Annotated in this window: 435 protein-coding genes, 8 tRNA genes, 1 other RNA gene and 10 pseudogenes (1 of these 454 only partly in view); 183 read left to right on the top strand and 271 right to left on the bottom strand. The window is 68.6% G+C overall.

Going from position 1 to position 453,923, the window contains the following annotated elements; all coding sequences use genetic code 11:
* Window positions 1-13 precede the first annotated feature (13 nt).
* On the bottom strand, window positions 14-1,168 hold the full coding sequence (locus tag DFJ65_RS05970; protein WP_115922237.1) for an acyl-CoA dehydrogenase family protein: 1,155 nt from the start codon (window positions 1,166-1,168) through the stop codon (window positions 14-16).
* A gap of 141 nt (window positions 1,169-1,309) precedes the next feature.
* Here DFJ65_RS05970 and DFJ65_RS05965 point away from each other — a divergent pair, with 141 nt between their 5' ends.
* From DFJ65_RS05965 to DFJ65_RS05955, 3 genes are all read left to right on the top strand, one after another.
* On the top strand, window positions 1,310-1,915 hold the full coding sequence (locus tag DFJ65_RS05965) for a TetR/AcrR family transcriptional regulator (protein WP_115922236.1): 606 nt from the start codon (window positions 1,310-1,312) through the stop codon (window positions 1,913-1,915).
* Between the two features lie 95 nt (window positions 1,916-2,010).
* Window positions 2,011-3,387, top strand: a complete 1,377-nt coding sequence (locus DFJ65_RS05960; RefSeq protein ID WP_115922235.1) for a hypothetical protein — start codon at window positions 2,011-2,013, stop codon at window positions 3,385-3,387.
* Window positions 3,388-3,593: 206 nt separating this feature from the next.
* A complete protein-coding gene (locus DFJ65_RS05955; protein ID WP_245950052.1) occupies window positions 3,594-4,685 on the top strand; it encodes an SNIPE associated domain-containing protein in 1,092 nt (363 codons plus the stop codon).
* Between the two features lie 95 nt (window positions 4,686-4,780).
* Here DFJ65_RS05955 and DFJ65_RS05950 read toward each other — a convergent pair whose 3' ends face one another.
* The gene (locus DFJ65_RS05950) at window positions 4,781-5,680 is read right to left on the bottom strand and encodes a LysR family transcriptional regulator (protein WP_115922233.1); all 900 of its coding nucleotides are present in this window, start codon (window positions 5,678-5,680) and stop codon (window positions 4,781-4,783) included.
* A 75-nt stretch (window positions 5,681-5,755) separates the two neighbouring features.
* Here DFJ65_RS05950 and DFJ65_RS05945 point away from each other — a divergent pair, with 75 nt between their 5' ends.
* Complete coding sequence (locus DFJ65_RS05945) at window positions 5,756-6,955, top strand: thiolase family protein (RefSeq protein ID WP_115922232.1); 1,200 nt, start codon at window positions 5,756-5,758, stop codon at window positions 6,953-6,955.
* Between the two features lie 83 nt (window positions 6,956-7,038).
* Window positions 7,039-7,350: pseudogene (locus tag DFJ65_RS18000) on the top strand (CoA-transferase); the annotation flags it as partial.
* A gap of 296 nt (window positions 7,351-7,646) precedes the next feature.
* Here the strand turns inward: DFJ65_RS18000 and DFJ65_RS05935 are convergent.
* Window positions 7,647-8,843: an IS110 family RNA-guided transposase gene (locus tag DFJ65_RS05935; protein ID WP_115921497.1), complete on the bottom strand. Its 1,197-nt coding sequence runs from the start codon at window positions 8,841-8,843 to the stop codon at window positions 7,647-7,649.
* A 250-nt stretch (window positions 8,844-9,093) separates the two neighbouring features.
* Between DFJ65_RS05935 and DFJ65_RS05930 the strand changes: the two genes are divergently transcribed.
* Window positions 9,094-10,671, top strand: a complete 1,578-nt coding sequence (locus tag DFJ65_RS05930; RefSeq protein ID WP_115922231.1) for an HNH endonuclease signature motif containing protein — start codon at window positions 9,094-9,096, stop codon at window positions 10,669-10,671.
* Window positions 10,672-10,833: 162 nt separating this feature from the next.
* On the opposite strand, the gene DFJ65_RS05925 is transcribed toward DFJ65_RS05930, so the two are convergent.
* Window positions 10,834-11,631: a carbon-nitrogen hydrolase family protein gene (locus DFJ65_RS05925; RefSeq protein WP_115922230.1), complete on the bottom strand. Its 798-nt coding sequence runs from the start codon at window positions 11,629-11,631 to the stop codon at window positions 10,834-10,836.
* 83 nt (window positions 11,632-11,714) lie between these two features.
* Between DFJ65_RS05925 and DFJ65_RS05920 the strand changes: the two genes are divergently transcribed.
* Window positions 11,715-12,701 carry a GTP pyrophosphokinase gene (locus tag DFJ65_RS05920; RefSeq protein ID WP_115922229.1) on the top strand — a complete coding sequence of 329 codons (987 nt, stop codon included), beginning with the start codon at window positions 11,715-11,717 and terminating at the stop codon, window positions 12,699-12,701.
* Window positions 12,702-12,728: 27 nt separating this feature from the next.
* On the opposite strand, the gene DFJ65_RS05915 is transcribed toward DFJ65_RS05920, so the two are convergent.
* The 8 genes from DFJ65_RS05915 to DFJ65_RS05880 form a co-directional block, all read right to left on the bottom strand.
* Window positions 12,729-13,337 carry a DNA-3-methyladenine glycosylase I gene (locus DFJ65_RS05915; protein WP_115922228.1) on the bottom strand — a complete coding sequence of 203 codons (609 nt, stop codon included), beginning with the start codon at window positions 13,335-13,337 and terminating at the stop codon, window positions 12,729-12,731.
* A complete protein-coding gene (locus tag DFJ65_RS05910) occupies window positions 13,334-13,945 on the bottom strand; it encodes a methylated-DNA--[protein]-cysteine S-methyltransferase (RefSeq protein WP_115922227.1) in 612 nt (203 codons plus the stop codon). The genes DFJ65_RS05915 and DFJ65_RS05910 overlap by 4 nt, the downstream gene beginning before the upstream one ends.
* Entirely contained in the window at window positions 13,942-14,463 is a 522-nt protein-coding gene (locus DFJ65_RS05905) for an RNA polymerase sigma factor (RefSeq protein WP_115922226.1), read from the bottom strand. The genes DFJ65_RS05910 and DFJ65_RS05905 overlap by 4 nt, the downstream gene beginning before the upstream one ends.
* 92 nt (window positions 14,464-14,555) lie before the next feature.
* The gene (locus tag DFJ65_RS05900; protein WP_115922225.1) at window positions 14,556-17,348 is read right to left on the bottom strand and encodes a M6 family metalloprotease domain-containing protein; all 2,793 of its coding nucleotides are present in this window, start codon (window positions 17,346-17,348) and stop codon (window positions 14,556-14,558) included.
* A gap of 123 nt (window positions 17,349-17,471) precedes the next feature.
* Window positions 17,472-18,923: a WS/DGAT/MGAT family O-acyltransferase gene (locus DFJ65_RS05895; protein WP_147301322.1), complete on the bottom strand. Its 1,452-nt coding sequence runs from the start codon at window positions 18,921-18,923 to the stop codon at window positions 17,472-17,474.
* Window positions 18,920-19,843: an alpha/beta fold hydrolase gene (locus DFJ65_RS05890; RefSeq protein WP_115922223.1), complete on the bottom strand. Its 924-nt coding sequence runs from the start codon at window positions 19,841-19,843 to the stop codon at window positions 18,920-18,922. The genes DFJ65_RS05895 and DFJ65_RS05890 overlap by 4 nt, the downstream gene beginning before the upstream one ends.
* Window positions 19,833-20,684, bottom strand: a complete 852-nt coding sequence (locus DFJ65_RS05885; protein WP_115922222.1) for an esterase/lipase family protein — start codon at window positions 20,682-20,684, stop codon at window positions 19,833-19,835. Before DFJ65_RS05885 ends, DFJ65_RS05890 begins: the two co-directional genes overlap by 11 nt.
* Window positions 20,685-20,689: 5 nt before the next feature.
* The gene (locus tag DFJ65_RS05880; RefSeq protein ID WP_115922221.1) at window positions 20,690-21,532 is read right to left on the bottom strand and encodes a serine hydrolase; all 843 of its coding nucleotides are present in this window, start codon (window positions 21,530-21,532) and stop codon (window positions 20,690-20,692) included.
* Window positions 21,533-21,606: 74 nt separating this feature from the next.
* Between DFJ65_RS05880 and DFJ65_RS05875 the strand changes: the two genes are divergently transcribed.
* A complete protein-coding gene (locus tag DFJ65_RS05875) occupies window positions 21,607-22,041 on the top strand; it encodes a pyridoxamine 5'-phosphate oxidase family protein (protein WP_115922220.1) in 435 nt (144 codons plus the stop codon).
* A 214-nt stretch (window positions 22,042-22,255) separates the two neighbouring features.
* On the top strand, window positions 22,256-23,638 hold the full coding sequence (locus DFJ65_RS05870) for a hypothetical protein (RefSeq protein ID WP_115922219.1): 1,383 nt from the start codon (window positions 22,256-22,258) through the stop codon (window positions 23,636-23,638).
* On the opposite strand, the gene DFJ65_RS05865 is transcribed toward DFJ65_RS05870, so the two are convergent.
* The 3 genes from DFJ65_RS05865 to pdxH all read right to left on the bottom strand — a co-directional run bounded on the left by DFJ65_RS05865 (window position 23,635) and on the right by pdxH (window position 27,552).
* Window positions 23,635-25,539 (bottom strand): potassium transporter Kup, encoded by a 1,905-nt coding sequence (locus DFJ65_RS05865; protein WP_211308374.1) that lies wholly within the window; start codon window positions 25,537-25,539, stop codon window positions 23,635-23,637. The two genes, DFJ65_RS05870 and DFJ65_RS05865, sit on opposite strands and share 4 nt — an antisense overlap.
* 81 nt (window positions 25,540-25,620) lie before the next feature.
* A complete protein-coding gene (locus DFJ65_RS05860; RefSeq protein ID WP_115922217.1) occupies window positions 25,621-26,316 on the bottom strand; it encodes an iron-dependent transcriptional repressor DtxR in 696 nt (231 codons plus the stop codon).
* A gap of 555 nt (window positions 26,317-26,871) precedes the next feature.
* Window positions 26,872-27,552 carry a pyridoxamine 5'-phosphate oxidase gene (gene pdxH, locus DFJ65_RS05855; RefSeq protein WP_115922216.1) on the bottom strand — a complete coding sequence of 227 codons (681 nt, stop codon included), beginning with the start codon at window positions 27,550-27,552 and terminating at the stop codon, window positions 26,872-26,874.
* A 32-nt stretch (window positions 27,553-27,584) separates the two neighbouring features.
* On the opposite strand from pdxH, the gene serC reads away from it, so the two are divergent.
* Both serC and pepN read left to right on the top strand, forming a co-directional pair.
* The gene (gene serC, locus DFJ65_RS05850) at window positions 27,585-28,709 is read left to right on the top strand and encodes a phosphoserine transaminase (protein WP_115922215.1); all 1,125 of its coding nucleotides are present in this window, start codon (window positions 27,585-27,587) and stop codon (window positions 28,707-28,709) included.
* Between the two features lie 42 nt (window positions 28,710-28,751).
* Window positions 28,752-31,310 carry an aminopeptidase N gene (pepN, locus tag DFJ65_RS05845; protein ID WP_115922214.1) on the top strand — a complete coding sequence of 853 codons (2,559 nt, stop codon included), beginning with the start codon at window positions 28,752-28,754 and terminating at the stop codon, window positions 31,308-31,310.
* 120 nt (window positions 31,311-31,430) lie between these two features.
* Here pepN and DFJ65_RS05840 read toward each other — a convergent pair whose 3' ends face one another.
* The 3 genes from DFJ65_RS05840 to DFJ65_RS05830 form a co-directional block, all read right to left on the bottom strand.
* Window positions 31,431-32,258 (bottom strand): phytanoyl-CoA dioxygenase family protein, encoded by an 828-nt coding sequence (locus tag DFJ65_RS05840; RefSeq protein WP_115922213.1) that lies wholly within the window; start codon window positions 32,256-32,258, stop codon window positions 31,431-31,433.
* Window positions 32,259-32,472: 214 nt separating this feature from the next.
* Window positions 32,473-33,762: an MFS transporter gene (locus DFJ65_RS05835; RefSeq protein WP_115922212.1), complete on the bottom strand. Its 1,290-nt coding sequence runs from the start codon at window positions 33,760-33,762 to the stop codon at window positions 32,473-32,475.
* A complete protein-coding gene (locus DFJ65_RS05830) occupies window positions 33,759-34,181 on the bottom strand; it encodes a MarR family winged helix-turn-helix transcriptional regulator (RefSeq protein ID WP_211308372.1) in 423 nt (140 codons plus the stop codon). The genes DFJ65_RS05835 and DFJ65_RS05830 overlap by 4 nt, the downstream gene beginning before the upstream one ends.
* Window positions 34,182-34,311: 130 nt before the next feature.
* Here DFJ65_RS05830 and DFJ65_RS05825 point away from each other — a divergent pair, with 130 nt between their 5' ends.
* The 4 genes from DFJ65_RS05825 to DFJ65_RS05810 all read left to right on the top strand — a co-directional run bounded on the left by DFJ65_RS05825 (window position 34,312) and on the right by DFJ65_RS05810 (window position 38,666).
* On the top strand, window positions 34,312-35,007 hold the full coding sequence (locus tag DFJ65_RS05825; RefSeq protein WP_115922211.1) for a response regulator transcription factor: 696 nt from the start codon (window positions 34,312-34,314) through the stop codon (window positions 35,005-35,007).
* On the top strand, window positions 35,007-36,521 hold the full coding sequence (locus tag DFJ65_RS05820) for a sensor histidine kinase (RefSeq protein WP_115922210.1): 1,515 nt from the start codon (window positions 35,007-35,009) through the stop codon (window positions 36,519-36,521). Before DFJ65_RS05825 ends, DFJ65_RS05820 begins: the two co-directional genes overlap by 1 nt.
* 84 nt (window positions 36,522-36,605) lie before the next feature.
* Entirely contained in the window at window positions 36,606-38,123 is a 1,518-nt protein-coding gene (locus tag DFJ65_RS05815) for a S1C family serine protease (RefSeq protein WP_245950051.1), read from the top strand.
* 240 nt (window positions 38,124-38,363) lie between these two features.
* Window positions 38,364-38,666: a WXG100 family type VII secretion target gene (locus DFJ65_RS05810; RefSeq protein ID WP_115922209.1), complete on the top strand. Its 303-nt coding sequence runs from the start codon at window positions 38,364-38,366 to the stop codon at window positions 38,664-38,666.
* Between the two features lie 214 nt (window positions 38,667-38,880).
* On the opposite strand, the gene groL is transcribed toward DFJ65_RS05810, so the two are convergent.
* Both groL and DFJ65_RS05800 read right to left on the bottom strand, forming a co-directional pair.
* Window positions 38,881-40,509 carry a chaperonin GroEL gene (gene groL / locus DFJ65_RS05805; protein WP_115922208.1) on the bottom strand — a complete coding sequence of 543 codons (1,629 nt, stop codon included), beginning with the start codon at window positions 40,507-40,509 and terminating at the stop codon, window positions 38,881-38,883.
* Between the two features lie 212 nt (window positions 40,510-40,721).
* Window positions 40,722-41,273, bottom strand: coding sequence for a YbaK/EbsC family protein (locus tag DFJ65_RS05800; protein WP_115922207.1), 552 nt, complete (start codon window positions 41,271-41,273; stop codon window positions 40,722-40,724).
* 74 nt (window positions 41,274-41,347) lie between these two features.
* On the opposite strand from DFJ65_RS05800, the gene DFJ65_RS05795 reads away from it, so the two are divergent.
* The gene (locus DFJ65_RS05795; protein ID WP_115922206.1) at window positions 41,348-42,094 is read left to right on the top strand and encodes an SDR family oxidoreductase; all 747 of its coding nucleotides are present in this window, start codon (window positions 41,348-41,350) and stop codon (window positions 42,092-42,094) included.
* Window positions 42,095-42,206: 112 nt separating this feature from the next.
* Here the strand turns inward: DFJ65_RS05795 and DFJ65_RS05790 are convergent, their stop codons facing one another.
* The 13 genes from DFJ65_RS05790 to DFJ65_RS05730 form a co-directional block, all read right to left on the bottom strand.
* Window positions 42,207-42,494 (bottom strand): DUF3263 domain-containing protein, encoded by a 288-nt coding sequence (locus DFJ65_RS05790; protein ID WP_115922205.1) that lies wholly within the window; start codon window positions 42,492-42,494, stop codon window positions 42,207-42,209.
* 165 nt (window positions 42,495-42,659) lie between these two features.
* The gene (locus DFJ65_RS05785) at window positions 42,660-44,153 is read right to left on the bottom strand and encodes a hypothetical protein (protein ID WP_245950049.1); all 1,494 of its coding nucleotides are present in this window, start codon (window positions 44,151-44,153) and stop codon (window positions 42,660-42,662) included.
* Between the two features lie 116 nt (window positions 44,154-44,269).
* Window positions 44,270-45,610 carry a pyridoxal phosphate-dependent decarboxylase family protein gene (locus tag DFJ65_RS05780; RefSeq protein WP_115924132.1) on the bottom strand — a complete coding sequence of 447 codons (1,341 nt, stop codon included), beginning with the start codon at window positions 45,608-45,610 and terminating at the stop codon, window positions 44,270-44,272.
* A 40-nt stretch (window positions 45,611-45,650) separates the two neighbouring features.
* The gene (locus DFJ65_RS05775) at window positions 45,651-47,099 is read right to left on the bottom strand and encodes an NADH-quinone oxidoreductase subunit N (protein WP_115922204.1); all 1,449 of its coding nucleotides are present in this window, start codon (window positions 47,097-47,099) and stop codon (window positions 45,651-45,653) included.
* On the bottom strand, window positions 47,096-48,601 hold the full coding sequence (locus DFJ65_RS05770) for a complex I subunit 4 family protein (protein ID WP_245950046.1): 1,506 nt from the start codon (window positions 48,599-48,601) through the stop codon (window positions 47,096-47,098). Before DFJ65_RS05770 ends, DFJ65_RS05775 begins: the two co-directional genes overlap by 4 nt.
* A complete protein-coding gene (locus DFJ65_RS05765) occupies window positions 48,598-50,616 on the bottom strand; it encodes an NADH-quinone oxidoreductase subunit 5 family protein (RefSeq protein ID WP_115922203.1) in 2,019 nt (672 codons plus the stop codon). The genes DFJ65_RS05770 and DFJ65_RS05765 overlap by 4 nt, the downstream gene beginning before the upstream one ends.
* Window positions 50,613-50,921: an NADH-quinone oxidoreductase subunit NuoK gene (gene nuoK / locus DFJ65_RS05760; RefSeq protein ID WP_115922202.1), complete on the bottom strand. Its 309-nt coding sequence runs from the start codon at window positions 50,919-50,921 to the stop codon at window positions 50,613-50,615. Before nuoK (DFJ65_RS05760) ends, DFJ65_RS05765 begins: the two co-directional genes overlap by 4 nt.
* A complete protein-coding gene (locus tag DFJ65_RS05755; protein ID WP_115922201.1) occupies window positions 50,918-51,451 on the bottom strand; it encodes an NADH-quinone oxidoreductase subunit J family protein in 534 nt (177 codons plus the stop codon). Before DFJ65_RS05755 ends, nuoK (DFJ65_RS05760) begins: the two co-directional genes overlap by 4 nt.
* Window positions 51,448-52,032 (bottom strand): NuoI/complex I 23 kDa subunit family protein, encoded by a 585-nt coding sequence (locus DFJ65_RS05750; protein WP_170144003.1) that lies wholly within the window; start codon window positions 52,030-52,032, stop codon window positions 51,448-51,450. Before DFJ65_RS05750 ends, DFJ65_RS05755 begins: the two co-directional genes overlap by 4 nt.
* 3 nt (window positions 52,033-52,035) lie before the next feature.
* The gene (nuoH, locus tag DFJ65_RS05745) at window positions 52,036-52,998 is read right to left on the bottom strand and encodes an NADH-quinone oxidoreductase subunit NuoH (RefSeq protein WP_115922200.1); all 963 of its coding nucleotides are present in this window, start codon (window positions 52,996-52,998) and stop codon (window positions 52,036-52,038) included.
* On the bottom strand, window positions 52,998-53,531 hold the full coding sequence (locus tag DFJ65_RS05740; protein WP_115922199.1) for an NADH-quinone oxidoreductase subunit C: 534 nt from the start codon (window positions 53,529-53,531) through the stop codon (window positions 52,998-53,000). Before DFJ65_RS05740 ends, nuoH (DFJ65_RS05745) begins: the two co-directional genes overlap by 1 nt.
* Window positions 53,528-54,118 (bottom strand): NADH-quinone oxidoreductase subunit B, encoded by a 591-nt coding sequence (locus tag DFJ65_RS05735; protein WP_115922198.1) that lies wholly within the window; start codon window positions 54,116-54,118, stop codon window positions 53,528-53,530. Before DFJ65_RS05735 ends, DFJ65_RS05740 begins: the two co-directional genes overlap by 4 nt.
* Window positions 54,108-54,491, bottom strand: a complete 384-nt coding sequence (locus tag DFJ65_RS05730; RefSeq protein WP_245950044.1) for an NADH-quinone oxidoreductase subunit A — start codon at window positions 54,489-54,491, stop codon at window positions 54,108-54,110. Before DFJ65_RS05730 ends, DFJ65_RS05735 begins: the two co-directional genes overlap by 11 nt.
* A gap of 170 nt (window positions 54,492-54,661) precedes the next feature.
* On the opposite strand from DFJ65_RS05730, the gene DFJ65_RS05725 reads away from it, so the two are divergent.
* The 12 genes from DFJ65_RS05725 (at window position 54,662) to DFJ65_RS05675 (ending at window position 67,055) form a co-directional block, all read left to right on the top strand.
* Window positions 54,662-54,901, top strand: a complete 240-nt coding sequence (locus DFJ65_RS05725; RefSeq protein WP_115922197.1) for a hypothetical protein — start codon at window positions 54,662-54,664, stop codon at window positions 54,899-54,901.
* Between the two features lie 102 nt (window positions 54,902-55,003).
* Entirely contained in the window at window positions 55,004-55,627 is a 624-nt protein-coding gene (locus DFJ65_RS05720) for an urease subunit gamma (protein ID WP_115924128.1), read from the top strand.
* A complete protein-coding gene (locus DFJ65_RS05715; protein WP_115922196.1) occupies window positions 55,624-57,330 on the top strand; it encodes an urease subunit alpha in 1,707 nt (568 codons plus the stop codon). The genes DFJ65_RS05720 and DFJ65_RS05715 overlap by 4 nt, the downstream gene beginning before the upstream one ends.
* Window positions 57,330-57,971, top strand: a complete 642-nt coding sequence (locus DFJ65_RS05710; RefSeq protein ID WP_115922195.1) for an urease accessory protein UreF — start codon at window positions 57,330-57,332, stop codon at window positions 57,969-57,971. Before DFJ65_RS05715 ends, DFJ65_RS05710 begins: the two co-directional genes overlap by 1 nt.
* Window positions 57,964-58,758, top strand: coding sequence for an urease accessory protein UreG (gene ureG / locus DFJ65_RS05705; RefSeq protein WP_115922194.1), 795 nt, complete (start codon window positions 57,964-57,966; stop codon window positions 58,756-58,758). Before DFJ65_RS05710 ends, ureG begins: the two co-directional genes overlap by 8 nt.
* Window positions 58,730-59,479 carry an urease accessory protein UreD gene (locus DFJ65_RS05700; protein ID WP_170144002.1) on the top strand — a complete coding sequence of 250 codons (750 nt, stop codon included), beginning with the start codon at window positions 58,730-58,732 and terminating at the stop codon, window positions 59,477-59,479. Before ureG ends, DFJ65_RS05700 begins: the two co-directional genes overlap by 29 nt.
* 102 nt (window positions 59,480-59,581) lie before the next feature.
* The gene (locus tag DFJ65_RS05695) at window positions 59,582-61,450 is read left to right on the top strand and encodes a 2-oxoacid:acceptor oxidoreductase subunit alpha (protein WP_115924127.1); all 1,869 of its coding nucleotides are present in this window, start codon (window positions 59,582-59,584) and stop codon (window positions 61,448-61,450) included.
* Window positions 61,447-62,523, top strand: a complete 1,077-nt coding sequence (locus DFJ65_RS05690; RefSeq protein WP_115922192.1) for a 2-oxoacid:ferredoxin oxidoreductase subunit beta — start codon at window positions 61,447-61,449, stop codon at window positions 62,521-62,523. The genes DFJ65_RS05695 and DFJ65_RS05690 overlap by 4 nt, the downstream gene beginning before the upstream one ends.
* Window positions 62,524-63,015: 492 nt before the next feature.
* A complete protein-coding gene (locus DFJ65_RS05685) occupies window positions 63,016-63,870 on the top strand; it encodes a hypothetical protein (protein WP_115922191.1) in 855 nt (284 codons plus the stop codon).
* Window positions 63,871-63,942: 72 nt separating this feature from the next.
* Window positions 63,943-65,364, top strand: coding sequence for an IS1380 family transposase (locus tag DFJ65_RS05680; RefSeq protein ID WP_115921782.1), 1,422 nt, complete (start codon window positions 63,943-63,945; stop codon window positions 65,362-65,364).
* A gap of 458 nt (window positions 65,365-65,822) precedes the next feature.
* Window positions 65,823-66,293 carry a hypothetical protein gene (locus tag DFJ65_RS17160; RefSeq protein ID WP_147301321.1) on the top strand — a complete coding sequence of 157 codons (471 nt, stop codon included), beginning with the start codon at window positions 65,823-65,825 and terminating at the stop codon, window positions 66,291-66,293.
* A gap of 3 nt (window positions 66,294-66,296) precedes the next feature.
* Window positions 66,297-67,055, top strand: coding sequence for an ABC transporter ATP-binding protein (locus DFJ65_RS05675; RefSeq protein WP_115922190.1), 759 nt, complete (start codon window positions 66,297-66,299; stop codon window positions 67,053-67,055).
* 65 nt (window positions 67,056-67,120) lie between these two features.
* Here the strand turns inward: DFJ65_RS05675 and DFJ65_RS05670 are convergent, their stop codons facing one another.
* The gene (locus tag DFJ65_RS05670) at window positions 67,121-67,891 is read right to left on the bottom strand and encodes an enoyl-CoA hydratase/isomerase family protein (protein WP_115924126.1); all 771 of its coding nucleotides are present in this window, start codon (window positions 67,889-67,891) and stop codon (window positions 67,121-67,123) included.
* Window positions 67,892-67,958: 67 nt separating this feature from the next.
* Between DFJ65_RS05670 and rarD the strand changes: the two genes are divergently transcribed.
* Window positions 67,959-68,894: an EamA family transporter RarD gene (gene rarD, locus DFJ65_RS05665; RefSeq protein WP_115922189.1), complete on the top strand. Its 936-nt coding sequence runs from the start codon at window positions 67,959-67,961 to the stop codon at window positions 68,892-68,894.
* Between the two features lie 7 nt (window positions 68,895-68,901).
* Here rarD and DFJ65_RS05660 read toward each other — a convergent pair whose 3' ends face one another.
* From DFJ65_RS05660 to DFJ65_RS05565, 20 genes are all read right to left on the bottom strand, one after another.
* Entirely contained in the window at window positions 68,902-70,200 is a 1,299-nt protein-coding gene (locus tag DFJ65_RS05660) for a D-arabinono-1,4-lactone oxidase (protein ID WP_115922188.1), read from the bottom strand.
* The gene (locus DFJ65_RS05655) at window positions 70,193-71,338 is read right to left on the bottom strand and encodes a type III PLP-dependent enzyme domain-containing protein (protein WP_211308371.1); all 1,146 of its coding nucleotides are present in this window, start codon (window positions 71,336-71,338) and stop codon (window positions 70,193-70,195) included. The genes DFJ65_RS05660 and DFJ65_RS05655 overlap by 8 nt, the downstream gene beginning before the upstream one ends.
* Window positions 71,339-71,346: 8 nt before the next feature.
* The gene (locus DFJ65_RS05650; protein ID WP_115922186.1) at window positions 71,347-71,949 is read right to left on the bottom strand and encodes a TetR/AcrR family transcriptional regulator; all 603 of its coding nucleotides are present in this window, start codon (window positions 71,947-71,949) and stop codon (window positions 71,347-71,349) included.
* Window positions 71,950-72,042: 93 nt separating this feature from the next.
* A complete protein-coding gene (locus DFJ65_RS05645) occupies window positions 72,043-73,044 on the bottom strand; it encodes a polyprenyl synthetase family protein (protein WP_115922185.1) in 1,002 nt (333 codons plus the stop codon).
* Window positions 73,045-73,056: 12 nt separating this feature from the next.
* Complete coding sequence (gene nuoN / locus DFJ65_RS05640; protein WP_115922184.1) at window positions 73,057-74,598, bottom strand: NADH-quinone oxidoreductase subunit NuoN; 1,542 nt, start codon at window positions 74,596-74,598, stop codon at window positions 73,057-73,059.
* Window positions 74,598-76,145, bottom strand: coding sequence for an NADH-quinone oxidoreductase subunit M (locus DFJ65_RS05635; protein ID WP_115922183.1), 1,548 nt, complete (start codon window positions 76,143-76,145; stop codon window positions 74,598-74,600). Before DFJ65_RS05635 ends, nuoN begins: the two co-directional genes overlap by 1 nt.
* Entirely contained in the window at window positions 76,145-78,088 is a 1,944-nt protein-coding gene (nuoL, locus tag DFJ65_RS05630) for an NADH-quinone oxidoreductase subunit L (protein WP_115924125.1), read from the bottom strand. The genes DFJ65_RS05635 and nuoL overlap by 1 nt, the downstream gene beginning before the upstream one ends.
* Window positions 78,089-78,114: 26 nt before the next feature.
* On the bottom strand, window positions 78,115-78,414 hold the full coding sequence (gene nuoK, locus DFJ65_RS05625) for an NADH-quinone oxidoreductase subunit NuoK (RefSeq protein WP_115922182.1): 300 nt from the start codon (window positions 78,412-78,414) through the stop codon (window positions 78,115-78,117).
* Entirely contained in the window at window positions 78,411-79,202 is a 792-nt protein-coding gene (locus DFJ65_RS05620; RefSeq protein ID WP_115922181.1) for an NADH-quinone oxidoreductase subunit J, read from the bottom strand. Before DFJ65_RS05620 ends, nuoK (DFJ65_RS05625) begins: the two co-directional genes overlap by 4 nt.
* A complete protein-coding gene (gene nuoI / locus DFJ65_RS05615) occupies window positions 79,199-79,876 on the bottom strand; it encodes an NADH-quinone oxidoreductase subunit NuoI (protein WP_115922180.1) in 678 nt (225 codons plus the stop codon). Before nuoI ends, DFJ65_RS05620 begins: the two co-directional genes overlap by 4 nt.
* Window positions 79,869-81,254 (bottom strand): NADH-quinone oxidoreductase subunit NuoH, encoded by a 1,386-nt coding sequence (gene nuoH, locus DFJ65_RS05610; RefSeq protein ID WP_245950042.1) that lies wholly within the window; start codon window positions 81,252-81,254, stop codon window positions 79,869-79,871. Before nuoH (DFJ65_RS05610) ends, nuoI begins: the two co-directional genes overlap by 8 nt.
* Complete coding sequence (locus tag DFJ65_RS05605) at window positions 81,255-83,738, bottom strand: NADH-quinone oxidoreductase subunit G (protein ID WP_115922179.1); 2,484 nt, start codon at window positions 83,736-83,738, stop codon at window positions 81,255-81,257. It abuts the gene before it with no gap.
* Window positions 83,735-85,051 carry an NADH-quinone oxidoreductase subunit NuoF gene (gene nuoF, locus DFJ65_RS05600; RefSeq protein ID WP_115922178.1) on the bottom strand — a complete coding sequence of 439 codons (1,317 nt, stop codon included), beginning with the start codon at window positions 85,049-85,051 and terminating at the stop codon, window positions 83,735-83,737. The genes DFJ65_RS05605 and nuoF overlap by 4 nt, the downstream gene beginning before the upstream one ends.
* Window positions 85,051-85,965: an NADH-quinone oxidoreductase subunit NuoE gene (nuoE, locus tag DFJ65_RS05595; RefSeq protein WP_115922177.1), complete on the bottom strand. Its 915-nt coding sequence runs from the start codon at window positions 85,963-85,965 to the stop codon at window positions 85,051-85,053. The genes nuoF and nuoE overlap by 1 nt, the downstream gene beginning before the upstream one ends.
* A 204-nt stretch (window positions 85,966-86,169) precedes the next feature.
* Entirely contained in the window at window positions 86,170-87,522 is a 1,353-nt protein-coding gene (locus DFJ65_RS05590; protein ID WP_115922176.1) for an NADH-quinone oxidoreductase subunit D, read from the bottom strand.
* The gene (locus DFJ65_RS05585; protein ID WP_115922175.1) at window positions 87,522-88,325 is read right to left on the bottom strand and encodes an NADH-quinone oxidoreductase subunit C; all 804 of its coding nucleotides are present in this window, start codon (window positions 88,323-88,325) and stop codon (window positions 87,522-87,524) included. Before DFJ65_RS05585 ends, DFJ65_RS05590 begins: the two co-directional genes overlap by 1 nt.
* Entirely contained in the window at window positions 88,322-88,876 is a 555-nt protein-coding gene (locus DFJ65_RS05580; RefSeq protein WP_115922174.1) for a NuoB/complex I 20 kDa subunit family protein, read from the bottom strand. Before DFJ65_RS05580 ends, DFJ65_RS05585 begins: the two co-directional genes overlap by 4 nt.
* A gap of 15 nt (window positions 88,877-88,891) precedes the next feature.
* Window positions 88,892-89,257, bottom strand: coding sequence for an NADH-quinone oxidoreductase subunit A (locus DFJ65_RS05575; protein WP_115922173.1), 366 nt, complete (start codon window positions 89,255-89,257; stop codon window positions 88,892-88,894).
* 64 nt (window positions 89,258-89,321) lie between these two features.
* Entirely contained in the window at window positions 89,322-90,626 is a 1,305-nt protein-coding gene (locus tag DFJ65_RS05570; RefSeq protein WP_115922172.1) for a geranylgeranyl reductase family protein, read from the bottom strand.
* Between the two features lie 150 nt (window positions 90,627-90,776).
* Entirely contained in the window at window positions 90,777-91,469 is a 693-nt protein-coding gene (locus DFJ65_RS05565; protein WP_115922171.1) for a demethylmenaquinone methyltransferase, read from the bottom strand.
* Between the two features lie 72 nt (window positions 91,470-91,541).
* Here DFJ65_RS05565 and DFJ65_RS05560 point away from each other — a divergent pair, with 72 nt between their 5' ends.
* The 3 genes from DFJ65_RS05560 (at window position 91,542) to DFJ65_RS05550 (ending at window position 94,342) form a co-directional block, all read left to right on the top strand.
* The gene (locus tag DFJ65_RS05560; RefSeq protein ID WP_245950040.1) at window positions 91,542-92,822 is read left to right on the top strand and encodes an isochorismate synthase; all 1,281 of its coding nucleotides are present in this window, start codon (window positions 91,542-91,544) and stop codon (window positions 92,820-92,822) included.
* 129 nt (window positions 92,823-92,951) lie between these two features.
* On the top strand, window positions 92,952-93,494 hold the full coding sequence (locus tag DFJ65_RS05555; RefSeq protein ID WP_115922169.1) for a toxin-antitoxin system HicB family antitoxin: 543 nt from the start codon (window positions 92,952-92,954) through the stop codon (window positions 93,492-93,494).
* Entirely contained in the window at window positions 93,494-94,342 is an 849-nt protein-coding gene (locus DFJ65_RS05550; RefSeq protein ID WP_147301320.1) for a DUF4097 family beta strand repeat-containing protein, read from the top strand. Before DFJ65_RS05555 ends, DFJ65_RS05550 begins: the two co-directional genes overlap by 1 nt.
* Window positions 94,343-94,437: 95 nt before the next feature.
* Here DFJ65_RS05550 and menD read toward each other — a convergent pair whose 3' ends face one another.
* The 3 genes from menD to DFJ65_RS05535 all read right to left on the bottom strand — a co-directional run bounded on the left by menD (window position 94,438) and on the right by DFJ65_RS05535 (window position 97,746).
* Entirely contained in the window at window positions 94,438-96,174 is a 1,737-nt protein-coding gene (gene menD / locus DFJ65_RS05545; RefSeq protein ID WP_115922167.1) for a 2-succinyl-5-enolpyruvyl-6-hydroxy-3-cyclohexene-1-carboxylic-acid synthase, read from the bottom strand.
* 4 nt (window positions 96,175-96,178) lie between these two features.
* Window positions 96,179-97,117 (bottom strand): aldose 1-epimerase family protein, encoded by a 939-nt coding sequence (locus tag DFJ65_RS05540; RefSeq protein WP_115922166.1) that lies wholly within the window; start codon window positions 97,115-97,117, stop codon window positions 96,179-96,181.
* Window positions 97,118-97,182: 65 nt separating this feature from the next.
* Window positions 97,183-97,746 (bottom strand): DinB family protein, encoded by a 564-nt coding sequence (locus DFJ65_RS05535; protein WP_245950038.1) that lies wholly within the window; start codon window positions 97,744-97,746, stop codon window positions 97,183-97,185.
* Window positions 97,747-97,822: 76 nt separating this feature from the next.
* Here DFJ65_RS05535 and DFJ65_RS05530 point away from each other — a divergent pair, with 76 nt between their 5' ends.
* The 4 genes from DFJ65_RS05530 to DFJ65_RS17705 all read left to right on the top strand — a co-directional run bounded on the left by DFJ65_RS05530 (window position 97,823) and on the right by DFJ65_RS17705 (window position 102,251).
* Window positions 97,823-99,772 (top strand): helicase-associated domain-containing protein, encoded by a 1,950-nt coding sequence (locus tag DFJ65_RS05530; RefSeq protein WP_147301319.1) that lies wholly within the window; start codon window positions 97,823-97,825, stop codon window positions 99,770-99,772.
* A gap of 41 nt (window positions 99,773-99,813) precedes the next feature.
* Window positions 99,814-100,140, top strand: coding sequence for a hypothetical protein (locus DFJ65_RS05525; protein ID WP_115922163.1), 327 nt, complete (start codon window positions 99,814-99,816; stop codon window positions 100,138-100,140).
* 56 nt (window positions 100,141-100,196) lie between these two features.
* Window positions 100,197-100,520, top strand: a complete 324-nt coding sequence (locus tag DFJ65_RS05520) for a hypothetical protein (RefSeq protein WP_147301318.1) — start codon at window positions 100,197-100,199, stop codon at window positions 100,518-100,520.
* Between the two features lie 69 nt (window positions 100,521-100,589).
* Complete coding sequence (locus tag DFJ65_RS17705; protein ID WP_245950036.1) at window positions 100,590-102,251, top strand: HNH endonuclease signature motif containing protein; 1,662 nt, start codon at window positions 100,590-100,592, stop codon at window positions 102,249-102,251.
* A 71-nt stretch (window positions 102,252-102,322) separates the two neighbouring features.
* Here DFJ65_RS17705 and DFJ65_RS05510 read toward each other — a convergent pair whose 3' ends face one another.
* Window positions 102,323-103,135 (bottom strand): helix-turn-helix domain-containing protein, encoded by an 813-nt coding sequence (locus DFJ65_RS05510; protein ID WP_115922161.1) that lies wholly within the window; start codon window positions 103,133-103,135, stop codon window positions 102,323-102,325.
* A gap of 71 nt (window positions 103,136-103,206) precedes the next feature.
* On the opposite strand from DFJ65_RS05510, the gene DFJ65_RS05505 reads away from it, so the two are divergent.
* From DFJ65_RS05505 to DFJ65_RS05495, 3 genes are all read left to right on the top strand, one after another.
* Window positions 103,207-103,764, top strand: coding sequence for a maleylpyruvate isomerase N-terminal domain-containing protein (locus DFJ65_RS05505; protein ID WP_115922160.1), 558 nt, complete (start codon window positions 103,207-103,209; stop codon window positions 103,762-103,764).
* Between the two features lie 61 nt (window positions 103,765-103,825).
* On the top strand, window positions 103,826-104,395 hold the full coding sequence (locus tag DFJ65_RS05500; RefSeq protein WP_115922159.1) for a carboxymuconolactone decarboxylase family protein: 570 nt from the start codon (window positions 103,826-103,828) through the stop codon (window positions 104,393-104,395).
* Entirely contained in the window at window positions 104,392-105,294 is a 903-nt protein-coding gene (locus DFJ65_RS05495; RefSeq protein ID WP_211308370.1) for an RNA polymerase sigma-70 factor, read from the top strand. The genes DFJ65_RS05500 and DFJ65_RS05495 overlap by 4 nt, the downstream gene beginning before the upstream one ends.
* Here the strand turns inward: DFJ65_RS05495 and DFJ65_RS05490 are convergent.
* Genes DFJ65_RS05490 through DFJ65_RS05475 form a run of 4 tightly spaced genes read right to left on the bottom strand, consistent with a single transcriptional unit; the run spans window position 105,283 to window position 108,729 of the window.
* The gene (locus DFJ65_RS05490) at window positions 105,283-105,624 is read right to left on the bottom strand and encodes a DUF2200 domain-containing protein (protein WP_115922158.1); all 342 of its coding nucleotides are present in this window, start codon (window positions 105,622-105,624) and stop codon (window positions 105,283-105,285) included. The genes DFJ65_RS05495 and DFJ65_RS05490 overlap by 12 nt on opposite strands.
* The gene (locus DFJ65_RS05485) at window positions 105,621-105,812 is read right to left on the bottom strand and encodes a DUF6440 family protein (protein ID WP_147301317.1); all 192 of its coding nucleotides are present in this window, start codon (window positions 105,810-105,812) and stop codon (window positions 105,621-105,623) included. Before DFJ65_RS05485 ends, DFJ65_RS05490 begins: the two co-directional genes overlap by 4 nt.
* Window positions 105,813-105,831: 19 nt before the next feature.
* Window positions 105,832-107,781: a M13 family metallopeptidase gene (locus DFJ65_RS05480; RefSeq protein ID WP_115922156.1), complete on the bottom strand. Its 1,950-nt coding sequence runs from the start codon at window positions 107,779-107,781 to the stop codon at window positions 105,832-105,834.
* A 9-nt stretch (window positions 107,782-107,790) separates the two neighbouring features.
* A complete protein-coding gene (locus tag DFJ65_RS05475; RefSeq protein ID WP_115922155.1) occupies window positions 107,791-108,729 on the bottom strand; it encodes a hydroxymethylglutaryl-CoA lyase in 939 nt (312 codons plus the stop codon).
* A gap of 90 nt (window positions 108,730-108,819) precedes the next feature.
* Between DFJ65_RS05475 and DFJ65_RS05470 the strand changes: the two genes are divergently transcribed.
* Window positions 108,820-110,475: a DNA repair helicase XPB gene (locus DFJ65_RS05470; RefSeq protein ID WP_115922154.1), complete on the top strand. Its 1,656-nt coding sequence runs from the start codon at window positions 108,820-108,822 to the stop codon at window positions 110,473-110,475.
* Here DFJ65_RS05470 and DFJ65_RS05465 read toward each other — a convergent pair.
* Both DFJ65_RS05465 and DFJ65_RS05460 read right to left on the bottom strand, forming a co-directional pair.
* Window positions 110,450-111,547: a TerD family protein gene (locus DFJ65_RS05465; RefSeq protein WP_115922153.1), complete on the bottom strand. Its 1,098-nt coding sequence runs from the start codon at window positions 111,545-111,547 to the stop codon at window positions 110,450-110,452. The two genes, DFJ65_RS05470 and DFJ65_RS05465, sit on opposite strands and share 26 nt — an antisense overlap.
* A 122-nt stretch (window positions 111,548-111,669) precedes the next feature.
* Window positions 111,670-113,148: an NCS2 family permease gene (locus tag DFJ65_RS05460; protein WP_115922152.1), complete on the bottom strand. Its 1,479-nt coding sequence runs from the start codon at window positions 113,146-113,148 to the stop codon at window positions 111,670-111,672.
* A gap of 53 nt (window positions 113,149-113,201) precedes the next feature.
* Here DFJ65_RS05460 and DFJ65_RS05455 point away from each other — a divergent pair, with 53 nt between their 5' ends.
* Window positions 113,202-113,450 carry a DUF2530 domain-containing protein gene (locus DFJ65_RS05455; RefSeq protein WP_245950034.1) on the top strand — a complete coding sequence of 83 codons (249 nt, stop codon included), beginning with the start codon at window positions 113,202-113,204 and terminating at the stop codon, window positions 113,448-113,450.
* On the opposite strand, the gene DFJ65_RS05450 is transcribed toward DFJ65_RS05455, so the two are convergent.
* Both DFJ65_RS05450 and DFJ65_RS05445 read right to left on the bottom strand, forming a co-directional pair.
* Window positions 113,447-114,088 (bottom strand): response regulator, encoded by a 642-nt coding sequence (locus DFJ65_RS05450; RefSeq protein ID WP_115922151.1) that lies wholly within the window; start codon window positions 114,086-114,088, stop codon window positions 113,447-113,449. The two genes, DFJ65_RS05455 and DFJ65_RS05450, sit on opposite strands and share 4 nt — an antisense overlap.
* Window positions 114,089-114,097: 9 nt before the next feature.
* A complete protein-coding gene (locus DFJ65_RS05445; RefSeq protein WP_170144001.1) occupies window positions 114,098-115,429 on the bottom strand; it encodes a sensor histidine kinase in 1,332 nt (443 codons plus the stop codon).
* 135 nt (window positions 115,430-115,564) lie between these two features.
* Here DFJ65_RS05445 and zwf point away from each other — a divergent pair, with 135 nt between their 5' ends.
* Window positions 115,565-117,001, top strand: coding sequence for a glucose-6-phosphate dehydrogenase (zwf, locus tag DFJ65_RS05440; protein ID WP_115922149.1), 1,437 nt, complete (start codon window positions 115,565-115,567; stop codon window positions 116,999-117,001).
* A gap of 64 nt (window positions 117,002-117,065) precedes the next feature.
* Here the strand turns inward: zwf and DFJ65_RS05435 are convergent, their stop codons facing one another.
* From DFJ65_RS05435 to DFJ65_RS05410, 6 genes are all read right to left on the bottom strand, one after another.
* The gene (locus tag DFJ65_RS05435; RefSeq protein ID WP_425452956.1) at window positions 117,066-117,890 is read right to left on the bottom strand and encodes a DUF3027 domain-containing protein; all 825 of its coding nucleotides are present in this window, start codon (window positions 117,888-117,890) and stop codon (window positions 117,066-117,068) included.
* A 5-nt stretch (window positions 117,891-117,895) separates the two neighbouring features.
* On the bottom strand, window positions 117,896-118,279 hold the full coding sequence (locus DFJ65_RS05430) for a cold-shock protein (RefSeq protein ID WP_115922147.1): 384 nt from the start codon (window positions 118,277-118,279) through the stop codon (window positions 117,896-117,898).
* A gap of 142 nt (window positions 118,280-118,421) precedes the next feature.
* A complete protein-coding gene (locus DFJ65_RS05425; RefSeq protein ID WP_115922146.1) occupies window positions 118,422-119,072 on the bottom strand; it encodes a hypothetical protein in 651 nt (216 codons plus the stop codon).
* Between the two features lie 169 nt (window positions 119,073-119,241).
* Complete coding sequence (locus DFJ65_RS05420; RefSeq protein WP_245950032.1) at window positions 119,242-120,372, bottom strand: ABC transporter permease; 1,131 nt, start codon at window positions 120,370-120,372, stop codon at window positions 119,242-119,244.
* A 97-nt stretch (window positions 120,373-120,469) separates the two neighbouring features.
* Window positions 120,470-121,372, bottom strand: a complete 903-nt coding sequence (locus tag DFJ65_RS05415; protein ID WP_115922145.1) for an ABC transporter ATP-binding protein — start codon at window positions 121,370-121,372, stop codon at window positions 120,470-120,472.
* Between the two features lie 203 nt (window positions 121,373-121,575).
* Window positions 121,576-122,082: a DUF6328 family protein gene (locus DFJ65_RS05410; RefSeq protein WP_115922144.1), complete on the bottom strand. Its 507-nt coding sequence runs from the start codon at window positions 122,080-122,082 to the stop codon at window positions 121,576-121,578.
* Window positions 122,083-122,197: 115 nt separating this feature from the next.
* Here DFJ65_RS05410 and DFJ65_RS05405 point away from each other — a divergent pair, with 115 nt between their 5' ends.
* Both DFJ65_RS05405 and DFJ65_RS05400 read left to right on the top strand, forming a co-directional pair.
* Complete coding sequence (locus DFJ65_RS05405) at window positions 122,198-124,264, top strand: MMPL family transporter (RefSeq protein ID WP_115922143.1); 2,067 nt, start codon at window positions 122,198-122,200, stop codon at window positions 124,262-124,264.
* Between the two features lie 256 nt (window positions 124,265-124,520).
* On the top strand, window positions 124,521-124,874 hold the full coding sequence (locus tag DFJ65_RS05400) for a peptidoglycan-binding domain-containing protein (protein ID WP_245950030.1): 354 nt from the start codon (window positions 124,521-124,523) through the stop codon (window positions 124,872-124,874).
* A gap of 121 nt (window positions 124,875-124,995) precedes the next feature.
* Here DFJ65_RS05400 and DFJ65_RS05395 read toward each other — a convergent pair whose 3' ends face one another.
* Window positions 124,996-125,916 (bottom strand): 1,4-dihydroxy-2-naphthoyl-CoA synthase, encoded by a 921-nt coding sequence (locus DFJ65_RS05395; RefSeq protein ID WP_115922142.1) that lies wholly within the window; start codon window positions 125,914-125,916, stop codon window positions 124,996-124,998.
* Window positions 125,917-125,943: 27 nt separating this feature from the next.
* Window positions 125,944-126,918 (bottom strand): zinc-binding dehydrogenase, encoded by a 975-nt coding sequence (locus DFJ65_RS05390; protein ID WP_115924118.1) that lies wholly within the window; start codon window positions 126,916-126,918, stop codon window positions 125,944-125,946.
* A 76-nt stretch (window positions 126,919-126,994) separates the two neighbouring features.
* On the opposite strand from DFJ65_RS05390, the gene DFJ65_RS05385 reads away from it, so the two are divergent.
* Both DFJ65_RS05385 and DFJ65_RS05380 read left to right on the top strand, forming a co-directional pair.
* Entirely contained in the window at window positions 126,995-127,579 is a 585-nt protein-coding gene (locus DFJ65_RS05385) for a TetR/AcrR family transcriptional regulator (protein ID WP_115922141.1), read from the top strand.
* Between the two features lie 10 nt (window positions 127,580-127,589).
* Window positions 127,590-128,549 carry an o-succinylbenzoate synthase gene (locus DFJ65_RS05380; protein ID WP_245950028.1) on the top strand — a complete coding sequence of 320 codons (960 nt, stop codon included), beginning with the start codon at window positions 127,590-127,592 and terminating at the stop codon, window positions 128,547-128,549.
* A gap of 13 nt (window positions 128,550-128,562) precedes the next feature.
* On the opposite strand, the gene DFJ65_RS05375 is transcribed toward DFJ65_RS05380, so the two are convergent.
* The 3 genes from DFJ65_RS05375 to DFJ65_RS05365 all read right to left on the bottom strand — a co-directional run bounded on the left by DFJ65_RS05375 (window position 128,563) and on the right by DFJ65_RS05365 (window position 131,133).
* Entirely contained in the window at window positions 128,563-129,360 is a 798-nt protein-coding gene (locus DFJ65_RS05375) for an inositol monophosphatase family protein (RefSeq protein WP_245950026.1), read from the bottom strand.
* An 18-nt stretch (window positions 129,361-129,378) separates the two neighbouring features.
* A complete protein-coding gene (locus tag DFJ65_RS05370) occupies window positions 129,379-130,122 on the bottom strand; it encodes an SDR family NAD(P)-dependent oxidoreductase (RefSeq protein ID WP_115922139.1) in 744 nt (247 codons plus the stop codon).
* A gap of 108 nt (window positions 130,123-130,230) precedes the next feature.
* Window positions 130,231-131,133, bottom strand: coding sequence for a DUF2382 domain-containing protein (locus tag DFJ65_RS05365; protein ID WP_115922138.1), 903 nt, complete (start codon window positions 131,131-131,133; stop codon window positions 130,231-130,233).
* 209 nt (window positions 131,134-131,342) lie between these two features.
* On the opposite strand from DFJ65_RS05365, the gene menE reads away from it, so the two are divergent.
* Both menE and DFJ65_RS05355 read left to right on the top strand, forming a co-directional pair.
* The gene (menE, locus tag DFJ65_RS05360; protein ID WP_115924116.1) at window positions 131,343-132,473 is read left to right on the top strand and encodes an o-succinylbenzoate--CoA ligase; all 1,131 of its coding nucleotides are present in this window, start codon (window positions 131,343-131,345) and stop codon (window positions 132,471-132,473) included.
* A 33-nt stretch (window positions 132,474-132,506) separates the two neighbouring features.
* Window positions 132,507-133,391 carry a 1,4-dihydroxy-2-naphthoate polyprenyltransferase gene (locus DFJ65_RS05355; protein ID WP_115922137.1) on the top strand — a complete coding sequence of 295 codons (885 nt, stop codon included), beginning with the start codon at window positions 132,507-132,509 and terminating at the stop codon, window positions 133,389-133,391.
* 6 nt (window positions 133,392-133,397) lie between these two features.
* Here the strand turns inward: DFJ65_RS05355 and DFJ65_RS05350 are convergent, their stop codons facing one another.
* From DFJ65_RS05350 to DFJ65_RS05215, 28 genes are all read right to left on the bottom strand, one after another.
* Window positions 133,398-133,694, bottom strand: coding sequence for a DUF4229 domain-containing protein (locus DFJ65_RS05350; RefSeq protein WP_115922136.1), 297 nt, complete (start codon window positions 133,692-133,694; stop codon window positions 133,398-133,400).
* Window positions 133,695-133,698: 4 nt separating this feature from the next.
* Window positions 133,699-134,691: a c-type cytochrome biogenesis protein CcsB gene (gene ccsB / locus DFJ65_RS05345; protein WP_115922135.1), complete on the bottom strand. Its 993-nt coding sequence runs from the start codon at window positions 134,689-134,691 to the stop codon at window positions 133,699-133,701.
* Window positions 134,688-136,319 (bottom strand): cytochrome c biogenesis protein ResB, encoded by a 1,632-nt coding sequence (resB, locus tag DFJ65_RS05340; protein WP_115922134.1) that lies wholly within the window; start codon window positions 136,317-136,319, stop codon window positions 134,688-134,690. Before resB ends, ccsB begins: the two co-directional genes overlap by 4 nt.
* The gene (locus DFJ65_RS05335) at window positions 136,319-137,068 is read right to left on the bottom strand and encodes a cytochrome c biogenesis CcdA family protein (RefSeq protein ID WP_115922133.1); all 750 of its coding nucleotides are present in this window, start codon (window positions 137,066-137,068) and stop codon (window positions 136,319-136,321) included. Before DFJ65_RS05335 ends, resB begins: the two co-directional genes overlap by 1 nt.
* Window positions 137,069-137,077: 9 nt before the next feature.
* The gene (locus DFJ65_RS05330) at window positions 137,078-137,677 is read right to left on the bottom strand and encodes a TlpA family protein disulfide reductase (protein ID WP_115922132.1); all 600 of its coding nucleotides are present in this window, start codon (window positions 137,675-137,677) and stop codon (window positions 137,078-137,080) included.
* Window positions 137,674-138,315, bottom strand: a complete 642-nt coding sequence (locus tag DFJ65_RS05325) for a histidine phosphatase family protein (protein ID WP_115922131.1) — start codon at window positions 138,313-138,315, stop codon at window positions 137,674-137,676. The genes DFJ65_RS05330 and DFJ65_RS05325 overlap by 4 nt, the downstream gene beginning before the upstream one ends.
* On the bottom strand, window positions 138,312-139,649 hold the full coding sequence (hemL, locus tag DFJ65_RS05320) for a glutamate-1-semialdehyde 2,1-aminomutase (protein ID WP_245950024.1): 1,338 nt from the start codon (window positions 139,647-139,649) through the stop codon (window positions 138,312-138,314). Before hemL ends, DFJ65_RS05325 begins: the two co-directional genes overlap by 4 nt.
* Before the next feature lie 63 nt (window positions 139,650-139,712).
* A complete protein-coding gene (locus DFJ65_RS05315; protein WP_115922129.1) occupies window positions 139,713-140,168 on the bottom strand; it encodes a MarR family winged helix-turn-helix transcriptional regulator in 456 nt (151 codons plus the stop codon).
* Window positions 140,169-140,239: 71 nt separating this feature from the next.
* Window positions 140,240-141,130, bottom strand: a complete 891-nt coding sequence (locus tag DFJ65_RS05310; RefSeq protein WP_115922128.1) for a M15 family metallopeptidase — start codon at window positions 141,128-141,130, stop codon at window positions 140,240-140,242.
* A gap of 69 nt (window positions 141,131-141,199) precedes the next feature.
* Entirely contained in the window at window positions 141,200-142,174 is a 975-nt protein-coding gene (gene hemB / locus DFJ65_RS05305; protein ID WP_115922127.1) for a porphobilinogen synthase, read from the bottom strand.
* Entirely contained in the window at window positions 142,174-143,796 is a 1,623-nt protein-coding gene (locus tag DFJ65_RS05300; protein WP_115922126.1) for a bifunctional uroporphyrinogen-III C-methyltransferase/uroporphyrinogen-III synthase, read from the bottom strand. Before DFJ65_RS05300 ends, hemB begins: the two co-directional genes overlap by 1 nt.
* Window positions 143,793-144,809, bottom strand: a complete 1,017-nt coding sequence (hemC, locus tag DFJ65_RS05295) for a hydroxymethylbilane synthase (RefSeq protein WP_115922125.1) — start codon at window positions 144,807-144,809, stop codon at window positions 143,793-143,795. The genes DFJ65_RS05300 and hemC overlap by 4 nt, the downstream gene beginning before the upstream one ends.
* The gene (locus tag DFJ65_RS05290; RefSeq protein ID WP_115922124.1) at window positions 144,806-146,140 is read right to left on the bottom strand and encodes a glutamyl-tRNA reductase; all 1,335 of its coding nucleotides are present in this window, start codon (window positions 146,138-146,140) and stop codon (window positions 144,806-144,808) included. Before DFJ65_RS05290 ends, hemC begins: the two co-directional genes overlap by 4 nt.
* A complete protein-coding gene (locus DFJ65_RS05285) occupies window positions 146,137-146,820 on the bottom strand; it encodes a redox-sensing transcriptional repressor Rex (RefSeq protein WP_115922123.1) in 684 nt (227 codons plus the stop codon). The genes DFJ65_RS05290 and DFJ65_RS05285 overlap by 4 nt, the downstream gene beginning before the upstream one ends.
* Window positions 146,821-146,982: 162 nt before the next feature.
* A complete protein-coding gene (locus tag DFJ65_RS05280) occupies window positions 146,983-147,216 on the bottom strand; it encodes a glutaredoxin family protein (protein WP_115922122.1) in 234 nt (77 codons plus the stop codon).
* Between the two features lie 11 nt (window positions 147,217-147,227).
* Window positions 147,228-148,529, bottom strand: coding sequence for a lysophospholipid acyltransferase family protein (locus DFJ65_RS05275; protein ID WP_245950022.1), 1,302 nt, complete (start codon window positions 148,527-148,529; stop codon window positions 147,228-147,230).
* A complete protein-coding gene (locus DFJ65_RS05270; RefSeq protein WP_115922121.1) occupies window positions 148,522-149,505 on the bottom strand; it encodes an NAD-dependent epimerase/dehydratase family protein in 984 nt (327 codons plus the stop codon). The genes DFJ65_RS05275 and DFJ65_RS05270 overlap by 8 nt, the downstream gene beginning before the upstream one ends.
* A gap of 115 nt (window positions 149,506-149,620) precedes the next feature.
* Window positions 149,621-149,719, bottom strand: a complete 99-nt coding sequence (locus tag DFJ65_RS05265; RefSeq protein ID WP_003792170.1) for a 30S ribosomal protein bS22 — start codon at window positions 149,717-149,719, stop codon at window positions 149,621-149,623.
* Window positions 149,720-149,817: 98 nt separating this feature from the next.
* A complete protein-coding gene (locus DFJ65_RS05260) occupies window positions 149,818-150,018 on the bottom strand; it encodes a helix-turn-helix domain-containing protein (RefSeq protein ID WP_115922120.1) in 201 nt (66 codons plus the stop codon).
* A gap of 157 nt (window positions 150,019-150,175) precedes the next feature.
* Window positions 150,176-151,387: an acetoin utilization protein AcuC gene (locus tag DFJ65_RS05255; RefSeq protein ID WP_245950020.1), complete on the bottom strand. Its 1,212-nt coding sequence runs from the start codon at window positions 151,385-151,387 to the stop codon at window positions 150,176-150,178.
* A 25-nt stretch (window positions 151,388-151,412) separates the two neighbouring features.
* Entirely contained in the window at window positions 151,413-151,964 is a 552-nt protein-coding gene (locus tag DFJ65_RS05250; protein ID WP_115924113.1) for a GNAT family N-acetyltransferase, read from the bottom strand.
* A gap of 152 nt (window positions 151,965-152,116) precedes the next feature.
* Window positions 152,117-152,962 carry a pyrroline-5-carboxylate reductase gene (proC, locus tag DFJ65_RS05245; RefSeq protein WP_281269857.1) on the bottom strand — a complete coding sequence of 282 codons (846 nt, stop codon included), beginning with the start codon at window positions 152,960-152,962 and terminating at the stop codon, window positions 152,117-152,119.
* Between the two features lie 29 nt (window positions 152,963-152,991).
* Window positions 152,992-153,945, bottom strand: coding sequence for a proline dehydrogenase family protein (locus DFJ65_RS05240; protein ID WP_425452955.1), 954 nt, complete (start codon window positions 153,943-153,945; stop codon window positions 152,992-152,994).
* A 37-nt stretch (window positions 153,946-153,982) separates the two neighbouring features.
* A complete protein-coding gene (locus DFJ65_RS05235) occupies window positions 153,983-154,849 on the bottom strand; it encodes a transglutaminase family protein (RefSeq protein WP_115922118.1) in 867 nt (288 codons plus the stop codon).
* The gene (locus tag DFJ65_RS05230; RefSeq protein ID WP_115922117.1) at window positions 154,846-155,772 is read right to left on the bottom strand and encodes an alpha-E domain-containing protein; all 927 of its coding nucleotides are present in this window, start codon (window positions 155,770-155,772) and stop codon (window positions 154,846-154,848) included. The genes DFJ65_RS05235 and DFJ65_RS05230 overlap by 4 nt, the downstream gene beginning before the upstream one ends.
* Window positions 155,772-157,445, bottom strand: coding sequence for a circularly permuted type 2 ATP-grasp protein (locus tag DFJ65_RS05225; protein ID WP_115922116.1), 1,674 nt, complete (start codon window positions 157,443-157,445; stop codon window positions 155,772-155,774). Before DFJ65_RS05225 ends, DFJ65_RS05230 begins: the two co-directional genes overlap by 1 nt.
* A 173-nt stretch (window positions 157,446-157,618) precedes the next feature.
* A complete protein-coding gene (locus tag DFJ65_RS05220; protein ID WP_211308369.1) occupies window positions 157,619-158,428 on the bottom strand; it encodes a sugar phosphate isomerase/epimerase family protein in 810 nt (269 codons plus the stop codon).
* Window positions 158,429-159,355, bottom strand: coding sequence for a Ppx/GppA family phosphatase (locus DFJ65_RS05215; protein ID WP_115922115.1), 927 nt, complete (start codon window positions 159,353-159,355; stop codon window positions 158,429-158,431).
* On the opposite strand from DFJ65_RS05215, the gene DFJ65_RS05210 reads away from it, so the two are divergent.
* Window positions 159,354-160,205, top strand: a complete 852-nt coding sequence (locus DFJ65_RS05210) for a DUF3109 family protein (protein WP_115922114.1) — start codon at window positions 159,354-159,356, stop codon at window positions 160,203-160,205. The genes DFJ65_RS05215 and DFJ65_RS05210 overlap by 2 nt on opposite strands.
* 2 nt (window positions 160,206-160,207) lie before the next feature.
* Window positions 160,208-160,900 carry a class I SAM-dependent methyltransferase gene (locus tag DFJ65_RS05205; protein WP_115922113.1) on the top strand — a complete coding sequence of 231 codons (693 nt, stop codon included), beginning with the start codon at window positions 160,208-160,210 and terminating at the stop codon, window positions 160,898-160,900.
* 14 nt (window positions 160,901-160,914) lie between these two features.
* On the opposite strand, the gene DFJ65_RS05200 is transcribed toward DFJ65_RS05205, so the two are convergent.
* The 4 genes from DFJ65_RS05200 to DFJ65_RS17380 form a co-directional block, all read right to left on the bottom strand.
* Entirely contained in the window at window positions 160,915-162,645 is a 1,731-nt protein-coding gene (locus tag DFJ65_RS05200; RefSeq protein WP_115922112.1) for an HNH endonuclease signature motif containing protein, read from the bottom strand.
* 123 nt (window positions 162,646-162,768) lie between these two features.
* Window positions 162,769-164,478 carry an NAD-binding protein gene (locus DFJ65_RS05195; protein WP_170144000.1) on the bottom strand — a complete coding sequence of 570 codons (1,710 nt, stop codon included), beginning with the start codon at window positions 164,476-164,478 and terminating at the stop codon, window positions 162,769-162,771.
* A 76-nt stretch (window positions 164,479-164,554) separates the two neighbouring features.
* Window positions 164,555-164,941 carry a DUF6394 family protein gene (locus DFJ65_RS05190; RefSeq protein WP_115922110.1) on the bottom strand — a complete coding sequence of 129 codons (387 nt, stop codon included), beginning with the start codon at window positions 164,939-164,941 and terminating at the stop codon, window positions 164,555-164,557.
* The gene (locus DFJ65_RS17380) at window positions 164,938-165,075 is read right to left on the bottom strand and encodes a hypothetical protein (RefSeq protein WP_170143999.1); all 138 of its coding nucleotides are present in this window, start codon (window positions 165,073-165,075) and stop codon (window positions 164,938-164,940) included. The genes DFJ65_RS05190 and DFJ65_RS17380 overlap by 4 nt, the downstream gene beginning before the upstream one ends.
* Here DFJ65_RS17380 and radA point away from each other — a divergent pair.
* Window positions 165,074-166,465: a DNA repair protein RadA gene (gene radA / locus DFJ65_RS05185; RefSeq protein WP_115922109.1), complete on the top strand. Its 1,392-nt coding sequence runs from the start codon at window positions 165,074-165,076 to the stop codon at window positions 166,463-166,465. The genes DFJ65_RS17380 and radA overlap by 2 nt on opposite strands.
* 5 nt (window positions 166,466-166,470) lie before the next feature.
* On the opposite strand, the pseudogene DFJ65_RS18435 reads toward radA, so the two are convergent.
* A pseudogene (locus DFJ65_RS18435) lies at window positions 166,471-166,657 on the bottom strand (ISL3 family transposase); the annotation flags it as partial.
* Window positions 166,658-167,058: 401 nt separating this feature from the next.
* Window positions 167,059-167,688 carry a recombinase family protein gene (locus DFJ65_RS05180; protein ID WP_115922108.1) on the bottom strand — a complete coding sequence of 210 codons (630 nt, stop codon included), beginning with the start codon at window positions 167,686-167,688 and terminating at the stop codon, window positions 167,059-167,061.
* Window positions 167,689-167,886: 198 nt separating this feature from the next.
* Here DFJ65_RS05180 and DFJ65_RS05175 point away from each other — a divergent pair, with 198 nt between their 5' ends.
* The 3 genes from DFJ65_RS05175 to DFJ65_RS05165 all read left to right on the top strand — a co-directional run bounded on the left by DFJ65_RS05175 (window position 167,887) and on the right by DFJ65_RS05165 (window position 169,790).
* The gene (locus DFJ65_RS05175; RefSeq protein ID WP_115922107.1) at window positions 167,887-168,237 is read left to right on the top strand and encodes a hypothetical protein; all 351 of its coding nucleotides are present in this window, start codon (window positions 167,887-167,889) and stop codon (window positions 168,235-168,237) included.
* A 572-nt stretch (window positions 168,238-168,809) separates the two neighbouring features.
* Entirely contained in the window at window positions 168,810-169,247 is a 438-nt protein-coding gene (locus tag DFJ65_RS05170; RefSeq protein ID WP_115922106.1) for a hypothetical protein, read from the top strand.
* Between the two features lie 3 nt (window positions 169,248-169,250).
* Window positions 169,251-169,790, top strand: coding sequence for a hypothetical protein (locus DFJ65_RS05165; protein ID WP_147301315.1), 540 nt, complete (start codon window positions 169,251-169,253; stop codon window positions 169,788-169,790).
* A 134-nt stretch (window positions 169,791-169,924) separates the two neighbouring features.
* On the opposite strand, the gene DFJ65_RS05160 is transcribed toward DFJ65_RS05165, so the two are convergent.
* Entirely contained in the window at window positions 169,925-170,170 is a 246-nt protein-coding gene (locus DFJ65_RS05160; protein WP_147301314.1) for a hypothetical protein, read from the bottom strand.
* A 288-nt stretch (window positions 170,171-170,458) separates the two neighbouring features.
* On the opposite strand from DFJ65_RS05160, the gene DFJ65_RS05155 reads away from it, so the two are divergent.
* Window positions 170,459-171,880, top strand: coding sequence for an IS1380 family transposase (locus DFJ65_RS05155; RefSeq protein ID WP_115921782.1), 1,422 nt, complete (start codon window positions 170,459-170,461; stop codon window positions 171,878-171,880).
* Between the two features lie 169 nt (window positions 171,881-172,049).
* On the opposite strand, the gene DFJ65_RS05150 is transcribed toward DFJ65_RS05155, so the two are convergent.
* Window positions 172,050-172,796, bottom strand: coding sequence for a hypothetical protein (locus tag DFJ65_RS05150; protein ID WP_147301313.1), 747 nt, complete (start codon window positions 172,794-172,796; stop codon window positions 172,050-172,052).
* A gap of 355 nt (window positions 172,797-173,151) precedes the next feature.
* Between DFJ65_RS05150 and istA the strand changes: the two genes are divergently transcribed.
* Window positions 173,152-174,867, top strand: a complete 1,716-nt coding sequence (istA, locus tag DFJ65_RS05145) for an IS21 family transposase (RefSeq protein WP_115922102.1) — start codon at window positions 173,152-173,154, stop codon at window positions 174,865-174,867.
* Window positions 174,864-175,661: an IS21-like element helper ATPase IstB gene (gene istB / locus DFJ65_RS05140; RefSeq protein ID WP_115922101.1), complete on the top strand. Its 798-nt coding sequence runs from the start codon at window positions 174,864-174,866 to the stop codon at window positions 175,659-175,661. The genes istA and istB overlap by 4 nt, the downstream gene beginning before the upstream one ends.
* Window positions 175,662-175,683: 22 nt before the next feature.
* On the opposite strand, the gene DFJ65_RS05135 is transcribed toward istB, so the two are convergent.
* From DFJ65_RS05135 to merA, 5 genes are read right to left on the bottom strand one after another with little or no spacing between them, the layout of a single operon-like run.
* The gene (locus DFJ65_RS05135) at window positions 175,684-176,550 is read right to left on the bottom strand and encodes a cytochrome c biogenesis CcdA family protein (RefSeq protein WP_115922100.1); all 867 of its coding nucleotides are present in this window, start codon (window positions 176,548-176,550) and stop codon (window positions 175,684-175,686) included.
* Window positions 176,551-176,553: 3 nt separating this feature from the next.
* Window positions 176,554-177,042 (bottom strand): TlpA family protein disulfide reductase, encoded by a 489-nt coding sequence (locus DFJ65_RS05130; protein WP_115922099.1) that lies wholly within the window; start codon window positions 177,040-177,042, stop codon window positions 176,554-176,556.
* The gene (locus tag DFJ65_RS05125; protein WP_115922098.1) at window positions 177,039-177,335 is read right to left on the bottom strand and encodes a hypothetical protein; all 297 of its coding nucleotides are present in this window, start codon (window positions 177,333-177,335) and stop codon (window positions 177,039-177,041) included. Before DFJ65_RS05125 ends, DFJ65_RS05130 begins: the two co-directional genes overlap by 4 nt.
* A 25-nt stretch (window positions 177,336-177,360) precedes the next feature.
* Complete coding sequence (merB, locus tag DFJ65_RS05120; RefSeq protein WP_115922097.1) at window positions 177,361-178,017, bottom strand: organomercurial lyase MerB; 657 nt, start codon at window positions 178,015-178,017, stop codon at window positions 177,361-177,363.
* A 50-nt stretch (window positions 178,018-178,067) separates the two neighbouring features.
* A complete protein-coding gene (gene merA, locus DFJ65_RS05115; protein WP_115922096.1) occupies window positions 178,068-179,492 on the bottom strand; it encodes a mercury(II) reductase in 1,425 nt (474 codons plus the stop codon).
* Between the two features lie 104 nt (window positions 179,493-179,596).
* Between merA and DFJ65_RS05110 the strand changes: the two genes are divergently transcribed.
* Window positions 179,597-179,986, top strand: a complete 390-nt coding sequence (locus DFJ65_RS05110; protein WP_115922095.1) for a heavy metal-responsive transcriptional regulator — start codon at window positions 179,597-179,599, stop codon at window positions 179,984-179,986.
* Between the two features lie 300 nt (window positions 179,987-180,286).
* Here the strand turns inward: DFJ65_RS05110 and DFJ65_RS05105 are convergent, their stop codons facing one another.
* The gene (locus DFJ65_RS05105; RefSeq protein ID WP_245950383.1) at window positions 180,287-181,255 is read right to left on the bottom strand and encodes a helix-turn-helix transcriptional regulator; all 969 of its coding nucleotides are present in this window, start codon (window positions 181,253-181,255) and stop codon (window positions 180,287-180,289) included.
* Window positions 181,256-181,404: 149 nt separating this feature from the next.
* On the opposite strand from DFJ65_RS05105, the gene DFJ65_RS05100 reads away from it, so the two are divergent.
* Complete coding sequence (locus DFJ65_RS05100; RefSeq protein ID WP_115924110.1) at window positions 181,405-181,800, top strand: RidA family protein; 396 nt, start codon at window positions 181,405-181,407, stop codon at window positions 181,798-181,800.
* Between the two features lie 187 nt (window positions 181,801-181,987).
* On the opposite strand, the gene DFJ65_RS05095 is transcribed toward DFJ65_RS05100, so the two are convergent.
* Window positions 181,988-183,469: an MFS transporter gene (locus DFJ65_RS05095; RefSeq protein WP_115922093.1), complete on the bottom strand. Its 1,482-nt coding sequence runs from the start codon at window positions 183,467-183,469 to the stop codon at window positions 181,988-181,990.
* Window positions 183,470-183,531: 62 nt separating this feature from the next.
* Between DFJ65_RS05095 and DFJ65_RS05090 the strand changes: the two genes are divergently transcribed.
* Both DFJ65_RS05090 and DFJ65_RS05085 read left to right on the top strand, forming a co-directional pair.
* Complete coding sequence (locus DFJ65_RS05090; RefSeq protein WP_245950016.1) at window positions 183,532-184,359, top strand: helix-turn-helix transcriptional regulator; 828 nt, start codon at window positions 183,532-183,534, stop codon at window positions 184,357-184,359.
* The gene (locus DFJ65_RS05085) at window positions 184,266-185,339 is read left to right on the top strand and encodes an IS3 family transposase (protein WP_245950014.1); all 1,074 of its coding nucleotides are present in this window, start codon (window positions 184,266-184,268) and stop codon (window positions 185,337-185,339) included. Before DFJ65_RS05090 ends, DFJ65_RS05085 begins: the two co-directional genes overlap by 94 nt.
* A 72-nt stretch (window positions 185,340-185,411) precedes the next feature.
* Here the strand turns inward: DFJ65_RS05085 and DFJ65_RS05080 are convergent, their stop codons facing one another.
* Window positions 185,412-186,101, bottom strand: a complete 690-nt coding sequence (locus tag DFJ65_RS05080) for a hypothetical protein (protein WP_115922091.1) — start codon at window positions 186,099-186,101, stop codon at window positions 185,412-185,414.
* Window positions 186,102-186,167: 66 nt separating this feature from the next.
* Between DFJ65_RS05080 and DFJ65_RS05075 the strand changes: the two genes are divergently transcribed.
* From DFJ65_RS05075 to DFJ65_RS05055, 5 genes and pseudogenes are all read left to right on the top strand, one after another.
* Window positions 186,168-187,973, top strand: coding sequence for a sensor histidine kinase (locus tag DFJ65_RS05075; RefSeq protein WP_170143998.1), 1,806 nt, complete (start codon window positions 186,168-186,170; stop codon window positions 187,971-187,973).
* Window positions 187,970-188,620, top strand: a complete 651-nt coding sequence (locus DFJ65_RS05070; protein ID WP_115922089.1) for a response regulator — start codon at window positions 187,970-187,972, stop codon at window positions 188,618-188,620. The genes DFJ65_RS05075 and DFJ65_RS05070 overlap by 4 nt, the downstream gene beginning before the upstream one ends.
* Before the next feature lie 56 nt (window positions 188,621-188,676).
* The gene (msrB, locus tag DFJ65_RS05065; RefSeq protein WP_115922088.1) at window positions 188,677-189,090 is read left to right on the top strand and encodes a peptide-methionine (R)-S-oxide reductase MsrB; all 414 of its coding nucleotides are present in this window, start codon (window positions 188,677-188,679) and stop codon (window positions 189,088-189,090) included.
* A 28-nt stretch (window positions 189,091-189,118) separates the two neighbouring features.
* Entirely contained in the window at window positions 189,119-189,613 is a 495-nt protein-coding gene (locus tag DFJ65_RS05060) for an HIT family protein (RefSeq protein ID WP_115922087.1), read from the top strand.
* 108 nt (window positions 189,614-189,721) lie between these two features.
* Window positions 189,722-190,688: pseudogene (locus tag DFJ65_RS05055) on the top strand (IS481 family transposase).
* 161 nt (window positions 190,689-190,849) lie between these two features.
* Here DFJ65_RS05055 and DFJ65_RS05050 read toward each other — a convergent pair.
* Window positions 190,850-191,257, bottom strand: a complete 408-nt coding sequence (locus DFJ65_RS05050; RefSeq protein WP_115922086.1) for a hypothetical protein — start codon at window positions 191,255-191,257, stop codon at window positions 190,850-190,852.
* Window positions 191,258-191,389: 132 nt separating this feature from the next.
* On the opposite strand from DFJ65_RS05050, the gene DFJ65_RS05045 reads away from it, so the two are divergent.
* The 3 genes from DFJ65_RS05045 (at window position 191,390) to DFJ65_RS05035 (ending at window position 193,689) form a co-directional block, all read left to right on the top strand.
* Window positions 191,390-192,675 (top strand): IS3 family transposase gene (locus DFJ65_RS05045; protein ID WP_425452954.1). Its coding sequence is split into 2 segments (ribosomal slippage): window positions 191,390-191,738 and window positions 191,738-192,675, totalling 1,287 coding nucleotides; the frame shifts between segments, so codons are not numbered across the junction.
* A 105-nt stretch (window positions 192,676-192,780) separates the two neighbouring features.
* Window positions 192,781-193,098: a hypothetical protein gene (locus DFJ65_RS05040; RefSeq protein ID WP_211308368.1), complete on the top strand. Its 318-nt coding sequence runs from the start codon at window positions 192,781-192,783 to the stop codon at window positions 193,096-193,098.
* A gap of 120 nt (window positions 193,099-193,218) precedes the next feature.
* The gene (locus tag DFJ65_RS05035; protein WP_115922084.1) at window positions 193,219-193,689 is read left to right on the top strand and encodes a GNAT family N-acetyltransferase; all 471 of its coding nucleotides are present in this window, start codon (window positions 193,219-193,221) and stop codon (window positions 193,687-193,689) included.
* A 344-nt stretch (window positions 193,690-194,033) separates the two neighbouring features.
* Here the strand turns inward: DFJ65_RS05035 and DFJ65_RS05030 are convergent, their stop codons facing one another.
* The 4 genes from DFJ65_RS05030 to DFJ65_RS05015 form a co-directional block, all read right to left on the bottom strand.
* Window positions 194,034-194,621 carry a hypothetical protein gene (locus tag DFJ65_RS05030; RefSeq protein ID WP_147301312.1) on the bottom strand — a complete coding sequence of 196 codons (588 nt, stop codon included), beginning with the start codon at window positions 194,619-194,621 and terminating at the stop codon, window positions 194,034-194,036.
* A gap of 275 nt (window positions 194,622-194,896) precedes the next feature.
* Window positions 194,897-196,984 (bottom strand): FtsX-like permease family protein, encoded by a 2,088-nt coding sequence (locus tag DFJ65_RS17155; RefSeq protein ID WP_147301311.1) that lies wholly within the window; start codon window positions 196,982-196,984, stop codon window positions 194,897-194,899.
* An 86-nt stretch (window positions 196,985-197,070) separates the two neighbouring features.
* Window positions 197,071-197,700 carry an ABC transporter ATP-binding protein gene (locus DFJ65_RS05020; protein WP_211308367.1) on the bottom strand — a complete coding sequence of 210 codons (630 nt, stop codon included), beginning with the start codon at window positions 197,698-197,700 and terminating at the stop codon, window positions 197,071-197,073.
* A gap of 56 nt (window positions 197,701-197,756) precedes the next feature.
* Window positions 197,757-198,119, bottom strand: a complete 363-nt coding sequence (locus tag DFJ65_RS05015; RefSeq protein ID WP_115922081.1) for a hypothetical protein — start codon at window positions 198,117-198,119, stop codon at window positions 197,757-197,759.
* 513 nt (window positions 198,120-198,632) lie between these two features.
* On the opposite strand from DFJ65_RS05015, the gene DFJ65_RS05010 reads away from it, so the two are divergent.
* From DFJ65_RS05010 to DFJ65_RS04990, 4 genes are all read left to right on the top strand, one after another.
* Window positions 198,633-198,842, top strand: a complete 210-nt coding sequence (locus DFJ65_RS05010; RefSeq protein WP_115922080.1) for an ABC transporter ATP-binding protein — start codon at window positions 198,633-198,635, stop codon at window positions 198,840-198,842.
* 3 nt (window positions 198,843-198,845) lie between these two features.
* Window positions 198,846-199,118, top strand: a complete 273-nt coding sequence (locus DFJ65_RS05005; RefSeq protein ID WP_115922079.1) for a hypothetical protein — start codon at window positions 198,846-198,848, stop codon at window positions 199,116-199,118.
* Window positions 199,119-199,188: 70 nt separating this feature from the next.
* Window positions 199,189-200,280, top strand: a complete 1,092-nt coding sequence (locus DFJ65_RS05000; RefSeq protein WP_115922078.1) for a hypothetical protein — start codon at window positions 199,189-199,191, stop codon at window positions 200,278-200,280.
* A gap of 405 nt (window positions 200,281-200,685) precedes the next feature.
* The gene (locus DFJ65_RS04990) at window positions 200,686-202,107 is read left to right on the top strand and encodes an IS1380 family transposase (RefSeq protein ID WP_115921782.1); all 1,422 of its coding nucleotides are present in this window, start codon (window positions 200,686-200,688) and stop codon (window positions 202,105-202,107) included.
* Between the two features lie 169 nt (window positions 202,108-202,276).
* Here DFJ65_RS04990 and DFJ65_RS04985 read toward each other — a convergent pair whose 3' ends face one another.
* From DFJ65_RS04985 to DFJ65_RS04960, 6 genes are all read right to left on the bottom strand, one after another.
* The gene (locus DFJ65_RS04985) at window positions 202,277-203,416 is read right to left on the bottom strand and encodes a pentapeptide repeat-containing protein (protein ID WP_115922076.1); all 1,140 of its coding nucleotides are present in this window, start codon (window positions 203,414-203,416) and stop codon (window positions 202,277-202,279) included.
* 207 nt (window positions 203,417-203,623) lie between these two features.
* A complete protein-coding gene (locus DFJ65_RS04980) occupies window positions 203,624-204,031 on the bottom strand; it encodes an arsenate-mycothiol transferase ArsC (protein ID WP_115922075.1) in 408 nt (135 codons plus the stop codon).
* A complete protein-coding gene (locus tag DFJ65_RS04975; protein WP_115922074.1) occupies window positions 204,028-205,431 on the bottom strand; it encodes an FAD-dependent oxidoreductase in 1,404 nt (467 codons plus the stop codon). Before DFJ65_RS04975 ends, DFJ65_RS04980 begins: the two co-directional genes overlap by 4 nt.
* A 58-nt stretch (window positions 205,432-205,489) precedes the next feature.
* On the bottom strand, window positions 205,490-206,128 hold the full coding sequence (locus DFJ65_RS04970) for an arsenate-mycothiol transferase ArsC (RefSeq protein WP_115922073.1): 639 nt from the start codon (window positions 206,126-206,128) through the stop codon (window positions 205,490-205,492).
* Complete coding sequence (gene arsB / locus DFJ65_RS04965) at window positions 206,115-207,215, bottom strand: ACR3 family arsenite efflux transporter (RefSeq protein WP_115922072.1); 1,101 nt, start codon at window positions 207,213-207,215, stop codon at window positions 206,115-206,117. Before arsB ends, DFJ65_RS04970 begins: the two co-directional genes overlap by 14 nt.
* Window positions 207,212-208,570: an FAD-dependent oxidoreductase gene (locus DFJ65_RS04960; protein ID WP_115924108.1), complete on the bottom strand. Its 1,359-nt coding sequence runs from the start codon at window positions 208,568-208,570 to the stop codon at window positions 207,212-207,214. The genes arsB and DFJ65_RS04960 overlap by 4 nt, the downstream gene beginning before the upstream one ends.
* 85 nt (window positions 208,571-208,655) lie before the next feature.
* Here DFJ65_RS04960 and DFJ65_RS04955 point away from each other — a divergent pair, with 85 nt between their 5' ends.
* Complete coding sequence (locus DFJ65_RS04955) at window positions 208,656-209,012, top strand: ArsR/SmtB family transcription factor (RefSeq protein ID WP_115924107.1); 357 nt, start codon at window positions 208,656-208,658, stop codon at window positions 209,010-209,012.
* Window positions 209,013-209,228: 216 nt separating this feature from the next.
* Window positions 209,229-210,471, top strand: a pseudogene (locus DFJ65_RS04950) (IS256 family transposase).
* A 228-nt stretch (window positions 210,472-210,699) separates the two neighbouring features.
* Here the strand turns inward: DFJ65_RS04950 and DFJ65_RS04945 are convergent.
* On the bottom strand, window positions 210,700-211,077 hold the full coding sequence (locus tag DFJ65_RS04945; RefSeq protein ID WP_147301310.1) for a hypothetical protein: 378 nt from the start codon (window positions 211,075-211,077) through the stop codon (window positions 210,700-210,702).
* A 97-nt stretch (window positions 211,078-211,174) separates the two neighbouring features.
* On the opposite strand from DFJ65_RS04945, the gene disA reads away from it, so the two are divergent.
* A complete protein-coding gene (gene disA, locus DFJ65_RS04940; protein ID WP_115924106.1) occupies window positions 211,175-212,344 on the top strand; it encodes a DNA integrity scanning diadenylate cyclase DisA in 1,170 nt (389 codons plus the stop codon).
* Window positions 212,345-212,397: 53 nt separating this feature from the next.
* Window positions 212,398-213,282 carry an HhH-GPD family protein gene (locus DFJ65_RS04935; RefSeq protein ID WP_115922070.1) on the top strand — a complete coding sequence of 295 codons (885 nt, stop codon included), beginning with the start codon at window positions 212,398-212,400 and terminating at the stop codon, window positions 213,280-213,282.
* Window positions 213,283-213,314: 32 nt separating this feature from the next.
* Here DFJ65_RS04935 and DFJ65_RS04930 read toward each other — a convergent pair whose 3' ends face one another.
* Genes DFJ65_RS04930 through DFJ65_RS04915 form a run of 4 tightly spaced genes read right to left on the bottom strand, consistent with a single transcriptional unit; the run spans window position 213,315 to window position 217,256 of the window.
* On the bottom strand, window positions 213,315-214,346 hold the full coding sequence (locus tag DFJ65_RS04930) for an ABC transporter ATP-binding protein (protein WP_115922069.1): 1,032 nt from the start codon (window positions 214,344-214,346) through the stop codon (window positions 213,315-213,317).
* Entirely contained in the window at window positions 214,343-215,197 is an 855-nt protein-coding gene (locus DFJ65_RS04925) for an ABC transporter permease (protein WP_115922068.1), read from the bottom strand. The genes DFJ65_RS04930 and DFJ65_RS04925 overlap by 4 nt, the downstream gene beginning before the upstream one ends.
* Window positions 215,194-216,081, bottom strand: coding sequence for an ABC transporter permease (locus DFJ65_RS04920; protein WP_115924105.1), 888 nt, complete (start codon window positions 216,079-216,081; stop codon window positions 215,194-215,196). Before DFJ65_RS04920 ends, DFJ65_RS04925 begins: the two co-directional genes overlap by 4 nt.
* 20 nt (window positions 216,082-216,101) lie before the next feature.
* Entirely contained in the window at window positions 216,102-217,256 is a 1,155-nt protein-coding gene (locus tag DFJ65_RS04915; RefSeq protein WP_115922067.1) for an ABC transporter substrate-binding protein, read from the bottom strand.
* A 208-nt stretch (window positions 217,257-217,464) separates the two neighbouring features.
* Between DFJ65_RS04915 and DFJ65_RS04910 the strand changes: the two genes are divergently transcribed.
* Genes DFJ65_RS04910 through DFJ65_RS04895 form a run of 4 tightly spaced genes read left to right on the top strand, consistent with a single transcriptional unit; the run spans window position 217,465 to window position 220,425 of the window.
* The gene (locus tag DFJ65_RS04910; protein ID WP_245950012.1) at window positions 217,465-218,286 is read left to right on the top strand and encodes an ABC transporter permease; all 822 of its coding nucleotides are present in this window, start codon (window positions 217,465-217,467) and stop codon (window positions 218,284-218,286) included.
* Window positions 218,283-219,098, top strand: coding sequence for an ABC transporter permease (locus DFJ65_RS04905; RefSeq protein ID WP_115922065.1), 816 nt, complete (start codon window positions 218,283-218,285; stop codon window positions 219,096-219,098). Before DFJ65_RS04910 ends, DFJ65_RS04905 begins: the two co-directional genes overlap by 4 nt.
* Window positions 219,095-220,045, top strand: a complete 951-nt coding sequence (locus tag DFJ65_RS04900; RefSeq protein ID WP_115922064.1) for an ABC transporter ATP-binding protein — start codon at window positions 219,095-219,097, stop codon at window positions 220,043-220,045. The genes DFJ65_RS04905 and DFJ65_RS04900 overlap by 4 nt, the downstream gene beginning before the upstream one ends.
* Entirely contained in the window at window positions 220,042-220,425 is a 384-nt protein-coding gene (locus DFJ65_RS04895) for an MGMT family protein (RefSeq protein WP_115922063.1), read from the top strand. The genes DFJ65_RS04900 and DFJ65_RS04895 overlap by 4 nt, the downstream gene beginning before the upstream one ends.
* On the opposite strand, the gene DFJ65_RS04890 is transcribed toward DFJ65_RS04895, so the two are convergent.
* The 4 genes from DFJ65_RS04890 to DFJ65_RS04875 form a co-directional block, all read right to left on the bottom strand.
* A complete protein-coding gene (locus tag DFJ65_RS04890; RefSeq protein WP_115924104.1) occupies window positions 220,422-221,867 on the bottom strand; it encodes a GntP family permease in 1,446 nt (481 codons plus the stop codon). The genes DFJ65_RS04895 and DFJ65_RS04890 overlap by 4 nt on opposite strands.
* Before the next feature lie 2 nt (window positions 221,868-221,869).
* Complete coding sequence (locus DFJ65_RS04885; protein WP_115922062.1) at window positions 221,870-222,400, bottom strand: gluconokinase; 531 nt, start codon at window positions 222,398-222,400, stop codon at window positions 221,870-221,872.
* Window positions 222,401-222,512: 112 nt separating this feature from the next.
* On the bottom strand, window positions 222,513-223,037 hold the full coding sequence (locus DFJ65_RS04880; protein ID WP_245950010.1) for an amino-acid N-acetyltransferase: 525 nt from the start codon (window positions 223,035-223,037) through the stop codon (window positions 222,513-222,515).
* A gap of 134 nt (window positions 223,038-223,171) precedes the next feature.
* Window positions 223,172-225,721: an ATP-dependent Clp protease ATP-binding subunit gene (locus DFJ65_RS04875; protein ID WP_115922061.1), complete on the bottom strand. Its 2,550-nt coding sequence runs from the start codon at window positions 225,719-225,721 to the stop codon at window positions 223,172-223,174.
* A gap of 192 nt (window positions 225,722-225,913) precedes the next feature.
* Between DFJ65_RS04875 and DFJ65_RS04870 the strand changes: the two genes are divergently transcribed.
* Window positions 225,914-227,011 (top strand): hypothetical protein, encoded by a 1,098-nt coding sequence (locus tag DFJ65_RS04870; RefSeq protein ID WP_115922060.1) that lies wholly within the window; start codon window positions 225,914-225,916, stop codon window positions 227,009-227,011.
* A 32-nt stretch (window positions 227,012-227,043) separates the two neighbouring features.
* Here DFJ65_RS04870 and DFJ65_RS04865 read toward each other — a convergent pair whose 3' ends face one another.
* Together DFJ65_RS04865 and ku are read right to left on the bottom strand one after the other, a co-directional pair.
* Window positions 227,044-227,553, bottom strand: coding sequence for an arsenate reductase/protein-tyrosine-phosphatase family protein (locus tag DFJ65_RS04865; RefSeq protein ID WP_115922059.1), 510 nt, complete (start codon window positions 227,551-227,553; stop codon window positions 227,044-227,046).
* Window positions 227,554-227,556: 3 nt separating this feature from the next.
* The gene (ku, locus tag DFJ65_RS04860) at window positions 227,557-228,354 is read right to left on the bottom strand and encodes a non-homologous end joining protein Ku (protein WP_115922058.1); all 798 of its coding nucleotides are present in this window, start codon (window positions 228,352-228,354) and stop codon (window positions 227,557-227,559) included.
* A gap of 16 nt (window positions 228,355-228,370) precedes the next feature.
* Between ku and DFJ65_RS04855 the strand changes: the two genes are divergently transcribed.
* Together DFJ65_RS04855 and ligD are read left to right on the top strand one after the other, a co-directional pair.
* On the top strand, window positions 228,371-229,354 hold the full coding sequence (locus DFJ65_RS04855; protein WP_170143997.1) for an ATP-dependent DNA ligase: 984 nt from the start codon (window positions 228,371-228,373) through the stop codon (window positions 229,352-229,354).
* Between the two features lie 2 nt (window positions 229,355-229,356).
* Window positions 229,357-230,262, top strand: coding sequence for a non-homologous end-joining DNA ligase (ligD, locus tag DFJ65_RS04850; protein WP_115922056.1), 906 nt, complete (start codon window positions 229,357-229,359; stop codon window positions 230,260-230,262).
* A 3-nt stretch (window positions 230,263-230,265) separates the two neighbouring features.
* Here the strand turns inward: ligD and DFJ65_RS04845 are convergent, their stop codons facing one another.
* From DFJ65_RS04845 to DFJ65_RS04835, 4 genes are all read right to left on the bottom strand, one after another.
* Window positions 230,266-230,604: a histone-like nucleoid-structuring protein Lsr2 gene (locus DFJ65_RS04845; RefSeq protein ID WP_115922055.1), complete on the bottom strand. Its 339-nt coding sequence runs from the start codon at window positions 230,602-230,604 to the stop codon at window positions 230,266-230,268.
* Between the two features lie 96 nt (window positions 230,605-230,700).
* Window positions 230,701-230,862, bottom strand: coding sequence for a hypothetical protein (locus DFJ65_RS17375; RefSeq protein WP_170143934.1), 162 nt, complete (start codon window positions 230,860-230,862; stop codon window positions 230,701-230,703).
* A 78-nt stretch (window positions 230,863-230,940) separates the two neighbouring features.
* Window positions 230,941-231,825: a pantoate--beta-alanine ligase gene (gene panC / locus DFJ65_RS04840; protein ID WP_115922054.1), complete on the bottom strand. Its 885-nt coding sequence runs from the start codon at window positions 231,823-231,825 to the stop codon at window positions 230,941-230,943.
* Window positions 231,822-232,715, bottom strand: a complete 894-nt coding sequence (locus DFJ65_RS04835) for a Rossmann-like and DUF2520 domain-containing protein (RefSeq protein ID WP_115922053.1) — start codon at window positions 232,713-232,715, stop codon at window positions 231,822-231,824. Before DFJ65_RS04835 ends, panC begins: the two co-directional genes overlap by 4 nt.
* Window positions 232,716-232,755: 40 nt before the next feature.
* On the opposite strand from DFJ65_RS04835, the gene DFJ65_RS04830 reads away from it, so the two are divergent.
* The gene (locus DFJ65_RS04830; RefSeq protein ID WP_170143996.1) at window positions 232,756-233,733 is read left to right on the top strand and encodes an SAM-dependent methyltransferase; all 978 of its coding nucleotides are present in this window, start codon (window positions 232,756-232,758) and stop codon (window positions 233,731-233,733) included.
* On the opposite strand, the gene DFJ65_RS04825 is transcribed toward DFJ65_RS04830, so the two are convergent.
* Window positions 233,708-234,664, bottom strand: a complete 957-nt coding sequence (locus tag DFJ65_RS04825; RefSeq protein WP_147301309.1) for a DUF8017 domain-containing protein — start codon at window positions 234,662-234,664, stop codon at window positions 233,708-233,710. The genes DFJ65_RS04830 and DFJ65_RS04825 overlap by 26 nt on opposite strands.
* An 87-nt stretch (window positions 234,665-234,751) precedes the next feature.
* Here DFJ65_RS04825 and DFJ65_RS04820 point away from each other — a divergent pair, with 87 nt between their 5' ends.
* The 3 genes from DFJ65_RS04820 to DFJ65_RS04810 all read left to right on the top strand — a co-directional run bounded on the left by DFJ65_RS04820 (window position 234,752) and on the right by DFJ65_RS04810 (window position 237,935).
* Complete coding sequence (locus tag DFJ65_RS04820) at window positions 234,752-235,957, top strand: NADH-quinone oxidoreductase subunit D (protein ID WP_115922050.1); 1,206 nt, start codon at window positions 234,752-234,754, stop codon at window positions 235,955-235,957.
* 171 nt (window positions 235,958-236,128) lie between these two features.
* Window positions 236,129-237,112, top strand: coding sequence for a DUF6801 domain-containing protein (locus tag DFJ65_RS17700; RefSeq protein ID WP_211308366.1), 984 nt, complete (start codon window positions 236,129-236,131; stop codon window positions 237,110-237,112).
* Between the two features lie 7 nt (window positions 237,113-237,119).
* Window positions 237,120-237,935, top strand: a complete 816-nt coding sequence (locus DFJ65_RS04810; protein WP_115922049.1) for a class F sortase — start codon at window positions 237,120-237,122, stop codon at window positions 237,933-237,935.
* 24 nt (window positions 237,936-237,959) lie between these two features.
* On the opposite strand, the gene DFJ65_RS04805 is transcribed toward DFJ65_RS04810, so the two are convergent.
* From DFJ65_RS04805 to DFJ65_RS04760, 10 genes are all read right to left on the bottom strand, one after another.
* Window positions 237,960-238,448, bottom strand: a complete 489-nt coding sequence (locus DFJ65_RS04805; protein ID WP_170143995.1) for a DUF3180 domain-containing protein — start codon at window positions 238,446-238,448, stop codon at window positions 237,960-237,962.
* Entirely contained in the window at window positions 238,445-239,326 is an 882-nt protein-coding gene (gene folK, locus DFJ65_RS04800) for a 2-amino-4-hydroxy-6-hydroxymethyldihydropteridine diphosphokinase (RefSeq protein ID WP_115922047.1), read from the bottom strand. Before folK ends, DFJ65_RS04805 begins: the two co-directional genes overlap by 4 nt.
* Window positions 239,323-240,156, bottom strand: coding sequence for a dihydropteroate synthase (gene folP, locus DFJ65_RS04795; protein ID WP_115922046.1), 834 nt, complete (start codon window positions 240,154-240,156; stop codon window positions 239,323-239,325). The genes folK and folP overlap by 4 nt, the downstream gene beginning before the upstream one ends.
* On the bottom strand, window positions 240,153-240,776 hold the full coding sequence (folE, locus tag DFJ65_RS04790; RefSeq protein ID WP_425452951.1) for a GTP cyclohydrolase I FolE: 624 nt from the start codon (window positions 240,774-240,776) through the stop codon (window positions 240,153-240,155). Before folE ends, folP begins: the two co-directional genes overlap by 4 nt.
* Window positions 240,754-242,769 (bottom strand): ATP-dependent zinc metalloprotease FtsH, encoded by a 2,016-nt coding sequence (ftsH, locus tag DFJ65_RS04785; RefSeq protein WP_115922044.1) that lies wholly within the window; start codon window positions 242,767-242,769, stop codon window positions 240,754-240,756. Before ftsH ends, folE begins: the two co-directional genes overlap by 23 nt.
* A 196-nt stretch (window positions 242,770-242,965) precedes the next feature.
* Window positions 242,966-243,517, bottom strand: coding sequence for a hypoxanthine phosphoribosyltransferase (hpt, locus tag DFJ65_RS04780; RefSeq protein ID WP_115922043.1), 552 nt, complete (start codon window positions 243,515-243,517; stop codon window positions 242,966-242,968).
* Between the two features lie 5 nt (window positions 243,518-243,522).
* Entirely contained in the window at window positions 243,523-244,494 is a 972-nt protein-coding gene (tilS, locus tag DFJ65_RS04775) for a tRNA lysidine(34) synthetase TilS (RefSeq protein WP_115922042.1), read from the bottom strand.
* 20 nt (window positions 244,495-244,514) lie between these two features.
* Window positions 244,515-245,552 carry a zinc-dependent metalloprotease gene (locus DFJ65_RS04770; RefSeq protein ID WP_115924102.1) on the bottom strand — a complete coding sequence of 346 codons (1,038 nt, stop codon included), beginning with the start codon at window positions 245,550-245,552 and terminating at the stop codon, window positions 244,515-244,517.
* Between the two features lie 10 nt (window positions 245,553-245,562).
* On the bottom strand, window positions 245,563-247,017 hold the full coding sequence (gene dacB / locus DFJ65_RS04765; RefSeq protein ID WP_115922041.1) for a D-alanyl-D-alanine carboxypeptidase/D-alanyl-D-alanine endopeptidase: 1,455 nt from the start codon (window positions 247,015-247,017) through the stop codon (window positions 245,563-245,565).
* Window positions 247,018-247,068: 51 nt separating this feature from the next.
* Window positions 247,069-248,394, bottom strand: a complete 1,326-nt coding sequence (locus DFJ65_RS04760; RefSeq protein WP_245950008.1) for an MFS transporter — start codon at window positions 248,392-248,394, stop codon at window positions 247,069-247,071.
* A gap of 35 nt (window positions 248,395-248,429) precedes the next feature.
* Here DFJ65_RS04760 and DFJ65_RS04755 point away from each other — a divergent pair, with 35 nt between their 5' ends.
* On the top strand, window positions 248,430-249,323 hold the full coding sequence (locus tag DFJ65_RS04755; RefSeq protein ID WP_115922039.1) for an alpha/beta fold hydrolase: 894 nt from the start codon (window positions 248,430-248,432) through the stop codon (window positions 249,321-249,323).
* Between the two features lie 3 nt (window positions 249,324-249,326).
* Here DFJ65_RS04755 and DFJ65_RS17370 read toward each other — a convergent pair whose 3' ends face one another.
* The gene (locus tag DFJ65_RS17370; protein ID WP_170143994.1) at window positions 249,327-249,485 is read right to left on the bottom strand and encodes a hypothetical protein; all 159 of its coding nucleotides are present in this window, start codon (window positions 249,483-249,485) and stop codon (window positions 249,327-249,329) included.
* A 270-nt stretch (window positions 249,486-249,755) separates the two neighbouring features.
* On the opposite strand from DFJ65_RS17370, the gene DFJ65_RS04745 reads away from it, so the two are divergent.
* Window positions 249,756-249,829 (top strand) — tRNA-Thr (locus DFJ65_RS04745).
* A 109-nt stretch (window positions 249,830-249,938) separates the two neighbouring features.
* Here the strand turns inward: DFJ65_RS04745 and DFJ65_RS04740 are convergent.
* The 5 genes from DFJ65_RS04740 to DFJ65_RS04720 all read right to left on the bottom strand — a co-directional run bounded on the left by DFJ65_RS04740 (window position 249,939) and on the right by DFJ65_RS04720 (window position 254,997).
* Entirely contained in the window at window positions 249,939-250,580 is a 642-nt protein-coding gene (locus DFJ65_RS04740) for an HAD family hydrolase (protein ID WP_115922037.1), read from the bottom strand.
* Between the two features lie 119 nt (window positions 250,581-250,699).
* A complete protein-coding gene (locus DFJ65_RS04735; protein WP_115922036.1) occupies window positions 250,700-252,286 on the bottom strand; it encodes an alpha/beta hydrolase in 1,587 nt (528 codons plus the stop codon).
* 32 nt (window positions 252,287-252,318) lie between these two features.
* Complete coding sequence (locus tag DFJ65_RS04730) at window positions 252,319-253,476, bottom strand: DNA polymerase III subunit delta' (RefSeq protein ID WP_115922035.1); 1,158 nt, start codon at window positions 253,474-253,476, stop codon at window positions 252,319-252,321.
* Window positions 253,473-254,096 carry a dTMP kinase gene (tmk, locus tag DFJ65_RS04725; RefSeq protein ID WP_115922034.1) on the bottom strand — a complete coding sequence of 208 codons (624 nt, stop codon included), beginning with the start codon at window positions 254,094-254,096 and terminating at the stop codon, window positions 253,473-253,475. The genes DFJ65_RS04730 and tmk overlap by 4 nt, the downstream gene beginning before the upstream one ends.
* Before the next feature lie 52 nt (window positions 254,097-254,148).
* Entirely contained in the window at window positions 254,149-254,997 is an 849-nt protein-coding gene (locus DFJ65_RS04720) for a polysaccharide lyase family protein (protein ID WP_170143993.1), read from the bottom strand.
* A 126-nt stretch (window positions 254,998-255,123) separates the two neighbouring features.
* On the opposite strand from DFJ65_RS04720, the gene DFJ65_RS04715 reads away from it, so the two are divergent.
* A complete protein-coding gene (locus DFJ65_RS04715) occupies window positions 255,124-256,458 on the top strand; it encodes a serine hydrolase domain-containing protein (protein WP_115922032.1) in 1,335 nt (444 codons plus the stop codon).
* 78 nt (window positions 256,459-256,536) lie between these two features.
* Here the strand turns inward: DFJ65_RS04715 and DFJ65_RS04710 are convergent, their stop codons facing one another.
* Entirely contained in the window at window positions 256,537-256,929 is a 393-nt protein-coding gene (locus DFJ65_RS04710; RefSeq protein ID WP_115922031.1) for a hypothetical protein, read from the bottom strand.
* Here DFJ65_RS04710 and DFJ65_RS04705 point away from each other — a divergent pair.
* Window positions 256,919-257,281 (top strand): hypothetical protein, encoded by a 363-nt coding sequence (locus DFJ65_RS04705; protein ID WP_147301308.1) that lies wholly within the window; start codon window positions 256,919-256,921, stop codon window positions 257,279-257,281. The two genes, DFJ65_RS04710 and DFJ65_RS04705, sit on opposite strands and share 11 nt — an antisense overlap.
* Window positions 257,282-257,465: 184 nt before the next feature.
* Here the strand turns inward: DFJ65_RS04705 and topA are convergent, their stop codons facing one another.
* From topA to DFJ65_RS04690, 3 genes are all read right to left on the bottom strand, one after another.
* Complete coding sequence (topA, locus tag DFJ65_RS04700; RefSeq protein WP_245950006.1) at window positions 257,466-260,252, bottom strand: type I DNA topoisomerase; 2,787 nt, start codon at window positions 260,250-260,252, stop codon at window positions 257,466-257,468.
* 137 nt (window positions 260,253-260,389) lie between these two features.
* Window positions 260,390-261,916 carry a DUF7059 domain-containing protein gene (locus DFJ65_RS04695; protein ID WP_115924101.1) on the bottom strand — a complete coding sequence of 509 codons (1,527 nt, stop codon included), beginning with the start codon at window positions 261,914-261,916 and terminating at the stop codon, window positions 260,390-260,392.
* Window positions 261,917-261,965: 49 nt separating this feature from the next.
* Window positions 261,966-262,313, bottom strand: coding sequence for an STAS domain-containing protein (locus DFJ65_RS04690; protein WP_281269856.1), 348 nt, complete (start codon window positions 262,311-262,313; stop codon window positions 261,966-261,968).
* Window positions 262,314-262,440: 127 nt separating this feature from the next.
* On the opposite strand from DFJ65_RS04690, the gene DFJ65_RS04685 reads away from it, so the two are divergent.
* Window positions 262,441-264,780 (top strand): DEAD/DEAH box helicase, encoded by a 2,340-nt coding sequence (locus tag DFJ65_RS04685; protein ID WP_115922027.1) that lies wholly within the window; start codon window positions 262,441-262,443, stop codon window positions 264,778-264,780.
* On the opposite strand, the gene DFJ65_RS04680 is transcribed toward DFJ65_RS04685, so the two are convergent.
* The 8 genes from DFJ65_RS04680 to DFJ65_RS04645 all read right to left on the bottom strand — a co-directional run bounded on the left by DFJ65_RS04680 (window position 264,716) and on the right by DFJ65_RS04645 (window position 270,206).
* Window positions 264,716-265,102, bottom strand: coding sequence for an Rv3654c family TadE-like protein (locus DFJ65_RS04680; RefSeq protein WP_115922026.1), 387 nt, complete (start codon window positions 265,100-265,102; stop codon window positions 264,716-264,718). The genes DFJ65_RS04685 and DFJ65_RS04680 overlap by 65 nt on opposite strands.
* Window positions 265,086-265,472, bottom strand: coding sequence for a TadE family type IV pilus minor pilin (locus tag DFJ65_RS04675; RefSeq protein ID WP_147301307.1), 387 nt, complete (start codon window positions 265,470-265,472; stop codon window positions 265,086-265,088). The genes DFJ65_RS04680 and DFJ65_RS04675 overlap by 17 nt, the downstream gene beginning before the upstream one ends.
* 5 nt (window positions 265,473-265,477) lie before the next feature.
* Complete coding sequence (locus tag DFJ65_RS04670; RefSeq protein ID WP_115922024.1) at window positions 265,478-265,690, bottom strand: DUF4244 domain-containing protein; 213 nt, start codon at window positions 265,688-265,690, stop codon at window positions 265,478-265,480.
* Window positions 265,691-265,742: 52 nt separating this feature from the next.
* Window positions 265,743-266,231 carry a type II secretion system F family protein gene (locus DFJ65_RS04665; protein WP_115922023.1) on the bottom strand — a complete coding sequence of 163 codons (489 nt, stop codon included), beginning with the start codon at window positions 266,229-266,231 and terminating at the stop codon, window positions 265,743-265,745.
* A complete protein-coding gene (locus DFJ65_RS04660; RefSeq protein ID WP_115922022.1) occupies window positions 266,228-266,920 on the bottom strand; it encodes a type II secretion system F family protein in 693 nt (230 codons plus the stop codon). Before DFJ65_RS04660 ends, DFJ65_RS04665 begins: the two co-directional genes overlap by 4 nt.
* Entirely contained in the window at window positions 266,914-268,065 is a 1,152-nt protein-coding gene (locus tag DFJ65_RS04655) for a TadA family conjugal transfer-associated ATPase (protein WP_245950004.1), read from the bottom strand. Before DFJ65_RS04655 ends, DFJ65_RS04660 begins: the two co-directional genes overlap by 7 nt.
* On the bottom strand, window positions 268,062-268,754 hold the full coding sequence (locus DFJ65_RS18240) for a CpaE-like family protein (protein ID WP_115922021.1): 693 nt from the start codon (window positions 268,752-268,754) through the stop codon (window positions 268,062-268,064). Before DFJ65_RS18240 ends, DFJ65_RS04655 begins: the two co-directional genes overlap by 4 nt.
* Before the next feature lie 570 nt (window positions 268,755-269,324).
* Window positions 269,325-270,206 (bottom strand): Fic family protein, encoded by an 882-nt coding sequence (locus DFJ65_RS04645; protein WP_115922020.1) that lies wholly within the window; start codon window positions 270,204-270,206, stop codon window positions 269,325-269,327.
* 164 nt (window positions 270,207-270,370) lie between these two features.
* Between DFJ65_RS04645 and nhaA the strand changes: the two genes are divergently transcribed.
* Together nhaA and DFJ65_RS04635 are read left to right on the top strand one after the other, a co-directional pair.
* Entirely contained in the window at window positions 270,371-271,696 is a 1,326-nt protein-coding gene (gene nhaA / locus DFJ65_RS04640) for a Na+/H+ antiporter NhaA (RefSeq protein WP_115922019.1), read from the top strand.
* A 69-nt stretch (window positions 271,697-271,765) separates the two neighbouring features.
* A complete protein-coding gene (locus tag DFJ65_RS04635) occupies window positions 271,766-272,155 on the top strand; it encodes a phage holin family protein (RefSeq protein ID WP_115922018.1) in 390 nt (129 codons plus the stop codon).
* A gap of 72 nt (window positions 272,156-272,227) precedes the next feature.
* Here the strand turns inward: DFJ65_RS04635 and DFJ65_RS04630 are convergent, their stop codons facing one another.
* The gene (locus tag DFJ65_RS04630; RefSeq protein WP_245950002.1) at window positions 272,228-272,869 is read right to left on the bottom strand and encodes an NUDIX hydrolase; all 642 of its coding nucleotides are present in this window, start codon (window positions 272,867-272,869) and stop codon (window positions 272,228-272,230) included.
* Window positions 272,866-273,627 (bottom strand): endonuclease III, encoded by a 762-nt coding sequence (nth, locus tag DFJ65_RS04625; RefSeq protein ID WP_115922017.1) that lies wholly within the window; start codon window positions 273,625-273,627, stop codon window positions 272,866-272,868. Before nth ends, DFJ65_RS04630 begins: the two co-directional genes overlap by 4 nt.
* A 130-nt stretch (window positions 273,628-273,757) precedes the next feature.
* On the opposite strand from nth, the gene DFJ65_RS04620 reads away from it, so the two are divergent.
* Window positions 273,758-274,435, top strand: a complete 678-nt coding sequence (locus DFJ65_RS04620; RefSeq protein ID WP_281269854.1) for a Crp/Fnr family transcriptional regulator — start codon at window positions 273,758-273,760, stop codon at window positions 274,433-274,435.
* 96 nt (window positions 274,436-274,531) lie between these two features.
* Here DFJ65_RS04620 and DFJ65_RS04615 read toward each other — a convergent pair whose 3' ends face one another.
* The 5 genes from DFJ65_RS04615 to DFJ65_RS04595 are packed head-to-tail and all read right to left on the bottom strand — an operon-like array spanning window position 274,532 to window position 278,130.
* Window positions 274,532-275,323, bottom strand: coding sequence for an MBL fold metallo-hydrolase (locus tag DFJ65_RS04615; protein WP_115922015.1), 792 nt, complete (start codon window positions 275,321-275,323; stop codon window positions 274,532-274,534).
* A gap of 12 nt (window positions 275,324-275,335) precedes the next feature.
* A complete protein-coding gene (locus tag DFJ65_RS04610) occupies window positions 275,336-276,181 on the bottom strand; it encodes an NUDIX hydrolase (RefSeq protein ID WP_115922014.1) in 846 nt (281 codons plus the stop codon).
* 13 nt (window positions 276,182-276,194) lie between these two features.
* Window positions 276,195-276,656, bottom strand: a complete 462-nt coding sequence (locus DFJ65_RS04605) for a RidA family protein (RefSeq protein ID WP_115922013.1) — start codon at window positions 276,654-276,656, stop codon at window positions 276,195-276,197.
* A gap of 3 nt (window positions 276,657-276,659) precedes the next feature.
* The gene (sp36, locus tag DFJ65_RS04600; protein ID WP_115922012.1) at window positions 276,660-276,812 is read right to left on the bottom strand and encodes a Sp36 family protein; all 153 of its coding nucleotides are present in this window, start codon (window positions 276,810-276,812) and stop codon (window positions 276,660-276,662) included.
* Window positions 276,813-276,849: 37 nt separating this feature from the next.
* Window positions 276,850-278,130, bottom strand: coding sequence for an NAD(P)/FAD-dependent oxidoreductase (locus DFJ65_RS04595; RefSeq protein ID WP_115922011.1), 1,281 nt, complete (start codon window positions 278,128-278,130; stop codon window positions 276,850-276,852).
* A gap of 101 nt (window positions 278,131-278,231) precedes the next feature.
* Here DFJ65_RS04595 and DFJ65_RS04590 point away from each other — a divergent pair, with 101 nt between their 5' ends.
* From DFJ65_RS04590 to bagB, 3 genes are read left to right on the top strand one after another with little or no spacing between them, the layout of a single operon-like run.
* Window positions 278,232-278,960: an alpha/beta hydrolase gene (locus DFJ65_RS04590; RefSeq protein WP_115922010.1), complete on the top strand. Its 729-nt coding sequence runs from the start codon at window positions 278,232-278,234 to the stop codon at window positions 278,958-278,960.
* A 10-nt stretch (window positions 278,961-278,970) separates the two neighbouring features.
* Entirely contained in the window at window positions 278,971-279,993 is a 1,023-nt protein-coding gene (bagA, locus tag DFJ65_RS04585; protein ID WP_115922009.1) for an ATPase BagA, read from the top strand.
* Window positions 279,990-281,150, top strand: a complete 1,161-nt coding sequence (gene bagB / locus DFJ65_RS04580) for an ArsA family ATPase (protein ID WP_115922008.1) — start codon at window positions 279,990-279,992, stop codon at window positions 281,148-281,150. The genes bagA and bagB overlap by 4 nt, the downstream gene beginning before the upstream one ends.
* 123 nt (window positions 281,151-281,273) lie before the next feature.
* Here the strand turns inward: bagB and DFJ65_RS04575 are convergent, their stop codons facing one another.
* Window positions 281,274-281,582, bottom strand: coding sequence for a WhiB family transcriptional regulator (locus DFJ65_RS04575; RefSeq protein ID WP_245950000.1), 309 nt, complete (start codon window positions 281,580-281,582; stop codon window positions 281,274-281,276).
* Window positions 281,583-281,862: 280 nt separating this feature from the next.
* Between DFJ65_RS04575 and DFJ65_RS04570 the strand changes: the two genes are divergently transcribed.
* Window positions 281,863-284,439, top strand: a complete 2,577-nt coding sequence (locus tag DFJ65_RS04570; protein WP_170143992.1) for a penicillin-binding protein — start codon at window positions 281,863-281,865, stop codon at window positions 284,437-284,439.
* Between the two features lie 109 nt (window positions 284,440-284,548).
* Here the strand turns inward: DFJ65_RS04570 and DFJ65_RS04565 are convergent, their stop codons facing one another.
* Window positions 284,549-285,001 (bottom strand): GatB/YqeY domain-containing protein, encoded by a 453-nt coding sequence (locus tag DFJ65_RS04565; protein ID WP_115922005.1) that lies wholly within the window; start codon window positions 284,999-285,001, stop codon window positions 284,549-284,551.
* A 159-nt stretch (window positions 285,002-285,160) separates the two neighbouring features.
* Between DFJ65_RS04565 and DFJ65_RS04560 the strand changes: the two genes are divergently transcribed.
* Window positions 285,161-286,090, top strand: coding sequence for a metallophosphoesterase (locus DFJ65_RS04560; RefSeq protein WP_342767495.1), 930 nt, complete (start codon window positions 285,161-285,163; stop codon window positions 286,088-286,090).
* Window positions 286,091-286,177: 87 nt separating this feature from the next.
* Window positions 286,178-286,254: transfer RNA gene (locus DFJ65_RS04555), tRNA-Pro, on the top strand.
* Window positions 286,255-286,387: 133 nt separating this feature from the next.
* Here DFJ65_RS04555 and DFJ65_RS04550 read toward each other — a convergent pair.
* The gene (locus DFJ65_RS04550) at window positions 286,388-287,113 is read right to left on the bottom strand and encodes a hypothetical protein (RefSeq protein WP_147301306.1); all 726 of its coding nucleotides are present in this window, start codon (window positions 287,111-287,113) and stop codon (window positions 286,388-286,390) included.
* 809 nt (window positions 287,114-287,922) lie between these two features.
* On the opposite strand from DFJ65_RS04550, the gene DFJ65_RS04545 reads away from it, so the two are divergent.
* Window positions 287,923-290,688 (top strand): type I restriction endonuclease subunit R, encoded by a 2,766-nt coding sequence (locus DFJ65_RS04545; protein WP_211308365.1) that lies wholly within the window; start codon window positions 287,923-287,925, stop codon window positions 290,686-290,688.
* 298 nt (window positions 290,689-290,986) lie between these two features.
* Here DFJ65_RS04545 and DFJ65_RS04540 read toward each other — a convergent pair whose 3' ends face one another.
* Window positions 290,987-292,378: an IS1380 family transposase gene (locus tag DFJ65_RS04540; RefSeq protein WP_115921556.1), complete on the bottom strand. Its 1,392-nt coding sequence runs from the start codon at window positions 292,376-292,378 to the stop codon at window positions 290,987-290,989.
* A gap of 113 nt (window positions 292,379-292,491) precedes the next feature.
* On the opposite strand from DFJ65_RS04540, the gene DFJ65_RS04535 reads away from it, so the two are divergent.
* From DFJ65_RS04535 to DFJ65_RS04510, 7 genes are all read left to right on the top strand, one after another.
* On the top strand, window positions 292,492-293,526 hold the full coding sequence (locus tag DFJ65_RS04535; protein WP_342767534.1) for a restriction endonuclease subunit S: 1,035 nt from the start codon (window positions 292,492-292,494) through the stop codon (window positions 293,524-293,526).
* The gene (locus DFJ65_RS17695; protein ID WP_211308364.1) at window positions 293,523-294,107 is read left to right on the top strand and encodes a GIY-YIG nuclease family protein; all 585 of its coding nucleotides are present in this window, start codon (window positions 293,523-293,525) and stop codon (window positions 294,105-294,107) included. The genes DFJ65_RS04535 and DFJ65_RS17695 overlap by 4 nt, the downstream gene beginning before the upstream one ends.
* Before the next feature lie 34 nt (window positions 294,108-294,141).
* On the top strand, window positions 294,142-294,423 hold the full coding sequence (locus tag DFJ65_RS17690; protein WP_211308363.1) for a DUF4357 domain-containing protein: 282 nt from the start codon (window positions 294,142-294,144) through the stop codon (window positions 294,421-294,423).
* 34 nt (window positions 294,424-294,457) lie between these two features.
* Window positions 294,458-295,501, top strand: a complete 1,044-nt coding sequence (locus tag DFJ65_RS04525; protein ID WP_115922001.1) for a hypothetical protein — start codon at window positions 294,458-294,460, stop codon at window positions 295,499-295,501.
* An 82-nt stretch (window positions 295,502-295,583) separates the two neighbouring features.
* Window positions 295,584-296,075, top strand: a complete 492-nt coding sequence (locus DFJ65_RS04520; protein WP_115922000.1) for a helix-turn-helix domain-containing protein — start codon at window positions 295,584-295,586, stop codon at window positions 296,073-296,075.
* Window positions 296,076-296,078: 3 nt separating this feature from the next.
* Window positions 296,079-296,651: a PIN domain-containing protein gene (locus DFJ65_RS04515; RefSeq protein WP_115921999.1), complete on the top strand. Its 573-nt coding sequence runs from the start codon at window positions 296,079-296,081 to the stop codon at window positions 296,649-296,651.
* Complete coding sequence (locus DFJ65_RS04510) at window positions 296,644-298,113, top strand: type I restriction-modification system subunit M (RefSeq protein WP_115921998.1); 1,470 nt, start codon at window positions 296,644-296,646, stop codon at window positions 298,111-298,113. Before DFJ65_RS04515 ends, DFJ65_RS04510 begins: the two co-directional genes overlap by 8 nt.
* 509 nt (window positions 298,114-298,622) lie before the next feature.
* Here the strand turns inward: DFJ65_RS04510 and DFJ65_RS04500 are convergent.
* The gene (locus tag DFJ65_RS04500) at window positions 298,623-299,246 is read right to left on the bottom strand and encodes an NYN domain-containing protein (protein ID WP_211308362.1); all 624 of its coding nucleotides are present in this window, start codon (window positions 299,244-299,246) and stop codon (window positions 298,623-298,625) included.
* A 478-nt stretch (window positions 299,247-299,724) separates the two neighbouring features.
* A complete protein-coding gene (locus DFJ65_RS04495; protein ID WP_147301304.1) occupies window positions 299,725-300,030 on the bottom strand; it encodes a hypothetical protein in 306 nt (101 codons plus the stop codon).
* Between the two features lie 234 nt (window positions 300,031-300,264).
* Here DFJ65_RS04495 and DFJ65_RS04490 point away from each other — a divergent pair, with 234 nt between their 5' ends.
* Together DFJ65_RS04490 and DFJ65_RS04485 are read left to right on the top strand one after the other, a co-directional pair.
* Window positions 300,265-301,020 (top strand): beta-phosphoglucomutase family hydrolase, encoded by a 756-nt coding sequence (locus DFJ65_RS04490; RefSeq protein WP_115921995.1) that lies wholly within the window; start codon window positions 300,265-300,267, stop codon window positions 301,018-301,020.
* Window positions 301,017-303,374, top strand: a complete 2,358-nt coding sequence (locus DFJ65_RS04485; RefSeq protein WP_115921994.1) for a glycoside hydrolase family 65 protein — start codon at window positions 301,017-301,019, stop codon at window positions 303,372-303,374. Before DFJ65_RS04490 ends, DFJ65_RS04485 begins: the two co-directional genes overlap by 4 nt.
* A 16-nt stretch (window positions 303,375-303,390) precedes the next feature.
* On the opposite strand, the gene DFJ65_RS04480 is transcribed toward DFJ65_RS04485, so the two are convergent.
* Complete coding sequence (locus DFJ65_RS04480) at window positions 303,391-304,674, bottom strand: glutaminase (RefSeq protein WP_211308361.1); 1,284 nt, start codon at window positions 304,672-304,674, stop codon at window positions 303,391-303,393.
* Window positions 304,671-305,003, bottom strand: coding sequence for a hypothetical protein (locus DFJ65_RS04475; protein ID WP_115921993.1), 333 nt, complete (start codon window positions 305,001-305,003; stop codon window positions 304,671-304,673). The genes DFJ65_RS04480 and DFJ65_RS04475 overlap by 4 nt, the downstream gene beginning before the upstream one ends.
* Window positions 305,004-305,013: 10 nt before the next feature.
* Here DFJ65_RS04475 and DFJ65_RS04470 point away from each other — a divergent pair, with 10 nt between their 5' ends.
* A complete protein-coding gene (locus DFJ65_RS04470; protein WP_115921992.1) occupies window positions 305,014-305,769 on the top strand; it encodes a hypothetical protein in 756 nt (251 codons plus the stop codon).
* A gap of 143 nt (window positions 305,770-305,912) precedes the next feature.
* Here DFJ65_RS04470 and DFJ65_RS04465 read toward each other — a convergent pair whose 3' ends face one another.
* Window positions 305,913-306,335: a cupin domain-containing protein gene (locus DFJ65_RS04465; protein WP_115921991.1), complete on the bottom strand. Its 423-nt coding sequence runs from the start codon at window positions 306,333-306,335 to the stop codon at window positions 305,913-305,915.
* A 465-nt stretch (window positions 306,336-306,800) separates the two neighbouring features.
* Between DFJ65_RS04465 and DFJ65_RS04460 the strand changes: the two are divergent.
* The 3 genes and pseudogenes from DFJ65_RS04460 to DFJ65_RS04450 form a co-directional block, all read left to right on the top strand.
* Window positions 306,801-306,929: pseudogene (locus tag DFJ65_RS04460) on the top strand (formyltransferase family protein); the annotation flags it as partial.
* 115 nt (window positions 306,930-307,044) lie between these two features.
* Window positions 307,045-308,610, top strand: a complete 1,566-nt coding sequence (locus DFJ65_RS04455) for a long-chain-fatty-acid--CoA ligase (RefSeq protein ID WP_115921990.1) — start codon at window positions 307,045-307,047, stop codon at window positions 308,608-308,610.
* 170 nt (window positions 308,611-308,780) lie between these two features.
* A complete protein-coding gene (locus DFJ65_RS04450; RefSeq protein WP_115921989.1) occupies window positions 308,781-308,990 on the top strand; it encodes a hypothetical protein in 210 nt (69 codons plus the stop codon).
* A 72-nt stretch (window positions 308,991-309,062) separates the two neighbouring features.
* On the opposite strand, the gene DFJ65_RS04445 is transcribed toward DFJ65_RS04450, so the two are convergent.
* From DFJ65_RS04445 to DFJ65_RS04420, 6 genes are all read right to left on the bottom strand, one after another.
* Entirely contained in the window at window positions 309,063-309,452 is a 390-nt protein-coding gene (locus DFJ65_RS04445) for a type II toxin-antitoxin system VapC family toxin (protein WP_115921988.1), read from the bottom strand.
* A complete protein-coding gene (locus tag DFJ65_RS04440) occupies window positions 309,449-309,697 on the bottom strand; it encodes a type II toxin-antitoxin system Phd/YefM family antitoxin (protein WP_115924097.1) in 249 nt (82 codons plus the stop codon). Before DFJ65_RS04440 ends, DFJ65_RS04445 begins: the two co-directional genes overlap by 4 nt.
* 99 nt (window positions 309,698-309,796) lie before the next feature.
* Entirely contained in the window at window positions 309,797-309,991 is a 195-nt protein-coding gene (locus DFJ65_RS04435; RefSeq protein WP_115921987.1) for a ferredoxin, read from the bottom strand.
* Entirely contained in the window at window positions 309,988-311,058 is a 1,071-nt protein-coding gene (locus tag DFJ65_RS04430) for an NADH-ubiquinone oxidoreductase-F iron-sulfur binding region domain-containing protein (RefSeq protein ID WP_115924096.1), read from the bottom strand. The genes DFJ65_RS04435 and DFJ65_RS04430 overlap by 4 nt, the downstream gene beginning before the upstream one ends.
* Entirely contained in the window at window positions 311,055-311,621 is a 567-nt protein-coding gene (locus DFJ65_RS04425) for a ferric reductase-like transmembrane domain-containing protein (protein WP_115924095.1), read from the bottom strand. Before DFJ65_RS04425 ends, DFJ65_RS04430 begins: the two co-directional genes overlap by 4 nt.
* Complete coding sequence (locus DFJ65_RS04420) at window positions 311,621-312,577, bottom strand: FAD:protein FMN transferase (protein WP_115921986.1); 957 nt, start codon at window positions 312,575-312,577, stop codon at window positions 311,621-311,623. The genes DFJ65_RS04425 and DFJ65_RS04420 overlap by 1 nt, the downstream gene beginning before the upstream one ends.
* A 27-nt stretch (window positions 312,578-312,604) precedes the next feature.
* Between DFJ65_RS04420 and DFJ65_RS17360 the strand changes: the two genes are divergently transcribed.
* The gene (locus DFJ65_RS17360) at window positions 312,605-312,961 is read left to right on the top strand and encodes a hypothetical protein (protein ID WP_170143991.1); all 357 of its coding nucleotides are present in this window, start codon (window positions 312,605-312,607) and stop codon (window positions 312,959-312,961) included.
* Between the two features lie 150 nt (window positions 312,962-313,111).
* A complete protein-coding gene (locus tag DFJ65_RS17355) occupies window positions 313,112-313,249 on the top strand; it encodes a hypothetical protein (protein ID WP_170143990.1) in 138 nt (45 codons plus the stop codon).
* A gap of 132 nt (window positions 313,250-313,381) precedes the next feature.
* On the opposite strand, the gene DFJ65_RS04410 is transcribed toward DFJ65_RS17355, so the two are convergent.
* On the bottom strand, window positions 313,382-313,855 hold the full coding sequence (locus DFJ65_RS04410) for a DUF2695 domain-containing protein (protein WP_170143989.1): 474 nt from the start codon (window positions 313,853-313,855) through the stop codon (window positions 313,382-313,384).
* A 127-nt stretch (window positions 313,856-313,982) separates the two neighbouring features.
* Here DFJ65_RS04410 and DFJ65_RS04405 point away from each other — a divergent pair, with 127 nt between their 5' ends.
* A complete protein-coding gene (locus tag DFJ65_RS04405) occupies window positions 313,983-314,816 on the top strand; it encodes a uracil-DNA glycosylase (RefSeq protein ID WP_115921983.1) in 834 nt (277 codons plus the stop codon).
* A gap of 221 nt (window positions 314,817-315,037) precedes the next feature.
* Here the strand turns inward: DFJ65_RS04405 and DFJ65_RS04400 are convergent, their stop codons facing one another.
* Together DFJ65_RS04400 and DFJ65_RS18330 are read right to left on the bottom strand one after the other, a co-directional pair.
* The gene (locus DFJ65_RS04400) at window positions 315,038-315,820 is read right to left on the bottom strand and encodes an amino acid ABC transporter ATP-binding protein (RefSeq protein WP_115921982.1); all 783 of its coding nucleotides are present in this window, start codon (window positions 315,818-315,820) and stop codon (window positions 315,038-315,040) included.
* Window positions 315,821-315,866: 46 nt separating this feature from the next.
* Window positions 315,867-317,336: an ABC transporter substrate-binding protein/permease gene (locus DFJ65_RS18330; protein WP_115921981.1), complete on the bottom strand. Its 1,470-nt coding sequence runs from the start codon at window positions 317,334-317,336 to the stop codon at window positions 315,867-315,869.
* A gap of 164 nt (window positions 317,337-317,500) precedes the next feature.
* Here DFJ65_RS18330 and DFJ65_RS04390 point away from each other — a divergent pair, with 164 nt between their 5' ends.
* From DFJ65_RS04390 to DFJ65_RS04345, 10 genes are all read left to right on the top strand, one after another.
* A complete protein-coding gene (locus DFJ65_RS04390; RefSeq protein WP_245949997.1) occupies window positions 317,501-320,527 on the top strand; it encodes a Na+/H+ antiporter subunit A in 3,027 nt (1,008 codons plus the stop codon).
* Complete coding sequence (locus tag DFJ65_RS04385; RefSeq protein WP_115921979.1) at window positions 320,524-320,952, top strand: Na(+)/H(+) antiporter subunit C; 429 nt, start codon at window positions 320,524-320,526, stop codon at window positions 320,950-320,952. The genes DFJ65_RS04390 and DFJ65_RS04385 overlap by 4 nt, the downstream gene beginning before the upstream one ends.
* Window positions 320,949-322,496 carry a Na+/H+ antiporter subunit D gene (locus DFJ65_RS04380; RefSeq protein ID WP_115921978.1) on the top strand — a complete coding sequence of 516 codons (1,548 nt, stop codon included), beginning with the start codon at window positions 320,949-320,951 and terminating at the stop codon, window positions 322,494-322,496. Before DFJ65_RS04385 ends, DFJ65_RS04380 begins: the two co-directional genes overlap by 4 nt.
* Window positions 322,493-323,077: a Na+/H+ antiporter subunit E gene (locus tag DFJ65_RS04375; protein ID WP_115921977.1), complete on the top strand. Its 585-nt coding sequence runs from the start codon at window positions 322,493-322,495 to the stop codon at window positions 323,075-323,077. The genes DFJ65_RS04380 and DFJ65_RS04375 overlap by 4 nt, the downstream gene beginning before the upstream one ends.
* Window positions 323,074-323,415: a monovalent cation/H+ antiporter complex subunit F gene (locus tag DFJ65_RS04370; protein WP_170143988.1), complete on the top strand. Its 342-nt coding sequence runs from the start codon at window positions 323,074-323,076 to the stop codon at window positions 323,413-323,415. Before DFJ65_RS04375 ends, DFJ65_RS04370 begins: the two co-directional genes overlap by 4 nt.
* Window positions 323,412-323,780, top strand: coding sequence for a monovalent cation/H(+) antiporter subunit G (gene mnhG / locus DFJ65_RS04365; protein WP_115921975.1), 369 nt, complete (start codon window positions 323,412-323,414; stop codon window positions 323,778-323,780). Before DFJ65_RS04370 ends, mnhG begins: the two co-directional genes overlap by 4 nt.
* Window positions 323,781-323,922: 142 nt before the next feature.
* Window positions 323,923-324,762, top strand: a complete 840-nt coding sequence (locus tag DFJ65_RS04360; RefSeq protein WP_211308360.1) for an acyl-CoA thioesterase — start codon at window positions 323,923-323,925, stop codon at window positions 324,760-324,762.
* 184 nt (window positions 324,763-324,946) lie between these two features.
* The gene (locus DFJ65_RS04355) at window positions 324,947-325,798 is read left to right on the top strand and encodes an ABC transporter ATP-binding protein (protein ID WP_425452950.1); all 852 of its coding nucleotides are present in this window, start codon (window positions 324,947-324,949) and stop codon (window positions 325,796-325,798) included.
* A 1-nt stretch (window position 325,799) separates the two neighbouring features.
* A complete protein-coding gene (locus DFJ65_RS04350) occupies window positions 325,800-328,358 on the top strand; it encodes an ABC transporter permease (protein WP_115921973.1) in 2,559 nt (852 codons plus the stop codon).
* 263 nt (window positions 328,359-328,621) lie between these two features.
* Window positions 328,622-330,574: an HNH endonuclease signature motif containing protein gene (locus tag DFJ65_RS04345; protein ID WP_115921972.1), complete on the top strand. Its 1,953-nt coding sequence runs from the start codon at window positions 328,622-328,624 to the stop codon at window positions 330,572-330,574.
* A gap of 389 nt (window positions 330,575-330,963) precedes the next feature.
* Here DFJ65_RS04345 and DFJ65_RS04340 read toward each other — a convergent pair whose 3' ends face one another.
* Window positions 330,964-332,463 carry an amino acid permease gene (locus tag DFJ65_RS04340; protein ID WP_115921971.1) on the bottom strand — a complete coding sequence of 500 codons (1,500 nt, stop codon included), beginning with the start codon at window positions 332,461-332,463 and terminating at the stop codon, window positions 330,964-330,966.
* A 203-nt stretch (window positions 332,464-332,666) separates the two neighbouring features.
* On the opposite strand from DFJ65_RS04340, the gene DFJ65_RS04335 reads away from it, so the two are divergent.
* Window positions 332,667-334,421, top strand: a complete 1,755-nt coding sequence (locus tag DFJ65_RS04335; RefSeq protein ID WP_245949995.1) for an alpha-amylase family glycosyl hydrolase — start codon at window positions 332,667-332,669, stop codon at window positions 334,419-334,421.
* Window positions 334,422-334,434: 13 nt separating this feature from the next.
* Here DFJ65_RS04335 and DFJ65_RS04330 read toward each other — a convergent pair whose 3' ends face one another.
* The 3 genes from DFJ65_RS04330 to DFJ65_RS04320 are packed head-to-tail and all read right to left on the bottom strand — an operon-like array spanning window position 334,435 to window position 336,912.
* Window positions 334,435-335,454 carry a phosphotransferase family protein gene (locus DFJ65_RS04330; RefSeq protein WP_211308359.1) on the bottom strand — a complete coding sequence of 340 codons (1,020 nt, stop codon included), beginning with the start codon at window positions 335,452-335,454 and terminating at the stop codon, window positions 334,435-334,437.
* 20 nt (window positions 335,455-335,474) lie between these two features.
* Window positions 335,475-336,107, bottom strand: coding sequence for a CoA transferase subunit B (locus DFJ65_RS04325; RefSeq protein WP_115921969.1), 633 nt, complete (start codon window positions 336,105-336,107; stop codon window positions 335,475-335,477).
* Window position 336,108: 1 nt separating this feature from the next.
* Window positions 336,109-336,912 carry a CoA transferase subunit A gene (locus DFJ65_RS04320; RefSeq protein WP_115921968.1) on the bottom strand — a complete coding sequence of 268 codons (804 nt, stop codon included), beginning with the start codon at window positions 336,910-336,912 and terminating at the stop codon, window positions 336,109-336,111.
* Window positions 336,913-337,071: 159 nt separating this feature from the next.
* Between DFJ65_RS04320 and DFJ65_RS04315 the strand changes: the two genes are divergently transcribed.
* Window positions 337,072-338,052, top strand: coding sequence for a patatin-like phospholipase family protein (locus tag DFJ65_RS04315; RefSeq protein WP_115921967.1), 981 nt, complete (start codon window positions 337,072-337,074; stop codon window positions 338,050-338,052).
* 106 nt (window positions 338,053-338,158) lie between these two features.
* Here the strand turns inward: DFJ65_RS04315 and DFJ65_RS04310 are convergent, their stop codons facing one another.
* The 8 genes from DFJ65_RS04310 to DFJ65_RS04275 form a co-directional block, all read right to left on the bottom strand.
* Window positions 338,159-338,794 (bottom strand): DUF2461 domain-containing protein, encoded by a 636-nt coding sequence (locus tag DFJ65_RS04310; RefSeq protein WP_115924092.1) that lies wholly within the window; start codon window positions 338,792-338,794, stop codon window positions 338,159-338,161.
* A 173-nt stretch (window positions 338,795-338,967) separates the two neighbouring features.
* Window positions 338,968-339,843 (bottom strand): amino acid ABC transporter permease, encoded by an 876-nt coding sequence (locus DFJ65_RS04305; protein WP_115921966.1) that lies wholly within the window; start codon window positions 339,841-339,843, stop codon window positions 338,968-338,970.
* Window positions 339,840-340,520 (bottom strand): amino acid ABC transporter permease, encoded by a 681-nt coding sequence (locus tag DFJ65_RS04300; RefSeq protein ID WP_115921965.1) that lies wholly within the window; start codon window positions 340,518-340,520, stop codon window positions 339,840-339,842. Before DFJ65_RS04300 ends, DFJ65_RS04305 begins: the two co-directional genes overlap by 4 nt.
* A 65-nt stretch (window positions 340,521-340,585) precedes the next feature.
* Window positions 340,586-341,413: a glutamate ABC transporter substrate-binding protein gene (locus DFJ65_RS04295; protein ID WP_115921964.1), complete on the bottom strand. Its 828-nt coding sequence runs from the start codon at window positions 341,411-341,413 to the stop codon at window positions 340,586-340,588.
* 77 nt (window positions 341,414-341,490) lie between these two features.
* The gene (locus DFJ65_RS04290; protein WP_115921963.1) at window positions 341,491-342,291 is read right to left on the bottom strand and encodes an amino acid ABC transporter ATP-binding protein; all 801 of its coding nucleotides are present in this window, start codon (window positions 342,289-342,291) and stop codon (window positions 341,491-341,493) included.
* A 99-nt stretch (window positions 342,292-342,390) separates the two neighbouring features.
* Window positions 342,391-343,449 carry an aspartate-semialdehyde dehydrogenase gene (locus DFJ65_RS04285; protein WP_115921962.1) on the bottom strand — a complete coding sequence of 353 codons (1,059 nt, stop codon included), beginning with the start codon at window positions 343,447-343,449 and terminating at the stop codon, window positions 342,391-342,393.
* Between the two features lie 6 nt (window positions 343,450-343,455).
* The gene (locus DFJ65_RS04280; RefSeq protein WP_115921961.1) at window positions 343,456-344,508 is read right to left on the bottom strand and encodes an aspartate-semialdehyde dehydrogenase; all 1,053 of its coding nucleotides are present in this window, start codon (window positions 344,506-344,508) and stop codon (window positions 343,456-343,458) included.
* A complete protein-coding gene (locus tag DFJ65_RS04275; protein WP_115921960.1) occupies window positions 344,505-345,788 on the bottom strand; it encodes an aspartate kinase in 1,284 nt (427 codons plus the stop codon). The genes DFJ65_RS04280 and DFJ65_RS04275 overlap by 4 nt, the downstream gene beginning before the upstream one ends.
* Before the next feature lie 279 nt (window positions 345,789-346,067).
* Between DFJ65_RS04275 and DFJ65_RS04270 the strand changes: the two genes are divergently transcribed.
* From DFJ65_RS04270 to DFJ65_RS04260, 3 genes are read left to right on the top strand one after another with little or no spacing between them, the layout of a single operon-like run.
* A complete protein-coding gene (locus tag DFJ65_RS04270) occupies window positions 346,068-346,928 on the top strand; it encodes a phosphatase PAP2 family protein (protein ID WP_170143987.1) in 861 nt (286 codons plus the stop codon).
* A 49-nt stretch (window positions 346,929-346,977) separates the two neighbouring features.
* Window positions 346,978-347,580: a recombination mediator RecR gene (gene recR, locus DFJ65_RS04265; RefSeq protein WP_115921958.1), complete on the top strand. Its 603-nt coding sequence runs from the start codon at window positions 346,978-346,980 to the stop codon at window positions 347,578-347,580.
* Window positions 347,573-348,133 carry a DUF5063 domain-containing protein gene (locus DFJ65_RS04260; protein ID WP_115921957.1) on the top strand — a complete coding sequence of 187 codons (561 nt, stop codon included), beginning with the start codon at window positions 347,573-347,575 and terminating at the stop codon, window positions 348,131-348,133. Before recR ends, DFJ65_RS04260 begins: the two co-directional genes overlap by 8 nt.
* Window positions 348,134-348,326: 193 nt before the next feature.
* Here DFJ65_RS04260 and DFJ65_RS04255 read toward each other — a convergent pair whose 3' ends face one another.
* The 5 genes from DFJ65_RS04255 to DFJ65_RS04235 form a co-directional block, all read right to left on the bottom strand.
* Window positions 348,327-348,992: a lysophospholipid acyltransferase family protein gene (locus tag DFJ65_RS04255; protein ID WP_115921956.1), complete on the bottom strand. Its 666-nt coding sequence runs from the start codon at window positions 348,990-348,992 to the stop codon at window positions 348,327-348,329.
* A 2-nt stretch (window positions 348,993-348,994) separates the two neighbouring features.
* A complete protein-coding gene (locus DFJ65_RS04250) occupies window positions 348,995-351,577 on the bottom strand; it encodes a DNA polymerase III subunit gamma and tau (RefSeq protein WP_115921955.1) in 2,583 nt (860 codons plus the stop codon).
* Between the two features lie 163 nt (window positions 351,578-351,740).
* Window positions 351,741-351,837, bottom strand: an RNA gene (ffs, locus tag DFJ65_RS04245) — signal recognition particle sRNA small type.
* Window positions 351,838-352,077: 240 nt separating this feature from the next.
* Window positions 352,078-352,164: transfer RNA gene (locus DFJ65_RS04240), tRNA-Ser, on the bottom strand.
* Window positions 352,165-352,193: 29 nt separating this feature from the next.
* Window positions 352,194-352,832 carry a MerR family transcriptional regulator gene (locus DFJ65_RS04235; protein ID WP_115921954.1) on the bottom strand — a complete coding sequence of 213 codons (639 nt, stop codon included), beginning with the start codon at window positions 352,830-352,832 and terminating at the stop codon, window positions 352,194-352,196.
* Window positions 352,833-353,071: 239 nt separating this feature from the next.
* Here DFJ65_RS04235 and DFJ65_RS04230 point away from each other — a divergent pair, with 239 nt between their 5' ends.
* Window positions 353,072-353,884, top strand: coding sequence for a LytR C-terminal domain-containing protein (locus tag DFJ65_RS04230; protein ID WP_115921953.1), 813 nt, complete (start codon window positions 353,072-353,074; stop codon window positions 353,882-353,884).
* Window positions 353,885-353,911: 27 nt separating this feature from the next.
* Here DFJ65_RS04230 and DFJ65_RS04225 read toward each other — a convergent pair whose 3' ends face one another.
* Window positions 353,912-355,477 carry a helicase HerA-like domain-containing protein gene (locus DFJ65_RS04225; protein ID WP_245949991.1) on the bottom strand — a complete coding sequence of 522 codons (1,566 nt, stop codon included), beginning with the start codon at window positions 355,475-355,477 and terminating at the stop codon, window positions 353,912-353,914.
* Window positions 355,478-355,551: 74 nt separating this feature from the next.
* Here DFJ65_RS04225 and DFJ65_RS04220 point away from each other — a divergent pair, with 74 nt between their 5' ends.
* From DFJ65_RS04220 to DFJ65_RS04210, 3 genes are read left to right on the top strand one after another with little or no spacing between them, the layout of a single operon-like run.
* Window positions 355,552-355,845 (top strand): type II toxin-antitoxin system VapB family antitoxin, encoded by a 294-nt coding sequence (locus tag DFJ65_RS04220; RefSeq protein WP_115921952.1) that lies wholly within the window; start codon window positions 355,552-355,554, stop codon window positions 355,843-355,845.
* A 13-nt stretch (window positions 355,846-355,858) separates the two neighbouring features.
* Window positions 355,859-356,383, top strand: a complete 525-nt coding sequence (locus DFJ65_RS04215) for a LytR C-terminal domain-containing protein (RefSeq protein ID WP_115921951.1) — start codon at window positions 355,859-355,861, stop codon at window positions 356,381-356,383.
* Window positions 356,384-356,402: 19 nt separating this feature from the next.
* Window positions 356,403-357,674: an alpha-hydroxy-acid oxidizing protein gene (locus DFJ65_RS04210; RefSeq protein WP_115921950.1), complete on the top strand. Its 1,272-nt coding sequence runs from the start codon at window positions 356,403-356,405 to the stop codon at window positions 357,672-357,674.
* Window positions 357,675-357,767: 93 nt separating this feature from the next.
* Here the strand turns inward: DFJ65_RS04210 and DFJ65_RS04205 are convergent, their stop codons facing one another.
* Window positions 357,768-358,202, bottom strand: a complete 435-nt coding sequence (locus DFJ65_RS04205; protein WP_115921949.1) for a VOC family protein — start codon at window positions 358,200-358,202, stop codon at window positions 357,768-357,770.
* A gap of 115 nt (window positions 358,203-358,317) precedes the next feature.
* Window positions 358,318-358,707, bottom strand: a complete 390-nt coding sequence (locus DFJ65_RS04200) for a helix-turn-helix transcriptional regulator (protein WP_115921948.1) — start codon at window positions 358,705-358,707, stop codon at window positions 358,318-358,320.
* A 54-nt stretch (window positions 358,708-358,761) separates the two neighbouring features.
* Between DFJ65_RS04200 and DFJ65_RS04195 the strand changes: the two genes are divergently transcribed.
* Window positions 358,762-358,851: transfer RNA gene (locus DFJ65_RS04195), tRNA-Ser, on the top strand.
* 99 nt (window positions 358,852-358,950) lie between these two features.
* Window positions 358,951-360,099 (top strand): MFS transporter, encoded by a 1,149-nt coding sequence (locus DFJ65_RS04190; protein WP_115921947.1) that lies wholly within the window; start codon window positions 358,951-358,953, stop codon window positions 360,097-360,099.
* Window positions 360,100-360,194: 95 nt separating this feature from the next.
* On the opposite strand, the gene DFJ65_RS04185 is transcribed toward DFJ65_RS04190, so the two are convergent.
* The 3 genes from DFJ65_RS04185 to tadA all read right to left on the bottom strand — a co-directional run bounded on the left by DFJ65_RS04185 (window position 360,195) and on the right by tadA (window position 363,801).
* On the bottom strand, window positions 360,195-361,970 hold the full coding sequence (locus tag DFJ65_RS04185) for a flavin-containing monooxygenase (RefSeq protein ID WP_115924090.1): 1,776 nt from the start codon (window positions 361,968-361,970) through the stop codon (window positions 360,195-360,197).
* Window positions 361,971-362,082: 112 nt separating this feature from the next.
* Window positions 362,083-363,237, bottom strand: coding sequence for a GAF domain-containing protein (locus DFJ65_RS04180; protein ID WP_115921946.1), 1,155 nt, complete (start codon window positions 363,235-363,237; stop codon window positions 362,083-362,085).
* Between the two features lie 39 nt (window positions 363,238-363,276).
* Complete coding sequence (gene tadA, locus DFJ65_RS04175) at window positions 363,277-363,801, bottom strand: tRNA adenosine(34) deaminase TadA (RefSeq protein ID WP_245949989.1); 525 nt, start codon at window positions 363,799-363,801, stop codon at window positions 363,277-363,279.
* Between tadA and upp the strand changes: the two genes are divergently transcribed.
* Window positions 363,800-364,438 (top strand): uracil phosphoribosyltransferase, encoded by a 639-nt coding sequence (gene upp / locus DFJ65_RS04170; protein ID WP_115921945.1) that lies wholly within the window; start codon window positions 363,800-363,802, stop codon window positions 364,436-364,438. The two genes, tadA and upp, sit on opposite strands and share 2 nt — an antisense overlap.
* Window positions 364,439-364,463: 25 nt before the next feature.
* Here upp and DFJ65_RS04165 read toward each other — a convergent pair whose 3' ends face one another.
* The 3 genes from DFJ65_RS04165 to DFJ65_RS04155 all read right to left on the bottom strand — a co-directional run bounded on the left by DFJ65_RS04165 (window position 364,464) and on the right by DFJ65_RS04155 (window position 367,431).
* Window positions 364,464-365,729 (bottom strand): MFS transporter, encoded by a 1,266-nt coding sequence (locus DFJ65_RS04165; RefSeq protein ID WP_115921944.1) that lies wholly within the window; start codon window positions 365,727-365,729, stop codon window positions 364,464-364,466.
* Window positions 365,716-366,297, bottom strand: coding sequence for a helix-turn-helix domain-containing protein (locus DFJ65_RS04160; RefSeq protein ID WP_115921943.1), 582 nt, complete (start codon window positions 366,295-366,297; stop codon window positions 365,716-365,718). The genes DFJ65_RS04165 and DFJ65_RS04160 overlap by 14 nt, the downstream gene beginning before the upstream one ends.
* Window positions 366,298-366,471: 174 nt before the next feature.
* On the bottom strand, window positions 366,472-367,431 hold the full coding sequence (locus tag DFJ65_RS04155) for a small ribosomal subunit Rsm22 family protein (RefSeq protein ID WP_115921942.1): 960 nt from the start codon (window positions 367,429-367,431) through the stop codon (window positions 366,472-366,474).
* Between the two features lie 234 nt (window positions 367,432-367,665).
* Here DFJ65_RS04155 and DFJ65_RS17350 point away from each other — a divergent pair, with 234 nt between their 5' ends.
* The 5 genes from DFJ65_RS17350 to DFJ65_RS04135 all read left to right on the top strand — a co-directional run bounded on the left by DFJ65_RS17350 (window position 367,666) and on the right by DFJ65_RS04135 (window position 371,227).
* Window positions 367,666-367,839 carry a hypothetical protein gene (locus DFJ65_RS17350; protein WP_170143986.1) on the top strand — a complete coding sequence of 58 codons (174 nt, stop codon included), beginning with the start codon at window positions 367,666-367,668 and terminating at the stop codon, window positions 367,837-367,839.
* 4 nt (window positions 367,840-367,843) lie between these two features.
* On the top strand, window positions 367,844-368,740 hold the full coding sequence (locus tag DFJ65_RS04150) for a PH domain-containing protein (RefSeq protein ID WP_115921941.1): 897 nt from the start codon (window positions 367,844-367,846) through the stop codon (window positions 368,738-368,740).
* Between the two features lie 62 nt (window positions 368,741-368,802).
* Window positions 368,803-369,381 (top strand): peptide deformylase, encoded by a 579-nt coding sequence (gene def, locus DFJ65_RS04145; RefSeq protein WP_115921940.1) that lies wholly within the window; start codon window positions 368,803-368,805, stop codon window positions 369,379-369,381.
* Between the two features lie 87 nt (window positions 369,382-369,468).
* The gene (locus DFJ65_RS04140) at window positions 369,469-371,040 is read left to right on the top strand and encodes a metallophosphoesterase family protein (protein ID WP_115921939.1); all 1,572 of its coding nucleotides are present in this window, start codon (window positions 369,469-369,471) and stop codon (window positions 371,038-371,040) included.
* A 114-nt stretch (window positions 371,041-371,154) separates the two neighbouring features.
* Window positions 371,155-371,227: transfer RNA gene (locus DFJ65_RS04135), tRNA-Arg, on the top strand.
* A 347-nt stretch (window positions 371,228-371,574) separates the two neighbouring features.
* Here the strand turns inward: DFJ65_RS04135 and DFJ65_RS04130 are convergent.
* From DFJ65_RS04130 to DFJ65_RS04120, 3 genes are all read right to left on the bottom strand, one after another.
* Complete coding sequence (locus tag DFJ65_RS04130; RefSeq protein ID WP_115921938.1) at window positions 371,575-373,257, bottom strand: fatty acid--CoA ligase; 1,683 nt, start codon at window positions 373,255-373,257, stop codon at window positions 371,575-371,577.
* Window positions 373,258-373,326: 69 nt separating this feature from the next.
* Window positions 373,327-374,124, bottom strand: a complete 798-nt coding sequence (locus DFJ65_RS04125) for a transglutaminase-like domain-containing protein (protein ID WP_115921937.1) — start codon at window positions 374,122-374,124, stop codon at window positions 373,327-373,329.
* Window positions 374,067-375,149, bottom strand: a complete 1,083-nt coding sequence (locus DFJ65_RS04120; protein WP_115921936.1) for a GNAT family N-acetyltransferase — start codon at window positions 375,147-375,149, stop codon at window positions 374,067-374,069. The genes DFJ65_RS04125 and DFJ65_RS04120 overlap by 58 nt, the downstream gene beginning before the upstream one ends.
* A 143-nt stretch (window positions 375,150-375,292) precedes the next feature.
* Between DFJ65_RS04120 and DFJ65_RS04115 the strand changes: the two genes are divergently transcribed.
* Window positions 375,293-376,696, top strand: a complete 1,404-nt coding sequence (locus tag DFJ65_RS04115) for a class II fumarate hydratase (protein ID WP_115921935.1) — start codon at window positions 375,293-375,295, stop codon at window positions 376,694-376,696.
* A gap of 130 nt (window positions 376,697-376,826) precedes the next feature.
* A complete protein-coding gene (corA, locus tag DFJ65_RS04110) occupies window positions 376,827-377,981 on the top strand; it encodes a magnesium/cobalt transporter CorA (protein WP_115921934.1) in 1,155 nt (384 codons plus the stop codon).
* A 20-nt stretch (window positions 377,982-378,001) separates the two neighbouring features.
* Here the strand turns inward: corA and DFJ65_RS04105 are convergent, their stop codons facing one another.
* Window positions 378,002-378,403 carry an IclR family transcriptional regulator domain-containing protein gene (locus tag DFJ65_RS04105; protein WP_115924088.1) on the bottom strand — a complete coding sequence of 134 codons (402 nt, stop codon included), beginning with the start codon at window positions 378,401-378,403 and terminating at the stop codon, window positions 378,002-378,004.
* 334 nt (window positions 378,404-378,737) lie between these two features.
* Between DFJ65_RS04105 and DFJ65_RS04100 the strand changes: the two genes are divergently transcribed.
* From DFJ65_RS04100 to DFJ65_RS04080, 5 genes are read left to right on the top strand one after another with little or no spacing between them, the layout of a single operon-like run.
* On the top strand, window positions 378,738-379,568 hold the full coding sequence (locus DFJ65_RS04100; RefSeq protein ID WP_115921933.1) for a siderophore-interacting protein: 831 nt from the start codon (window positions 378,738-378,740) through the stop codon (window positions 379,566-379,568).
* Window positions 379,569-379,614: 46 nt separating this feature from the next.
* A complete protein-coding gene (locus tag DFJ65_RS04095; RefSeq protein ID WP_115921932.1) occupies window positions 379,615-380,664 on the top strand; it encodes an iron-siderophore ABC transporter substrate-binding protein in 1,050 nt (349 codons plus the stop codon).
* Window positions 380,661-381,707, top strand: a complete 1,047-nt coding sequence (locus tag DFJ65_RS04090; protein ID WP_245949987.1) for a FecCD family ABC transporter permease — start codon at window positions 380,661-380,663, stop codon at window positions 381,705-381,707. The genes DFJ65_RS04095 and DFJ65_RS04090 overlap by 4 nt, the downstream gene beginning before the upstream one ends.
* A gap of 35 nt (window positions 381,708-381,742) precedes the next feature.
* Complete coding sequence (locus DFJ65_RS04085) at window positions 381,743-382,744, top strand: FecCD family ABC transporter permease (protein WP_245949985.1); 1,002 nt, start codon at window positions 381,743-381,745, stop codon at window positions 382,742-382,744.
* A 6-nt stretch (window positions 382,745-382,750) separates the two neighbouring features.
* Window positions 382,751-383,548, top strand: a complete 798-nt coding sequence (locus DFJ65_RS04080; RefSeq protein WP_115921931.1) for an ABC transporter ATP-binding protein — start codon at window positions 382,751-382,753, stop codon at window positions 383,546-383,548.
* Window positions 383,549-383,645: 97 nt separating this feature from the next.
* Here the strand turns inward: DFJ65_RS04080 and glpK are convergent, their stop codons facing one another.
* Together glpK and DFJ65_RS04070 are read right to left on the bottom strand one after the other, a co-directional pair.
* Window positions 383,646-385,196: a glycerol kinase GlpK gene (gene glpK / locus DFJ65_RS04075; protein WP_115921930.1), complete on the bottom strand. Its 1,551-nt coding sequence runs from the start codon at window positions 385,194-385,196 to the stop codon at window positions 383,646-383,648.
* A gap of 105 nt (window positions 385,197-385,301) precedes the next feature.
* Window positions 385,302-386,042, bottom strand: a complete 741-nt coding sequence (locus tag DFJ65_RS04070; protein ID WP_115921929.1) for an MIP/aquaporin family protein — start codon at window positions 386,040-386,042, stop codon at window positions 385,302-385,304.
* Window positions 386,043-386,268: 226 nt separating this feature from the next.
* On the opposite strand from DFJ65_RS04070, the gene DFJ65_RS04065 reads away from it, so the two are divergent.
* The 4 genes from DFJ65_RS04065 (at window position 386,269) to DFJ65_RS04050 (ending at window position 391,030) form a co-directional block, all read left to right on the top strand.
* On the top strand, window positions 386,269-387,996 hold the full coding sequence (locus DFJ65_RS04065) for a glycerol-3-phosphate dehydrogenase/oxidase (RefSeq protein ID WP_115921928.1): 1,728 nt from the start codon (window positions 386,269-386,271) through the stop codon (window positions 387,994-387,996).
* Between the two features lie 188 nt (window positions 387,997-388,184).
* Entirely contained in the window at window positions 388,185-388,907 is a 723-nt protein-coding gene (locus DFJ65_RS04060) for a response regulator transcription factor (RefSeq protein WP_115921927.1), read from the top strand.
* A gap of 7 nt (window positions 388,908-388,914) precedes the next feature.
* Window positions 388,915-390,474 carry a sensor histidine kinase gene (locus DFJ65_RS04055; protein WP_115921926.1) on the top strand — a complete coding sequence of 520 codons (1,560 nt, stop codon included), beginning with the start codon at window positions 388,915-388,917 and terminating at the stop codon, window positions 390,472-390,474.
* A 112-nt stretch (window positions 390,475-390,586) separates the two neighbouring features.
* Window positions 390,587-391,030, top strand: coding sequence for a GtrA family protein (locus DFJ65_RS04050; protein WP_115921925.1), 444 nt, complete (start codon window positions 390,587-390,589; stop codon window positions 391,028-391,030).
* A gap of 67 nt (window positions 391,031-391,097) precedes the next feature.
* Here DFJ65_RS04050 and DFJ65_RS04045 read toward each other — a convergent pair.
* Window positions 391,098-391,187, bottom strand: a tRNA-Ser gene (locus tag DFJ65_RS04045).
* A gap of 220 nt (window positions 391,188-391,407) precedes the next feature.
* Here DFJ65_RS04045 and DFJ65_RS04040 point away from each other — a divergent pair.
* Window positions 391,408-392,988 (top strand): LCP family protein, encoded by a 1,581-nt coding sequence (locus DFJ65_RS04040; protein WP_115921924.1) that lies wholly within the window; start codon window positions 391,408-391,410, stop codon window positions 392,986-392,988.
* A 54-nt stretch (window positions 392,989-393,042) separates the two neighbouring features.
* The gene (locus tag DFJ65_RS04035) at window positions 393,043-394,953 is read left to right on the top strand and encodes a penicillin-binding transpeptidase domain-containing protein (RefSeq protein WP_115921923.1); all 1,911 of its coding nucleotides are present in this window, start codon (window positions 393,043-393,045) and stop codon (window positions 394,951-394,953) included.
* Window positions 394,954-395,094: 141 nt separating this feature from the next.
* Here the strand turns inward: DFJ65_RS04035 and cspE are convergent, their stop codons facing one another.
* Window positions 395,095-395,298 carry a transcription antiterminator/RNA stability regulator CspE gene (cspE, locus tag DFJ65_RS04030; protein ID WP_115921922.1) on the bottom strand — a complete coding sequence of 68 codons (204 nt, stop codon included), beginning with the start codon at window positions 395,296-395,298 and terminating at the stop codon, window positions 395,095-395,097.
* A gap of 310 nt (window positions 395,299-395,608) precedes the next feature.
* Window positions 395,609-395,971, bottom strand: coding sequence for a hypothetical protein (locus tag DFJ65_RS04025; RefSeq protein ID WP_115921921.1), 363 nt, complete (start codon window positions 395,969-395,971; stop codon window positions 395,609-395,611).
* A gap of 199 nt (window positions 395,972-396,170) precedes the next feature.
* Between DFJ65_RS04025 and DFJ65_RS04020 the strand changes: the two genes are divergently transcribed.
* The gene (locus DFJ65_RS04020; protein ID WP_170143985.1) at window positions 396,171-397,469 is read left to right on the top strand and encodes a PRC-barrel domain-containing protein; all 1,299 of its coding nucleotides are present in this window, start codon (window positions 396,171-396,173) and stop codon (window positions 397,467-397,469) included.
* A gap of 71 nt (window positions 397,470-397,540) precedes the next feature.
* On the opposite strand, the gene DFJ65_RS04015 is transcribed toward DFJ65_RS04020, so the two are convergent.
* The 5 genes from DFJ65_RS04015 to DFJ65_RS18235 all read right to left on the bottom strand — a co-directional run bounded on the left by DFJ65_RS04015 (window position 397,541) and on the right by DFJ65_RS18235 (window position 401,206).
* The gene (locus DFJ65_RS04015; protein WP_115921919.1) at window positions 397,541-398,824 is read right to left on the bottom strand and encodes a GNAT family N-acetyltransferase; all 1,284 of its coding nucleotides are present in this window, start codon (window positions 398,822-398,824) and stop codon (window positions 397,541-397,543) included.
* Window positions 398,825-398,873: 49 nt separating this feature from the next.
* Window positions 398,874-399,866: a cation diffusion facilitator family transporter gene (locus DFJ65_RS04010; protein WP_245949983.1), complete on the bottom strand. Its 993-nt coding sequence runs from the start codon at window positions 399,864-399,866 to the stop codon at window positions 398,874-398,876.
* A gap of 176 nt (window positions 399,867-400,042) precedes the next feature.
* A complete protein-coding gene (locus DFJ65_RS04005) occupies window positions 400,043-400,888 on the bottom strand; it encodes a 3-hydroxyacyl-CoA dehydrogenase family protein (RefSeq protein WP_115921917.1) in 846 nt (281 codons plus the stop codon).
* Window positions 400,889-400,917: 29 nt separating this feature from the next.
* Window positions 400,918-401,004, bottom strand: a tRNA-Ser gene (locus DFJ65_RS04000).
* A gap of 70 nt (window positions 401,005-401,074) precedes the next feature.
* Complete coding sequence (locus tag DFJ65_RS18235) at window positions 401,075-401,206, bottom strand: hypothetical protein (protein ID WP_281269853.1); 132 nt, start codon at window positions 401,204-401,206, stop codon at window positions 401,075-401,077.
* A gap of 115 nt (window positions 401,207-401,321) precedes the next feature.
* Here DFJ65_RS18235 and DFJ65_RS03995 point away from each other — a divergent pair, with 115 nt between their 5' ends.
* Both DFJ65_RS03995 and DFJ65_RS03990 read left to right on the top strand, forming a co-directional pair.
* Complete coding sequence (locus DFJ65_RS03995) at window positions 401,322-401,759, top strand: YtxH domain-containing protein (RefSeq protein WP_115921916.1); 438 nt, start codon at window positions 401,322-401,324, stop codon at window positions 401,757-401,759.
* 216 nt (window positions 401,760-401,975) lie between these two features.
* Entirely contained in the window at window positions 401,976-402,251 is a 276-nt protein-coding gene (locus DFJ65_RS03990) for an HU family DNA-binding protein (RefSeq protein WP_170143984.1), read from the top strand.
* 85 nt (window positions 402,252-402,336) lie between these two features.
* Here DFJ65_RS03990 and epsC read toward each other — a convergent pair whose 3' ends face one another.
* A complete protein-coding gene (gene epsC / locus DFJ65_RS03985; RefSeq protein ID WP_115921914.1) occupies window positions 402,337-402,957 on the bottom strand; it encodes a serine O-acetyltransferase EpsC in 621 nt (206 codons plus the stop codon).
* 105 nt (window positions 402,958-403,062) lie between these two features.
* The gene (gene cysK / locus DFJ65_RS03980) at window positions 403,063-403,992 is read right to left on the bottom strand and encodes a cysteine synthase A (RefSeq protein ID WP_115921913.1); all 930 of its coding nucleotides are present in this window, start codon (window positions 403,990-403,992) and stop codon (window positions 403,063-403,065) included.
* A 238-nt stretch (window positions 403,993-404,230) separates the two neighbouring features.
* On the opposite strand from cysK, the gene DFJ65_RS03975 reads away from it, so the two are divergent.
* The 4 genes and pseudogenes from DFJ65_RS03975 (at window position 404,231) to mraY (ending at window position 409,726) form a co-directional block, all read left to right on the top strand.
* Window positions 404,231-406,489 (top strand): (Fe-S)-binding protein, encoded by a 2,259-nt coding sequence (locus tag DFJ65_RS03975; RefSeq protein ID WP_115921912.1) that lies wholly within the window; start codon window positions 404,231-404,233, stop codon window positions 406,487-406,489.
* A 204-nt stretch (window positions 406,490-406,693) separates the two neighbouring features.
* Window positions 406,694-407,035, top strand: coding sequence for a hypothetical protein (locus tag DFJ65_RS03970; protein WP_115921911.1), 342 nt, complete (start codon window positions 406,694-406,696; stop codon window positions 407,033-407,035).
* On the top strand, window positions 407,032-408,477 hold the full coding sequence (locus DFJ65_RS03965) for a PGAP1-like alpha/beta domain-containing protein (RefSeq protein ID WP_115921910.1): 1,446 nt from the start codon (window positions 407,032-407,034) through the stop codon (window positions 408,475-408,477). Before DFJ65_RS03970 ends, DFJ65_RS03965 begins: the two co-directional genes overlap by 4 nt.
* Window positions 408,478-408,627: 150 nt before the next feature.
* Window positions 408,628-409,726: pseudogene (gene mraY, locus DFJ65_RS03960) on the top strand (phospho-N-acetylmuramoyl-pentapeptide-transferase).
* 25 nt (window positions 409,727-409,751) lie between these two features.
* Here the strand turns inward: mraY and DFJ65_RS03955 are convergent.
* The 16 genes from DFJ65_RS03955 to cutA form a co-directional block, all read right to left on the bottom strand.
* Window positions 409,752-411,599, bottom strand: a complete 1,848-nt coding sequence (locus tag DFJ65_RS03955; protein ID WP_115921909.1) for an ABC transporter ATP-binding protein — start codon at window positions 411,597-411,599, stop codon at window positions 409,752-409,754.
* Window positions 411,596-413,326 (bottom strand): ABC transporter ATP-binding protein, encoded by a 1,731-nt coding sequence (locus DFJ65_RS03950; protein WP_115921908.1) that lies wholly within the window; start codon window positions 413,324-413,326, stop codon window positions 411,596-411,598. The genes DFJ65_RS03955 and DFJ65_RS03950 overlap by 4 nt, the downstream gene beginning before the upstream one ends.
* Window positions 413,327-413,338: 12 nt before the next feature.
* Window positions 413,339-414,301, bottom strand: coding sequence for an ABC transporter substrate-binding protein (locus DFJ65_RS03945; protein WP_115921907.1), 963 nt, complete (start codon window positions 414,299-414,301; stop codon window positions 413,339-413,341).
* Window positions 414,298-415,062, bottom strand: a complete 765-nt coding sequence (locus DFJ65_RS03940) for an ABC transporter permease (RefSeq protein WP_115921906.1) — start codon at window positions 415,060-415,062, stop codon at window positions 414,298-414,300. Before DFJ65_RS03940 ends, DFJ65_RS03945 begins: the two co-directional genes overlap by 4 nt.
* Window positions 415,038-415,679 carry an ABC transporter permease gene (locus DFJ65_RS03935; protein WP_115921905.1) on the bottom strand — a complete coding sequence of 214 codons (642 nt, stop codon included), beginning with the start codon at window positions 415,677-415,679 and terminating at the stop codon, window positions 415,038-415,040. The genes DFJ65_RS03940 and DFJ65_RS03935 overlap by 25 nt, the downstream gene beginning before the upstream one ends.
* Window positions 415,676-416,851, bottom strand: a complete 1,176-nt coding sequence (locus DFJ65_RS03930) for an ABC transporter ATP-binding protein (protein ID WP_115921904.1) — start codon at window positions 416,849-416,851, stop codon at window positions 415,676-415,678. The genes DFJ65_RS03935 and DFJ65_RS03930 overlap by 4 nt, the downstream gene beginning before the upstream one ends.
* A 57-nt stretch (window positions 416,852-416,908) precedes the next feature.
* Window positions 416,909-417,550 carry a serine aminopeptidase domain-containing protein gene (locus tag DFJ65_RS03925; RefSeq protein WP_115921903.1) on the bottom strand — a complete coding sequence of 214 codons (642 nt, stop codon included), beginning with the start codon at window positions 417,548-417,550 and terminating at the stop codon, window positions 416,909-416,911.
* A 44-nt stretch (window positions 417,551-417,594) separates the two neighbouring features.
* The gene (gene dcd / locus DFJ65_RS03920) at window positions 417,595-418,170 is read right to left on the bottom strand and encodes a dCTP deaminase (protein WP_115921902.1); all 576 of its coding nucleotides are present in this window, start codon (window positions 418,168-418,170) and stop codon (window positions 417,595-417,597) included.
* Between the two features lie 357 nt (window positions 418,171-418,527).
* A tRNA-Gly gene (locus DFJ65_RS03915) sits at window positions 418,528-418,598 on the bottom strand.
* A 47-nt stretch (window positions 418,599-418,645) separates the two neighbouring features.
* Window positions 418,646-418,981 (bottom strand): MazG nucleotide pyrophosphohydrolase domain-containing protein, encoded by a 336-nt coding sequence (locus DFJ65_RS03910; RefSeq protein ID WP_115921901.1) that lies wholly within the window; start codon window positions 418,979-418,981, stop codon window positions 418,646-418,648.
* Between the two features lie 2 nt (window positions 418,982-418,983).
* Window positions 418,984-419,424: a type II 3-dehydroquinate dehydratase gene (gene aroQ, locus DFJ65_RS03905; protein ID WP_115921900.1), complete on the bottom strand. Its 441-nt coding sequence runs from the start codon at window positions 419,422-419,424 to the stop codon at window positions 418,984-418,986.
* Window positions 419,425-419,526: 102 nt separating this feature from the next.
* Window positions 419,527-420,831, bottom strand: a complete 1,305-nt coding sequence (locus DFJ65_RS03900) for an MFS transporter (protein WP_115921899.1) — start codon at window positions 420,829-420,831, stop codon at window positions 419,527-419,529.
* Window positions 420,832-420,868: 37 nt separating this feature from the next.
* Window positions 420,869-421,579 (bottom strand): Pr6Pr family membrane protein, encoded by a 711-nt coding sequence (locus DFJ65_RS03895; protein ID WP_115921898.1) that lies wholly within the window; start codon window positions 421,577-421,579, stop codon window positions 420,869-420,871.
* Between the two features lie 19 nt (window positions 421,580-421,598).
* Window positions 421,599-422,120: a YbhB/YbcL family Raf kinase inhibitor-like protein gene (locus tag DFJ65_RS03890; RefSeq protein ID WP_115921897.1), complete on the bottom strand. Its 522-nt coding sequence runs from the start codon at window positions 422,118-422,120 to the stop codon at window positions 421,599-421,601.
* Window positions 422,121-422,165: 45 nt separating this feature from the next.
* The gene (locus DFJ65_RS03885; RefSeq protein WP_115921896.1) at window positions 422,166-422,621 is read right to left on the bottom strand and encodes a Fur family transcriptional regulator; all 456 of its coding nucleotides are present in this window, start codon (window positions 422,619-422,621) and stop codon (window positions 422,166-422,168) included.
* On the bottom strand, window positions 422,614-422,973 hold the full coding sequence (gene cutA, locus DFJ65_RS03880) for a divalent-cation tolerance protein CutA (RefSeq protein WP_115921895.1): 360 nt from the start codon (window positions 422,971-422,973) through the stop codon (window positions 422,614-422,616). The genes DFJ65_RS03885 and cutA overlap by 8 nt, the downstream gene beginning before the upstream one ends.
* A gap of 177 nt (window positions 422,974-423,150) precedes the next feature.
* On the opposite strand from cutA, the gene DFJ65_RS03875 reads away from it, so the two are divergent.
* The gene (locus tag DFJ65_RS03875) at window positions 423,151-425,013 is read left to right on the top strand and encodes an acyl-CoA dehydrogenase (RefSeq protein ID WP_115921894.1); all 1,863 of its coding nucleotides are present in this window, start codon (window positions 423,151-423,153) and stop codon (window positions 425,011-425,013) included.
* Window positions 425,014-425,566: 553 nt separating this feature from the next.
* Here the strand turns inward: DFJ65_RS03875 and DFJ65_RS03870 are convergent.
* From DFJ65_RS03870 to DFJ65_RS03850, 5 genes are all read right to left on the bottom strand, one after another.
* Window positions 425,567-426,751 (bottom strand): acetate/propionate family kinase, encoded by a 1,185-nt coding sequence (locus tag DFJ65_RS03870; RefSeq protein WP_115921893.1) that lies wholly within the window; start codon window positions 426,749-426,751, stop codon window positions 425,567-425,569.
* Entirely contained in the window at window positions 426,748-428,844 is a 2,097-nt protein-coding gene (gene pta, locus DFJ65_RS03865) for a phosphate acetyltransferase (protein WP_115921892.1), read from the bottom strand. The genes DFJ65_RS03870 and pta overlap by 4 nt, the downstream gene beginning before the upstream one ends.
* A 102-nt stretch (window positions 428,845-428,946) precedes the next feature.
* Window positions 428,947-430,767: an NHL domain-containing thioredoxin family protein gene (locus DFJ65_RS03860; RefSeq protein WP_211308358.1), complete on the bottom strand. Its 1,821-nt coding sequence runs from the start codon at window positions 430,765-430,767 to the stop codon at window positions 428,947-428,949.
* A 1-nt stretch (window position 430,768) separates the two neighbouring features.
* Window positions 430,769-432,739: a bifunctional copper resistance protein CopD/cytochrome c oxidase assembly protein gene (locus DFJ65_RS03855; protein ID WP_115921891.1), complete on the bottom strand. Its 1,971-nt coding sequence runs from the start codon at window positions 432,737-432,739 to the stop codon at window positions 430,769-430,771.
* Window positions 432,736-433,452, bottom strand: a complete 717-nt coding sequence (locus DFJ65_RS03850) for a class I SAM-dependent methyltransferase (protein ID WP_115921890.1) — start codon at window positions 433,450-433,452, stop codon at window positions 432,736-432,738. Before DFJ65_RS03850 ends, DFJ65_RS03855 begins: the two co-directional genes overlap by 4 nt.
* Window positions 433,453-433,530: 78 nt before the next feature.
* Between DFJ65_RS03850 and DFJ65_RS03845 the strand changes: the two genes are divergently transcribed.
* From DFJ65_RS03845 to DFJ65_RS03830, 4 genes are all read left to right on the top strand, one after another.
* On the top strand, window positions 433,531-434,379 hold the full coding sequence (locus DFJ65_RS03845) for a maleylpyruvate isomerase family mycothiol-dependent enzyme (protein WP_115921889.1): 849 nt from the start codon (window positions 433,531-433,533) through the stop codon (window positions 434,377-434,379).
* A gap of 142 nt (window positions 434,380-434,521) precedes the next feature.
* Window positions 434,522-434,995 (top strand): MarR family winged helix-turn-helix transcriptional regulator, encoded by a 474-nt coding sequence (locus DFJ65_RS03840; protein ID WP_115921888.1) that lies wholly within the window; start codon window positions 434,522-434,524, stop codon window positions 434,993-434,995.
* Complete coding sequence (locus DFJ65_RS03835; RefSeq protein WP_115921887.1) at window positions 434,992-436,869, top strand: MDR family MFS transporter; 1,878 nt, start codon at window positions 434,992-434,994, stop codon at window positions 436,867-436,869. Before DFJ65_RS03840 ends, DFJ65_RS03835 begins: the two co-directional genes overlap by 4 nt.
* A 249-nt stretch (window positions 436,870-437,118) precedes the next feature.
* The gene (locus DFJ65_RS03830; protein ID WP_115921886.1) at window positions 437,119-437,913 is read left to right on the top strand and encodes an ABC transporter permease; all 795 of its coding nucleotides are present in this window, start codon (window positions 437,119-437,121) and stop codon (window positions 437,911-437,913) included.
* A gap of 214 nt (window positions 437,914-438,127) precedes the next feature.
* Here DFJ65_RS03830 and DFJ65_RS03825 read toward each other — a convergent pair whose 3' ends face one another.
* From DFJ65_RS03825 to hisC, 5 genes are all read right to left on the bottom strand, one after another.
* The gene (locus DFJ65_RS03825) at window positions 438,128-439,558 is read right to left on the bottom strand and encodes a dihydrolipoamide acetyltransferase family protein (protein ID WP_115921885.1); all 1,431 of its coding nucleotides are present in this window, start codon (window positions 439,556-439,558) and stop codon (window positions 438,128-438,130) included.
* Between the two features lie 11 nt (window positions 439,559-439,569).
* The gene (locus DFJ65_RS03820) at window positions 439,570-440,559 is read right to left on the bottom strand and encodes an alpha-ketoacid dehydrogenase subunit beta (RefSeq protein WP_115921884.1); all 990 of its coding nucleotides are present in this window, start codon (window positions 440,557-440,559) and stop codon (window positions 439,570-439,572) included.
* A gap of 1 nt (window position 440,560) precedes the next feature.
* Window positions 440,561-441,787: a pyruvate dehydrogenase (acetyl-transferring) E1 component subunit alpha gene (pdhA, locus tag DFJ65_RS03815; RefSeq protein ID WP_115921883.1), complete on the bottom strand. Its 1,227-nt coding sequence runs from the start codon at window positions 441,785-441,787 to the stop codon at window positions 440,561-440,563.
* 104 nt (window positions 441,788-441,891) lie between these two features.
* Complete coding sequence (locus DFJ65_RS17145; RefSeq protein ID WP_147301302.1) at window positions 441,892-442,116, bottom strand: hypothetical protein; 225 nt, start codon at window positions 442,114-442,116, stop codon at window positions 441,892-441,894.
* A 102-nt stretch (window positions 442,117-442,218) separates the two neighbouring features.
* Entirely contained in the window at window positions 442,219-443,304 is a 1,086-nt protein-coding gene (gene hisC / locus DFJ65_RS03810) for a histidinol-phosphate transaminase (protein WP_115921882.1), read from the bottom strand.
* Between the two features lie 190 nt (window positions 443,305-443,494).
* Here hisC and DFJ65_RS17980 point away from each other — a divergent pair.
* The 11 genes and pseudogenes from DFJ65_RS17980 to DFJ65_RS03755 all read left to right on the top strand — a co-directional run.
* A pseudogene (locus tag DFJ65_RS17980) lies at window positions 443,495-443,713 on the top strand (helix-turn-helix domain-containing protein); the annotation flags it as partial.
* Window positions 443,714-443,765: 52 nt separating this feature from the next.
* Window positions 443,766-445,049: pseudogene (locus DFJ65_RS03800) on the top strand (IS3 family transposase).
* An 87-nt stretch (window positions 445,050-445,136) separates the two neighbouring features.
* Window positions 445,137-445,331 (top strand): annotated as a pseudogene (locus DFJ65_RS03795) (VOC family protein); the annotation flags it as partial.
* Between the two features lie 7 nt (window positions 445,332-445,338).
* Entirely contained in the window at window positions 445,339-445,938 is a 600-nt protein-coding gene (locus DFJ65_RS03790; protein WP_115924084.1) for an N-acetyltransferase, read from the top strand.
* Between the two features lie 55 nt (window positions 445,939-445,993).
* Entirely contained in the window at window positions 445,994-446,194 is a 201-nt protein-coding gene (locus DFJ65_RS03785) for a hypothetical protein (RefSeq protein ID WP_147301301.1), read from the top strand.
* A 35-nt stretch (window positions 446,195-446,229) separates the two neighbouring features.
* The gene (locus DFJ65_RS03780; protein WP_115921879.1) at window positions 446,230-447,450 is read left to right on the top strand and encodes an NAD(P)/FAD-dependent oxidoreductase; all 1,221 of its coding nucleotides are present in this window, start codon (window positions 446,230-446,232) and stop codon (window positions 447,448-447,450) included.
* A 109-nt stretch (window positions 447,451-447,559) separates the two neighbouring features.
* Window positions 447,560-448,096: a 2Fe-2S iron-sulfur cluster-binding protein gene (locus DFJ65_RS03775; protein ID WP_115921878.1), complete on the top strand. Its 537-nt coding sequence runs from the start codon at window positions 447,560-447,562 to the stop codon at window positions 448,094-448,096.
* The gene (locus DFJ65_RS03770; protein ID WP_115921877.1) at window positions 448,093-449,082 is read left to right on the top strand and encodes an FAD binding domain-containing protein; all 990 of its coding nucleotides are present in this window, start codon (window positions 448,093-448,095) and stop codon (window positions 449,080-449,082) included. The genes DFJ65_RS03775 and DFJ65_RS03770 overlap by 4 nt, the downstream gene beginning before the upstream one ends.
* Complete coding sequence (locus DFJ65_RS03765; RefSeq protein ID WP_211308357.1) at window positions 449,079-451,268, top strand: xanthine dehydrogenase family protein molybdopterin-binding subunit; 2,190 nt, start codon at window positions 449,079-449,081, stop codon at window positions 451,266-451,268. The genes DFJ65_RS03770 and DFJ65_RS03765 overlap by 4 nt, the downstream gene beginning before the upstream one ends.
* A gap of 22 nt (window positions 451,269-451,290) precedes the next feature.
* Window positions 451,291-451,872 carry a nucleotidyltransferase family protein gene (locus DFJ65_RS03760; RefSeq protein ID WP_245949981.1) on the top strand — a complete coding sequence of 194 codons (582 nt, stop codon included), beginning with the start codon at window positions 451,291-451,293 and terminating at the stop codon, window positions 451,870-451,872.
* Window positions 451,865-453,004, top strand: coding sequence for an XdhC family protein (locus DFJ65_RS03755; RefSeq protein WP_115921875.1), 1,140 nt, complete (start codon window positions 451,865-451,867; stop codon window positions 453,002-453,004). The genes DFJ65_RS03760 and DFJ65_RS03755 overlap by 8 nt, the downstream gene beginning before the upstream one ends.
* Before the next feature lie 15 nt (window positions 453,005-453,019).
* Here the strand turns inward: DFJ65_RS03755 and DFJ65_RS03750 are convergent.
* Window positions 453,020-453,241, bottom strand: a pseudogene (locus tag DFJ65_RS03750) (lysine transporter LysE); the annotation flags it as partial.
* A gap of 38 nt (window positions 453,242-453,279) precedes the next feature.
* Between DFJ65_RS03750 and arfB the strand changes: the two are divergent.
* Window positions 453,280-453,726, top strand: a complete 447-nt coding sequence (arfB, locus tag DFJ65_RS03745) for an alternative ribosome rescue aminoacyl-tRNA hydrolase ArfB (protein ID WP_115921874.1) — start codon at window positions 453,280-453,282, stop codon at window positions 453,724-453,726.
* A 1-nt stretch (window position 453,727) separates the two neighbouring features.
* Here arfB and DFJ65_RS03740 read toward each other — a convergent pair whose 3' ends face one another.
* On the bottom strand, window positions 453,728-453,923 hold the 3' portion of the coding sequence (locus tag DFJ65_RS03740) for a lactonase family protein (protein WP_115921873.1). The gene runs 839 nt beyond the window's last position; the window shows 196 of its 1,035 coding nt (coding positions 840-1,035); its start codon lies beyond the right edge, outside the window; its stop codon occupies window positions 453,728-453,730.

Raw genomic sequence — 453,923 nt, 5'->3', positions numbered from 1 at the left:
TGCGCCGCAGCGCTCACAGTGAGCGCGCGACGAGCTCCTTCATGATCTCGTTGGTGCCGCCGTAGATCTTCTGCACGCGAGCGCCGGCGAAGATACGGGCGATCGGATACTCCGCCATGAAGCCGTAACCGCCGAAGATCTGGAGGCACTTGTCGGCCACCTTGTTCTGCACGTCGGTGCACCAGAACTTCGCCAGCGAGGCCCCGGCCGCGTCCAGCTCACCGGCCACGTGCCGCGTGATGCAGCTGTCGACGAGGGTGCGCGCGGCCAGCGCGTCACCGACGCACTCGGCGAGCACGAACCTGGTGTTCTGGAACGACATCAGGTTGTCGCCGAACGCCTCGCGGTCCTTCGCGTACGCCGTCGCCAGACGCACCGACGCCTCGGCGCTGGCCGCCGCGCCGACCGCGATGATGAGGCGCTCCTGCGGCAACTGCTGCATGAGTTGCACGAACCCCAGGCCCTCGCGGTTACCGAGCAGGTTCGCCGTCGGCACCCGCATGTCGACGAACGACAGCTCGCGGGTGTCCTGGCTGTGCTGCCCGATCTTCTGCAGCACCCTCCCCCGCTCGAAGCCGGGCAGGTCGGCCGTCTCCGCGACGATCAGCGAGAGCCCCTTACCGCCTGCCTCGTCACTGGTGCGCGCCACGATGATCACCACGTCGCAGTGAGTTCCGTTGGAAATGAACGTTTTCGACCCATTGATCACGTAGTCGTCACCGTCGCGGACGGCGCGGGTGCGCACGCGCTGCAGGTCAGACCCGGTCGTCGGCTCGGTCATCGCGATCGCCCCGACCAGCTCACCGGACGCCATCCCGGGCAACCAGCGCTGCTTCTGTTCCTCGCTGCCGAACGCGTTGATGTAGTGGGCGACGATCGTGCTGTGCACGCCGTTGGCCCAGCCGTCGTCGCCGACCAACGCCTGCTCGATCGCGATGACCGACTCGTGCTGGAAGGTGCCGCCACCGCCGCCGTACTCCTGCGGGATGCTGATGCACAGCAGCCCGGCGTCGCCGGCCTTGCGCCAGAAGTCACGGTCGACCATGTGCTGTTCGGCGAAGCGTTCCTGGTGTGGCACAAGCTCTTTGGCCAGGAACGTGCGAGTGAGCTTGCGCAGGTCTTCGAGTTCCTCGGTCATCCACGGCGAGCGGTGGTCGTCCAGAAGCATCGCGGTTCCTTGTCTACCGGCGGTGCCGGTCTTCGGGTGTCTGCAGGTCAAGGTTGCTATACATTCGTATAGCATCGATGGACGTTGTGCAATGGGTCACATCGGACACTCTTGGGACCGCAACGCAGAAGGAGGCCGAAGATGGCGAAGGCGCAACCGGTGTCATCCGTTACGGCACAGGAGGTTCCGGCCAAGCAACGCATCCGGGCGGCAGCGCTCGAGCTCTTCGCCACCCGCGGCGTCGACGCCGCACCGCTGCGCGCCGTCGCGACCTCGGCCGGTGTGACGGTCGGCCTGATCGTGCATCACTACGGCACCAAGGAAGCGCTGCGCGAAGCCGTCGAGATCGGCATCGTCGAGCGGTTCGAGAAGGCGATCGCGTCGGTGCCGCTCACCAGCCGCCCGCCACGCGACCTCGCCGCGGCGCGGGACGACGCCGTCGCCGACATGCTCGCGGCGAACCCGCTGGTCGTCGATTACCTGCGGCGCGCGCTGCTCGACAGCAGCACCGAGATGGGCAATGTGGTCGAACGGTTGAGCCGCCTGTCGGCGCAACAGGTGCGGGAGTTGCGCGACGCCGGTGTCGCCTCGATGAAGCACACCATCGGCGAGCAGGTGGTGACGATCATGGTGGGCCAGCTCGGCCGATTGTTCCTGCAGCCCTTGGTCGATCGCATCGCCGCCGAGTTCGCCGACGACATCGAGCCGTCCCGCAAGCCGCGGCTCGTTGTCGGAGTGAGCGGCTGACTCCACCAACGTCCGCCCACCTTCGGCGGAAGGCCCTCCCGCACAACGACCTTCGTCGGTACGGTGGCCATCACTGGGACAAAGGGGAGAACAAGATGGCCAAGCGCGGGTTTCTCGCGGAGATCAATCGCCAGAGGAAGTTGGCAGAGCAACGCGAGCGTCAGCGCCAAGCGCAGTCCGCGCGCGCGTATGCGCAGGCTCAGCGCGAGGCCGAGAAGGCGCGCCGCGCAGCCGAGCGGGCACAAGCCGAAGCAATTCGCTCTGCGAACGCGCATGCCCGCAGGGTCGATCGTGCGAATGCACAGGCGGAGAGGGCTCGGGCAGCGGAACTCAAGCGGGCCCAACGCGAAGCGGAGCGGTTGCACGTCGAGTCCCGACAAGCCGAAGTTGCCCTTCGCAACGCGAAGCTTGACGAACAGTTTGCGGAGATCGATGGAATCCTCGCCGCGACCCTCGACGTCGACGACTACATCGACCTCGACTCGCTGAAGACCAAGGTGAAGTTGACGGCGTTCGATGCCGGCCAACTCGGAGTCGCTGCTCCCCGCCCGACAAAACTGGCGGCGCCGGTGCAACCGACGTATCGGGAACCTGCGTTCGTGGAGCCGGTAGCCGGCACCGGCATCGCGGCTGCTTTCGGCGGTCGAAAAAAGCACGCGGCCGCGGTCGACGAGGCGCGCGCTCAACACCAGTTGGCGGTTCAGCGTGCGCGCCAGCAATACGAAGAAGCCGTCCGCAACTGGCAGGCCCACTGCCGCGACATCGACCAAGGTCACTCGATTGCGGTGGCGAAGTGGGAAGCCGACGAGAAGCAGCGGCTCGTTGGCCTGGACGCGGCGCGGGACGCGCACGATCGCCGGTTTCGCGAGGCACGCGCGGCCGCCGACGAACGAAACGCAGAGATCGAGGAATTCAAGAACAAGCTCGCATTCGACGTGCCAGAAGCAATTGAAGAGTACGTGGCGCTCGTCCTGTCGAACTCCGTCTACCCGGAGTCATTCTCGGTGACCCACTCGCACAGCTTCGAGCTGGCAACCCGCGAGCTGACGATTACCGTCACCGTGCCCGAGCCCTCAAGTCTGCCGACTGTCAAGGCGTACAAGTACGTCCGAAGCAGCGACGAGATCGCCCCGACTCCCCTGACAGCCACGGCGTTGAAAGCGCGCTATTCAGGCGCGGTCTGGCAGACAGCGGTGCGAACCATCCACGAGATCTTCGAAGCCGACCGGGCCGGAAAGATCCAACTTGTCGCGCTGACTGTGCAGACGAAGGCTGTCTCGGCTGCAACCGGGCGCCCGGAGTTGATCCCGCTTGTGCAGGTTGCCGCCGACCGAGGCGCGTTCGCAGACCTCGACCTGTCCAAGGTCGTGCCCGAAGAAACTCTGAAGCACCTCGGCGCCTCGTTGTCTAAGTCGCCGTACGAACTCAAGCCCGCGACCACGAACGGCGTTCGGACGCGGAGTACACAGTGAGGTTCAACTCGCCACCAGGCTGGCCAACCCCTCCGGATGGATGGAACCCGCCGGCTGATTGGACGCCTGATCCGTCCTGGCCGGCCCCACCCCCCGGCTGGAAGCTGTGGCTTGAGGAAGCCGACGATCAACCGTCCGCGCCGGTCGCCCCTCCGACGCCGGATGGTCCAGATGTCGCGGAAGAAGTACACGCGCTACGGCGGCGCGTGCGCGAACTCGAGAATCAGCTCGCGCAGTCGGAGAGCAGCCAGGTTGTCGACGTGAACGAGCAACGCGTGCTCCAGGACGTCGGCATCTACCGCTACAGCCACCCGCTGGATTCCTCACCCGCCTACAAGGAGCGCCTCGCCGAGCTCAACAGGCGGATGGACGACATGGTGAAGTCCGGCACCGCAATCGAATCCGCGGACATGTTCACCTGGAACGGGTCGCTCGCGAACGGCCGGAAGCTTGTCCGCGATCTCGGCAAGCTCATGCTCCGCGCGTACAACGCCGAGGCAGACAACTGCGTCCGCGCGTTGAGGAACGCCAATGTCCAGACAGCCTCGAAGCGTTTGGATCGCTCCGCGGCAGCGATCGAGAAACTCGGTTCGATGATGGAGATGCGGATCAATCCCGCGTTTCACATGTTGCGGATCGAGGAGTTGCTCCTCGTGGCCGACTACCAGGTGAAGGTGCAGGAGGAAAGGGAGCGCGCACGCGAAGAGCGTGAGATGTTGCGGGAGCAGCGAAGGGCCGAGGCCGAGTTGAAGGCCGAACGAGAACGACTCGACAAGGAGCGGGAGCACTACATCACGGTGCTCGCCCGGCTGCGGGAGGCCGGCGACGAGAGTGCCGCGCGCGACCTTGAATCCCGCCTCCAGGAGATTGACCAAGCCATCGAGAGCAACGACTACCGGATCGCCAACGTTCGGGCGGGATATGTCTACGTGATCTCCAACGTCGGTGCGTTCGGACCCGACATGGTGAAGATCGGGATGACGAGGCGCCTCGAACCCACTGACCGCATCCGTGAGTTGGGCGATGCGTCAGTGCCGTTCTTGTACGACACGCACGCACTGTTCTTCTCAGAAGACGCAGTGACACTGGAGAACGAGCTCCATCGAGCCTTTGCCGAGCGCCGCGTGAACTGGGTGAACTCACGCCGGGAGTTCTTCTTCGCGACTCCTGAGGAGGTGCGAACCGTGCTGTCGGAGAAGATAGGTGGGCTGCTCGAGTACCACGATGTTCCGGATGCTCTCGAATACGTTCAGAGCCGAAGCAGTTGGCCGCCAGACGTGCGACCGAAGAGTTTGTAAAGTCCACGCACGGCCGCGGCTTTGCGCAGGTCATCGAGACCTGCACGCGTCATGACCCGCGCGAATCTCGACAAGCCGCGCACCTGACTCGCCGCTCAGCTGCCCGACACACCGATGACGTCACGGATCACGTCGACCGCCCGGGCAAGGTGCGGCTCACTGCGGTCGGCTCGATACGCCAACGCCAGTTCGACGGTGGTGACCGGGCGCACCAGTCGCCGATAGACGACGCCGTCCAGTGCGAGGGCGGTCACCGGCTCGGGCACGATGGCCGCGCCCAAGCCACCGGCGACGAGGGTGATGAGCGTCGAGGTCTCCCCCACCTCGTGACGCACCTTCGCCGCGATGCCGGCGTCGCGCAGCAGTCGCTGGACGACGTCGTACATCACCGAACTGCGTCCGGCCGAGTGGACGATGAGCGCCTTGTCGGCAAGGTCGCGCACCCGGATCTGCGACTTCGCGGCGAGCGGATCGTCGGCCGGCAGTGCGACGACGAGGCGGTCGTGCCGCAACCGGGTGACGATGAGTTCGGCATCGGCGACCGGCGGCCGCAGCAACGCGATGTCGATCTGACCGGCTGCCAGCGCGCGCACCTGCGCGGGCACGAGCATCTCGCCGCGGAAGGAGAAGTCGACGCCCGGCAGCTCGACCGCCAGTGCGCGCGACAGGGAGGGCAGGTGACTGTAGGTGGCCGAGCCGACACAGCCGATGGTGAGGTGTCCGACCGCACCGGCAGCCACCCGACGGGCAAGGTCGCCGGCGTCATCGACCCCGGCGAGCAGTTCACGTGCCCGGTCGAGATAGGCGCGGCCGGCTTCGGAGAGCTCGACCTTGCGCGTGGTGCGGTGCAACAACTCGACCCCGAGCTCGGCTTCGAGTTGCCGAATCGCCTGCGAGAGCGGGGGCTGGGCCATGTGCAGGCGGGCGGCGGCACGTCCGAAGTGGGCCTCCTCGGCCACCGCCACGAAATAGCGCATCTGACGTAGATCAACCATCAAGACCTTCGAACTATTAATCGTGCGCAATATTGATACTTCACGATATCAACGCTCAGCCCTACGGTGGAAGGCATGGATTCCTTCGTCTACGCCGCGTCCCGCACGCCCTTCGGCCGCTACACCGGCGGCCTCGCCGGCATCCGCCCCGACGACCTCGCCGCCAGTGCGATCACCTCGTTGCTGGCGAAGGTGCCGAGCTTCGACCCGGCCGCCATCGACGACGTCGTGTGGGGCAACGCCAACGGGGCGGGCGAGGAGAACCGCAACGTCGGCCGGATGGCCGCCCTGCTCGCCGGGCTCCCGACGTCCGTCTCCGGCACCACCGTCAACCGGCTCTGCGGCTCGAGCCTCGACGCCGCGATGATGGGGTCGCGCGCGATCGAGACGGGCGACGCCGACGTCGTGCTCATCGGTGGCGTCGAGTCGATGACCCGGGCCCCGTGGGTGCTGCCGAAGTCGCCGAAGGCCTTCCCGGCCGGCGACATCACCGCGGTCTCCACCACGCTCGGCTGGCGTCTGGTCAATCCGAAGATGCCCGCCGAATGGACCGCCTCCCTCGGTGAGTGCAACGAGCAGCTCCAGGAGAAGTACGGCATCAGCCGTGAGCGCCAGGACGAGTTCGCCGCCCGTTCGCACCGCCTGTCGGCGGCGGCATGGGACGAGGGTTTCTACGACGACCTGGTCACCCCGGCCGCCGACACCGAACTCACCCGCGACGAGAACATCCGTCCCGACTCCACCCCGGAGAAGTTGGCGGGGCTGCGGCCGAGCTTCCGCAAGGACGGCACGATCACCGCAGGCAATGCCTCGCCGCTCAGCGACGGCGCATCGGCGGTGCTGCTCGGCTCGGAGGCGGCCGCCGACTCGATCGGCGCCCAGCCGATCGCTCGCATCGCCGGGCGCGCCGCGTTCGCGCTCGAGCCGCAACTGTTCGGTTACGCCCCGGTCGAAGCGGCGAACAAGGCGCTGCGCCGCGCCGGCATCGACTGGAACCAGGTGGGCGCGGTCGAGCTCAACGAGGCCTTCGCCGTGCAGTCGATCGTCTGCGTCGACGCCTGGTTGGAGCAGGGTCTGAAGGACCCCGAACTGGTCAACACCCGCGGCGGCGCGATCGCCCTCGGCCACCCGCTGGGCGCCAGCGGCGGACGCGTCCTCGGCACCTTGGCGAAGGTGCTGCAGGAGCGCGGCGAGCGCTACGGCGTGGCCGCCATCTGCATCGGTGTCGGCCAGGGCCTGGCCGTCGTGCTGGAGAACGTGGAGGCCGGAAAGTGAGCCGCACCCAGATCGTCGACACCGTCGACGAGGCAGTCGCCGGCATCGAGGACGGCAGCACCGTGCTCGTCGGAGGGTTCGCCGGCGACCTCGCCAACTGGAGCACCGACGCCGAAGGTGGGATCCCGGCCGTCGGCGGGGCGATGGACCTCGCCATCGCGCACGCGACGTCTACGTGATGATGACGCTCTTCGACAAGAAGGGCAGGCCGAAACTGGTGCCCGAATGCACCCTGCCGCTGACCGGCCTCGGCTGCGTCAGCCGCGCCTTACACCGACCTCGCTGTGATCGACGTGGGCGCAACCGGCGCGGTCGTGCGCGAGACCTTCGGGACGACCGTGGCCGAGTTGAGTGAGCGTCTCGGCGTGCCGTTGAGCGAGGGCGCGTCGCTCTAGCCTCCCGTTGTGCCTTGGGCCCCAGCCGCGACTCGTGCGCGGCTGGGGCCCTTCCTTGTCCGTGCCTGTGTCGTTGCCGCACCTGTGTCGGACGGCTTGTCCACAGCCCTCCCGTCGAGCGTGTGTTTGCCTGTGGATGAATCGACTGAACGAGGGGGCTGTGGATACCGACGGGTATCGAATTCTTGTGTGTTTCAGTTGAATTCGTGGCGCGAAGTCTTGTTTCGGGGTTCGAACGGGTGTACGCTTAGCGTATTCCGCACGGCACACCTGGGGAGGTGTCCCTATGGTCTTCGTCAAGCGGCGGCTGGGGTTTTCTGTTGGTAGAGGGTTCCGTCGCGAAGCATCGCGTACAGCACGTCGCAGCGTCGTCGGGCGAGGCAGATGAGGGCGGCGTTGTGCTTCTTGCCTTGGCCGCGTTTGCGGTCGTAGTACGCCCGCGAGGTCGGGTCGTGCAGTGCGGCGAACGCGGCGAGGAACATCGCTCGTTTGAGGTGCTTGTTGCCGCCTCGGGCGGGGTGCTCACCGCGGATCGAGGTGCCGGATCGGCGGGTGACGGGTGCGAGGCCGGCGTACGCGGCGAGGTGGCCGGAGGTGGGGAAGCTCGAACCGTCGCCGACTTCGAGCAGGATCCGTGCGCCGGTCCTGACGCCGATGCCGGGCATCGAGGTCAGGACCGCGGCAAGAGGGTGGGCATCGAGCATGTCCTCCAGTTGGGTTCCCAGCTCGTCCCGGTCGTGCAGCAGGCGCGCCAGTCCGGTCGCGAGTTTGGGCAGGACCAGCTCGGCGGCTCGGGTGCCAGGGACGGTGACGGTCTGCTCGGTGAGCGCTGTCTGGATGTCGTCGACGAGGCGTTGGTAGGAGCGGGGCGCGCGGGGTTTGGCGACGGCGAGCAGACGTCGCCGGCCGGCCGCGCGCAGGCCGGTCGGGCCACCGAAGCGGGTCAGGAGTTCGAGGACTGCCGGGTGTTGGATGCGTGGGCCGAGGACACGTTCGAGGGCTGGGTTCACTTGTGTCAGAAGGCCTCTGATCCGGTTTGCTTGCGCGGTGACCTGCCCGGCCAGGTCGTCATCGAAGCCGACGATGACTTCCAGGTCGGCCAGGGTGTCGTCGCCGACATCAACCCGTCGCAGGGCGTGCGGCATCGACCGGGCAGCTTCGGCGATGACGTACGCGTCCCTTGCGTCGGTCTTGGCGTTGCCGGGGTGCAGGTCGGCGATACGGCGCATCGCCAGCCCGGGCAGATAGGCCACATCGATACCCATGGCTCGGGCGACCGCGACGGGCAGCGCGCCGATCGTTGCGGGTTGATCGACCACGACCAGCAGGCGACCGTGCGTGCCGAGTTCGGTCAGCAGGCCACGCAGCGACGACTCGTCTTGGGGCAACGGTTTGTCGTGCAGCCGTGTGCCATCGACGTTCAGCGCGCAGGCGTGGTGCGCCTGTTTGCCGACATCGAGCCCGATGTACACCGCGTAGTCAGGTCGGGACATGGTCCCCTCCTCGTGCGTCCGAGCGGCTGGTCACCAGATCAGGCGCAGGAAGCCGACATCCACGTTACGAAGAGACCTACCCAGGCGTTCGGGCGGCCCGGTCCCTATCAGCGGTCCACCAGCGCCACCAGCACCCGGTGACAACACCTCCCGGATCATGCAAGCGACAGGGGTGATCAGTCATGCCGGGGCCGGCGACCAGGGGCCTTGCTTCAAGGCCCATCAAAGACGGTAACGGGTGAATCCGGACATGACCCCAGACGAAGGCAGCGATCAGCACGTCGACCAGCAGCGTGATCAGCACGCTGGCGAGGAGTCTCTCGACCAGCCTCGCGATCAGGCGTTGTACGACTCGTACCCGGGTGAAGCCGCCGCCTGTGCCGCGCTGGTGTCCGACGCGGTGGCCGCCGTATCCCGGTTGGCGCGGTTGACCGGCAACCTCACCGACACCGAATTGACTTCCGTCATGAGGTCGCTCGCGCTCGTTCATCAACAGTCGGAAGCGACGATGGTCGCCGTCACCAGTGACGCGATCGACCGCGGGGTCGTGTACCGGTCCACCGCTGCGGACGCGACCCAATGGGTGCGCCGACTGTCCACCGGTGAAAGTGCGGACGCGTTGCTCGGTGCCGAGTCCTGGTCCGTGGCCGGTCCGCTGGTGCCACTCGATGAACCCGCCACCAGTGAAGGCGCGGCTGAGGCGGGGGACAACGCCAGTGACGCGGCCGACGACCGGGCCGGCGACCCCACCACTGACGAAGCAGAGGCGTGGCGGTCGGGTCTGGAACCGTCGCACGCGTCCCGGATCGCGAAGCTCGCCGAAGCTGCCCGCTCCCCGTTGAACCAGGCATTGGCCGACGCGGTCACCTCCGGGCAGGTGAACACCACGATCGGGAAAACCTGCCTGGACACCATCGACAAGATCAAAGCGGTGCTGCCGAAAGCGAGCCGGGACGAAATCTACGGCTGGCTGCTCACGTTGGGCCCCGGCGCCGGCGCCAAAACGGTGCGGGAACTGACCAAGCGGATCCTGGCCCAGTACAGCGACGAGGTGCTCGACGAGAACGAAGACGCCCTCCAGAAAGTCGAATCGTTGTCCTGGTCGGATTTGCCGGGTGGGATGGTCCGGTTCACCGCCGACCTGTCACCCGACCACGCCGAAGCCCTCATCCACGGCGTCCAATCACTGGCGGCACCGTCCCCGAAATCCGCGTGTTGCGACGACCCGCACCACCGGCACACCCCCGACCAAGACGGCAACTCCCAGAAAACCGGGGAACCCGACCCCCGCACCCCCGGCAAACGCCGCGCCGATGCGTTCCTGCTCCTCCTCGGCCTCGGCGCCGCCGCCGTCGACAACGATCCAGAGGTCACACACCGCGGCAGTGCCACCCTGGTGGTGACGATCGACTTCCTCGTCCTCACCGGACTACTCGCCGGACTCGGCACCACCGATACCGGCACCGGCGTCACCCCCGACACCGTCCGGCAACTCGCCTGCGACGCAGGCATCCTGCCGATGGTCCTCGGATCGAAGAACCAACCCCTGAACGTCGGCCGCAAACGAAGACTCGTCGACAACGAACTACGACGCGCGGTCATCCACCGCGACAAACACTGCACCTACGCCGGCTGCGACCGACCACCCGTCATGTGCGAAGTGCATCACCTCGTCCCGTGGTTCCAAGGTGGCGAAACATCCCTCACCAACAGCGCCCTGTTGTGCGATACCCACCACCGCATCGCCCACCGCGACCACCTCACCGGCACCGCCACCAACACCAGCGTCACCTGGCACTACCAAGCCATCAGCACCCACGCCGCCTGACCCGCAGCCGGCTCCAGTGAAAGATCACTGCTGCTATCACAGCAGCAATCCTTCACTGGGCGGCCGCACGGGAGCCACTCCCCCAAGACCGCTCCGCGACGGGGCTGGCCGGCCCGGCCGAGGTCTACTCGGACTGTCCTTACCCGTCCAGCAGTCGCCGAACTACTTCGGCGCGACCGTGAACCTACGGTTCGCCAGGCTCGGGTTGCGCTTACGCACCGACGCCACCCGCTCCGGGTCGAGCACGGCCGATGCGACGCCCTTGGCCTCGCCCGCGTTCGCCACGACGACACCCATCGGGTCGACCACCATCGACAACCCGGTGCATTGCGGCCCGGTCTGGCCCGACGCCACGACGTAGACGGTGTTCTCGATCGCGCGCGCCCGCAGCAGCGTCGTCCAGTGGTCTTCCTTGGCGGATCCGACGACCCATGCCGCCGGCACGATGAGTGCGTCGGCGCCGGCGTCGACCAGCAGGCGCGCCATCTCCGGGAAGCGCAAGTCGTAACAGGTCATCGTGCCGAAGGTCATGCCGCCGAGCTCGAAGGTCACCGCGCGCGGGTCGCCGGCCCGCAGCCGGTCGGACTCCCGGAAACCGAACGCGTCGTAGAGGTGCACCTTCTCGTAGGTGTCGATGAGCTCGCCGTCCGCACCGACCACCAGCAGCGTGTTGATGCCCTTGTCGCTCTGCTCGTCGACCACGGTCATGCCGGCGACGATCGCGACCGAATGCTCCTTCGCGAGCGCCGAGACGAGCGAGCCGAACTCCCCGTCGACCGGCTCGAGTTGGTCGCGGTAGTCGACCTTCGGATCCTGCACCGCGTACATCGAGTACTCCGGCAGCACGACCAGTTCCGCACCGGTGGCGGCGGCCTGCGCCACCAGTTCCCGGACGGCGGCGCGGTTGGCGGCCTTGTCGGTGCTGCCACCGAACTGCGCGACGGCGACGTGCGGTCCCATGGGTCCTCCTCGGTCGACTCTGTGCGAAATCCACCTTCTCGCATCACACCCGTTGTTGGCGCGCGGGGTGGTTGGATCGGCCCATGACCCGTCGTCCGCACCGCCAGGCAGTGGCCGCGTACGCCGCGAACCACGCTGAGACCCAAGCCGCCACCGTGGAGTTCGTCGACCTCATCACCGCGATCATCGACGACGCCGGCATCAACTACCTGTCGATCACCGGGCGCGCGAAGAGCCCGAAGTCGTTCGCGGGCAAGGTGGCTCGGCGCGCCGACGAGCTGACCGACCCGCTGGTGGAGATCACCGACCAGGTCGGCGTGCGCGTGATCACGTACGTGCAGAGCGACGTCCAGGCGGTGGCGGCACTGCTCACCGAACAGTTCGGGGTGCTCGAGGATCGCGACCTCGGTCTCGAGGCCGCCAACGAGGGACGCTTCGGCTACGCCAGCCGGCACCTGCTGGTCTCCCGTGACAAGGACGCGCACGCGTACGACCCGGCGCGGTGCGCGTCGGTGCAGTTACGCACGGTGCTGCAGCACGCGTGGGCCGAGTTCGAGCACGATGCCCGGTACAAGGGCGATGTGCCGCCCGAGCACGCGTCCGACCTCGACCGTCGGTTCACGCTCGCGGCCGGCCTGCTCGAGCTCGCCGACCGTGAGTTCTCGATCATCCGCGACCGGCTGCAGTCGGGCCTGGGCGAGGTCACCGAGGTCATCAGCGGCGACGACACGCTCAGTGCCACCGATCTGGCGACCTTCCTCGCCGGCCGCTACACCGGTTCGGGCTTCTCCCGTGCCGAGCACTACGCCCTGTCGGCGCAACTGCTCGGCGAACTCGGCATCACCTCGATCGAGCAGCTCAGCGAGGTGCTCGCCACCACCGATTCGGACGGCACGATGCGGGCCATGGGTTACCGCTACCCGCCCGGCGCCGCCCGCCGGCTGGACGACGACCTGCTCGCGTCGTTCCGCGAACGCTATGTCGATCTGCCGGGCAATGCAGACCGCCGATCGACGCTGCGCGGACGCCTGCAACGGCTCCCCGACCGGCACCCGTCCGACGACGACTGAGCCGCGATTCGTGCCGGGCGGGTTGGGTCAGGCGGGCCAGACGCCGGAGGTGCCCCGGCGGTGCGAGCTCATCAGGTGGGTGTCGACGATGCCGATCGCTTCCATCAGCGCGTACATCGTGGTGGGGCCGACGAAGGAGAACCCGCGTCGGCGCAACTCCTTCGACAACGCGACCGACTCGGGCGAACTCGTCGGCACCTGCGAGAAGTCGGTCGGCATCGGGGTCGCTTCGGGCTTGAACGACCAGATCAGCGCCGACAACCCCATCTCCTCTCGCAGCGCGATGGTGGCGCGGGCGTTGCCGATCGTCGCGACGATCTTCTGCCGGTTGCGCACGATGCCTGCGTCGCCGAGCAACCGCTCGACGTCACCCTCGTCGTAGCCGGCGACGACGTCGGGGTCGAAGTCGTCGAACGCGGCACGGAACGCCGGACGCTTGCGCAGGATCGTCGCCCATGACAGCCCGGCCTGGAACGCCTCGAGGCTCACCCGCTCGAAGACGCCCCGTTCGTCGGTGACGGGCATCCCCCACTCGGTGTCGTAGTAGTCGCGCAGCAACGGGTCGGTCGCCGCCCAGACCGGGCGGCCCAGTCCGTCACCGCCGAGCACCACACCGTCGAGCAGGTCGTTCGTCACGTGGCACCTTCCAGTTCGAGCAGAGTGGTCTTCGCGGCGAGTCCGCCGAGGTAGCCGCCGAACGACCCGTCGGCCCGCAGCACCCGGTGGCAGGGCACCACGATCGGCAGCGGGTTGGTGGCACAGGCCGTGCCCACCGCGCGCACCGCCTTCGGGTTGCCGGCCAGCGCAGCCACCTCACCGTAGCTGCGGGTCTGTCCGTAGCCGATCGACGGCAGCAACCGCTGCACCTCCTGCCGGAACCCGGCGGACAAGGACAGGTCGAGCGCGAGATCGAACGTATGCCGCTTCCCGTCGAAGTACTCGTCCAATTCCTTTGCCGCCGTGTCGAGTTGGGCCGGCGAGCGCAGGATGCGCGGGCTCACCCGTCCGGCGAGGAACTCCAGCACCCGGTCGTGGTCCTCGCCCTCGAAGGCCACCCGCACCAGGCCCTTCGGGGTGGCTGCGAGCAACAGTCGTCCGACCGGGCTGTCGATGCTGGTGTAGGCCACCTCGAGCAGGCCCTCGGCACGGGCGGCGGCTTCCAGTCGTCGGTGCAAGGAGGCCATCGCCGCTGCATCGATGGGGGCGCCCATCGGGGCATCGATCGGGGCACCGCTGTCGTTCATCGCTGATCCTCCTGCGTCGTCTGATCCGTCGTCGAATCCGTCACCGAATCCATCGCCGGATGTTTCCTGCGCAGAGCCTTCAGGCCGTCGGCGTTCGCCCGCCGCGCGGCGTCCTCACTGCCACCGAGCACCGCCGCGATCTGCGCGTACGACAACCCACCGAGGTATCGGAACGCGATCGTGCGCCGCTGCTTGTCGGGCAGTTGCGCCACGAGTTGCCACAGCTCGTCGTCACCCTCGCCGGGCACCCCGAGCGCACTCGGAGCCTGCGGGAGCTGCGGCAACGGCACCGCGCGTCGCGCGGCACCACGATGGACGTCGATCGCCTTGCGCCGCGCGATCGTCACCAACCACGCCTCGACGTTCGCACCATCGGGCAGCTGCGGGTAGGCCCGCAGCGCCGCCAGGAAGGTCTCCGACCACGCGTCGTCGGCGTCGTGCGCCCCGAGCAGCGCTCGGCACACCCGCAACACGGTGGCGCTGTGCTGCTCGACGACCGACTCGAACGGAACCTGCATGTTTTCCTCTCGCTCTGCACCCGGTAGACGGGCGGCGGGCGACGAACGTGAGACGGCGGCCTAACAATTTCTCGAACGGTTTCGAGGGCCGGTTACGGCACGTACCACCCGCTGACGTCGGTGATCAGGTGGGTCGCACCGGCCGAGTTGTAGAACCGCACCACGCCGCCGGTGCCCAACTGGGTCGAGGCGAGGTTGGCGATCGTCATCCCGGGGCGCCAGTTGAGCACGGACGTCGACGGACGGGTGCCGCCCGGCCACAGCGTCAGGAACCCGTTCGCCGTGGTCTGGGTGACCGTGGTGTTGCCGACGAGCGCGGCCGCGTCGACCGGCACCCCGGACGCGGTCGTAGTGAGGTCGACCGCGAGTTCGCGGCCGGCCCCGATCTTCGCCGCGGTCGGCACCCCGATCGGCACCCGGGTGTCGATGACCCGCTTCGGGGCGCTCGAGCGGTAGACGAACGCGCCGTTCGGGGCGAACCAGCCGACGACATCGGCCAGCAGGTGCGTTGTCCCTCGACTGTTGAACATGCGCACCTGGCCGTTGGTGCCGACCGGGGTGTAGACGAGGTTCGCCACGGCCGGTGTGCCCGCCGCCCAGTTGAGGTTGGAGGTGGTCGGGCGGGCACGCCCGGCCGGGTAGACGGTGAGGTACGACGCGGCGGTCGCGTTCGCGGCGGTCACGTTCATCACGACCCCGGTGGCGTTGCTCGGCACCCCGCTGGCACCGCCGGCCACGGTCAGCACCCGCTCCGCGCCCGCGCCCAGCGCGGCCCCGCTGCGGGTGTCGAGGATCCGCTTCGGCGACATCGGCGAGAACCTGCTGCCCGGGGTGCCCGCCTTGCGGTAGTAACCCACCACGTCGACGAGGTAGTCGGTCGCTCCGGTCGACCCGTTGTAGATGTTCACCGTGCCGGTCGTTCCGACCCGCACCACGACCAGGTTGGGGGTGCCGCTGGTGTTTCCCGGGAAGTTGAGATTCGACGCGGACGGCAACGCGGTGCCGCCAGGGTAGACGGTGGCGTAACCGTTCGAACGTGACTGCACCGCAGTCGCATTGATCACGACGGAGTCGACCTGGTCGACCGCCAGCACGCCGCCGCGGCCGGTGATCTGCACCGTGCGGGTTCCCTTGGCCGGCACCGGTGCCCCCGACCGGGTGTCGAGCAGCCGGACGGGGGTCAGCGGGCTGTACGTGCCGGCGACCACCGTGGTGTTCGCCCCGGTGAGCGTGGGGGTCATCGTGGCCGCGCATCCGCCGGTCTGGGTGAGCGATGCAGGCGTGGCCGCCCCGCTGTACAGCTTGGAACTCGGCACCGTCGTGTTGTTGAACCGTTGCTGGTTGGCGACGCCGTGGAAGGCGTCACCCGGCGCGCCGTTGTACCACTGAGTGTCGAGGCCGGAGAGGCCGTCGGCCTCCTCGATGTCGACGAGCCGGTGGGCGTCGTCCCAGTTGCCGGCGACCGATTCGTCGACGTGGTAGACGATCAGCCCGCAGCCGGGCACGGCGTAGTCGAGTCCGTTCGGTTGGCGGTTCTCGACCAGGAAGTATTCGCCCGACCCGGTGCCGGGCTCGTCGACCCCGCCCGGGTTGGCCAACATCCGGTAGACGGACGGCGAGGTGGAGGCCTGGCCGATCGACGCGACCGTGCTCGAGGTGACCTCGATCGGGGTGGTCCAGCCCTGGTAGTACTTGCTCCACGCATCGGGCAGCACCGGCGAGTCGCCGAGCAGCGTGCGCGTGCCCCAACTGCCACCCGACATCAGGCTCCACCCGCCGATGCCGGAGGAAGATCCGTCGATGTCGTAGAGGTCTGGCCAGCCGAGGTCGTGGCCGAACTCGTGGGCGATGATGCCGAGCGTGGCGGTGTGGGCGCCGTCGGTGTCGCAGTGCGACTCGCCGAACATGGTGTATCCCTGACCCGCCACCTGCACGCCGTCGGGGTTCGCCACCGGCGCCAGCCAGGTTTGGTGGCCCCATACGCTCGGACCGCAGGTGTCGCCGTACGACGTCTCGTAACCGGCCACGATCACCGTGATGTGCAGTTCGCTCGGTGAGACGACACCGTCGCGGTTGGTGTCGTAGGCGGCGTAGTCGACGTAGGGGTTCGAGGCCGTGATCGCGGCGTAGGCGATGGTGTCGGCCTTCACGAAGTCGTCGCGCGGGTCGGGGTGGCGCATCGGCAGGGTCAGCCAGCCGACGACACCGTCGCTCGCGGTGCCGGACGTCTCGGCCGCAGGCACCACGTCGAGCTTGTCGTAGCTGGCGGTGCGGTAGTAGGACTGGAGACTGTTCGTCGCGCCGAAGAACTTCGAACTCCACTGTCCCGGAGTCGATCCCACCGGTCCACGGTCGGTGAAGGCGGCGAGCAGCACCAGCGTCTTCTGGGTGCCGGTGAACCGCACCGCCGGCGCGGCGACGGTGCGCGCCGGCATCTGGTCTTTGCTCGGGTGGAGGTCCTTCGACTTCGCCGGCGGCGCCGAGCGGCCGTTCGCCGGGGTGTCGCCGGCCACCGGTTGACCCGCCGCGTCGAGCGAGGTGGCGTAGCGCCAGTAGCCCGCGGAGTTCTTCGCGACGGTGTGCCCGGCCACCTCGTACCAGTTGCGGGCCGCGTCGCCCTTGCGCTGCGCCACGACCGTGGTGCCGTCGGGCTGCCGCAGGATGTGTTGCTGCGGACTGACCGGGGCGCCGCGCTGCTGCAACTTCTCCAGCTGCTTGGCCTTCGGCGCCTTGGCGTCCGCCGTGACCGACCGTGCCGGCGCAGCGGGGCCCGCCGATACAGCGGCTGCTGCCACGGCGGGCATCGGCATCGCGGCCGAGCCACCGGCCACCGCCGTCACTGCCGCCGCCACGACCGCGATCCGTCGTCGCCACCCTGTACGCATGCGTGAAGTCCCTTGATCGAGTCGGGTTGTCGAGCAGCACTCTGCCCGACCCGGCTGACAACCCACGACGCTGCCCTGTCAGGGACGCGGATCGTGTCCCGGCTGTGACCCGGAAAAGGGAGCTCAGGCGTGCGGCAACTGCTCCGCCGCGTCGAGCAGCGTGCGCAACTCCTGCGCCATCTGGTCGGCGATGCCCTGCGGATCGGGCACGAGGTCGGGGTCGGTGGTGATGCCGACGTGCAGGTTGCCCCGGTAGCCGAGCAGGGTCACGTTGAGCCCGAGCCCGTCGGTGAGCACCGACACCGGGTAGATCGCCTCGAGCTTCGCCCCGGCGACGTACGCCTGCTCGGACCCACCGGGCACGTTGGAGATCACCAGGTTGAACGGCCGCATCGCGCGGAACAGGCCGGTCTCGAAGACCGCCCGGGCGGCCCGACCGAAGATGACCGGCGGCGCGAACTCCATCGCCGACGTCAGCACGTCGGGCGGCACCGCCCCCTTCTTCTTCTTGGCCGACCGGCTGAACCCGCTGCTGCGCTTGAGTCGGGCGACCGGGTCGTCGAGATGGGTCGGCAGCGTGGTGAACATCGCGGTGACGAAGTTGCCCTGGTCGGAGCGCTCGGCCTGCACCGCGACCGGCACCATCGCGACCAGCGGCGCCGACAGGATGCCGCCGTCGTGCAACAGCCAGTGGCGCAGCGCGCCGGCGGTGACCGCCATGACGACGTCGTTGACCGAGGTGCCGAACGCGTTCTTCACGGCCCGCACGTCGGCCAACGGCAGGTCGGCGACACCCACCCGGCGACGACGCGAGATCTGCGCGTTGAACGAGGTGGTCGGCGGTCGCACCGGGAGCGCGTCTCCCCCGGCGGCGCTGCCGGTCTTCTTGGGCGCCAACGGATTACGCGGCTTCAGCGCGTCGAACGGCAGCACTGCCGGCGCCCACTTCGCGAGCCCGCTGACCACCGTCCACGCCTGCTCGGGCCGGCGCAGCATGCCGACCGCCGAACGGGCCAACAGACTCACTCCGGACGGCGCGGGTGCCGGTTCGAAGTCGTCGGACGCCGGCGGAGCGGGCGGGGTGGGCTGCAGGTCGATGAGTGCGGTGAGCACCTCCATCCCCGACACCCCGTCGATCACCACGTGGTGGGTCTTGTTGATGATCGCGACGCGGCCGCCCTCCAGCCCGGTGACCAGGTAGGCCTCCCAGAGCGGATGGGTCATGTCGAGCGGCCGTTCGTGCAGCCGCCCGGCGAGCTCGAGCAGCTGGGCCATCCCGCCCGGCCTCGGCAACGCCGACTCGCGCACGTGGTAGCGCAGGTCGAACCGGTCGTCGTCGACCCAGTAGGGCCGGTCAAGGCCCAACGGCACCTCCACCAGACGCTGCCGGAACGCACGCACCCGACCGATCCGACCGCCCAGGAACTCCAACAGGTGGGCCAGATCGAACGGCTCGTCCACCGCCGCCGGGTCGAGCACCAGGATGCTCGTGATGTTGCCGGTCATCGTGGAGTTGTCGAGCCCGAGGAACGCAGCGTCCAACGGCGACAGCTGCTTGACGGTCGAGCGCTTCATGCCGCGCTGCGTACGTGCGTGCCGACCCACTGCGCGATCGTCGACGCGGTGCGCTCGGGGTGTTCGAGCATCGGCACGTGGCCGGTGTCGTCCCACTCCTCGTAGCTCCAGCGCGGGTTCGCCCGCTTGGCCCAGCGCGCCGCCTCGACGCCGACGAGGCGGTCCTGCGCGCCGTTGATCAACAGCACCGGCGCCTCGATCGACCGGTAGCGCTTGAGCACCTGCCCGTGCGAGATGATCTCGCGGAACATCGTGCGGGTCGCCAGACCCATCGCCGCCATCACTTCCGGGTAGCCGCGGCGGATCTTCGCCAGATCGACGTGGGCCTCGAAGACGTCCAGGTCGAGGCTGTCGCGCTCGGCCAGGCACACCCGCATGGCCACCTCGACCTCCGCCTCCGGGGTCAACGGACGCTTGCGGACGCGTCCGACGATACCCGAGGCGGCCGGCGTGGCGAGCGTGCGCAGCGACGCCAACTGGCGCCCGGGGTAACGCTTCGGCACCGGCATCGCCGGGCCGAGCAACACGACGGCCTGCACCAGTTCGGGGTGCATCGAGGCGACCATCGCGGTGATCAGCCCGCCCATCGAGTTGCCCACCAGCACGACCGGCTCGCCGGCCACCTGGTCGATGAACCGGCTGACCAGCCCGGCGTTGCCGCGCACCGACGACGACAATTGCTGCGCCCGGGTCAGGCCGAACCCGGCGAGGTCGATCGCGTAGACGTGATGTCCCGCCTCACGCAGCAGCGGGGCCACCTGCATGAAGTTCAGCGCCGCACCGCCGAGGCCGTGCACGAACACGACCGGGGTGCCTTCGCCGCCGAAGTCGATGTAGTGCGCCTCACCCTTGAGATCGACCGTGCGGTACTCGCCGCCGCGTTCGGCCAGCATCGGGGCAAAGGGAAGGTCAAGCGACATGTTCGTCTCCAAGGAGAGTGTCGGGACGGGGAAAGAACGGTCGCAGGTGCAGCGGGGGGCGGTAGGGCTCCAGGACGTCCTCGGGCAGCGCGAGCCGGTCGGCCACCGCGTGGAAGACGTAGGGGTCGAAGCCGATCGACAGGTGCCCCGAGCGCACCCGGATGTTCTCGCTCAGCCCGGTCGCCGGTTCGAGGCAGTGCTGCCAGGCGACGATGCCGTCCTCCCGGGAGTAGATCGAGGTGGCCGGCACCGGTACCGGGTAGGCGCTGCGTCCGGTGACGGTCGGGATCTCCTCCTCCTTGGGTGCGTGCAGGTGAGCGAAGTGGGCGAACATCCCGCCGGCGTGGGTCTGTCGGTGGTGCTGCAGCCGGTAGGGCGAGGCCAGGGTGATCACGCGCCGCACGCAGTCGGGATGCAGGTGCGCGAGTTCGCGCGCGTAGATGCCGCCGAGACTCCACCCGATGATCGACACCTTCGCCCGGTTGCGGCGGGCGATCCGTTGGATGGTGGCCGGAAGTTCGGCGCGCACCGCCGCGGTCGGGCCGACGTTGCGGCCCAGGTGCCAGCCGTAGGGGCGCCATCCGCGCAGGCGCAGGAAGTTGCGCAGGGCGAGGGTCGACAGGTCGCCCGCGCCGAGACCGGGCAACACCAGCACGGGGTGCCCGTCGCCGCTCGCGGTGGTCGGCAGCAACGGCGTCGCCGACGCCATCAACTGCCAGCCGAGCGCCACCCGCGGCACCTCGGCCGCCAGCCACCAGCGTCCGGGTGCTTGTGCCGCGCGGGCGACGACAGACGCGTCGAGGGCCTTGACCGGGTCGACCCGGTTCGTCCTGCCTGCCATCGGCCTCAAGCCAGCGGCGTCGCGAGCTCGCGGAAGATGATCGAGCTGAGGCCGTTGAGCGTGTCGCGTCCGTAGCTGAAGCCGTTCGGCGAACGGGAGAGCATCGCCGCCTGGTAGTCACGGCCGTACCCCTTGATGAGGCCGATCGAATTGAGCCGGTAACCGCCGGTGCGCGGGCCCCAACCGTTCTTCACCTCGGCGTTGACCATCGTCGCGAACGACGGGGTGACGACTCCCCAGACCTGGCTGGCGGTGACGTGCGACATCCACGACCGCACGTACGTGCGCTCTGCCGAGGTGATGGCCGGGTGACCGTGCACCAGGTAGGTGGCCAGCTTCATCCAGTCCCATGCGGTGGTCGTGGAGTAACCCCACCAGGTGGCCGATCCGGCCGCCCCGCCGCCGCGCACCACGGTGTTGGCCAGGCCGAACAGGCGAGCGACGCGCTGCACGTTCGCGAGGCCGACTTGGGCGAACAGGGTGTCGGTGGCGGCGTTGTCGCTGAAGTCCATCATTCGGCCGATGAGGTAGCGCTGGTTCGCGGTGAGCGGACGGTTCTGCTCGCGCGACACCCGCAGCACGGTGCACAGGATGAGCACCTTGATCGTGCTGAGCGTCTCGTTCTGGAACGAGTTGTACGTGTACTGACGCCCGGTTCGGTTGTCCCACAACGAGACTCCGACGGTGCCGCCGCGCGACCGCAGATAGGCACCCACCACCGAATCGAGACGGGCGGTGGTGACAGCGCTCGCTTGCGGGGCTGTCGCGAGGCCGAGGGCGGTGAGGGAGCCGGCGCCGAGCGCGCCGAGCACCACGCCGCGCCGGCCGATCGTCGAGTTGTCGTTCACGGATCGAAAACTACTCCGTGTACTACCCGAAAGTAAGTACTACTATGTGTAGTAATAAGAGAAAGGACAGTCCGATGCCCGACCACACCTTCCAACCCGGCGAACTCAGCGACCTGGAGTCGTGGGACTTCCTGCGCAACCAAGAACTCGGACGGCTCGCCTTCCACCTCCTGGGCGAGGTGCACATCGTGCCGATCAACTACGCGGTCGACGACCAGCGGCTGCTGTTCCGCACCGCCGAGGGCAGCAAGCTGCTCGGCGTCACGATGAACGACGACGTCGCCTTCGAGGTCGACGAAGTGGTCGGCGAGGAAGCCACCAGCGTCATCGTGCGCGGCAGCGCCCACGTGCTCGAGGGCAGCGACGCCTACGTGGCCGACACCGTCCGGCTGCGGCCGTGGCTGGAGGGCGCGAAGTTCAACGTCGTGGCGATCGACGTCACCGAGATCACCGGACGCCGCGCCCACCTGCACCGTCCATGGGTCGGCATGCAGCACGTCGACGGCTGATCTCCGGACCCACCCGGCTCACCCGTCGAGGAAGTCGTCGAGCCCGGCGAGCAACCGGTCGACGTCGTCGTGGGTGTTGTATGACCCCACGCTTGCAGTCGCCGTGCCACCATGACAAGCGATGAATCACGGTGTGGATGTTCACGACTGGTGAACCCGCCGGACGCCGCACGGGCGCCCGCACATCGTTCGCCACAACCGGAAGGCACCTTCGATGTACCGCGCCGCAGCTTCGACACTGACCGCGCTCGGATGCGCGTTCGCCGCCGGCCTCTGCGCGCCGACCCCTGCGTCGGCCGCCTCCCCGACCGCTGCGCTGACAGCCGTCGCCCGCACGCCGGGTGGCAACTACCACCTGGCCACACCGACCCGCGTCGTCGACACCCGCTACGGTCAGGGTGCGCCGCGCGGCACCGTCGACCCGGGCGAGGTAGTGAAGGTCAAGGTGACCGGTGTCGCCGGCATCCCGACGACCGGCGTCGGGGCCGTCGTGGTCAACCTCGGCGCCGTCGCGGCGAAGTCGTACGGCTGGCTGGTCGCCTACCCCAGCGGTCAGGCCAAGCCCGCGACCTCCACGCTCAACTACCGCGCCGGGTGGACCGGATCGGCGACCGCGACGGTGCCGGTCGGTTCCGACGGCACGATCACGGTGATCGCCGGCGCCGGGTCGACCGACGTGCTGGTCGACGTCGTCGGGTGGTACTCCAGTGCCACGTCGACCCAGACCGGTGGCGCGTTGCTCGACCCGCAGGATCCATACCGGCTCGAGGACACCCGCTACAACGGCGGTGCGATCCCCGCGGGTGGCACCCGGGTCGAACAGTTCGGCTTCTACGACTCGGCCGGCTCGCGGCTGAAGGCGATCGCCGCCAATGTCACGGCCGTCGCCGGTTCGACGACGTCGGGTTACCTGACCACGTGGAGCGGCACCGGCACCCGTCCGGGCGTCTCGACCCTGCAGTACGCCCGTGGCGAGGTCTCCCCCAACACCACGAACGTCCCGGTCACCTATCTCGGTGTCGACGGGCTGGGCAGCTCCCGCTATTCCTTCTCGCTGACGGCGATGGGCGCCGGCGCAGTGAACGTGATCGTCGACGTCGTCGGTTACTACACGACGGCGGCGGACGGCGTCGGCACGGTCTACGTGCCGATGGCACCGCAGCGCCTGGCCGACACCCGCATCGGGCTCGGTGTCGCGAAGGGCAAGCGGGGCACGAACAGCACCGCCCAGATGCTGATGCCCACCGGCCTGGTGACCACCGCCCGCACCAAGGCGTTCGTCGGCAACCTCACCGGCACGGGTGCGACCAAGAGCACCTACCAGACGATCTGGTCGGGCACCGCGCCCACCGACAGCAGCACCATCAACATCGCGCCCGGGCGCGACCGCACCAACGGTTCGATCGTGCTCACCCCCAAGAGCGACGACGGCGCCCGTCTGCGGTACGCGGTCTTCAACCAGAACGCGTCCGCCGACTTCGTCATCGACATGACCGGCCGCTTCGACACCTCACCCGATCAGCCGGCCGGGGCGAGCAGCAGCAAGCGGATCGTCAGCCACCAGTCGTACCTGATGCCCGCGGCGAAGGGGCGCTAGAGCGCGACGTTCGCACCCATGATCACCGTGCGTTCCTCCGGCAACCGGAAGTACTGCACGGGGGTCGCCGCGTTGTGCGCGAGCCCGACGAAGATCCGCTTGCGCCACTTGGGCAGCGAGTTGTCCTGGGACATCTGCACGCTGATCCGGGACAGGAAGTAGTAGACCTCGTCGGCGTCGAACTCCACGCCCATGTCGCGCGCCTCCTCCAGCGCCGCCGGCACGTCCTGCTCGTCCTGGAAACCGAAGTGGACGGTGAGGTGGGTGATGTGGTCGTACGGGTCGCCGAGGTCGTCGATCGTGACGCGTTCCTCGATCGGCACGTGCGGCACGTTCGCCGACACCGTCGTCACGATGAGCACGTTCTCGTGCACCACGTGGTTGAAGTTGGCGTTCTCGCGCAGGGCCAACGGCGCGGTCTCCTTGTTCGGGTGCAGGAAGACCGCGGTGCCGGGCACCCGCATCAACGGGTCGGCGTGCAGGTCGTCGAGGAAAGGCAACAGCGGCCCCTCGAGCTTGCCGCGCCGCTGCGTCACGATCGTCTGCCCACGGCGCCAGGTGAACATCACGACGGCCACCATCGTCGCCACCAGCAGCGGCAGCCAGCCGCCGTGGGTCACCTTCGTGAGGTTCGCCGACACGAACACGACCTCGAGCGGAGCGAAGAGCAAGGCGACGAGCGCAATGCGCCAACGCGGCCACTTCCACTTCGTGTCGGCGAGCACGAGGAACATCACCGTGGTGATGATGAACATGCTGGTCACCGCGACGCCGTAGGCGGCGGCGAGCTTCTCCGACGACTTGAACACCAGCATCAGGATCAGCACGCCACCGAACAGCAGCCAGTTGATCACCGGCACGTAGATCTGGCCGCCCTCGTGCTCGGAGGTCTGGCGGACGGTGAGCCGCGGCAGGTAGCCGAGACGCTCGGCCTGCCGAGACATCGAGTAGGCGCCGGAGATGACCGCCTGCGAGGCGATCACGGTGGCTAGGGTCGCCAGCACCACCAGCGGCAGCGTCGCCCAGGTCGGGGCGAGGTGGAAGAACGGGCTGTCGATCTTGGACGGGTCTTCGAGGATCATCGCGGCCTGGCCGAGGTAGTTGATCACCAGACACGGCATGACCAGCAGGAACCATGCGCGGCTGATCGGCGGACGACCGAAGTGGCCCATGTCGGCGTAGAGCGACTCCGCGCCGGTGATGGCGAGCACCACCGCGCCCATCGCGACGAATGCGACCGGCGGGTCGGACACGATGAAGTCGAGCGCGTAGCTCGGCGACAGACCGCGCAGGATGTCGGGGTGTGCCGCGATGTGCGGGATGCCGAGCACGGCGAGAGTGATGAACCACAGCACCATCACCGGCCCGAAGGCGCGGCCGATGAGCTCGGTGCCGAACCGCTGGATCGAGAACAGCAGCACGATGATCGTGAGCGCCAGCGGCAGGATCCACTTGTGCACCGAGGGCGCCGCGATCTGCAGGCCCTCCACCGACGACAACACCGAGATGGCCGGGGTGATGATGCTGTCGCCGTAGAACAGCGCAGCCCCGATCACGCCGAGCACGACGACCGTCTTGAATCTCTTGCCGCCCGACTTCACGTTCTGCCGGGTCAGGTGGGACAGCGCCATCACGCCGCCCTCGCCGTCGTTGTCGGCGCGCAGGATGAAGACGATGTACTTGATGCTGACGATGCCGGTGATCGACCAGAAGATCAGCGAGATGATGCCCAGCACGTGGTCCGGTGACGGTTTCACGTCGCCGTGATCGATGTTGAACACCGTCTGCATTGCGTACAACGGGCTCGTGCCGATGTCACCGAAGGCGACGCCGAGGGCCGAGACGATGAGGCCTACGGCAGCCTTCTTACCCGTGGCTCTGCCGGGGTGGTGTGCAGTCACCCGGCAATTGTGCACGCGCCGGCGTACCCCCGCAGGTGAGCCTGCCCTTCGTGAGCCAGGTCATGCGCCCCGCGGGTCACGTCAGCCTTCGCCGGAGTCGACGAACACGTGGCCCGCGACATCGAGCGGCAGCGACACCTTGCCGGCGCCGGAGACCTCGACCAGCACCCGGTCACCTTCGCGGCGGGCCCGGATCGACGCGCCGGGCGCGACTCCGGCGCCGGTGAGCACGGTGAGGGTGTCGTGGTCGGCCTGAGCAGGTTCGCCGATGCGGCGCACCACGTGCTCGGAGTCGGCCTCGGTGACCCGCACGGCCAGCGGCTCGACGCCGTCGCGGAAACGCATCGCGTTCGCGGCCTGACCCAACTCCTCCAGCCCGGGGATGGGGTTGCCGAACGGCGAGAGCTCCTTCTCCTCCAGCAGCCCGAGGATCTTCAGCTCGACCCGCTCGCTCATGACGTGCTCCCAGCGGCAGGCCTCGTCGTGCACGAACTCGAGCTCGAGACCGAGCACGTCGACCAGCAGTCGCTCGGCGATGCGGTGCTTGCGCATGACGCGCGTCGCCAGCAGGCGGCCGTGCTCGGTGAGTTCGAGATGACGGTCTCCGGCGAGGGTCAGCAACCCGTCGCGTTCCATCCGGGCGACGGTCTGCGAGACCGTCGGCCCCGAGTGACCCAGCCGCTCGGCGATGCGCGCGCGCAGCGGCACGATCCCCTCCTCCTCGAGGTCGAAGATCGTGCGCAGGTACATCTCGGTGGTGTCGATGAGGTCGCTCACAGGGACAAGATTGCCATCTTCCACCGACAACCGCCGACCTCGCCCCGACGACCGATCTCCGCCGGGCGTCGACTTCGGCCACGAATCCGATCGACCGAGTTGCCCAAAGCGGTTTGCATCGGGCCCGCGATGAGGTAGAAATGACCCCGACGGAGAACTACCCCTTGGTTCTCGCGTCCTGGACGCTCCTTTGTTGAGCGTCGCGGCCGGAGCGCACCCCTTGGCGCTTCGGCCGCTTCCATTTTCCACCCCGTCCGCCGCGTTGCTCGGCTTGCGGGCAGGGAACAGCCCGTGGGCTCCGGCTGGTGCCGGATGTGTGCTGGACGGTGCACACTCCCACGGGCTGCGGCGGTTGCGATTGGATTTCGCTCCGCTCGTCCGAGGTCAGCCACTACGGGCGAACCGAACGGATTGCGCTAGCGCGCAACCACCTCACGCGTCCGATGAGAAATCATGAGTCGGACCACCTCCTTTCTCGTGTACGACGAGCCTAGGTCGGGGGTCGACGCCGATCAACGGTTTTTTCAGCCCGCGGACGCGCGGGCCGACGACGGGTCAGGGCTGGCGCCGCTCGACCCGCCACGCGCCCTCGGTCGACAGGTCGCCGTCGCCCTCCCGCACGAACACGAGTCGGTCGTGCAGCCGGGAGGAGCGCCCGGCCCAGAACTCCACCTCGTCGCACTCGATGACGTAACCGCCCCAGCCGTCGGGCAACGGCACGTCGTCGGGCCGACCGGTGTCGGGCCACCGCTGTTCGAGTTCGTGCACCCGCTGTTCGAGCTCGCCGCGGTCGTGCAGCGGCTGCGACTGCGCCGACGCCCACGCGCCGACCCGGCTGCCCCACGGGCGCGACTCGAAGTAGCCACGCACCACGTCGCGGTCGAGTTGCCGGGCACGGCCGCTGAACCGGATCGCGTGGAACAGCGGCGCCCAGGTGAGCGTGCCGGCGATCTGCGGGTTGGCCGCCAGATCGCGCGCCTTGCGCGAGTCGAGGTTGGTGTAGAACCCCGGACCGGCGGGTTCGAGGTAGCGCATCAGCACCGTCCGGACGCTGGGCCGGCCGTGCTCGTCGACCGTGCCGATCGAGATCTGGTCGGGTTCGGGCAGGTCACCCTGCGCCTTGTTGCGTCGGCGGGCCTGGTCGACCCAACTGCGCACGAGTTCCCATGGGGCGGCGGGCAACTGCGACTCCTCGAGTCCTTCTCCGGCGTAATCCCAACGGTCGATCTGCTCCATGGCCTCACGCTACGCGCTGTCAGACTGGCCGGGTGAACGACGTCATCCAGATCCCCACCGACCTGCTGCCCGCCGACGGACGATTCGGCAGCGGCCCCAGCAAGGTGCGCCCCGAGCAGCTCGATTCCCTTGTCGCCCAAGGGCGCTCGGTGATGGGCACGAGCCACCGGCAGGCGCCGGTGCTGAACCTGGTGGCGAGCGTGCAGGAGCGGATGGCGCAGCTGTACTCGTTGCCCGACGGCTACGAGGTGGTGCTGGGGCTCGGCGGTTCGACCGGGTTCTGGGACGTCGCGGCCTGCAGCCTGGTCCGGGCCCGTAGCCAGCACGCGGTGTTCGGCGAGTTCAGCTCGAAGTTCGCCGCGGTCGCCACGGCGGCGCCGTTCCTCACCGACCCCGAGGTGCGCTTGGCCGAGCCGGGTGCGGTGGCCGACCTGGCGGCGTCCGACGGCATCGACCTGTACGCGACCGCGCACAACGAGACCTCGACCGGCGCGATGGTGCCGATCCGCCGGGTCGACTCGTTTGACGCGCTCACCGTCGTCGACGGCACCTCGGCCGCCGGTGGCACCGAGCTCGACGTCGCGCAGACCGACGTCTACTACTTCGCCCCGCAGAAGTCGTTCGCATCGGACGGCGGTCTGTGGATCGCGCTGATGTCGCCGGCCGCCCTCGAACGGGCCGCCGAGGTGACCGTGCGCACCGACCGCTGGGTGCCCGAGACGCTCAACCTGCAGACCGCGATCACCAACTCGCGCAAGCACCAGACGCTGAACACCCCGGCCCTCGCGACGCTCGTCCTGCTCGACGAGCAGCTCGGGTGGATGCTCGAACTCGGCGGCCTGGCCGCGTGCGCGGCGCGCACCGCCGACAGCAGCACGCGGCTGTACTCCTGGGCCGAGGGCACCGACTTCGCGACGCCCTTCATCGCCGACCCGGCGCACCGGTCGCAGGTCGTCGGCACGATCGACTTCGACGACTCGGTCGACGCCGCGGCGCTGGCAGCCACCTTGCGCGCCAACGGAATCGTCGACACCGAGCCCTACCGCAAGCTCGGGCGCAACCAGCTGCGCATCGGGATGTACCCCGCGGTCGACCCCGACGACGTCACGGCGCTCACCCGCTGCATCGACCACGTGGTCGGCGCACAGCGCGGCTGACCCGGTAGTTCCGCACCGAACGGTGTGTTTGACTGACTCCTCGTGGCAGCCGATCTGAATCTCACCTGGCAGGAATGCGACGCCCGCGGCGACCAGCTCGAGGTCGTGTCGTATCGCGTCGAACTCGACCTTCGCGAGGCCGCATCCGAGGCGACGACATTCGTCTCGCGCACGATCGTCGTCTTCGACTCCACCGGGCCGAGTACCTGGCTCGACCTGGTGGCCGACGAGGTCGCCTCGATCACGTTGAACGGCGCTCCGGTCGCCGCCGATGCCTACACCGGCGCGCGCATCCTCCTGCACGACGTGGTGGTCGGGCAGAACACGGTGGTCGTCGAGGCACGCTGCTCCTACAGCCGCACGGGTGAGGGGCTGCACCGCTTCACCGACCCCCAGGACGGCGCCACCTACCTCTACACGCACTGCGAGCCGACCGACGCGCGACGCATCTTCGCCTGTTTCGAGCAGCCCGACCTGAAGGGCCGGTTCACCTTCGCGGTGACCGCGCCGGCCGACTGGGTGGTGCGTTCCAACCAGCCGGAGATCTCCGCCGTGCAGGACGGCGCAGTCAGCACGCGGACATTCGCGCCCACTCCCCCGCTGTCAAGCTACCTCATCGCCCTCGTCGCCGGGCCGTACGCGACGGTCGAGGACGAGTGGTCGATCACCCGCGACGACGGCTCCACCCAGACGGTCGCGCTCACCGCGATGTGTCGCCGTCCGATGCTGGAGCACATGGAGTCGGACGAGATCTTCGAGCTCACCAAGGCCGGACTCTCGTTCTACGACAAGGAATTCGGCTTTCCCTACCCGTGGGGGAAGTACGACTCGGTGTTCGTGCCGGAGTACAACATCGGCGCAATGGAGAACCCGGGGCTGGTGACCTTCAAGGAGGACTACCTGTTCCGCGGCGGCGCCACGACGATGCAGCGCACCTCGCGTTCGGAGGTGGTGCTGCACGAGATGGCGCACCTGTGGTTCGGCGACCTGGTCACCCCGAAGTGGTGGGACGACCTGTGGCTCAAGGAGTCGTTCGCCGACCTCATGGGCTATCAGGTGAGCCAGGAGGCAACGCGGTTCGACCAGGCGTGGCTGCAGTTCGCCAGCGGCCGCAAGCTGTGGGCCTACACGGGCGACCAGTTGCCCTCGACCCACCCGGTGATCGCCCGCATCGACGACCTCGAAGCCGCCGCCCAGAACTTCGACGGCATCACCTACTCCAAGGGCGCTGCGGTGCTGCGCCAGTTGCAGGCCCTCATCGGCACCGAGGCCTTCTTCGCCGGCGCACGCGACTACTTCGCCGCGCACGCGTTCGGCTCGGCGACGATCAACGACCTGCTCGGTGCGCTGCAACCGCACACCGACCACGACCTGTGGCGGTGGGCCGACGCATGGCTGCGCACGACGTCGCCGTCGGTGCTGTCGGCGTCCGTCGAGCGCGCCGGCGACGGACGCATCACGAGCCTGAGCGTGCACCAGGAGTGCACCGACCGGATCAGCGGTGAGCAGGTCATCCGCCCGCACCAACTCGCGATCGCCGGCTACTCCTTGGGCTCCGCCGGACTGGAGAAGAGCTTCGTCGAGCCGGTGACCCTCACCGGTGAGTCGGCCGAGGTGCCGGACGCCGCGGGCCGCCGCGCCGACCTGGTGCTGCTCAACGCCGGCGACCTGACGTACGGCATCGTGCGGCTCGACGAGACCTCCCGGCAGGTGGCCGCGGCGCACCTGTCGACCCTGCCCGACGACCTCGACCGTGGCGCGGTGTGGACGGCGTTGTGGAACCTCACCCGCGACGGCCTGCAGCCGGCAGCCCGGTTCGTCGACGCGTTCGTGGCGCAGGCACCGTCGGAACCGAACGCGATGATCCTGCGCATCGTGGCCGGGCAGGTGCAGACCGCCGTGGGTCGCTACCTGCCGGCGGCCGAGCGCGACGCCGCGTACGCCGCGCTCGCCGGGGTGGCGCGCAACGCGCTCGCCGGCGCGCCCGCCGGCAGCGACCTGCAACGCACCTGGGCCGAGTTGGTCGCCGAATTCGCCTCGCACACCGACGAATTGGTTCCCGACGCGCAAGCGCTCGCCGCTGGCGAGGTGCCCGACGGGCTCGAGCTCACCGACAGCCTGCGCTGGCGACTCACTGCCGCCCTGGTGCGTCGAGGCGTGTGGGGCGATGCCGAGGTCGAGCAGGTGCTGGCCGACGACGACACCCTCATCGGGCGCACCAGCGCGCTCACCGCCCGAGCGGCCTCCCCAGTCGCGCAGGAGCAGACCTGGCGCGAACTCATCGACGGCCGGCCGACCAACGACGCGCAGCGCGCCCTGCTCGCCGGGTGGGCGATCAGCGATCCGGGTCTGGCCTTCGCCGACCGCTACGTCGAGTTGCTCGACACCGTCTGGGACGGGCGTGTGCAGACCATGGCCCAGCGCCTGGTCACCGGGCTCTTCCCCGACGTCGACGCCGATGACGACGGCCGCGCGGTGCTCGCGCGGATCCAGGCGTGGTACGACGACAATCCGGGCTCCCCGGCGGCGTTGCGGCGGGTGGTGCTCGAACAGATCGACCACGCGCAGCGTGCCCTGCGGGCCCAGGAATCGGGTCGCTGAACCAGCGTCCCGACGCTGCCCGACGCGGACGCCGACGCGGACGCCAACGGGCCCGGCACCACCTGGTGCCGGGCCCGTTGCTCGCTCACCGCGCGAGCGCGGGATGAAGGTCGCTGCGGATCAGTAGGGAATCGGTGCCCACTCGGCGTTCTTGCCGGCGTTCGGGTCGTTCAGCACCTCGCTGGGCACGTCGCGCAGGATCAGCCCGGCGTCCTTGGCCGCCTGACGCGCCGCGTCGTCGTACTGGCCGTGCCGCCACACGTTGGCCATGTAAGTGCGGGTCTTGAGGTAGTCGGTGTAGCGGGCGGCGTGCTCGTCGTCGAGACCGAGCGCGGCGAAGATCGCCATCCGGTCGCCGTCCTTCTCGGTGAGCAGGCTCGGGTCGACCGGCTTGGCGTCGTTGGGGTCGGTCGTGCTGCCGTCCTTGAGCAGTTCACCGTTGCCGGAGTGGGTGATGCGCATGCTCCACACGCCCACGTCGCCGACGGCCGACTTGACGTAGATGTTCTCGCCCTCGCTCAACGGCACGACGTTGTGCGAGCCGCGACGCAGGTTCAGACCGCCGGTGTGCTCGGTGTGGTCCTGCAGGTAGATGCCGAAGCGCAACTGGGTGTAGTCCGACTTCCAGTCGGGCGCGTTGCCGTCGGTGCGGTCGGCGTTGTCCTTGTGCCAGCCACGACCGGTCGAGTTGATGGTGAACGAGCTGTCACCGCCGTACCAGATCTGGTCGCTGTTCAGAATCTTCTTCGCAATGCCGATCATCGCGCCGTCGGTGAGCACCGAGCGCAGCAACGGACGCGCCAGCAGATCGCCGCCGTTCGCTCCGCCACCCTTGCGGCAGGCGTCACGGAACGCCTGGATCTCCTCGGGGCTGTAGACGCCCTTGACGATCGTGTATCCGTCTTTCCAGAACCCGTCGACGTCGACCGGCCTATCCAGCACTGGCATACCTGTGCCATCCCTTCGCAATGCGGTGGGCGTGCGCCCCTTGACGCCCACGACCGTACGCCGTTGCGCAGAAGATGTGGTGGGCGCCACACCGCTGGGGGTGGCACCGGCGTCCGGTCAGCGCCGGGTCAGCCGGCGATCGACGCGATGATCGCCACCGCGAGCATCCCGGCCAGCACGCCGATCACCAGCATCCGGCGGGTGCGTGGGGTCATCAGCGCACCTGCTCGGGGGTGATGGCCTGCGCCGCCTGGCCGGCGGAAACGACCTCGAGATGCCACGGGTGACGCTCGAGGGTGACGGTGAGTCGGTCGGTGCGCATGACGTAGAGGATGGCAGCCGCCGCTGCGAAACCCACCGCCAGGCTGCCCACCAGGATCGTCCACCGCGCGCCGAAGACGTCACCGATCCAGCCGATCATCGGCGCACCGAGCGGGGTGCCGCCCATGAAGATCGCCATGTAGAGCGCCATCACGCGTCCGCGCATCTGCGGCGACACCGACAACTGCACGGCCGAGTTGGCGGTGGTCATCACGGTGAGCGCGAACAGGCCGGTCGGGATGAGCATCAGGCCGAAGAACCAGAACGTCGGCGCGAGCGCGGCCGCCGCCGAGAAGATCGTGAACCCGATGAGCGCCCCGAAGAGCACCCGCAGCCGAGGCCGCGCGCGGCGGGCCGACAGCAGCGCCGCCGAGAGCGACCCGATCGCCATCACCGAACCGAGCAGTCCGTATTCGCTTGCGCCCCGGTGGAACACGGTGGTCGACATGAGCGCGATGGTGATCTGGAAGTTCATCCCGAAGGTGCCGAGCATGAACACCACGAACAGCAGCAGTTTGATGTCGCTGCGGCCGCGCACGTAGGCCAGCCCCTCGCGCACCCCGCCGCGTCCCTTGCCCCGCGGCGGACGGCTGAGCTCGGACCCGTGCATCGCGCTGAGGGCGAAGAGCACGGCGACGAAGCTGAACGCGTTGATCACCAGCGTCGGGCCGGTGCCGACGGAGGCGATGAGCAGGCCGGCGACGGCCGGGCCTATCAGGCGGGCGCCGTTGAACGACGCACTGTTGAGACCGACCGCGTTGGTGAGCTTGTCGGGCGGCACCATCTCCGAGACGAACGCCTGCCGGGTCGGGTTGTCGAGCGCGGTGGCCACGCCCTGCAGCAGTGCAAGCACGTAGACGTGCCAGAGCTGGGCCGTGTCGGTGAGCACCAGCACCGCGAGGACGGCGGCGGTGAGCGCGAGCGCCGACTGGGAGATGGCGAGCAGTTTGCGCTTGTCGAACCGGTCGGCGAAGGTGCCGGCCAGCGGGGCGAGCAGCACCACCGGCGCGAACTGCAGACCGGTGACGATGCCGAGCGCGGTCGAGTCGTGGTTGGTGAGTTCGGTGAGCACCAGCCAGTCCTGGGCGACGCGTCCCATCCAGGTGCCGATATTGGAGACGATCGCACCGGCCGCGTAGACGCGGTAGTTGTAGATCGACAGGGAGGCGAAGGTAGGGCTCATCGGGCCACCACCCGTCCGAGGATCTCGCTGGCACGGGCGAGCACCGCGCACTCCTCGTCGCTGAGCTGGGCGATGCGTTCGTTCATCCAGATGTCGCGCGAGCGCTTGGTCTGGGTGACGACCTCGCGCCCCTTCTCGGTGAGGTGCACCCAGGTGCGGCGACGGTCGTGGTCGTCGGCGACCCGCACCAGGTAGCCATCGGCGGCGAGCGCGTCGACCGTGCGGGTCATCGACGGGCGGCTCACGCACTCGGCGTCGGCCAGAGCGCCGATCGTCAGCGGCTGCCCCTGCAGCTTGCAGAGCACCGAGAACTGGTGCGGTGCAACGGATTCGACGTTCTCGAAACGGGTGCGCCGGCTGATCCGTATACAGATCATGCGCAGTTCGTCGGACATGGCTCGGCGCTCGAGCGGGGTCATCGCTGGTTGGTCGCGGGTCATCGCGGGAGGTGCGCCTCCTGGCTTGGCGAAGTAATTAGCTGAGGTCAATAGTTTAGCTAATAAATCTACTTCCAGGTGACTCCCAGGAAACTTTAGGATTGTGGTACCCATGAACGCCCCTGAAGCGCGCCTCCTGGTGGTGGAGGACGAGACCAACATCCGCGAGTTGCTCGCGACCACGCTGAAGTTCGCCGGCTTCGCGGTCGAGGCCGCGCCCGACGGCCGCACCGCACTCAAGCTCGTCGCCGACCAGGCGTTCGACCTCGCGGTCATGGACGTGATGCTGCCCGACATGGACGGCTTCACCGTCACCCGCACGATGCGCGGCAAGGGCCACGACGTGCCCGTGCTGTTCCTGACCGCCCGCGATGCGGTGCAGGACAAGGTAAAGGGCCTGACCGTGGGCGGTGACGACTACGTCACCAAGCCGTTCAGCCTGGAGGAGGTCGTCGCCCGCATCCGCGCGGTGCTGCGCCGCACCGGCAGCGACACGGCCGAACGCGCCACCGTCACCGTGGCCGACCTCGAACTCGACGACGACTCCCACGAGGTGCGCCGCGACGGCATGGTGATCGACCTGTCCCCCACCGAGTTCAAGCTGCTGCGTTACCTGATGGTCAACCAGGGCCGGGTCGTGTCCAAGATGCAGATCCTCGACCACGTGTGGGACTACGACTTCCATGGTGAGGCCGGCATCGTCGAGAGCTACATCTCCTACCTGCGCCGCAAGATCGACACCCTGGGCACCCCGCTCATCCACACCAAGCGGGGCGTCGGATACGTCCTGCGCGCCCCGCGGGACTGATGGCTCAGGCATCCTCCCGACGCGGTCTCTCCGGTCTCGGCCTGCGCGCCGAGCAGGCCCCGTTGCGGTTGCGCATCGTGGCGATGATCGCCGTCCTGTTGGCCGGTGCGCTCACCGCCACCGGCCTGGCCGCGACCGCGTTGCTGCGCAGCTACCTCTATCAGCGACAGGACGCCGAACTGCTCGCCGCGCGCACCCCGCTGGTCAACGCCGCGCTCGACTCGCACGGTTCGACCAAGCGGACGGTGCCCGCGTACGTGCCCGGTGGCACCTACGTCGTGCACCTGGAGTGGTCGAACAACGAGCACGTCGACGTCTTCTCCTCCAAGCAGCACGTGCCGAACTGGCCCGACCTGTCCCCCACCTCGCGCGCGTTGTCGGAGACGACGCCGTTCACCGTGGAGTCCGACTCCGGCGGCGGTGAGTGGCGGGTCATCACCGGCACCAGCCAGTCGCCCACCCAGGGCACCGTCACGTACGCCGTGGCCGCGTCGCTCAACGACGTCGACGACACCGTCGACCGGGTGCGCAACCTCAGCGCGATCGTCGGGGTGGTGGTCACGCTCATCGGCGCGCTGATCGCGTGGTTCGGCATCCGGCGCGCCTTCCGCCCGCTGGCCCAGATCGAGGAGACGGCCGCCGCCATCGCGGCCGGCGACCTCACCAGCCGTGTGCCACCACCGGCCGGCAACGACGAGGTGGCCAGCCTGGCCCGCTCGCTCAATGTGATGCTCGGCCGCATCGAGGACGCCTTCATCGTGCGCACCAAGTCGGAGGAGCGGATGCGACAGTTCGTGCAGGACGCCTCGCACGAACTGCGGACGCCGCTGGCCACCGTCCGCGGGTATGCCGAGTTGTACCGCCAGGGCGCGGTGTCCAAGCCCGACGACGTCGCCGCCGCGGTGCGCCGGATCGAGGACGAAGCCACCCGGATGAGCAAGATGGTCGACTCGCTGCTGCTGCTCAACCGGGTCGACGAGGAGCACAGCGGGGGCCTCGACCAGGATCCGTACGACAGCGTCGACGTCACCGTGCTCGCCGCCGATGCGGTGCAGGACGCGCGCGCCCGCGCGCCCGAGCGCACCATCGAACTGGTCGGCCTCGACGGGCCACTCGGGCCGACGACCGTGCGCGGCGACGACCACCGGCTGCGGCAGGTGTTCGCCAACCTGGTCGGCAACGCCCTGCGCTACAGCGATCCGTCCCCCATCGAGGTTGCCGTCGGCACCCGCGACGCGCACGCCATCTTCGAGGTGCGCGACCACGGCCCCGGCATCCCCGAGGGTGCCCGGGCACAGATCTTCGAACGCTTCTACCGGTTCGACGCCTCACGCAACAGCGCCACCGGAGGCAGCGGGCTCGGGCTCGCGATCGTCAACGCGATCGTCGAAGCGCATTCGGGTTCGGTCGATCTTCGGGAATCCTCGGGCGGTGGTGCGACGTTCATCGTTCAGTTGCCGCTCGCCGACAGCGACGCACAGCAGACCCACAGGAGCGGGCCAGCGCAGGCTTAACGCCGATGGCTTGACTGGGCGAAGCACAAGGCAGGGGCAGCGGCGAAACAGCTTCGCCACAACGATGCAGATGAAGGAATGACGATGTCGTACGACAACAACCCGTCCGATCCCGACCGTTCCGCCGACGCGCCCTCGGACGCGCGGTCTCCGTTCGGCGGGGAGCGTCGGGCGCAGGAGTCCGCCGCACAGCGGTCTGCGGGGTCTGCCGACCGGGGCGACGACATCACCGGGCCGATCCCGCCGGTGCCGGACGCGCGTCCGGTGCCGTCCGCGGGCCCCGACCAGACGCGTTCCTTCCAGATGCCGCACCGTGGCCAGCAGGGCCCGGCCCCGATGGGCGGCCCGCAGCCGTACGGTGCGCCGGCGCAGGGCCCGTGGGCCAACCCGACCGGCCAGGGTGCGCCGTACGCCGCCGCGCAGTCGGGGCCGTTCGGTCCCGCAAATGGTGCTCCGGGCAACAACGCCTCGGGCGGTTCGACCACCGCCACCCGGCGCCGCCGCGGTGCCCCGTGGATCGCCGTCCCGATCGCCGCTGTGCTTGCCGCCGGTCTGGCCAGCGGCACGACCTACGCACTGTCGGACAACCAGGCGGGCGGGTCGTCGACGACCACCACGAAGGTGGTGCAGGCCAACCCGGCCGACTACAAGGACGGCACCGGCGTCAACTGGGCGGGCACCGCGCAGAAGGTCACCGACAGCGTCGTCTCGATCACCGTCGGATCCTCGAGCACGGGCGGCGGCGAAGGCTCCGGCGTCGTGCTCGACACCAAGGGCAATATCGTCACGAACAACCACGTGGTGGCGGCCGGCGGTTCGAGTAACCCCTCGATCACGGTGACCCTCACCAACAACCTCACCTACAAGGCGACCGTCGTCGGCACCGACCCGGCCACCGACCTCGCGGTCATCCGGCTGCAGAAGCCGCCGGCCGACCTCAAGCCGATCGCGATGGGCGACGACGCCACCTTGCAGGTCGGACAGCCCGTGATGGCGATCGGCAACCCGCTGGGCCTGTCGAGCACCGTGACCACCGGCATCGTGAGCGCGCTGAACCGTCCGGTGACCGCCGGTAGCAGCTCCGGCGACTCCTCGAGCACGACGAACGCGGTGCAGACCAGTGCCCCGATCAACCCGGGCAACTCCGGTGGCGCACTGGTCAACGCCAGCGGACAGCTCATCGGCATCAACTCCTCGATCGCTTCTGTGGGCGGATCCTCAGGTTCTTCCCAGTCGGGAAACATCGGAATCGGTTTCGCTATACCTGTGTCCGTCGTCGAGTCGATCACCAGCCAGCTGATCAGCAAGGGATCGGTCGTGCACGCCCAGCTGGGTGTGCAGGCCAGCACCGGTTCCGTACAGATCGGCGACGCCACCGAGACCGCAGCCGAGATCAAGGAGGTCGTCTCGGGGTCGGCGGCCGACAAGGCCGGCCTGAAGGTCGGCGACGCGATCGTCGAGGCCGACGGTCGACCGATCGTCTCCTCGGAGGCGCTGGTCGGTTACGTGCGGGCCAAGACGGTCGGCGAGAAAGTGCAGTTGACGGTCGTGCGCGATGGCAAGCGCACACAGATCTCCGTGTCGCTCGGCAAGGCGAGCTGATCGACACGGTTTGAGTCGGGTCACCGGTGGACTCCCCCTTCCTCCACCACCAACGACCCGGTCGGGGTGGTCTCCGAACTTGTGACGGGGCTCGGAGACAGGCGGTGGCGCACAATCCAAACGGGTTGTGCGCCACCGCTTTTCATTGTCCTGGGGATAACTCGAACACGATCTCCGCGATTGACCTAGGTTCTCCTGCACGACCCGCCACCGGGGCGGGCAGTCCGATCGGAGACCCTCATGTCCCACTCGAGCAAGTACACCGTCGACAGCGACGCCATCGGCCAGCACGGACTCGACGTCGGCACGATCGCCGGCCAGATCCAGTCGGCGATGAACCTCATGGACCGCAAGCTGACCGCCCTGCAGGGCACCTGGACGGGTAGCGCGGCCGCCCAGTACGCGGTGCTGCACGGCGACTGGTCGCGTGCGCAGGCGCGGATGAAGGATTCGCTGGCCGACATCGGCCGCACCCTCGGCAGCGCCAGCCGTGCCTACGCCACGACCGAGTCCGACGTGAAGGCCACGTTCGTCCCTCGGTGACCAGCCGACGTCCGACACAGACGCGCGGGGTATCGAGATTCGCGCGGGTCATGACCCGAGCAGATCTCGATACCCCGCGCGTTTGTTGTGCTGTGCCAGTGGTGGCAGGAAGTCTCCCCGGACGAGAGGCTCACGATCGCGGGACGGCTGAGCCCCCTAGCAGCAACGGAGTGACTGCTAGGGGGCTCGACGCCGAAGGAGCGATCAAAAAGGACTAGAAGCCCATGCCGCCCATCTCGTCGCCGCCGCCGGCCGGCATGGCCGGAGCCTTCTCCGGCTTGTCGGCGATGACGGCCTCGGTGGTGAGGAACAGGGCCGCGATGGACGCCGCGTTCTGCAGCGCCGAGCGAGTCACCTTGGCCGGGTCGATGATGCCGGTCTCGACCATGTCGACGTACTCGCCGGTGGCCGCGTTGAGGCCCTCACCCGGGGTGAGGTTGCGGACCTTCTCGACCACGACGCCCGGCTCGAGGCCGGCGTTGAGGGCGATCTGCTTCAGCGGAGCCTCGGCAGCGACCTTGACGATGTTCGCACCGGTTGCCTCGTCGCCCTCGAGCGACAGGCCACCGAAGGCGTCGGCGGATGCCTGGAGCAGGGCGACGCCACCACCGGCGACGATGCCCTCTTCGACGGCAGCCTTGGCGTTGCGCACGGCGTCCTCGATGCGGTGCTTGCGCTCCTTGAGCTCGACCTCGGTCGCGGCACCGGCCTTGATGACGGCGACGCCACCGGCGAGCTTCGCGAGGCGCTCCTGGAGCTTCTCGCGGTCGTAGTCGGAGTCGCTGTTCTCGATCTCGGCGCGGATCTGCTTGACGCGGCCGGCGATCTGGTCGGCGTCGCCGGCACCCTCGACGATGGTCGTCTCGTCCTTGGTGACGACGACCTTGCGGGCGCGGCCGAGCAGGTCGAGTTCGGCGGTCTCGAGCTTGAGGCCGACCTCCTCGGAGATGACCTGACCACCGGTGAGGATGGCGATGTCGCCGAGCATGGCCTTGCGACGGTCACCGAAGCCCGGGGCCTTGACGGCGACGGACTTGAAGGTGCCGCGGATCTTGTTGACGACCAGGGTCGACAGGGCCTCGCCCTCGACGTCCTCGGCGATGATCATCAGCGGCTTGCCCGACTGCATGACCTTCTCCAGCAGCGGCAGGAGGTCCTTGATCGAGGAGATCTTGGAGTTGACGACGAGGATGTACGGGTCGTCGAGGACGGTCTCCATACGCTCGGTGTCGGTGACGAAGTAGCCGGAGATGTAGCCCTTGTCGAAGCGCATGCCCTCGGTGAGCTCGAGCTCGAGGCCGAAGGTGTTGCTCTCCTCGACGGTGATGACGCCTTCCTTGCCGACCTTGTCCATGGCCTCGGCGATGAGCTCACCGATCTGGGGGTCAGCGGCGGAGATGGACGCGGTCGCAGCGATCTGCTCCTTGGTCTCGATCTCCTTGGCGTGGTTGAGCAGCTGCTCGGACACGGCGGCGACGGCGGCCTCGATGCCGCGCTTGAGCGCCATCGGGTTGGCGCCGGCGGCGACGTTGCGCAGACCCTCGCGCACCATGGCCTGGGCCAGGACGGTGGCGGTGGTGGTGCCGTCACCCGCGACGTCGTCGGTCTTCTTGGCGACCTCCTTGACCAGCTCGGCGCCGATCTTCTCGTAGGGGTCTTCGAGCTCGATCTCCTTGGCGATCGACACACCGTCGTTGGTGATCGTGGGGGCGCCCCACTTCTTCTCCAGGACGACGTTGCGGCCCTTGGGGCCGAGCGTGACGCGCACGGCGTCGGCGAGGGTGTTCATCCCCCGCTCGAGTCCGCGACGGGCCTCCTCGTCGAAGGCAATCATCTTTGCCATGTGGTGGTTCCTCCCACACATTGCGTATCGAGTTGGCGGCACGACGCCCGCGACGGACGGGTCTCAACCGGCCGCGGACCTACGTCGTCCGCGCGTTGCGACCCTCGCCGTACTGCCACTGGTTCTGTCACTCTCATGCTGAGAGTGCTAACGCCATTATTGGCACTCTCCTCGGGCGAGTGCAAACGACCCCCCGAGGTTGCCGCGCCAGGTCAGGCGGACGGCTCGACCGGGATCACCAGATCGAGCACCTCGGCGCCCGGCAGGGCCGCCAACTGGTGCCCGCTGATGAGCAGTTTCGAGCCGCGCACTCCCCCGCCGATGACCAGTTCGGGCTCGGCGGCGACGCGCTCGTCGACCAGGATCGGCCAGCCGTCCGGCAGGCCGACGGGTGTGATCCCGCCGGAGGTCATCCCGGTCGCCTGCTCGGTGTGCTCCTGGTCGGCGAAGGTGATCTTGCGCGCGCCGAGGTGCTTGCGCACGGTCTTGTTGACGTCGGCCCGGTCGGTGCCGAGCACCATCACTGCGGCGTACGTCGTGGTTTCGCCGCGGCGCGCCTGCACCACCACACAGTTGGCGGACGCCGCGAGCGAGACCTCGTAGGCGTCGCAGAACGCGGCGGTGTCGGCGAGGCTCGCGTCGATCTCGGCGACGAGCAGCCCGGGCACCTCGGCCTGTGCCACGGGTGCGGCGACGAGATCGGGGTGCTGCTCCAACGGCTGCCAGTCGAGGGTGCCGCGGGCGGTGCGGGTGTCGTCGGTCATGGACCTCTCCTTCGTCGTCGATCGGGCTGCGACAAGATGAGAACACAACGGCCCAACCAGCAGATGAGGTGTCCATGAACCGTTTCGAGGGCAAGACCGCGATCGTCACCGGCGCGAGCCGCGGCATCGGACTGGCGATCGCGCAGCGACTCGTCGCCGAAGGTGCCAATGTCGTCATCACCGCGCGCGGCGCCGACGCACTGGAGGAGGCGGTCGCCGGTCTGGGCGAACGCGCGTCGTACGTCGCCGGCAAGGCCGACGACCCGGCGCACCGCGACGAGGTCATCGGTCACACGCTGGAGCGGCACGGTCGCATCGACGTCCTGATCAACAACACCGGCATCAACCCGGTCTTCGGCAAGCTGCTCGACGTGGAGGCCGAGGCCTCCCGCAAGATCTTCGAGGTCAACGTGATCTCGGCACTGGAGTGGGTCAAGCTCGTGCACGCCGCGTGGATGAAGGAGAACGGCGGCGCGATCGTCAACGTCGCGTCGATCGCCGGCCTGCGCCCCGCCCCGGGCATCGCGATGTACGGCGTGAGCAAGGCCGCCGTCATCCACCTCACCGAGGAGTTGGCGTTCGAGCTCGGCCCCGACATCCGGGTCAACGCCGTCGCGCCGGCCGTGGTGAAGACGAAGTTCGCGGAGGCGCTCTACGAGGGCCGCGAGGAGAAGGTGTCGCGGGCGTACCCGCTCAAGCGCCTCGGCGAGCCCGACGACATCGGCAGCGTCGTGGCGTTCCTTGCATCGTCCGACGCGGGCTGGATGACCGGCCAGACCCTCACCGTCGACGGCGGCATCCTGCTCAACGGCGGCGTCTGAGCGACGAGCGTCCGACCCGCGTGCGCGTTTCCTGCGGCCGCGGGACGCGCAAGGGCGCCAGCAGAAGCGAAGCGGCTGCTGGCGCCCTTGACCGCGAAGGAGCGGCGAGAGGCTATTGGTCGAAGCCGAACTTGCGCGCGTTGCGCTGCCGCATGCGCGAGGTGCGCAGCCGACGTAACCGCTTGACCAGCAACGGGTCGGCCTTCAGGGCCTCCGGGTTGTCGATCAGTGCGTTGAGCGCCTGGTAGTAGGCGGTGGTGCTCATGCCGAGACGCTCACGAATGGCGTCTTCCTTGGAGCCCTGCGCGCGGAACCAGTCGCGTTCGAGTTCGAGGATCTTCAGATCGCGCTCCGACAGCTGAGCACCTTCGGGGGTGCCAGCACGTTCCGCGGCGGTCATCGGGATCCTTCCGTTCGAGACTTGGAGCTCGGCGCGCCCATGCGGGTCGCGCCGGCCGAAACCGATCTTAGGAGCCTAATCACACCCTTGTCATTTAGCACGGGATTGCTGTGACAGATGTGACGAATGAGTCGAAAATTCTCGCCCACCCCCTCGGGCGGCGGGTCAGCGGGCGGAGCCGAAGCCGAGCACCGCGGCGATCCCGAGGGCCGAGCGGGGGTCGTACGGCGAGCGCCACAGGCCACCGTGCGCGGCGCCGGCCGCCTCGGCCTGCCACATGTCACCCTTCGCCGCATAGCCGCCGGTGCGCAGGTCGTGCACGAGCATCGCGGCCATCAGGGTGTTCGCGGTCGAGGGGTCGAACACCTCGACCCCGAAGCGGTGCGCGCCCGCGTACGCCGCGGCGAGCGCGCGGTTCTTGGTGACGCTGCGGGTGCGGGTGGGCGGCGCAATGTTCATCGACACGAGTTGCCCGTCGGCGGCTGCCGCGGCCGCCCGCCAGCGGTGGATCCGCTTGGCCAACAGGTAGTTCGGGCCCTGCTGCGGCACGATCGTGTCGCTGAGCGAGACCCCGGCCGGCTCCGGCGGGTATTGACGCTGCAACAGCCGGCCGCGCGACACCGCCCGCAGCGGACGGCGCACCGACTTCAGGAACGCCCTATCCAGACCGGAGTTCGCCTGCGCCACAGCGCTGTCCGGCACGACGAACACGTCGGTCGGGGTCGCGAGGTAGGCCAGCGCGACGTCGTCTCGCTGGGAGAGGTGCAACGCCAGCGCATCGGTCGCTGCGGACAGGCGCAGGTTGACTCCCCCGTCGGCGTACACGTAGTTGCCGAGCACGAACGGCCCATCGAGGCCGAGCAGGTAGTCGCCGACCCCGCCGATGTCGTGCAACAGGTCGGCACCGGCGTGCTGCGCGGGGTCGGACGCGTCGGCCCGCCCGGCGGCGACCGGCACGACCAGCGATCCGGCACCCTGGCGCGCGACGTCGAACAGCGACGACCACAGCGCCGCCCGCGGCAGGTCGATGCCGACAACCCGGCCACCCCAGCGCAGCAAGGAACGCAGTGGTCCCATCTCCGCGCCCGCCCCGAGCACGACGAACGTGCGGTCGCGCACGTCGAGCCAGTCGGGATTGTCGAGCACCTTGTTCACCGCGTCGCGCACACCCGGCTCGATGACGCCGTCGGTCACCCAGCCGTCCAGGCGCTCACGCAGGGCGTCGCCCTGCAGCCGGGTTCCCTTGTACGGCAACGTGAATTCGGTTTCGGCCGCCCCTTCGCCGGCGACGGTGACGGAGTCCCATCGCGCGTGCGGCAGGGGCGTCGCGAACGCATCGGCCAGGGAACGGTCGTGTCCGCCCGACGCCGGCAGCCAGCACATCCGGTCGTGCACCGACGCCAGCCCGTCACGGGCGATCGCCATTGCCGCGCGGTGGTCGGTGGCACCGACCTCGACCAGCCGGCGCAGGTGCTGGGGATAACCGCGCCGCCACCCGGTGTCCCGCTGCGCGGCGTCGGCCCCGGCAGCATCGACCGAGGCGAGCGCTTCGGCCACCACCGCGCGCCCGAACGCCGACGAACTGCGTTCTTCCTCATGCGATTCGGCCATATTGGCGGTGTTGCTGACCGGGAAGACGACGCCCGTGCTGGTGTCCATGAGGTGACTCAATCACGGACTCGTCAGTAGCCCGCGTCGTCGCGCTCGACAGGATGTCCGATCGCCGGTGATGCAACGCCTAGGCTGCCGAACGTGGCCGACGAACTCGGGCCGACTCAGGCCATCGTGTCGAGGATCTCGGTGATGTCGTCCTCGCTGGTGAGCGGGTTGACGATCGCGAACCGGGCGAGCGTCTCCCCCTCGTGCGAGGTGGGCACGACGAAACCGATCTCGCGCTTCAACAGGTCGTCCGACCAGCGCTGGTAGTCCTGCGCCGTCCAGCCGAGCCGGCGGAACACCACGACGGTGAGCGAACCCTCGCGCACGAGTTCGAGGTAGGGTCGCTCGGTGATCTCGGCGTTGGCGAACCGGGCAATGTCGAGGGTGTGCTCGATCGCCTCGGTGTACTTGTCGGTGCCGTTGACCGCGAGCGAGAACCAGAACGGCAGACCGCGAGCGCGGCGGGTGAGGCCGATCGAGAAGTCGGACGGGTTCCACTCGGCGGAGTCGGTGAGCACGTCGAGGTAGGTGGCGTGCTGGGTGTGCGCCGCGCGGCCTTGCACCGGGTCGCGGTAGATGAGCGCGCAGCAGTCGAACGGCGCGAACAGCCACTTGTGCGGGTCGACGATGAAGGAGTTGCAGCGCTCGATGCCGGCGTACTTCGACCGGATGCTCGGCGCCGCCAGACCGGCACCGCCGTAGGCGCCGTCGACGTGCAACCAGATGCCGTACTCCTCGCACACCTCGGCGACCGACGCGATGTCGTCGATGATGCCGAAGTTGGTCGTGCCGGCCGTCGCCACGACCGCGAAGAAGGTGTCGGGGTCGTTGTCCTGCAACACCTTTCGTAGGTTTTCGCCGGTGAGCTGCCAGTTGTCGAGCGGCACCTTCACCAGTTCGGCGTCCATCACCTTGCAGGCGGTCGCGATCGAGGAGTGCGAGCCGTAGGTGGCGGCCACCCGGTAGGGCCGTCCGGTGCTCTTCTCCCGGGCCGACTCGCGGGCGGCGACGAGCGCCGAGAGGTTGCCGATGGTGCCGCCCTGCACGAACTGACCGCCCGCCTCGGCCGGCAACCCGACCAGGTCGGCGATCCAGCGCAGCGCCTGGTTCTCGGCGTAGACCGCACCCGAGCCCTCCAGCCACGACCCGGCGTAGAGCGCGGACGCACCGACGACGAGGTCGAACATCGCGGCTTCCCGGGTGGGCGCGCACGGGATGAACGACAGGTAGCGCGGGTGGTCGATCGACAGGCAGTTCGGCGCGAGCTTCTCGGCGAACAGTTCGAGGGCCGACAGCCCGCCGAGCCCCTCGCGGGTGATCGTCTGACCGACGAGTTCCTGCAACTCCTCGGGGGTCGCGGGCCCGTCGAGCGGCACCGGGTCGAGTTTCAGGCGTTCGTCGGCGTAGGCCGCGATCGCGTCGCTGAGCTGTTGGGTCTTCTCGTCGAACCGATGCACGAGCGCTGAGTCTAGGGCCGCCGTGCGCACCCCGGCGAACTCAGTCGACGAGCCAGAAGAGGTACTGCGGAGCCAGGCTCACCACGATCACGGCGGGCACCGCGATCACGGTCAGCGCCAGGTGCACCGGGTGCGCCCGCAGGGTGCGGTGCGGCACATCGCCGCAGGAGGTGAAGGCCCGCCAGATCCAGCGCAGGTAGACCGCCACACCGAGCATCGCGTTGATCGCCGCGACCACCAACAGCAGCCACTGCCGGGCACCGGCCACCGGTTGCAGCACGGCCACCTTGGCGAGCACCCCGCTGACCGCGGGCGGCAGGCCGGCGAGGGTGAGCAACCCGAGCGCGAAGAGCACACCGGTCCAGGGCTGACGGCGTCCGAGCCCGGCGATCGCGTCGAGGTCGGTCACCGCCGCGCGGCCCTGCCGGTGGGCGACGGCGGTGAGCGCGATGAACACCGCGAGCGTCGCGACGACGTAGATGACCAGGTAGGACGCGGCCGCGTGCTCGGCGCCGCCGGACGCGGTCGCGAGCGGCAGCACCACCCAGCCGGCCTGCGCCACCGACGACCACCCCATGAAGCGCAAGGTGTCGGTCTCGCGCAGCGCCATCACGTTGCCGACCGTCATCGACAACCCGGCCACCGCCGCGATCGCGACGAGGGTCGACCCGCCGACCGCCGCGATCGGCCGGGCGACGGCCAGTAGCGCCCCGAGGGCGGCGATCTTGGAGACGGTGGCGAGGAACGCGGTCATCGGGGTGGAGGCACCCGCGTAGGCCTCGGGCGTCCAGGCGTGGAACGGCACCAGCGACAGCTTGAAGCCCACGCCCGCCACGATCAGCATGAGTGAGACGGCGAGGATGCGACGGGTCTCCGGGGTCTGCATCGCGGCGAGCACGGTGTTGTTGTCGAAGGTGGCCGAGCCCGACGCCGCGAACCACATCGCGACACCCATCGCGGTCACCGCGAACGACACCAGCGAGGTGGTGAGCAGGTTGAGCGCGCCGTCGACCGCGGTGCGACGGGCGCGCACCGCGACGAGCACCACCGTCGGCACGGTCGCGATCTCCAGCAGCACCAGCCAGGCGGGAAGGTCGCGCGCCGCGACCACGCCGGTGGCGCCGGCGGTGGTGGTCAGCAGCGCCGCCACCTGCACGACGGTGCTGGAGGCGCTGATCCGCACCGGCAGCGCGAGCAGCACGATCACCAGTGCGGCCAGCAGGGCGGTCGCCTGCAGGCCGGCACCGACGCTGTCGATCACGTAGAAGCAGCCGCCGTCGGGTTGGCACAGCGAGCGTGCCGGGTCGTCGAAGTTCCGCAGCAGTTGCGGCACGACGCTGACGAGCGCGCCGGCGAGGGCAAGGGCCGCGACGACGAAGTGGACGACGCGCCGGCGCGGCACGATCGCGTCGATCACCAGCACCAGCACGGCCGCCACGGCCGGGATGAGGACCGGAAGCAGCGGCATCCAGTCGATCCGAATGTTCATCGCAACGCCCCCAACTGCTGGATGGCGGGTGTCATGAGATCCATGAGTCCGGTCGGCCAGACACCGAGCACGACGACGGCCACGACCAGCACGGCGATCACCGACCACTCGAGCCCGTGGGCGTCCGACCACCGCGCCTCGTCGGGCAGCTGCCGTTCGTTGCGGTCGTCCGAACCGGCCCACGCGGTGCGCGCGATCCGCAGGGCGTACGCCGCGCCGAGCACCGCGCCGAGCGCCGCAAACGCGGCGAGCACCTTGAACAGGGTGCGGTCGGTGGCCGGCTGCCAGGCGGACAGCAGGGTGAGGAACTCGGCCCAGAAACCGGCGAGGGCGGGCAGTCCGAGGGATGCGGCGAGGCCGAGCAGCAGGGCGAAACCGAGCCGCGGGCTGACGTCGCGGACGGCGTCGCGCGGCACGTCGAGCCGGTCACCGTGCCAGCGGTGCTTCAGACCGCCCGCGACCGCGAACAGCAGCGCCGAGATGATGCCGTGGCTGATGTTGCCGAACAGCGCTGCCCGCAGGCCGAGTTCGGTGCCGGCGGCGAGGGCGAGCATCACGACGCCCATGTGCGCCACGGACGAGTAGGCGATGACCCGCTTGAGCGAGGGCTCGACCAGGCAGACCAGCCCGGCCCAGATGATGCCGGTGACGGCGAGCACACCGACCAGCGGCGCCAGGGTGCGCCAGCCGTCGCCGAGCGGACCGACGAGCAGCCGCACCACGCCGTACGTGCCGAGCTTGAGCAGCACGGCCGCCAGCAGCATCGACCCGCCGGTCGGGGCCGCGGTGTGGGCGGCGGGCAACCAGGAGTGCAGCGGCCACAGCGGCACCTTCACCGCGAGCCCGGCCAGCAGCAGCGCGGCGATCGCGGTCTGCTGCGCCGCGGGCATGCTCACTCCCCTGCCGAGCACGGTGAGGTCGGTGGTGCCGGCCGAGAACACGAGGGCGAGGATGCCGGCGAGCATCAGCGTCGAGCCGAGCACCGTGTAGAGCACGAAGGTGAGCGCGGCGCGGCGGGTGGCGGCCGGGTCGGTGCGGTCGCCGAACACCCCGATGAGCACCCACATCGGCACCAGCACGATCTCGAACGCGATGAAGAACAGGATCGCGTCGCGCGCGAGGAAGGTCAGCAGGGCGCCGCCGACGATGATCAGCAGGCAGCCGTAGTACGTCGCGGGCGAGCCGGTCGTTTCCTCGGTGCGGCGGTGCAACACCGCGAGCAGCCCGATCGCGGCGGTCAGCACGAGCAGCGGAATGCTGATGCCGTCGACGCCGAGGTGGAACCGCAGCCCCAACGACTGCACCCACTGCCGATCGAGCGAGGGCCGCTCGACAGCGACGAGGATCGACAGCGCGACGGTCGCGACCGTGGTGAGGGCGGCGAGCGCGAACGCCGTCGTTGCGGTGACGGCACGCGGCCAGCGTCCGCCGCCGACGAGGGCGAACCCCGCGACCAGCGGCAGGAACGGCAACGCGAGCAGCGCGATCACTTCGGTGTTCACCACAGCGTCACCCCCAGCAGGCCGGCCAGCACGACGCCCACCGCGACGGCGACCAGGCCGAAGGAGGGAGCGCCGGTGTGGGCGCGGGCGCCGCGTTCGGCAAGGGCGAGCGCGCCGGTGCCGAGCCCGCGAACGCCGCGTTCGATGAGGGCGTCGACCCGCGCCACGACCACGGCGAGCGCCTCGACCGGGCGTCCGACCAGGGCCACGTAGAGGCGGTCGACGTCGGCGCCACGGGAGGCGAAGCTGCGCAGCCCGAGCGGCAGACGCGACGCCGCGTCGCCGTAGGTGGTGCGCAGGCTGAGCACCCGCACGAGCACCCCGGCCGCCGCGATCGCCAGCAGGCCCGAGGCGACGATGAGCCACTGCGGGTGCAGGTAGTTGACGTCGAACCACGGGCTGACGACCAGCGCGCCACCGGCGACGCCGGCGAGCGCGAGCAGAACGAGGCCGAGACGGGTCAACCACGGCGGACGCGGGATCGCGAGTTCCGGTTCGGGTTCGGGTTCGGGTTCGGGTTGCCGCAGCGGGCGGCCGTATTCGTCAACCGGTTCACCCTCGACGAGCATGTCCATCAGGCCGACGTCCTCTACCGAGTAGGAGTCGTCGACGACGTCGAGCACCTGGTGTCGCTGCAGCACCGTGCGGTGGGCGAGCACCAGCCAGGCGCGCATCGAGTAGGCGGCGGTGAGCGGCACGACGAGCAGCAGGGCAACGGCGGATACGTAGGAGGCGGTGCGTCCGTCGGCGGCCCCGCGCAGCACCTCGTCGATGATGAGGTCCTTGGAGACGAACCCGAACAGCGGCGGCACCCCAGCGAGCGCGAGCAGCCCGGTGCCGACGAACCAGTGGGTCTTGCGGTGGGTCACCACGGCACCCGACATCCGCTCGACGATCGTGCCGCCGACGAGCACCGCGAGCCAGCCGACCATCAGGAACAGCAGCGCCTTGAAACCGGCGTGGGCCAGCAGGTGCAGCAGCACGACGTCCGGCTTCACGGCGTCGGGCAGACCGGCGAACCCGGCGAGCATCAACCCCATCTGCGACACCGTCGACCACGCCAGCAACTTCTTCAGGTCGTGCTGCGCGAACGCCAGCAGGGCCGCGAACACGGTGGTGATGCCGGCCAGCACGGCGAGCACCAGACAGGCGCGCGGCGAGAGCACGAACAGCGGGTGCAGGACGGTGACCAGGTAGGTGCCGGCGGCCACCATCGTGGCCGCGTGGATGAGGGCGGACGCCGGCGTCGGGCCCTCCATCGCGTCGGGCAGCCAGTCCTGGAAGGGCACGAGCGCCGACTTGCCGGCGACACCGCACACGATGCACAGCAGCGCGAACGTCAGCGCGTGACCGGGCACGCCGGTCCAGAACTGGATGATGCCGGTGATCGAGGTGGTCTTCGCCCAGCTGGCGAGCACGACGAGCCCGAGGTAGAACGGCGCATCGGCGAGCCGGGTGACGATGAACGCCTTGTAGGAGGCACGGCGCGCCTTCGCCCGCTCCGACTCGTGCCCGATGAGCACGTAGGAACACCACCCCATCAGCTCCCAGCCGACGAGGGTGAGCACGACATCACCGCTGAGCACGACCAACTGCATGGCTGCCGTGAAGAGCCCGACGGTGGCCGCGAACGAGCGATACCGCGGGTCGTTGTAGAGATACCAACGACCGAACTGCTGCACCACCAGCGAGACGAGCGCGACCGCCACCGACACGACGATCGCGGTGCGGGTGACGTGCAGGTTCAGCGGCAGGGTCATCTCGGTCGACGCGACCGGCACCCCGACGGTGGCGACCACCGGACGCAGTCCCCCGCGCATCGACTGCCACACCAGCCAGGCGGGTGCGAGCAGGCCGAGCAACCCGGCGATCCGCACGATGACGGACGCCGCGGCGTTCGACCGGCGCACCGCCAGGATCACCAGGACGGCGCCGAGCGCCGGCAGCAGGACGGCCAGGTGGCTCGGCTGGAGCGCGAGGTCGAGCGCGCCGGTGTGGGTGTCGAGCCGGTTCATTCGTCGTCACCCCGGGGCGCGCTGACGTCGATATTGCCGCGCGAGCGGTAGACCAGCACGATCAAGCCGAGCGCGACCGCGATCTCCGCCGCCGCGATCGTGATGAGGAAGACGGTGAGGCTCTGCCCGGCCAGCACCGAGTCGGTGAACTTCACGCCGCTGGTGATCAGCAGCAACCCGGCTGCGCCGAGCATGATCTCGACGCCGACGAGCACCAGCACCGCGTTACGGCGGGCGAGCACGCCGTACAGCCCCACGCCGAACAACGCCGCGGTGAGGGCGAGCGGCAACCACAGGTGGATCACGCGTCCACCTCGTCGTCATCGTCGGGTGCTTCGCCGACCCGCAGGCGCGACAGCGCGAGCGCGCTCACCAACGCGATGAGCAGCAACAGCGACAGCAGTTCGAAGGGCCACGACCAGGTGGCGAAGATCTGGGTGGCGAGCTGCTCGGTGGTGTTCGGACGCAGGTTGACCGACTCGGTGCCGAAACCGGTGATCAACGCGGCTCCGATGAGCGTGGCGGTGGCCGTGGCCAGCACGAACGCGGCGGCCCGCTGCACCCGTGGGGTGTCGTGCGCGACCGAGCGTCCGATCGGGGCGCGGGTGAGCATCAGCGCGAACAGCACGAGCACCACCACCGCGCCGACATAGACGATGAGCTGCACCAACGCCACGAACTCGGCACCGAGCACCAGGTAGCAGCCGGCGAGCGCACCGAGCGAGACGGTCAGCCACAGCGCGGAGTGCAGGATGTGTTTGGTGGTGACCGCGAGCAGAGCCGCGGCCAGGCAGATCACCCCGATGATGGCGAAGAAGACGTCGTGCGTCGTCACGAATCGGCCTCCGGGACAACCTTGTCCGTCACCAGGATGACCTTGACAGCCTCCGGCGCCGCGGCGGCCTGGCCGGTCTGACCGGCCTGGTCGCTCTCGGCGGGCGCTCCGGGGTCGACGGCGGCCGGCGGCGGCACGGTCGCCATCCACTGCCCGAGCCGGTCCTTCTCGTGCAACAGGTCCCGGATGTCGGTTTCGGCGTACTCGAACTCCGGGCTCCAGTAGAGCGCGTCGAACGGGCACACCTCGATGCAGATGCCGCAGTACATGCACAGGCTGAAGTCGATCGCGAACCGGTCGAGCACGTTCTGCTGGCGAGCGCGTCCGCCCTCGGTGGCCGGCGGCACCGTCTCCTTGTGCGAGTCGATGTAGATGCACCAGTCGGGGCATTCGCGCGCGCACAACATGCACGAGGTGCAGTTCTCGTGCTGCAACGCGATGACGCCCCGCGAGCGCGGCGGCAGCGCCGGCTTCTCGTGCGGGTAGTGCTGGGTGTGCGCCGGACGCATCGCGGTGCGTGCGGTCGTCGCCATCCCCGACAGCAGGCCGGGGACGAAACCGGACTTCTTCTTCTCGGCCATGGCTCAGCTCCCCATCCAGACGACTCCGACGGCGGTGATCGCCAACTGCAGCAACGCGATCGGCACCAACCCGAGCCAGGCGACCCGCTGCAACTGGTCTTCGCGCAGGCGCGGCCAGGAGACCCGGATCCAGATGATCACGACCGCGATCACGAACCCCTTGAGCAGCGTCCAGACCCAGGCCAGCACGCCGTCGAACGGTCCGGTCCAGCCGCCGAGGTAGAGCACCGCGAACAGCAGCGACATCACGACGATGCCGGCGTACTCGGCCAGCAGGAACAGCGCGAAGCGCAGACCGGTGTATTCGGTGTAGGGGCCGAGCACCAGCTGGGAGTCGGCCACCGGCATGTCGAACGGCGGCCGCTGCAACTCGGCGGTGGCGGCCACCAGGAACACGATCGCACCGGGCAACTGCCACAGCAGCCACCACGGGGTCCAGGCGTGCGCGATGTCGGTGAGCGACAACGAACCGCCGGCGATCGCGAACGACGCGCACGACAGCAACAGCGGCAGTTCGTACGACACCAACTGCGCGGCCGATCGCAGACCGCCGAGCAGGGAGTACTTGTTGCCGCTGGACCACCCGGCCATCAGGGTGCCGACCGTTCCGAGGCCGCTGACCGCGAGCACGACCAGCAGCGACGCCGGCACATTGGCAGCGATCGAGCCCGGCCCGAGCGGGATCACCGCGAGCGCCAGGAGGTAGGTCACCAGGCCGAGCGCGGGCGCGATGCGGAAGATCCGTTTGTCCGCGGCGTACGGCGTGATGTCCTCCTTCTGCACGAACTTCACGCCGTCGGCAACCAGTTGGGCCCAGCCGTGGAAGCCGCCGGCGTACATGGGTCCGACCCGGCCCTGCATGTGACCCATCACCTTGTGTTCGGTCTGACCGACCACGAGCGGCAGCACCAAGAACGCCGCCAGCACGGCGGCGCTGCGCAGCACGACCTCGATCGCGACGTCCATCAGCGGGGTCCCCAGCTCTCGTCCGGCACGCCGGGCGGCTGCAGCTTGCGGCGGGGTGCCCGCCCGGCCTTCGCGGCGTGGGCGGTGGCTCCCTCGCCGGGTTCCTTGGCGCCGGGCCACGGCTTGGAGGCGCGGCTGGCGAGCACGAACGACTTGCGCAGCGGGGTGCCCTCGAAACCGTCGGGCAGCAGCAACGGGCGCAACCCGCGTCCGGAGGAGTCGGTGAAGCCGCTGAACCCGATGCCGAACATCTCGTGGGTTTCGCGCTCGTGCCATGCGGCGCCCGGCCAGATCCAGGTGAGGCTCGGCAGGTCGGAGTCGTCGGGGATGCGGGTGACCAGGAAGACCTCGCGCAGCGCGCCGGGTGTGACGTCGTAGAGGTGCAGCACGACGTCGAAGCCCGGGTCGTCGGCCGCGTCGAGATGGTCGACCGCGGTGAGGAAGTCGAAGAAGTCGTAGCCCTCGCCCTTGGCCTTGCCGGCCTCCTCGACCCACTGCCTCGCCTCGACGGTGCGGGTGTCGGCCTCGCTCATCGGCTCTCCCCGTTCGGCGGGGCGACCATCGGACGCTGCAACGCGGTGGCCGCGGAGCGGTTGTCGGCGTAGCGGGCACCCTTGGCGCGCAACGACTTCGTGGTCAATCGCTCGGTCGCGATCTTGTCCTGCAGCACGAGGATGCCCTGCAACAGCGCCTCCGGACGCGGCGGGCAGCCGGGCACGTAGACATCGACCGGCAGCAGCTGGTCGACGCCCTTGGTGACGCAGTAGGAGTCCCAGTAGGGCCCACCGGAGTTGGAGCAGGCACCGAAGGAGATGACGTACTTCGGCTCGGGCATCTGGTCGTACAGCCGGCGGATCGCCGGCGCCATCTTGTCGGTGACGGTGCCGCTGACGACCATCAGGTCGGCCTGCCGCGGCCCGGGTGCGAACGGGATGACCCCGAACCGGATGAAGTCGTGGCGGGCCATCGAGGCGGCGATGAATTCGATGGCGCAGCAGGCCAATCCGAAGTTGAACACCCACAGGGAGTAGCGGCGTCCCCAGTTGAGCACGATGCGCATCGGCTTCGGCGCGGCCGACTGCATCGGGCCGACGCGGGGCATGGGCAGGTCAGTCGACATCGTTCACCCAGCTCAGCACGCCCCGGCGGGCCGCGTGGGCCAGGCCCACCAGCAGCACCGCGATGAAGATGCCCATCTCGACCAGGCTGGCCACCCCGAGTCGGCTGTCGCGCAGCACCAACGCCCAGGGGAACAGATAGACCGTGTCGATCGCAAACACCAGGTAGAGGAAGGCGTAGGCGAGATAACGCACCTTGGTCTGCGCCCAACCGGTGCCGACCGGGTCGACGCCCGACTCGTAGGTGGACAGCTTCGCCGGGTTGGGGTCGCGGGGTGCGAGCAGCCGGCGCGCGAGCATGGCTGCGACGAACAACAGCACCCCGGACACGCCGACGCCGGCGAGCACGAGGTAGCCACTGAGTCCGGAACGCACCCGCGCAGCCTAACGAAGGTGGCGCCTCCTGCCCGGGATCGCCACGGTGCGAGCGAAACCCGCTCTCGACACTGCACTCCATCGCTCCCAGGAACCTTCCAGCGACTTCCAGGGTTCGCCCAGAGCGACGGCGCATGCTCGAAGGGTCCACGAGCCACCAGGAGACCCGCATGTCCGCCGCAGCCGCCCCGACGATCCATCGCCCCACGGGCGCCGCGCGCCCGCCGCACCTGTGGTCGCGGCACGGCGTGATCTGGGGCGTCGTGCTGTTGGCCTTCGGGTTCGTGCTCGGGCTGACGGTCACCACCCTCGGGGCCGCGACGACCCTCGCCGTCGTCTGCGTCGCGCTGTGGGCGTTCAGTCGTTGCGCACCGCGGTCGTGTTCGGTGCCCTCACCAGCATCCCGCTGAGGCTGCCCGTCCGAGCCCGGCGGTCGGCGTTCCCAGCCGACCTTTGCGCCCGCGGAACCGATCGGAAACATCCCCGACACATCGCGCGGCGAGAGTGTGCGCATGCACCTCATGCCCTCCGACACCGAGAAGCTGTTGCTGGCCGTGGCCGGCATGGTCGCTCGCGATCGCCTGGCCCGCGGGGTCCGGCTGAACCACCCCGAATCCGTTGCGCTGCTTGCCAACTGGGTGATCGAACGGGCACGAGAAGGCGCGACCGTCGCCGACCTGATGGAGCGCGGCCGCACGGTGCTGAGCGCCGACCAGGTGATGGACGGGGTGCCGGCGATGATCCACGACGTGCAGGTCGAGGCCACCTTCCCCGACGGCCGCAAGCTGGTCACCCTGCACGACCCGATCCAGCCGGGCTCGTCCACCGAAGGGCCCGGCGCCACCCGGCCCGCATCCGGCGACCTGGAGATCAACCCGCGCCCGGAGACCGAACGGATCACGCTGCGACTCACCAACACCGGCGACCGGCCGATCCAGGTCGGCTCGCACTTCCACCTGCCCGACACCAACCCGGCGCTCGAGTTCGACCGCGCCGCGGCCGACGGTCTCCGGCTCGACATCCCGGCCGGCACCTCGGTGCGGTTCGAGCCCGGGGTCTCCCGTGAGGTCGGCGCCGTGACCTTGCAGGGCGCGCGCCGCGTGCCCGGCCTGCAACTGCGGGAGAACGAGCGATGAGGATCGACCGTCGCAAGTACGCCGACCTCTACGGCGCGACCACCGGCGACCAGCTCCGGCTCGGCGACACCGACCTGTGGATCGAAGTGGAGGACGACCTCACCGCGTACCTGCCCGACGGCCGGATCAGCCACGGCGACGAGGCCGTCTTCGGCGGCGGCAAGTCGATCCGCGAGTCGATGACCCAGGGCACCACGACATCGGCGCAGGGCGCTCCCGACACGGTGATCACCGGTGTCGTCGTGCTCGACCACGCCGGCATCGTGCGGGCCGACGTCGGCATCAAGGACGGCCGCATCGTCGCGCTCGGTCGGGCCGGCAACCCCGACATCACCGACGGCGTGCACCCCGCGCTGCAGATCGGCCCGTCGACCGACGTGATCAGCGGCGAGCACAAGATCCTCACCGCCGGCGGCATCGATCTGCACGTGCACTTCCTGTCGCACAGCCAGGTGCACGAGGCGTTGGCCGCCGGGCTGACCACGCTCGGCGGCGGCGGCACCGGGCCGTCCGAAGGATCGAAGGCCACCACCGTCACACCCGGCCCGTGGCACCTGCGCACCGTGCTGCAGGGCCTCGACGCGCTGCCGGTCAACCTGCTGCTGATGGGCAAAGGCAACACCACCTCGCTGCCCGGGCTGCGCGAGCAGGCGGCGGCAGGCGCCGCGGCGTTGAAGGTGCACGAGGACTGGGGTTCGACCCCGGCGGCGATCGACGCCGCGCTGCGGGCGGCCGATGACTTCGGGCTGCAGGTGACCCTGCACAGCGACTCGCTCAACGAGGCGGGTTACGTCGACTCCACCCTGCGCGCGATCGGCGGCCGCACCATCCACGCCTTCCACACCGAGGGCGCGGGCGGCGGCCACGCCCCCGACATCCTGTCGATCGCGTCGCACCCGAACGTGCTACCCGGCTCGACCAACCCGACCCTGCCCCACACCGTCAACACCGTGGCCGAGCACCTCGACATGTTGATGGTCTGCCACCACCTCAACCCCGCGGTGCCGGAGGATCTCGCGTTCGCCGAGTCACGCATCCGGGCCACCACGATCGCGGCCGAAGACCTGCTGCACGACCTCGGTGCGCTGTCGATGACGTCGTCGGACGCCCAGGCGATGGGACGCATCGGCGAGGTGATCACCCGCACCTGGCAGGTGGCCCACGTGATGAAGCACCGGGTCGGCCGCCTCGACGGCCCCGCCGACAACCTGCGCGCCCGCCGCTACGTGGCCAAGTACACGATCAACCCGGCGATCGCCCACGGCATCGACCACCTCGTCGGCTCGGTCGAAGCCGGCAAGCTCGCCGACCTGGTGCTGTGGAGCCCCGCGTTCTTCGGCGTACGGCCCGAGCTCGTGCTCAAGGGCGGCACGATCGTGCGCGGCGCGCTCGGCGACCCGAACGCCTCGATCCCGACGCCACAGCCGGTGCTGCTGCGCCCGACTTTGACGGCGGACGTCGCACCGGCCGTCACCTTCGTCGGTCCGCTCGCGGCCGACGTCGGCGAGCGCTACGGCCTGCGGCACGAGGTGGCCGTGGTGCGCGACACCCGCGGCACCACCAAGGCCGACATGGTGCTCAACGACGCGTGCCCGCGCATCGACATCGACCCCGAAACCTTCCGCATCGCCATCGACGGCGAAGAAGTCGAGCCCGACCCGGCCACCGATCTGCCTCTGGCGCAACGGTATTCGCTGTTCTGATGGACTCTGTGTCGTTGCTCCTCGCCGACGCGCGGCTGCCGACCGGCGGCCACGCCCAGTCGGGCGGCCTCGAGCCCGCGCTGCTCGCCGGGCTCCGCCCCGACGAGATCGAAGGGTTGCTGCGCACCCGTCTGCGCACCAACGTGCCGGTCGATGCCGGCACGGCGGTCGTCGTCGTCTCGACCTCCACCGTCACGGAGGTCGAGACGGTCGTCGACGCGTGGAACGCCCGGGTGCCCAGCGAGGTCGTGCGCGCCGCGTCGTACCGCGCCGCGCGCGGCTACCTGCGCCTCGGGGCGCGGGTCGGCCTCGATGCGCGCTGGGCGCGCCGCGCCGACCTGCCGCGTCCGGTGGCCCTTGGGTTGCTGGCCCGGCACTGGCGGTTGCGCCCGACCGACACCGCCCGGGTGGTCTGCCACGACGAGATCCAGACCGTCGCCGCGGCCGCGCTCAAGCTGGCCCCGCTCGACCCGCTCGACACCGTGCAGTGGGTGCTGCAGCTGCGCCCCGAGGTCGACGCCGTGGTCGACGCGGTCGCCGCGCTCACCGACCCCGACGACATCCCTGCCGCCACCGCGCCGCTGCTGGAGCAGTGGCAGCACACCCATCCGACCCACCCCAGGAGGCTCTTCCATGCCTGACCGACCCCTCGATCGACTGCCCGACCAGTCCCCCGACCGACTGCCCGACGAAGCACCCGCCCGCGCGCTGCGCATCGGCGTCGCCGGCCCCGTCGGCACCGGCAAGTCGTCCCTGATCGGGCTGTTGTGTCGCGAACTCGGCAGCACCCTCGAACTGGGCGTCGTCACCAACGACATCTACACCGACGAAGACGCCCGGATGCTGCGCGCCGCGGGCGTGCTCGACCCCGACCGCATCCGCGCGGTCGAGACCGGCGCCTGCCCGCACACCGCGATCCGCGACGACGTCACCGCGAACGCCATCGCCGTCGAAGACCTCGAGGCCGACCATCCCGGCCTGGAGATCGTGCTCATCGAGTCCGGCGGCGACAACCTCACCGCCACCTTCAGTCCCGCACTGGTCGACGCCCAGATCTTCGTGCTCGACGTCGCCGGTGGCGGTGACGTCGTGCGCAAGGGCGGCCCCGGCATCGCCCGGGCCGACCTGCTGATCGTCAACAAGACCGACCTCGCGCCATACGTCGGGGTCGACGTCGACCTGATGCGACACGAGGGCGAACAGGCGCGTGACGGCCGACCGGTCGTCGCCCTGTCGCGCACCGACCGCGCCTCGGTCGAGCGGCTGACCGACTGGGTGCTGACCACCCTCGCCGCCTATCGCGCCGGAGACCACGAACCGGTCGACCCCGGACCGATGGCACCGCACAGCCACGCCGGCGCCGAACCCCACAGCCATGATCACGACAGCACCCATCACCATGAACCGGCCGGCACACACCACCACTGAGGCGCAGGCGCAGGCACGCACCACCCGGATCGAGGTGCACCGCATCCCCGACGGGTTGCGCTCGGTGCTGCGCACCGGGTTGCTCGCGCCTCGGGTGACCGCCCGCCACGACGACGGCCTCGCGGTCACGCTCGTGGCCACCGAGGCCACCCTGCTCGGCGGCGACCACCTCAACCTGGAACTCGTGCTCGGCGCCGGCACCCACCTCGACCTCACCGACGTCGCCGCCACCGTCGCCTACGACGGACGCGGCGAATCGGCCCGGTGGAGCACCTGGATCCGGCTCGGCACCGGTGCACGGCTCACCTGGTGGGGCGAACCGCTGGTGGTCTGCGACGGTGCGGCCGTGCACCGCTCCACCCACGCCCAACTCGCCGCGGGCGCCACGATGGTGCTGCGCGACGCGATCACCCTCGGCCGGCACGGCGAGCGCGGCGGACGGCTGCACTGCCGCACCCGGTTCGATCTCGCCGGGCGCACCGCGGTCGTCGAAGACCTCGCGCTCGACGACCGGCATCGGGGCGACGCGGGGTTCCTGCCCGGCCGGCAGATCGACACGGTCACCCTGCTCGGCCGGCGTCCCGCTGCCGAGACCTCAGGCGCCTCCCGTGACGTCTTCGAACTGGCGTTGCCGGGTGCCGTCCAACGCACCCTCGACCCCGCGCCGCAGACGTCGCGCAGCGTGTTCGACGACTGGAGAGCGGTGCCTACAACGACATAACCTCGCGTTACCGCGTTCATAACCTGGACGCTTCGGAGGCGGCTTGCACCAAGGCGTACCTTTGTAGGAGTCGAAATATCCGGCGCCTAAGAGATGGATCACGTGAGCAAGAAGCACTCCCAAGCCCTCGACCGTGTGGTCATTCGCTTCGCCGGCGACTCCGGCGACGGCATGCAGCTGACCGGCGAACGGTTCACCGCCGAGACCGCGTCCTTGGGCAACGACCTGTCGACCCTGCCCAACTTCCCGGCAGAGATCCGCGCACCTCAGGGCACGCTGCCCGGCGTGTCCAGCTTCCAGCTGCACTTCGCCGACCACGACGTGCTCACCCCGGGTGATGCGCCCGACGTGCTCGTCGCGATGAACCCGGCGGCCCTCAAGGCCAACCTCGGCGACCTGCCGCGCGGCGCCACCGTGATCGTCAACACCGACGAGTTCACCAAGCGCAACCTCGCGAAGGTCGGTTACGCCGCCAGCCCGCTGGACGACGAGAGCCTCGCCTCCTGGCAGGTGCACCCGGTGCCGCTCACCTCGATCACCGTCGACGCGCTCGAGGAGTTCGACTCCCTCACCCGCAAGGACAAGGAACGCGCGAAGAACATGTTCGCGCTCGGCCTCCTCGCGTGGATGTACTCGCGGTCGCTCGAGGGCACCGAAAAGTTCCTGCAGAGCAAGTTCGCCAAGTTGCCCGACATCCTGGCCGCCAACATCAAGGCCCTGCACGCCGGCCACGCCTACGGCGAGACCACCGAGGCGTTCGGGGTGCGGTACGAGATCGCCCCGGCGCCGATGCCGAGCGGCACCTACCGCAACATCACCGGCAATGTCGCGCTCGCGTACGGCCTGGTCGCCGCGGCCCACCGCGCCGGCATCCCGCTGACGCTTGGCAGCTACCCGATCACGCCGGCGTCCGACCTGTTGCACACGCTCTCCGGGCTCAAGCGGTTCGGTGTCATGACGCTGCAGGCCGAGGACGAGATCGCGGCCGTGGGCGCCGCGCTCGGCGCCTCCTTCGGCGGCTCGCTCGGTGTCACCACCACCAGCGGCCCCGGCCTCGCACTCAAGGCCGAGACGATCGGTCTCGCGGTCTCGTTGGAGTTGCCGCTGGTGGTCGTCGACGTGCAGCGCGGTGGTCCGTCGACCGGCCTGCCGACCAAGACCGAGCAGTCCGACCTGTTGCAGGCGATGTTCGGCCGCAACGGCGAGTCGCCGGTGGCGGTCATCGCGCCGTCGACCCCGATCGACTGTTTCGACGCGGCGCTCGACGCCGTCCGCATCGCCACGGCCTACCGCACCCCGGTGATCCTGCTGTCCGACGGGTACCTCGCCAATGGTTCGGAGCCGTGGCTGGTGCCCTCGATCGGCGACCTGCCCGACCTCACCGTCGAGTTCACCACCGAACCCAACGACGTCGACGCCGACGGTTTGCCGATGTTCCACGGCTACAAGCGCGACCCCGAGACGCTGGCGCGTCCGTGGGCGGTGCCCGGCACGCCCGGTCTCGAACACCGCGTCGGCGGCATCGAGAAGGCCGACGTCACCGGCAACATCAGCTACGACCCAGCCAACCACGACCACATGGTGCGCACCCGCGCGGCGAAGATCGCCGGCATCACGGTGCCCGACGTGCAGGTCGACGACCCGAGCGGCGGCGCGAACACGCTGGTGCTCGGCTGGGGCTCGACCTTCGGACCGATCCAGGCCGCGGCCCGCCTCGTGCGCGCCGGCGGTGCGCAGGTCGCCACCGCGCACCTGCGCCACCTCAACCCCTTCCCGGCCAACCTGGAGGCGGTGCTCAAGGCGTACGACCGCGTGATCGTGCCCGAGATGAACCTCGGACAACTCGCGATGCTGCTGCGCAGCAAGTACCTCGTCGACATCAAGTCGCACACCGCCGTCCGCGGGCTGCCTTTCACCGCAGCCGAACTAGCCACCGTCATCACCGACCACCTCGAGGAGGTCAACCTGTGAGCATCGATCTCGGCATCCCCACCATCGGCGGCACCGCCGGTGTGCCCACCACCGACGCCAAGCAGACCAAGAAGGACTTCACCTCCGACCAGGAAGTGCGCTGGTGCCCCGGCTGCGGCGACTACGCGATCCTGGCCGCCGTGCAGGGCTTCCTGCCCGAGCTCGGGCTGCGCCGCGAGAACATCGTGTTCGTCTCCGGCATCGGCTGCTCCAGCCGCTTCCCGTACTACCTCGACACCTACGGCATGCACTCGATCCACGGGCGCGCCCCGGCGATCGCGACCGGCTTGGCCACCTCGCGCGGCGACCTGTCGGTGTGGGTCGTCACCGGTGACGGCGACGCGCTGTCGATCGGCGGCAACCACCTGATCCACGCGCTGCGCCGCAACGTCAACCTCACGATCCTGTTGTTCAACAACAAGATCTACGGCCTGACCAAGGGTCAGTACTCCCCCACGTCCGACGTGGGCGCGATCACCAAGTCGACCCCGGCCGGCTCGGTCGACCGTCCGTTCAACCCGGTCTCGCTCGCGCTCGGCGCCGAGGGCACGTTCGTCGCCCGCACCATGGACTCCGACCGCAAGCACCTCACCGAGACACTGAAAGCAGCTGCGGCACACCGCGGTACGTCGCTCATCGAGATCTACCAGAACTGCCCGATTTTCAACGACGGCGCGTTCGAGTTGCTGAAGGACCGCGACGAGGCCACCGCCCGCATCCTGCACCTCGTGCCCGGTGAGCCGGTGCGCGCCGGCGCCGGCGACGACACCCGCGTGGTCGTGCACGCCGACAACGGATCGCTCGAGGTCGTCGCGGAGAAGGACGCCCCCGCCGACCGCATCGTGCGCCACGACCCGACCGACCTCGGGCTCGCGTTCGCGCTGTCCCGCCTGGACGACCCGTCGTTCGCGCACGTGCCGATGGGCGTCTTCCGCCAGGTCGACGCCCCGACCTACGACGACGGTGTGCGGGCACAGATCGAGCAGGCCACCGGCGGCGAACAGGTCGCCGACGCCGAACTGCAGCAGCTGCTCGACGGTTCCGACACCTGGGACGTGCAGGCTCGCGACTGACCTCACCGGTTCCAGTGGAGGATTGCTGTTGCCAAGGCAGCAGCAATCCTTCACTGGAACCGCCGAACCGATGTCATCTCGACTGGTAGCTTCCTGACACACGACTCCAGGGGGAGTCGTTTCGAGAGGGGAAGCCATGAGATGCCAGGGGTGCACTACAAGACTCGCCGTACGCGCCGCGCGCTGGGCTCGCGCCGTCGCAGGTCACTGATGCGGCCATCTCGGCTCATCTTTCTCACCAGCACCGCAGCGATCAGCGCCCTCATCGGGGGAGCATTTACGGTCGCTGCGGTGCAACGAGGAGTTGTCTGGTCTCGAGAGGGCGGGGTTGCGTTCTATCTCCTTGAGGGCCTGACCTGGTTTCTCTCGACGGCGAGCGCCGTCAGCGCTTGCGCGCTGACCCAAGGGGTGGTCGCTTCGGTGCGTGCACGGGCTGGGGCGCCCGGTGGTCGAACCACGAGATTGTTTGCGTCCGCTGTTGCAGCAACGACGATGGCCACCGTTACGGGAATCCTGATCGCCGCGTTCGCTCTGTGGGCGGTCAACCTGTTCACAGTGGGCCCGGGGGTGCCTTCCGCTCATCTCCTATTGCTGATGCACACGGTTTGTGCTGTCGAAGCCGCCGCGGCGGTGGGTGCGACGGTGGGCATCGTTTGGCCGCATCGGCTGGCACCAGCAGTATCGGGAGCCGCGATTTTCATCACCGCGATGGTGCCGATTGGTGGACTGTCCGATTTCTTTGCGCCCACCGCGTCGTCGGTCACCCTCATCGGCACAACGCCGAACCTGGAAAAGGTCGGCTGGCACGTCCTGATTGCCGTGCTCGTCAGCACAGCTTGCTGGCTGGCGCTGTTGACAGCTGATGCCTCCCAGCTCCGGCAACGATCGCGCGCGGCCGTGGCGGTCGCGAGTGCCGCAGTGGTGGGCCTCGGAGTCGCTACCACAATGCGATCAGCATCGGCCACCGAGCAATTCGATGCCGTCGCACACCCTGTGGTCGGGGCGTGTGCGTCTGAGCAAGGCTTTGAGTTCTGTACGGCGCGTGGAAGCGGGTACGAACCAAGCTCTTCCCTGCGCGCCATGCTCCCCTACCTTGTCCAGATGGAGCACGCCGGCTTACGACCGATCGCTCGCTACCGCCAAGTGGGCGGCTCCACGACATCAACGCCGCCGAGCATCGGCGCGGTCGTTACGGCCGGCTTGCCGTCCACCGAGCCCGCCGTGTCGGTCAGCGATTTCCTGCCGAGCCTGGTCAACCCATCGTTGTGCGCAGAGTATCGCGCCGACTCTCCCCCTAACCTCGAGATTTCATCGGGTGTCGGTGTCGACGGCCGTGTTGTGAACTGAAAAGTGCTCCTGACCTGGGACGATAGGTGTTGCGAAGCAACTATCGGAACCAGTTCGAGGAGCACCTTCCAGGTGAAGAAGACTACCGGGTTCTACCCGTCTGTTCAGGTCGACACGGCACCGGTGTCGGCGGCTGGTTCGGCGGGCGGGGTGTTGCTGACCACGGCCGCGGAGGTGACGGGTCTGTCCCCGGCGATGGCGCGGGCTCTGGATGGGTGGCGCAAGCCGGCGGCGGTGCATCACCCGGCCAAGGTGCTCACCGACCTGGCCGTGACGCTGGCGCTCGGCGGTGACTGCCTGGCGGACGCGGCAGTGATCCGGTCCGAGGCCGACGTGTACGGACCGGTTGGATCCGAGGCAACGATCTCTCGCACGATTACCGCGTTGGCCGCGGACGCCCACCGCGTGTTGAAGCAGGTGGCGGCCGCACGACGTGCCGCCCGTGCCCGCGCGTGGGCGCTGGCCGGTGAGCGCGCACCGACCCACGGTGTGACCGCCACCGATCCGTTGATCGTGGACCTGGACGCCACGCTGATCACCGCGCACTCGGACAAGGAAGAAGCCAAGCCCACGTTCAAGAAAGGCTTCGGGTTCCACCCGTTGTGTGCGTTCGTGGACCACGGCCCGGACGGGACCGGTGAACCATTGGCGATGCAGTTGCGGCCGGGTAACGCCGGCTCCAACACCGCCGCCGACCACATCCAGGTCACCCGGGACGCGCTCAAACAGCTGCCCGGGATCAACCCGGCCCGGCCGGGCCGCAAGGTGCTGATCCGCACCGACGGCGGCGGCGGAACCCAGGAGTACACCAGGTGGCTTGCCCGCCGGGGTGTTTCGTACTCGGTCGGGTTCACCCTGCCCGCGTGCCTGCCCGAGCTGTACCGGCTGATCCCGGCCAAGGCGTGGCAGGCAGCACTGAACGCCGATGGCGAGGTCCGCGAAGGCGCGGACGTGGTCGAACTGACCGGCCTGCTCACGTTCCGCGGTCTGTTGTCCGGCTGGCCGGCAGGGATGCGGGTCATCGTGCGCCGGGAACGACCCCACCCCGGAGCGCAGTTGCGGTTCGACGACGTCGACGGGTACCGGTTGACCGCGTTCGCGACCAACACCACCCGCGGGCAACTGGCGAACCTGGAGTTGCGGCACCGGCGGCGGGCGCGGTGTGAGGACCGGATCCGGATCGCGAAGGACACCGGGCTGCGGAACTTGCCGCTGAAAGGGTTCACCGCCAACCAGATTTGGTGCGCCATCGTGATGCTCGCGGCCGACCTGATCGCCTGGACCCAGCTGATCGGGTTCGACGCCGAGCACGAGGCACGCCGCTGGGAACCAAAGAAACTACGGTTACGGGTCTTCACGATCCCGGCCGCTATCGCTCGGCACAGTCGCCGAATCCTGTTGCACATCAAGGAAACCGCAGCAAACGCCGACCTCGTGATCACTGCCTGGAAACGACTACACGACCCCGCGCCGGCAGCGACCGCGCCGGGGTGACCACCGGCACCCGTCCCGACGACCCCGCACGACTACCGGCCACGTGGAAACCGGCGCCCACCGCGAACGACATCGCGGGGACTTGTCACACCCATCAGGCAGAACCGACACCAGAACCGGCGATCACGCCGTCAACGACGGCACACGTCCGCCCGATGAAAGATCGAGGCTAACGATGCCCTGGCAGCGGCATTCACATTGAGCGCGTGGCTGCAACACCGGGCGGTCAAGTCGATGCCGAGCGGCCTGAGCAAGCGCGAACAGGAGTGGCTGTCACGACCCGATTCAGATGAATGGGCGAAGCAGACTTACCCAAGACTGTCTTTCCTGCTCCCTGTACGGCATCAAACCGCCGGCGGCCTTCACCCCCAATGGATGATTCGGCACTGCGGTGGAGCGTACTTGCTTCTCTTTGGTGGAGATCACACCGCGGGACATCGAGCCTCGCACTCCAAACGTTGCTGCTCGCCGGCGCAGTTGCCTTTCGGCACGACACAGCGGGAAGCCTGATCGTCGTCAACCACGGCCTTCCCGTCGGGCTCGGCCTCCTGATCGTTTCGTGGTCCCTGCTACCCGTCACTCTTTTCGACCGCTGCACGCCTGATCGCCTTCCGGCCGCCCGCAGTCTCGTCCTGCCACGTGCAGCATGGATGATCCCGTGGCTGGCGGCAATTGCGTGCGTCTCATTGACGCAGCCGGGATCGATACAGCGAGGTGCCGGCGGCGCTGGTTTGTGCGCGGTAACGAGCCTCGCGCTGTCTTGCTTCGCCCCGGTGCGCACCGCCATCTACCTGAACTTCATCGCAGTTTCAACAATTCTCCCGACCGCACGATACTCGCCGACCCTGCTACCACTTTGGGCTTCGCTCATCGCGCTCCTCACCGCAGTTGCCGTGTACGCATGGCGCGGCCCCTTCCTGAAAGAGTGACTCATGGCTGATTCCGTTGTCGCCTCGAACTTGTCGCACATCTTTCGCGGAGGTGGCGGAGTTTCGCAGTTCTCAACCGCGCTCACGCCCGGGACAATCGGACTCATCGGAAACAACGGCGCCGGGAAATCCACTCTGCTGTCGATTCTCGCGACAGTGCGTTCGCCTCGGGGTGGATCAGTTGAGTGGTTCGGCGACGCAGATCCCCGTCACGCCCGATCCAAAATCGCGCTGATGCCCCAGGATTTCGAAGCGCCGACGGGATTCACGGTGCTCGAATATGTGAAGTATGTGGGGTGGTTGCGCGGCCTCGACCGACGAGCGTCCGTGGAGGCCGCAAGAGCGGTGATCGATCGCGTCGGGCTCGCACGCGCCGCCGACGCACGGATGAAGTCATTGTCCGGTGGCATGCTCCGCCGAGTTGCGTTCGCCCAGGCGCTCGTCGCTTCACCAAGCCTGTTGCTGCTCGATGAACCGACCACCGGCCTGGACCCAGAGCAGCGACGTTCGATTCGCGGTCTGATGTCGGAGGCTGGAGACAGCGGTCGAATCGTCGTGCTGTCGAGCCACATCGTCGAAGACGTGGTCTCGATCTGCGATCGAATCATCGCTTTGCGCGAAGGCGAGCTCGTGCTCGACGTGCCAACCAGCGAACTTCTCACCTATGTGGCGCAGACCGATGCGAGCGCCGAGGAAGCAGTCGTGCAGATCCTTTCGGGCGACAGCCCCCTGTGCCGCCGCGACAACCCCGAATCCGCGTGAGTTTGTGGGGTTCGCACGCCGCACGAACCCCACAAACTCACGCGGATTCGTGCACTCGCAGGCCGTTAGCGCCCGACGAACTGCGGCTGCTCGCGCGCCAACGACGCCTCGATGCCGATCGTTGCGTCGGCGGTCTGCATCAACCTGACCTGTTCCTCGCACTCGCGGGCAAACGCGTCGTCGAGCCCGGCGAGCAGGTCGGCCCGCAGGGTGGCGCGCATCGAGCGCACGGCCAGCGGGGCGGACGCCGCGATCTCGGCCGCGAGGGCGAGGGCGACCTGCCGCTCCTGGCCCTCGTCGGCTAACCGGTCGACCAGCCCCATCGCGAGCGCCTCCGCGCCGCGCACCGAGTGGGCGCCGTACATCAGGTAGGCGGCCTGCTGCGCACCGACGATCCGGGGCAGCGTGAGCGTGGTCGCGAAGCCCTGGTGGATGCCGAGCCGGCCGAAGTTGGCCTGGAAGCGGGCCGACGGCGTGGCCACCCGGAAGTCGGCCGCGCAGGCGAGTCCGAGCCCACCACCGACGGCCGCGCCCTGCACTGCGGCGACGAGCGGCACCTCGAGCGAGAAGATGCGCTTGCCCTCGGCGTAGATCGCGCTGATCGCCTCCGCCGGTGAAGCCTGCAAGCCGCCCGCCCCGAAATCACCGCCCGCGCAGAAGTGCTTGCCCACCGAGGCGAGCACGATCGCCCGCGCACCGGCGTCCTGCGCCTGTCGTCCCAGATCGGCGATGCGAGCGAGCATCTCGCGGTCGAAATGGTTGTGCGGCGGACGTTCCCACTCGATGAGCGCCACGTGGTCGGGCAGCTGGTCGTGCATCCTCAGGTCAACCGTCATGGGCACATCCTGCCGGTCGCCGGCCACCCGCCGCAGACCCGCGTCACGGATGCCGTAGCTTGCGAGAGTGAAGGACGACCAGGACGAGATCTCGCGGGGCACGGCGTACGGACTGGCGGCCTATCTGTTGTGGGGAGCCTTCCCGCTCTTCTTCCACCAGCTGCTGCCCGCCAACGCCTGGGAGATCCTCGCCCACCGCATCCTGTGGACCCTGGTGGTCTGCGCCATCGGGGTGCTCCTGCTGCGCCGCACGAAGTTCATCGGAGCTCTGATCCGCAGCCCGCGCCGCCTCGGCATCATCACGGCGGCCAGCCTGTTCATCGCCACCAACTGGGGTGTCTACGTCTACGCGGTGAACTCCGGCCGCACCACCGACGCCTCGCTCGGCTACTTCCTCAACCCGCTCGTCACCATCGCGCTCGGTGTCGTCGTGCTGCGCGAGACCCTACGTCCGCTGCAGTGGATCGCGGTCGGCATCGGCGCGATCGCGTGCATCTACCTGACGATCGACAACGGAAACTTCCCGCTGATCCCGCTCGTGCTGGCCGGCAGCTTCGCGATGTACGGCCTGCTCAAGAAGCAGATCGGCGGCACGCTGTCGGCCTTCGAGAGCCTCACCGCCGAGACCACCATTCTCGCTCCGGTCGCGGCCGTCACGCTGGCCGTGCTGATCGCCCGAGGCGAGACCACCTTCGGCTCGCAGGGCACCGGTCACACGCTGTGGCTGGCTTCCAGCGGCATCGCCACGGCGATCCCGCTGCTGCTGTTCGCGGCTGCGGCGTCGCGTATCCCGTTGGTGACGATCGGGCTGCTGCAGTTCATCACGCCGATCCTGCAGCTGCTGTGTGCGGTGCTGTTCCTCGGTGAACACATGCCGACGTCGCGCTGGATCGGGTTCGCCATCGTCTGGCTCGCGCTGGTGGTGCTCACCGTCGACTCTCTCACCAGCGCGGGCAAGTCGCGGCGGCTGGCCCGCGCCGCCCGTCAGGCGAGCCGAGCCTGATCCGATCTCATGCGCCGAGCACCCGGTCGAGGTAGGGGTTGGCGAAGGTGCGGCCCGGGTCGAGCCGGTCACGCACCTCGAGGAACTCGTCGAAGCGCGGGTACACCTTGCGCAGGTCGTCGGCGTCGAGCTCGTGCATCTTGCCCCAGTGCGGGCGCGCCTCGTAGTCGGCCAGGATGTTCCAGAACGCCGCGAAGTACTCCCGGTGGTCGCGCGCGTGGAACTGGTGGATCGCGATGTACGCCGATTGCCGGCCGTACGACGTCGACATCCACACGTCGTCGGGGCCGGTGAACCGCACCTCCACCGGGAAGCTCGTCGTCGACGGATGTGCCCGGTGCCAGGCGTCGAGCCGCTGCAACACCTCGACCGCGTCGGCGCGCGGCACCGAGAACTCGCTCTCGCGGAACACGACGTCGAGCTCGGTCGGATAGACGATGTGCGACCAGTCGGTGTAGGTCTTGGCCGACAGCGCCCGCGCGCTCACCTGGTTGATCGCCGCCGTCGAGCGCGGCACCCGCGTGGTGAGTCGATTGATCGCGCCGAACAGCCTGTTCGACAGCAGGTCGTTCTCCAGTCTGTCCTTCCACCGCGGCATCGGCGCGCGACGCGAGACATCACGGTGCCGCTCGTTGGTCTTGGCCAGCACCCGGTCGGTGTCGGGAAACCAGAAGAACTCGAAGTGGTCGTGCCCGTCGATGCGCTCGTCCAGCGACTCCAGCACCCCGGAGAACGTGGTTGGTTCCTCGTGCGCGGTGAGCAAATACGCCGGTTCGCACTGGTACTCGATCGCGGTCACCACGCCCAGGGCGCCGAGGCTCAGCGCCACCGCCGGCAGCAATTCGGCGTTCTCGGTGTCGGTGACGCGCAGCAACGAACCATCGGCCAGCACCAGCTCGACCCCGCGCACCATCCCGGCAAACCCGGTGAGCCCGATGCCGGTGCCGTGGGTGCCGGTTGACGTCGCGCCCGACATGGTTTGCCGGTCGTAGTCGCCCTGGTTGGGCAGGCCGAGCCCCACCCCGTGCAATTGGCGGACGGCGTCCGACAGGCGGGTGCCCGCGGCCACCCAGGCGCGCCCGGTCGCGGGGTCGGCACTGATCAGCCCGGTCAGCGCGTCCATCCGCAACTGGACGTCGACCGGCTCGCCGATCGCGGTGAAAGAGTGCCCCGCACCGATCGGTTTCACCCGCCGTCCGGCGGCCGTCGCGTCGGCGACGACCTGCTGCACGTGTGCGACGTCGCGCACCGCGACGATCTCGACGTCGGCCGAGACCGTGCCCGACCAGTTGCTCCACTCAGCCAAAGTTGTGGCCTTCCCCGCGGTAGGTGGGTGTCTTGCCGCGGACCCGTCCCCCTTCGAGCAGCACCACCTCGTCGAAGCGCTCGCACATCTCGCCGGCCTTCGCGTGCCTGAACCACACCGGGTCTCCCAGCCCCAGGGTGCGGGCCGCCTTGCCGTGCAACGGGCTCTGCACCTCCCCGGCCCCCTCCTGCCCGAAGTAGGAGAGCCCTTCGGGATAGACCGGCTTCGGCAGCCGCGAGCGACCCGAGGCACCCGAGGCGCTGTAGCCACCGGCGAAGGTGACCACGACCTCGGCGCTCGGCTTGCGGGTGACCGGCGAGACGAACCACGCGGCAGGCTCCACTCCGAGGTCGTCGAACCCGTCGAAGCTCGTCGGCGCGAAAAGCCCTGAGCCCGCAGCGAGTTCGGTGATCGCCGGATCGAGCCGGGTGGTGTGCAAGCTGCCGGTGCCGCCACCGTTCACGAACTCCAGCGCTGCGTGCGCCTCCACCGCCGCGCGGATCTTCGACCGGTAGCGGTGCAGTTGATCGTTCGACAGTCGCTTGACCACCCGCATCCCCGGCTTCGCATCGGGCACGCCCGCCACCTGCGCCTCGTAGAACATCATGCCGACCAACAGCAGACCCGGGCGCCCAGCGATGCGCTCCGCCAATCGGCCGGCGCCACCGGCGTCGTTGACGCTCGAGCGGTGCGCGCCCAGGCTCACCGGTCCGAGCCGCAGCGAGCAGTCGACGTCGATCGCGACCCGCAGCGCGTGACCGGCGTGACGCGCGGCCAACCAGTCGACGTGCTCGGGCAGGTCGACCATGAACGTGATCGCCGCGGCCAACTGCTCGTCGGCCGCGATCGTGCGCACCGCTTCGTCGTCGACGCTCGGGTAAGCCACCACCACGTCGTCGATTCCGCTGCGCACCAACCAGATCGCCTCGGCCACCGAGTAGCCGAGCACACCCGCGTAACCGGGCATCGCGAGCACCCGCTCGACCAGTGACCGCACCCGGACCGACTTCGACGCCACCCGGATCGGGGTGCCTCCGGCGCGACGCAACAGTGCGGCGGCGTTGTTGTCGAAGGTGTCGAGGTCAACGACAGCGGTCGGCACGCCGACCGTCGGCAGCGCAGCCCAGGGCGCGCTCACGGCGCCGCTCACTGTGCCGCCTCGGCGTCGGCGATGACGCCACCGAACAGGTCGGCGTAGCGGTCGAGCACCTCCAGGGCGGTCGCATCATCGCCGTCGGCGATCCAGGCCAGTGCCACGCCGTCGGTGACCGCCACGATCATCCGCGAGAGCACCTCGGTGGGGAAGACGAGCTGCGCCGCCTGCAACTGGGACTCGATGAAGCCGGCCACCGTGCCGAACGCCCGCCGGAAGAGCATCTGGGCCAGCTCGGGGCCCGGATCTTCCTGGCGGACAAGATGATTGACCAGTTCGTAGATCAGCCGCTGCCGGTCGCGATTGCCACCGGCCTCGTTCCAGTAGGCGTGGAACGCGGCACGGATCAGCCCGACGTAGTCGCCCGGTTCGACGTCGGTGAGATCGACCTCAAGCTGCGGCTGCGACACCGACTCGACCACCGCTTCGAGCAGCGCGCGCTTCGAGCCGAAGCAGTAGTGCACGGTGCCGAGCGAGACTCCCGCCTCCGCAGCGATCCGGCGGACGGTGGCAGCGTCCAGCCCCTCGTCCAGCGCGACCTTGATCGCCGCCTCGACCAGTTCTGTGCGGCGGATCGCCGCGGGGGTCCGAGCCATGACCAGCGCTCCCGTTTCGTTCTTGAACAGCTGTCCAAGAAACCTACCCCGCCCTTGGTCGCTACGGGCAAGTATCTCGAGTACTTGCTTCGCTCAGGCCGAGCGCAGGGCAACACCCTCCGGCAGAGTGCGCAGCAACTGCACCGCATCGCTGTCGCCGAGGTCGTCGAGCAACGCCTTCGCCTGCGCGGCAACGGCCACCGTGTGCTCCCGGGCCTGCTGCAGCGCCGGGTGAGCCCGCAGCAACGCCAACGCCTCGACGTGTTCGTCGGGGTCGGTGAGCGGCTTGGCCACCAGTTCCTTGAGCCGGTCGTCGGCCGGGTCGGTCGAGGCCAGCGCGTAGAGCACCGGCAACGTGCGCACACCTTCGCGCAGGTCGGTGCCGGCCGGCTTGCCCGAGACGTCCGAGCTGACGTCGAGCACGTCGTCGGCGAGTTGGAAGACCATGCCGACGAGTTCGCCGTACTTCGTCATCGTCTCGACGACCTCGGCCGAGGCCCCACCGAACATCGCGCCGTAGCGAGCGGCGGTCGCGATCAGCGAGCCGGTCTTGTCCGCCAGCACCGCGAGGTAGTGCTCCATCGGGTCGGCGTCGGCCGGCGCCTGCCGGTCGTCCTCGATCTGTCCGGTGCACAGCCGCACGAAGGTCTCGGCCTGGATCAGCACGGCCTCCGGGCCGAGCCCGGCCACCAGCGCCGACGCCTTGCCGAAGAGCAGGTCGCCGACCAGGATCGCGGTCGAATTGCCGTACGCCGCATTGGCGCTGGTCACGCCGCGCCGCTTGTCGGCTTCGTCCATCACGTCGTCGTGGTAGAGCGAGGCCAGGTGGGTCAGCTCCACCCCGACGGCCGCGTCGACGACCTGGCTGTTGCGTCCCTCCCCCAGTTCGGAGGCGAGCAGCGTCAGCATCGGACGGAAGCGTTTGCCGCCGGCGTCGACCAGGTGGGTCGACGCCTCGGCGATGAACGGATCGTCGTGCTTGACGACCTCCCGCAGCCGCACGTCGACCGCGGCGAGGCCCTCGGTGAGCCGGGCGGCCAGCTCGTCGCCGGCGCCCGGCACCCCGATGGTGGCGGCAGAGGTGGTGGTGCTCATTCGAGGTTCCCGTCAGCGCAGGAACTGCGAGGCGTTGCCCGCGATGTCCAACAGCGGAGCCGGCATCACACCGAGCGCCAGGGTCAGCGCGGCACCCGCGGCGACCGCGACCGCGGTCAGCACGGACGGCACGGCGACCTGCACCCCGTCGGCCGGCTCGGAGAAGAACATCACGACGATCACCCGGGCGTACACGAACGCGGTGATCGCGGAGACGATCATAGCCACGACGACCAGCCACACCGGACCGAACTTCACGACCGGCGCGAACAGCGCGAACTTGCTGGTGAAACCCGCGGTCAGCGGGATACCCGCGAACGACAGCATCAGGAAGCCGAAGACACCGGCGATCAGCGGGTTGCGGCGGCCGAGGCCGGCCCACTCCGACAGGTGTGTCGCCTCGACGCCCGACTTGCGCACCAGCGCCACGATCGCGAACGCGGTGACGGTGGCCGCGCCGTACGCCGCGACGTAGAACTGCACACCGGCCACCGACGACTTGTCGAGCGCGGTGAGCGCCAGCAGCAGAAAGCCCGCGTGCGACACCGAGCTGTAGCCCAGCAGTCGCTTCATGTCGGTCTGGGTGACGGTCAGCACCGCGCCGACCACCATGGTCAGCAGTGCGACGACCTCGATCACCGGCTGCCAGGTCCAGCGCATCGAATCGAACGCGACGTAGAAGACGCGCAGCAGCGCACCGAACGCGGCGACCTTGGTGCAGGCTGCCATGAACCCGGAGACCGGGGTGGGCGCGCCCTGGTAGACGTCCGGCGTCCACGAGTGGAACGGCACGGCGCTGACCTTGAACAGCAGGCCGACCGCGATGAGCACGATGCCCATGACCAGCACCGAGTCGCGGCCGCTCTGCGTGCCGGTCGCGTTGGCGATCGAGGTCAGGTCGAGGGTGCCGGCGAAGCCGTAGATCATCGCCGAACCGAACAGGAAGAACGCCGAGCTGAACGCGCCGAGCAGGAAGTACTTCAGCGCGGCCTCCTGCGACAGCAGGCGGCGGCGACGGGCGAGCCCGGTGAGGATGTACAGCGGCAGCGACAGGATCTCCAGCGCGACGAACATCGCCAGCAGGTTGGTCGCGGCCGGGTACATCATCATGCCGGCGACCGCGAAGAGCGTCAGCGGGAAGACCTCGGTGGTGGTCGCGCCGAGCCGCTCGGCGGCGGCTTCCTGCGGCGACCCCGGCACCGACGAACCCGACTGGGTGAAGGTGTCAGGACCATCGGCGTTGAACCGCTCGGCCATCACCAGCACGGCGAGGAACGACAGCACCAGCACGGTGCCCTGCATCATCAACGCCGGACCGTCGATCGCAAGGGCGCGACCGGCGGTGATGCCCTGGTGGTTCTTCGAGACGGTCACCAGCAGCACGAACGCGGCCACCAGACCGACCAGGGTGACCCCCAGTTGCGTGGCGTACCGCGCGGCGCGCGGAACGAACGCCTCGACGAGCACTCCGACCATCGCCGCACCGAAGATCACGAACAGCGGCAGCAGTGCCGAGTACTCGATCTGCGCCTGGGTGAAGGTATTGGGATCCATTACTTGGCGCTCCCGTCAACAGCCGCACCGTTGGTGGGTGCGGGGTCGGTCACCCCGACGTGCTGCAGGGTCTGCGTCACGGCGGGCTTCAACATGTCCAGGGCCGGCTTCGGGTAGACACCCAGGCCGACGAGGAAGACGATCAGCACGCCCGCCACGACCTTCTCGCGCACGTCGAGATCGGCGATGGCGGCGTACTTCTCCCCTTCCGGCTTCGGGCCGGTCATCAGGTGCTTGTACATCAGCAGGATGTAGATCGCGGCCAGGATGACGGCCAGTGCGGCGATCGCAGCGGCGAGCTTGTACTTCGGATAGGTGCCGGCCATGACCAGGAACTCCGAGACGAAGGAGTTGAGGCCGGGCAGCGCCAGACCCGACAGGCCAGCCACCAGGAACACACCGGCGAGCACCGGGGTGACCCGCTGCCAACCGCCGTAGTCGGGGATGTTCTTGCTGCGACCACGGGCGACGAGGAACCCGGCGAACAGGAACAACGCGCCGGTGGTGAAACCGTGGTTGATCATGTAGAGGTTCGCGCCGACGTGCGCCGTGCTGGTCATCGCGAAGATGCCGAGCACGATGAAGCCGAAGTGGCTGACCGAGGTGTAGGCGATCAGACGCATCATGTCGGTCTGACCGATCGCCACCAGCGCGCCGTAGATGATCGAGATCAGCGCGAGCGTGATCACGACCGGGGTGGCCCACTTGGACGCCTCCGGGAACAGCTGCAGGCAGAACCGGATCATCCCGTAGGTGCCGATCTTGTCGAGCACACCGACCAGCAGCACGGCGACGGCCGGCTTCGACTCGGTGGCCGCGTCGGGCAGCCAGGTGTGCACCGGCACCATCGGGGCCTTCACCGCGAACGCGATGAAGAAGCCGAGGAACAGCCACTTCTGGGTGTCGAGCGGGATGTCGAGACCGGTCAGGCGGCTGACCAGGAAGCCGTGCTCCCCGCCCGGACCGACCTGGAACAGACCGATCACCGCGACCAGCATGACCAGACCGCCGGCGAGGGAGTAGATCAGGAACTTCACCGCGGCGTACTGGCGGCGCGGGCCACCGAACTGACCGATCAGGAAGTAGATCGGGATCAGCATCGCCTCGAAGAAGACGTAGAAGAGGAACACGTCGGTCGCCGCGAACACACCGACCATGAAGGTGGTGAGCACCAGCAGCAGCGCGTAGTACGACTTCTGTCGGGTCTCGCTCTCACCGTCGACGTCGCGCCAGGCGGCGAGGATCGACACCGGCACGAGCACCAGGCTCATCAGGATGAGCGCCAACGAGATGCCGTCGACGCCGAGGGCGTACGACGCACCGATCTGCTTGATCCAGGTGTGCGTCTCGGTCAGCTGGAACTGCTGCCCGGTGCCGCCGGTCTTGAACTGGGTCGCCGCGGCGATGCCCAGGGCGAGGGTCACGACCGACACGACCAGCGCGATGACCCGCGCCGAGGCCGCTGCCGCCTTCGGCAGCAAGGCGATGACGAGGGCTCCGACGAGCGGCAGCACGCCGATCGTCGTCAACCAGGGGTAGTTGGACATCAGTTGATCACCCACACCAGACCGAGGATGGCGACGACACCGATCAGCATCGTCGTCGCGTACGAGCGGACATAACCGTTCTGCAGCTTCGCCAGACGCGAGGCGCTGCCACCGACCAGCGCGGCCACGCCGCCGACGGCGCCGTCGACGCCCTTGTTGTCGGCGAAGACCAGCGAGCGGGTCAGGTGCAGACCGGGACGGGCGAAGACCGCCTCGTTGAAGTCGTCCTGGAACAGGTCGCGGCGCGCGGCCTGCGTGGCGAACGAACCGACCGGCGGGGTGACCGGGACGTCATCGCGCACGTAGCGCATCCAGGCCAGGGCCACACCCGCGGCCACGAACACCAGGGTGACGGCCATCAGCACCGGCACCGCGATGACCGGGTGGTGCTCCTCGTGACCACCGACGACCGGCTCGAGCCAGCCCGGGAAGTCGAACACCGTCAGGGCCAGACCCAGCAGCGCCGAACCGGCGGCCAGGATCATCATCGGCACGGTCATCGTCAGCGGCGACTCGTGCGGGTGCACGTCGTCGGTCCAGCGACGCTTGCCGTGGAAGGTCATGAAGAACAGGCGCGACATGTAGAACGCGGTGATACCGGCGCACAGCAGCGCGGCGCCACCGAAGACCCACGGACGCCATCCCTCACCGACGAACGCGGCCTCGATGATCTTGTCCTTGGACCAGAAACCGGACAAACCCGGCACACCGATGATCGCCAGCCAGCCGAGACCGAAGGTCACCCAGGTGATCTTCATGACCGCCGACAACCCACCGAAGCGGCGCATGTCGACCTGGTCGTTCATGCCGTGCATGACCGAGCCGGCACCGAGGAACATCCCGGCCTTGAAGAAGCCGTGGGTGAGCAGGTGGAAGATCGCGAACGCGTAACCGACCGGACCGAGACCGGCGGCCAGGATCATGTAGCCGATCTGACTCATCGTCGACGCGGCCAGCGCCTTCTTCATGTCGTCCTTGGCGCAACCGACGATCGCACCGAACATCAGCGTGATCGCACCGACGATGCATACCGCGAGGCGCGCGTCGGGGGTGGCGTCGTAGATGACGTTGCTGCGCACGATGAGGTAGACGCCCGCGGTCACCATCGTCGCCGCGTGGATCAGCGCCGACACCGGCGTCGGGCCGGCCATCGCGTCACCCAGCCAGGACTGCAGCGGGAACTGCGCCGACTTACCGCAGGCCGCGATCAGCAGGAAGATGCCGATGGCGGTCAGCGTGCCCTTGCTGGTGCCCGCGACCGCGGCGTTGACGCCGGCGAAGTCGAGGCGACCGAAGGTGGCGAACATGGTGAACATCGCCAGCAACATGCCGAAGTCACCGACGCGGTTGACGATGAACGCCTTGTTGGCCGCGGTGGCGTAGGCCGGGTTCCAGTTCCAGAAACCGATGAGGAGGTAGGACGCGAGACCCACGCCTTCCCAGCCGAGGAACAGACCCAGGTAGGAGTCGGCGAGCACCAGGGTGAGCATCGCCGCGATGAAGAGGTTCAGGTAGGCGAAGAACCGGCGCTTGTCCGGGTCGTGCTCCATGTACCCGAGCGAGTACACGTGGATCAGCGAGCCGACGAAGGTGATCAGCATGACGAAGGTCAGCGACAGCTGGTCCATCAGCAGGCCGAAGTCGAGGTTCAGCGCGCCGGCGGGAATCCACGAGAACAGCTTCAGGTGCTGCGCCCGCTCCCCGGCGTCCTTGCCGAGCATCTCGATCAGGATGGCGACGCCGACGCCGAACGACGCCCAGGACAACGCGGTGGCGATGGCCGGCCCGATCTTGTCCAGCTTGCGTCCGCCGAGCAGCAGCACGGCCGCGCCGACCAGCGGCAGCGCGATGAGCAACCAACCGATGGACGCGGCGCCGTCGGCGGCGTGCGCGACCTGGGTCTCGCTGCTCGCCAGGGCAAGGCCCTGGACGGGGGTGGTCAGGAAGTTCAACTCAAGTCACCGTTCCCTTAGAACTTCAGCAAGTTCGCGTCGTCGACGGAGGCGGAGCGGCGGGCCCGGAAGATCGCCATGATGATGGCGAGGCCCACCACGACCTCTGCCGCGGCCACGACCATCACGAACAGTGCGATGGCCTGCCCGTCGACGGTGCCGTGCATCCGCGCGAAGGTGACGAACGCGAGGTTCGCCGCGTTGAGCATGAGCTCGACGCCCATGAAGACGATGATCGCGTTCCGGCGAAGCAGCACCGTGGCGGTGCCGATCGCGAACAGGATCACCGACAGGTAGACGTAGACCATGGGGCTCATCGGTCGGTGCCTCCTTCGTAACGGGTCATGTCACCGGTCTCGCCCTCGAGCTCCTTGCTCGAGCTGACCAGCTGGTCGGGCGACAGCACCTGGCCGCGGGCCCGCAGCACGCGGGACACGGACTTCTCGGCGATCGAACCGTCGGGCAGCAGCGCCGGGGTGTCGACGGCGTTGTGCCGCGCGTACACACCGGGCACCGGCAGGCCGGCGACGTCCTGACCGCTCTTGATACGGGCGCGCGACCAGTCGGCCTGCGTCGGACGCTTGCTGAGGCGCTCGCGGTGGGCGAGCAGCATCGCGCCGAGCGCGGCGGTGATCAGCAGGGCCGAGGTGGCCTCGAAGACCAAGACGTACTGGCCGAAGATCAGGTTGGCGATGCTGCTGACGTTGCCCTGCTCGTTGATCTTGTCGAGCCCGACGAAGTGACCGAACCGGGCCTTGCCGATCGCGGCGAGGCCGAGCGCGGCGAGCGCGAGGCCGAGCAGCAGACCGGCGGCCTTCTGGCCGCGGATGGTCTCGACGAGCGAGTCGGAGCTGTCGACACCGACGAGCATCACCACGAACAGGAACAGCATCATGACCGCGCCGGAGTAGACGAAGATCTGGATGATGCCCAGGAACTCCGCGTTCTGGGTGATGTAGAAGACACCCATCCCGACCATGGTCAGCGCCATGCCCATCGCTGCGTGCACGGCCTTGCGGGCGAACAGCAGCGCGAGCGCGCCGACGACGGTCAGCGGCGCCAGGAAGAAGAAGAGCGTCGACTCGGCTCCACCGAGGTTGCTCACGGGCGGCCCTCCCCTGCGTGCTGGCCGGCGGTGTGGTGTTCCACCGGCGTCTGGTCGGGGGCGTCGACGGCGGTCTCGCCGTCGTGCTGCTCGACCCACTGACGCTGCGCGTCGGTGGCGCCCTGCACCTTGCCCTGGTAGTAGTCGCGCTCCTCCATGCCCTCGGCCATCGGGTGCGGCGCGGGCAGCATGCCCGACAGCACCGGAGCAAGCAGTTGCTCCTTGGTGAAGATGAGGTCGGCGCGGTTGTTGTCGGCCAACTCGTACTCGTTGGTCATCGTCAACGCCCGCGTCGGGCAGGCCTCGATGCACAGTCCGCAGAAGATGCAGCGCAGGTAGTTGATCTGGTAGACGCGGCCGTAACGCTCTCCGGGGCTGAACCGCTCCCCCGCCGCGTCGTCGTTGTTCGCGCCCTCGACCAGGATCGCGTCGGCCGGGCAGGCCCACGCGCACAGCTCACAGCCGACGCACTTCTCCAGACCGTCGGGGTGCCGGTTGAGCTGGTGCCGGCCGTGGAACCGCAGCTGCGTCGGACGCTTCTGCTCCGGGTATTCCTCGGTCTCGACCTTGCGGAACATGGTCGAGAACGTGACGCCGAAGCCCGCGACCGGAGCGAACAGGTCGGACAGGAATCCGCCCTTCTCGCCGTCGTTGGGCTTTTTCTGGTCAGCCACGGGACTCCTCCTGGTGGGTGGTGTCGGTGGTCGTGCTGCGGATGGATGCACCGGTCAGGCTGGGCACGGGTTCGACCAGCCGTTGCCCGGGCAGCGGGGGCACCGGGTGACCGCCCGCGAACGGGTCGATCTCCTCGGGCACCTGGGTGACGTCGGCGTCCTTGCGGGCCTGTCGCGCGTCCCACGCCCAGGCGGCGCCGAGCACGGCGACCGCGATGAGGCTGGTGACCAGCAACGTGGACCGCGGGATCTCCCGGCCGGCGAACGAGATCTTGCTGTCGCCGAGGAAGCCCAGCTGCGAGGCGCGGATGAAGGCGACCGCGACGACCCACAGCAGGGTGGTCGGGATGAGCACCTTCCAGCCGAGACGCATGAACTGGTCGTACCGGACACGGGGCAGCGAGCCGCGCAGCCAGACGAAGAAGAACATGAACGACCAGAGCTTGACGACGAACCAGAGCAGACCCCACCAGCCGCCGTTGAAGAAGCCGCCGCCGATCATCGCGATGAACGGGGGTGCCTGCCAGCCGCCGAGGAACAGCGTGGTGGCCAGCGCCGACACGGTGAACATGTTGACGTACTCACCGAGGAAGAACATCGCGAACTTCAGCGAGGAGTACTCGGTGTGGAAACCACCGGTGAGCTCGCCTTCGCCCTCGGCGAGGTCGAACGGCAGACGGTTGGTCTCACCGACCATCGTGATCAGGTAGACGAAGAAGGAGAAGAACGCCGGGATGACGTACCACAGGCTCTTCTGCGCGTAGACGATCTGGCTGGTCGACATCGAACCGGCGTAGAGGAACACCGCGACCAGTGCCAGACCCATCGCGATCTCGTAGGAGATCACCTGGGCCGACGATCGCAGACCACCCAGCAGCGGGTAGGTCGAACCGGACGACCAGCCGGCGAGCAGGATGCCGTAGACGCCCACACCGGCGACTGCGAGCACGAGCAGCACGGCGACCGGGGTGTCGGTCAGCTGCAGCGGGGTGCGGTGGCCGAACATGTGCACGTCGTTCGACAGCGGGATGATCGCGAACGACACGAACGCCATCGCACCGGCGATCACCGGGGCGAGGATGAACATCAGCTTGTCGGCGGCCTTCGGGGTAACGTCCTCCTTCAGCGCCAACTTCACGCCGTCGGCGAGGGTCTGCAACAGACCGAAGGGGCCGGTGCGGTTCGGGCCCGGACGCTGCTGCATCCGGCCGATCACACGGCGCTCGAACCAGATGACGATGAGCGTGTTCACCAGAAGGAACACGAACAGCAGCACGGCCTTGACGAGCGACAGCCACCACGGGGTGTCACTGAAGTCGGCGACCGGGTTGTCGGTCGCCGACACCAGACCGGGGACGACGGTAGCCAGGGAGGACACTCAGACACCTGCCTTGCGGAGGGCGACGGCGGCCCCGGCGTCGACGTCGAGCGTCGCGCGCACCGGGCTGCCGGCGGAGTTGGTCGGCACCCAGACCACGTGGTCGGGCATCGGGGTGATCGCAACCGGCAACGTGAGCGCACCGGCCTTGGTCGACAACTGCACCGACTCGCCCTCGGCCACACCGGCGCCGTCGGCGGTCGCCTGCGACATGCGGGCGACGGCGGGGCGGGCAGTCTTGGCCAGGAAGGGCTCGCCGTCCTGCAGCGAGCCGTTGTCGAGCAGTTCGTTCCAGGTGGCGAGGATCGCCTCGCCGATCAACGGACGCGGCACGCTGCCGACCTTGGCGCGCGGACGCACCGCACGCTCACCGGTCGACGGACCGATCTCGGCCATCTCCTCGCGGATCTGGTCGACGGTGCGGGTGCCGAGGAACTCACCGAGTTCGGCGGCGAGCAGGTCGAGCACGCGGTGGTCGGGCATCGTCTGGGTGTCGAGCGCGCGGGCGAAGGTGCGGACGCGGCCCTCCCAGTTGACGTACGAGCCGGCCTTCTCCTGCTGCGGGGCGACCGGCAGCACGACATCGGCGTACTGCGCGGTGGCGGCGTCGCGGATCTCCAGGGAGACCACGAATGCTTTCTCCAGCCCGGCGCGCACCGTGGCCTGACCGGTGAGGTCGCCCGGGTCGACGCCTGCGACGACGAGACCGGACAGGTCACCGGACGCGGCGGCGGCCAGCATCGCTGCCGTGTCGCGGCCGGGTTCGGCCGGCAGGTCGGTGGCGCCCCACACGGAGGCGACCTGCTCACGTCCGGCGGCGTCGCCGACGGCGCGGCCACCGGGCAGCAGCGTCGGGAACGCACCGGCCTCGAGCGCACCGCGCTCACCGGCGCGACGCGGCACCCAGGCGATGCGGCCGTTCTTGGCGGCGGCAAACGCAGCGGCGGCGGAAAGCGCACCCGGCGAGGTCGCCATCCGCTCCCCCACCAGCACGATGAGGTCGCCCTCGATCGGGTTCGCCTGTGCCAGTTCGGTGTTCAGGTCGCCCAGTGCGGCGAGCACCTCGGCCTCGGTGCCCGGCGCGGTCGGCACCAGGGTGCCGCCCATCTTCGCGAGCCCGCGGCTGGCGTACGGCGCGAGCGAGAGCACCTTCACCTTGTTCTTGCGGAATCCCTTGCGCAGGCGCAGGAAGGTGATCGGCGACTCGTCCTCGGGCTCGAACCCGACGAGCACGACGTTCGGAGTCTGCTCGAGGTCGGCGTGCGTGACCGCACCGCCCTCGGGGCCGGTGGCCACGACGGCGTGCGCCAAGAACTCCGCCTCCTCGGCCGAGTGCGGACGGGCGCGGAAGTCGATGTCGTTGGTGTCGAGCACGAGACGCGCGAACTTCGCGTACGCGTACGCGTCCTCGGTGGTCAGGCGGCCACCGGCGAGCACACCGACGCCCTTGGCGTCACGTGCCTCGGCCAGCCCGGCAGCGGCGGCGGCGAGCGCCTCCGGCCAACCGGCAACACGCAGTTCGCCGTTCTCGTCACGCACCAGCGGCGTCTCGAGGCGGTTCTTCGTGGCGTACTGGAAGGCCCAGCGACCCTTGTCGCAGTTCCACTCCTCGTTCACCGCGACGTCCTCGAGCGCCATCCGGCGCAGCACCACGCCGCGACGGTGGTCGGTGCGCAGCGAACAACCGCTGGCGCAGTGCTCACACACGCTCGCGGTCGACACGAGGTCGAACGGACGCGACCGGAAGCGGTACATCGCGCTGGTCAGCGCACCCACCGGGCAGATCTGCACGGTGTTGCCGGAGAAGTAGCTCTCGAAGGGCTTCTCCTCGTAGATGCCGACCTGTTGCAGCGCGCCGCGCTCGATCAGGGCGATGAACGGGTCACCGGCGATCTGGTCGGAGAAGCGGGTGCACCGGGCGCAGAGCACACAGCGCTCTCGGTCGAGCAGCACCTGGCTGGAGATGTTGATCGGCTTGGGGTAGGTGCGCTTGACGTCCTCGAAGCGCGACCGCGGCCGTCCGTTGCTCATCGCCTGGTTCTGCAGGGGGCACTCGCCGCCCTTGTCGCAGACCGGGCAGTCGAGCGGGTGGTTGATGAGCAGCAGTTCCATGACTCCCTGCTGCGCCTTGTCGGCGACCGGGCTGGTCTGCTGAGTCTTGACCTCCATGCCGGCCGACACCTCGAGGGTGCACGAGGCCTGCGGCTTCGGCATCGGACGCAGCGAACCGTCGGGGCCGGCGGTCGAGACGTCGACCAGGCACTGGCGGCAGGCGCCGACCGGGTCGAGCAGCGGGTGGTCGCAGAAGCGCGGGATCTGGATGCCCAGCTTCTCGGCGGCACGGATGACCAGGGTGCCCTTGGGCACGCTGACCTGCTCGCCGTCGATGGTCAGGGTGACCTCGTCAACGGCGATCGGCGGGGCGGCGTTGCCACCCTTGTCCACGGCGTTGCCGCCGGCGGAGGGGGAGGTGACGGTCGTCATGCGGAGACGGTCTCCTTCGTGTTGAACAGCACCGAGCGCTCCGGCGGGAAGGCTTCCCACCACGGCGAGTGCATGCCAGCCTCGAACTCCTCGCGGAAGTACTTCACCGCGGACGTGACGGGGCTGGTCGCACCGTCACCGAGGGCGCAGAAGCTGCGTCCGAGGATGTTGTCGCAGATATCGACGAGCTTGTCGATGTCGTCCTGGGTGCCCTGGCCGTGCTCGAGGCGGGTCATGATCTGCTTCAGCCAGAACGTGCCCTCGCGGCACGGCGTGCACTTGCCGCAGGACTCGTGGGCGTAGAAGTCGATCCACCGGCTCACCGCGCGCACGACCGAAACGGTCTCGTCGAAGATCTGCAGCGCGCGGGTGCCGAGCATCGAGCCCTCGGCGGCGACCGACTCGAAGTCGAGCGGCACGTCCCAGTGGGCGTCGGTGAAGATCGGCGTCGATGAACCACCCGGCGTCCAGAACTTCAGCCGGTGACCGTCGCGGATGCCGCCGGCCATGTCGACCAGCTCGCGCAGCGTGATGCCCATCGGCGCCTCGTACTGCCCCGGACGGGTGACGTGACCGGACAGGGAGAAGATGCCGAAACCGGTCGACTTCTCGGTGCCCATTGCCTTGAACCAGTCACTGCCGTGCAACAGGATCGGCGGAACGGACGCGATCGACTCGACGTTGTTCACCACTGTGGGACGCGCATACAGACCGGCGACAGCGGGGAACGGCGGTTTGAGGCGGGGTTGGCCGCGACGACCCTCGAGCGAGTCGAGCAGCGCGGTCTCCTCACCACAGATGTACGCGCCGGCACCGGCGTGCACGGTGACGTCGAGGTCGAAGCCCGAACCGTGGATGTTCTTGCCGAGGTGACCGGCGGCGTAGGCCTCCTCCACCGCGCGCATCAGGCGGCGGTAGACGTGCACGACCTCACCACGCAGGTAGATGAACGCGTGGTTGCAGCCGATCGCGAACGACGTGATCGCCACACCCTCGATGAGGAAGTGCGGCGCCGCCATCATCAGCGGGATGTCCTTGCAGGTGCCCGGCTCCGACTCGTCGGCGTTGACCACCAGGTAGCGCGGGCCGCCGTCCGGCTTGGGCAGGAAGCCCCACTTCATGCCGGTCGGGAAGCCGGCGCCGCCGCGGCCGCGCAGACCGGAGTCCTTCGCCATCGAGACGAGGTCGTCCTGGCTCATGCCGAGCGCCTTGTTCAGCGCCTGGTAGCCCTCGTTGTCCTCGTAGGTCGCCAGGGTCCAGGACTGCGGTGCGTCCCAGAACTTGGTGAGGATCGGGGTCAGCGTCGTGGCCATCAGTTGTCACCCTTCGCGGACTCTGCGGTGCCATGACCTTCGGCGCCCGAGTGGGCCTCCCCCGGCTGCGGCTGGTGACCGCCGGCCTCGGCAGTGGCCTGGTCGTCGGAATCGACGTCCTGCGCGCTGCCCGGTGCGGTCCAGTTGTGCTGCTTGGCGACCTTCAGACCCTCCAGGGACGCGGGGCCCGCCCCGACACCCTCGTCCGCAAGGCCGTCGGAGAACCCGGCGAGCGTGCGCGAGACCTGCTTGAAGGTGCAGACCTTGTGCGGGCCGCGGCTCGGACGCACGTCCTTGCCGGCTCGCAGGTCGTCGACCATCGCCTTGGTGGAGGCGGGGGTCATGTTGTCGAAGAACTCCCAGTTGGCCATGACGACCGGCGCGAAGTCGCACGCCGCGTTGCACTCGACCCGCTCCAAGGTGATCTTGCCGTCGGCGGTGGTCTCGTCGTGGCCGATGCCGAGGTGCTCGGACAGCTCGTCGAAGATCTGGTCGCCGCCCATGATCGCGCACAGCGTGTTGGTGCAGACGCCGACCGTGTAGTCGCCGTTGGGGTGGCGCTTGTACTGCGTGTAGAAGGTCGCCACACCCGACACCTCGGCGTCGGTGAGGTCGAGCCGCTCGGCGCAGAAGGTGACACCGCGGCCGGTGATGTAGCCGTCGACGCTCTGGATCAGGTGCAGCATCGGCAACAGCGCCGAACGCTTCTGCGGGTAACGCGCGATGATCGCGGCGGCGTCCGTGGTCAGCTGATCGAGCTGCTCGGTGGTGTACGGCTCGTCGCTGGCGTGCAGCGGCGTGAGCGCGTGCAGCGGGTTGTGCGACTGGTCGCCGCGCAACGTGAAGCCCTCCACCGGCTGGTTGTACTGCTCGAGTGCAGCCGCAGCCTTCTGGGCCGGGGAAAGATCACTCATCGGTCGACTCCTCCCAACACATCACCCCACGAAGTCCTCGCTCGTACCTCGCTCGGTACTTCGCGGGGACCCCGATCTCGAGACTCAGTCCACTCGAATTTCATCGGTCGACTCCTCCCAACACATCACCCCACGAAGTCCTCGCTCGTACCTCGCTCGGTACTTCGCGGGGGCCCCGATCTCGAGACTCAGTCCACTCGAATTTCATCGGTCGACTCCTCCCATCACCGGGTCAATGGAGGCCACGGCGACGATCACGTCGGCCACGGCGCCGCCCTCGGCCATCGCCGAGACACCCTGCAGGTTGTTGAACGAAGGGTCACGGAAGTGCACCCGGTGCGGACGCGTGCCGCCGGTGGAGACCACGTGGCAGCCCATCTCGCCCTTCGGCGACTCGACGGCCGCGTAGGCTTGGCCGGCCGGCACCCGGAAGCCCTCGGTGACCAGCTTGAAGTGGTGGATGAGCGACTCCATCGACTCGCCCATGATCTCGCGGATGTGGTCGAGGCTGTTGCCCTGACCGTCGCTGCCGACCGCCAACTGGGCGGGCCAGGCGATCTTCTTGTCCTCGACCATGACCGGGCCCGGGTTGGCCTCGAGCCGCTCGACCGCCTGCTCGACGATCTTCAGCGATTCGTGCATCTCACCGATGCGCACCATCAGACGGCCGTACGCGTCGCAGGTGTCGCGGGTGACGACCTCGAAGTCGTAGGTCTCGTAACCGCAGTACGGCTCGGTCTTGCGCAGGTCGTAGGGCAGGCCGGCCGAGCGCAGGATCGGACCGGTCATGCCGAGCGCGGTGCAGCCGGTGAGGTCGAGGTAGCCGACATCGACCATGCGGCCCTTGAGGATCGGGTTCTCGACCATCAGCTGCTCGAGCTCGCGCAGGCCGCGACGCACCTGCGGGATCGTCTCGCGGATCGCGTCGATGGTGCCGACGGGGAGGTCTTGAGCCACGCCGCCGGGGCGGATGTACGCGTGGTTCATGCGCAGACCGGTGACCGCCTCGAAGATGCGCAGGATGCGCTCGCGCTCGCGGAAACCGATCGTCATGATCGTGGTCGCGCCCATCTCCATGCCACCGGTGCCGAGGCAGATGAGGTGGGAGGTGATGCGGTTCAGTTCCATCATCAGCACGCGGATGACGTTCGCCCGCTCGGGCACCTGGTCGGTGATGCCGAGCACCTTCTCGACCGCCAGGCAGTACGCCGCCTCGTTGAACAGCGGCATCACGTAGTCCATCCGGGTGGCGAAGGTGACGCCCTGCACCCAGGTGCGGAACTCCATGTTCTTCTCGATACCCGTGTGCAGGTATCCGATGCCGGCGCGCGCCTCGGTGACGGTCTCGCCGTCGAGTTCGAGGATCAGGCGGAGCACACCGTGCGTCGACGGGTGCTGCGGACCCATGTTGACGACGATGCGCTCCTCGTGGAGGGCGGTCGCCTCGTCGGCGACGGAGTCCCAGTCGCCACCGACGGCATTGATCACCGGGGTGTCGTCGTCGACGTCATGGGTGGCCGCGCCGAACGGGTCGTGGGCGTTGGAGGTGGTGGTCATCAGTTGTAGCTCCTGCGCTCGTCGGCCGGCTGCACGGTGGCGCCCTTGTACTCCACCGGGATGCCGCCGAGCGGGTAGTCCTTGCGCTGCGGGTGGCCGGGCCAGTCGTCCGGCATGAGGATGCGGGTGAGGGCCGGGTGGCCGTCGAAGATCAGCCCGAACATGTCCCAGGTCTCGCGCTCGTGCCAGTCGGCGCCCGGCCACACCTTGGTGACCGACGGGATGTGCGGGTCGGTCTCGGGTGCCGTGACCTCGAGGCGGACGCGCTTGCTGCCGTTGGTGATCGAGACCAGGTGGTAGACGGCGTGCAGCTCGGCGCCGGTCTCCTGCGGGTAGTGCACGCCGGAGACGCCGAGGCACATCTCGAAGCGCAGCGAGGGCTCGTCACGCAGCGTCTGCGCGACGATCGGGAGGTGCTCGCGGGCCACGAACAGGGTCAGCTCGCCGCGGTCGACGACGACCCGCACGATCGCATCGGCGAACGCGGCGTCACCGCGACGCGCCAGGCCGCCGGCCAGGTCGTCGGCGATCTGGTCGAAGTAGGAGCCGTAGGGCCGCTGCGCCTGCCCCGGGAACAGCACCTCGCGCTCAAGACGGCCGTAACCGGAGGTGTCGTTGCCGAGCGAGGAACCGAACATGCCGTGGCGCTGAGCGACGACGACGGGGCCGTCGACCGACGCGTGGTGAGTGACCTGGCCGTCCTCCTGCGCGATCTCGACCTCCGACTTGGGCTCGGTGGGCTGCTCGGTGATCGGACCGTTCACCGGGTCCTTCGGGAGGTCGTTCTTCTTCTCGTCGCTCATGCGAGAAGGCCCTTCATCTGGTGGGTCGGGGTGGCTTCCATCGCGGCGCGTTCGGCGGCGCGGGCGGCCTCCTCGCGGTTGACGCCGAACGGCGTCGTCTGGATCTGCTTGTGCAGTTCGAGGATCGCGTTGAGCAGCATCTCCGGACGCGGCGGGCAGCCCGGCAGATAGATGTCGACCGGGATCACGTGGTCGACGCCCTGCACGATCGCGTAGTTGTTGAACATGCCGCCGGAGCTGGCGCACACGCCCATCGAGATGACCCACTTCGGCTCGGGCATCTGGTCGTAGACCTGACGCACGATCGGGGCCATCTTCTGGCTGACGCGTCCGGCGACGATCATCAGGTCGGCCTGGCGCGGAGTGGCGGAGAACCGCTCCATGCCGAACCGGGCGATGTCGTAGTCGGGGGTGCCGACGGCCATCATCTCGATCGCGCAGCAGGCCAGACCGAAGGTCACCGGCCAGACCGAGCTCTTGCGCATGTAACCGGCGACGTTCTCGACGGTCGTCAGCAGGAACCCTGCGGGAAGCTTCTCTTCAATACCCATGTCAGTCTCCGGACCTCAGTCCCACTCGAGTCCACCGCGGCGCCACACGTACGCGTACGCCACGAAGACGGTCAGGATGAACAGCACCATCTCGACGAGCGCGAACAGGCCCATCCGGTCGAACGACACCGCGAACGGGTAGAGGAACACCGATTCGATGTCGAAGATGATGAACAGCATCGCGGTCAGGTAGTACTTGATCGGCACGCGCCCACCGCCGTCGGCGTGCGGCGACGGCTGGATGCCGCACTCATAGGCGTCGGCCTTGGCCCGGTTGTATCGCTTCGGCCCGGCGAGCGCACCGGCACCCACCGAGAAGACAGCGAAGAACAGACCGATGCCCGCGAAGAAGAGCAGCGGGGCGTACGAGTAGTTCGTCATCCCTTGCATCGGGGCGACTCCTTCCATGCGCTCATCGTCGAGCGACGCTCCATCGTATTCACCGTCATGCCGCGGGCGTCACCCGCGCCAGGGTGGCGAGCAACCGGTCGGGCGTGCTCCCGCCGTGGGTCTCGCCGAGATTGGCGATCACCTTGAGCAGAAAACTCATCGTCGTCCGGCGCGGCAGACCGTATCGCACGGTCCACCGCATGACCTCAGGGTTGCCGATCATCTTTGCGAAGACGCGACCCAATGTGTAGTAGCCACCCAGCGAGTCGGTGATCACAGCTGGGTAACCCGCCAGCACGCGTTCGCGTCCGGCGTCGTCGGCGCGGGCGAACGCCTGCACCACGGTTTCGGCGGCGAGCCGTCCCGACTCCAGGGCGTAGGAGATGCCCTCACCGGTGAACGGGTTGCCCATGCCGCCGGCGTCGCCGACGAGCATGAGGCCGTCGGCATAGTGCGGACGGCGGTCGGCACCGACCGCGAACCGATCGCCCGCGATCTCGCCCACCTGGGAGTCACGGTCGAACGACCACTCCGGCGGCATGGTGGCGATCCACCGACGCAGTTCCTGTTGCTCGTCGAGCTTGCCGAGTCGGGCGGTGCGGTTGAGCACGCCGATGCCGACATTGCTGGTGCCGTCGCCGAGGCCGAAGATCCAGCCGTAGCCGGGCAGCACGACCTCGTGGCCGTCGTCGCCGGTCGCGGTGAGGTCGAGCCAGGTCTCGAGGTAGTCGTCGTCGTGGCGCGGTCCGGTGAAGTAGGCGCGGGCGGCGTAGGCGGTGGTGCGACCCGGGCGCACGGTGCGTCCGGCCGCGGTCGCCAGCGGTGAGGCTCCCCCGTCGGCGGCGATGATCAGCGGCGCGCGGAACTCGGTCTCGCTCTGCGCCGCACCGGTCTCGTCGAGGTGTTCGGCCCGGACGCCGACGACGCGTCCGCCCTCCTGGATCGCGCCGGTCACGCGCACGCCCTGGCGCAGTTGGGCGCCGCGGGCGACGGCGTGGTCGGCCAGCGCGGCGTCGAACAGGTCGCGGCGGCGCACGAGGCCGTACGGCGGGAAGCCGGCGGTGTCGGGCCAGTCGAGCAGCAGGCGCATGCCGCCGCCGACGACGCGGACGCCCCTGGTGCGGTGCCAGCCGTCGTCCTGCGGGGTCGGGAGCCCGAGCGTGACGAGTTCACGGACGGCGCGCGGTCCGAGGGCGTCGCCGCAGGTCTTGGGGCGCGGCAGGTGGGCCTGTTCCAGCAGCACGACGTCGAGTCCGGCCTGCGCGAGGTGAGCGGCTGTGGCGGCCCCGGCGGGGCCTGCGCCTACGACGACGACGTCGGCGGAATTCTCCGACGGCCGTTGTGCGGCAGGCTGGCTCACAGGGGGTCCTCAGGTTGTGCTCGGGCGGTGCGCGTGGTCTTGCTGGGGTGCTGCTTCGGGATGCTTGTGAAGCAATTCACGAACGCGTGCACTCTACGGCGCTCGGTCGGCGCGGCCTTACTAAGGCGCCCCTTAGCCCCCTCCCCCGGGTCAGCCCTTGCGGCCGCGGTGCAACGCCACGATGCCGCCGGTGAGGTTGCGCCACTCGACGTCGTCCCAGCCGGCGCGCTGCAGGTTGGCGGCCATGCCCTGCTGGTCGGGCCAGGCCTGGATCGACTCGGCGAGGTAGACGTACGACTCGGCGTTGGAGCCGATCGGCTTGGCGATGCGCGGCAGCGCGCCCATGAGGTACTCGGAGTAGACCTTGCGGAACACCGGGTTGGTCGGGGTCGAGAACTCGCAGATCACGACGCGTCCGCCGGACTTGGTGACGCGGTGGAACTCCGCGAGCGCCTGCACCGGGTCTTCGACGTTGCGCAGGCCGAACGACATGGTGACGGCGTCAAAAGTGTTGTCTCCGAACGGAAGTCGCATCGCGTCGGCAGCGGTGAAACCGAGATCGCGGCGGCGCTTCTTGCCGACCTTGAGCATGCCGAGCGAGAAGTCGCCGGGCACCACCTTGGCGCCGGCGGCCTCGAGGGGCTCGCTGGACGTGCCGGTGCCGGCCGCGATGTCGAGGATGACCTCGCCGGGCTGGGGGTCGACGGCGGCCAGCACCTGTCCCCGCCAGCGGCGGTCCTGCCCCATCGACATGACGTCGTTGGTGATGTCGTAGCGGGCCGCCACGTCGTCGAACATGCGGGCGACGTCGGTGGGGCGCTTGTCGAGGCTGGCGCGGTTCATGGCTCCATCTTGACGCACGCCACATGCGGGTTGCGTACGGGTTACTGCCGAGTCGGCGTACGCTCCTTGGTCGTGACCATTCCGCTCGCCGACGCCTCCGTGCCCACTCTCGTGGCCCGCACGACGCAGATCAGTTACGACGGCGAGCTGACCGCACTCGTCCCCGACGACATCGCCCCGGCCGACATCGTGTGCTGGGTGCGCGGCGGCGACGGGTTGGTCGGCTGGGGGCGCGCGGCGTCGATCACGACCTCGGGTGAAGAGCGGTTCTCCGCGGCCACCCAGTGGTGGGACGACGTGGCCGCGTCGGCCGTCGTCCGCACCGATCTCGAACTTCCGGGCACCGGGCCCGTCGCCTTCGGCACCTTCGCGTTCAGTCGCCGCTCCGAGCAGTCGAGCACGCTGGTCGTGCCCGAGGTGATCGTCGGACGCCGCGACGGACGCAGCTGGGTCACCGTGATCAGCACGGCCGACCGCCTGCCCGGCACCGAACCCCAGATCCGCGCCCACGCCACCCGCGCCAACGGCGAGCTCACGGTGACCACCGGTGCCCTGTCGCGCGCGCAGTGGGCGGAGGCCGTCGCCGAGTCGGTGCGCCGCATCCAGCACGGCGACCTCGACAAGGTGGTGATGGCGCGCGACGTCGTGGTGCGCAGCGCCACCGCGATCGACCCGCGCCGCCTGCTCGGGCGCCTCGCCGAGAGCTACTCCAACACCTGGACCTTCGCGGTCGACGGCATGGTCGGAGCCACTCCGGAGATGCTGCTGCGCCGCGAGAAGGGCCTGGTGACCTCGCGGGTGCTGGCCGGCACGATCCGCCGTACCGGCGACGACGACCACGACCTCGGGCTCGCGGCCGGCCTCGCCCGCTCCTCGAAGGACCTCGAGGAGCACGAGTACGCGGTGCGCTCGGTGGCCGAGGCGCTGCGCCCGCACTGCTCGTCGATGAACCTGCCCGAGTCGCCGTTCGTGCTGCACCTGCCGAACGTGATGCACCTGGCGACCGACGTCACCGCGGTGCTGCGCGACGGGGCCTCCTCGCTCGGGCTCGCGGCCGCGCTGCACCCCTCCGCGGCGGTCTGCGGCACCCCGACCGACATGGCAGCCGAGGTCATCCACGAACTCGAGCAGATGGACCGGGGGCGCTACGCCGGACCGGTCGGCTGGCTCGACGCCGAGGGCGACGGCGAATGGGGCATCGCCCTGCGCAGCGGCATGCTCGATCACGAAGACCCGTGTGCGATCAGGGTTTTCGCCGGCTGCGGCATCGTCGCCGGCAGTGTGCCCGAGGCCGAGTTGGCCGAGTCGGACGCCAAGCTGCTGCCGATGCGCCAAGCACTCGGCAACGACTGAAACACCCCCGCCCCCTTCCCCCGAAAGTTTGCGGGACACGCGATGTGCGTGCCCAAATCGGCAAACATTCGGCGGTCACGACGTCATGACCCTTGACTCTGACATCACCGTGACGTCATTCTGATGCACATGGACATCACACCGTACATCGAAGGGATGCGGCGCGACCTGCTCGCCGCCGCTCGGGCAGCAGGTGAGGACGGCGAGCAGTTCGTCGCCGAGCGCCTGTCGTACGCCATCGACGCCTCGGCTCGACTGGCAATCATGGAGGCGGTCAGCGCGGCTGCCGCCGAGATCACCGCGAAGATGCCGTCCGGTTCGGTCGACGTCCGACTGGTGGGCCGCGATCTCGACTTCGCGGTGCAGGCCGCGATGCCGACACCTCCCCCGCCGCCGACCGCACCCAACCTCGACAAGGACGCCGAGGTCGAGGACGAGGGCGGGCTCGCCCGAATCACCGTCCGGCTGCCCGAGACCGTCAAGGCGAAGGCCGAGGCCCGCGCCGAGGCCGCCGGTCAGTCGCTGAACACGTGGATTGTCAACGCAATTCGGGTATCGACGATGCGCGACGGCGGCTTCCAGATGGACCCGTCCGAGCTCATCAACCACTTCCTCGGCCAAGACCCGTTCTCCGGACGCAAGGGACCGCGCCACATGCGCGGGTGGAACTGATGCGCACCGAGACGTTCGAGACGCCCGGCCCGATCCAGTTGGGCGTCGAGATCCGTTCGGGCAGCGTGTTCGTCACGGCCGCCGAGGTCACGCAGACCACGGTCGAGATCGAGGGAAAGCACGCCGATGAGGTGGTCGTAGAGCAGGAGGAGGGTGCCGTCTGGGTTGAGACCCCGAAGGCGCGCGGCCTCGGCAGCGACCGCGAGTGGGCGATCGACCTGCGCATCAGCACGCCGGCGCACGGTGACGTCACGGTGCAGTCAGGAAGCGCACCGGTTGCCGTCAAGGGTTCGGTGCAGACGGCCCGCGTGAAGACCGGGTCGGGCGACGTGCAGTTGGACGAGGTGGCGGCCGAAGCCCTGGTCGACACCGGCTCCGGGCAGATCGTGGTCGGCCGGTGCGCCGGCGACACCCGACTGCGCACCGGCTCCGGCGGCGTCGAGGCGGCGGGTCTGCGCGGCGAGGCGATGATCGCGACCGGCTCCGGTCACGCGTCCGTCGGCGAACTCACCGGCAACCTCGGCTACAAGGCGGGTTCGGGGCATCTGCGGGTCGGCCGGATGCACGGCGACCTCAAGGCCCGCACCGGCAGCGGACGCCTCGACATCGGCAGGATCTGCGGCGGGGAGATCGACGTGCGCACCGGCAGCGGTGACGTCACCGTGCACGTGCCGCTCGGCACCCCGGTCTGGACCGACATCGTCTCCGGACGACCCGTCGAGTCGTCACTCCCCTCGGCCGGCGAGCCCGCTCCCGGTCAGGATTTCGTGAAGCTGAACGCCCGCACCGGCAGCGGTGTCGTGCGGCTTCGCGCCGACGAGATGAGCCGCACCGAACAGATCGTCTGAATCGACTGCAGGACAAGGAAACACCACGCACCGCTGGGGGATGCGTGGTGTTTCCGCGTGCGCGCCGGTGTTCGCCGGTGTTCGCCTGCGTTCGCTCAGTCGAGCGGATCGATGGTCTGGCGCGCCACCTCGGCCAGCCGCTCCACGAGCGCGCGTTCGCCGGATCGCTCCACCCGCACCTCGAGCACCCGAATTCCCTTGCCCGGGTGCTGAATCCGCTCGATCAGCGTGTCCCGGTCGGCGATCAGTTCGTGCGCGGCGCCGCGCGCCTTGCAGACCAGTTCGAGGTCGGCACCGGTGGGCGTGCCGAAGACCCGCTCGAAGGAGTCGGCCAGCCGCTCCTGCCCGGGTTCGAGCGTGGTGAAGATGCCGCCACCATCGTCATTGACCACCACGATCGTGAGGTCGGGATGCGCGTTGTCCGGGCCGATGAGCAGCGCGTTGCCGTCGTGCAGGAAGGTCAGGTCGCCCATCAACGCGTACGTCGCGGTGCCGGTGTGCGTGAGCGCCACCCCGATCGCCGTCGAAACCACGCCGTCGATGCCGGCGAGACCGCGGTTGGCGACCGAAACCACCTCGCGGGCAACCCGATTCGCGTTCCGCGCGAGGTCGAGGTCACGCACGATGTTCGACGGGCCGACCACCAGCGCAGAGTCGTCGGGCATGTTGTGCACGACGGCGCGGGCGATCGCCATGCCCGACGGCCAACTGTCCTCGATCACCGGTGTGGCGGCCTGTGAGAGGGCGGTGCCCGCCTTGCGCCAGTTCGCCGTCCAGCCACGTGCTGCGCAGCTCGACACCGCAGTGCGGCTGCGCTCGATGTCCTCCCAGGCGTGCACCCGGCGCACCTGGTGCCCGGCGTCGGCCCACGATGTGCCGGCGGTGATGACCTCGACCGACACCTCCGGGTGGCGCAACAGGTGGGCGACCTCGCGGTCGAGGGTCACCCGCCCGGCGACGAGCACGCGTTCGGGGCGGTTGCGGTCGAGCCACTGCGACGCCCGCAGGATCAGCGGTCCGTGCGGCGTGACGCGTCCGCGGTGGTACTTGCCGAACGGCTCCGCGATCACCGGCCAGCCGGCGACATCGGCGAGTTCGGCCACCTCGGCAGCCATCGAGGGCTCGGGCAGATCGCCGAGCACCACCAGCGTCTTCGGCACCGGCGCGATGCCCGGGCCACTGGTGACGACCTGGCGGTGGCTGTCGATCTGGCGCACGTTCAGCCAGGCCTCGTTGCGCGGCAGGCCGGTGAGGTCTTCGGGCCAGTCGGAATCGTCCTCGTCGGGCACCAGCGGTGGCCGCAACGGCAGGTTGAGGTGCACCGGGCCGGCGTCCCCGGCCGGCACTCCGGTCGACTCGGCGACCGCGCGACCGACGATGGAGCGCCACCATTCCTGTTGTCCCGCACGCTTTTCCGGCACGCCGAACTCGTAGAACCAGCGCGTCGCACCGCCGAAGATCTTCACCTGGTCGGTGGCTTGGTTCGCCCCTACCGAGCGCATCTCCAGGGGACGGTCGGCCGAGAGCACCAGCAGCGGAACGGCCGCGTGATGTGCCTCGAGCACGGCGGGGTGCAGGTTGGCCACGGCGGTGCCGCTGGTGGTGATGATCGGCACCGGCACGCGGCTCACCTTCGCCATCCCGAGCGCGAGGAAGGCGGCCGAGCGCTCGTCGATGCGCACGTGCAGGCGCAGCCGTCCGGCCTGTTCGGCGGCCAACGCGGCGTACGCCAGTGGGGCCGAACGGGATCCGGGACACAGGACGACGTCGCGCACACCGAGGCGGACGAGTTCGTCGATGACGACGGTGGCGAGGGCGGTGGACGGGTTCACGCGGTCATTCTCCCGCAGCGTCGTCGCTGGTCACGCCCCAGGAAGCCGACCAGGTCGCGCCGGGCTCGAGCACCAGTGCCGCTCCGGTGGCGAACGCGTTCGCCGGGCAGGTCATCGGTTCGACCGCGACACCCGTCCGTCGACTGCGGCCGCCGGGCAGGGAGTCGCCGGTGAACACCTGCGCGTACGGGTACGCCGCCGCGTCGGCCCACAACGAGGAGACGCGACCGCCGGCCGCGACGGTGATCGTCCAGCGGGCGCCGTCCGCCTCGCCGTCCGAAGTGAGATCGGTGAACGCGTGGTCGAACTGGGTGGCACCGATCGGGCGCGGGCTACGGAAGTCGAACTCGCTCGGCACGGGGGCGGTGCCGGTCGGGATGAGCCGGTCGTCGACCTCGAGCACGGTGGCTGCCGGGAGGGCGAGCCGGAGCTCGTCGACGCTCTCCTCCCCCGCGGTGAGGTAGGGGTGGGCGCCGTAACCGAAGGGCACTGCGGCCGAGCCGGCGTTGGTGGCCGCCGGGGTGACGACGAGCCCTTCGCCGGTCAGTTCGTAGGTGATCGTCAGGTCGAGGATGCCGTCCCAACCCGGTTGCGGCAGAAGCTGACAGCCGACGACGAGGCGGTCGCCGGACTGCTCGACGAGGTGCCAGTTGGCCCATCGGGTGAGACCGTGCGACGCGTTGTTGCGCGCCGGCTCGGTGAGCGGCAACTGCTGCTTCTTGTCGGCGAAGGTGTAGACGCCGTCGCGGATGCGGTTGGGCCACGGGATGAGGTGCTGGCCGCGTCCGGCGTCGCATTTCGCGGCTTCGTCGTAGCCGAAGAGCACGTCCTCGCCGCCGACGCGGTAGCTGCGGATGCCGCCGCCGCTCTCGACGACGACGAGTTCCTGGTCGTGGGCCGACAACGTCCACTGGGTGCCGCTGGGCGGGCGCACGTCACTCATTCGCCCAATCAAGCACATCGCGTGCGAGCGCGCACCCCCGTCACTTCTCGAGCAGGCCGGCGGCCTCACGCGCGGCCGCCTCGATCCGCGCGGTGCGCCGCCCACCAATCGTCGTCGTGGTCGCCCTGATTGGTGTTGTCCTTGCTCATCCCGGCGCGCGCGTCGAGCCCCTCGCGCAGGATGTCGCCGTGTCCGGCATGGCGGGCGGTCTCGCTCAGCACGTGCACGAGCATCGAATGCAGTGTGACCTCACCGGTTTTCCACCACGGCACGTGGCCGACGGCGTCCGCGTCGAGGGCCTCGATGGTCGCGTCGGCGTGGGCGATGGCGGCGCGGTAGGTCGCGATCAGGTCGGTGCTCGACTCCTGAGCCGTCGCCCACATGTCGTTCTCCTCCTCGGCGCCCTCGTCCCAGCCGGTGAGGTGCGGCTCGAAGGGCCGGTCGAAACAGGCGCCGAAGTACCACGCCTCGACCAGCGACAGGTGCTTGATCAGCCCGAGGATGCTCGTGCCGGTGCGGGTGAGCGGACGACGCAGGTCGTATTCACCCAGCCCTTCCGCCTTCCAGAGCACCGCCTCGCGCGCCTCGCGCAGGTAGGTGTGCAGCTTCTGCTTCGGGTCGGTGGTCACGGGTTCGAGCCTGGCACGCGATCGCCGCCGTCTCCACCGCATTCCCGGGGTCAAGCGGTGGGACTACCGTGGCGGGGTGCCGGAGAACAATCGCAGCCTCGCCGACGACGTGCGTTCGCGCTCGGCCGAGCAGTTGCAGCAGTTGGTGCTGGCCCGCCCCGATCTGATGCAGGGCGTCGCGGTAGACACCTCGGGCCTGGCCGCCCGGGCCGCCTCCCGGGCGAGCGTGCAGCGGGCGGTCGAGAGCCTGTCGGCCGACGCCCTTCGCGTGCTCGAGGCCTTGCTGGTGTCGGACGGCGACACCCGCGCCGCTGCCGCCCGGCTGGCCGTCGAGGAGTCTGTCGTCGACGGCTTCGCCGACGATCTCTGGACGCGGGCCCTCCTGTGGCGCAAGGGTTCTGCACTCGTGGCCACCCGGTCGGTGAGCGAGTTGCTGCTCCCCCGGGCCACCGCCCTCGCCGACAACGGGGCCCTCGACGCGGCACCGCTGGAGTTGCCGTCGGTCGGCCGGCCAGGGGCCGAGCAGACCGTCACCGACGCGCATGCCGGGCAGGCCGCCCTCGACCTGCTGCGCCGCATCGAGTCGCTGGCGGCCCACTGGCAGCAGAGCCCGCCTCGGGTGATGGCCAAGGGCGGGGTGTCGGTGCGCGACCACAAACGACTGGCCTCCGCCCTCGGCCTGACGCAGGGGGCCGTCGCCTTCGTCGCCGAACTCGCCCACGCAGCAGGGCTGGTCGCCGACGACCACGACATCGACGCCACCTGGCTGCCGACGACGGCGTACGACGAATGGCTGGAGACCTCGCCGGCGCACCGCTGGTCGGTGCTCATCGACGCGTGGTGGGCGATGCTGCGCGCGCCCTCGATCGTCGGCACCCGGGACGCCGCAGGCACGACGGTGAACCTGCTCGGTGCGGGCGCCGCGTGGCCGATGATGCGGCAGCGTCGCCACGATGTGCTCGCCGCGGTGGCGGAGGCCGGCGACGGCGTCGCGGTCGACGCCGGTGACGTCGACGATCTGCTGCGCTGGCACCGTCCGCTGCGGTTGCCGCCGGGTGCCCCGACCCGTTCCGCCGACGTGCTCGCCGAAGCCCAGTGGCTCGGCCTGCTGGCCGACGGCCAGTTGAGCAGCGCCGGACGAGCCCTGCTCGCCGACGCGTGTGACGAGGCCGCGCTCGAGCCTCTTCTGCCTGCCCTGCTCGACCACGTGTTGGTGCAGGCCGACCTCACCGCGATCGCTCCCGGACCGTTGCGCGACGACCTGCGACGGTTGATGGGCACCGTTGCCGATATCGAATCCAGCGGTGGTGCAACGGTTTACCGGTTCAGCTCGACTTCTCTGCGGCGCGGCCTGGACACGGGGTGGACGGCTCCCGAGTTGCGCGAGCAGCTGACCGCCGCGAGCCTCACCCCGTTGCCCCAGGCGCTCGGCTACCTCATCGACGACGTCGCGAGGCAACACGGCGTGGCCCGCATCGGCGCCGCGACCTGTTACCTGCGCAGCGACGACGAGGCCCTCCTCGACGCCCTGCTCGCCGACCGCAACACCGAACCGCTGCAGTTGCTGCGCATCGCACCGACGGTCGTCGTGTCGAGGCTGCCGGCCGCCCGAGTGCTGACCCTGCTGCGCGACGCCGGCTACTCCACCCTGGCCGAGGACGCGTCGGGCACCGTCGCCTCGACCGCCGCCGCACCCGGCCGCGCGCCGGTGCCGCGCCCGCCGGCCCCGGTCACCACGACCGCCGTCTCCGCGTCGGTGGCGGAACGTTTCGTCGCCGACCTGCTCGCCCGAAACGGTTCAGCCCCAGGAGAATCCGACGGTGACCCCGCGGTGACCGTCGACCTGCTGTTGGACGCTGCCGCCGCCGGCCTCCCGGTGCGCGTCGGCTATGTCGACACCGCCGGCAACGTCAAGCGGGTCACGCTGCGCCCCACCGGTGTGGACGGTGGCCGCGTCACCGGCACGGTGGGCGACGCGGTGCGCACCATCGGCGTTCATCGGATCACCGACGTCAGCCCCGCCTGATACCGGTCGTGCACACGCGCTCCGCGCGGCACACTTCATCCATGAGTATTCGCCGTCTGACCGACAGCGCAGCGGGCGATTGGTTCGCTCCTCGGCTGCTCGGCCATGACCACTGGGCGACGGCCGGTTCCGTGCTCCCGATCGGATACGAGGCTGTCGTGCGCGTGCTCCACCCGGTCGGTGAGTCCGGACGGTGGTCGGACAGAGCTCGCTCCACCGACTGCGTCATGCACCCGCTGGTGCAATGGAAATGCATCTCGGGCGTTGCGCATCCCGACGAACCCGGGGCCGACGAACCATCGGAGGGCTCGATCCCCGAGGCGACGCTGGAGGCGGTCCTCGCCCATTGGCCAGCGCCGGCGACCTGATCTACGGGGTGTGGGATGGCCACGGCGCTTGGCACGAGCAACCGACTGACGCTGCCATGCTGCATATCCCCGGACGCGACTACTACCTGTTCACCGGTCGCGCAGGAACCTCGATGACCTGGCCGGGTATTGAGACCGGGTGGGAACTGTCGGCGAATGTGATCTGGCCGCTCGACCGGAGCTGGGTCATCACCACCGAGATCGACTGGGACTTCACGCTGGTCACTGCGACCCGAGAGGTCGCGAACGCGATCCTCGAGGATCGCCGACTGGAGGCATTCGAAGTCGACTACCGCGACGATCTGAGCTGGTTCGGCGACACGATCAACCCGCTGCCGGCGTGGCTCGAACGCCAACGATCCGACGGTGGCCCCGGCTGAACCTCCCCGCCACGAAGGGGCTGCTCGCACAGCCAGGAGGTTGTCGGTGGTGGGTGGCAGACTCTGTTCATGGAGCTGGACGAGGGGTTCGCAGGAGCGGGATCGGTTGGGACACAACCCGATCGGCCGTTCGGTTGCACCCAGCCGGGCTTGTCCCAGGGTGACGCCGCGAACACGGCCCGGTACGACCTGGAGGCCGCCTCGGGTGTCCTGACCGCCGCCTACCGGCACCTGGTCCACCTCACCCGCATCAGCCTGGAAGAAAGGCATTGGGCCGGGTCGGGAATCCGCTCACCCGAACACTGGCTCACCTGCTTCGCGGGTGTCTCCCGGGCCGCCGCGAAAGACATCGTGCAGGTCGCCTCCCGCGCCCACGAACTCCCACACGCGATGACAGCGTTCGACACCACCGCGATGACCTTCCACCAACTGGTCATCATCGCCCGACACGTCCCCGCCCCGTACGAAGAAGCCGTCACCCGCCTGGCACCCCACACCGACGTCGGCCAACTCGGCCGCGCCGTCCGCACATTCCCCTTCCACACCGACGACACCGACGCCGCCGACGATCCCTGTGACGAGGACGCGGTTCCTGACCCGGACCCGGCGACCAAGCCCGCCAGCATGGAGTCCTGGTTCGCCGACCAGCGCTACCACCTGCGGTTCGAAGGCAGCATCGAACAAGGCGAACTCATCGAACAAGCCCTCCGCGAGGTCAAAGACTTCCTCTTCGGCGCCACCCGCCACAACACCCACGACGTCGACACCGTCGACACCGGCGACGATGACAACGACTGCGAGCACCACACCACCAATCACGCCGACACCGATCACGCCGACACCGAGTTCACGGACGAGTTCACGGACGCGTTCATCGACGATGAGTTCACGGACGAGGTCACCGACGTCGACCGTGACGACTCCGACGACATGCCCGACGGCGAGCCCGAAAGCAGCACGGCCGACATAGCCGACATAGCCGACATAGCCGACATAGCCGACATAGCCGACGTGGCCGACGTGGCCGACCCGGCGGGTGCGCTCGACCCGGAGTTGCTCGGGTTGTTGTTCGGCACCGGACTCGACGCCGCTGGCAAACCCCGCATCACCCTCGCCGACGCCCTCGTCGCTGCGATGGACCGCGCCCTGCACGCCGGCACCGCTGATGTGGCCGGACGCGCCGACACCTACCGGGTGCTGTTCCACCTCGACACCGACCACCACGCCTGGACCACCCGCGCCGGAGCGATCCCACCCTCGATGGCCGCGAAACTCACCTGCGACGGACTCCTCGTCCCGATCTGGGAAAAGGACGGGTCACCCGTCAACGTCGGCCGCACCCAACGCATCGTCCCGTTACGCACCCGACGCCTCGTCGATGACCGCGACGGCGGCTGCCGCTTCCCCGGCTGCCCCACCCACCGCTACATCGAAATCCATCACATCGTCCACTGGGCCGACGGTGGCACCACCGACCTGCACAACCTCATCAGCCTCTGCCCACACCACCACGACCGACTCCACGCCGGCGACTTCACCATCACCCCCGGCCAGGGCGACGACCGAAACGGTGGCGCGGCCGTCTTCCGCGACCAACGCGGCAGACCCCTCCACCGCAGACCAGCCCCACCCGGCACACCACCACCACAAGCACCCCACGCACCACCCTACGAGCGCCGATCCTGGGACGACCTCGACTACAACTGGATCGACTTCGAACGATCAGGGTGACTGCGCCGCAATCACATACAACACCTCGGCAGGGCATGCGCAATCAGCTCGGAGCGAAGATGCAAAAGGAGTCAGCTCGGCCGGCTGCGCAGCAGGAACTCCCGCGGTGTCATCCCGGTCGACGCCTTGAAGTCGCGGGAGAAGTGCGCCTGGTCGCAGTAGCCGAGGTCGGCGGCGGTGTCGGCCAGCGAGCCCGCGCCGTCCCGCAATCGATCGGCGGCCTCGTGCAGGCGGCGTCGCCGGATCAACCACAGCGGCGAGAGTCCGAGCCGTCGCGCGCACAGCCGCTGCAAGGTGCGCTCGGGCAGACCGCTGAACTCACACAGTTGGGTCACGGTGGTGATCGACGCGTCGGCCTCGACCCGCTCGACGATCGTGTTGACCAACTCCGACTCCTCGTCCAGCGGCAACAGCCGCTCCAGCCGCTCCTCCACGAGGGCGCGCCCGATCGCGTGCGCCCGTGGATCGGAGGGGTCCGCTGCCAGGACGTCGAGCAGTGGCGCGGTGAGTCCGGGCAGCACCGAGTCGAGGTCGACGTGGTCGTCGGCCACCGAGCGCACCGGCCGCCCGAGCAGCAGGGCGCCGGCGGCGGGCGCGAACATCGCCCCGAAACCCCACGAACTCCCCTCCAGCACAGTCGTACCCAGGCCGCGGTTGGGCCCGACGAAACGCGAGTAGGCGGGCGTCGTGATGAGCAGACAGATCGGATACTGCAGCACCTTCTGCACCGCCTGCTCCCCCGGCGGCACGTCCCACACCGGAATCCAATAGCGCCGCAGCAGCCCGGTCAGGTGCTCCGGCGCCGGGTAGCGGTGGATGACGAACGATCGATCGTCGGCGTCACGCAGATGCGCCCGTTCGATGTCGTCGGCGGCTCTGCCCATGTGTCGGAAATTATCAATACCGGGCCACGACCGGGCGCCTACGTTCGAAGAAACCCGACGAAGGAGAAGCCATGGCGAACAGCCTGCAGACCTGGACCACCCACGCCGACCCGTTCACCCAGGTGGTCGAGACGATCACCGAGTGGGATGCACCCAGCCCGTGCGAGGGTTGGTCGGCCCGCGACGTGCTGGCCCACGTGATCGACACCGGACGCGAATTCCTGGCCGGTCAGGGCCACCCGCTGCCCGAGACGGACGGCGACAACCCGGTCGCCCGCTGGGCCGCGTACGACGCCTCCGTCCGCGCGCTGCTCGCCGACCCGGCCGTCGGCGGCAAGACCTACGAAGGACACTTCGGGGTGACCACGATCGGCGAGACGCTCTCGCAGTTCTACGGATTCGACCTGCTCGTGCACCGCTGGGACCTCGCCCGGTCGCAGGGTGAGCGTGCGATCCTCACCGACGCCGAGCTCCAGGAGATCGACTCCGCCGTCACCGGATGGGGCGAACACGCCTACGCACCAGGCATTTTCGCGCATCCCGTGGAGGTGCCCGCGGACGCCGACCGCCAGGCCGAAGTGCTCGCCCGCACCGGCCGCACCGACCGCGTCACCACCGCTGCACGCTGACCGCACGAAAGCCACCGGCCAGAACCTGTCACACCTGAGGTCCGGCCGGTGTCTTCATGGCATGACTGACATCGCGCAACGCCAACCGTCCCTCCGCATCCCTCCCGCCGAGCCGGACGGCCTCCTCGGCGGCATCGTCCGTGCCTGGTCGCGCCGTGCCTACGGCGAGGTGCCCGATCCCGGCTACGTCTACTGGCACCACAAGCAACTCATGTTCGCCGACCTCGCGTTCGAGCGGAAAATCGCGAAGTGGAACGCACTCGACGCCGACCTGAAGAACCTCGCGGTGCTCGGCTCGGCGGCGGCGATCGGCTGCAGCTGGTGCATGGACTTCGGCTACTTCGCCGCGCACAGCGCCGGCGACTCGGTCGAGAAGCTCAGCGAGGTGCCGCGCTGGCGCGAGAGCACCGTGTTCGACGAGAACGAACGCGCAGTGCTGGAGTACGCCGAGGCGATGACCGCCACGCCGCCGACCGTCACCGACGAGATGGTCGAGCAACTGACCGTCCTGCTCGGCGTCAAGGCGGTCGTCGAACTGACCATGATGGTGGCCGTGGAGAACCTCCGGTCCCGCTTCAACAGCGCCATGGGGCTACGCAGCCAAGGCTTCCGCGACCGGTGCGATCTGTGACCGAACCAGGACGTGAGCCTCTGGCCGACCCGTTCACCGTGCATCGGTCGCTGCTGTTCACGGTGGCGTACGAGATCCTCGGGTCGGCCGCCGACGCCGAGGACGTGCTGCAGGATGCCTGGCTGCGCTGGTCGGACGCCGACCAGGACGTGGTCGCCGACCCCAAGGCGTACGCGGTGCGCATCATCACCCGGGTCGCGCTCAACAAGGCACGCTCGCTCGGCCGCCGCAAGGAGACGTACGTCGGCCCCTGGCTACCCGAGCCAATACTCACCGGCGGCGATGTCGCCGACGACGTCGTCCTCGCCGACTCGGTGTCGCTGGCGATGCTCATCGTGCTCGACAAACTGAGCCCGGTGGAACGCGCGGTCTTCCTGCTGCGTGAGGTGTTCGGCTACGAGCACACCGAGATCGCACAGATGCTGGAACGGCAGCCGGCGTCGGTGCGGCAGATCGCACACCGAGCCCGCACCCGGGTGCGGGCCGAACGCCCCGCGACGCAGGTGTCGCCCACCGACGTCCGATCGGCGGCCGAACGCTTCGTGGCCGCAGCGACCACGGGTGACGTGCAGAGCCTGCTGGACGTCGTCTCGCCCGATGTCGTCCTCGTGACCGACGGCGGCGGAGTGCGCAAGGCCGCGCTGCGTCCGATCGTCGGCGTCGAGAAGGTGCTGCGGTTCCTGCTGGCCGTGCAGCCCGACGCGCCCACGCAGTTCCGCATCGTCGACCTCAACGGCGGCCCGGCCGTGCTCGCCCACATCGACAGTCAGCTCGACTCGACCTTCACCTTCGAGGTCGTCGACGGCCTCGTAACTCGCATTCTGGTGCAACGCAATCCACTGAAACTTGCCCACCTCGACGAGGTGCGCGGCCTGTCCCGCGGCGAGTCAGGCGCGTAGCACCTTGTCCATCGGACGACCCTTGGCAAGCTCGTCGACGAGCTTGTCGAGGTAACGAATCTTCTGCATCAGCGGGTCGTCGACCTCTTGCACCTTCACCCCGCACACCGATCCGGTGATGAGCGATGCGTTCGGGTTGAGGTGCGCGGCCGCGAAGAAGTCCTCGAAGGTCGTCTCCTCGGCGAGGTGTCGTTGCAGTTCGTCGTGGTCGAAGCCGGTGAGCCAGGTGATCACCTCTACGAGCTCGTCCTCGGTGCGACCCTTCTTGGTCACCTTCGTGACGTAGTGCGGGTAGACCGAGGCGACCGGGACGCCGAAGATGCGGCTCACGACCCGCTCGCAGGCTGCACGACGATCGACCCGTCGGAGTTGAGCAACGGGGTCATCGCGAGGTTCACCCCAACCATGCTCTGCAGATAGCAGACACCGGTCTCCTTGTCGCGCAGGATGCGGGTGGTCTCGCCGATCCGGGTGCGCTCCTCGTGCACCACCTCGAAACGCTTGTTCGACTTGGGCATCACTCGCCTCCTTCGCCGATCAGAAAATCCGCACCTGGTCGTCCGGCGCGAGGTACATCCCGTCGCCCGGCTGCACGTCGAACGCCTCGTGGAACTCCCGCAGGTTGCGCGCGACGTTCGCCGGGCAGTTGGCCGGAGCGTGCGGGTCGATCGCCACCAGTCGCTTCGCCTCGTCCGGACGCGCCTTGCCGCACCACACCTGGCTCCAGCCGAGGAAGAACCGCTGGTTGCCGGTGAAGCCGTCGAGCTCGGGAGCCGGGTTCTGTTCCTGCGCAATGGAATACGCCTTGTAGCCGATGGTCAGGCCGCCGAGGTCGCCGATGTTCTCGCCGACGGTGAGACCACCGTTGACCTTGATGTCGGGTGCGTCGGCCGGCGACTGCTCGTCGAACTGCGCGATGAGCTTCTGCGCGAGCGCGTCGAAACGCTCCCGGTCCTCGGGGCTCCACCAGTCGGTGAGCGAACCGTCACCGTCGAAACGCGAGCCCTGGTCGTCAAAGCCGTGCCCGATCTCGTGACCGATCACCGCGCCGATGCCGCCGTAGTTGACCGCATCGTCGGCGTCGACGTCGAAGAACGGCGGCTGGAGGATCGCGGCCGGGAAGACGATCTCGTTCATCATCGGGTGGTAGTAGGCGTTGACCGTCTGCGGCGTCATCAGCCACTCGGTGCGGTCGATCGGGCCACCGATGCGGTCGAGCTGACGACGCATCTCGAAGTCGGCCGAGCGGGCGAGGTTGCCCAGCAGGTCACCGGGCACGATCTCCAGGTCGCTGTAGTCGCGCCACTTGTCGGGGTAGCCGATCTTCGGCACGAAGCGCGCCAGCTTCGCCAGGGCGCGTTCGCGGGTCTGCGGCGACATCCACTCCAGCGTCTCGAAGTCGCGTCGGTAGGCCTCGATGAGGTTGGCGACCAGCTCGACCATCCGCTCCTTGGCGCGCGGCGGGAAGTGCTCGGCGACGTACAACTGGCCGACCACCTCACCCAGGCACGACTCGACGACGGCCACGCCACGCTTCCACCGCTCCTTCAGCTTGGGCGTGCCACTGAGCACCTTGCCGTTGAACGCGAAGCTCTCGTCGACCATCGCCTCGTGCAGGTAGGGCGCCTGGTCGCTGATCAGTCGCCACGACAGCCACGCCTTCCAGTCGTCGAGGTCATGCTCGGTCAGCGCGGCCGACAGACCCGAGAGGTACGACGGCTCACCGACGACGACCTCGTCGAACGCACCCTGCGGCGCGTCGAGGCCGGAAACGTAAGCGTCCCAGTCGAATTCGGGCGCGAGCTCCTTGAGTTCGGCGAAGCTGTGCTTGTTGTACGACTTCAGTGCGTCGCGCGTGGCCACGACGTCCCAGTGATGGGAGGCGATACGCGTCTCGAGGGCCATCACTTTCTGCGCGAACGCCGCCGCGTCGGGCACGCCCGCGAGCGCGCTCAGCCGCTCGATGTGACCGACGTACTTCTCCCGCACGTCGGCGTACTTGTCCTCGCGGTAGTACGACTCGTCGGGCAGCCCGATGCCGGCCTGGCCGAGGTAGGCGATGTACTGCTCCGGGTTCTTGGCATCGGCCGTGACGTAGAACGCGAACGCGCCCCACACCCCGCGGCGGCTGAGTTCACCTGTCAGTCGGGCGAGTTCGCTCGTCGAACCGAGCGCGGCGATCTGCGACAGGCGCTCACTCAGCGGCTCGGCACCGGCCTTCTCGATCGCGTCGGTGTCCATGAACGACCCGAACAGGTCGCCCACCTTGCGCTCGGGCGAGCCGGCCGCCGCGTCGGACGCGGCCGCCTTCTCCACGATGTCGCGCACCGCCGCCTCGGAGGCCTCACGCAGCGCGTCGAACGCGCCGTACCGGGCACGGTCGTCGGGGATCTGCGTCGCCTGGACCCACTGGTTGTTGACGAACCCGAACAGGTCGTCCTGGACGCGGATGGAGGAGTCGAAAGTCGACGTCAGACCGGATCGCATAGTGCGACCCTAACCGGCCGAACCGCCCAGCGCCTTGACCACCCGGGACGGCGACGGCCGGCCCAGCTGGTGGGCCATCCACACGCTCGTCGCCACGAGCTTGTCGAGGTCGACACCGGTCTCGATGCCCAGGCCGCGGCACAGCCAGACGAGGTCTTCGGTGGCGAGGTTGCCGGTGGCCGACCGGGCGTAAGGACACCCGCCGAGGCCACCGGTCGACGCGTCGACCACCCGCACACCGTGCTGCAGCGCGACGAGCGTGTTCGACAGGGCCTGACCGTACGTGTCGTGAAAGTGCACACCGATCTTGTCGGTGCCGATTCCCTTGTCGTTCAACGCTTCCAGCAGCCGCACGACGTGCCCGGCGGTGCCTACGCCGATGGTGTCGCCGATGCTGAGCTGGTCGCAGCCGAGGTCCATCAGTCGGGCACAGACGTCGACCACCTGATCGACCGGCACCGGCCCTTCCCAGGGGTCGCCGAAGCACATCGACACGTAGCCGCGCACCCACAGGTCGTCGTCCTTGGCCCGTTTGACGACCGGCGCGAACATCGCCAGCGCCTGCGCGACCGACCGGTTGAGGTTCTTGTTCGCGAAGGTCTCGGTGGCCGACCCGAACACCGCGATGGCCTTCACGCCGGCGGCGAGCGCATTGTCGAGGCCACGTTCGTTCGGCACCAGCACCGGACGGGTCGCCCGCCGGGCCTCCTGGCCGAGCGCGTCGACCAGCTCGGTGGCGTCGGACAGCTGCGGGATCCACGACGGCGGCACGAAGCTGGTGGTCTCGATCGTGTCGAGGCCGGCGTCGATCATCCGGCGCACGAACTCCGCCTTCACCCCCGTCGGCACCACGGACTTCTCGTTCTGCAGGCCGTCGCGCGCTCCGACCTCGTAGATCGTGATCCGGTCGGGCAGTCCGGCAGCAGGTTCGACCATCGGAAGGCTCATGTGAGCATCGTCTCACCCGCCCGGTGGCGCACGCGCTCGGCTCAGGTCGCTGCGGGAATCGTCGAACGGCGCCGGTCGTTAGCCTGAGACGTGCCCAATGACGTACCCGGCCCCCTGATCGTGCAGAGCGACAAGACCGTCCTGCTCGAGGTCGATCACCCGTTCGCCCGCGACGCCCGCGCCGCGATCGCACCCTTCGCCGAGCTCGAGCGGGCACCCGAACACATCCACACCTACCGGGTGACCCCGCTGGGCCTCTGGAACGCGCGCGCCGCCGGCCACGACGCCGAGCAGGTCGTCGACGCCCTCGTGCGCTACAGCCGCTACCCGGTGCCGAACGCGCTGCTCATCGACCTCGCCGAGACGATGGACCGCTACGGCCGGCTCACCCTGCGCAAGCAGGAGGTGGCCGGCGAGCAGCGGCTCGTGCTCGCCACCACCGACCGGGCCGTGCTCACCGAGGTGTTGCGCAACAAAAAGATCCAGCCGCTGGTCGGTGACCGCCTCGACGACGACACGGTGCTGGTGCACGCGTCCGAACGCGGCAACATCAAGCAGCAGCTGATCAAGCTCGGCTGGCCGGCAGAGGACGAAGCGGGTTACGTCGACGGCGAGGCGCACCCGATCGAGCTCGACACCGACGGCTGGTCGATGCGCGACTACCAGCAGCACGCGGTCGACGGGTTCTGGCACGGCGGCTCGGGCGTGGTCGTGCTCCCCTGCGGAGCGGGCAAGACGCTGGTCGGCGCGGGCGCGATGGCCAAGTCTCGCACCACCACGCTGATCCTGGTGACCAATACGGTCAGCGCGCGGCAGTGGAAGGACGAACTGCTGCGCCGCACCACCCTCACCGAGGACGAGATCGGCGAATACAGCGGCGCCCGCAAGGAGATCCGTCCGGTCACCATCGCCACCTACCAGGTGCTCACCCTCAAACGGAAGGGCGTTCACCCCCACCTCGAACTGCTTGACGCGCGCGACTGGGGCCTCATCGTCTACGACGAGGTGCACCTGCTGCCCGCGCCGATCTTCCGGATGACCGCCGACCTGCAGGCCCGCCGACGCCTCGGTCTCACCGCGACGCTGGTGCGCGAGGACGGCCGGGAGGAAGACGTCTTCAGCCTCATCGGACCGAAGCGCTTCGACGCCCCGTGGAAGGAGATCGAGGCGCAGGGTTACATCGCGCCCGCCGACTGCGTGGAGGTGCGGGTGAGCCTCACCGAGAGCGAGCGGCTGGCGTACGCCTCGACCGAACCCGACGAGCGCTACCGGTTCGCCTCCTGCGCCCCGGTCAAGGACGGCGTGGTCGAGAAGCTCGTCGCGAAGCACCGCGGCGAGCCGACCTTGGTCATCGGTCAGTACCTCGACCAGCTCACCTCGTTGGCCGGACGCCTCGATGCCGACCTCATCACCGGCGAAACCTCGGTTGCGGTGCGGCAGAAGCTGTTCCAGCAGTTCCGCGAGGGCGAGATCTCGCTGCTGGTGGTGAGCAAGGTGGCCAACTTCTCGATCGATCTGCCCGAAGCCAGCGTCGCGATCCAGGTGAGCGGCACCTTCGGCTCACGCCAGGAGGAGGCCCAACGACTCGGACGCGTGTTGCGCCCGAAGGGCGACGGGCGCACCGCGCACTTCTACACGGTGGTCACCCGCGACACCGTCGACGCCGACTTCGCCGCCCATCGGCAGCGCTTCCTCGCCGAGCAGGGCTACGCCTACCGCATCACCGACGCCGAAGACCTCGGCTGACGCTCACTTGTACGCGTTCACCGCACCGGCGTCCATCACGACCTTGAGGTCGGCGCCGACGACCGGACGGTTCTCCGAACCGGGCTTGGAGTAGGCCTCCCGGTAGTCGATCGTCACGCCGTCGGGCGTGACGATGACGATGCCCCGGAGTCGCCGCCTTCGCCTTGTTGCGGCCGAACAGGCCACCGCCGGCCGGAGGCGCCGAGCCCGACCGTCCGACGTCGCCGGCATGGCGCACCGCACCGTCGGCGGTGGCGAGGCTGAAGTTCTTGTCGGTGCGGGTGCCGAAGGTGCTCACCGTCTCGACGTGCTCGTCGGTGTAGAGCACGAGCGCGTAGACGTCGTAGTCGGTGGCCGGCGGCCAGTAGATCGAGGCGGTGATCGACTCGGTCTTCTCGATCGAAACCCGTTGGCCCTTCTCCAGATTGATGGTGCCGGTGCGCTTGCCGAGGTCGATCGTGCCCATCGGCGCGGGCGGTCCGGGAGCCGGTGCCGGCGGTGCGACAGGCGCAGCGGCGGGTGCAGGCGCGACCGGCGCCGGCGCGGGTGCAGCCGCAGTGGGCGCGGCAGCCGTTTCCGGCTCGTCGACATCTACCCCATGCTCGCGCACCAGTGCCGCGAATCCGGCCGCCCAGCCGGCGCTCACGACACGCACTTTCCAGCCGGCCTCACGCCGATAGAGCTCCAGCAGCACGGCCGCGCGCTCACCGGCGAGGCCTTCGGCACGCACCGCGATCGGTTCACCGCCGCCGAGCACCATCGCGCCCAGTTGCACATCACCGAGACCGCCCGGCACGGAGTCGTCGAGTGCCACCGCGACCGTGATCCGGTTGATCTCGGCGGGCACCGTGGTCAGCTCGATCTGCAAGCCGTCGGGCGGTGTCAGCCGCACCGCACCCTCCGGCGACGCCGGTTGGTTGAAGAACACGAAGTCGGCGTCCGACCGCACCTTGCCCTGCGCGGTCACCTGGAACGCCATCAGGTCGACCGCGCCCGGCGCGGCCCCCACGACGGTCAACGTGACGACTTCGTCGGTGATCGGCGCGTTGGCGCCCTTGCTCAATTGCGGCATGTAGCCCTCCTCGGTCCCGCCCCGAAACTACCCGAGGCCACCCACGGAACAGCCGCTCGGAACGACCGAGCCCCGCGACACCGCCGAAGCGGTGCCGCGGGGCTCGACGGCGCGGCGCCGGGTCAGTTGACCCCGAACACCTGCCGGATCGGATCGATGGCGAAGTACAGGGCGAAACAGGCCGAGATGATCCACAGCACCACCGGGATCTGCGACCACTTGCCGCGGATCACCTTGATCGCCAGGTAGGTCAGCGTGCCGACGCCGATGCCGACGGTGATCGAGTAGGTGAACGGCATCAGCGCGATGGTCAGGAACGCCGGGAGCGCGATCTCGATGTCGCGCCAGTCGATGTCGCCCACCTCCTGCATCATCAGGAAGCCGACGAACACCAGCGCGGGTGCGGCCGCCTCGTGCGGGATGACCTCGACCAACGGGGCGGCGAAGGTGGCGAGCAGGAACAGCACGCCGGTGACGACCGACGCGAGACCGGTGCGGGCACCGTCGCCGACACCCGCCGCCGACTCGATGTAGGCGGTGTTGGAGCTGACGCCACCCAGACCACCGGCGGCAGCCGCCACCGAGTCGACGACGAGAATCTTCTGCGAGTCGGCCGGGATGCCATCCTTGTCGAGCAGGTCGGCCTTCGCGCCGATCGCGGTCATCGTGCCCATCGTGTCGAAGAAGTCGGCCAACACCAGCGAGAAGATGATCAGCACCGCGGCGATGACACCCGCCTTGGCGAACCCGCCGAACATGTCGACGTGTCCGACGAGCGAGAAGTCGGGGGTCTGGACGACGGTGTCGGGCACCGTCGGCACGTTGAGCGACCAGGTGCGCGGGTTGGTCTCCTTGCCGCCGACGGTCCGGGGCCCGATGTTCGCGACGGCCTCGATGATGATCGCCAGCACGGTGGCCGACACGATCGCGATGAGCATGGCGCCGGTCACCTTGCGCACCGAGAGCGCGACCAGCAGCAGGAAACCGAAGATGAACACGACGATCGGCCAGCCCTGCAGGCGCCCGTCGACGCCGAGTTGCACCGGGGTGCCCGAGCCGGCCCGGGAGAAGCCCGAGTCGAAGACGCCGATGAACGCGATGAACATGCCGATGCCGACCGAGATCGCGGTCTTCATCTGCTGCGGCAACGCCCGGAAGGCCGCCACCCGGAAACCGGAGACCACGAGCAACAGGATGAGGATGCCCTCCCAGACCACCAGACCCATCGCGGCCTGCCAGGTCATGTCGGGCAGCGCTGCGACGCCGTACGCGACGAACGCATTGAGGCCGAGACCGGCCGCGATCGACATCGGGAAGTTCGCGAACATGCCCATCGCGATCGACATCACGCCGGCGACCAGCGCCGTACAAGCCGCGATCACCGACAGGTTCGAACCGTCACCGGGTCCGCCGCCGAGGAACTGACCGGTGCCGTCCTTCACGAAACCGAGGATCAGCGGGTTCAGCGCGATGATGTAGGCCATCGTGAAGAAGGTGACGAACCCACCGCGCACCTCCCGCGACACCGTCGAGCCTCGCTCGGAGATCTTGAAGAATCTGTCGATGCCGCTGGCTGCGGCCGGGGGTGCGCTCGTGGACATGGGCGCGAGACTAGGGCCGAAAAGCGGTCTGCGTCACCACTAAACTCTGATTCGTGACCCAGAACTCACCCGATCCCACCCCCGAGCAACTCGGCCTCGCGCCGATGAAGGTCGACATGCCGAAGGTCACGCTCACCGGCATCGCCGTCTGGATCGTCGCGCTCGTCGTGATCCTCGCGGTGCCGAGCCTGCACGAGGGCGCCCGGGACTGGTGGCCGTGGGCGCCGGTGTGCGGCATCGTGCTCGGCCTGCTCGGCTACGTGTACGTGCGGCGCGGACGCGGCAACGCGTCGGCCGCCTAGCTGCGCAGGAAGGCCAGCACCGCCAGCACTCGCCGGTGACCGGCCGAGTCGTCGGGTGACAACCCGAGCTTGGCGAAGATGCGCTGGGTGTGCTTCTCGACCGCTCCCCCGGTGACGAACAGCCGCTGCGCGATCGAGCCGTTCGACAGCCCCTGCGCCATCAACTCCAGCACCTCCCGCTCGCGCGGGGTGAGTGACTGCACGGGGTCCTTCGCCCGGGTCATCAGCTGGGAGACCACGTCGGGGTCGAGCACGGTGCCGCCGCCGGCGACCTGGTCGATGGCCGCGAGGAACTCGTCGATATCGCCGATGCGGTCCTTCAACAGGTAGCCCACCCCGGCGGCGCCCGAGGCGAGCAGCTTGTCGGCGTACGCCTGCACGACGTACTGCGAGAGCACCACGATCCGCGCCTGCGGCCACGACTGCCGAATCTCGAAGGCCGCCCGCAGCCCGTCGTCGGTGCCCGTCGGGGGCATGCGCACGTCGGTGATCACCAGGTCGGGACGCTCCCGCAGCGCCGCCTCGACGAGGGTCGGTGCGTCGCCGACGCCGGCCACCACCTCGTGACCGGCATCGGTGAGGATCAACTGCACCCCCTCGCGCAGCAGCGTCGAGTCATCGGCGAGAACGATCCGCATGGGGCCTTTCTACCTTCGTCCGTGGGGAATGAGTGCGAACAGGGTGGTGGGCCCGCCGGCCGGTGAGTCGACGGTGAAGGCGCCGTCGACCGAACGGACCCGCTCGGCCAGCCCGGCCAGGCCGGTGCCCTTGCCGAGTGCGGCTCCGCCGACACCGTCGTCGGTCACGGCGACCACGAGGTCACGTTCGTCGAGGGTCAACTCGATGTAGGCGCGGCCGGCGCCGCTGTGCTTGGCGACGTTGGTGAGCGCCTCGCTGACGACGTAGTAGGCGGCCTGCTCGACGTGCGGCGGCAAAGCGCCGGCCACCTCGGGCACGTTCGTCGTGAGCGACACCGGCGCGGTCGGACGCGTCGCTGCCTGCCGCACCGCGGCCACCAGACCCAGCTCGGTCAGGGTGGGCGGCGCGATGCCCCGCGACAGCGCGCGCAACTCGTCGAGGGTCTCCTGGGTGCTGTGGATAGCGGCCCGAATCGATTCTGCTGCAGGAGAATCCGGCCCGAGCTGGCGTTCGATGCGGGCCAGGTCGACCTTCAGCCGCACCAGTCGCTGCTGCGGTCCGTCGTGGATGTCGCGCTCCAGCTTCGACAACTGGTCGGCCTCGGCCGAACGGCCCGCGTCGCGGCTCACCCGCAGCTGCTCGATGACCTGTTGACGCGACCGGCTCGACAGGATCGCCCGCGACGCCACGCCCTGCAGGTGGGCCATGCCGCGGGTGATCCACGGGGCGAGCGCCAGCAACACCACACCGACGAGCACGTTCACCAGGGACAGCAACCCGTAGTTCAGGCTGTCGAACGGCAGCAGGAAGCTGAACCCGTTCTCAGTGCCGTGGTGCGGCAGGAACCAGCCGTACACCGGCCACAGGATCTGCGCCAGACCCGTCAGCCAGACGGTGATCATGATGACCCAGGTGATCGTCGAGACGACCCACCCGACCGCCGACCAGATGACGTCGAGCCAACGCTGCGGGTCACGCACCACCGTCCAGGCCTTGGCGACGATGCCGTCGTGCGGGTTGATCCGCAGGTAGGCGCCCTCGGCGTCGGTCACCCCCTGGAACCGGCGCAACAGCCAACGTTCGGCCTGTGCGGCGTACGTCGCGACGACCAACACGGCCGGCACCGCGACGGGTGCCAACACCACGCTGCTGATGAGGCCGAAGAACATGCACGCGATACCGAAGGCCGCCAACGCGATCGGCCAGGACAGGAACAGGTACGCGATGTCACCGCCGGTGCGGCGCAGCACCGTCCGCGGCGGTGGGATCCGCTGAATCGTGTGCATGGTGGTGGACATTGCGGACTTCTCCGACAGGCTCGGCAGCTGTGTCGTCATCATGTCATCGACGCTACGGAGCACGCTCGCGCGACGACATCCGATGCACTGGCGCATTCGGGGTCGGGCCAACCCCACCCCGCGCGAAACCTCGCCCCCGACTGGCGGTCGTCACGCGCGAGCGACAGACTGTGTGCCATGGCGGAACGGCCCACAACCATTGTCCTGTTCGGTGCCACCGGAGACCTCGCGCGGCGCAAGCTGCTGCCAGGCCTGCTCCACCTGTGGCGAAGCGGTCTGCTCAACGACGTGCGTGTCGTCGGCACCTCCCTCGAAGACCACAGCCGGGAGAGCTTCGTGGAGTTCGCCGGCAAGGCAGTCGAGGAGTTCTCCTCCCGCAAGGACGAGATGAAGGACTTCATCGAGTTCGCCGAGCGGCTCTACTTCGTGCGCAGCGACGCCGGCCCCGACGCCTTGCGGGCGGTCGTCGCCGAAGCCGAGGAGGGCTACGAAGGCAACGAGCGACCCCGCCGGTTGCACTACCTGAGCGTGCCGCCCAAAGCAGCGCTGTCGGTGATCCAGACCCTCGCCGCGGCCGACCTCGCCGCCAACAGCCGGGTCGTCATGGAGAAGCCGTTCGGCACCGACCTCGTGTCCGCCGTCGAACTCAACCGGAAGCTGCACGAGGTGTTCTCGGAGGAGCAGATCTTCCGCATCGACCACTTCCTGGGCAAGGAGGCCGCGCTCAACATCCTGGCGTTCCGGTTCGCCAACGGTCTGTTCGAGCCGATCTGGCACCGCAACCACATCGACCACGTGCAGATCGACGTGCCCGAGACCCTCGGTCTGGAGACCCGCGCGTCGTTCTACGAGGCCACCGGGGCCTACCGCGACATGGTCGTCACCCACCTGTTCCAGGTGTTGGCGTTCACCGCGATGGAGCCGCCCACCTCGCTCGAACCGCAGGCCATCACCGAGGAGAAGAACAAGGTCTTCCGGTCGATGATGCCGATCATGCCGGAGAACGTGGTGCGCGGGCAGTTCCACGGTTACCGCGACCTCGACGGCGTCGCACCGGAGTCGGAGACCGAGACCTTCATCGCCCTGAAGTGCTTCATCGACAACTGGCGCTGGGCCGGCGTGCCCTTCTACCTGCGCACCGGCAAGCGCCTCGCAGAGGGCCAGCGCATCATCTCGATCGCGTTCAAGGAGCCGCCGAAGTCGATGTTCCCGGCCGGTTCGGGCGTCAGCCAGCACGGCCCGGACCACCTGACCTTCGACCTGGCCGACAAGTCGCGAATGTCGTTGTCGTTCTATGGAAAGCGGCCCGGCACCGGGTTCCGGCTCGACAAGCTGTCGATGCAGTTCGCGATGCAGGACTCCACCGGTTCGGCGGCCGCGCTCGAGGCGTACGAGCGGCTCATCTACGACGCGGTGCGCGGCGACCACACGCTGTTCACCACCTCGGACGGCATCGAGCGGCTGTGGGAGATCAGCCAGCCGCTGCTCGACAACCCGCCGCCGGTGCGGCCCTACACGCAGGGTTCGTGGGGCCCCAACCAGATCCACCAGTTGGTCGCGCCGACCGCCTGGCGTCTGCCCTTCGAGCGGGCCTGGCGCGAGCCCACCGCCTGACCCCGCCGACGACAACGGCCCCGAGTATCACGCTCGGGGCCGTTCGTCTGTCTTTCGTTGCGGTTCAGTCGGTTTCGGCTGGCTGTTCCGCCTGCTCGACGTCGACCGCGAAGTCGTCGAGCCGCGGCGGCTCGACCTTCTCGGCCACCGGGGCCGGCTCGTCGATCTCGCTGTGCGCGCCGCAGCCGTGGTCGAGCGAGACGACGGTGCCGTCGCTGGGCGACCACTCGTTGGTGCACACCCCGAAGCTGCGACGCAGCGCACCCGCCATCGGCAGGAAGTAACCACAACCGCCGCACTGCCCCTTGGCCTGGGCGGCGACGGCCGCGCGCGGGCCGTGCTCCCCCTCGTACCAGCGGGTGGCCGCGGCCTCACGACCCTGGCGGGACAGCACCCGCGGGCGGCCGAGACCGAGTTCGAAGAACGCCATTGCGTCGACGTCCTCGTCGCCGGTGGCCTCGAAGCCCTGCTCGAGGTTCGGGTCGTCGGCGATGTAGGGCATGACGTCGCCGGCACCGATGTCGCCCGGTGCGAGCCGCTGCGCGTAGGGCAGCCACTGCGGCGACAGCAACGCGTCGTCGCCGGGCAGCAGGTTGGTCTCGCAGACCGTGGCGACCTTCGCACGCGGCGCGCGGGCGACGGCAATCGCCCAGCGCCAGCCGCGGTAGCCCTTGTTGGTGCAGGTGAAGTAGTGCATCGCCAGGCGCTCACCCAGCATGACGGCGCCCTCGTGCTCGCCGACGGTGCCGCGGGTCGCGATCGACTCGGCCGCCTCGCGGGCCAGGTCGACGGCTGCCAGCAGCACCTTGTCGGGCTTGGCGGCGGCCTCCTTGCGGGCGCGGCGCGGCTTGGCCGCCTTCGGCTCGGTGTCGCTCACGGTGTCGGTCACGGCCATCACAGCTCCAGGTTGTCGGCGACGGCTCGCAGCACGGACGCGACCTTCGTCGCGTGGCCCTTGTCCGGGTAGCGACCGTGGCGCAAACCGTTGCCGACGCCGTCGAGCAACTTGATGAGGTCTTCGACGATGATCGCCATGTCGTCTGCGGGCTTGCGGTGCCGGGCGGCCAGCGACGGCGCCGGGTCGAGCAGCTGCACCGACAGCGCCTGCGCCCCACGGCGCCCCTCGGCGACGGAGTACTCCAAGCGGGTTCCGCTCTTCAGCACCGTGGTGCCGGCCGGCAGCGCACTCGAGGGCAGGAAAACGTCCTTGCCGTCGTCGCCGGAGACGAAACCGAAACCCTTCTCCGCGTCGAAGAACTTCACCTTGCCGCTGGGCACGTCACACCTGCTTGCTTCATCGAATGACCGAACATGATCGAACGCCGGTCGCGCGTCGCGACCGACGTTCTAGGCTAACGCGTGGCGGCTGCGAATCCGAACCCATTCCGGGGCGGTCCTGCGAGCGGCACTGCGTCACCGCTCAGTAGCCGCGATAACCGCCGGGGTTCCACTGTGCGGCCTGCTGCTGCATCCGGAACTGCGAGCGCTCCCGGCCGGAGTTGACCAGCTTGACGATGCCGACGATCAGCATGATCAGGCCGATCAGTCCGGCGATGCTCGCGATGATCAGCCCTCCGCCGATCCCCGTCACGGCCTTCTCCCCGGCGTTCTTCGCGTCCTTGCCGTCGGGCAGCAGCATGTCGCGGTCGCCGCAGTCGACCCGGTAGTCGCCCGCGGTCGTCGCGGTGAAGCTGCCGGCCATCACGTAGCGGTTACCGCCCCGAGTCCAGGCGGTGCTTCCGCTCGAGCTGGTGACGTCGACCCGCGCGCCGGACGGGTCTTGCACCGTGCACGAAGTCACCCCCGACGACGTGGTGCTGGTCTCGACGCCTGTGTCGTTCGAGTCGGCGGGGCCGGAGAAGGCGTAGATGTCGCGGGTCTGCCCGGCCGCCATCGGCACGCTGCCCTGAGCACCAACGATCGGTGCGCTCTGCACGATGTCGTACGCACCCTTCACGCCGAACACCACACCGGCCACGAAGATGCCCGGTGCGACGACGAACATGAGCAGTGCGCCGATGATCGTGAGCGCAAGGCCGCGGCGTTTGGGCTGGCCTGGGTTGGTCGACATCCGGGTTCTCCTTCGTGCTCGGGATCGATTCCCTGCGTGTGGTCCGAAGGATCGGACGCCCGCGCGCCCCGAAGGTTCCCTCGCCCCTGCTCCCCACCGTCCGGGAAGCCCTCGGGCGCCAGCCTAGTTGGCGCAGTCGCCACCGATCCGCCACCTGCCTCCCCCGAGCTCAGTCCTCCCAGCGGAACAGCTTCGCCGCGATGGCCATGAACAGCACCGCGAAACCGAGCAGGATCGCCATCGGCAGCAGTGCCGCGGAGGCACCCTGTCCGCGCACCATGACGTCCTTCATGCCTTCGGTGAGGTGCCCCATCGGCAGCACGTTCGCCACGGTCTTCAGCCAGTCCGGAGCGAACTCCAGCGGGATGAAGGCGCCACCGAGGAACGACATCGGCAACACGATGAGGTTGGCCAGACCCGAGGCCGCTTCCTCGGTCTTCGACACCGATCCGGCGATCAGACCGATCGCCATGAACACCAACATGCCGCACAGTGCCAGTGGCAGCGCCATGTACCACGCACCGCTCAACTGCATCCCGAACAGCAGCTTCGCCACCAACACGAACAGCGCGAACTGCAGCGCCGCGATCACCAGCGACACCACGATGCGCGAGGCGACGAGCTCCCACGGCTTGGTCGGTGAGAGCCGCATCCGGCGCAGCAGCTTGGTCTTGCGCCAGTTGACGAGCGTCATCGCGCCACCGAACGTGCCGCCCATCGCCAACGCGAACCCGAGCAACCCGGGAGCGAGGTACTGGATCGGCTTCAGCGAGGCGTCCTCGACCTGCTGGGTTTTCAGGGTGATGGCCGGTTTCACTTGTGCCGCCGCCAGATTGGCGTTGTCGACGAAGGAACTGATGGTGCCTTGCACGGTGGCCGACTTCACCTGATCGGCGTTGGAGTAGTGGAGCACCAGCGTGTCGCCCTGCTGCTCGACGACGGCGTCGACGTCGCCCTTCTTCAACTTGTCGAGCGCGTCGGCACGGTCGGTGCTCCTGGTCGTCTTGAACAGGTCGTCCCATTGCTGCTTGCCCTGGGCCGGCATCTGGTCGAGGAACTGCACGCTGCCGACCTGGATCACGTTCGAGCGGCTGGCCTTGTCGCCGCCGCTGTTGAGCAGCCCGAACAACAGCAGGAAGGCCAGCGGGAAGGCCAGCATCCAGAAGAGGATCTGCTTGTCGCGGATGAACGCCTTCCACTGGGCCCGCGCCAGCGTGACGAAGCCCTTCGGTTTGCGAGCCGGCGCCTGGGTCGCAGGCGGCCGCTCGGTCGTCTGCGTCATTTCGTCGAGATTCGTCATGATGTTGCCCCCTTGATCGAGCGTGCTCCCGACATGAGGTCGGGGTCCCCGCGAAGTATCGGAGTGAGGAACGAACGGAGAACTTCGTGGGGTGACGTCACGCTCGGTACTCCCGTCCGGTGAGTTCGAGGAAGACGTCCTCGAGGGTCGCGCCGACGACGGCGACGCCGTCCAGCGCCCGTCGATCCGCGAGCGCGATCAGCACCGGCGCCGGATCGTCGGTGACCATGGTCAGTGCGTCGGTCGATTCCTCGACCGAGATCACGCCGGGCAGTCGGCGCGCGTCGTCGTAGGCGATGCCGCCGGTGTTGACGGTGATCTTGTGCGGTGCGTCGATGCCGGCGATGAGTGCGCGCGGGGTGTCGACGGTGAGGATGCGCCCGTTGTCCATGATCGCGACCTCGTCGCACAAGGTCTGGGCTTCGTCCATGTAGTGCGTGGTGAGCACGACGGTGCGTCCCTCGGCGTTGATGCCGCGCAGGGTGTCCCACAGATTGCGGCGGGCCTGCGGGTCGAGCGCCGCGGTGGGTTCGTCGAGGAACACCACCTGCGGGTCGTGCACCAGCGAGCAGGCGATCGACAAACGCTGCGCCTGTCCGCCGGAGAGTTCTTCGGTGCCGGTGTTGGCCTTTTCGGTCAGGCCGAACTGTTCGAGCAACGCCTCGCACCGCTCGTATGGCGCGCCGTAGAGGTCGGCGAACGTGCGAATCTGTTCTGCCGCAGTCAGTTTCGGGAAGAAAGCGGTGGCCTGGAACTGGACGCCGATGCGCGGTAACAGGTTGGTGTTGCGCGGCCAGACGTCGAGTCCGGCGATGCTCGCGCTGCCGGAGTCGGGCTTGCGGATGCCCTCGATGATCTCCAGCAAAGTGGTCTTGCCGGCGCCGTTCGGACCGAGGATGCCGAAGAAGGCGCCTTCCTCGACGGTCAGGTCGACGTTGTCGACGGCTTGGTGTGTGTCGTATCTTTTGGACAGGCCTCTGGCCTGAATCACGGACCCCATGGCATCCAACCTATGGGCTCGACATACCGCGCCCCCAGGACGAATGTCACGGTTCGGTCGAGAGTCATGTCAGGACATCGGGCTAACGGCGCGCAGTGATTTTCACAGGGTCACGATGGTAAGTGTTCGGACGGGGTCCAGGGTTCCGGCGCCGGAATGCGCAGGCGACCCGCGCGGATTCGTGGTGGTCAGTTGCTTGATCCTCATTCGTAACGACCGTCGCTGCGCCGCAACAGGATTCGCGGAAGAACAACCCACAGGCCGAGCAGGCTCACCGTGCACAGTGCCGCAGTGATGTACCCGGCGGTGCGACCGAGCACGACGTCGACCACGAGGGCGGTGGCACAGACGAGGGCCGCGCCGAGGAGGCCGAGGCCCACGATCGTGAGCTTGTTGGTGGCTCTGACCAGTTCGTCCTTGGCCCGCCTGCGAAACAACATCCGATGGATGAGCACCGGAGTGATCACACAGAAGGTCGATGCCGTGATCAGCCCGACGATGACGACGTACAGGTGCACTTGCCGTCCTTCTAGCACGTCGAAGCGGGCCTGGAAAGGCAGGATCAGCAGGAACGCGAACAGGATCTGGATACCGGTCTGGGTGACTCGCAACTCCTGGAGCAGTTCGTTCCAGTTGCGGTCGAGACGTTCGCCGGGCGACTCGTTTCGTTCGTCGTCGCCGTGCTGGTAACTGACCGTCTCCTCGCGCATTGGCCCAACGTACTGACGCATGGGGCGGCGCGGGGCCGGTTCGGTCGGTGCACGACCGGGGGCAACCTTGAACGCCGACAACCGGCGACGTCAGCCACCGTGCAAGGATCGGCCGATGGGAGCCCTGCCTGATCGCATCGCTGAACGATTGTCCGGCCGACGCTCGTGGTGGGCTCTCCTGCTTGCTGTGCTGCTGGCCGGCCTGGCCTTCGCGATGGGCGCGCCGTCGAGCACGAGCGCACCCGTCTCGTTGCCGAAGTCGGCCGATTCGGCACAGGTGCGCGAACTGTTGAAGACCTTCCCCGGTGGCGACCTGTCGCAGGGCGTGGCCGTGGTGACCCGTCGCGACGGTGCCGCGCTCACGGGCCAGGATCTCTCGGCGATCTCCTCAATGCGCGAACGAATGCTTGCGGTCGATCGGGGCGAGGCAACCAAGAATGCGCCGCCCGCCGGTCCGACGGTGGTGCCCGCTCCCGACCGCAAGGCGGCCATCGCGTTCGTTCCCTTCGACTCCTCGGTCACCGGCTTCCCCCTCGTTGACGCGGTCAAGGAGGTTCGCGAGACCGCGAAGAACGTTCTGCCGCAAGGCCTTCGGGTAGAGCTGACCGGAGGACCGGGCTTCGGGGCCGACATCGCGAACTCCTTCGCCGGCGCCGACCTGCGCCTCATCCTGATCACCGCTCTCGTCGTCGCGGTGCTGCTGCTGATCACCTACCGCTCACCGATTCTGTGGTTGGTTCCGTTGATCGTCGTCGCACTCGCCGACCGGGTTGCCTCGATCGTCTCCGCACGCGTGGTCGAAGCCTTGGGTCTGGTGAGCGACGGTTCAACGTCAGGCATCACCAGCGTCCTCGTTTTCGGTGCCGGCACGAACTACGCGCTGCTGTTGGTGTCTCGATACCGCGAGGAATTGCACCGCGAGACCGATCACCGGGCCGCGCTCCGCACCGCCGTACGCCACGCAGGGCCTGCGGTGCTCGCGTCCAACCTGACCGTCGTCCTCGCCCTCGGGGCACTGCTGTTCGCGGTGCTGCCGAGCAACCGCGTGCTCGGTCTGAGTTCCGCGGTCGGCCTGCTCGTCGCGCTGGTGTTCGTGATGCTGATGCTTCCGCCCGCGCTAGCTCTGTTGGGTCGCAAGCTGTTCTGGCCGTTCGTGCCGAATGTGGGCGACGGGCACGACGAACAGCGGGGCGCTTGGCACAGGGTTGCGTCCGCGGTGTCAGCCAAGCCCTGGCTTTACGGCGGGGTCGGCGTGCTGGTGCTCGTGCTCTGCGCACTCGGCCTGATCAACGTCAAGGTCGGCCTGTCACAGACCGAGCAGTTCCGGGTGACCGCCGAGTCGGTCGACGGCGCGCGCACGATCGGTGAGCACTACCCGGCCGGCGAGGCCAACCCGACCCGCGTCGTGGCGCGCACCGCGGCCGCCGGGCCGGTGCAGGAGATCCTGAAAGGCGTGGACGGCGTCCGCTCGGTGCGCCCCGCCGGCACCTCGTCCGACGGGCTGACCTCATGGTCGGTGGTGCTCGCCGCGCCATCCGGCACCGACGCGGCCACCGGAACGATCCGCGCGGTCAGAGATGCCTTGAGGGCCGTGCCCGACGCTCAGGCGCTGGTGGGGGGTGCGGACGCCGAGGCGCTCGATCAGGCCGATGGCGCCTCGCGCGACCTCAAGGTCGTGGCGCCCCTCATTCTGCTGGTCGTCTTCGTCGTGCTCATCGCCCTGCTGCGCGCATTGGTCGCGCCGCTGCTGCTGATGGCGTCGACAGCGCTGAGCGCACTGGCCGCCATCGGCGCCGGCAGTTGGATCAGCGATCACATCGCCGGTTTCCCCGCGCTGGACGACGGGGTGCCGCTTTTCGCGTTCCTGTTCCTGGTCGCACTCGGTGTCGACTACACGATCTTCCTGGTCACCCGCGCACGAGAGGAAAACGTCACCCACGAGACCCGCGAGGCCATGGTGCGTGTCGTCTCGGCCACCGGTGCGGTGATCACCAGCGCCGGTGTCGTGCTCGCCGCGGTGTTCGCGGTGCTCGGCGTGCTGCCCCTGATCGTGCTCACCCAGCTCGGCATTGTGGTCGGGTTGGGCATCCTGCTCGACACCTTCCTGGTGCGCACCGTCGTCATCCCGGCGCTGTGGAGCCTCGTCGGCGCGAAGGTCTGGTGGCCATCCGCTCTTGGCTGAGTAGCCGCAAAGAAGCGACGGATCTGCGCAGATCGACCCCTCTCCAGTACTGCATCGTTCACCGACCAAACAAGGTCTCGATGTGATTTGTCAGGACTCCGCAGTCGACATGGAACGAAGTCGCCGGGTGGCCCGTCACTCCCCTGGTTCGGCAATGGTTCAGCCGGACAACTCAAGACGGCGTAAAAGCGTTGTCGCACAATGAGATTCAGGGCAATTCACGAAGAACATCGCAAAGTTCGCACTCGCTGCCACCTTGGTCGGCGGCATCGGTGCACCCGCCATCGCAGTGGCCACCGGAGCCGGGGAGGCCACTGCTGCAGCCCCCGTCTGCGTCAACAGCACATCGATGCCGAGCGGGTCGTTCCCGCTGAAGTCGGGCGAGGCGTACACCAACGGCGGACCCCACTCCGGCTACAACAGCGCCGCCGACCGCTTCCACATCAAGCGGATACAGAAGAAGGTCGGCATGAAGGCCGACGGCTTCTACGGCCCGAACACCGCGCGCAAGGTCGCCGCGTGGCAGAAGGCCAAGGGCCTGAAGGCAGACGGACGGGTCGGCGCCGGCACGTGGGCGAAGATGCGGACGGTCCACTGCGGCTACCGCTGACAGATCCAGTACCGCGCGGGCGACCCGGGGGCGGGGTCGCCCGCGCTCACGTCCGACGCCAGCACCACGTGTTGAGATCGCTCCCGCCCGAAAGACCTTCGTCACGAAGCATTGACGGTCATCAGAAGTACCAGGGGAACGGCGACCAGTCCGGGTCGCGCTTCTCCAAGAACTGGTCGCGACCTTCGACGGCCTCATCGGTCATGTAGGCCAGGCGGGTCGCCTCGCCGGCGAACACCTGCTGGCCCATCAGCCCGTCGTCGGTGAGGTTGAACGCGAACTTCAACATGCGTTGCGCCTGGGGCGACTTGCCCATGATCTCGCGGGCGGCCTGCACCGCTTCGTTCTCAAGCTCGGCGTGGTCGGCGACGATGTTGACGGCGCCCATGCGGTGCATGTCCTCGGCGGAGTAGGCCCGGCCGAGGAAGAAGATCTCGCGGGCGAACTTCTGCCCGACCATCTTGGCCAGGTAAGCCGAGCCGTAGCCGGCGTCGAACGAACCCACGTCGGCGTCGGTCTGCTTGAACCGGGCGTGTTCGCGGCTGGCGATCGTCAGGTCGCAGACGACGTGCAGCGAGTGCCCGCCGCCGGCCGCCCAGCCGCCGACGACCGCGATGACGATCTTCGGCATGGTGCGGATGAGGCGCTGCACCTCCAGGATGTGCAGGCGTCCGCCCTCGGCCTTCACCCGGCGCTCGTCGACCGTGTCGGCGGTCTCGCCGTCGGCGTACTGGTAACCCGAGCGGCCTCGAATGCGCTGGTCGCCGCCGGAGCAGAACGACCACTTGCCGTCCTTGGGCGAGGGCCCGTTGCCGGTGAGCAGCACGACGCCCACATCGGCGGTGCGACGGGCGTGGTCGAGCGCGCGGTACAACTCGTCGACGGTGTGCGGACGGAACGCGTTCAACACCTCCGGACGGTCGAACGCGATCCGCACGCACCCGAGGTCCTTGGCGCGGTGGTAGGTGATGTCGGTGAAGTCGAATCCCTCCACCTCGTCCCAGAGGGACGGGTCGAACGGGTTCGCGGTCTGATCGGTCACCCGCCCGAGATTAGCCGGGACGCGAGGTCACGGACGCAGCAGCACCTTGCCCACGCGCGGCTCGGTATTGGCCGCGGCGGCTGCGGAGATGTCGTCGAACGAGTAGGTCGCCTCGACCGGCAGGGTGAGCGCGCCCGAGCCGATGCGCTGGAGCAGTTCGCCGAACAACTCGCCACGCTTGGCGGCGGGCATCGTCGCGCTCACCTTGCTGCCCCAGAAACCCTTGACGGTGGCCTGCTTGAAGATCACGTCGCCCGACCCGATCTGCATGGTCGGCGAGGCCATCGCCCCGAACACCACGAGAGTGCCGTTCTCGGCGAGCAGCGACAGCACGTCGCCGCTGGCCTGCCCGCCGACGGAGTCGACCCCGACCACGATCGGCGCACCACCGGTCAGCTGCCCCACCTGCTCGCGCCAGCCCTCGTCGTCGGTCGCAACGACGCGCTCGATGCCCTGGCTCGCCAGCTCCCGCACCCCTGAGGAGCGACGCACGAGGCCGATCACGTTGATGCCGCGGGCCGCCGCCAGCTGCGCCAGCAGCCGTCCGACGGCGCCATTGGCGGCGTTCTGCACCAGCCAGTCGCCCTCGTTCAACTGCACGAAGTCGAGCAGCGAGATCGCGCTGAACGGCATGGCCACCAACTGCGCGGCCACCTCGTCGCTGAGGTCCTCGGGCACGGGGATCAGCGCGCCGGCCTCCGCCACGAAGAACTCCGCCCACGCACCGAACGAACCGCCGGTGGCGACGCGCTGCCCGGGAGCGAAACCGGTGACACCCTCCCCCACGGCCTCGACGACGCCGACCGCCTCGGTGCCGGCGCGGGCCGGCAGCTCGGGCTTGAAACCGTAGGTGCCGCGCACCGTCCACAGGTCGTGGTTGTGGATGGGCGACAGCACGGTGCGCACGAGCACCTCGCCGGGGCCGGGCTGCGGGGTCTCGACGTCCTCGACGCCGAGCACCTGCGCCGGGTCGCCGAAGCTGTGGTGGATGAGTGCGCGCATGACGGCCTCCAAAGTTTTTGAACTGACCGTTCTAATATATTCTAGAACGGTCAGTTCACCAAAACCGGGAGGGATCTTGGGCCGCGGGCGCACCTTCGACGCCGCAGAGGTGGTGCGCGCCGCCCGTCGCGTCTTCTGGGAGCGCGGCTACGCCGAGACCGCCGTGCCCGACCTGGAGAAGGCCACCGGCCTGAACCGTTCGAGCATCTACCACGCGTTCGGCAGCAAGCGCGGCCTCTTCGACGCCGCCGTCGACAGCTACCTCGACGACGTGATCCGACCCCGCCTCGCGCCCCTGCGCACTCCCCCGGTGGCCGCCGACGCACTCGAGACCTACCTCACCGGCCTGCGCACAGCGATGCTCGGCGGCCTGCGGGAGCTCGAGCAGAACGGCTGCCTGCTGATGAACGCCACCGGCTCCACCCTCGGCCACGACGACGCCCTGCGTGTGGTCGTGTCGCACTACTACGCCGATCTGCGGGCGGCGATCGCCGCAGGCGTCGCCGCACGTCGCCCCGACCTCGACGCCGCCGCGGCCGATCTGATGACCACCACCTGCACCTCGCTGGTGCTCTCGTCGATGATGAGCGTGCGGATCAGTCACGAGACCGCTGCCGAGATGCTGACCACCGCGCTGCGGACGGTGCAGGCGGGCTCGTAACGTGGGCGGGGTGGACCTCCCGCTGCACATCGTCTCCCTGCCGCTCAACACCCGTTTCCGCGGCGTCGTCCACCGCGAGATCGCCCTCGTCGAAGGGCCCGCCGGCTGGGGCGAGTTCAGTCCGTTCCTGGAGTACGAGCCGGACGAGGCCGCGCGCTGGCTGGCCGCTGCGATCGAAGTGGCCACCCACGGGTTCCCCACCCCCGTGCGCGACGAGGTGCCGGTCAACGCCACCGTGCCTGCCGTGCCCGCCGACGAGGTGCCGCGGGTGCTCGCCCGCTACGACGGGTGCACCACGGCGAAGGTGAAGGTGGCCGAACGCGGCCAGGCCCTCGACGACGACCTCGACCGGGTGGCCGCGGTGCGGGCAGCGATGGGCGCCGGCGGACGCGTCCGCATCGATGCGAACGGCGCGTGGACGGTCGACGACGCGCTCGCCGCGATCCGCGCCCTCTCCCCCTACGACCTGGAGTACGTCGAGCAACCCTGCGCCACCGTCGAAGAACTCGCGCAGCTGCGAATGGCCTTGGCCCGCAACGGCATCGACGTGCTGATCGCCGCCGACGAATCGATCCGCAAGGCCGACGACCCCCTGCGGGTGAAGCAACTCGGGGCCGCCGACGTCGCCGTGCTGAAGGTGGCTCCGCTCGGCGGGGTGCGCGGCGCGCTGCGCATCGCCGAGCAGATCGGGTTGCCGGTCGTGGTGTCGTCGGCCCTCGATTCCAGTGTCGGCATGGCCGCCGGAGTGGCGTTCGCCGCGACGCTGCCGCAACTGCCGTTCGCCTGCGGGCTCGGCACGATCGAGTTGTTCGACGGCGACGTGGTGACGAACTCCGTGGTGCCGCACGGCGGAGTGCTGCATCCCGGCGTGGTGTCGCCCGAACCCGAGTTGCTCGAACGCTGGGCGGCTCCCGCCGACCGGGTGGCGTGGTGGCGCGAACGGGTGGCTCGCGCCTCGGCCTACCTGTGAGGCGGCTACCGACTCAGGCGGAGAACGCCGAGTCGTCGGCGAGCGCCCGGCGCACCCGCGCGAAGGTCTCGTCGTCGCCCGCGGCCAGCAGCGGCGTCTGCAGCGACGTCGGGTCGTAGTCGAAGCCGTCCGCGTAGCCGACGACACCGCCGGTCTCGGTGAGCAGCAACGAACCCGGCGCGTGATCCCACGGCATCGACCCGCCGTACAGCAGGAAGTCGGCATCGCCGAGCGCGAGGTGCGGATAGTCGACTCCGCAACACACCCACGACAACGCCAGCGGCGGCAGGTCACCGATGCGCTCGTTCAGCAGCGAACGCCGCGAGGTGTGTCCCGACAGGCTGTCCTGCGCACGGGCGATCGGCTGCAACCGGTCGCCGTTGCGGAACGCACCGGCGCCCCGTTCCGCGACGTACGCGGTCTTGTACTCCGGCTGCCAGATCACGCCGCGCACCACCTGGCTGCCGTGCATCTCGGCGACCATCAGCGCATGGTCGGGCGAGCCGTTGACGAAGTTCTTCGTGCCGTCGATCGGGTCGACGGTGAACCAGTGGTCGGCGTCCGCGGTCTTCTGCAGGATCGACGGGTCGGCCGAGACGGCCTCCTCCCCCACGATCAGCGCGTCGGGGTACGCGTCCTGCAACCGGGCGGCGATGGCGAGCTCCGACTCGCGGTCGGCAACGGTCACCAGATCGCCCGGGTTCTTCTCCATCACCTCATGGGCGGCGAGGGATCTGAACCGCGGCGTCACGATCTCGGCGGCGACTTCCTGCAACAGGGCCAGCAACTGGTCGTTGTCCACGCCGTCCATCTTGCCGCACGGGGTACCTCAGCTCGTACGGTGCACCTTGTGCGCGGCGGCCTGGGCACGGGGCCGCACCACGAGCTGGTCGATGTTGACGTGCTCGGGCTGGGCGGCGACGAACGCGACGGTCTCGGCGATGTCCTCCTGGGTCAGCGGAGCCTCGACGCCCGCGTAGACCGCGGCGGCCTTCTGCTCGTCGCCGTGGAAACGCACCAGCGAGAACTCGTCGGAGGCGACCATGCCCGGGTCGATCTCGCAGACCCGCACCGGCTGGTCGAACAGTTCGAGGCGCAGCGACATCATCAGCGAGTGCACGGCGGCCTTCACGCCGCAGTACCCGGCGCCACCCTCGTACGCCACCATGCCGGCTACCGAACCGATGGTGATGATCACGCCGTGTGCCTTCGTGAGCGCGGGAAGCAGCGTTTGGATCGAGGCGGCCACACCGATGACGTTGGTGTCGTACATCGTGCGCCATTCCTCGAGCTTGGCGGTGGCGACCGTTTCGGTGCCGATGGCTCCGCCGGCGTTCGCGACGAGGACGTCGAGCCGGTCGCCGACCGCCGCGGCGAGCGCTGCGATGTCGTCGGCCTTGGTCACGTCGCAGGTGAGGGCGCGGCCGCCGATCTCCTGCGCGAGGGCCTCGATGCGGTCGGTGCGGCGGGCCGCACAGATCACCTCGAACCCGTCGGCGGCCAGCCGGCGCGCGGTCGCCCGCCCGATCCCGCTGCTCGCACCGGTCACCACTGCGATTCGTCGCTGCGTCATGGCTGCAGCTTAGGAGGGGGCGGCGCCACCGACGGCTGCGGGCCGCACCCCCCTCCTTCGGGGAGTGCGGCCCGCAGCTTCGATCAGGTGAGCTCGGCGCTCGCGACCTCAGCGGTCGTTGCGGTCGATGCGGCCGTCGCGGTCGACGCCACCCTCAAGGTCGACCTCGATCTCCTCGCGGCCGACCTCGGCCTGCACCTCGCGGTCGTCCTGCACGGTGTTGGTCTGCAGACCGACGCGCTCCTTGTCGACGACGACCTTGTCGACCACCGGACGCTCCTCGGAGAGGGTGATCGACGCCTCGTCGTCACCGAGCTCGCCCTGCGAGGTGGTGCCCTCGGCGATGGGCTCGCGGACGACCTCGAACTCCTCGCGCTCGACCGGCACGGTGATGGTCTTCTGCTCGGTCACGACGTGCTTGCGCAGTCGCACACGGCCGGTCTCGACACGCTCCTTGCCGACGCGCAGCTCCTCCTCGCGGCGCACCATCGAGTCGGTGTCGCCGTCGGTGTGGCGGTCGCCCTCGAGGTTGCCGCGACGCTCGTCGAAGTTGCGGTCGGCGCCGCCCGCCACCGGCATCGCGGCCTCGACGTCGCCCTCTCGGCGCGCGTCGAGGTCGGTGCGGTCGGTGAGGTCGGTGCTGTTGCCGACGAACTCGTCGCGACGGTCGTCACGCAGGTCGCCACGCAGGTCGCCCCGGCCGGCACCCTGACCGCGGTAGTAGTCCTGGATGGCGTCCTGCTCCTGCTCGGAGAGGTGGCCGTCGGCGTCGACGTTCGGCGCGTCCTTCACGAAGTCCTTGGTGTAGGGCACCCGCAGGTCGTCGCCGTCCTCGCGTGCGCCGTCGAGCGGCACGAAGGTCTCCTTGGTGCCGAAGAGGCCGGTCTTCACGGTCACGAAGGAGGCGCGACCGGTCTCGTCGTCGAGGTAGATCTGCCCGACGGAGCCGATCTTTTCGCCGTCCTGGTCGAGAACGTTCATGTGCTGCAGGCGATCGAGATCGAAGTTCATTGTCTTCCCCTCAGTTCGAGCGCGCCGACGTGTTCGGCGTCTCCAATCCACTTTTCTGTCACGGTCGGGCGCCCGGATGGGGACTCCGGAGCACCCCGACGTTCTTCCGCACTGTGAAAGATCGCGGAATGACGCGGAATCTACGGCGCTCGTCGACCGAATTTCACCCTTTGGGATGATCACCCGGCGACCTGCCTAGGGTGGTCACCATGCGCCCTCTGGTCCCCTTCCCCGTCGACGCGGCCGACCTGCGCAGCTACCGCCGGGCCCTGCTCGACGCGCTCGAGGGAGGGCCCGCGGTCGCCCCGCTCACCGATGCCGGCCCGCCCGATCACGACCGGGTGCCGGACGGCGTCGCGCTGGTGGTCTCCACCAGTGGCTCGACCGGTCGGCCGAAGCGCGCGATGCTCACCGCCGAAAATCTGCGCGCGAGCGCCACCGCCACCCACGCCCGGCTCGGCGGCCCCGGTCAGTGGCTGCTGCCCATGCCGCCGCAGCACATCGCCGGCACCCAGGTGATTGTGCGCAGCATCGTCGCGGGCACCGTGCCGGTCACCCTCGCCTCCTTCGGCATCGACGAATTCGTGCAGGCGACAGGCGAACTCACCGCCGAACGCTGCTACACCTCCCTGGTGCCGACCCAGCTGGTGCGGCTGCTCGAGGCCGGTCGCGGCGAGGCGTTGCGCCGTTACGACGCGATCCTGCTCGGTGGTGCGGCCAGCCCGCCGGCCCTGCTCGAACGCTCGGCCGACGCCGGGGTGCGGGTGTGCACGACGTACGGCATGAGCGAGACCGCCGGCGGCTGTGTCTACGACGGGCAGCCGCTCGACGGCACCACCGTCGAACTCGATGACGACCGGATCACGTTGCGCGGCAGCACGGTTGCCCTCGGTTACCTGGGCGACCCCGAGCTCACCGAGCAGGCCTTCGACGGCGCCGGCGGTTTCCGCACCGGCGACCTCGGCACCTTCGTCGACGGACGCCTGCAGGTGCTCGGGCGGGCCGACGACCTCATCAACACCGGCGGCATGAAGGTGGCGCCGCGGGTGGTCGAGGACGTGCTCACCCGCCTGCCGGGCGTGCGGGAGGCGGTCGTGCTGGGCCTGCCCGACCCCGAGTGGGGGCAGGTGGTGAGCGCCGCGCTCGTCGCCGATCCGCGCCCCTCCCTGCGCGCCGTCCGCGAGGCCCTGCGCGACACCCTGCCCGGCTATGCCCTGCCCCGCCGACTGCTGCTGGTCGACGCCCTGCCGCTGCGCGGACCGGGCAAACCCGACCGGGTGGCACTGGCGGCGTCCGACCAGTGGCAAAATTGGGCGACCTCTCCCGACGCCGCGACCTGATCCGGCCTGCCCTTGCAGGAGTTCGCAACACCTATGGCCACGCTCAACCAGTGGATCGCCGGCGCCCGTCCGCGCACCATCCCCGCCGCCGTCGCACCCGTCGCGGTCGGCACCGGCGCCGCCTACGTGCTGCAGCGTGCCAACCCCGGCTACGCCGTTCTCGCCCTGCTGGTGTCGGTGTTGCTGCAGATCGGCGTCAACTACGCCAACGACTACTCCGACGGCATCCGCGGCACCGACGAAGACCGCGTCGGACCCGTGCGCCTGGTGGGGCAGCGCCTCGCCACGCCCTCGAACGTGAAGCTCGCCGCGTTCATCGCGTTCTTCTGGGCCGGTTTCTGCGGGCTCGCGCTCGTCACGTTGAGCAGCACCTGGTGGTTGCTGATCGTCGGGGCGGCCGCGATCTGGGCGGCGTGGAAGTACACCGGGGGCGACAAGCCGTACGGCTACATGGGCCTCGGCGAGGTCTTCGTGTTCGTCTTCTTCGGTCTCGTGGCGACCCTCGGCACCACCTACACCCAGGCGAAGGAACTCAACCTCGCCGCGGTGGCCGGCTCGATCGGCGTGGGCGCACTCGCGGTGGCGATCCTGCTGGTCAACAACCTGCGTGACATCCCCGGCGACACCGTCTCCGGCAAGCGCACGCTCGCCGTCCGCATCGGCGACCGCAGCACCCGAGTGCTGTTCGTCGGCATGTACGTCATCGCGCTGGCGGCGGTCGTGGTGATCGCGTTCGACCAGCCGTGGGCGGCACTGGGCGTGGTCGGGCTGCTGCCCGCAGTCGTGCCGATCCGCACGGTGATCGCCGGGCGCAAGGGCCGCGACCTGGTGCCGGCGCTGGCCGGCGCCGGGCTCACCAGCCTGACGTACGGCCTGACGCTGGGCCTCGGGTTGTACCTCGCCTACCGGGTGGGCTGAGACCGCTCAGCGGTCGGTGTACTCCTCGTCGGCCTCGTCGCTGCCTTCGGCCGTGGAGAGGTCGTCGTCCAGGTCGTCGTCCTCGGCCGTGCGGTACTCGTCGGCCTTCGCGCGCCGCTCGGTGACCTTCTGTTCCAACTTCTGGGCCACCGCCTCGCGCGGACCGGCCAGCAGGAAGGTGGAGATGATCGCCGACACGACCGCCGACAGCACCAGCAGGGCCCAGCCGCGCAGTTGGGTGAGCCACAGCGCGCAGAGCACGCCGAAGAAGACGAGCAGACGAAGAACGGTGTAACGCGCCATCAGGTCACATTCCCGAGTAGGAGTGCTGGCCGACGAAGAACACGTTGACGATGCCGTAGTTGATCAGCACGCACGCGAACCCGGCGAGCGCCACGTAGATCGACTTGCGACCGCTCCACCCGGCGGTCATGCGGGCGTGCAGGTAGGCGGCGTAGAGCACCCAGATCACCAGGGTCCACACCTCCTTGGGGTCCCAGCTCCAGTACTGGCCCCAGGCCTCCTGCGCCCAGATCGCGCCCGCGATGAGGGTGAAGGTCCACAGCGGGAAAGCGATGATCAGCACGCCGTACGCGAGCCGGTCGAGCGTGTCCTTGCCGGGCACGGCGTCCATGAAGGCGAGCTTGCCGGGCTTCTTCTCCCGCCAGGCCTGCACGAACCACAGGGCGTGCAGCACGAACGCGACGGTGAACAACGCGACCGACAAGGTGGCGACGGTGACGTGGATCGACAGCCAGTAGCTGCGCAGCGACGGCAGCAGCTGGCTGGCGTCGGTGTAGAACACCAGACCGGCGAGCATCTCGAAGAGCACGACGACGCCGGTGACGAACGCCCCGAGCCACCGGACGTCGTGTCGCAGCGCCCAGCCCAGGTAGGCGACCATCACGAAACCGCAACCGACGAGCAGGAACTCGTACATGTTGCCCAGCGGCGGGCGCTGCACCGACCAGCCACGGGTGGCGATGCAGGCAATGAGCAGCAGGGCGCCCAGCCACGACAGCGAGATGCCGATGCCGGCCCACTGCCGCTTCTCCGGCACGTCGGGTGCCTCGGTCTCGACCTTCGTGACCACGGCGGTGTCACCGCCGGCCTCGGCCACCTCCTGCGTCTCGCCGGCCCGGCGCGCGGCCGCCCGGGCCTGACGGCCGGGGTGTCCCGCGAGGTCGACGGTGAACGACAGCATCGCGAGGGTCAGCACGAGCGCCGACGACCACAGCAGCCGGAGGCTGTTGTCGGCGAGGGCCTGGTCGACCCCGGAGGTCATGAGGGAGGTGATCATCGGGGACCTGCTTTCTTGTCCTGAACAGGGTACGTCGCACCCGAGGTGCTGGCTCGGAGCGTTCCGAGCAGTTCGTCGACGGCGAGCTGCAGACGCGGGTCGTCGCCCTTGGCGAGCGCGCCGATCTGCACCCGGCTGCCGCCGGCGTCGGTCGGGGTCACACGCAGGAAAATGCGGCGGCGGCGCAGCACCATCGACATCACCAGACCGATCAGACCGAGCATCGCGCCGACGAGTGCGGGCACCTTGCCCGGGTCGGTGCGCACCGACAGACCGGCCCAGCGCGGCACGGCCTCGAGGGTGATCGAGCCGCGTCCGCCGGGCAACTGGATGGTCTCGCCGGGGCGGATCATCATGCGCAGCGGCTGACCGTTGGTGGCCATGACCTGTTTCATCTCGCTGGTGTCGAGCGAGAACACCGACTGCGGTCGCCCGCCGGGGAACAGGTTGCCCTCGTACATGCCGAGCACCAGCGCCGGCTCCTTGAGGTCGGGGAAGGTCGAGTAGGGCCCTTGCACGTCGTCGAAGGCGACGGACGGCAGGAACAGGCCGAAGAAGCCGTACTGCTGCGGCGACGCACCGGTCACCTTGATCGCGCCGACCGAGCGGTAGTTGTTGTCCTGCGGCAGGAACGGGGTGGCGTCGTCGTAGAGCACCTTGCCCTTCGCGTCGCGCACGACGACCTTCGGGGCGTAGCCGTTGCCGAGCAGGTAGACGTTGGAGCCGCCGATCTTCAGCGGGTGGTTGACCGAGATCTGCTGGTCGGTGGCCTTTCCGCCGGCGCCGTCCGTCGTGGTCACCTGGGCGGTGAAGCTGCGCGGCTGGCCGTACTGCGGCGAGTCGGCCGGCACGTTCTCCTCGAACGACACGTCGAGCTTGTTCATCGTGAGCGTCCAGGGCGTGATCTTCTCCAGGTCCACCCACGGGCCCGGGTCGAGCGTGTCGTAACGCGTCATGGTGGAGGCGAAGTCGCTCTTCTCCGGCACGATCACGTCGCCGCGCCAGCCGAGCAGCGAACCCATCGCGACCGAGATGATCACGATCACCAGCGACAGGTGGAACAGCAGGTTGCCGGTCTCGCGCAGCCGGCCGCCCTCGGCCGAGAGCTCGAGCGGACCGTCAGCGGGCAGGTCGTCCTCCCGCAGCCGGTAACGTCTGCGGCCCAACGCGGTTCGTGCCGCGGCGATGACCTCCGCCGGCGCCGCGTCGATTTCCTCGTCGGCGCTCGCGGCGAGCCGGCCGAGCCGGGCGGGCACCTTCGGGATCGGCGACCGCAGCGACCGGTAGTGAATGCGCATGCGCGGGATCACACAGCCCAGCAGCGACACGATCAGCAGCAGGTAGATCGCGGCGAACCACGGGCTGGAGAACACGTCGAAGAAGCCGAACCGGTCGAGCCACGGGCCGACGGTCTTGTGCTTGTCGAGGTAGTCGGTCACGCGGCCGGCGTTGATCGACCGCTGCGGGAAGATCGAGCCGGGCACCGCGGCCACCGACAGGATCAACAGCAGGAACAGCGCGGTGCGCATCGAGGTGAGCTGGCGCCACAACCAGCGCAGCGTGCCCACGAGGCCCAGCTTGGGCTGGGTGGGGCCGGACGCGGTCGGACGGGTCTCGGTGGTCGTCATCAGATCACCGTCCGGAATCCGTCGACGCCGACAAGGTTCGTCTGCATCCAGACAATGAACTGCTCCCAGACCCCGGCGACCATCAACAGGCCGACCAGCAACATCAGTCCCCCGCCGACCCATTGGATCGCACGGTGGTGGTCACGCAACCAACGTGAAGCCCGCTCGGCACGTGACCAACCGGCGGCGATGAGAACGAACGGGATGCCCAGTCCCACGGCATAACAGATCGCCAGCACGACACCGCGTCCGACGAACCCGCCGTCACCGGCGAGCGGGGCGTTGACCGACAGGATCGCGCCGTAGACCGGGCCGATGCACGGGCTCATGCCGAGCCCGAACACGACGCCGAGCAACGGCGCGCCGGCCAGCCCGGCGGCGGGGCGCCAGCGCACCGGCAGACCGCGCTGTCCGATGAAGCCGAGGTAGACCAGCGCGAGCACGATGACGATCACCCCGGCGACCCGGTTGATCGTGGCACGGTACTGCTGGGTGGCTTCGAGCGCCACGCCGAGCGCGACGGCCACCGACACGAGCACGGCCCCGAAGCCGAGCACGAACAGCAGCGCCCCCGCCACCAACCGGGTGCGACGTTGTTCGTCGGTGAGGCCGGTGACGTAGGCGAGGAACCCCGGCACCAACGGCAGCACGCACGGCGACGCGAACGACACCACGCCGGCCAGCAGCGCGAGCGCGAGCGCCACCGGCAGGCTGCCGGAGACGACCGTGGAACCGACGTCGGTGATCATCGAGAGCGACTACGCCGACTTCAGCACGTCGTCGACGAGACCCTTGAGGGTCGCCTCGGTGACCTCGCCCGACACGCGGGCCGCGATGCGGTGCTCCTTGTCGAGCACGAGGGTGGTCGGGTAGGCGCGCACCTTGCCCTGCAGCGACAGCAGCGCCTTGCCGCCGTCCTCGGCCAGGGACGGGTAGGTGACCTTTAACTTCGCCAGCGTGGCCTGCGCGCGCTGCACCGAGTCGCGCTGGTTGATGCCGAGCATGACGACCGGCTGCCCGGCGGCCTGCCAACCGGCCCAGGCGCTCTGCAGATGCGGCAGTTCGTTCTGGCAGGGCGGGCACCACGCGCCCCACACGTTGAGCACGACGACCTTGCCGTCGGCGCTGCTGCTGCTCCACGTCTTGCCGTCGAGCAGGGTGCCGTCGAGTTGCACCGGCTTGCCCCGCTGGGAGACGGCGAGCTGCTCGATGGTGCCGTCGCCGGCGACGTAACCCTTCGAGTCGCCCTTGTTCGCCTGTGCGGAAACGGAATTCGGGTCGCTGCTGCACGCGGCGAGGGTCGCCGTGGCGAACATCCCGCCGAGGGCGGTGAGCACGGTGCGGCGGCTGGCGCTCATGCTCCGGGCACTTTCGAGGCGCGGGCGACCAGCGCGGCGGCCGGCTCGGAGTACTGGATGCTCAGCAGGTTGTCGTCGGCGAAGCCGATGCTGGTGACCGACGCCAGCGAACACTCCCGTTTGCGCGGGTCGTGCCAGTAGCGGCGTCCCTCGAACGCCAACCGGGCGATCCACACCGGCAGCTGGTGGCTGACGATCACCGCTTCGTGGCCGCGGGCGGCGTCGCGGGCGTCGGCGACGGCGGCCTGCATCCGGCTCGCGATCTGGGTGTAGGGCTCACCCCACGACGGCACGGTCGGGTTGACGAGCTTGGGCCACAGGCGCGGGTTGAGCAGTTGCTTGGGGTTGGAGCCGACGGTCATGCCCTCGAAGTCGTTGCCCGCCTCGATGACGCGCTCGTCGATCGTGACCGCCTGGTGCAGCGTCTCGGCCAACGGCTCGATGGTCTCCTGTGCGCGTTCCAGGGGCGAGCTGACCAGGTGGGTGACGTCGTGGGTGGAGAGGTACTCCCCCACCACGACGGCCATCTCGCGGCCGAGCTCGGACAGGTGGAAACCGGGCATCCGTCCGTAGAGCACACCCTGCGGGTTGTGCACCTCGCCGTGCCGGACGAGGTGGACGACGGTACGGGTGCTCATGCCGGAAGGTTCCCATCCGTTCCTGTGGATGACGTGATCGCCGCGACGGCGGCCGGCAGCGCGTCGATCACCTTGTTGACGGCGTCGTCGTCGTGGGACGCGCTGACGAACCACGCCTCGTAGGCGCTCGGCGGCAGGTGCACGCCCTGGTCGAGCATCGCGTGGAAGAACCGGCCGAACGCGGCGGTGTCCTGTGCCTTCGCGTCGTCGTAGTTGGCGACCGGCTCCTCGCGGAAGAACACGCTGAACATCGAACCCGCCCATTGCACGACGTGCGGCACGCCCGCCTTGTCGAGGGCTTCGGACGTCGCGCCGGCGATGGCGCGGGCGGCGACGTCGAGCCGGCCGTAGATGTCCGGGGTGCACAGGCGCAGGGTGGTCAGGCCCGCCGCGGTGGCGACGGGGTTACCCGACAGGGTGCCCGCCTGGTAGACGGGGCCGTCGGGAGCCAGGCGGCTCATGATGTCGGCGCGGCCGCCGAACGCCGCGGCCGGGAAACCGCCGCCCATGACCTTGCCGAAGGTGAACAGGTCGGGCACGCCGTCGCCCTGCGGGCCTTCCAGCCCGAACCACCCGGACGGCGAGCAGCGGAAGCCGGTCATCACCTCGTCGCTGATCAGCAGCGCGCCGTGTGCGCGGGTGACATTGCGCAGCGCGGCGGTGAACCCGGGCGCCGGTGGCACGACACCCATGTTGCCGGGGCTCGCCTCGGTGATGACGCAGGCGATCTCGTCGCCGTACTCGGCGAATGCCGCCTCGAGCGCGGCAATGTCGTTGTACGGCAACACGATCGTGTCGTGGGCGTTCGACTCGGGCACACCCGCGGAGTCGGGCAGCGCGAAGGTGGCGACACCGGAGCCCGCCTGGGCGAGCAGCGCGTCGACGTGACCGTGGTAGCAACCGGCGAACTTCACGACCTTGGTGCGGCCGGTGAACCCGCGGGCCAACCGCAGCGCGCTCATCGTGGCCTCGGTGCCGCTGCTGACCAGTCGCACCTGCTCGACCGGGTCGACCCGGGAGACGATCTCCTCGGCGAGAGCCACCTCGTTCTCGCTCGGGGTGCCGAACGAGAAGCCCTTGGTCGCCGCCTCGCGCACCGCGCGCTCCACCTCGGGGTGGGAGTGGCCGAGGATCATCGGCCCCCACGAACAGATGAGGTCGACGTATTCGTTGCCGTCGACGTCGGTGAGCCACGGGCCCTTGGCCGAGGCGATGAAACGCGGGGTGCCGCCGACCGCCCGGAACGCACGCACCGGGGAATTGACCCCACCGGGGGTGACCCGGCGGGCACGGTCGAGCAGGGCAGCGGAAACCGAGGTCTGCGGGGTGGACATGGCCCCCATTGTCCCAGACGGGTCGCGGCATCCGAAATCGCGTGCGGCGGCGGGGCCGGAGGGTCAGAGGTTTACGCGCACCTTCGCCATCGTGGCGCCCAGATCGATCAACTCCGACCGCTCCAGCCGATCGACCAAATGCCGACGGACGCCGGTGACGTGCACGCGCGCACCGATCACCACGGCATCGAGACCGGCGTCGGTGAGCACGAGTTCGACGCCGCGTCCGTCGCCGACCGCGGCCCGGCGCTCGACCCATCCGCGGGCGGCCAACCGGTTGGCGGTGTGGGTGACGCGGCTGCGCGACTGCACGATGAGATCGGCCAACGTGCTCATCCGAAGCACCCGATCGGGCACCTCGGACAGCATCGACAACAGTTCGTACTCGGACAACGACATGCCGGCGCCCGACTGGAGCTCGGTGTCGAGCACCGTCTCGAGCGCGCGGGAACTACGGATGTAGCTGCGCCACGCCACCTGCTGGTCATCGTCGAGCCACTCGACCCCTGAGTCACTCATGACCCACAAGGTACGCCCCGACGGGGCTGTGACGGCCGATGAATACTGCAACTATCCGGAAACGAACGGTCTCAGTTCGCGTAGTCGGGGGCGGCCGGAAGCGCGAACGCCCGCTCCAAGGTAAGTGATCCGACGCTGTGCAGGTAACCGGCCAGCCAGGGTCCGACATAGCGCAGGTGCCACGGCTCGTAGCGATAGCCGGTGGTCGCGTCGGCGCCCTTCGGGTAGCGGACGACGAAGCCGTACCTGTAAGCGTCGGACTTCACGAACCGCCCGGCGGCGGTGTCGGCGAAACACCCGGACAGGGTGCAGGACGAGCCGGCGACGTCGACTGCGAGCCCGGTCTGGTGCTCGCTGTGTCCGGGACGGGCGGAGTAGGTGTCGGCGGCCTTGCGCCCGTCGCGTGCGACGTAGGCGGTGTAGAGCGACTTCTGTCGTGCCGCCGACCGGTAGGAGCTCGCCACCCACAGCGAGGTGCCCTGTCGCGCAGCGGTTTTCGCCATCTTCTCGTAGGCACCGGCGGCGGACGGCTGCAACCGCAGGTTGCCCGAGGTCGTCAGCCGCGGCGGCGTGGAAGACCCGGCCGAGACCTTCTTGTTCACGACCAACCAGGGGCTGGCCGCGAGCGCCGCGGCGTCGGTGCGCACCGTGATGATGCGGCGCTGCCCGGCCACCACCACGGTGACGCGGCTGCCCTGCACCTTCGAACTGATCGGCACGATCGCCTTGCCCGCGGTGACCCGAGAGCGGCCGATCACGCGTCCGTCGTCGATGACGGTCACCCGCGAGCCGGTGGCGACACCGGTCGTGCCGACACCGACCACGACGCAGGCGGACGTCACCGGCAGCGCGGTGGCCAACACGATGCGGGCCGGTTTGCGCGGGGCCGCGGAGGCAGCTTGCGCGGGACCGGCGAGGGTGGTCAGGGCTGCGGCGGTCACGAGAACCGCGAGCGTCTTCATCTGCGAACTCCGAACGGGTCGACGACGGAAGGGCCCGTCAACCCTAGTGGGGTCCGACCCCCGAGTGGTTCACAGCGCCTTGGCGACCTCGGTGGCGTAGTACGTGAGGATGATGCGCGCACCCGCGCGTTTGATCGCGGTGAGCTGCTCCAGCACCATCCGGTCACGGTCGATCCACCCGTTCGCGGCGGCGGCCTCGATCATCGCCATCTCGCCGCTGACGTGGTAGGCGGCCAGCGGCACGTCGACGTTGGGTGCAACCTTCGCGATGACGTCGAGGTAGAGCGTCGCCGGCTTCACCATGACCATGTCGGCGCCTTCCTCGAGGTCGAGCTCCACTTCGCGCAGCGACTCGGTGAGGTTGGCGGGGTCCTGCTGGTAGGTGGCCCGGTCGCCCTTGAGCGCCGAGTCGACCGCCTCGCGGAACGGCCCGAACGCCGCCGAGGCGTACTTCGCGGCGTACGCCAGCACGATGGTGTCGGTGAACCCGGCCACGTCGAGCGCCTCGCGGATGACGGCGACCTGGCCGTCCATCATGCCGCTGGGACCCACCACGTGCGCCCCCGCCTCGGCCTGCGCCACCGCCATCCGGCCGTAGATCTCCAGGGTCGCGTCGTTGTCGACGGTGCCGTCGTCGGCGAGCACGCCGCAGTGCCCGTGCGAGGTGAACTCGTCGAGGCACAGGTCGGCCATCAGCACGGTGCTGTCACCGAACTCGTCCCGCAGGCGCCGCAGCGCGACGTTGAGGATGCCGTTCGGATCGGTTGCGCCCGAACCCATTTCGTCACGCTCGGCCGGCACGCCGAAGAGCATCAGCCCGCCGACACCGGCCTCGATCGCCTCCCGCGCGGCGTCGACCAGCGAGTCGAGCGTGTGCTGGACGACGCCCGGCATCGAGGTGACCGGCACCGGCTCGGTGATGCCCTCCCTGACGAACATCGGCAGCACCAGGTCGGCCGGGTGCAGCCGGGTCTCGGCCACCCACCGTCGCACCGCGGGGGTGCGGCGCAGGCGGCGCGGACGGATGATCGGGTGCTGCGTCATCAGGCCTTGGCCTTTCGACGGCCGGTGGTGCGGCGCTCGCTCGGACGGCGCACCGCCTCGCCGGCCTCGGCGGCCGACAGGGCGAGGCTACGACCGAAGTCGGCCAGCGCGTCGACGAGAGCCTCGGCGGACGGCTCGGTCGACATCACGTCGACCCGCAGGCCGTGCTCCTCGGCGGTCTTGGCGGTGGCCGGGCCGATACACGCCACGATCGTGGTGGCGTGTGGCTTGCCGGCGATGCCGACCAGGTTGCGCACGGTCGAGGAGGAGGTGAAGCAGACCGCGTCGAACTTGCCGCTCTTGATCGCCTCGCGCACCTCGGGGGCCGGCGGGGCGGCCCGGACGGTGCGGTAGGCGGTGACGTCGTCGACCTCCCAACCGATCTCCTGCAGACCGGCCACGAGGGTGTCGGTCGCGATATCGGCGCGCGGCAGGAACACCCGGTTGATCGGGTCGAGCTGCTCGTCGAACTCGGGCCACTCCTCCAGCAGGCCCTTCGCCGACTGCTCGCCGCTCGGCACGAGGTCGGGCTCCAGGCCCCACTCGCGCAGCGCGTCGGCGGTGACCCCACCGACCGCGGCGATCTTGAGCCCGGCGAACGCACGCGCGTCGAGACCGAACTCCTCGAACTTCTCCCGCACCGCCTTCACGGCGTTCTGCGAGGTGAAGCCGATCCACTCGTAGCGACCGGTCACCAGACCCTTGATCGCCCGCTCCATCTGCTGCGGGGTGCGCGGCGGCTCGACGCTGATCGTCGGCACGATGTCGCTCGACGCCCCGAAGTCGCCGAGGCGGTCGGTCATCGAACCGGCTTGGTCCTTGGTGCGCGGCACCAGCACGTTCCAGCCGAACAGCGGCTTGTTCTCCCACCACGACAGCGACTCGCGGTAGCTGACCGGAGCGCCGACGACGGCGACGACCGCGCCGGTGACGCCCGACCCGGCGAGCGCCTTCTCGGTCTCGTCGAGGGTGAACGTGTGGGTCTTCTGGTGGATGGTGGTGCCGTCGGTCGTGACCGAGACGGCGGTCTCACCGTCGCGGCCGGCGTCGCGCAGTCGCACCAGCGCGTCGCCGAGGGTCTCGGCGGTCGCGAACAGCACGACGGTGGTGTCGGCGGCGGCCGAACGTGCGTAGTCGACCTTCGAGTCGGACGCCGACAGCACGTGCACGCCGCGAGACCCATTGTGTGTCAGCGGGATACCGGCGTACGCGGGCACCGCGGTGGCGGCGCTGACACCGGGCACGATCTCGAACGGAATGCCCGCCTTGTGCAGCGCGGTGGCTTCCTCGGCCAGGCCGTTGAAGGTGGCCGGGTCGCCGTCCATCAGCCGGACGACGAGCGCGTCCTTGCCGAGCTTGCCCGCGGCCTTCGCGGTGCGCACGACCAGCTTCGCGCGCGACGCGGTGGTCAGCGGGACGCCGGTGTCGCCGTGCCCGGCGTCGACGATCTCGGCGTCCTCCCGGGCGAATCGCGCCACGAAGTCCGCACGGGCGACCCGGTCGAGCACGACGACGTCGGCCCGGCGCAACAGGTTCGCCGCTCGAACTGTCAGCAGGCCCGGATCGCCGGGGCCGGACCCGACGAAGGCAACTGCTGCAGGCGTCTTGGTGGTGGTGCTCACTTCTCACGCTCCATGGCGTCGATGTCGGTCGTTCGGTCTGCGGGGCCGCCAGTCGCACTGGCGCCGGGTGGTCGTTGTCGGTCGGGTCTTTCCTGGGCGTCGGCGATGATCCGCCGCGCGCCGTCGTCCAGGAGCACGTCTGCCAGGCAGAGGCCGAGTTGCTCGGCGTCTGCGATCGGGCCGGTGATCGAGCGGCGCAGGTCGGTGCTGCCGTCGGGAGCACCGACGAACGCGCGCAGCGAGATCTCCAGCGAACCGTCGACGTCCTCCACCACTTCGGCGAGCGCCCCGACGGGTGCCGAGCATCCGGCCTGCAGGCCGCGCAGCACGGCGCGTTCGGCGGTGACGGCGGCCCGGGTGTCGGAGTCGTCGATCGCCGACACGATCTCGATCGTCGCGGCGTCGTCGGCGCGCACCTCGACCGCCAGCGCACCCTGCCCGGGGGCGGGCAGCATCTGCAGCGGGTCGATGGCCTCGGTGATGCGGTCGGCGCGATCAATCCGGCGCAGGCCGGCCGACGCGAGCACGACGGCGTCGAGTTCACCGTCGCTGACCCGGGCGAGCCGGGAGTCGACGTTTCCGCGCAGCGGACGGATCTCGAACCCGAGACCCAGTGCGGCCAGTGCGGCGACCCGGCGGGGCGAGCCCGTGCCGATCGTGGCACCGGCCGGCAGCTCGCCGAGGGTGAGTCCGTCGCGGGCCACGAGCGCGTCGCGCGGGTCTTCGCGCGGCGGCATCGCGGCGATGAGCAGGCCCGGGTGGTCGGCGGCGGGGAGGTCCTTGAGCGAGTGCACCGCCAGGTCGACCTCGCCACGCAGCAGCGCCTCGCGCAGTGCTGCGGCGAACACGCCGGTGCCGCCCATCTGGGTCAAGGGGGCACGGTTCGTGTCGCCCTCGGTGACGATCTCGACGAGTTCGACCTCGTGGCCGAGCGCGCGCAGGGCGTCGGCGACGTGACCCGACTGGGTCATCGCCAGCTGCGATCGGCGGGTGCCGAGACGAAGGACGCTCACTGGACACCTCCGCTCTGCCGACCGGCCGGCGCACCCTGGTGGCCGACCTCGCGCGGGATGTTCGAGACCTGCGACACGAACGGGTCGAGGTCGAACAGCGTGTGCAGCAGCTTGGTGTAGTCGCCGCCGTCGTCGGAGGTCGCCAGTTCCTTCATCCGCACCGTCGGGGTGTGCAGCAGTTTCTCCACGATGCGGTGGATCGTCAGCTGCACCTGGGCGCGCTGCTTCTCGTCGAGTTCGATGCGGGCGTCCATGCGCTGCAGCTCACCGGCAACCACGTCGGCGGCGTACCGGCGGATAGCGGCGACGGTCGGCCCCACCGCAGCAGCCCGGCGGCTGAGCGCGAACTCGGCCACCTCCTCGGTGACCATCGACTCGACCGCTTCGAGTTCGGTGCGGGAGCCGTCGGCCTCGACCACCGTGTGCAGGTCGTCGAGCCAGAACACCTCGACCCCGGCGACGTCGCCGACGGCAGGGTCGACGTCGCGCGGCAGCGCGAGGTCGAGGAAGACCTGAGCCGGGCTGTCGTTCGACCGCCCCGCGCGCACCTCGTCGGCGCCGATCACGTGTCCCACGGCTCCGGTGCAGGACACGACGAACTGGGCGCCGGCGATGACGTCGTGCCGCTCGTCCCACGGTCGGACGGAGGCCCCGGTCGCGGTGGCGAGCCGCTGCGCGTTCTCCAGGGTGCGGCTGACGATCGTGATGTCGGTGACGCCCATCCGGGTGAGCGTGTGGGCGGTGAGCGCGCTCATCGCGCCCGAGCCCACGACCGCGACGGGCGCCTGGGTGACCGGGCCGATCCGCTGCTCGGCGAGCGCGACGCCACGCTCGATGAGGCCCTTGCTGACGGTGTCGATGCCGGTCTCGGCGTGCACCTTCTTGCCCACCCGCAGCGCCTGCTGCGCGACGTTCTCCAGCGCCCTGCCGAGGTGGCCGTGCTCGCGGCCGTCCTGCAGCGAGGTGCGCAGCTGGGCGAGGATCTGGCTCTCCCCCACCGCGAGCGAGTCGAGCCCGGCGGCGACCGAGAACAGGTGGGCGACGGCCCGCTCCTCGTAGTGGGCGTAGAGGCTGTCACCCACTTCCTCGAGGTCGAGACCTGTTGCCGCACAGAGCGATTCGCTCATCTGGGTGACCGCCCCGTGGAAGGTGGCGACCTCGCCGTAGATCTCCACCCGATTGCAGGTGGAGACGACCATCCACTCGTTCACGTGGTCGCCGCGGCGCAGCGCCTCGTCGAGTTGGGCACCACGGTCACCGGACAGGGTGGCGCGCTCCAGCAGTTCGACGGGTGCCGAACGGTGCGACAACCCCACAACCAACAAACTCACGAAGTCACCTCCGCGAAGGGATCGGGCAACGGCTCGGGCTCGGGACGGGTGCGCTGGTCGTGGAACGCCAGGATCTGCAGTTCGGTGGCGAGGTCGACCTTGCGCACGGCGACGGAGTCGGGAAGATCCAGCGGCTCCGAGGCGAAGTTGAGGATGGAGCGGACGCCGCGCTCGACCAGCGAGTCGGCGGCCTCCTGGGCCGACGCGGGCGGGGTGGCGAGCACTCCGATGACCGCTTCGTCGGGGCCGGGCCGGAAGCCGTCGAAGTCGACGACGGTGAGCCCGGCGATGGTGCTGCCGGTGAGTTCGGGGTCGGTGTCGATCAGCCAGCGCACCGAGAAACCGCGGGTGGCGAAACCCCGGTAGTCGGCCAGCGCCCGGCCGAGGTTGCCCATTCCGACGATCGCAACCGCGAAATCACCCTGCAGACCGAGTTCGCGGGTGATCTCCTCCGACAACCGCTCGACGTCGTAACCGACGCCGCGCACACCGTAGGAGCCCAAGTAGGACAGGTCTTTTCGCAGCCCGGACGACCGGACACCGGCCGCGTCGGCGAGTTCTTCGGAGGAGACGACGTCCACGCCACGGCCGCTGAGGGCCCGGAGCACCCGCAGGTACACCGGTAGCCGGGCGACGGTCGCATCCGGAATATCCCGGCGCGCGGCGGGCGCATTGGTCACAGGGAACGAACTCCTCCCGATGAGGTGGCGTGCGTATACCAAACGCAACTCACCTCTGGTTCACGACCCCCCGAGGGTAAGTCTTTGTGAACGCAGGCACAAAGTCGCATGAACACGCGAAACGTGCTACAAGCCCGCTGTGATAAGGGCCGTGCGGTCGTTTCAGGCCAGAGCGCGGCGCAACCGCTGCTCGTCCACCCGCCAGTAGTCGTGCTGCGCACCGTCGACGAGCGTCACCGGAATGAGCTCGCCGTAGGCGTGCATCAACTGCTCGTCACCGGCGATCGAGATCTCCTCGTAGTCCTCGCCGAGGTCGGCGCACACCCGCTCGATCACCGCGCGGGCGTCGTCGCACAGGTGGCAGCCGGGCTTGCCGTAGAGCGTGATCCGAGCCATCGAGCGTCCGATCAGAAGAAGACCGAGCGGCGCTCGAGCAGCAGCGAGTAGAGCGTCTGCTGGATCGTCTCGCGCACCTGGTCGGTGACGTCGAACAACACGGACGGGTCGTCGGCCGAGGCGGCGCCGTGGTGGGCGGTCTCGATCGGGGTGCCGAACTCGATGATCCACTTGCTCGGCAACGGGATGGCCCCGAGCAGCCCGAGCAGCGGGAAGGTCGGCGTGATCGGGAAGTAGGGGAAGCCGAACAAGCGCGCGATGCTCTTGGCGTTGCCGAGCATCGGGTAGATCTCCTCGGCGCCCACGATCGAGCACGGGATGATCGGAGCCCCCGTGCGCACCGCGGACGACACGAAACCGCCGCGCCCGAACCGTTGCAACCGGTAGCGGTCGCCGAACGGCTTGCCGACGCCCTTGAAGCCCTCCGGGAACACGGCCACCAACTCGTCGGCGTCCAGGAGTCGTTGCGCATCGGAGTTCGCAGCGAGGGTGGTGCCCGACTTGCGCGACAACTCCCCCACGAACGGCGACTGGAACACCAGGTCGGCGCCGAGCATCCGCACGAACCGGTGGTTCGGGTGCTCGTCGTAGATCGCGACCTGGGTCATCAGACCGTCGACCGGGATGGTGCCGGAGTGGTTGGCGACGACCAGCACCCGGCCGGTGGCCGGGATGTTCTCGATGCCGCGCACCTCCACCCGGAACCACCGCTTGTACAGCGGACGCAGCAGCGGCAGCCAGATCTCGCGGGTGAACTCCTCGTCGAAGCCGAAGTCGTCGATCGAGTAGTCGCCGGTGATGCGCCGTCGCACGAACGCCAGTGCGCCGGCGACCCGACGCTCGAGGTCGTCGCCGGACAGCCCGGCCGAGGAGCCGGCCGCGCGCAGCAGCGACACCAGCGTCTGAACCAACGCACCCGGGTCGAGGTCGACGGGCAGATCGAACGGCAACTTCGCCGCGAACGGGTTCTTGGACGGCGTCTCGACCGGGGCGTCGTGCGTCGGGTCGGGCACGACCCGCAGCGCCGGACGCGGACGGTCGGCGGCCTTGGCACGCATCGCCGACCGGCTCGGGCGACGGGTCGCCTTGGAGCCGAGGGCGTCGTCGTTGGTGCGGGCGGCCCGCAGCGGCTTGGCGGCCTGCGGCCCGCGTGCGGCGGTCTTCCGGGTGCCGGCGGACGCCGACTTCGAGGTGGTCGACTTCGTGGTCGCCGACTTCTTGGCTGCAGCCGACTTCGAGGTGCCCGGCTTGGCGGCCGCGGGCTTCGCTGCGCCCGACTTGGCGGCAGAACGGCGTCCGGTCGAATCAGCCACGCCGCACCCCCGCGGCGGCCGCGGCACGGCGCGAGGCCGGTGCGAACACGTCGGCGAACGCCTCCCGGGTCGTCATCGCCGGTTCGAACCCGAGCTCGGTGCGCATCCGCGTGGTCTCCATTCCTCGTCCGTAACACAAGAAGTCCATCTCGGACGCCTCGAAACCCTTGAGCCCGATGCGACGGGTCACCTGCTGCACCAGACCACCGGCCTGAGGCACGATCGGCACGACCGGCTTGCCGGCGATCCGGGCGGCCATCCGCACGGTCAACAGTCCGTCGGCGGCCACGTTGACCGTGCCCGAGACGTCCGACAGGGTCGCGGTGCGCAGCGCGCTCAGCGCGTCGTCGAGATGCAGCAACTGCATCCGCCCGTCGAACCCGAGCGGCACCGGCATCACCGGCATCGACAGGTAGTCCGACAGTTGGCTGCGGAACCCGCGTCCGACGACATTGGCCATGCGCAGCGTGCACACCGACACGTCGGGGCGGCGCCGGGCGAACCCGCGCACGTAGTTCTCGACCTCGGCGGAGTCTTTTCCGGTGCCGCCGGTGGGGCTGCGCCGGGCCTGCTGTTCCTCGGTGAACATCGCCGGGTCACGCGGCGAGGAGCCGTAGACCGCCGACGACGACTTCACCACGAAGCGCTTGAGGGACTCGGCACGTTGGCAGGCAGCCAGCAACTGCATGGTGCCGATGACGTTGATCTCCTTCTGCGAGGTGCGGCCACCGACCTGCTTGGGAGTGATGATCACCCCGAGGTGCAGCACGGTGTCGACGCCCTCGTGGGAGATGACCTTGCCGACCATCGGGTTGCGGATGTCGGCGCGCACGAACTGCGCGCGACCCAGGCTGTGCGACGGCGGCACCGCGTCGACCGCGATCACCTTGTCGATCTCGGGGTCTCGGGACAGCAACTCCGCCGTGCGCCCGCCGATGCGGCGCGACACACCGGTGACCAGAACGATGCGGCCCATCCCTGTCGCCTCCCCATTGGAATTCTGCCGCTGCGATCCTACGGCGGCCCCTGCTGGACGCAAGAGGCTCCGTCCCTCAAACCGGGCGGAGCCTGCTTGTGCGTGAAGAAGTCGATTACTTCTTGTTGCGACGCTGGTGGCGCGTCTTGCGCAGCAGCTTGCGGTGCTTCTTCTTGGCCATGCGCTTACGGCGCTTCTTGATGACGGAACCCATGCGTCAGCAGTGTCCTTACTGGATCTCGAGGATGGAACGATTCGGTGGGCCCAAGAGCCCTTCGGGCCACTTTACGGCATTGCCCGCGAGCCGGAAAATCAGGCAGTGCCCATGTACGACTGGTTGAGGTACTCGTGCACCGCGTCCTCCGGCACACGGAACGACCGACCGACACGAACGGCCGGCAGCTCGCCGGCGTGCACGAGCCGGTAGACCGTCATCTTCGACACACGCATGATCGCGGCGACCTCGGCCACCGTCATGAACGTGACGTCGCCGATCTGACGCTCTTGCTCCATGTGTACCCCGGCCCTCTCGCGGCTGTGTCTCGCCCCGGTCGGAGCGAACCTGTGTGGTTGGTGTTGCCTTGGAGAACCTTAGGGGCAGATGTACCTCCGTGGAAAGTTCCGGCGAGGATCTGTCCATCCGACACGCCGCCTACGCCCAAAATCGGCGCTAATCGAACCAAATGTCGAGGCCGTGGTGCGGGAAGATCGCCTCGCGGGTGGCCATCACGGCGCGGTCGACGGGGTTGTCGGGGTCGCTGCCGGTGGCCCAGGAGCGGAACCACACGTGGCCGCCGTCGGCCACTCCGTCGCCCATCCGGGGCGGTCCGGGGCGGCCGACGAGGGTGGTGACGTAGTCACGCCATTCCTGCGGGACTGCTGACTCCAGGTCGATCGGGTGGTGCGCGGCCACCGCGGTGAGATGGGTCCAGGAGCGGGGCACGACGTCGACGAGTTCGTACCCTCCCCCGCCGAGCGCCACCCAACGTCCGCCGCACAGTTCGTGGGCGAGGTCGTGGATCGTCTCGAACGCGGTGCGCTGGGCGTCGATGCTGATCGCCATGTGCGCCAGCGGATCGGAGTAGTGGGAGTCGCACCCCTGCTGGGTGACCATGATCTGCGGCTTGAACGCACGCAGCACCGCGGGCACCACGGCGTGGATGGCGCGCAGCCAGCCGGCGTCGCCGGTGCCGGCGGGAAGTTCGACGTTGACCGCCGAACCCTGCGCGTCGGGTCCACCGATGTCGCCGGGGAAGCCGGTGCCGGGGAACAGCACGCGTCCGGTCTCGTGCACCGAGATCGTGAGCACCCGCGGGTCGTCCCAGAAGATCCGTTCGACGCCGTCGCCGTGGTGCACGTCGACGTCCACGTAGGCGACGCGCTCGGCGCCGTGGTCGAGCAACCACCTGATGCCGAGCGCGACGTCGTTGTAGATGCAGAAGCCGGCCGCGCGGTCGGCCATCGCGTGGTGCAGGCCGCCGCAGTAGTTGACGCCGTGGTCGACCTCGCCCTCCCATACCGCCTTGCAGAGGTCACGGGTGGCGACGGCGATGCGGGCCGAGGTCTCGTGGATGCCCCGGAACGCCGGATCGTCCTCGGTGCCGAGCCCGAACGCCTGGTCGGCGTGGTCGGGATCGGCCGAGGCCGCCTTGACCGCCGCGACGAACTCCGGGGTGTGCACCTGGGTCAGGAAACTGTCGAGGTCGGGCTCGTCGGCGACCGGGTGCACCTCGACGTTGGGCAGGTCGAGCACCCCGAGGGCGCGCGCCAGCCTGGTGGTCAGGTCGAGCCGCACCGGATTCATCGGGTGCGAATCGCCGAAGTCGTACTGGGTGAAGCGGTCGTCCCAGACGACCCGGACCGACGACGGTGTCGAAGCCATGGCGCGCCCCTACGGGTTCGAGGAGTTAGGAGTGCCTCTGGTCGAGGACGGAGGAAGGAACGGCCGCCGGGTCGTCGCCCAGCGGATAGACCATCGCCATCTCGTCCTCGTCCTGGGTCTCCTCGGACGCGCCCTTCATCGGACGGCGGGAGTCGGTCGGACGGAAGCCGAAACTGCTGGCGAACGCCACGGCCCGGCCGTTGTCGGTGCCGACCCAGTAGATGAGGAACTTGTAGGCCTCCTGCTGCGCCTGGTCGACGCCGGCCTGGACGAGCTTCCAGGCGACACCCTGGCCGCGCAGCCGCGGGGTGACCCACAGGCCGAACAGCTCGCCGACCCGGTTCTCCTCGGTGGAACGGTCACCGACCGAGACCACACCGACGATGGATTCACCGTCTTCGGCGACCAGACGGCGCGACCGCTCCACGCGGGCGCGCCAGAAGTCCTCGTCGTAGTTCTTCTCCTGCGTTGCGGACGCGGCGAACGCCTCCGGCGACTCCTCCAGCGCGTTCAGGCGCACCTCACGGTAGGTCTCCCATTCGTCGGTGCCCAGCGTGCGGATCGTGATCTCGCTCATGCACTCCACCTTTCCATGCCCAATAAATTCCCGATAATCGGCCAGGGTGGTCTAGCGCCGCCAGCCTAACCGCAGCGGCTGCGCGCCGGTCGCCCCGCAGGGGGGCTGCTCAGCGCATCCTCAGTGCCTGCACGGGTCGACACAGCGGTCCCTCAGCCTTGTGCCAGCTCGGCGGAGCGTTGCGCGGCGGCCTCCATCGCGGTGAGGAACGCCGCGCGCACCTTGTGGTCGTCGAGTTGGCGCAGCGCCGACATCGTGGTGCCGCCCGGCGACGACACCTGCTCCCGGAGCACGGTCGGGTGCTCACCGGTCTCCTTGAGCATCGTCGCGGCACCGAACAACGTCTGCACCACGAGCTCGGTGGAGGTGACGCGGGGCAGCCCGAGCAGCACACCGGCCTCGACCATCGCCTCGACGACATAGAAGATGTACGCCGGTCCGCTGCCGCTGATCGCGGTGACGGCGTCCTGGTGCTTCTCCGGCACGGTGACGACCTTGCCGCAGCCCTCCAGCAGGCGCATCGCCTCGGCGAGATCGTCTGTGCCGCAATGGGTTCCGGGGCTGACAGCGGCCATGCCCTGGTCGACGAGCGCAGGCGTGTTCGGCATGGCCCGCGCGACCGGGGTACCCTCGGGCAGGCGCGCTTCGAGGTAGGCCGTCGTGATGCCGGCGGCGATCGACACGACGAACGCCCCCGGACGCAGGGCGTCGTGGATCTCCTCCAGGAGCGACCCCATGTCTTGCGGCTTCACCGCGAGCACCACGGTGTCGGCCCCGGCGACCGCCTCAGCGGGCAGCGCCACCGTGACGCCGTACGTCTCGACGATGTGCTGGGCGCGCGCCTCGTAGCGGTCACCGACCACCACCTGGGCGGCGTCCTGACCGCTGCGCAGCAGACCGGACAGCAGCGCCTCGCCCATCACGCCGACCCCGAGCAGGGCCAACCGGCGCGACGACGTGGCGTTGACGGACACGTTCTCGGACACGTTCTCGGACACCGGTCGCCCTTTCGAGGAGGAGGCTGTGCTCAGCGCTTACCGGTGACGGCGCGCAGGAAGAACATCGTGTTGGCGGGGCGCTCGGCCATGCGACGCACCAGGTAGCCGTACCACTCGTCGCCGTAGGGCACGTAGACGCGCATCCGGTTGCCCGCGTCGGCCAGGCGCTGCTGCTCCTTCGGGCGAATGCCGTAGAGCATCTGGTACTCGAAGGAGTCGGCTGCTCGCAGGTTCTTGTCGGCGAGCGACCCGGCGATCTCGATGATGCGCGGGTCGTGGCTGGCCACCATCGGGTAGCCCTTGCCCTCCATCAGCACCCGCAGGCACTTGACGTAGTTCATGTCGACCTCGCCCTTGTCCTGGAAGGCGACCGAGGCCGGTTCGGAGTAGGCGCCCTTGCACAGTCGCACGCGGCTGCCCTCGGTGGCGAGGTCGCGGCAGTCGGCCTCGGTGCGCTTGAGGTAGGCCTGCAGCACGGCGCCGGTGGTCGGGAAGTCCTTGCGCAGTTCGGCCAGCGACTCCAGCGTCGCGTCGGTGGTGGTGTGGTCCTCCATGTCGAGGGTCACCGTGGTGCCGGCGATGGCGGCGGCTTCGCAGATCGAGCGGGCGAAGTCGAGCGAGATCTTCTTGCCGTCCTGCGGCAGCGCCTGCCCGAGCGCGCTGAGCTTGAGGCTCACCTCGACGCGTCCACCGTCGGTGAGGCCGGCGTCGGCGAGGTCGGCCAGCAGGTCGAGGTAGGTGTCGCGGGTGTGGATCGCCTGAGCCTTGTCGAGGGTGTCCTCGCCGAGGAAGTCGAGGGTGGCGAGCTTGCCGTGACCATCGAGTTCCCGCACTGCGCTGACCGCATCGGCGGTGCCGGTGCCGGCGACGAACCTCTTGACGACGTCCTTGCTGACCGGCGCCTTCTCGACGACGTCACGAACCTTGGTGTTCTTGCTCAGGCCGATCATGCCCTGGCGAAGCGCGGCGCTCGGGTCGAACAATGCCTTCTCCTTCTTGTGCGGCTCTCGTGCAGTGGGATCAGGCCAATCTGCTGATCTCCACCGTGACGGACATCTTGCTCCCGGGAGTGCCGGTGAAGATGCCGCGCAGAGGGGCGACGTCGGTGTGGTCGCGTCCGTGCGCAACCTCAATGTAGAAGTCGTCGGGTGTGGTGCGCACGGCCGGGTCGAATGCGACCCATTCGCCGTCCCACCACTCGATCCAACAGTGGCCGTGACCGGAGATCACCTCGCCGATCTCGGCGGTGCGATCGGGCAGCAGGTAACCGATGACGAAGCGCGCCGGAATGCCGGCTGCCCGCAGTGCGGCGATCGTCAGATGGGCGAGGTCGATCGAGCCACCCTCGCCGACGTTCCACACCTTGTCGGCCGTCCTGGCGTGGGCGAAGCGCTCGCGCCGGTAGCCGACCTCACGGTGGATCCGCTCCACGATGCCGTCGACGAATTGCGCGGGCGTCTGCGACTGTGCGCGCACCTCGTCGACGACGGCCGCGAAGGCGGCACCGGTCGTGCAGTGCCCGGTCAGGTCGAGGTACTCCCCCAGGTCGTCGACGACCTCCTGGGCGGCCACCTCGTGCCAGCCGAGGTGCCGGCCGGGTGCCTCGGCACCCTCACCCGATTCGTGCTCGCGGTGGACGGTGACGGTGCTGATCGCGACCACCTTGAGCTCGGCGTGCGGCTCGTGCAGTTCGAAGGTGGTGACGTTGGTGCCCCAGTAGTCGATCCACGAGTCCTGCCACGGGGTCGGTGTGATTTCCAGCCTTGTGTGCGAAACCGTTTGGGCCAGAGTCGATTTGGGCACCATTCGGGCTTCGTTGTACGACGCGACGGCCGGGCCTGAGTAGGTGTAGCCGGCGCGGTGCACCAGGCGCAGGGTGACGCTCACGATTCACCTCGGTTCCATTCGGGAGAGATCGCTCCCTCGAAGTAGCGTTTGGTCACCGCGTCGGTGGCGGCTGCACCGACCCGTTGCAGCCCCTCCATCTCGGCGGCGACATCGGCGAGCACATCGCTGATCGCGCGGTACTCCAGTTGCGCGAGCGCCTGACCGACGATGCGGCGGGCGTCTCCGGAGAATCCGGTGCGCGACTTTTTCGGGTCGAGCTTCTCCAGGCACTCCTTCGCCTCGGCCAGACAGAAGCTGACCGACCGCGGGAACAACCGGTCCTGCAACAGGAACTCGGCAGCCGACCGGGGCGACTCCGACGCGCGATGGATGCGGGTGAACGCGTGCGCGGCGCCGCACGCGCGCAGCGTCACCAGCCAGGACGACGCGGAACCCGTGCCGTAGCTGGTCATCAGCGTCACCCGCGCGGTCATGTCGACGCGTTCGATCATCCGACCGAGCTTGATGAACTGCCACCCGTCGTCGTGGCTCTGGGTGTTGTCGGCCAGCGCGGCGATGAGATTGGCGCGTTCACGCACCAGCCGAAACGCGTCGGCCGGACGCATCCGCCCGAGCTCGCCCCGGTTCACCGCGAGATGAGTGGTGTTGATCGCCTCCCACAACTCGATCGACACGATCTCGCGCGAGCGCCGGGCGTTTTCCCGGGCCTGCCAGATCGCGTGCGCGATCGAGGTCGGCGCCTCCTGGTCGACGAGCAGCAACCGCAGCACGTCATCGGTGGTCGCCGGCCCCTCGTGCGCCACCGCCATCGCCGCGAGCAGCGAGCGACAGGTGGCGTCGTGGTCGAGCACCGGGTCTTCGACGAGCAGTTGCAGGTGCACATCGAGGATGCGCGCGGTGGCCTCGGCGCGCTCGATGTAGCGGCCAATCCAGAAGAGGGACTCCGCAATTCGACTGAGCATCAGCGGTTTCCCCCGTCCGTGCTGGTCTGACTCTGAGATTGGGACTGGCTCTGGCTGCCCCCGGACTGACTCTGGCTCTGTGTCTGGCTCTGTGTCTGGCTCTGTGTCTGGCTCTGGGATTGACTCTGTGTCTGACTCTGCGCCTGCGCGGCACCGGGCGCCAGCGACTGCGGTTGGTCACGCTCGGCGTCGGCGGCCTCCCGTTGCGCAGCGGCACGGGCGGTGCGCTGCGCCGGGTGCAGCACCGCGCCGTCCGCGGCCGGCTCGGCGACGACCGCAGGGTCACCCGGTTCGGGTGCGAGCACCCAGGTGTCCTTCGACCCGCCGCCCTGGCTGGAGTTGACGATCAGTTCGCCCTCGGGCAGTGCGACGCGCGTCAGGCCGCCCGGCAACACCCACACCTTCTCGCCGTCGTTGACCGCGAACGGCCGCAGGTCGACGTGCCGCGGCGCGAGCTCGCTGCCGATCAGGGTGGGCACCGTGCTCAGTTGCACCACCGGCTGGGCGATCCAGCCGCGGGGGTCCTGCAGCAGCCGGGTGCGCAGCTCCTCGATCTGCTGCGGGGTTGCCCGCGGGCCGATGACGATGCCCTTGCCGCCCGCGCCATCGACCGGCTTCACCACGAGTTCGTCGAGCCGGTCGAGCACCTCCTCGCGATGACCGGGGTCTTCGCAGCGCCAGGTGTCGACGTTGGGCAGGATCGGCTCCTGCGCCAGGTAGTAGCGGATGAGGTCGGGCAGGTAGGTGTAGACGAGCTTGTCATCGGCCACGCCGTTACCGACCGCGTTGGCGATCGTGACATTGCCGCGCCGTGCCGCGTTGAGCAGGCCGGGCACGCCGAGCACCGAATCACGCCGGAAATGAACGGGATCCAGGAAGTCGTCGTCGACCCGGCGGTAGATGACGTGCACCGGAACCAGCCCGTTGGTCGTGCGCACGCTGACCCGTCCGGCCTGTGCGACCAGGTCGCGCCCCTCCACGAGGCGCACCCCCATCAACCGCGCCAGCAGCGCGTGCTCGAAGTACGCCGCGTTGTAGGAGCCCGGCGACAGCACCACGACCGTCGGGTCGCCCACACCGGACGGCGCACAGGCCCGCAGGGCCGCGAGCAACTTGGCGGGGTATTGCGTGACCGGGCGGATGCGGTGGTGCGCGAACGCCTCGGGCAGCCCGGCCGACATCGCGCGCCGGTTCGTCATCACGTACGAGACACCGGACGGGATGCGCACATTGTCCTCGAGCACCCGGAAGTCACCGTTGGCGTCGCGGATCAGGTCGATGCCGGCGACGTGCACACGCACCCCCGCGGGCGGGTCGATGCCCTTCGCGGCGCGCAGGAAGTGCGGGCTGCTGGTGACGACACGGCGCGGGATCACACCGTCGTTGAACACCTGACCCTCGCCGTAGATATCGGCGAGAAATGCTTCAAGCGCCCGAACCCGTTGTGCCACACCAGCTTCCACCCGCGACCACGCCTGGTTGTCGATCAGGCGCGGGATGATGTCGACCGGGAACGGACGTTCCTCGCCACCGATATCGAAGGTGACGCCCTGGTCGAGATAGGTGTGCGAGAGATAGTCGGCCCGCGTGCGCAGATCGTCCGGAGTGAGCTGTTCGACCTGTCTGCGCAGCTGCGCGTATGCCGAGCGCGTCTCGCCGCTGTCGGCATACATCTCGTCATAGGTGTTCGGTCGCGTCCGATACGCCTCGAAGATCCCTGTCACGCATGCGAACCTAGCGCGATTGTGTTGCGCCCGTGTTTCAGCTGCGAGGCTTCGCTGTGTGATCAATGCCGCCGATCCCCGCCCGAGGAACGGCCTGCGTTCAGTTCTTCTTGACGTATGCGTCAGTCGGCCGACGCGGGCGCCGCAAGATGCAGCCGGGCGAACGCGAGCGCCTCGGCGAGGTCGAGTTCGCGGTCGTCGTCGGACAGTTTGCGGGTGCCGACCTCGACCACGACATCGCCCGAGAAGCGCTGGGCAGCAAGCATTTCCAGCACCTCGGCGCAGGGTTGACCGCCGCGTCCGGGCACCAGGTGCTCGTCTTTGAACGACCCGAGTCCGTCGGCGAGGTGGATGTGGCGCAGCCGATCGCCGAGGTCCTGCACCATCTGCACGGCGTCCGACCCGGCGGTCGCGGTGTGCGACAGGTCGAGCGTGACGTTCCGGTAGTCCTCCCCCACCGGGTCCCAGTCGGGCAAATAGGCCTGCATCTCGCGTCCGCGGGCACGCCAGGGGAACATGTTCTCGACCGCGATCGCGATGCCCGACGCGTCCTCGCGGGCCCGAATGCCCTCGACGAACTCGGTCGCGTATTCCTTCTGCCACCGGAACGGCGGGTGCACGACGACCACCTCGGCCCCGACCTCCTGGGCCAAGCGCACCGAGTTGTCGACCTTGCCCCACGGTTCGACACCCCAGACCCGTTGGGTCAGCAGCAGCGTCGGCGCGTGGATCGACACGACCGGGAGCCCGTAGTGGTCGATCAGTCGGCCCAGCGCGCCCGATTCCTGGCTCACCGGGTCGGTCCAGACCATCACCTCGATGCCGTCGTAGCCGAGGCGCTCGGCGAGGTCGAACGCGCCCACAACCCCCAGGGGGTACACCGAGGATGTCGACAATGCGACACGCGAGTCGGGCACGTCCACCACACCCATCTAGGAGTCCAGCCAGTCCAACCGTCGCAGGATGACACCTTCGCGCATCGCCCACGGGCACAGTTCCAGCTCTGCGATGTCGAGCAGGTCCATCACGGCCTCGATGACCATCGCGCCGGCGAGCACCTGCGCCGACCGACTCTCGGAGACACCGGGCAGCGAGGACCGTTGTGCCGCAGTCATCTTCGACAGCTTCGGCACCATCGCCTTGAGGTCGTCGCGGGCGAGCACGCGACGCACGTACGGGCCCTCACCGGACGGCGCGGCACCGCACATGCGCGCCAGGGAACGGATGGTCTTGCTGGTGCCGATGATCCGGTCGGGCACGCCCGCCTTGGTCAGCGGACGCAGTTCGCGGGCGATGTCGGAACGGATCTGCTTGCGCAGCGCCTTCAGATCGGCGGACGGCGGCGGGTCGCCGTGGAGAGTGCGGGTCAGGCGGCCGGCGCCGAGCAGCAGGCTCATCGCGACGTCGGGTTCTTCGTCGGTGCCGGTGACGAGTTCGAGGGATCCACCACCGATGTCGACGACGAGGAGGCGGCCGGCCGACCAGCCGAACCAGCGGCGTACAGCCAGGAAGGTCAGCCGGGCCTCGTCCTCACCGGGCAACACCTGGATGTCGAGGCCGGAGCGGGTGCGCACCTGCTCGATGACGTACTCACCGTTGGCGGCCTCACGGATCGCGCTGGTCGCGAAGGGAAGCAGTTCCTCGACGCCCTGGTCGTCGGCGATCTCCTGGCACTCACGCACGAAGGTGACCAGCGCGTCGACGCCGCTCTCGGCAATGTGACCGGCGTCGTCGGTGAACTCCGAGAGCCGCAACTCCCGCTTGTGCGAGAAGGCCGGAAGCGGCCGCGCCCCCTGGTGGGCATCGACCACGAGGAGGTGAACGGTGTTCGATCCGACGTCGATGACACCCAGGCGCATGAGGGCGAGGTTATCGGTAGGCAACAATGCGTCCGTGACCGAGACACCGTTCGAGACACCGCTGCGGGCCCCACGGGTCTGGGCCGAGTTCGACAACCCCGACGACGACACCGAGCGTTTCCGGGTGGATCTGACCTGGCTGACGTCGAACTGGACCTGCATCTTCGGGCAGGGTTGTCAGGGCATCTACGCCGATCGCCCCGACGACGGTTGCTGCACGCTCGGCGCGCATTTCAGTGACAAGGACGACCTGAAGAACATCAAGCAGGTCGCCAAGACCCTCGGCCCCGACGAGTGGCAGTACTACGACGAGGGTCACTCCAAGAAGGGCTGGACCGAGAAGGAGGACGGCGCGACCAAGACCCGCGTCGTCGACGGCGCGTGCATCTTCCTCAACCGCCCGGGCTTTCCGGCCGGCGCCGGCTGCGCGCTGCACCAGCACGCGATGGCCGAGGGCATCGAGCCACACACGATCAAGCCGGACGTCTGCTGGCAACTGCCGATCCGCCGCGACTTCCGCACGGTGACGATGAACGACGAGTCGAGCTTCACCGAGGTGACGATCACCGAATACGACCGCCGCGGCTGGGGTCCCGGCGGCCACGACCTCGACTGGTACTGCTCGGGCAACCCGGAGGCGCACGTGGGTAAAGACCCGGTGTACGTCTCGAATGCCGGAGAGCTGAAACATCTGATGGGCGAGGCCGGTTATGCCGAACTGGTCCTTCGCTGCGAGGCTCACCTCGCCGCGGTCGAAGCCGCGCAGCGTCCGGGCCGCCGCAAGATGCTGCCGTTGCTGGTGCACCCCGCAACGCTGGCCGCCCAGCAGCAGAATCGTCGAAGGATCTGAGAATGGCCGAGTACGAAGCGATCCCGTCGCCGAACATCTGGAACAACCCCGACATCTACGAGATCGAGAACCGCGGCGTCGACCCGGACGGTCTGATCTGGGACGCGATGCGTTCGGTGCGCGACTGGGCCGGCGCCCGCGTGCTCGACGTCGGCTGTGGCACCGGCTTCCACCTTCCCGAACTGGCCCGCACCGCCGCGTCGGTGATCGGTGTCGAACCGCACGAGCCGTTGGTGCGCCGAGCGCAGGCCCGGGTGCGCGGTCTCGGGAATGTCGACGTCCGGCTCGGCGGCGCGGAGATGCTGCCGGTCGAGGAAGCGTCCGTCGACGTGATGCACAACCGGTGGGCGTACTTCTTCGGCGCCGGCTGCGAGCCGGGGCTCGCCGAGCTCGACCGGGTGATGGCCCGTGGCGGAGTCGCCTTCGTCGTCGACAACGACGCGTCGCGCTCGACCTTCGGGTCGTGGTTCCGCGAGGCCTGGCCGACGTACGACCCCGTGTCCGTCGAACGCTTCTGGGACCGCCAGGGTTGGTCGAAGATTCCGGTGCTCATGCGCTGGAAGCTCGACTCGCGGGCCGACTTCGAGGCCGTCGTCGGCATCGAGTTCGACAAGCACCACACCGACCGGATTCTCGCGGCGCACCAGGGCGACGAGGTCGACTACGCCGTGTGCGTGCGCTGGAAGAAGTACTGACCGGCGCTGCTCGCTCAGCCTGACTGAGGCCCATTCGCTGATTCGGACTGATCGTCGCTTCGGCCTTTGTCGGTGTCGGGGTAGGTGACGTAGCGGCGGCCGGTGCGGCTGATCCAGGTACAGATTCCGTCGTCGGTCATCTCGACGTCCCAGTGGCCTTTGGTTTTGGCGTCGTGGTGGTGTCGGCACATGGCTGCGAGGTTCGCGCCTTTGGTGTCGCCGGTTGGCCATTCCTGCACGTGGTCTTCGTCGCAGCGGATCGCGGGTCGGCTGCATCCGGGGAACCGGCAGGACTGGTCCCTCAGTTGGACGAACTCCCGGATCTTCGGTGGTGGTTCGTAGCGTGCGGAGGCCGTTTCGGCGGTGATGCCGGTGTCGGTGTCGAACAGCACCCGGGTCAGCCGGCAGCCGAACCGTTCGACCAGCGCATCGACGGTGTCGGGAGCGACCAACCCGATGCCCGGGATCTCCGCCCAGTCAGTGCGGGTGCTCCCACGGGCGTCACCATCTGGTGGGCCGGTCGAGCCGTGTGATGTCTCCGGATCGGCTGTGTCACAGTCATTTTCGGGCGGACCTGGATCGCTTGCCGCCTGCGCACCGGCGCCTTCGCCGTTGTCGGCGCAGTCACTGCTCTCGTCATGGTTGTCGCTGGTGGCGTTGGTGCGTTGGAAGGGGACGTGGATGACGAGGTGAAACCCGATGTCGCAGCCTTGGGTGACCAGGTCGCACAGCGCGTCGAGGCGTAGCTGACCGAGCGTCGGTTTGACCGTCGGTTTGAACGCTGACCCTGGCTCCGTCCCCATGCCCGACCCTGCCGGCGTGCCCTGCTGTCCGGTCTGCTGGGGGTACTGCTCGGGGTGGGCTTCCGCGTGTTGTTCAGGGTGTTTGCGCCAGGTGTCGGCCAACTGGTCGAGCGCGGCGTGGATCTTCGCGATCTGATCCGCCGGACCCACCGCCCGCAGTTCGGACAACCCGGGGATGTCGGAGCCTTCCGCCCAGACCCCGATCGCTTCCCGCGCGGTCCGCTTCTTCGTTTGTTTGGCGGCGTCGGCTTCCCACCGGGTCACCAGTGCCCGCACAGTCGACTTCAGCTTCTGGAACCCCCACGAGGCGAACCCACGCGACCCCAACAACTCGTCCTCGACCATCGCCGCCGTCGTGGAGGTGGCGTCGGCCAGTTCGGCCGCGACGAGGCTCACCTTCCAGAACGGCACCCCACCCGCGACCGCCGCCTCGACCAACCGCGGCGTCTTCGTACACGCGGTGACCGCGGCACCCAGCCTGGTGGAAGCGGTGCGTGGTGCGAGTTGGCAGGCGGCGGCCAAATCGGTGTCGGCGAAGTCGGCCTGATGCCCGATGGGCCGTTCGACCGGCACCGCGAACCCGGTGTCGGTATCGATGACTTCGCGGTCGATCGCGGCGTACCTCGCCATCGCGATCGCCGCAGCACCTTGCACGACCGAACCCGTCACCGCGGCCGCGCTGATCGTCTCCTCCAACGACCGCAGCTCCTCCACCGACGACACCCGTCCTGTCGACGCAGCCTCACCCGCGCGGATGGTGTCGGTGTCGATCTTGGCGAACGCGTCCCGACACAACTGCGCCGCCGCGGCCAGCATCTCCGTGGGGGTTGAGTGTTCGGTGATGACCGGCCGCACCCGATACGTCTTGCGACTCAACAGGGAATCGAGCAGCTCGAGTTCGACCTCGCTCAGAGGCTCGTCGATCTCGTAACTGGTGGTCATGAATCAAACATATGTACGACCACCGACACCCACAATCAGTCGCAGACGACCTGTGGAGAACCGGCACCTACCGGATGGGCTGTGGATCAAATTCCGTTGGGAACCAGAGGGCTTCGGCTCGGCCTACGCAGCTCCTTGACGCCGCCCCAACTTGCGCCACAACCACGTCGTCGGCACGTGACTGCCGGTGACGACGTACTCCAACGTGGCCGGGTAGAACAACGCCGCACGCAGATCGGAGAACCCGTGCGAGGCGCCGGCGAGCAGGATCTTGTCGCCGACACGAAGCGGCGTGCCGGGCGGCGGGGACAGGATCTCGGCCCCCTCGCGCGCGAGCATCAGCACGACGAGTTCGAGGTGTTCCTCGCGGTTCAGCGGGTGGTGCAGCAGGTCACCGATCGTGAGGTCCTTGTCGGCCAGCCAGTCGACCACGGCGGGCGCACCCTCCTTGTCGAGGGTGACGACCTCTTTCTCGGGCGCGCGACGTCCGCAGTAGGCGACGATCTCGTCGCGCACCGCGAGCGCATAACCCTCGTCCTGCTGCAGCACGTGCTCGATGTACTGCCAGAAGGTCGGGGCGAGCACCCGCGCCAGCACCTCACGGGCGACCAGTTCCGTGGAGATGTAGACCGAGTCGATCTCCATCGCGCTGACCAGGGCGCGGTAGGCCTCGGTGCGCTGACGGACGCACAGAAACACGTCGGCGTTGGCGGCGAGCACCTGCTCCGCGAGCGCGAGGTTGGTGAGGTCGTTGGCGGACGCGGCCACGAACCCGACGACGTCGTCGAGCACCGGCAGGGGGTCTTTCTCGCCGATCAGGTCGACCTCGAGTCCGGCACCGCGCAGATCGGCCGCCACCATGCGTCCGAAATCGCAGTCGCCGGATACCACCCAGGTGCCGGCGTCCAGGCCGGGGTGCGGCGCAGGGAGGTTCTCCTCGTCGTTGTCCATGAGCCACCAGATGAGCTGGTGGGTGCCCGGCTGATGCAACTGCAGCGCCAGATATCCGCCGTAGCGGTCGTCCGGATTGATGATCGCCGTCGGCGCGAACTCCTCCATCCGGGCCTGGACGTCCTTGTCCACGCAGCGGGCGATGCACGGGATCTCGGGGCGCAGCAGCGCAGCACTCATCACCACCGCGAGGTTGGCCTCGTCGTCGTCGGTGAGCGCCAGCACGGCTTCGCACATCGGATGGCCGAGCCCGGCCAGGCCGAGGGTCGCCGGGAACTTCCCATCACCGCCGTGCGCGGGCACGTCGGCGTGCAGTTCGTCGGTCCAGACCGCCTCGACCCGTTCCTGTTCGCGCTCGACCACGACGAACCGGCGCCGCCTGCGGTCGAGCTCCGAGCCGACCGCCTGACCGGCAGCGCCGTAGCCGACGACCAGTTCGAACGGCTCCCGCATGCCCTTCACCTTGCGCCGGAAGCGCTGGGTGCCGAGCGCCTGCTGGAAGGCGGAGTCCTGCATGATCGAGAAGATCACGCCGATCGTGTAGGCCCAACAGACCACCAGCATGAAGATCGACGCCGTCATCCACATGCGCTGCGCGTAGGTGAACGGGTGTGGCGCCTCGGTGTAGCCGACCGTGGTGACGGTCATCGTCACCTGGTAGAACGCGTCGAACAAGGTGTACTTGTACGGCTTGCCGTCGGCGGTACGACCGGGGATGAGCGACAGACCGATCATCGACACGGTGAACGTCACGATGAGCACCACGAACGGTGCCCGCATCCGCCGCAACAGCAGGAACACGGCGTCGGTGGTGGGCACGCCGGTCGGGATGGGCACCACCTTGCGACGACCCATGCGCACGCGTCGCGTCCGCAAGTTCATCAGGTGCATCAGGTTGACCAACGCGGAATGTCCTTGTCGCTCAGTCTTTTCGGTCTGTCGGTGGCCGGTCGGTGGTTCAGTGGCGGCGGTACGACACCGTCTCGACGACCAGGAGCGTCACCGAGACGATGTTCGCCAGCAGCGCTCCACCGGACAACGAGACCATGCTCGAGGTCGCGTGGGCGTCGAGGCCGTGGGCGCCGATCTGGGTGGCCCACACCCACACCGTGGCCGCGCCGAGAAGTTGCAGCAACGCCACGAGGCTGGTGGCGAGGTGGATCGCGCCGACCTGCGTGCGGTCACCGAACTTCAGCACCGTCGCGATGAGGTTGACCGCGAGCGCGAGGAACAACTCGTAGACGTTGTGCACCTCGGGATCGCTGATGTCGCCGATGAAAAATCCGAAGTTCAACGTGGCTGCGAGCAGCACGAAGAAGCCGAAGACCACTTTTTCCAGGTTCACTCGCGCGAGCCTAGTTCGCTGGACGGCGCCTGGGTACTCTCCCGGCCGCCGGACGAGGTGCCGATCGGGTGGACGAGGTGCTCGACGAGGTTGTCGGTGAGGTTGTCGGTGAGGTCACCTACGGTGTGGCGCATGGCTGCGAAGAAGGGCTCGACTCCCGCGTACAAGTGCACCGAGTGCGGTTGGACGGCGATCAAGTGGGTCGGGCGCTGTGGCGAATGTCAGGCGTGGGGCACGGTGGTGGAGGCCGGCGCGGTCAAGCCGCGCACAGCACCGGCCCGACACGTCGAGCGTCACGCGCAGCCGATCTCCGATGTCGACGCGACGCTCGCGGCTGCGGCCCCCACCGGCGTCGGCGAGTTCGACCGGGTGCTCGGCGGCGGGCTCGTGCCGGGCGCCGTCGTGCTCATCGCCGGCGAGCCGGGCATCGGCAAGTCGACGCTGCTGCTCGACGTCGCGGGGCGCACCGCGCGTGCGGGGAAGGACGTGCTCTACATCAGCGGCGAGGAGTCGGCCGCCCAGGTGCGGCTGCGCGGCGAGCGCATCGAGGCCATGGCCCGCACCCTGTATCTCGCGGCCGAGACCGACCTCGCCACCGTGCTCGCCCAGATCGAGCAGGTCGATCCGGGGCTGCTGATCGTCGACTCCGTGCAGACCATCGCCTCCGCCGACATCGAGGGCGCTCCGGGCAATGTGTCGCAGATCCGGGAGGTGGCGGCGAGCATCATCCAGGTGGCCAAGGAGAAGAACATCGCCACACTGCTCGTCGGCCATGTCACCAAAGACGGCTCGATCGCCGGCCCGCGGGTGCTCGAACACCTCGTCGATGTCGTCGTGCAGTTCGAGGGCGAACGCCACTCGCGGCTGCGGATGGTGCGCGCGGTGAAGAACCGGTTCGGCCCCACCGACGAGGTCGGCTGCTTCGACCTGTCCGACGTCGGCATCGTCGGCCTGCCCGACCCGAGCGGGCTGTTCCTCACCCGCACCGCCGAACCCGCCCCCGGCACCTGCATCACGGTCACCCTCGAGGGACGCCGTCCGCTGGTGACCGAGGTGCAGGCGTTGCTCGCGCCATCGGGTCAGGGTGGGTCCCCGCGACGCACCACCAGCGGGGTCGACTCCTCCCGCACCGCGATGATCCTCGCGGTGCTCGACCGGCATTGCGGCGTGAAGGCGCGCGACTCCGACTGCTACGTCTCCACCGTGGGCGGCGTACGTCTGGCCGAGCCGGCCGCCGACCTAGCGATCGCACTGGCGATGGCGAGTTCGCTCGCGGATCAACCGTTTCGGCAGGGCACCTTGGCGATCGGCGAGGTGGGTCTGGCGGGCGATGTGCGCGCCGTCCAGGGGGTGCCGCGTCGGCTGGCCGAAGCCGCCCGCATCGGCTTCACCCGGGCGATCGTGCCCAAGGGCTCGCTCGGCGACGAGTCGACCCCGCAGGGAATGGACGTGCGGGAGGTAGCCGACCTGGCGTCGGCGGTGCGGTTGCTGAACATCGCGGCCGCGCCCGCCATCGGCAGCTGAGCCTACAACCGGCGAACCACGCCGCCCCGCGGGATTCCTTCGCAGCCACACCGGTCATCGTCAACGACCTGCACGCCAGCACGGGTCGGGTTCGAGACGTTGCCCAACGGCGATGAGGCCAAGTTAGTCGAGACCGCAGAACGAGGTCAGGTCAGGACAGCTGAAGCCGTCCTCGGCCGTAGCGTTGGGCACGTCGAGGTCTTCCAGATGAGGCGTGTAGGAACCTTCATCCTCGGAAGACTCCTCGGAAGACCTCGACCCCTACCCGGTCAGCGACGTGCTGACAGATCGACACCCTCGACTGTGAAGAGTCCGCAAAGGGGCACCCGTTTGAACGATGGATGCGATGGTGCACTTCCCACAGAACGGAGCGAGAGTTTTCGCCGTCGACGGCACCAGCACCGAGGCGTACGCGCCCGAGGGGAGAAGCTTCAGCTCCGATAGATGACTAGCTGACCCACCGCCCCTGGTGCCGGATCGATCTCGGACAAGCTGTCAGTTGTCTCAACTTCGTGGCAGTGACGCGATCCAGGTCGATGGCGGCGCAACCAACCGCAGCGGCGGCCACTTTTCGCCCTCGCCAAGCGGACTCTCTAAGGGCATTCCTCGTACATTGGCAAGCTCATGTCGTGCTCGATGAGTTCATCGAAGCGCGCCCGCGAAGCGATCTCCCCGCGGATGACGCGACCCACCACTGCGCGAGACAGGCCCGTCGTGGACGCGATAACCCCTTGTGGCTCACCAGCAGCCGCCATCTGCTGAATGAGGAGGTACTGGTGCCGGTTCACCCTGGAGGGCCGGCCAAGTCGGCGATCGCTCGCCCGCGCGGCCGCCAACGCTGCACGGGTGCGCTCGGTGGTCATCTCCCGCTCGAACTGCGCGACAGCGCCTACGACGTGGAACAGCAGCCGGCCCACCGGCGTCGTGGTGTCCAACGCCTCCGTGATCGAGCGGAACTCGACGCCCCGGTCTCCCAACTCGTCAACAACACGGATTAGGTGCGACAGGGACCGGCCGAGGCGGTCCAACTTCCACACCGTCAGAACGTCGCCGGTTTCCAACCCTCCCAGCAGTTCATCGAGGCCAGGTCTCGACTCTTTCGTGCCGGAGGCATGGTCGACCACGATGTGCGCGCGGTCGACACCGGCCGCTAGCAGTGCGTCGAGTTGCAACGCCGCGTCCTGGTCGACAGTGCTGACTCGCGCGTATCCCCATTGAGTCACCGTGTGACCACTTGACTGCTCGAAAGTAACGAAACTGAGAGGTTTCGAGCATGTAGGTCAGTGAGCAGGGTTTTCGAACACCATTTACGGCGCGTTTCCGGGCCCTGCCTTGCCCGCTCGAAAACGATCGTTAGTGAGCCCGCCCAGAACGACTCGAAACCGGTTCCGCCAGGACCACGTAGATGGGAGGCTTCGCTCATGCGAGACCTGGATTGGAACACTGCGATTGCCGCGGGCGGGTGGGACGCTCGCTCGGCCACCGTCCTGGCAGTAGCGACGAATGGGGATGTAGGGGCCGCGATCATCGACACCAACGGTGACGGCGCCGATATCGACCTCGACTGGTACGTGCGCGTCGACGGCGACTGGCAGCCAGGCTCCAGCGGCAACATCAGTGAAGCCGGCTCCGCCGAATCCTTTGACGGATTGGCGCAGTGGGGGCGCACCACGCCGGGACAAACCATCGAGATCGAGCATCAAGGAAATCGGCACACTCTCACCGCCACCGACACCGGTTGGTGGCTCTTCGTCACCGCGAACCAAGCCTGAGCAGCCGCTCCTACAGTTCCTATGGTGCAAGTCGGCGAAGCATGGTTCACCTACCCAGCGATCGGCCCTCTCATTTGCGACCGATCGACGCTGTCGTAAGGCTCGGTCGAGCGTTTCGCCTCTCCCCTTTGCTAGAGATCCTCCAAACTCACTTCTTGATTGCAGTGCTCCAGCCTATCCGCGGCTGCGGGTCCTCCTCATTGCCTCAGTGTGACGCGGCCAAACCAGAACAGTGCTGCCCTGGTCGCTGCGCAGCCCGGAGCCGAGCCTCCACAGGTCAGGCTGCTCGAAAGGCGAAGCAACCGTTTCGAATCTCCGTACAAGGTGGTTTCGAACAGCCGAGACCCGGTGGACCCGCGCCTCGCGTGTCGCCGCTCGAAAACGATCGTCACTGAGCACGCATGTAGCTACCCCAGGAGGGCCTAGACGACCGAGAGACTCTCCATAGCTTCCATCGCAGCCCTGAGTGTCGTGGAGAAATTATTGAGAGCGTCGAACACGCTCGTGTACTCTGATGGTGCGAGAGGTCAGCCGTGTTGAACGCACGCACATCACGACGAGGAGAACATTCGATGGGGTTCGAGGTTTTTGAGAAGGGGAGCGCTCCCGTCCCGACCGTTCCGGCCGTAACGATTCAGAAGCGCGGGATGTTCAGCCTGAACGCGGCGGCCTACCAACTCCTGGGGGAACCGATGGCAGTTCAGTTTCTCTGGGATGCCGACGAGAAGCTGATCGCTTTGAAGCCGACTTCTGCTGATGACCTGAACGGGTACCCGGCGAGGCGACAGACGGCCGCCAAGGCGAACAGTCCTGTCGTGATTGCGGGAGCAATGTTCACGCGTTTCATCGGTCTTGACACAACCCATGCGAAGCGGTGGACTCCGGAGAAACGAGACGAACTCTTGATCGTCGACCTGAAGCAAGAAGGTGCGTTGGTCATCTCCAACCGAGACCGCAACAAGGTGACCACCCAAGGGTTGGATCTCTCCGGAAACCAAGACAAGGACTAGCCGATGGCAGGAAGGCACGCCTACGTCGATGAGTCCTGTCCGGGTGACTACCTGGTGATGTGCTCTTTGGTCGCGTCGAGCGACGCCGCAGCTGCGCGCCAGGCCATGCGCGGGCTGCTCCTGCCCCGCCAGCGCAGCATCCACATGAAGGACGAACGCAAGGGAGCCAGACAAGACCGGATCATCAGGACCGTCTGCGCGCTCGACCTCGGCGTCACGATCTACTCAGCCCGGCCGGCCGACCACCGCGGCCAGTCTGGAGCCCGCGATGCCTGTCTTCAGCGCCTCGCCGCCGACAGCGTTCGAAACGAGGTGGACCAAATGATCTTGGACCGTAGCGATGCGACTAAGAAGCGTGACGCTCAGTCGATCCGAACCGGTGCTACGAGCGCTGGCGCACGCGGTGTGCCCTTCTCGTACGACCACCTCTCCCGGCACGACGAACCACTGTTGTGGGTGCCTGACGTTGTGGGGTGGTGCTACGCGCGAGGTGGACGTCTGCGACAGCAGGTGATGCCGATCATCAAGGTCATCGAGCTCTAGACAAGCGCAAAGCCCGAGTGCCGCGGTCGTCCGGCCGGGTCTCGGGCTCACTTCCCAAGCTGAGTCAGCTTGGGCACCACCAACTATAGGGCTAATGCATCGGCGGAACCAAAGAAAAAAATTTCTGCTTCTTTTTACGGGGATGCTGAGCCAGAGTCTTCGCTGCCGTCACCTTCGGCCACGGCTACAGCAACGCCCGCCATTCCGCGGCCCGTGAGGAGCCGTGCCATGTAGTCCAGACTGCCGAGGACGATGGCGTAGAGCTTCGGCCCGCCGATCGCCTTCACTCTGCCGACAACCTCCACCAGGCCGGCGACCTCCAGCACTCGCATCTGGGTAGGGATGTCATCTGCCGCGATGAACTCCCAGAGTCCGCGCACGTAGAGGAGGCCACGCAGGGTGAGCCCTTGGAGGATCTCATGGGGACGGAGCCGAAGGAACCCCCTGAGTCGAAGCTGGCCGTCGGTAGCTGGGGCTCGTGAAGATGTGGGTCAACCCGGGCCGCTCGACATCCCGACTCCCAACCTTGGCGGCGGTGAGCTACTAGCCTCGAGATTTCATCGGGTGTCGGTGTCGACGGCCGTGTTGTGAACTGAAAAGTGCTCCTGACCTGGGACGATAGGTGTTGCGAAGCAACTATCGGAACCAGTTCGAGGAGCACCTTCCAGGTGAAGAAGACTACCGGGTTCTACCCGTCTGTTCAGGTCGACACGGCACCGGTGTCGGCGGCTGGTTCGGCGGGCGGGGTGTTGCTGACCACGGCCGCGGAGGTGACGGGTCTGTCCCCGGCGATGGCGCGGGCTCTGGATGGGTGGCGCAAGCCGGCGGCGGTGCATCACCCGGCCAAGGTGCTCACCGACCTGGCCGTGACGCTGGCGCTCGGCGGTGACTGCCTGGCGGACGCGGCAGTGATCCGGTCCGAGGCCGACGTGTACGGACCGGTTGGATCCGAGGCAACGATCTCTCGCACGATTACCGCGTTGGCCGCGGACGCCCACCGCGTGTTGAAGCAGGTGGCGGCCGCACGACGTGCCGCCCGTGCCCGCGCGTGGGCGCTGGCCGGTGAGCGCGCACCGACCCACGGTGTGACCGCCACCGATCCGTTGATCGTGGACCTGGACGCCACGCTGATCACCGCGCACTCGGACAAGGAAGAAGCCAAGCCCACGTTCAAGAAAGGCTTCGGGTTCCACCCGTTGTGTGCGTTCGTGGACCACGGCCCGGACGGGACCGGTGAACCATTGGCGATGCAGTTGCGGCCGGGTAACGCCGGCTCCAACACCGCCGCCGACCACATCCAGGTCACCCGGGACGCGCTCAAACAGCTGCCCGGGATCAACCCGGCCCGGCCGGGCCGCAAGGTGCTGATCCGCACCGACGGCGGCGGCGGAACCCAGGAGTACACCAGGTGGCTTGCCCGCCGGGGTGTTTCGTACTCGGTCGGGTTCACCCTGCCCGCGTGCCTGCCCGAGCTGTACCGGCTGATCCCGGCCAAGGCGTGGCAGGCAGCACTGAACGCCGATGGCGAGGTCCGCGAAGGCGCGGACGTGGTCGAACTGACCGGCCTGCTCACGTTCCGCGGTCTGTTGTCCGGCTGGCCGGCAGGGATGCGGGTCATCGTGCGCCGGGAACGACCCCACCCCGGAGCGCAGTTGCGGTTCGACGACGTCGACGGGTACCGGTTGACCGCGTTCGCGACCAACACCACCCGCGGGCAACTGGCGAACCTGGAGTTGCGGCACCGGCGGCGGGCGCGGTGTGAGGACCGGATCCGGATCGCGAAGGACACCGGGCTGCGGAACTTGCCGCTGAAAGGGTTCACCGCCAACCAGATTTGGTGCGCCATCGTGATGCTCGCGGCCGACCTGATCGCCTGGACCCAGCTGATCGGGTTCGACGCCGAGCACGAGGCACGCCGCTGGGAACCAAAGAAACTACGGTTACGGGTCTTCACGATCCCGGCCGCTATCGCTCGGCACAGTCGCCGAATCCTGTTGCACATCAAGGAAACCGCAGCAAACGCCGACCTCGTGATCACTGCCTGGAAACGACTACACGACCCCGCGCCGGCAGCGACCGCGCCGGGGTGACCACCGGCACCCGTCCCGACGACCCCGCACGACTACCGGCCACGTGGAAACCGGCGCCCACCGCGAACGACATCGCGGGGACTTGTCACACCCATCAGGCAGAACCGACACCAGAACCGGCGATCACGCCGTCAACGACGGCACACGTCCGCCCGATGAAAGATCGAGGCTAGCCCAGCATTGGCGCGACGTTCCTGAGCAGCCTGCGAAGACGGTTGTTCAGGGACGTGCTCAAGTCGGAGTCCATCGCGAAGTAGCTCTCGCACGAACGCACGGCGAGCATCGCCCCCAGGAGGCAGGCTTGAGTTGCAGTAACGATCTCCGATCCGCCGAACTCCCTCGTGGTCACCGATCGTTGCAGTTCACTGCCGGCCAGCCACATAGCCCCGTGCGTGGCACCTGAGCACAGTGACCACAGAAGCTCGATGTGGCCTTTCGGCACCTCTACCCCTGGGTTGGCGACACTTTCGGCCAGCCTGGTAGTTGAGACGTCGATGCTCGTGACCACTTGGCCGAACCCAACCGACGAAGGCGCCGGTTCGCCTGCAAATTTCCTCTTCTTCGCGTCATCCACGGTGAAGCCAGCGGCACCTGCCAGTTGGCGAATTTCGCGATACTTCGCAACCAGAGCAGCAGGAGTCATAGAAGCCTCCCAGGGCGTGCTCTGCACACCGGGCCCGCGGCCGCGAAAAAGTATCTGCGAAGCCTTGTACGCCTGTTCGATCTCCCAGAGCTCGGCGGCTACGGTCCGCTGTAGTCGCTCACCGTTTGCTCCTGGGCCGACCTCGTGGTCGAGCAAGAGACCGCTCTCAAGGCTAGTTCGAGCCACCGAAATTGGGGCTGCGACGGGTAGCTGGGGCGAGCCCAGCAGAATCACCATTGCTTGTAGCGAATCGGAGATGACGTGCAAGCGCATGACCATTCGGTGCCGTAGAGCGCCGAATATCTCCTCGCGCGCCTGTCTCTGGCGCTTGAAGCGGTTGCGGTCCGCGGAGCGCCGGCTCGCCGGACGCGGCCGGCTGAAGTTCGCGTCGTCGGCTGCAGGTGATCCTTGCGGCTCCGCAAGAGGAAAGACCTGAGGGAACGACGCGACCTGTTTGAAGGCGCCCTCAAGTGGCGATGACAGTCTGATTCGGGACCACTGTGACGGTCTGATTCGGACCCACCCGGTCGTCGGCGTGGCGTCGTGACGGCTTGATCTGGACCCACTTCCGTGGCGTCGAGAGTTCCCGCATCCAGCGGGGCTCGCGGCACCGGAAGTGGGTTTCGGGATGAGGGTGCGTGTGGAAGTGTTCGCTGCGATCCGCCGGGACGCCAGGGTCGAGGGCATGTCGATCCGCGCGCTCGCGCGCAAGCACCAGGTCGGCCGGGCAACGGTCCGCCAAGCCCTTGCCTGCGCGGAGCCACCAGCTCGGAAGACCCCGGTACGCGCTTCGCCGCGGCTGGACCCGTTCAAGGCCGCGATCGACGACATGCTCCGCGCCGACCTGGACGCGCCACGCAAACAGCGGCACACCGCCCGCCGCATCCACGTCCGCCTGATCGAGGAACACGCCGCGACCGATGTCTCGTATTCGACGGTTCGGGACTACGTCCGCATCCGCCGCGCACAGATCGACCTCGAAGCCGGACGACGGGTCGAGGTCATGGTCCCCCAGGAGCACGCACCGGGTGCGGAAGCCGAGGTCGACTTCGGCGAGCTCTTCGTCATCCTCGCTGGGGTGAAGACGAAGGTCTTCCTGTTCACCTTCCGCCTCTCCTACTCGGGCAAGGCGGTGCACCGGATCTACGCCACCCAGGGCCAGGAGGCGTTCCTGGAAGGCCACATCGCCGCCTTCCAGGAGATTGGCGGCATCCCCACCCGACACATCCGCTACGACAACCTCACGAGCGCTGTCACCCGGGTGGTGAACGCGCATGGTCGGGAGCGGGTAGAGAACGACCGTTGGGTGCTGTTCCGCTCCCACTTCGGGTTCGACCCCTTCTACTGCCAGCCCGGCATCGCCGGTGCACACGAGAAGGGCGGCGTCGAAGGCGACGTCGGCCGGTTCCGTCGCCAACACCTCGTGCCGATGCCAGTCGTCGACTCCCTCGATGAGCTGAACGAGAAGGTCCGCGCCTGGGACACCTCCGACGACAAGCGCCGGATCTCCTCCCGGATCCGGACCGTCGGCGAAGACTTCGCCACCGAACAAACACATCTCGCGCCGCTCCCGGTGGAGGGGTTCGATCCCGGTTTGATGCTGCACCCGATGGTCGACCGCTCCGCCATGATCACCGTTCGGATGGCCCGCTACTCCGTCCCGGCCCGGTTCATCCACCGCCGCGTCCGCGTCTCCCTGCGCGCCAGCGAAGTGGTCGTCTTCGACGGCCGCACCCAGATCGCCCGCCACCCCCGTGTCGTGACCCGCGGCGGACAGTCGGTGAGCCTCGACCACTACCTCGAGGTGCTCAAGGGCAAGCCTGGAGCACTGCCCGGATCCACCGTCCTCGCGCAAGCCCGCGAATCTGGGGTATTCACCCCGGCCCATGAGGCGTTCTGGGCCAACGCCCGCAGGAGGCTCGGGGACGCCGCTGGCACCCGCGAACTCATCGACGTGCTCCTGCTGCACCGCTCCATGACCGCCGACGAAGTCGAAGCAGGTCTCCTCGCAGCGGTCAGCGTCGGCGCGGTCTCTGCGGACGTGGTCGCGGTCGAAGCCCGCCTGCAGGCGGTCCGCGATGCCGCGGCTGGGTCCGGGTCGGAGCGTCACCTCGTTGCTCAGGCGAGTGGTGTCGAGCAACGCGATGCCGACCAGCGCGTCGACAAGAGGCGGAAAGTCGTCTCCCTCACCGAACGGCTGCTCCTCGACCCCGAAGCCGTCATCGCCGGCCTGCCGCCGGACAACCGGCCACTGCCGTCGATGGAGAAGTACCAGCAACTCCTCGGCCGCCGCACCGGCACCGACAACCAGCCCAGTCCCAATGAGAGCGGAGCACCCCGATGAGCACAGCCACGAACGTGACCACCACCCTGCGCCGCCGACGCGGCCTAACCGAAGAAGCCGCCGCCACCGCGGTCGACCAAGCCTGCCGCCGGCTGAGGTTGCCGACCATGCGGGCCCTGCTCGGCGACGCGGTCGCCGCTGCGAACAAGGACCAGCTGACCTACACAGGATTCCTCGCCGAGCTGTTGCTGGCCGAGTGCGACGACCGCGACCGACGCTCCACGATCCGTCGGGTCAACGGGGCCGGGTTCCCGCGACAGAAGTACATCGCGGACTTCGACTTCGACGCCAATCCGAACATCAACCCCGCCACCATCCACACCCTTGCCACTGGCGAATGGGTCAGGAAGGGCCAGCCGCTCTGTCTGATCGGGGACTCCGGGACTGGCAAATCCCACCTGCTCATCGGGCTGGGTACTGCCGCCGCGGAGAAGGGATTCCGGGTCAAGTACACCCTCGCCACCCGGTTGGTGAACGAGCTCGTCGAAGCAGCCGACGAGAAGCAGCTCGCACGCACGATCGCCCGCTACGGGCGCGTCGACCTGCTTTGCATCGACGAACTCGGGTACATGGAACTCGACCGCCGCGGCGCCGAACTCCTCTTCCAAGTGCTTACCGAACGTGAAGAGAAGAACTCCGTCGCTATCGCGAGCAATGAGGGCTTCGCCGGCTGGACCAAGACCTTCACCGACCCCCGACTCTGCGCCGCCATCGTCGACCGACTCACCTTCGGCGGCAACATCATCGAAACCGGCACCGACTCCTACCGTCTGGCCAGTCGTGCTTCGTCTTGAGCACCGGGATGGTCAGGGGTGTTCATTTGACGGTCTCATCCCTGCGCGGTGCGCGCATTCGCCTTCGCTGCAGGATGCCGAGCGCCAGCGCCAGCACGACGGCCGCAGCGGCGAGTAGGGTGAGGAGTGAGGTCTGTTCCTGAACCCAGCTTGACACGGTTGCGGAAAGTCCCGTCAGCCCGCCGGTCCGGCCGGCCGCCACGGGAGCGTCGCTGGTCGCGGCCGGAAACCAGTACCAGGCCAGATAGGCGCCGGTGAGCAGCAGGACAAGGGCGGTGATCCGTGGACCGAAGCGGGCCAGTCGCGCCACGTGGCGGGTGAGTTCCGTGCCGGCTGCGGCGGTGGCCAGCGCGAGAAGCAACAGGACGGCTGCCGAGCCGGCGGCATATACCGCGAACACCAGCAGAAGCCCGGCGTAACTGGCGGTGGCCTGGGCCTGGGCGATGACCGCGAGGATCACCCCGAAGGTGCATGACAGAGAGGCCAACGCGTAGCCGACGCCGAAGACGACCATTCGGGCGGTGGGCGGGAGCCCCGCGGTTGACCGGCCGGGGATCTGGGGCAACTTCAGGGAGATCGAGCGGCCGACCAGCATCCAAAGGCCGAGCAGCATGAGCACGATGCCGACGGCGAGGCCGAGCCGGGGCGCGGCCTGGATCAGCCCACGGGCACCGGCGCTCACCAGTAGGCCGGCAGCTGCGAGGGTGCCGGCAAACCCGACCGTTAGCGCGAGGCCGGAGCGCAGGGCGCGCAGCAACCGCACCGGAGTCGGGGAGGCGTCGCCCTCGCCGAGGGTCTGGGTGAGCCAGGCCGGCAGCAGCGCGAAACCGCAGGGGTTGACCGGGGCGACCATGCCGGCGGCGAAGGCGAGCGTGAGCAGTCCGCCCATGGGTCAGGCTCCGGCCTTCTGCAGTTCGGCGGTGATCGTCTTCGCGTCGGGGTCGGTGGCGCGGAAGGTCACCGTGCCGTCGGCGTCGACGACGATGAGGGTGGACAGCGCCGATACGCCGAATCGCCGGGACAGCGTTGCGCCCTGATCGATCGCGGCCGGGACGTGCTCGGCATCGACGTACTCCATAAAGTCGCCGATCGTCTCCTTCGACTCGCCGGGGTCCATGTCGACAGCGAGGAAGTTCGCCTCGGATCCGGCCTCGTCGGCGCTGGTGGCGGCCACGCCGAGGGACCGGACGCCGTTCACGCACTCGCCGCAGCCGACGGAGAAGAAGAACACCGCGGTCGGCTTGCCGGGGGAGGGCAGGTTGATCTGCTGACCGTTGATGCTGGTCACCGTGGTGGGCGTGCCTACCGCGGCCGACGGGTCAGTGTCGGTGCTGCCGCAGGCGGTCAGGAGCGGGGTACGGCGGGTGCGGGAGGTCGTCATCGGTTCTGCTCGTCCTTCGGGTCGTGTTCGGTGGTGCGCATGGGCGTGCAGCAGTCGTGGCCGGCGTTGTCGCCGCCGTTGGGGCGCCTGGTGGCCGCGACCCCGCCAAACGCCAGAAGCGCGACGCCGGCGCCGATCACCCACGGGTTGCGGAGGAATGCGCCTACACCGGCAAGGGCTCCGCCGGCGACAAGCAGGGGTAGCAGGGCGCAGCAGGCGACCATGAGGAACGCGGCTCCCGCTCCCAAGAGCAGGCCGGCCCGTCCCGGCTGGTCGTCGTGGTGGGGGGTCATTGCTGTTCTGATTCCCTTCGGTGGATTAACAGCAGCAGTGGCAGTCGTCGGCCACGGCGGCATCGGTCTGGTTGAGGAAGGCGGCGGTGAGATCGGCCGCGATCCCGTAGGCCTCGGCCACGGTGACGACCTCGGCGGCTGGGTGTACAGCCAGCCATGCTGCTGCGTCCTCGGGGGCGGTGAAGTAGTGCACCTGGTTGCAGAAAGACGAGCGGATCGAGGTGATCTTCTCGGGGTTGACCAGGGACACCATGGCGGTGGCCGGCTCGACGCTGGTCACCCCTGCGGTGGGGTCGACGGTGACCCGGATCGGCTCGCCACTGGTCGGGGAGACCGACTCCACGCGTGCCGGGCGGTCAAGGAGGGCGGGAAAGATCAGGGTGTCCAAGGCGCACCAGGTGTAGAGCTCCTCGCCAGCCACGGTGAACCGGTGTGGGGTGGGGCGCAGCGTGAGCCCCTGGCCGATGATCCGGCCCTGCTCGTCGTACTCGGTGTCCGGCACCGCAGCGAGACCGCGCCGTACCTCGTCGAGGGTGCAGCCCGCGACGGCGGCGAGCTGCTCGACGGTGACGGGGTCGCCGTCGACGAGTAGCCGCAGCAGCGGAATCAGCAGGCCGGCGTCGAGGCCGGTCTCCTCAGTCCCAGTGAGTCGTTGGGAAAGTTGCGTACTGAGGTCTGACATTGCGGATGCGTTCCCTTCTTGAGTGGGGGTCGGGACTGTCTGGGTGCGGGTCAGGCGCAGCAGGACAGCTTCGCGACGTCGGTGGTGAAGGCCTTGGCGACGATCCGGATGCCTTCGGTCATGGTCAGGTAGGGCGCCCATGCGTCGGCGACCTCGGTGAGGGTCTTGCCGAGGATGTGGACCCCGGCAGCGGCGAGCTCGCCGGCGTCTTTGGCGACCGCGGTGAGTCCGAGGATCTCGCCGGTGTCGGCATTGGCGACCATCTTGATGAACCCGCGGGTGTCGCGGTTGACCAGCGCCCTGGGCACGTAGCCCAGCGGCAGCACCCGGCAGTCGCAACGGATCCCGGCTGCAAGCACCTGGGACTCGGTCATCCCGACAGCGCCGATCGCGGGGCTGGTGAAGGTCACCCGCGGTAGCTGGGTGTAATCCACAGGCCGCTCAGCACCGGCGAACGCGTTCTCGGCGACCACATTGCCGTGGTGGGCGGCGACGTAGACGAACTCCGGGTGCCCGGTCACGTCGCCGGCCGCCCAGATCCGAGGGTTGGAGGACAGCAGCTGGTTGGTGACCACGATCTCGCCCGCGTCACCGGTCTTCACCTCCACCGCATCGAGGTTCAGCCCGTCGGTGACCGGCCGTCGACCGAGGGCGACAAGGACCTGGTCGGCGCGGAATTCCTGCTCGCCGCCGGAGATGTCAGCGGTGACAACAACCTGGCCCGTGACGGCGTCGTGGGCAACGCGAGTCGGTGCTGCGCGGCGGACCACGCGGATGCCTTCGTCGGCGAAGACCTCCTGCAGCGCCTTGGAGACCTCCGGCTCCTCCTTCGAGGCCAGCCGGGAACGAACCAGCACGGTGACCTTCGACCCGAGACGGGCGAACAACTGGGCCTGCTCCAAGGCAACGTAGCCGCCGCCGAGCACCAGCAGCGAGTCGGGGACCTCGGTCAACTCCATCGCCGTGGTCGAGGTCAGGTACCCGACCTCGTCCAGCCCGTCGATCGGCGGCGCCCAGGGGCGGGCGCCGGTGGCCACCAGGTAATGCTCAGCCGCGATGGTCTCGACGGTGCCGTCAGTCGCGGTGACTTCGAGGAGCGGTGCGTCCGGGGTGCCGGCGAACGCAGCGTTCCCGTGTCGGATCTGCCAGCCGTAGGCATCGGCGACGTCGACGTACTTCTCGCCGCGCAGTTCCTCGACGAGGTCCTGCTTGCCGCCGATCAGAGCCGGCATGTCCACGGCGTCCGCGGTGGTGGCGATCCCCGGGAATCGGCTGCCCGCGTCGGCGGCGGTCTGGCGGGCCTCGGCAGCGGCGATGAGCGCCTTCGACGGCACACAGCCGGTGTTCACGCACGTGCCGCCGAACGTGTCGCGCTCGACCATCACCACCGACTTGCCGAGTGCGGTCGCATGGATGGCGGCGGCGAACGCGCCTCCACCGGACCCGATGATCGCGAGGTCGTACCTGCTCTGCATCCCGATTCCTCCCCGGAGTGTTGGGAAAAGCTCCTGATGCAGCAACAATGGACCTTCCAGTACAGGGGAAGGTCAAGCGAGACCTGTGACACACGGGAGGTTGGATGCGGATCGGGGAACTCGCCGAGGCGTCGGGGACGACCACGAAGACCCTGCGGTTCTACGAGGAGCAGGGGCTGCTGCCACCCACCGAGCGCACCATGTCCGGTTACCGGGACTACACCACCGAGGCCGTTAGCCGGATCGACTTCATCCACCGCGGCCAAGCCGCAGGATTGACCCTCGCCCAGATCAAGCAGATCCTCGACATCCGCGACCGCGGCCAGGCGCCGTGTGGCCACGTGCGCGACCTGCTTGATGCCCGCCTGGCCGACATCGAGAAGCAGATCTCCGACCTCGTCGCCCTCCGTGACAACGTCTCCGCGCTCCGCGACGCTGCCGCCGACCCCGAACCCGACACTTGCGCCACCGCCGATGTGTGCCGCTACCTCTGAGCCGTCGCTGGATGGCCAATAGGTTCAGCCAGATCACGAATTCACCCGGCTCGTCCGCGGCAGTGCGCTTTCTGTCAGGCGGCCACATCGGTGACCTCGCAGTCACGCGCGGCGGATCCAACCGCAGGCTCCCGGCATCGGACCGCACGGGCACGGGTGGTCCCAAGTCAGACCGTCACAGTGGTCCTGAGTCGGGTTGACACAGCCAGGGGGTTGCTTCGACACCGCTCAGTTCGTGAGCTGCGCCGGTGTTGGTGAGTTTCGACATCACTTCTGAAGTGGGCAGGCATGGCTGGACGTTTAGTTCGGGTCGGGCTCAGCCGTGGCTCGGTAGCGGTCGGCGACTGCGTCTGCCCGAGCGTGCAGGGAAGCGCGCAGTTCGGGCGGGGCGAGCGCTTCAACGTTGGTGCAGAGCTGCCACAGCGCCCACTCTGCGTGCCAGAGATCTTGGAAGGTGACTTCGAGGCGTAGCCAGCCGTCCGGTTCGGCCTCCTCGGCGCGTACGGCTTCTGCCATGTCGAGGAGGTCGTCCCGGCGCGCCGGGCTCACACGTACATGGACAGAGATGTGGCCCTCGGACAGGAATTCGGCGCACCGTTGTGCCCAGATGTGTTCGAGGTTGACCTGATCTGGTCGCTGGGCTGGTTCGACAAGCTCTTCGGCGGCGTGGATTCGCGATATTCGCATGGTCCGGTCGGTGCCGGACTCGGTGGCTAGTAAGTAGCCCTTGTCTCGCACGGTGACCAGGCCGATCGGGTCCACTGTGTGCCATTGGGGTGGCTGGCCGCGCGAGGCGTAGTGGATCCGCAGTTTGCGTCCGGCGAGGACCGCGCGTCGCACCACCATCACCGTGGCGTCGGGCAGCTCTTCCTGGCTCAGGCGACGGGAAAGTAGGTCGGTCTCAGGGTTGACGAGGAACCGTTGTGCCGCGTTGGTCGCGGCGATCTGGTGGCCTTCGGGGAGGGCGTCAACGATCTTCCGCATCGCTGAGGCGAGAGCCGTCCCGAGTCCGAAGATCTGCTCGCCTGGCCTCGAGCCAGCGGTGAGCAGCGCGAGTGCTTCGTCGTTGTTGAGGCCCGTGAGCTCGGTCCGGAACCCAGGTAGGAGTGCGTACCCACCGTGCCGGCCACGTTCGGCATAGACGGGGACGCCGGCCGCGGAAAGCGCTTCGATGTCGCGCAGGACGGTGCGCGGGGAGACCTCGAGCTCTTTGGCCAGGGCATCCGCGGTCAACTGGCCGCGCTGACGCAGCAGCAGGACCAAGGACACCAGCCGGTCAGCTCGCACGGCGAAGACGTTATCTGAATACCTGACACAAGGTGTCGTGATTCAGCGTCAGGGTGGTCACGCGCCGCCGAACCGCGGCGACGCCCGAATGCGGGCAACCCCGATGGAATCTGATTGGAGCTGATGTGGCAATCGAACGAGTGGCCGTCAACCCGGTGACGTGGTCGGTGGAGATGGGGTTCAACCAGGGCGAGGTGATCACCGGCCACACCCGGACGTTGTACTGCTCTGGGCAGACCGCGATGGGAGCCGACGGAACTCCTCAGCATGAGGGAGACATGGCAGCACAGGTTGCGTTGAGCCTGGACAACCTGGAGGCGGTGCTGGCCGCGGCCGACATGTCACTGGCCAACCTCGTGCGGCTCAACGTGTACACCACCGACGTCGACCTGCTCTTCCAGCACTACGGAGTGCTGGCGTCGCGGCTGGGAGCAGCCCAGGTAGCGCCGACCACCGCCATGCTCGGCGTGACACGGCTGGCGATCCCCGGCCAGATGATCGAGCTGGAAGGCACCGCGGTCGCCTGAGCGACCCCTGCTGCCCGCTCCGGTCACCGTCGGCGCGGGCAGCCAGGCAGGGAGGCCGGTGACGACGGTCAGCTGCTTCTTGGGGATGTCGACGTCGATGTGGCGCAGGTTGTGGGTGCGGGCACCGCGCACCCGGATCACGTCGCTGGTCATGGTGAAGGTTGCTTTCGGTGGCGGCGTCATCGGGTCAGCCTTGGTGTGCTGCGGCGGCCTTGGGCAGCGCGAGCATCGCCAGAGCGGCCAAAAGGTAGGTGGCGACCTGCCAGGGCATCACGTGCGCCAGTGCTTGGCCGAAGACGTGGGCTTGGGTGCCGGGTGCGCCTGCGGGTGCGGTGGCCGGGAGTGCGTTGAAGAAGACGGTGGCCAGGATCGCGATCCCGATCGCGCCGCCAATCTGGTTGACGGTGGACAGCGCCCCGCCGGCGGCGCCGGCCTGTCGGCCGGGGACACCGGCGAGGACGACGTTGACCAGGATCGGTGCGCCAAGCCCCAGTCCGAGCCCGCCGAGGAACATCACGCCCCCCAGCGCCCAGTAGCCGGGTGTGGCTCCGTCGCGGACCAGCCACCACAGCAGCCCTTGCGAGGCGGCCAGGGTCAGCGAGCCGGTGATCAGGAGGGCGCGGCCGGCTTTGGCGGCCAAGGCTACCCCGGCGCCGGAGGTGATGATCGAGCCGAGCGCGTACGGCAGGATCACCAGTCCGGTCTCCCACGCGGTACGCCCGGTGCCGAGCTGGAGGTAGATGGACAGTACGAGGAAGAACGAGGCGAGACCGCCGAAGAAGAACACCGCAGCCGCCAGGCCGGCGCTGAATGGTCGGATCGACAGGAGGGAAGGATCGAGGACGGGTTGGCCACCGGCTCGGGCCAGCCGCCGCTCGTAAGCGAGGAAGCCGGCGAGCACCACCAGGCCGAGCACTAACAGGCCCCATCCCCACCCCGGCCATCCCCAGTCCCGGCCCTGCACGAGCGGCAGCAGCACGAGGAACACGCCGACCGCGGCCAGCAGGGCGCCGACCACGTCGAGCCGGCTGCGGCCCGGGGCGTGGGACTCGGGCAGGAACCGCAGCCCGAGGGCCAATGCGAGCACCGCGACCGGGACGTTGATCCAGAAGATCGTGCGCCATCCCAAGCCCCACAGGTCAGCGTCAACGAGGGCCCCGCCCAACAGCGGCCCGGCCACAGAGGCCAAGCCCTGGACCGCGCCATACGCGCCGAAGGCCTTGGCCATCGCGGCCGGGGCGAACGAGGAGCGGATGATCCCGAAGACCTGCGGAACCATGAACCCGCCCGCCAGGCCCTGCAGCGCCCGCAACGCAATGAGCATCCCGGCCGACGACGCCAAGGCGCAGGCCGCGGAAGCAACAGCGAACGCGGCCAACGAGACCAAGAAGACCCGGCGTCGCCCATAGGCGTCGCCGACTCGCCCACCGGTCACCAATCCGGACCCGAGGGCGAGTACGTATGCGGCGAGCATCCACTGTAGTTGCGCTTCGGACGCCTTCAGGTTGGTCGCGATGTCCGGGGCCGCGACCGTGATGATCGTGACGTCGAGCAGATCCATGAAGGACGCGAACAGCACGACGAGAAGGGCCAGGGACGCGGCCCGGCCGGCGACGTACGGTTCGGGCGCGGTGTGGGGTGCCGCGGGTGCGGGTGTCGGTGAACTCATGTGCCCACCCTGACGGTGGTAGAGGACATCGAGTGTCCGCTATTCGTGGGAGTCTTTCGGACATGGCGGACACCTCAGAGCGGATCCTGCGGTTGCTCTCGCTGCTCGGCGCGCGAGTCGAATGGTCGGGCGTCGAGTTGGCGCAGCGCCTGAGCGTGTCGTCCCGGACGCTGCGCCGGGACGTGGAGACCCTGCGTGAACTCGGGTACCCCGTTCATGCGATCAAGGGCCCACGAGGCGGGTACCGGCTCGGCGCCGGCGGCAAGCTGCCGCCACTGGTCCTCGATGACGACCAGGCCATCGCGATCGCCCTCGCCCTGCAGACCGCCCCAGCCACCGTCACCGGCATCGACGACGCCGTCGCCAGAGCACTGACCACCCTGCGTCAGGTCATGCCAGCTCACCTACGCGCGGCGAGCGATGCGTTCGAGGTCACCAGCCTGCGCAACTACTGGGAGTTCTCCGCCCCACCGCTCGACGTCGCAACCCTTCAAATCGTGGGTGCAGCGATCCGCACCAGCCACTCTCTGAGGTTCGATTACGCCACCCCGGAAGGCGACACGCCAGGGCCGAGAGACATTGGCTTCAAGCCACCCCGAGAGGTTGAACCGCACCACTTGGTCGTGTGGGCCGGCCGCTGGTACCTCATCGCCAGAGACCGGCAACACCAGACATGGGGCCTGACCCCGGTTCTTGGACACGCTGAATCCAGCACCTGGTGCTGGGGAAGCGAGATGATCGAAGGACTATGGCCAGGAAGAACTACTCCGAAGAGTTCCGTCGTCAGGCCGTCGACTTGTACGAGTCCACCCCGGGCGCCACGGTGCGCGGCATCGCCGAGGACCTCGGCATCGTCCGCGGCACGCGAGCACCACCAGGCCGAGCACTAACAGGCCCCATCCCCGATCCTGCAGCGGGCGGCCAAGTATTTCGCCGGGGAGACGCGCTGGTGAGTCGCTTCCAGTTCGTCGCCGACAACTCCGCCACCTTCGAGGTGAAGCGACTGTGCGAGCTCGTCGAGATCGAGCGCTCGTCCTACTACGCCTGGCTCAACGCCGCGCCGGCCCGCGAAGCCAGAGCAGCTGACGACGCGGCGCTGGCTGAGCGGATCAGAGCGGTCCATGCCGAGGACAACACTCAGGGCGCGCCGCGGATCACCGCCGAGCTCAACGCTCAACTCGGTGACAGCGCGGCTGCCGGTGAGCGGGTCAACCACAAGCGTGTCGCGAGGGTGATGCGGCTCGAGGGCATCCGCGGCTATGTGAAGAAGCGGCGGGTCCGCACCACGATTCCCGAGCCGTCGGGGCAGAAGTACCCCGACCTGCTCAAGCGTGACTTCACCGCCGAGCGCCCCAACGAGCGCCCCAACGAGCGCTATGTCGGCGACATCACCTACCTGCCGCTGGCCGACGGGACGAACCTGTACTTGGCGACCGTGATCGACTGCTACTCCCGTCGGCTGGCCGGGTGGGCCATCGCCGATCACATGCGCACCGAACTCGTCGAGGACGCCCTCAAGGCCGCCGCCGCGACCCGGGGCAGCCTCAAGGGCGTTGTGTTCCACAGCGACCACGGGTCGGTCTACTGCTCGAAGGCCTACGCCAAGCTCTGCCGCAAGCTCGGCGTGACCCAGTCCATGGGCGCCGTCGGATCCAGCGCGGACAACGCCCTCGCAGAGTCGTTCAACGCCACGATGAAGCGTGAAGTCCTCCAAGACGCCGCCTGCTGGAGTGAGGAGCTGACCTGTCGTCGGCAGGTCTTCAGATGGCTCGTCCGCTACAACACCAAGCGACGCCACTCGTGGTGTCGCTACACCTCGCCGGTCGCCTTCGAGACCGGCTACACCGCTACGCTGCGACCTGCTGCGTAATCACACCCGTGTCCAAGATCCGGGGGTAGGGCCCGTCTCCATGCCTCCACCCTGCCAGCAGGGTGCTCCCGGTCAGGCGTCGGCAGTCGCGCGCGGTCGGGTCATCAGAGCGGCCAGCGCGATCAGGGCGATCGTCACCGGCGCCTGGGTCAGCGCGACGACCGGACCGCGCCCGGCCAGGGCCCCGGCCATGACGGTCCCCACCAGGAGCAGCGTGGGCAGCCACACGGGGACCGCGCGGGACACGTAGAGCCCGATGGCGACGACGACGAAGCCGATCGCGAACAGCGGGACGGACGCAAAGGACAGTGGGAAGCCCACGGGACCGGCCACGATGTCCTGCACGACCACCTGTCCCGACTCGGCGTCGACCCCGGCTCCGGTCGCGACGTAGGTCGCGTATCCCTGCACGGCCTGCGCCACGGCGTTGAAGAACATGCCGACGGCGACCAGCGCGCCCCCGACCCGCACTGTCCGCGACCGCCCGACCCGCCGAGCCAGCATCGTCGCGAGCGCGACGCCGGTCAGGACGAGCAGGAAGCATCCGATCGAGGTGAGCAGCCGTGACGCCATCAGCTGGTCGCGGTGGGCGACCATGCCGGGGAAGGCGTCCTCGATGCTGTTGGGCAGGACCGGGAGGGCAGCCTGTCCGGCCAGGAAGAGGAGGGTGCCGGCCGCAGTCGCGGTGCGGACGACCCGCGGCCAGCTCGTCGAGGGGGCGGTCGTCGCGAGGGCGACCTGGGTGTCATGTGTCGTTGTCATGACGTCAGGCTGGCCGTCGGCAGGGGCCGGAGGCGTCCCCCCACAGAGTGACGTTCGATGACGACGGTGCCGCCTATCCTGAACGTCGTGCCGCGCGCCACCGTGACCCGTCGAGCAGTCGCTGTCGGACTCGTCTGCGCTGCTGTCGCAGGGCCGTTCGTTGCACTGGGCCTGGGCTGGACGTCCTACGTCGACGGCTGGGTCGGCATCCTGCTGGCCGTGGCCGCCGCCCATGTGGCCGGGGCGTGGTTGCCGCGATCGGTCGCCGTGGCGTGCGTGCTGACGACAGTCGTGGCGCTGGTGGTCGCCGGCCAGGTGCACGGGGTCGCCTTCCACTGGGTGGACGACACGGCCTTCTACGCCGTGGTCATCGGCGGGGCAGCGGTCGCGGGAGCCGCGGTGACGACCCGCGCACGGCAGGTCCACCGGCTCCAGCGCCTGCAGGCAGAGCTTGCCGAGCAGCACGAGATGGAGGCGAGACTGGCCACGCTCGACGAGCAGAACCGGGTCCACCTCGAGGTGCACACACGGCTCAGCGAGCGGATCGCCGGGATCGCCGTACGGGCCGAAGGAGCGCGCCGGGTCGCCGATCGCACGGCGCTCCCCGTCATCGAGGCGGAGGCACGCGCCGTCCTCGACGAGCTGCGACACGTGCTGGGGTCGATGCGGGCCAGCGTTCCCGAGGCGCCTCCCGAACCGTCTCCCCCGCCCGGCCCGGCCCGGCCGACCGTGCTGGACGTCGCACTCACCGTGGCCATCGGGACCGCCCTCGCCGCGGAGACCGCCGTCATCGCGCGCACCGAGGGAGCGGCAATCTCCAACGCAGCGGCGGCGGTGGTCGCGGCTGCTCCGCTGGTGCTGCGCCGTTCGCGCCCGATCGCCTCGGGCATGGCCAGCATGGTCGTTGCCGGTGCCACCAGTCCCTGGTTGACCCCTCTCTCCTCGACCGTCGCGGGTGTCGCCCTCGTCGGTGTCATCGCCTACACGGTCGGTGCGTGGTCCGACGGGCGGCGGTGGCTTCCCGGATGGGCGGCCGTGGCCGCCGGCAGTGCGGGCATCGGTCTCCTGGCCCCGGGCCAGCTCGAGCCCGAGGCGCTGGTGGGAGTGATCGCGCTGACGCTCGTGGCGCTGGTCCTCGGGCTCCTCACAGCTCAGTGGCGCACGCGAGCCCAGCGGCTGGCCGAGGCCGTCGCGGAGCTCACCCGAGGACGCGACGCGGCCCTGCGACTGGTCACCGCCCGCGAGCGCGAGGCCATGGCCGGCCGACTGCACGACACAGTCGCCCACTCGATGACGGTGGTCTGCCTGCACGCCGGAGCAGCAACGCGCGCAGACGTCGAGGTCGGTGATGCGCTACGGACGGTCAGCACCACGGCCGAGGCCAGCCTGGCCGAGCTGCGCGACGGCATCGAGGGCTTCGAGACGGCCAAGCACCCCCTCGAGGCGGGCCGGATCGCCGCGCTCGGCCGACGGATGGGCGTGGACGTGTCGACCTCCGGGTGCTCGGCCGACGGCGCGGCCGCGACCCTGGGCTACCGCGTGGTCCGCGAGGCCGTCGTCAACGTCGCCCGGCACGCGCCTGGCGCCCGGGCCGCGGTCGACCTCCGCCGCGACGGTGACGTGCTCACGGTCCAGGTCTCCGACGACGGCCGAACCCTCGCCGCAACCGGCGCCGGGACAGGGCCGAGCGCGGCACTCGCGGCGGGCGCTGCGGCGGCACTCGCGGCGGGCGCTGAGCGCCTCGGGACCGGCACCGGCCTCCTCGGCCTGGCCCGTGCGGTGGAGACTGCCGGCGGTTCGATGTCCTGGGGCACCCGGGCCGGGGGTGGCTACGTCGTCACGGCGAGGATCCCGGAGAGTCCCACCCGATGACCACCATCGTGATCGTCGACGACCAGGAGCTGGTGCGCACCGGGCTGCGCATGATCTTCTCCGCCGAGGACGGCCTCAGCGTGGTCGGTGAGGCTGCCGACGGCAGCACCGCCGTCGACCTCGTCCACCGGCTGCGCCCCGACGTCGTGCTGATGGACATCCGGATGCCGAGTGTCGACGGCATCGAGGCCACCCGCCGCATCACGCGCTCCACACCCGACGTACGAGTCGTCATGCTCACCACGTTCGACCGATCGCAGCTGGTCTACGACTCGCTGGTGGCCGGCGCCAGCGGGTTCATGCTCAAGGACGCTCCGGGCGCCCAGCTCGTGAGCGGCGTGCGCGCCGTGGCGCGCGGGGAGGAGCTGCTGGCACCCAGCATCACGCGGCGCCTCATCGAGGAGTTCACCCGGGCAGGTCGCCACGGCTCCCCTCCCGGCTACGCCGCGCTCACGGAGCGTGAGCAGGAGGTGCTCACCCTCGTGGCCCGCGGCCTGTCCAACGCCGAGATCGCCGCACACCTCTTCGTCACCGTCGAGACCGTCAAGACCCACGTCTCGCGGATGCTCGCCAAGCTCGGGCTGCGCGACCGTGTGCAGGCCGTGGTGCTGGCGTACGAGCACGGACTGGTGCGACCTGGCGGCTGAGGCGGGCCGGCACGCCTCCCGGCACCGTCCCCTTGCCCCCGCCGTAGGCTGGGGGCATGGCCTACGAGGTGCAGAAGACTGACGAGGAGTGGCGTGCCGAGCTCACGCCCGAGGAGTACGCCGTCCTGCGCGAGGCCGGCACGGAGCCCGCCTTCACCGGCGAGTACACCGACACCGAGACCACCGGCACCTACGTGTGCCGCGCATGCAACGCCGACCTCTTCACCAGCGACACGAAGTTCCACTCCGGTTGCGGCTGGCCGAGCTTCTACCAGCCGCTGAAGAACGAGGACGGCGAGGAGACGATCGAGTACCTCGAGGACAACTCCGCCGGGATGAAGCGCGTCGAGGTCCGCTGCAAGCGGTGCGGCTCGCACCTGGGCCACGTCTTCCCCGACGGCTACGGCACGCCCACCGGCGACCGCTACTGCATCAACTCGATCAGCCTCAAGCTCAACGCGGCCGACTGACACCTTGCACTCCTCAGCGCCGCCCCCAGTGGGTCCCGGGGACGACTGGAAGGCCGACCGGATCGGGTCGGCTCGCGCCGGCACCAACCCGACCGTCCTGGCCAGGCTGCCGCAGTCGTACGCCGTCATGGGCGACGCGCAGATGCTGCCCGGCTACTGCGTGCTGCTGGTGGACCGCCCCGGCGTCGACCGGCTGACCGACCTGCCGCGGGCGGACCGGCTGGAGTTCCTCGCCAGCATGGACCTGCTCGGCCAGGCCGTGGAGACGGCGTGCCAGGAGCTCGACCCGGCCTTCCGCCGGATGAACTACGAGGTCCTCGGCAACACCGACGCCTTCCTCCACGCCCACCTCTTCGCCCGCTACGAGTGGGAGCCCGCCGACCACGTCGGGCGGCCGGTGTGGCTCTACGACCCCGAGGTCTTCTACGGGCCGGACGCCGCCCTGGGCCCGCAGCACGACGACCTCCGGGCGCGCATTACCGCCGAGCTCGCGGCTCTCGGGGCCGTCCCGGCCGCGCCCTAGTTGTACCCGGCCATCAGGTTGGTAGCAGCGGCGCGTCACCGTTGACGTAGGGAGAGCCCCCGGATGGGGTGTAGCTTGTCTAGGTCCCACTCCACCCTGGTGGCTCTCGTGTCCCACCGTAATGCCCGCCTGACCGTGCACGGCCGCATGCTCATCGTCCAGCGCCACCTGGCTGGCTGGAAGCAGGCCCACATCGCCGCCGCGATGGGGGTTTCCCGCAAGTGCGTCCGCACCTGGCTCGACCGGTACGCCGCCGAGGGCGATGCCGGCCTGGAGACCCGTTCCTCGCGCCCGCACACCATGCCGACCCGCACCAGTCACGAGGTCGAGCAGAAGGTCCTCGCCGCGCGGGCTGAGCACCGTGATGGCCAAGACGTCCTCGGTCCCCGGGTCGGGGTCGCGCCGCGCACCGTGGCGCGGATCCTGCGCCGCCACGGCGTCCCCTATCTGCGCGAGTGCGACCCCATGACCGGGGAGGTCATCCGGTCCTCGAAGGCCACCGCGCAGCGCTACGAACGCGACCGGCCCGGCGAGCTGGTCCACATGGACGTCAAGAAGCTCGGCAAGATCCCCGACGGCGGCGGCTGGCGCGCCCACGGACGGGCGAACGGCAATCGCGACCGCAAGGTCAAGATCGGCTACGACTACGTGCACTCGCTGGTCGATGACCACTCACGACTGGCCTACTCAGAGATCCTGCCCGACGAGAAGGGCCCCACCTGCGCGGCGTTCATCGAGCGTGCCGCGGCCTACTTCGCTGCCAGGGCATCACCCGGATCGAACGGGTCATGACCGATAACGCGTTCGCCTACCGGAACTCGGCCGACATGAAGCGGGTCTGCGCCGACCTGGGCGCCAAGCAGAAGTTCATCAAACCCCACTGCCCCTGGCAGAACGGCAAGGTCGAGCGCCTCAACCGCACCCTGGCCACCGAGTGGGCCTACCGCCAGACCTTCACCCAACAACGCCGAGCGGGCAGACGCCCCTTGCCCCGTGGCTCGAGCACTACAACACTGTCCGCCGTCACAGCTCACTCCGAGGCAAGCCCCCGATCAGCCGCCTGCTACCAACCTGATGGCCGGGTACAACTAGGGCGCCTGACGCCAGGGTGAGAAGACCTCTGTCAGCTCCTCGAGCAGAACGTCCCAGGCCAGCAGCAGCCACACTCCCACCGCCTCGGCGTACCCCCCAGGGACCTGCGAACGTCCGTGCTCGAGAGCGTCCGCCACGATCCCCCTACTTACCCGAGATGCTGGCAAGTCTCACAATCGGGCTTCCCAACGTGCGTCGAGTCAGCCTGTTCGAGGCCTGCCTCAGGCACTCCGACTTGAAGGCCAAGGATCCGGCCGTCACGTACAAGAACTTCTCCAGCCCGGAGGCGTCTCTCTCCAGTCGTTCCAAGTCCAGCGGGTCCGTGGCATCACGGTAGTCGCCCTGCCGCAGGCGCTTACCAACGACCTTCTCCAACTCATCAGGGACGAAGTACTCCCCGAATAACCGTTCCTTCCCCTTGTGCTTGTGCCAGTTGATCTCCGCAAGCCAGATAAACGGTTCGGTGGAGCTCGCCAGCCTGGTGGCCACAAACGCGAGGCCCGCTTTGTCGATCTTCTTGAGGACCTCTTGGACCTGTGCGATGTCTTCCACGAGTGACCCGGAATCAGCTGTGTTACTCCGTAGGTATGGGGGCCGGCTCGGTGAGAGACGGGGCCTGACCCCGGTTCTTGGACACGCTGAATCCAGCACCTGGTGTTGGGGAAGCGAGATGATCGAAGGACTATGGCCAGGAAGAACTACTCCGAAGAGTTCCGTCGTCAGGCCGTCGACTTGTACGAGTCCACCCCGGGCGCCACGGTGCGCGGCATCGCCGAGGACCTCGGCATCGTCCGCGGCACGCTGCGGCACTGGCTCGAGGTCTACGGGACCGGCAAGAAGACCGCCGCTGATGGGACGTTGACCTCCAGCCCGCTGCAAGCCAAGACGTCCGCCGCGAGCTCGTCGGCACCGACGGACGAGACGCCGGAGCAGAGGGTCGCCCGGCTCGAGGCCGAGAACGCGGCGTTGCGAGCGGAGACGACCAAGCTCACGACTGAGCGGGAGATCCTGCAGCGGGCGGCCAAGTATTTCGCCGGGGAGACGCGCTGGTGAGTCGCTTCCAGTTCGTCGCCGACAACTCCGCCACCTTCGAGGTGAAGCGACTGTGCGAGCTCGTCGAGATCGAGCGCTCGTCCTACTACGCCTGGCTCAACGCCGCGCCGGCCCGCGAAGCCAGAGCAGCTGACGACGCGGCGCTGGCTGAGCGGATCAGAGCGGTCCATGCCGAGGACAACACTCAGGGCGCGCCGCGGATCACCGCCGAGCTCAACGCTCAACTCGGTGACAGCGCGGCTGCCGGTGAGCGGGTCAACCACAAGCGTGTCGCGAGGGTGATGCGGCTCGAGGGCATCCGCGGCTATGTGAAGAAGCGGCGGGTCCGCACCACGATTCCCGAGCCGTCGGGGCAGAAGTACCCCGACCTGCTCAAGCGTGACTTCACCGCCGAGCGCCCCAACGAGCGCCCCAACGAGCGCTATGTCGGCGACATCACCTACCTGCCGCTGGCCGACGGGACGAACCTGTACTTGGCGACCGTGATCGACTGCTACTCCCGTCGGCTGGCCGGGTGGGCCATCGCCGATCACATGCGCACCGAACTCGTCGAGGACGCCCTCAAGGCCGCCGCCGCGACCCGGGGCAGCCTCAAGGGCGTTGTGTTCCACAGCGACCACGGGTCGGTCTACTGCTCGAAGGCCTACGCCAAGCTCTGCCGCAAGCTCGGCGTGACCCAGTCCATGGGCGCCGTCGGATCCAGCGCGGACAACGCCCTCGCAGAGTCGTTCAACGCCACGATGAAGCGTGAAGTCCTCCAAGACGCCGCCTGCTGGAGTGAGGAGCTGACCTGTCGTCGGCAGGTCTTCAGATGGCTCGTCCGCTACAACACCAAACGACGCCACTCGTGGTGTCGCTACACCTCGCCGGTCGCCTTCGAGACCGGCTACACCGCTACGCTGCGACCTGCTGCGTAATCACACCCGTGTCCAAGATCCGGGGGTAGGGCCCCATGGTCCACCTACCGCGTTGACCGGATCCGCCCGAAATCGAGCACCGGAAGGCCCTTCACCCTCAACCCATTGACCTTGGACGAGCTCAACCGGCTCGTCACGCAAAACCCCGACCGAGGAGACACCCCCGGCCAATGGCAATGCATCGGGAGTGCCACGCTTAGCCTGCCCGCCGACGTAGTCGCCCGCTGGGCACCCGGAGGATCCGTCGTCACCCCCATCGACCCAGAACGCTCTCGCCTCACCATCGGCGGATGGTCATGGGCCGGCGTCGCCGGCCTCTTCATCACCTTCGACACCGACCTGAGCGACATCAACCCTCCAGCCCTCCAGAACGCGTTCCGAATCGCCGCAGCGCGACTCCAAGACGCCACGCGCGAATCGTGATCGTCGCGCCACACGTCGGTCACATGTCACCCTGTCAACGGCGGGTTGAAGTGAACCCTCTTGCGACGGCTTAAGACGGACCCCCGTGGCTCGCCTGTCGGGTCGGGTTGACTGTTTGATGTGATCGAGATTGCTGAGGCTGACTTCGATGATCCGGGTCTGACGGTGTTCTTGCAGGAGCACTTGGATGACATTGCCCCGACGGGCCCGCAGGAGAGCCAGCACGCCCTGGATGTCGGTGCGCTACGAGGCCCCGGGGTGCGGCTGTGGGTAGCCCGTGACGGCGACGTGACGGTCGGCACGGTCGCACTGGCTGCCTTGGCTGAAGGACATGAGGAACTGAAAAGCATGCGCACCGCGCCAGCCCGCCGTGGTGCAGGGATCGCGTCCCGGATGCTGAACCATGTGCTGCAGGACGCCGAAGGTCGTGGGGTGAACCGGGTGTCGCTGGAAACCGGGAGCATGGACTTCTTCGCCCCCGCGCGTGCGTTCTACCGCAAGGCTGGCTTCACCGATTGCCCACCGTTCGGCAGTTACGGTGCCGATCCGAACAGCGTGTTCATGACGCTGGCACTGCGGCCTTCGGTTTAGAGCTTGGCGCCGGTGGTAACCGTGTAGGTGCCGAGCCCGATCTGAATGGCTCCACCGGCTGTGCGGAGCCGTCCGATGCGCCGAGGGCTTTGAGTGAACCAGGCTCGGGCGGTACCTGCTGCTATGGCCCACACGCTGTCACCCGCGACCGCTACCGCCGCGAAAATCGTTCTAGGCAGCAGCATTTGAGGGACGGTGGATGTTCCGGATGGGACGAACGCGGGTAGCAGCCGGACAGGAAGATCAGCGTTTTGGGGTTGGTCAGCCCGACCGTGACACCGGTGCGGAAGTCGGTCAGCAGGAACTGCTGTGGGGTAGCTGACCGGACCCCCAAACCTCGACGGTTAACGTCCGTAACCGCGGTCGGTGCTCGTGTCCAGACCGCGGCTTCCGGGTAACCCTGGGCGTTCGCCCAAGTCGAGCCCATGGGGCGGCTTGGGCGCTGAAGGCTCCCACGCACGAATCGGATCGCGGGTCGGGAGTTCAGGTGTGGGCGAATGATCCGGATGCCCGCCCATGTCGGAGATCGGCACCAGGTGGGCTGCGACGAGTTCACTGGTGCGGGTGGCGGCGACGAGTTCACCACGGGCCCGTTGAGCATCCTCGATGGCTCGCATGGTGCGTTGCATCTGCTTCATGACCGCATACCAACCCCGGGCCGAGTTGGTCGACGACGCGCGCAGCGCAAGGTTGAAATGCACCAGCGCGAGTCCGGCACTGCTGGTGCGTGGTTGCAGGCTGCCGTGACCGTAGCTGCGGTGCCGTGGCTGCTGTGGCTCGAAGGAGACTCGTGCGGCTTCGTCGGAGACGGCGCCGAGCTGGGAACCCGTTTCGCGGTCGGGGTGATGAATCGCCGCCAACGCGAGCAGGCTCGCGGCCGTCGCCGCGTGCGATCGCCACTGGTCGACGTCGTGCGGGTCGGTCTGCCGCACATCGGATTCCCACTCGGCCAAATGACGGCTTGCCTGCTCCAACTCCGCCGGCGCGTCAACAGGTTCAGGATCTGTGACGGGAGCCTCGTCCCGCCACAAAGCCAACGCTTGTGCCCTCGATTCAGGGGTCTCGTTCATCTCCCACAACGACCGGCGCAACGAGGTGTGAATCGCCCCGGGTGGCAGTTGTGAGGCCATCGAGTGTCTGATTGGGGTGTACCCCAGATGCCACCAAGAATCGCGTCTCGCTCTACGAACGGCCCCTCGGACGAGACCTACGTGTGCCTGACTGACAGCGGGTTGGTTTCGCGTGTGGTTCTGACACTGACTGCGGTGGCCGCGATGCCGACGACGACCGAAATCACCGTCGCGGCGGAAGCGTAGGTGAACGACGGGTCGAGTCGGGCGTCTTCGCTATTCGTTGCGGCCGGCAGAACGAAGTACGCAACGCTGGCAAACGTGCCTGCCGCACCAATCGGAACCAGTACCGACAGCAGCGCGTGTTGCCACAGCCACCCCTTGTTTCCTCTCACTGCCGCCAACGCGGCCAATCGGCGGGCATCGGACATGGTTTCGCTGGTGAGCATCGCGGCCATGGCAATGATGAGCAGCGCGAGGGCGATGGCACCGTAGAGCACGACCCAACGCCCCCTAATCCGATTCGGCTCGCTTCCCGCGACTGACTGGGCAGCGAGTGACTCTAGCCGCAGGCCGCCACCGACATAGGCCGTTGACTTTCTGGTCATGTCGCGCACGGACATGGCTACCGTTGCTGGAGACACGATGAGGAGCTGGCATTGGTCTCGTCCCTTCGTTTCGCATGGCGAACCTGCCGTGGTTCGAACTGCACCACCACCCAAGGACGCCAGTGCCATTCGAGTACGCGGCGGGAGTGCGTTGGTTTTCACCCTCTGGGAGCTGCAGGGCAGGGAAAGTGACGCCAAGGAGGAACACGAACCAGAAAATGTCTGGGTGGGAGTGGAGTTTCCTCGCTCGGGGAGGCGCGTCTCTACCCAGATCGCTCGTTGCGTCGTCGGGAGGGTGGAGACGTACGACTGCACCTGGGTGGTGGGCAGAACATTGGGGGAAATCAGGATGCTGTCGTTAATGGCCCTCTGGGCCGCGGTCGCGGCGTGGTACTGGGAGCCCAATAGGCCAGTCGAAAGCTGTACCTGGCCGAGGGTGAGGATCGCCAGACAAACGGCTGTGAGCATTCGCGCTGTTCGCCGCGGACGTGCTTTGAGTAGGCCCCCTGCGGTGAGACTCGCCGGAGAATTCTTGCCGATCGTTCCCGTGGAGAGGAAGCGGCCCAGGGCATGAATGAGGATTGCCACGAGCGAGGAGAGCGTGCACGCAACCACCGCGACGCACAGCAAATATGCCTGTTGCCGCGGGGGCCCCGTGAGCAGGGGCGGGATCCACAAGCCAGCGACGATCCCTGCGACACAGATCCAAGAACGCGTAATTGGCAATGAGTCTTGCGGTGTGAAGAATCGCCCGCGCCCGGCTCGTCGCGTGCTGAGCGTGCGCCAGACCGGCGCTGCCAGGATGATGAGCGCCACGACGATCGCGATCATGGGCGCCGCTACCAGCAACCCGGGTCTGCCTCGCAGATCCGCAGGCGCCGTGATCTCGTGCAACCAGGAGATGTTGAGCGGCACCCACAGAAGTGCTGTTGTGACGGCCGCACCCAAACCGGCACCGATCACGATCGGACCTGCACACTCTACCCATCGCATCGCGACCACCTGGGGTCGACTTGCGCCCAGCGCGGCCAACCGACGAACACGACGTCGCGCGTCGTCACCACCCATCCCGGCCGCTGTGACTAAAGACGCTGCGCCCGCCAGGCCGAGCGTTCCCCACAGGCCTGCGAGCACCGATCCCATGCCAAGTCGGTTCAGAAAGGCCAGGCCGACCGAGGATGAGAGTTCGCTGGTGTCGTCGTCGCCGAAGCGGTCCGCGGACCGCATCTGTGTCCGATCCACCGTCCCCCTCGCAGGTCGTACGTACACGCGAGGGTCGGTCGCCGACTCCAAGCCTTCGATCCCGATCGTCTGAGGAGCAGGCCCGAACATGTCCGCCGCGCCCATCCTCTGGACACTCGGGGACAGTGCTGCTTCCCCGGGACGCGGCCAACGATCGAGCCCGGGCGGCACCGGCGCCGCAGCCGACAGCGGCTCGACAGTGATCACGACGACCTGCTCACGACCGATCGTTTGAAACCGGTTGTCGATCAGGAACGTTGCAGGATGACCGGGGGCGGGTTTGAGAGCAAGCAGTTCCTGCGATCTGTTGCTGATGACCGCATCACGCGAGAGTGCCATCGCCGACAAGGTCGCGGCCATGGTGATCGCGAACACTCCCACGACAAGGCACACCGCCCGTAACGGGACCCATCGTGCTCGGGTTCGAGATGCGCGCGTGAGGTGGACTAACACGGCGGGACTCAAGACCGGTCGCCTTCCTCAAGATGCACGGTCCGATCCGCCCTGGCCGCGACATCCCGGTCGTGAGTGGCGATGATGAGCGCCGCACCCGTTTGAGCGGGCAGCGCGAAGATCGCGTCAGCGATCTGGTCCCGAGTGTCAGAGTCGAGGGAAGCGGTGGGCTCGTCAGCGATCAGCAGTGATGGGCCTCCCATCAAGGCTCTGGCCACAGCCACTCGTTGCTGCTCACCACCGGACAGATCCGAGGTTCGGACGACATCAGTGGGAACGCCAAGCTTGGAGAGCCAACTCACCGCCTCTGCTGTTGCTTGATCTCTGGACTGCCCACCGAGCATCCCGGCCACTGCGACGTTCTCAACGGGTGTCAGATCTTCGACCAGTTCACCACTTTGAAAGACGACTCCGATACGTGTTCGCCGCATCGCCGTGAGACTTCGTTGTGACGCGCGGATCACGTCGATCGCGCCCACCCGGATCTCTCCCGAGTCCGGTTTGAGCAAGCCGAGCACCATCGACAACACCGAGGACTTACCCGAGCCACTCTTTCCCATGAGGGCAACAGACGAGCCACCGCTTACGGTCAGAGAAAAATCACGAATAACCTGGCGTTCCTGGTACGTCAGGGACACGCCGTCGATGCAAACTGCGGGGGCCGTCTTGACGACGGCCCCCGCAGTACCCTGGGTCACTGCCACGTGCTGCAATCGTCCGGGTTCCAGGTGTAGACAACGCAGGCCTGCACTGCAGTGATTTCACGGCTCGTGTCCCTGAAGACGGTCGTTCCGTTGCCGCTGCCGTTGTAGAGGTTGCCGCCGGTGCCGTCGGCCCAGTGGTAGTTCCCACGGGTCCCACGTTCGTCAGACCTGTAATCGGTCGTATTTATGCCGCTGTACCACCCGCCACTGCCGGTACCCCGACCGTTGTACGCGCCCGCGCCGTTGTTATAGGCATCGTGGTAGGCCGCGAAGGCCGGAGACGCTGCCGTCATCATGACGGCAGCGACAATGCCGACCTTCGTTAACTTCTTGCGCACGATGTATACCTCCATCATCGATCCTGACCCCTGAGTGCTCCCTGGCCCCCGGTGCACCCAATATTGCACAACCAGACGACCCGTATACACCATTTGCTGTACACGTTACTTGACACCACTCCACCGTGGCTGCGCATCGAACGTCTCCTGGCAAGAACGTCTGGGGTGTACGGGCCCTACCCCCGGATCTTGGACACGGGGTGTGATTACGCAGCAGGTCGCAGCGTAGCGGTGTAGCCGGTACTCAGAGAAGGCATCAACGCCATCCTCAAGGAGCGCAAGGTCGTCTCGTGATAACCGCCGGACCTCTCACACTGCGACCGAGGAGCCAACTGTCAACACCGGGAACCGGACAAAAGAGTTCGCATGAAGGTGCGATCAAAACGATGGCGGGGCCGTTGGTCCGGGCCCACCATTAGACCTGAGATTCTCGCGAACCCAGCAATTCGAGAGAGTAGCGGAGTCCCCTGAGGTCCTCACGACGACGACCCACTCCACTCAGGTCATCGGCACTCCGAAGGAGGAGTCATGGCCAAGTCAGTCAACCGCTCGGCGTCGACCGGACGCTTCGTCTCCCGCGCCACCGCAGCCCGCTGGCCGGGGAAGACCACCACCGAACGAGTCGGGGCTGGAACCGGCAACAACCGCTCGGTCTACCGTTCCGCCTCCACCGGACGCTTCGTCACCCCGGCCACCGCCAAACGCAACCCCGGCGGAACCATCAACCAGCAGGTCTGAGCCATGGCCTGCCTCCTCATCACCTACGACCTCCACACTCCCGGCCAGGACTACAAGGACCTGCACGAGGCCATTAAGGCGCTCGGAACGGGCTGGTGGCACTACCTGGACTCCACCTGGCTGGTCACCACCAGCCTGAGCCAGAGCCAGGCCTGGGAGAAGCTGGCCGTCGTGGCCGACAAGAACGACAACTTCCTCATCCTCAACATCACCGGCGACGGCTACAGCGGCTGGCTGCCGGAGAAGGCGTGGGAGTGGATCCGAGCCAACATCTGATCCGTGCCGGGGTGGGAGCGATCGATTGTCGCTCCCACCCCGACCGGCCATTGACTGATGGGAGAGCACGATGAGCACCGGGCTCCGTGTTCCTGTCGCTGAGCATCTCGTCTGGGCCAACGTCACTCGTCCGTCGACTCCGCTGATCTACCTCGACCTGAACACGATCATCTACTTCGCCCGAGAGGTCAGCGGTCAAGGAGGGCCGCGAGGCTACGGAGAGCTGCTCCAGGCTGTCCGGCGAGCCAAAGAAGAGGGCCGCGTCCTATTCCCCCTTGGCGAGGCTCACCTCTGGGAGGTCAGCAAGATCGCCGACCCGAAGCAGCGCGCCCGCCTGACCGGGGTCATCGAAGAACTTTCCGACTTCAACTACCTATTGGGCAGGGTCAGCATCGCCGAGCTCGAGTTCGACGCGGGCATCGCCGCCGTCATGGGTGAACAGCCCCGCACAGCTGCGGCTCTGATTCGACCGACATCGCGCCAACTCTTCGAAAACATCGACGGCACGAGCCTGATCGATCTTCCCGAGATCGACCGCCTGCACGCCGACATCGCGAACGGCAACCCACCCGACCCCTTGAAGGTGGCCGGGACCCGGGCGTTCGAGCGACTCCTTCTTCGTGGACCCACCGACGATCAGGTCACCGAGCTCCGCAAAGACCCTGACTACCGACCCGAACGCGCTATCGCCAGCCACAAGAGCCGGGTCGAGTTCGAACGCGACACCAAGAGAGTGCTCGACCAGGAACCCAAGTGGAGGCGAGGTCGGCTACGGGACGTCATTGGTGCGCGAGAAGTCGTTCACGAGTGGGGGGAGCTTTTGACTCGGATGCGCCTTCAACGCGTTCAAGAAGGGTTGCCGCCCTTCATCCCTAGCGATCAGGAGTTCCGCGCCTTCCTCGGCGCGATGCCCCACACCCAAGTCGCGATCAGCATCAAGACGCACCTTCATCGCAACCCCCGGCACGTCTGGACCAGTAATGACATCAGCGACATCGACTCCATGTCCGTCGCCTACGCCTACTGCGACGTCGTCTTCCCCGACAAGGCCATCAGGCAGGCGCTGATCAATGCCAAAGAGCTCAGAGCCTTCAAGACCGTCGTCCCAAGGACACCATCAGATCTCGTCGAAATGCTCGACGGGTTGCAACGCCCGGCCTAAGCCGGAGACTCCCGGGCATGGAATCAGTCCGACGGCCAGGTCATCCAAACCTTCCTAGGCCGGCCTCATCGACGAGATCACGATACCGGCTGGGCTCCCATCCTGCTTGGCTCCGGCCGCCCCTGTTCGGTGAACTCCCGAGCGACGTCCACCTCGAACTCACCGCCAGCAAGGCCGACATGGTCCAAGCCACCTACCGCATATGCCGACCGCAACATGACCCCATCGACACCGACATCACCCCAGGTCAACGCGTGCGGATGGGTGTACCCCATCCGCGCTAACCTCGAGATTTCATCGGGTGTCGGTGTCGACGGCCGTGTTGTGAACTGAAAAGTGCTCCTGACCTGGGACGATAGGTGTTGCGAAGCAACTATCGGAACCAGTTCGAGGAGCACCTTCCAGGTGAAGAAGACTACCGGGTTCTACCCGTCTGTTCAGGTCGACACGGCACCGGTGTCGGCGGCTGGTTCGGCGGGCGGGGTGTTGCTGACCACGGCCGCGGAGGTGACGGGTCTGTCCCCGGCGATGGCGCGGGCTCTGGATGGGTGGCGCAAGCCGGCGGCGGTGCATCACCCGGCCAAGGTGCTCACCGACCTGGCCGTGACGCTGGCGCTCGGCGGTGACTGCCTGGCGGACGCGGCAGTGATCCGGTCCGAGGCCGACGTGTACGGACCGGTTGGATCCGAGGCAACGATCTCTCGCACGATTACCGCGTTGGCCGCGGACGCCCACCGCGTGTTGAAGCAGGTGGCGGCCGCACGACGTGCCGCCCGTGCCCGCGCGTGGGCGCTGGCCGGTGAGCGCGCACCGACCCACGGTGTGACCGCCACCGATCCGTTGATCGTGGACCTGGACGCCACGCTGATCACCGCGCACTCGGACAAGGAAGAAGCCAAGCCCACGTTCAAGAAAGGCTTCGGGTTCCACCCGTTGTGTGCGTTCGTGGACCACGGCCCGGACGGGACCGGTGAACCATTGGCGATGCAGTTGCGGCCGGGTAACGCCGGCTCCAACACCGCCGCCGACCACATCCAGGTCACCCGGGACGCGCTCAAACAGCTGCCCGGGATCAACCCGGCCCGGCCGGGCCGCAAGGTGCTGATCCGCACCGACGGCGGCGGCGGAACCCAGGAGTACACCAGGTGGCTTGCCCGCCGGGGTGTTTCGTACTCGGTCGGGTTCACCCTGCCCGCGTGCCTGCCCGAGCTGTACCGGCTGATCCCGGCCAAGGCGTGGCAGGCAGCACTGAACGCCGATGGCGAGGTCCGCGAAGGCGCGGACGTGGTCGAACTGACCGGCCTGCTCACGTTCCGCGGTCTGTTGTCCGGCTGGCCGGCAGGGATGCGGGTCATCGTGCGCCGGGAACGACCCCACCCCGGAGCGCAGTTGCGGTTCGACGACGTCGACGGGTACCGGTTGACCGCGTTCGCGACCAACACCACCCGCGGGCAACTGGCGAACCTGGAGTTGCGGCACCGGCGGCGGGCGCGGTGTGAGGACCGGATCCGGATCGCGAAGGACACCGGGCTGCGGAACTTGCCGCTGAAAGGGTTCACCGCCAACCAGATTTGGTGCGCCATCGTGATGCTCGCGGCCGACCTGATCGCCTGGACCCAGCTGATCGGGTTCGACGCCGAGCACGAGGCACGCCGCTGGGAACCAAAGAAACTACGGTTACGGGTCTTCACGATCCCGGCCGCTATCGCTCGGCACAGTCGCCGAATCCTGTTGCACATCAAGGAAACCGCAGCAAACGCCGACCTCGTGATCACTGCCTGGAAACGACTACACGACCCCGCGCCGGCAGCGACCGCGCCGGGGTGACCACCGGCACCCGTCCCGACGACCCCGCACGACTACCGGCCACGTGGAAACCGGCGCCCACCGCGAACGACATCGCGGGGACTTGTCACACCCATCAGGCAGAACCGACACCAGAACCGGCGATCACGCCGTCAACGACGGCACACGTCCGCCCGATGAAAGATCGAGGCTAATGCGGGGAGGGAGGCCAGCCACTTAGGGGAGGTGACCCGTCGCCCCATGGCCCAGTAGGCCATCCCTGGTTGAACCACGCGCCGGAGAAGTCGACCCGGCAACCCTTGTTGAACTCCGCGTCGGTGAAGTCGACGTGGCAGCCCTTGTTGAACTCCGCGTCGGTGAAGTCGACGTGGCAGCCCTCGTTGAACTCCGCGTCGGGGAAGTCGACGTGGCAGCCCTCGTTGAACTGCGCGCCGAGGAAGGTGACCCAGCAACCCTTGTTGAACTGCGCGCCGCGGAAGTAGACCTGGCAACCCTTGTTGAACTGCGCGTCGAGAAAGGTGACCCAGCAACCCTTGTTGAACTGCGCGTCGCGGAAGTCGACCTGGCAACCCTCGGTGAACTCCGCGCCGCGGAAGCTGACCCGGCAACCCTCGTTGAACCGCGCGCCGTAGAACGAGTGAGATCCTGTGAAGCGCGCCTCGGTGAAGTCGAAGGCTTTGCCCGACCAAGGTGTGACAGCCCCAGCTTGCAGGTGTTGGGTGATGACCCGGGTGATTGTTTCGCGCACTCGGGTGTCGGCAACAGCATCCTCGCTCGTTGTGGTGCTCCGGGGGGTGCGGATGTATGCGCAGAGCACGTCAATGCAGACTTGCGCCTCGCGATGGTTGCCCAGAGTGATCCAGTCGTCGGCTAGGGCGGCCATGGCGTAAACGCCGGCGAGACGGACGGGTGCCGCGTCATCACCGAGCTGGGCGGCGATCGTGGTGTACCGGTCGCGCAGCCGGTCGATTTCTTCTCGCCCGGCTCGCTTTTGGTCCAGTGCGTAGGCGTCGGCCGTGATCTGTGCGGTTCGTGCGGTGAGCTCGACAGTCTTCTCGGTGGAGCGTTGGCGTCGGATGCCGACCACGATCGCGGCGGCTCCACCGACCAGCGCGGCGACGGGGACGGCGGTGCGGCTGAGTTCGAACAGTTCCGGATGTGTCTTCGCTGACCAGGGCCACCACCGCGCCGGGTGGGTGTCGATCAGTGCGAAGCCGTAGAAGGCCGCGGCGAACACTGCCAGGACCAAGAGGATCGCCCCCGCGATTTGGGCCCAGAGACGATCTCGCACCCGGGCCTTCTCACCGCCGGACTCGGTGGCATCAGACATGACGGTCAGTCTGCCGAGTGAGTCGCGACTGTGAACCGCTGTTGCCGATCTTGGTGATGCGTGTCTCGGCAGGCGCGGAGAACAAGAACCACAAGCGACTCGCGGTGTACCCCAGATGCGCGGCTACTCCCCAGCACCAAACCCTCAACAACCGTTGGTTTCGAAGTACGAGCTCACCTGAGCGAGCCATCCGTTATCAGCGGACAGTCACGACTTGATGAGGTCCTCGGCCAAGGCTGCGACCCTTTTGCGGATGTCGTCACGAATGAGACGCATCCGCTGCGCGCCTTCGATGCCCCGCGCCGAGGGTTCGTCGGTTTCCCAACGCTCGATCGGTGCGGTCCCAGCGGGGTCGATCACGGCATCGCCGCCGAGGATCACGACGCGGTCGACGGTGTCGAGCAGGGTCGGGTCGATCGGTTTGGGATGTTCCCCCGCCATGGTGGCGCCGACTTCTTCGACGGCCTGCGCCGATTCGGCGTTGACCGCACTGCCGGGTTGGGTGCCAGCTGAGTAGACGGTCATCTTCTCGCCGGCGTACTGACGCATGAGCGCGGCGGCCATCTGAGACTTGCCGCCGTTCTTGACGCAGACGAACAGCACGGACGGGGTCATGCGGATGCTCCCTGGTCCGCGCCGGTTGCGTGCTGGTGCTGCCGGGCCCAGGCCTGGGTGGCCATCTGCACCGCGTCCCACGGTGATCCGAGGGGTGGGGTGTAGGACAGGTCCAGTTCGGACATCGCGTCGACGGTCATGCCGTGGAAGAGGGCGGTGGCGTAGGTGTCGACGCGTTTGGCGGTCTCGGTGCCGCGCGCGCCGATCAGCTGCGCGCCCAGCAGTCGCCCGGTGTGCTGGTCGCCGGTGACGCGGATGGTGATGGGGTGGGCACCTGGGTAGTAGGCCTTGTGGTCGTCGGGGGTAGCGGTGGTGGTGACGGGCGCGAACCCCGCTGCGACGGCCTCGTGTTCACGCAGGCCGGTGCGGGCGGCGACCAGGTCGAAGACCTTCACGACCTGGGTGCCCAGGCTCCCGGCGAATCGGACATTTCCACCGAGGGCGTTCTCGCCGGCGACCCGGCCTTGCTTATGCGCGGTCGTACCGAGCGGCAGGTAAGTGGTCCCCAGGAGCCGGTGGTGGGTGATGACGCAGTCGCCGGCGGCCCACACGTGCGGCAAGCCAGTGGCCATCGTGTCGTCGACGACGACCGCGCCCCGCTGTCCGGTTTGGGCTCCGGCTCGGACCAGCAGGTCGGTGTCGGGGGTCACGCCGACGACGACGAGGACCAGGTCGACGTCCCAGGACAAGGGTTCTTGGTCTGGACCAGCGCCGCTCACGTGCAGTCCGCCCTCGATCTTCTCGATGCGGGTGGCCCGGCTGCTGGTGTGCACGCTCACGCCGTGCCGGTCCAGCTCGGCGTGGACCAGGGCGCCGAGTTCGGGGTCCACGGTGGGCAAGACCTCCTCGAGCATCTCGACCTGGGTGACGTGGATGCCGCGGGCCGTCAGGCCCTCGGCCATCTCCAGGCCGACGTACCCGGCGCCCACGATCAGCGCTGTCTTGGGGTCGATGCGGTCCAGGGACTGGGTCAGCGCGAACGTGTCGCCCATCGAGTGCAGCAGGTGCACCCCATCCGCCGCACCGAGCTGGTCGAGGCCCTGGATCGTGGGTCGGGTCGGAACCGCTCCGGTGCCGACGATCAACTCGTCGTAGTCCAGCAGCGACTCGGCGCCGGCGGCGTCGCGCAGGTGGAGGCGCTGTCCGTGGACGTCGATGCTGGTGGCGAGGGTGTTCAGGCGCAGCCGCATGCCGGTGGCTTCGAGGTCCGCGTGGGTGCGGTGGGCCAGGTTGGTCCAGTGAGTGACCTCCCCGGAGATGTAGTAGGGGATCCCGCAGATGGAGAAGTTGGGGTACGCGTCAGCGACCACCACGGTGACGTCGGTGGTGGGGTCGAGTTCGCGGGCGCGCAGCGCGGCCGAGATTCCGGCGTCGCTGCCGCCGATGGCAACCAGGTGCATGACTGGCCTTTCCAGGTCAGAAGGGTGAGGGTGCGTGTGGTCGTTGGGTGTTGCGGTCTTAGACGTTGAGTTGGCGCAGGAGGGCACTGACCCGGCTGGTCAGGTCGTCGCGGATGTCGCGGACCACGGCCAGGGGCTGCCCGGCGGGGTCCGCCACGTCCCATTCCTCGTAGCGTTTGCCGGGATAGACCGGGCAGGTGTCGCCGCAGCCCATGGTGATGATGATGTCGGCAGCGTGGACGACCCGGTCGTCCAACGGCTTGGGGTAGGCGTTGGTCAGGTCGATCCCTCGCTCACGCAACGCCTGGATGGCGACCGGGTTGATCTCTCCGGTCGGCTTGGAGCCGGCGGAGCGGACGTGCACCTTCCCCGGGGCGAGGTGGGCGGCGATCGCGGCGGCCATCTGTGAGCGGCCGGCGTTGTGGACACAGACGAACAAGATCTCCGGCACCGTTTTGGCGATCGCGCCGGAGGCCTGCGCGGCGGCCGTGAGCAGCTCCTTGGCGTGCCGAGTTACCAGGATCGGCAGGAAGGTCGGTATCCGCGACTGTGGCTGCAAAGCGGCACGGGCCTGCTGGACCGCGTCGGCGATCTGTTCGCGAGTGAAGATGCCCTCGAACTGATAGGTCAGTTCCGTTGCGATGGCGGCTGTGTCGAGTGGGCGTACAGCCGGGGTGCTGGACTCAGGTTCGGACACGAGCCGACTCCTTTGCGGGCGTGAACCGGTTGCGCAGGGCGAGCGAGACGTACACCAGGCCCACCAGGACGGGGACCTCGATAAGCGGGCCGACGACTCCGGCCAAGGCTTGACCGGAGGTGACCCCGAACGTGGCGATCGCGACGGCGATGGCGAGTTCGAAGTTGTTCCCGGCAGCGGTGAACGCCAAGGTGGTGGTGCGTTCGTACCCGAGCCCGACGGCGCGACCCAGGCCGTACCCACCGCCCCACATCAGCGCGAAGTAGACCAGCAGCGGCAACGCGATCCGCGCCACGTCCAGCGGGTGCCCGGTGATCTGGTGGCCCTGCAGGGCGAACAGGATCACGATGGTGAACAGCAGCCCGTACAGGGCCCACGGTCCGATCCGCGGCACGAACTTCTCCTCGTACCAGGTGCGGCCCTTGGCGCGTTCGCCAAGGCGTCGGGATAGGTACCCCGCCAACAGGGGGATGCCAAGGAAGACCAGCACAGATCCGGCGATTTTCCATGGGGAGACGTTGAGGTGCTCCTGGTGCAGCCCGAGCCACCCGGGCAGCACGGACAGGTAGAACCAGCCCAGGACTGCGAACATGATGACCTGGAAGACCGAGTTGATCGCGACCAGCACCGCGGCGGCCTCCCGGTCTCCGCACGCCAAGTCGTTCCAGATGATCACCATCGCGATGCAGCGGGCCAGCCCCACGATGATCAGCCCCGTCCGGTAGGTCGGCAGGTCAGGCAGGAACACCCAGGCGAGGGCGAACATCAGCAGCGGCCCGACCACCCAGTTCAGCACTAGTGACGTGCCGAGCAGTCGCCGGTCGCTGGTCACGGCGTCGAGGCGGTCGTAGCGGACCTTGGCCAGCACCGGATACATCATGATCAACAGCCCCAGGGCGATCGGTAGCGAAACGCCCTGCACCTCAACGGCACTCAGCGCTGTGTCCAGGCCCGGGATGACTCGGCCCAGGAGCAGCCCGGCGACCATGGCCACACCGATCCAGACCGGCAGGAACCGGTCCAGTGTGGACAGCTTTCCCACGACCGCGTCCTGGCGGACAGTGGGCGCTTGCGTAGTGCTGGTCACCGGGTCACCGAACTGAGGCCGAGGCCGGCGAGGCTGATCGGCTGCGGACCGGCCGGCGCCGGAGCGCAGCAACCACCGCCGCCACCTTCTTCACCATCGAACAGGCCCGCGCCGCCACAGACACCGGTGTCCGGCAGGGACAGCTGCACCGTGTTCGCGGACTCCAGGTCCCCAGCAAGAGCGGCTGCGATGGAGCGGGCCTGCTCAAAGCCGGTCATCGCCAGGAAGGAGGGGGCGCGCCCGTAGGACTTCATCCCGGCCAGGTAGAGGCCCGCGTCGGGCTGAGCCAGCACGTCGTGCCCGTGCGGCTGCACGGACCCACACGAGTGCCAGTTCGGGTCGATCTCAGGGGCGAGCTTGCTCGGAGCCTGCAGTCGCTGGTCCAGGTCCAGGCGTACCTCGGACAGGAACGACAAGTCGGGGCGGAAGCCAGTGACACACACCACCTGGTCCAGGCCCTCGACGCGGCGCCCGTCCGAACCGACCAGCGCGACCCGGCCATCACCAGCCTCTTCGACGGCCGCGGTGCGGAACCCGGTGACGACCTCGATGCGGCCGTCCTCGACGGCTTGACGAACCCTGCTGCCCAGGGCGCCGCGGGCCGGCAGTTCGTCGGCGTCACCACCGCCGTAGGAGTTGCCCACAACGCCGCGGCGCAGCACCCAGACCACCCGTGCGCCTGGCGCGTACACGGCGTCGGAAGTCAGGGCGATCAACGAAGTCAGCGCCGAAGCACCCGAGCCCACAACCGCGACCGCCTTGCCGGCGCACGGGTTTCCCACAACATCCGGATTCGGCATTCCGTACAGGATCCGGTCGGCGTGCGCAGTATCCCCGGTCACCGGGTACCCCTCCGAGCCCAGCGGGTTGGGCCGGTTCAGGGTCCCGGTCGCGTCGATCACCGCACGAGCCACTACACGCTCGATCGCGCCATCGGTGCCCTGGACGTGCAGCACGAACGGCTGCCCCTCGCGTCCGGACTCGACCAACAGGTCTCGATCCAGCCGGGACACTCCGATCACTCGCGAGTTGGTGCGCACCCGATCACCCAGAACCTCAGCGAGCGGGGCCAGATAGGTCTCGACCCAGTCGTTGCCGGTCGGATAACGCTTCCCGTTCGGTGCCGACCACCCCGTCGGCTCCAAGAGCGCAACGGCCGCCGGGGAAGTCAACTCCGACCACGGTGAGAACAGGCGCACGTGGCCCCAGGAACGAACCGCCGCCGCAGGGTGGCCACCCTGCTCGAAGACCAGAACGTCCTGATCCCTGGCGACCAGTTCGGCGGCGGCAGCCAACCCGATCGGGCCGGCGCCGATCACGGCGACCGGAAGCTGCTCAGAGAAGGAAACGACCATCAGCGACACACCCTTGATTAGACGACTGTCGATGCGTCCCAGCCTTGCGCATTGAATCGATAGTTGTCAATATGGGCAGGTGACCATGGCCGAACCCAGCATCCAGACCCCGATCAGCGACGGGTGCGGCCAATCCTGCGCTCCCGGAGCCGGCTTGGATGTTGCCGCCGCCGAGCGTGCGGCAGCGGTCTTCAAGGCTTTGTCCGACCCGGTCCGGCTACGGCTCTACTCCCGGATCGCCGACTGCGACGGAGAGACCTGCGTCTGCGACATCCAGGACGTTGGGGTCTCCCAGCCGACCGTGTCGCACCACCTACGCAAACTACGCGAGGCCGGGCTGATCGACTGTGAACGCCGCGGCACCTGGGTCTACTACCGCGCCATTCCGACAGCGCTCGCCCCACTGGACGCCCTTCGCGCAGGGAACCAAACCACCCACTGAACCCCGCACGCACCAGATCCGATCTTCCGACTCCTCCCGCTGTGGCGGGTCGGCACGCCGTGTCGCTGCATCGCTGCAGGTGAGCGCGTGCAGAGTGGAGTCCAGCAGAGTGGTGTACGACGGACCTGAGTGAGCGCGTGCCTTCAACGTAGGCGCGGCCACCAGGTGGATCCTTCGAGTGATCTCTCACAACCAACCTCGAAGAAGGACACGTTGATGACCGCTGGACCCAGTATCGACCCTGCCCGTTTCCTGAACGAGCAGCTGTCCCAGGCGAGCCCCGATCTGATGCGGGACCTGCTCACCACCTTCGTCAATGCACTGCTGTCCGCCCAGGCCGACGCGGTGTGCGGTGCCGGCTACAACGAACGGACCCCGGAGCGGGTCAACTCCCGCAACGGCTACCGCCACCGCGACCTCGACACCCGCGTCGGCACCCTGGATGTCGCCGTCCCCAAGCTACGCACCGGGTCGCTGTATCCGGAGTGGCTGCTCGAGCGCAGGAAGCGTGCCGAACGAGCACTGACCAGCGTGGTGGCGACCTGCTACCTCCTCGGCGTCTCGACGCGGCGGATGGACAAGCTCGTCCAGACTCTCGGGATCACCGGCCTGTCGAAGTCCCAGGTCTCGGTGATGGCCAAGGAACTCGACGAGCACGTCGAAGAGTTTCGCACCCGACGACTCGAAGACGCCGGGCCGTTCACGTTCGTCGCCGCTGACGCGCTGGTGTTGAAGGTCCGCGAAGGTGGCCGTGTGGTGCCGGTGCACGTGCTGGTCGCGACCGGTGTCAACGCTGACGGGCACCGCGAGATCCTCGGCGTCAGGTCACCACCAGCGAGGACGGCGCCGGCTGGCTCGCGTTCTGGAGGGATCTGACCGCCCGCGGCCTCACGGGGGTCAAGCTCGTCACCTCTGACGCCCACGCCGGGCTCGTAGCTGCGATCGCGGCCACGAGCCCGGGCGCCGGTTGGCAGCGCTGCCGGACCCACTACGCGGCCAACCTGATGTCCGCGACCCCGAAGACCAACTGGCCGTGGGTCAAGGCGTTGCTGCACTCGATCTACGACCAGCCCGATGCTGAGGCCGTGCACGCCCAGTTCGACCGCGTCGTCGACGCCCTGCACGAGAAGCTCCCGGCGGTGGCTGAACATCTCGAAGGTGCCAAGGCGGACATTCTGGCGTTCACGCCGTTCCCGAAAGAGGTCTGGCGTCAGATCTGGTCGAACAACCCGAACGAGCGGCTCAACCGCGAAATCCGCCGGCGCACCGACGTGGTCGGGATCTCCCCGACCGCGCATCCATCATCCGGCTCGTCGGCGCCGTCCTGGCCGAGCAACACGACGAGTGGGCCGAAGGCCGCCGCTACCTCGGCCTCGACGTCCTCGCCCGCGCACAAGCCGTCGACACCACCACCGAGGAGGTGACCACCGAACTCGAACTACAGGCCCTCACAGCCTGACAACACGACCAACCGAGGGATCAACCTCGTACACCACCCCAGCGGACTTGACCCAGTCAGTCATGCCGGGGCCGGCGACCAGGAGCCTTACCTCAAGGCCCACCCAAAACGGTAACGGGGGTGAACTTTCAATCAGCGGTACGGGGCGAAAGTTCAATCGACCTTTGACACCAGTAGCGCCTTCGCTTTGGCGACGATGTCGCGTTCCAACTCTTCACGCTCGATACCTCAATCGGCGCTCCAGTCTTCCCACTCGCTGACCGAACCGATGATTGGGCGCAAGCTCTCGGGGTAGCCGAGCTTCTCCCAGCCCTCCGACCAGATCATGCGGCCGCCGACCTCCGGCCGCAGACGGCCGCCGACAATTTCACCGCACCACCAGTGGACAAGCTCCCACCGACCCTCAGCCAGGTCCGATGACGCGGTCTGCAGCTCGTCGGTGACGCGTCGGAAGACCTCCTGCGCCTCTGGCTCCTCGCGGCGAGCCAGTCCGGCCAGCTCGTACAGGGAGGGCGACTCGACCCCCAGAGCCACAGCCCGAACAGCAGCCTCGATCAGCAGGTCTGCCCGTACGAAACCGTCGAGCTGTTGACGGATCGCATGCATCCTCAACTCTGCGACTCGATCCATGTCGGCAGTCTGGCACCGCGGTCGCCTGCGGCAACCCAATTCGGCGCCGGTCTCATCGACGACGGTCGCGGCGATGAGGTCCCAGAATCGCTGGACCGGCGGTGCACACACGCCGTGGTCGACCGCGCTGCCCTGCGCGGCACCCCTCGTCGCCTACGCTGTGCGGGTGGAGCGCACCGCCGAAGAGATCCTTCATGACACCCTCGCGCTCGTGGCCCCGGGAACCGTCCTTCGAGAAGCCCTCGAACGCATCCTGCGCGGGCGCACGGGCGCTCTGATCGTGCTCGGCAACGACCCGGTCGTCGAACAGATCAGCACCGGCGGGTTCCCGATCGACATCGAGCTCACGGCCACCCGCCTGCGCGAGCTGGCCAAGATGGACGGCGCGATCGTCGTCGACAGGGACGGCACCCGCATCATCCGTGCGGCCACCCAGCTCCTGCCCGACGCCGCGATCGAGACGTCCGAATCGGGCACCCGGCACCGCACCGCCGAACGTGTTGCCAAGCAGACCGGCTTCCCGGTCGTCTCGGTCAGCCAGTCGATGCATATCGTCGCGCTGTACGTCGGCAACCTGCGCCATGTCATCGAAGACTCCACGGCGATCCTGTCCCGCGCCAACCAGGCGTTGCAGACGCTCGAGCGCTACAAGGAGCGTCTCGACGAGGTCGCCGGCACGCTCAGCGCCCTGGAGATCGAAGACCTCGTGACCGTGCGCGACGTCGCCAGCGTGGTGCAGCGCATGGAGATGGTGCGCCGCATCAGCGAGGAGATCGCCGCCTACGTCGTCGAACTCGGCGTCGACGGACGGCTGATGGCGCTGCAGCTCGACGAACTCGTCACCGGACTCGGCGACGACCGCACGCTGGTCGTACGTGACTACGTCGAAGCCGCCCGCGAACCGCTTTCGGTCGAGGAGGCACTCGACAACCTCGGCACGCTGTCGTCGGCCGATCTGCTCGACCTCGCCGCCGGCGCCCGCGCGATGGGTTTCTCGGTCACCGGCGACTCCCTCGACAGCGCGGTCAACCCGCGCGGCTACCGCCTGCTGTCGCGCATCCCGCGGCTGCCCGGCGCGATCGTCGAACGGCTCATCGATCACTTCGGCACCCTGCAGGCTCTGCTCGCCGCCGACTTCGACGACCTGATGGCGGTCGAGGGTGTCGGTGAGTCGCGGGCCCGCGCGGTGCGTGAGGGGATGTCGCGGCTCGCCGAGAGCAGCATCCTCGAGCGTTACGTCTAGGCCACCCCCCACACGCCACCCCACGCCCCTCCCGGGAAGATCACCGAAACACATTGCCCGACAACGAGATCGCCTCGATCCACCGCCGCATCATCGAGTGGTACGAGCGCGAGCAACGCCCGTTGCCGTGGCGCACCCCCGACTGCACGGCGTGGGGCGTGCTGCTGTCGGAGGTGATGGCTCAGCAGACCCCCGTGGCCCGGGTCGCACCGATCTGGGCCGAATGGCTCGACCGCTGGCCGACGCCCGCCGACCTCGCGGCGGCCGCGCCGGGTGAAGCCGTTCGGCACTGGGGACGCCTCGGCTACCCGCGTCGAGCGCTGCGCCTGCACGCCGCCGCAACCGCCATCGCGAACGACCACGACAACGTGGTGCCCTCGGATCCCGTGCAGCTGCAAGCCCTCCCCGGCATCGGCAGCTACACCGCAGCGGCCGTCGCCGCGTTCGCGTACGGCGTGCGGACAGTGGTCGTCGACACCAACGTCCGCCGGGTCGAGGCGCGCCTGTTCACCGGTGACGCACTCGCCGCGCCGAGCCTTACCGCAGCCGAATCACGTTTGGCCGCAACGGTTCTCCCTGACGACGACACCGACGCGGCCACCTGGAACGTGGCGGTGATGGAGCTCGGCGCCGTGGTCTGCACCGCGACGAACCCCGACTGCGGCGCCTGCCCGGTGCTCGACTCGTGCGCGTGGCAGCGGGCCGGTGCGCCGGCGTACGACGGCCCGGCCCGCAAGTCGCAGAAATGGGCCGGCACCGACCGGCAGGTGCGCGGCAAGCTGCTGCAGGCGCTGCGTGACGCGCACGGCCCGCTCCCCCGCGCCCAGCTCGACCTGGTGTGGAGCGATGCGGCACAACGGGATCGGTGCCTGGCCGGGCTGATCGAGGACGGCCTCGTCGAGCCCCTCGGCGACGAGAGGTACGCCCTCCCCAGCTGACCCACGTTCTCCTTTTTCCGGCGGGCGCGAATTCAGGCGGCGACCGCCAGCGCGCGATCGCCCCGCGGGCTCAGGCGCACCCGGTCGCCCGGGCGGAACTGCTCCACCTCGGCGTTCCCGACCTGGACGGTGACCAGTTCCTCGCGCTCGTTCCGCACGATCACGCGTCCGTGGCCGCCGAGGAAGCTCGCCGACACCACCTGCGCCGCGCCGTCCGCGGCGAGCGCGATACGGATCGCCTCCGGGCGCACCAGCACGACCACGTCGCCGGTCGCCGAACCCGGCAGCAGCGGCACGCTCGCGCCGAGCACCCGCGCCGAGGCACCGTCGGCCGTGCCGGAGAGCCGGTTGGTGAGCCCGACGAAATCGGCCACGAACGGGCTCGCCGGCTCGGAGTACAGCTGCGCCGGCGGGGCGATCTGCTCGAGCCGTCCGGCGTTCATCACCCCGACCCGGTCGGCGACCGCGAGCGCCTCCTCCTGGTCGTGGGTGACGAACAGCGTGGTGGTGCCGATCTCCAGCTGGATGCGCCGGATCTCGTCACGCAACTGGGTGCGCACCTTCGCATCGAGCGCCGACAACGGCTCGTCGAGCAGCAGCACCCGCGGCTCGATCGCCAGTGCCCGGGCCAGCGCGACACGCTGCTGCTGACCGCCGGACATCTGGTGGGCGTACTTGTCGAGGTGTGCCGACAGGCCGACGAGTTCGAGCACCTGCGCGGCCCGGTCGCGACGAGCCGACTTGTCGTGCTTGCGCAGTTCGAGCCCGAACTCGACGTTCTGGCGGGCGGTCATGTGCGGAAACAGCGAGTAAGCCTGGAAGACCATGCCCATGTCCCGCTTGTTGGTCGGCACCCGGGTGACGTCCGCGCCGCCGACGGTGATGGTGCCGGAGTCGGGGTCTTCGAGCCCCGCAAGGCAGCGCAACGCGGTGGTCTTCCCGCAACCCGACGGGCCGAGCAGCGCGACGAACTCGCTCGGCTCGATGTGCAGGGTGAGCCCGTCGAGAGCGGCGACCCCGCCGTAGAGCCGGCGCAGGTCGGTGAGTTGGACAGGCGTGCTCATGACTTCTTCTCCTTGCCGCCGCGACGCAGCCGCGGCCGGGCGCCCGGGGTGCCGCCGACGAACGACATGGCAAACAGGACGACGAATGCGAATACGAGACAGGCGAATCCGACCGCGACCGAGATCTTGGCGTCGGACTGGCCGAGTTGGAACATGGCGGTCTGCAGGTTGTTGCGCGAGAACAGGCTGGCGATCGTGAACTCACCCAGCACCAACGCGACCGACAGGAACGACGCCGACAGCACCGCGGTGCGCAGGTTGGGCAGCACGATCCGCCACATCACCGTCACCCACGACGCGCCGAGCGAGCGGGCCGCCTCCGACAGGGTGCGGACGTCGATCGCGCGCAGTCCGGCGTCGAGCGAGCGGTACGCGTAGGGCAGCACCAGCACGACGTACGCGAACGCCAGCCAGAGCGTCTGGGCGCCGAGGAAATAGTTGACCCAGCTGTAGACGGGCGTGAGCCCGACGACCAACACGATGGCCGGCACGGTCAGCGGCAGCAGACAGATGAACTCCATCAGCCGCGACATGCCCGGCAGTCGCAGCCGCACCCAGGTCATCGTCGGCACCAACAGCAGGAGCATCAGCACCACGGTCAGCACGGCGAGCTGCACCGACGCAACGAAACCCTCCTGCAACACCGGGTAGTCGGAGGTCACCTTGCCGAAGTCGGCGAGGTGACGCCAGGTGTCGAGGGTGTGTCCGTTGCCGCCCGCGCCCTGCAGCGTGAACTCCAGCATGCCGAGCATCGGCGCCGCGAAGAACAACATGCACAGGGTGACGACGACCCAACGGAAGACGTTCTGCTTGCGACGGAACGCGGCCCGCCGTCCGGTATCGGCGCTCATCGCTGCAACCACCGGGAGGCGCGCTTGTCGATCCAGGCGTAGATCGCCATCACGATCGCCACCACCACGACCATCGCCATCGCCATCGCCTTGCCGACGTTCTCCTGGCCGACGATGACATCGGACGACATGGTGCTGGCGACCTGCTGCGGCACCAGCGGCGACGCCTGGGTGATGAGGGCGGCGACCGTGGCGTACGCGGAGAAGGCGTTGGTGAACAACAGCAGGGTGGCGCCGACGAACGAGGGCGCGAGGATCGGCAGGGCGACCTTGCGCCAGTAGGTCCAGGTGGTGCCGCCGAGCGACTCGGTGGCCTCGCGCCACTGCGGGCGCAGCCCCTCGACCGCGGGCAGGAAGACGATCACCATGAGCGGGATCTGGAAGTACAAGTAGACCAGCATCAGGCCCTTGCTCCACTCATACAGCCAGAGGCTGCCGGTGAGGTCGACCCCGAGCTTCGCGAGCCAGCCGGTCAGCAGACCGGTCATTCCGAAGCTGGCGATGAACGCGAATGCCAGTGCGACACCGCCGAATTGGGCGAGCACACCGGAGAGCGAGGTGACGAACCGCTTGAGCAGTCCGTTCGGTTTGGAGGTGCTGATCGCGTAGGCGAGCAGCCCGCCGACCACCGCGCCGATGAGCGCGGTGGCGAGCGAGAGCAGCACCGACTTCTTCAGTGCCCCGAGGAAGACCGGCTGATTGAGCGCCGACACGTTCGACATCGTCGGGCGGCCCTGCGGGGTGAGGAACGCCCCGATCACGACGACCAGCGTCGGGATGATCAGGAAGACCGTCGTGTAGACGAAGAACGGGACGACGCCGGCGAGGGCGCCCGACGGCTTGATGCCGCCGAGCGCCCTGCCGGTGCGGGAACGAGTTGCCATGGGGGTGCGACCGCGAACGATCAGCCCATCGCCGCCGGCCACGCGGTGGCCAGCTTGCTCTTCGCCTTGTCGGTCTCGTCGGGGGTCGGCACGGTGACCTCACCGGCCTTCGGCAGCGCGGCAGCGGCCGCCTTGTCGATGGTGCCGTCGGCGGTCATCGCGTCCATGAGCACCGGGGTCGCGCCACCCTTCAGCCACGCGTTCTGGCCCGCGGCGCTGAACAAGTACTCCTGGAACAGGCGGGCAGCCGCCGGGTGCGGGGCGTCCTTGTTGATCGCCTGGTTGTAGTAGGTCTTCAACGCCTTCGGCGGAGCCCACAGCTTCCAGGTCTTCACCTTCGCCGGGATGGCGGTCTGGTTGTACGACCAGTCGAAGACGACCGGGGTCTGGCCCGACTCGATGGTGGCCGGGGTCGGGTCGACCGGCAGGAAGTTGCCGGCGGCCTTCAGCTTCTTGAAGTAGTCGATCGCCTTGGTCGGGTCGTCGACGGTGCCGCCCTCGTTGATCGCGACCATCTGCACCGCACCGAACGCCGAACCGGCCTTGGTCGGGTCACCGTTGAGCGCGACCTTGCCCTTGTACTCGGGCTTCAGCAGGTCGGCCAGCGACGTCGGTGCGGGCACCTTCGCCGAGTCGTACCCGACGGTCATCATGCCGGCGTAGTCGTTGACCCAGAGGCCGGTGGCCTCCTTGTTCTCCGCCGGGATCTTGTCGAACGACTCGACCTTGTACGGCGCGAACATGGCGGTGTTGGTGAGTGCCACCGCCGAACCCAGGTCGAAGACGTCCGGGGCGGTGCCCTGGCCCTTGAGCCGCTTGGCGGCGGCGATCTCGTCGGCGCTCGAGGCGTCGGGCTGGGCGCTGGTGATCTTGATCTGCGGGTACTTCGCCTTGAAGCCGTCGAGGATCTCCTTGTAGTTCGCCCAGTCCGGCGGGAGGGCGATGACGTTGAGGGCGCCCTCCTTCTTGGCGGCCTCGACGAGCTTGTCCATGCTGCCGAAGTCCTTGGCGGAGGTGGCGGTCTTCGCGTCGACCGCGGCGCCTGCCGAGCCGCCGGAGGAGTTGGTCGAGGACGAGGACGACGAGCTGTCGGTCGGGGCCGAGCAGGCGGCGACGGTCGCGGCGGTGAAGCCGGCGACCACGAGCGCGGTGAGGCGCGTGCGAACAGTGGACATGAACGACCTTCCGGGGTGATGCATGAAATGCCATGGGTGCCGCGAGTGCGGCTCGGGGGAACCGTATTGGCGAGATCAGCCCGGAATGCCTGTGTTTCAACGATGTTCGGCGGGCAAGGGCCAACAGTTGGCCAACCGTTCACCCACTTCCCAGCCGACCGTCGATCTGTGGCGCCGGGGTGTCGCGGTGGGCTAGGCTCTTGCATTTGTGTCTTCCACTGCCCTCGCCCCCAGCATGCGGCCCTACTGGAAGCTCTTCCTCGCCGGCATCCGCCAGCAGGCCACCTACCGGCTCGCGATGCTCGGCGGCCTCATCGCCAATGCGACCTTCGGTTTCCTCAAGACCGCCATCCTGTCGGCAACGGTGGTCGCGGGCGGCGGCATGGTCGGCGGCTACGACGGCGCGATGATGGCGACGTACGTGTGGGTCGGTCAGGGCATGCTCGGCTCGCTCAACCTCAACGGACGGCTCGACCTGGCCCACCGGATCAAGTCGGGTGACGTCACCACCGACTTCCTGCGCCCGCTCGACGTGCAGGCCGCGACCGTCGCCACCGAGGTCGGTAAGGCCGTGTATGCGCTCCTGCCCCGCGGCGTCCCCAGCGTTGTGATCGGCGCGCTGTTCGTCGGGCTCGGCACCCCCGCCTCCCCGCTGACGTGGTTGCTCGCGTTCGTCAGCCTGGCGCTCGGCATGATCGTGTCGCAGACCACCGTCTACGTGCTCGCCACCGCCGGGTTCTGGCTGATCGAACTGCGCGGCCTGCAGACGATGTACATGATGCTGTCGGGCTTCCTCGCCGGGCTGTTCGTGCCCGTCTCGCTGTTTCCGCGCTGGCTCGAGGTGCTCGCGCACGCCACGCCGTTCCCGGCGATGATGCAGTATCCGATCGGCATCTTCACCGAACACGGCGGCCCCTCCGGTGCGTGGGAACGCCTTGGGGCGCAATGCTTCTGGATCGCCGTCACCTGGGTCGCGGGTGCGCTCCTGACTCGACTGGGCCGCCACAGACTCGAGGTGCAGGGCGGATGATCACCCCACGCACCGCCCAGTTCGCGCCGTACCGCGCCGTGCTCGCCTCGCGGGTGCGTAGCCAGCGCTCCTACCGCACCAACTTCGCCCTCGACCTCGCGTCGTCGGCGCTGATCGGGTTCATCGAACTCGCCGAGATCTGGGTGCTGTTCCACAACGTCGGCTCGCTCGGCGGCTACTCGTTCAAGCAGATCCTGCTGGTCTACGGCATCGCCGACCTGGCGTTTTCGATCGCCGACCTGTTCTTCGGTCACTGCGACGACCTGCCCAACTACCTACGCGCGGGCACCCTGGACGTGTTCTACCTGCGTCCGCAACCGATCCTCGCCCAACTGATCGGCAGCGACATCTCGCTCAAACGGATCACCCGGGCAGGCGTCGCCATCGGCTGCATCGTGGTGGCGATCTCGATCGGCGACATCCAGTGGACGGCGGCGAAGGTGGCGCTGTTCGCGCTGAGCATCGTCTGCGCGGTGCTCATCTTCTCCGCGCAGTTCGTCTCGGCCGCGGGGTTGCAGTTCTTCCTGATCAACGGCGCCGAGGCCACCAATGCGTACGTCTACGGTGGGCGGTACGCCTCCACCCAGGTCGCGTCGGTGTGGTCGAACCCGTTGAAGGTGATCTTCGGGTTCTTCTTCCCGATGGCCTTCGCGGCGTTCATCCCGTCGCTGTGGTTGCTCGACAAGCCCGGGCCGGCAATGTTCCCCAGCTGGCTCGCCTGGTGCACCCCGATCATGGCGTTGTGGGCGTGGGGCGCGGCGATGCTGTGCTGGCGATGGGGACTTCGGCACTACCAAGGAGGCGGCGGATGATCATCGAGACCCACGGACTCACCCGCGAGTTCAAGCGCCGCGCGAAGGGCCCGACCCGCACCACGCTCACCGCGGTCGACCACCTCGATCTGCGGGTCGAGCCGGGCGAGTCGGTCGGCTACATCGGTGCCAACGGGGCCGGCAAATCGACCACCATCAAGATGCTCGTCGGCATCCTCGTGCCCACCTCGGGCCACGTGCGCACCTGCGGGCTCGACCCGTTGAAGCAACGCCGCGAGCTCGCCCGCCGGGTGGGCGTCGTGTTCGGGCAGCGCTCGCAACTGTGGTGGGACCTCCCGGTGCGCGAGTCGTTCGAGATCCTCGCCGCCATCCACCGGCTGTCGCCCGAGCGTGCGAACTCCCGCCGCGACCAACTCATCGACCACCTGGAGATGGGCGAGTTCCTCGACACCCCCGTCCGTCAGTTGTCGCTGGGTCAGCGGATGCGCGCCGAGGTGGCCGCCGCACTGCTGCACTCCCCCGAACTGGTCATCCTCGACGAACCGACCATCGGCCTCGACGTGCTGTCGAAGCAGCGACTGCGCGACTTCCTCATCACCGAGCGGGCCGAGCACGGCACCACCCTGCTGCTCACCACCCACGACATGGGCGACATCGAGCGGCTGTGCGACCGGGTGCTGGTGGTCGACCACGGCAAGCTCGCCTACGACGGCACCCTGCCGGGGCTGTCCGCCCAGGTCGGCGCCCAACGGGTGCTCGTCGTCGACCTGGCCGATGCCGGCCCCGACCTCACCAGCATTCCCGGCGCCACACACCTGGGCAGCGAGGCCGACGGGATGCGGCAGCGGCTGTCGTTCGACCCGTCCGCCACGACCGCGGCCGCTTTGCTCGCCGAGGTCGGCGCCCGCGCCGAGTTGCGTGATCTCACCATCGAGGAGCCCGACATCGAGGACGTCGTGCGCCGCCTCTACCTGTCGGCGCGATGACCGCCGACCTGCGCGCCCAGGTGTACGAGGTCGTGCGGCTCGTGCCACGCGGGCGGGTGGTGAGCTACGGCGACATCGCCGGCATGTTCGGCATCAACCCCCGCCAGGTCGGACGGTTCCTGGCCACCAGCGAGCCGTCCGAGGAGTTGCCGTGGTGGCGGGTCACGAACGCGTCCGGTGTGTTGCCGAAGCATCTGCTCGACGAGGCGCGCGCGTGCTGGTTGGAGGAGGGAATCGCCCTCAGCGCGGGCGGGAGAGGTTGCTGTATCAACAGCAGCCGCGCCGACCTGGGTGACCTGGCCGACGCGGCGGAAGAACGGTTGGGACCGTTGCCCGGGGTGAGCGGACCTGCCGCCGACCCCGGGCCCGAACCCGACTAGACGATCACGCTGACGATCAGCACGCAGATCAGGCCGACGACGGAGATCACCGTCTCCATCAGCGACCACGACAGGATCGTTTCCTTGATGGTCAGGCCGAAGTACTCCTTCACCAGCCAGAAGCCGGCGTCGTTGACGTGGCTGAAGAACACCGAGCCGGCACCGATCGCCAGCACGAGCAGCGCGAGGTGGGTGCTCGACAGGTCGGCCGCGAGCGGCGACACGATGCCGGCCGCGGTGATCGTTGCGACCGTCGCCGAACCGGTGGCCAGGCGAATGCCGACCGCGACCAGCCAGCCGAGCAGCAGCACATTGATGCCGGAGTCCTTGGCGAGGTCGCCGATCACGTTGCCGACGCCGGCGTCGACGAGCATCTGCTTGAAACCGCCACCGGCGGCGACGATGAGCAGGATGCCGGCGATCGCGGGCAGCGCCCCGCCGACCGACTTCTCGACCTGCGACTTGTTCATGCCCGAGCCGTAGCCGAGGAACCACATCGAGACGAGCACGGCGATCAGCAGCGCCACGGCCGGGGTGCCGAGGAACTCCAGGAACTTGCGGACGCCGTTGCCCTCGTCCATCACGATCTCGGCGATCGCGCGCGCGAGCATCAACACGACCGGCAGGGTGATCGAGATGATCGCCTGGGCGAAACCCGGACGCTTGGTGACGGTCTCGCCCTTGATCTCTTCGAGCTCCTCCACCTCGGCGGAGTCGGTGGCCGCGCCGCCGGCACCGACCAGCTCGGGGGCCTGCTTGGGCACGAGCCGGTCGACGAAGCCCGCCAGCAGCGGCCCACTGATGATCAGGGTGGGCACGGCGATGATCAGGCCGAGGATGAGCGTGGTGCCGAGGTCTGCCTTGAGCGCGTCGATCGCGACCAGTGGGCCGGGGTGTGGCGGCACGAAGCCGTGCAGGATCGACAGACCTGCGAGCGCCGGGATGCCGACGGTCATCAGGTTGACGCCGAGCTTGCGGGCCACCAGCACCACGACCGGCACGAGCAGCACGACGCCGACCTCGAAGAACAGCGGGATGCCGAGGATGAACGCGATGAGCGCCATCATCCACGGCACCTTGTTGGGACTGACCCCGCCGATGAGTTTGTCGACGATGGAGTCGGAGCCTCCGGAGTCCTGCAGCAGTTTACCGATCATCGCGCCGAGCGCGACCAGCAGACCGACCGAGCCGGTGGTGTTGCCGAACCCGGTCGTGAAGCTGGTGACGACGTCGGCGGGTGCGACACCGGCGGTGCCGCCCATGACCGCGGCGCCGAGGATCAGCGCGAGGAACGGGTGGAACTTCAGGAAGCTGATCAGGATGACGACGGTGGCGATGCCGAGCAGCGCAGCGATGATCAGCTGCGTGTCACCGGCATCCGTCAGCTTCTTGGCGTCGTCAGCACTGAGGAACGAACCGGCTTGTAGCGCAATGGTGTTCATGTTCACTCTCCAACTCGCGGGCTGAGGCCGAGTGCGGCCAACGAACGGGTGATGACCTGAGGCACACCTCCCTCGACGGAGACCTCGACACTGCCGGCGGCGAGTTCGTCCTGGTCGAGTTGCTCGAGGTCTTCGAACTGGCTGTGCAACAACGAAGCCGGCATGAAGTGCCCCTCACGTTGGCTCAGCCGCTCGGCGATGAGTTCCTCGGACGCGTTGAGGTGCAGGAACCGCACCTGCGGCCCGGCCTCCCGCAACAGGTCGCGATAGCTGCGCTTCAACGCCGAACAGGTGACGACGGCGCTTCGGCCCGAAGCGATCTCGTCGGCCATCCAGTCGCGCAACGACCGCAGCCAGGGCCAGCGGTCGTCGTCGTCGAGCGCGTGACCGGCGTGCATCTTGTCGATGTTCGCCTGCGGGTGGAACGCGTCGCCCTCGGCGAACTCGCACCCCAGGTGCGTCGAGATCCCCTTGGCGACAGTGCTCTTCCCGACTCCGGACACACCCATGACGACGACGATCTGCGCGCTCATGGTCCCCACAGTATCCGCGCCGTCCTGTCGCACGTTGTCGGCAGCGTCCTAGGTAATTACGTGGGACAGTGCCGATTTCCTGGGACGGTGCCCGGCCGAGCTGAAAGGCGCGTCAGAAGGTGAGCAGCATGCGGGTGTTGCCGAGGGTGTTCGGCTTCACCCGGTCGAGGTCGAGAAATTCCGCGACGCCCTCGTCGTACGACTGCAGCAACTCGCCGTAGACCTGCGGCTCCACCGGGGCGCCTTCGATCTCGACGAATCCGTGCCGGGCGAAGAACTCCGTCTCGAAGGTCAGGCAGAACACCCGCTCGACCCGCAGTTCGCGTGCGCGGGCGAGCAGTTCACGCACGATGAGGCTGCCGGCGCCGCGTCCCTTGGCGGCGCGGTCGACCGCGAGCGTGCGGATCTCGGCGACGTCGTCCCACATCACGTGCAGCGCACCGCACCCGATGATCTCGCCGTCGAACTCGGCGACCACGAACTCCTGCAGCGACTCGTAGTACGACACCGCCGGCTTCGGCACGATCGCCCGCGACTCGACGTACGGCGCGGTCACCTCGCGGATCCGACGGACGTCGTCGGCGCGCGCGGCGCGCACGATCGGCTGGTCGCGCACGATCGGCTGGTCCGGGGTCACCCACGCAACGCTAGTGGACCCCCGCGCACGCAAACACTGCGCCTCCCGGCAGGTGCTGCTGTTGCAACAGCAGCGTTTGCCGGAAGGCGCAGCGTTTGCCCAAGGGGGGCGGGGGTCCTACTACGAGCGGACGATCACTCGCCGGTCTTGCCCAGGTCGACACCGTCGACGATCGCGGCGGTCTCGGCTTCGAGCGAGTCGGGGGCGGTGGCCCGCGGCGAACCCTTGAAGGTGAACGTGTCGTCCTTGCCCTCGCCGGTGGCGTCGACCAGCACGATCTCGCCCGCGCCGAGCTCGCCGTACAGCAGCTTCTCGGACAGCTGGTCCTCGATCTCTCGCTGGATCGTGCGACGCAACGGACGCGCACCGAGCGCGGGGTCGTAACCACGCTTGGCCAGCAGGTTCTTGGCGGTCGGGGTCAGCTCGATCGCCATGTCCTTGTCCTTCAGACGCTCGTCGAGACGGGCGACCATCAGGTCGACGATCTGGACGATCTCGTCCTGCGAAAGCTGCGGGAACACGATCGTGTCATCGACACGGTTGAGGAACTCGGGGCGGAAGTGCTGCTTCAGCTCCTCGTTGACCTTCGCGCGCATCTTGTCGTAGCCGGTGGCGGTGTCGTTGCCGGACGCGAAGCCCAGCGACACGCCCTTGGCGATGTCACGCGTACCGAGGTTGGTCGTCATGATGATGATCGTGTTCTTGAAGTCGACCACCCGACCCTGACTGTCGGTCAACCGGCCGTCCTCCAGGATCTGCAGGAGGCTGTTGAAGATGTCCGGGTGGGCCTTTTCGACCTCGTCGAACAGCACGACCGAGAACGGCTTGCGGCGCACCTTCTCGGTGAGCTGACCGCCCTCTTCGTACCCGACGTAGCCGGGAGGCGAACCGAACAGTCGCGACACCGTGTGCTTCTCGGAGAACTCCGACATGTCGAGCGTGATCAACGCGTCGTCGTCACCGAACAAGAACTCCGCGAGCGCAAGGGCCAGCTCCGTCTTACCGACACCGGTCGGGCCGGCGAAGATGAACGAGCCACCCGGACGGCGCGGGTCCTTCAGACCCGCACGGGTGCGGCGAATCGCCTGGGACAGCGCCTTGATCGCGTCGTCGTTGCCGACGATGCGCTTGTGCAGCTCGTCCTCCATGCGCAGCAGGCGGGCCGACTCCTCCTCGGTGAGCTGGAACACCGGGATACCGGTGGACGCAGCGAGCACCTCGGCGATCAGCTCGTCGTCGACCTCGGCCACGACGTCCTGGTCGCCCGACTTCCAGGCCTTCTCGCGCTCGGCCTTGGCGTCGATGAGCTTCTTCTCGTCGTCGCGCAGCGACGCCGCCTTCTCGAAGTCCTGGCCGTCGATGGCCGACTCCTTCTCGCGGCGCACGTGGGCGATCTTCTCGTCGAACTCGCGCAGGTCGGCCGGGGCCGTCATGCGACGGATGCGCAGGCGAGCACCCGCTTCGTCGATGAGGTCGATCGCCTTGTCCGGCAGGTGCCGGTCGTTGACGTAGCGGTCGGCGAGGTTGACGGCGGCCACCAGCGCGGCGTCGGTGATCGTGACGCGGTGGTGTGCCTCGTAGCGGTCGCGCAGACCCTTGAGGATCTCGATGGCGTGCGGGATCGCCGGCTCCTGCACCTGGATCGGCTGGAAGCGGCGCTCCAGCGCGGCGTCCTTCTCGATGTGCTTGCGGTACTCGTCGAGCGTGGTGGCACCGATGGTCTGCAGCTCACCGCGGGCCAGCATCGGCTTGAGGATGGACGCGGCGTCGATCGCGCCCTCGGCCGCACCGGCACCGACGAGGGTGTGGATCTCGTCGATGAACAGGATGATGTCGCCGCGGGTGCGGATCTCCTTCAGCACCTTCTTCAGGCGCTCCTCGAAGTCGCCGCGGTAGCGCGAACCGGCCACCAGCGACCCGAGGTCGAGCGTGTAGAGCTGCTTGTCCTTCAGCGTCTCGGGCACGTCGCCACGCACGATGTCGGCGGCGAGGCCCTCGACGACGGCGGTCTTGCCGACGCCGGGCTCACCGATGAGCACCGGGTTGTTCTTGGTGCGGCGGGACAGCACCTGCATGACCCGCTCGATCTCCTTCTCGCGCCCGATGACCGGGTCGAGCTTGCCCTCGTGGGCAGCCTGCGTCAGGTTGCGACCGAACTGGTCGAGCACCAGCGAACCGGCCGGCTGACCGGCCTCCGGGCCGCCCTGACCGACGCCCGCGCCGGCCTTCTCGCCCTTCTCGCCGTTGTTGAACCCGGACACCAGCTGGATCACCTGCTGGCGGACGCGGGGCAGGTCGGCACCCATCTTCACCAGCACCTGGGCGGCAACGCCCTCACCCTCACGGATCAGACCGAGCAGGATGTGCTCGGTGCCGATGTAGGAGTGGTTGAGCTGCAGGCCCTCGCGCAGCGAGAGCTCAAGCACCTTCTTGGCGCGCGGGGTGAACGGGATGTGCCCCGACTGCGGCTGGTGAGAGGGGCCGATGATCTCCTGGACCTGCTCACGCACGGCCTCCAAGGAGATCCCGAGCTGCTCCAGCGCCTTCGCGGCGACGCCTTCACCCTCGTGGATGAGGCCGAGCAGGATGTGCTCGGTCCCGATGTAGTTGTGGTTGAGCATGCGCGCTTCTTCCTGCGCAAGCACCACCACGCGGCGGGCACGGTCGGTGAACCGTTCAAACATGTCGAACTCCCTCGGCTCTACTTCGTTCGATGCTAGTCGTCGCGCCTGTCATCGGGGGGCCGGATCTGCGGCCGTGGACGACTCACGCACGAACTCTGGTGGGGTCAACGCGACCCACCCCGGCTCTGTTCCACGATCCTCCCCCGGTAATTACGCGTAGGGCTGAACCTGCGTCCGCTTAGGATCGCGGCCATGCCCCGTCTCGTCGTCGACGCCTTCGGCACGACCGTGCTGGTGCACTGCGCCGACGCCGACCGTGACCGGTTGAGCGGGCAGTGGGCGCGGTGCCTGCTGCCCGACGACACCGCCGTTCCCGACGACGTCCCGACGCTCACCCACCCCGGCGGTGAGCTCACCGACAGCCACGACTACGCGCTCGCGTCGGCGCTCACGACGGCCGCGATCACCGACCAGGCGGGCGAGCGCCTGATGTTCCACGCGTGCGGGCTGGCCGATCCGGCCTCCGGACGGGTGGCGGTGCTGGTGGCGGCGTCCGGCACCGGCAAGACCACGGCCGCGGTGCGGTTGTCGCAGGCGGGCCTCGGCTACGTCAGCGACGAGACGATCGCGGTCGATGCCGACGACACCGTGCGGCGCTACCCGAAGCCGGTGTCGGTCGTGATCGACCCGGCGGTGCCCTACGCCAAGAGCCAGCACGGCCCCGACGAACTCGCCATGACACCCGCGCCGGACGGTGACCTTCGTGCGGCCGCCGTCGTCCTCCTGCGCCGGTCGCGCGACACCCCCCGCGCTCCCGAACTCACCGCGGTGCCGCTGATCGACGGGCTGATCGAACTCATCCCGCAGACCTCCGCGCTCCCCCGCATGCGCCAACCCTTGCGCCGACTGGCCGACCTGGTGGCGAGCCTCGGCGGGCCGTGGCGCCTCGACTACTCCGAGATCGGGGAGGCCACCGACCTGGTGCGGACGGCGCTCACGAGCCGGCGCCCGCCGCTCGGTTTCGTGCACCATCCGCCACGGGCGACCGGCGACGAGGACCGGAGCGAAGCCAAAGACGACGCGGCGACCGGCGCTCGAGCGTTACGCCGGGGCGACTACCTCGACGCGATCGAGCACGACGGACGCGTGCTGCTGCTGCGCGGCAATCAACCGATCGTGCTCGACGGGTTGGGTGCACTCGCCTGGCTGCACGCCGACACCGAGGACTTCGATCGGCACGACCTGCTCGCACTGGCCCGCGAGTCGTTCGGCGACCACCCGGACGCCGAGCGTCTGGTCGACGAGGCGGTCGGCGAACTGCTCGACCACGGCGTGCTCCGCGCGCACTGACCGGCGCTGCAGCCGCGCGCGACAAGCAGCGATCAGCCCTCCACCGCCCGCACGATCCGCCACACCTGGAGCGCGATCTCCCGTGCGGCCGTCGCCGCTGCCTCGTCGCCGCGGCGGTAGGGATCGGCGATGTCGGCATGCCTGCTGTCGGGCCGGCTGTCGAGCACGGCCCGCACCAACTCCTGGCCGACCGCGGTCGGTTGGTCGGCCAGCCCGGCCGCGAAGCGGGTCAACAAAGTGGTGCGGCGCAGGGCGCGCGGCACCTCCTCGACCAGCCAGGCGCGGTGCGCGGCGGTCATGCAGAGCACCAGGTCGGCGTCGCGCACGAGCTCGGGAGTCACCTGTTGCGCGGCGAACCCGTCGGCACTGCCGCCGCGCGCCTCGAGCTCACGCGCCATCGGCGGATCGACCGGCGAGCCGACCAGCGCACCGGTGCCGGCGGACGCGTACTGCCAGCTCCCGTCGGACAGGCTGCGGGCCATCCGCTCGGCGAACGCCGAACGACAGATGTTGCCGGTGCAGACGAACAGAACCTTCGGCATCGATCAGCCGGCGGCCTCGCCGCGGGCCTTCTTGGCCCGGTCGACGCTCTGTTGCAGCGCCGCGAGCAGGTCTACGACCTCGCCCTCGGACTCCGCGGCCTCGACCGGCTTCTTGACCTCGCCGCCCTTCAGCTTCGCCTCGACCACGGCCTTGACGGCCTCCTCGTAGTCGTCGGTGTAGGCGTCCGGGTCGTAGTCGCCGGCGAGCGACTCGACGAGCATGTGCGCCATCTCGAGTTCTGCCTTCTTGACCGTCGGGGTGTCCTCGTCGAGCACCCCGAACTCGGCGGCGCGCACCTCGTCGGGCCACAAGAGGGTCTGCAACACGATCACGTCGTCGCGCACCCGCAGCAGCGCGACGGTCATCCGGGTGCGCAGCGACACCGTCACCAGCGCCACCCGATCGGTCTGTTCCAGCGCCTCGCGCAGCAGCACGTACGGCTTCACCGCCGACTTGTCCGGCTCCAGGTAGTACGACTTGTCGAGCACCAACGGGTCGATCTGCTCGGCCGGCACGAACCGGTCGACCGCGATCTCCTTGGTGGTGCTGATCGGCAGGTCGGCGAGGTCGTCGTCGTCGAGCACGACCATATCGCCGTCCGGTGTCTCGTAGCCCTTGGCGATGTCGTCGTAGGAGACTTGCTCCCCGTCGATCGCGCACACCCGCTGGTACTTGATCCGTCCCCCGTCGGTGCGGTGCACCTGACGGAACTGGACGTCGTGGTTCTCGGTCGCGGAGTACAACCGCACCGGGACGTTGACCAGGCCGAAGGAGACTGCGCCCTTCCAGATCGCTCGCATCCGTCAAGATTGCCCCATGCGTCCCATGCTCGCCACCCCGGCAGAGATGGTTCCGACCGGCGACGGTTGGCGCCACGAGGTGAAGTGGGACGGTATGCGTGCCCTCATCGACGTCCGCGACCACCGGGTGCGCCTGTTCAGCCGCACCGAGCGTGACGTCACGGTCGCCTTCCCCGAACTCGCCGCTCCCGTAGCCGCACTCACCGATTTCGAGGACGTCCTGCTCGATGCCGAGATCGTGGTGATGAAGCAGGGTCGCCCCTCGTTCGCGGCGCTGGCCGAACGGTTCAACGTCGTCGACGCGCACACCGCCGCAGAGTTGTCGGCGAGCGCGCCGGTGACCGCGATGGTGTTCGACGTGCTGCGCGTGATGGGCACGCCGGTGACCGGGCGCACCTGGCGCGAACGCCGCGCTTTGCTGACCGGCATCAACCCGTCGTCGAAATGGGTGACCGTGCCACCCGACTTCCCGGACGGCGAGGCGCTGCTGGCCGCGACCGCCGACGAGGGCATCGAGGGCATCGTGTCGAAACGGGTCGAGTCGAAGTACGTGCCGGGGGCGCGCAGCGACGACTGGCGCAAGTCGGTGCACCGGCGCACGGCGAGCTACGTGATCGTCGGCTGGCGTCGCGAACAGGCCGGTTCCGCGCTCGGCGCGGTGCTGCTCGCCGAGCCGACGGACGCCGGTCTCGCCTATCGCGGACGGGTCGGCTCGGGTCTCGCCGGACGCCGGGGTGTGCTGCTGGCCCGCGATCTGTTGCCGTTGCGCCGCGACACACCGCCCGTGGTCACCGGTGTGCCCGATGTCGACGCGAAGGACACCGTGTGGGTCGAACCGGTGCTCGTCGCCGACGTGGAGTTCCACGGGCTGTCCGACCAGGGCCGGCTGCGACAGCCGTCGTGGCGCGGGCTGCGTGCCGACCTGCGTCCGGCCGATCTGCTGGACCCGATTCCGAATCCCGATCCGAACCTCGACCCGACCCTCGACGAGGAGCGCTGACGATGCCCGATGCGAAAAAGACCGTGACCGTCGAGGTCGAAGGCCGAACACTCGGACTGTCCAATCTCGACAAGATCCTTTATCCCGCCACCGAGACGACCAAGGGCGAGGTGTTGCACTATTACGCAACCGTCGCGCCCGTGTTGCTCCCCCAACTCGCCGGACGCCCGGTCACCCGTATCCGCTTCCCCGAAGGTGTCGGTGGCATCAGTTTCTTCGAGAAGAACCTTCCGTCCGGGGCGCCGGAATGGCTGGAACGGGTGACGATCAACTCGCGCGGCTCCCGCGGTGGCGACAAGGTGATCTATCCCCTGGTGCCGGACGTCGCCACCCTCACCTACCTGGTCAACCTCGCCTCGATCGAATTGCACACGCCGCAATGGCGGGTGGAGGACGGCGAGCCGCGCAATCCGGATCGCCTCGTGATCGACCTCGATCCGGGAGCACCCGCCGGGTTGCACGAATGCGCCGAACTCGCCTTGCAGATCCGTGACCGCCTCGCCGAACTCGGCTATTCGCGCACCGTGCCGGTGACCTCCGGCAGCAAGGGCCTGCAGATCTATGCGCCGACCGACGGTGAACTCACCAGCGACGAAGTGCGCGACACGATGCGCGAACTCGCCCAGGAACTCACTGCGAAGCACCCGGATCGGGTGGTCTGGAAGATGACCACCAGCCTGCGCAAAGGAAAGATCCTGCTCGACTGGTCGCAGAACGTGGCCGCCAAGACCACCATCTGCCCGTATTCGATGCGCGCCAAGGAACGCCCGACCGTCGCCGCCCCGCGCCGCTGGGAGGAGCTGGAACGAGAAACGCAGCACCCGGGGGTGCTGCGTCAACTCGATATCTACGAGGTGATGGAACGCCTCGCGACCGACGGCGACCTGATGGCCGCCCTCAATTCCTGACCGTCAGCCGTTGGCTGCGGCGTAGGCTTCCTGCACCTCACGCGAAACACGTCCGCGCTCGCTCACCTGGTAACCGTTCTGCCGGCCCCATTCGCGAATCTTGTTCAGGTCGTCCTTGCTGTTTCCGCTGCTTCCGCCCGTCGCGCGGGTGGTGCGCGAAACACGGCCCTTCACCCGGCGGGCGCTGCCGACCCACTTGGCGAGGTCGTCACGCAATTGCGCGGCGTTCGCCTGCGAAAGGTCGATTTCATACGAGACCCCGTCGAGCCCGAAGGAAACCGTCTCTTCGGCGTCGGTCCCGTCGAGGTCGTCGATGAGCTTGATCTGGACGCGCTGCGCCATTTTGTTCCTCCGAAAATTGTCATATCGGCATTGCCAGGGACCAATTTAGCGGCACGAAGGTGCGAACGGGCAACCGACCCGAAACAACTGTGAATATCAGGAATGGTCGGACGGCGGCGGGCCGATTTCGTGATCGCGCTCCCACTGCGCCTGCGCGATTCGTTCGCGTCGGTCGCCCTCGAGGATGTGCTTCATGATCACGTAGAAGAGATAGAGCAGCCCGATGGACGGCAACAGGGTCGCGATGTAGGGCCACACGAGGAGCAAGTTTAGATCCCCGTCCTGTGTGGTCGGACAAGGGCATGCTCAGTGCGGGCCGGTACAGCCCACTACGGGTCAGTCGGCGTACTCGACGACCGGCCGCTCGCCGCCGCCCGGGCCCACCACCAGCGGCAGGTTGTCGATCAGCCGGGTGGTGCCGACCTTGGCGGCCACCGCGAGCAGCGCCGGGCCGCGGTACCACTCCGGCACCTGTTCCAGGGTCGTCGGGTGCACCAGCACGAGATAGTCGACGATCGCCAGCGGTTCCCGCACGAGCACGTCGCGAGCGGCGCGCCTGATCGCGGCCGGGCCCGTCTCGGCCATGGCCGCGCCGGCCTTCAGCGCGGTCGACAGGCTGAGCGCCACGTCGCGGTCGGCGTCGGACAGGTAGGTGTTGCGGCTGCTGAGCGCCAGACCGTCGCCCTCGCGCACGGTGGCGACCGGCACGATCTCGACCGGGAAGTCGAGGTCGCGCACCATCCGGCGGATGAGCAGCAACTGCTGGGCGTCCTTCTGGCCGAAGAACGCCTTGTCCGGCTGGGTGAGGTGCAGCAGCTTCGCGACGACCGTCAGCACACCGTCGAAGTGACCCGGACGCGAGGCTCCCTCGAGCACGCTGCCGAGCGGGCCGGCAGCCACCCGGATACCCGGTTCGCCCTCGGGGTAGACGACGTCGGGGCTCGGCGCGAACACCAGTTGCGCGCCGTACTCGCGGCAGATCTCGACGTCGGACTCGAAGGTGCGCGGGTAGCGGGAGAGGTCTTCGCCCTGGGCGAACTGCAGGGGGTTGAGGAAGATCGTGACGATCACGTGGTCGACCTGTTCGCGGGCCTGCTTGATCAGCTCGGCGTGGCCGCTGTGCAATGCGCCCATCGTCATCGTCACACCGACGGTGCCGGCCAGTTCGCGACGTGCGGCCGCGAGTTCCTCGCGGCTGTGGGCGATCGTCAGGTCGGTCATCGGTCCTCCTCGGACACAGGGTTGTTCGACTCGTGGAACAGGTCGGTCATCGGGTCGACGGACTCGGCGGGCACGGCGCGGCGCCGCGCGGCTCGTTCCAAGGTGGCACGGGCCATCGCACGATAGGCCATCAGCACATCGCCGGTCAGCACCGACAGATGCGCCCGGACGGTCTCGACGTCGCCACGTCCGACCGGCCCGGTGAGGGCCCTGTCCCCGCGTTCCAGCGCGTTCTCCAGGCTCGCTTCGAGCAGCGGACGCAGCACTCGGGACGGATCGTCGATGCCGATCTCGCGCAGTGTCTGCTGCGCCTGCCCGACGAGCGTGACCAGGTGATTGGAGCCGTGCGCCAAGGCGGCGTGGTAGCGCGGACGGTCGGCTTCGGCGAGCGGAAAAGGATCGCCGCCGAGGTCGACGACGATCGCCTCGCCGACCAGCTGCGCGCCGGGCGACCCGGTCACCGCGAACGGCGTGCCGATCAGACGCGGCAGGTCCTTGGCGGTGCCGGTGAAGGTCATCGCCGGGTGCATCGCGACCACGTCACCGCCTGCCGCGAGCACGGCGGGCAACGCAGACGGCCCGTGGAACCCGCTGGTGTGGATGACCAATCGTCCTGGCCCCCAGGCGTTCTCGGCGCCGAGTCCGTCGGTCAACGGACGCAGGGCATCGTCCGGCACGGCGAGCAAGGTGACCTCGGCGCGCGCAACCACCTGCGGGATGGGCAGGATCGGCACGCCGGGCAGGAGTTCCTCGGCACGCGCCAGCGATGCCTCACTCACCGCGGAGGCGGCGACGATCGCGTGGCCGGCCGACCGCAGCGCCGCACCGAGCACTGCACCGACCCGGCCGATGCCGACGATTCCGATACGCAGGGCGGGCGGCTGGTGCATCACCCGCACGACGTTACCGGCCACCTCGTACGCTGCGCAGATGCCGACCACCGACGCCCCGCTGCGCGACCTGCCCGGCGCGTGGGCGCAGGCGCTCTACGGGCCGTCCGGGTTCTACCGGCAAGCGGCTGGGCCGGCCGGCCATTTCGTCACCTCGGCCCAAGGACTCCCCGGGGTCGACGAACTGCTGGCCGATCTCGTCGCGGCTGTCGCGGCCGCCCATCACCTCGAGCAGATCATCGAGATCGGTTGTGGCAGAGGCGAACTCCTGAACCTCCTGCGTGAGCGAGCGCCACACCTTCGACTGCTCGGGGTCGACGTGGTGCCCCGACCTTCCTCGCTCGCGCCCGGGATCGACTGGCTGGTGTCACCCGGCGCGGAACGCCTGCCGGAGCAACTGACCGACCTGCGCGGCGCCCTCGTGTTCGCCCACGAGTGGCTCGACGTCGTCCCCTGCGACATCGCGGTGCACACCGACGCCGGGTTCCGGTTGCTCGCTGTCGACGGTGACGGTGACCTGGTGCCCGACCGGCCGTTGGACGACGCTCAGGACACGTGGCGCCGCGCGCACTGGCCGGACGGCGAGGTCGTCGAGATCGGGTTGCGACGCGACGCGGCCTACCGCGACCTGCGGTCGAGGTTGAGCGACGGACTGCTGGTCTGCGTCGACTACACCCACACCGCCGACGACCGACCCGAGGGCGGCACCTTCGTCGGTTACCGAGCGGGCGCGGTCTGCGCGCCCCGCTTCGACGGATCGACCGACCTCACCGCGCACGTCGCGATGGACTGCCTCGGTGCCGACCGGTTGCTGCGCCAGCACGAGGTCGCGGACGAGTTCCTCGACCGACCGGCACGCCCCGATCACGCGCGCGCCGGCACCGACCCGTCCGGCTATGTGGCGGCGTTGCGCGCCCGGGCAGCCTGGACGGCGCTGACCGCCCCGGGCGGATTGGGCGACTTCCGGTGGTCGTTCGACCGGGTCGCCCCGGTCACTTCATCGGACGCAGCGAGTTGATGACGTCGAGGATGTCCTGGTCGGGCATCTTGTCCGGGTGGTCCATGTCGCGGAAGATCAGCAGCATCGTCGAGACGCCGTTGCCGGAGAACGCGATCGTGCGCGCCTCGTAGTTCTTGCCGTCGCACTGCTTCGCGTCGACGTCACCCTTCTCGAAGGTCATCAACGACTCGATGGCAGGTGTCTTGCCGCCGTTGACGGTGATCTGGCGGGTGCGGATCGCACTCGCCTTCGCGTACTGCTTGGTCGTCTTGTTGTAGCGGATCAACTTCGAGGTGCGCTCGACGACATCGGGGGCGACCTCCGAGGGGTCTCGCGAGCCGATGTTGACGAACCCGACGAAGCCGGCGTTGCCCGACTTGTAGGTCGCACAGGAGCCCTTGAGGTACGTGCTCGGCGCGCTGGTGAGCACGCTCTTGTCCTCCTTGTTCTCGCGCGTCCAGCCGAGGAGGGTGTCCGAGCGAGACGGCGGCGACCACTTCTTCTCGTCCGCCGGGATGTCGTACGCCGCCTTGCTGGTGTCCTTCTTCCCCTCCACGATCCGCCAGCCCGGCTTCACCGCCGGGCCGTACACGGCGGCGCGGGTGGCCTGCGGATCGACCGAACTCGAGCTGCTCGAGCTGGACGAGGACGTGCTCGACGACGTGGTGGTCGAGGACGGTCCCTGCGACCCGGCGGACGTCGACGGATTGGCGGCCGAGGTCGTGCTCGCCGCACCGACGTCGTCGACCGTGCCGCCGCCGCGGGTGGCGAGGAAGACGCCCCCACCGCCGACGAGCAGGACGGCCGCCACCCCACCGGCGATCAGAGCGTTACGGCGACCCCTGCCGCCGCCCGAGCCGCGCAAGGTCGGGTCGGTGTCCTGCAGGTACCGCTCGTAGTAACGGTCCTGCGGTGAGCGCGGCTGCTGATCCCCCATTTGATCGTTCACCTGCCCCAAGCTACCTTCCGCAGCGCGCGGAGCCGGCCCCCGCGAGGCGGCTTGCGATCGAGCTCACGCTGCGATGGACTGACTCCCATGCCTGCCGCCACCCCCGCTGCCGACGCGGGACGCCCCGCCTCCTCGCCGTCCGGATCGGTGACGGCGACCGTCGGCGCAAGCGGTTTCACCACCACCGACATGGTGCTGAACATCGGCCCGCAGCACCCGGCGACCCACGGCGTTCTACGGCTGCGACTGACGCTCGACGGTGAGCTCATCAAGCACGCCGAGCCGATCATCGGTTACATGCACCGCGGCGCGGAGAAGCTGTTCGAGGTGCGCGACTACCGGCAGATCATGGTGCTGGCCAACCGGCACGACTGGCTGTCGGCGTTCAGCAACGAGATCGGGGTCGCGCTCACCGTCGAACGGATGCTCGGCATGGACGTGCCGGAGCGAGCCACCTGGACCCGCACCCTGCTCGCCGAGCTCAACCGGGTGCTCAACCACCTGATGTTCGCCGGCTCCTACCCGTTGGAGTTGGGCGCGATCACGCCGATCTTCTACAGCTTCCGCGAGCGCGAGGAGTTGCAGGCGGTGATGGAGGAGATCTCCGGCGGCCGGATGCACTACATGTTTTCCCGGGTCGGCGGCCTGCGCGATGACCTGCCGGCCGGCTGGTTGCACCGCGTGGAGCAGGCCATTGGGGCGGTTCGCGGGCGCATGCCCGAGTTGGAGTCGCTGCTGCTCGGCAACGAGATCCTGCAGGCCCGCACCCGCGGGGTCGGAGTGCTGTCGACCGCCACGGCCAAGGGCTACGGCGTCACCGGGCCGATCGCCCGGGCCAGCGGGCTGGACGTCGACCTGCGCCGCGACCAGCCCTACCTCGCCTACGGCGAGTTGTTCGCCGACGGCGGCCCCGGACGCGTGGTGACCCGCACCGCGGGCGACTGCGAGGCCCGCCTGGAGGTACTGCTCGAGCAGATCCATGTGTCGCTGGACCTCGCACAGGCCTGCGTCGACCGACTCCGGTCGATGCCCGCCGGACCCGTCAACGTGAAGCTGCCGAAGGTGTTGAAGGTGCCCGAGGGCACCGATTACGTGGCCACCGAGAACCCGCTCGGCTTCAACGGCTACTACCTCGTTTCCCGTGGGGACAAGACTCCGTGGCGGCTCAAGCTGCGCTCAGCGTCGTTCAACAACGTCGCCGTGCTGGGCGAACTGCTCGAAGGCACCCTGGTCGCCGACATGGTGGCGATCCTCGGTTCGATGTTCTTCGTCGTCGGCGACATCGACCGCTGACCGCCCTTCGGACACCGAGCGTCCACTGGGTGATCCTGTTTGGTCGCCCGTTCAAAATTGTCGCTTCGTAGTAATGCGATCCAGGTCACATTCGGTTAGCCTGCAAATCGTCCATTACCCAGTGGTAACCCGCGGGCTCGGATCAGAGTGGCGGGTCTAAGGAGAACCTTCATGCGTAACAAGACAACTCGCCGTTCACTGGCGACCCTCGGTGCCGTCGGCATCGTCGCGGGCACCGGCCTCATCGGCCTCGGCGCCATGACCGCCGGTCAGGCCACCGCGGCCACCACCGCACCGCTGCAGTACAGCTGCGAAGCAAACGTCTTCGGCCAGGTGGCGCAGCAGGGCACCTGGACGGCCGAGGTCACCGTCGACCTGCCCAGCCAGGTGACCGTCGGCGCGGCCATCCCCGCCCCGGCCATCTCGGCCAAGGTGACTACTTCGCCCGACTCCGCCAACACGCTGCGCTTCCTCGGTGAGACCGAGGTCGACGGCACCAGCGTCGCGAAGTACACGCTTGCCGGACTAGACCGCTCGGCGAACCTGACCATCGGCAAGACCGCAGTTCCCGCCTCCGGGGCGTTGACCACGACGGCCACCGGCATCGGTGCGGCCGAGACCGCACCGACAGCCCCCGGCTCGCTCGAGGTCAAGGTCGGCGACTTCACCGCAAGCATCCAGACCTACAAGAACGGCACGCCCGATCTGCTCCTGCCGATCACGTGCACCTTGACGGCGGGCCAGGACGCGACGGTCGGCACCATCGATGTCGTCGCCGCTGAGACGACGACCACCGAGCCGACCACGTCGGAGCCGACGACCACCGACCCGACGACCTCGGAGCCGACGACCACCGACCCGACGACCTCGGAGCCGACCACCACCACCACCGAGCCCACCGGCACCACCGAGCCCACCGGCACCACCGAGCCCACCGGCACCACCGAGCCCACCGGCACCACCGAGCCGACGACCACCACTGAGCCGACGACCACCACTGAGCCCACCGGCCCGGTCACCCCGAGCACCGTCCAGACCGACGGCGGCGCCTCCGACGGCGGCGCGAACCTGTGGACCGTCGCCGGTGTCGGCGCCGGAGCGCTCGGCCTGCTGGCTGTTGCCGGTGCGTCGCTGAGCGGTCGCCGCGAGGACTGATCAACGCATGCGTCACCGCCTTCAGTTCGCGGGAGCTGCACTGGCAGCGGCGGCCTTCGTGGCCGTCGCTGCCGGTTGCGGTGACAACTCCGAGATCGGTTCGCCGAGCAGTGACTCGGCGACCTATTCGGTCTCGCAGTACGCCGGTGCCACCGGCAGCACCCACGCCCGCTCGATGAGCGCGTCCGGGTCAACCGGGTCGTCTTCGGCCGGCTCCGCTGCAGGCACCACGTCGACGGGCGGCACCCCGGGTTCGTCGACCAACGCTTCGGCCACGTCAGGTGCGTCCGGCTCGTCGACGACCGGCGCGTCCGGCTCCGCCTCGAGCAGCACCGCGACCGGCGGTACCACCACCACCAACCCGACCGGCTCGCCGTCCCGGGTCTACGTCTTCGACAGCGGCGGACGCACGATCGTCAACGCCTCGCTGGTCCCGACCTACCTCGACTCCCAGAACGTCCTCGCGCCTCCGGGAGGAACCGCGGGCTGGTACGCCGAACGGGGATGGGCGCTGCCGGGCAAGCGCGGCGCATCGATCCTCGTCGGTCACGTCACCTGGGGCGGCGCACCCGACACGTTCTACAACCTGCTCAAGGTCGTGCCCGGCAACAAGATCCTGGTCACCTACACCTCGGGCGACCGCGTCTCCTTCACCGCGACCCAGTCGCGTCCGGTGTCGAAGGCGGCGGTGCCGAAGGACGGCACGATCTGGGCAGCGAACTCCCCCACCCCGGTGCTGCGCCTCATCACCTGTGACCCGAAGACGCCGATCAACGGTGGGCACTTCGAGGGCAACTGGGTGGTCTGGGCCAACCCGGGCTGATCCCCGCCCGGAGATCCCGCTGAATCAGGCCGGCGAGGGGTCGCCGTCGCCCCGGTGGTCGTCGTCATCGTCATCGTCGTCGATGCGGCACCACGACTGCACGACCAGACCGACGGCGGACAGCCCGAGCGAGGCGATCGCTGCCACGGCCCCCACCAGAGCGACCTGGCGCAACCGGTCGGAGTCGAGATTCGACAGGGCGACGCCGACGTGGCCGCCGTACCACCCGGCGAGCGCACCGCCGACCAGCGCGGACGCCTGCGCCGACACCACCGTGCGACGGGCCACCTGCGGCGACGGCATCCGGGTGGCGCGGCGCTGGCGGTAGGAACGGATCTGCCAGCCGCCCGCGAGCACAAGCGCACCGATGAGCACGATCACCGCGACGGTGAACCAGGTGATCTCCGGGATCGCGTTGCCGTACCCCGACCACACCCGAAGCAGCACGTACGACAGCACCAGGGCGACCGCAGTGGTGACCGCCACGTGCCCGACCTGCACACCGTTCTTCACCGCTGCACCGCCCGCACGCCGGAGGTGTCCACCGTCTCCAGGAGTTCGGCCACCGTCCGCACGCCGTCCGGGGTGCGCAGCAGGGCGCCCGGGTCGACCGATGCCCAGGGCACGAGCACGAACCCGCGTTCGTGGGCGCGGGGGTGCGGGAGCGTGAGTTCGTCGGTGCCGCTGGTGAGATCGCTGTCGTCACCCGGGTCGCCGACCTGGATGAGGTCGAGGTCGAGAGTTCTTGCGCCCCAACGCACTTCGCGCACGCGGTGGTGCCAGCGTTCGATGCGGTGCAGGTGGTCGAGGATGCTCGACGGCGCAAGGCGGGAGCGGGCGAGCACGACGGTGTTGAGGTAGTCGGGCTGCTCCGGTCCGCCGACGGGGTCGGTCTCGACCAGCGGCGCAACGGCGACCACGGTGAGTCCGTCGATGGCATCGAGTGCCCGCACGGCGGCGTCGAGGGTGGCCTCGCGGTCACCGAGATTGGCTCCGACAGCGATGACCACCGGACGGTCGTGCTCGCGACGGACGGTGACCGACGGCCCACCGAGTTGCGGGTCGTGGAACGGCACTCCGGCCGGTGCCTGCGGTTTGTGGATCGTCACCGTCACGCGCTCGACGCCCGGAAACCCCAGGGTCGACGCGGCGATTCGTTCGGCGAGGGTCTCGATGAGGTCGACCGGCGCAGCGCGCAGGATCGCCTCGGCCGCCTGCGCCACATCGGCGTAACTGACCGACCGGGTGAGGTCGTCGCTCTCCCCCGCGCGGCGCAGGTCGATGTCGAACGAGATGTCGGCGATGAACCGTTGTGGCTCGACCTTCTCGCTCGCCAGCACGCCGTGGCAGGTGGTCACCTCGAGGCCGGTGATCGTGATGAAGTCGCTCATCGGGCCCGCTCCAGGGCGGCAACCACATCGCAGGCGGCGCGGGTCGAGCGCACCTCGTGCACCCGGATCGCCCACACCTTGGCCTGCGCGAGCACGACACTCACCGCGGCCGTCGCGGCATCGCGCTCGTCGGCCGGGATCGGTTCGCCGTCCAGCGACCCGACGGTGGCCAGGAACGACTTGCGCGAGGCACCCACCAGCAGTTCGTGGCCGAGCTCGGCGAAGCGGGCGGTCGCAGCCAGCACCGCCCAGTTCTGGGCCGCGGTCTTGGCGAACCCCAGGCCCGGGTCGAGCACCAGCAGTTCCGGACGCACGCCGGCGTCGAGCAAGGCGTCCCGCCGCTGCGCGAGTTCGCGCAACACGTCCTCGACGACGTCGTCGTACTGCGTGCGGGTCTGCATGTCGTGACTGTGGCCGCGCCAGTGCATCGCGACATACGGCACCTGAGCCTGCGCGACCACTTCGGCCATCCGGGCATCGGCGAGACCGCCGCTGACGTCGTTGACGATCGCCACGCCCGCCTCGACGCACGCCTGTGCGACCGAGGCGCGCATGGTGTCGACCGAGACCGGCACGACCGGCGCGAGCTCGCGCACCACCGGCAGCACACGGGCGAGCTCTTCCTCGTCCGTCGGCCGGGCCGCGCCCGGACGGGTCGACTCACCGCCGACGTCGAGGATGTCGGCGCCCTGCGCGATGAGACTGTGCGCGTGGTCGATCGCGGCTCGCGGGTCGAACCATCGGCCGCCGTCGGAGAAGGAATCGGGCGTGACGTTGACGACGCCCATCACGAGGGGCCGATCCGCCGGCCGCGCCGGGAGCGGGCTCATCGCGACGTGGGCGCCTTCATCAGGCTCATCGCCTCGGCGCGGGTCGCCGGGTCGCGCAGCTGACCGCGCACCGCGGACGTGATCGTGGTCGCGCCCGGTTTGCGGACGCCGCGCATCGACATGCACAGGTGCTCGCACTCGACGACCACCAGCACGCCCTGCGCCCCGAGGTGCTGCACCAGCGCATCGGCCACCTGGGTGGTCAACCGCTCCTGCACCTGCGGGCGGCGCGCATAGACGTCGACCAGTCGGGCGATCTTCGACAGACCGGTCACCCGGCCGTCCTTCGCCGGGATGTAGCCGACGTGGGCGACACCGTGGAAGGGCACCAGGTGGTGCTCGCAGGTGCTGTAGACCTCGATGTCCTTGACGATGATCAGCTCGTCGTGGTCGATCGAGAAGGTGCGCGACAGGATCTCGGCGGGGTCTTGGCGCAACCCGGCGAAGGTCTCCTCGAAGGCCTTGGCCACCCGCATCGGGGTGTCGACGAGGCCTTCCCGGTCAGGGTCTTCGCCGAGCGCGAGCAGGAGCTCACGCACCGCCGCGGCGGCGCGCTCCCGGTCGACCGTCAGGAGCCCGTCGCCGCGCTCGATGTCGTCAGTGCCCGGCGGGGTCGACACGTCCACCGTCCGGGATCTCCACGACCTGCTCGGGCACGCGCTCCTGCGGCTTGTCGAGGTCGACACCCTGCGCCAGCGCGCGCTTCTCGGCCTCGGTCATGACCGGCGGACGGTCACTGACGAAGCGGCGGTCGCTGGACAGCCAGACCTGCCGACGCGGACGCTTGTGCACCGCCTTGAAGATCTCGGCCAACTGCTCGGCGTTGAGGGTTTCCTTCTCCAGCAGCTCGAGCACCAGGTTGTCAAGGATGTCGCGGTTGTCGTTGATCGCGTGCCACGCCTCGTCGTGGGCGGCCTCGATCAGACGACGCACCTCTTCGTCGACGACCCCGGCGAGCTCCTCGGAGTAGTCGCGCTCGTGGCCCATGTCGCGGCCGAGGAAGACCTCGGAGTTGCCCGAGCCCAGCTTCACCGCGCCGATGCGCTCGCTCATGCCGTACTGCGTGACCATCTGGCGGGCCATGCCGGTGGCTTTCTCGATGTCGTTCGATGCACCCGTGGACGGGTCGTGGAACACGACCTCCTCGGCGACGCGTCCGCCGAGGGCGTAGGCGAGCTGGTCGAGCAGTTCGTTGCGGGTGGTGGAGTACTTGTCGTCGATCGGCAACACCATCGTGTAACCGAGGGCGCGACCGCGCGGCAGGATCGTGATCTTGCTGACCGGTGCGGTGTGGTTCATCGCCGCGGCGACCAGCGCGTGACCGCCCTCGTGGTAGGCGGTGATCTTGCGCTCCTTGGCGCTCATCGCACGGGTGCGCTTCTGCGGACCGGCCACGACCCGGTCGATGGCCTCGTCGAGAGCGCGGTTGTCGATGATCTGCGCGTTGCTGCGCGCGGTGAGCAGCGCGGCCTCGTTGAGCACGTTGGCGAGGTCGGCACCGGAGAAACCCGGCGTGCGGCGCGCGACAGCGAGCAGGTCGACGTCGTTGGCCATCGGCTTGCCCTTGGCGTGCACCTGCAGGATGTGGTGGCGGCCGGCCATGTCGGGGGCCTCGACCGCGATCTGCCGGTCGAATCGGCCCGGGCGCAGCAGCGCCGGGTCGAGGATGTCGGGGCGGTTGGTCGCCGCGATGAGGATGACGTTGGTCTTGACGTCGAAGCCGTCCATCTCGACCAGCAACTGGTTGAGGGTCTGCTCGCGCTCGTCGTGACCGCCGCCCAGGCCGGCGCCGCGGTGGCGACCGACGGCGTCGATCTCGTCGACGAAGATGATGGCCGGCGCGTTGGCCTTCGCCTGCTCGAACAGGTCGCGGACGCGGGAGGCACCGACACCGACGAACATCTCGACGAAGTCCGAACCGGAGATCGAGTAGAACGGCACCCCGGCCTCGCCGGCGACGGCGCGGGCCAGCAGGGTCTTACCGGTGCCGGGCGGGCCGTAGAGCAGCACGCCCTTGGGGATCTTCGCGCCCACGTCGAGGAACTTCTTCGGCGCCTGCAGGAACTCCTTGATCTCGTGGAGTTCCTCGACGGCCTCGTCGGAACCGGCGACGTCGGCGAAGGTGACCTTCGGCATGTCCTTGGTCGCGAGCTTCGCGCGGGACTTGCCGAACTGCATCACCCGCGAGCCACCGCCCTGCATCTGGCTCAGGATGAACCAGAAGACACCGAGCACCAGCAGCAGCGGCAGGATCGTGAACAGCAACGACACGAAGACGTTCTGCTTGGCCGGGTCGTCGGTGAAGCCCTTGGTCGGCGGGTTCTGCTCGAGCAGGTCGACCAGTTGGCTGCCGCGCGCGGTGACGTAGTTGGCCTGGACCTTGGTGGCGTCCTTGGCCTCACCGCCGGTGTAGGGCTTGGTGAGCGTGAGGTTGATGGTGTCCGGGGTCAGCTTGGCCGACTCGACCTGCTTGGTCGCGATCAGCTTCTGGGCCTCGGAGGTGTCGATCTTCTGGTAACCGCCGGCATTGCCGAACGAGAACCAGATGAACGCACCCGCGATGACGAGGGCGATCAGCAGCCAGGGGCCGCGGACGAGACGCTTGGATTTCATGTACGTGCGGGGATCGCTCCCCGTGCCTCCTGCTCACTGTGCATTGTCAGCTGACCAACAGCCGACTCACCGCCCGACGGTACAACCCTGCGGTCGGAAAGAACGGATCGGTCCATCCTCCCAGCCACAACGGGCGGGACGGGCGTTCTGTTCCGCCGCGCGTCAACCGTTCGTCGACCGGCGCCGACCGCACCGATTACGAGTAGACGTGCGGGGCGAGAGTGCCGATGTCGCGCAGGTTGCGGTACTTCTCGTCGTAGTCGAGGCCGTAACCGACGACGAACTCGTTGGGGATCTCGAAGCCGACGTACTTGCAGTCGATCTCGACCTTCGCGGCGTCGGGTTTGCGCAGCAGCGTGCAGATCTCCAGCGAGGCCGGGTTGCGCGACAGCAGGTTGCTGCGAATCCAGTTGAGCGTCAGCCCGGAGTCGATGATGTCCTCGACGATCAGCACGTGCCGGTTCGAGATGTCGGTGTCGAGGTCCTTGAGGATGCGGACGACACCGGAGGACTTCGTGCCGGAGCCGTAGGACGACACCGCCATCCAGTCCATCGTGACCGTGCCGGGCAGGGCGCGCATCAGGTCGGCCATCACCAGGACGGCGCCCTTCAGCACTCCGACGAGCAACACGTCCTTGTCGTGGTAGTCCGCCCAGATCAGCTCGGCGAGTTCGGCGAGCCGGGCGTGGATCTGCTCCTCCGTGTAGAGGACGTGGTCGAGGTCGTCACCGAGGTGCGCTGAATCCATGGGTGCTATTCAACCCGACGCGACCGACGTAGGTGGACGAGGCCGTCGGCGCGCACGACCCGCAGGCCTCCCGGCACATCGACCGGCCCCTGCCCGATCCAGTCGGTGAGCAGAGCTTCCAACCAGCGGACGTGGGTCGAGGACAGATCGGCCAGCGTTGCCCCGGCGTCGGTGAGCGCCCGACGCCACCACCGCGTGCGGACGGCGACCGGCAGGTCGACGAGCGTGTCGACCGGCCACGGCGCACTGCCCAGCCGGGTGCGCGCGGCCTCGGCTTCGGCGTCGAGGTGGTCGGCGTCCTGTCGAGCCAGGTCGGCGGTGCGGGCGAGGCCGACGATCAGGCCGGGGCCGAGGTCGGTCTCGAGATGGGCCAGCGCGCGGCGCACGCGCACCCGCAGGAAGCGGGGGTCGTCGTTGTGCGGGTCGTCCCAGAACTCGTGCCCCTCGGCCGCGCAGGCGGCGCGTGTCTGCGCGCGGGTGACCTCGAGCAACGGGCGCACCAGGTCGCCGGCGACCGGTGCCATGCCGGCCAGCGACCGGGTGCCCGAACCCCGCACCAACCCGAGCAACACCGTCTCGGCCTGATCGTCACGGGTGTGTCCGAGCAGGATCGCGGCGGCACCGATCCGGGCGGCGACCTCACGCAGCCGGGCGTAGCGGGCCTCGCGCGCGGCGGCCTCGACTCCCCCGTCGGCGCCGACGGCGACCCGCTCGATCCGGGTGTCGAGCCCGAGCCGGCGCAGGCGATCGGCCACCTGGGCGGCCACCTGCGCCGAGTCGTCCTGCAGGCCGTGGTCGACGATCACGACGACCGGGTCGACGTCGAGTTTGGGCGCCTCGAAGGCCACTGCAGCGGCGAGCGCGGTGGAGTCGGCACCGCCCGAGCACGCGACGACGACCCGCCGGGCACGATGCGGTGCCAACGCGCGCCGCACCCCGAGCCGGACGGCGGCGACCGCCGGGTCAGGCCCGGGCACGCCGCGACGCTCGGTCGAGCTCAGCCATGGACACGCTGCAGCCACAGTTGCGGCTCGGTGATCTCGCGTGCCTTCGGCAGGGTCTCGGGCGACGTCCAGATCTGGTTGAACCCATCGACGCCGACCTGGTCCTGCACCGCGCGGCAGAAGACCGCGCCGTCGCGGTACTGCCGCATCTTGGCCTCCAGGCCGAGCAGTCGGCGCAGCAGCCGGTCGAGTTGTCCGCGGCCCTGTCGGCGGCGGTCGAACTTGGCGCGGATCTGCTCGACGCTCGGCACGACCTGCGGACCCACGTCGTCCATGACGACGTCGGCGTGCCCTTCCAGCAGCGACATCACCGCGGTCATGTCGGCGAGCCGTTCGCGCTGCTCGGGAGTGGCGAAGATGTCGGCGAGCCCCGTGCCGCCCTCCTTGATCGCGGCCGGCAACCGGGCGGCGATCTCCTTGAGCCGGTCTGGCATGGCCTCGCTGTCGGGCACGAGGTCGACGAGCATCGCGCGCGACTGCTCGATGACGTGTTCGCGCAGCCACGGCACGGCGGTGAACTGCACCCGGTGGGTCTCCTCGTGCAGGCACACCCAGAGCCGGAAGTCGTGGCTGTCGACCCCGAGTTCGCGTTCGGCCGCAACGATATTCGGCGCGACGAGCAGCAAGCTCGGCTGGTTGTCGGGCGCGAGGTCGTACTGTCCGAGCACCTTCGACGACACGAACCCGAGCAGCCCGCCCGCCTGCGCACCCGAGATGCGGGAGGTGACCGCCCGGCCGGCCTGTCCGAGCGCCCGCGTGCTGAGCAGCTTGTCCATCACCGGGTCGGTGAGCGCCGCGAAGGAGGAGACGTTGACGTCGATCCAGGTGGAGCGGTCGACCACGTGCACCGGCGAGTCGGGCTTGCCCGTGGTGTCGAGCCGCGCGGTCGAGGCGACCGGTTCGTGGGCCCGCTGGGCGGCGATGCGCAGGTCTTCGGTGATCGCGTGGGCCTCGCCGACGCTGACCTGCGGGCCGTCACCGGCGACCCGGCGTCCGATGCTGCGGGCGGTGTTCCAATCGACGTACGACATGTCGGCCAACCTACGTTGCCGGCAGCGCAGCGAGCGCCGCGACCGTGTTGTCGATCGCGACACGCACCGGCCAAGCGCCGGCGCTCATCGGCCCGTTGGTGATGATCGAGAACACCAGCAGCCGTCCGCCGTCGGTGACGACGGTGCCGGCCAGCGAACTCACGTCGGGCAGGCTGCCGGTCTTGGCGCGCACCTCGCCCGCCGCGGACTTGTTGGTGTCGAGGTAGTAGCGGTCGTGCAGCGTGCCGTTCCACCCGGCGACCGATTCGCGGGCGAGCACCTCGGCGAAGGGCCGGCTCTTGCCGGTGGTGCCGGCGACGACGATGTCGCTGAGCAGCTTCGCCGGAATCGTGGTGCCGGCGGCGAGCCCGCACACGTCGGCCAGCTTCACCCCGGTGACGTCGAACCCGTCCTTCTTCAACACCGAGACGACCCAGTTGTTCACCGACGTGTTGTCGCCCGGCACGCCGGCTTTGAACGCGGCCGCGCGGGTGAGCGACTCGATCATCGCGTTGTCGCTGTCGCGCATCGCCTGGCCGAGCACGTCGATCAACGGTGCGGAGCGCACCGCGCCCAGCTCGGTGGCGCCGGACGGTGCGGCGGCGTTCGGGCCGGCCGTGGCGGTGATGCCGCGTGCCTTGAGTTGCTTGACGAGTTCGGCCTGCACCGACTTGTTCGGGTCGGCGGCAGCCGGCTCGGGCGGGTTGGAGCGCTGCGTCGACAGCCCGAGTTGTGCGATGCGGGCGGTGAATCCCTGCGCCAGGAACCCCGGCTCCCAGCCCGGCACGGCGTCGGGACCGGGCGCGTACGAGGTGGTGTCGAGACCGAGGGTGACCGTGCTGCGGCCCTGTCGGCGCAGCGTCGCGGCGACCTGGTCGGCCAGATCGGCGACACCGGCGTGGCCGACGATCTGGTCGGGGTCACCCTTGCCCGGTGCCAGCAGGGTGTCGCCGCCCGCGACGAGCACGAGCTGGTCGCCGGTGCCGACGACCCGGGTGGTGAACGGCTGGTCGAGGTCCATCGTGGTGGCAACGGCCCAGGCCGCCAGCAGCTTGGTGGTCGAGGCCGGGGTCAGCGCGCGGGTGCCGCCCTGGTCGAACAACACGGTGCCGGTGGCGCCGTCGCGGATCACCACGGCGGTGTCCTTGAGGAAGCCCTTCGCCGCGAGCGGTGCCTTCACCGCCGCAGACACCTGGGCGGCGGTCGGCATCGCCGCGCTGACCGTGCCGGCGACGGCGGGCACGGACGGCGGGGTCGGCGCGGCCACCGACGGAGCCGGTGTGGTCTGCGACGGCAGCGGCACCGGCTCCGGCTTGGCGTCGGCCAAGGTGAGGATGCCGGGCACCTTGTCGTAGACGTCCAGTGCGCCGTAACCGGCGACGGCGAGCACGACGACGGTGCTGCCGGCAAGCACGCGTTTGAGCATCGACTCCCCCTTTCCGGACGGCGCGAGCAACGAACGCACCCGAGCCTAGACGGCCCGGCCGGGTGGTCTCAGTGCCGGTTCAGCACCGGTTCACTGGCCTCGGACGCGCTGGGAGAAGCGCCGCCGCAGCGCGTCGTCGACGTCGGGGTCGGCGTCGATCTCGGCGCGCACCTTGCGGCGCAGCCGGAAGATCTGGAAGAGACCGATGCCCCAGACGAGGTACTGCACGCACCACGCGGCGCGGAAACTGTCGAGGTTCCAGCTAGAGGGTCCGCCCGGCGAGACGTGGTCGATCACCAGACCGATGAGCACCACGGTGCACAGCGACGCGGTGAACCCGCCGACGTTGACGATGCCGGTGGCCGACCCGATGCGGTCGGGCGGGTTGAAGGTGCGGGCCAGGTCGAACCCGACCATCGACCCCGGACCGCCCGCGGACACCAATACACACACCAGCACCACCAGCGCGGTCGGCGGGCGACCGGGCCAGACCAGCACCACCGTCCAGGTGGTCACGATGCTGATCACGACCCCGAGCACCAGCGACGAGCGTGAGTAGGGGAAGCGCGCGGCGAAGCCGCCGATGAACGGCGACACCAGGATGCCGGTCACCACCATGAGGCTCAGCAGGGCGCTGGCTTGGCCGGAGCTGAAGCCGAGGCCGACGGTGAGGTAGGGGAAGCCCCAGATCATCGCGAACACGGTCGAGCTGAACTGCGCGGTGAAGTGGCACCACAGCCCGAGCTGGGTGGCGGTGGTCTTCCACGCAGCCTGCAGCGCGCGGCCGACGGCGCTCATCCGCATCTCGGTGCGGGAGTTGTCGAGGAACGGGGTGTCCTTGACGACCGCGAACATGATCGCCGCGATCACCACGCCGGAGCCGGCGGCGATGAGGAACGACGTCTCCCAGCCGAAGTTGCTCAGCGCGCTCGCCAGCGGACCGGCCGCGACGATCGCGCCGACCTGGCCCGCCCAACCGGTGGCCTGGGTGACCATGCCCGACTTCGTCGGCGGGAACCACAGCGCCACCAGGCGCAGCACCGACACGAACACCATCGCGTCGCCCATCCCGACGAACACGCGCGCGACCACACCGGCGCCGAACGAGTGCGCGAAGGCGAACCCGAACTGGGCGAGCGTCATGAGCAGCAGTCCGGCGCCCAGCAGCGCGCGCGACCCGAACCTGTCGAGCATCGCGCCGACCGGCACCTGCATCACCGCGTAGACGAGCAACTGCACCATCGTGAAGGTCGCCAGCTGGGCGGAGGTGATGTGGAATCGCTCGGCCGCGAGCACACCGGCGACGCCGAGCGAAGACCGGTGGAACACCGCGAGTACGTAGACGAGCAGGGCCGCGCCCCACACCGCCCAGGCCCGTCGACCACCAATGGGGTACGCGAGCGCCGCGCTGTTCACTTCCTGCCTCCGTTCATGCATGGCACGCTCAAGGCATGCACACCTTCGAACGCGACGGACTCGTCTTCGACGTCACCGACAGCGGCCCGCACGAAACCTCAGGATCCGATCCGGAGGTGGTGGTCCTGCTGCACGGCTTCCCCCAGGATCGCACTGCTTGGAAAGAAGTGTCGGACCGTCTCAACGCGGCCGGCTACCGCACCCTGGCTCCCGACCAGCGTGGCTACTCCCCCGGTGCCAGCCCGACGGCCGTGTCGGCGTACTCGATGCGCGCCCTGGTGGCCGACGTCGCCGCGCTGATCAACGCCAGCGGGGCGCAGCAGGTGCACCTGGTCGGCCACGACTGGGGCGGCGCGGTCGCCTGGGCCGTCGCGACCTTCCTGCCCGAGCGGGTGGCGACGCTCACCGTGCTGTCGACCCCGCACCCGACCGCGATGCAGTGGGCGATGCGGCACGGCGGTCAGTGGAAGAACAGTTGGTACATGGGTGCGTTCCAGTTGCCGTGGCTGCCCGAGCGCGTGCTCGCCGGACGGCTGCAGGAGCGGCTGTTCACCCCGAGCGGGTTGCCGGCCGAGCAGGCCCGCCCGTACGTCGAGCGGTTCGCGACACCGGAGTCGTTGCGCGGGCCGATCAACTGGTACCGCGCGTTGGCGAAGTCGATGCTCGGCATCGGGTCGCGCAAGCCGGGCGGCACGGGTGCCACTAGTTCGTCGAGCTCGTCGGGCGGCGGGATGTCCCAGCCCGTTCAGGTGCCGACCACCTACGTCTGGGGTCGCAAGGACGTCGCCCTCGGTGAGGCCGCCGCGAAGAAGACGGCCGAATACGTTGCAGGGCCCTACCGGTTCGTCGAACTCGAGGTCGGGCACTGGCTGCCCGAGCGCCGTCCGGACGAAGTGGCCGACGCGATCCTGGAACGCATCCGCGGCTGACGACTACTGGCCGTCGAACTTGCCCTGCTCGCGGGCGCGCCGCTCGCGTTCGGCGTCCTTCGCCCGCAACACCGGGGTGCGAATCGGCTCCTGACGCGGCTTGTTCTTGTTGCGCTGCTCACCGATCATCACCATCGCGACGAAGATCACGACGAAACCCATCGAAAAGAGAATGAAGGTCGTCCCCATCCCCAATGCGGACGTCTTCGTGGTCAAGGCAGCGAGCTGATTCACCCTTCGATGATCGCAGGCGGACGCCGTCGCCGCGACGGTGCCCACCGTCGCGGCGAGTCGAGGCGGGGTCGGCGCGGGGTCGGCCCAGGGTCGGCGCGAGGTCCGTCGACCGTCGGGTCGTGCCGATTCGGTGGAAGTGGGGTCGCCGCGTATACTCGCTGATCGCATCCGTACGCCTCGCGCGCACCCGGATGCGGCGCCGCTTTAGCTCAGTTGGCCAGAGCGATTCACTCGTAATGAATAGGTCGTCGGTTCGATTCCGACAAGCGGCTCACGAGACAGAAAGGCCCCCGGTTCGCCGGGGGCCTTTTCCATGCCCTCCCCTCCCGCAAACGGGGTTGGCGGGGCCTGTGGGGCTGCGCGGCCAGGGGTGGAACGAGGTCAGCGCAGGAGCAGATCGCGCAGTTCGTCGACGGAATCGACCAGCGCGTCGGGTTCGCTGCCCCGCAGCACCTCGGCCGTGCCGGCTCCCCAGGTGACCGCGATCGCGTACATGCCGGCGGCGCGGGCGGCGAGCACGTCGACGTCCGCGTCGCCGATGTAGACGCAATCGGACGGCGCGACGCCCAGGCGCTGGGCGGCGTACAGAAGCGGCTGCGGGTCGGGCTTGTGCCTCGGCGTCTCGTCCATGCCGGCGAGCACGTCGATCTGGTCGGCCAGGCCGACCACCCGCAACCCCTGCCGCACGGTCTCGGCCTTCTTCGACGACACCACGCCGAGCCGGATGCCACCGTCTGTCAGTGCGTTCAGCAGCTCCGGCATGCCCGGCACCGACTCGATGAGTTCGTCGTGGTTGGCGAGGTTCCACTCGCGGTAGGTGGCGGTGAGCTCGGCGCCGCGTCCGGGGTAACGGTCCTCGAGCACCGGCTGCAACGGCCGGCCGATCCACGACCGGGCCTCGACGTCGTCGACCGCGGGCAGCCCGGAGGTCGCGAGGGTGTGGTGGAAGGACTGCACGATGAGCGGGATGGTGTCCGCCAGCGTGCCGTCGAAATCGAACAGGGCGACCGGTCGCAAACTCACGGCGCCAACCGTACGGGGAGGTGCCGCGTGCACCGACGCCGGTCAGCCAACACCCCCGCCACCCATTGCGAACGCTGCGGTTGGGGTGGGGCCGAGCCGGGTCGTTCAGGCGGACGCGGTCAGCACATCTGACCCTCGGGCGGCAGCGTGCCGTTCAGCAGGTAGGCGTCGACGGCGGAGTTGACGCACTCGCTCTTGCCGTACGCGGTGTGGCCGTCGGCGTCGTAGGTGAGCAGGCGACCGTGCGCGAGTTCCTTGGCCAGCCGCTGCGCGAACGCCAGTGGGGTGGCGGGGTCACGGGTGTTGCCGATGACCAGGATCGGCCCGGCGTCCTGCGCCTTCACCGGCTGCTCCTTGCCGGTGGCAGGCACCTTCCACTCGCCGCAGGTCAGCGAACCCCAGGCCAGCATCCGACCCCAGGTCGGCGCCTGCTTGGCGAACTCCACCGCCGACTTCTCGTAGTCGGCGAGGTTGCTGCTGGCCTTCCGGTCGAGGCACGACACCGCGTAGAACGACTGCATCGAGTTGTCGGCGTAGGCGCCGTTCGGTTGCCGGGCGGCGTACTGGTTGGCCATCGCCATCAGCTGGTTCGGGTCGCCGGCCATCGCCGACTTCAACGCCTCGGTGAGGCCCGGCCAACTGTCACGCGAGTAGAACCCGAGCGCGAGGCCGAGGGTCGCCCACCCCTCGGTGAACTTCGTGACCGGTCCCTGCCCGGAGATCGGCAGCGGGTTGGCGTCGAGTTGCTTGAGGAAGTCGCTGATCCGCTTCATCGCGGCGTCGACCGTGCTGCCGAGGTAGCAGTTGCCCTTGGCGATGCAGTCCTCGACGTAGCTGCGGGTGGCCTGTTCGAAACCGGTCGCCTGGCCGAGGTTCATCTCCTCGGAGGTGACGTCGGGCGGCACCACGCCGTCGAGCACGAGCCGGCCGACGTTCTTGGGGAACAGGTCGGCGTACGTCGATCCGATGAAGGTGCCGTAGGAGAAGCCGAGGTAGTCGAGCTTGTCGCGGCCGAGCGCGGCCCGCAGGATGTCGACGTCCTTCGCCACCTCGACGGTCGACACATGGGCCAGCAACGGGCCGGCCTTGTCCTTGCAGGCCTGCGCGAACTTGCCCACTTCGGCCTGCACCGAGGTTTCCTCGGCCTTGTCGTCAGGGGTCGGGTCGACCCCGAGCATGGTGTCCATCTCGGCGTCGGAGACGCAGGTGATCGGGGCCGACCGGCCGACACCGCGCGGGTCGAACCCGATGACGTCGTAGGACTCACGGATGGTCGGGGTGACGATCATGTCGGCGGCCGCGCCGTAGTCGTAGCCGCTGGCGCCGGGCCCGCCCGGGTTGACCACCAGGCTGCCCTTCGCCTTGCCCTTGGCGGGCACCTTCGAGATCGCCAACTGGATCGTCTGCCCGGACGGGTTCGCGTAGTCGATCGGCACGGTGAGCTTGGCGCACTGCACGCCGTCGCAGTTCGACCAGGTCAGCTTCTGGTCGTAGAACTTCTGCAGCCCCGCGGTGCTCGCCGCCGTGCCACTGGCGCTCGCACTGCCGCTCGCGCTGGACGACCCACCGGAGGGCTGCGACCCCACCTCGGAGGACGAACTCGACGAGCCGTTGCCGGAACCGCCGCTGCATCCGGACAACACGAGCGCGGACGCGGTCAGCGCGGCGGCAACGGGGCGCAGGGCACGGCGGGAGGAGCGGCTCATGGTGCTCAACGCTACGTCATCGAGGGCGTGACTCAGTCTCGCTCGGTGCGCAGCGCGATCATCATCGCTTCCAACGCCAGCAGCGGCGGCACGTTGGCCGCGATCCGTTCGCGGGCGGTGCCGATGGCGTCCATCGCGCCGAGCAACGACTCCGCCGGACGGCTGGTGAGCCGGTCGACCTGCTCGCGGTGGTCCTGGTTGATGAGTTCGACCGGGCTGCCGGTCTGTTGCACCAGGGCGTCGCGGTAGATCGACATCAGGTCGACGAGCGAACGGTCGATGACGTCGCGGCCGATCCGGGTCGCGCGGGTCTTCTGTTCCTTCTCCAGCGCCGCCAGCTGCGAGCGCACGTGCGGCGGCTGGGTGCGGGCGGCCGGGTCGGCACCCAACTGCTCCAGCAGTCGTTCCCGCTCGGCCGCATCGCGTTCGGACGCCGACGCCGACGACTCCTGCTTGGCGAGCCCGTCGAGTTGCTCGGCGGCACGCATCGCGTCGCCGAGGGAGTGGATCGAACCGGCCAGGCGCAGCGTGTCGGCGCGGCGCCCCCGGGCCGCTTCGTCCTTGGCCAACCGCTTGGCCAACCCGACGTGCGACTGCGCGGCGTGGGCGGCGAGCAGCCCCTGGCTGCGCGGCACGCCGTCGCGCCGCTCGAGCAGGTCGGCCACCGCGTCGACGGACGGCGTGCGCAACCGCACGTGCCGGCTGCGGCTGCGAATGGTGATGATGACGTCTTCGAGGCTCGGCGCGCACAGCAGCCACACGGTGCGCGGCACCGGCTCCTCGAGCGCCTTCAGCAGCGCGTCGGCGGCGCGTTCGGTGAGCCGGTCGGCGTCCTCGACGAGGATCACCTGCCACGGCCCGACGGACGGCGAGTGCTGCGCCACGCGCGCGAGTTCGCGGGCGTCCTTCACCTGGATCGACAGCCCCTGGGTGGTGAGCACGGTGAGGTCGGCGTGCGATCCGTCGAGCACGGTGCGGCATTCGCGGCAGGTGCCACAGCCGTGCTGCGGGCACTGCAGCGCCGCCGCGAACGCCCGCGCCGCCGTCGAGCGTCCGGAACCGGGCGGGCCGGTGAACAGCCACGCGTGGGTCATCGCGGCCGGTTCGCGCACCGCCCGATCGAGGGTGGCGACGACCTCGGGCTGCCCGACGACGTCGGCCCACACGCCCGCGGCGGTCTCGACGCTCATGCCGATGCCCCGATCAACGGCGCCACTCGCGCGCGGATCGCCGCGGCGAGCTCGTCGCGCGGGAGGGAGGCATCGAGCACGAGGTAGCGCTCGGGTGCGGTCTGCGCCATCGCGAGGAACTGCTCCCGCACCCGGGCGTGGAAGTCGTCGGCCTCGCGTTCCAACCGGTCGTGCACGTCGCCACGGCGGGCGCGACCGAGCACCGGGTCGACGTCGAGCACGACGGTGAGCTCGGGCAGCAACTCCCGGGTGGCCCACATCGACAGGCCACGGATCTCGTCGGGCACCAGGTCGCGTCCCTGCCCCTGGTAGGCGATCGAGGAGTCGAGGTAGCGGTCTTGCAGCACGATCTCGGCGCGCTCGAGCGCCGGACGCACCAGCGTGGCGATGTGGTGGGCGCGGTCGGCCGCAAACAACAAGGCCTCGGCGCGCGGGTCGACATGGTCGCCGTGCAGCACCAGCTCCCGGATCTGTCGGCCGAGGTCGGTGCCGCCCGGCTCGCGGGTGAGCAGCACGGTGCGCCCCTGCGCGCGCAACCACTGCGCGAGCGCCTCGATCTGGGTGGTCTTGCCGGCGCCGTCGCCGCCCTCGAACACGATGTACCCGGCGGCGGTCGACATGCGGGTCAGCCTAGACGGCACCGCCGACAACCCGCGGACGGGAGCCCGGGGCTCACCCGCGCCCGAAGACCCCGATCGCGTCGTAGGCGATCCAGCTCCCGTGGTCCTTGGCGATGTCGACCGTGTTCTCACCCAGTCGCAGCAGGTCGCGCGGCACCGGCATCTCGAAGTAGGCGGGGCCGGCGCCGCTGCCCGGCACGACCAGCGACTGGTGCGTCTCCCCGATCGTCTCGTCGAACAGCAGGGTCTCCAGCGGCAGGCAGTTGACCGCGATGCTCGCGGATCCGGCGCGGGTGGGGTGCCGGTCGACCAGCCAGAGCGCGAGGTCGACGTCGCCGTCGGGAAGTTCGTCGAGGTCGAAGCGCAGCCGGAAGCGGTGGCTGCGCCGTCCGGCCCACGCGTCCTCGGGGCCAGGCTGCACGTAGCTCCACCGGCGCTCGGGGCTGTCGAAGCCGTAGCGGAAGTCGACGTCGCTCGGGAAGGTCGTGCGGTAGTGCACGAAGCCGGAACTGCTGATCGCCAGGTCGAGGCCGCTGCCGTCGAATGCACCGACGACCGCGATCGGCCGGCCGGTCACGGTCACGGAGGTCGTCGTCGTGGTGACGGCGACCGGGGTCATCAGGTGCTCGCCGTCGCTGGTCACCGCGAGCACGCGGTACGACCAGGTGGCGTCGTAGGCACCCAACCCACGGTGCACGAACCCGGTGGTCGTCGCCACCGAGATGCGCGTCGACCCGTTCGGTCGCCAGCCCTCGCGCCGTCCGGGCACCCCGTGCACCTCGTACGCGACCATGGGCCCGAAGGCGCGCCAGGCCAATCGCACCGATCCGACCTCGGGGGTCAGCACGAGCGCACGATCGGTGACCCGCCAGGGCATGCCGGTCTCCGCCGTGTTGGCCATGCCTATCCACCCCCGGGGACGTTGTCGTCGCCGAAATCCTGCGGTACGGATCCGACGCGAATGCGACGAACAGGTGAACATCTGCGCCGAAGTGGGGCCGAAGGACGGCCGACGTAGGCTCGAACCATGTCGAACTCATTGCGCAAGTCGCTCGTCCGAGACCTTGAACGCATCGCCCGAGACAGCCAGATCGCAAGTCGCACACCGGGACTGGTGGCCGGAGTCGCACGTGAGTCAGAGTTGGTGTGGTCGACGGCGATCGGCGTCGCCGACCTCGACGATCCTCAGGTGCCTCTTGGCCCCGACACCCAGTTCCTGGTCGCGTCGAACACCAAGACCTTCACCGCGGCGATGATCATGCAGCTGCGCGACGAAGGCCGGCTCGACCTCGACGACCGGTTGGAGACCCACCTCCCGGGCGTCGAACACGGCACCGTCACCGTCCGTCAGTTGCTGGTGCACGGCAGTGGGATGCAGCGCGAGCCGGTCGGGGACGTCTGGGACACACTCGAATTCCCCGATCGTGCGGGCCTTGTCGACGGGTGGAACAAGGCCGAGCGGATCGGTCGCCCACATCTGGTCTGGCACTACAGCAACCTCGGGTTCTCGCTGCTCGGCGAACTCGTCGCCCGCCTCGACGGCCGCGAGTGGGCCGAGTCGTTGCAGACCCGCCTGCTCGACCCGGTCGGCCTCAAGCGTTCCGGGCTCACTCTCACCGCGCCCCACTCCGGGCAGTACTACGTCGCGCCGTTCACCGACGTGCCGGTGCGGGAACCGTTGTTGGACAAGGGAGCCACCGCGGCGGCCGGGGCCCTGTGCAGCACGCTCGCGGACATGATGCGCTGGCACCAGTTCCTGCTCGACCCCGACGAAGCGGTGCTGCGAAAGGACACCGTCGCGGAGATGCTCACCCCGCAACTGCTGGTCGACGGGTCGTGGACCGGCGCGTGGGGACTCGGTTTCCAACTCGTCCGCAAGGACGGCCGCACCTGGTTCGGACACACCGGTGGCCTGCCCGGCGGCATCACCGGGTTCTTCTCCGAGACCACCAGCGGGGTGAGCGCGGGCGTGCTCAACAACGCGACGAACGCGGTCGCCCCGGACGCCACCGCGGTCGCCTTGGGGTCGCTCGTCGCCGAGCGTGACCCGGCCCTGCCGACCCCCTGGACGCCGGGCACCACGACCCCGGACGGCCTCACCGAGCTCACCGGCCGCTGGTTCTCCGAGGGCGCGGGTTTCACCTTCGTCATCCGGGAAGGCGAACTGCAGGCCCGCCTCGACCGGGCGCCCGACAGCGCGCCGTGGTCGCGCTTCACCCAACTGGAGCCGGACGTCTATCGCACCGTCGCCGGCCGGGAGAAGGGAGAACGCCTGGTCGTGCACCGACACCCCGACGGGTCGGTGCGCCAACTGAACTGGGCCACCTACAAGTTCACCCGGGAGCCGCTGCCCTTCGGCTGACCGAGGGGACCGAAAAAGGGGAAGTGGCCGCCACGAGGCGGCCACTTCCCTTTTCGTCGATCCAGGGGTGTTACCCGATCACTCCCAGGTGATGCGGTGGCTGGAGTTGGCGTAGGTGGCGGTCTTCGAGGTCTCGCCGGTGATCTGGTAGATGTTGCAGCCGCTGCCGGTCTGGCCGACCTCGAGCTTCCCGGAGCTGCTCTTGCAGTCGTCGGTCGAGCCGTACATCCGCTTGGCGGTCTGGCCCTGGGTGAAGGTCGGGTACAGCCACAGGCCGTTGACGCTGCTCGGGTAGAACGAGCCGTCGGCCTCGATCGGGCTCACGTCGTAGCGCAGGTAGTAGACCGTGCCCTTGCTCTTGTCGAGGTTCTTCTGCGAGTAGATCGACTCAGGAGCAACCTGCACCTCCTTGACCGTGAGGCGGAAGGTCTTGCCGCTCTCCTTGATGACCGCGCTCTCGTTGAACTTCATCGTCGTGCCGCGCGGGGTCTCGGCGGTCGAGCCGGAGGTGGCGGACGAGCTCGGCGACTGCGAGGTGGTCGACGACTCGGTCGACGACGAGGACGACTCGGTCGAGGTGCTCGACTCGGTGCTCGACTCGGTGGACGAGGAGGAGGTCTCGCTCGAGGTCGACGGCGCGCTGGAGGAGGTCGAGGACGAAGTGGACGAGCTGCTGTTGGTGACGGTCGTGTCGCTGCTGTTGCACGCGGTCAGGCCGAGAGCGCCGACCAGGACGATCGAGCCGAAGGCGACGCGGTTGCGCAAGGCGGTGCTGGACATGGTGTATCTCCCTGTGTGTTTCGTTACGGAACTGCCCCTGTGACGTTCACTGCCGTCGACTCGGTTCCGCTGATTTCCCAAGGTTTCGTGTCGGGCCAGGACAAACGGGGAAATCGACCGGTGATTTCGGCGACATCACGGCGTCTTTCGGCGCGTGCGCACCGCTCCCGCAACGACAGCGGGACCCGGACGATGACGTCCGGGTCCCGCTGCGTGGCGACTCGAGGTCAGCTCGACTTCTTGGCCGCCGTCGTCTTCTTCGCCGTTGTCTTCTTGGCCGTCGTCTTCTTGGCGGCGGTCTTCTTCGTGGTGGCCTTCTTCGCCGTCTTCTTGGCGGCCCGCTTGCGCGTGGTCGGGCCCTTCGCGCGCTTCTCGGCGAGCAACTCGAAGCCGCGCTCCGGCGTGATCGTCGACGGGTCGTCGTCCTTGCGCAGGGTCGCGTTGGTCTCGCCGTCGGTGACGTACGGGCCGAACCGGCCGTCCTTCACCACGACCGGCTTGCCCGACACCGGGTCGGCGCCGAGTTCCTTCAGCGGCGCCGCGGCGGCGCGTCCGCGCTGCTTGGGCTGGGCGTAGATCGCCAACGCCTCGTCGAGCGTGATGTCGAAGATCTGCGCCTCGGTCTGCAGCGAGCGCGAGTCGGTGCCCTTCTTCAGGTACGGCCCGTACCGCCCGTTCTGCGCGGTGATCTGCACCGGCTCACCGTTGTCGTCGGTGGTCTCACCGACCACCCGCGGCAGGCTGAGCAGCTTCAGCGCGGTGTCGAGTTCGATCGTGCCGAGGTCCATGTCCTTGAACAGCGACGCGGTGCGCGGCTTGGGCTTCTTGGCCCCACGCTTCGGCTTCTCCTCGCCCTCGGGCTCGGGCAGCACCTCGGTGACGTACGGCCCGTACCGGCCGGCCCGCGCCACGATCTCGTGACCGGTGGCGGGGTCGGTGCCGAGCACGCGTCCGTCGTCGCCGGCCTGCTCCAACAGTTCGCGCGCCTTCTCCGGCGTCATCTCGTCGGGCGCGATGTCGTCGGTGATCGAGGCGCGGCGCGGGTCTTTCACCTCGGCGCCCTCGAGCATCTCGCCGGTCTCCGGGTCGATGCCGGACGGCGCGAGCTCGGTGACGTACGGCCCGTACCGGCCGACGCGCACGGCGAGGTTCTCGCCGAGGCGGATGGTGGAGATCTCGCGGGCGTCGATCTCACCGAGGTCCTCGACCATGCGGTGCAAGCCCTCGCGCGACTGCTGCGCCGTCTGGCCCTGACCGCCGAAGTAGAACTTCGTCAGCCAGGCCACCCGCTGCTCGTCGCCGGCGGCGATGCGGTCGAGGTCCTCCTCCATCGAGGCGGTGAAGTCGTAGTCGACCAGGCTCGGGAAGTGCTCCTCCATGAGCCGGGTCACCGCGAACGCGAGCCAGGTCGGGATGAGCGCCGAGCCGCGCTTGTTGATGTAGCCGCGGTTGGTGATCGTGGCGATCGTCGGTTCGTAGGTCGAGGGGCGGCCGATGCCCTTCTCCTCCATTGCCTTGACGATCGAGGCCTCGGTGTAGCGCGGCGGCGGCGAGGTCTCGTGGCCCTTGGCCTCGGCGTCCTCGACCTCCAGACGCACACCTTCGGACAGCTTCGGCAACCGCCGTTCGGTGGCGCCGTCGGCGTTGCGCTCGACGTCGCGGCCCTCCTCGTAGGCGGCGAGGAACCCACGGAAGGTGATGACGGTGCCGGACGCGGTGAACTCGGCGCTCTTCGCCCCGGCGGCGTCGACCGGCACGGCCAGCTTCACGGTGGCGGTCGAACCGCGGGCGTCGGCCATCTGCGAGGCGACGGTGCGCTTCCAGATGAGCTCGTAGAGAGCGAACTCGGTGCCGCGCAGTTCACCGGCCACCTGGGCCGGGGTGCGGAACCGGTCACCGGCCGGGCGGATCGCCTCGTGCGCCTCCTGGGCGCCCTTCGCCTTGCCGGCGTAGCGGCGCGGCGCGTCGGGCACGTACTCCGCGCCGTACAGGTCGCGGGCCTGGCTGCGGGCGGCGGTGAGCGCCGACTCCGACAGCACGACCGAGTCGGTACGCATGTAGGTGATGAAGCCGTCCTCGTAGAGGCGCTGCGCAGCGCGCATCGTCTCCCGGCTCGACAGGCGCAGCTTGCGGCTGGCCTCCTGCTGCAGCGTCGAGGTGATGAACGGCGCGCTCGGACGACGGGTGTAGGGCTTCTCCTGCACCGAGGTGACGTCGGCGTGGCTGGCGCGCACGGCCTCGGCGAGCGCGTTGGCCCGCTGCGAGTCGAGGTGGACGACATCCTTGGTGACGAGTTCGCCGGTGTCGGCGAAGTCGCGTCCGGTGGCGACGCGGGTGCCGTCGAGGGCGCTGAGGCGGGCCCCAAACTGCTGGCCGCCGTCGACCGTGAACTCACCGTCGACGTCCCAGTAGGAGGCCGCCTTGAACGCCATCCGCTCGCGCTCACGCTCGACGATCATCCGGGTGACGACCGACTGCACGCGTCCGCCGGAGAGGCCCTGACGCACCTTGCGCCACAGCACCGGCGACACCTCGTAGCCGTAGAGGCGGTCGAGGATGCGGCGGGTCTCCTGCGCGTCGACCAGGTAGGTGTCGAGGTCGCGGGTGTTGTTGGCGGCGCGCTGGATCGCTTCCTTGGTGATCTCGTGGAACACCATGCGCTTGACCGGCACCTTGGGCTTCAGCACCTCGAGCAGGTGCCACGCGATGGCCTCGCCCTCGCGGTCCTCATCGGTGGCGAGCAGGAGTTCGTCGGCGTCCTTGAGCGCGCGCCGCAGCTCGGTGACCTTCTTCTTCTTGTCGGCGTCGACCACGTAGTAGGGCTCGAAACCGTCGTCGACGTTGACCGCGAACTTGCCGAACGGGCCCTTCTTCATGTCGGCCGGCAGTTCGGACGGGGTGGGCAGGTCACGGATGTGACCGGCGCTCGCGTCGACTACGTAGTCGGACCCGAGGAAGCTGCCGATTTTCTTCGCCTTGGCGGGCGACTCGACGATGACCAGCTTGCGCGACACTTCGATGTGCTCCTTGTCTGCGGCTGCGTGCAGCGGATTCGTCGCTGCTTCGACGCGAGCCGCCTTGAAGGTAACGCCTGCCGCAGGTTTGCGCTGAATCGGCCCACGCCGGTGTGGCGCACCTCACCGGCGTCGCGTCAGGTGCGGACCAGGAAGCCGGTCTCCACGAGCCGGGTCACGATCGGCTGCGCACGTTCGAGCAGATCGCGCTCGTCGCGTTCGAGCAGGGTTGCGATGGCGACGAGCGCCTGACGGGCGGTGAGGTCGCCGTCGGCGACACTCAGGTAGGCGGAGATCGCGGTGTCGATGTGCAGCTGCCGGCCGAGCCCGCCGACCTGGGTAATGCGGATGACCGATGGGTCGTCGGCGCCGGGAGCGGCGAACCGTTCCTCGGTGACGTCGTCGGCGACCCGCCAGTTCTGGTCGAGCACCTCGTCCGGATGCTCGGCGCACCAGGTGAGCGCCGCGAGTTCGGCGTCGACGGCCGGGCCCATCGGCGAGGCGACCGGGCCGCTGTGTTCTTCGAGCACCTGGAAGCGGCGGCGCTTGGTCGCCGGACGTTGCAGCGTGATGACGCCGAAACCGATGCTTGCGACGCCGCGGGCGTCGAAGTCGTCCAGCCAGGCGGCATACATGCGCTCGTACGCCTCGGTACCGGGACGGTGACCCCCATCGCGGATCCACAGTTCGGCGTACTCGGCCGGGTCCTGCGTCTCGCGCTGGACGACCCAGGCGTCCAGCTCGGTCGGGGCGAGCCACTGCCGGACGACGTCCTGCCAGTCGGTGCCGGCCGGCACCTCCCAGTTGCCGAGGAGTTGGGCGACGCCGCCGGGTTCGAGATGCGCTTCGACCTGATGGACGACGGTGCGGACAAGAGAATCACCCACCATTCCGCCGTCGCGGTACTCCATCAGCGGCACGCCCGCCACGCGCGGGGTGATGACGAACGGCGGGTTGCTGACGATGAGTTCGAACCGCTCCCCCGCGACCGGCTCGAACAGCGAACCGCGGCGCACCTGCCAGTCGGTGCCGGCGAGCGCGGCGTTGAACTCCAGGATCTCGACGGCCCGCGCGGCGATGTCGGTGGCGACGACCTGCCGAACGTGCGCGTCGAGGTGCAGCGCCTGGATGCCGCACCCGGCGCCCAGGTCGAGCGCTCGCCCCGCCGGACGGCGCACCGTCCAGGACGCCAGGGTGGTCGAGGCCCCACCGATGCCGAGCACGTAGTCGTCGGGCAGCGGGCCGCCGGTGACGAGTTCGGAGAGGTCCGACAGCACCCACCAGGAGTGCGCCTCGTCGGCGTGCGGGTGCAGGTCGAAGCGCGCCCGCCCGTCGTCGTCGAGGAGCCCGAGGGCGCGCAGGCCTGCTGCTCGACAGCCCGGCAGGGCCGCATCGATGTGTTCGTCGCGTTCGGCGCCGCCGAGCCCGAACAGCCGGATCAGCACGTCGAGCGGGGCGTCGGTGGTGACGACCCGCTTGGCCGGCACACTCTGTTCGCGGTCGAGGGCCGCCGAGGCGACGGGGCCGAGACGCTGCTGCACGCCGTCGACCGTGAAATCGGCCGCGCGCAGGTCGGCGTCGAGCGCGGCCAGCACTTCCGGAAGCACCCGCAGCCCGGTGGAATCCGCGTGAGTTTGTGGGGTTCGTACGGGTGACGAAGGCATGAAAGTCACGCGGATTCCTGGATGGTGCCGGCGCGAGGTCGGGACGGGGTCAGGACGCGGCGTCGGGCTCGACCCGGGCGGCGAGGGCCGCGTCGACGGAGTCGAACAGTCGGAACACCTGGTCGAGACCCGTGATGCGGAAGTTGCGCAGGGTGCGCTCCTGGGCACCGGCGAGCACCAGGTCACCGTCGAGCAGACGCACCGCCTTGAGCCGTCCGACGAGCACACCGAGACCGGTGGAGTCGAGGAACGGGACGTCGGACAGGTCGACGATCAGGTCGTGGGATCCCTCGGAGATCACCCGGCTCAGCTCGTCGCGTAGCCTCGGGGCCGTCGACACGTCGATCTCGCCGACGAGGTGAAGGATCGAGCGCCCGTCCTGCTGGCGCCGTGTCACCGTCAGATCCACTTTGCGAAGTCCCCATCCACATCGAGTAGGCGGCATGCGAAGCATGCGCTCGCAGTGCACCATACGCTGAACCACCCGCTTTCGCCTATCCGCCGTTAGGGTGCCCCCTGCACTTATGTCCTCTCCTTCCGTCCAGCCCACCGGCCCCGACTTCGACCCGCAGGCCGTGCTGGCCCGGCTCGACGGCGTCGGCACGGGCGGGTTGGTACACGTGGAGCGCATCCCGGGCCGTGACGCCGTAGGACGGGACTGGCCCGACTGGGTCGACCCGCAGGTGGAGGCCGCAATTCGTGGCTCGGGCATCACCTCCCTGTGGGACCACCAGCGCCGCACGGTCGACTTGGTACACGACGGCACGGACGTGGTGCTGTGCACCGGCACCGCGTCGGGCAAGAGCCTCGGCTACCAGTTGCCGATGCTCAGCACGGTCAGCCGCGGCGCCGCGGCACCGACCGGGCGCGGCGCCACCGCGCTCTACCTCGCGCCGACGAAGGCGTTGGCCGCCGACCAGGAGGCCCGCATCCGCAGCTGGGCGATCCCGACGGTGCGGGCGGCCGTGCTCGACGGCGACACCCCGATCGACGAACGTCGCTGGATCCGCGACCACGCCGCGCTGATCCTGTCGAACCCCGACCTGGTGCACCACACCCTGCTGCCGACCCATGAACGCTGGGCGTCGTTCTTCCGCGCACTGAAGGTGGTCGTCGTCGACGAGTGCCACCAGTACCGCGGGGTGTTCGGCACTCACGTCGCGCTGGTGCTGCGCCGGTTGCGCCGGGTCGCCGCACGGTACGGCGCCGACCCGGTGTTCGTGCTGGCGTCGGCGACCGTCGCCTCCCCCGCCGCGCACGCGAGCGCCCTCATCGGCCGCCCGGTCACCGCGGTGACGCAGGACGGTTCGCCCCGGCGTGCGCTGACCTTCGGGCTCTGGCGGCCCGGGATGATCGACACCGAGCAGGGCGTCGTGCAGCGCGGCGCGATCGCCGAGACCGCCGACCTGATGACTCGCCTGGTCGACGACGGGGTGCAGACGCTGGCTTTCGCGAAGTCGCGGGTCGGCGTGGAGCGGGTGGCCGACACGGTGCGCCACCGGGCGAGCAGCCCCGACGTGGAGGTGGCGGCCTATCGCGGCGGCTACCTGCCCGAGGAACGGCGGGTGCTCGAACGCGACCTGCGCACCGGACGGCTGCGCGGCGTGGCCGCGACGAACGCCCTCGAACTCGGCATCGACGTCAGCGGGCTCGACGCGGTGATCGTCGCGGGCTGGCCGGGCACCACCGCGTCGCTGTGGCAGCAGGTCGGCCGGGCCGGTCGCAGTGGCCGCGAGTCGCTGGCCCTGTTCGTCGCCGCCGACGACCCGCTCGACACCTACCTGGTCAACCACCCCGAGTCGCTGTTCGGGCGACCGGTCGAACCGTCGGTGATCAACCCGGAGAACCCGCACGTGCTCGCCCCGCACCTGGCGGCGGCCGCGTACGAGATCGCGTTGACCCCGGACGACGTCGACTACTTCGGCGCCTCGATGCCGGCGATCGCCAATACGCTCGCCGACGCGAAGATCCTGCGGCGGCGCCCGCGCGGGTGGTTCTGGGACCGTGACGATCGCCCCGGCGACCACGTGAACCTGCGTGGCGATCTCGGCACCCCGGTGGCCATCGTCGAGAAGCGCACCGGACGTGTGCTCGGCACCGTCGACGCCGACCGCGCCGAGACGACCGTGCACACCGGCGCGGTGTACGTGCACCAGGGCCGCACCCACGTCGTCACCCAGTACGACCAGGAGGCCGCACTCGCGGAGGTGGCTGCCGGCGATCCGGGCTGGACCACCTGGGCCACCAGCGTCGAGGAGTTCCAGATCTCGCAGGTGGAGTTGCGCAGCGAGCACGCCGACCTCGACTGGTGTTACGGCCAGATCGTGGTGCACCGTCAGGTGACCGGGTTTCGGCGCCGGTTGCCCGGCGGGGAGATCATCGGGCAGCACCCGCTCGACTTCCCGGTGCACACCCTGCGCACCCGGGGCGTGTGGTGGACCCTTCCCGAGGAGACCCTCGCCGCCGCCGGTGTCGACGGCGCCCGGCTGCCCGGCGCACTGCACGCCGCCGAGCACGCCCTGATCGGGCTGCTGTCGTTCGTGGCGCAGTCGGACCGCTGGGACGTCGGCGGCGTCTCGACCGCGCTCCATCCGGACACCGGCCTACCGACGGTCGTCGTCTACGACGGGTTCCCCGGCGGCGCCGGGATCGCCGAACGCGGCTTCCACGACGCGGCCCGCTGGGTCGACGCGACGCTCGCGGCGGTGCGCGAGTGCCGGTGCCGCACCGGCTGCCCGGCCTGCGTGCAGTCGCCGAAGTGCGGCAACGGCAACGAGCCGCTCGACAAGGACGGCGCGATCACGGTGCTGGCCCTGCTGTCGGCCCGACTGCATGATCGGGTCCGGCGCGAGCTCGCGCCGTAGCCTCGCCGAGCCGGCCCAAACCCGGACGCACCGCGACGATCACCTCGAAGTCGCCGCCGCCGAGATCGGTGCAGCGCGTCGTGCGCGCTCCGTTCGCCCGGGCGACGGTGGCCGCTGCCGCGCAGCCCGCGACCGGTTCGAGGCGTACCGTGCTGCCGGCCGCGGCGAGCGCGGCCAGGTCGGCGGCGGTGCGGGCCCGGCCCGAGGCCAGTTGAGCGCTCGCCAGCGCGGCACCCGCACCGAACAGCAGCACGGCTGCACCGACGATGCCCGCGATGAGCACCGTTCCCGAACCTCGTTCGCAGTCAACGGTTTCCGTCATCGTTCTCCTCCCGCAGTGCCGTCGCGTCGGCGACGAACCGGCTCGACGGCACCATCCATGCGGTGGGTCCGCGAGCGGGCACCGTCACCCGCACCTGCACCCGGTTGCCGTCGCCGTAGACCGCCACACCCGCGCCGGGAGCAACCCGGTGGGCGAGGCTCTGCACCTGCCCGGGTGGGTCGCCTCGGGCCGCCGATCTGGCGGCGACCCGTGCAGCTTCCTGGGCGCGGGTGGCGGCGATGCCGTGCTGCGCCGCGCCGAGCACGAACAACAGCGCGAGCACGACCGCCGGGAACGCCGCCGCGAGTTCGGCGCTGACCATGCCCGACTCGCCCTCACGTCGAGGGCAGGCTCGCGGCGGCGTCCGCATCGGCGTCAGCTCGCGACCGACAGAGCCGAGGTGATGATGCCGGTGAGGGCCGTCTTGACCGCCGCCGACTTCACGATCGCGATGAGCACGACCGCGAAGCTGACGGCGGCCAGGATGCCGACGGCGTACTCACTGGTGGCCATGCCGGCCTCCCCGTCGGCCGCGCGGCAGCGCTGCAGCCGGCGGACAAGCGCCGCGCCGAGAGTGTTCGGATTCATCCGGTTCTCCTTTGGTTGATTGGTGCATTTCCGGCGGGACGGTCCCGCCGGCTCACCCGATTCCTGCGAAGGTCGCGCGGGCGAGACTGATGACCACCGGCACCACGGCCAGCAGCGCGAACGCGGGCAGGAACAGCAGCCCGAGTGGCAACACGAGCAGCACGCCGAGCCGGCCGAGTGCCGCCTCACCACGGGCGGCTTCGCTGCGGCGCAGTTCGTCGGCGCATTCGTGCAGGAGCCGGCGCGGTGGCAGGCCGAGTTCGGCGGCGAGGGTGAAGGCGACTCCCACCGGCGCCCACACCCCACCGGCCTCGCGCCAGGCGACCGGCGGCTCGACTCCCCAGCGCAGCGCCGCCTCGACCAGCCGCAGGTCGCGGCGCACCCGACCCCGGCTCACCTCGGCGACGGCGCCGAGGGCGTCGGCCAGCGGCAGACCGCCGGCGAGCGAGACCGCGACGAGGTCGACGGCGGCCGCGGCGTCGAGCACGGTGGATGTCTCTTGCGTCGTTCCCTGCTCAACCGCTTCGGTGACGTCGCTCATGCCAGGCTCCTGATCCGTCCGGCGTGGTCGACCATCCGCCGGCAGCACAGGCGTCCGACCGCGACCAGTACCAGGCCGGGCAAGACCGTCACAAGCGCCAACGGCGATGCGTACACGCCGATGACGTCGGCGCCGAGCACCATGCCGAGGCCGGCGCCGCAGACCGGTAGGGCGGTGAGCAGGTTGACCGAGGCGGTGGGTGCGGCGAGCGCCGCCTTCGCCCGCGCGGCGCGTTCGACCTCGCCGCGGCGTAGGCGTGCGGCGACGTCGAGGGCGTCGGCCAGTGGCGTACCGGTCGTCTCCGACAGTTGCCACGCGGCGGCGACCGCACGTAGTCCCGGGTCGTCGACGCGGGCGGCGACCTCGTGCCACGCGGCGCCGAGGTCACCTCCTGCACTCGCGGTGCGGGCCAACAACTCCACCTCGGCATCGACCTCGGGCGCCAGGTCGAGCGCGGCCCGGCAGCAGGCGGCACACGCCGGGGTCGGGGCGGCCCCGGCTCGCACGGCGGTGGCCACCGACTCGACGACCAGCGACCAGACCTCAACCTCGGCGGGGTGGCCACGTCGGCGCGGCAGCGGCAGACGTCGGCGGCGTCCGCGTGCTTTGCCGGGTCTTCCGGGTCTTCCGGGTAGCGGCCCCAGCCACAGCAGCAGCGCGCCGACCAGGAGCCCAGCGGTGATCAGCATGAGGTACCCGGCCCGCCCAGAATCGCCTCCAGGCGAGGCAACCCGTCGGCCGGCACGGCCGCGCCGCCGACCCAGCGCAGCGCGGTCGTGACGCGCAACCGGTCGCCGTCCCACCCGATCGTGCCGATCTCGGCGAGCCGACGGGTGTCGCCGTCGCGCCGCACGTGCACCACCACCTGCACCGAGCTGGCCAGTTGCGACCGCACCGCCGCGGGGGTCATGCCGGCCAGCGCACCCAGCGCCTCGAACCTCGCGACGACGTCGGCGGGTGAGTTGGCGTGCAAGGTGCCGCAGCCTCCCTCGTGACCGGTGTTGAGGGCGCTGAGCAGCTCGCGCACCTCCGCGCCGCGCACTTCGCCGACGACCACGCGGTCGGGGCGCATCCGCAGGGCCTGCCGCACCAGGGTCGCGAGGCTGACCTCGCCGACCCCTTCGACGTTCGGCGGTCGGCCCTCGAGGCGCACGACGTGCGGATGATCGACGATCAGTTCGCGCACGTCCTCGACCACGAGGAGGCGTTGGTCGACCGGCACCAGGGCGAGCAGCGCCGAGAGCAGCGTGGTCTTGCCGCTGCCGGTGCCTCCGGTGATGACGAACGCGACCTGGTGCTCGACCAGACGCCGCAGCACTTGCTGTCCGACGGCGTCGCACAACCCGCGGTCGCACAGTTGGGTGAGGCCGACCCCGACGCGGCGCGGGATGCGCAGTGAGAGGTGTGCTCCGTCGGCGACCAGCGGGGGCAGCACCGCGTGCAGCCGCACCCCGCCGGGCAGTTGCCCGTCGACCCACGGACTGGCGTCGTCCAGGCGGCGGCCGGCGATCGCGGCCAGTCGCACCGCGAGCCGGCGCACGTCGTCGTCGCCGCCGAGGTCGATGTCGGCGGCCTCGAGCCCGCCGCCCCGGTCGACCCACACCTGGCTCGGCCCGTTCACGAGCACGTCGGTGACATCGGGTTCGTCGAGCAGCGGTTGCAGCGGGCCGCCGCCGAGCACCTCCGCGCTCCAGCGCCGTCCGAGCGCCGAGGCGTTGCGATCGCCGAGCACGGCGGCTTCGCTCCCTGCGACGGTCGCGATGCGTTCGGCGGTGGGCGGTTGGCCGGAGCGGATGTGCTCCCACATGGCTTTGCCGACGACCGACCCGCTCATGCCGCCACCTGCCCGTCGACGAGGTCGTCGAGCAACCGTCCCGCGAACGCCCGCAGGGGCCCGTTGCGACGTCCGCAGAGCACGCCCCGATCGAGGTCGCGCCACTCCGATCGGCCGACCCGCACCAACTCGTCGATGCGGTCGAACTCGTCGTGCTCGGGAGCCGCCCCCGTGTGCAGCAGCACCGTGCGGTGCTGCACACCCTGAAGCGAAAGCCATTGCGTCGCAGCGATTCCTGCGGCACTGGAGCGCACGTCGGCGCCGATCGCCACCCACACCCGGTCGCGTGGGCGGCGCAGTTCGGGCAGGTCGGCCGGGACAGCGCCGTCGACGACGAGCAGCCCGGCCGACAGCCGCAGCGCATGCATCGCCGCACGCACGACGTCGGGATCGACCGGCCGCGCCGCCCAGCGGTCGTGGGCGAGCACCCGCTCCCCGAGCGGCCCGGCCGGCAGCCGGTGCAACAGCCCGTCGGCGTCGAACTCACCGTCGGCGCCGTCGAGGTCGTGCCAGCGCACACCGGCCACGTGTTCCAGCCCGAGCAGCACATCGCTGCCGCCGGCCCACGGGTCGAGATCGACGAGCACCGGCTCGTGGCCCCGCTCGGCGGCGACGCGCACGACCGCTGCTCGCAGCGGAGCTGCCACGTCTGCGCCGACGAGGTGCAGGGCGCTTGCGAATCCGTTCATGGGCGAAAGAGTCGATCGCCGCACCCCGGGCGACCAGCCGCCAACCGACTTCTGTGGAAGCCCGGCGACGGGGAGTGCGGCTGTGGAATCAGCCGGCCCCGAACCGATCCGGCTGCGGACAGCGGAAGGCCCCGCCGGGGGGACGGCGGGGCCTTCGGTGTTCGTCACCCAGGGGGGATGAGGACGAACACTGCGCTACGACCTCTAAAGGGAGCGCGGACATGTCAATGGTGCGAGCAGCAGGGCCATCGGAACAAGTGGTCTGACCGTTTCCTTACCAAGTTCTTACCTTTTGCCGTTTTGTCGCCACACAGAAAGCATCGGTATCCAATAACGGCCGCTCAACGGCCCAGAACGACGGCAGAACAACGACTCAGAACGAGATGAAGCCCTGCTCCGAGAACCGGAGCAGGGCTTCATCGACCGCATCGTCAGCAGGGTTACCAAGCGTGCATTCTGGTTGTCGCCGAACCTCGAGGGGCCGGACGAGCTGTCCACTCTGTGAACTGCCTTCGCGTGGGTGCCCTGTTCAGTTGCGGCGGTCCTGCGGCTTGTTGCCTGAGTAAAGGTCTACTCCTGTCGATGGTCCGATGCAAGGGATCCTGAGGAATCCGAAGTGAGCCGTCCAGCGAGCACCGCGTCGCACACGTCGTGCCCTGCACCGGCGGCACGGGTGAGCGCGGCGGCCTCGTGCAGCACCCACAACCGCACCCCTTGCGGGTCGCCCGACGCGTACGCCCCCATCGCGCCTTGGTAGTCGGTGGCCATCGAGTGGTGAGCCTGCTCGGGCACCGCCACGCCGGTCGGGTCGAGCCCGCTCCCCCACACCAGCGCCCGCTCGAACGCGCGGGCCACCAGCGCATTGCCGTGCACGAACGGACGCGCTGCAACAAGCTCGGCGTGCACCACCGCGGCGACAACGACGGTTGGCAATTGCGCACTGCGGGAAAGGAGTTCGCAGATCTGATCGAGACGCTGCGTCGCCTCGACCGCGTCGGGGGCCGGCCCGAGTTCGAGCATCTCCCGGCTGTCCTCGCCGGCGCGGCGTGGGCGGCCCACCTGGTCGGCGGGCAGCAGTTCGGCCATCGCGGCAGTGTGCAGACGGGCGAGCGCCTGGCGGGGCGAGGTGACGACCATCGAGCGCACCTGCTCGGTCGCGGCGCTGACCCGGAGCGCAGCAGCCACCGTCCGCTCGAGCGGGTCGGGATCGGCCGGCCAGGTGCGTGCGCCACGGAACACGTCGCGCACGATCGTCACCGACATCTGGGCACCGTCGAGCGCGGCACTGGCGGTCGCGCCACGCACCCGCGACTCGGCCGACGCCTCCGGGATCCGCCGTCGCAGCGCGGGGTGCCAGCGCAGCGCCGTGCACGCCTCGCGGGCGGTGTCGATCGCCTCGGGCACCTCCGGAAGCTGGGCGAGGGCGTTGACCGCGGCGACGACGTCAGACATGGACGCCGGCGCAGAGCTTGATTTCCACGTTGATTCGCACGTTGTTTTGCACGGGCCAACCGTATGGCGCCGAGTTCCCCGTCCGTGCGCCGGTAGAATCACCACCACGGTGTGCCGGGAAGTCTGGTCGGCAGTTGCTGCCACCTACCCTGAAAGCGAGGCCCATGAGCTCCGCAAACCGCCCCCGTCTTTTCTCCCGCGGCGAATGGCCCGAGGCCGAACGCGTCGCCGCCCTGCTGCGCCAGGAGACCGTTGGCGGCGCGCTGCTCCTGCTCGCCACCGTGCTCGCGCTGCTCTGGTCCAACTCCCCCTGGCGCGACGGCTACACCGCACTCGCCGATCACCACCTCGACATCGCACCGCTCGGCATCCACCTGTCGGTGGCGCACTGGGCGGCCGACGGGCTCCTCGCGGTGTTCTTCTTCGTCGTCGGGCTGGAGTTGAAGCACGAGTTCGTGCACGGCGACCTGCGCGACCCGGCCAAGGCGACGGTGCCGGTCGTCGCCGCGGCCTGCGGGGTCGCCGTCCCGGCCATTGTCTTCACCGTCGCCCAACTGCTGCTGGACGGCGACCTGCGCGGCTGGGCCGTGCCCACCGCCACCGACATCGCGTTCGCCCTCGCGGTGCTCGCGGTCATCGGCACGCACCTGCCGTCGGCGCTGCGATCGTTCCTGCTCACCCTCGCCGTCGTCGACGACCTGATTGCGATCACGATCATCGCGGTGTTCTTCAGCTCCGACCTCGATCTGCCGATGCTCGCTCTCGCGGTGCTGCCGGTCGCGGCGTTCGGCTGGGTCTCACGCACGCGAAGTCACCCCTGGTGGCTGTTGCTCCCGCTCGGGGTCGCCACGTGGGTGCTGGTGCTCAACTCCGGCGTGCACGCCACCATCGCCGGCGTCGTGCTCGGCCTGGTCGTGCCGGCCAGCCGTGCCCCCGGAGGGCACAGTCTGGGCGAGCGCCTGGAGCACCGCATCCGTCCGCTGTCGGCCGGTTTCTGCGTGCCGGTGTTCGCGTTCTTCGCCGCCGGGGTGAGCTTCGTCGGCGGCGATCTGGCGAAGGCATTCACCGACCCGATCACCATCGGGGTGGTCGCGGGGCTGGTGCTCGGCAAGCTCGTCGGCATCTTCGGCAGCACCTTCCTGATGGCCCGATTCACCCGCGCCGAACTCGACGACGACATCGCGTGGTCCGACCTGTTCGGCCTGTCGCTGCTGGCCGGCGTCGGGTTCACCGTGTCGTTGCTGATCGGCGAGCTGGCCTTCGGCGCAGGGTCGATCGCCGACGAACACGTGAAGATCGGTGTGCTCATCGGGTCGCTCATCGCGGCGCTGCTCGCCACGATCGTGCTGCGCAGCCGCAACAAGATCTACGCCCGCATCCACGACGACGAGACCCGCGACGACGATCTGGACGGCATCCCGGACGTGTATCAACGTGGCCCAGGTCGCGGCGGTGCAGCAACCACAGACGGAAACCGGACGCTAGGGTAGGTGCGATGTCACGCCGGTTTCACGGCGTGGAGAAGTCCAAACGTCCAGCAAGTCTGAAGAGGAATTCGAATGGCCCAGGAGCGCACACTCGGTCAGCTCGTCGCTGACGCGTCGCAGGACCTCTCGTCGATCGTCAAGGGCGAGATCGCGCTGGCGAAGATGGAGATCAAGTCGGACGTGAGCAAGGGCGGCAAGGGAGCGGGCCTGCTCGTCGGCGCCGGCGTCGTCGCGCTGTACATGCTCGGCTTCCTGCTCACCGCCGCCGCCTGGGGCCTCGTGGCCGCCGGACTGCCGGAGTGGGCCGGGTTCCTGATCATCGGCGGCGTGCTGCTGGTGATCACGTTGATCCTCGCCCTCATGGGCAAGAGCGCGCTCAGCAAGATGCAGGGCAAGCCGGTCAAGACGATCGACAACGCGCAGAAGACGGTTGCGGCGCTCAAGCCGCCGAAGGCGTCCTGACGCCGCACCCCAGAACCACGGATGAAGCCCCGGCCGAGACGGCCGGGGCTTCATCGTTCGCCGGAAGCGAAGTCAGCGGCGCAGGAAGCGGGCCGGCACGGTGCGCTCGTCGGCGGTGTTCCACGGGCGCTCGAGCCCGGCCTGGCCGAGCACGGCGTCGAGCAGGATCGCGGTGAACCCCCAGATGTACAGCCCGCCGGCCTCGAACGCCGGCGCCGCGAACTGCCGCGACGGGTGGATCGCGGTGAACCGGTTGGCCGGGTCGACGAGGTCGTCGAGGCGCACCCGCGCCACCCGGTCGACCTCGTGGCGGCTCTTGGCGTGCACCTCCGACGGGTCGTGCCACCAGCCCACGACCGGCGTCACGTGATAGCCGGTGACCGTCAACGGGACGGCGGGCAACTCGCCGAGCACGCTCACCCCGGACGCGTCGAGGTCGACCTCCTCGTGCGCTTCACGCAGTGCCGCCGCGGTCGCGTCGACATCGGTGTCGTCGATGCCCCCGCCGGGGAAGGACACCTGGCCGGGGTGCTTGCGCATGTGCTCGGACCGCTGGGTGAGCAGCACGTCCTCTCCCCCCACCTCGCTCGGGCCGAACAGGATGAGCACCGCCGAGCGGCGCCCCTCGGGCACCCCCAGGCTGTTGAAGAAGGAGTCACCGGCGCCGGCCCGCTGCATGAGGCCGGGCAGCCAGCCGGGCACCGGGGCGGTCACGACGCGTACTCCGCGCGCAACCGTTCCAGCTCGTCCTCGCGACCGGGCGCCAACTCGAACTTCAGCAGCTTGCGTGCCTTCGTCTCGTCGAGTTCGCCCTCGCCGTAGGAGGGACACCACCGCGCCACCGGGCACACCCCGCAGGCCGGACGCTTGGCGTGGCACATCCGTCGGCCGTGGAAGATCAGCACGTGGCTGAGCATCGTCCAGTCCTTGCGCGGGAACAGCGCACCGATCTCGTGCTCGACCTTCACCGGGTCGGTCTCGGCGGTCCAGCCGAGCCGCCGCACCAGACGTCCGAAGTGGGTGTCGACGGTGATGCCCGGGATGCCGAACGCGTCGCCGAGCACCACATTTGCGGTCTTGCGCCCCACACCGGGCAGCGTGACGAGGTCGGCCAGCTTGTTCGGCACCTCGCCGTTGAACCGTTCGGTCAGCACCTGCCCCAGAGTCTGCACCGAGTTGGCCTTCGCCCGGAAAAACCCGGTGGGGCGCAGCAACTCCTCCAACTCGGTGCGGTCGGCCTCGGCGAGCGCCTTCGCATCGGGGTACCGCGCGAACAGCACCGGCGTGACCTTGTTGACCCCGACGTCGGTGGTCTGCGCCGACAGGATCGTGGCCACCAGCAACTGCAGCGGCGTCTCGAAGTCGAGCTCGCAGTGGGCGTAGGGGTAGAACTCGTGCAGCGCGCGGTAGGTCTTGCGAGCCCGCCGGGTGCGGGCCACCGGCGCTTCGTCCGCAATGTCGATCGGCTTCACATCCGCCAGCCTAGGCAGCACCCCTGACAGCCGCCCGCCCGACCGTGATCGGGTGCGAATTCGGGACAGTCGCGGCGCGTGCCAACGGCGTGGACGTGAACTACGCCACTGCCGTGGCAGACTGACCCCCGTGGACACCCAAGCCGTACGCAAAGCGCCCCTTTTCGCCGCACTGGACGACCAGGCCGCCGAGGCCCTGCTGGAATCGATGACCCGCACCAAGGTGCCGCGGGGTCAGGAGCTGTTCCACGAGGGCGACCAGGGCGACTCGCTGTACGTCATCACCGACGGCAAGGTGAAGCTCGGCCGCCGCTCCCCCGACGGCCGCGAGAACCTCCTCGCCATCCTCGGCGTCGGCGAGATGCTCGGTGAGTTGTCGCTGTTCGACCCGGGCGCCCGCACCGCCACCGCCACCGCGGTCGCCGACACCGAGCTCGTCGGCATCGGCCACCAGGCGATGAAGGACTTCCTGCAGCAGCGGCCCGAGGTCTCGATGACCATGCTCACCGCGCTCGCCCGCCGCCTGCGTCGCACCAACGAGGCACTGGGCGACCTCGTCTTCACCGACGTGCCCGGACGCGTTGCCAAGGCCCTGCTCGACCTCTCCCAGCGCTTCGGCAAGCCGGTGGACGAGGGTGTGCTGGTCGCGCACGACCTCACCCAGGAGGAGCTCGCGCAGCTTGTCGGCGCCTCCCGCGAGACCGTCAACAAGGCGCTGGCCGACTTCTCCGCGCGCGGTTGGGTCAAGCTCGAGGCGCGCGCGGTGACGCTGCTCGACGTCGAGCGCCTGCAGCGTAGGAGCCGCTGACACCTCACCCCTTACGCAAACGCGCGGGGTATCGAGAAACGCTCGGGTCATTACCCGGGCAGTTCTCGATATCCCGCGCGTTTGCGTGTTGAAGCGCTACGAGCGCTCGCCGAGATACTCCAGTTGCGCCTGCACCGTGGCCTTCGCGGCCGGCCAGACCGACTTGGGCACGTCGGCGTACACGTGCTCGACGATCGCCTGCGCGACGTCGTCGGCGTCGCTCGCGCCGTCGGCCAACGCCGCCCGCACCTGGTCGAGTCGTTCGGCGCGGTGCTTGCGGTAGAAGTCGATGACCGCAGCAGCCTCGGGTGCGGTCGGACCGTGTCCCGGAGCGAGCATCAGCCCACTCTCGGACGCGGCGGCGTACATCGCGTCGAGCGAGTCGAGGTAGGAGCCGAGGTTGCCGTCGGGGTAGGCGACGATGCTGGTGCCGCGACCGAGCACGGTGTCACCGGTGAGCAGCAGCCGCTCGTCCTCCCACGCGAACGACACCGAGTCCTTGGTGTGACCGGGAGTCACGAGCACGCGAAGGTCGATGTCTCCCAGGGTGATTCGCTCACCGTCCGTGAACGCTTCGCCGCGGCCGGCACCACGGACGGGTGAGCCGGTGCGGTCGAGGAAGTGCGGCACGCCCTCGTCGTGGTCGAAGTGCCCGTGGGTGACGAGGGTGAGCGCCACCCGCGCACCGAGCTCCTCGACGTGGGTGGCGACGCGTTCGAGGTGGGTCTCGTCGAGCGGACCGGGGTCGATCACGACGACCTCGTCGGTCGAGGTGGAGTGCAGCACCCAGGTGTTCGTGCCGTCGAGGGTCATCGGACCCGGGTTGGGGCACAGCAGCACGGTCGAGCGGTCGCTGACGACCCCTCCGGTCCAAGGCTTTTCGGTCATTGCGTGATCCGATCAGTCGAAGTAGCTGACGCGCAGCTGCACGCCGTCCGGACCCATCTCGGGCACGGGCATGACGGTCATCAACGGCGGACGGTGCTCGACCATCGAGTTCGCGTCGGGCGCACGGGCGATGCGTTCAAGCTGCAGTTCGGTGGGCGGCAGCATCACCGCGTCGCCGGCCCGCAGGTCGGCCAGCAACTGTGCGGGACGAACCCAGCGGCTGACGTCCGACTCGGTGGTGTCGTCGTCGGCGTGCTGGTCGGCCGGCATCAGCGCCGCGAAGAACCACGTGTCGTAGCGGCGCGGCTCGAATTCCGGTGTGATCCAGTGGTCCTGGGCCTGCAACAGGTCGGTGCGCAACGTCATGCCGCGCTGCGCGAGCAACTCGGCGAAGGACACCTGGCGGGCCAGCAGCGCGGCCCGGTCGGCGGCCCGCTCGGGGTGTTCGTCGGGGGCGACGAGCGCGTCGTCACCGCGTCCGGCGAGCAGCACGCCCGACTCCTCGAACACCTCCCGAGCGGCCGCGACGACCAGGGCCGTCGCGATGTCCTCCGGCTCACCGAGCCGCTGCGCCCATTCCGCCGGCGAAGGGCCGGCCCAGTGCGGAAGCACGTGCGAGTCGCGGTCGTCGACACCACCGCCGGGGAACACCCACATCGACGGCGCGAACGCCATCGTGCTGACCCGGCGCATCATGAACACCTCGACGCCGTCGGCGGCGTCGCGTAGCAACATGACGGTGGCGGCGCGGCGCGGTGTGACACCCGTCGGGGAGCCGTGCTCGACCCATTGCTGCGCACTCGGGCCGAGCTTGCCGGCCGGGGCGAAGATGCGTTCGACGACGCGCGGCTCGCTCATCCTGCCGCCCTGATCAGTCGGTGACCGAGACGGTGATCTCGACCTCGACCGGCGCGTCGAGCGGCAGCACCGCCACGCCGACGGCCGAGCGGGCGTGAGCACCCTTGTCGCCGAACGCCTTTGCCAGCAGCTCGCTGGCGCCGTTGATGACGGCCGGCTGGCCGGTGAACGACGGGTCACTGGCGACGAAACCCACCACCTTCACCACGCGGACGGTGTCGAGGTCGTCGACGAGGCTCTTCACCGCGGCGATCGCGTTGAGCGCGCAGGTCTGGGCGAGCTGGGCGGCGTCCTCGGCCGATACCTGCGCGCCGACCTTGCCGGTGGCGGCGAGTTTGCCGTCGACCATCGGCAGCTGGCCGGAGGTCATGACGAGGTTGCCGTCGCGGATGGCGGGCACGTAGGCCGCGACCGGCGCGGCGACGGCCGGCACGGTGAGGCCGAACTCGGACAGGCGGTCTTCGACTGCGGACATGGTTCAGCCCTTCTGGCGCTTGAGGTAGGCGACGAGGTTGCCTCCGTCGCCGGTGACGACCTGCACCAGCTCCCAGCCGTCCTCGCCCCACTGGTCGAGGATCTGCTTGGTGGCGTGCACGATCAGCGGAACAGTGGCGTACTCCCACTTGGTCATGGCTTTTCCCTTCGAAGAGTGATCTCGGTCGGCTCGATTATCGCGTCGGGCTGAACGGTGCGAGCTCGGCGGGCACCTTGCCGGTGACCATCTGCTCGGCGAGCAGGCGTCCGGACAGCGGGCCGAGGGTGATTCCCCACATGCCGTGGCCGCCGTTGACGTAGACCCGCGGCACCTTCGTCTCACCGATGAGCGGCAGTCCGTCGACGGTGACGGGGCGCCCGCCCACCCAGACGTCCTGCTGGTCGTCCCAGTCGACGCCGGTGAGCAGCGGCTGTCCGCTGCGCTTGATCGCGGCGACACGGTCGGCGTTGAGCGGGTCTTCGGTGCCGGCGAACTCCATCGTGCCGCCGATGCGCAGCCGGTCGCCCAGCGGCGTGCAGGCCACCCGCTCGAACGGGAAGTAGACCGGGCAGGGCACCGGGCGGGCCGCCGGGTCGGTGACCGACACCGAGAAGCTGTAGCCGCGTCCGGCGCGCAGCGCCACCCGCACCCCGCACGACTTCGCGAGTTCGGGCAGCCAGGCGCCGGTCGCGATGACCACGGCGTCGCCGGAGATCGGTTCGCCGCTCATCATCTCGACGGTGACGCCGCCCGGGCCGTGCCGCAAGGCGCGGGCGTTGGCGCCGATGACGAAGCGTCCGCCGCGCTGCTCGACGGCGCAGGCGAGCGCGTCGACGTACTCGCCCGGGTTGATGTAGCGCTGGCCGCCGAGCCGGATCGCCTTCTCGACGTCGGGGCTGACGATCGGGAGTTCGGCGCGCAGGGTGGCGTTGTCGACCTCGGTCGCTTCGAGTTCGAGTCCGGCCTCGTGAATGAGCTCGACCTCGTGTTCCAGGCCCTTGGCGTCTTCGGCGCGGCGGAACGCGGCCATGATCGGCGCCTCGTGCGAAGTGGCGGCGACCCCGCCGTCCTCGAGCTGCTGGTAGGCGGCGATGGCCTGGCGATTCATCGGCACGTACTTGTCCATCGTCCGTTTCCACTGCCCCGGGGTGCAGCGGCGGGCGAACCCGAGCAGGAAGGAGGCGAGGTGGACGTCGGGCTTGAGCGGGATGAACAGCGGCGAGTTCGGATCGAGCACGGCCTTCAGCCCGTACTTGATCACCGACGGGTCGGAAAGCGGCACGCACAGGCCCGGAGAGATCCAGCCCGCGTTGCCCCACGAGCTACCCGCGGCAACACCCGAGCGCTCCACCACCGTGACCTGCACACCGTGTTCCTGTAGGAACCACGCGGTCGACAGACCCACCATTCCCGCCCCGACGATCACGACGTGCGGGGTGCCCGCACCGTGCGCCGGACGGAGGACGTTCGCCATGCTTGACTCTCCCTGGAACGTGCAAACGTCTGGACGCTAGCACCGTAAAGACGCAGGTCACATTGCGCTGGCGTACCGGCGGGTAGAGAGGCAGGTCGTCCGTGGATCACCCTCCCGAGCCGCTCGACCGCAACCCGGATCGCACCCTCACCTACGGGCCTCATCCCGACCAGGTCGTCGACGTCTACGCCGGCGGCAGCGCCGGACGGGTGACGCTGATCCACGGTGGTTTCTGGAAGCCGGCGTACGACCGCGCTCACCTCGCGCCGATGGCGATCGCGTTGGCCGACAACGGTTTCGAGGTCGCACTGGTGGAGTACCGCAGACCGGAGACGGGCCGCTGGCCGGTGATCTCGGCCGACGTCCGCGCGGCGCTTAGCGTGCTCGGCGACGAACCGTCCGTCGTGGTCGGACACTCCGCCGGCGGCCACCTCGCGGTGTGGGCGCTGCACCAACCCGCGGGCCGAGCACTCACGGGTGCGGTGAGTCTGGCCGGATGCCTCGACCTGCAGCAGGCGGACGCCGACAACCTCGGCGGCGGCGCCGTTCGGATGCTGCTGGGTGGGCCGGCACACGACCACCCGGACGCCGATCCGGCCCGGCTCGCGCCCGCGCCGAAGCCGGTCGTGCTGATCCACGGCGACCGCGACGTAGACGTGCCGATCGAGATCTCGCGCGGCTACCGCGACCGGGTCGCTGCGCTCGACGCGTCGCGCACACCCGAACTCATCGAGCTGCCCGGTGCCGACCATTGGCCGCCCATCACCCCTACGGCCGAAACCTTCGGCGCCGTGGTCGATGCCATCCGGCGGCTGGCTACTCGCCGGTAGGATCGAAGCCATGACTTGGGACGGCACTCGGCTGCACATCGTGACCGGCAAGGGCGGCACCGGCAAGACCACCGTCGCCGGGGCGCTGGCCCTCGCACTCGCCGACACCGGCAAGCAGGTGCTGCTCGCGGAGGTGGAGAGCCGGCAGGGCATCAGCCAACTGTTCGACGTGCCGCCGCTCGGTGAGGTCGAGACCCGCATCGCGCGTGCGGACGGCGGTGCCGTGTGGGGCATCTCGATCGACGCGAAGGCCGCGCTGCTGGAGTACCTGCAGATGTTCTACAAGCTCGGCATGGCCAAGGGCATGCTCGAACGCTTTGGCGTCATCGACTTCGCCACCACCATCGCCCCCGGCGTGCGCGACGTGCTGCTCATCGGCAAGGTCTACGAGGCCGCCCGCCGGCGCACCGCCCGCCGCGGCCTGCACCACGACCAGATCTACGACGCGATCGTGCTCGATGCGCCGCCCACTGGACGCATCGGCCGCTTCCTCAACGTCAACCAGGAGGTCGCCGGCCTGGCCAAGATGGGGCCGATCAAGTCGCAGGCCGACTCGATCATGCATTTGCTCACCGGGCCCGAGACCGCCGTGCACCTCGTCACGCTGCTCGAGGAGATGCCGGTGCAGGAGACCATCGACGCGGTCGCCGAACTGCGCGGCATCGGGCTGCCGATCGGCAACATCGTCGTCAACCAGGAGCGCGCCGACGTGCTGTCCAGGCGCGCCCTGAAGATCCTGCAGGACGACGACGCAGACCTGTCCGACTTCGAATCCGACCTGGCCGCAGGCGGATTGCGCGTCGGCCCCACCCTCGTGGGCGGCCTGGTGCAGGCCGGACGCGACCTCGGAGACCGGCTCGAGCTGCAGCAGCAGGAGCTGGCCGACCTGCGCGCGCTCGAGCGCCCGGTGGTGCACCTGCCGTTCGTGCCCGGTGGAGTCGACGGCGGCGCGCTGCGCCACTTGGCCGCCGAGTTGAAGGCCGCCGACTCGAAGGCTGACTCGAAGGCCGATTCGAAGCAGGAGAAGAAATGACCGACACCCTCGACATCGACGACCTGCTGCAGAACGACAAGGTGCGCACGATCGTCTGCTGCGGGTCGGGCGGCGTGGGCAAGACCACCACGTCGGCCGCGATCGCGGTGCGTGCTGCCGAGCAAGGACGCCGCGTCGCGGTGCTCACCATCGACCCCGCCAAGCGCCTCGCTCAGGCGATCGGCCTGGAGCACCTCGACAACGAACCCGAGCGGGTGCCCACCGTCGACGAGTCGGCCGGCGGCAGCCTCGACGCGATGATGCTCGACATGAAGCGCACCTTCGACGAGGTGGTGGTGCGGCACGCGGCGCCAGAGAAGGTGCAGCAGATCCTCGACAACCCCTTCTACCAAGCGGTCTCGAGCTCGTTCGCCGGCACGCAGGAGTACATGGCGATGGAGCGGCTCGGCCAGCTGATGGGCGAGACGGACGAGTCGGGCAAGCCGCGCTGGGACCTCGTCGTCGTCGACACTCCCCCGTCGCGGTCGGCGCTCGACTTCCTCGACGCCCCGCAACGTCTCGGCACCTTCCTCGACGGCAAGTTCATCCGGTTGATGACCGCGCCCGCCCGAGCCGGCGGCCGCGCCTACCTCAAGGTGGTCAGTGTCGGCATCTCGTCGGTGTCGGCGGTGATGTCGAAGGTGCTCGGCGCGCAGTTGCTCTCCGACGCGCAGACCTTCATCGCGGCGTTGGAGACGATGTTCGGCGGGTTCCGCGAGCGCGCCGACCAGACGTACGCCCTGCTGAAGGACCCGTCGACCCGGTTCGTGGTGGTGGCGACGCCCGACCGCGACGCGTTGCGCGAGGCGGCCTACTTCGTCGACCGGCTCGAGGAGGACGGCATGCCGCTGGCCGGCATGGTCGTCAACCGGGTGCAGATGACGTACGTGCCGTCAGTTAACGCCTCCCGGGCCCGCAACGCGGCGGACGCCGTCGGCGAACTGCTCGACCGCACCTCTGGCTGGCGACCGAAGGACACCGAGGCGTTGCTGCGGTTGCACGCCGAGGTCACCGACCTCGGGGTGCGCCACGCCGAGGCGATCGAGCGCTTCCGGGTGTTGCACCCGAAGGTGTCGATCGCACAGGTCGCCGCGGCCGGGCACGACGTCAACGACATCAGCGAATTGCGGGATGTCGCGGAGCAGCTCACGGCCTGACCGGACACTCGTGCTGCAACTCGCGGGTGGTGGACGGCGGGTGAGCCGGAATTCCGGCACATTTGCGCCGCGACAGCAGCGAGTTGCAGCACGGGTGCCCGGGTCGGCCCGAGCACCGTCTGCTCAGTTGTCGCGCAGGGCGTCTGCGCGGGCGGCCTTGAACAGCTGCGCCCACGACTTCACGTCGGGCCGGCGACGAAGGAGCGCACGGCGCTCCCGCTCGGTCATGCCGCCCCACACGCCGTACTCGGTGCGGTTGTCGAGAGCGTCGGCGAGGCACTCGGCCACGACCGGGCACCGCTGACAGATGACCTTGGCGGTCTGCTGGGCCGCCCCTTTGGCGAATAGGTCGTCAGGGCTGCCGACGCGGCAGGATGCACGCCCCGCCCAGTTGACGTCCCACAACGAACTCTCCGGTGCAACAACGCTCACAGCTGCCTCCTCAGGCAATGCTGGAAGCCGTCCCCCTCAACGTGCCCCCGTGTGCGCTCTTGTCCAGAGAGCGACAACCACGTTTTCGTTGATGGACCCGGGATCCAGGTCTTTGTGCTACAACCAGCGATGATACCGACGGCGCAGCCGCGTGAACAGAGCTTTTTTCGGATATTCTTCGCGCCAGCAGCGCCCGTCGCAACCGCCTCAGGGAGCGGGTTCCGCCGGGCGGACACCAGGATTCACGGCCCCGACAGGTATGCGGGTTACCCTCTTGTCCATGCGTCAAACCTCCCGCATTGCCAGCGTCATGTCGCTCCTCGGCGGCTTCGTCGCGGTCGCCATGACGATGGGCCTGCTCACTGCCGGGCTCGTCATTCCCGCAGTCGGCGTCGCGGGACAAGCGACCAACAACGGCATCAAGTTGTTCAACCAGATGCCCAGCGACTTCCAGATGAACCCGCTCGCGCAGCAGTCGCGCATCCTCGCGGCCGACGGCACCACCATCGGCACGCCGTTCAACGAGAACCGCATCGTGGTGCCGTTGAACAAGATCGCGCCGGTCATGCAGCACGCACAGGTGGCGATCGAGGACGAACGCTTCTACGAGCACGGCGGTGTCGACCCCCGGGGTCTGCTGCGCGCGATCAGCTCGAACGTGATGAGCGGCGGCACCCAGGGTGCCTCGACGCTGACCCAGCAGTACGTGAAGGTCGCGATCCAGAACCAGGCGCTGGCGGCCGGCAACAAGGACGCCGCGGCGAACGCGGTGGCCCGCTCCGGCATGCAGGGTTACGTGCGCAAGCTGCAGGAGCTGAAGTACGCCGTCACCCTGGAGCAGAAGTACTCCAAGCAGCAGATCCTCGACGGTTACCTCAACCTCGTCTACTTCGGTGACCAGCAGTACGGCGTGGAGGCCGCGTCGCTGCACTACTTCGGTGTGCACGCCTCGCAGCTGACGCTGCCGATGGCCGCGACCCTCGCCGGTGTCGTCAACGCCCCGGGCGTCACCGACCCGATCAACAACCCCGAGGCGGCCACCACCCGGCGCAACCAGGTGCTCGGCAAGATGTACCAACAGGGCTACATCTCCTACAAGGAGTACACCGACGCCACCAACCACGACCTGAAGTCCGACCTCAAGGTCACCAACATCAGCAGTTCGTGCGCCAGCTCGAAGTACCCCTACTTCTGCTACTACGTCTACGACTGGCTGCTGGGCGAGCCGTCGCTCGGCGCCACCCGCAAGGAGCGCGAGGCGAAGCTGAAGGGCGGCGGCCTGACGATCCAGACCTCGTTCGACCCCAAGCTCGCCGCGATCCTCGACAAGCAGATCAAGGCCAAGGTGCCGGTCAACAACTCGGCCGGCATCCAGTCGGCGGCGATCGTGGTGCAGCCGGGCACCGGCCTGGTGCTGGCCTCGAGCCAGAACACCTCCTACAGCAACAACACCGGCAGCGGCCGGACGGCGATCAACTACACGGTGCCGTCGAACATGGGCGGCGGCCAGGGCTTCACCATCGGGTCGACCGCTAAGTTCTTCGCCGTCATCGACGCCGTGAAGAACGGTTGGACGATGGACAGCGAGATCAACGTGCCGCCGATGAACGGCCGCGACGAGCGCGGTTCCTACCGTGAGTTCACCAACAAGGACTTCCCGGGCGAGTGCGGCCTGGGCCGCAGCGAGATCTGGAAGGTGCCGAACTCAGAGGAGGACGAGGGCTCCGGCCCGATGTCCCTCGAGGACGCCACCAAGATGTCGGTCAACGTCGCGTTCGCCCAGCTCGTGTCGCAGCTCGGCGCCTGCAACGTGCGACAGACGATGATCGACTTCGGGCTCAAGCAGGGCAATGGCGAGGCCGTGAACAAGGCACCGTCCGGCATCGTGTTGGGCTCGGAGCCCGTGACCGCCCTCGACCTGGCCAACGCCTACGCCACCATCGCCGCCGACGGCAAGTACTGCGCACCGCGTCCGGTGAAGGCGATCATCGACGCGAACGGCAAGCAGGTGAAGATCACCGGTGCACAGTGCAAGCAGTTGGTGTCCAAGGACGTCGCGCGCACCGTCACCAAGATCTTCGAAGGCGTGCTCGGCAAGGGCGGTACGGCAGCCACGTCCGCCCTGGCGAACGGTCGTCCGGCGGCCGGCAAGACCGGCACCGTCGACAGCGCCACGCAGAGCTGGTTCGTCGGTTACACCCCGCAGCTGACCACCGCCGTCTGGGTCGGCCACGCCGACAACGAGAAGCCGCTCAAGGACGTCAAGATCGGCAACACGTTCTACAAGGGCTACCTCTACGGTGGCACGGTCGCCGCGCCGATCTGGAAGGCGGTCATGGACGAGGCGCTCAAGGGCCAGCCGAAGACCAACTTCCCGGAGCCGTCCGAGGCGGCGCTCAACGCCAACCGTGCGACGGTGCCGAATGTCGTGGGCCAGCGGCCTGACAACGCGCGGTCGATGCTGGAGTCGGCCGGCTTCAAGGTGCAGGAGGGGTCGGCGCAGGACTCCCGGATGTACGCGGGGCGGATCGCGTTCACCTCGCCGTCCTCGGGGAGCAAGGCCGCCAAGGGTTCGACCGTGACGATGTACCCGAGCACCGGACGCGCAGCGTACGTCGCGCCGTCGAGCTCGGTGCAGGCCGCCGCGCCGCGGCGCACCCAAGCGACGTCCCGGTCGACCACGGCCCCGAAGCCGAGTTCGACGTCGGCGCCCAAGCCGAGCTCGACGTCCGCCAAGCCGAGTTCGACCTCGGCACCCAAGCCGAGCTCGACGAGCGCGAAGCCGAGCTCGACGAGCGCGAAGCCGAGTTCGACGAAGGCCGACAAGCCCAAGGCGACGGCGAGTTCGAGCAAGTAGCCGGTACACATGAAGCAGGCCCACCCCGCGACGGGGTGGGCCTGCTTCATGTTTCGGCGCCGTGCTGTGCCGTGCCGTCAGAACGTGCGCGGCGCGCGTCGCGCCCAGGTCAGGACGACAGGGCGCGCTTCACCGCTGCGGCCACCTTGCCGCCGTCGGCCCGGCCGGCGATCTTCGGCTGGAGGATCTTCATGACGTTGCCCATCGCGCCCATGTTGGTGGCGCCGGTCTCGGCGACCGCCTCGGCGACCATCTGGTCGAGTTCGGCGTCGGACAGCTGCGCCGGGAGGTACTTCTCGAGCACCGCGAGCTCGGCCCGCTCCTGCTCGGCGAGTTCGCTGCGTCCGGCGCCGTCGTAGGCCTCGGCGGCCTCCTTGCGCTTCTTGGCCTCCTTGGTGACGACCTTCAGCATCTCGTCGTCGCTCAGCTCCTTGGCGGTGTCGCCGGCGACCTCGGCGTTGGTGATCGCGGCGAGGGCCATGCGCAGGGTGCCGGCGGCGACCTTGTCGCGCGCCTTCATCGCCTGGTTGAGGTCGGATTGGAGGGTCTGCTTGAGCGTCATGGCGCCAGTCTCCCACTCCCGCCCACCCGCTTGCCTCCACACGCTGCGGTTGCAGCAGCAGCGTGGGGAGGTAGCCGCAGCGTCTGCGGTGGGTTTGCGGTGGATTCCGGTGGATTCGGCGCGGGACGCGGGGCGTGCGACGATGCGGGGATGCATGCAATGACCAAGTCAGCGCTCGCTCTCGGCTCCCTCGGCGCCGCGACGCTCGGCTGGTCGTCGATCGTCGAGCGCAACTGGTACGCGTTGCGTGAGGTGACGGTGCCGGTGCTGCCCGAGGGCGCGCAGCCGCTACGGGTGCTGCACCTGAGCGACCTGCACCTCGTGCCGCGGCAGGCTCGCCGCATCTCGTGGGTGCAGGACCTCGCGCGCCTCAACCCCGACTTCGTGGTCAACACCGGTGACAACTGCTCCGACCCCGACGCGATCCCGTCGGTGTTGAAGACGATGGCGCCGCTGATGGACTTCCCGGGTGCCTACGTGCTCGGCTCGAACGACTACTTCGCGCCGGCCCCGCGCAACCCGCTGCGCTACTTCAACCAGCGGCATCGCCGAGCCGACGAGATGGGCCAGAAGACGCTGCCGTGGCGCGACCTCGTCCGCGGGTTCGACGCGGGCGGTTGGACCAACTTGACCCAGGCCCGCACCCGGCTCCAGGTCGGCGAACTCGACCTCGAACTCGTCGGCGTCGACGACCCGCACCTGAAGTACGACGACTACTCGGCCGTCTCCGCCCCCGCCGCGACGGACGCCGATCTCACCCTCGGCGTGGTGCACGCGCCCTACCTGCGGGTGCTCGACGCGATGACCGCGGACGGTGCGTCGATGGTGATCGCCGGCCACACCCACGGCGGCCAGATATGCGTGCCCTGGTACGGGGCGCTGGTCACCAACTGCGACCTCGGCACCGACCGGGTGAAGGGCTTGTCGCGCTGGTGGTCGGGGGCCGACAACGCGCCCAGCGCGCAGGCTCCGGACGACGCCGCCTGGCTGCACGTTTCCGCTGGTCTCGGGCACAACAAGTACACGCCTATCCGCCTCGCCTGTCGGCCCGAAGCGACCCTGATGACGCTCGTGCCGGCGTCGCGCTGACCCGGATTGGGAGATTGCACGGTCAACCGGTAAAGTTCCCTCTTGCTGCGTGCGGGTATCGCCAAAAGCGCCAACGTACGCAGGCCACGGGGTGTGGCGCAGCTTGGTAGCGCGCTTCGTTCGGGACGAAGAGGCCGCAGGTTCAAATCCTGTCACCCCGACCAAATGTCGAACCGGCTCTGTTGATCAGGGCCGGTTTTTCGTTGGCCTTGTGGTGTGTCGCGCGCCCGGCTTGGCTCCGGGCACGACCCGAGTGCGCGGTGGCTCGCGGTCCGGCTCCACCGCTGAGCCGGACCCTCACGACGGCCTTGCTCGCTCCAAGAGCTTGGCAACTGGTCCCGCGCGGTGAAGGTATCGAAATATGGCGTCCGCTGCAGCTTCCAGTTGCGCAGTTGCAACGAGGGCGTCGATAAGCCGGCGATGGGCGATCTCGGTGTGGCGCCTCGACGACTCGGCAGCCTGCTCACGCCACTGCGTCGCGGCCAATGTGACCACCTCATCCCAATCATCAGCAGGCAGGTCGATGAGGGCCGACTCCCAAGACTCCCGGGTGGACCCGGCGCGTCCACTACCGCGGACGAGCTGAGGAACGCACAGGTCGATCGGAGCGAGTTGGACCGGGGCGATCGCTGGCTCCGCCAGAAACCAATCGATGTCGCGGACCGATCTCTCTAACGCAGTGCGTGATGCCAGGCGCACGACTCGCCACGGCACTGCGCGGCGCATATCCGTCTCCACTCGATCGGTGGCCGCATCGAGGTGCGCCCGGAGCGCCTCCACATGGCGGTCGTCCCTTTCTGGCTGAACGGGATCAATCGATTCGCTCCGCACGTGGCGAAGCGCTTCCGTTGTGGGCGTGACACCTGCTCGGCGACGGAGTTCTCCGACGAGCGCCTTCTGGGCCGTGTCGGCGTCCACGCCCGCGTTGTAGATAAACGAGTGCCAGCGTCCGCAGGATTGATCAATCCGGATTTCAAGCTCGTATGCCGCATTTGCCAGGAGAACCTCCCGGTCAGCCAGCACGTCGGAGGACCTTGTCACATGGTCTCGCCTCCATGCCTGGTGTCCTACAGACCGCGCCGTCCGCATCCTGCCGAGTAGGAACGTGAGGATCGCAACCGTAGTCGCCACGGCCGCGACAGCCGTAGGTGTCGGGCTCAGATCAGACCTCGTCACCCGGCGGACCACTGCCAGAATGCCTTCTCCCCCGGGTGCGCCCACGGCCCACCACGTGGCCGCAAGACTCATCGCGCCCGGCACCGAAACGACCATGCGAAGCAATACGGCGGGCCAGCGCGTCGCAGCGAGAAGCTGGAGCGCCGCGCGTGCTCGCACTGTCCCCGACGACGGCTCCACGAATCCCGTTCGCCCGGCCGATCCAAGACGAGTCGAGAATGGATTCCTGGCCATGGATTGTGCGACGAATGCGGCTCGCTCAAACCTTGCAAACGTCGTGGCGTACCGCCTGGCCTCGTAAGGGCCCAGGCCACGAGTAGCCACGATCAGGCAACGTCGCAGTCCTCTGTGACAAGACCGCGCGGCGACGCACCACGCTCCAACGAGTGCCCAGAGGACCAGGGCTGTGAGCGCCGTGCCGAGGACCCAGGTCAACGGACCGACAAGAACCGCGGGAACACCGTCGGCATCCTGAGTGAGGGAATGCGCCAAACGATAGAAGAGGGTGAGGCTGTCAACCATCGCGCTGAGCGCGTTCAACACGCCATCGAAGTCATCCATAGGTAACAGCGTGACCGCGACCACTGACAGCGGGCCGCATCGAGGAGTTCAAGTGCCGACCAACCTGGCGACCTTCGCAGTAACCTGCGAACACTATGAATGCGCCACAGGGGGACGAGGCTCGGCTTGCCGCCGAAGCGCGTGCGCGGGTGTTGATCGATCGTCAGCTGGCTGATGCCGGCTGGGTCGTTCAGGACAAGAAGGCGCTGAATCTTTTCGCCGCGCAGGGTGTCGCTTGCCGCGAGGTCACGATGAAGTACGGGCATGGCCGGGCCGACTACCTGTTGTACGTCGATCAGCGCGTTGTCGGTGTCATCGAAGCGAAGCCGCAGGGCACGACTCTCAGCGGCGTCGAGTGGCAGTCGGCGATGTACGCCGAGGGCCTGCCGGCCGACGTACGGCTCAAGGCGCTCACGCGCGACGGCCGGCTGCCGTTCGTGTTCGAGGCGAGCGGCACCGAAACGCATTTCACGAACGGCTACGACCCGGACGCGAGATCGCGGCAGGTGTTCGCGTTCCCACAGCCGGCGACACTGGCGCGGATCATCCGCGACGCGGAAGCCGACGAGAGCGCGCCGACCTGGCGGGCCAAGGTGCGCCACCTGCCCGAGCTCGACACGTCCGCGTTGCGGCCGGCGCAGATCACCGCGATCACCGGAGTCGAGCAGTCACTCGCAGCCCAACACTTCGACCGATCGTTGGTGCAAATGGCGACCGGCGCGGGCAAGACCTACACCGCAGTCACGCTCGCCTACCGGCTGCTGAAGTTCGGCGGATTCAAACGCATCCTGTTCCTCGTCGACCGCAACAACCTCGCCGACCAGACGATCGCGGAGTTTCAGAACTACCGCACGCCCGGCGACGGACGACGCTTCACCGAGATCTACAACGTCGACAAACTCACCCGTGCGGGAATGCTCGACAGCAGCAACGTCGTCGTCTCCACCATCCAGCGCGTCTACAAGGGCCTGCAGGGCGAGGAAGTCACGCCCGACGACGACCCCGGTCTCGACGACTTCGTGCCCGACTCCCCCGTCACCGTCGCCTACAGCCCACAGCTGCCGCCGGAGACGTTCGACCTGGTCGTTGTCGACGAGGCCCACCGGTCGATCTACGGCGTGTGGCGCGGGGTGCTCGAGTACTTCGACGCTCACGTCGTCGGTCTCACCGCGACACCGGGCAAACAGACGTTCGCGTTCTTCCGGCAGAACCTCGTTTCGGAGTACACCTACCCGCAGTCGGTCGCCGACCGAGTGAACGTCGACTTCGACGTCTACCGGATCCGTACGGAGATCTCCGAGCGCGGCGGCCTGATCGAGGCAACGACCGTCGTGCCGAAGGTCGATCGGCGCACCCGCAAGCAGCGGCTCGAGGCGTTGGAGGAAGACCTTGAATACACCAACAAGCAACTCGACCGAGCGGTGACCGCCAAGTCGCAGATCCGACTCGTGCTCGAGACGTTCCGTGAACGGCTCTTCACCGAGATCTTCGCCGGCCGATCGACCGTGCCGAAGACGCTGATCTTCGCCAAGGACGACGCGCACGCCGAGGAGATCGTCACGACCGTCCGCGAGGTCTTCGGCAAGGGCAACGACTTCGCCGCCAAGATCACGTACAACGCCAAAGACCCCAAGGGTCAGTTGCAGGCGTTCCGCACGTCGCCGAGTCTGCGCATCGCCGTCACCGTCGACATGATCGCCACCGGCACCGACGTGAAGCCGCTGGAATGCGTGTTCTTCATGCGTGACGTGCGGTCGGCGCAGTACTTCGAGCAGATGAAGGGCCGCGGCGCCCGCACCATCGCGCCGGCCGACTTCCAATCGGTCACACCCGACGCGTCGGGCAAAACCCGGTTCGTCATCGTCGACGCGGTCGGCGTCACCGAGCACGACTTCGTCGACCCGCCGCTGAACCGCGAGAAGGGCGTCTCACTTAAGAAGCTCCTCGACAAGGCGGCCACGCTCTCGCTCACTGAAGACGAAACCGCCACTCTCGCTTCGCGATTGGCCAAGCTCGAGCTCGACCTCACCCCGGCCGAGCGGGAGGAACTCGACGATGTCGCGGGCGTGCCTGTGCGTGACATTGTGCGTGGGCTCGTCGACGCGGTCGACCCGGACACGCAGGCCAACGCTGCCGCCGGACAAGCAGATCCGGAGGCCGCGATCCAGCGCCTCCTCGACGATGCGACGCGCCCGCTCGCCGCCAACCCCGAACTGCGCGGCCGCATCCTCGAACTGCGCGCCACCCACGACCGCGTCATCGACGAGGTCAACGCCGACACACTCCTGTCCGCCGGCGGGGTCGTCGACACCAACCGCGCACGGTCGGTCGTCGAGTCGTGGCAGGCCTACCTCGAACAGCACCGCGACGAGATCACGGCCATCCAGCTGCTCGGCGAAGCCCGCGAACGGCGGATCGACTTCGCCGACATCCAGGAACTCGCAGACCGCATCAGCCGACCCCCGCACAACTGGACGACGGACTTCATCTGGGCGGCGTACGAAACCATCGATGTCGGCCGTGTCCGCCACAGCGACCGGCACACCCTCACCGACCTGGTGTCACTGCTGCGCTATACCGTCGGCGTCGATGACGAACTCGTCCCGTACGCCGACCGCGTGCGCGAGCGGTACGTCGCCTGGCTCGCACAGCAAGAGCAAGCGGGCGTGAATTTCACTGAGACACAAAGGTGGTGGCTGGACCGGATGGTCGAAGTGATCGCGAACTCCGCCGGCATCACCGCCGAAGACCTCGACGAAGCGCCCTTCACCGAACGCGGCGGCGTGGACGGTGCCCTGCGCGACCTCGGCGACCAGGCTGCCGATCTCCTGGAGAATCTGAACGCGGAGCTCACCGCGTGATCGATGGAAGTGCCGCATGGGAGAAGACAACCTTCGGCGAGCAGTTCAAGGTGCGTTACGGCAAGGCGTCGCCTAGAACGGATCGCTCGCCTGATGGCCCCGTGCCGGTCGTCGGATCGGCGGGACAGATGGCCTATACGAACTCTCCTCTGGTTAGCCCCGGTCTTTCATGAGGTCGTGATCGACGGTGTTGCTACGTGAGTTCGCTCGGTGATGGTCCGTGGGGATGACGAGGTGCCGGCTGGCGCTGCCGGTCTGCGGTTCTCCGGGTGGTGATCTCGTGGGCGGACGGGTTGGGTCAGGCTGGCCACGGGATGGCGGCGATGTTCGCGAAGACCGCGACGATTGCGGCCGCCCAGGGCCACGTTTCAGCGATCTTCAACCGTCGTCGTCGCTGACCGTGGATGAGCCGGGCGGGGACGTGAAGAAGCCTGTACCGCAACGCTTTCGGTTCGCATGTAGCCAGGACCTCGGCGTCGGCGGTGAACGCGATCAGGCGGGTCCAGGCGACCAGATCCGCCGCGATCATGGTCAACGTCAACCACGCGCTGTTGATGCCGAACTCACGCGAGGGGAACCGACCCAGGCCCGTGTCCTTGGCGTGCCGGATCCGGTCCTCGACCCGGGCATGAGCCCGGTGCCGCGCTTCGAGGAGCGCGAGCTGCCCGGTGCTGGTGTTGGTGACGAAGGCTTGGTAGCGCCACCCGTCGGTCTCCTCGAACAGCGACAGCTGCGCACCGGGATGCGGCCGTTCACGGCGCACGATCACCCGCATCCCGGCCGGCCAACCGCTCAGGTCCAGCAGCCCGGTCAGTTCGGCGACGTCACCACCCTCGCGCACCCCGCCGTCCGCGTTCGTCGCGGGCGACCACACCTGCTGCGGGACCAGCCTGATCGCGTCGCGGATCTTCTCGGTGACCGCGAATCCGATCGAGTACTCCAGGCTGCGGCCACGGATCTGACCTTGTTCGGTGAGCCAGTCCAGCAGCCCATGGGATGCGCCCGCACCATCGGAACGGATCAACAGCTTCTTACGGTGGGTGCCGGGGATCTGGGCCATCGCCTCGGTCAGGACCTCGATGTGATCGGCTGTCGTGTTCGACCCGGCGTTCCCGGCCCGTAGTTTCGCCGCGAGGAACTCGCTGGTGTTGTCGCACCATACGCCGAGCGGGTGGAACCCGAAGGTCCGTTTGAACGTGGCCGCAGCGTTCTGTTTCTCGGAGTGGGTGATCACGATCGTGGCGTCCACGTCGAGCACGACGGTGGCACCGAGATCGGTCCCGGCGACCTGGCTTGCGGGCACCCCACCAGGCAGGTGGGCCCACACGTGGCGGCGGGTGCGTGCCCGCGCGATGGCGATCTTCTTCAGCCGACCGGGCGTGACTTCGTCCAAGGTGCGCCACACCGTCGGTGGCGAGGCGACCGGACCGAGCACGCACGACTGGTGACGCAGCACGTCGATGTCGGCGATCGCCTCACCACCATCAGCGATCATCACCGCGACATCGACCAGGACCCGGCCACGGTCGTGGACCGGGGTGAACGAGTGGCGCGCCATCGCTGCGGCGAGACCACCCGTCAGGCCGGTTCGGTCGGCCAACAGACGAAGTCCGACACTCCCCGCGTGGGCCACCACGCCGACACCATCACCGGACACGGACAACCCACTGGACCACAAAGTACGCTTCACCTACGGAGTGCCTTCCAAGCTGAAGATCTTGAACCGTCGCAAGTCCAAGTTTCCCCTGCTGGGCAGGCACTTCCGTGTTTCTACGCGCCGATCACTCCGCGGCACCGTGAACGATCCGGGTTAGTGAGCCATGCCTTGTTATCGGCCGGAAGGGAAACGTCGGCCAGACGCATCTCATGATTGACGGCTCGTGGCCGACGGACACCACGTACTACGTGTTGATGCGGGATGACATCGATCCCAAGTTCCTTCAGTACCAGTTGATTTCGCGGGACCTTCGCCGACTCGATAGCTCCACCGCCACCCCGAGCCTGCGACGCCAAGACCTCGAATCCGTCCCACTGACGAAGCCACGCTTGGCGGAGCAGCGGCGGATCGTCGAGGTCCTCGAAGACCACCTCTCTCGCCTCGACGCAGCAGCGGATTATGTGTCCGCCGCAGCACGCCGAACGACAGCCATGGTCGCCTCGGCCAGGCAACGCCTCGTGATCGAGGCCTCCGTTTCGGCGGCCACATTGACGGTCGGCCAACTGGCAACTGTCGGAACTGGCACCACGCCTTCGCGCTCCGCGTCGAACTATTACGACAACGGCGACATCCCATGGGTAACGAGCGGCGACCTGTCGCAGGGCACTCTGATTGGCGCAAAACAGTTCGTCACCGATGTTGCACTTGCAGAAACCAGCCTGAAGCTGTACCCGGCTGGGACGCTGCTCGTCGCTATGTACGGCGAGGGTAAAACGCGCGGGACCGTTGCAGAACTGGGCATTCCTGCGACCATCAATCAGGCGTGCGCAGCGATCCAGGTGAACGACGAGCACCTCAGACCATGGGTCCGCGCCGTTCTCGAGGCGAACTACGCGTCCATGCGTCGGCTGGCTGCAGGAGGTGTCCAGCCAAACCTGAACCTTTCCCTAGTGAGACGCATCTCCATCCCGCTACCGTCCGCGGCAGATCGTGAGCGACTCCTCGCCCATACTTCAACCGTCCTAGAGGCGGCCGCCTCACTGCATCGCCGTACTCATACAGTGTCTCTGCGTCAGGCAGCGCTCCGCCGCGCCGTCCTCGCCGCCGCGTTCAACGGCAAGCTCACCGGCCACCGCACCGACGACGAGGTCATCGAGGAACAGGCAGAGGCAATGGCGTGAACGGCAAGCAAGTGAAGCTGTTCCTCGTCGACGGCACCCCGGGTGGGCTGACGACGGCCGAGATCACCAACTGGACCGGTCACGTCCTATCTGCCCGGCGCTCGGACCTGGCTGACCTGCTCCGGCGCGAGGAAGCCGAGCGCACCGGCGTCTACCTCCTGCTCGGTGAGGACGAGACCGCTGTCGGCGACACCCGCTGCTATTTCGGCGAGGCCGACGTCGTCGCTGCTCGGCTGCGTAGCCATGCCAAGGACAAGGCGTTCTGGAACCAGGTTGTGGTGATTACCTCCAAGGACACCAACCTGACGAAGTCGCACGGCAGGTATCTGGAGTCGCGGCTGATCGAGCTCGCGACCCAGGCGGGACGAGTCACCGTTGAGAACGGCACCGCCCCCGCCGACACCTCGCCTACCGGAAGCGGACGCGTCCGACATGCAGTACTTCCTCGGTCAGCTCCAGATCGTCCTGCCTGTGTTGGGAGTGAACGCGATCCGGGTTCGCTCGGCGCGAACCGACGATGCGCAGTCAGCACCGAGCCAGTCGCCAATCTTCGCCTTGCGGAATGCCCGTCAGGGCGTTGATGCATCAGCTCAGCAGGTCGACGGCGAGTTCATCATGCTGAGCGGCTCCGTCGTCGTGCCCGAGTGGCACGGGGTCGGCAAGGCGGCCAGCACTCAGAAGGCGTACGCCAGCTACCGCGCGCACCACGAGGGCCTCCTGGCCGATGGCTCGATCGTCGTGGAGAACGGCGCAGGTCGAGTGACCCGCGACATCGTCTTCTCGTCACCCTCCACCGCGGGTGCTGTCGCGCTCGGTCGCTCCTGCAACGGCCGCGTCGAATGGGTGTCACCGGACGGACATACATTTGGTGCGTGGGAGAGCCGGGGAGTCGAATGATCACGACGGGGCGAACAGAGGACAGGAGACCTTGATGTCCGAAGAACTCGTGTTCAAGGTGCAAGGCACGACCGCTGCGCCCGCCCGAGAGACCTCGCTGGCCGCCGCCGGACTTCGCGAGCGCGACCACCTGCAGGAGTGGGTCATCGCAAATCCGGAGATCCTCGGTCCGGACGTCCTGATCGTCACCAGCGAGTTCGATCGATGGATGTCGAAGGATGGCCGTGAAGCCGACCGGCTTGACATCCTCGGGCTGGGATCGGACGGTCGCCTCGTCGTCGCTGAACTCAAACGCGATCGCGCCCCTGATTACGTGACTACCCAGGCGATCAACTACGCAGCCCGGGCGTCACGGTTCTCGCTTGAGGACCTTGCGGACGCCTACCTCTCATTCGTTCGACGGACCGACGACGCCCCGTCGACCGCTGATGAGGCCCTCGCTGCACTGACCGCGCATGCACCTGAGCTCTCCACCGAGACACTCCGGAAGCCACGCATCACGCTTGTCGCGGGCGAGTTTCCCGCCGCCGTTACCTCGGCCGCGGTGTGGCTCACCGAGCAGGGAGTCGACATTGTGCTTATCCAGGTGCGCGCATATGAATGGGGCGAAGGTCACGCGATCACCGTGTCGAGACTGTGGCCGGTCGCAGACGTCGAGGACTACGTCGTCGCGCCTGCGCGACGAGAGCGGACATCGGCAAAGTCGGCTGACACACTCCCGGCTACACCCTGGAGTGAAGAGGACCTCAGGCAGTTGGCCGGCCTGGGAGTGAGCGAAACCGTGCTCGCCACCATGGACATGTGTGCCCGCGCTCCGGACCAATGGATCGGCGGCCTCCGGGTCATGGCGTCCACAGGCCGCGCGGTCCCCCAACATCGCGGCGACTACGGAGGTTTCTCGATCGTGGTCCGCCGCAAGTTCGATCGGAGCAACCCGCCCTACGACACCTGGTACGGCGAAGAGAACGGCGAGCCGCCGCAGTCGTACTACCGGCTCGACGCGACCAGCGCCGAGCAGTGGCGTGCCGTCCGCGATCTCGAGCTCGACGCCGTCCCGACAACGAGCAACACCGACTAACGAACGAAACACGGGTGATTTGGTTCGGTAGACCACTCGTAGAAGTCTGTTCGTTTTGTTCGTTTTGATCTATCATCGGGACATGCCGACTCCTACGAAGACTGCCGCGCGCCACAGCGCGACCTACCTCCCATCGTCGGAAGACGAGGCGTCTGCAGCGTCCTTGGCCAAGGTCCTGCAGGTGGGAGATGACGGTCTCGCCGCCCTCGTAGCGCCGGACGGCACAACAATCGCTTTGTCGGCGCAAGTCCACCGCGTCCTCGTACAGGTCGCGGACGCCATGGCCCATGGGATGGGCGTGACCGTCGCCCCGCACAACGCAATGCTCACCACCCAGGAAGCCGCCGACTTCCTCGGTATCTCGCGGCCGACCCTGGTGCGCATCATCGATCGCGGAGACCTGGAAGCCGTGAAGCCTGGCCGTCACCGTTATGTCGCTCTACAGGATCTGATCGCTTATCAAGAGCGTGTGGCTGTGCAACGGCGTAAGAGCCTTGACGAGATGGCGCGGGACGCGGAGAGCGCCGGCCTATACGACCTCCTCGATGGACAGCCGCCATTGAAACGCCACTGAACGATGACGTTCGAGGTCCTACTCGACACATGTGTCCTCTACCCGCCGACGCTGTGCGACACCCTGCTGCGGATCGCTGAGAACGGCGCATTCGAACCACGCTGGTCCGCTGACGTTCTGGTCGAACTGGAGCGCAACCTGTCCCCGCTCCCTTCCGTTGGTATCAAAGGTGCGCAGACCCGGATCCGTGCCATGACCGGCGCGTTCCCGAACGCAACCGTCAACGCCTACGAGCAACTGCTCGGCGACATGCCCGGCCATCCCACAGACGCGCACGTCATGGCGGCGGCGATCGTGGCTCGATGCCAGGTCATCGTCACGGCAAACCTGAAGGACTTTCCGGAGGCCGAACTCGCGCAGTGGGGTTTGACCGTCTCCCACCCGGACGCCTTCCTGCTCGATCAGCTAGAACTACACCCGCGGGAAACCCTTCTCGCTCTACAGAATCAGTCGCGCGATTCGTCGCGACCGTCTCTGTCGCTGCCGCAACTGCTGGAGTCACTCCGGCGGGCTGGTGTCCCCCGGTTTGCTGCGGCGGTCACTCGCATCCGAAGCCAAGGAGTTCACGATGACTGACTCTCGCCGCCTGGTCGACAAGCTCTGGTCGTACTGCGACGTGCTCCGCGATGACGGAGTCGGAGTCATCGAGTACACCGAGCAGCTGACGTACCTGCTGTTCCTCAAGATGGCGCACGAGCGCGCCACGCGGAAGCTTCGGCCGGAGCAGATCGTGCCCGAGGAGTACTCGTGGCAGAAGCTGCTCGACGCCCAAGGTGACAAGCTCGAGTACGAGTACACCCGCATCCTCGTCGGCCTCGCCCGCGAGGACGGCGTCATCGGCACGATCTTCCGCAAGGCCCAGAACCGTATCCAAGACCCAGCGAAGCTGCGCCGGCTCGTTGTCGACCTGATCGACAAGGAGAACTGGTCGCAGTCCGGCACTGACATCAAGGGCGACGCGTACGAGGAACTGCTGTCCAAGGGTGCGTCGGACACGGGGTCCGGGGCGGGTCAGTACTTCACACCACGCGCTCTGATCGAGGCGATCGTCGACGTGGTACGCCCGACGGTCGCCGACACCGTCGTCGACCCGGCCTGCGGCACCGGCGGATTCCTCCTGGTGGCGCACGACCACGCTTCGCGCGGCGCAGAGTCGATGACCCCGACCCAGCGTGACCACTTGCGCGACGGCTTTGCCTCAGGCTACGAACTCGTCGACGGCACAGCGCGATTGGCCGCGATGAACCTGCTACTCCACGGCATGGGCACGTCAAATGGCGACTCGCTGATCGAGGTGCGCGACTCGCTCATCGCCGATCCCGGCCGCCGCTGGTCGGTCGTGCTCTCCAACCCGCCGTTCGGTCGGAAGTCCTCCCTGACGATGGTCGGCGCCGACGGCCGCGAGGTGCGAGAAGACCGCGAGATCGAGCGGCAAGACTTCGTCGCGACCACGAGCAACAAGCAACTCAACTTCGTCCAGCACATCGCCACGATCCTGGACACCAACGGACGCGCCGCCGTTGTGCTGCCTGACAACGTGCTCTTCGAAGGCGGTGCCGGCGAAACGATCCGCCGCAAGCTGCTCACCGACTTCAACCTGCACACAATGCTGCGTCTGCCGACCGGGATCTTCTACGCCCAGGGCGTGAAGGCCAACGTGCTGTTCTTCGACAAGAAGGTCGCCCGCCCCGGGCAACCGTGGACCGAGCGGCTGTGGGTCTACGACCTGCGCACCAACAAGCACTTCACACTGAAGCAGAACCCGTTGCGCCGCGCGGACCTCGATGAGTTCGTCACCGCGTGCACCGCCACCGAGCGCGCCCCGTCTGAGCGCTGGAAACCGTTCACGTACGACGAGATCGTCGCCCGCGACAAGGCGAACCTCGACATCACCTGGCTCAAGGACGACTCGCTCGATGACCTCGACAACCTGCCCTCGCCCGACGTCATCGCCCGCGAGATCGTCGAAGACCTCACCGCAGCACTTGCCGAGTTCGAAGCAGTAGCAACCGCTTTGGAAGAACAATTGCGCGGCTAACGGGCCTTGTCAGCAGCGAGCTCGCGTATCCAATCAGGCACGGGCTGCCCGCTCTTGACGCTGGCCGCGACGTAGACCCGCGCCGCGGCGACCCTCTTCGCATGAGACGCGGGGACGCAGAGGCGCCGGTCGTGATTTCGAGCGGTCAGCCATGGGTCCTCCCGGCAGTCGATGTCCTCTCCATGATCTTTCTTGCCGGGCGTGACCGCCAGGGGCACAACCTGACCTCCGGGGAGGTATGACTACCTCTACGAAGAGTCGACGGCAGTTCGAGCCCCTCGCCGACGCCGCCGAGCGCACCGGCCTCAGCATCCGAACGCTCCGCCGCAGGATCGCAGCCGGGCAGCTTGCCCGCCTACCGCAGCGGACCCCGCGTGCTGCGGGTTGATCCCGCCGACGTCGATCGGCTCATGGTCCATGTTCCGACCGCGTAGCGGTGCACCCAACACTCATTGAGGAGCCCTTCCGCCAAACCGACCAACGTGAGGCCCCTCTAGGAAGTCGCCGCCTCAACGGCCCGGATCCCACTTCGTCGGTCGCGCAAAGCTGTGGGTCTTACCCCGCACGAGTGGAGGAAGAAACGAGCTCCTGATCTTCGAGTGGCTGATGTGAAACGAGGCGGGCATCAAGGCCTTGAGTTCGGCCGAGAATCGCTTGGGCGGGAAGGCTGCTGCGACGAACAGTGCCGGCTGGAGTTCCCGAGCAGTCCGGATCGCCGGACCGAGGTCTGAGTCCGCGCTTATCACCAACGCATCGTCCATGCGGTCGAGAGCCGCGTCAGACACGAGGCCGACCGCGATGTTGACGTCGGTCTCCTTCTCCTCACGTTCGATCCATCGCGAACCACACTTTCGACAGCTCTTCGTCTTGCTCTGGTATCTGCCTTGGACCACTTCGATCCTCGGTCCATGCTGCGCGGATAGAGCGTCGAGGTAAGTTTGCTGCCGGCGCTGCGCTCCGGGCTGGTCGAGGACGGGTGCCGTGTAGTACCTCACCACCTCCACTGTGCTTCGCGGGCGAAGACTGGCGGCGAGCTCGACCAGATCGAGCCACAGCCAACGGCATCTAGCTGCGTCATGAAGACCGTGATAGAGGTTGAACCCGTCGACGTAAACGATGAGTCGGTTGGCCAAAGATAGTCCCTCCGCCAAGTTGCGATCTCCGCAAGGAAGATCTATGTTTGGTCCATACCCCGCCGGTGCCCCACGGCACCTGGCACAACGGCCCTTCTTCGGAAGGGCCGTTTTTGTTGACCGGGCGGCTAGGCTGACCAGCCCGTTGGGCGCTACGCGTGGCCCGCCACTGGTCAGCCTAGCCGCCCGGTCAAGCCAGTTTGCATCAATAGCCAGCCCATTCAGACAGCTTCTTCGCGATCTCGGCGTCCCGCCCCCGACACTGGCACGTCGGATGTTGCATGGGTTCCGGGTGAGGATCTCGTCGCGCACCGCCTCGTCAAGGATCGCGCGAAGCAACTGCGGAAACGCAGTCAGGAGCCGGCTTTTTCCATCCAACGCACATCCGACCGGACCTCAGACCGGCTCAAGGTCCCGGTGCTCGTCGAGGCGCGACGCGCTCCGGCGCAGGGTGCGCCGCCGGCCACAACCTGCCCGTCTAAGCGGATGAACGGTCATCGAGGAACGGCGTAAGGGACTCGATCAGGCGATCCATCTGGTCGAGGTCGGGGTCGAACTCTTCACTATGCCATTCCTCGGGAAGGAGGTTGTACAGATCGAGCAACCGGTCAGCCTTCTCCCATTTGTCGACGATGACGTCTTTGCTATCAGCAATGACCAGCCGATGCAGCTCAAGGAGAACCATGAAGCGGGATGGCAACGAACCGAGGATCTCCTCGAGCACCTCCCGCGCTGCCCAATACTCAGCTTCTTCAAGATCGTCGTCCTCGAACAGGTCGACCATGGAACACACCTCTCATCACTGCGGACGGCTCTCACCCCATCGTGGGGTGACCCACCGACAACCCCGGTTTCAGTGAGAGGGGCACGGAAGCCGGAAAGCACGATCGACCGTCCGCGCTTCCATTTGTTCGTCGGCGCGCTGCACCACGTAAACGGCCGCCAACACGTTGAAGACACCTGACGCAACTCGAGCCTGCGCCGGGCTACCGTGGCGGTGGTCGACGATGGAGACGATATGACGGCGCCACGGACGCTGGGCCTGCCCGACGGGATCACCACCTGCCTATTCGACCTGGACGGTGTGCTCACCGACACCGCGAGCGTGCATCGCACGGCATGGAAGGCGATGTTCGACGCGTACTTGCGTGATCGCGACGGCGAGGGTTTCGTGCCGTTCGACACCGATCGCGACTACACCCACTACGTCGACGGCAAGCCACGCGAGGACGGGGTCCGCGATTTCCTTGCTTCTCGGGGCATCACGCTGCCAGAGGGAACGCACAACGACGCGCCGGGCGCCGCCACCGTCCGGGGGCTCGGGAATCGCAAGAACGAGCAGGTGCAGCAGGTGATCGCCCGCGACGGCGTGAGGGTGTACGAGGGTTCTCGCACGTACTTGGAGGCAACCGCGAAAGCAGGCCTTCACCGGATCGTCGTCTCGTCCAGCGCGAACACCGAGATGGTGCTGAGGGTCACCGGTCTCGATCGACTCGTCGAAGGCCGCATCGACGGGGTCACGCTCGCGCGATCGAACATCAAGGGCAAACCGGCACCCGATTCCTTCCTGGCCGGCGCCGCACTCGTGGGAGCCGATCCCGCGCAGGCGGTGATCTTCGAGGACGCATTATCCGGAGTCGAGGCAGGGCGTGCCGGCCACTTCGGCTACGTCGTGGGCGTCGACCGGGTCGGTCATGCCGAGGCGTTGAGAAAGCACGGCGCCGACGTCGTGGTCGAAGACCTCGCCGACCTGCTGAGTGGAGGAACCCGATGACCGCACACCCGTCCGCGTTCACCGTCGAGCCCTGGAAGGTGCGTGAGATCGGGCTGAACTTCGACAATCTCGCCCAGGCCGAGTCGGTCTTCGCACTCGCCAACGGACACATCGGCGTCCGAGGCAATCTGGACGAGGGCGACCCCAGCGGTCTGCCCGGCACGTACCTCAACTCCTTCTACGAGAAGCGTCCGCTGCCGTACGCCGAGGCGGGCTACGGCTACCCCGATTCCGGGCAGACCATCGTCAACGTCACCAACGGAAAACTGATCCGACTGCTCGTGGACGATCAGCCGTTGGATCTGCGCTACGGCGTCATCCACCACCACGAACGCACGCTCGACATGCGCACCGGGTTGCTGCACCGCGACCTGCTGTGGGAATCGCCCTCCCGCCGTCTGGTCCGGGTGCGGTCGACCCGGCTGGTGTCGTTCACCCAGCGGGCGATCCTCGCTGTCCGCTACCAGGTGGAGGCCGTCGACAACCCGCTGCGCGTGGTGATCCAGTCCGAGATGGTCACCAACGAGGAACTGCCCTCCGTCTCCGACGACCCACGCGTCGCGGCCGCGCTCAAGGATCCGTTGGTTCCCGAACTGCACAGCCACAATCACAACCGCTCACTGCTGATTCATCACACCCGGCAGAGCGGGCTGCGGATGGCGGCCGCCTGCGACCACGTCCTGCACAGTCCGGGCGTCGGCAGCCACACCTACGTCGAAGAAGACTGGAGTCGCACCACGATCGGCACCGACCTCGCCCCCGGCGAGATCCTCGGGGTCACCAAGTTCGTCGCGTACGGCTGGTCCTCCCGCCGCACCATGCCCGCGCTGCGCGACCAGGTCGACGGCGCACTCTCGGCGGCGCTGCACACCGGTTGGCATTCGATGGTGCAGGAACAGGCCGCCTACGTCGACGATTTCTGGGATGGCGCGGACGTCGAGGTGGACGGAGACCCGGTCGTCCAGCAAGCAGTCCGATTCGGACTCTGGCATGTGCTGCAAGCGGGAGCTCGCGCGGAGGGTCGCGGGATCGCAGCAAAGGGGCTCACCGGTCCCGGCTACGACGGTCACTGCTTCTGGGACACCGAGAGCTACGTGCTTCCCGTGCTCACCGCCACCGCGCCATCGGCGGCACGCGACGCCCTCAGCTGGCGGCACTCGGTCCTGCAGTTCGCGCGAGAGCGCGCGCAGCACCTGAAGATGGAGGGCGCAACGTTCCCGTGGCGCACGATCCGCGGACAGGAGTGCTCGGCCTACTGGCCTGCCGGCACCGCGGCCTTCCACATTAATGCCGATATCGCCGTTGCCGCCGCACGCTACGTCTTCTGGACCGGCGACGAGATCTTCGACCGGGACGTCGCGTTGACCATCCTGGTCGAGACCGCACGCTTGTGGGCCGGCCTTGCTTACCACGGCGACGACGGAAAGTTCCACATCGACGGCGTCACCGGGCCGGACGAATACACCGCCGTCGTCGGCGACAACACCTTCACCAACCTCATGGCGGCTCGCAACTTCCGGTACGCCGCCGACACAGCGCAGCGGTGGCCGGAGCAGGCGGCCGACTTGAATGTCACCGAGGACGAGATCGCGCAATGGCGATCCGCCGACGAGAGCATGGCCGTTCCGTTCGACACCGAACGCGATGTGTACCAACAGAATCGGGGAAGCACCGCCAACGAGGTGTGGGACTTCGACGCAACGCTGAAAGACGACGGCTATCCGCTGCTGCTCAACTACCCCTACTTCGAGATCTACCGCAAACAGGTCGTCAAACAGGCCGATCTCCTGCTGGCCATGCACTGGTGTGGTGACCGGTTCACGCGGGAGGAGAAAGCGAAGGCGTTCGCCTACTACGAAAAGATCACCGTACGTGACTCCTCTTTGTCGGCGTGCACCCAGGCGGTCATGGCGGCCGAGGTCGGCCAACTCGAACTCGCCCACGCCTACCTCACCGAAGCAGCGGTGATGGATCTACGCGACCTCGAACACAACACCAAGGACGGCGTCCACGTCGCCTCGCTCGCCGGCGCCTGGTTGGCGCTGGTTGCCGGCTTCGGTGGGATGCGCGAGTACGACGGCCACCTGAGCTTCGCGCCGGTGCTGTCGCCGAAGATGCAACGTCTCGCCTTCTCCATCCGGTGGCGCGAGTACAAGATCCGGGTGAGCGTCACTCACGATCACGCGACCTATCAGTTGGAAGACGGCACCGACGGTCACTGCGAACTGCGCCACTACGACCACAAGTTCACGCTGACCACCTCTAAGCCGGTCAGCTTCCCCGTCGAACCTGTCCAGCCGCTCACTCCGCAGCCCACTCAACCCGTCGGACGCGCACCCGTGTCACTTGATTGAAGGGGCGGGACCGCGGTCAGACCCGGGGGAGTTCTCGGTACTCGTCGAGGTGCTCGACCCGCTCCGGCGCAGGGTGCTCGGCCGGAACCTTCAGCACACCGTCCGGGTCGACAAGGACGACGCGACACCCCTCCTGCTGCACCCGTCGCAGTCCCTCGGCGATCATCACCCCGGCAACGCGGTCGACCGAGGACACCCGGCGCAGGTCGAGAACGAGACGTTCGAGATCGGTGTCATCCTCGGCGATCTCGCGCAGCACCAATTCGGCTCCACTGAAACGCAATTCGCCCTGAAGGCTCAGGATCCGTACCAGATGTCCATCGCTCGTACGCATTCGACGGTCGCGACGCACTGCCGACTGCGACTCTTCAGGGCTGTCCATGATGTGCAGACCCATGTCGCGAGAAAGTCTGCGGCACAGAGTGATTCCACGAACGCTGTTGCCATGATCGTCCAGTCGTGGCGAGAAGGTCGCAAGCCCGACCTGACCGGAGAGCGCGCCCATAATCCCACCGCTGACCCCGCTCTTGGCCGGGAAGCCGCAACTGGTCATCCAGTCGCCGGCCGCGTCGTACATGCCGCAGGTCATCATCACGCTGAGCACCTGGCGCACCACGTCGGTGTCGACCACGCGTTCGCCGGTGGCGGGCTGCACTCCCCCGTATGCCAGCGTCGCGGCCATGCGGGCGAGGTCGCGGGTGGTCACCCGTAGCGAACACTGCCGGGTGTAGCCGCGGACCACATCGGCCGGGTCGCCGTCGATCACCCCGTAGGAGCGCAGCATGTTTGCGATGGCGTTGTTGCGATAGGCGTCCGCCAGCTCCGATTCGAACACCGCTTCGTCCACGTCCAGCTCACGGTCGGCGAAGGCCGACAGCCCTTGTCGCACCTTCTCGAAACGCTCGTCCGGGTCGCAGTCGAGGCCACCGATGAGCGCGTGACAGGTGAGCGCGCCCGCGTTGATCATCGGGTTGAGCGGACGACCTGAGCCGGCCTCGAGCGACAGTTCGTTGAAAGGCTCACCGCTGGGTTCGACCCCGACGCGTTTCACGACCGCGTCCACTCCGTGCTCCTGCAGCGCGAGTGCATAGACGAACGCCTTCGAGATCGATTGGATCGTGAAGGCGTTGTCAGCGTCACCCGCGCAGTAGAGGCTGCCGTTGGTCGTGCACACTGCGACCGCAAGCTGATCGGGGTCGACGTTGGCAAGTTCTGGAATGTAGTCGGCCAGCGCGCCACTGGTCTCATGCGCGCAGGAACTCAGGATCTCCTCGAGAAAATCCGACACCGGTGTCTTCACGAACCAACCGTAGGACGCCGCCAGGCGACAGCGGCGATGACCCTGTCGAAACCGGTCGGGACGTCCTCGACGACGAGCCCATAGACATCCCGCCGATCACCCGGCCACCCCAACTCACGGTGACGCGCAAGCTCCAGCACCACGTCGAGATCGAACGCACCCGCCTTGACCAGGGCCTCGGCTCGCACGAACGCTCGTCCGGTGACGCCCACGTCGGGCACGAGGAGGTCCGGATCGAGGAGGTCGATGTCGACGCCCAGTTTGTCGCCTCGGCAGGCCGCTGCTACCGAGAAGCCGCGCGCGTGCGCCCACGACACCGACACCGACACGTCGTGATTCGTGACTGCCGGACGGCCGTGCGGTCCTGCGCAGGAATCGCAACGCTGCACGAAGGAGCACGGCCCGAACTGGTACTACCCGCGAACACCGTTGCGGGAGAACATCGTCCGGCAGGTCGGTGCCGACGCACTGGTCACCCGCAACCGTTACGGCGCACTGGTGCTCAACAGCCCGAGCCTGTTCATCGCCGACATCGACCTCCCCGAGGTTCGGGGGCCGAGGGCGGCCGGCACGTCCGTGCTCGGTCGCCTCTTCGGACGCAAACAGTCGGCTCCTCCCCCACCCGACCCCGCCCTCGAGGCACTCGCGCCGGTGCGTGCCTTCGCCGCCACCAATCCCTCCGCCGGAGTGCGGGCCTACCGCACCAGCGCAGGTCTGCGCGTCATCGTCACCGGAGTCGACCTGCCGGCCGGCTCGCACGAGTCGCGGACGCTGCTCGAGCAGTTCGGATCAGACCCCCTGTACGTCGCGCTCTCGGCCAACTACGCGAGCTACCGGGCGCGGCTGACACCCAAGCCCTGGCGCTGCGGCATGTGGGCCGCGGCCCACGACTGGGTCGCTCCCGGGCAGCCGGTCGACCACAACGCCTTTGCGCCGCAACCCGATTGGCTTGTGCGTTACGAGAAGGCGAGCGCGCCGTACGCCGTCTGCCGGCTGATCGAGACCTTCGGCCCGATGCCGAGCGGCGACGAGCTCGCGGTCATCGACGCACACGACCGCGCGTGCCGCGTCGACTCCGGGCTGCCGCTGGCTTAGCGCGGCTCGATGCGCATCGTGGTCGGCTTCGACCGCGCGTTGGTGATGCCCTGGGTCGGCGATCCGCTGCCGTACTTCGCGTAGAACGCGGCGTCGTCGACGCGGTGCGGGCGCGGCAGCCGCAGCGTCAGAAGTTCGGTCGCTCAGTTCTTCGGCAGCTTGCCGTAGACCTCGTCGCTGACCGGCTCGAGCCACTCGTTGCTGATCTCGCCGCCCGGCGTCACGAACGCGAGGTGCGAGAACCACGAGTCGGCCTTCGCCCCGTGCCAGTGCTTGGTGCCGGCCGGCACGCGGACGCTGGTGCCCGGCTCCATGCTGATCGGCTCCTCGCCCTCGGCCTGGTACCAACCGCTGCCCGCGGTGCACATCAGGATCTGGTCGCCGCCACCCTCGGTGCCGCGGTGGATGTGCCAGTTGTTGCGGCACCCGGGCTTGAAGGTCACGTTGCTGACCGGTGCGTCGCCGTCGGTCAGCGGGGCGAGGTAGCTCTGTCCGATGCAGTACTGCGCGTAGGCGTCGTTCTTCTCGCCGAGCGGGAAGATCTGGTCGAATCCGTTGTCGCTCAAGCCATCTCCTCAATTTTGTCGTCTGCTGTCATCGGTGCGATCGGGCCGCGAAGCGCCGACCCGTGGTTGGGTCCGGGCAGTCGTCCGCTTTCCATAGTGCTGCTTGGTATCCGAGCTGTGCAGGGGAGGAAAACATCCCTGGCAGCGGCGCCCACAGCCCGGGACCAGCCCTGCAGCGCCCGCAGCGCGGGCTCAGCGCCCCACCCCGGATCAAGCAGACGGCCCTTCCCCGATGTCCTCGACGCATACCTGCGGGTAGGTGGTCTGAAAGTCGGTCATCAGCTGCTTGCAGCGCGGGTCGTCGACGAGTGTCACAGACCGGCAAGAATATGAGGAGCAAGTACAAGGAGACCTCGCGCGGTGGTCTCGCCGTCAACGTCATCGAATCCTGGATCGAATGTTGAGGAGGGCCCGATGGATGCCTCGTACGTCCTGACCGTCGACAGACCGTAGCGACGCGGTCTGAGCTTCAAGGGGGCCAAGCCCTACCACCAGGCGTGGGAGCGCGGCGTGAAGACCGTCGGCGCGACGGCCCACTACGTCACCGCCGACCTCGACGAGGGGCCGATCATCTCCCAGCAGGTGCAGGAGGTGGCGCCGTCCCTTCGGGCGCGCGGCGTTCGTGCGGGTCCGGTTTGAACTGAGACACAGCCGAGGTTCCACAGACATACTGTATGTGACTTGAGTCACTGCCCCGCGAGGAGAACCGATGTCAGCCCCCGCCTGGACGTTCCGCAACACCTGGATGACCCACACCGCCACCCACGCGCAGATGCAACCGGACAACCCCGCCATGCGGTTCCGCGGGGAGACGACGACCTGGGCGCAGTTGTCGCAGCGTTCGTTGCAGGGCGCCGCCGGTCTTGCCGAACGCGGCGTGACCAAGGGTGATCGGGTGGCGATGCTTGCGCTCAACCACCCCTCGTTCGTCGAGGCTCTGCTGGCGATCAACAGCGCGGGCGCCATCGCCGTGCCGATCAACTTCCGGCTGTCACCGCCCGAGGTCGACTACATCCTGCGTGACTCGACACCGAGCGCGATCTTCGTCGATGCCATGTTGCTGCCGCTGCTGCGCGCGGTGCCGGCGTTGGCCGACGTCGCCACGGTGATCGTCTTCGGCGAGGCTCCGGAGGGTGCCGGGCAGGAGTCGGACCTCGACTACGCGCAGTTCGTCGCCGCGCACGAACCGGCCGAGATCGTCGACGTGGCCGAGGACGAGACCGCGTTGATCATGTACACGTCGGGCACGACCGGACGTCCCAAGGGCGCGATGCTCTCCCACCAGAACCTGCAGGCGCAGGCGGTCACCGTCATCCGCGCGTTCGGCATGCACGACGAGTCGGACATGGGGTTCATCACCGCACCGTTCTTCCACATCGCCTCGCTCGGTTCGATCGTGGCGAACCTGCTCACCGGCATACCGTTCGTGGTGCACCCGCTCGGCGCGTTCAACGCCACCGAGGTGCTCGACGCCTACGAAAGTGAAGGCGCGACAGTCGTTTTCAACGTGCCCCAGCAGTGGGACCTCATCTGCGCCGAGCCTCGAGTGCACGAGCGCGACCTCAAACTGCGCATCATCAGCTGGGGCGCCGCGCCGGCCAGCGACCGCACCTTGCGGGCTATGGCCGACGCCTTCCCCGACGCCCTCAACGTCGCCGTCTTCGGTCAGACCGAGACCTCGCCGATCACCTGCGTGTTGCGCGGCGAGGAGTCGCTGCGTAAGCAGGGGTCGGTCGGGCGGCCGATCCCGACACTGCAGTACCGCGTGGTCGACGCGCTGATGAACGACGTGGCGCAGGGCGAGGTCGGCGAGATCGTCTACCGCGGCCCGACGGTCACGAAGGGCTACTGGAACAAGCCGGCCGAGACCGAAGACGCGTTCGCCGGCGGCTGGTTCCACTCCGGCGACCTGGTGAGACAGGACGAGGAAGGCTTCGTCTGGGTCGTCGACCGCAAGAAGGACATGATCATCAGCGGCGGCGAGAACATCTACTGCGCCGAGGTCGAGAACGCCATCTCCGAGATCCCGTCCGTGCTGGAGGTGGCCGTCATCGGACGCCCCGACGACAAGTGGGGCCAGGTGCCGGTTGCCTACGTGACCGTGCGCCCCGGCGACGAACTCACCATCGACCAACTGCGCAGTCACCTCGACGGCAAGCTCGCCACCTACAAGATGCCGAAAGACCTCGTCACCACCGACGGCCTGCCGCGCAATGCCGGCGGCAAGATCGTGAAGGCGACATTGCGCACCCAGGACGCCGACACGGCGAGCTGACTCGGCGTTCTTCCGGACGCGCTCCGGGAGCACGCAGGATGGTGGATCGTCGGGGTCAGGACCCCGACGATCCACCACTGGACGCCGAATGGGCCGAATGGGCCGAATGACATGGCCCATTCACAGGCTCGTCACCGTGTCCGCGACCCCGGCAGCGGAAGAATCTGGCCATGAGCGACTTCCTCGGATTCGGTTCCAACACGTGGCGGGCAATCCTCGCGGTCGGATGCGTGCTGGCTGCCGGGTTCCTGGTCGGCGCCACCACCGAGGTGACCGAACACGACTGGGCCGGCATGGCGTACCTAGCGCTCATCGCGGTCGGCATCATGCAGTTGGTCTGGCGGGGCAGGCACCTCGCCCGGCGGGATCGATTGCGCTGAGCCTGAGCTGTCCGGCGCGGCCCGCGGGCGGTGTCGCACTGTGCAGTCAGTGGCTGCAGTCAGTGGGCGCCCTCAGCTGGGTGCCAGCACATTGAGACCGAGGCTGCGGGCGGCCTGCGCCATTCGATGGTCGTAGGTCAGCACGTGATCAACACCGATTCGTACCGCAACGGCGAGATGCAACGCGTCCAACGATCTGAGGTGCACCCCGGGCAACAGCCCTGCCTCTCGGAACACCGAGGCCGGCACCTCATACAGGTCGATCCCGTCCAGGAACTCGGTGACCGCCGACTGGCTCAACCCCGGCACCCGCAGGACTGCCCGCCGCAGCTCTGTCTCGAGTAGCCAGCAGCCTGCAAGAACTGGCTCCGCTGCGTCGATGTACTCCGCAAGCGGCGCCGACTCGGCCTCATCGATCAACAACTTCAACGCCGCGGACGTGTCTACGTACCAGCGGCTCAACGGTCACCCCGCAGGTCATCGAGAACCTCCCCGCTCGGAGTTGGCCCGATCACCCTTTTCCGGTCGGCGTACTTCACGCGTTTCTTGGCCGGACGGTCGATCCGCAAGTCGGAATGGCTTCCGACGGGGACGAGCCGGGCTACCGGGACGCCATGGCGAGTGATGATGTAGGACTCACCGTCGGCGACCCCCCGGACGACCGCGGCGTTGTCATTTCGCAGTTCCCGCTGGCTGATGGTGCGCATACTCAGCAAGTGTAGCTCTGCGTAGCACATCAGCCTCTTCGCCGACGTCGGCGAGCACCGGGTCGGGTGGAGCGGTGGCCACGCAGGCGGGTTGACTTCTCAGTTGCGCTGCGCGGCCAGCACCGCCCGCACCGGGCAGTGGGTGACCACGTCGTTCGCCTCGCGCGGGTCGAGCCCGTCGCGGACGATCGGATAACCCCACTCGTCGAGTTCGATCGCGTGTGGTGCGAGAGCCGCACAGATGCCGTGGCCCTTGCAAGCGATGCGGTCGATGTCGATCGGTTGCCGGTTCATGCTGGAACCTTCTCCAGGTGTCGGGTGCGGACGGGCAGGTGGTGTCCGAAGACGCGCAAGGCCGACCGGACGTAGCCGCTCACTGCGTCGGGGTGGGCGCAGGCGCCGCGGCCGGGCAGCAGTCCGAGCCGGCGCTCCAGTCGTTCGAGCACCCGGTCGTCGCCGCGTCCGTCTACCAAGAGGTCGAGGTCGGCCGCCACGGCGGGTAGACCGAACATGCACGGCCCGCACTGGCCGGCCGATTCACCCGCGGCGTACGCAACGACCCGGCGGACGTGTTCCCACGCCTGCGGCCCCGACGGCACCGTGTCGAACACGCCCGAGCCGAGTCGCAACTCGTACGGAGCGAGATCCCCTGCGTCCCAACGAATTCCGTCGTCGACGAGCCCGGCGGCGAGAAAGCCCCCGCTCAGTCCGGAGATTGCGACGGCGGCACTGCGGCCGGTTGCTCCTCCACCGAGGTCGAGCACATCGCGGATCCGCATCCCGGCCGCAGCCTCGTAGACGCCGGGCCGGCGGACGCCGTCGCCGAGCGTCACCAGTCGCGGACCGGGCGCTTCGGGCGTGCCGTAGGAACGGAACCACGCGACACCTCGTTCCGCGATCTGGTCGATGCGCCAGAGGGTCTCGGCGTTGAAGACCACCGTGGGCCGCAACCGGTTGCCGCGGGCATCGACGGCGCCGTGCACCGGCCGGCGGGTGCGCGGCAGAGGCCGGGCGAAGCCGCCGTGCAGCAGCGAGACCAGCGAACGCTCCTCCGACGACACGTACCTGTCGGGCACCTCGAGCAGGGGCAGCCCTGCTCGGCTCACGAGCGCCGCCGTGCGCGAATCACGGTGTGCCGCAATGGTGATCTGCGAACTGATCCCCTCGGCAGCCCGCATCAGCTCGGGAAGGTGATGCGCCACGACGTACTCGTCCTTGTGCGCGCCCAGCTCGCCGTCGCAGGCGTTGACGATCAGCTCGGCATCGTTCTGCCGGGCGAGTTTCGCCTTGAGCACCGCCGGGAACCCGGCACCGCCGCGTCCGACCAGGCCGGCGTCTTCGATCGGTTCGAACTGACTCATGACCACTCCTGTGCTGCGATGGTTTGTCGGCGACGGGTGTCGATCGATGCGACGCCGACGCGAAGCAGCGCGCCGACCACGAGCACCAGAGCGCAACCCGCCGTCAGATAGGTGAAGACCTGTTCGCTCGCGGTGCCCATGTTGAGGCCGTGCACCAGGGCGATCGGGGTCATGACGTAGGTGGTGAGGTGGACGGCCTTCCACGCCCGCTCGGGCAGCCGGTGCCGGAAGATCGACGTCACGACGATCGCGAGCAGCAGGTCGAAGGCGATCGTGCCGAAGCCGACCCACAACGTCTCGTATCCGCTGGTGAACGGGAGCACGGTCGACCACCACCCAACGTCGACGTAGGAGTCGACGACCGCGGTGACGATATGGGCGAGCAGGAAGACGCTCATGCCGAGCGCCAGGATGCGGTGTACCACCATCACCGTGGCATTGGTCGCGGCGTGACGCACGCGTCCGGAGCCGGTGTAGAGGCCGAGCAGCACCACCACCGTCAGCAGCAGCATGCTCACCACGCCGGTGGCGCGGCTGAGGTACCAGAGCCATGGAGAACTCATCACGCCGCCGCCCATCCGCCCGTGTGCACGCAGCGTCCGTCGCGGGCCTGCAGCCGGGCCGGCACACCGCGTTCCTCGAGCCACACCGGAGCGTCGTCGCCGAGGATCACGGCGGCAGTGGTCGCCGCGTTGGCCTGCACCGCATCGGGTGCGGCGGCACTGATCTGACCCCACGGGGTTCGGGCCGGACGCGCGGTGCGGGGGTCGATGATGTGGTGCTGCTCCTGGCCGCCACGGGTCCAGCGACGCACCATCGTCGAACTGGTCGTCACCGCCTGCGTGACCGAGATGCGCTGCACCACAACGCTGTTCCAGTCCTCGACGTCGACGGCCCAGCCGCCGTCCGGAGGCGGGCCCGCGGTTGCGATGTCGCCACCGAGGCTGACCAGCACGCCGGTGCCGAGTTCGTCGGCGAGATCGGCGGCCAGTTCGTCGGCGCACCACGCCTTGGCACTGCTGCCGAGGTCGAGTTCGGTGCCGGCGGCTGCGACGATCTCGTGCCGCACGTCGTCCACCTGCGGCAGCGGGCCGACCGGCGACGTCCCGGACGTCGCGCCGACCTCCGCGTGGTCACAGCGGCGCCGCACGATGTCGAGGTCGTCGTCGTACCCCGCGGCGGCCAGCTGCGTGGCCAGGTGCGGCACGACGAGTCCGCCGGTCAGGCGGGCAGTGCGCAGCGCCGCCCGCATCGCCTGTTCGAAGACGGTGCCGACCGGCATCCGCACGCTGACGAACCCGTCCGCGTACGCCTCCCGGCTGAGCCGGTTGAACCGGCTCAGTTCGCTGTCGGCGCGGAACCTGGAGACAGCCAGGTCGAGTTCGGCGAGCCGCGTCGACAGCGTCGAGCGCAGCAGGTCGGGGTCGACCTCGCCGGCCGCCGTCACGCGGTGGTCGCACCCGATGGCGCGCAGTTGCACCGACGTGGTCCGGGCTCCCGCATCGATCGTCGTGTTCATTCCGGTCGCCTCGTTCAGGAGGCGTTGGTGCTGCCGCTGGACGTCCCGGTGCCGGCGCTCGAGACGTTGTTCGCGGTGCCCCAACTCTGGGACGTGGAGTCGGACGACGAGGTGGAACTCGATGACGAACTCGAGCTGAGGCTCGACGTGCTCGAACTGCTCGACGGGGTGGACGAGCTGCTGGAACTCGAGGACGTCGGGGATGACGTCGAGGTCGTGCTTGTGCTCGTGCTCGTGCCGGACGCCGCAGTCGCCTGGTGGGCGAGGTCGGCTCCGATGCCGCCGACGGCAACGACGCCGGCGGCGAGCACGCCGACGCCGAGCAGCCGCGAACGCTGCATCACTGGGGATGTCTTTGACATCTTTTTCTCCTGGTATCGGTGAAGGTGAACCCAGGATGCGAGGCCAGCTTCTCCGGCAGACAGGACGAAGCTGTGAGCCTCTTGTGACGATTCGCCAGTCGTCTCGTAGCGCGAGCCGCTCGCTGAACGCGAACAAATGGTGCAATTCGCGATCGGCGAGCAGATTACGAACATGAAGAAGAACTGGTCCGATCTCAGCCCCACCACCCAGCGCGTGCTGGTGGTCGCAGGGATTCTCTACGGACGGGCCGCCTCGCCCACCACGAACCGGCGCGCGGTGATGACCTCGGGTTCGATCCGCAGGGAGTAGGGCTTGCAACCCCTCGTGCCACGGCACCAGAGGTTGCTTGGGCGCCTCCAGCACCTCGTACAACTTGGTGACCGTCGGCGCGTGCCCTTTCACCACGACGCTCCATGCCTCGTGATGCTCGCGGGCGCGACGTCACCAGTACCGCGCCCGGTACTGCCGCTGCCAGTTCGCGCAGGGCTGGGTCGATCCGCGCCGCACCCCCTGACAGGGCGGCCGCTCGCCGCCCGAAGATGTCGGGTCGTCGCCGAACTCGTCGTCGAACCCATCGCCGAACTCGTCGGGGTCGAGGTCTTCGTCGAACTCCATGAGGATGCGCTCGATCCCTCCGATCGGCGGCGGTTCGCGCCGCAGTTCGTACACGTTGAGGAACACCTCGCAGTCGCAGCAGCACGCACCCATCCGGGAGAGCCGCTCGCGCAGCGCCGTGGCTCTGGGCGCGACGGTGTCGCGGTAGTGGTCGATGAATCGCGGCCCTCGGCAACCCCATTCGCCGAGCATGCGGGCCAGGTAACAGACCAGGCACTCCCCCGGCAGCGGGCCGATCAGCCGCAGCGATGTCCGGGCGAGAAACAGTTCGGCGTCATCCAGGATCTCGTCGTTCGTCATGCCGGCGAGCAGACCACCGGCACCCCGACGTCCGCCGCGCCGCCCGATCACCCGGTGGACAACGCGATAGTCGAGTGCAGGGTGTGGAAGGCCGATGCCGGCCGACGCGAGTCGACACAATGGCCGCATGCCCGAACTCCCACACCCGATCACCGGACAACTCTTCGCGTCTCCGGTGCCACCCGGCACCGGCTGGCCCGGTGACCCGGCCGACGCCGACACCCCGGTCGCCCGCTCTGCCGACGAGGTGAGCGAGTTGGCCTCCGGCGCAGGCGATCTCGGCGAGCTCGACGCCCGCATCTCGGTCTGCCGCGCCTGCCCGCGACTCGTCGACTGGCGCGAGGAGGTCGCGCAGAAGAAACGGGCATCCTTCGCCGATCAGCCCTACTGGGGCCGCCCCGGCCCCGGGTTCGGCGACCCGCACGGACGCGTCCTGGTCGTCGGCCTCGCACCCGCGGCCAACGGCGCCAACCGCACCGGACGCATGTTCACCGGCGACCGTTCTGGTGACTGGTTGTACGCGGCGTTCCACCGGGCCGGCTATGCCAACCAGGCGTCGTCGCTGCACGCCGGCGACGGACTCGAACTCACCGACCTGCGCATCGTCGCCGCCGTGCGATGCGCGCCGCCCGACAACAAACCGACCACGCAGGAGAAGCGCACCTGCGCGCCCTGGCTCGACCGCGATCTGCAGTTCGCGCAACCGCACCTGCGGTCGATCCTGGCGCTCGGCTCGATCGGCTGGGACTCGGCTCTTGCCGCCGCCCGGCGCCTCGGCTGGGAGGTGCCACGACCCAAGCCGAAGTTCGGTCATGGAGCGATTGCGTTGCTACGCAACGAAACCCGCGAGGTGCGTCTGGTCGGGAGTTACCACGTGAGCCAGCAGAACACCTTCACCGGCAAACTCACCGAGCGGATGCTCGACGCTGCGATCGCACTGCTCGAGCCGTCCGACCAGTAGCTGTCTGGCCAGTAGCCCCCGCACCAACTCGCGCCAGGCGCGACTTACTCGTCGGTTGGGCTCGATACGCCGGAGTAACTCGCGTCTGACGCGACTTGGTGCGCCCTGTGAACACTGCCGGTGGTGTCACCCGAGGTGACCGCACTGGAAGGCTCACAGCGGCGGGACGCCTCGCCCGCCAGGCGACGAAGGAGGCGTGCGGGCGGACGGCCAAGGAGCCGCTAGATCGGTTCGAGAATGCGGCGCAGGAAGTCCTGGGTACGCGGGTTCTGCGGGTTGGAGATCACCTCGGCCGGCGGACCCTGCTCGACCACGACACCGCCGTCGATGAACAACACCTGGTCGGCCACCTGCGCCGCGAACTTCACCTCGTGCGTGACGATCACCATCGACCAGCCCTCGGCCGCGAGGTCGCGGATCACCCTCAGCACGTCGCCGACGAGCTCCGGGTCGAGGGCCGACGTGGGCTCGTCGAACAGCACGAGCTGGGGCTTCAGCGCGAGCGCCCGGGCGATGCCGACGCGCTGCTGCTGACCACCGGACAGTTGGTAGGGGTACTTGTCGACGTGGTCGGCCAGCCCCACCTTGGTGAGCAGCTCGACGGCGTCCTGGCGAGCCTGATCGGCGGGCACGCCCTGCACGACGGTCGGACCCTCGGTGACGTTCTGCAGTGCGGTGCGGTTGGGGAACAGGTTGTACGACTGGAACACCATGGCGCTGCGGGCGGTGAGTGCGGCCATCTTGGCCCGTTGGTCGGACGGCAGCCGTCCGCGCTTGTTGGGGCGCACCTGGGCGAAGTCGACCGACACCTCACCGATGCGCACGTCGCCCGAGTCGGGCAGTTCGAGTCCGTTGAGCGAGCGCAGCAGGGTCGTCTTGCCCGAGCCGGAGGGTCCGAGGATCACGGTGACGCTGCCCTCGGGCACCGAGAACGAGATGTCCTCGATCACCCGGTGGTCGCCGAACGCCTTGCGGAGGTTGGTCACCTCGAGCAGGTCTGTCATGCCTGGCCTTCCACGAGTTGCGAACTGATCAGGATGCGAACCGGGCTCATGCCACGAACCTGCTGACCCGCCGCTCGATGCGCGCTTGGGCGAACGACAACGCGACGCTGATCAGCCAGTAGTAGATCGCCGCGAGCCCGTAGAGCGTGAAGAACTTGAAGGTCGGCGCGGCGGCGATCTGCGCCTGCCGCAGCAACTCGACGACGAGGATCGACGACGCCAGCGAGGTCGACTTCACCAGGTCGATGAGCGTGTTCGACAGCGGCGGGACGGCGGTGCGCGCGGCCTGCGGGATGATCAGTCGGCGCAGGGTGGTGCGGTAGTCCATGCCGATGGTGCGGGCCGCTTCCCACTGCCCGCGCGGCACCGACTGGATCGCCGCGCGGATGATCTCGGCGCCGTAGCCGGCGACGTTGAGCGAGAACCCGATGACGGCGGCCGTGAACGGCGCGAGTGTCCACCCGAACTGCGGCAGACCGAAGTAGATGAGCAACAGCAGCACGAGCACCGGGATGCCGCGGAACACCGAGATGAACAGCCGCGCCGGCAGGAACGCCAACGGGTTGGTCGACATGCGTGCGACGGCGACGCCGAGCGCGATGATCAGGCCGATGACGAAGCTGATGATCGTCAGCGGGATCGTCACCTTGATGGCTGCCCAGGCCATCGGCCAGGCGTTGTCGCGGATCATCTTCCAGTCGGTGATCGGCTCGGCTTTGGGGTCGAAGTACTTGTCGTAGAGCCGCTGCGAGGTGCCGTCGGCCTTCAGCTGCGCGATGCCCTGATTGAGCTCCGGCATGAACCCGGAGTTCTTACGCGCGGCCAGCACCGACTCGGAGCGGTCGTCGGTCTCGGCGACGATCTTCACGCCCGGGTTGGAGGTGGTCGCCAGGAAGTTACGGACGGCGAGCTTGTCGTTGACGACGACGTCGACGCTGCCCTGGCGCAGGTTCTGGATCGCTTTGTCCATGCTGTCGACGCCGACGATCTGCGCGCCGGCCTTCTTGGCGGTGTCGGCCCAGTTGCTGGTGAGGTTCTGCCCGGCCCGCTTGCCCTTGAGGTCGGCGAGCGACTTGATCGTGGTGTTGTTCTCGGCGACCAGCACGACACCGGTGGTGTCGATGTACGGGTCGGACAGGTCGTAGAGGCCGGCCCGCTCGGGGTTCTTGGTGACCTGGTTGGCCACTACGTCAACGCGGCCGGAGGTGAGCGCCGCGAACATGGAGTCCCACGGCACTTCGACGAACTGGATCTCGACACCGAGCTTGTTGCCCAGCGCCTTCATGAACTCCACGTCGTAGCCGGTGAGCTGACCGCCCTGGTGGTAGCTGAACGGCGGGTAGACGCCCTCGGTGCCGACCTTCAGCACCTTCGGAAGCGCCATGGCCGGTGCGACCGACCGAGCAGCCGAGGCCACCGGTGCGGCCATCGCGCTGCCGCCCGCCCCGAACAAGGCAGTGAAGGCAACCAGGACGGCGGCGAGCCCGGCAAGCGCACGCGCGGTGATGGAACGCATGAGGTCCAGTTATACGCCGGTTCGGTCCGTGAGGCGATCCAGCACCGACCGCGCCCCGAGCGCCCAGCACACACCGCACCGTCCGCGCACCCGAGCCGGCTGTCGGTGCCGTCTGTAAAATGGACGCACTCCCCTTTTTGCCACCAGACGGAAGGACGCCTGGCGTGCTCTACGTACTCATTGCCGCGCATGCGGTGGCGGGTGCGTCGACCCCGATCCTGGCCCGCCTGCTCGGCTCCCGTGCCTTCTTCGCGTTGGCCCTGGTTCCGCTGCTGTCCGGCGTCTGGCTGGTGCAGCTGGCGCCGACGATCACCAGCGGCAGCACCTACGACACGCAGTACTCCTGGATCCCCTCGCTCGGGGTCAATCTCGACCTCCACGTCGGGCTGGTGCAGTGGCTGCTGGCGATGGTCGTCTGCTGGATCGGCACGCTCGTGCTGGTCTACTGCCGGTGGTACTTCGACGGCGAGATGCCGATGCGCAGCGGCTCGATCCTGACGATCTTCGCCGGCACCATGCTCGGTCTCGTCACTGCCGACGACCTGGTGCTGATGTACGTCTTCTGGGAGCTGACCTCGGTCTTCTCCTACCTGCTCATCGCCCACGACCCCACCCGCCGGGCCAACCGAGGCGCCGCCAACACCGCGCTGCTGGTGACCACGACCGGTGGCCTCGCGATGCTCATCGGCATCGTCGCGCTCGGCCACGAGGCCGGCACCTACTCACTCAGCCAGATCGTCGCGGCGCCGCCCGAAGGCACGATCGTCACCGTCGCGGTGCTGCTGCTGTTGGTCGGCGCGCTGAGCAAGTCGGCGCTCATCCCGTTCCACTTCTGGCTGCCCGGCGCGATGGCTGCCCCCACCCCGATCTCGGCCTACCTGCACGCCGCGGCAATGGTGAAGGCCGGCGTCTACCTCGTGGCGGTGCTCGCGCCGTCCTTCGCCGACACCCCGTTCTGGCGGCCTGCCGTGCTGGTGCTCGGCACCGCCACCATGTTGGTCGGAGGGTGGCGGGCGCTACGCCAGAGCGACCTCAAACTGCTGCTCGCCTACGGCACCGTGAGCCAACTCGGGTTCATGGTGCTGCTGGTCGGCGTCGGCACTCGGTCGGCCGCGCTCGCCGGCCTCGGCATGGTCATCGCGCACGCGCTGTTCAAGTCGACCCTGTTCATGTGCGTCGGCATCATCGACCACAGCGCCGGCACCCGAAACCTGCACGAGCTGGGCGGGGTGGGCTACCGCGTGCCGTGGCTGGCCGTGATCGGTGGCCTGGCTGCGCTGTCGATGGCCGGTTTCCCGCCGCTGCTCGGCTTCGTCACCAAGGAGTCGGCCTTCGAGTCGGTCACCAACCTGGTCACCGGTGAGCCACCGTCGATCTCGCCGCTCGCCGCCGGCGTCGTCGCGTTCGCGCTGGTGTTCGGTTCGGCGCTCACCGTCGCCTACAGCCTGCGCTGGTGGTGGGGCGCGTTCGCGCAGAAGGAGGGCGCACCCGAACTCAACTGGCACCGTCCGGCCGTCGGCATGGTGCTCGCGCCGGCCCTGCTCGGGCTCGCCGGGCTGGTCGGCGGGTTCCTCGGCCACCCGCTGACCGACCTGCTTGCGCCCTACGCCGAGTCGATCGACACCGGCAAGGAGAGCCACGGGTTGGCCCTGTGGCACGGACTCGGCTGGCCGCTGGCGATGTCGGTGGTGGCGGTGGCCTCGGGCGTCGGCCTGTTCATGGCCCGCAAACGCATCGCCGCGGTGCAGGCCACCTTCCCGCGCACCACTACCGCGGAGGAGCTCTACCACCGCTCGATGCGCGGCATCGACCGCTTGGCCGTCGAGTCGACCGCCCGCACCCAGCGCGGTTCGCTGTCGATCTACCTCGGCACGATCCTGGTCGTGTTCGTGTGCATGGCGTTGTTCGCGCTGGTGCGCGTGCAGCACTGGCCCGACGTACGGCTGTTCGACCACTGGGTGCAGGTCTCGATCGCGGTCGTCATGGTGTGGGCGGCCTTCCTCGCCGCCACCTCCCGCGGACGGTTGCGCGCGGTGCTGCTCACCGGTGTCACCGGTTACAGCCTCTCGCTGATGTTCGTGGTGGCGGGCGCACCCGACCTCGCGCTCACCCAGGTGCTCGTCGAGACGATCAGCCTCGTCATCTTCGTGCTGGTCATCCGCAAACTGCCGCGCTACTTCACCAACCGTCCGTTGAGCTCGACCCGCTGGTGGCGGGTGCTGGTGGCGCTGCTGGTCGGCACCACCGTGACGCTCGTGGCGCTGGTGGCGGGCGGTTCGCGCACGGCTACCCCGGTGAGCGAGCGCTGGTACGACCTCGCCTACGAATTCGGCTACGGCAAGAACATCGTCAACGTCGCGCTCGTCGACATGCGCGCGTGGGACACCTTCGGCGAGATCTCCGTGCTCGTCATCGCGGCCACCGGCGTCGCCTCGCTCATCTTCCTGCGCTCGCGCACCACCGACGTCACCCGCACCGCGGAGGCGATGGAGCAGCACGACGACGACCACAAGGACGACCACCACCCCGGCGTCTGGCTGCGTGGCGGCCAGACTCTCTCGCCGCGCACCCGCTCGCTGGTGTTCGAGGTAATCACCCGGCTGCTGTTCGGCTCGCTCATCATCACATCGATCTACCTGCTGCTCGCCGGCCACAACCTGCCCGGCGGCGGGTTCGCCGGTGGCCTGGTCGCCGGCATGGCGCTGATGATCCGCTACCTCGCCGCCGGTCGCCACGAACTCGACGAGGCCGCACCGTTCGACGCCGGACGGCTGCTGGGCGCCGGCCTGTTCGTCGCCATCGCTTCGGCGATCGCGCCGGTGCTGTTCGGTGGCAAGGTGCTGGAGAGCTACGACCTGAAGGTGAGCATCCCGGGCCCCGACGTGTGGCACACCCCGTGGGGCGCCGACTGGCCGATGCTCGGCGACCTGCACCTGGTGTCGTCGACGGTGTTCGACATCGGCGTCTACCTGATCGTCGTCGGCATGGCCCTCGACCTCGCCCGCAGCCTCGGCTCCGGCATCGACGTGCACGCCAAGGAAGACCTCGCGCCGCTGCCGATCAGCGCGTCGACCCGGGCCATCCCCGGCGGTCACGACCGGCACCTGCACACCCGCCCGACGCACCGCCCCGATCCACGAACCGACCAGCGACCCGACCAGCGACCCGAGCGAGGGGGCCCGCCGCGATGAGCGCCAACCTCACCCTCTCGGTCGCCGCCGGACTCATGGTCGCCTGCGGCGTCTACCTGCTGCTCGAGCGATCACTCACCCGCATCCTCATCGGGGTCGTGATCTGCAGCAACGGGGTCAACCTGCTCTTCCTCAATGCCGCCGGTCCGGCCGGCAAGCCGCCGATCATCGGGATGTTCTCGCGTGACTCCACCGCCGATCCACTGCCCCAGGCAATGGTGCTGACGGCCATCGTGATCACCTTGGCGGTGTCGGCCTTCGTGCTGGCGATGGCCTACCGCAGCTTCCAGCTGCACGGCCACGACGAGACCGCCGACGACGTCGAGGACGCCCGCATCCGCGCGCTGGCCGAGGCCGACGAGGCGTCCGACTCCTACGAGGAGACCACCTTCTCCGACAGCGGCGAGGACGTGGTGAGCGAATGAACAACCTGCTCCCCGTGCCCGTCCTGCTCACCATCTTCGGTGCCGGTGTGGCCCTCGCCCTCCCCCGCCGTCCGCGTTTGCAGCGAGCGGTGTCGATCCTGTGCCTGGGCGGGGTCATCACCGTCGCGGCGGTGCTGATGTACCACACCGACCGGGTGGGCCCGCTCGCCCTGTGGGTCGGTGACTGGCCCGCGCCGCTGGGCATCGCGCTGGTCGCCGACCGGCTCAGTTCGCTGATGCTGTTCGTCGCGGCCGTCATCGCCCTGGCGGTGCTGGTGTTCTCCACCGGGCAGGACCAGGACGAGGTGCGCCGCGAGACACCCGTCTCGATCTACCACCCCACCTTCCTGCTGCTGATCGCCGGCGTCTCCAACGCCTTCCTGGCCGGGGACCTGTTCAACCTGTTCGTCGGGTTCGAGATCCTGCTGTTCGCCTCCTACGTGCTGCTCACCCTGGGCGGCACCGCCGACCGCATCCGCGCCGGGACGACGTACGTCATGGTGAGCCTGCTGTCGTCGTCGCTGTTCCTCATCTCGTTGGCGTCGATCTACGCCGCCACCGGCACGGTCAACATGGCGCAACTGGCCGGACGTCTCGCCGAACTCGACCCGTCGGTGCAACTGCTGCTGCAGGTGCTGTTGCTGGTCACCTTCTCGATCAAGGCGGCGGTCTTCCCGCTGTCGGCGTGGCTGCCCGACTCCTACCCCACGGCGCCCGCACCGGTCACCGCGGTGTTCGCCGGGTTGCTCACCAAGGTCGGTGTCTACGCGATCATCCGCACCCAGACGCTGCTGTTCCCCGGGCAACACCTCACCAATCTGCTGCTGATCGCGTCACTGTTGACGATGGTGATCGGCATCCTCGGCGCGGTCGCCCAGAACGAGATCAAGCGAATGCTCTCGTTCACCCTGGTCAGCCACCTCGGCTACATGATTCTGGGCATCGCGGTCGCGAACCAGGCCGGTATGGCGGCGACGATCTTCTACACCGCGCACCACATCACCATCCAGGCCACGCTCTTCCTGGTCACCGGTCTCATCGAACGCCGCGGCGGTTCGAGTTCGCTCGACAGCCTCGGTGGGCTGGCGAAGCTGTCGCCGGTGCTCGCCGTGCTGTTCTTCATCCCGGCGATGAACCTCGCCGGCATCCCACCGTTCTCGGGGTTCATCGGCAAGCTCGGCCTGATGCACGGCGGTGCCGAACTCGGCACCCCACTCGCCTGGCTCGTGGTCGTCGGCGGCATCGTCACCAGCCTGCTGACGCTGATGGCGATGGCGAAGGTGTGGGGGCGCGCGTTCTGGGGTGTGCCGCCGGAGAAGCTGCCCGCCGAGCTGACCGAGGTGCCCGAGGACGAGGTCGAAGCGGTCGTCGACGACCGCCGTCCGATGCCCCCGCTGATGGTGGGCGCCGCCGCGCTCCTGGTCGCCTTCGGTCTCTCGTTCACCGTGTTCGCCGGCCCGCTCTACTCCTACGCCGAGCGCGCCGCGGCCAGCCTGCACAGCACCGCCTACGTCGACGCCGTCCTGAATGCGGGGCGCCGATGAACAGGTCACGATTCGCCTTCCGCCCCGCCGCGGTGCTCACGATGGCACTGGTCTGGATGCTGCTGTGGGGGTCGTTCTCGCCGGTCGCGTTCGTCGGCGGCACGCTGCTCGGCTGGCTGATCACGATCGTGTTCCCGCTGCCGCCGGTGCACCTGTCGGGGCGCCCCCACCTGGCCGGGACGGCGGTGCTCGGCTGGCGTTTGGTGCACGACCTGGTGGTGTCGTCGTGGAAGGTGATGAAGCTGACCTGGGCCCGCGAGGTGAAACTGCGGTCGGGCATCGTGCGCACCGAGTTGTTCTCCGACAACGACCTCTACCAGGTGCAGGTCGCCGAACTCATCTCGCTGGTGCCCGGCACCGTCGTGGTCGAGATCATGCGTTCGCCGCGCCGGCTCTACCTGCACGTGCTCGACCTCGAGGGTGAGCACGCCATCGACGACATCCGACAGTTGGTGCTCGAGACCGAGCGGCGGGTGCTGCGCGCGTTCGGCACCGCGCAGGAGCGTGAGGCCTTCGAGGCCGCCTGCGTACAGCTGCCACCCGACAGTGCCCGCACCGACGAATGGGAGATGGAGGAATGACCACCGCCGCCCACGTGCTGATGGGCATCGCCGGAGTGCTGCTGTTCGTCGCGGGGCTGATCGCCGTCTCCCGCATCGCCCACGGCCCGAGCCAACTCGACCGCAGTGCCGCCGCCGACCTGGCGGTCGCCGTCGTCATCGCGGCCGTCGGGTTGTGGACCGCCTACTCCGATCAGAGCACCGAGATCAACATCCTGCTGCTGCTGTCGATGTTGGGTTTCACCAGCGCCGTCGCGGTCTCCCGGATGGTCGCCGACCGGGTCGTCAGCCGACGCAATTTCGCTCAGTCGCACCGTGACCCGGAGTCGGGCGAAGCCGGAACCGGAGACCTGTCATGACCGACGTGCTCGACCTGCTCGGTGCCCTGCTGTTGCTGCTGGGCGCGATGCTCTGCCTCGGCGCCGCCGTCACACTGGTGCGCTTCCCCGATCTGCTGAGCAAGTTGCACGGCATCACCAAACCGCAGGTGCTCGGTGTACTTGCGATCACGCTCGGCATCGCGGTGTCACTGCGCACCTGGTACGCCGTCTGCATCTGCCTGCTGATCCTGTTGATGCAGTTGTTCACCGCACCGGTGGCCGGCACCATCGTCAGCCGCAGCGCCTACCGGTCGGGTCTGATCGACCGCGAACACCTCGTGGTCGACGAGTTGGCTGACGACCTCGCCGAGTCGGGCTTCGCGCAGACCCCCGACGACAACTAGCTCGTCGGCTCACTCCAGGTAGTGCAGGATGTCGTAGGGCACCTTCACCTTGTGCACAATGTCACAGACGCCGCTCGCGTGAGTGTCCTGTGCTGCGACGCCACCGTGCCGGCGCGTCTCACCGGCTACCTACGATGACGCCGTGACCGATTCGACCGCACCGACTGCACCGACCACCGACATCCACCCGCTCGACCGCGCTCTCGAACTCACGCCCACCGAGCCCGGGGTGTGGCGCGGCCGAACCACCGCCGACTACTGGAACATGGTCGGCCCGTTCGGCGGAGTCACCGCGGCCACGCTGCTGCGTGCGGTGCAGCTGCACCCCGACGTGCTGGGCGAGCCGCTGGCGCTCACGGTGAACTTCGCCGGGCCGATCGAGGACGGCGAGTTCGAGGTGCGCGCCGAGCCGGTGCGCACCAACAACAGCAACCGGCACTGGACGCTGGAACTGCGGCAGGGCGATGAGGTGCTCACCACCGGCACCATGCTCACCGGCGTCCGCCGCGACACCTGGACGGACGTCGAGGCGACACGGCCGGAGGCCGACGGCCCGGAGAACTTCGAGCGCTACCCCGGCCTGCCCGGCATCAACTGGGTGTCGGCCTACGACCTGCGGTACGTCAGCGGCGGACTTCCGACCGAGGCCGACGGGTCGGCCGACGACTCGCGCAGCACCCTGTGGGTGCGTGACCAACCCGCCCGTCCGCTCGACCACGCCGCGCTGACCGCGATGGCCGACTGCTTCTACCCGCGCGCGTTCCGGCGGCGCGGCGGGTTCGTGCCGGCCGGCACCGTGACCCTCACGGTGCACTTCCTGGCCGACGCGTCCGAGGTGGCCGCGCACGGCACAGAGCACCTGCTCGGCACCGCGTTCTCTCGGCGCTTCGGTCGCGGATACTTCGACCAGACCGGCGAACTCTGGTCGCAGGACGGCCGTCTGCTCGCCACCAGCCACCAGTTGGTCTACTTCAAGGCCTGAGCGGCGGCGCACCCCACCGACTCCGGTCGGACAACCAGAACGCGGATCCTCGGGGTAACTGGACTGCGCGATGTCACCTCGCGGTGGAATGCTGGACCGCGGAAATCAAGGCCTCGGGGGCGGGCGAACACGGACGACAACCGGTCGTCCGGTCGCCGCGGGGCAACGACCGAGAGGCAACATCGTGTCCATCGACCCGTCCAGCGTCCAGACCACTGACCAAAGCACGGACCCAACCACGAACCGCAACGGCGACCTTGCTGCCGCGGCCGCGCCCACCGGCGCCGCGCCGCAGGCGGCCATCGCGCAGCACCTCGTCAAGACCTACGGCACCGGCCAAGCCACCGTGCACGCGCTGCGGGACGTCTGGGTCGGTTTCGACCGCGGCCAGTTCACGGCGATCATGGGGCCTTCCGGCTCGGGCAAGTCGACGCTGATGCACTGTCTGGCCGGCCTCGACGTCGCCACCAGCGGACGCGTGCTCATCGGTGAGACCGACCTGTCGAAGCTGAAGGACGCCGCGATGACCAAGCTGCGGCGCGACCGCATCGGCTTCGTCTTCCAGTCGTTCAACCTGGTGCCGACGCTCACCGCGAAGGAGAACATCACCCTGCCCCTCGACATCGCCGGCAAGGCGGTCGACCAGGAGTGGTTCGCGATGGTCACCGAACGGCTCGGGCTGACCGACCGGTTGTCGCACCGGCCGAGCGAACTCTCCGGCGGACAGGTGCAGCGTGTCGCCTGCGCCCGCGCGCTCGTCGGCAAGCCGGAGATCATCTTCGGTGACGAGCCGACCGGAAACCTCGACTCCAAGTCGTCGGCCGAGGTGCTGTCGATCCTGCGCGCGTCGGTCGACGACTTCGGTCAGACCGTCGTGATCGTCACCCACGACCCGCGCGCCGCGTCGTACGCCGACCGCGTGGTGTTCCTCGCCGACGGACGCATCGTGTCCGACCAGCGCGGACTGTCGGCCGACGACATCTATGAGTACATGAAGCAGCTCGACGGCGGCGCCGGTCAGACCGAGGAGCGCTGACATGGCCGGCACCATGGGCAAGGTCTCCTTGCGAAATCTCGGCGCGCACAAGCTGCGCCTGCTGCTCACCGTGTTGTCGGTGGTGCTCGGCACCTCCTTCGTCGCCGGCTCGCTGATCTTCACCAGCACCATCGGGCGGTCGTTCAACGACATCTTCGACAACGTCGCGATCGGGGTCGACGCCCAGGTCAGCTCGAGCAACCGGAGCAACGGCCTGACCAGCGACCTCGGCGTACCGCAGTCGGTCGTCGACAAGATCGAGTCGGACAAGGCGGCTCTCGGTGTCGATCGCGTGCAGGTGGGCTACACCGGCACCATCGCGATCGCCGACTCCACCGGCAAGGCGCTGCAGTCGGGTGGAGCTCCGATCGTCGGCGCCAACTGGGTGCCCACCGACCAGGCCCTCGACCCGAACGGCGTCCGCATCACGCAGGGCCGCGCACCCAGCGGTCCGAACGAGATCGTGCTCAACGAGAGCGCAGCCACCAAGGGCAGCCTCAAGGTCGGCTCGCGCACCAAGGTGGTCGTCGAGAACGGCGACGGCACCCCACGCGATGTCACCGTCGTCGGACTGACCAAGTTGCCCGGGGCCACCTCCGGTTACATCGAGGCCGACTTCGACGCGGCGACCGCGCGGTCGCTGTTCAGCGACGGCAAGCACGTCGGCACGGTGCAGGTCTCGGCCGCGTCCGGGGTGACTCCCGACCAGCTGAAGCAGCGGCTCGCCCAGGCGTTCCCCGACCAGAAGGTGCAGACCGGCGAAGAGGTGCGCCAGCAGACCAAGGACGCGATCAACCAGTTCCTGCAGATCTTCAACTACATCCTGTTGTCGTTCGCGGCGATCGGCCTCATCGTCGGCACGTTCATCATCTACAACACCTTCTCGATGATCGTGGCGCAGCGGGTGAAGGAACTCGCCCTGCTGCGAGCCGTCGGCGCATCGCGTCCGCAGGTCACCCGGTCGGTGTTGTTCGAGGCCTTCGTGGTCGGGCTCATCGGCTCGGTGGTCGGCTTCGCGATCGGCATCGCGTTGGCGGCCGGACTGCAGGCCATCCTCAGCTCCACCGGGGCCGGACTGCCCAGCGGTGATCTCGCGATCACCCCGACGGCCGTCATCGCCTGTCTGCTGGTCGGCATCGTCGTGACCATGGTGAGTGCCTACGCCCCGGCCCGCCGGGCCGCGCAGGTGTCGCCGGTCGAGGCGATGCGCGAGAGCCAGACCGACGGCGCCTCCTCGCTGCGGGTGCGCACCCTCATCGGTGCCCTGCTCGCCGTGCTCGGGTTCGCCGCGATCTTCAGCGGCGCCACCGGCAAGGGTGGCCAGGCGGCCGGCCTCGTCGGGCTCGGCGCGGTCGTGATCATCGTCGCCGTGGTGATGGGTGCTCCGGCGCTGTCCCAGCCGGTGATCGGCGCGCTCGGCTCGGTCATCGGGCGACCGTTCGGCAAGCTGGGCCGCCTGGCCCGCACCAACGCCGTCCGCAACCCGCGCCGGACGGCGGCCACCGCCTTCGCGCTGACCCTCGGGCTCATGCTGGTCGCGGTGATCGGCACCCTCGGCTCGTCGTTCAAGGCGACCATCGACTCGGCCGTCAGCAGTGACGTCACCGCCGACGTCATCCTCACCGGTGGCGACCAGATGGGGCTGCCGCCCGCCAGCGGCGCCACCCTGGCGAAGCTGGACGGGGTGAAGGACGTCGTGCAGCTGCGCAACGTGCCGGTGCGCATCGGCGGCAGCGACTCCGTGGGCACCGCGCCGACCGGTGACCTCTCCACCGTGCTGAAACTGGCTGTGACACAAGGGTCGTCGACGATCGGCGCCAACTCGGTGTTGGTCTCCGACAAGTTCGCGTCGGCCAACGGGCTCAAGGTCGGCTCGCCGGTCGAGCTCGCAACCCGCTTCGGCACGAAGGCCAACCCGACAGTCACCGGCATCTACACCGAGAGCGCACTCTCGGGACCGTTCATGCTCGGCGGATCGGCTTACTCCCAACTCGTGCCGAAGCAGCTGGAGCGCTCCTGGGTCACGCTGGTGAAGGTCACCGACGGTGCCCCGGTGGCGCAGGTGCAGAACCGCATCGGCGACGCGATGAAGGACTACCTGACGATCAAGGTGCAGACCCCGAAGGAGTTCGCCAACGCGCAGTCGTCGCAGATCGACCAGATGCTGCTGGTGCTGTACGGCATGCTCGGGCTGTCGCTGGTGATCGCGGTGCTCGGCATCATCAACACGCTGGCGCTGTCGGTGGTCGAACGCAAGCGCGAGATCGGGATGCTGCGTGCGGTGGGCATGCTGCGCAAGCAGGTGCGGCGCACGATCTACCTGGAGTCGATCCTCATCTCGATCTTCGGGGCGCTGCTCGGCATGATCATCGGAGTCGCGATCGGATGGTGCCTCGTGCGCACCTTCCGCGAATGGATCCCGGACATCAGCGCCGTGATCCCGTGGCCGACAATCCTGTTCACGCTGGTGATGGCGGCGGTGGTCGGCATGGCGGCGGCGTTGTGGCCGGGCATCCGGGCGGCGCGTACGCGTCCGTTGGAGGCCATCGCAGACCTCTGAGTCTTCTGCAGGCTCCTTCGGCGTTGGGCCCCGTAGCAGTCACTTCGTTCCTGCTACGGGGCTCAGCCGTCCCGGCTGCGTGAGCCTTGGTCTGTGGTCCCGTGATTGCCACCAGCGGCATTGACAAGCATTCGTTGGTCACCGAGTCGAAACCCGTTGATTCGCAGCGGGATTTGATCCACAGCCCACCTGGTCGGTGTCGTTTCTCCACAGATCTTCTGCGACTGATGGTGGGTGTCGGTGGTCGCACATATGTTTGATTCATGACCACCAGTTACGAGATCGATGAGCCTCTGAGCGAGGTCGAACTCGAGCTGATCGAATCGGTGTTGAGCCGCAAGACGTATCGGGTGCGCCCGGTGATCACGGAGCATTCCTCGGCGACGGACATGCTGGCTGCGGCGGCGCAGTTGTGTCGGGATGCGTTCGCCAAGATCGACACCGACACGATCCGGGCGGGTGAGGGTGCGTTGACGGGGCGGGTGTCGTCGGTGGAGGAGCTGCGGTCGTTGGAGGAGATGATCCGCGCGGCCGCGGTGACCGGTTCGGTGGTGCAGGCCGCTTCGGCGATCGCGATGGCGAGGTATGCCGCGATCGATCGGGAAGTCATCGACTCCGACACGGGGTTCTGTGTGCCGGTGGAACGACCGCTCGGGCATCAGGCCGACTTCGCGGACACCGATTTGGCGGCCGCCTGCCAACTCGCACCACGCACGGCGTCGACGCGTCTGGGTGCCGCGGTCACCGCGTGTACGAAAGCGCCGCGGTTGGTCGAGGCGGCGGTTGCGGGTGGGGTGCCGTTCTGGAAGGTGAACCTCGTAGCGGCCGAACTGGCCGACGCTTCCCCGGACACGGCGGCCCTGGTCGAGGCTGAGTTGTTGGGGTCGCGCGGGTTCGCCTCGTGGGGGTTCCAGAAACTCAAGTCGGCCGTGCGGGCACTGGTGACCCGGTGGGAAGCCGACGCCGCGAAACAAACGAGAAAGAGGACCGCGCGGGAAGCGATCGGGGTCTGGGCGGAAGCCTCCGACATCCCCGGGTTGTCCGAACTGCGGGCGGTGGGTCCGGCGGATCAGATCGCGAAGATCCACGCCGCGCTCGACCAGTTGGCCGACACCTGGCGTAAACACCCCGAACAACATGCCCAAGCGCACCCCGAGCAGTACCCCCAGCAGGGTTCGGAACCGGGCGCAGCCTTCAGGCCGACGCTAGGCCAGTTACGCCTCGACGCGTTGTGTGACCTCGTCACTGAAGGCTGCGACATCGGGTTTCACCTCGTCATCCACGTCCCCTTCCAACGCACCAATGCCCCCAGCGACGACCATGACGAGAGCAGTGACTGCGCCGACAACGGCGAAGGCGCCGGTGCGCAGGCGGCAAGCGATCCAGGTCCTCCCGAAAATGACTGTGACACAGCCGATCCGGAGACATCACACGGCTCGACCGGCCCACCAGATGGTGACGCCCATGGGAGGCCCCACACTGACTGGGCCGAGATCCCCGGCATCGGGTTGGTCGCACCGGACACCGTCGATGCGCTGGTCGAACGGTTCGGGTGCCGGCTGACCCGGGTGCTGTTCGACACCGACACCGGCATCACCGCGCAAACAGCGTCCGCACGCTACGAACCACCACCGAAGATCCGAGAGTTCGTCCAACTGAGGGACCAGTCCTGCCGGTTCCCCGGATGCAGCCGACCCGCGATCCGCTGCGACGAAGACCACGTGCAGGAATGGCCCACCGGCGACACCAAGGGCGCGAACCTCGCCGCGATGTGCCGGCACCACCACGACGCCAAAACCAAAGGCCACTGGGACGTCGAGATGACCGACGACGGAATCTGCACCTGGATCAGCCGCACCGGCCGCCGCTACACCACCTACCCCGACACCGACACCGGCCGCACCGAGAACGATCAGCCGGGCAACCCGCGGCGGCTAGCTCACTGGCCGGCGATACCCGCCGACCGACGCGACCGCGACCGCGACGCCGGTGGCCGGATCCGCCCAGTCGGCGACCGTCACGCCGGCCAACTCGGCCCGCGGCAGGGCGAGCGCGCCGTCGAGGTCGATCCGTCCGGTCTTGACGATCGCCTCGAGCCGCACCCACTCGGCCACGTCGCGTACCCGGCCGGCGAGCGCGGGAATCGCCACCTCGAGAGGTTCGATGTCAACGCCGACGGGTCGGTCGCTCACCGCCGCAGCCACCACCCCGGATGAGTGCGCCCAGCTGAGGAACGCCCCTTCCGTGTGCGGCGCGCCGTGCGGGCCGCCGCAGGTCGCGCACTCCTGCCAGATGCGAACCGACCCGAGCGGCCCGTCGGCACCCGCGTCAGTGGGCACATCCGGAACAACCTCGACAAGCAGCATGCGCACGAGCACCCGCGCAGCCACGAAATCGTCCCGATCCGTCTGTCGCCGCAACGCTGCCAACCGGCGCCGCTCGTCCGCACTCAACAGCGCACCGGCGTCCGGATGCGCGGCCAACAGGTCACGCGAGCGGGCGACACGGACGGCGAGCATGCACCCATCCTGCGCCATCCGGGCGCTGCACAGACGAGCCCGCTCGACCATCGGGCCGAGCGGGCTGGTCTGTGTCGCGGGCCGACTCAGAGCGTCGACTTCTCCACGGGCTCTTCCTGCGCCCGGTGCCCTTGGGCCAGGCGGCTGCGGTGGTAGCCGTAGATGAAGTAGATGATGAAGCCGAGCGCCATCCAGATGACGAACCGGATCCACGTCTCGATCGGCAGCGTGAGCATCAGGTAGAGGCAGATCAGTGCCGACACGATCGGCAGCACCGGGCTGAACGGCACCTTGAACGGGCGCTCCATCTTCGGGTTGCGGCGGCGCAGCACCGGCACCGCGACCGACACCAGGAAGAACGCGGTGAGCGTGCCGATGTTGATCATGTACTCGAGTTCACCGACCGGGGTGAGCGCTGCGACGAGGGCCACCACGGTGCCGATGCCGACCGTGATCTTGATCGGGGTGCCGGTCTTGGTGTTGACCTTGCCCAGGCTCGCCGGGAGCAGCCAGTCACGCGACATCGCGAACACGACGCGCGAGGCACCGATGAGCAAGGTCATGACCACGGTGGTCAGACCGGCGACGGCTCCGGCTGAGATGAGCGTCGCGAACCCTGGATGCCCGACGTCCTCGAACGCCTTGGCCAGGGATGCCTCGCTGGAGATCTTGTCGTACTTCACCATGCCGGTCATGACCAGCGCGACGGCGCAGTAGAGCACCGTGCAGATCAGCAGCGAGCCGAGAATGCCACGCGGAAGGTCGCGCTGCGGGTTCTTGGCTTCCTCGGCGGTGGTCGCGACGACGTCGAATCCGATGTAGGCGAAGAACACCAACGAGGCCGCGGCCAGGATGCCGGTGACGCCGTAGTGCGACTGGGTGAAGCCGAAGACCCACTCGATGAGCGGCGTCTTGAGCGTCTCGACCTGCTCGGCGGGCTGGTTCGGCGGGATGAACGGCTGGTAGTTCTCGCCCTTGATGAAGAACAGGCCGGCGAAGATCACGAATAGCACGATGAACACCTTGAGCGCGACCAGCGCCAGGTTGACCCGCAGCGACTCCTTGATGCCGATGCTCACCAGCACGGTGAGCACGGCCACGAGCAGGAAGGCCGGCAGGTCGAAGCTGCTGCCGTAGGAGACCGACTCGGGAAGCGTGATGTCGAGGTGGTCGAGGAACACCCCGAGGTAGGCCGACCAGCCCTGCGCGACCACCGATGCACCGAGCATCAGCTCCAGCAGGAGGTCCCAGCCGATGATCCAGGCGACGATTTCACCGAGGGAGGCGTAGCTGAATGTGTAGGCCGAACCCGACACCGGGATCGACGAGGCGAACTCGGCGTAACAGAGCGCCGCGAGCGCACAACACAGGGCTGCGACCACGAACGAGATCACGACGGACGGGCCGGCGAGGTCTTTGGCCGCACGGCCGGCGACGGTGAAGATGCCGGCACCGATCACGACTCCGACGCCGAACACCGTGAGGTCGAGGGCGGTGAGCCGTTTCTTGAGTTGGTACTCCGGCTCGTCGCCTTCGGCGATCGACTGCTCGACCGACTTCGTCCGCATCATGTTCGCGAAGCTCATGAGCGTGACTCCTTCCTGGGACCAGGGAACGACAACGAAATCTAGTGACCCGAAGGGCCGGTGGCTACGGATACGCGCCTTCGTCCCAAAATGTGCTGACAAATGTGACCTGCGTCCGTGGGCACCTCGTCGCCGGCCGCCAGGTCATACGCTGGGTCGCGGCCGTCCGGCCCTCCCCCGCACCTCGACTAGGAGACACACCGATGGGTCAGCGTGAAGGCATGGGAGCGATCCCGTTCGACGGTGGGGTGGCGTTTCGGGTGTGGGCGCCGAACGCCGAACAGGTCTGTGTCATCGGCGATTTCAACGACTGGGACGGCGGGGCAACCGTCATGGAGTCCGAGGGCAATGGCTACTGGTACGCCGAGACCTCGGCGCAGGTCGGGCAGGAGTACAAGTACCAGCTGACCGCCGGCGGCCAGACCTTCCAGCGGGTCGACCCGTACGCCCGCAAGGTCACCAACTCGGTTGGCAACGGCGTGATCTACGACCACGGCGCGTACGACTGGGGTGACGACAGCCCCGGCCTCTCCCGCCGCGACGACCTGGTGATCTACGAACTGCACGTCGGCTCGTTCAACGCCGAGCAGGGACGCGGCTCGTTCCAGTCGGTGATCGACCGTCTCGACCACGTGCAGTCGTTGGGAGCCAACGTGATCGAGCTGATGCCGGTGATGGAGTTCGCCGGTGACGACTCGTGGGGTTACAACCCGGCCCACCTGTTCGCGGTCGAGTCGGTGCTCGGCGGCCCGGACGGTCTGAAGGACCTGGTGAAGGCGGCCCACCAGCGCGGGCTGGCCGTGATCGTCGACGTCGTCTACAACCACTTCGGTCCGAGCGACCTCGCCACCTGGCAGTTCGACGGTTGGTCGGAGAACGGCAAGGGCGGCATCTACTTCTACAACGACGACCGCTCGTCGACGCCGTGGGGTGACACCCGTCCCGACTACGGCCGCCCGGAGGTGCGGGCGTTCATCCGCGACAACGCGGTGTTGTGGCTGAACGACTTCCACGCCGACGGTCTGCGCTTCGACATGACCCCGTACATCCGCAGCCGGGACGGTTCGGGCATGGACATCCCCGAGGGGTGGGAGATGATGCGCGAAGTCAATTCGTTAGTGCGCGAACAGTTCCCGGATCGCCTGTTGATCGCCGAGGACATGCAGCAGAACCCCGCGGTGAGCTCGACCGACGAGGGCGGCGCGGCGTTCCACGCCCAATGGGACGGCGCGTTCGTGCACCCGATCCGCGAGGCGCTGAAGGCGTCGAACGACGACGAACGCTCGTTGGAGGCGGTCGCCACAGCGATCCTCAAGACGTACAACGACGACGCCTTCGAGCGGGTGATCTACACCGAGTCGCACGACGAGGTGGCCAACGGCAAGGCTCGGGTGCCGCTCGAGGTGGCCCCCGACGACACCTCCGGCGAGCTCGCCCAGAAGCTGGCCACCATGGGTGCCGCGATGCTGCTCACCCCCCCCGGCATCCCGATGCTGTTCATGGGCCAGGAGTTTCTGCAGGACGGCTGGTTCCAGGACACCGTGCCGCTCGACTGGTCACTCGCCGAGGAACAGTCGGGAGTGCTGCAGATCTGGCGCGACCTGATCTCGTTGCGCCGCAACGCTTCCGGACGCAGCGCCGGTCTACGCGGTCAGCACACCCAACTGGTGCACGCCGATGACGCCGCGAACGTCATCGCCTACCACCGTTGGGCCGACGGCGGCCCGGGCGACAGCGTGTTCGTGGTCGTGAACCTCAGCGGCGAGGCCCGCACCGACCTGCCCGTTCAGTTCCCGGCAGCCGGTGGCTGGGAACTGCTGATGAACACCGACGGCATCAGCTACTCCGAGGAGTACGGCTCGGTCGAGTCGACCTCCGTCACCGCCGACGGCGACCCGGCGTCGGCGTCCGTGAACGTGGGCCCGTACAGCGCGCTGATCTACGGCTTCACCGGATAGCCGACCGGTCGGTTCAGAGCAGTTCGAGACCCTGGCGGGCGATGTGCAACACCATGTCGTCGAGGTTGCCGAAGTCCTGCCCCGCCATCGCGCCTGCCTTGCTGCGCTGGTTGATGCCCTGCACGATGCCGGCCAGCTTGAACGCCGAGAACCCTTGGTAGTAGCCGAGATCGGACAGGTCGAGCCCGGTCTGCTCGGCGTATCGCGCCTTCACGAAGTCGCGACCGGGGAAGCCCGGCGTGCGGGTGATCGAGGGGGTGATGCCGAACGGCTCGTCCGACTCCTCGAGCCAGTAGAACAGCGTCAACGCCAGGTCGGCCAGCGGGTCACCGAGCGCCGACAGCTCCCAGTCGAGCACTGCCGCCACCTTGCCCGGGTCGTCGGAGTCCATGATGCAGTTGTCGAGCCGGTAGTCGCCGTGGATGATCGAAACCCGTTGTGCGGTGGGGGTGTTGGTGCTCAACCGCTGGGAGAGCTCGGTCATCTCGGCCACGTCGTGGGTCTTGGAGCGGTCCCACTGCTCGGTCCAACGGCGCACCTGCCGGGCCATGAACCCCTCGGCTCTGCCGAAGTCGGCCATCCCGATCGACGCGGGGTCGATGAGGTGCAGTGCGGACTGCGTGTCGACGAGTGCGCCGGCGATGCGCTCCTTCGCGGCGGCGTCGTCGGCGTACCCGGCAGGGAGCTCCTCACGGATGACGTGCCCCTCGACCTTCGCCATGACGTAACACGGCACGCCGAGCAGATCGCCCTCGTCCGTCAGCACCACCTGCGGCACCGGCACCTGCGTGCCGGCCAGGGCTCGCTGCACCCGCGACTCACGACCCATGTCGTGCGCCGACGGCAGCAGGTTGCCCGACGGCGGGCGACGCAGGATGAGTTCGCCTGCCGCACTGGACAGTTCGAAGGTGAGGTTCGACTTTCCGCCGGCGATCAACCGGTAGTCGAAACTCGCCCAACCGGAGGCGCCGGTGGCGGCGACCAGCGCCGGACCGAGCACGGGCGGGCGGACCAGTTCGTCATGATTCTGCACGCGACCAACCTAGGCGAATGTCATGCGAAGGTCAGCGGGGCGCCGGTCTTCTCCTGCAATTCCTCCTGGGTCACGCCGTCGACGAGCTCCCGCACGACGAGCCCGTCGTCGGTGACGTCGATGACCGCCAGGTCGGTGATGATGCGCTGCACGACGGCCTTGCCGGTGAGCGGCAGCGAGCACTCCTGCACGATCTTGTGACTGCCGTCCTTGGCGACGTGCTCCATCAGCACGATCACCTTGCGCGCACCGTGCACGAGGTCCATCGCGCCGCCCATGCCCTTGACCATCTTGCCCGGGATCATCCAGTTGGCGATGTCGCCGGCGACGCTCACCTGCATCGCGCCGAGGATCGCCGCGTCGACCTTGCCGCCGCGGATCATGCCGAAGCTGGTGGCGGAGTCGAAGATGCTGGCACCCTTGCGCAGCGTCACGGTCTCCTTGCCGGCGTTGATGAGGTCGGGGTCTTCCTCGCCCTCGTACGGGTAGGCGCCGGTGCCGAGGATGCCGTTCTCGCTCTGCAGCACCAGCTCGACGTCGTCGGCAACGTAGTTGGGCACGAGGGTCGGCAGACCGATCCCGAGGTTGACGTAGTCGCCGTCCTCGAGCTCCTGAGCGGCGCGGGCGGCCATCTGTTCACGGGTCAACGGCATGTCAGGCCTCCTGCGTCTGCGCGGCGTCGCCCGCCGGACGCGGACGGGTGGTGATTCGTTCGATCTGTTTGTCGGCGGCCTGCTCCGGGGTGAGCTCGACGACGCGGTGCACGTAGATGCCCGGCAGGTGCACTTCGTCGGGGTCGATCTCGCCCGGCTCGACGAGTTGCTCGACCTCGGCGATGGTGATGCGGCCGGCCATCGCGCAGGCGGGGTTGAAGTTGCGCGCCGACGTGTTGAACACCAGGTTGCCGTGGCGGTCGCCCTTGAGCGCACGCACCAGCGCGAAGTCGGTGACGATCGACTCCTCGAGCACGTACTCGCGCTCCTGCCCGAAGGTGTCGAAGGTGCGGGTCTCCTTGGCCGGCGACTCCTTGTCGACGCCACCGTCGGCGTCGTACTTCCACGGCATGCCGCCCTCGGCCACCTGGGTGCCGACACCGGTCTGGGTGTAGAACGCCGGGATGCCGGCACCACCGGCCCGCATCTTCTCGGCGAGGGTGCCCTGGGGCGTCAGGCGCACCTCGAGCTCACCGGACAGGTACTGCCGGGCGAACTCCTTGTTCTCCCCCACGTACGACGCCTGCACCAGGCTGATCCGCTTGTCCTCGAGCAGCACTCCGAGGCCCGCACCGTCGACGCCGCAGTTGTTCGACACCACCGACAGGTCGTCGGCGCCCGTGTCGTGCAGTGCCTTGATGAGCACCGTCGGGATGCCGCAGAGTCCGAATCCGCCGACCGCCAGCGACGAGCCGGACGCGATGTCGGCGACCGCCTCCGCAGCGGACGCTACAACCTTGTCCATGTGCGCTCTTCCGTGTTGCTGTCGTGAATGAACGTCGGGCAAGACACGCTCGCCCACCGGCCTCGATGCTATCCACCGTGTGATCGCAGTCACTATGGGCGCCCACCACGGGCGCCAACCCTGCGCACGTGCCGAGCCCACAGCCGTACGCTGGTCGTCATGGCATCGGGAAAGAGAGTCGCCGTGGCACTCGGCTCCGGTGGCGCCCACATCGGCGCCCTGGAAGTGCTCGCCGAACGCGGCCACGAGGTCGTCACGATCGCCGGCACCTCGATGGGCGCACTCGTCGGTAGCTTCGCCGCCTCCGGCCGGATGGAAGTGCTCAAGGAGTGGGCACTCAGCCTGAGCCAACGCGACCTGCTGCGCCTGGTCGACCCGAGTCTCGGCGGCCCCGGCGTGGTGCGGGCCGAGCGCATCATCAACCGCATCGGCGACATGCTCGCGGACTCGCAGATCGAAGACTTCCCGATCCCGTTCACCGCGGTCGCGACCGACCTCGACGGACGCCGCGAGGTGTGGTTCCAGCGCGGTCCCGCCGACGTCGCGATCCGGGCCTCTAGCGCGATGCCCGGCGTCATCCACCCGGTCGTGGTCGACGGACGGATGCTGGTCGACGGCGGCCTCATGAACCCCATCCCGATCGAGCCGACCCGCGCGGTCGCGTCCGACATCACGCTCGCGATCTCGCTGAACGGCGTCCGTCAGTCGCAGGGCAACGCGGAGGCCGTGCCGGTCTCGCCGCTGCGCACGATCATCGGCAGCAGCGAGACCCTCACCCGCGGTGCACGGCGCGTGCGCAAGAGCACCAACGAGATCCTCGAGACCGCGACCATGCAACGCCTGTCCGCGAGGCTGGTCGCCAATCGCGCTGCGCAGGAAGACGATCCGGACGCCGACCCGCTCCAACGGTTGCTCGGCACCCGGCTGCCGAAGGACCCGTCGACGATGGAGATCTTCAACCGTTCGTTCGACACGATGTCGTCGCTCGTCGCGCGCTACCGGATGGCCTCCAACCCGCCCGACGTGCTCGTGACACTGCCCTCGGACGCCGCGCGCACCCTGGAGTTCCACCGCGCCGCCGAGATGATCGCCCTCGGCCGACAGCTCACCACCGAGGCACTCGACGCCCAGGGCTTGTGACCCTCCCCCGCAAAAACTGCAGTTCCAGACAGACGTTCCTGTTGCAACCGCAGCGTCTGCCGGCAACCGCAGCGTTTGCGGGAGGGGTGGGCTCGCGGGAGGGGCGTCAGCGGCCGGTGCCGAGGTGCACCGCGAGCCACTCCACGAGCGAGCGGCCGTCACGCCAGTCGGACACGATGCGTCCCAACAGATCGGGCGTGTGCACGAACGGCTCGAAGCCGTACTCCTTCGACAGCGACATCGTCTTGTGCCGCAGTAGCGCGATCCGCGGGTTGTCGACGCTGTAACCGCGCGGCGCCGTCTTCACCGTGTCGCCGCCGAGCGTCCACCCGTAGCGCTGCAGGTCGCCGACGAGCCGCTCCAGCGACACCCCGTCGGGACCGTCGATCACCTTGCGCAACAACGCAAGTCGGGTCGGCGACGCGTCGTAGAACCCGACGCCGACCATCACCCCGGCCGCGGACAACTGCACGTACCAGCCGGTGGCCTCGGCCGCGGCGACGTACATGCCCTGGTGGGTCTTGTACGGCGCCTTGTCCTTGCTGAACCGCACGTCCCGGTTGGGCCGGAAGATCTTCGCGTCGCCGAACTCGTCCTCGACCGCCTCGGCGAGCGCCTCGAAGGGCGCCCGCACCGCCGCGTTGTAGACGTCGCGGTGGGCTTCCCAGAAGGCTTTGCTGTTGTCCTGCGCGAGGTCGTCGTAGAAGTCGAGCGCTGCCACCGAGAAACCGTCGAAAGTCACCCAAGGATCGTAGAAGCCCTCGGTGTCGACCACGAAGGAGCCTGCAGACAACATCGCCGGTGGTGGCTACCACCGGACCACAGCGCGAGGCTCACGCAGGCGGGACGCGCGACACCCCCGGCACGAGCTTGCGCAGTGCCGGGGGTGTCAACCGCGAGGAGCACGCAAAAAGCTCAGGCGGTTTCGGGCTCCATGACCGGGCCACCTGCGACCTGCTGGTTCTTGCCACCCCGACCACGCGCCTTCAGCCGACGGTCGACGTACTCGGCCAGCTTGGACAGCGTGTAGTTGATCGCGATGTAGATCAGCGCGATGACGATGATCATCGGCACGATGTTCGTCGGGCCGACCGAGCCGATCTTGCCGCTGTACAGGAGTTCGCCGTAGAGCACGTTGTAACCGAGCGCGGTGTCCTTGACGATGACGACGAGTTGGCTGATCAACGCCGGCAACATCGTGGTGATCGCCTGCGGCAACTGGATCTGACGCAGGGTCCGGGCCGGGCTCAGACCGATCGAGAGGCCCGCCTCACGCTGGCCGTTCGGCAACTGGTCGACACCGGAACGGATGACCTCGCAGACGACCGCGGCATTGTAGAAGACCAGACCGGTGACCGTCGCGATCAGCGGTGCGTTGTCGGACAACGACGATTGCGAGCTGTTGCTGAAGTAGCCGTAGCTGAACAGCATGACCAACAGCACCGGGATGGCCCGGAAGATCTCGACCAACACCGACGCGACCCAGCGCAGCACCTTGATCTGCGACATGCGGGCCAGCGCGAACGCGAACCCGAGGATGCCGGCCAGCACGATCGCGATGACGGCCGCCTTGAGCGTGCCGACCAGACCGTCGAACAGGTAGGGCTTGACGAAGCCACCCCAGTCGGTGAACGGCTTCCACAGCGCCGAGGAGAACTGCCCCTTGTCGTCGAGCCGCTTGTAGACCACGTAGAGGACGGCGAGCAGGATCACCGCTCCGACGCCGGTCAGCATCATGTGCCGGCGGCGCGCTTTCGGCCCGGGTGCGTCGAACAGAACACCCGCACTCATCGCTTCACCGCCAACTTCTTACCGAAGTGCGACACCGCGAGGCCGACCGGAAGGGTCAGCACCACGAAGGTGAGCGCACTGATCATGAACGCCTGGTTGAGCTTGCCCGGATCGGCCTCGGCCACCTTCGACAGCACCGCCGCCATCTCCAGCACGCCGATGGTCACCGCCACCGTGGTGTTCTTGGTGAGCGCGATGAGGGTGTTGCCCAGCGGCACCACCGCGCCTCGGAACGCCTGCGGCAGAACGACTTCCTTGAGCGACTGCCCGAAGGTGAGCCCGATCGAGCGGGCCGCTTCGGCCTGGCCGAGCGGGATCGTGTTGACACCCGAGCGCAGCGCCTCACAGACGTACGACGCGTGGTAGATCACCAGACCGAGCACGGCGAGCCGGAAGTTGTTGGTGGCGAAGTAGTCGGGCGACTTGTCGTCGGCGAGCTTCACCCCGAGCTTGGCCCACAGCACCAGGTTGGTGCTCAGGATGATGAGAGTCAGCGGGGTGTTGCGGAAGATGTTGACGTAGGCGGTGCCGAGGAACCGCAGCATCGGCACCGGTGACATCCGCAGGATCGCGATGATCGTGCCGAGCACGAGGCTGCCGACGGCGCCGGCGAGCGTCAGCTTGATCGTCATCCAGATGGCTGACCACACCTGGTACTGCTCAAAGAGATCGGCCATTACGACCTTCCGTCATCCGAAGGGAGGTGTGGGTGCGGCCGATCACCGCACCCACACCGGAGACATCACGCGCAGGTTTCGAGGTCCGCGTCCTTCGGCGGGTTGGTCTCGGTGTTGTACTTGTAGTCGGCGCCGAGATTTTCCTTCAGGGCCTTCTCCCAGGAGCCGTCGCTGACCATCTGCTTGATCGCGTCGTTGACCTTGGTGCAGGTGTCCTTGTCGCCCTTCTTCAGGCCGACGCCGTACTTCTCGGTGGAGAAGGTGCCACCCACCAGCTTGAACTTGCCCTTGTAGGCGGCCTGGTTGGAGTAGCCGGCGAGGATCGCGTCGTCGGTGGTCATCGCGTCGATCACGCCGTCGTTGAGCGCAGAGGCGCACGCGGAGTAGGTGTCGTACTCCTGCGGGACGAGCGCCGGCTGCTGCTTCTTCAGGTTGTCGACCGAGGTGGAGCCGGTGACCGAGCAGACCTTCTTGCCCTTGAGGTCGGCAACGCTGTTGATCGTGCTGTCGGCCTTCACCAGCACCGACTGACCGGCGACGAAGTAGGGCCCCGCGAACGAGACCTCCTGCTTGCGCTTGTCCGTGATCGAGTACGTCGCGAAGATCATCTTGACCGTGCCGGCCTTCAGCATCGACTCGCGCTGCTTCGACGGCGACTGCACGAAGTCGATCTGGTCTTCCTTGTAGCCCATCTTGCCGGCGACGTACTTGGCGACGGCCACGTCGAAACCGGTGTACTTGCTGCCGTCCTTGAAACCGAGGCCCGGCTGGTCGAACTTGATACCGATCTTGATCTTGTCGCCCGAGCCGGAGCCCGAGTCACTGCCACATGCGGCGAGGGTGAGCGACGCAACAGCCAGCATGGCCACGGCGGACGCGGAACGAATCTTCATTGGTTTCCTCCTGCGAAGGGGCGTTGGCCCCGGTTCGGTAAAACGGTGACGGTCGGTGACGGGTCTGGCCCAGTTCGTCAGTGGGCCAAGATCTTCGAGAGGAAGTCCTTCGCACGGTCGGACTTGGGGTTGTTGAAGAACTCCTCCGGCGTGTCTTGCTCGAGGATCTGCCCGTCGGCCATGAACACGACGCGGTCGGCGGCCCGGCGGGCGAAGCCCATCTCGTGGGTGACCACGATCATCGTCATGCCGTCCTTGGCGAGCTGACCCATGACGTCGAGCACCTCGTTGATCATCTCGGGGTCGAGCGCCGAGGTCGGCTCGTCGAAGAGCATCACCTTGGGCTCCATCGCCAGCGACCGGGCGATCGCGACGCGCTGCTGCTGACCGCCGGACAACTGGGCGGGGTACTTGGCGGCCTGGTGGTCGACGCCGACCCGCTTGAGCAACTCCATCGCGCGTGACTCGGCCTCCTTCGGCTTCTGCTTGCGCACCTTGATCGGGCCGAGCGTGACATTCTGCAAGATCGTCTTGTGCGCGAACAGGTTGAACGACTGGAACACCATTCCGACGTCGGCGCGCAGCTTGGCGAGCGCGGCGCCTTCCTCCGGCAACGGCACGCCGTCGATGGTGATGGAGCCCGACTCGAAGGTCTCCAACCGATTGATCGTGCGGCACAGAGTGGACTTTCCCGACCCGGACGGCCCGAGGACGACGACCACTTCGCCCTTGGTGACCGTCAGGTTGATGTCCCGCAACACATGCAGGTCGCCGTAGTGCTTGTTGACGTCCGTCAGGACGACGAGCGGTTCGCCCTGTTGGCCGCGCTCCTTGCCGAGGTGGGCCTGGCCGGCCTCGGCGGCATTCTCCTCCGTCATGGCGCCTAACCATAGGTCACGGCAGACGCAATGTAATGACAAAGAAAGAACCTGATACCAGGTTGCGTCACAATTGTGACCAACCTGCGGATCGCGCGGTCAGCAGGCGACGAGTTCGGCGATCTGCAGCATGTTGAGCGCAGACCCCTTGCGCAGGTTATCGGCGCAGACGAACAACTCCAGCGATCGAGGGAAGTCGGCCGGCTGCCTCACCCGTCCGACGAACACCGGGTCGGTGCCGACCACATCGACCGGTGTCGGCCACTCCTGCCGCATCGGATCGTCAAGCACCACCACCGAGTTCGACCCTTCGGTGAGGGCACGGACGGCGTCGTCGCGGGTCAGCCGGCGATCGAAGGTGAGGTGCAGGGAGGCCGAATGGGTGCTGACCACCGGCACCTGGACGCAGGTGGTCGCCATCCGCAGATCGGGGGTGTCGAGGATGGTGCGCACCTCCTCGCGGGCACGCAGTTCGGTGCTCGACCACCGTCCGTCGCCGGGGCCGCCGACCCACGGGATGACGTTGAACGCGATGGGCGCAGCGAACGGCGACTCGCTCTCGAGGTCGGACAGGAACCGGCGCACGTCGCCGGCGCTCTGGCCGACCTGGCGGTTGTTCACGAGTTCGGCCACTTCGTCGTAGAGCCGGTTGACCCCGCGCACACCGGCGTCGGAAACGGCTTGGAAGGTGGAGGCCACGACCTCGCGCAGGTGCCAGCCCTCGTGCAACGTCGCGAGGGTGTTGATCATCAGCAACGTGGTGCCGCTCGGGCTGGCGAGAATGCGCCCGCCCTGACCGCCCGCCCGGTGCGGGTTGATCTCCGGAACCACCAGGGGCACAGCCGGATTGGCGGTATGAGCCCCGGAATTGTCGATGACGGCCGCGCCCTGCGCGGCGATGATGGGCGCCCAGGTGCGGGCGACCGATGCCGGCACCGCCAGGATGCACACGTCGACACCCTCGAACGCCGCCGACTCGATCTCGCGCACCTCGACGTCCTGGCCGAGCGCACGCACGGTGACCCCGTGGGAATGACCGGAGGCGAGCAAGCGCACCTCGCCCCAAACGTCGGGCCGGGTCGGCAGCATCGACAGCAGGGTCTGTCCGACGACGCCGGTGGCACCGACGACGGCAAGGACTGGCTTACGCACGGTCACCGGCGATCACCGACCCGCGGCCACGACCTCCGCGATCTGGACGGTGTTGAGCGCGGCACCCTTGCGCAGGTTGTCGCCGGCGACGAAGAGCACCAGGCCCTTGCCGTCGGGCACCGACTGGTCTTGCCGGATACGACCGACGTACGACGGGTCGGCACCGGCGGCCTGCAACGGCGAGGGCACGTCGGCGAGCTCGACGCCGGGGGCGTCGGCCAGCAGGGCGCGCGCCTCGTCGGGGCTGATCGGCTGGTCGAACTCGGCGTGGATCGACAGCGAGTGACCGGTGAAGACGGGCACGCGCACGCACGTGCCGGCGACCAGAAGATCGGGCAGCCCCAGGATCTTCCGGCTCTCGTTGCGCAGCTTCTGTTCCTCATCCGTCTCCCCCGAGCCGTCTTCGACGAGGCTACCCGCGAGGGCCACCACGTTGAAGGCGATCGGCGCGACGTACTTCTTGGCCGGGCCGAGCTCGACGGCGCCGCCGTCGTGGGCCAACTGCTCGAGCTGGTCCGACTCCGCGCCCTGGCGCACCTGGCCGGCGAGTTCCTCGACACCGGCGAGGCCCGAACCGGACACCGCCTGGTAGGTCGCGACGGTGAGGCGGCGCAGCCCGGCGTTGTCGGACAGCGGCTTGAGCACCGGCATCGCGGCCATCGTGGTGCAGTTCGGGTTGGCGATGATGCCCTTGGCCGGCTTCAGCGCCTCGTCGGGGTTGACCTCGGTGACGACCAGCGGCACCTCCGGGTCTTGGCGCCACGCCGAGGAGTTGTCGATGACGGTCACGCCGGCAGCGGCGAACTTCGGCGCGAGCGTCTTGGACGTGGCCCCACCGGCGGAGAAGATCGCGATGTCGAGGCCGGACGGGTCGGCGGTCTCGGCGTCTTCGACGACGATCTCGCGGCCCTGCCACTCGATCGTGCGGCCGGCCGAGCGCGCCGACGCGAACAGGCGCAGGTCGCCCACCGGGAAGTTGCGTTCGGTCAGGATCTCCAGCACGACGCCGCCGACCTGGCCGGTGGCGCCGACGACGCCGACATTGACCTTCGCTGCGTCGCTCATCGGCCCGTCCCTCCGTAAACCACGGCCTCGCCCTCGGATGAGTCGAGTCCGAATGCGCTGTGCACCGCGCGGACGGCGTCGTCGAGCTGGTCGTCCTTGGTGACGACCGAGACGCGGATCTCGGAGGTGCTGATCATCTCGATGTTGATGCCGTTGTCGGCGAGCGCCTGGAACAGCGTCGCGCTGACACCCGGGTGGGAGCGCATGCCCGAGCCGACGAGCGACAGCTTGCCGACCTGGTCGTCGTACTGCAGCTGGTCGAACCCGATGTCGTCCTTCTCGGCGTTGAGCACCTCGACCGCGCGCTGTCCGTCGCCCTTGGGCAGGGTGAAGGAGATGTCGGTGAGTCCGGTATCGAGCGCCGAGACGTTCTGCACGATCATGTCGATGTTGATCGCCGCGGTCGCGACGGTCTGGAAGATCTTCGCCGCGACGCCCGGGGAGTCCTTGACTCCGACGATGGTGATCTTGGCTTCGCTGCGGTCGTGTGCCACGCCCGCGATGATCGGGTCTTCCACGCCTTCTTCTCCTTGCTTGTCGGCCGACGTGTTGTCGACCACCCAGGTGCCTTCACGATGACTGAACGAGGACCGCACGTGGATCGGCACGTTGAACCGGCGCGCGTACTCGACGCAGCGCAGCATCAGGATCTTGGCGCCCGAGGCGGCCATCTCCTGCATCTCCTCGTTGCTGATGCGGTCGATCTTGCGCGCGCTCGGGACGATGCGCGGGTCGGCCGTGAACACGCCGTCGACGTCGGTGTAGATCTCACACACGTCGGCGCCGAGCGCCGCGGCGAGCGCGACGGCGGTGGTGTCGGAGGCGCCACGGCCGAGCGTGGTGATCTCCTTGGTGGTCTGCGAGACGCCCTGGAATCCGGCGACGATCACGATGTGACCGGCGTCGAGGGCCTCCCGGATGCGACCGGGGGTGATGTCGATGATGCGGGCCTTGCCGTGCACGTCGTCGGTGATGACGCCGGCCTGCGAGCCGGTGAACGACTTGGCGGAGTCGCCGAGGTTGGCGATCGCCATCGAGACCAGCGCGGCAGAGATGCGCTCGCCCGCGGTCAGCAACATGTCGAGTTCGCGCTGCGGCGGCGCCGGGGAGACGGCCGCGGCGAGGTCGTGCAGTTCGTCGGTGGTGTCGCCCATCGCCGAGACGACGACGCACACCTGGTTGCCGGCCTTGCGGGTGTCGACGATCCGCCGTGCGACGCGCTTGATGCTGTCGGCATCCGCCACCGACGAGCCGCCGTACTTCTGGACCACCAAACTCACGTCGGCCTCTCCTTCTTCTGCGCGACCGGTTCGGGCCCGGCCGCTGAGCCTCGTCAATCGTAACGAGCGGTGTTCAAAGGGTGGACAATCGCCCGCGATACGAAACAGTCACGGGAGTTCGATCCGGCTGCGGTGCCTTCCCGGAACATTCATTGGTACACAACGGAACGGAAATCAGCCCCGCAACCTCCAACCGCGAGCCACGGCGCGGCAACCGGTTCTGTGCCACCGCTGGGTAAACAATTGGCGAAATCTCCGAACTGGAGGGACAATCAACAGGTGTCAAGCAATGTGGACAGCGTCGGGGGAACTGCCACAGCCGAACGGACGACGCTCAACCAACAGCACCGCGCCCTTCTTCCCGCGCGGTTCCGAGTCCATCGCGCACCGCGCTGGTGGGTCGAGATCGGCATCCTCGTGGTGCTCAATCTGGTGTACGAGCGTCTGCGCAACCTCGTCCCCTCCCGCGAGGGCGAGGCATACAACCGCGGCCACCAGGTGCTCGACTTCACCCAGCGGCTCACCGGTGACGCCGAACTCCACTTCAACCACTTCGTCGCGAACCACTCGGTGCTGGCGCACATCTTCAACGCCTACTACACCTACCTGCACCTGCCGGTCACCGCGATCACGCTGATCTGGATCTTCCGCGCCCACAAACGCCACTACCGCGCGGCCCGCACCGTGCTGGTCGGCACCACCGTCCTCGGCCTCATCGGTTTCTACCTCTTCCCGATGGCTCCCCCGCGGTTGCTGGGCGGCGCGCACTTCGTCGACACCCTCGTCGCCTTCGGCACCTGGGGTTCGTGGTCGAGCCCGGCGGTCGCCAACCAGACCAACCAGTTCGCGGCGATGCCGAGCCTGCACTGCGCGTGGGCGCTCTGGGTCGGGCTGTGCGTGTTCCGCATCGCCAAGCGTCCGTGGCTGCGCGCGCTCGGGGTGGCCTACCCGGTGATGACGTTCATGGTCGTCGTCGGCACCGCCAACCACTTCATCCTCGACGGCATCGCCGGCGCGGCCGTGCTCGCGACGGCCTTCGCGTTGCAGCGGGTGTTCTTCGGCCGCAGTGCCTTCGCTCCCGCCCCGTTGCGGGAAGATCTGCTCCCCGAGCCGGAGTCGGCGCCCGCCCCGACGGCCTGAAGCGCCGCAGGTGCGGACGGTTGTCAGCCCGAGGCCGTAGGCTCGTGTCGTGTACGAAGGCGTAGTTCAAGACCTCATTGACGAGCTCGGCCGGTTGCCCGGCATCGGGCCCAAATCGGCGCAGCGCATCGCCTTCCACATCCTGCAGGCCGACAGCGCCGACGTGAACCGCCTCGTCGAGGTGCTGCAGACGGTGAAGGCGCGGGTGCGTTTCTGCGACACCTGCTTCAACGTCGCCGAGTCGGAGCAGTGCCGCATCTGCGCCGACCCCCGCCGCGACCGCACCCAGCTGTGCGTGGTCGAGGAACCCAAGGACGTGCTCGCGATGGAGCGCACCCGCGAGTTCAAGGGCGTTTACCACGTGCTCGGTGGCGCGATCGATCCGATGGGAGGCGTCGGCCCCGACGACCTCAAGATCACCGAACTCTTCCGGCGCCTCGGCCAGGAACCCATCGAGGAAGTGCTGATCGCCACCAACCCCAACCACATCGGTGAAGCCACCGCCACCTACCTGGTGCGCTCGATCCGTCCGATGGGCATCCAACTGTCGCGGCTGGCGTCGGGCCTGCCGGTGGGCGGCGACCTCGAGTACGCCGACGAGGTCACCCTCGGGCGCGCCATCGAAGGACGAAAGGTGCTGACGAATGTCTGAGATCTCCGACCTGGGCGCGCTCGCCGTCGAGACGGCCCGCGACGCCGAGACCTTCTCCGCCGGGGTGCGCGAGATCGCGGCGGGCGCCGCGCCCGAGACAGCGATCCCGTTGCTGATGCTGCTGCTGTCCCAGCTGCAGATGAGCGGTGCCCGCCTCGGCGCGGTTCAAGACGTCGTCCCCACCGAGCGGTTCGAAGCCGACCCCGGGCCCGAGACCGACCTCGACGCCTTGCGCACCAGCCTTGCCAACCTGTTCGAGGGCATCGACGACTACACCGACCTCATCGACCCGGTCACGTCGGTCGAACTCGCCCGCGGTGCCATCTCCGACGACCTCACCGACATCGTGCAGGCGCTCGAGCACGGGCTCGTGCACTACCGCGCCGGCCGCACCATCGAGGCCCTCTGGTGGTGGCAGTTCAGCTACCTGTCCGAGTGGGGCGTGCGCGCCGCGGCGTCACTGCGTGCGCTGCTGACGATCCTGCGACACCTGCGGCTCGACGTCGACGACGAGGCGGCCGCCGAGGCCGAGTTCGACGCCCTGCACCCGTAGGTCGTCTGCAGGCTCCTTCGCCGTTCGTGCTCCCACTCCTTCGTCGCTGCGAGCACGAGGCGTCCCGCCTGCGTGGGCCTTCCGCTGTGGTCCCGTTGGCAGCCACCACCGGCGGTTCGCGGTTAATTGGTATGCCGAACGTTTGCGCGACGCGCGACGCAGGCGCCCAACCGCGCAAACTTTCGGGGAGGGTTCAGTTGGTGGCGCGCTCGTTGTAGGCGTCGGCCCGGCGCTGACCCGAAAGCCCGCCGATCGCGTCCATGATCTCGTCGGTGGCCTGGCGGCGGGCCTTGCCCTGCGCGACACCCTCGAACCGCCCGGCGAAATCGATCGGCTCCCCGAACCGCACGGTGAAGCGCTCCCGATGCACCTTGTTCGAGCCGATCGGTTGCACCTTCTGGGTGCCGATGAGGCCGACCGGAACCACCGGCACCCCGGCCGTCAGCGCGAGATGCGCGACGCCGACGTGTCCGCGGTACAGCCGTCCGTCACGTGATCGGGTGCCCTCGGGGTAGATGCCGAAGGCGTCGCCGCGACGCAGGATCTCCAACGCGATCTCGAGCGACTTGGCCGCCGCCTTGGAGTCGTCGCGTTCGACCGGCACCATGCCCATCGAGTTGAACCAGGTGCGGCTCAACGCGCCCTTCAGCCCCGAGCCGGTGAAGTACTCGGCCTTCGCGAGGAACGCCACCTTGCGCGGCGCGACCAGCGGGATGACGAAGCTGTCGATGAACGACAGGTGGTTGGACGCGAGCAGCACCCCACCGGTGCGCGGGACGTTATCGACCCCTTCGACAGTCGCCCGGAACCAGGCCTTGGCGAAGGGAGTGACGACCAAGCGGGTGGTGAGGTAGAGCATCGCTACTCCCTGATGTCCTCGATGACCGTCGCGCCGAGCACGGCGGACATGACCGGCAGACCGACGGCGGCGCCGTCCTCGACATCTTCGTCGTCCATCGATTCGACCGGACCTTCGTCACGGCCGTCGTCATGACTCGAACTGTGGCGCGCGTTGTGGCCCTGGCTGTTGGCCTCGTTGTGCTGCTGCGGCTGCGTGGCGGGGGCCGACGACGCAGTGGCGGACGCCGGGGCGGCAGGTTCGGCCGTGGCCCATGCGGGCGCAGCCGCCGACACCGTCGACCAGTCGCCGGAATTGTCTTCGCGCTGCATCCGCGACATCGCGGCCTGCGCGTCGAGTGCGTCGCTGTCGGCCGAGCGCGCGCCCTGGCCTGTCGGCGCCGGTCGCGGGTCGTCGTCGGCGGCACGCTCCGGTGCCGGCGACTGCTGCGGCGACTGGTGGGGTGCCTGCCCGGCACCCTCGACCGAGCCTCCCGCCTGGCGCACCCGCTGCTGCCACCGCGACCGGATCGCGGCCTGCTTGGCCTGCTCGTCCTCGCCGTGGTCGGCGACCGCGGCATCGGCGCTCGGGCCCCAACCGGAAGACGAACCCTGCGTCTGCTGCCGTTGCTCGATCTGGCCGTCGCTGCCGACCAACCGGGCAACCACCCGCACGTCGAGTCCGAGGGCTTCACGCACCGCCTTGCGGACGATGTCCGGGTTGGGGTCGGACCCGATGCGCTCGACCAAACCAGGACTGCTGCTACCCAGCACCAGCATCGACCCGTCGAAGTCGGCGACGTGGGCGTGCTGGCTGATCAGCGTCCAGGTGACGCGGCGGATCGAGGCGATGCGCTGCAGGATCGAGGGCCACTCGCGGCGCAGTTCCTCGACGCCCAGACCGCCCGGACGGCTCTGCTGGGGCGGCTGTGGTGCAGCCTGCTGTGCTGCGGGTTGCTGAGCCGACTGTTGTGCCGGTTGCTGTGTGTCTTGGGCAGGTCGGTCGGCCGGTTGCTGCCACTGACCCTGCGAACGCGCGTCGGGGCGCTGGTCGGTGCGCTCATCGGGACGCTGCTGCGGGCGCGGAGCACGGGCTTCGTCGGAGTCGCGCGGTTCAGGCCAGGGTTCGTCGTCGGGCTCCGGGGGCGGCGCATCGTCGTAGCGGTCGTGCGCCGGCTGCTGCTGCGGACGGCGCGAGTCGACCTCCGCGGGTTGGCGGCGCTCGGCCGGCTGCTGTGCCGCCTGGCCCTGCTGTGGCGCCTGGCCCTGCTGTGCCGCCTGGCCCTGCTGAGGCGCGTGCTGCTCGGACTGACTCTGCTGCTCTGGCTGCTGCGGGCGGTGCTGTTCGGGCGGCCCGGTCGGCGCGGTCGTGACGGGTGCAGGTGCGGGCGATGCCACCGCCGCCACCGGCGCTGCCGAACCACTTGGAGCCACCGGGGCCGAACCGGCGATGTCCATGCGTCGCTCGAGCCGGTCGAGTCGGGCACCGTAACCGTCTTCACCGGCGGCCCGCGGCAGCAGCACCCGCGCACACATCAGCTCGAGTTGCAGCCGTGGGCTGGTGGCCCCGGTCATCTCGGTGAGCCCGGCGTTGATGATGTCGGCCGCGTACGACAGTCGGCCCGATCCGAAGGCTCCGGCCTGGCTGCGCATCCGTTCGATCTGGTCGCCGGGCAGGCCGCGCAGCACGGCGTCGGCGCCGTCGGGCACGGCCGCGACGATGATGAGGTCGCGCAGGCGTTCGAGCAGGTCTTCGACGAACCGGCGCGGGTCGTGACCCGACTCGACCACGCGGTCGATCTGGGTGAACACCCCCGCCCCGTCGTTGGCGGCGAGCGCATCGACGGTGGCGTCGAGCAGGGCCCCGTCGGTGAAGCCGAGCAGCGCCGCGGCGCCGGCGTAGGTGAGGCCCTCGTCGGTCGAGCCGGCGATCAGTTGGTCGAGCACCGAGAGCGAGTCACGCACCGATCCCCCACCGGCGCGGGTGACGAACGAGAGCACCCCGGGCTCCACGGCGACACCCTCGGCGTCGCACAACCCCTGCATGTATTCGGCCAGCCGGGCCGGCGGCACCAACCGGAACGGGTAGTGGTGGGTGCGGGAGCGGATCGTGCCGATGACCTTCTCGGGTTCGGTCGTCGCGAAGATGAACTTCACGTGCTCCGGCGGTTCCTCGACGATCTTCAGCAGCGCGTTGAAGCCCTGCGGCGTCACCATGTGCGCCTCGTCGATGATGTAGATCTTGAACCGGCTCTGGGCCGGGCCGTAGGACGCCCGCTCGCGCAGGTCACGGGCGTCGTCGACACCGCCGTGGCTGGCGGCGTCGATCTCGATGACGTCGACCGTGCCGGCTCCCTTGCGGGACAGCGCGACACACGAATCGCAGGTGCCGCACGGCGTCGGGGTGGGCCCCTGCTCGCAGTTGAGGCAGCGCGCCAGGATGCGGGCGCTGGTCGTCTTGCCGCAGCCGCGCGGGCCGCTGAACAGGTAGGCGTGGTTGACGCGTCCGGTGCGCAGCGCCTGCATCAACGGCTCGGTGACGTGTTCTTGGCCGATGACATCGGCGAACGTCTCCGGGCGGTAGCGACGGTAGAGGGCTGTGCTCACCCGGCCACTCTATTGCGCGGCACCGACATCCACGACGGCGAAGCTTTTCCATGCCGGTGGTGGCCGCCCAGCCGACCCCGCTGGGAGGCTCACGGAGGCGGGACGGCTCGTCCTGCGAGTGACGAAGGAGCCGCAGGACGAACGCCGAAGGAGCCTCCAGAAATGATAGGACCCCCCGTGCACCTGGAAGAGCTCACCTGCCCTTGCTGCATTCCTGCCCTGGGGGAGTTCAGTGAGGTACCACCACACGAGGGGTCTTCCGACAGCTTAGATCAGACTTTGACGAGCGACCAATCCACGCGCCAGCTGGTCGAGAACGATCCCCCAGCCTCGCTCAGCCGGCCTCAGTGAAAGATCGGTGCTGCTCTGACAGCAGTGATCTTTCACTGGAGCCCGAAGGTGCCCGCGTCCGGCGCACCTTGCCCGCATCGGAGAACGCGACAGCCCCCCGATGCGAGCACCGGGGGGCTGTCCCGCTCAGGAGCGGCAATCCAACAACGCGGAGGATGCGGGATTTGAACCCGCGAGGGGTTTCATCCCCAACACGATTTCCAATCGTGCGCACTAGGCCACTATGCGAATCCTCCAGGCCGGACGAGAATACCGGCGAAGTCGCTCAGGTAGAAATCGGCGCCTCGGGGGCGGGGTCGGCGTCCGCACGGTGGGAGCGGACGGCGACGTCGATCTGGGCAAGTCGGCGCAGCGTGATGAGCAGCTTGTCGCTGAGGACGGTGCCGAGAACGACGGCCCGGACGGCTTCCTGCGGGTCTTCGGGCACGATCGACAGGTCGGTCTGGGCGACCTTGTAGGCGAGGCGGGCGAGGTTGTGGTCGGCGGGGTGCGCGGCGATGCCGGCATCGTTGGCGACCTCGAGTTGGCGTTCGAGCAGGTCGATGAGCCGGTCGTTCGGGTCGTAGATCCAGCCCAGGTCGTCGAGCAGTTCTCGGGCCAGCGGGTGTTCGTCGCGTGGTGCTGCGACCGGCGGCGTCAGCGACTTGTGGGCGGCAGCCATGAGCCCGAGCCGGTCGAGCGTCGGGTCGCTCATCGCCTCGACGACGCCGCGGGTGGCCGCGATCGAGAGCCCGCCGACCTCGGTCAGCACCCGCACCAGTTTGACCCGTTCGACGTGCGACTCGTCGTACTCGGCCTGGGTCTTCGCGCGGGCCTCGCCAGGGTGAAGGACGCGTTCGCGCAGGTAGAACTTCAGCGTTGCGATGGGCATGCCGGTTGCTTCGGACAGCTGCGAAATCCGCAAGCCGAACCTCCTCGGGAGAGGTGTCGTAGGTCACGTGATCCCGACCGGGGAGCCGGCTGGAACCACCGGACGTCTCCCCCGACGGCCGCCAGAACTCTAACAGCGCGATCGTCCTGGTACACAACGGGACGCGCGGTCCCGGCGCGCCGTCCCGACACATGTGCAGGCACGACCCTCGCTCGGCCGGCCGTGGCACAATCGCGAGCGCCGGCTGATTCCGCAAGGGGGGACCAACGCACATGCTGTGGGCACGCACTGTCAACCGCCACGGCGCACGCACCGCGCTGCTCGTCGCGGGTGTGTTGCTGTCCGTCACCGCTTGCAGCAGCGACGAACCGGCGACGAAGACCACCAAGTCGCCCGTCTGCCCGAGTTCGCTTCCGGCCCCCAGTTTCAAGGTCTCCCTGGCGCAGACCTTCCTCAACATCTACAACGCCAGCTCCACCGACGGGCTCGCCTCGCGGGCCGCGTCCGAACTCACCTGGCGCGGCGCGCACGTGCTGAGCACCGGCAACGACCCGAACCCGGACGACCGGCCGGAGCCGAAGGCGGCCGAGATCAGGTACGGCAAGAACGGCAAGCAGGTCGCGCTCAATCTCGCCACCCAGGTGCAGAACGCCGTGCTCTACCAGGACGACCGCACCAACCCGACGGTCGACCTCATCCTCGGCGACGGGTTCAAGTTCGTGCCGGTGCCGCCCCCGGCGGCCGACCGGGTCACCTTGAACGTCTACAACACGACGTTCAAGTCGGGGCTGTCGGGCACGGTGGCGGCCGCGTTGAAGCAGCGCGGCTTCAAGATCGCGCAGACCGGCAACGACCCCGGCGGCGGGTTCTTCCCCGACGACACCGCGATCATCCGGTACGGCGAGCACGGCGAACCGGCCGCCCGCCGAGTGCAGTTGTCGGTCAAGGGTGCCCGTCTGGTGAAGGACGGCCGCAAGGACGAGACGATCGACCTGTTGCTCGGCAGCAAGTTCGAGGATGTGGTGCCGGCGGCGCAGGCCACCCCCACGATCGAGCCGACGGCAACCCGCCCGCCGGGCTGCTGAAACAGCCCACCCGACGGGCGGCGCGGGTCAGCGGCGCCGACGGGCCGTGCCGAAGATGCTGCGCGTGATCTCGCGGCCGAGCACCGTGCCGGCCGAACGCATCATCGACCGGAAGGCACCCGACTGCACGACCTGCTCGACCATGCCCGGCTCCTCCTTGGGCGCCTTCGCCGGCTTCTGCGCGGGCGGGGCGGCCGGTGCCGGGGCAGCCGGGTCGGACGCCTCGGGTGCCGGGGCGGCTTCCATCCGCTTGTTGAGCATCTCGTAGGCCGATTCGCGGTCGATGGCCTCGCCGTACTTCGCGGCCAGCGGCGAGGCCGCGACGATCTGGTCGATCGTGGCATCGGCCGACGGCGCCATCAGCGAGGTGGGCGCCAACATGCGGGTCCAGGCGACCGGCGTCGGCGCACCGCTCTCGCTCAGCACCGTGACGACCGCTTCACCGATTCCGAGCGAGGTGAGCAGCTTCTCCAGGTCGTAGCCGCTGTTGGGAAAGGTGCGGACGGTCTGGGTGAGCGCCTTCTGGTCGTCGGGGGTGAAGGCGCGCAGCGCGTGCTGCACCCGGTTGCCCAGCTGGGCGAGCACCGAGTCGGGGACGTCCTTCGGGGTCTGGGTGACGAAGAAGATGCCGACACCCTTGGAGCGGATCAGCTTGACGGTCTGCTCGATCGCCGACAAGAACGCCTTCGAGGCGTCCTTGAACAGCAGGTGGGCCTCGTCGAAGAAGAACACCAACTTCGGCTTGTCGGCGTCGCCGACCTCGGGCAGGTCGTGGAAGAGGTCGGCGAGCAACCACATCAGGAAGGTGGAGAACAGCTCGGGACGGTCTTGCACCTGCGGGAGCTCGAGGCAGGTGATGACGCCCTTGCCGTCGGCGCCGACCCGCAACAGGTCGTTGGTGTCGAACTCGGGCTCACCGAAGAACGCGTCGGCGCCCTGGTCGGAGAAGGTGATCAGCGACCGCAGGATCACTCCGGCCGTCGCCGACGACAGCCCACCGAGCGACTTCAGGTCGGCCTTGCCCTCGTCGGAGGTGAGGAACTGGATGACGGCCTGGAGATCCTTGAGGTCGAGCAGGGTGAGCCCGCGCTTGTCGGCGTAGTGGAAGATCAGCCCGAGGCTCGACTCCTGGGTGTCGTTGAGCCCCAACACCTTCGACAACAGGGTGGGCCCGAACGATGTCATCGTGGCCCGGATCGGCACACCCTTGCCGCGTCCGCCGAGGGACAGGAACTCGGTCGGGAAGGCGGTCGGCGTCCACTCCTGCCCCAGCGCCTGGGTGCGCTTCAGCAGCTTGTCGTTGGACTCACCGGCGGTGGCGAGGCCGGAGATGTCGCCCTTGATGTCGGCGACGAACACCGGGACGCCCTGATTGGCCAACTGCTCGGCCATCACCTGCAGCGTCTTGGTCTTACCGGTGCCGGTGGCGCCGGCGACCAGGCCGTGGCGGTTCATCATCGCCAGCGGCAGCCGGACGGGGACGCCCGGCTGAGGCTCACCGCCGTGCATCGCAACGCCGAGCTCGAGGGCTGCGCCCTCGAAGCCGTAGCCGGTCTTGATCTGATCGAGCTGGGAAGCGGCAGATTCGGTCACGGCGAAGACTCTAGACCGCAGATCCGACACAGACCTGGCAAAGCGCGCGACATCCGGCGACCTACACTTGCGGCGTGATCTTCAAGGCCGTGGGCGAGGGGCGCCCCTACCCTGATCACGGGTTGCATTCGTTCAAGGACTGGAGCGCGATCGCGCCGCGGCCCGTTCGCCTCGACCAGCTGATCACCACCAAGCGGATGCTCGACCTGGGCCACCTGTTGTCCGAGGACTCCACCTTCTACGGCGATCTGTTCGCGCACGTCGTCGACTGGCAGGGCACCCTCTACCTCGAGGACGGTCTCCACCGCGCCCTGCGCGCCGCTTTGCAGCAGCGTTCGGCCGTGCATGCCCGCGTCCACGTGATGTGATGGGCGCCGTCCTATGAAATACGCACAGTCCACCGGCCGTTCGTACGCCGGCCGCAGGAGGCGGCGGCGTTCGATGATCGTGCTCATCGTCGTCGCCGTCGCCGTCGCGCTCGGCAGCGTCTACGCGGCCGCTTACTTCACCGGTGCGCTACCCGGGTCGAGTCCGCCGGACAAGCCCGCCAGTTGCACACCCACCACGACGACGTACGCGAGTGAGCAGTTCGTGCTCAACGTCTACAACGCGTCCAGCGGGCAGGGGAAGGCGAAGGAGACCGCGCGCGCGTTGAAGGCCAACCACTTCAACGTCGGCGTCATCAGCAACGACCCGTACAAGATGAAGCTGACCTCGGTCGGTCAGATCCGGTTCGGGCCGAAGGGCGAGCAGAACGCCAAGCAGTACGTGCAGAAGCTCGTGCCCGACGCGCAGTTGATGGCTGACGGACGCGACGACGACTCGGTCGACGTCGTGCTCGGTGACGCCTTCCCCGAGATCCCCTCCCCCAGCGCGACGCCGTCGACCACACCGCCCGGCTGCTGAACCTCCCGAAGGAGTCACCTTGTCCGACTTCCCGTTCGGTCGCGCGGTCCAGTCGCGCATCTACTCCGCCGGGGTGTTCGGGCGCACGCCCGCGGTGCCCACCCATGCCGCGACCCTGGAACGGGACGGGTTGAAGGCGATGAGCCCCGCCGCACGCGACTACGTGCAGACCGGCGCCGGGTCGGGCACCACCATGGACAACAACCGTGCGGCGCTCGACGCGCGCCGGATCGTGCCCCGCATGATGCGCGACGTGAGTCGTCGCGACCAGTCGATCTCGTTGCTGGGCAACGATTTCGCGTCGCCGTTGTTCACCTCCCCGATCGGGGTGGCGGAGATGGCGCACGCGGACGCCGACCTAGCCGTCGCGCGCGGTGCGCGGGCGGCGGGGGTGCCGATGATCATCTCCTCGCAGGCGTCCGTGCCGATGGAGCAGATCGCCGCCGAGCTCGGTGATCACCCGCGGTGGTTCCAGCTCTACTGGAGCAACGAGCCGACGATCGTCGAGTCGTTCGTGCGGCGTGCCGAGGCGATCGGGGCCGGCGCGATCGTCGTCACCCTCGACACCACCGTCCTGGGGTGGCGCACGCTCGACCTCGACCGCGCCTACCTGCCGTTCGCCCGTGGCCTCGGCATCGCGCAGTACACCTCCGACCCGGCGTTCCGCGCGCTCGTGGAGGAGCGGGTGGCGTCGGGCGTCACCGCCGAGGTCGACGGACGGCCGACCCCGGAGGCGGTGCGTTCGCTGCTGGCGATCACCCGGCGTTACCCCGGCGGGTTCCGCGACAACCTGCGCTCGCCCTACCCGCGGGCGGCCGTCGCCACCTTTCTCGACGTCTTCTCCCGCACCGACCTGCGCTGGGACGACCTCGGCATCCTGCGGGCGATGACCGACCTGCCGATCCTGGTGAAGGGTGTGCAGTCGGCCGACGACGCGCGCCTGGCGATGGACGCCGGTGTCGACGGCATCATCGTGTCGAACCACGGCGGCCGACAGGTCGACGGAGCGATCGGTTCGCTCGATGCGCTGGCCGCGATCGCACCAGCCGTCAACGCACAGATACCGCTGCTTTTCGACAGCGGGATTCGATGCGGCGCAGACGTTTACAAGGCGCTGGCGCTCGGTGCGTCAGCGGTGGGCATCGGCCGTCCGTGGGTCTACGGCCTGGCCCTCGCCGGCGCCGACGGTGTGCGCGAAGTGCTGGAGAACTTCCGCGCCGAGCTCGACCTCATGATGGCCACCTCGGGAGTCGCGTCGATCGCCGAGATCGACTCCTCGATGCTGGCCTGAGATCTCGCTGCGCGCGGCGGCCGGGCCGGTGGCGGCCAGGTCCGTGGCGGCCTGCTCGGCGACCGGCCGCTCCCACCCGGGGCGACACACCGCTCAGCCCTGCTGCAAGGTCTGGTTGATCCGCACCATGTTCCCGGCCGGGTCACGGAACGCGCAGTCGCGCACGCCGTAGAACTGGTCGGCCGGCTCCTGCAGCACCTCGGCGCCGCTGGCCCGCACATGTTCGAATACTGCGTCGACGTCGTCGACCTTGAAGATCAGCGCACTGAGCAGCCCCTTCGCGGTCATCTCGGCGATGGCCCTCTTGTCCTCGTCGGAGTAGGGCATGCCATCGGGCTGCTGGAGCGTGATCTCCAGCTCGGGCTGGTTGGGGGTGGTGAGGGTCAGCCACCGGAAGCCGTCGTTGCTGACGTCGGTGTTGACGGTGAGGCCGAGCACGTCGCGGTAGAAGGTGAGGGCCTTGTCGGGGTCGTCGACGAAGACGAACGTGTTGGTCAGGGTCAGGGAGGAGAGTGCTGTGTTGTTCATGCCGACAACGCTAGGCACCCGCCGCCGCGGACGCTTCTCGAAAACTGATCACTTGGATTCTCCAGTGGTGGATCGTCGTTGCCCTGACAACGGTGATCCACCTCTGGCCGCAGGCTCAGCGCCGCGGGCGGGTCATCTGCTTCGCGATGCACCCGGGCACCCCGACCAGCCCGTCGTGTGAGGCCGCCCGGTAGTCGCTCGGGGTCTGCCCCACCAGCTCGGTGAACTTCGCGCTGAACGACCCGAGCGAGGTACACCCCACCGCCATGCAGACGTCGGTGACGCTCAACTCACCGATGCGCAGCAGCGCCTGGGCGCGCTCGACCCTCCGGGTCATGAGGTAGGAGTAGGGCGTTTCGCCGTACGCCTTCTTGAACGAGCGCTGGAAGTGGCCGACCGACATCAGCGAATCGGCCGCGAGCGCGGGCACGTCGAGGGGCTGGGCGTAGTCGCGATCCATCCGATCGCGCGCCCGCCGCAGCCGGACGATGTCCTCGCGCTCCACCCGTCCAGTGTGCCGGTTTGGGCCGAACGGCGTCCGTCGGGTATGTTTTTCGGCGGTGGCGTGTCCGAGCGGCCTAAGGAGAACGCCTCGAAAGCGTTTGTGGGTTAACCCCCACCGAGGGTTCAAATCCCTCCGCCACCGCCAGTAGTAAGAGCCGGTCAGTCCCCCGCGGACTGGCCGGCTCTTCGCGTGTCGGCGTCCGCCGCGGGAATGTAGCGGCCGCGCGTCGATAGGGTCGCCAGGGTGACCCTGACCCCCGACCGGCGGATCGGCCTCCTGCTGCTCGGCGTGGCCGGCGGCACGAATATCCCCACACCGTTGCTCCTGATCTATCGCGATCGGCTCGACATGTCGTCGACCGCGTTGACCGCGCTGTTCGGTGTGTACGCCCTCGGGTTGGCACCCGCGCTTGCGCTCGCCGGGCCGTCCGCCGACCGCTGGGGCCGCAAGACCGTCGCGATCCCGGCCGCGATCGTGTCGGTGCTGGCGTCGCTGCTGTACGTCGCCGCCCAGGACAGCGAGCTGATGCTCTTCGTCGTGCGGTTCGTCCAGGGCGCGGGAGCCGGCGCGACCTTCAGCGTCGGCAGCGCGTGGTTGGTCGAGACCGCGACCGGAGCCGGCCGCGCGTCGGGCCCGCGGGTCGCCGCCGTGACGATGACCGGCGGTTTCGCGATCGGCCCGGCGGTGGCGGGGCTGATCGGCGAGTGGGGGCCGTGGCCGTTGCGGCTGCCCTACCTGTTGCACGCCGGCGCGCTGGTCCTCGCGATCCTCGTCGCGTGGCCGGTGGCCGAGAGCCTGCGGCCCGACCACGGCGCACCTACCGCGAAGCCCAAGCAGAACGCGTTCAAGCCCGGACGTTTCCGCACCGCTGCCCTCGTGATCGCGCCACTCGCGGTGTGCGTCTACGGATTCCCCGCCAGCGCGGTCGGAGGGATCCCGGTGCTGCTCGGCTTCCCGGTCGCTCCGGTCGCACTCACCGGCCTGCTCGCCGGTGCGGCCCTCGGCAGCGGCGCGCTCGCCGCCCCGTTGCAGGCCCGGCTCGGCACCCGCACGGCACCCGTCGCGGCCGGTTGCGGCGTGGTCGGGTTCGGGCTGACCGCGATCGCGGCCGCCGTGCCCGCGGTGCTGCTGTTGGCGGTGCCCGGCGCGATGCTCCTCGGCGCCGGTGGCGGCCTGGCCCTCGCCGCCGGCTTGGCCCGCCTGCCCGGGGTTGCCTCCGAGGGGCGGCTCGGCACCGTCGCGGCCGCGTTCTACACGGTGGCGTACGTCGGGTTCGGGCTGCCGCTGGTGCTCGCCTCGCTCGCGACGTCGATGCCGGTGGCGATTCCGTTGGCGGTGCTGGCGGCCCTGTGTGCGCTGCTGACCGTGCAGCAGTATCGGGCGCGGCTGTGACCCGCTAGCTGTCTCAGCCGCGCTCCAGTGAAAGATCGGTGTTGCTCTGGCAGCACCGATCTTTCCCTGGAGCCGTCGAACCGCGGCCGCGTCGCTCAGGACAGGTGGACGGTTTCGGGGATGGCGTAGACGGGGGTGTCGAGCCCCTCCATCCGCGCTTTGAGCTGTATCGACAGGTAGCGCGAGTAGTGCCGCGACTGGTGCAGGTTGCCGCCGTGGAACCACAGGTTGTCCTGCTTGGTGGGCTTCCACATGTTGCGCAGTTCGCCTCGCCACGGCCCGGGGTCCTTGGTGCTGTCGGAGCCGAGGCCCCAACACTTGCCCACCTTGTCGGCGACCTCCTGGCTGATGAGCTTGGCGGCCCAACCGTTCATCGAGCCGTAGCCGGTGGCGAGCACGATGAGGTCGGCGTCCAGGTGGCGTCCGTCGTCGAGCACCACCCCGGTCTCGTCGATGTGGTCGATGACCGCCGGCGCGACGAGCTTGATCTCGCCCTTGGCGACGAGGTCGGAGGCGCCGATGTCGATGTAGTAGCCGGAGCCGCGGCGCAGGTACTTCAGGAACAGACCCGAGTCGTCGTCGCCGAAGTCGAGCATGAACCCGGCCTTCTCGAGCCTGTCGTAGAACTCCTTGTCGTTCTCTCGGATCACGTCGAAGGCCTGCTTCTGCACGCCCGGCAGCACCTTGTACGGGATCGACGCGAAGATCAGGTCGGCCTTGTCGTGGTCGATGCCGTTGGCCAGCGCCTCCTCGGAGTACAGCGGGCCGAGCACCTCGGTCATCAGCGACTGCGAGCGCACGATGTGGGTGGTCGACCGCTGCAGCATGGTCACGTCGGCGCCGGCCCGCCACAGGTCGGCGCAGATGTCGTGGGCGGAGTTGTTCGACCCGACTACGACCGCCTTCTTGCCGGCGTACGCGTCACCGCCCGGGTGCTGGGACGAGTGCTGGATCTCGCCCTTGAAGGTCTCCATGCCGGGGATGCTCGGCATGTTCGGCACACCCGACATGCCGGTCGCGAGCACCAACTGTGTCGGCTTGAGCGTCACCGGTTGCCCGTCGCGCATGACGTTGACGGTCCACTGCTGGGCGTCCTCGTCGTAGTCGGCCGACACGCACTCGGTGTTGCTCCAGTAGTCGAGCTCCATGATCTTGGTGTAGCTCTCCAGCCAGTCGCCGATCTTGTCCTTCGGCGTGAACACCGGCCAGTTCGCCGGGAACGGCAGATACGGCAGGTGGTCGTACCAGACCGGGTCGTGCAGGCACAGCGAGTGGTAGCGGCCACGCCACTGGTCACCCGGACGAGGGTGCTTGTCGATGATGAGCGTCGGCACCCCGAGCTGCTTCAACCGGGCGCCGAGCCCGATGCCTCCCTGCCCGCCGCCGACGACGACCACGTACGGCTGGTCCTCGTACCCGAGCCGGGCCTGACGCTCCTTCTGCCGGTCGAGCCAGTTCTTGTCCTGGTGCGGGTTGCCGTGCTCCGCGCCGAGCGGGCGTCGGGTGCCCTTGTTCTCGGGGAAGTCGGCGAGTTCCTGCGCCGTGGTGAGCAAGGTCCACGCCTTGCCCTCGCGCAGCCGCACCAGCCCCTTGCCGGTGAAGGCGTCGTTGTCGAACTCGAACCACGCCTCGATCACGCCGTCGGCGTCGGCGGCCTCGGTGGCTCGAATGTTCCTGGGGCGCAGGCCCTTCGGGGTTCCTTCGAGCATGTCTTGGATCTGCTCGGCACCCTCTGCGGTGTGCAGGTTCCAGGTGAGGGAGACCAGGTCGCGCCAGTAGCACTCCTGGTCGAAGAGGTCGGTCACAGCTGCGGTGTCGTCGCCCCCGAGGGCTTGCTCGAACGCACTCAGCCACTGCTGGGCGGTGTTCATCTCATCGGTCACCACGGGCTCCTTCGTCAGTGATGTGGGTCACATCGACGACGCTAGGAGCGGTGCGGCCGGGCCGGAAGCGTTGCAGAAGGTTGCAGCCTGTTGCAGTCGGTCAGGCGATCTCGCAGGGCACGGTGAACCGGTAGGGGCGGCTCTCCAGCAGGCCGCCGACCAGACGGCGCAGGCGCGACACCTCTGCCCGCACCGACACCGCACTGCCCACGCCGAGCACCTGCTGCAGGGCCGCGCAGTCGAGACCGGCGGGCGCCCCCGCGAGCGCCTCCACCAGCGCCGCCTGCTTCGGGGTGAGCCCGAACCGGGCGGCGCCACACTCGCCCACCTCCAGCGTCGGCCGGGGTGTGCGCACCAACCGCAGCCGCGGACCGGTGGCGTCGACCCGGCGCAGCGCCCAGCCGCGTCCGGCGGGTACGCAGGTGAAGCTGCCGAGCGAAGGCAGCCAGATCGTGCCCTCTGCGAATCCCCTTGGTGCCCAGACGCGTTCGGGTGCGTGAATGCCTCGGGCGGCAGCGACCCAGCCGTACTCGTCGACGACCAGCGGAGCCGCGCTGTCGCACTCGGCGAGGTCGCGCAGCGAGCGGCGGTGGCCCATCGTGAGCTCCGACTCCACGGCCCGGACGGCGCTCGTCACCAACGAGAGCGTGTGCGGGTGGGCGGTGGCGAGCGGGCCGGAGAGTGTGATCGCCCCGATGACCACCGCCGACGCAGGGTCGCGGATGGGCGCGCCCGTGCACACCCACCGGTGCTGGTCGGGGTTGGAGTGCTCGGCCCCGAACAGTTGGATCGCGCGTCCGTCGGCGAGCGCCGTGCCCAGGGCGTTGACGCCGACGAGGTCCTCGGTCCAGCGGGCACCCTCGACGAAGCCCAGCCGCTCCGACTCCGTGCGCACCGGACGCGGGCCGTCCATCCACAGCACCACGCCGTCGGAGTCGCAGACGACCATCTCGTTGCTCGACTCGACCGCCGTATCGAGCAGGAGTTGCCGCAACGGTTCGACGGCGGCGGCCAGCACCACCGAGGCGTCGCGGCGTTCGCGCACCTGGTCGACGGCGAGCGGGTCGATCGTGCGCGCGGCCCGGTGTTCGGGCTCGTGACGGGCCCAGGCCCGTGCCACCTCCGGACGCAGGGCGTCGGGAATCCGCCGGCTGAGCTGCCACTGCTCGTGCAGCCGCGCCAGGTCGGCCGCCTTGTGGCGCAGGTCGTCGAGGGCGCGCACGGCCGGCGTGACTGGCAGGGTCGGACTGCTCATCGGGCTCCCGGGGTCGGAGGGCGGTTCGACCAGTCTGACCTACTGCGGTGTGATCTGCACCACTTCGGGCCCCGAGCCACCCGCGGGCCTGCGGCGGCGGGCCCGGAAGAAGTGGGTGAGCAACTGCGCACACTCCGCTTCACGCACCCCACCGGTCACGGTCAGTCTGTGGGGGCTGCGGTTGGTGGCGACGACGTCCCAGGCGCTGCCGCACGCACCGGCCTTCGCATCCCAGGCCCCGAAGATCAGCCGCGGGATGCGTGACTGCATCACCGCGCCGGTGCACATCAGGCAGGGTTCGAGGGTGACGACGAGCGTGCAGTCGTCGAGCCGGTAGTTGCCGTGGGTCTTGGCCGCGGCGCGGATCGCGACGATCTCGGCGTGCGAGAGCGGGTCCTTGACCGCGACCCGTTCGTTGCGTCCCGAGCCGATCACCACGCCGTCCGCATCGAGCACCACGGCGCCCACCGGCACGTCGTCGGTCGCGAGCGCCGCCCGCGCCTCGTCGAGCGCGAGCTGCATCCAGTCGTCGGCGGGCGCGATCACCCGTAGAGTCTGCTCCATGCGTGTTCTGGTCGCCAATCACCCGCTCATCGCCCACAAGCTCACCTACCTGCGGGACAAGCGCACCGACTCCCCCACCTTCCGGCGCCTCGCCGAGGAGCTGATGACGCTGCTTGCCTACGAGGCGACGCGCGAGGTGCGGGTCGAGCCGTTCGACATCGAGACGCCTGTCGCCCCCACCCAGGGCATCAAGCTCAGCTCGCCGAAGCCGCTGATCGTGCCGATCCTGCGCGCCGGTCTCGGCATGCTCGAGGGCATGGTGCGTCTGCTGCCGAGCGCCGAGGTGGGCTTCCTCGGCATGCAGCGCAACGAGGAGACCCTCGAGGCGATCACCTACGCCAACCGCCTGCCCGACGACCTGTCCGGACGTCAGGTCTACGTGCTCGACCCGATGCTGGCCACCGGCGGTTCGCTGGCGATGGCTATCCACTACCTCGCCGAGCGCGGCGCCGACGACATCACCGCGGTCACCCTGCTGTGCGCGCCCGAGGGCATCGAGTTCATGGAGAAGGACCTCGCCGCGCTCGACATCCCGATCACCCTGGTCACCGGCTCGATCGACGAGCGGCTCAACGAGCACGGTTACATCGTGCCTGGCCTCGGCGACGCCGGCGACCGCCTCTACGGAGTGGTCTGAGTTTCGGACGCCGTCGGCTGCGGGCTCAGGCCGGCGTCGGCACCGGCTTCGGCTCCGGTGCGTCGCCGGCGGGCCCCTCGGGCACCCGCCCCATCCGGCGGATCGACCTGACGCCGAGCGTCGAGAGGGCGATCGCCGCGTAGGCGACGCCGGAGGCGACCAGCAGCGGTTCGAGCGGGACGGCGGTGGCCAGCCAGCCATAGATCAGCATGCCGATCGGCATGGCCACGAACGACCCGACCATGTCGTAACTGCTCACCCGTGACAGCACACCCGGCGGGATGTGCTCGCCGAGCGCGACGTTCCAGCCGGTGCCGAAGGTCTCGCTGCCGGCGCCCGCCAGCAGCGAGACGAAGATCAGTGGGAGCGTCACCGGGTGCACGCCGAGCATCGCAATCGGCAATGACACCAAGGCAATTCCGGCCATGCCGGCAAACAACGGATGGCGCACGGGCACCCGCAGCAACACCACCGACATCACCAGCATGCCGACCGCCTGAGCACCCATCACCAGACCCCAACCGCGAATGCCGAGCGACTCGGTGTTCTTCGCGAGCACCGGGCCGACCACGCCGATGACGCCTGACTGGATCGCGTTGAGCACTCCGAAGGCCACCACGATCACCCACAGCCAGGTGCGCGAGCGGAACTCTCCCCAGCCTTCGCGCAGTTCGTGGACGATGCCCGTGTCGCCGCGCACGACCGGCGGCAACGCGACCGGCAGCAGGAGCACGCTCGCCACCAGGTAGGAGGCGGCGTCGACCGCGAGAGCCCATTGGGGTCCGGCGAAGGCGACCAAAATTGTGCCGAGCACCGGCCCCATGAACTGAGCACCGTTGCGCACGAACGACATCAGCGCGTTGGCCTGCTGCAGTTCCGAGCGCGGGACGAGCTGCGGAACGATCCCCTGCATCGCCGGCATCGCGAACGCGGTGGTGCCGCCGGCAAGGGTGGCGAGCAGCACCAACAGCGGCACCGTCGCCCGGTCGGTCGCGAGCAGGAACGCGGTCGTGGCGATGACAGCTGCTGACGACAGGTAGGTGCTCTGCAGCACGACCCGCCGGCTGAACCGGTCGGCGATCACGCCACCGAACAGCGCGCACAGCACGTTGGCGGTGATCTCGGCGGCGAGCACCTTCGAGAGGGCCTCGGCCGAGTTGTCGACGTGCAGCACCGCGAAGGCCATCGTGACCGGCGTCATCATGCCGCCCAGCCGGTTGACCGTCGTGCCGGCGAAGAACCAACGGAAGTCCTTGCGCCGCAACACTCCTGCAGAGTCAATCACGGACATCGTGGACCTCCATCGCGAACAACCAACTGACGAACGAAACGTGCTTGGTGCCCGCGGTGCGGGGCGGACGGGCACTGTCGTGCACCAACCGACTGGCCTTGCGGACGAGCTCCTTGGCCTCGGCCCAGACGTCCTCGTCGAGCCAGACCTCGGCGTCGGCGAGGTGGCCGTCACCGATCGAACTCTCGATGCGGCGACGCAGCTCGGCGTCGAGCGCGACACGGTGCTGCTGCAGGTCGCCGCGGCTGTCTTCGCGGCTGGGCGCACCCCGCTGCGCGCGGCGAGCCTCCTGGGCGGCGATGTCGGTGGCCGCGACGTAGCGGTACTTCTTGGCGACGCCCCCACGCACCTTCTCGGTGCCGCTCACCTGCAGCTGGCCGACGTCGGCGAGCAGGCGCAGGTGGTAGCTGGCGTTGGGCTGGGTGATGCCGAGTTCGCGCGCCACCTCGGCGGCGCTGAGCTCGACACCGGTGAGCAACGAGAGGATCCGCAGCCGCAACGGGTGGGCCATCGCCCGTCGTGCGCGCAGTTCCTGAGGGTCCGGCCGACCCGCGTCTCCCAAAGACATGTTTGATAGTGAACACCCGTCGATCGACAACCGTCAAGCGTTTCTTTGGGAGTTGTCTCCCTACTCGTCCACCACCCCTTCAGCGCGTCCGAAACACCCGCAAAACCCCGCAAACGCTGCGGTCCCCGTCAGAGTTTGCGGAGGGTGGGGCGGGTGAGTGGGGGCGGCGGGCGGTCAGTCGCGCGCGGCGGGGTCGCCCCACGGGTCGCCCCAGCGCAGGTCGCGCGCCTGCTTGTACGCCGCGCCGACCTTCTTGGTCACGACGCGCCGGCCGGTCTCGCCCGCGTTGTCGCAGACGGTGAGTTCGACGAAGCCCTTGCGCTTGCCGGGGTGCCGCAACACTCGTTCGGCCGCGGGGAGCGCGCCGTCACGCACCGCGAACACGAAGCTGAACTTCTCGTCCTCGTATGACAGATCGCCGCGTTTGATCTGGCGGTGCACTGACGACCGTTCGACGCGGGCCGCGAAGTGGCACCAATCGGGCTGTTGCACAGGGCAGTTGCCAGATTGCGGGCACGGCGCGGCGACCGTCCAACCGGCTTGGACGAGGGCCGCCCGGGCGGCGAGCACCCGCTGGTGGCCGTCGGGTGTGCCCGGCTCGATGATGAAGACCGCCCGGCGCGCCGCCGCGATCGCGCCGGCGACGAGCGAGTCCCGTTGCGCCTCGGACAGTTCCGACAGGACGAACGACGCCATCACCAGATCGGCGGCGGGCACGGGCGCGCCGACGGCCCAGCGGGCGAAGGATGCCTCGAACGGCGCCAACCGCTTGCCGCAGCGCAGGGCCGCGTCCACCTGGTCGAGCACCTGCACCGAGCCCGGCTCGAGGACCGACATCGCGGCCCAGGCCCCCGCACCCGTGCCGCCGCCGAGATCGACGACCGAGTCGATCCCACCCTCGTAGCACGGCGCCGCCAGCGACAACGCCCGCTCACAGGCGGCGTACGTCGCGGGCATCCGGTAGGCGGCGTACGCCGCGACGTCGGTGTCGCTCGCCAGGATCGGCGCGCTCGCCGCACCCCCACGGCGGTACCGCTGCGACAACCTCGCTGTGGCGGCGGCGAGTTCGGTGCGCGAGCGCCCGGCGAGCTCGTCCTCCAGCGCGGCGCGGAGGGTGGCGGCGAGTGGTTTCACGCGGCCGAGCGTACCGAGGGGCCAGGCGAGGACCCGCGCGCTTGCGCGCCGTCCGCCGTCCGGATCTCGCACCGCCAACCCGCCGCCGACCCGCCGCCAACACCCGGGACAAGCCGGCGACAACACGCCGAAACCGTCGCCACTCCAGCCACACGAGTCACAAGCTGGCAGAATGGACAGGCACTGTGTTCATCATGGGCGGCTCATCCGCTCGCTCATCGACCGGAGGCTCCCATGGCAACCGAGAAGATCAAGAGGATCACCATCTGGGTGATCTTCGCCTTCGTTCTCTACGCCATCTTCACCAACCCGAACAAGTCCGCCGACATCGTCCACAACATCTGGGACCTGCTCGCCACCGGCGTCCGCAGCATCGGCGACTTCTTCAAGGCGATCCTCGGCAGCTAGCACCATGCAACTGGTCGACCCGCGCGGCGCGGAGACCATGCGCCGATTTCTCGTCCATGGCGAGAAGATGGTGGTCGTCCACCGCCCCCACTGGGCCAGCCTCACCGGCACCCTCTTCGCGCTCATCGCGGGCTTCGTGGTGACCGTGTTCGTGGGCTTCACCGCCCCCGCCAAGCTCGCGCCGATGGCTGACGCCATGTGGTACGTGCTGCTCGCGATGGTGATCTACACCCTGGCCACGGTGTGGCTGTGGACCCGCGACTGGTTCGTCGCGACCGATCAGCGGTTGGTCTGGCGTCGCGGCATCCTCAACCAGAAGACCGCGATGATGCCGCTTTCGAAGGTCACCGACATGTCGTTCAACCAGCCGGCGATCGGGCGCATCCTGGGCTACGGCGAGTTCGTGATGGAGTCGGCCGGCCAGGAACAAGCGCTGCGTGTCATCCCGTTCATCCCGCACCCGGAGGCGTCCTACCGGGCGATCTGCGGTGAGTTGTTCGGACGCGGTGACGACGAACCGCTGCCCGCGATGGTGCCGACGACCGACGCCTACGACGACCGGCGCGACGACACCGACCCGTTCCTGCCCCGCGTCCAGGTGCCGGCCGGCAAGGCCGTGCACACCCCGCCGCCGGACACTGCGCCGCCGGTCTCCCGGCGTCCGGTGCCGCACGTGCCGGAGTCGGACGTCGCGACCCGGCTCGGCACGTACGTCGACCGTTACCGCGACAAGGCACGCACCCCGCTGCGCGAACGACTGCTGCGTGGACCGCAGCCGGTCGAGGACACCCCCGATCACGAGGACGCCCACGAGATCGACGAACCGTTCATGGACGCCGGCTGGGATATCAGCCGGGAGGACGCCTCCCCCACCCACCGCGTCGACCGCCGGCGGAACTGAGCGCGCGACCGTGCGAAACTTGGTGGTCGAACCTCGTCACCGTCCGCAGGAGAACCACGCACATGGCCGTCCGTCCCATCACGATCGTCGGGCACAAGGCGCTGCACCAGCCGACCAAGAAGGTCAAGGAGGTCACCGACGAGATCCGCACGCTGGTGGCCGACATGTTCGACACGATGGAGGCCGCGAACGGCGTCGGGCTCGCCGCCAACCAGGTCGCCTCGCGCTACCGCATCTTCGTGTTCGACTGCCCGTCCGAGCGCGGTGAGGACGACAACTACGTCGGCGTCGTGATCAACCCGGTGCTCACCAAGGGCACCGTGCCGCCGGGCGAACCCGACGAGGACGACGGCCTCGAGGGCTGCCTGTCGGTGCCGGGCGAGCACTTCCCCACCCCGCGCGCCGACTGGGCCAAGGTCACCGGCACCGACCTCGACGGCAACCCGGTGGAGTACGAAGGCACCGGCCTGTTCGCGCGCTGCCTGCAGCACGAGACCGACCACCTCGACGGCAAGCTCTACCTCGAGCGACTCACCCCGAGCCAGCGCGACCTGTCGCGTCAGGCCCGCAAGGAGCGCGGCTGGGAGGCCGACGGCGTGCTCAAGTGGGACCCGGCGACGCAGAAGGCCGACGACGTCTGATCGATCGGCGACCCGCGGCTCCCGATTCCGTGGGGTCCGCGTCCGCTGGGAGTTGCTTTCCTGGGCGGTAGTTGATCGGCTGGCGGGGTGAGCACCGAGCAAGCGTCACCCGTCCGCCACACGCGCCGTCGTGTGCGGCCCGTCCTGCGCGCCGTCGCCGGCACCCTGCTGCTCGCCGCGTTCGGTTACCTCGGCGGGGTGGGCATGACGAGCCTGTTCCCCACGCCGGTGCAGACGAAGTTCTACTCGGCCGACGTACGGCTCAACCTGGTGCCCGATTCCACCGTCCGCTTCCCGACGGTGCTGGGCGACGTCGACATCGAGTTCACCGGACCGATGCCCGCGCCGGGCATCGTGGTGGAGCCGCAGCTGCGCAAGGACGTCACCGACGCGTTCGTCGGCGCGGCGCCGAGCCCCGACACCTTCCGTCCGTCGGCCGACGAACTCGAGGACGCCGCGCGAGCCGGCCTGACCGGGCTGGCGTGGCGGTTCCTCGTCGGGTTCGGCGTGGTGGCCGGCGCGCTGCTGGCCGCCCGAGCCGCGTGGAGGCACCCGATCGGCAGCCTCGGCTCGGCCGCCGGCGCCGTGACCATTGCGCTGCTGGTGCCGTCGCTGGCCGGCTTCGTCACCTACCGCGAGAACAACATCGGGCAGGTGCGCACCACGTCGCTGCTGACCCTGGCGCGCAACGACACCTCGCTGCTCAGCGATCTCGAGCGGCGCACCTCGCAGTCGTCGCGCTACATCACCAGCGTGCTGGCACTCTCCGATGCGTTGCAGTCGAAGTACTCCCCGCAGGCGGGTAGCGCGCCCACCGCGCTGCGGGTGCTGTTCGTCAGCGACATCCACGGCTCGAACCAGTACGCGCTGCTGCGCGACATCGTCACCACCGAGAAGGTCGACGCGGTGGTCGACTCCGGCGACCTGATCAACTTCGGCAGCGTGCAGGAGGCGGAGACCTCCCGCATCTTCGACTCGATCGCGTCGCTCGGCGTGCCCTACCTGTTCGTGCGCGGCAACCACGATGCGACGTCGGCCACCGACACCGCACTCCTCGATCGACTCAGCCGAATTCCCAATGTCACACTGCTGCAACGAAACCCAGAGCTCTACCAGAAGGTGTCGATGGCCGGAGTGAGCTTCGGCGGCTTCAACGACCAGCGCTTCTACGGCGACGACGATCCGCGCGACCCGAAGATCCAGGTGGGCGCCCGCACGAGCTTCATCGACACCTGGAAGGCCCGCGACGAGGCCCTGCCCGACGTCGTGATCAGCCACGAACCGGCCGCCACCGACGAGGGCTTCCCCGACCGGTCGCTGCTGATCTCCGGCCACACCCACAAGCCGGCCCGCGACAACAACCACATGACGGTCGGCACCTTCACCGGCGGCGGACTCTTCGGCGCCACCCTCGCCGGCACCGCCGAGAAGGGCACGGAGGTCTTCACCCAGGCCTACTCGTTCGACATCGCGGAGTTCGACACCTCGTGTTCGCTGGCCACGATGCGCCGCTACACCTTCACCGGCATCCTGCAGGGTCGCCCCGAACTCGAGTCGACCAGCGTGCTCGCCGGACGCCAGTTCGTGCCGGCCGCCAAGGACCGCACCTGCGGCGGCAGCAAGGATCCGCTCATCTCCGCGGTGCGCGCCGGGCCGTAATTCTCGGGCGACGACGCCGCACCCTCGGACGTGACGGACGCCTCGTGCTCGCCGATTTCTCATCGGCGGCGGTGAGCAGGTAGAGTGTCACGTCGTTGCCGCTTGTGGCAGCAAGCACCCGTAGCTCAACGGATAGAGCATCTGACTACGGATCAGAAGGTTTGGGGTTCGAATCCCTACGGGTGCGCGTACTGAGTTGAGACAGTGCAAGAAAGCCCGACCAGCGGATGCGCCGGTCGGGCTTTCTCATGCCCGCGTCCGGCGCGGCACCCCGACCAAGGCGACGGGCAACACCAGACCGAGCACGAGCAGACCGGTCGACCCGGTGAGTGCCAGATGGACGCGTCCGGCGAGCCCGGCTACCGCGTCGCCACCCGCCGATGCCGCCTCGCGACGAGCACCGCGAGGCCGAGCGCCGAGCCGACCTGGTGAAAGGTGTTCACCAGACCCGATGCGGCGTCGGCGTCGGTGGCGTCGACGCCGGGGGGCGGCCCCGGGTGTCGAGGTGAGCCCGACCCGGGAACCGGACGAGGGTCAGCCGGCGACGGGCGCGTCGGTCTTGGCGACCTCGAGTTCCTCTGCGGCGTAACGAGATCGCAGCTGCTTCTTGTCGAACTTGCCGACGCTGGTCTTCGGCACCTCGTCGATGATCGCCCAGCGCTCGGGCACCTGCCAGCGGGCGACACGGTCGGCGATGAAGTCGCGCAACTCCTCCATCGACACCTGCTGCCCCGGCTTGATCACGACGGCGGCGAGCGGCCGCTCGCCCCACTTGTCGTCGGGCACCCCGATGACGGACGCCTCGGCGACGGCCGGGTGGCCCATCAGGTGGTTCTCCAGGTCGACCGAGCTGATCCACTCGCCACCCGACTTGATGACGTCCTTCGCTCGGTCGCTGAGCAGGATGTAACCGTCGCGCGTCATCGAACCCACGTCACCGGTGCGCAACCAGCCGTCGTCGAACTTGCTTGCCATGTCGGCGAGTTCGCCTTCGGACTCGGTGCCGTTGCTGAAGTACGAACCGGTGACCCAGGGCCCGCGCACCTCGATCTCGCCGACCGCTTCGCCGTCCCACGGCTGCAGCTCGCCGTCGGGGCCGACGACGCGCGCCTGCACGCCGCCGACGACGCGCCCCTGCGACGCGCGGTACTTCCAGTACTCGTCGGTGCCTTCCTCACGGCCGGGCGGCGGCAGCGCCACGCTGGCCAGCGGGGAGGTCTCGGTCATGCCCCAGCCCTGGAGCACCGTGATGCCCTTGGTCTGGTACGCCTTGATGAGGTCGGGCGGGCAGGCAGATCCACCGGAGAGCAGCTGCCTGAGGCTCGAAATGTCGCGACCGGTGGCCTCCTGGTATTGCAACAGGCCGTTCCAGATCGTCGGCACACCGGCGCCGAAGGTGGGTCGCACCTGTTCGATCATGTCGGTGAGAGGCTCGGGCTGCAGGAACCGGTCGGGCATCAGCAGGCTCACGCCCGACAGCATCGCGGCGTAGGGGTAGCCCCACGCGTTCGCGTGGAACAACGGCACGACCACCAGCGACGTGTCCTGCGGACCGAGCGAGACCGTCATCGAACTACCCATCGCGTGCAGCACGTTCGAGCGGTGCGAATAGGCGACGCCCTTGGGGTTGCCGGTCGTGCCCGAGGTGTAACACATCGACGACGCGTCGTCCTCGTCGATGTCCTTCGGCCACTCGAACTCGTCCGATTGGTCGGCCAGCAGTTCGGTCCAGTCGTGCACCTTCTCCACGCCGTCGGGCGCGGCGAGCGCCTCCCGGACGGCGTCGTCGATCGGGCCGTTGACGATGACGTGCCGGATCTTCGGCAGGTGTGCCAGCAACTTGCTGAACGGCTCGGCCAGCGTGTTGTCGACGATCACCACCTCGCTGCCGCCGTGGTTGCCGACGTAGATCAGTTGCTCGGGGAAGAGTCGGATGTTGAGGGCGTGCAGCACCGCGCCCATCGACGGCACGGCGAGATAGGCGGCGAAGTGCTCGGCGTTGTTCCACATGAACGTGGCGACGCGCTGGTCGCCGTCAATACCCAAGCCGCGCAAGGCGTTCGCGAGTCGGCGACCTTCGGCGCCGAGCTCACCGTAGGTGGTCTCGCGACCACCATTGGGGGTCCAGGTGATGCATTTGCTGTCGGCATGGACGGTGGTGCCGTAGTCGAACAGGTCGGAGATCAACAGGGGCGTGCTCTGCATGGTGCTCTTCATGTGCAGAGCCTGCCACCCGAGAATCGAAAATGTGTGTCTCAGCTCACATTTCCCGAGTATTGGTCACCCTCAGTGCAGTTGCGTCAGCATTCCGACGTCGTCGCCGGGCAGGTCGGGCTCGGCGACCGCCGTCACCTCCATGGCCCCGAGGTCGACCAGACCGGCCGCAACGGTCATGAACGCGGTGTCGGACGCGTCGCGCCCGGTGGCGATCCGCACCATCGCGGTGCGTGGGGCGAGGCCGGTGGCGTCGACCACCTGCCACTTGCCGTCGATGAGCGCCTCGGCGACCGCGTGGAAGTCCATCGGCTCCAGGCCCGGCGCGTAGACGCTGACCAACCGGGCCGGCACGTTGACCGCCCGCAGCATGGCAATGACGAGATGGGCGAAGTCGCGGCACACACCCTGCCGGGCGAGGTAGGTGTCGACGGCGCCGTCGGTCGGCCGACTGGACCCGCTGACGTACAGCAGGCTCTGGTTGACCCACGACGACACGGAGTCGAGCAGTTCCTTGCCGGTCAGACCCGCGAACGATGCGCCGGCGACCGGCGCCAGGGTGTCGGAGTCGACGTACCGGCTCGGCCGCAGGAAGACGACCTCGTCGAGGTCGGTGACATCCGCTTCGGGCGCCGATCCGTCGACGGTGCAGGAGTATTCGAGCACCAACTGGCCGGGCGGCACGTCGTGGCAGCGGTGCAGCCGGGTGAGGCCGTCGACGATCTCGGTCATCTCGACCTCGGCGCCGTCGACGGTGACCCTGAGTGATTCCTCGGCCCGGGGTACGTCAAGGGCGACGGCGACCGACCAGGTCAGGTCGGCCGCCTCGCGGACGGTGGCTTCGACATGTGCTGTGACTGTTCGGCGCATGGCCCAATCCTGCCGTCCCGAGAGGCCGCGCGAACTGTCGAACGCGTCACAGATCTAGGCGTCACAGAACGACGGGCTCGCCGCGTGGCGTCGATGGGCAGAGCTACCCAGCGACGGGTGGTTCGACCACGATCCGCAGGATCTCCTCGTTGAACCATGTAGCCCTCACGCTCGTACAGCCGGCGCGCATCGGCGTTATGCCCGAAGACGTTGAGCCACAGCATTTTCCGTCCGCGTTCACGCATCTGCGCTGCGCCTGCGCGCAGCATCTGGGTGCCGTAACCCTTGCGCTGGTGCGCCTGGTCGACCTCGACCTCGAAGATGAAGCCGTGGTCGAGACGCTCCTCGATCCACAACAGCCCGACCTCCTGGGTGGGCTCGGCCGGGTCGAAGGCCGACCACAGGAGGTGACCCGGCGACTGCAACCCCTGCGGCAGCAACTGCTTGTGCTGCTCGAGCGAGGCGAGCCGGCCATCCTCGATGGTCGGGTAGTCGCCGGCCTCGAAGATCGAGTGGGCGTAGCTCTCGACGCCCTCGTCGACGAACCGCTCGAAGCGTTCATCGAGCATCGGGCGCAACTCGATGTCGGCGTCAGGCACATCGGCCACCGCGAGACCCATCTTGGTGGCGACCAGGTCGACGCCGCCGTCCCTGATGGCGGCCCCGACCGGATCACCGGGGTAGGCGCTGACGGTGAGCGACGTCCACCCGTGCGACGGCGCGGCCGCACGCAGCCGGTCGAGCACCTCCGGCAGCCGATCGACCGGCACGTCGAGGTCGACCACGACGCCGGTGATGCCGCGGTCGCGCAGCCGCACCGACCCGACGGTGGTGCCGTCGTCGACGAACCGCCCGGCGAAGTGCCCCTCGGCGAGCCCGTCACCCTCGACCGCGCCGGCCAGGAATCCGTCGGCGGCGGCGTCGCCCGGCACGTTGCCTTCCCGCAGACGGGTCAGCCGCTCCCGGGTGTGCTCCTCCCACTGCGCCAGTTCGGCACCGGTGGGGTGCTCCATCACGAGGTCCATGAGCCGAGCCTGGCAGACCAGGACTCGCGAGTGTTTGCAGCCGCGTGCACCTCCATCGCGCGTCCTGCAAACTTTCGGGTGGAACAGCGTGCCGCCGTGTGGTGTTGACAGCGGGAGAAACCGATCCCGACCTGGAGGCGCAGATGACCACGCAGCAGACCCGCACCGAACACGACTCGATGGGCGATGTCGAGGTGCCGATCGAGGCGAAGTGGCGCGCGCAGACCCAACGGGCGGTGCAGAACTTCCCGATCTCGGGGCGCCCGATCGAGCCGTCGCTGATCCACGCGCTCGCTGCGATCAAGGGCGCCTCGGCCCGCGCCCGCGCGGCGTCCGGTGCGTTGGAAACCGATGTGGCAGAAGCGATCTCAGCCGCTGCCGCAGAGGTGGCCGACGGTAAGTGGGACGCCGAGTTCCCGGTTGACGTCTTCCAGACGGGCTCGGGCACGTCCAGCAACATGAACGCCAACGAGGTGATCGCCACCCTCGCTGCCGAGCGACTTGGCCGCGACGTGCACCCCAACGACGCAGTCAACGACCCGTTCTCCTCCAACGACCAGTTCCCCTCGGCCATGCACATCGCCGCCACGGGCGCCGTGCAGAACGACCTGGTCCCCGCGCTCGAACAGTTGGCAAAGTCGTTGCGCGACAAAGAGACCGAGTTCGCCGACCTGGTGAAGTCGGGACGCACCCACCTGATGGATGCGACTCCCGTGACCCTCGGCCAGGAGTTCGGCGGCTACGCCGCACAGGTCGAATACCTGATCGGACGCCTGCGCGACGTACTCCCCCACGTCGGCGGCCTGCCGCTCGGCGGATCGGCCGTCGGCACCGGCATCAACGTGCCGCCGGGACTCGCGGCCACCGTGATCGCCGACCTGGCCCGCACCCTGGAGCTGCCGCTCTCCGAAGCCGACAACCACTTCGCCGCGCAGTCGTCGCGCGACAGCCTGGTCGAGCTGTCGGGCTTGCTGCGCACGGTGGCGGTGGCCTTCACCAAGATCGCGAACGACATCCGCTGGATGGGTTCGGGCCCCACCGCCGGCCTCGCCGAGATCCACCTGCCCGACCTGCAGCCCGGCAGCTCGATCATGCCCGGCAAGGTCAACCCGGTGCTCGCCGAGGCGATGCTGCAGGTGAGCGCGCAGGTGATCGGCAACGACGCCGTCGTCGCGTTCGGCGCGAGCGCCGGCACCTTCGAACTCAACGTGATGCTGCCGGTGATCGCCCGCAACGTGCTGGAGTCGGCGAGCCTGTTGGCGAATGTGGCGCGGGTGTTCGCCGAGCGCACCGTCGACGGCATCGAGGCCGACGCCGACCGGATGCGCCGCTACGCAGAGTCGTCGCCGTCGATCGTCACCGCGCTCAACCATCAACTCGGCTACGACGAGGCCGCGAGCATCGCCAAGCAGGCACTCAAGGAGGGCCGCACCATCCGCGAGGTGGTCATCGACCGCGGCCACGTGGCCGATGGAAAGCTCACCGAGCAACAGCTCGACGAGGCGCTCGACGTGCTGGCGATGGCTTACCCGCACGGACGCGGCTGACGAGACCGCCTGCACGCGGCCGGGTACCCGTCCGCCCACCGCGCGCACACCTCGGCACACACCTCGGCACACACCTTGGCGCCGCCGGAGGCTGGGAGCGATCCCGCCCGGCGGCGCTAGGGTTTCGACCATGCCCGTCTGGCGCGGACGCCCGCTCAACGTCCCGAGACCCCAGCAACGCAGCCTGCCGACCTATGCGGCGCCGGCTGCGTCGTTCGAGCATGCCCGCGACGACGAGGAGCGCCCGGCGGAGGCCACCGTCGTCGAGCGGGCGATCTACTGCAAGGGCAAGAAGCTGGAGAACCCGGCGTCGATCTCCGAGACGGTCCACCGGCTCTCCGACGGCCTCGCCCCCGCCGATCGGCCGATGGCCTGGATCGGGCTGGCCCACCCCAATGCACGCCAGGTGCAGCAGGTGGCCCGCATCTTCGACCTGCACCCGTTGGCCGTCGAGGACGCGATCGTCGCCCACCAGCGACCCAAGCTCGAGCGTTACGACGACACCCTCTTCGTGGTGCTGCGCTCGGCCAGCTACGACGACGCCACCGAGACCGTCGACTTCGGTGAGATCCACCTGTTCATCGGCCCCGACTTCGTGATCACCGTGCGGCACAGCGCCGATCCCGAGCTGGCGCCCGTGCGGCGCCGGCTCGAGGCCGACCCCGAGCTACTCGCCCTCGGCCCCGAAGCCGTGCTCTACGGCGTGCTCGACCATGTGGTCGACGGTTACGCACCGGTGCTGCAGGGTCTCGAGAACGACATCGACGAGATCGAGGCGCAGGTCTTCGAGTCCGACCCGAGCGTGTCGCGCCGCATCTACGAACTCAGCCAGGAGGTCATGGAGTTGCAGCGTGCGGTGAAACCGTTGCAACGCATCCTCGACGCGCTCGACCATGGCGGCGAGAAGTACGGCACCGACCCCGAACTCCAGCGCTCACTGCGCGACGTCGCCGACCACGCCACCAGCGTCGCCGAGCGGGTCGACGGCTTCCGGCAGTCGCTCGCCGACATCCTCACCCTCAACGCCACCCTCGTCGCACAGACCCAGAACGAGGAGATGAAGCGGCTTGCCGAGGTGGCGAACAACCAGGCGGACGAGGTGAAGAAGGCCTCGTCGTGGGCGGCCATCCTGTTCACCCCAACTGTCGTCGCTGGCATCTACGGCATGAATTTCGAGAAGATGCCCGAACTCTCCTGGTGGTTCGGCTACCCGTTCGCGTTGTTCTTGATGTTCGCGGTCAGCACCACGATGTGGCTCGTCTTCCGGCGCAAGGGCTGGCTCTGACCCACCTCACTGCTGTTCGGTCACCGAAACTGGTTCCGACGCACGTAGTCCTCACTGATCGCGGATGCCGTAGAGAGCAGTCTGGGCAGGTGGTGTTCGAGCAACCTGTCCACCGAGGTCTGGCCGGCATGAGCGTTGACGTTCAGAGCCGCAACGACACGCCCCGTCGCATCGCGCAGAGGCGCGGCCACGGAACGGATGCCCACTGCGAGGTCTTGATCGGTCATGCACCACCCCTTGGCGCGAGTATCCGCAAGTTCCCGGTCCAGTTCGGCCCGGTCGACCTCGCGCCGTGCGACTACCCCCGATCGGCTCGGCTGGGCGAGCACCGCGTCCGACATGGTCATCGTGTCGTGGGCGTCGCCGAGCGCCTGAATCACCTCCACGCCTCTGGCCAACAATCGGCCGAGCTGTCCCACCATGATCACTGCTCCTCAGCAACAAAATTGTGACGAACGCCATACTGAGCAAGTAGCCAACTCGGGGATATCCAGATAACGAATCCTGTCCGAAACGCGCACGGGTGTGCTTCCGCTGGTCGATCGTCGTCGTCCTGCCGATCGGCCCTCCGCAGCACCCTGCGAGCTACGCCTACGCGGAACATCGACCCGGCAGGAGCCCGACTTCCGCAGTGCGGCGGGCGCTCCCTCCGATGAAGTGAGACCGGCTTGACATGGTTAGGTAGTCCTTAGTTAGGTTTACCTGTCCTAGTCGCCGGTGCTGAGCCGCCGGGGACAGCAACCGTAAGGAACCCGTGTGACGACCCTGCTCGACCGCATCGAACAGCGCGCCGTGTCTGCGTACACCGCCGTCACGATGGCGCAGATGCCCACCCGCACCGACCTTCTGCAGTGGCCGATGACCGTCCGGGCGATCACCCACCCTGCCGACCAGGTGCGCCGTTTCACCTTCGCGGCCGATGAGTTTCGTGGCTACGCCGGCAACGGCCCCGACGAGTACTTCGGGTTGCTCATCCCCACCGACGGTCGGCTGACGATGCCCGACCCGAACGAGGCCAACGTACGGCGCGCGGTGCACGCGATGAACCCGGTCGACCGCCCCGAACTTCGGTGGTACACCTTGCGGGCGGTGCGCCCCGACCTCGGCGAGGCCGACGTTGACATCGTGTTGCACGGCGACGCCGGTCCCGGCACTGCCTGGGCGTCGCGAGCGCGCGTCGGTGACCGCCTGGGCTTCCGCCAGGGCACCGCGCTCTACCTGCCCCAGCACGACGGCCACGAACTGCTGGTCGCCGACGAAACCGGGGCCCCGGCGCTGGCCGCGATCATCGACCAGCACCCGGACAAGCCGCGCACGATCATCGTCGAGGTGCCGGACACCGATCACCTGTCGCCGCTGCCGGTCGACGCCGACGCGCACATCGTCATTCGCGGCGATCGCGCGCCCGGCGAAGCCGTGCTGGAGGTGCTGCCCGGTCTGCAGTGGCCCGCCCTCGGCTACGCGTGGATATGCGGCGAGCGTGCCCTCGCGACCGGCGTCCGGCGCCATCTGGTCAGCGAGCGCGGTGTGCACCGCAGGAAGGTCATGTTCTCCTCCTTCTGGCAGCTCGGCCAAGCCCGCGTCTGAACCACAACCCGCCCGAAATCTCTTATCCGACAAGGAAATTCCTCGCATGCAGAAGATCGCATTTCCCATCGCGCTGCTGGCAACGGGCTTGCTCGCAGCCTGCTCGACCGGGCCGACCGGTGGCGCCGACAGCCAAACCGCGGGCACCCAGGCGGCCGGCGCCACAACGACCACCGACAGCGGCGCCTTCCCGGTGACTGTAAAGACAGCCCTCGGTTCCGCCACCATCACCAAGGCGCCGCAGCGAGTGGTGACCCTCGGCTGGAGCGACCAGGACGTCGCGGTCTCGCTCGGCGTCGCGCCGGTCGGTGCGCCGGAAGTCACCTGGGGTGGCAACGCCGGCAAGTCGACCGATTGGTACGACGCCGCGCTGGCGAAGATCGGCGGAAAGCAGCCCACCCGCTACAGCGACGCCGACGGCACGCCGTTCGACAAGGTCGCCGCGCTCAAACCCGACCTGATCCTCGCGACCAACTCCGGCATCACCAAGGACGATTACGCGAAGCTGTCGAAGATCGCACCTGTCGTCGCCTACCCCGACCAGCCCTGGGGCACCTCGTGGCAGCAGTCGCTGGACCTCGTCGGCAAGGCGCTCGGCAAGTCCACCGAGGCCGCGAAGCTGAAGACCGACACCGAGAACTCCATCAAGACCGCCGTTGCGAAGTACCCCGCGCTCAAGGGCAAGTCGGCGGCGTGGGCCTGGTTCACCCCGACCGACCTGTCGAAGGCGAGCTTCTACACCTCGATCGACAACCGTCCGCGCATGCTTGAGGCGTTCGGCATGACGACGCCGAGCTTCGTCACCAAACTGTCCGCCGGCAAGCCCAACCTGTTCAGCGTCGATGTCTCGGCCGAGAATGCCTCGACCGCCGACGCCGACGTGCTGGTCTTCTACGTCGACAACGCGGCGCAGACCAAGCAGATCACCGGCAACGCGCTGCTGTCGAAAATCCCTGCGCTGCAACGTGGTTCGTACGTCGCCAGCTCCGACAACGTCGCGGCCATGCCGATGTCCAGCCCCACCCCGCTGAGCATCCCGACCGCACTCGAGAAGTTCCTGCCGCAGCTTGCTGCGGCCGCCGCCAAGGCGCAGTGAGCACTCTCGTCTCCACCCGACCCGCGTCCGGCCGACCCACCAACGGACGCGGGTCGCGCCGGCGCGCCGGCGTCGCCTTCGCGATCGCGGCGGCGACCTTGGGCGTCGCCTGCGTGCTCTCCCTCGCCATCGGCTCCAGCAGCAGCCTCGGCATGCTCGACGCTTTGCACGCGTTCTTCACCGGCACTGGTGACGCGGCTGCCGTCGTCGATGCACGCGGCACCCGTACCCTCGTCGCCGTCGTCGTCGGGGCGTCGGTCGCCGTGTCGGGTGCCGCGCTGCAGGGACTCACCCGCAACCCGCTGGCCGACCCGGGCCTGCTCGGCGTCAACGCCGGCGCCTCACTGGCCGTCGTCATCGGCCTGACCACCGGCTTCGCCGGCAACCAACTGTCGTTCGTGCTCCTTGCCCTGCTCGGCGGCTCACTCGCGGCGTTCGTCGTCTATGCGATCGCCTCCGCGGCCCACGGCGGCGCAGGCCCGATCACGCTGGCACTGACCGGCGCGGCGGTCACCGCCGGCTGCTCGAGCATCACCGCCGCACTGCTCATGCGCGACCAGGGGGCGCTCGAGGTCTACCGTTTCTGGCAGGTGGGCTCCGTCGGCGGACGCGAGTCGGCGAACCTGCTCCTCACCCTCCCCTTCCTCGCCGTCGGCGCACTGATCGTGGTCGCCTCGGCGCGCACTCTCAACGCGCTCGCGCTCGGCGACGACCTGGCCCGTGCCCTCGGCCGGCGGGTCGCGCTGGTGCGCATCACCGTCGCCGCCGGAGCCCTGCTGCTCGCCTGCACGGCCACCTCGATCGCCGGCCCGATCGCCTTCGTCGGGCTCGTCGTGCCCCACGTCGTGCGCGGCTTCGCTGGGCCCGACCACGCCCGCTTGCTGCCGCTGTGCGCCTTGGGCGGCGCCGTGATGCTGACCCTCGCCGACGTCATCGGACGCGTCGTGGCCCGCCCAGGCGAGCTTCCGGCCGGCATCCTCCCCGCACTGGTGGGGGTGCCCGCGCTGATCGTGTTGCTGCGCCGCAAGGTGGTCACCCTCTGACTGCCGCAACCTGCGCCACCCCCGCCCTGAAGGCGGTGGCCGCGGCGCGCACCCGCGTCCGCCGCAGGTTGTCGGTCGCGCTCGCAACCGCGGCCTTCGCGCTGCTCGGACTGCTCGCCGCGCGCGTGCTGCTCGGCGACTACACCGTGACGATCCCCGACTTCTTCCGCATCGTGACCGGCACCGACATCCCGGTGGCCGGCTTCATGGTGATGGAGTCCAAACTCCCGGCCGCGCTCGCAGGAGCTCTTGCAGGGGTCGCCTTCGGCGCGGCCGGGTCGATCTTCCAGACGATGTTGCGCAACCCGCTGGCCAGCCCCGATGTGCTCGGCGTCTCGCTGGGAGCAAGCGCAGGGGCGCTGGGTTCGTCGGTGCTGCTGGGCTGGTCGGGCACACCGATGTCGCTCGCCGCGCTCGTCGGCAGCCTCGTCGTCGCGCTGCTGATCCACCTCGTCGGCGGCCGCGGCGCGACCGCCTCGCACCGGATGATCCTCATCGGGCTCGGCATCAGCGCGGCGCTGCAGTCGCTGATCCAGTGGTTGCTCATGCGCTCCAACATCCATCAGGCACAGGACGCGATGGTGTGGCTGACTGGGTCGCTCAACTCCCCCGCGTGGAGCGGAATCGCCCGGCTGACAATCGTATTGGCCGTCGGACTGCCGGTGGCCGCGGTACTCGCCCGGCCGCTGCGACTGATCGAACTCGGCGCCGAAGCGGCCACTGCACTCGGCGCTGCGGCTGGCCGCACCCGACTCGCGCTCATGGCCGTCGCGGTCGTCATCACCGCCACCGCGGCCTCCGTCACCGGCCCCATCGCGTTCGTCAGCCTGCTCGCGGGGCCCACCGCGCGCCGCCTCAACGGCGGCCGCCCCTCGATCCCGTTGTCGGCACTGATCGGAGCCTGCATCGTCGTTGCCGCCGACTACCTCACCACGTACGTCGTGCCCGGCGGCTTCCCGGTCGGTGTGCTCACCGGCATTGCCGGCGCGCCTTTCCTGCTGTTCCTGTTGACATCGCCCCACCTCGCGAGGAAGTAACAACGCATGACCCTCGAAGCACGTGGCCTCACCCTCACCTACGACAAGCACACCGTCGTCGACGGTCTCGACCTCGCGCTGCCCGCGGGCAAGATCACCGCGATCGTCGGCGCGAACGGCTGCGGCAAGTCGACGCTGCTGCGCGGGCTGTCGCGGGTGTTGCGTCCGCACACGGGTGCGGTGCTGCTCGACGGCGCCGACCTGAGGTCGATGCGTCCCAAGCAGGTCGCGCTGCGCGTCGCGCTGCTCCCACAGCAACCTGTCGCGCCGAGCGGCATGACCGTCGTCGAACTCGTCGGGCTGGGCCGGCATCCGCACCAGAGCGCGTTTCGTCCCCGTACCCGTGACGACGATCGCATCGTCGCCGAGGCACTCGAAGCCACCGCAACCCTCGACCTCGCCGACCGCCTCGTCGAGGAACTCTCCGGTGGCCAACGACAGCGGGTGTGGATCGCGATGGTGCTCGCCCAACAGACCGATGTGCTGCTGCTCGACGAACCCACCAGCTTCCTCGACCTCGCCCACGCCGTCGACGTGCTCGACCTGGTCACCGACCTCAACCGCGAGCGCGGGACGACGGTGGCGATGGTGCTGCACGATCTCAATCTGGCTGCCCGGTACGCCGACGAACTCGTCGCGGTCAAGGAGGGAACGGTCGTCGCTCAGGGCAGCCCGACGGAGGTGATCACCGCCGAGCGAGTGCGCGGGATCTTCGGTCTGACCGCGAGTGTCGTGCCCGACCCGGTGACCGGGACGCCGCTGGTGGTGCCGATCGGCCGGCACCACAGCGTCCCCGCTGCCTGAACAGAACCAGGCCCCACCCGTGTCGGGCTGGGGCCTGGTTCTGTTCCGGGTTTCGATGCGTCGCTCGCAACCTCACGACGGCTCATCCACCGGTCGGTTACTGCTGGATGTCGGCCTCCGACACCGCGTCTTCCGGCTTCTCGTCGTCCTTGGCCCAGTCGAGGGTGCGCTGGACGGCCTTGTTCCACTTGGCGTACAGACGCTTGCGGTCGGCCTCGTCCATCTGCGGCTCCCAGCGCTTGTCCTCGGCCCACTGCTTGCGCAGTTCGTCCTCGTCCTTCCAGAACCCGACCGCGAGACCGGCGGCGTAGGCGGCGCCCAGCGCGGTGGTCTCGTTGATCACCGGACGGATCACCGGCACGCCGAGGATGTCGGCCTGGAACTGCATGAGGGTCTCGTTGACCACCATGCCGCCGTCGACCTTGAGCTCGGTGAGGTCGACACCGGAGTCGGCGTTCATCGCGTCCATCACCTCGCGGCTCTGGAACGCGACGGCCTCGAGCGCGGCACGGGCGATGTGGCCCTTGTTCGCGTATCGGGTGAGGCCGACGATCGCGCCGCGGGCGTCGGAGCGCCAGTGCGGCGCGAACAGACCCGAGAACGCCGGGACGATGTAGACATCGCCGTTGTCCTCGACACCCTTGGCGAGGTCCTCGACCTCTGGCGCCGAGCTGATCAGGTTGAGGTTGTCGCGCAGCCACTGCACCAGCGAGCCGGTGACGGCCACCGAACCCTCGAGTGCGTAGACCGGCTTGTTGTCCCCGATCTTGTAGCAGACGGTGGTGAGCAGACCGTTCTTGCTCATCACCTTCTCCTCGCCGGTGTTCAGCAACATGAAATTGCCGGTGCCGTAGGTGTTCTTGGCGGTGCCCTTCTCGTAGCAGACCTGACCGAAGGTGGCCGCCTGCTGGTCGCCGAGGATGCCGGCGATCGGGACGCCCGGGAAGGAGCCCTTCTCACGGCCCGTGCCGTAGACCTCCGAGGAGGACTTGATCTCCGGCAGCATCGACATCGGGATGCCCATGTCCTTGACGATCGACTCGTCCCACTGCAGGGTGTCCAGGTCCATCAACATGGTGCGCGAGGCGTTGGTGACGTCGGTGACGTGGACACCGCCGTCCGAGCCGCCGGTCATGTTCCACAGCACCCAGGTGTCCATGTTGCCGAACAGCAGGTCGCCCTTGTCGGCCTTCTCGCGAGCGCCCTCGACGTTGTCGAGGATCCACTTGACCTTGGGGCCGGAGAAGTAGGTGGCCAGCGGCAGGCCGACCTTGTCCTTGTACTTGTCGGCACCCTCGGAGCCGCCGAGTTCCTCGACGATCTTGTCGGTGCGGGTGTCCTGCCAGACGATCGCGTTGTAGACGGCCTCGCCGGTGTTCTTGTCCCAGACGACCGCGGTCTCACGCTGGTTGGTGATGCCGACGGCGGCCACGTCGCCGCGGGCGATGTCGGCCTTGGCCATGGCCTCCGCCGAGACCTTGCGGGTGTTCTCCCACACTTCTGCCGGGTTGTGCTCGACCCAGCCGGCCTTGGGGAAGATCTGCTCGTGCTCCATCTGTGCGACCGAGACGACCTTGCCGTCGTGGTCGAAGATCATGCATCGGGTGCTGGTCGTGCCTTGGTCGATCGAAGCGATGTGCTTGCTCACTGCTGCGGCTCCTTTAGCCTTGTGCTGCGGGGAAGCATCCGGGCGGCCGGACGCGGGAAGTGACAGCGGTGGCGACCGCAGCAGCGGCCGCCACCGACTGCGCGGTCAGGCGATGTAGACCGACGCGAGAAGACCGGCGAGCACCGCTCCGATGATCGGGCCGACGACCGGCACCCAGGCGTAGCCCCAGTTGCTGTCGTCCTTGTGCGGGATCGGCAGCACAGCGTGCGCGATGCGCGGGCCGAGGTCACGGGCCGGGTTGATCGCGTAGCCGGTGGGTCCACCCAGGGATGCACCGATAGCGACCACGAGCAGTGCCACCGCCAACGGGCCGAGCTGGGCGGGGGTCTTGCCGAACGCCATGATGACGAAAACCAGCACGAAGGTGCCGATGGCCTCGGTGACGAGGTTCCAGCCGGTCGACTTGATCTGCGGGCCGGTCGAGAAGACGCCCAGCGAGCCGGCCTCGCCGCGCTCGTCGAACTGCTTCTTGTAGGCCAGCCAGCACAGCACGGCGCCCAGGAAGGCACCGATGAGTTCGGCACTGAGGTAGGTCAACGTGGAACCGGCGGTGATCTCCACCCCCTTGGCGTAGGTCACGCCGTCGGTGCCGAGGCTCTGGGTCAGCAGGCCGATGGTGACCGCCGGGTTGAGGTGCGCACCTGACTTGTAGGCAACGTAGACACCCGCGAAGACCGCGAGGCCCCAACCGAAGTTGACCATCAGGGGGCCACCGTCGGTGCCGTTGTTACGCGGCAGGGCGACGTTGGCGACCACGCCACAACCGAGCAACAGCAGAATGGCCGTTCCCAGCACTTCACTTACGAACACGGTTCCAAGGCTCACCTTTGAACCCCTCCTTATCGCTGCGCGAGGAGCGCGGGGGCGGCTCCTCGTCGAGATATCCTCATGTTCTACCAAACGACCATGGTCGCCGGGCAGTACTTGACACAATTGCCACTCGGGAAACACGCGGACACTACGCCCGTAGTGAGGTGTCGGTCACGTTGACCCGCCGCATAGAGTGGCCCCAGAACCAGACAGAACACACCCACCAGCAGGAGGATCCACGATGGTCATGCAGCCGTTCAGCTCCACGCTCGGCCCGGCCGAGCACAAGCAGGCCTGGAAGGAACTCACCGAGCGGGAGTTCGACGTGCTCGTCATCGGTGGCGGTGTCACCGGAGCGGGCATCGCCCTCGACGCGGCCACCCGCGGCCTGCGCACCGCCCTGGTGGAGGCGCGCGACTTCGCCAGCGGCACCTCCTCCCGCAGCAGCAAGTTGTTCCACGGCGGCCTGCGCTACCTCGAGCAGCTCAACTTCAGCCTGGTCGCCGAGGCGCTCAAGGAGCGCGAGTTGATGCTCACCCGCATCGCGCCTCACCTTGTGCACCCGGTGGCCTTCCTCTACCCGCTGTCCCACCGCGGCTGGGAGCGCCCGTACGTCGCCACCGGCCTCACCATGTACGACCAGATGGGTGGCGCCCGCTCGGTGCCCCGCCAGAAGCACCTCACCCGTGGCGGCGCCCTCAAGCTGTTCCCGGGCCTGAAGTCCGATGCGCTGGTCGGCGCGGTGCGCTATTTCGATGCCCAGGCCGACGACGCCCGGCACACGATGACGGTCGCCCGCACCGCGGCGCACTACGGCGCCGTCGTGCGCAACAGCACCGAGGTCGTGGAGATCGTCAAGGAGGCCGACCGCGTCGTCGGCGCGGTGGTCCGCGACGTCGACACCGACGAGCGCCTCACCGTCAGGGCCAAGGTCGTCATCAACGCCACCGGCGTCTGGACCGACGACGTGCAGAAGATGAGCGGCGGACGCGGACGCTTCCGGGTGCGTGCGAGCAAGGGCGTGCACATCCTCGTCCCGCGTGATCGCATCGCCGGCGAGGTGGGTCTGATCCTGCGCACCGAGAAGTCGGTGCTCTTCGTGATCCCGTGGGGCCAGCAGTGGATCATCGGCACCACCGACACCGACTGGGCGCTCGACGTCGCCCACCCGGCGGCCACCAAATCCGACATCGAATACATCCTCGAGCACGTCAACGACGTGCTCGCCACCCCACTGACCAAGGACGACATCCTCGGCGTCTACGCCGGTCTGCGTCCGCTGCTGGCCGGCGAGAGCGAGTCGACCAGCCAACTGTCGCGCGAGCACGCGGTGGCCCGACCCGAACCCGGCCTCATCTCGATCGCGGGCGGCAAGTACACCACCTACCGGGTGATGGCCAAGGACGCCGTCGACGCCGCGGCCGAAGACCTCGGCCCGATCAAGGACTCTGTCACCGAGAACGTGCCGCTGATCGGGGCCGAGGGCTACCAGGCGATGGTCAACCTCACCGCCGAGTTGGCCCGCGAAACCGGGCTGCCCGAGTGGCGCATCGACCACCTGCTCGGCCGCTACGGGTCGAAGCTGCACGAGGTGCTCGCGCTCGGCGAGGAAGACCCGTCGCTGCTGGAGCCGGTCACCCACGCCGAGGCCTACCTGCGCGCCGAGATCAAGTACGCCGCCACTCACGAGGGCGCGCTGCACCTCGCCGACGTGCTCACCCGGCGCACCCGCATGTCGATCGAGACCAAGCACCGCGGCACCGAGGCGGCCCAGGAAGCAGCCGACCTCATCGCGCCCGTGCTCGGCTGGGACGACTCGAAGAAGGAACTCGAGGTGAAGGCCTACCTCGAGCGGGTGAAGGCCGAGCGTGAGAGCCAGGAGCTGACGACCGACGAGGAGTCCGACGCCCGCCGCAACGAGGCGCCCGAGACCCGTCCGGGCATGCGCCAGGTGCTCGCCACCCGCTGACCCCACCCTCGTCCGACCCGCCCGTCCCCTCCGCAAGCGCTGCGCTCCCCGGCACACGCTGCTGTTGCAACAGCAGCACCTGACGGGGAGCGCAGCGTTTGCGGGGTGGGGGCGTGAATAGGTGGCGTCACAGAATTCGCACAGGAACGCCCTAGCTGTCCGCTAGCTGTGAGCCGCACACTGGTCTCATGGCAAACGCTCCTGCTCTCACCCGGCTCGACGGCTCCCCCGTCCGCGTGCTCGTCGTCGACGACGAGTCGAACCTCACCGAACTGCTCAGCATGGCGCTGCGCTACGAGGGCTGGGAGATCCGCACCGCGGCCACCGGCAACAGCGCGGTGCGCACCGCGAAGGAGTTCTCGCCCGACGCCGTCGTGCTCGACATGATGCTGCCCGACTTCGACGGCCTCGAAGTGCTGCGCCGCATGCGCGACACCGACCCGAACCTTCCGGTGCTCTTCCTCACCGCCAAGGACGCCGTCGAGGACCGCGTCGCCGGGCTCACCGCCGGCGGCGACGACTACGTCACCAAGCCGTTCTCGCTGGAGGAGGTCGTGGCCCGCGTCCGCGCGCTCATCCGGCGCTCGGTGCAACTGGTCGAGGAGACCTCATCGGTGTTGCGCGTCGGCGATCTCAGCCTTGACGAGGACAGCCACGAGGTGATCCGCGACGGCGCCGAGATCAGCTTGACCGCAACCGAATTCGAGCTGCTGCGGTTCATGATGCGCAACCCGAAGCGGGTGCTGAGCAAGGCGCAGATCCTCGACCGCGTGTGGCACTACGACTTCGGCGGTCAGGCCAACGTGGTGGAGTTGTACATCTCCTACCTGCGCAAGAAGATCGACGCCGGTCGCGACCCGATGATCCACACCATGCGCGGCGCCGGTTACGTGCTGAAGCCGGCGAAGTAAAGCATCGATGACCCTGCTTCAACCACGGTCGTGGACGCTGCGCACCAAGTTGGTGGCCAGCGTCCTCGCGCTGTTCTTCCTGGTGACCGCCGCTGTCGGCGCACTCACCGTGTGGCAGCTCGACCGCACGCTCACCGAGCAGATCGACCAGCAGTTGGTCGCATCGCGCAGCGCGCTGGCCGGCTCCGACGGCGACGGGCCCGGCGGGCCGACCGGCAGTGTCGCCGGCGGTTCGAATCTGCAGCTGCAGATCTACACCGGCACCTCCTCACCCACCGAGCTGAGCGACATGCGCACCGGCGAGACCGAGAAGACGGCGTGGATCGTCACCCCACGCGGCCGCACCCAGCTCACCGATGCCCAGGTGTCGCAGTTGGCCGCCGCCGGCTTGGGTCAGAACCCGCGCACCATGCACCTGACCGGCGCCGGCGACTACCGGCTGATCGCGGTGCGCCACACGGCGCAGTTCCGCTCCACCTCACCCGGCGGACGGGTCGTGGTCGACGTGGTCGACATCATCGGGTTGCCGTTGCAACCGGTGCGCGAGAACGTCACCAAGACCGCGCTCTCGGTGGCGCTGCTGTCGGGGGCGGGCGTGCTCGTCGTCGGCATGGCGAGCGCGTTTCTGATCCGCCGCAACCTCGCGCCACTGCGGCGGGTGGCCGGCACGGCGACGAAGGTGTCGAAGCTGCAACTGGCCACCGGCGAGGTCGATATCGCCGACCGGGTCGACGAGCGCGACACCGATCCGCGCACCGAGGTCGGGCAGGTGGGCCACGCGCTCAACAACCTGCTCGACCACATGGGGCAGGCCCTCTCGGCGCGTCAGGCGAGCGAGACCCGGGTGCGGCAGTTCGTGGCCGACGCGTCGCACGAACTGCGCACCCCGCTGGCTTCCATCCGTGGTTACGCCGAGTTGTCGCGACGCGAGCAGGAGCCGGTGCCCCAGGGGGTCACCCACGCGCTCGGCCGCATCGAGTCGGAGGCAACCCGAATGACCACCTTGGTCGAAGACCTGCTGTTGCTGGCCCGACTCGACTCCGGTCGACCGCTCGACCGGGCACCGGTCGACCTGTCGATGCTGCTCATCGAGCAGGTGAGCGACGCCCACGCGGCCGGCCCCGACCACGTCTGGTCGCTCGACCTGCCGCCCGACGCGGTCGAGGTCGAGGGCGACGAAGCGCGGTTGCGCCAGGTGATCATCAACCTGCTCGCCAACGCCCGTCGGCACACCCCGGAGGGCACCCGGGTGACCGCCGGGGCGCGCGACCTGGGCGACCACGTCGAGCTCACCGTCACCGACGACGGACCGGGCATCGCACCGGACTTGGTGCCGAACATCTTCCAGCGGTTCACCCGCGGCGACGAGGCCCGCACCCGCACCGAGGGCTCCACCGGTCTCGGCTTGTCGATCGTCGACGCGGTGGTCGGTTCGCACGGCGGCACGGTGACCGTCGCCTCCCGGCCCGGACACACGGTGTTCACGATCGCGCTGCCGAAGGGGCGCGGCGACGACGCCGAGCAGCACCCGACCGACACGACGTCCGAGCCCGCGCTGCATTCCTGAGGCCCGTTCACAGCCCACACATCGGTTGCGCATCTGCGTGCCACACCGGCCACTGCGACGCTCTGTTCCCGAAACGTGAAGACGCACGAGACACAGGGATCAGCGAGCACCGATGAGCACACAGACCGCAGTCGAACCCGCGACACGACGACGCGGCGAATTGCCCGGCCAACTGGGGCGATTCGCCGCCGTCGGTGTGGTGAGCACCCTCGCCAACCTCGCGCTCTTCGCGCTCTTCGCCTCGGTGATGCCCAACCAGGTCGCGAACTTCGTGGCGCTGGTGCTGTGCACCGTCGCGAACACCGCGGCGAACCGCCGCTTCACCTTCGCTGCCAGCGACCCGACCGGCCCGACTCATCGGGATGCGCTCGCCGTGCAGGTGCGCAGCCTGGCGCTCCTGGCGGTCACCTGGACGGCGACTGCAGGGGCGCTGTGGATCCTGCACCACCTCACGCCCGGCGCGAGCACGCTCGTCGCGACGCTCACCGTCGGTGTCGGCAACGCCGTCGCCACCGTCGTCCGCTTCGTGCTGCTGCGGCGCTGGTTTGCGGCATGAGGTCGAAACCGTTGGGACAGAACGGAAACGACGAAGGGCTCCCGATGACGGGAGCCCTTCGATTCGGCGGAGGCGGCGGGATTTGAACCCGCGTGCGGCTTTAAGACCGCTCCCGCTTAGCAGGCGGGCGCCATAGACCTGACTAGGCGACGCCTCCTCCGCTGCCAGATGGCCACTTTGCCGATTGCTCTACGAGCAGGCAACATGGACAGGCAAGCCCGGACAGGCTACCCCGCATCGAGGAGTACCTGCAAAATGGGCTTGTGGGGAACCATTCCCAGTACCGTGCACGTCGTCCTCCATGGGACACCGTCCCGGTGACGGGCCACCCGCGTCGTCGCTCACGAGGCGACGGCACGAACGACGAGAAGGATTTGATGTCGACCGACGAGGACCCCACTGTGTCCGAGGAGGACGGCTCGACCGCTGTTTCCACCAGGGACGGCCGCGAACTCAGCCGTCACGAGGTGCGCCGCATGCGCTCCGAACAGCTGCGACGTGCCCTCACCCTGACCGGCCTGTCGACCATCTGGCCCGGCGTCGGCCTGCTGCGCACCCGCCGTCGCTGGTGGGGTGTCGCGCTGGCGTTGGCGGCCGCGGCCACCGTGCTGGTGCTGGCGTTCATGCTCTTCAGTGGCGGAATCCTCACCGGGGCAGCCAAGTTCGCCACCAAGCGGGGACTCATCGCACTGTTGGTGATCTTCGTGCTGGGCGCCCTCGTATGGATCGCCGGCATCCTGATCACCGCACGAGAGACCTCCGGACGCCGGTGGACCCCGCGGATGCGATGGACCCACCGCGCCTTCACCGCCCTCATGGTGCTGGTCGTGGCGCTGCCCGCCGCACAGGCGGTGCGTTACGTGACGGTCACCCGCAGCGCCTTCGACAAGATCTTCACCAACCGCTACGACGGCCGCGGTGGTGCCGCACGCGGCCCCAGCAGCGGGTCGGACCCCTGGAAGGACGTGCCGCGCGTCAACGTCCTGCTGCTCGGCTCCGACGCCGGCGCCGACCGGTACGAACTGCGCACCGACTCGATGATGGTCGTCAGCATCGACACCAAGACCGGTGACTCCACCCTCATCTCCATCCCGCGCAACCTGCAGAAGGTGCCGTTCCCGGCCGACAACCCGCTGCACGCGGTCTACCCGAACGGCTACTACTGTCCCGAGAAGGGCGCCGGCGCGGAGTGCCTGATGAACGGTGTCTGGGTGGAGGCCGAGGTCAACCACAAGGACCTCTTCCCGGCCGACGAGGCGAGCCCCGGCCTCGACACCACCCGTGAGGTGATCGGCGAGATCGTCGGACTCCCCATCGACTACACCGCGGTCATCGACATGGCCGGCTTCCAGCAGTTGGTCGACGCGATGGGCGGCGTCTACATGAACGTGCCCGAGCCGGGCATCCCGATCGGCGGCAAGGTCACCTCCAGCGGCCAGGTCGTCGGGGTGACCGGCATGATCAAACCGGGCTATCAGAAGCTCGACGGTCGACTCGCCCTCTGGTACTCGCGCAGCCGCGTCGCCGGCAGCGACGACGACCGCATGCGCCGTCAGCGGTGCATGGTGAATGCGCTGGTGTCCCAGACCGATCCGTTCAAGATGGCCACCAAGTTCACCGGCATCATGGAAGCAGCCGGCGACAACATCCGGATGGACATCAAGCAGGACGACCTGCCCGCATTCGCCGAGCTCGTCGAACGCATGAAGAACGGCAACCTGCGTACGGTGAACGTGTCCGACTCGGTGAAGCACTGGAACCCCGACTACGCGAAGATCCGTTCGATCGTGAAGTCGGCGCTCGAGAAGCCGCACGACCCGAAGGCGCCCAAGCCGGGTGCCACGGCGTCCACATCGTCGGCGTCGTCGAGCGCACCGACGGCGTCGACGCCCACCACTCCGGCGCAGAGCACCACCACCAGCGTCGAGCCGGTCACCGACACCGCGGAGCACTGCTGAGCACTGACGAGCACTGCTTGACACTGTCGACCACCGACCGCTGAAGAGGAAGCGATGAGCGCACGAACCGTCCTGGCCACCACCACCGCCGGGCTGCTGGTGGCGGCCGGTGCCGGCGGCTACATGCTCTGGAACGACCACGCCGAACAGCAGCGTCTCGACAACGACGCGCGGCTGGCGGCGGCCGCCTTCGCCGACGCATGGTCGAGCCGCAGCCTGGACAAGGCGACCTACGTCGGCACCGACCCGCAGGCCGCCGCGGCCGACTTCCGCACCACCACTGCGCAACTGGGCAACGGCACCATCCGCACCAGCGTGAAGTCGGTGACCCGGGACGGCGACGCCGCGTCCGCCACGATCGACGTCGCCTGGCAGGTGTCGGGCGGGCAGACCTTCTCCTGGACCGACCCGATCGCTTTGGAGCGGTCGAACGGCAAGTGGGGCGTGGTGGCCGGCAAACGGTCGCTGTGGCACCCGAAGCTGCAGACGAACGACGCGTTCGTGGTGCGTCTGGACGCCGGACAGCGCGGTGAGATCAAGGGCCGCGACGGTGCTGGGTTGATGACCAACCAGAGCGTCTACGACATCTCGCTCGACCCGACGAAGGCGACCGCGGCATCGGCGCTGCGGATGGAGCGCGCGACCAGCGTGAGCGGACTGAGCGCCAAGGTGGTGGCGGCCAAGGCCTCGGGTTCCAAGGCGACCATCCCGGTGATCACCTACCGCAAGGACGACTTCGAGGCCCGGGCGAGCACCCTGCGCTCGATCGACGGCGCGGTCATCGCCGAACGCCAGCAACCGCTGGCCACCAACCGCTCCTTCGGCCAACCGCTGCTCGGCAACGTCGGGGCGGTGACGGCCGACATGATCAAGAAGAACCCGAACACCTACCGCTCGGGGATGTACGCCGGCACCTCGGGCCTGCAGCAGCAGTACGACTCGGTGATGTTGCCGAAGGCGGGCATGACGATCGCGGCGCGTTCGGAGCCGCAGACGGCGCTTTTCGGGGCGGCTGCCAAGAACGGCTCCGACCTGGTGACCACGCTCGACCCGAAGGTGCAGGACGCCGCCGAGAAGGCCCTCGCGAACCTGCCGCAGGGATCGGTGGGCGCGATCGTCGCGATCGACGTGAAGACGTCGTCGGTGCTCGCGGCCGCGAACGCGCCGGCCTACGGCATCGAGCGCGCGGTGACCGGTCGCTACGCGCCGGGCTCCACCTTCAAGATCGTCTCCGGCTTCGAACTGCTGAAGAAGGGGCTCAACCCCGACACGAAGGTGGCATGCCCGCAGCAGACCTCGATCGACGGTCTGAGCTTCCGCAACTTCGAGGGCGAGAGCCTGGGCGACCCGACCTTCCGGGACGACTTCGCGCACTCGTGCAACACCGCGTTCGTCAACTCCACCAAGGGCTTCGCGGCCGGCGACCTGCAGCAGGCCGCCGCGCTGTTCGGCATCGGTGGCGACTGGTCGAAGGCGGTCGGGGTCGACGGCGCCTACACCGGCAATGTGCCCACTTCGAACGGCGCGACCGACACGGCCGCGATGACCATCGGTCAGGGACGCGTCCAGGTCTCACCGCTGGCCATGGCCGCCGTGGCGGCGAGTGTCGCGCGCGGCAGCTTCGTGCCGCCGACCCTGGTCACGTCGCCCGCGCCGGCCGGCGACCGCACCCCGAAGCCGCTCGACGCCTCGGTGCTCACCTCGTTGCGACAGATGATGCGGCAGACCGTCACCGACGGCACCGCGACCCTGGCCAACGGAATCGTCGGCGGCGATGTGTATGGCAAGACCGGCACCGCCGAGTTCGCCGAGGGTGGCAAGAACGGGGCCCACGCCTGGCTGGTCGGTTGGCAGGGCGACATCGCGTTCGCGGTGCTGGTGGCGGACGTGCCGACCGGACAGACCGGTGGCAGCGTCGCGACACCGGTGGCGAAGGGCTTCCTGGAGATGTACGCCCGCAGCTGAGGTCTGCGGTCGAGGCGCGCTCGGGCGGCCGTCGGCATCGTCGGAAACCATCGGAAAACACAGAACTGCCCCGGCATGTGCCGGGGCAGTTCCGCTGGTGAAAGTCTCAGATGTTGCTTGCGATCACCATGCTGAGGTGTCTCAGATCGGCTGGACGTTGCTCGCCTGCGGACCCTTGTCACCCTGGGTGATCTCGAACTCGACGCGCTGCGCCTCTTCAAGGCTGCGGTAGCCCTGCGACTGGATAGCCGAGTAGTGGACGAAAACGTCCTGGCCACCGTTGTCCTGCGCGATGAAGCCGAAGCCCTTTTCCGCGTTGAACCACTTGACGGTTCCCTGTGCCATGCGGGGTAACTCTCAATCTTTGTGCGGTTTCATACCCACCAGGTCGGCGGGAATGGTGTTGCCGAAACCACCCCACACATACAAATGCCCGCGCGTGGCGGGCACTTCTTCTTGCGAGGAACTGCAACTGCAACAAGGACGACGGTAGCACGGTAGAGGGCCTCGGAACGGTGTCCACAGAAAGGCCACTCCTTCAAGAATTGGTCAAGTCCGAGGCCGGTGCCGCGCCGACTCGGCCGACTGGTTAACCGGTGTCGAACCCGTGCGGAGCCCGACGTGAACGACTGGCGAACCCTGAAAGATCGCCGGATCAGCTGATCGTCGGACGGTCCGGGTCGGCCGGGTCGACGTGTGTGCGCGGCGTCGGCGGCACCGAACTCTGCCCCACACGTTCGAACAGAACGACACCGTCGTGGGTCGAGATCGTCAGCGGAGCCTGTCCGTGGCCGACGAGTTGCTCGGCCGTCCGTTCGAGTTCGACCGGCGCGATGCGGATGCCGAGCCGATGCAGTCCCTGCTCGATGACCTCGCACAGCGCCTTGACGTCGTGCCCCGGGTGGTTCGCCGAAGCCTCGGCCATCACCCGCACGTAGCCCTCCAGTTGCTGCGGCGAGAGTGTTTCGACGAACGCGGGGTTGAGCGAGAGGGTTCGTCCGATCGGTGCGCGGTCCATGGGGATCACTCCTTCGTGTCGTTCGTGCAATTGTCGCAATGTACCGCGCCGATGCGTGGTCGCAAGCCGAGGCAATCGGCGTTTCCCCGCTGACACCACCGTCCTGTGCCACGATCGGAACCGGAACGCGAGCATCGACCAGCACGGCCGGCGCGGCCGCCCGGTCGCCCGCACCTCACCAAGGGAACGAGGAACCGAAGTGACCAACGACGACGCATCCCGCATCAGCCCGTCCGAACTCGAGCGCCTCAGTCGTGCAACGGTTCTCGACCACGACGGCGACAAGATCGGCCCGGTCGAACAGATCTATGTGCACGACACCAGCGGCCGGCCGTCGTGGGCGTCGGTGCGCACCGGGCTGTTCCGCACCCGCGAGGCGCTCGTGCCGCTCGACGGTGTCGACCTCAACGGTGACGAGATCCGGGTGCCGTTCGCCAAGGACGTCGTCAAGGACTCCCCGAAGGTCGAGGCCGACGACCACATCTCCCCGAGCGAGGAGAACGAACTGCACGCCTACTACCGCGCGCACGGGTGGGGCGGTGGTGCCGAGGTGGACAGCCCGGCCGCCGAGGGTCCGCGCGAGGCCGCGCTCTCCGGGCCGGCCGCACCCGAGGCACCCGCCGCGCCGACGGTGCCAGGCGGGCCCGAAGGGCCCGGCGGACTGGGCGGCCCCGAAGCACCGTCCGCACCGGAGGCACCGGGCACGCCGTCCGCGCCCGGCACGCCGTCCGCGGCTGGAGCCGCCGGTGTCGTCGGCGCAACGGGCGCTGCGGCCGCGGCCGACGAGTTCGTGACCCCGGGCAACTCGACGCTGTCCGACTCCCCCGTCGAGCCCTCCCGTGACGTGTCCGAGGTCGAGGACCCAGGTTTCGGCACCGACGCTGCCACCGATGCCTCCGACACCTCCGACTCGCCCGCCACGGACTCGCCCGTCGACGACTCGAGCACCGACGGCACCTGGACTCCGGACGCTCCCGGCAGCGCCGACGACCTCGGCCCGCAGGGCAGCCGCGACTCGGCCGACGGCACCTGGAGCACCGGCGGCGGCCCCGAGGAGACCGACGTCGACGAGCATGGCACCGGCGGCGGACCCGAGAGCGTCGAGGAATACGGCAGTCACTCCGAGGCACACGCCACCGACCCCGAACGCGACGACGAACTCGAGTCCGCAGGACGGCCCACGGGGACGCAGGACATCCCGCAGGCCGCTGTCACCCGCGGGTCGTACGAGACGCCGTACCCCGGCGACGCGCTCTCCGGCGGTTCCGGCGGACGACGGATCAGCGCGTTCGACGAGGTGACCGACGGCGGTTACTCCATCGGTTCGGCGGCGCCGATCGGTCCGGGCGTGCAGCCGATGGGCCACCCGGTGCGCGCCTGGGAAGACACCAAGACCTTCCGTGTCGGCCCCGAGGGCGACTGGGAGCGGGAGCCCGACGTGTGGTTCATGGACGAGCAGGCCGCCGGCAACGCCGGCTTCCGTCCGAGCGAGTACTGAGTCCAGGCACCACCCGCCCAGCCAGACAGCCCCCGGCATCTGCCAGGGGCTGTCCGCTTGGTCGGGGGTGCTCAGAAGTCCGCGGCCGCGGTCGGCCCCACCGCCGTCCGCAGCGCCGCGTCGAGCGCCGCCACCGCGCCCGGACGGTGTTCGGTCACGAACCCGGCCGCGGCCCGCGCGCCCAGGGTCTGGCCGCCGAGCCACACGGCGCCGAGGTCGTTGATCGACAGGCTGAGGTCGGCGGGCTCGGCCGGTTGACCGTCGACCCGCTCGAGGCGCCCGGCACCGTCGACGGACTGCCAGTGCCACACCCCTTGGTTGGCACCGAGGACGTCGTCGCGCACCTCCACCCGCAGGTCGCAGTCCACGGCGTGACCGCGGTCCGCGACGGCGGCGGGCAGGTCGACGAGGCGGATCCAGAGCGAATCGGTGAGACCGCCGGTCACCGTCCGCGGCGACGCCGACCACAACACCAACGGGTCGTCGAGCGGCACCCAGTTGATCGTCGAGCCCATCAGGTCGAAGTCGACGAGGCGCCGCGCGAGCGCGAGCCGTGCACCGGCGTCCGTCGAGCCGAAGTGGAACACCTCGACCTCGCCGTGCGGTGAGCCGTCGGTCCACTTCGGGGTGCGGCGCAGCACCGCGAAGCCGACGTCGTCGCCGTCGCGGGTCGCCCACAGCACCCGCCGCGGTTCGAGCCCGACCCGATACTCCGGCACGTCGGTCAGGTGCCGGCGGATGTCGTCCTCACTGCGCACCACCGAACCCGACGGGCCGGCCGTGGCGCAGCGTTGCACCAGCGCACGCAGCCGAGCGGTCTGCTCGGGCGTGGCCGTCTCGAAGGTGGTGCGCGTCGCGTCGGCGAGTTCGCCGACGGCAGCGGGTGCCTCGAAACGGGTGCCCCGCCCGAAGCTCGCCCTGATCACCGTGCTGGCGACCCCGTAGCCGAACCGCCCGTATATGCCGGCCTCCGACGCCTTCAACGCGGCCAGCGAACGTCCTTGTCCCGCAGTCCATTCGAGGTGGTGACGCACCATCGCGGTGAGCACCCCGCGGCGCCGGTGATCGGGGTGCACGCCCACCCAGGTGAGTCCTTCGGTGGGCACCAAACGCGCCCCCGAACCGCCGTCGGGCACCGCGATGTCGAGGTCCCACGAACCGCAGATTCCGGCGATCTCGCCGTCGCGTTCGGCGACGAAACCGGCCCGGATGGGCACACCCTGCAGGCGCACGTCCAGGGGCTCGGATCCGCTTGCCGCCCAGATCAGTTCGTCGGCGGCCAGGAGGGTCTCGGCCTCGTCGGCGCCGACCTGGCGCACGGTGATCTTCTCGGTGATCCCGGTGTTTTCGGTCATGCAACTCACGCTCGCAGAGCCCGCGTTGTGCGGCAACCGAATTCGGGCGTCACACCTCGCGCGACGAAACGGCGCCCGGACGCAGGTCGGTCGGGTCACCCGGCCGGGTGAGGGTGAGCACCGCGCGCACGATCTCGGGCCGCTGCTCCAGTTCGTCCGACAGCCGGGCGAGTCGGCCGGCGAGGTCGGACTCGACCGTGTCGCCGACCAGGTCGACGGCGGCGACGAGATACATGCGTCCGGCGCCCAGCCATTCCATCCGCAGGTAGCTGATCCGTTCGATCTCAGGGTGGGCGATGAGTTCACCGAGCGCGGCGTCGCGGATGCCGGGGCTGACCGCCTCGCCGGTGAGGAAGTCGGTGTTGCGACTGATGAGGAACACCGCGACGCAGCCAAGCAGCACACCGACGAGGATCGAGCCGATCGCGTCCCACACCGGGTTGCCGGTGAGTTGGTGCAGCGCGATGCCGGTGCCGGCCAGCAGCACGCCGATGAGCGCCGAGAGGTCTTCGGCGAAGACCGCGCGCAGGATCGGGTTGGAGGTCAACTGGATGTAGCGCAGCGGACGCATCCGCCGTTTGCTCGCGTTGTCGTGGGTCTGCCGGTAGGCCTGAACGAACGAGATGCCCTCGAGCACGAACGACACGATGAGCACCAGGTAGGCCCACAGGTAGTCGGGTTGCTCCTGCTCGCTCGCGCCGAGCGAGGAGACTCCGTGCCAGATCGACAGTGCCGAACCGACGCTGAAGAGCCCGAACGCGGCGAACATCGACCAGATGTAACCCTGCCGGCCGTAGCCCAGCGGGTGCTCGGCGTCGGGTTCGCGGGCCGCCCGCCGGGTGCCGATGAGCAGGAAGATCTCGTTGCCGGTGTCGGCCCAGGAGTGCGCGGCTTCGGCCACCATCGACGCCGACGCGGTGATGAACGCGACGACCGTCTTCGCGATCGCGATCAGCAGGTTGGCGCTGAACGCGATGATGACGGTGAGCAGACTCTCGTCGCCGCCGGATGCTTCCTCGGCGCGCTCGTTGCTGTCGGTCACGTGTTGACCATAGACCCGGCCGCAGCTTGGTCCGTGGCCTGCCGTGGCCCCGTCCGCAGTTTGTCGGCAGCGGTCGGCAACTGCGCGGATCTCACCGAAACACCGTTGCCGCTGCCCGGCTGGCCCACTCGAAAACCCGGTCATGATCGCGCCGCTGCCTGTGCTTCGAGGCAGATTTACCAGGTGTAGAACCCCTGGCCGGTCTTGCGACCGAGCTCGCCGCGCTCGACCTTGTCGCGCAGCACCTGCGGCGGCTCGAACCGCGAGCCGAGGGTGGAAGCGAGGTACTCCGCGATGGCGAGGCGCACGTCGAGACCCACAAGGTCGGTGGTCTTGAGCGGACCCATCGGGTGCTTGTAACCGAGCTGCATCGCGATGTCGATGTCCGCGGCCGACGCGACGCCCTCCTCCACCATCCGCATCGCCTCGAGTGCGATCGCGACGCCGAGCCGCGACGACGCGAAGCCCGGCGAGTCCTTCACCACGATGCCGGTCTTGCCGAGGCCGTCGACCCATCCCTGGGCCTTCGTCACCAGGTCGGCGGCGGTCTGTGCTCCGACGACGATCTCGACGAGCTCAGAGGCCGGCACCGGGTTGAAGAAATGCAGTCCGATGAACCGGGTCGGGTCGTCGACGGACGACGCGAGGTCGTCGACCGACAGGCTCGAGGTGTTGGTGGCGATCACGGCGCCCGGCGCGACCTGGGCCACCGATGCCAGCAGCTTCTTCTTCAGGTCGGGGATCTCGGGCACCGCCTCGACCACCAGGTCACTCCCGGCGAACGCCGATGCGTCGGACGCGACAGCCAGGCGCGCCTGCACCTCGGCGAGGTCGGCCCCGAGCTTGCCGATCTGGTCGGCCTTGGCGAGCGTGCCATGCACCCGCTCACGGGCGGCGTCGGCCGCCGCCTGGTCGGCCTCCACGACGGTCACGGTGGCACCGCACGCGAGAAAGGCGTGAGCGATACCGGCGCCCATCCGTCCGCCGCCGTAGACACCGACGTGTTCGGGGACGCTGGTCATGATGCTCCTTCGGCTGGAACAGCAGTGGGCGGAGGGCGTGGGATTCGAACCCACGATGACGTTGCCGCCATAGCGGTTTTCAAGACCGCCGCACTAGGCCACTATGCGAGCCCTCCAGCGCCGGGCGACTGGGTCGAGCCCGGAGCGGGCCCATCCTAAGCGCTCGCCGCAGACCGGGCGCGCCGGTCAGCGCATCGGGGTGCCGTCGACGGGGTCGATGAGCCGCCCGTCGACGCGCATGCTCAGCCGCACGGCCAGCACGAACTCGTCCTGCCATGCCTGATCGGTCGACGCGTCGATCCGCTTGCTCTCGTTCATGAGTTGTCCTCCCGAGTGGTGTTCGTTCCCAGTCCCGACGGATGCGCGACCCCCGCAGCCAGCACACCGCGCACCCGCGCAAGTAGGGTCGAGGACAGACACGAAAGGAGCCCCGATGGGCAAGATTTCCTTCCTCGCCGGGTTCGCGGCCGGGTATGTGCTCGGCGCACGGGCCGGCGAACAGCGGTACGAACAGATCAAGCTGCAGGCCGGCAAGGCCTGGGCACACCCCGCCGTCCAGGAAAAGGTGGACGAGGCGACACAGGTGATCAAGGAGCGTGGCCCCGAGGTCGCCGCCGCGGCCGGCCAGGCCGCGATCAAGGGCGCCGGCACGGCGGCGAAAAGCGCTGTCGCTGCTGGGTATTCAGCCGCGAAGAGCGCCAAGTCGGGGCCGACGGTCTCGGGCGAGATCGCCGATGACGCGACCGCTCCCGACGCCGACACCGACAGCGGGTCGACGAAGCAACCGTCCGCCACGCCGGAGTACGTCGGCGACGTCGACGCGAAGCACTCCGCGGAGTCGGCCACCGACCCCGGCTTCGACGCCAACTGACCTCTCCCCTGACAAACACTTGACCTCCGGTGCCAGCGCGTCGGGTTGACCACACCTGCCGATCCCCTACGGTGGATGCGAGGGCACACCCGCACAAATCCGCGGTTTTCCGCGGAAATGTGATGGACTTGCCACCGGCTGCACGGGTGACCGGGCAGCGCCGGAACTTCGACGGGGCACCGAGCCACGTCGTGATTCACACAGACAGGAATATCGATGAACAAGACTGACCTCGCCAGCACGATCGCCCAGAAGACCGGCGTGAGCGTGAAGGACGCCAACGCCGTCATCGGTGGCCTCAACGACGTCATCCTCGAGGCCGTCGGCCGCGGCGAGAAGATCCAGCTGCCGGGCCTGCTCACCATCGAGGTTGTCGACCGCGCCGCCCGCACCGGCCGCAACCCGCAGACCGGCGAGGAGATCCAGATCGCCGCGTCGAAGGCTGCCAAGGTCACCGCCGGCTCGAAGCTGAAGGCCGCCGCGAAGGGCTGACCCTTCCCGCGTACGACGAAGGCCCGCTCCACGTTCATGGAGCGGGCCTTCGTCGTATGGGCAGCGCGTCGTATGTGCAGACGCGTCAGATGTACAGCGCGGGGTCGGCGTACGGGTCGAGCGCCGGAGCGTTCGGACGCACCACGGCGGGCACGCCCACCGCGGTCGAGTCGGCCGGAACGTCCTTGACGACAACAGCATTGGCGCCGACCGCGGAGCCGGCACCGACGGTGACCGGGCCGAGAATGCGGGCGCCCGCACCGACGGTCACCCCGTCGCCGAGGGTCGGGTGGCGTTTCACCTTGGCCAGCGTGCGGCCGCCGAGGTTGACGCCGTTGTAGAGCATCACGTCGTCGCCGATCTCGGAGGTCTCGCCGATCACGACGCCCATGCCGTGGTCGATGAAGAAGCGCTTGCCGATCTGGGCGCCGGGGTGGATCTCGACGCCGGTGATCGCACGGGAAGCCTGCGACAGCAAGCGCGCCGGCAGCTTCCACCGTCCGCCGCGTTGCCACATCGAGTGGGAGACGCGGTGGGTCCAGATGGCGTGCAGGCCCGGCGAGGCGAGCACCATCTCCAGCCGCGAGTCGACCGCCGGGTCGCGCTCGATCGCCGCGTCGACGTCGGCACGCACCTCCCGCACCGCGCGCCGAAAGGCGGACCCGCGTTCGCGCCGGCCACCGGCTGGTCCGGTCAACACCGCCATCGCTTCATCTCCTTGCAGTTGCGGCCGGTGGCGTTCACCACCGGGGACGACAACGGCCGTGGCGCACCGCCGATTCCGAGATCGCGTGCGCCACAGCCGAGGTCATCAGTCGAGGATGCCCTCGAAGAGGATCGTGGACAGGTAACGCTCGCCGAAGCTCGGGATGACAACGACGATGGTCTTGCCCTTGTTCTCCGGGCGGGCGGCGACCTGCGCGGCCGCGGCGAGCGCCGCACCGGAGGAGATGCCGACGAGCAGGCCTTCCTGGGTGGCGGCCTTGCGAGCCCACTCCACCGAGGTGGCGGCGTTGATGTCGATGACCTCGTCGTAGACCTCGCGGTCGAGGATCTCGGGCACGAAGTTGGCGCCGAGGCCCTGGATCTTGTGCGGGCCCGGGTTGCCGCCGTTCAGGATCGGCGACTCCTCCGGCTCGACGGCGATGATCTGCACATCGGGCTTGCGCTCCTTGAGCACCTGGCCGACACCGGTGATGGTGCCGCCGGTGCCGATGCCAGACACGAGGATGTCGACCTTGCCGTCGGTGTCGCGCCAGATCTCCTCGGCGGTCGTCCGACGGTGCACGGCCGGGTTGGCCTCGTTGGCGAACTGCCGGGCGAGCACGCCGCCGCGCTCTTCGGCGATCTCGTTGGCGCGGTTGACCGCACCCTTCATGCCCTCTGCGCCCGGCGTCAGCACCAGCTCGGCGCCGAAGGCCTTGAGCAGCGCCTTGCGCTCGGCCGACATGGTCTCGGGCATGGCGAGCACGACCTTGTAGCCCTTCGCGGCACCGACCATCGCCAGCGCGATGCCGGTGTTGCCCGAGGTGGCCTCGACGATGGTGCCGCCCGGCTTGAGCTCATCCGACTTCTCGGCGGCCTCGATGATCGCGGCACCGATGCGGTCCTTCACCGAGGCGCCCGGGTTGCCGTACTCCAGCTTCGCGGCGACCGTCACCTCCGGCTCGTCGATGATGCGGTTGATCTTGACCAGCGGAGTGTTACCGATGGCTTCGGTGACGTCGTTCAGGATGGGCACGCTTCTCGCCTTCGTTCGGGGAGCCCCCGCGGGCTCCGGGCATGTCTCGAGCCATAACGCCAGCAGCGTTATGAATATTCCAACCTCAGGTTATACGTCCTGGGACAGCCGTTCCAGATCGGGACGGTCCATGAGACGGGTGCCTCGCCACATCGCACCGCCGGACGGGTAGAACTAGTGACAGCAAGAAACACGTCCACCTCGTTACTCACGAGTAACCCGTCGTTAGGATGACTGCATGTCTCCGCTGCAGATCGTCGCCGCCGTCATCACCCTCGGCATCACGCTCGTCGGCGTTGTCATGGCGGCCCGCGCCGTCCCCCAGATCACGTCCGGCTTCCGGCTCGGCCGAGAGGACAAATCGCGGGGCGACGCCAAGGGCACGCGCCTGGTGACGATGCTGCGCGAGATCTTCGGACACACCCGCATGTCGCGGCTGCCGATCGTGGCGATCGCGCACTGGGTCACGATGATCTCGTTCATCATGCTGTCGCTGGCGGTGTTGCAGTCGTACTTCCAGGTCTGGGACCCCACCTTCGCGCTGCCGATCATCGGCCACTTCTTCCTGTGGGGCTGGGTCAACGAGATCCTCGGCTGGACCGGCATCGTCGGCATCCTGTGGCTCATCTGGAACCGCCGCAAGAACCACCCGGGGCGTTCGGCCGGCAAGGACGGCCGCAAGTCGCGCTTCTTCGGGTCGACCTTCTGGCAGGCCTACTTCGTCGAGCTCGTCATCGCGATCGAGATCTTCTGCGTCGTCACGCTGCGCGGCCTGGAGTACGCGCTGGACAAGACCGGTGACGGCGAGCACGCCGACCTGCTGCACTTCCCGCTGACCGCGTGGTTCGGCGAGTGGTTCACGAACATGGGCCGCGAGGGCATCAAGCAGTTCATCGTCGTGATCTCGGTGATCAAGATCGTCACCGCGATGGTTTGGCTGATCACCATCTGCCGCAACATCACGATGGGTGTCGCCTGGCACCGCTTCCTGGCGTTCTTCAACATCTTCTTCAAGCGAAACGCCGATGGCCGCACCGCACTCGGCGAGCTGCAGCCGATGAAGGTCGACGGCAAGCCGGTCACCCTGGAGTCGCTGGAGGAGATGGACGAGGACACCACCTTCGGTGTCGGCAAGGTCGAGGACTTCACCTGGAAGGGCCTGCTCGACTTCTCCACCTGCACCGAGTGCGGACGCTGCCAGAGCCAGTGCCCCGCCTGGAACACCGAGAAGCCCCTGTCGCCGAAGTTGCTGATGATGACACTGCGCGACAACGCCGCTGCGCGTGCGCCGTTCCTCACCGCCTTGGACGCCTCCGCCAAGGCCGGCGACGACGCCGTCTACCAGCAGGCGCCGAACGTCTTCGAGGCCGCGCTCATCGGCGACACCGGTTACGACATCGACAACCCCCTCACCGCGTACAACCCGCACGGGCCCGACGCCGTCATCGACCAGGACGTGCTGTGGAGCTGCACCACCTGCGGTGCGTGCGTCGAGCAGTGCCCGGTCGACATCGAGCACGTCGACCACATCGTCGACATGCGCCGCTACCAGACGCTCATCGAGTCGGCCTTCCCCAGCGAGCTGGGCGGTCTGTTCAAGAACCTCGAGAACAAGGGCAACCCGTGGGGCATGGCCGCCCGCGCCCGCCTCGACTGGGCCAAGGACCTCCCGTTCGAGGTGAAGGTCTTCGGCCAGGACGTCGAGTCGCTGTCCGAGGTCGACTACCTGTTCTGGGTCGGCTGCGCCGGCGCCTACGAGGACCGCGCCAAGAAGACCACCCGCGCGGTGGCCGAACTGCTCGACCTCGCCGGCGTCGACTTCGCGGTGCTCGGTGACGGCGAGACCTGCACCGGCGACTCCGCCCGCCGGGCCGGCAACGAGATGCTGTTCCAGGCCCTCGCCCAGCAGAACGTCGAGACCCTCAACGAGGCCGGTGCGAGCAAGATCATCGTCACCTGCGCCCACTGCTTCAACACCCTGAAGAACGAGTACCCGCAGGTCGGCGGCAACTACGAGGTGCTGCACCACACCCAGCTGCTCAACCGCCTCGTGCGCGAGAAGAAGCTGACCCCGGTGACCCGCCCGGGCGACACCCCGTCGTCGGTCGGCGCCGCGTCGACCGGCCGCTCGGTCACCTATCACGACCCGTGCTACCTGGGGCGCCACAACAACGTCTACGCCCCGCCGCGCGAGCTGATCGGTGCGCTGCCCGGGGTGGAGTACCGCGAGATGGAGCGCAGCGGCATGACGTCGTTCTGCTGCGGCGCCGGCGGTGCACGGATGTGGATGGAGGAGAAGCTGGGTTCGCGGATCAACCTCAACCGCACCCAGGAGGCCATCGCCACCGGCGCCGACCGCATCGCGATCGGCTGCCCGTTCTGCCGCGTGATGCTCACCGACGGCCTGACCGCCGAGCAGTCGGACGGTCGCGCCCGCGACGACGTCGAGGTGGTCGACGTGGCGAACATGCTGCTGGCCGCGGTGAAGACTCAGTAGCCCGCGAGCGGACACTCGCGCTGCAACTCGCGCGCTGACGACGGCGAAGGCCCCGGAATTCCGGGGCCTTCGTTGTGTCTCTTCGTCGACTTGCAGCGCGGGTGTCCGCCCGCTTCTTCCCACAGCCCCACCGCCGCGGGACGGTGGCGCACAGCTCGCTGCGAGGCGACGGTGGCGGCGGCGCGCCGTCCGTAGTTTGCCGGCATGGACGATGCAGACCAGATCAGAGGGGCGGCCGCTCGGGTCGCCGGTGTGGCGCGCGATCTGCGCAGCTACGCCCGGCGCACGTCGTCGGCCCAGGGTGTCGACTGGCGCGGCGACGCCGCGGCGCAGTACCGCAAGAGGTTGTCCGACAACGGATCACGCCTCTACGCACTGGCCCGTGACACCGACTCGCTGGCGGCTGCGCTGCGTGCTTACGCCCGCACCGTCGAGCGGCGGCAACGGGCGGCCGGTTCGGCCGCCGGAGGTATTGCCGACGCCGTGGTGGGAGCTGCGGGCAGCATCGGCCGCACCGTGATCAACGCTGCGGAGGAGCTGCGATGAGCGAGCCCAAACGCACCGGCGGTTCGCGCTCGACGGAGGCCGACCTCACCGACATGCGTTCTACCGCAACGGTGCTCGACCGGCTCGGCGACGACATCCGACGTGGCGCCGGGCAGATCACCACGGCGCTGTTCCACCTGCCCGCGAGCGCCGTGCCGTTCGCGCCGCTCCAGGCGTCGGGCATCGCCGGTGACGAGGCGTGGCTGCTGCATCGCCCGGGCGGGTTGTTCGCCACCGCCTTCGACGCCGAGTACTCCGCCCGCTCCCTGCGCGCCGCCGCGAGTGCATATGCCACGACCGACGCCACGATCGCGCTGTCGCTGCGGCTGATCAAGGTGCAGACGGCCCCGTTCCACCTGGCGTTCTTCCTTGCCCGGTCGACGGTCGAGGCCGGCGGGCAGGCGTTGCGCAGCACCCCGCCGTCCGTCCTCGACATGCACGTCCCCTCGTTGTACGCCGGCAAGGTCACCGTCGCGTGGGCCGCCGCGTTCGGCGGCACCGTCACCCGCACCATGGCGCACGACCCGGAGGTCACCGAGGCCGCGCTCCTGACGGCACAGGCGCTGTTCTGGCGGATCGACCCGACCACCCCGCCCACGCTCGAGGCGCAGGCCGCGTCGATCGTGTGGAAGGCCAGGGTGATTCGGCTGATGCGCGACTCCCGGCCACTGACCGTCACCCCGGTGCCCTCGCGGGCACCGTCCGCTGCTCCCCCGCGCGCGGCGTCCGACATCTTGCACAGCATCGACTCCAGCGAGTCGTCGCGCGCCAACGCCGACAACACCGCTTCCCGCATCCGGGTGCGCCGGGTCGTCGATGCGACTGGCCGGGGCTCCTGGATCGTCGAAGTGCCGGGCACCCAGGACTGGTCGCCGAAGAGTCCGGCGCAGCCGAGCGATGCGACCGCCAACCTGGCCGCGATCGCCGGGCTGCCGAGCTCCCTCTACCCGGCGATCGAGCGGGCACTGCGGATGTCGATGCGCAAGCACGGGGTGACCCCGGGCAGCGAGCCGGTGCTGCTGGCCGGGCACAGCCAGGGCGGCATCGTGGCCACCCGGATGGCGCAGGACCCGAAGTTCCGGCGCACCTTCAACGTCACCCACGTGGTCACCGCCGGCTCCCCCGTGTCGCGGATCGCGCTGCCGTCCGCAGTCACGTCGCTCGATCTGGCCCACCGCGCCGACCCCGTCCCTCGGCTCGACACGCAAGGCCCGCCCGACGCGATGAACCGCGTCGGCATCACCGGCGACCCGCGGCCCCGCGACGGCGACGACAGCAACCCGATCGCGGTGCACGAGGCCGGGCGATACGCCCAGTCGGCCCACGACTGGGCGCCGGCGAGCAGTAGCGACACCGACGTCCGAGCGTTCTACGACAGCCCGTTCTTCACCGGCACCTCCGGCAGCATCGAGGACTACCACCTGCAACGCCCGCCCGCCTGACCCGCGTCAGCCCCACCCGCAAACGCTGCGCTCACCGGCAGCTGCGGTTGCAACAGCAGCGTCTGCCAGGAGGTGCGGCGTCTGCGGAGGGAGCGGGCGGGCAGATGTACCCATGGCCGAGTCCGTCGATCCGAGCGAGCATGCTTCGCCGTGAAGCTCATTCCCATCGGCACGCTCGTAGCCGTGCTCAGCGTGCTGATCGGCACCCGCTACTTCATCCGGATCGCCACCCGTCGCGGCTGGGGCCAGTTCGTGCGCGACGACGGTCCGACCACCCATCACACCAAGAAGGGCACGCCGCAGATGGGCGGCATCGTCATCATCGGCGGCACCCTGCTCGGCTACGCCCTCGCCCACCTCGTCACTTGGGCGCCGCCGACCGCGTCCGGATTGTTGGTGCTGTTCCTGATGGTCGGCATCGGGTTCGTCGGGTTCCTCGACGACTGGACCAAGATCACCCACGAACGCTCGCTCGGCCTCACCTCACGCCAGAAGCTCGTCGGTCAGACGGTGGTCGCCGTCGTCTTCGCGGTGCTCGCGACCCGGTTCGACCGCGACGGGGTGGCACCGGCGAGCTTTCGTGTCTCGTTCGTGCGCGACACCTGGGTCGACCTCGCGGTCGGCGGGACGGTGCTCGGCGTGGTGCTGTTCGTCGCGTGGGCCAACGTGATGATCGCCGGCGCCAGCAACGGCGTGAACCTCACCGACGGGCTCGACGGGCAGGCGGCCGGAGCCTGCGCCATGGTGTTCGGGTCGTACGTGCTCATCGGGGTCTGGCAGTTCAACCAGAACTGCCAGTTCGTCGGATCGAGCAAGTGCTACACCGTGCGTGACCCGCTCGACCTCGCCCTGGTGGCAGCGTGCGTCATGGGTGCCTGCTTCGGCTTCCTGTGGTGGAACGCCTCCCCGGCGCGAATCTTCATGGGAGACACCGGTTCTCTCGGGCTGGGGGGCGGCACTGGCGGGGCTGGCGATCACCACCCGGACGGAGCTGCTGATGATCGTGCTCGGTGGACTCTTCGTGTTCGAGACGATGTCGGTCATCCTGCAGGTGAGTTACTTCAAGGCCACCAAGCGCAGCAACGGCGGGGTCGGCAAGCGGCTGTTCCGGATCACCCCGATCCACCACCACTTCGAGATGCTCGGCTGGCCCCAGATCACCGTGACGATCCGGTTCTGGATCATCTGCGGGGTGTGCGTGGCCGCCGGGCTCGGGTTTTTCTACGCCGAGTGGGTCGTCGGCGCCTGACCCGCCGGACGGGGTGGCTCGGGGGTCAGGTCGCGACGCCCTCGAACTGCGAGGCGTACAGGTCGGCGTACACACCGCCGGCGGCGAGCAGCGACTCGTGGTTGCCCTGCTCGACGATGCGCCCCTGGTCCATCACCAGGATCACGTCGGCGTCGCGGATCGTCGACAGCCGGTGGGCGATGACGAAGCTCGTGCGGTGCGCCCGCAGCGCGGCCATCGCGTGCTGCACGAGCACCTCGGTGCGGGTGTCGACCGAGGAGGTCGCCTCGTCGAGGATCAACAGCGCCGGATCGGCCACGAACGCGCGGGCGATCGTGATGAGCTGACGTTCGCCGACCGACACGTTGGTGCCGTCCTCGTCGACGATCGTGTCGTAGCCGTCGGGCAACGAGTGCACGAACCGGTCGACGAAGGTCGCCTGCGCCGCCTCCAGCACGTCTTCGTCGGACGCGTCCGGGTTGCCGTAGGCGATGTTGTCGCCGATCGTGCCGTGGAACAGCCAGGTGTCCTGCAGCACCATCCCGATCCGCGACCGCAGCTGCGATCGCGGCACATCGCGAATGTCCGTGCCGTCCAGCGTGATCCGTCCGGTGCGCACGTCGTAGAACCGCATGATGAGGTTGACCAGCGTGGTTTTGCCGGCGCCGGTCGGGCCGACGATCGCGACGGTCTGGCCGGGTTCGACCGAGAGGTTGAGGTCTTCGATCAGCGGCTGCGCGCCGGGCTCGGCGGAGTAGGAGAACGAGACGTCCTCGAAGGTGACCCGGCCGCGCGCCGGCGGCAGCGAGCCGGCCGCGTCGGCCGGCTCCTCGGGCGCATCGAGCACCTCGAACACCCGCTCGGCCGAAGCGACACCCGACTGCAGCAGGTTGACCATCGAGGCGAGTTGGGTGATCGGTTGGGTGAACTGCCGCGAGTACTGGATGAACGCGGTGACCTGCCCCAGCGACATCCCGCCGTTCGCCACCTGCAGTCCGCCGAGCACACAGACGATGACGTACTGCAGGTTGCCGACGAACATCATGATCGGCATCACCAGGCCGCTGATGAACTGCGCCTTCCAGCTGACCCCGGTGAGTTCGTCGTTCTTCGCAGCGAACGCGGCCTGCACCTGCGGGCCGCGGCCGAACACCTTGACCAGTTCGTGGGCCGAGTAGGTCTCCTCGATCTGAGCGTTGAGCGCTCCGGTGTGCTGCCACTGCTGCACGAACAGACCCTGCGACTTCTTCATCACCCGCGCGGTCACCAGCATCACGACCGGCACCGCGAGCACCGCCACGATCGTCAGCCACCACGAGATCGAGATCATCATGACGACGACGCCGATGACGGTCAGCCCGTTGAACAGCAGCTGGCTGATCGTCTGTTGCATCGACTGGCCGACGTTGTCGATGTCGTTGGTGACGCGCGACAGCATCTCGCCACGCGGTTGCCCGTCGAGGTAGGCCAGCGGCAGCCGGTTGACCTTCGCCTCGACCTCGTCGCGCAACCGCTGGACGGTGCGCTGCACCACCTTGGCGAGCAGGAACCCCTGCACCAGTTGGGCGAGCGCGGCGCACAGGTAGAGACCGGTGACGATTGCGAGGATGCGTCCGACCTCACCGAAGGCGATCGGACGCTGCCCGACGACCCCCGCGTAGATCTCGTCGACCGCGGTGCCGAGCACCCGCGGGGCGATCACCGACAGCAGGACGGCCGCGATGGTCAGCACGAGCACCACGGTCAGGGTGGCGCGGAAGGGCCGCAGGCGTCCGAGCAACCGCTTGCCCGAACCCTTGAAGTCCATCGTCTTCTCGCCCATGCCGACACCCATGCCGGGCCCGCCGCCGCGGCGCATCGGTCGACGCGCGGTCTGGTTCGTCTTTTCGCTCATGCCGCGTCCTCGATTCGCTGCGAGGCACAGATCTCTTGGTACTCAGCGCAATCGCGCAGCAACTCGTCGTGCGTGCCGAGCCCGACGACCCTGCCGTCCTCGAGCACCACGATCTGGTCGGCGTCGCGGATGGTGGAGACCCGCTGCGCGACGAGGAAGACCGTGCTGTCACGGGTGTAGGGCTCCAGCGCGGTGCGCAGGGCGCGGTCGGTGCGCAGGTCGAGCGCGGAGAAACTGTCGTCGAACAGGTAGACCGTGGCCCGGCTGACCAGTGCGCGGGCGATGCACAACCGCTGGCGTTGGCCGCCGGAGAAGTTGGTGCCGCCCTGGCTCACCGGGGCGTCGAAGCCGCCTTCGAGGTCGCGCACGAAACCATCGGCCTGCGCGATGCGCAGCGCCTGCCACAACACCTCGTCCGATGCCTCCGGGTCGTCGTAGCGCAGGTTGCTGGCCACCGTGCCGGTGAACAGGTAGGACTTCTGCGGCACGATGCCGATGCGTCCCCACAGCAGATGCGGGTCGAGTTCGCGCACATCGACGCCGTCGACCAGCACCTCCCCCGCCGTCGCGTCGAACAACCGCGCGATGAGCGACAGCAGCGTCGTCTTGCCCGAACCGGTGGCGCCGATGATCGCGACCGTCTGTCCGGGCTCGGCGTGCAGCGTGACGTCCTGCAACACCGGCACGTCGGCGCCGGGGTAGGACATCGCGACCGAGCGCAGGTCGACGACCCCGCGGACGTGGTCGGGGGTGCGCGGGGCGGACGGCGGCACGACCGACGGTTCGGTGTCGAGCACCTCGGCGATGCGCTCGGCCGATACCGACGCACGCGGAATGATCATGAACATGAAGGTCGCCATCATGACCGACATGAGGATCTGGATCAGGTAGGTCATGTACGCGGTGAGCGCGCCGATCTCCAGTGTGCCGTCGCCGACCTGGTGACCGCCGAACCACCAGACCGCGGTGGTCGACAGGTTCATCACCAGGAACACGATCGGGAACAGCGCGGCCATCAGTCGTCCGGTGCGGATCAGCAACGTGCTGAGGTCGGCGTTGGCGGCGGTGAACCGCTGCTGCTCGAACGGCTCCCGGGTGAAGGCGCGGATCACGCGGACGCCCGAGAGGTGCTCGCGCAGGATGCGGTTGACGCCGTCGAGTTTGGTCTGGACGGCGCGGAAGCCGGGCACCAGTTGCCGGATGATCAGCCCGATGCTGACGCCCAGCGCGATCACCGCGACCACGATCAGCCACGACATCGACACCGATTCGCGCAACGCCATGACGACGCCGCCGACCATCATGATCGGCGCCGACACCATGAGGGCGGCACCCATCAGCACCACCATCTGCACCTGCTGCACGTCGTTGGTGGTGCGGGTGATCAGTGTCGGTGCGCCGAAGCTGTTGATCTCCCGGGAGGAGAACTCCCCGACCCGCGCGAACAGGTCGCCGCGCGCGTCGCGTCCGTAGAACATCGCGAGTCGCGCGGCCACGTACGCGGCCGTGATGGCGGCGACCACCTGCACCAGCGACACCGCCAGCATCCAGCCGCCGGTCGACCAGATGTAGCCGGTGTCGCCGCGGGTGACGCCCTTGTCGATGATGTCGGCGTTGAGCGAGGGCAGATACAGCGACGCCGCAACGCTGATGATCTGCAGGACGAGGATCGCGACGGTCAGCTGCGGGTAACGCTGCAGATGTCGCTTGACGAGGCGGGAGAGCACCCGCCTACCTTCTCAGGACAGGCCGGATTCCTGCAGAAAGTTTTTCGCGACCTGCGTCGCGTCCTTCTTGTCGACGACGACCTGCTTCACCATTTCGGCCAGCTTGTCGGTGGTCAGCTTGGCCGAGACGGCGTTGAGGGTGACCTGCAGTTGTGGCGTCGCCGCCTGCCGGGCCACCAACGGCACGACCTGGTCTGACCCGAACAACTTCTTGTCGTCCTGCAGCGCGACGAAGTCGTTGGCCTTGATCGACGGGTCGGTGGTGAAGATGTTGGCCGCCTGCGCCTGGTTGTTCTTCAGCGCGTCGACGATCGCGGCGGTGGCACCGAGCGGCCGGAAGCTCTTCGGGGTGAGGTTGTAGGTGCTCTTCAACCCCAGCAGACCTTGGTCACGGCCGGCGAACTCCGGCGGCGCGGCGATGACGATCTCGTTGGCGTGCTTGGCCAGGTCGGAGACGGTCTTCAGACCCCACTTGTTCGCGGTGGCGCGGGTGACCACCATCGCGTTGGAGTCTTCGGCGGCCGAGGGCTGCAACGCGATCTGACTGCACGGAATCGTCGTCAGCAACGCCGCGTAGACCTCGCCCGGGTCTTTCTCCTTGGCTTCCTTGTCGAGGAAGGTCAGCAACGACCCGGTGTACTCGGGCACCACCTGCACCGAGCCGTCGCCGAGCGCCTTCAGGTAGGCCTCGCGGGCGCCGATCGGGTCGGTGGTCGTCGCGTTGATGCCCTTGGCGCGCAACGCTCCCGCGTAGATCTCGGCGAGCAGCCCCGACTCGGGGAAGTTGGCCGAACCGATCTTGACCGCACCCGCCTTCGGCTTGTCGGTCTTGCAGTCGCCGCCGCCCGACCCGGAGTCGAGCGCGTTGCCCGACAGCCCGCAACCGGTGAGCGAGACGGTGAGGGCAAGGGCGGCCGCCAGGGCGGCACGCCGGCTGGGTCGGCGATTGTGCGGACGGTTGGAGGGGCGGTTCATCGGACACTCCCGGTGGCTTCGATGGCCTTGGTCTGCGAACGGACGGAACGGCGGACGGTGCGGCCGGTCAGGCCGGGTGAGACGACGAATCGCTGGACGAGGCCGAACAACAGGTCGATGACGAGCGCGAGCAGCGCGACCAGCACGGAGCCGCCGACCATGATGTCGTAGCGGCTCTGCGCGAGCCCGTCGATGAGGTAGCGGCCGAGGCCGCCGAGCGAGACGGACGCGGCGATGGTGGCGGTCGCGATCACCTGCAGGGTGGCGCTGCGCAGGCCGGAGAAGATCAGCGGCAGCGCGTTGGGCAACTCCACGCGTCCGAAGACCTGGCCGCCGGTCATGCCCATGCCCTTCGCGGCGTCGCGGGCGGCCGGGTCGACCTCGGAGACCCCCGCGTAGGCACCGGCCAGGATCGGCGGGATCGCGAGGATCACCAGCACCACGATCGACGGCGCGATGTAGGCACCGAGGTCGCTGCTGAACCGCGAGCCGGCCCACATCGACGCGACGAACAGCAGACCGAGCGAGGGCACGGCGCGGGCGGCATTGGCAGCCGTGACCAACCAGCGGCCGCGACCGCTGTGCGCGATCCAGGTGCCCAGCGGGATGCCGATCGCCGCCGCGATGAGCACGGTGACGAAGCTGTAGATCAGGTGTTCTTCCAAGCGCATCGGGATGCCGTTCGGGCCGCTCCAGTTGGCGCCGTCGGTGAGCCACTGCCAGACCTTCTCCAGGATCATCCCGACACCGCCTTTCGCCATGGGGTGAGCATTCGGGCGACGAGCTGGATCACCGCGTCGAAGGCCAACGCCAGCAACAGACAGCCGATGATGCCGACCGCGATCTCGGTGCCGTACTGCCGCTGGTAACCGTCGGTGAGGTAGTAGCCGAGCTGCGAGACACCGATCAGCGACGCGACGCTGACGATGCTCACGTTGCTCACGGCAGCGACCCGCAGGCCCGACGCGATCACCGGCACCGCGAGCGGCAGATCGACCTCGAGGAGACGTTTGAAGCGGGTCATGCCCATGGCCGTCGCCGCCTGGGTGACCGGGGTCGGCACCGCGTCGAGCGCGTCGGCGACCGTGCGCACCAGCAGCGCGACCGTGTAGACCGCCATCGCCGCGATGACGTTCCAGGGCGACAGGATGCGGGTGCCGAGGATGATCGGCATCACGATGAACAGCGCCAGCGACGGGATCGTGTAGAGCAGGCCGGAGCCCGCGACCATCACGCCACGCCAGCGCGGACGGCTGTGCGCGAGCCACCCGAGCGGCAGCGCGAGCGCGAGACCGATGAGCAGCGGGATGCCGGACAGCAGCGTGTGCTGCCAGGCCCGCTGGAGGATGTCGGACCAGTGGTCGGCGACGTAGTTCACGGCCCGGCCTCACCGGCCGGGGCGGTTGAACCGGAAGCGCCGGCCGAGCTCGCAGCGCCCTCGGGCGCGACGTCGTGGGGATCGACCTCGACCCGGTCGACCTCCTCGATCGCGCGCAGCACCTCGTGGGCGCGGACGGTGCCGACCAGACGTCCGTCGTCGTCGACGATCACGCCGCGTCGCGACGGTGACGACAGCGCCGCGTCGAGGCTGGTGCGCAACGGCCCGCCGGCGCGGGCGACGGTGCCGCCCCGGTGCAGCATCGAGGGCTCGATCGGGGCGTCGATGCGCTGCGGCTCGACCCAGCCCTGTGGTCGGTCGCCGTCGACCACCAACAACCAGCGGTCGGTGGTGGCCGCACGCGCGTCGTCGACACCGGCGCCGAGCGGCACGGTCGGCTCGGTGTGCACCGCGAAACGCGGCGACTGCTGGAAGCTGAGCGCGCGGTAGCCGCGGTCGCGTCCGACGAAGTCTGCGACGAAGTCGTCGATCGGGTGGGCGAGCAGATACTCGGGAGTGGCGAGCTGGGCGAGCTTGCCACCGACGCGCATCACCGCGACCTGGTCGCCGAGCTTCATCGCCTCGTCGATGTCGTGGGTGACGAACACGATGGTCTTGCCGAGTTCGTGCTGCAGCTTGAGGAACTCGTCTTGGAGTTGGTCGCGCACCAGCGGGTCGACCGCGCTGAACGGTTCGTCCATGAGCATCACCGGCGGGTCGGCGGCGAGCGCCCGCGCTACCCCGACGCGCTGCTGCTGACCACCGGACAGCTGTGAGGGATAGCGGTCGGCGAATTCGCCTGGCAGACCGACGAGTTCGAGCACTTCACGGCTGCGCTTGGCGATGCGCTGCTTGTCCCAGCCGAGCAGCCGCGGCACGGTGCCGACGTTGTCGAGCACCTTCTGGTGCGGGAAGAGACCGCCGTGCTGGATGACGTAGCCGATGCCGCGCCTCAGCTCGGGGGCCGCTACCGAGGTGACGTCCTTGCCGTCGATGGTGATCGTGCCCGAGGTGGGCTCGATCATCCGGTTGATCATGCGCAACGTGGTGGTCTTGCCACAGCCCGACGGGCCGACCAGGCAGGTGATCTGCCCGGTGGGTGCCTCGAGGTCGAGGTGGTCCACCGCGACATTCCCGCCGTACGACTTGACGACCTGCTCGAACCGGATCATTTCTCCAACATAGTCAAAGCCACGGTCAGCCGGTGGTCTCTGCGTCGAATCCCACCCTTAGGGCAGGTAGTGCTCGAGGAACGCGGCGACCTGCCGTTGCCAGATCGCCGACCGGAAACCCAGGGAGTGCCAGCCGGGGACGCTGAGGAAACCGGCCGTTCCACCCGCCGCCCGGATGCGGCGCACCAGGTCGGCGGACGCGTCCTGCCGGGTGACCGTGTCGGCCTTGCCGTGGACGATGAGGGTGGGAAGGCCCAGGAAGCGTGACTCGCCGTAGCCGTCCGCCAACCAGGGCGCGAGCCCGACGAGTGCGGCCAGCGGCTGGGTGCCGGCGAGTTCGAAGGCGGTGCGCCCGCCCATCGAATGGCCCACGACCGCGATCGGCAGCCCCGGATACAGCTGGCGCAATCGCATCAGCGCCCACTCCGCGTCGGCCACCGGCGAGCGGATCGGTTCGTTCCACCCGCCGACCGCGTTGAGCAGTCGCACGAACGCCAGATCCGGTTGGCGCTCGGCCAGCTTCTCGGTCATCACCCGCATGACCACCGCGGACGGGTCCCAGCGGCGCAGCGGGCGGACGTCGTCGACCTCGCCGCCGTGCAGCATCAGCACGACCCCGCGCGGCTCGTCAGGCGTCTGCGGCAGCACCAGCACCGGCCGCGCCTTGCCGTGACCCGGGCCCTTCTCAACCGGGCTCACCCTCTGCTCACCCTCGGCTCACGAGGTCTTCACGAGCGTCTGCTTCAGACCTGGGTGCGGTGGAAGTTCTTGTACGACCGGCTCGCCGTCGGCCCGCGCTGCCCCTGGTAGTGCGAGCCGTACTTCTCACTGCCGTAAGGGTTTTCGGCCGGGCTCGACAGCTGGAAGAAGCACAGCTGGCCGATCTTCATCCCCGGCCACAGCTTGATCGGGAGGGTGGCGACGTTCGACAGCTCCAAGGTGACGTGGCCACTGAAGCCCGGGTCGACGAACCCGGCGGTCGCGTGGGTCAGCAACCCCAGCCGTCCGAGGCTCGACTTGCCCTCCACGCGCGCGGCGACGTCGTCGGGCAGCGTGATCGTCTCGAAGGTGGAGCCGAGCACGAACTCGCCCGGGTGCAGCACGAACGCCTCGTCGGAGTCGACCTCGACCAGGCGGGTGAGTTCGTCCTGTTCCTCGCTGGGGTCGATGTAGGGGTACTTGTGGTTGTCGAACAGCCGGAAGAACTTGTCGAGCCGGATGTCGACGCTCGACGGCTGGACCATGCCCTCGTCCCACGGGTCGAGGACGACGCGGCCGGCGTCGATCTGGGCCAGGATGTCGCGGTCGGAGAGCAGCACGGGGCCAACCTACCGATGATTGTGTGAGTGTTGCCGCGTCGGCCGGAATTTCGGCGACGAAGGAGCGACGAGCCGAACGCCGAAGGAGGCTCCAAACGAATTCAAAACCGCCGGTGGTGGCAACCACCGGACCACAGCGAAAGGCTCACGGAGCCGGGACGGCTCGGTCGCCGGGCAGGAACGGAGTGACTGCCCGGCGACCGAACGCCGAAGGAGGCTCCAAACGAATTCAAAACCGCCGGTGGTGGCAACCACCGGACCACAGCAAAAGGCTCACGGAGCCGGGACGGCTCGGTCGCCGGGCAGGAACGGAGTGACTGCCCGGCGACCGAACGCCGAAGGAGGCTCCAGAAAAAGAGCGAGTGACGAGAATCGAACTCGCGTATTCAGCTTGGGAAGCTGATGTTCTACCATTGAACTACACTCGCGTGACTTGCTCGCAGCAGTGTAACCGCCCGCAATTCGGGCGGAAAGATCACCCCTTGACCGCTGTTTCGTCGGTGTAGTCGGTTTCCCATTTCAGCCACTTCGTGGTCAGTGCGTCCTCGAGGTCGATGCCGGCTCGCCGGGCGAACACCAGCATCATCCCGAACGCGTCGGCCCATTCCGCCGCGAGCGCCTGCTGCTTCTCGTGGGTGTCGAGACCGCGGTCGCGCCCCTGCCCGGATGCCGTCAACCAGGCCTGCGCGAGTTCGCCGACCTCCTCGGTCAGCTTCAACAACACCCACTCGGGGGTGCGCTCGACGCCGTAGACCCGGCCGTAGCCGGCCGAGATGTGCTCGATCCGGTCGGCCCACTCGTTGAGTTCCATGGTCAGCGCCCCGCGAGCCGGGCGACCGCGTCGACGGCCAATTCGTATCCGTGGGCACCGAGCCCCGCGATCACACCGGAGGCGACGGCCGAGACGTACGAGTGGTGCCGGAACGGTTCGCGCTTGTGGATGTTCGACAGGTGCACCTCGACGATCGGGGCGTCGAACAGGTCGAGTGCGTCGGCGATGGCGACGGACGTGTGGCTGTAGCCGGCCGGGTTGAACACGAGGCCGGCGACCTTGCCCCGGGTTTCCTGGATCCAGCTGATGAGTTCGCCCTCGTAGTTCGACTGGCGGAAGTCGACCTCGAACCCGTGGCTGCTCGCCCGGGTGCGCACGGCGCCCTCGATGTCGGCGAGGGTGTCGCGACCGTACTGCTCGGGGTCGCGTTCGCCGAGCAGGTTGAGGTTGGGCCCGTTGAGCACCAGCAGCACGTCACTCATGCCGCACAGCCTAGGCACACGGTGCTGTTGCAACAGCAGCGTCTGTCGGTGAGCGCAGCGTTTGCGGGTGGGGCGGGCCGGGCGGACGGTGGGGCGGGCCGGTCAGATCGTCTCGGCCGGCGTCGGCGCGGCGATCGCCTTCGCCGGGCTGAGGTCGTCGGGAATGCCGTTCACCTTCGGGCTGATCAGCTTCTCCAGGGCCACCGCGAGCACCGCCATCAAGGCGCACCCGGCCACGAGCATCGCGATGAACGGCGCGTTGAGCTGGTGCCGCAGCAGGAAGCCCGCGACGATCGGTCCGGCCACCGCGCCCGCTTGGAACGCGCCCGACGACAGCGCGTTGTAGCGGCCGCGCAGGTGGTCGGGTGCCATGTCGTTGGTGATCGCCGGGATCGTCGGCTGCAGCAGGGTCTCGCCGAACCCGAACACCGTGTGATACCCGATCACGACGGCCGCCGCGTACATCCCCGCCGGCCAGACACCGGCCGACCCGAGCAGCAGCCAGGCGCACGCCCAGATCACCGACATCACCACGAGCACCCGGGTGCGCCGGTGGCCCGCGATCCGCTTGAGCACGAGCATCTGGGCGAGCACGATGACGGCGGTGTTGGCCGCGAACGCCCACCCGATGGTGCGGGTCGAGACCTCGCCGACCTCGCGGGCGAACGCGGTGAAGCCCGCCTCCATCTGGCCGTAGCCGACGAAGGTGCCGAGGAAGGTGACCAGCAGCAGCCAGCGCACCGCCGGCTTCTTGGCGATGGCCCAGTAGGACGTGCCGGTGTTCTGGTCGTCCGGCGGCGCCTCGACCTGAGTGCGCACATGGCGCAGCGGGCCGAGCAGCAGGCCGATCGGGATCAGCATCGACAGGGCGTCGAGCACGTAGATCGTGGTGAACGTCGACGGACGGTGCACGTCGACGAACGCGCCCGAGATGATGCCGCCGAGACCGATGCCGAGGTTGACCAGGGCGAAGCTGATGCCGAAATAGGTCTGCCGGGCGGGTCCTTCGACGATCGCCGCGATGAGCGAGTTGAACGCCGGCCAGGTGATGCCCGCGATGCCGATCAGCGACATCGCGACGAAGAACAGCGGCACCGAGTCGACGAACGCCAGCATCATCACGCCGGCCATGTTGCAGACGGTGCCGAAGATCGAGACGGCCCGTGCGCCGTACCGGTCGGTGGCCGCGCCGCCGGGGCCGGTGACGAGCACTCCGACCACCGCGATCCACGCCATGAGCGTGCCGGCGAGGTCGAGGCTGATGCCGCGGATCTCGTGCAGGTAGATGATCGTGAACGGCAGCGTGAGCCCGCGACCCAGCAACTGGATCGCGGTCGTCGAGAGCAGCCACTTGCCCTCGCACGGCAGGTCGCGCCAGAAGGCGCCGAGGCTCGATTGTGCGGTCACCCGACGATCATCCTCGCCGCAGGTAGTTCGGCGCCAATCAGTTTTGGATCGAAGATCGGTTTCGGTGGGACAGGCGTCGGTCGAGCGCGCTGTAACCGGCGGCGATCAGCAGCCCGACGACGAGGATCACGGCGAGGCGCACCAGCACCCCGGGGTAGCCGAGCGTGGCGACGTCGGTGAACGGATAGGGGTAGGCGTCGATGACGGCGCCACGGATCAGCGTCAAGGCGATCCAGATCAACGGCACGACAAGGGCTTTGGGCAACAGGTCGATCGTGAGCAGGCCGCGCGGCCCCACCGCGATCCACCCGACGACGGCAAGGAGCCCGACCACCGCGTGCTGCAACGGACTGGTCAGCAACGACCAGCCCTGCCAGGTGTCGGTCGGCGCGAGCACCAACCAGTAGACGACGGTGGTGATCGTGATCATCAGCAGCGCGTCGAGCAACAGCACCCGCTGCACCACCGAGCGGGACGACGGACGGCGCGCCAGGAGGGTGAACGCGATCGCGACGACGATGTTCGACCACACCGTGAAGTAGCTGTAGGTGTCGAAGACCCGCGAGAACACCCCGGCAGTGCCGGACGGATGGTGCCCGAACAGGTGCCCCTCGATCTGCTCCGGGGCCGCGAACGACCCGGTCGCCGAGAGCACCCCGACCAGCACCACCCCGAACCACGCGACGGCCGCCGTCACGGCGTGCATCCGGGAGGTTCGCGACACGCCGTCCGGCGCCGAGGTCTGCATGCGTCGAGGGTGATCGATCTCAGTGCTGGTAGGTGCCGTGGATGACGGCCCGGCCGATCGCCTTGAACGCCAGGTTGAACGACGCGACCGCGGGTGAGGCGTCGGCGTCGATGCCGAGCGACTCCTCGCCGACTGCGTGCACCGCGAAGTAGTAACGGTGCGGGAAGACATCACCCTCCGGCGGGGCGGCGCCCATGAAGCCGGCCTCGCCGCCGTCGTTGCGCAGCGCGAACGCGTTGCCCGGCAGCGAGGTGAGACCCGCTTCGAGCGAGGTGACGTCGGCCGGCACGTCGACGAGCACCCAGTGCCAGAAGCCGGACGGCGTCGGCGCGTCGGGGTCGAAGCAGGTGACGACGAACGACTTGGTGCCCTCGGGGGCGTCGGCCCAGGACAGCTGCGGCGAGGCGTTGCCCTCGGAGGCGACCTGATCGGACTTCAACGGCTCCCCGTCGGTGACGTCGTCACTGGTGAGGTGGAAATCGGGCAGCTTCGGCAGGTGGTCGTACGGGTTCGGCGGTTGTTTGCGTTCCAGAGAGGTCATGGCTCTACTCAACTCCTTCGGGTGCCGCCTGTGGCGGTTCGGGGGTCACTTCGGGTCGAGACAGTCGCAGCAGGTGCCGAGCAGCGCGGCGTGCCCCGGGTCGAGCGCGAATCCGAGCCGCTGGTCGACCCGGTCGGCCAGTTCGGCGAGCCAGTCGATCGGGATGTCGAACATCCGGCCGCACCGGGCGCACTGCAGATGGGTGTGCCCGTGGGCGCCGACGGCCAAGTGGTAGATCGTCGCGCCGTCCGGCACGTGGGTATGGGCGAGCACGCCGAGTTCGACCAGGGACTGCAGGGTGCGGTAGATCGTCGCCCGATGCACCCCCGGCTGGTCGCGCGACACCCGCGCGGCGACCGCCTCGGCGTCCTGGTGCGGCTCAGCGGCGAGCGCCTCGATCACCGCGCGGCGGGCCGTCGTCACCCGCTCGCCGCGGGCCCGCACGGCGGCGATCGCCCCGTCGACACCGACGGACGGGTGGGTGTGCGCCCGCTCAGTCACCGAGCACCGACCGCATCCACGCCGCGTACGCCTCGTCGACCGCGACGATCGGGGTGGCGGTCACCTGGGGCACCTCGTACGGGTGCCGCTCGCGCACCCGCGCGGCGAGCGCGGCGAACCGGGTCGTCGCGGTCTTGGCGATGATCAGCGACTCATCGGCACGTTCGATGTCGCCGTCCCAGGTGTAGACCGAGCCGATGTCACCGATCACCTGCACGCAGGCCGCCAGCTGCGACCCGACGAGATCGTCGGCCATGTCGCGCGCCAGACCGGCGCCCGGGACGGTGATGTGTACCTGCACGAACTCGTAACCGGGCTCCCGATCAGGCTCGGTCTCTCCTGGCGACTGCATGCCCCCATCGTCCCAGTTCCCGGCAGCTTCGCAGTGGTTGGACAGACCATTTTCCGAGACCCCGGTTTGTGCCCCTTACCAGCGAGTAGCATCATGGATACTAGGAAGTAACTACCTGTACCTATCGATACCTATCGCGACGAGTAACGCCGCAGCCTTCGAACAGGAGCGAGAAAGTTGACTCACTACAAGAGCAACGTCCGTGACATCGAGTTCAACCTCTTCGAGGTGCTCGGTCGCGACGAGGTGCTCGGCACCGGTCCGTACGCCGACCTCGACGCCGACACCGCACGCGAAATGATCAAGGAGGTCGCGCGTCTCGCCGAGACCGACCTCGCCGCGTCCTTCGTCGACGCCGACCGCAACCCCCCGGTCTACGACCCCGAGACCAAGTCGGTCGCCATGCCGGAGTCGTTCAAGAAGAGCTACCGCACCTACCAGGAGTCGGGCTTCTGGAGCGTCGACGTCAACGAGGAGCTGGGTGGCACCGTCGCGCCGCCGAGCCTGAAGTGGGCGATGAACGAGATGGTGCTCGGCGCCAACCCGGCCATCGCGATGTTCGCCGCCGGCTACGCCTTCGGCAAGCTGCTCTACCTGCTCGGCACCGACGAGCAGAAGAAGCTTGCCCACCACATCGTGGAGAAGGGCTGGCACTGCACGATGGTGCTCACCGAGCCCGACGCCGGTTCCGACGTCGGCGCCGGCCGCACCAAGGCCGTGCAGCAGCCCGACGGCACCTGGCACATCACGGGTGTGAAGCGCTTCATCACCTCCGGCGAGTCGGACATGACCGACAACGTCGTGCACTTCGTGCTGGCTCGCCCTGAGGGCGCCGGTCCGGGCACCAAGGGCCTGTCGCTGTTCATCGTGCCGAAGTTCCACGTCGACCCCGACACCGGTGAGCTCGGCGAGCGCAACGGCGTCTACACGACCAACGTCGAGAAGAAGATGGGCTTGAAGGTGTCGACCACCTGCGAGCTCACCTTCGGCGACGGCGCCCCCGCGATCGGCACCCTGCTCGGCGACGAGCACGACGGCATCGCCCAGATGTTCCGCGTCATCGAGCATGCCCGCATGCTCGTCGGCACCAAGGCGATCGCCACCCTGTCGACCGGTTACCTGAACGCGCTGGAGTACGCCAAGGAGCGCGTGCAGGGCGCCGACATGACGACCCCGGCGAAGGACGCCCCGCGCGTCACCATCACCCACCACCCCGACGTCCGCCGCTCGCTGATGCTGCAGAAGGCGTACGCCGAGGGCCTGCGCGCGCTGGTGCTGTTCACCGCCAGCCAGCAGGACACCGTCGACCAGGAGTTCCTGGCCACCGGCGAGGAGACCTTCGCCGACGGTTCGCCGGCGCAGCTCGCGGCCCGCCTCAACGACCTGCTGCTGCCGATCGTGAAGGGTCTGGGTTCGGAGCGTGCGTGGGTGCTGCTCGGCACCGAGTCGCTGCAGACCTTCGGCGGCTCCGGCTTCCTGCAGGAGTACCCGATCGAGCAGTACATCCGCGACGCGAAGATCGACACCCTGTACGAGGGCACCACTGCGATCCAGGGTCAGGACTTCCTGTTCCGCAAGATCCTCAAGGACCAGTTCGTGGCCCTCGGCTCGCTCGCCGAGCAGATGATGCAGACCGCCAAGGGCGGCGCGGGCGACGACAAGCTGCGCAGCGAGCGCGACTACCTCGGCAAGGCGATCGAGGACGTCCAGGGCATGGTCGAGAACCTCGCCATGACCGCGCTGGGCTCGATGGACCCGAAGAACGACCCCAAGTCGATCTACAAGGTCGGCCTCAACACCACGCGCTTCCTGCTGTCGGCCGGCGACCTCGTCATCGGCTGGCTGCTGCTGCGTCAGGCCGAGATCGCGCAGGCTCGTCTCGACGCGGGCGACGCGGGCAAGGACGAGGCCTTCTACACCGGCAAGGTGGCGGCGGCGAAGTTCTTCGCGGCCAACGTGCTGCCGCGTCTGACCGCCGAGCGCGCGATGCTCGAGTCGACCGACCTGTCGCTGATGGAGCTGCCCGAAGAAGCATTCTGATTCTTCGACAACGAGCCCCGCTAGTTCTTTCTGCAGGCTCCTTCGGCGTCGAGCCCCGCAGCAGGTCACTCCGTTCCTGCTTCGGGGCTCGGCCGTTCCGCCTGCGTGAGCCTTCCGTTGTGGTCCGGTTCCTGCCACCACCGGCAAACCCGAACTCAGCAGGCTCCTTCGGCGCCGAGCCTTCCGTTGTGGTCCGGTGCCTGCCACCACCGGCAAACCCGAACTCAGCAGGCTCCTTCGGCGCCGAGCCCCGCAGCAGGTCACTCCGTTCCTGCTTCGGGGCTCGGCCGTTCCGCCTGCGTGAGCCTTCCGTTGTGGTCCGGTGCCTGCCACCACCGGCAAACCCGATCTCAGCAGGCTCGTTCGGCATCGACCCGTCCGTGACCACCGAAAGGTGCCGGACGGGCGACTGACCCGGTGTCAAGGTCACGGAAACGACACGTTCGTGAACACGCGTCGTGGGAAATGGAACCGAACCGCCCGCGGCCGCGTTACATTGTTCGAACTCCGTTGGTTGCGGCGTTGGATAGCCCGCCGCAACCAACGGAGTTCTTCATGTCCGGGCGGTCTCGACGGCGTGCCGGGCGATGGCCCATTCCTCGTTCGTCGGCACCACCAGCACGGCCGGTAGCCCCTCCCCCGAGTCGACCCGGCGGGCCTGCCCGGAGCGCTCCTCGTTGCGGTGCGGGTCGAGGGTGAGCCCGAGGAATCCGAGTCGTTCCAGCACCGCCGCGCGCAGCGGCGCCGAGTTCTCCCCGACGCCGGCGGCGAAGGTGAGCGCGTCGATCCCGCCGAGCACCGCGGCGTAGGCACCGACGTACTTCACCAGCCGGTGGACGTAGACCTCGAACGCGAGCCGGGCGTCGTCGTCGCCGCCGTCCTTGGCGCTCACCAGGTCGCGGAAGTCGCGGTGACCGCTCAGCCCGTAGATGCCCGACCGGCGGTTCAGGAGATCGTCGATGCCGTCGACGTCGAGGCCCGCAACGCGGCTGAGGTGCAACGGGATTCCGGGGTCGATGTCACCCGATCTGGTGCCCATGACCAGACCCTCGAGCGGGGTGAGGCCCATCGAGGTCTCCACCGGACGACCGGCGAGCACGGCCGAGGCGCTGGCCCCGTTGCCGAGGTGCAGCACGACCTGCCTGAGGTCGTCGCGGCCGAGGAAGCGGGCGACCTGTGCGGAGACGTATTCGTGCGAGGTGCCGTGGAAGCCGTACCGGCGGATCGCGTGCTCGCGGGTGACCGTCCGGTCGATGGCGTACGTCGCGGCGGGCGCCGGGAGGTCGGCGAAGAACGCTGTGTCGAAGACGGCGACGTGCGGCAGGTCGGGGAACGCCTCGCGGGCACTGCGTATGCCGGCCAGCCCGGCCGGGTTGTGCAGCGGCGCCAGCACCGACACCCGCTCGATCTCGCTCTCGACCCGCTCGTCGATGAGGGTCGGCTCGGTGAAGTTGCGGCCGCCGTGCACGATGCGGTGCCCGACCGCGGCGACGGTGTCGGGCCCGAGGGTGATGCCGCCGCGCTCGATCGCCTCGCGCATCGCGGCGACCGCTGCGGTGTGGTCGGGCACGTCGATGTCGCGCTCGTCGACCTGCTTCCCCGACTCGTGCTTGAGGTGGCCGCCGGAGGTGCCGACCCGTTCGATGAGGCCCTTCGCCGCGGCGTCGCCCGACTCGGGGTCGACGAGCTGGTACTTCAGCGACGAGGACCCGGCGTTGATGACCAGGACGTTGCTCATGCGTCTCCTCCGGTGGTGCCCATCGACTGGGCCTGGATCGCGGTGATGGCCACCGTGTTGATGATGTCGTCGACCAGTGCGCCTCGGGACAGATCGTTGACCGGCTTGTTGAGGCCCTGCAACACCGGGCCGATCGCGATCGCACCGGCGCTGCGCTGTACTGCCTTGTAGGTGTTGTTGCCGGTGTTGAGGTCGGGGAAGATCAGCACGGTGGCGCGGCCCGCCACCGGCGAGTCGGGCATCTTCGACCGGGCCACCGACGGTTCGACCGCCGCGTCGTACTGGATCGGTCCCTCGACCAGCAGCTGCGGGTCGCGCTCGCGCACCAACTCGGTGGCGGTGCGCACCTTGTCGACATCGGCCCCGTGGCCGGAGCTGCCGGTGGAGTACGACAGCATCGCCACCCGCGCAGTGATGTCGAACTGCCGCGCCGTGTGCGCCGACGAGATCGCGATGTCGGCGAGTTGCTCGGCGGTCGGGTCGGGGTTCACGGCGCAGTCGCCGTAGACGAGCACCTCGTCGGCCAGGCACATGAGGAAGACGCTGGAGACCACCTTGGTGCCGGGCACCGTCCGGATGATCTCGAAGGCCGGCTTGATGGTGTGGGCGGTCGTGTGCGCGGCGCCGCTGACCATGCCGTCGGCCTTGCCGAGGTGCACCATCATCGTGCCGAAGTAGGAGACGTCGGTGACGATCTCGCGGGCCTGCTCCACCGTCATGCCCTTGTGCGCGCGCAGCTTGGCGTACTCGGTGGCGAACTCATGCACCAGCTCCGGATCGTTCGGCGAAAGCAGCTGCGCCCCACTGATGTCGGCGCCGATCGACGATGCGAGCGACCGGATGTGGGTCTCGTCGCCGACGATGGTGAGGTCGGCGATGCCCCGGCGCAGCACAGCGTCGGCCGCCTGCAGCACGCGCGGGTCGTCACCCTCCGGGAGCACGATCCGCTTGCGCTGCGAGCGGGCCCGCTCCATCAGGCGGTGGCCGAACATCAACGGGGTGACGGCGGCCGAGTCGCCGACGTCGATGCGTTCGAGCAGGGCCGACTCGTCGGCGTGGTCGGCGAAGTTACGCAACGCCGCCTCCACCTTCGCCCGCGCCTCCGGCCGCATCCGTCCCTTCACCCGCGACAGCTGCGCCGCGGTGGCGAAGGTGTCGAGCTCGGTGACGATGACCGGCAGGTCGAGGCGCGCGCCGTCCAGCAGTTGCTGCACCGGCGCCGGCGGACGGTAGCCGCCGGTGAGGATGATCGACGAAAGCGCCGGGAAGGTGCCCGACTGGTGGGCCAGCACCAGCCCCGGGAGGATGTCGTAACGGTCGCCGGGCGCGATCACCGTGACGTCGTCGACCAGCCGGGTCAGCACGTTCGGCATCGACATGGCCGCGATCACGAAGCCCTGCGCCTCCCGGTGCAACCACTCGGGATTGCCCTGCACCAGCACGCCGTGGCAGGCGTCGAGCAGGTCGCCGACGGTCGGGGCATCGAGCAGCGGGTTCTCCGGCAGCACCCCCGCCAACGTCAGCTCACCCAGCTTGGGCGAGGCGCCGAACGCGTCCCGGATCGCGTCGGCGTCGGCGCTGTTGGCCCGGTTCACCACGATCGCAACGGGATTGGCGTGGTGGTCGTGCAGTCCGTCGATCGCGATCTCGGCGATCGTGGTGATGTCCTTGACGCTGCGTGCGAAGGCCGGCACGACGAGCACCACCGGGGTGCCGAGGTTGGCCGCGATCATCGCGTTGAACGCCGCCTCCGCCCCGGCCGACACATCGCGGAAGTCGCTGCCCAGCACGAGCACCACGTCGTGGTCGGCGCTCAGCGCGTGGAAGCGCTCGACGATGCGGGTGAGCGACTCCTCCTCGTTGCCGTGCGTCTCCTGGTAGCCGACGCCGATGGCCGACTCGTACGACTGGTGGCCGCCGGCGCGGGCGAGCATGAGCTCGACGATCGCGTCGCGTTCACCGAGCGTCGTGGTGACCGGCCGGAAGATGCCCACCGAGCGGGCTTCACGGGCGAGCAGTTGCAGGAGTCCGAGGGCGACGGTCGACTTGCCGGCCTGCCCCTCGGCGGAGGTCACGAAGACGCTGCGAGCCATGGCCCGAGTCTATGGTCCATCCCGCCTCGTCCAGGGAACGCCTCGTCCCCGAAGGAACGCCGTGTTCGGAGTTCCCTCGGTGAGCAGGCGTTCCGTCGGCGGTCAGACCCCGCGCAGGTCGAGTTCGAGCCGGTCGTCGCCGCCGTCGACCACCCGCACCGGGATGCCCCAGTCCTGTTGGTAGAGATGGCAGGCGGCGTGCTCGGGCACCTCGCCGTCGGGCCCCGACGCGTCGCAGGCCGCGGCCCGCACGCTGATGTGCAGCACGCCGTCGCCGACGGTCGGGTCGATCTCGAGCGCTCGGGCCAGGCCCTCGGCGCGACCGGCGCCGGCGCGCAGCAGCGCCTCCGGGGTCGAGGAGACCATCAGCATCGTCGGGTCGCCGTACCGGTCGTCGAGCTTCTGGCCGGTGGGCGGGGCGAAGTTGACCTGCAGTTCGAGCGTGCCGGGCGAGACATCGGTGGCGGCGCGGCGCACGCTGCCTCGATCGCCGCCGGCCGTCGCAGAAGCTGGCAGCCGGCGCCGGTCGACGCGATGCGCCGCCGATTCGACGACCACCACGGTGCCGTCGTCGAGCGGCAGCAGGTCACTGGGTTCGGCGAGGTCGGTGAGCACGGTCGAGAGCAGCCCGGTCGCCGGGTCGAACCGGCGCACCGCGCCGTTGTAGGTGTCGGCCACCAGCACCGCGCCGTCCGCTGCCTCGGCGACGCCGAGCGGGTGTTGCATGCGCGCGTCGGCTCGTGCGCCGTCGACGAAGCCGAAGTCGAACAGCCCCTCGCCGACGTGGGTGGTGAGCTCGAAACCGTTGTCCGTCAACTCGATCGAGCGCAACGCCGAGGTCTCGGAGTCGGCGATCCACACCCGCTTGCCGTCGCGCGAGGTCGCCAGACCGGACGGCTGGGCGAGCCATGCCTCGTCGGCGACGCCGTCGCGCAAGCCCTCCGCGCTGGTGCCGGCCAGCACCGCCACCGTGCTGTCGGCCGGGTCTGCCGCAAGATGCAACGCCCACAACTGATGGGTGCCCGCCATCGCGATGACGGCCCGGTCGATCCACCACGCGAGATCCCACGGGGAGGACAGCGCCTGCTTGAGTGCCGGGCCGCTTCCCGAACGCTCGCGCAACTGCTCGCCGGTGCCCGCTTCGGTGCGAATTCGGCCGTCCGACAAGCGGATCGAGGCGATGCGGTGATTGACGGTGTCGGCGACCAGCAGGTCGTAGCCGAGGCGATCGACGGCTTCCGGCGGGAGCACCAACACACCCTGCGGCTCGTTGAACACGCCCTCCCCGCCGTAACGGGCCCGCTCAGTGACCAGATCGGCCTCGAGGTGCACCACCTCGTGATGAGCGGTGTCGCTCACCACGAACGAACCGTCGGCCAGCTGCGCCACCTTTCCTGGGAAGCGCAGGGCGGTGGCCTGCTCGTCAGCCGCGACGTACGGCGAATCGCCCTGGCGCAGAGTGCCTTTGGCGGAGTGCTCGGCAATCAGTTCGCGCACGAGGGTGGCGAGTCCGTGAGCGTGTCCCTCACCCGACATCTGACCGACGATGTAGCCCTCCGGGTCGATCACGACCAGCGTGGGCCAGGCCCGCGCGGTGTACGCGTCCCAGGTCACCAGCTCGGGGTCGTCGAGCACCGGGTGGTGCACCGCGTAGCGCTCCACGGCCGCTTCGACCGCCTCCGGTCGACCCTCGTGCTCGAACTTCGGCGAGTGCACCCCGACGATCACCAGCGAGTCGGCGAACTCCTGGTCCAGCGGCCGCAGTTCGTCGAGCACGTGCAGACAGTTGACGCAGCAGAAGGTCCAGAAATCGAGCACGACGACGCGTCCGCGCAGGGCCGCGAGGTCGAGGTCGACGCCGCCGGTGTTGAGCCAGCGCCGTCCGCGCAGTTCGGGTGCCCGCAGGCGCAGTCCGTCGGTCACGTCAGGAGTCCTTGCCCTTCCCGCGCCCGAGGGTGGCGAGGTAGTCGTTGTAGGCGTTGAGTTCGGCGTCCCCGTCGCGCTGCGCCTGACGCTCCTGCCGCCGCGCGTCCTTCTTGTCGGTGCGGTACCACTCGAGCGCGATGAGCATCGTCAGCACGAGAGTCGGCACCTCACCGACACCCCACGCCACCGTGCCGGCCCGCTGCTGGTCGACGAGGATGTTCGACACGTAGGGCAGGTTGACGCGGCTGAAGAAGTCGCCGCCGAGGATGTCGGTGCCGGTCATCAGCGCCACCCCGAAGAACGCGTGGAAGGCGACCGTCACCAGCAGCACGAGCAGCCGGATCGGCGCCGGCCACTTGCGCGGGCCCGGGTCGATGCCGACGAGCGCCCAGGCGAACAGGTAGCCCGACAGCAGGAAGTGGATCACCATCGTCACGTGCCCCGTGTGGGTCGTGAGGGCGAACTCGAACCAGCCCGTGTAGTAGAAGAGGATCAGCGTGCCGAGCACGATCGTGGCGATGATCGCCGGGTTGGCCACCACGTTGAGCACCCGCGAATGCACCGACGCGAGGATGAGTTCGCGCGGGCCGAGCGTTTTGTCCGGACGCTTCGGCAGCGCACGCAGCGCGAGCGTCACCGCGGCGCCGCGCACCAGGAAGATCGGCACGACCATCGACAGCATCATGTGCTCGGCCATGTGGGCCGAGAACATCACGCGTCCGTAGACGCCGGGGCCGCCGTCGACCATGAACAGGAACAGCGCCCACCCGGCGACCCAGCAGACGGTGCGGTCGATCGGCCACGTGTCGCCGCGCTTGGTGAGTCGCCGCACCCAGCCCAGGTAGACGAACACCGCGACGATCGCGACCGTCGTGAACAGCCACTGGGTGCGCCACGAACCGAAGATCTCGGCGGTGCTGATCGGCGGGGGTGCCGGGTAGCCGGTGATGGCGACGACGGGGTCGCTCGACTCCTGCGCCACCACCGGCGGGGCGGTGCGCGCGAGGGCGGTGGCGAGGCCGATCGCGGTGGCCATGAGCGCCACCTCGACGGTGGCGAGCCGCACGGCGAGCGCCCGGGCCGGGCGATCGGACGGGTCTTGGGTCAGCTTGGCGACCACCGCGCGCCGCTGCTGCGCGCCGAGCAGGCCGAGCCCGACGAGCGCGACGGCCTTGAGGATCAGCAGTGCGCCGTAGGCGCTGACCAGGTCGCCGAGCGACGACAGGCGGAGCGTCGCGGCGAGCACACCGGAGGCGGCGACCCCGACGTAACACCACACCGCGACGGGGGAGAAACGCTGCAAGGTGACGGCGGCGGCTTTGCCGAGGGAGTCCCACATGATCGCGATCGCGGCGATGCCACCGACCCAGACGGTCACCGAGAGCAGGTGCACCGCAAGCGAATCGACGCCCGTCTCGTGGTCGCTGCTGCCCGCCGCGTGACCCGACAGAGCCAGCGGCCAGAGCGCCACGAGCGAGGCGAAGAACGCCCAGGCGAGGCCGTTGCGCCGCGGACGCAGGAAGCACCAGGCACTGATCACCGCCGCGGCCACCGCGGTGATCGCCGGCGCGCGCAGCACCTCGAGCTCCCAGGTGAACTTCCAGGCTCCGCTCCAGAATCCGGGCGAGCCGACCGACACACCGGCGGCGTCGCCGTAGGCGAAGATCGCGCGCACGAAGCCGGCGAGCGCCCAGACCAGCGCGCTCCAGGCGGCGATCCGGCCGGCTGTCTGCCGGCGGGCGGTCGTTTTCGACTCGGGCACGAGCAGCCCACCGAGCAGCAGCGAGCCGACGGTCAGCGCCGCGGCCAGGTCGTGCACGGTGCGGGCCAACGGCACCCCCCACCGGACGAGGGGTCCGGGGTCGAGCAGTTCGAGGGGCTTGGCGGCGCCGCCGAGGATCACGGCGAGGGCGGTGACGACGAGCGCGAGGGCCGTCGCGAACGGGATGAGGGCACGGCGGACGGTCATGCGCGAGGCAACCTCGCGACGAAGACAGTGCTCGCGCCGACGTACTCGCGCTCACCCTCGAACGGCGGCAGCCCGTCGGCGAGTTCGGGCGAGAAGGTGGCCAGGTAGGCCTGCGCCGCGGCGTGATCGGTGAAGTGGGCGCGGGTGTCGAAGTCTTCGCGGGCGATGTCGCCGAAGTGCGGCGCGAGTTGCTGCTCGCCGTTCTCGCTGGAGAAACCGGTGAGCAGCCGGGTGCCGCCGGCCTCGGTCAGCAGGTCGGCCAGATGCCGATCGCCGTTGGTCGCCGCGACGAAGGTGCCGCCGGGGCGCAGCACCCGACGCACCTCGGCGAGCGCGGCGTCGACGTCGGGCACGTGGTAGAGCATCCAGCCCGCGTAGACCACGTCGAAGGACGCGTCGGCAAAGGGCAGGTCGTCGGCGAGCGCCACTTGGGTGAGCACGCCGCGCCGGGCGGTCGCGAGCGCCATCGTCTCCGAGCGGTCGGTGGCGACGGTCCTCGCCTGGGGCAACGCCTCGCTCACCTCGGCCACGAATTCTCCCGTGCCACAGCCGATCTCGAGGTAATCGGACGGCGCGGCAGCCACCACCGCCGCGAACGCCGCGCGCCGCGGGCTGCGTCCGTCGGGGGTGTCGCGCCACACCGATGCCCTCGTGGAGAGCCGGTCGGTGGTGTCGTACTGCGTCGCCAGGGAGGCCGCGTCGTTGGAGATCATGCCCACCGAAGCAGGGTACTTCGGCGGGCGGTGGGCGCCTTCGGCCTCCCGGCGGACGCGGACACCTAACCTGGACACATGCACCCCGCAGCCCCGTCCGACCTCGGCGAACTGATCGAGGCCTACTCCAACACCGGCCAGGCCGTGCTCGATCTGGGTCTGACCTGCCACGACGACGACTTCGCCCGCGAGACGCAGTGCCCGGGCTGGACCGTACAAGATCAGATCGCCCACGTGGTCGGCCTCGAAGCGATCTTCAACGGAGCCGAGCAGCCCGACATCGAGGTGCCCGATCACCCGTGGATCAAGAGCGACTTCGGACGCTTCATGGAGACGCACGTCGAAGCGCGCCGTGACGGCGAGGGCCCCGCGGTCGTCGCCGAATGGCAGGAACTCTTCCCGCAGCGGGTCGCGGTGTTGCACGAGATGCTCGCCCTCGACCCCGACGAACCCATCGAGACGCCGGTCGGCCCGCGCCGTCCGGGCGACCTGGTGTCGCTGCGCACCGTCGACATCTGGTGCCACGAACAAGACATCCGCCAGGCGCTCAACCGCCCCGGCAACCTCGACTCCCCCGGCGCGGCACTGTTCAGCCAGCGGCTGTTCACGGCGCTGCCGATCCTGGCCGCGCGGTCGGGTCTGCCGGTCGGCAGCACGGTGATCGTCGAGACCACCGGTCCGGTGCAGGGACGTGGCGGAGTGCGCATCGTCGAACGCGACGGCAAGCCGTACGGCGAGGAGCTGTTCTCCGGCGACTCCTACGCCGACGACGCGCACGAGGGCGAGGCGACCACCATCCGCCTCACCACCGAGGCGTTCACCCGCCGCGGCGCCGGCCGCATCCCGACGTCCGACCTGCGCTACGCCGTCGACGGCGACGAGGACCTCGCCCGGATGCTGCTCGACGCCATCGCCGTCACCCCCTAACCACCCCCTGACGCGCCCGACCGATCCCACCGTCCTCCGTCGTACCTGCAACGGACGGTGGTGCACATCACGCCCCTTCCATTTGATTGCAGCGACCAACTATCCATATAGTTGCTTGTTGCAAACAAGTGTGAGGTGATTCATGTCCATCAGTTCCGAGGTCGCGGGCGAACTCGCCACCGACCTCATCCACGTCATGAAGAAGCTGACCGCGCTGCGGCACCTCGTGCCACGCTTCCATCCCGCCGTCGACGTCTCGGCCTACCCGGTGTTGCTCGCGCTGAAGCGTGACGAGCAGCGAGTGTCGGACATCGCGACGTGCATCCACTCCGACGTCTCCACGGTCAGCCGGCAGATCACCCACCTGGTGTCCGCCGGCATCGCGGAGAAGGTCGCCGATCCCGCCGACGGACGCGCCCAGGTGGTGCGTCTCACCGCCGAAGGACGCCGAGTCATCGACGACCTGGCGGCCAGTCGAGCCGAATGGTTCCGGGAAATGCTCGACGGGTGGACCACCGCCGAGGTGAAGGAGTTCGCCTCCTACCTCGCCCGCTTCGACTCCACTCTCACCACTGAACTCGAACGACGAAACTCCCCCGGAAAGGAGGACGCATGAGCACCGCCACCGCCGCTGTGAAGCCCTCGGCACCGTCCGACGGCGAATACACCCACAGTCAGATCATGCGGATCCTGATGGGTCTGCTCATGGGCATGTTCCTGGCAGCCCTCGACCAGACCATTGTGTCGACCGCCATCCGCACCATCGGTGACGAACTCCACGGCCTGTCGATGCAGGCCTGGGTCACCACCGCCTACCTCATCACCTCGACCATCGCGACGCCGATCTACGGCAAGCTCGGCGACCTGTACGGCCGCAAGAAGCTGTTCCTGTTCGCCATCACCGTGTTCGTGATCGGCTCGTTCGCCTGCGCGTTCGCCACCTCGATGACCATGCTCGCCGTCTTCCGTGCGGTGCAGGGCATCGGCGCCGGTGGCCTGTTCACGCTGGCCCTCGCGATCATCGGCGACATCGTGCCGCCGCGTGAGCGCGCGAAGTACACCGGCTACTTCATGGCCACCTTCGCCACCAGCTCGGTGCTCGGCCCGGTCATCGGCGGCCTGTTCGCCGAGACCAGCTCGATCGTCGGCATCACCGGTTGGCGCTGGGTGTTCCTGGTCAACGTGCCGCTCGGCATCGCCGCGATGTTCGTCGTCAGCCGCACTCTCCACCTGCACCACGTGCGCCGCGAGGCCCGCATCGACTGGTGGGGCGCCGCCGCACTCGTCGTCGCGCTGGTTCCGCTGCTCACCGTTGCCGAGCAGGGCCGCACCTGGGGTTGGGGTTCGACCAACGCGATCATCGCCTACGTCATCGGTGCGATCGGTGTCATCGCGTTCTACCTCGCCGAACGGGCGATGGGCGACGACGCGCTGATCCCGCTGCGCATCTTCCGCATCCGCGCGGTGAGCGTCACGATCGTGGCCTCGATCATCGTCGGCCTCGGCATGTTCGGCGCGATGATGGTGCTGCCGCTCTACATGCAGATCGTGCACGGCGCGTCCCCGATGATGTCGGGTCTGATGATGCTGCCGATGGTGGTCGGCATGATGAGCATGGCGATGACGTCCGGTTTCATCACCGCCAAGACCGGCATCATCCGTCCGTTCCCGATCATCGGCACCGCGATCGCGGTCATCGCGATGGCGCTGCTGTGGACGGTGGACGCCGACACCAACCTGGCTGTCGTCATGGCCTACATGCTGGTGCTCGGTGTGGGTATCGGTAACTGCATGCAGCCGCTGACGCTCATCGTGCAGAACGCCGTGCCGCCGCAGGAGATCGGTGTGGCCACCTCGGCCGCCACGTTCTTCCGTCAGCTCGGTGGCACGCTCGGTGTCGCGGTCTTCCTGTCGATCCTGTTCAGCACTGTCGGCGACAAGATCTCGTCCGCCTTCAAGACGGCGATGCCGGGCATCCAGGCGGCCGTCGCGAAGGACCCGTCGCTGCTGCAGAACCCGTACAACGCGGGCGTGCTCAAGGGCGACACGAAGATCATGGCGCAGGTGCAGGACGACTCGTCGATCATCAGCAAGATGTCCGACGTGGTCGGCCACCCGTTCAAGGTCGGCTTCGCCGACTCGATCTCGCAGATCTTCATCGCGGCAGCCGCCGTTATGTTCGTCGGCTTCCTGGTGACCCTGCTCATGCCGAAGGTCGAGCTGCGCTCGCAGTCGGCGGGAGCGGCGATGCGCCAGCAGGCTGCCGAAGGCGGCTCCTCGGCCGACGAGGCGGGCGACAACTTCGCCGGTCTCGAGCCGGGCACCGCGCCGGCGGGCACGGCTCCGGCCGTCAACGCTGCGGCCTGTGACATCGACGCCACCGACAGCACGATCGACGACGATGCCGACACGGCGGCCAAGCACGCCGCGTCCGGCGACGTCGAGGTCGAAGCGCCGAGCCACACCACCCCGAAGCACCTGGCCGACTGAGCCATCCTTCGCACCACAACCGGGCCTCTCCCCACCGCGGGGAGGGGCCCGGTTCGTCGTGCCCGCTCCTACGATCGAGGGGTGTTGCACCCCCACCGAGCAGGAGTGGGCGCCGAGGTGACAGATCTCGCCGGTCAGGTAGCGCCCGGTGGTTGAGCCGGATTCGTCGCGAACACAGCGGCCTCAGGATCCGCGTCGAAACCGAAACCCTCCCAGGTCGATGTCGGCGATCGCACCTAAAGTCGACCCGTGGTCATCACCTGGGGCATCTCGCTCGTCGCGTGCTGCGTGCTGCTGCTGGCGATCCCCGTGCTCCTGGAATGGCGGGCCGGCACCGGGCTCGCCCCCTCGATCGCGATCGCCGGGCTGCGCTCCATCGTCCAGTTGGTCGTGGTTGCGCTGCTCATCGTGTTCGCGATCTCGCACCTGTGGGCAACGCTGCTGGTCACCGTGGCGATGTTCACGATGGCGGTGCTGACCAGTGTCGGGCGCGTCGGCGTCAGTCGCCGCCAGGCGCCGATGGCCGCGCTCGCGATGGGCGCCGGGCTGCTGCCGGTGCTCGCGGTGACGGTGTTCTCCGGCACCATCCCGTTCAAGGGGGTCGCGCTCATCCCGATCGCCGGCGTCGTGATGAACAACATCATGTCGGTGCACACCCTCGGCGGCCGCAACTCCTTCCGCGCACTCGAGGAGCAGCACGAGATCTTCGAGGGCTACCTTGCCCTCGGCCTGCCCGCGCAGACCGCGGCCGCGCAGGTGCTCCACCCGCGGATCAAGGAGTCGCTGATCCCCGGCATCGACAGCGTGAAGACCGCCGGCATCGTCACCCTGCCCGGAGCGTTCCTGGGCGTGATGCTCGGCGGCGGGTCGCCGATGGACGCCACGATGGCGCAGGTGGTCGTGCTGCTCGGGGTGCTGTGTGCGCAGAGCTGCACGGCGCTCGCGCAGTACGAACTCATCATCCGCGGCCGGCTCCTGCGCGACGATCTGCGTTCGTTGTTCCGACCGTCCCCCGCGGTGGCGTCGGGTCACGCACCCGGGTAACCCCCGCGGCACCGTCCGCGCACCAAGTCGCGTCAGGCGCGAGTTACTCGGGCGTATTCGCCGATACCGCTGAGTAAGTCGCGTCGGGCGCGAGTTCGTGTGAACCCGCGCCCGACCTGACCAGCGACAAGCAAGCATTCGCGCGCTGCCCTGCCGCGAAAGTTTGCGCGACTCGCGACGCAAGCGCGCGATCGCGCAAACTTTCGCCAGGGGGTCAGCCCCAGACGAGGGTCTTAGCGGGGTCTTCCATGAGGGCCGCGACATCGGCCAGGAAGCGCGAGCCGAGGTCGCCGTCGACCAGCCGGTGGTCGAACGACAGCGACAACTGCGTGACCTGGCGCGGCACGATCGTGTCGTTGCCCGCCGTGTCGGTCACCACCCACGGCATCTTGCGGACGGCGCCGAAGCACAGGATCGCGGCCTCGCCCGGGTTGATGATCGGGGTGCCGTTGTCGACACCGAAGACACCGACGTTGGTGATCGTGATCGAGCCGCCCGCCATGTCGGACGGCGGGGTCTTGCCGTCGCGGGCGGTCTCGACCAGCGAGCCCATCGCATCGGCCAGCTCGCGCATGGTCATGCGGTCGGCGTCCTTGATGTTCGGCACGATGAGGCCACGCGGCGTCGACGCGGCGATGCCGAGGTTGACGTAGTGCTTGACCACGATCTCCTGCGCGGCTTCGTCCCACGTCGCGTTGATCTGCGGATTGCGCTTCACCGCGACGAGCAACGCCTTGGCGAGCACCAACAACGGAGTCACCTTGACGCCCTTGAACTCGCGATCGGCCTTGAGCCGGTCGACGAGTTCCATCGCGCGGGTCATGTCGACGGTGATGAACTCCGTGACATGCGGCGCGGTGAACGCCGACCCGACCATCGCCTGCGCGGTCATCTTGCGCACGCCCTTGACCGGGGTGCGCGTCTCGCGGGCGGTTTCGACTCGCGCTGCTGCGTCGCCCGGCTCGACCACCGGCGAGATTCCGGACGGCGCACCGGCGAGGTGCGCCTCCACCTCGGCGCGGGTGATGACCCCGTCGGCACGCGCCGGGGTGATCGCGGACAGGTCGACTCCGTTGTCCTTGGCGAACTTTCGCACCGGCGGCTTGGCGAGCACCTTGCCGGACGGCGCGGACGGGGCCGCCAGCGCGGACGGCGCAGCGGGAGCCGGGGCGGCCGGGGCCGGAACAGCCGGCGCAGCGGCAGCCGCCGGACTCGGAGCGGAGGCAGCCGGAGCCGGAGCCACAGCAGGCGCACCACGACGCGCACGCCGCGTGGTCGCACCGGCAACAGCGCCGTACCCCACGAGGTTCGCGACCCGCTCCTCACCGGCGTCCGGAGCGGACGACCCAGCCGCCGGAGCGGCAGCCGGCTCAGCCGGAGCAGCCGGCGCGTCGGACTCCTCCCCGGCCACCTCGATGGACACGATCGCCTTGCCCACATCGACCGTGTCGCCCTCGGCGACGAGCAGCTCGACGACGACGCCGGCCCACGGAATCGGCAACTCCACCAACGATTTTGCGGTCTCGATCTCGACGACGACGTCGTTGACCTTCACCTCGTCGCCCGGCTTGATCTTCCAGGTGACGATGTCGGCCTCGACGAGCCCCTCGCCCGGGTCGGGCAGGTTGAACAGCTTCACACCCATGTCGTCTCCCCTCAGAACGCCAGCGACTTGTCGACCGAGTCGAGGATGCGGTCGAGGTCGGGCAGGAAGTGCTCCTCGAAGCGGCTCGGCGGGTAGGGCAGGTTGTATCCGCCGACCCGCAGCACCGGTGCCTCGAGGTTGTAGAAGCACTCGGCCTGGATCAAAGCGGCGAGTTCGGCACCCATGCCGAGGAAGGTGCTGGCCTCGTGCACCACGACGACGCGTCCGGTCTTCTTGGCCGAGGCGAAAATGGTCTCGCGGTCCAGCGGCGACAGCGAGCGCAGGTCGATCACCTCGAGCGAACGTCCTTCTGCCGCAGCGGCTTCGGCCGCCTGGGTGCAGGTCTTGACCATCGGGCCGTACGTCACGAGCGTCAGGTCGGTGCCCTCGCGCACCACGCGCGCCTGGTGCAGGCCGAGCGGCGCACCCGCGGCGTCGTCGATGTCTACCTCGGCGCGCTCGTGGTAGCGGCGCTTGGGTTCGTAGAAGAGCACCGGGTCGTCGGTCTCGATCGCCTGCTGGATCATCCAGTAGGCGTCGCTCGGGTCGGAGCAGCTCACCACCCGCAGGCCGGCAGTGTGGGCGAAGTAGGCCTCGTTCGACTCGGAGTGGTGCTCGACGGCACCGATGCCGCCGCCGAACGGCACCCGGATCACCATCGGCAGCTTCAGGTGGCCGAGCGAGCGGTAGTGCATCTTGGCGACCTGGCTGATGATCTGGTCGAACGCCGGGTAGATGAACCCGTCGAACTGGATCTCCGCCACCGGGCGGTAGCCGCGCATCGCGAGGCCGACCGCGGTGCCGACGATGCCCGACTCGGCGAGCGGGGTGTCGATGACCCGGTCTTCGCCGAAGTCCTTCTGCAGGCCCTCGGTGATGCGGAAGACACCGCCGAGCTTGCCGACGTCCTCACCCATGAGCACGACCTTCGGGTCGTTCTCCATCGCTTTGCGCAGGCCGGTGTTGAGGCCCTTGGCGAGCGTCATCTTCTGGCTTGCCATGTCAGTTCGCACCTTCCTCGACGAAGGAAGCTTGGTAGGCGATGAACTCCTCGCGCTCGGCCGCGACGACCGGGTGGTCGCCGGCGTAGACGTTGTCGAACATGGTCAGCGGCGCCGGGTCGGGCATCTGCTGGCACTCGCGCCGGATGCGGGCGGCGAGTTCGTCGGCCTCGGCGTCGACCTGCGCGAAGAACTCCGGGTCGGCGTGACCATTGGCCTCCATGAACCCGCGCATCCGCTTGATCGGGTCTTTCTCCCGCCAGATGTCGACCTCGGAGGCGATGCGGTACTTCGTCGGGTCGTCGGACGTCGTGTGCGCACCCATCCGGTAGGTGAACGCCTCGATGAGCGTGGGGCCCTGACCGGCGCGCGCGGCGTCGAGCGCCGCCTTCGTCACCGCGTACACCGCGAGCACGTCGTTGCCGTCGACCCGCACGCCGGGGAAGCCGAAACCGCGAGCGCGCTGGTAGGGCGGGATGCGGAACTGCTTGTAGTTGGGCTCGGAGATCGCCCACTGGTTGTTCTGCACGAAGAAGACCAGCGGCGCGTTCGCGACACTCGCGAAGACCATCGCCTCGTTGTAGTCACCCTGCGCGGTGCCGCCATCGCCGGTGAACGCCATCACCGCGGCGTCCTTCTCGGGATCGCCTGTGCCGACGACGCCGTCGCGCTGCATGCCCATCGCATAACCGGTGGCGTGCAGCATCTGGTTGCCGATGACGATCGTGTAGAGGTGGAAGTTGTTCTCGTTGGAGTTCCACCCGCCGTGGTTGACGCCACGGAACATGCCGAGCAGGTTCACCGGGTCGACCCCGCGGCACCACGCGACACCGTGCTCGCGATAGCCGGGGAACGCGTAGTCCTGCGGCTTGAGCGCGCGCCCCGCGCCGACCTGGGCGGCCTCCTGGCCGAGCAGCGAGGGCCAGAGCCCGAGCTCGCCCTGGCGCTGCAGGGCGTGACCCTCGGCGTCCATCCGGCGCACCAGCACGAGGTCGCGGTACATCGACTGCGCATCCTCGGAGGTCATCTCCTCGACGATGCGGGCGTACGGCGCGTTGGCCTCGTTGGTCTCCAGCCGGTTGCCGTCACCGTCGACGAACTGGACCATCTCGGGTCCGCCGTCGGTGATGTCGTGTTCCATGCTGGGCTGCACCGAAGTCTCGTGGTGCATCGTGTGCCGCAGGTCGGAGGGCATACCGCCCTGGCGCACCTCGGATGGGTCGGACATGCCACTCCTCGTGGGTCTCACTGTCGGCGTACGGGGGTAACCGCTCTGCCGGCATCGGACGTTTTCGGCTATGACTCAGGTCACATCACAAGCCACTCCCGAGGCTACTGCCCGGGCCGGGTGGGGCGCGAATCAGCCCGGGCGCGCGGGTGGGTCGGGGCGCCGGCCCGCGGCTGGGTCGGGGCGCCGCCCCGCGGGTGGGTCGGGGCACCGCCCCGCGGGTGGGTCGGGGCACCGCCCCGCAGGTCGGCGAGCAGCGATGGGACACAGAGCAACAGGGTGAGCAACGCGCCCGGCACCAAGCGCACCGGGCGGACGACGGAACTCACCCGCTCATGCCCCCAGGGCGACCACGGCAGACGCGCGAGGTATCGAGATCCGCGCGGGTCATGACGCGAGCGGATCTCGACAACCCGCGCAGCTGTGGCGCCTCAGCGGGTGCGGAACTCCCGGCACACCTCGATCAGCCGGTCGTTGGCCTCGACCTCACCGATCGAGCAGCGCACGCCGTCGCCGTCGAACGGCCGCACCACCAGACCCTCCTGGTCGGCGGCGGCCGCGAACGCGAGCGCGTCGTCGCCGAGCGGCAGCCAGACGAAGTTGGCCTGGCTCTCCGGGATCTCCCACCCCTGCTCGGCGAGCGCGTCGGCGACACGCGACCGCTCGGTCATCAGCGCGTCGACCCGCTCCTGCAGTTCGTCGTAGGCCTCAAGGCTGGCCACCGCCGCGAGCTGCGCGAGGTCGGAGACACCGAAGGGCAAGGCCGCCTTGCGCAGCGCCTCGGCCACCGGCTCGTGTGCGATGCAGTAGCCGACGCGCAGTCCGGCGAGGCCGTACGCCTTGGAGAAGGTGCGTAGCACGCACACGTTCGGGTGGTCGCGGTAGATCGCGAGCGCGTCGAGTTGCTTGTCGGGTTCGACGAACTCCAGGTAGGCCTCGTCGATGACGACCAGCACGTCGGAGGGCACCTTCGCCAGGAAGGCGCGCAGTTCGTCGTCGCCGAGGCTCGGCCCGGTGGGGTTGTTCGGGGTGCAGACGATCACGAGTCGGGTGCGGTCGGTGATTGCCGCCGCCATCGCGTCGAGGTCGTGCTTTGCTTGCGAATCCAGCGGCACCTGAACCGATTTCGCGTCGGCCAACGCGGCGACGATCGGGTAGGCCTCGAACGACCGCCACGCGTAGACGATCTCGTCGCCGGGGTCGCAGGTGATCTGCACCAGCGTGCCGAGCACGCCCACGCTGCCGGTGCCGGTCGTCACCTCGTCCGGCGTGACACCCCAGCGGTCGGCGAGCGCCTCGGTCAACGCCCGGACCGCGGGGTCGGGGTACCGGTTCATCCGTGCGGCCGCGTCGGCCACCACCTGCACCACCGACGGCAGCGGCGGGTAGGGGTTCTCGTTCGAGGAGATCTTGTAGGTGACGAGGTCTTCGCGCGGGGCGGCCGGCTTGCCTGCCTTGTACGCGGGAACGGAGGCGAGGGTTTCACGCAGGCGGACGGTGGGCTGGGTGTCGCTCATATCAGCAATCTACAGAGCGCGAAAGTTTGCGCCACCGGGCGCTTCTGTGGCGTGTTATGTCGCAGGACATCGGTGACAGTTCTGCATCAGGACATCGGTGACAGTTTGTAGGGTTTTGGTGGTGACACTTCGCCCCTTTGGTGATCGGTGTGGGTGGTGGGCCGCTGTGCTTGACCGCTGTGCTTGCCCGATGGCGAAGAATGACCCAGTTGATCCCCGTGTCCGCCTCGCGATCACGCAGTGGCCGCCGGACGCGCCTCGTGGGTCGGTGACCACGTTTTGTGCCGAGCACGACATCAGCCGCAAGACGTTCTACGCGATCCGGGCCCGCGCCCGGGACGAGGGCCAGGCCGCGGCTTTGGAGCCACGCTCACGGCGACCCCGGACCTCACCGACGAGGATCACCGACATGAATCGCCCCGGCATGTCCGGAGACTCCAGTTGTTGGGAAGGTTGGAGTCATGGCAGGCACTGGTACGAAGAGGTATCCCGCGGAGCTCAAGGAGCGCGCGGTGCGGATGGTGACCGAGCGGCCCTCGGACGAGAGTGAGTGGCCGGCGATCCAGCGGGTCGCTCCTTTGTTGGGGATCGGGTCGGCCGAGACGCTTCGGAAGTGGGTGCGTCAGGCAGAGGCTGACGCCGGCGCTGCTGGCGGTGTCGGCGGGGTCGGGACGGCCGAGTCGGAGGAACTGCGCAGGCTGCGGCGCGAGGTCGCCGAGTTGAAGCGAGCGAACTCGATCCTGAAGGCAGCCTCGGCTTTCTTCGCAGCCGAGCTCGACCGGCCACGCGGCTGATCGTGGACTTCATCAGGGTGCACGCCGATCGGCGTGAACCTGGTGGTCTGCGGTGGGGTGTCGAGCCGATCTGTTCCGTGCTGACCGAGCACGGGATCACGATCGCCCCATCGACCTATTACGAACTCGTGGATCGCCCGATGACCACCTCGGACTGGCGAGAAGCGTTGCTGACCAGAGAGATTCACCGTGTCTACACCGAGAACTACAGCGTGTACGGGGCTCGGAAGGTGTGGTTGCAACTCAACCGCGAAGGCCACCGGGTTGCCCGGTGCACGGTGGAGCGGATCATGCGTGAACGCGGGTGGCGGGGCGCGATCCGCGGCACGGTCAAGCGGACCACGACGCCCGACGCGTCGGCCGCTGATCGGCGTCCGGATGATCTGGTGTGTCGCCGGTTCGCGCCGTTGGCGCCGGACCGGCTGTGGGTCGCCGACTTCACCTATGTCAGCACGTGGTCGGGGTGGGTGTACGTCGCGTTCGTCGTCGACGCCTACGCGCGGCGGATCTTGGGGTGGTCGGTGTCGACGTCGATGACGACGGACTTCGTGTTGCATGCGTTCGAGCAGGCTGTCTGGACCCGGAACCGTTACGGGACAGCTGATTTCAGCGCGTTGGTGCATCACCACGATCGGGGGTCTCAGTACACCTCGATCCGGTTCGGTCAAGCCCTGGCCGAGGCCGGTGTCGTGGATTCCATTTGGTAGTACTGGGGATTCGTACGACAACGCGTTAGCGGAGTCGATCAACGGGTTGTACAAGACCGAGTTGATCAAGCGAGCCAAGCCCTGGAAGGGCGCCGATGACGTCGAGATCGCGACCGCCGAATGGGTCGACTGGTTCAACCATCGGCGCCTGTACGAGTACTGCGGCGACATCCCACCCGTCGAGCTTGAGGAGGCGTACTACGCTCGCAAAACAGCCCAGCAAACCGCTGCGCTGACCGTTTGAGAAAGTCTCCGGACACTCCGGGGCGATTCAAGGCGGGACGCCCTTGGACGTGTCCCGAACCTCTGGTTCGACGACCTCGCCGACGACAACGCCTCGGGTCAACGCTTCCACATCGAGGTGTACATCGCCGCCGAAGTAGCCGAAGAACGGATCGCCGCCGTCGTCGCCGCCGGCGGGACGGTCGTCGACGACAGCGACTACCCCGCACTCACGGTGATCGCCGATCAAGACGGAAACCGCGGTGTCCTGTGCGTCGCGGCCAAGCCCAAGAGCACGGACTGAGGGAATGGTGAGCACCGAACCCACTTACACGATCGCGTCCCTTACGCCGCAGACGTGGCCTGCGTTCGAGGCACTCGTGCAGCGGCACAACGGCATCTTCGGGGGTTGCTGGTGCACGTGGTTCCACGAGGGGCATCCGAACTGCGAAGGACGCGGCGAAACCGCCGAAGGCAACCAGGCGATCAAGAAGCGACTGGTCGACGACGGGGTCGCGCACGCCGCACTGGTGATGGACGGCGACGAGGCGGTTGCGTGGGCCGAGTACGGCACCCCGGAAGAATTGCCGACCCTGCACCACGGCAAGCAGTACCACGCTACGAAAGCAGCCGATCCGGATTACCGCATCACCTGCGTCTTCGTCGACAAGCGACACCGGCGCCGCGGTGTCACCGAACTGGCGATCAGCGGCGCACTCGATCTCATAGCCCAGGCCGGCGGCGGACGCGTGGAGAGCTATCCGCACGACCTCACGGATCAGACCAAGAAGATGTCGTCGTCATTCCTCTACAACGGCACCCGGCGCCTGTATGAGCGGCTCGGGTTCGACTACGACAGACCCAAGGGTCTTGAGAACTGTGTGATGGTCAAGACCGTCGACCCGTCCTGACGCCATGCGGATGGTTGCCGACGGGTCTGCCGACGGACGCACCCAACACCAAGTCATGGCCGACCTCGTCTTCGAACGCCTCACCGGTGTGTCCGCGGCCGCCGGCCCCGGAGTCGAAGTCCAGCTCGTCATGCCGGCGGCTCAACTGTTCGGCCAGAAGCCAGGTGGAGGAACGTCCGGTCAACTCGTCGAGGTGCCGCCCGGAGTCCACGCCCCGCACCGCGGCCACGGCGGCGAATCCGCCGCACCGGAATGAGTCGGCGAGCAGAGAGGTCTGGATACCGTCGATGGATGAAGAGCTACGACTTGGTGATCATCGGTAGCGGGCCCGCCGGGACGAGCGCCGCTACGTCCTACGTCGAGTCGGGAGGAACAGGCCGCGTCCTGCTGGTCTCAGCCGATCGACTGCCTCCGTACCAGCGCCCGCCCTTGACGAAGGATGTGCTCGCCGGCCGAAGCGATGTCGAGGCCACCCCGATCGAGGGAAGTGAGCTTCCCGACCAGGTGGAGATCAAACTCGGGACGACCGTGAGCGCTATCGACCTGGCGGCGCGCGCTATTCGAGTCGGCGACGAACCGGTCGCGTTCGACCGGCTCATCGTCGCCGTCGGTGCTCAACCGATCCCGTTCCCCGCCAGCGACGCTGACGCCGAGGTCCTGGTCCTGCGGTCGTTCGACGACGCCGAGCGCCTGGTCGCGTCGGCACAACGGGCGAGGTCGGCCGTCGTCATCGGTTCCGGTTTCATCGGTTGCGAGGCAGCAGCCTCGCTCGCAATTCGCGGGGTCGACACCACGCTCGTGACGCCGGAGCAGGCACCACAGATCGACCGGCTCGGCGAGTTCGCCGCCAGCCGTATCCACGAATGGCTCACCGGGCTCGGTGTCGAACTGCGTACGGGCGTTCAGGTGACCAAGGTGGCCGCGCCGTCGACCGTCCACCTGGACGACGGACACACCCTCTCGCCCGACCTGGTGCTCGCGGCCGTCGGAGTGACACCGGGCGGGGAACAGTTCGCCGACTCGGGTCTGCAACTGCACGAAGGCCGCATCGTTGCCGATGACCACCTGCAGGTGGCGCCGGACGTCTGGGCGGCCGGCGACGTCGCACGCGCCCACCATCCGATCGCGGCCCGCCCGGTCCCGGTCGAACACTGGGGTGACGCCCTGGCGATGGGTGAGCTCGCCGGACGCAATGCGGCATCGGACGACGACGATCAGCAGCAATGGCGCGATGTGCCTGGATTCTGGAGCACGATCGGTGACCACACCCTGAAGTACGCAGCGTGGGGCGACGGGCACGAGCGTGTCGAGGTCGTCGAATCCGCGGGCGCCTACACCGTCTGGTACGCCGACGCCGAGGACACCGTCGTCGGAGTGCTCACCTACAACAATGACGACGACTACGAGCGCGGTCAGATCGCCATCGAAGCAGCCGAATCACTGGATCAGGTGCTCGACGGGGCCGTGCCCGCCACGGACGAACAAGAGTCGCCAAGGGACGCGGACGGGTGATCGACGCTCGACTGCACATGACGCCGTGCCGATCCCACCCTTTCGGTACGCCCCTGCGGTATCCGCACAGGATTACCGTGACAATCTCCCCTGCCTGGAAGGTGCGCCGATGCCGTCTGCACAGCACGTCTCCGTCCGACTCACCGTCGACGGTCAGGACCACGAACTCGAGCTCGACCCGCGCGTGAGTGTGCTGGACGCACTGCGCGACCGGCTCGGCATCACCTCGGTGAAGAAGGGGTGCGACCATGGCCAGTGCGGCGCCTGCACTGTCCTGGTCGATGGACGCCGCATCGTCAGCTGCCTGACCCTTGCCGCGTCCTACGACGGTGCGGACGTCACCACGGCCGCCGGCCTCGGCACCGCCGACAACCTCGGCGACCTGCAGGCGGCCTTCGTCGATCGGGACGCCCTGCAGTGCGGGTATTGCACGCCGGGTCAGATCTGTTCTGCTGCAGGCATGTTCGCCGAAGCCGAGGCGGGGATGCCGTCCCATGTCACGGAGGATGTGAGCGACCTCGGCCAGGTACGGCTGACTCCCGAAGAGATCGCCGAGCGGATGAGCGGCAACCTGTGCCGTTGCGGTGCGTACTGCCACATCCGTGAGGCCATCACGGACGTCGCGAAGGAACGGGGCCAGGCATGAATGAGTTCGAGTACGTCCGCGCCGCAACGGTTTCCGATGCACTCTCGATGACCGGTATCGGCGACACCGCCTACCTCGCGGGCGGCACGAACCTCGTCGATCACCTGCGGCTCGGCATCAAGCGTCCGGATCGGATCGTCGACATCAGCCGTCTCGACCTCGGTGGTGTCGAGGAGACCGCAGACGACGGCCTGCGCATCGGCGCGAACGTTCGAAATGCCGACCTTGCAGCGGATCCTCTTGTGCGGCAGCGTTATCCGTTCGTGAGCGAGGCTCTTCTCGCGGGTGCTTCCGGCCAGATCCGAGCGATGGCTTCGACCGCCGGCAATCTGCTGCAGCGCACCCGTTGCGTGTACTTCCAGGACACCACCACCCCGTGCAACAAGCGCGCACCCGGTACGGGCTGCTCGGCGATCGACGGATTCGGCAAGTACAACGCGATCATCGGTCAGTCCGACCAGTGCGTCGCGGTGCACCCTTCCGACCTGTGTCTCCCCCTCGCCGCCCTCGAAGCAGTCGTGCACGTGACAGGCCCGGACGGCGACCGCAAGATCCCGTTCGCCGATTTCCACCGGCTACCCGGCGACGACCCCTCTCGCGACACCAACCTCGTTTCGGGAGAACTCATCACCGGCATCGAGATCCCGCCGCTGCCTTGGGCAGTTCGCTCTCATTACCGGAAGGTGCGCGACCGGGCGTCGTACGCCTTCGCGCTGGTCTCCGTCGCCGCCGCGATCGACGTCTCCGGCGGTCAGGTGAACGATGTGCGTCTCGCACTCGGAGGCGTCGCCCACAAGCCCCACCGAGCGCGCACCGCAGAGGATCAGCTGCGTGGTGGGCCGGTGACCGCTGAGGCGTTCGAGGCGGCCATCGACGCCGAACTCGCTGCTGCACAAGTCGGTTCGGAGAACGCCTACAAGATTCCGATGCTCCAGCGCACTGTCGTCGCGGTGTTGCAGGAACTGGTTGAAGGAGCAAACCGATGAGCATCTCGATGAGCACCGACGCACCGGCCCGCCCGCAGACCCGTCCGGACGAGACCGAGACTCCGGAGCGGACGAACGAGGCACCCGCCGGTCGCGAGAAGAGCGTCGGCACCCCGGTACGACGGGTCGACGGCCCGTTGAAGGTCACCGGCACGGCGCCGTATGCGTACGAGCATGACGTCGAGAATCCTTGTTACCTGTGGCCGGTGCCCGCGCCGATCACGAAGGGCAGGATCGTCCGCATCGACACAGAAGCGGCGCGAGCCGTCCCCGGGGTACTGCACATCCTCACCCACGAGGACTCTCCTCGGCTCGCGGTGAAGTCCGACCCGGCACTGTGGATCCTGCAGGGACCCCAGATCGCCCATCGGGGACAGATCGTCGGTGGCGTCATCGCCGAGACTCCCGAGGCAGCCCGCGAGGCGGCCGAGTTGGTGGAGGTCATCTGCGAGGAGGAGGCGGCGAAGGTCGAGTTCGACCCGCACGACCCGGAGGCTGAGAGCCCGCGCATCGTCCTGATGAAGCGCGGCACGGAGAGCAAGGGTGACCTGGACGAAGGGTGGCGCGAAGCCGTCCACCGGATCGATCAGGAGTACGCGAACCCCACGCACTTCCATGCCCAGATGGAGCCGCACGCGGTGATCGCCATCTGGCACGACGTCGATGGCTTCGACCCGCGAGCCACTCGCCTGACTCTGTTCGACACCAACCAGGGCCCGATCATCCACCGCACCCTGCTGCCGCCGTTGCTGGGCCTGCTTCCGAATCAGCTCGAGGTCATCTCGCCGTACGTCGGCGGCGGGTTCGGCGGCAAGGCGTTCCCGCACCCGCACATCGCCCTCGCCGCGATGGCCGCGAAAGTGATCAGCCCGCGCCCGGTGAAGCTCGCGCTCACCCGCCAGCAGATGTTCCAGAGCGTCGGCCACCGCCCCGAAGCCAGCCAGCGCATCCGCCTCGGCGCAGACCGCAACGGACGGCTCACCGCGATCGAACACATCAGCACCCAGGCGGCGTCCCGCCTGAAGCGCAACGTCGACCAGTCGTGTTTCGCCACCCGGATGATGTACGCCACACCCAACCGCCGTACCGAGCACCGCGCGGTGATGCTGGACCTGCCGCCGGAGACGTGGATGCGCGCGCCGGGCGACTTCAACGGCATGTTCGCCCTCGAGACCGCGATGGACGAACTGGCACATCAGCTGGGCGTCGACCCGATCGAACTGCGGCTGAGGAACGAACCGGACGTGGACCCGGAGACCGAGAAGCCGTGGAGCACAAGAGCATTGGTCCCCGCACTCAAGCGCGGATCGGAACTTTTCGACTGGGGACGCCGCCAGGACCCGGGCACTCTGCGCGAAGGTGAGTGGCTGATCGGTATCGGGGTGGCGTCGACCTGCTTCCCGAACCAGCACGTCGCGAGCCTCTTCGCCCGGATCACCCACACCGGCGGCAAGTACGTGGTGCAGATGCAGGCGTCGGACATCGGCACCGGCGCACATACGGTGCTGCGCCAGATCGCGGCAGATGCCCTCGACGTACCCGTCGAACAGGTGGAGACCGACATCGGTCGCACCGGCACCCCGATGGCGATCATGGCCGGCGGTAGCCAGGGCACTTACGAGTGGGGAAACGCGATCGTCGCCGCCTGCGAGAAGTTGCGTCGCAAGCACGGCGACAACCCACCGGACGGCGCCTCCGCTCGCGCCCAGGGACGCCCGCCGCGGGGCGCGAGCAAGTACTCCCGGCACGCGTTCGGAGCCCAGTTCGCCGAGGTGGCCGTCAGTTCCGTCACCTCGGAGGTACGCGTGCGCCGACTGCTCGGCGTCTACGGAGCCGGCACGATCATCAATCCGCTGACCGCACGCAGCCAGATGGTCGGCGGCATGACGATGGCGCTCTCGGCGGCATTGTTCGAGGAGTCGTACCACGATCCCCGATTCGGCAAGGTGATGAATCACGACCTGGCGAGCTACCACATCGCGGCCCACGCCGACATCGGCGAACTCGAGGTCGAGTTCCTGCCCGAGTACGACAAGTGGTTCGGCGCCAAGGGCTCGAAGGGTATCGGTGAGATGGCGATGGTCGGCACACCCGCCGCGATCGGCAACGCGATCTTCAACGCAACCGGAATCCGCCTGCGGGACACGCCTTTCACTCCGGCTTCGCTCATCGAGGCGACCAGTTGAAGTCGCGCCACAGGTCACCGTGGTGATAGCTGCGATCGTGCTCGCCGCCGGTCGTGGCGAACGGATGGGAATGCCGAAGGCTCTGGTCCACGACGCCGACGGGTCGTGGCTGCAGCGCACGGTGGATGCGGTTCGAGCAGGTGGCTGCGACGACGTGGTCGCGGTCCTTGGTGCCGGAGCGGACGAGGCAGCCGCGCTGATACCCGAGGTGGATGTAGTGGTGGCTCAGCACTGGCAGGAAGGCATGGGCGCGTCGCTGCGTACAGGCCTGGACGCGTGCTCGACCCGAGATGTCGACGCTGCACTGATCACGCTCGTCGATCTGCCGGACGTCGACGCCCGCGTCGTCGCTCGGGTGCTGACCGCGGCCGCGACAGACCCACGCGATGTGCTTGTCCGGGCCACCTATGACGGCGTTCCGGGCCATCCCGTCATCATCGGACGGACCCACTGGGCGGCAGCCGCCGACGTGGCGACCGGTGATCAGGGTGCACGCGCGCTCTTCGTGTCCACCCCGCACAACCTGGTCGAGTGCGGCCACCTGGCGACCGGCCGGGACGTCGACACACCCGTCGACTCACCCCAGGAGTTCGACCGTGCGTGACGTCCTGCCCGATTTGTTGCGGCGCTGGACCGCAGGTGAATCGGTTGCTGTCGCAACGGTGGTCGCAACCTGGCAGTCCGCCCCCAGACCGGCCGGTGCCACGATGCTCGTCGCGTCTGACGACCAGGTCACCGGCTCTGTGTCGGGTGGTTGCGTGGAGGGCGCGCTCTACGAACTCAGCCGCGAAGTACTCGAGTCGGGAACGCCGGTGCTGCAGCGGTACGGGGTCAGTGACGACGACGCGTTCGCTGCGGGACTGACCTGTGGGGGTATCCTCGACGTTTTCGTCGAACGGCTCTCCCCCGCCTCCTTCCCCGAACTGGCAGAGGTCTCAGGCGACATCGAGGCACAGCGCCCGGTCGCCACCGCGACGATCGTCGAACACGACGACCCCGATCGCGTCGGGCGACGCGTCATCCTGCGTCCGGCGGACGACGGATCCGCTTCTCACACAGGAACCCTCGGCTCGGACCGGGCCGACTCAGCGGTCGTGGACGATGCCCTCGGCATGCTGGCCGGCGGACGTTCCGACACCCTTGCCTACGGTCCCGACGGACAACGCCGCGGCGAAGGAATGCGGGTGTTCGTTCAGTCCTTCGCCCCGAAGCCGCGCATGCTGGTTTTCGGCGCCATCGACTTCGCGGCAGCGGTCGCGCGAATGGGCAGTTTCCTGGGCTACCGGGTGACGGTCTGCGACGCACGCCCGGTCTTCGCCACGTCCGCCAGGTTCCCCGACGCGGACGAAGTGGTCGTCGACTGGCCGCATCGCTACCTCACAGACCAGGCAGAGTCCGGAGCCGTCGATGAGCAGACGGTGATCGCCGTGCTCACACACGACCCGAAGTTCGATGTGCCTGTGCTGTCGGTCGCGCTCCGATTGCCGTCGGTCGCCTACATCGGGGCCATGGGTTCGCGCAGAACTCACGACGACCGGCTCGAGCGGCTACGCGAGGAAGGACTGTCCGATCAGGAACTGGCCCGCATGTCGAGCCCGATCGGCCTCGACCTCGGTGCGCGCACTCCGCAGGAGACTGCCGTGTCGATCGCGGCCGAGATCATCTCGCTGCGATGGGGTGGCGCCGGCGGACGGTTGTCCGAGCGGGGCGGGCCGATCCACCATGACCGGCACTGACCGCGCCCCGATGAGTCAGCGGATCGTCGCCAGCATCGCGCCGACCCCGACGAAGAGACCGCCGAACAGCCGGTTCAACCGTCGCTGACCCCGAGCGCTGCGGGTGAGTCGTTGCAGGCCCCGCGCAGCAACGGCGAAGAAGAACCACATCACCAGCACGTCGATGACGACGACGGTCACGCCGAGCACCGTGTACTGGGGCAGCAGCGCGCTCTCCGGCCGGATGAACTGCGGCATGAGGTCACAGTGCTGAGACGACAGGCGAGAATGCACGGGTGTCGGAACTGCATGTATCCCCCGGACCGGGTATCCCGGGCGGGTTGATCGTACCGTCGGGCGAACTGCTCGAACGCTTCTCCCGCAGCTCAGGCCCGGGAGGTCAGGGCGTCAACACGACCGATTCTCGGGTGCAGCTGAGCTTGGACCTCGCAGCCAGCTCCGCCTTCAACGACCGGCAGCGCGAGCGCGTGCTGAGTCGTCTGTCGGAGCGACTCGTCGGCACGACAATCACCATCGACGCATCAGAACACCGTTCCCAGCGGCGCAACCGGACGGCGGCCAGAGAACGACTGGCCGAGATTCTGCGCGAGGCACTCGCACCTGCTCCCCCGCAGCGTCGAGCCACACGTCCGACCCGTGGATCGCAGCGGCGGCGCCTGGCTGCGAAGCGTCGACGTGGCGAGATCAAGAACGCCCGCGCCCGCCCCGCAGCGGACGACTGATTCAGTGGCCGGCGATGATGCGCACCCAGTTGGCGCCGCGTCCGATACCTACCCTCGCAAGAACGGTCAGCCGGCCGTCGTCCTCCACGCGGGACAGTGCGGCGTCGGTGGACTTCTCCCCCACCGCGATCACGAACTGCCCGTCGTCCGTGACGGCGAACCCACGCGGACGAGTCTCGGTGGGTGCGAAGTCCGCG

Source organism: Calidifontibacter indicus (assembly GCF_003386865.1).
GTDB lineage: Bacteria > Actinomycetota > Actinomycetes > Actinomycetales > Dermatophilaceae > Yimella > Yimella indica.
This window is presented reverse-complemented; position numbering and strand designations above follow the sequence as displayed.

Bases quoted from the DNA above. Each gene is read 5' to 3' on its own strand.
- DFJ65_RS03895 (WP_115921898.1), bottom strand. From the start codon at position 421,579: ATGCAGACCTCGGCGCCGGACGGCGTGTCGCGAACCTCCCGGATGCAC.
- DFJ65_RS05750 (WP_170144003.1), bottom strand. From the start codon at position 52,032: ATGGCCGAGAAGAAGAAGTCCGGTTTCGTCCCCGGCCTGCTGTCGGGG.
- DFJ65_RS05815 (WP_245950051.1), top strand. From the start codon at position 36,606: ATGTCGTACGACAACAACCCGTCCGATCCCGACCGTTCCGCCGACGCG.
- DFJ65_RS05170 (WP_115922106.1), top strand. From the start codon at position 168,810: ATGGGGTTCGAGGTTTTTGAGAAGGGGAGCGCTCCCGTCCCGACCGTT.
- DFJ65_RS05505 (WP_115922160.1), top strand. From the start codon at position 103,207: ATGGCGAACAGCCTGCAGACCTGGACCACCCACGCCGACCCGTTCACC.
- DFJ65_RS18330 (WP_115921981.1), bottom strand. From the start codon at position 317,336: ATGCGTTCCATCACCGCGCGTGCGCTTGCCGGGCTCGCCGCCGTCCTG.
- DFJ65_RS05500 (WP_115922159.1), top strand. From the start codon at position 103,826: ATGACTGACATCGCGCAACGCCAACCGTCCCTCCGCATCCCTCCCGCC.
- DFJ65_RS05450 (WP_115922151.1), bottom strand. From the start codon at position 114,088: ATGCGGATCGTTCTCGCCGATGACTCGACGCTGCTGCGCGAGGGGGTG.
- DFJ65_RS04115 (WP_115921935.1), top strand. From the start codon at position 375,293: ATGACCACGCAGCAGACCCGCACCGAACACGACTCGATGGGCGATGTC.
- nuoE (WP_115922177.1), bottom strand. From the start codon at position 85,965: ATGAGTGATCTTTCCCCGGCCCAGAAGGCTGCGGCTGCACTCGAGCAG.
- DFJ65_RS05265 (WP_003792170.1), bottom strand. From the start codon at position 149,719: ATGGGTTCCGTCATCAAGAAGCGCCGTAAGCGCATGGCCAAGAAGAAG.
- DFJ65_RS04290 (WP_115921963.1), bottom strand. From the start codon at position 342,291: ATGACGGAGGAGAATGCCGCCGAGGCCGGCCAGGCCCACCTCGGCAAG.
- DFJ65_RS04925 (WP_115922068.1), bottom strand. From the start codon at position 215,197: ATGAGCGCCGATACCGGACGGCGGGCCGCGTTCCGTCGCAAGCAGAAC.
- DFJ65_RS04095 (WP_115921932.1), top strand. From the start codon at position 379,615: ATGCAGAAGATCGCATTTCCCATCGCGCTGCTGGCAACGGGCTTGCTC.
- merA (WP_115922096.1), bottom strand. From the start codon at position 179,492: ATGCAGAGCAGGTACGACCTCGCGATCATCGGGTCCGGTGGAGGCGCG.
- resB (WP_115922134.1), bottom strand. From the start codon at position 136,319: ATGACGACCACCGAGACCCGTCCGACCGCGTCCGGCCCCACCCAGCCC.
- DFJ65_RS05095 (WP_115922093.1), bottom strand. From the start codon at position 183,469: ATGAGTTCACCGACACCCGCACCCGCGGCACCCCACACCGCGCCCGAA.
- DFJ65_RS04150 (WP_115921941.1), top strand. From the start codon at position 367,844: ATGCAACTGGTCGACCCGCGCGGCGCGGAGACCATGCGCCGATTTCTC.
- DFJ65_RS17380 (WP_170143999.1), bottom strand. From the start codon at position 165,075: ATGCGCCACACCGTAGGTGACCTCACCGACAACCTCACCGACAACCTC.
- DFJ65_RS05885 (WP_115922222.1), bottom strand. From the start codon at position 20,684: ATGGCAGGCAGGACGAACCGGGTCGACCCGGTCAAGGCCCTCGACGCG.
- DFJ65_RS05260 (WP_115922120.1), bottom strand. From the start codon at position 150,018: ATGGAGCAAGAGCGTCAGATCGGCGACGTCACGTTCATGACGGTGGCC.
- DFJ65_RS05785 (WP_245950049.1), bottom strand. From the start codon at position 44,153: ATGGACACCAGCACGGGCGTCGTCTTCCCGGTCAGCAACACCGCCAAT.
- DFJ65_RS04945 (WP_147301310.1), bottom strand. From the start codon at position 211,077: ATGCATGCGATCCGTCAACAGCTCGACGGTTTCGTACGGGCAGACCTG.
- DFJ65_RS05270 (WP_115922121.1), bottom strand. From the start codon at position 149,505: ATGGGCCGCATCGTTCTGGTCACCGGTGTGTCGCGCCGCATCGGCGGG.
- DFJ65_RS03975 (WP_115921912.1), top strand. From the start codon at position 404,231: ATGTCTCCGCTGCAGATCGTCGCCGCCGTCATCACCCTCGGCATCACG.
- DFJ65_RS17700 (WP_211308366.1), top strand. From the start codon at position 236,129: ATGCGTAACAAGACAACTCGCCGTTCACTGGCGACCCTCGGTGCCGTC.
- DFJ65_RS17370 (WP_170143994.1), bottom strand. From the start codon at position 249,485: ATGGGTTTCGTCGTGATCTTCGTCGCGATGGTGATGATCGGTGAGCAG.
- DFJ65_RS03780 (WP_115921879.1), top strand. From the start codon at position 446,230: ATGAAGAGCTACGACTTGGTGATCATCGGTAGCGGGCCCGCCGGGACG.
- ureG (WP_115922194.1), top strand. From the start codon at position 57,964: ATGCCTGACCGACCCCTCGATCGACTGCCCGACCAGTCCCCCGACCGA.
- DFJ65_RS05325 (WP_115922131.1), bottom strand. From the start codon at position 138,315: ATGAGCACCCGTACCGTCGTCCACCTCGTCCGGCACGGCGAGGTGCAC.
- DFJ65_RS04895 (WP_115922063.1), top strand. From the start codon at position 220,042: ATGACCGCCGACCTGCGCGCCCAGGTGTACGAGGTCGTGCGGCTCGTG.
- ku (WP_115922058.1), bottom strand. From the start codon at position 228,354: ATGCGAGCGATCTGGAAGGGCGCAGTCTCCTTCGGCCTGGTCAACGTC.
- DFJ65_RS18240 (WP_115922021.1), bottom strand. From the start codon at position 268,754: ATGAACGGATTCGCAAGCGCCCTGCACCTCGTCGGCGCAGACGTGGCA.
- cspE (WP_115921922.1), bottom strand. From the start codon at position 395,298: ATGGCACAGGGAACCGTCAAGTGGTTCAACGCGGAAAAGGGCTTCGGC.
- DFJ65_RS05375 (WP_245950026.1), bottom strand. From the start codon at position 129,360: ATGGACGGCGTGGACAACGACCAGTTGCTGGCCCTGTTGCAGGAAGTC.
- DFJ65_RS17690 (WP_211308363.1), top strand. From the start codon at position 294,142: ATGCTGAGCGGCTCCGTCGTCGTGCCCGAGTGGCACGGGGTCGGCAAG.
- DFJ65_RS04680 (WP_115922026.1), bottom strand. From the start codon at position 265,102: ATGACGGAAACCGTTGACTGCGAACGAGGTTCGGGAACGGTGCTCATC.
- istA (WP_115922102.1), top strand. From the start codon at position 173,152: ATGAGGGTGCGTGTGGAAGTGTTCGCTGCGATCCGCCGGGACGCCAGG.
- nuoF (WP_115922178.1), bottom strand. From the start codon at position 85,051: ATGGCCACGACGCTGACCCCGATCCTCACCAAGTTCTGGGACGCACCG.
- DFJ65_RS03770 (WP_115921877.1), top strand. From the start codon at position 448,093: ATGAATGAGTTCGAGTACGTCCGCGCCGCAACGGTTTCCGATGCACTC.
- DFJ65_RS05765 (WP_115922203.1), bottom strand. From the start codon at position 50,616: ATGAACCGGCTCGACACCCACACCGGCGCGCTCGACCTCGCGCTCCAG.
- DFJ65_RS03820 (WP_115921884.1), bottom strand. From the start codon at position 440,559: ATGGCAAGCCAGAAGATGACGCTCGCCAAGGGCCTCAACACCGGCCTG.
- ftsH (WP_115922044.1), bottom strand. From the start codon at position 242,769: ATGAAATCCAAGCGTCTCGTCCGCGGCCCCTGGCTGCTGATCGCCCTC.
- DFJ65_RS03940 (WP_115921906.1), bottom strand. From the start codon at position 415,062: ATGGCGAAAGGCGGTGTCGGGATGATCCTGGAGAAGGTCTGGCAGTGG.
- hemL (WP_245950024.1), bottom strand. From the start codon at position 139,649: ATGTCCACCCCGCAGACCTCGGTTTCCGCTGCCCTGCTCGACCGTGCC.
- groL (WP_115922208.1), bottom strand. From the start codon at position 40,509: ATGGCAAAGATGATTGCCTTCGACGAGGAGGCCCGTCGCGGACTCGAG.
- disA (WP_115924106.1), top strand. From the start codon at position 211,175: ATGAGGTCCCAGAATCGCTGGACCGGCGGTGCACACACGCCGTGGTCG.
- bagB (WP_115922008.1), top strand. From the start codon at position 279,990: ATGACCGACACCCTCGACATCGACGACCTGCTGCAGAACGACAAGGTG.
- DFJ65_RS05925 (WP_115922230.1), bottom strand. From the start codon at position 11,631: ATGGGACCGCACGTCGCCGTCGCGCAGTTCGGTGGCAGCACCGACAAG.
- DFJ65_RS04160 (WP_115921943.1), bottom strand. From the start codon at position 366,297: ATGTCTTTGGGAGACGCGGGTCGGCCGGACCCTCAGGAACTGCGCGCA.
- DFJ65_RS05135 (WP_115922100.1), bottom strand. From the start codon at position 176,550: ATGGGCGGACTGCTCACGCTCGCCTTCGCCGCCGGCATGGTCGCCCCG.
- DFJ65_RS04450 (WP_115921989.1), top strand. From the start codon at position 308,781: ATGAGCGACTTCCTCGGATTCGGTTCCAACACGTGGCGGGCAATCCTC.
- DFJ65_RS03870 (WP_115921893.1), bottom strand. From the start codon at position 426,751: ATGAGCAACGTCCTGGTCATCAACGCCGGGTCCTCGTCGCTGAAGTAC.
- DFJ65_RS04400 (WP_115921982.1), bottom strand. From the start codon at position 315,820: ATGACAGACCTGCTCGAGGTGACCAACCTCCGCAAGGCGTTCGGCGAC.
- DFJ65_RS04050 (WP_115921925.1), top strand. From the start codon at position 390,587: ATGAGCACACAGACCGCAGTCGAACCCGCGACACGACGACGCGGCGAA.
- DFJ65_RS05950 (WP_115922233.1), bottom strand. From the start codon at position 5,680: ATGGTTGATCTACGTCAGATGCGCTATTTCGTGGCGGTGGCCGAGGAG.
- DFJ65_RS05650 (WP_115922186.1), bottom strand. From the start codon at position 71,949: ATGGCTCGGACCCCCGCGGCGATCCGCCGCACAGAACTGGTCGAGGCG.
- DFJ65_RS05250 (WP_115924113.1), bottom strand. From the start codon at position 151,964: ATGAGCGAGATCACGATCCGCACGCTGGGCACCGACGAATGGGAGACC.
- DFJ65_RS05480 (WP_115922156.1), bottom strand. From the start codon at position 107,781: ATGCGATCCGGTCTGACGTCGACTTTCGACTCCTCCATCCGCGTCCAG.
- DFJ65_RS05540 (WP_115922166.1), bottom strand. From the start codon at position 97,117: ATGAGTGACGTGCGCCCGCCCAGCGGCACCCAGTGGACGTTGTCGGCC.
- DFJ65_RS04350 (WP_115921973.1), top strand. From the start codon at position 325,800: ATGGCCGGCACCATGGGCAAGGTCTCCTTGCGAAATCTCGGCGCGCAC.
- corA (WP_115921934.1), top strand. From the start codon at position 376,827: ATGCCCGTCTGGCGCGGACGCCCGCTCAACGTCCCGAGACCCCAGCAA.
- DFJ65_RS04300 (WP_115921965.1), bottom strand. From the start codon at position 340,520: ATGGCCGATCTCTTTGAGCAGTACCAGGTGTGGTCAGCCATCTGGATG.
- DFJ65_RS04845 (WP_115922055.1), bottom strand. From the start codon at position 230,604: ATGGCGCAGCGCGTCCAGATCAAGCTCATCGACGACCTCGACGGGACC.
- DFJ65_RS04410 (WP_170143989.1), bottom strand. From the start codon at position 313,855: ATGACGAACGACGAGATCCTGGATGACGCCGAACTGTTTCTCGCCCGG.
- DFJ65_RS04695 (WP_115924101.1), bottom strand. From the start codon at position 261,916: ATGCCTTCGTCACCCGTACGAACCCCACAAACTCACGCGGATTCCACC.
- sp36 (WP_115922012.1), bottom strand. From the start codon at position 276,812: ATGACCAAGTGGGAGTACGCCACTGTTCCGCTGATCGTGCACGCCACC.
- upp (WP_115921945.1), top strand. From the start codon at position 363,800: ATGCGTGTTCTGGTCGCCAATCACCCGCTCATCGCCCACAAGCTCACC.
- DFJ65_RS04975 (WP_115922074.1), bottom strand. From the start codon at position 205,431: ATGCACCTGGTTGCCATCGGCGGCAGCGACGCCGGAATCTCGGCCGCG.
- DFJ65_RS05820 (WP_115922210.1), top strand. From the start codon at position 35,007: ATGGCTCAGGCATCCTCCCGACGCGGTCTCTCCGGTCTCGGCCTGCGC.
- DFJ65_RS05825 (WP_115922211.1), top strand. From the start codon at position 34,312: ATGAACGCCCCTGAAGCGCGCCTCCTGGTGGTGGAGGACGAGACCAAC.
- tadA (WP_245949989.1), bottom strand. From the start codon at position 363,801: ATGGAGCAGACTCTACGGGTGATCGCGCCCGCCGACGACTGGATGCAG.
- hemB (WP_115922127.1), bottom strand. From the start codon at position 142,174: ATGACGCAGCACCCGATCATCCGTCCGCGCCGCCTGCGCCGCACCCCC.
- DFJ65_RS04870 (WP_115922060.1), top strand. From the start codon at position 225,914: ATGCCCCGTCTCGTCGTCGACGCCTTCGGCACGACCGTGCTGGTGCAC.
- epsC (WP_115921914.1), bottom strand. From the start codon at position 402,957: ATGGCGGTGTTGACCGGACCAGCCGGTGGCCGGCGCGAACGCGGGTCC.
- DFJ65_RS04380 (WP_115921978.1), top strand. From the start codon at position 320,949: ATGAACAACCTGCTCCCCGTGCCCGTCCTGCTCACCATCTTCGGTGCC.
- DFJ65_RS05890 (WP_115922223.1), bottom strand. From the start codon at position 19,843: ATGTCGCTTGACCTTCCCTTTGCCCCGATGCTGGCCGAACGCGGCGGC.
- DFJ65_RS03945 (WP_115921907.1), bottom strand. From the start codon at position 414,301: ATGAACCGCCCCTCCAACCGTCCGCACAATCGCCGACCCAGCCGGCGT.
- DFJ65_RS05330 (WP_115922132.1), bottom strand. From the start codon at position 137,677: ATGAGCGCCAGCCGCCGCACCGTGCTCACCGCCCTCGGCGGGATGTTC.
- DFJ65_RS04510 (WP_115921998.1), top strand. From the start codon at position 296,644: ATGACTGACTCTCGCCGCCTGGTCGACAAGCTCTGGTCGTACTGCGAC.
- DFJ65_RS18235 (WP_281269853.1), bottom strand. From the start codon at position 401,206: ATGAACGAGAGCAAGCGGATCGACGCGTCGACCGATCAGGCATGGCAG.
- DFJ65_RS05965 (WP_115922236.1), top strand. From the start codon at position 1,310: ATGGCGAAGGCGCAACCGGTGTCATCCGTTACGGCACAGGAGGTTCCG.
- DFJ65_RS04325 (WP_115921969.1), bottom strand. From the start codon at position 336,107: ATGCCGTTGACCCGTGAACAGATGGCCGCCCGCGCCGCTCAGGAGCTC.
- panC (WP_115922054.1), bottom strand. From the start codon at position 231,825: ATGACCGACCTGACGATCGCCCACAGCCGCGAGGAACTCGCGGCCGCA.
- DFJ65_RS05710 (WP_115922195.1), top strand. From the start codon at position 57,330: ATGGACTCTGTGTCGTTGCTCCTCGCCGACGCGCGGCTGCCGACCGGC.
- DFJ65_RS05670 (WP_115924126.1), bottom strand. From the start codon at position 67,891: ATGACGGTTGACCTGAGGATGCACGACCAGCTGCCCGACCACGTGGCG.
- DFJ65_RS04280 (WP_115921961.1), bottom strand. From the start codon at position 344,508: ATGAGCGACGCAGCGAAGGTCAATGTCGGCGTCGTCGGCGCCACCGGC.
- DFJ65_RS04305 (WP_115921966.1), bottom strand. From the start codon at position 339,843: ATGAGTGCGGGTGTTCTGTTCGACGCACCCGGGCCGAAAGCGCGCCGC.
- folK (WP_115922047.1), bottom strand. From the start codon at position 239,326: ATGAGCGACTTCATCACGATCACCGGCCTCGAGGTGACCACCTGCCAC.
- DFJ65_RS17705 (WP_245950036.1), top strand. From the start codon at position 100,590: ATGGAGCTGGACGAGGGGTTCGCAGGAGCGGGATCGGTTGGGACACAA.
- DFJ65_RS04080 (WP_115921931.1), top strand. From the start codon at position 382,751: ATGACCCTCGAAGCACGTGGCCTCACCCTCACCTACGACAAGCACACC.
- DFJ65_RS04425 (WP_115924095.1), bottom strand. From the start codon at position 311,621: ATGAGTTCTCCATGGCTCTGGTACCTCAGCCGCGCCACCGGCGTGGTG.
- DFJ65_RS05790 (WP_115922205.1), bottom strand. From the start codon at position 42,494: ATGACCGCCGCGGAACGTGCTGGCACCCCCGAAGGTGCTCAGCTGTCG.
- DFJ65_RS05370 (WP_115922139.1), bottom strand. From the start codon at position 130,122: ATGACGCAGCGACGAATCGCAGTGGTGACCGGTGCGAGCAGCGGGATC.
- DFJ65_RS05930 (WP_115922231.1), top strand. From the start codon at position 9,094: ATGACCCCAGACGAAGGCAGCGATCAGCACGTCGACCAGCAGCGTGAT.
- DFJ65_RS04025 (WP_115921921.1), bottom strand. From the start codon at position 395,971: ATGGACCGCGCACCGATCGGACGAACCCTCTCGCTCAACCCCGCGTTC.
- DFJ65_RS04525 (WP_115922001.1), top strand. From the start codon at position 294,458: ATGTCCGAAGAACTCGTGTTCAAGGTGCAAGGCACGACCGCTGCGCCC.
- DFJ65_RS05525 (WP_115922163.1), top strand. From the start codon at position 99,814: ATGAGTATTCGCCGTCTGACCGACAGCGCAGCGGGCGATTGGTTCGCT.
- DFJ65_RS04635 (WP_115922018.1), top strand. From the start codon at position 271,766: ATGGCCCAGGAGCGCACACTCGGTCAGCTCGTCGCTGACGCGTCGCAG.
- DFJ65_RS05255 (WP_245950020.1), bottom strand. From the start codon at position 151,387: ATGGCTTCGACACCGTCGTCGGTCCGGGTCGTCTGGGACGACCGCTTC.
- DFJ65_RS05895 (WP_147301322.1), bottom strand. From the start codon at position 18,923: ATGAAGCGCTCGACCGTCAAGCAGCTGTCGCCGTTGGACGCTGCGTTC.
- DFJ65_RS05335 (WP_115922133.1), bottom strand. From the start codon at position 137,068: ATGATCACCGACGTCGGTTCCACGGTCGTCTCCGGCAGCCTGCCGGTG.
- DFJ65_RS05910 (WP_115922227.1), bottom strand. From the start codon at position 13,945: ATGAACGACAGCGGTGCCCCGATCGATGCCCCGATGGGCGCCCCCATC.
- DFJ65_RS05195 (WP_170144000.1), bottom strand. From the start codon at position 164,478: ATGAACTTGCGGACGCGACGCGTGCGCATGGGTCGTCGCAAGGTGGTG.
- DFJ65_RS05070 (WP_115922089.1), top strand. From the start codon at position 187,970: ATGACCACCATCGTGATCGTCGACGACCAGGAGCTGGTGCGCACCGGG.
- DFJ65_RS04315 (WP_115921967.1), top strand. From the start codon at position 337,072: ATGGCATCGGGAAAGAGAGTCGCCGTGGCACTCGGCTCCGGTGGCGCC.
- aroQ (WP_115921900.1), bottom strand. From the start codon at position 419,424: ATGAGTGACGTGCTGCTGGTGCTCAACGGGCCCAACCTCAACCTGCTC.
- DFJ65_RS04615 (WP_115922015.1), bottom strand. From the start codon at position 275,323: ATGACCGAAAAGCCTTGGACCGGAGGGGTCGTCAGCGACCGCTCGACC.
- DFJ65_RS05555 (WP_115922169.1), top strand. From the start codon at position 92,952: ATGGACATCACACCGTACATCGAAGGGATGCGGCGCGACCTGCTCGCC.
- DFJ65_RS03845 (WP_115921889.1), top strand. From the start codon at position 433,531: ATGCACCCCGCAGCCCCGTCCGACCTCGGCGAACTGATCGAGGCCTAC.
- hisC (WP_115921882.1), bottom strand. From the start codon at position 443,304: ATGAGCGACACCCAGCCCACCGTCCGCCTGCGTGAAACCCTCGCCTCC.
- DFJ65_RS03765 (WP_211308357.1), top strand. From the start codon at position 449,079: ATGAGCATCTCGATGAGCACCGACGCACCGGCCCGCCCGCAGACCCGT.
- DFJ65_RS05575 (WP_115922173.1), bottom strand. From the start codon at position 89,257: ATGACGAACTACTCGTACGCCCCGCTGCTCTTCTTCGCGGGCATCGGT.
- DFJ65_RS04255 (WP_115921956.1), bottom strand. From the start codon at position 348,992: ATGCTCTACCTCACCACCCGCTTGGTCGTCACTCCCTTCGCCAAGGCC.
- DFJ65_RS05355 (WP_115922137.1), top strand. From the start codon at position 132,507: ATGGCCACGCTCAACCAGTGGATCGCCGGCGCCCGTCCGCGCACCATC.
- DFJ65_RS04015 (WP_115921919.1), bottom strand. From the start codon at position 398,824: ATGACCGAAAACACCGGGATCACCGAGAAGATCACCGTGCGCCAGGTC.
- DFJ65_RS05510 (WP_115922161.1), bottom strand. From the start codon at position 103,135: ATGGGCAGAGCCGCCGACGACATCGAACGGGCGCATCTGCGTGACGCC.
- bagA (WP_115922009.1), top strand. From the start codon at position 278,971: ATGACTTGGGACGGCACTCGGCTGCACATCGTGACCGGCAAGGGCGGC.
- DFJ65_RS05810 (WP_115922209.1), top strand. From the start codon at position 38,364: ATGTCCCACTCGAGCAAGTACACCGTCGACAGCGACGCCATCGGCCAG.
- DFJ65_RS05905 (WP_115922226.1), bottom strand. From the start codon at position 14,463: ATGCAGGTTCCGTTCGAGTCGGTCGTCGAGCAGCACAGCGCCACCGTG.
- DFJ65_RS03890 (WP_115921897.1), bottom strand. From the start codon at position 422,120: ATGACCTCTCTGGAACGCAAACAACCGCCGAACCCGTACGACCACCTG.
- DFJ65_RS04810 (WP_115922049.1), top strand. From the start codon at position 237,120: ATGCGTCACCGCCTTCAGTTCGCGGGAGCTGCACTGGCAGCGGCGGCC.
- DFJ65_RS05080 (WP_115922091.1), bottom strand. From the start codon at position 186,101: ATGACAACGACACATGACACCCAGGTCGCCCTCGCGACGACCGCCCCC.
- DFJ65_RS05460 (WP_115922152.1), bottom strand. From the start codon at position 113,148: ATGTCCACGAGCGCACCCCCGGCCGCAGCCAGCGGCATCGACAGATTC.
- DFJ65_RS04545 (WP_211308365.1), top strand. From the start codon at position 287,923: ATGAATGCGCCACAGGGGGACGAGGCTCGGCTTGCCGCCGAAGCGCGT.
- DFJ65_RS04105 (WP_115924088.1), bottom strand. From the start codon at position 378,403: ATGGTGGGACAGCTCGGCCGATTGTTGGCCAGAGGCGTGGAGGTGATT.
- DFJ65_RS05605 (WP_115922179.1), bottom strand. From the start codon at position 83,738: ATGACGACCGTCACCTCCCCCTCCGCCGGCGGCAACGCCGTGGACAAG.
- DFJ65_RS05125 (WP_115922098.1), bottom strand. From the start codon at position 177,335: ATGACCCCCCACCACGACGACCAGCCGGGACGGGCCGGCCTGCTCTTG.
- radA (WP_115922109.1), top strand. From the start codon at position 165,074: ATGGCTGCGAAGAAGGGCTCGACTCCCGCGTACAAGTGCACCGAGTGC.
- DFJ65_RS04770 (WP_115924102.1), bottom strand. From the start codon at position 245,552: ATGTCGTACGTCGATTGGAACACCGCCCGCAGCATCGGACGCCGGGTC.
- DFJ65_RS04570 (WP_170143992.1), top strand. From the start codon at position 281,863: ATGCGTCAAACCTCCCGCATTGCCAGCGTCATGTCGCTCCTCGGCGGC.
- DFJ65_RS04980 (WP_115922075.1), bottom strand. From the start codon at position 204,031: ATGACCCCGTCCGTGCTGTTCGTCTGCGTCAAGAACGGCGGCAAGTCT.
- DFJ65_RS05200 (WP_115922112.1), bottom strand. From the start codon at position 162,645: ATGACCACCAGTTACGAGATCGACGAGCCTCTGAGCGAGGTCGAACTC.
- DFJ65_RS04710 (WP_115922031.1), bottom strand. From the start codon at position 256,929: ATGAAGTTCAACGAGAGCGCGGTCATCAAGGAGAGCGGCAAGACCTTC.
- DFJ65_RS04660 (WP_115922022.1), bottom strand. From the start codon at position 266,920: ATGCTGATCACCGCTGGGCTCCTGGTCGGCGCGCTGCTGCTGTGGCTG.
- DFJ65_RS05740 (WP_115922199.1), bottom strand. From the start codon at position 53,531: ATGAGCGAGGCCGACACCCGCACCGTCGAGGCGAGGCAGTGGGTCGAG.
- DFJ65_RS04430 (WP_115924096.1), bottom strand. From the start codon at position 311,058: ATGAGTCAGTTCGAACCGATCGAAGACGCCGGCCTGGTCGGACGCGGC.
- DFJ65_RS04455 (WP_115921990.1), top strand. From the start codon at position 307,045: ATGTCAGCCCCCGCCTGGACGTTCCGCAACACCTGGATGACCCACACC.
- DFJ65_RS05420 (WP_245950032.1), bottom strand. From the start codon at position 120,372: ATGACGAATCTCGACGAAATGACGCAGACGACCGAGCGGCCGCCTGCG.
- DFJ65_RS04440 (WP_115924097.1), bottom strand. From the start codon at position 309,697: ATGCGCACCATCAGCCAGCGGGAACTGCGAAATGACAACGCCGCGGTC.
- DFJ65_RS04685 (WP_115922027.1), top strand. From the start codon at position 262,441: ATGTCCTCTCCTTCCGTCCAGCCCACCGGCCCCGACTTCGACCCGCAG.
- DFJ65_RS05840 (WP_115922213.1), bottom strand. From the start codon at position 32,258: ATGCCAGTGCTGGATAGGCCGGTCGACGTCGACGGGTTCTGGAAAGAC.
- DFJ65_RS05800 (WP_115922207.1), bottom strand. From the start codon at position 41,273: ATGACCGACGACACCCGCACCGCCCGCGGCACCCTCGACTGGCAGCCG.
- DFJ65_RS04835 (WP_115922053.1), bottom strand. From the start codon at position 232,715: ATGCACCAGCCGCCCGCCCTGCGTATCGGAATCGTCGGCATCGGCCGG.
- DFJ65_RS04205 (WP_115921949.1), bottom strand. From the start codon at position 358,202: ATGAACAACACAGCACTCTCCTCCCTGACCCTGACCAACACGTTCGTC.
- DFJ65_RS04920 (WP_115924105.1), bottom strand. From the start codon at position 216,081: ATGGCAACTCGTTCCCGCACCGGCAGGGCGCTCGGCGGCATCAAGCCG.
- nuoK (WP_115922182.1), bottom strand. From the start codon at position 78,414: ATGAGCCCCATGGTCTACGTCTACCTGTCGGTGATCCTGTTCGCGATC.
- ccsB (WP_115922135.1), bottom strand. From the start codon at position 134,691: ATGATCACCTCCCTCATGACCTCCGGGGTCGACCAGGCCCTCGCCGAC.
- DFJ65_RS03775 (WP_115921878.1), top strand. From the start codon at position 447,560: ATGCCGTCTGCACAGCACGTCTCCGTCCGACTCACCGTCGACGGTCAG.
- DFJ65_RS04735 (WP_115922036.1), bottom strand. From the start codon at position 252,286: ATGAGCCGCTCCTCCCGCCGTGCCCTGCGCCCCGTTGCCGCCGCGCTG.
- DFJ65_RS04260 (WP_115921957.1), top strand. From the start codon at position 347,573: ATGTCTGAGATCTCCGACCTGGGCGCGCTCGCCGTCGAGACGGCCCGC.
- DFJ65_RS04320 (WP_115921968.1), bottom strand. From the start codon at position 336,912: ATGGACAAGGTTGTAGCGTCCGCTGCGGAGGCGGTCGCCGACATCGCG.
- DFJ65_RS03850 (WP_115921890.1), bottom strand. From the start codon at position 433,452: ATGATCTCCAACGACGCGGCCTCCCTGGCGACGCAGTACGACACCACC.
- tmk (WP_115922034.1), bottom strand. From the start codon at position 254,096: ATGTCGACCGCCGCCGGGTACATCGTGTTCGAGGGCGGCGACGGCGCC.
- DFJ65_RS05485 (WP_147301317.1), bottom strand. From the start codon at position 105,812: ATGCCCAAGTCGAACAAGCGTTTCGAGGTGGTGCACGAGGAGCGCACC.
- DFJ65_RS05590 (WP_115922176.1), bottom strand. From the start codon at position 87,522: ATGACCACCACCTCCAACGCCCACGACCCGTTCGGCGCGGCCACCCAT.
- DFJ65_RS04960 (WP_115924108.1), bottom strand. From the start codon at position 208,570: ATGGTCGTTTCCTTCTCTGAGCAGCTTCCGGTCGCCGTGATCGGCGCC.
- DFJ65_RS05415 (WP_115922145.1), bottom strand. From the start codon at position 121,372: ATGGGGTCCGTGATTCAGGCCAGAGGCCTGTCCAAAAGATACGACACA.
- DFJ65_RS05090 (WP_245950016.1), top strand. From the start codon at position 183,532: ATGGCGGACACCTCAGAGCGGATCCTGCGGTTGCTCTCGCTGCTCGGC.
- DFJ65_RS04060 (WP_115921927.1), top strand. From the start codon at position 388,185: ATGGCAAACGCTCCTGCTCTCACCCGGCTCGACGGCTCCCCCGTCCGC.
- DFJ65_RS04565 (WP_115922005.1), bottom strand. From the start codon at position 285,001: ATGACGCTCAAGCAGACCCTCCAATCCGACCTCAACCAGGCGATGAAG.
- DFJ65_RS05445 (WP_170144001.1), bottom strand. From the start codon at position 115,429: ATGATGACGACACAGCTGCCGAGCCTGTCGGAGAAGTCCGCAATGTCC.
- DFJ65_RS04645 (WP_115922020.1), bottom strand. From the start codon at position 270,206: ATGTCTGACGTCGTCGCCGCGGTCAACGCCCTCGCCCAGCTTCCGGAG.
- DFJ65_RS04495 (WP_147301304.1), bottom strand. From the start codon at position 300,030: ATGGTCGACCTGTTCGAGGACGACGATCTTGAAGAAGCTGAGTATTGG.
- DFJ65_RS04040 (WP_115921924.1), top strand. From the start codon at position 391,408: ATGTCGACCGACGAGGACCCCACTGTGTCCGAGGAGGACGGCTCGACC.
- DFJ65_RS04515 (WP_115921999.1), top strand. From the start codon at position 296,079: ATGACGTTCGAGGTCCTACTCGACACATGTGTCCTCTACCCGCCGACG.
- DFJ65_RS05700 (WP_170144002.1), top strand. From the start codon at position 58,730: ATGAACCGGCCGGCACACACCACCACTGAGGCGCAGGCGCAGGCACGC.
- DFJ65_RS04900 (WP_115922064.1), top strand. From the start codon at position 219,095: ATGATCATCGAGACCCACGGACTCACCCGCGAGTTCAAGCGCCGCGCG.
- nhaA (WP_115922019.1), top strand. From the start codon at position 270,371: ATGAGCTCCGCAAACCGCCCCCGTCTTTTCTCCCGCGGCGAATGGCCC.
- DFJ65_RS04185 (WP_115924090.1), bottom strand. From the start codon at position 361,970: ATGAACACCGCCCAGCAGTGGCTGAGTGCGTTCGAGCAAGCCCTCGGG.
- DFJ65_RS04485 (WP_115921994.1), top strand. From the start codon at position 301,017: ATGACCGCACACCCGTCCGCGTTCACCGTCGAGCCCTGGAAGGTGCGT.
- DFJ65_RS05520 (WP_147301318.1), top strand. From the start codon at position 100,197: ATGCTGCATATCCCCGGACGCGACTACTACCTGTTCACCGGTCGCGCA.
- DFJ65_RS05685 (WP_115922191.1), top strand. From the start codon at position 63,016: ATGGCCACCGTTACGGGAATCCTGATCGCCGCGTTCGCTCTGTGGGCG.
- DFJ65_RS04830 (WP_170143996.1), top strand. From the start codon at position 232,756: ATGCCGACCACCGACGCCCCGCTGCGCGACCTGCCCGGCGCGTGGGCG.
- DFJ65_RS04720 (WP_170143993.1), bottom strand. From the start codon at position 254,997: ATGGCCAACACGGCGGAGACCGGCATGCCCTGGCGGGTCACCGATCGT.
- DFJ65_RS04755 (WP_115922039.1), top strand. From the start codon at position 248,430: ATGCACACCTTCGAACGCGACGGACTCGTCTTCGACGTCACCGACAGC.
- DFJ65_RS04490 (WP_115921995.1), top strand. From the start codon at position 300,265: ATGACGGCGCCACGGACGCTGGGCCTGCCCGACGGGATCACCACCTGC.
- DFJ65_RS04930 (WP_115922069.1), bottom strand. From the start codon at position 214,346: ATGAGCACGCCTGTCCAACTCACCGACCTGCGCCGGCTCTACGGCGGG.
- DFJ65_RS03825 (WP_115921885.1), bottom strand. From the start codon at position 439,558: ATGGGTGTGAAGCTGTTCAACCTGCCCGACCCGGGCGAGGGGCTCGTC.
- nuoH (WP_115922200.1), bottom strand. From the start codon at position 52,998: ATGGACGTCGCGATCGAGGTCGTGCTGCGCAGCGCCGCCGTGCTGGCG.
- DFJ65_RS05015 (WP_115922081.1), bottom strand. From the start codon at position 198,119: ATGGAGGTATACATCGTGCGCAAGAAGTTAACGAAGGTCGGCATTGTC.
- ligD (WP_115922056.1), top strand. From the start codon at position 229,357: ATGCCCGATGCGAAAAAGACCGTGACCGTCGAGGTCGAAGGCCGAACA.
- istB (WP_115922101.1), top strand. From the start codon at position 174,864: ATGAGCACAGCCACGAACGTGACCACCACCCTGCGCCGCCGACGCGGC.
- DFJ65_RS17350 (WP_170143986.1), top strand. From the start codon at position 367,666: ATGGCAACCGAGAAGATCAAGAGGATCACCATCTGGGTGATCTTCGCC.
- DFJ65_RS04675 (WP_147301307.1), bottom strand. From the start codon at position 265,472: ATGCGGACGCCGCCGCGAGCCTGCCCTCGACGTGAGGGCGAGTCGGGC.
- DFJ65_RS05720 (WP_115924128.1), top strand. From the start codon at position 55,004: ATGCACCTCATGCCCTCCGACACCGAGAAGCTGTTGCTGGCCGTGGCC.
- DFJ65_RS05365 (WP_115922138.1), bottom strand. From the start codon at position 131,133: ATGAACTTCGATCTCGATCGCCTGCAGCACATGAACGTTCTCGACCAG.
- DFJ65_RS05675 (WP_115922190.1), top strand. From the start codon at position 66,297: ATGGCTGATTCCGTTGTCGCCTCGAACTTGTCGCACATCTTTCGCGGA.
- DFJ65_RS05405 (WP_115922143.1), top strand. From the start codon at position 122,198: ATGGGAGCCCTGCCTGATCGCATCGCTGAACGATTGTCCGGCCGACGC.
- DFJ65_RS04885 (WP_115922062.1), bottom strand. From the start codon at position 222,400: ATGAGCGCGCAGATCGTCGTCGTCATGGGTGTGTCCGGAGTCGGGAAG.
- pdxH (WP_115922216.1), bottom strand. From the start codon at position 27,552: ATGGAGCAGATCGACCGTTGGGATTACGCCGGAGAAGGACTCGAGGAG.
- DFJ65_RS04385 (WP_115921979.1), top strand. From the start codon at position 320,524: ATGAGCGCCAACCTCACCCTCTCGGTCGCCGCCGGACTCATGGTCGCC.
- DFJ65_RS03930 (WP_115921904.1), bottom strand. From the start codon at position 416,851: ATGATCCGGTTCGAGCAGGTCGTCAAGTCGTACGGCGGGAATGTCGCG.
- DFJ65_RS05945 (WP_115922232.1), top strand. From the start codon at position 5,756: ATGGATTCCTTCGTCTACGCCGCGTCCCGCACGCCCTTCGGCCGCTAC.
- DFJ65_RS04165 (WP_115921944.1), bottom strand. From the start codon at position 365,729: ATGTCCGTGATTGACTCTGCAGGAGTGTTGCGGCGCAAGGACTTCCGT.
- DFJ65_RS05280 (WP_115922122.1), bottom strand. From the start codon at position 147,216: ATGGCTCGGATCACGCTCTACGGCAAGCCCGGCTGCCACCTGTGCGAC.
- DFJ65_RS05830 (WP_211308372.1), bottom strand. From the start codon at position 34,181: ATGACCCCGCTCGAGCGCCGAGCCATGTCCGACGAACTGCGCATGATC.
- DFJ65_RS04865 (WP_115922059.1), bottom strand. From the start codon at position 227,553: ATGCCGAAGGTTCTGTTCGTCTGCACCGGCAACATCTGTCGTTCGGCG.
- DFJ65_RS03840 (WP_115921888.1), top strand. From the start codon at position 434,522: ATGTCCATCAGTTCCGAGGTCGCGGGCGAACTCGCCACCGACCTCATC.
- DFJ65_RS04855 (WP_170143997.1), top strand. From the start codon at position 228,371: ATGCGTCCCATGCTCGCCACCCCGGCAGAGATGGTTCCGACCGGCGAC.
- DFJ65_RS04955 (WP_115924107.1), top strand. From the start codon at position 208,656: ATGGCCGAACCCAGCATCCAGACCCCGATCAGCGACGGGTGCGGCCAA.
- DFJ65_RS04605 (WP_115922013.1), bottom strand. From the start codon at position 276,656: ATGTCCGCAGTCGAAGACCGCCTGTCCGAGTTCGGCCTCACCGTGCCG.
- DFJ65_RS04820 (WP_115922050.1), top strand. From the start codon at position 234,752: ATGCCTGCCGCCACCCCCGCTGCCGACGCGGGACGCCCCGCCTCCTCG.
- DFJ65_RS05150 (WP_147301313.1), bottom strand. From the start codon at position 172,796: ATGCGCTTGCACGTCATCTCCGATTCGCTACAAGCAATGGTGATTCTG.
- DFJ65_RS05390 (WP_115924118.1), bottom strand. From the start codon at position 126,918: ATGCGCGCACTCATCCACCACAGCTTCGGCGACCCGGCGCAGGTGCTC.
- DFJ65_RS04370 (WP_170143988.1), top strand. From the start codon at position 323,074: ATGACCACCGCCGCCCACGTGCTGATGGGCATCGCCGGAGTGCTGCTG.
- DFJ65_RS05900 (WP_115922225.1), bottom strand. From the start codon at position 17,348: ATGCGTACAGGGTGGCGACGACGGATCGCGGTCGTGGCGGCGGCAGTG.
- DFJ65_RS05920 (WP_115922229.1), top strand. From the start codon at position 11,715: ATGACCCGTCGTCCGCACCGCCAGGCAGTGGCCGCGTACGCCGCGAAC.
- zwf (WP_115922149.1), top strand. From the start codon at position 115,565: ATGGCGGAACGGCCCACAACCATTGTCCTGTTCGGTGCCACCGGAGAC.
- DFJ65_RS05935 (WP_115921497.1), bottom strand. From the start codon at position 8,843: ATGTCCCGACCTGACTACGCGGTGTACATCGGGCTCGATGTCGGCAAA.
- DFJ65_RS05005 (WP_115922079.1), top strand. From the start codon at position 198,846: ATGGCCTGCCTCCTCATCACCTACGACCTCCACACTCCCGGCCAGGAC.
- DFJ65_RS03955 (WP_115921909.1), bottom strand. From the start codon at position 411,599: ATGAGCGAAAAGACGAACCAGACCGCGCGTCGACCGATGCGCCGCGGC.
- DFJ65_RS05220 (WP_211308369.1), bottom strand. From the start codon at position 158,428: ATGGGTGTGGTGGACGTGCCCGACTCGCGTGTCGCATTGTCGACATCC.
- DFJ65_RS04655 (WP_245950004.1), bottom strand. From the start codon at position 268,065: ATGAGCGGGTCGGTCGTCGGCAAAGCCATGTGGGAGCACATCCGCTCC.
- DFJ65_RS04560 (WP_342767495.1), top strand. From the start codon at position 285,161: ATGACCAAGTCAGCGCTCGCTCTCGGCTCCCTCGGCGCCGCGACGCTC.
- DFJ65_RS04435 (WP_115921987.1), bottom strand. From the start codon at position 309,991: ATGAACCGGCAACCGATCGACATCGACCGCATCGCTTGCAAGGGCCAC.
- DFJ65_RS04295 (WP_115921964.1), bottom strand. From the start codon at position 341,413: ATGAAGATTCGTTCCGCGTCCGCCGTGGCCATGCTGGCTGTTGCGTCG.
- DFJ65_RS04665 (WP_115922023.1), bottom strand. From the start codon at position 266,231: ATGAGCGACGTCACCGAAGCGGTTGAGCAGGGAACGACGCAAGAGACA.
- DFJ65_RS05410 (WP_115922144.1), bottom strand. From the start codon at position 122,082: ATGCGCGAGGAGACGGTCAGTTACCAGCACGGCGACGACGAACGAAAC.
- DFJ65_RS04180 (WP_115921946.1), bottom strand. From the start codon at position 363,237: ATGAGCAGTCCGACCCTGCCAGTCACGCCGGCCGTGCGCGCCCTCGAC.
- DFJ65_RS05775 (WP_115922204.1), bottom strand. From the start codon at position 47,099: ATGAACATTCGGATCGACTGGATGCCGCTGCTTCCGGTCCTCATCCCG.
- DFJ65_RS04215 (WP_115921951.1), top strand. From the start codon at position 355,859: ATGAAATACGCACAGTCCACCGGCCGTTCGTACGCCGGCCGCAGGAGG.
- DFJ65_RS05205 (WP_115922113.1), top strand. From the start codon at position 160,208: ATGGCCGAGTACGAAGCGATCCCGTCGCCGAACATCTGGAACAACCCC.
- DFJ65_RS03910 (WP_115921901.1), bottom strand. From the start codon at position 418,981: ATGGAACTCAACGAGTGGGCCGACCGGATCGAGCACATCTCGGCCGGC.
- def (WP_115921940.1), top strand. From the start codon at position 368,803: ATGGCCGTCCGTCCCATCACGATCGTCGGGCACAAGGCGCTGCACCAG.
- DFJ65_RS03970 (WP_115921911.1), top strand. From the start codon at position 406,694: ATGGACGATGCAGACCAGATCAGAGGGGCGGCCGCTCGGGTCGCCGGT.
- DFJ65_RS04335 (WP_245949995.1), top strand. From the start codon at position 332,667: ATGGGTCAGCGTGAAGGCATGGGAGCGATCCCGTTCGACGGTGGGGTG.
- DFJ65_RS05465 (WP_115922153.1), bottom strand. From the start codon at position 111,547: ATGCCGCAATTGAGCAAGGGCGCCAACGCGCCGATCACCGACGAAGTC.
- DFJ65_RS05960 (WP_115922235.1), top strand. From the start codon at position 2,011: ATGGCCAAGCGCGGGTTTCTCGCGGAGATCAATCGCCAGAGGAAGTTG.
- DFJ65_RS04890 (WP_115924104.1), bottom strand. From the start codon at position 221,867: ATGAACACCATTGCGCTACAAGCCGGTTCGTTCCTCAGTGCTGACGAC.
- DFJ65_RS05010 (WP_115922080.1), top strand. From the start codon at position 198,633: ATGGCCAAGTCAGTCAACCGCTCGGCGTCGACCGGACGCTTCGTCTCC.
- DFJ65_RS04120 (WP_115921936.1), bottom strand. From the start codon at position 375,149: ATGGACCTCGTGATGGAGCACCCCACCGGTGCCGAACTGGCGCAGTGG.
- DFJ65_RS05315 (WP_115922129.1), bottom strand. From the start codon at position 140,168: ATGAGTGACTCAGGGGTCGAGTGGCTCGACGATGACCAGCAGGTGGCG.
- DFJ65_RS05310 (WP_115922128.1), bottom strand. From the start codon at position 141,130: ATGAAGACGCTCGCGGTTCTCGTGACCGCCGCAGCCCTGACCACCCTC.
- DFJ65_RS03785 (WP_147301301.1), top strand. From the start codon at position 445,994: ATGGCCGACCTCGTCTTCGAACGCCTCACCGGTGTGTCCGCGGCCGCC.
- DFJ65_RS04065 (WP_115921928.1), top strand. From the start codon at position 386,269: ATGGTCATGCAGCCGTTCAGCTCCACGCTCGGCCCGGCCGAGCACAAG.
- pta (WP_115921892.1), bottom strand. From the start codon at position 428,844: ATGGCTCGCAGCGTCTTCGTGACCTCCGCCGAGGGGCAGGCCGGCAAG.
- DFJ65_RS05000 (WP_115922078.1), top strand. From the start codon at position 199,189: ATGAGCACCGGGCTCCGTGTTCCTGTCGCTGAGCATCTCGTCTGGGCC.
- DFJ65_RS05645 (WP_115922185.1), bottom strand. From the start codon at position 73,044: ATGAGCACCACCACCTCTGCCGCCACCATCGGGGTGCCGGGCGCCGGC.
- DFJ65_RS05580 (WP_115922174.1), bottom strand. From the start codon at position 88,876: ATGGGTATTGAAGAGAAGCTTCCCGCAGGGTTCCTGCTGACGACCGTC.
- DFJ65_RS05110 (WP_115922095.1), top strand. From the start codon at position 179,597: ATGCGGATCGGGGAACTCGCCGAGGCGTCGGGGACGACCACGAAGACC.
- DFJ65_RS05225 (WP_115922116.1), bottom strand. From the start codon at position 157,445: ATGTATGCCGACAGCGGCGAGACGCGCTCGGCATACGCGCAGCTGCGC.
- DFJ65_RS04520 (WP_115922000.1), top strand. From the start codon at position 295,584: ATGCCGACTCCTACGAAGACTGCCGCGCGCCACAGCGCGACCTACCTC.
- DFJ65_RS05130 (WP_115922099.1), bottom strand. From the start codon at position 177,042: ATGACGACCTCCCGCACCCGCCGTACCCCGCTCCTGACCGCCTGCGGC.
- DFJ65_RS17355 (WP_170143990.1), top strand. From the start codon at position 313,112: ATGAAGAAGAACTGGTCCGATCTCAGCCCCACCACCCAGCGCGTGCTG.
- DFJ65_RS04875 (WP_115922061.1), bottom strand. From the start codon at position 225,721: ATGTTTGAACGGTTCACCGACCGTGCCCGCCGCGTGGTGGTGCTTGCG.
- mnhG (WP_115921975.1), top strand. From the start codon at position 323,412: ATGACCGACGTGCTCGACCTGCTCGGTGCCCTGCTGTTGCTGCTGGGC.
- DFJ65_RS04915 (WP_115922067.1), bottom strand. From the start codon at position 217,256: ATGTCCACTGTTCGCACGCGCCTCACCGCGCTCGTGGTCGCCGGCTTC.
- DFJ65_RS05165 (WP_147301315.1), top strand. From the start codon at position 169,251: ATGGCAGGAAGGCACGCCTACGTCGATGAGTCCTGTCCGGGTGACTAC.
- DFJ65_RS03965 (WP_115921910.1), top strand. From the start codon at position 407,032: ATGAGCGAGCCCAAACGCACCGGCGGTTCGCGCTCGACGGAGGCCGAC.
- DFJ65_RS03995 (WP_115921916.1), top strand. From the start codon at position 401,322: ATGGGCAAGATTTCCTTCCTCGCCGGGTTCGCGGCCGGGTATGTGCTC.
- DFJ65_RS05635 (WP_115922183.1), bottom strand. From the start codon at position 76,145: ATGTCCAACTACCCCTGGTTGACGACGATCGGCGTGCTGCCGCTCGTC.
- DFJ65_RS04730 (WP_115922035.1), bottom strand. From the start codon at position 253,476: ATGAGCGTCGAGACCGCCGCGGGCGTGTGGGCCGACGTCGTCGGGCAG.
- DFJ65_RS04130 (WP_115921938.1), bottom strand. From the start codon at position 373,257: ATGAAGAGCACCATGCAGAGCACGCCCCTGTTGATCTCCGACCTGTTC.
- DFJ65_RS05835 (WP_115922212.1), bottom strand. From the start codon at position 33,762: ATGAGCCCTACCTTCGCCTCCCTGTCGATCTACAACTACCGCGTCTAC.
- cutA (WP_115921895.1), bottom strand. From the start codon at position 422,973: ATGCAGTCGCCAGGAGAGACCGAGCCTGATCGGGAGCCCGGTTACGAG.
- DFJ65_RS04405 (WP_115921983.1), top strand. From the start codon at position 313,983: ATGCCCGAACTCCCACACCCGATCACCGGACAACTCTTCGCGTCTCCG.
- folP (WP_115922046.1), bottom strand. From the start codon at position 240,156: ATGAGCCCGCTCCCGGCGCGGCCGGCGGATCGGCCCCTCGTGATGGGC.
- DFJ65_RS04230 (WP_115921953.1), top strand. From the start codon at position 353,072: ATGCTGTGGGCACGCACTGTCAACCGCCACGGCGCACGCACCGCGCTG.
- DFJ65_RS04055 (WP_115921926.1), top strand. From the start codon at position 388,915: ATGACCCTGCTTCAACCACGGTCGTGGACGCTGCGCACCAAGTTGGTG.
- DFJ65_RS04985 (WP_115922076.1), bottom strand. From the start codon at position 203,416: ATGTCTGATGCCACCGAGTCCGGCGGTGAGAAGGCCCGGGTGCGAGAT.
- menE (WP_115924116.1), top strand. From the start codon at position 131,343: ATGCGCCCTCTGGTCCCCTTCCCCGTCGACGCGGCCGACCTGCGCAGC.
- DFJ65_RS05795 (WP_115922206.1), top strand. From the start codon at position 41,348: ATGAACCGTTTCGAGGGCAAGACCGCGATCGTCACCGGCGCGAGCCGC.
- DFJ65_RS04125 (WP_115921937.1), bottom strand. From the start codon at position 374,124: ATGCGCCGAACAGTCACAGCACATGTCGAAGCCACCGTCCGCGAGGCG.
- DFJ65_RS04905 (WP_115922065.1), top strand. From the start codon at position 218,283: ATGATCACCCCACGCACCGCCCAGTTCGCGCCGTACCGCGCCGTGCTC.
- DFJ65_RS05475 (WP_115922155.1), bottom strand. From the start codon at position 108,729: ATGAGCCTTCCGATGGTCGAACCTGCTGCCGGACTGCCCGACCGGATC.
- msrB (WP_115922088.1), top strand. From the start codon at position 188,677: ATGGCCTACGAGGTGCAGAAGACTGACGAGGAGTGGCGTGCCGAGCTC.
- DFJ65_RS03855 (WP_115921891.1), bottom strand. From the start codon at position 432,739: ATGACCGTCCGCCGTGCCCTCATCCCGTTCGCGACGGCCCTCGCGCTC.
- DFJ65_RS05175 (WP_115922107.1), top strand. From the start codon at position 167,887: ATGCGAGACCTGGATTGGAACACTGCGATTGCCGCGGGCGGGTGGGAC.
- DFJ65_RS05425 (WP_115922146.1), bottom strand. From the start codon at position 119,072: ATGTCGACCAACCCAGGCCAGCCCAAACGCCGCGGCCTTGCGCTCACG.
- DFJ65_RS04595 (WP_115922011.1), bottom strand. From the start codon at position 278,130: ATGGCGAACGTCCTCCGTCCGGCGCACGGTGCGGGCACCCCGCACGTC.
- DFJ65_RS05725 (WP_115922197.1), top strand. From the start codon at position 54,662: ATGTCCGCCGCAGCCGCCCCGACGATCCATCGCCCCACGGGCGCCGCG.
- nuoN (WP_115922184.1), bottom strand. From the start codon at position 74,598: ATGGATCCCAATACCTTCACCCAGGCGCAGATCGAGTACTCGGCACTG.
- DFJ65_RS05210 (WP_115922114.1), top strand. From the start codon at position 159,354: ATGAGGGCGAGGTTATCGGTAGGCAACAATGCGTCCGTGACCGAGACA.
- DFJ65_RS05350 (WP_115922136.1), bottom strand. From the start codon at position 133,694: ATGGCGCGTTACACCGTTCTTCGTCTGCTCGTCTTCTTCGGCGTGCTC.
- DFJ65_RS04610 (WP_115922014.1), bottom strand. From the start codon at position 276,181: ATGAGCGAGCCGCGCGTCGTCGAACGCATCTTCGCCCCGGCCGGCAAG.
- DFJ65_RS05230 (WP_115922117.1), bottom strand. From the start codon at position 155,772: ATGCTCAGTCGAATTGCGGAGTCCCTCTTCTGGATTGGCCGCTACATC.
- DFJ65_RS03990 (WP_170143984.1), top strand. From the start codon at position 401,976: ATGAACAAGACTGACCTCGCCAGCACGATCGCCCAGAAGACCGGCGTG.
- DFJ65_RS05585 (WP_115922175.1), bottom strand. From the start codon at position 88,325: ATGAGCGACGAGAAGAAGAACGACCTCCCGAAGGACCCGGTGAACGGT.
- DFJ65_RS04345 (WP_115921972.1), top strand. From the start codon at position 328,622: ATGACCACCAGTTACGAGATCGATGAGCCTCTGAGCGAGGTCGAACTC.
- DFJ65_RS03835 (WP_115921887.1), top strand. From the start codon at position 434,992: ATGAGCACCGCCACCGCCGCTGTGAAGCCCTCGGCACCGTCCGACGGC.
- DFJ65_RS05215 (WP_115922115.1), bottom strand. From the start codon at position 159,355: ATGCGCCTGGGTGTCATCGACGTCGGATCGAACACCGTTCACCTCCTC.
- DFJ65_RS05875 (WP_115922220.1), top strand. From the start codon at position 21,607: ATGCCCGACCACACCTTCCAACCCGGCGAACTCAGCGACCTGGAGTCG.
- DFJ65_RS04035 (WP_115921923.1), top strand. From the start codon at position 393,043: ATGAGCGCACGAACCGTCCTGGCCACCACCACCGCCGGGCTGCTGGTG.
- DFJ65_RS05565 (WP_115922171.1), bottom strand. From the start codon at position 91,469: ATGAACCGCGCCAGCCTCGACAAGCGCCCCACCGACGTCGCCCGCATG.
- DFJ65_RS04715 (WP_115922032.1), top strand. From the start codon at position 255,124: ATGTCGAACTCATTGCGCAAGTCGCTCGTCCGAGACCTTGAACGCATC.
- hpt (WP_115922043.1), bottom strand. From the start codon at position 243,517: ATGGATTCAGCGCACCTCGGTGACGACCTCGACCACGTCCTCTACACG.
- DFJ65_RS05550 (WP_147301320.1), top strand. From the start codon at position 93,494: ATGCGCACCGAGACGTTCGAGACGCCCGGCCCGATCCAGTTGGGCGTC.
- DFJ65_RS05870 (WP_115922219.1), top strand. From the start codon at position 22,256: ATGTACCGCGCCGCAGCTTCGACACTGACCGCGCTCGGATGCGCGTTC.
- DFJ65_RS04420 (WP_115921986.1), bottom strand. From the start codon at position 312,577: ATGAACACGACGATCGATGCGGGAGCCCGGACCACGTCGGTGCAACTG.
- merB (WP_115922097.1), bottom strand. From the start codon at position 178,017: ATGTCAGACCTCAGTACGCAACTTTCCCAACGACTCACTGGGACTGAG.
- DFJ65_RS05970 (WP_115922237.1), bottom strand. From the start codon at position 1,168: ATGCTTCTGGACGACCACCGCTCGCCGTGGATGACCGAGGAACTCGAA.
- DFJ65_RS04375 (WP_115921977.1), top strand. From the start codon at position 322,493: ATGAACAGGTCACGATTCGCCTTCCGCCCCGCCGCGGTGCTCACGATG.
- pdhA (WP_115921883.1), bottom strand. From the start codon at position 441,787: ATGTCCGACCCATCCGAGGTGCGCCAGGGCGGTATGCCCTCCGACCTG.
- DFJ65_RS04340 (WP_115921971.1), bottom strand. From the start codon at position 332,463: ATGAGCTTCGCGAACATGATGCGGACGAAGTCGGTCGAGCAGTCGATC.
- DFJ65_RS04670 (WP_115922024.1), bottom strand. From the start codon at position 265,690: ATGAATCCGAACACTCTCGGCGCGGCGCTTGTCCGCCGGCTGCAGCGC.
- DFJ65_RS05735 (WP_115922198.1), bottom strand. From the start codon at position 54,118: ATGTCGACTGACCTGCCCATGCCCCGCGTCGGCCCGATGCAGTCGGCC.
- DFJ65_RS04005 (WP_115921917.1), bottom strand. From the start codon at position 400,888: ATGACCAGCGTCCCCGAACACGTCGGTGTCTACGGCGGCGGACGGATG.
- DFJ65_RS05715 (WP_115922196.1), top strand. From the start codon at position 55,624: ATGAGGATCGACCGTCGCAAGTACGCCGACCTCTACGGCGCGACCACC.